This is a genomic window from Pseudomonas ficuserectae, assembly GCF_024584585.1.
GTDB classification, from domain to species: Bacteria; Pseudomonadota; Gammaproteobacteria; order Pseudomonadales; family Pseudomonadaceae; genus Aquipseudomonas; species Aquipseudomonas amygdali.
In genome coordinates this window covers 978,479-1,439,851 of the sequence record NZ_CP085684.1, presented here as the reverse complement: position 1 = coordinate 1,439,851, position 461,373 = coordinate 978,479, and the positions used below count along the sequence as shown (strand labels likewise).

The following is a 461,373-nucleotide window of genomic DNA, read 5'->3' as shown; positions in this document are numbered from 1 at the left end:
AATGTACTGCTTGACCTTGGTCTTGCGCCTGGCGGCTTCCTTGATGTCCCCAGTGGTGCAAATTTCGATGGCTTCACAGAGCGATGATTTGCCGCCGCCATTGGGCGCGTAGAAAATGTTTTTCAGCTTACTGAATCGAATGAACGTGCCTTTGTCGTCGGCACCAAACTCGCCAAAGCCCCGGAAATTCCTGACGCGCAGGTGATCTAACGCCCCCAAGCCCGAGGGTGTTATCCGATCCAGTTCAGGCCTTTTATCGAGCACTTTCTTGAAGCGAGCAGCGACGCGCTGGTAGTTACGACCCAGCAAATGATCCGACGCAGTGGTGATGTGTGACTTGATGTGGTCGGAGTAGCGGCCCTTGCTTTGGTTGGCCTGGTACATACACCAGAGAAGCACCAGGTACGCATCAGTACGCCCCTCAAGGTTCTGCCTGGCAAAACTTAAAAGGTACTGACTCATTGCGCCTCCTCCCTGGTACGCATCAGCGTAACCGGACTGGCATCAGGAAGCCATTACCGAGCGTTGTGGATGGGCCGCTGTCCGGAAAAACTTGGGCGGTTTCATACAACATGGGGGATGCACCCAACCTGACTCGCAGCCCCAGTTACAGAGATATTGATCCCATAGTCTGATCCCAAACCCGGTTTGACGCCCGGTATACTCAGGACAAATAGTGCTGCATCAAAACGCCGTTCAAGCCTCCAGCACCCATTTTTGATAATACCGAGGAAGCACCATGCCAGTTGACGGGCCTCTACCTGGGACGGGTGATCAGCACGACATCAATGCCGATGCAACACGTTGCCTGATGGCTCGACATCCCAAGAATTGGCGAGTGCAAAGCCTGGAAGGGACTGACGACTATGGCTATGACTTCCAAGTGCAGACCACGCCGAATCAACAAGCGACGGATATTTTCCGTATCCAGCTTAAGGGCACCCGCTCTCCGAACCTGACGGCGGATGGCGAATACATTTCGGTGTCTCTGAAAGCCACCACTGTCCGCTATTACGCCCGAGCCGTAGAACCGGTACTTCTGGTGATCTGCGACCTATCGGTGAACGAAGATCCTGTCGACTGCCCCCTTTACTATGTTTGGCTCAGGGATGAGCTGAATCGCATCTCGGTCGACGATCTGTCCGCTGAACGCAAATCCGTCACCCTTCGTGCGCCCACAAAGAACGTACTAAAAATAGCTACGGATCTCTCGGAGGACATTCGCCACCAGAACGAACTGTCTCGCATGGGGCATATCCTGAGTGAGCGCGCGGAGCAAACACACCCAGGGATGCAAGCAGATGACCGCTTAACCCTGGTTCAGGGCGTGGTAAAAGGCGTGGCTGCACGAGGCTCCGCACTGATGAACGCCTTGGCAGGCCCAACGGAAGACTACTGGGTCAACCCAGCTCGCGGCACGCTTGCCTGGAACTTGACTCAGGCCAAGGCAGATCTACAGGTCACCGCGCTGGATCGAGCGAAGATCCAGCTCGATGAGGCAGAGCCAAAACTCGAAGGATCGGCCACCCTTGAGCGCGCAGAATATTGGCGCCTACGTGGCAACTGGCAGGTTCAAACGGGAGATAACAGAGCGGCAGTCTCTTCCTACCAGAACGCGTATGAGGTAACGCCGCTCCCCAAGTTCCGAGCAGCCCAGGTGGAAGCGGAGATCCGCATCCGATTCGAGAACGATAGCGACTCACTTGCAGAGCTACATGATTTACTGGAGGGTGCAGATCCAGCCATCATTGCCATTCGCTCCCGGCTGCATGCCGTGCAAGGGCATTACGAGTTGGCCGTTGAGCAGGCGAATTTGCTTGCGGAACCTCAACGGTCTTTCGCCAGAGCGTTTGCACATTGGCTGTCTGAAGAACCGGCAAATGCCCTGACGGACTGCGAGGCGGGCCTTGAAGCCTGTGACGCGTCCGATGACATTCGTGAACTGTTGCTGTTGCTTAGGGCCCGAGCCAAATTTTCCCTCGCAGTGGCCACCGCCACTACGCCGCGACGTGAATCTATCCCACCCGCAGGTCTTCCGGGTGTAGACCTTCAAAAGCTTGAGGAAGCTTGGGTTGCGATTAACGATGCTGTCCTGTCCATAAAGGCATCTGGCTGGGGCTCCAACATAGAGCAGCTCGTCGACATCTGGGGGGCCACAGCGTCGGCCCTTGGCAAGGCAGAGTCGATACTTGCAGACCTGAAGGATGCAGCGCAGAAGCGCCCGGACTTGCCCCATATCCATGAGGTCTTGCGGGGCATTGCGGGTCAATTGGCGGACTTCACCCTCGCATTGTCGGCAAATGATCAGTTACCCGACTCACCTGACAAGCAGTTCTGGGGCACGCTTCTGCTCTATGAAACCCGTAAATTTCGGGCGTGCTATCAAGGCTTTGGCGCATACGTCGGTGACGTGGATAGCAGCCACCCCCTGTTTGGGGCGGCTGTCACCGCAGCGTCTATTTCGGCTCACAAATCAGTTCAGACCGGCCTCGTGAACCAGTGGATGGGGCTGCTCGAAGCAGATCCTGCTCTGGCCCCCGAAGCCGCCCTCGCACAATTTTATCTCCAGTTGGAGATGAGCAGGTTGGCCAAGGATGAGGCGTTGAGGACGCTGCAGGCCAGGTATGAAGAACTGGATCGGCCCGTCAGTATTGCACTCACCCTCATCCACGAGCTTGACCCTACCGACCCGCAGAGCGCGCAGGCGTGTGTTCGACTCTCCGAAAGGATCACTGAGCACTATGTCCTCTCGCCTGCGGTGGCTGCGCGGCTTGGGCTGGCCTTGGTGACCTTAAGAGATTGGCAAGGCATCGTAGAGCTGTGTCAAAGCAATCGAGTTCGCGTTGAGCCTGGCGATCGAATGGGAGCCTTCGAGGCATTGGCACTTGATCACCTGGGCGAAACGGAAAAGGCCCGCGATCGGTTGTTGAAAATTGTAGCCACAGGATCTGACGATCCACTGGCACTGAACACCTATGCGACGATTGCCACGCGTTGCGGCTACGTCGATGACGCCGTGGAGGCAGCGGAAAGAGCGCTCGAAACTGCGAGATCCAAAGGGGAACAATTGGAGTTCGTTAAGTTACTGTTCTTTCTCATTCAGTTTTCCGACCCAACGAGCGAACGGCTACTGGAGCTGGCCCTGCGAGCGGGCGAGCTGGTGGATCAGAGTGTAGAGAGCCAGGAAGGCACCTACTTGATGATGCACCTGAGCGGCACTCTGGGTGGACGCAGTGACATCGACCTTGCCAGGGATAGAGAGCAGTTCCGCACACGCGCTGATGCATTCTTCAGGAATTTCCCGAATTCCCGGATGCTCTGGAGAGGCGAAATCCGAGAGGGCGCCTCTGGCACGGAGTTGGTGGAAAGCCTGAAAGCACTGACTGGAATGACGCCCGACAGAGAGGCCTTCCAGAAGCGGCTAGAGCGCTCCCTACAGCAGGGATTGAATACCGTTCCTTTCTCGTGGCGCCCACGACTGGTGCTGTCTTACGTTTGCGATATCGTGCACCTGTGGGAAATTGCCAAGGTGTCCAGCCGGGATGATCGCCAGTATCACTTGGCAATGGTCAACGATACAGGTTGGCAGCCGACCGGTGCCGATGACCTGCGCAAGCGAGTGCCTTTGCTGGATTGGACAGCACTGTTAGTCCTTAACGACTTGGGGCTGATCGACGCCGTCATCACTTTCTTCGGTCAAATTGCGGTGGCCAAGGCCACGATGGAGGAGCTTGCCGAGTTCACGAACCCCGTGTTTGGAAGCCCAAAGCGAAGCAAATGCTTGGAGCTACAGAACGCTTTGAAACCCCATCTCGCCTCGATCCTTCAGCCCTCCCCTCCAGAGGTGGCAAGCGAGGCATCGCCCGCCAGAGTCATTGGGCGCAGCAACAGTGAAATCGTGGAGATACTTGGCAAAGAGCCGGAACGGTACCGGCTCTATTCTGATGACGAATCGCTGCGGATATTTTGTGCTGCAGGTTCCGAGGTCGACGGTTTCTGCACGCTTGATGTCCTGACCGCAATGACAGAGGTTGGGCAGCTCTCCCCTATTGAAAAAGCCGGCAAAATTGCGCAGCTGTGCGAATGGCGGGTCGGGGTAATCGTACAGCTATCCGAAATTGTCCGGCTGCTCCCCCCGGCTGCCTATACTGCACGAACCGTACGTCAAGCCGTAGAAATCCTCGACGCTGAACCTAGGCTCATTTCAGTGATCTCGGCGCTCTGGGATTATCGAGTGCCCTTTGAAAAATCGCTGGGGCATGCAGCATCGGCGTTGCATGCACTAGTGGAGCAGGCTCAGCTTCCTGAGACTGGACTAGCTGCGCTGATGCGACACTGGCATGTCAAAGCAGCTATGAAAAATGATGCCCCTGATCAGGCCCTTGAGACCATAGTCCTTTTGATCATCACCGCCGCACTCATGGGTCATTTGCCGAAGGCTTGTGCCAAACGACTCTGGGCGGTTTACAGGCTGTTGGTCGAGTCTCACCATGGAGACCAAATGGACGAGCGTCTTGAGAAGGTTTCCATCCGGTTGCTAGGTTCGAAATGTGCTCAGTTGGAATCTGTAGCGGCTGGCGAAGGGTTGCGAATCTTCACCGAGCTCAATGAGAGCCTAACGGAGGGCACGATTGACCAGTCAGAGTTCGCCAACGCTTACACCACAGCACGAATAGCGGCGCAAAGCCCCAAATTCGGGCGATGAGTGCGGGCCGCAGGCACTGGACGCAGCGCTATGTGGCCCAAGTATGGTCGACGCTGGACGCGTCGCAGTTAGGGTTGGAGCAGATACCCTCACGCGCTTCTCGAAACGCTCTCTTGACCGCCGGAACGAAATCATCCGCATGACGGGCCGACGAGCCCCCCCCCCGCTCAACATCCGCTAGTTGGCGCGAATCAACCTCGTGATAGAAACGGCTACCGATGCTTTTCGGCCTGCTCAGTTTCTGGCCAGGGTGGTTATCATCGTAACCACAACACGACAGGGCAACGAGCTCATGACCTACGCACTTATAGACAATGCCACCCTCACAGCTGTCCAGCGTGCCACTGGAGCTGTCACGGTACAAAACACCGACACGATCAATGGAGACCTGTGCGCTGTAGAGAATTTCCTCCAGGGCATTCTTTTCTACGATGACCTGCTGTGCATCGACAACTACAAGCCTCAGCACCGGGAAGCGCGGAAAAAGCAGTTCCCGTACCTGCGCTTCGTTGACCCAACCCAGTTCGAACTGCAGACGGTCGACGAGGTTGCACAACGGGAAGCCGCGCTGATCCGCCCCGAGATTCGCGGAGGTAAGTTCGTCGATGAGGACTTCGCAGGTCTCCTGGAGCAGCTGAAAATGAACATGCTCTGCACCTGGGATAAATCTTCCAGCGTGTACTACCTGACCATGAGAATGCTCGGGCACCAAGCCACTGATGCCTACGGCAAGTACAGCGCCTTGAGCGCTGCAATCTTTGCCGAATTGGCAGACGTGGGCGACACACGTGGACGCTGGTCGCAAGAAGTGAAACTCGTAGGCTCCGATGGCCACATCTTCACCGAGCAAGACTTCGCCAGGAAGAAGCCCGAAGATTTCGGCGGCGCCACAAAGCAGCTTGAGATGTTCATCGCTTCCCTGAACTGGCTGGCCTACAAGTCCATCTACTATTCCATGGCAGCTAAGCACCTTAAGGCCGACTCGTTTATTCATCCGATACGCCATGCCTATCAGTTGCACTGGCTGAAAAAAAGCGGCTTCTTCGGTCACGACTTCACGGCTCGCCTCCTGGCCAACCTCTCCAGCAAAACACAGACGAGCATCGCTGAAATCAAATCTCACGGGGGTGCGCAGACTGTCGCTCTCGACCTGCCACTTTTTTAGCCTGGATGACCCAGGTCTCCGGCAGCGTGCCGAACGCGATCATGGCTGCCAAGCAGATTCGCGACGAAGACCACTTCGTCACCATCCGACAGACTCTGAAGGAAATACGGGTCGCGTTCGATGAAAAGGGCATCGGTGACGGCAACAGGTTGGTGACCAAATTGATAGGCGATGTTGACAAGATTTGCGGCGACCTGAAACGCAAATACGGCGTGCCCTCTGCCCAAGGCATCCAAGGAAGCTTCCTGATCAAAGCGGTTAACACCATGACTGGATGGGCCGGCATTCCGGGCTTACCGGATCGCGAGTTTGCCCTGTCCACCCCTGAGTTCATGAAGTCGCAGTCGACCAAGGCGTTCACGACCGTCGTAAAGGACATCACGGCTGAGCTGACGTCGATGGAGCGCCTCGGTGGTGTTCGAGACCTCATGGCCAAGTCGTTCGTCATCGACGAAGAAAAATTCGGCAGCCCGAAGGTTCAAAACCCCCGGTACCGCTACGCCACCTCTGATTGGCAAAAACCAATGTAAATGCCGCTGCGTAGCCCGCCCCAGGGCATTGCTGCACACAGGGCGGGCCGTTCTGATGATGGGAGGCTGCCCACGTTGATCTGCATTCAGACCTCAGCATGACGACGCTACGCGCAGTCTAGAGACAGCAGTTTTTGTACTTAAAACCGCTTCCGCAGGGACAGAGTTCGTTGCGCCCGTATTTCCTTGGGATCAACGCGCGCTCCATGGCTTTCATTCCTTGAGCTACTGATGAAGGAGGCTTCATTCCTTGGGTTAGGGCATCCATCGCTAGTGAGCGCTCCCAAGGAAACTCAAGCGTTACGCCGAATTGGAGTTCCCCCTCCAAACCAACCGACACGCCAAACCAACTTGCAGTTCGCTGAACGTACTTTCGCTTGGCGCACTGCACTTCTAGGACTTTAATGGCGTCCTCGCTAGGCTCAGGATTGCAATGCACACAGATCCCGCTCCCTGCGCCCGTCATACCAGCAGTGAAGTCATGCCGCTTCCCATCAAGCTTCGTCTGCTTGATAAGACTATCTATGGCTTTATGAATGGCGCTGCACGTGTCTTCCCCCATCGACAAAAGAGTGAATCCCAGCTCCATTGTTGACGGGACTGGACGGCGCTCGATCTGCTCGATCAGACGCTCGTAGTAGGATCCATTCATTTTTGTCAACAGTCCCTCCGGAACCCGCTTTCCTGCAAGTCCTTCACGCCTCACGATCATGGCGACATCAAGGTCAGCTGCGATCGAATCATCCAACATCAACATGCTGAATTCGTCTTGAAGCCACAGATTGGAATGAAGGTGATATGCAAGCGCGACGAGTTCATGACTGATCATTAACTTCTCGATCGCATCGATGCGCATGCGGACGTAGCTGAGGAAACGCAACGGCGTGTCCAGCATCTCAGCGAGGACATCGAGAAAGAATATGTCCATAACAAAGGGAGGGCGGATGATCGCATCAGCCGAATACTTCAGATACTGACTAGCCTGGAAGGCGAGCGCAGGGTAGTGATCCGACACCACGCAGAGCGGATAGATTTCTCTGATGTTTTCCGGTAAATCGACCGTCTGGCCCCGATCATTTTCAAGCCGGCACTTACCTGAAAGAATCGCCGTCGCACATTCGGCCCCCTGGTCGTAGGCTTTCTGAATCGCAGCTGCAAAGTCGGCCTTGATTTGTCCATCGCTGCCCTTGCGGGCGGCCAACGTCAGCTTTTTAGACTTGGCTTGGACGATGATCACCCGGTCGCCGAAAACAACCAGTACATCAGCCTCAGCAACGATCCTTTTCCCCTCGTACAAATTGACGTTGGTGTGGACATTTGCCGCACCGAACACCGCAACTAAACGACGGTAAGAGAATCGCTCAGTGAACGCGCCACGGTTGTCGGACGCCTGCTGCTTGTAAGCCTTGTCTTGGTTCATCCAGAAAAAAGGCGACTCGTACAGCGCCTCATAAATTGCGTAGTGAGAAAACAGCAGTACTGAGCCCCTTCCAGTCGGAAGCAGCGGAGTCGCATTCACCTGGTTGAAGTCACCCACCTCTTTGAAGCCGGCATTGTTGCCGCTAAACGAAAAAACGTCGAAGAATGCCTCAACCACTGCGAGATCTTGACTGGCACGCTGAGCAACCTCTGCCGCAGTAAATTCATAAAAACTCACCACCGACTCTAGTGGTATTTCTCCTGCCTTCAAGTCGAAACTCGACCGAGTGTCCTTCGTCGCTCTGGAGTCCATCAAATCACACATAGCTCTCGCGATCCGACACGCTTGCCCGCTGGAAAAACCTTTCACTCGGATAAGCCAGTCGTCATCGACAGCATGCTTCTCCACAAAGAAATCTCGGTACTGGAAGCTGTAAGCGGACTCGGCGCCATAGAAAATTGGCTCCTTCATCATTTCACCCTGCCAGAAATCGTCCATGCCTTCTGCGTTGCCGACGTGGCTGATCATTTCCACCATGGCCGCTCCACTCATTGACTGATGAAGCTCCTCCATCAGGCCATCAGTAAGCGTTACATAACTCAAGAGCGTTGCGTTGTCAGGCTCGGTCAAATCAAGGTGCTGCCTCATCATCAGCCCCAACAGCATGGTAGTTTCGTTCCGATTAAGACGAGTAGGATCGTACATATGGCTGAGATCGGAAGCCTCATGCTCCCCCTGAAAGGACACCATATTGTCTCGGTAGCAGATCCCGGCAATCGCATGAACGTAACCAGACTGGGCTGTCAGTTCGACAAGCTCTTCAATGACTTCAGCTTCACTTCGATTTGCAGCACGCATCTTGGTACTCCGCCGGGGGTTGCGAGGAAACTCCTGGTAGTTCTGAGCTCCGAAGCGCCTATTCCCTGAAGGCTAGCTATTCAGCCGATTGGCGGGCACTCCCAGCTTAGGTCTGCCTGAGGGTAGCTAGATTTTGAAGGCCTATTCAGGAGCTCACACACCTGATTTTTGACCGTGAGCGCCCCTCAGAACATTTGACCAAAATTTTAGGTAAACACAATTATTCAGCCTACACGCTAAACCTTCGCCTATCGAATCATTCAACAGGCGGTCTGCCACGGCCAACCACGTCGTGACGAGTGCATACGCAGACCTGAAGAGTTCGACTCGCACGAGCCTGCGTCGCTCGGCCTCCACCAGCCTCTCCGCTACAAGGCGCTGGTGAAAACTCATCACGCCTGCAATTTCTTCGTTGAGCCTCGCCACAGATGTTTTGGGTAGGCCCCTCAACATCCCATCCAGGAAGGACAGGCGACCCCAGAGAATACCTCGGCGAGCACTGATGTGATCACCTCTTTCGAGATCGATCTCGACCCTCTCATCCTTCACGTCCAATTCGAAACGCACGTTTATCAAGCGCAACGACCGCGGCGGCGGCCCGTGAGCAGACGGCCAAAAAACGATGGCCTCCATTCGTATTCCCTTGCCAAAACCACCTCCCCACGATCACAGCGCGTGGACGAAAATTGCCCATAACCCCTCAAGGTATGTATTCAGCCCCTAAAAGAGAACAATCCCAACGGCCATGAAAGCGCTCCCCACTTGAAAAAGCCAAGTAGGCAAACGATCAGAGGGGAAGTGATCGACATTGACCAAGAGGTGCCGGACAGCCGATTGCTCATAGCTCGCTGGTGACAGCAAACCAGGCACTGTGCCATTATCGGGAAAAAGTGATGGAGCACCTATGAAAATCAAAAGTTTTAGAATTAAGAACTTTCGCACAATCACCGGCGATCAAACAATCAACCTCCAAGATGGGATGACGATTGTAGGCCCGAACAATAGCGGAAAATCTAACACACTACTGGCCCTGTACTATTTTTTCACGGCCAGAACTGATCAAGTTGGATATTCTGCTGAAGCTGATCTCCCATTTGGCCACGACGGTGTTCAGACAAGTTTGACCTGCTTCTTTTCACTTGACTTATCAGACCCATTCGATAACGACATTCACAAAGCCTTGATAAAAATGAAAAAGCTTTTGGATGAAGAAAAACAAGATGATATCGCGACCAGCTTTTCATTAAACCTAGTCTTCAGACCAGTACCAGTATACCAAATCTTTCCAGGCGTCAAACAAAACTTAAAAAGACGTCTGGAGTACTCAGACCTACAACGCCATGTCATAGACAAAGTACTAAGTTATTTTAAATGTTACAGAATCCCATCTGAAAAATCCGTAGAAAAAATATATTCAGATTTCGTAATGCCGCTTGTTAAGAAAGAAATAGCCAAGGCTATTAGCCCATATCATGAAGTGATAAAAAACAGTATAAAATCCTTGAGCTCCAGCATCAATGACACTCTCCTTCAGTCAGGGGTAGAAAACGTTAACGTCACGTTAGACTATCCTGAAGATGCACTGGAAAACCTTATAGCCACGCTTGATTTAGAAGTAGACGACAGATCTAAGACCTCAATTTACTCTAAAGGAATGGGAGTCCAGTCAACTGTACTTTTTTCAGCGCTAGAATGGGTTACAAAGCAACAGTCAGATAATCATATCGTGTGGCTGATCGAAGAACCTGAAACCTATATGCACCCTGCCTTAGCAAACAAGGCATCTCGGGTATTGGGACGACTGGGCAAATCCTCAACCGTAGTCAAAACCACACATAGTCTGAGCTTTTTACCAAATGATCCACTAAATATTGCAGGCATAACATTCAGCCCTGAGGCAAACAGTACCACGATCACAACGTATAAAACTATCCACGATGCAACGTCTGATATCAGAGGCGCGCTGGGCGTTAAGTTTTCAGATTACTTCAGCCTTTCCGAAGTAAATATATTCGTAGAAGGCGAGACAGACGTTGAGTATCTAAAAGCCGCCATGGAAAGCTATAATCACAAGCATGAACGCAAGCTTTTCATGCAGAGTTGTGATTTGCGGGTAACCAGTTTTGGAGGTTGCAGTAATCTGGTTGGTTTCTTAAGAGCTAACTACGAATTCATACGAAAGGAAGTGGTTGCAGTATCCCTCTTTGACTGCGACGATGCGGGTCTTAAAGCTACTAAGGAGCTGAAGGGATATCTAGGAACTAGGGGTGGCTTTCTCCCCGATAGAGATTACACATATGTTCCTGGAGGTGCAATTGAAAGCGTATTTCCAGACGACTGGATTTATCAAGTCAAAGCAGAACACCCTAGCTGGCTGGAAATAGACTATGATGCGGCGAAGACAATCATCTCCGTTGAGGTAGAGGACAGTCACAAGAAACAATTTATGAACACTATGCTCGACTACATGCGCAACAACCCTTACTTTGACAGTCATCCTCCGAAGTTTGACAGCTTGCTTGAGGCATTAGACGAACGAATAGAGAAGGCTTACAAAAAGCTCTACTCACGAGCCACCCCCAAACAAGCACCCGCACTGGAACTTCTAGCATGAGCTAATTCAGTGCATTGAGACAGAACTACCAATTACGGAAATTCGCCGGAGATCTATTGGGACGGGTGTGTACGTCAGTCTCGCTTATCATGTAACCCGTCCTTACTCGACAAAATTTCCCTAGATCGTCACTCTAGCTTGCCATACACGACGGTTTACAGCTGGGCATTCGATAAAGCGAGTGAGAGCTTTTCAAGCAACAGCCGCTTGGCAGATGCCAACGTAGATTCCTGACCCGTCCTCACATGGAAACGCGCATCGCAGTTTTGGTTAAGCCACCGCATCACATTGTGGTGGCTTCAGGCCGATTCTGCTAAGCGTCTGGCAGTTGGAGCGTACCTGTCTGGATGCTCAGCGATCGAATTTCATCTTGCCAAGTCGGAAGAGATCATTGTGCAATTTGACAATCTCTCCTGCAGTTGCGTGCAACCGATTGACTACTGAAAAAAAGTGCTCAGGCTTTGTCTCTTCCCATTCCGGAGGGACGGTTTGGAAGTCCGGATTATAGGCAGGGAACGTATTGACAGCGATCTGGCCCAGATAGTCGCCAACCAATCCATGTAGCTGAGAGCGCATCTTTTCCATTTCGGCATCGATGAACTCGTGCTCGACGTCATCCCACTCATGGTAAAAACGGCTTAACTGGTCGAGGTTAGAGAGGCGCCATAAGAACCCAGCCATGTTATGTTCATCAATAAAGCTGATGCTTCCTTTGGAGGGGAGCTCGGTCTTGAATCGCTCGAAAAGCGCAGCATCGGTCGAGCGTGGTGGGGATTCAGTGCCGGCTGCCTCAACGCTTGCTTGGGCTGTCTTACGAGACCCATGGGATTCGAAAATCAGTTGCAAAGCCGCCACAAACGTTTTCGTCAAGCCTTTCCTCACGGGAGCCTTCTCATCTGCGTCAGCCTCGATAGTGTACGTCAGCGCTCGTTTGGATCTCAGGTCGAAGGGAAGCTTGTCGGGCCCGCCATACGCGATGTTCATCACCATAATGATGCGGTTCCAGCCTAAGGCCTTGATCGCGTAGCCTAGCTCAACCAGCACATTTGGATTCGGTGTTGACCTGGCTGTCGAGAGGTCGATGATCGAGACATCGCACACGAACACTGAGGCGGCATCAATCTTTTCGAAAATGGAGTGGCTAATGTCTGGTGACCCAGCCAGACCAAGGGTGTCCCGATCAATGACCGGTTCAACGTCGGTCGTCTGGTCTTTGTGTATGTCTGCGATCGCTATTTCCAGCGCCTGCAAAATGAAGTTTCTATTGGTGTTGCCGGGGCTGTCGGATTGCCAAGAGTAAAATACGCGGTCTTTCATCTCATCACCGAGGTTGAGTTCAGCGTTGCCCCTACCTTCAAGTACTATCTCGCCCAGAATCCAGATGGCTTGCTCCCTGGAGGCGGTGCGATCGTCGCACGTGTACCCCCAGGAGGCCAGCGGGTCGGGAGTCGTCACTCGATTGACGTAAGCAGAACTCTGCGTTCAGAGCTCAGCATATGATGCAGAGTAGCCTCGCCGAACGCAGTGCGAGATCCATCAATCGCTGCAGGTGAAGGCGAAGTTACAGAGCCGCGCCCCCTCTGGCTATCGCCCGTCCACCTTAATCTGCTGTCACGGAACTACTGAGTAGCGCCGCACGCACCTTCGCTATCTCGTCAATGATCACCTGGCTCAAAGTGTGGGCCGTACCGTCAAATTCCAGAATGATCTGCCGGGCTGCGGCACTATCGAGTTCGCTATTGGGCACTATGCGCTGCAGCTCTGCCGCCGCGATACGAGATAGGCCAAGCTCAAGGAACGCACGCGCTGTGACGGTATTGACTCCCAATTCCAACGCAAGCGCGAAATCAAAAATCTCCGGCACCCTGTGGCTCAGTCCATTTTCAGTCATAATGTGGGCCAAAATATCAATATAGGCTTTGCCCATCTGCACCAACTGGAAGCGAATTACGTCCTCGATAGTATCGAATGTATCTTTGATCACCTTGCTTGGATTGAGTGGTTTGATGCTTTTGGCCCTGTAACCTTTGACGGTACGAACATTCATACTTTCAATGTCACGCTTTTTCTGAATCCCTACCTCTTTGGCCTCAATCTCAAACTTTAATATTACTGGATAAGGCTTTCCCTCCATCCATCGAATCGCGATTCTTGAGACGTAACCGCCGAAATTCCCTTCAAAACCTTTAATGTATTTGAAAATTACGTTGAAAATATCTCGATAATACTTGAATGATTTACTGCCCAGATCAGCGGGGTGACGTGGAATCATCTGCTCGATGCTACCATCGGCCAAAGATCCCTTCAAAAAAATCATAAGCCCGTTCAAAGCAAACAGATCTAAAGTCCAATTGGCATTGAGAACATTGAGCGGTAACTCCAAACGTTCTGAAGCGGCTTTAGATGCGTTGCAAAGCAAACGAGAGTCCAGAATATCTAGCTCTGGCGCCACTCGTTCGAGAAAACTCTGCACGCTACCCTGTCTTGCTTTGGATATTAGGGAAGGTCTGAAGTAGCCGGATGTTTTCCGGCTACCGAGTCCTCAGCACTTTTCAAAAAACGATGCATGTCGAAATTTGCTCAATTATCTTCGCTTTTTAGCTCTTTCGGCCGCTGCAAAGCCTTTTGCGGTAACCATTTCCTGCATTACACGCGCACCTCTCCTGCGCTCGCCAACAAATGTCGGCGGGCCATCCACAGGTTTGACAGGGCGAACAACGTCACCATCTGCGCGGTGTTCTTGGCCAAGCCCCGAAAGCGCACTTTTTCATAGCCAAACTGGCGTTTGATGACCCGAAACGGATGCTCGACCTTGGCGCGAACCTGGGCCTTGGCCTTCTCGATTTTGCGGATCGCCTTGTACAAAATACTGCGTTTTCCGTGCTTTTTGTAAGTGCTGCGGCGGGCGGCAATCTGCCAAATGACCTTGCGCCCGGCGTGTTCTTCGCGCTTCTCGACCCCGGTGTAACCTGCGTCGGCGCAGACTACGTTTTCCTCGCCGTGCAGCAGTTTGGCAACCTGCGTGACGTCTGCCACATTGGCCGCTGTTACTACCACGCTGTGCACCAGGCCTGACTCGTCGTCGGCGCCGATGTGAGCCTTGGCGCCGAAATAGTACTGGTTACCTTTCTTGGTTTGATGCATCTCAGGATCGCGTTTGCCATCCTTGTTCTTGGTCGAACTGGGCGCGTGAATCAGCGTGGCATCGACGATGGTGCCTTGACGCAACGACAAGCCACGGTCGCCCAGATAACCATTAATTACGCCGAGAATCCCGGTCGCCAACTCGTGCTTTTCCAGCAGACGACGGAAGTTGAGAATGGTGGTTTCGTCTGGAATTCGCTCCAGGCTCAGGCCTGAAAACTGACGCAGGATGGTCGTCTCATACAGCGCTTCTTCCATCGCCGGATCGCTGTAGCCGAACCAGTTCTGCATCAGATGAACACGCAGCATCGCCATCAGTGGGTAGGCGGGCCGGCCACCTTCTCCTTTTGGATAATAGGGCTCAATCAGGGCAATCAAACCTTTCCAGGGCACCACCTGATCCATCTCGATCAGGAACAATTCCTTACGGGTCTGCTTGCGCTTGCCGGCATACTCGGCGTCGGCGAAGGTCATCTGTTTCATCATCGAAAAGCTCGGCGACTGGTGTCCGGAGATTTTGCCAAATTAGGAAGTCTTTTTCAGAGTTTCCTTAGCATCCCAGCAGATGCAACAGCGTTTTTACGACCCTCGTCACGAGGCTTCGCGGAGAAAACATCCTCTCTTAAAAATTTTAGGACGTCATGCGCGTTATTAGTAATTACCTCGCCTAGGGCGGATTTTATGGTGAATTTTGTAAACCTATCCATGGGATGGTCACTCCACGAATCGTAATCCACCAAAAATACATTCCCGACTATGTCTTTACCCATACGCCCCGCCCGTCCAGCGAAATTCCACAGAAGGGCTGGTTCGAGAAGCTGTTTATCACCTCTGCCACGGGCAGGTGTATCGATGAAAACATTGCGTGCAGGCAGGTTGATACCCTGAAACAAAGTGGTAGTGCAAACCAAGAATTTTATCGAACCTAGTCGGAAAGCGTTTTCAATTGCCTCACGAAGCAATGCGGGCATCTGTCCGTAATGGAAAGCTACACCCTTCTCAACCATCCGAATGAGATGGTATTTAGGGTGAATGTGCGCCTTGATAAATGCAACCAGATCATCATTCTTCCCAAGGGAGTCAGGGTCAGTTACGCCCATCGCAATCGAGCTAGCTAACGACGCGGCTTCGGTAGGAGTTTTGGCATATACCAAAGACCCTCCGTTGTGACCGAGTTGAAGCGCGACCGCAGCTAAACGACTCTCACGCGTAGACATTCCCACGTCACATGTAAGCGAGCCAATCGATGCTGTGCCGTTTGGGGAGAGTAGTTTGAAATTCAGCTCGCTCGTGCTTGCACCCTTAGTCACAACGATTCTGTTTTGGAGGACGGGGGAGACTGTCGTGGCTATTTCTCGGATCTCGGGTAACCCAAGGCTTTCGAGCGCTTCCTTGAAGCCTTCCGCACCTGGCGCGAGCATCACGACATGTGCGCGCCTGTAGCGCTCAACACACTGCTCTATGCAGTCTTGGAGGATCATCCCTCGGGCCCCATCAGAAAGATTCTGGGCTTCATCCACTACCACAAGATCAATCCTCGCAGAAGTGGTAGAGAGAAGAACCTGGAACCGCTCTTGGGTCAGCACAAAAATCTGTTTGGACATCTGCTCGAAAGTCGGGATATCCGTCACACGGATTTCAGGGTCACTCGCCAAACGGGCCTTGATCTTCATATGGACTTCAGATAGCAGTGCGCGAGTCGGAGCAATGTAGACGAACGTGAAGCCGCTGGTCGAAACAGCACGGCGGCATAGATGCTCAATTACCAAAAACGATTTGCCAGCGGAGGTAGGGGCAGATATCGCCAGCGAAGAGCCCCCCTCCAAAGAGTCCCATACCCCTTTTTGGTAGTCTGTGAGGGCTATATTTTCTCCATGCACATTGATTGTATTGAGATGCTCAACCACATGGCGTTGAATCATACCTGCTAGGCTGGTTAGCTTTGACTTGAAGTTAAGCTCAGCATATTTGAGGCCCGGGAAATTTCCGAGTTCGGTCAAGACTGATGAGCATCGCTCCAAAACGCTGGATTCTTTGCTAACCAGCATCGCATTGAAAGCGATAGCCTGCGCTAACGCTACATGGCCTTCTACAGGTGACTGTGCGAATACTGAGGCACAGTAAAGCAGCTTACCCAAAGCCTCGATATCAGGGTCAGCTTGAGATCTTGCGATATTACTTGGCAGCGTATTGGCTGCTCCAGCGGACTGTAGAGCGCCTAGCGCATTTTTAAAATCGACGTTCCTGATCATGCGGGCAGACAGTGCTGATGCAAAACTACTCATCGCTCACATCCTCCCCAGGCGATGGGACAGTTAACGCCGTATCGGACTGCGCCGGCAAGATCCCCAAGGAGTCATAGAACAATTCTCTTAGCTCATCGACATCGGGTACAGCTACCAGATAGAGCATGCATTTGTTCGCATCGACGCCATGCTTTTCCAGCTGATTACTTACATTCTTGTGGTGCCGTTTGTGGTCGTTAGCGTACAGATTTCCAAAGTGCACCTCGTGCTTATCCAAGGCACCATCATCTACCGGCAATTTGTTCGCGAAGTGCTGGGACTCCGAGTAACAGATGACACCGACTGACCGCTCACGCTTGGGTGCGTTAGGGGAATTGAAGACATCCAGGTACTCCATCAGACGATCCTTATCTGCTTGAGGCAATGCGTCCAGATTCCCCAAATCGCGCGCCAGCCCATACTCTTGCAGGTATTGCTTTTTGTTGCTTCCAAAACCCGCAATCGACTCCGCGTAATCAGCAGTGCCGCTCGCGGCAGTACCAGCCAATTTTGACTCAAGAAAAAAGATGTGAAGGAGGCCATCCTTCACTGAAGCATGAATTCCATCTAGACCGTGGACTGGCATGTTTGTGGAGGTCTTCAAGGACATTTTGGCCACGAGTTGTGCCGCGTTCAGATGATGCACGGCGATGCAGTAGGCGAGCACTTCCCCTACCTCGCTCGCCCTTGATGGGTACTCCTTTCGAAACTGAATAAATGCATTTTTTACCGCTTTGTGAATTTGGCTTGTAAGTGATAGGTCGCCATTTTTCCCAGAGGCGAGCTGCGCCATGTACGCATCACGACGTCTTCGGCTCAAGGCATAGTTAACCGCTTGGCTGCTGAGGAAGTCAGCCAAGGAAAGAGTATTGGGAATGTCTTCTTGGAACCGTACATGCAGGAGAGCAAGCTTGGGGGACAGGTCTGCCGGCTGAGCGTGCAAATCCTGAACGCATTTGACGAACTCGTTAAGCGGAGACTGATTTAGGAGCTTGTCGATGACCTCAGTTAGTGAAGGCCCGGTTACTAAAGATGAAGACATCTGATCCATTCCCTGGGATAGCCAACACGTCCGTCAAATGCTCGCATGGAGTCCGCATGACGACGCCGCAATTTGATGATAATGACGGGTATGAATACAGATTGCCATCATCAGATTCGGGAGGGGCATCCGGGCTTGCGAGGCTGTAGATTGAGGTGTGTCAACGTCGTTCTCATGTTCATGATGCACGCGGTGACTCAAGGCCGGATATGTTGTCATAAACACACATCAGGAAACGCTGGATGAACCATAAAACCGCTTGGGAGAAAGCAGCTGAATCAGACGGTACAACCGAGTCGGAGCGCTCTCTAGCACGTCTTGCCCGCAAAGCGTTTTTAAGTCTGTGGAGCTACGCTAATGTTTACACCGACGAAGGTCGATCGAACGGCAAGGGTGACGGGAAGGAGTTGGTAGACCTCTTGGTTGTGTTCGGCAATGACGTGCTCCTGTTCTCGGACAAGCACTGCGCCTTTCAGACTGACGTAGATATCAAGGTTGCTTGGCCTCGCTGGTATAAGCGGGCGATAGAGAAGTCAGTCAAGCAGCTTGCAGGGGCCGAGAGCTTTTTACGCCGGTTCCCGGGCCGCGTGTTCGTAGACAAATCATGTCAAACAGCGCTGCCAGTAAAGCTGCCTGACCCATCATCAGCGCGATACTTTCTCATAGCTGTCACGCGGGGCGGGCACAGGGCAGCCGCAGACTACTACGGGGGCGGAAGCAGTGGTAGCCTGATGCTTAATAGCACGCTTGAAGAGCGTGCTCATTACGATCACCCTTTCGAGATCGGTTTTCCATTGAAAGGCAAGCGCTTCGTTCACGTACTGGATGAGGTAACGGTCGATACGCTTCTTGAAGAACTGGACACCGTCCCGGATCTCGTTGGCTACCTGTCGTGCAAAGAGCTCTATTTCGGGGCAAACGCCGTCATAATGGACATCGCAGGGGAGGAAGAACTGCTCGCCCACTACATGTGCACGATCGAGGACGGTAGACACGCCTTGCCGAAAGTGCCTTTAGGTGCGAATGGCGTAGTACTTGGCGAGGGTGACTGGCGGGCATATCGCTCAAGCCCCCAAAGAATGGTCAAGCGTGAGGCCGACAAGGGCAGCTACATGTGGGACGCTCTCATTGAGTATCAAGCCGCTTTCGTTCGCGCAGGAACAGCGATCGGCCTTCCCCATGTGGAGCCAGAAACCATCGACCATGAGCGAATACTACGCGCCCTGGCGTCCGAGCCGCGACTCGGAAGGCGCGAGCTCGCAAGCCACTTTCGCTACGCATTATCGAAGAGCGTCCCCGGCAATAAGTTCGCACGCATGATCCTTAGCAACGACACGAAGACCAGAGGATACGTGTTCCTGACGGTTCCAATGACGCCGGATCATGGGTATCAGGAATACCGGGAGCTACGCACTGACATACTGCTCGCGTACTGCCACGGCATGAAAATCCGACACCCTCACTTGACCGAAGCCATTGGCATCGCATCTGAGCCTTTCTCTGAAGCAGCCGCGTCGCAAGACTTCCTTTACGTCGAGCTTGCTGACGGGTTGAGCTCGGAGGAGTCGGCACATTGGGAGGCAGTGATGGAGGAGCTAGACATTTTGCAGACCCCGGCCAACGAAACTCGCTATTTCGGCGGGATCAGTCGCGAATTTCCGATGCCAGTTAGCTTCGGGGCTGGAGGATTGGGGGAGTACGAGATTAGCACCCCAATGAATCGTGCTGAGCGACGTAGGATCGAAAAAGAAGCTAGGAAAGCCGCTAAGAAAAAATGGTAAACCGCCGTATAGGCATCCAACTGGCGAATGCCGAACCAAGCACAATATTCTGTTCTGACGCCGAGTCGTGACCACTTTTACAGAAGCAACGAGGAGGCGCCAGAATCCCATTTAGGCGCCTCTGCATGCTTGTATAGCTGCTGTGCCTATTCGTGGATTCAAGCAATAGGTTTTGGATCGATCTGGAACTTAGCAATATCTATGTTGCACTATCAAAACGAATAACAAGCCTCACAAATGCGCTGCAATAGCCTTCCAGGCCACTTTCCAAAAAACAAGCCGTAACTGCCCGTTCTCGTGCCATTGGTCAGAATTGAGCGCGGAGCATGAGACAGAGCATTGCTGCCCTCTCAGTCGCAGAGCAGCAACCAGGTAAATGCGTTGCAACGCAGCCATTCTTCTGATGGCCTATTGAGGTAGCAATTTGGTATCTTGTCTTCAAGACATCTCAAATTCTCAATCGTAGGAAGCAAAGGATTGAACCATGCGGTATAAGTTTTTAATCAGGAAGCAAAATGGAACTTGGCCGAAGGACGGGCTACCCGCCTTTGTACTTGAACAGGATAAGTGGGACGATTATGGGTTCAGGACACAGTATCACCTGTCCTATGTAACTTTAGATAAAAACGGACAACGTATCGTAGATCATATAGGGCCTGTGAAAATTCTCAAACTGGGACAAGTCGATGATGAGAGGTCGCATGTTAATGAGAGCTTCAACGAGCTGGACGATGACTTCTGCTCAGTCGGAGAGTCTTTAGACTATTATGAACGGCTGGGACAACTTCCAGAGCGTAGGAGAGAGCAAGCACTAACCGGTTTACGGGATGTTGTTTATGACCAAGCATTACAAGATAAATTTCGAAACGAACGCGGCTGGGCGACCTCTCTGTTCCGAGATGGCAAGGACGACAAGTATTTAAAGATCAGCTATGGCTTGGTGACAGGAGATTACACAGAGCTTCCAGGTGAAGAGCTAACCTTTTCAGTGAAATTTGGTAACTGGCTGAACCCACTGAATTTTGCATTTATAAACCGGAAGCCGTACCGGCACCGAAGATCTATCCTTCCCGCACGCATGGCAGTGCTCGTAGGCGCCAATGGTTCAGGAAAAAGCACCGTACTAGCCCGCATCGCGCGACTAGCATTCGCTACGATAGCGGAAAGAAAAGAGATGACCTCGCTCGGCACATTAACCCCTGCCGGAATTGGGTTCCCACGTATTGTGACCATCTCATTCAGCGCCTTTGACAGCTTTCATTTGCCAGGATCAAACACGCGAAATCGCAGAAAGATACTTGATGAGATGGCCTCCGGCACCGGTAGGTTTGCCTATGTTGGTCTCAGAGATTTGAAAGCTGAAGGATCCAGGATTGCAAAGGGTGCGGAAAGCGAAGCTAGTTCTTTTGGGGATGCCGATAGACAAGGAGCTACTCGACTTAAATCTATTGAAAAAATCGCGGAAGAGTTCTACCTCTATCTGTCTCAAATAACCGACACTACTAAGATCAGCATCCTAAATAATTTGCTCGCAGGCCTTCTCGAAGGTTCAGCATTTGATGAGCTATCAGATCACGACCTAGACGACTGGGATAAAGAAATTATCCTGTCAACCTTCCTTAAATGTAGCACCGGACATAAGATTGCTGCACTCGTAGTTACTAGTCTCATCGCTGTGACGGTACCGTCTTCGCTGGTGTTATTTGATGAGCCTGAAACGCACCTACACCCCCCCTTGCTTGCCGCCCTAATGCACGCTGTAAGGGCAATAATGGCGAATAATAACTCGTTCTGCATCATTGCCAGCCATTCCCCAGTGGTGGTTCAAGAAACGCTAGGGGCAGATGTAAGAGTTATCAAGCGTGATGGTGACTGGGCTTTTGTAGAGGGCGTTGGCAACGAAACCTTTGGGGAAAGCATTGGACTTATAACATCCGAAGTATTTGGGCTCAACCCGGAGGCAACTGACTACCATCGGGTTCTGGACGATCTAGTGGATCGTTTGGATGACCAAGAGGACTTGGAAGAACTATTCCTAAATGGTCAAATGAGCCACCAGGCGAGGTCATACAGCATGAGCAAACGCGCTTTTCAGAAAAGGACGAAGAAATAGTGTGGAACCTGACTAAACCCAGCTTAACATCTATTCGTTCCGACTTAGACTTACTTTTTCCTGAAGGCGCAGGATCTGGGGTATCCGAAAATGACAAACTCAGAATTTTAGAACTTTACGATGAGTACGAGGATGAACTAGGTGAGCCTAATCCAGTCTGGAAGACAAAGTTCTTGTCTGATGGCTCTAGAGATTTATTATTGGCTGCTTACGCACAGGTATCCGACAAGGGTCAACTATCCCTACTTCGGACGGCGTTAAAAAAGGGCGCGCTAAAATGCCCCTACTGCGGGTTTGGGGAAATACGCGACCTAGATCATCACCTCCCAAAAAAACACTATAAATGTTTCAGCGTATTCGCTTTGAACTTGATACCATCATGTTCGAAGTGCAATGGGCACAAGCCACGAACCCCTCCTTCTGTAAAAGAAAAATATCATATCCATGCATACCTCGACGATGTCTCAGCCTATGATTTTTTGGTGGCTGACGTTGAGATTTCAGACGGCGCATTGACCGTCGTATTCCGGATCGAAAGACGCCCCGGAATGACCAATGAACTGACAAAACGTTTAAGGCAACACCTTAGAGACTTTAGGCTAAACGAAAGGTATGTCGCGCAAATAACCAATTACTTGCAAGATCAAGAAACTGGATTGGCCGACAACTTCAGATCAGGGGGCGCTCCCGGAGTTAGAGCATATCTGCTTCGCACCGCCGAATCGATCGCTCGTACGAATGGTGCCAATGACTGGCGAGTCGCTTTGGTGCTAGCCCTAGCCGACTCAGATGAGTTTTGTGATGGGGGTTTCTACGAAGTGCTCGGTTTCGCCTAGAGTGCTCTTCCTCCCTGAAATTTGGCCGTACGTGGTCAAAAAAGGATGGTCGGCCCAAGGGTAAGCTGACCGCTATCAGTTGATAGCAGCCTAACCAATATGGGGCTCATACTCATCGCACCTGTCACAGATCGAGCTATTTTTCTGTCTCCTACCCTTTGAGGATTTTTGACATCCGCCACAACGTGGCGGCTGATATCTATAGCCCCAGAGGTAGGCAGAAAAATTTTCCAAGCCCGCTGACGCTACGCTGATCCACTCACCTGCGAGAAATGGAGGGAGTAGGCGATAGCTGATTTTGCAAAATTCTGGTGCGCAAGGGCGAAAGGTAGCTTGCCCAGATTTTCACTCCTCGCTCACATGTGAGCAAGACAGAAAATGGATAGGTTCATTCCGATTCTAGAGATGACCCTCAGCAAAACCTGCTACGTTTGGATACACGCCTACACGCTTTCAGAATATTTACCTCCTACGCACGCCTACACACATACACGGTTCCGGATTTTCCTGTCCTATAAGAGTTCGATTCCCTCTACCCGCTCCATATTTTTCCTAACACGTTAATTCTCCTCAAATCTCCGAATGGCACGTAGCGTAACAACCTCTACCGCTGTCCGAGCGGGATCTACGCTTCTTCGCATAGCTGCTCATGTTCAGTATCGCTTCTATCTTCAGTCAGACTGATATCCATACATCAACGCATTCCAGCCACCTGATCGCCGAAAAAGCGATAGTACGCAGCGTCAAGAATGACGACTTACCAAGCTTGGGTACATGCTAACGACTTGGCAGGAAGCACGTGCTCGTGCCAGCTCAAGCTTCAGAACCCTGGAAACTGAAATCAACTACCTGACTGTTTTTTGAAGATGGCCTGCGAACGTTAACAGGCCACTATCCGTTGCACCCAAGCCATCAAGTTCAGAGGGGCCTGAGGGTAACCAACATCCCGCCAGTCCCATCCTCAATCAACCAAATAGCAACGTCAGGCGCAACACCTTTGACCTTATCCCCCCCGGGGAGGATAAGGTGTCAGCCTGGATCAATCACCCAACAGGCTCAAGCGATGAGTGAGCATGAACATCCGTATGACCATACGCACCAGTCACACGAGGCGATCATCAAACGTCTCAAGCGTGCAGACGGCCACTTGCGAAGCATCATCACCATGATCGAAGACGGCCGCGAATGCGTGGACATTGCTCAACAGCTTCATGCAGTCGAGAAAGCGATATGTCAGGCGAAACGCACGCTGATCCAGGATCATATCGATCACTGCCTTGAAAACACCATGGGTGCTCTTGCCAAAGGCGAGCGAGCGCCACTTGAAGCCTTCAAGCAAATCACTAAATACCTGTAAGGCCTCACATGCCCGACTTTGCCGATTTATTGCAGCGAGGCGGTGCCCACGCTTGGCTGTACTTCCCCAGCGCCATCCTTTTAGGGGCATTGCACGGCCTGGAGCCGGGGCACTCCAAAACCATGATGGCGGCATTCATCGTGGCCATTCGGGGATCGGTGAAGCAGGCTGTCATGCTCGGGCTGGCGGCAACGCTTTCCCATACCGCTGTTGTCTGGTTGGTCGCCATCGGCGGCATGTATTTGGGTCAGGGCCTGGATGCCGAAACGACCGAGCCCTACTTTCAACTTGCATCCTCGGCACTGATCATCGCCATCGCGCTGTGGATGTTGTGGCGCACATGGCGTGGCGAGCAGCTGTTTAAATTCGAAGAAGAAAACGGTGGCCACTGCGATCACCACGACCACGAAATACACCATCAAAGCCATGACCATGACCTGGAACACCAGCACGGCCATAGCCATGATCACGGCAATCCGCAAAGATTCACGCTGGCTGCCGAGGGTTATCAGGATGCTCATGAGAAGGCCCATGCCGAAGACATTCGCAAGCGGTTCACCTATCGTGAGGTCAGCAACGGTCAGATCCTGATGTTCGGTTTGACCGGTGGGCTCATCCCTTGCCCAGCCGCAATCACTGTTTTACTGCTGTGCCTGCAAGTGAAGCAAGTCACGCTAGGGGCCGCGATGGTGCTTTGTTTCAGCATTGGTTTGGCAATCACTTTGATGACTGTCGGAGCCGCTGCCGCTATCGGCGCTCGCAAAGCATCAAACCGTTTTCCCTGGCTCAATGCAGCTGCCCGACGAGCCCCGTATCTTTCCAGCGTGTTGATCATTTGCGTCGGCGTGTACGTGGGTGTCCACGGCTGGAACGGATTGTATTCGTGAGATGACATCGTGTTCGAGCTGACCAGCTATCTGGGCCTCTTTGCCGTGGCATTTGGTGCCGCAACGCTTCTGCCGCTGCAGTCTGAAGCAATGCTGGCCGGTATGCTCCTTTCAGAACGCTACGCGACGACTCTTCTTTTGGTGATGGCAACGACGGGCAATGTTCTGGGGTCGGTCGTGAACTGGTATCTGGGGCGCTCGATTGAACGCTTTCGGCACAAGCGCTGGTTCCCCATCAGCGAGCGACACCTCGACAAAGCGCAAATTATTTACAGGCGCCATGGACGCTGCGCATTGTTGCTCAGTTGGGTGCCCATCATCGGTGACCCGATCACCATGATCGCCGGTGTCCTGCGTGAGCCGCTTTGGAGCTTTCTGCTGGTTGTCACTTTTGCAAAAGCTTTACGCTATTTGACGCTGACAGCGATCACGCTGGGGTGGGCGGTATAGAGGAGATCGGCGGTGGTGGCATTGCACCCCGTCGCTGATCCAACCCATGCTTCACCCTAACCCCATCTTGTGCTTTCATCGTGCGCCTTATTAAACTCTCAAGGACGAAAAATGCGTGCTGCCATTCTGATGCTGATCATTGCCTGCGTTACAGGCTGTGCATCCAAGCCCGATTACTACGTATCGCCCACCCCGGTCTACATTTCCGCCACCGCCACTTACTGGGTTGAATCTTTCAAGATAGCCCTGGAAGGTGAGAACGATCGCTTTCTTTCAAGGGCCCAGTTAGAAGAGGATCTTGAACTGGAATTGATCAATCAGCTGAAGCAGGCCCATCGTTATGCAACGACAAAAGAGAGTGCCGATTACCTGCTGGACATTACGGGCTTGTACAAACGACGTATCGGTGACTCAAAAGGCGGATTCATATCGTTTATCGTCGATGACAATACGGTGATGGGCAGCGTGGACTTCAGCTATCAGGTCTCGGTAAAAAAAGCGGAGAAGGAGCTACTCCACTTTGGCCAGTACCGGGATTCGCTTCAGCCTGCCGGAGTGATGGGCAATTGGGAAAACATGAGGACGATGGCCGGAGCTATTACCAACAAAGGTAATTCCGACGTAGAAAAATTTTATATTCGTGTACTGCCTCGCTTCATTGTCGACGATATCAAAGCCATCCCCTCGCGCTGATATCGCGTTGCGTATGCCCAGCCTTACTGCACCCAGAGGCTGAAACGCACCCAAACTGATGATAAGGACCTCACGTACTTCATCGGCTAACAGTGCCAGGCCATTGCGCGGGCAACCAAGGAATCACGATACGTCACGAAGCTATCGTGATTCCCATGAACCAACATCCACCTTCCCCACTCCCGCGTCACGCATCACCTGCCCTCTGGCCTCTTGCGCCGAAACCGGCACCACTAGAAACTGCCGATAATCCCTGAAAGCCTCCAGCACAGATGTGTCCTGAGGACGATAGTCATCGCCACTCATCTGTTGCTGATTCGCCACACACGATCTTCCAATAACACTCATACACACATCGTTTGCGCCAGTTGAACCCGGACCAAACAAAGCAAACGCTGTACCCGGCTGATCCGTATCGTTGAACAGTGGATGAGCTACGTTTTCAAAATCATTCCCTTCCACCAGCAACTGTGAGGATGAAGTCCGCGACATGATTGCGCCTTGGTAAGTCATGCGCTGAAAGACGTTATTGACCAGTTGAGCGCGGACTTGCGCATTATTCATGCCGCCGGAGTGCGGCGCTCTTCCCGAGGCGTCGTGTATGTAGTTTTTTGACAGCGTCAGCGTGTCCTGACTGCCGAGGAACAGCCAGACCCAGTAATGATGACCATCGCAGGTCGACGAGTAAGGCGTGCGACCGTCGAATTCATTGCTGGAAATGGTGACGTGTAAAGCAGTGCCCCAGCCTGTCACGATCATTTGTCTGCCGATACGGGCGAAGGTGTTGTGGTCAATCCACACGCCATCGGCCTTGTTCAGAGTGAGCGCATCTCCGCCCCATACGACACTCGGGTTGATGTCTGAAAGCGTCAGGTTACGGACAATCACGTTATGCGCGCCGTCACCGATGAACAGTCCTGCACCTTGGATACCGGCCTTTTTGCCCACGCCTATCAGGGTCTTGTTCGATCCGACTTTCAGTGGCTTCAGCCCTGCATTGTCGTAGGTCACCATGACCGGTGGCCTGGATTGGCAGAAGTTGTTGGGACCATTGAGAGCAAGCTGCTCGCCGCCATGCGGACACTGCTTGACCATGCAGCCCGGTTCGGTGGTTTCGGCGCTGCCTTTGGCAACGAGACTCCCACGAAAGTCGAACAGGTGCTCCAGCACAATGACCCGCGGGGTTTCATCGGTACAGGCACCGCGCGAGTCGTAAGACGCGCACAGTGCAGACCGAAGCTGGTCAAGCGTTGAAGGGTGTACTGCCGCGGCGGCTCCGCCACCCGTAACCCCTTTGGCAAAACCTTCCGGCAAGTCCGCTGCCTCCAGGTATTGCGCACCCGACAGCATCAGGAACAAAGCAGAAACGCATTGCAAAAGAGCACCCAAAAGCCTCATTTGTTGAACTTCCAGTCCTATTCGCGAAGGGACGCGAAAACAGTCTGAATGCTAAACGCAGAGCGGCCTGCCTTACTCGTATTCTGTAGACTTGGTCAGGCTCTGTTCAGCCGCGAGCATCCCTCACGAAAACGCCAGCTCCATTCTGATACTGTCGATTCCAGGACCATGCCCGTCCACTTCGACAGAGGTCACGACAAACCCCAGATTCAAGTAGAAGCCCTGAACGTGCTGGCTGGTATCGATGTGGGAACGGGTGACGCCCGGTAATGACCTTACGACATCAAGTCTCGCCTGGGTCAGAAACCTGCCCAGGCCGCTACCGTGTTGCTCACTGTGGACCATGCCCCATGTAAGCTCGGCCACTGACGGGTCTGACAGCACGAGGTATCCCCCGCAAGCCAGAACATCGCCATCACGCTCGACAACGAAGTACTGACCCAACGGTGCCATCAGGAAGCTGGCAAATTGCTCGCGCTCCGCAGGATCAAAGTAACGCGGTACGTTGCTGTCGAAGATATCCAGACAGATATTCCGGGCCGAAAGTGTGTAGGGTAAGAGCGTTGCCATTTTTAGCCTGTCCGTTGCGGTTAATCACATTGCCTGACGAAATATCTCCTGAATCTGCTCAAGATCGGCACGACGCGGATTGGTCAGACCGCACGCATCTTTCAGGGCATTGGTGGCCAGGATCGGGAAATCCTCTTCCTTGACGCCAAGCACCGCCAGCCCCGCCGGGATTTCCACGGCAGCCGACAGTGCGCGAATGGCCTCGATTGCCGCCTGAGCACCTTCTTGCGGAGAAAGACCACGAATATTGCAGCCCATCGCATGCGCAACATCAGTCAGGCGCGCAGCGCTGACGCTGGCGTTGAAACGCTGAACATGAGGCAGCAATACGGCGTTGCACACACCGTGCGGCAAATCATAGAAGCCGCCCAGTTGATGCGCCATGGCGTGTACATAGCCCAATGATGCGTTGTTGAACGCCATGCCGGCCAGAAACTGTGCGTAGGCCATGTTCTCGCGTGCAGTAATGTTCGCTCCATTGGTGAAGGCGTCGCGCAGATTGTTGGCAATCAGTGCCATGGCCTGCAACGCGCAGGCATCCGTGATCGGATTGGCAGCCGTCGAGACATAGGCCTCTATCGCGTGAGTCAAGGCATCCATACCGGTGGCAGCGGTCAGTGACTTGGGCATGGCAATCATCATGTTCGGGTCGTTTACGGATAACAGTGGCGTCACGTTACGGTCAATGATGGCCATTTTTACGTGGCGCGCTTCATCGGTAATGATGCAGAAGCGGGTCATTTCGCTGGCGGTTCCGGCGGTGGTGTTGATCGCGATCAGCGGCAACTGCGGTTTTGCCGAACGGTCGACGCCTTCATAGTCGCTGATATGCCCACCGTTACTGGCGCACAGGGCAATGCCCTTGGCGCAGTCGTGAGGTGAACCGCCGCCCAGAGAAATCACGAAATCGCACTGGCGTTCCCGCAGCAAGGCCAGACCGTTCTCGACGTTGGCGATGGTCGGGTTGGGTTTGGCACCGTCATATACCACCGAGTCGATGCCCTGCTCCACCAACAGCCCCGCGACCTGACTGGCCACACCGGCCTTGGCCAACCCTGCGTCGGTCACGATCAGCGCCTTGAGAAATCCGTATTTGCGAATGGCGAGCATGGCTTCATCAATGCAGCCAGTGCCGATGATGTTCACTGCGGGGATGAAAAAGGTGCTGATCATGACGGACCCTCGTGGGTAGCTCGGATGCTTGGGTGATAGCCCAAGCATCCGCCGTGTGCGAGGTACAACCATTGACCTGGCGCAATGAAGCAGCCTGATAGCAGACCGTTGGTCGAAGACTCTTCGGTCTACGTGTGCAGGGTGGCTGTTTCAGCCGATGAAGCCGTCCGCCCTCAGCAGCGTTTCAAGGCACTGCTCGCTGATGCCGTAAAACGTCTTCAGCTCCTGGATACGCGCGATCAACAGGTCCGGGTTGACCGGTTCGGCGCGCTTGACCGCCAGGATCATCTTGTTCTTGTTGGTGTGCTCCAGAGAGATGAACTCAAAGACCTTGGTTTCGTAACCGCACGCTTCCAGCAACAAGGCACGCAGGCTGTCCGTGACCATTTCTGCCTGCTGGCCCATATGCAGGCCGTATTGCAACATCGGTTTCAGCAAGGCCGGGCTCTGGATTTGCAGGCGAATCTGTTTGTGGCAGCACGGCGAGCACATGATGATCGAGGCGCCGGAGCGAATGCCCATGTGAATGGCGTAGTCGGTTGCGATGTCACAGGCATGCAGCGCAATCATCACATCCAGCGCGCTGGGCGCGACAGTACGCACATCGCCGTGCTGGAACGTCAGGCCGGGGTGTTCAAGACCCGCCGCAGCGTTGTTGCACAAGGTGACCATGTCCTCACGCAGCTCGACACCGGTCACCTGCCCTTGCGCCTGCAAGGTATTGCACAGGTAGTCATGGATCGCGAAGGTCAGGTAGCCCTTGCCTGAGCCGAAGTCTGCCACCTTGATCGGCTGATCTAGCTTGAGTGGCGATGAACTCAAGGCATGGGAAAACACTTCGATGAACTTGTTGATCTGCTTCCACTTGCGCGACATCGCAGGGATCAGTTCATGCTGCCGATTGGTGACACCCAAGTCGGCCAGGAACGGGCGGCTCAGCTCCAGATAGCGCTTTTTCTCACGATCATGCCCGGCCGAAGGAGCTTCACGCTCCTGCTGAGCCTTGCTTTTGAACAGCGTGCTCTTGCCCTTCTTGCTGAACTCCAGCTGCACCTCGTCGGTCAGCGACAGCAGGTGCGCGTTCTTGAACGATTCAGGTATCAGGCTGGCAATAGCGCCCACCGCTTCTGCAAGCGGAAAATTCTTGGTGATATCGCGGGTCTTGTAGCGATACACAAAGGTAAGGCATGGCTGTTCCTTGACGGTCAGCGGTTTAATGATGACCCGCTGTAATTCGGCCTCGCTGCCCACGTATTTGGCCAGCACCAGCTTGATCAGCGAGTTTTGCGACAGGCTGGTGTCCAGCAGGCCGAGAAACTGCGCGCGGTGATCGGTCGCAGTGTTGGATGACGTGGGGGTAATGACTGACATTGAAAATGTGCCTCAAACGTCCCGGCCGGGACTCGAAAAATCAAACCGGCATTTTAGGCGCGTCGACGCGTCAAGGGCACCTCTATTTTTCAAAGACTACACACACTGTTTGCACGAACCTACACACCAAAGCGAAACACACATAACCTGTAAAACAATCACGACGAAATTCACGAGCCATTACTTGTACCGCGCAAAAACACCTTTATAGTCGCCCTCACTGATGACAGACAATCAGATCTCACTCCTGGAGCTTTTTGCTCTAAGGACTTCCTGCACACCTCGAAAATCGAGCAGGTGGAGCGGGCATTGGCTGTGCTGGGTCGGCGCATAACGTTGAGCATTGAGCAGGCTGCGTGACGCATAACACTGGATCATTCCAGCCAGTCCAATGCGTTGCGTAGCGCCCAGCGGACGAGCTGGCTTGCGACGATGGACAGAACCAGCCGCCAAAACCATTGAATGATGTGCTTGAGCATGGTGCGTTCCTCGTGGTTGATGTCGTCAGTGTGTTTTTATTACAGGCAGTGCTCAACCCGTGGTATTTCCGCAGGTGGTGCGCCGTCTGTCACGACTGCTGACGAGTCAATTCTGAGGGGTAAAAAAGGCGTTCTAAAACGAGGTTTGCATAGCTCAAACGCCTTGTGATGCGCTGTTAACCGATCCGAAAGCGTTCCCTGAACATGACGCCTTGTAGCAGATGCAAGGCGACCAGATTGCCGCCTACGGTGTTTTGCCAAGCTTTATGGGTCGTTTCGTAAAGGGCGTCAATTTCCTTTAGCAGCAGACGGTAGCGTTGGACTTCCAGAATCAGACGCCGCACGTCATGGCCCGCCCGGTGTGTAAAGTACGATAGCTAAAGCAAGGACGGCCTATATGAAGATATTTTTTGTACTGATGGTAATAGTTGGGATGTTGGGTAGCGGGACTGCGATGGCTGTGACTGGGAACGAGCTTTCCGAGCAATGCCAAGCTTTAATCAAAGATCCGACACCGCCATCCAAGTATTTTGCATCAGGTGTGTGTGCGGGGTACGTAAATGGAATGATAGACGGAATCCACATAGCTAAGGTACTTAGCCCTGATAGAGTGGATGTCTGTTTTCCTGATCATGGCTTTACCAGCTTTCAGGCTGTAAAGGTGGTTCAACGATACCTCGACACCCATCCTGAAAGACTGAATGAGGACGCGATGGTTTTAACCTCAATGGCCTTTAAACAAGCGTTCCCATGCCAGTGAGAGCTAAGGAAGGTCTGAAGTAGCCGGATGTTTTCCGGCTACCGAGTCCTCAGCACTTTTCAAAAAACGATGCATGTCGAAATTTGCTCAATTATCTTCGCTTTTTAGCTCTTTCGGCCGCTGCAAAGCCTTTTGCGGTAACCATTTCCTGCATTACACGCGCACCTCTCCTGCGCTCGCCAACAAATGTCGGCGGGCCATCCACAGGTTTGACAGGGCGAACAACGTCACCATCTGCGCGGTGTTCTTGGCCAAGCCCCGAAAGCGCACTTTTTCATAGCCAAACTGGCGTTTGATGACCCGAAACGGATGCTCGACCTTGGCGCGAACCTGGGCCTTGGCCTTCTCGATTTTGCGGATCGCCTTGTACAAAATACTGCGTTTTCCGTGCTTTTTGTAAGTGCTGCGGCGGGCGGCAATCTGCCAAATGACCTTGCGCCCAGCGTGTTCTTCGCGCTTCTCGACCCCGGTGTAACCTGCGTCGGCGCAGACTACGTTTTCCTCGCCGTGCAGCAGTTTGGCAACCTGCGTGACGTCTGCCACATTGGCCGCTGTTACTACCACGCTGTGCACCAGGCCTGACTCGTCGTCGGCGCCGATGTGAGCCTTGGCGCCGAAATAGTACTGGTTACCTTTCTTGGTTTGATGCATCTCAGGATCGCGTTTGCCATCCTTGTTCTTGGTCGAACTGGGCGCGTGAATCAGCGTGGCATCGACGATGGTGCCTTGACGCAACGACAAGCCACGGTCGCCCAGATAACCATTAATTACGCCGAGAATCCCGGTCGCCAACTCGTGCTTTTCCAGCAGACGACGGAAGTTGAGAATGGTGGTTTCGTCTGGAATTCGCTCCAGGCTCAGGCCTGAAAACTGACGCAGGATGGTCGTCTCATACAGCGCTTCTTCCATCGCCGGATCGCTGTAGCCGAACCAGTTCTGCATCAGATGAACACGCAGCATCGCCATCAGTGGGTAGGCGGGCCGGCCACCTTCTCCTTTTGGATAATAGGGCTCAATCAGGGCAATCAAACCTTTCCAGGGCACCACCTGATCCATCTCGATCAGGAACAATTCCTTACGGGTCTGCTTGCGCTTGCCGGCATACTCGGCGTCGGCGAAGGTCATCTGTTTCATCATCGAAAAGCTCGGCGACTGGTGTCCGGAGATTTTGCCAAATTAGGAAGTCTTTGTAGTGGTCAACTGATCCCGGACACGACGTTAAGGTTTTTCTCGTACTGAGCGGGCGCCATTCCATCATTGAACTGGTGTGGCCGAATCCAGTTGTAACGATGCATCAGGTAATGACTGATATCCCGCTGAGCCTCTTGGACCGTCATGTAGCCCACGGTCGGTATCCACTCAGTTTTCAAGCTGCGGAACACACGCTCCATCGGCGAGTTGTCGTAGCAATTACCCCGGCGGCTCATGCTCTGGCGTATGCGGTATCGCCAAAGCCGCTGGCGAAACTGTCGGCTCCCGTATTGGACGCCCTGGTCGGAATGAAACAGCAGGCCCTGAGGCTTGCCGCGTTGCTCATAAGCCATGTCCAGCGCCTTGATCACCAAGTCCGTATCCGGTTTGTTCGAAAACGCCCAGCCCACCACCCGACGCGCGTAAAGATCCATAACCACCGCCAGGTAATGCCATTTTCCTTGCGCCCAGATGTAGGTGATGTCGCCACACCAGACCTGATTGGGCGCGGGTACATCGAACTCCCGATTCAAAATGTTCGGAATGTCAGGCCGCTCCACTGTTGCTTTTTTATAAGCATGCGAGCCTGGTTGCTTGCTGATTAATCCCAGCTCCCGCATCAAGCTACGCACCTTGAACCGACCGATTTGCTCGCCATCCGCCTGCATCATCGACACGATACTGCGGCTGCCGGCAGCGCCTCGACTTTGCCCGAACAGCTCATTGACTCGGCTAAGTAAACGAACCCGCTCGGCGTCTGGAGACCGACGCCGCAGGCAATGGTTGTAGTAGCACGAGCGAGGTACCTCGAACACTTCGCACAGCAATTCGATTGGCTCATGGACACTGAGCTGATCAATCAGCGCATGCGCTCGTGCTCTTCCGACATCAAGAGCGCGGTGGCCTTTTTTAAAATGGATTTCTCCCGCTCAAGACGGGCGATCCGGGCTTCGAGCTCCTGGATTTTTTGCTGCTCGGGCGTGAGGGCTTTGCTCTGTGGAGTGACACCGTTGCGCTCTTGTTGAAGCTGGTTGACCCAGCGACGCAGCGCAGATTCGACCACCCCAAGCGAGCGGGAGGCTTCGATATGGCTATAGCCTTGATCGAGCACGAGGCCTGCGGCCTCGCGTTTGAATTCAACGGAAAAGGTACGGCGTTGTTTGGTCATCAGACACCTCTATCTGGCGATATTCTCGCCTAAATGAGTGTCCGGAACCATTAGACCACTACACTTTTTCAGAGTTTCCCTAACAGAATAACTTGTACAAGGAACGTGCAGTATGTTGAGTCAAGCAGCACTCTTGGAAAACGAAGATATCGCACGGGTTACTTTAAAACCCGTAGAGTACTTGAGCGTCATACTCGATGATGAAAAAAGCGGAGGCCGGAGCGCGGCACTTATTCTGACCAGGGAAGACATCCTCAGTCTTAAGCGTTACGAGCGTCACGCCCTGAACATTCCCACCTCGCTTACTCGTGTCGAACAGCAATTGGGTTTTACAAGAAGTTACATTCCCGGGCTTGAGCCTGAAGATATGTTAGTGACTTACCAGGCAATCAATAATCATGGCAAGAGCTGGCTCAGTATCGAGGATGGCATCAAACGCAGCGGGTTCGCCATTGAATTGTTTGCCACCCAATTCTCGAGACAGGGCGAACAGATCATCAACTACATCGAAAAAATGGATTTTGCCAGACAACTGGACATGACCGTTGCCGATTTAAACATCGAAGAGGTTCGTAACACTGCGCCGGTACCACTGGGTGAAACCGATCAGAGGGTGTGTATCACGCTGGCAGAGTTTCTGAAGAAAACGGCGTCACAAATAAAAAACCATCAGCACGCTGCGCAAACCCTGGCGGACCACATCGATACGTTCAGCACCGTTCTGAGCGTCCAGCTCATTCCCGGCATCAATGACAAGGTGAAACTGGCAAATTGTTCTGATCTGGACCAGCAGATCCAGGATCTGGAAAAAGATATCGAACAACTGACGACGGAAATCGAGCAGAAAAACAACGAGTATAAAACCGCCCTGTATAATATTGCCTGGGGTCTTTTCGGCGGGCCCATCGGGGTCGCTATCACGGGGGGCATTTTTGGTGCCCAAGCAGAGGAAATCCGTAAAGAAAAAAAATCGAATGGTGGCTTCCAAGAACGAGAAAGTTCAAAAACTCGAAGAAAAATCTCCTTTGGCAGCCGCCGTGCGCAGTCTGCAAATACTGTTTGAAGACATGAATATTCGCATGATGGACGCTCACCAGAGCGCCACCCATTTGAAAGACCTCTGGACCATGCTGGCGGCGTATATCGACCGTTCTGCCAGTGAACTTTCAGCGATCACGACTGATCAGGCGCTGATGATTTTCGCTATGCAGTTTCAAGGCGTAGTCACACCTTGGCGGGAAATAAGAGGCATGGCGAATCAGTTACTTAAGATATTTGATAGTGCACTGGATCAGTTTCAACGCGAACAGCAATCCGGCAAGAGAGGACAATGATCATGAGCACTGAAACCCTGAGTGAGCCGTTGGTCCTCACCCCTCCTGACAATGAAGTCATGACAGCCGCCCGCCAGAATATTCTTGCGCAGGTGAGCACTTTGAAGCTGAACTTTCTGTCGGCCATGAAAGAAAAAATGCTGCCGCTTCAAGACGCATTGATTAGCGCAGACAAGGTCTATCGCCAGGAACTGGCCAATATCACCGTGCAGTTGAATACTGTAAACCTGAAACCGATCGATCAGAAACAACAACTGATTGAGGCCGACGCAACGCTCAGCGACAAACAGAAACAACAAGCGATCAACCTGCTGAACGGGCAGCGCATTCGCCAGGTATCGAATATCACAGCAGCGGTACGCCGCAGCGCGGCGGCCATTGCCGAGCACAGCGACAATGTGGCGCAGATAAACCTGACGCTGGAAAGCAATCGTTTGCTGGAAACACTCCAGCAACAGATCGACAGCATCACCCAACGATCAGCCACGTTAGAAAGCGCAATGGCTTTAATCGCTGAAGACCGACGCCTGCTTGACGCAACGATCAGTACGCTTGAAAAGTACAACATTGCCGACCTGTTCAAGGAACTACTGCCTACCCAGGAGGAGCTACAGCTCATCATCACACCATCGCCAGAGCTTGCGCTGGTCTCCGCAGGGATTGCCAGACTCGAAAAACTACTCGACAAGATCAGCAGCGCCCTGACTTACCTTGATCTTACTCGAGAACGCGACAGGCTGAGGTCGCGCTATAACGCCCTGCTCGACGACTCCCGCCTGTCTACCCAGGAAACAAAGGTAATCAAGGAAAAACTCGACGAGTTGACAGGGCTCGCTGGCGTCGCTCAGAGCAAAGCACTTTGGGTACAAGAAGCGAAAAAGGTTTATCAATCGCTCTATCATTTTCTGGATCAGATAACATCGCCAGGTGATGCTTCGGCGTCGATCAGCCAGCATGTCGAACAACTGAAGACCTACATAAAATCGTTTTATGACGTAAAACGTATCGTCTGACCCGGACGATTTTCAAGCAAGGCAGATGTCGATAAAATCGACATCTGCCTTTTGCCGTTACCCCAACACCACCAGCCGATTCGGCAGCTCATTCCTGCCGTGCGTCACTGGAACGTGATCGGCAAGCAACTCGCCACAGGCATGGATACAGCCAAGAAACCCCTGCAAGGTCTGCCCGTCTCTGACCTGCTGTGTAAATACGTCGACCATCGCCTTCCAGGTATCGTCATGCAGACGACTGGCAATGCCATGGTCAACCAAAATTTCGACATACCGTTCGGCCTCACTGACAAAAACCAGAATGCCGGTTCCGTCATGGGTCTTGTGCAGGTTTTGTTCAAGAAACTGCCGACGTGCCAGATTTCCGGCTCTCCAGCGCCGAACCGAAAGCGGCACCAGCAAGGCCGACACGTTCGACACGCGGCAGACCAGCGCCACAACAATGAACGTACTCATTTGCGCCAGCATCAGTTCGTCCGCGCTCAACCACTGAACGCAGTAATTGACCGTGCCCGGCAGCAGCAGGCCGATCAACCCGGCCCAGATCAGCGGCATGTACGCGTAGTCGTCGGCACGAGCAGCCAGTACTGTAACCAGTTCGGCATCGGTGCGCTGCTCGACGCGATCAATCGCTTCGGCGACCTGCCGCTGTTCATCTCTGTTCAATAACGCCATGCTTCCCTCATTGACCAATCGATCGGCTACCAGTTGCCCGAAGCCCCGCCGCCATCGAAGCGACCGCCATTGCGGTCAGCGGCCCTGTCACGTGCAGGCCGGGCACCGGCCCCGCGTTTGATACTGATGATCACGATGCCCAGCACGATGAGGGTCAGAACAATCGCGATCAGCCAGACCTGATCGTCACTGGTCTGCTCTTCATATTCGGACATCTGTCTCGTCGGTTCGGGATAATCCGGTATCTGACCGCCCAAAGCCGCGATAACCGCCCGCGTACCGCGCTCGATGCCGACCGCAAAACGATTGTCGTCAAACTCGGGCGTCATCAACATATCGATGATCAAGGAGGCTTGGGCTTCATTGAAACGATCCTTCAGGGCAGCACCGACTTCCATGAATACTTTGCGCTTGTCACGGTAAACCACCAGCAGAACGCTGTCGTCTTCGCCGTGCGGCCCAAGGCTCCAGGCGTCACCGAGTCGGGCTCCGAACTCTTCGATGCTCGTGCCTTGCAGATCGGCCAGGGTCACCACTACAACGCGCTCGCCGGTGGCTTGCTCGTGGGCACGCAGAAGTCTGGCCAGACGAACTGTGGTCTGGCTGTCGAGCATTTGTGCAGCATCGACCACACTGCCGGTCATTGGCGGAAAAACCAGCGCGGCTGGCTCCGCCTCGGCACGCAACCCACCTCCCAATAGCATCACCACGTACAACATCCATTGTGAAACAGACTTCAAAATCAGACCTCCGGTGCTTTTTTGAATCTATTGAAACGACACGCCTTAGCCAAAACACAAGTTCCCCGGCATAATCCATCGCCAACGCCTGATGCGGTCAATAGCTGATCGAACAGGGTTTGTACAAAAATCAATCAAACCACCATTTTCGTACACACCTTGGGGGGACTTCGTACAGTGAAGCGGATGGCAACTATCCTTGCGCCCTGTACGAACCATAACGCCAAAGGTCCATAACCCAAAAACTGGCTGTCGGATATTAAACGCGAGTTGCTGACAAAAGCCTTGAGAAATCATTCATGAATAAGCTGTGTTTATTAGGTTTGCTGGTCGGGATGGCCAGTCAGTCGGTGATGGCCCAAAGCGCCGCCGCCACGGACAATACAACGCTTCAAGCCAAGAATGCCTTCATCGGCAAACTCATGAAACAAATGACCCTGGACGAAAAGATCGGCCAGTTGCGTTTGATCAGCATCAGCGCCGACATGCCACAGCCGCAAATTCTCAAGGAAATTGCTGCCGGAAGAATCGGCGGCACGTTCAACTCCGTTACCCGTTCGGAAAATCGTCCGCTGCAGGAAGCTGCTGTCGCCAAAAGCCGTCTGAAAATTCCGATGTTTTTTGCCTACGACGTGGTTCACGGTCATCGTACGATTTTCCCGATCAGCCTGGGCATGGCCGCCAGCTGGGACATGGACGCCGTCGCACTGATGGGCCGGGTTTCGGCTAAAGAGGCAAGTGCTGACAGTATCGACATGACATTCGCGCCCATGGTCGATATTTCCCGCGATCCACGCTGGGGCCGCAGCTCCGAAGGCTTTGGCGAGGACACCTACCTGGTGTCACGCATTTCCGATGTGATGGTCCGGTCTTTCCAGGGCAAGAACATCGCAGCCAATGACAGCATCATGGCTGCCGTCAAACACTTCGCTCTGTATGGCGCGGTCGAAGGCGGACGCGACTACAACACCGTGGACATGAGCATGACGCGCATGTATCAGGACTACCTGCCGCCCTACAAGGCTGGCATCGATGCAGGGGCTGGCGGCGTAATGGTTGCGCTCAACTCGATCAATGGTGTCCCGTCGACCGCCAACAAATGGCTGATGCAGGATCTGCTGCGCAAGGACTGGGGCTTCAAGGGCGTGACCATCAGCGACCATGGCGCGATCAAGGAACTGATCGACCACGGCGTGGCCAAGGACTTTCGCGAGGCCGCCAAGCTGGCGATCAAGGCTGGCGTCGATCTGAGCATGAACGACGTGGCCTATGGCGAGCAGTTGCCCGGGCTGGTCAAGGACGGCGAGGTTTCCATGAAGGAAATCGACAGCGCCGTGCGTGAGGTACTTGGGGCAAAATACGACATGGGCCTGTTCGCCGCTCCTTACGGCCGAATCGGCGTCGCTGCCGATGACCCGGCAGACACCTATTCCGACGACCGCCTGCACCGTGCCGAGGCTCGCGATGTTGCGCGCAAGACACTGGTGCTGCTGAAGAACCAGAACGACACGCTGCCGTTGAAGAAACAAGGCACCATCGCGGTTATTGGTGGATTGGCTCAAAGCCACCTCGACATGCTCGGCAGCTGGTCGGCAGCGGGCCGTGCCAATCAGTCGGTCACTGTCTATGAAGGGCTGGCCAACGCGGTCGGCGACAAGGCCAAACTGGTTTACGCCCGTGGTGCCAACGTCAGTGACAACGAGCACATCCTCAACTATCTGAACTTCATCGAGAAGGAAGTCGAGGTCGACCCGCGTCCAGCGCAGGAAATGATCGACGAAGCGGTCAAGGTCGCCGAGCAGGCTGATGTGATTGTTGCCGTGGTAGGCGAGTCGCGCGGTATGTCCCATGAGTCGGCCAGCCGCAGCAGCCTGAACATTCCGGGCAAGCAGCGTGACCTGATCAAGGCACTCAAGGCCACGGGTAAACCACTGGTGCTGGTGTTGATGAATGGCCGTCCCCTGGTACTGGTCGACGAGCAGGAACAGGCCGATGCCATGCTCGAAACCTGGTTCCCGGGCACCGAAGGTGGCAACGCGGTGGCGGATGTACTGTTCGGCGACTACAACCCGTCGGGCAAGCTGGCCATGTCGTTCCCGCGCTCGATCGGTCAACTGCCGGTCTACTATGCACACTTGAATACCGGCCGTCCGTATCATGAAGACAAGCCGGGCAACTATACCTCGCACTATTTCGAGGAGCCCAATGGCCCGCTGTTCCCGTTCGGTTACGGTCTGAGCTATACGCAGTTCGACGTCTCGGACATCAAGCTGTCTGACGCCAGCATGACGCGCAAAGGCAAGCTCACTGCCAGCGTAACCGTAAAAAACACCGGCAAGGTTGCAGGCGCGACCGTGGTGCAGTTGTATCTGCATGATGTGGCTGCGTCGATCAGTCGCCCGGTGAAAGAACTGAAGAACTTCGAAAAAGTGATGCTTGAGCCTGGCGAGGAAAAAGTCGTTAACTTCACACTCAGTGAAAACGACCTCAAGTTCTACAATAGCGAGCTCAAGTACGCTGCGGAACCTGGTGAATTCAAGGTCATGATCGGCCTGGACTCGCAGACCGTGAAAGAAGCGACCTTCAATCTGTTGTAACGCTCGTCCATGGCGCGTTCGCAGGCATTGATCTGCAAATGCGCCAGCGGAGTCCGATCAGGCCGCAACATGACGCTCAAGCATCGTTACTGGCGCATTACCCTGTACATGCTGCTGATTATGGCCGGTGCAGTGCTGTGCGCCGGGCTTGCGATGCATCAGGCCCAGCGTCACGCGCTATCAGAAGATGCGGTGCGTGCCGAGGGGCAATTGGCACTGTATGCCAATACCCTGCATACCCTGATCGAACGTTATCGCGCCCTGCCCTCTGTTCTGGCACTGGACCCGGAGATACGTGCGGCGTTGAGCGGTCCGGTAGCCGCTGACGTGCAGAACGCGCTCAATCTCAAGCTGGAAAAAATCAACAATACGGCGCATTCATCGACGCTTGAATTGCTCGACCTGCACGGTCTGGCAATCAGCGCGAGCAATTGGCGCGCACCCAACAGCTATGTCGGCCACAACTACGGCTTTCGCCCCTACTTTCTGCAAACACGGGCTCAGGGTACCGGGCGCTTTTACGCGGTCGGTGTGACCACCGGAACCCCTGGGTACTTCTTGTCCAGTGCGGTGGTGAACGATACGGGGGCCTTCATCGGTGCGATGGTCGTGAAGCTGGAGTTTCCAGACCTTGAGCAGGAGTGGGGCCAAGGTGACGACCTGCTATTGGTCAGCGACGAAAAAGGCATCGTTTTCATTGCCAATCAATCGGGCTGGCGCTATCGGGAACTGCTGCCTATTTCTGTAGAGGACCGTGCCGACCTGCTGCGCACTCGCCAATACGACAAGAAGGTACTTTCCCCGCTGCGCAGTCGGGTCATGGACAGCTTCGGCGAAAACAGTCATTTGAGCCGTGTAGAAGGCCCGGATGGCACCACGGATTATCTCTGGCAGTCGCTGCCGCTGCCCGATGAAAACTGGACCTTGCACCTGTTGCGCAAGCCACCTACGTCCAGCGAGGACATTCGCAATGCGGGCCTCGCCGCAGCGGGTATCTGGCTGGCACTGGTATTTCTGGCGCTGTTTCTCTATCAGCGCTGGCGACTGGCGCGATTACGGGAGCGCAACCGGGACGAACTGGAGCGTCTGGTGCAGGAGCGCACCCGTGATCTGCAAACCGCGCAGGACGGTCTGGTGCAGTCGGCCAAACTGGCGGCGCTGGGGCAGATGTCGGCAGCGCTGGCCCACGAAATCAACCAGCCCCTGACTGCCCAGCGCATGCAACTGGCGACCGTGCGACTGCTGCTGGATCAGGGCCGAATCGATGAAGCCTGCAAAGCGCTGGTTCCAGTCGATCAACAACTGACACGTATGGCCGCCTTGACCAGCCACCTGAAGACCTTTGCCCGCAAGAGCCCCAGCGGTTTGCGCGAAAGACTGGACCTGGCCACGGTAGTCGATCAGGCCTTGCTGTTGCTCGACCCGCGCCTGCGCGAGGAGCACATCGACTGCGTGCTGCATCTTTCACGTCCCGCCTGGGTGCGTGGCGATGCCATACGTCTGGAGCAGGTGCTGATAAATCTGCTGCGCAATGCGCTCGATGCCATGCGCGAGTGCCCGTCCAGACGCCTTGAAGTGCGTATCGACACCATCGACAAACAATGGCGGCTCAGCGTCAAAGACAACGGAACGGGGATCGCCGAAGAAAACCTGGCCAGTATTTTCGATCCGTTTTTCACCACCAAACCTGTGGGCGATGGTCTGGGCCTTGGTCTGGCCGTGTCCTACGCCATCATTCACGAACTGGGCGGGCAACTGACGGCGCAAAATCATGCCGAAGGTGCTGTGTTCTGGTTCAGCCTGCCCAATGACTTTCTGGAGACCTGACCCGACATGTTGAACGCGGTCATCGTGGTAGACGACGAGGCTCCCATTCGGCAAGCCGTCGAGCAATGGCTGACGCTGTCGGGGTTTGAGGTGCAAGTCTTCGCCCGTGCCGAGGAGTGCCTGGCAAAACTGCCGGAACATTTCCCCGGTGTGGTGCTGACCGACGTCCGCATGCCGGGCATGAGTGGTCTGGAACTGCTAAGCCGCCTGCAAGGCATGGACCCGGACCTGCCGGTCATCCTGCTGACCGGCCATGGTGATGTGCCAATGGCTGTAGAGGCGATGCGCGAAGGTGCCTATGATTTTCTGGAAAAGCCCTTCAGCCCGGAAACGCTGATCAGCAACCTGCGGCGCGCGCTGGAGAAACGCCAACTGGTGCTGGAAAACCGCCGTCTGCATGAACAGGCCGATGCCAGAACCCGACTGGACGCCACGCTGCTCGGCGTGTCGCCCAGCCTGCAGACCTTACGCCGTCAGGTGCTTGAGCTCGCGCAGCTGCCGGTCAATGTAATCATTCGGGGGGAAACCGGCAGCGGTAAGGAACTGGTCGCTCGCTGCCTGCACGACTTCGGGCCGCGCGCCGGCAAACCTTTTGTCGCGCTTAATTGCGCGGCCATCCCGGAACATCTGTTCGAAGCCGAGTTGTTCGGGCACGAAAGCGGCGCGTTTACCGGTGCACAGGGCAAACGTATCGGCAGACTGGAGTATGCCGACGGCGGCACCGTGTTTCTTGACGAAATAGAGAGCATGCCCATGGCGCAACAGGTCAAGCTGCTACGCGTTCTGCAAGACAAGCGCCTTGAACGGTTGGGCTCGAATCAGAGTATCGACGTCAACTTGCGGATCATTGCTGCGACCAAACCGGACCTGCTTGAAGAGGCCCGCGCCGGGCGCTTCCGTGAAGATCTGGCCTATCGCCTGAACGTTGCCGAGCTGCGCCTGCCGCCGTTGCGCGAACGCCTTGAAGACATCGCGCAACTGTTCAGCCACTTCGCCCGAGCCGCCGCCGAGCGTATGGGCCGCGAATCGCCTGCCCTGAGCGCCGCACGCCTGAGTCAGTTGCTCAGCCATGACAGGCCTGGCAACGTACGCGAGCTGGCCAACGCGGCTGAGCGGCAGGCGCTGGGCCTGGAACTCACCTCGCCGCAGCCCGATACTCAATTGCAGGGACACTCTCTGGCAGCACGCCAGGAAGCCTTCGAAGCACAATGCCTGCGCGCTTCGCTGGCCCGTCACAAAGGTGATATCAAGGCTGTGCTCAACGAGCTGCAACTGCCGCGACGGACGCTGAACGAGAAAATGCAGCGCCATGCTCTGGTACGGGAAATGTTCCTGAACTGATGGCTGCGCACATCCTGTATGGCTTCTTCCGGCGATAACCGAACATTTCCCGCGCTGCCGGGTCTGCATACTGTCCCGGCTATGTAAGGCCGTGATGGCTGGATAGTTTTAAGGCATAATGACATCATTCCCGCCTGGCTATTCAAGCTCACATTGGCAGTCCGAAAGTTGGGGCATTTTCTACCGTGAATACTCCCCTCGACCTCCCACTGGGAGGCGGCAATATGGGCCGGCTTATCCGAGAGACAGACTGGTCGACGTCTGCGCTGGGACCGAAGCAAGCATGGCCTGCAGCGTTACTGTCATCAATGAACCTGATGCTCAGTTGCCCTGACAGCATGTACCTGCTTTGGGGGGCGGACTTTGTCCTGTTCTTCAATGACGCCTATTCCCAGGTTTTGCCCGTTGCAGCAGAGCAGGCACAAGGACAACCCATTGCCTCGGTGTGGGGTGATGCCTGGGAGGCCGTGCGCCCACTGGCTGAGCAGGCGCTTTGTGGACACAGCCGCCGGTCTGACGATATTCAGCGCACCATCGTCCGCAACGGCAAGCCCGAGCAGACCTGGTGGTCGCTTTCCTATTCGCCGCTCTACGGCGATAGCGGCCTGATCGAGGGCGTGTTCTGCCGGGTCAATGAAACTACGTCCCAAGTCATTGCCCAGGCCCGACAAAATGAAAACGAAGCGTTTACCGAGCGTGTTCTGTCGAGCATCAATGATTGCATCAAGGTGCTGGACCTCGATTCGCGCCTGACCTTCATGAGCGAAGGCGGCCAGCAGATCATGGAAGTCAGCGATTTCAATGCGATTCGCGGCTGCCCCTGGCCCGATTTCTGGCAGGACCAGGGCAATCTGGACGCCATCGCGGCTGTCGAAGCGGCCCGCGCGGGTCAGAACGCCAGTTTCATGGGATCGGCGAAAACTCTGACGGGCACAGTCAAGTGGTGGCATGTGCAAGTCAGCCCGATTTTCGGCAAGGACGGCAAGCCGGAGAAAGTCCTGTGTGTGTCCCGTGACATGACCCAGCTCCGAGACGCTGAACAAGCGCTGATGTCTCTCAACGAAACGCTCGAGCAGCGCGTGATTGAGCGCACCCGTGACCGTGATCGCATCTGGCGCCTGTCGACTGACCTGATGCTGGTGGCGCAGTTCGACGGCATTATCTCGGCAGTCAATCCGGCCTGGACTCAAGCTCTCGGCTGGTCGGCAGAACAACTGCTCGACAGCCAGTTCCTGGGGCTGGTGCACCCCGAAGACGTGGACAGTACGCTGGCCGCCATGAGCGGACTGGAAAAAGGCCAGACCATTCCTCACTTCAAGAATCGCTATCGCCATCTGGATGGTTCGTACCGGACCATCTCGTGGACTGCCGTACCGGACAAACAATTCATCCATGCCGTCGGCCGTGACATTCAGGCCGAAGAAGAAGCCAATGAAGCGTTGCGGCTGTCCCAGGACGCCTTGCATCAAGCGCAGAAACTGGAGGCTATCGGCCAACTCACTGGCGGTGTGGCGCACGACTTCAATAACCTGTTGACGGTGATCCGCTCCTGCAGCGACCTGTTGAAGGCACCTAACCTTGAAGAGCATCGCCGTGTGAAGTACGTCGAGGCGATTTCCAGTACGGTAGACCGGGCGGCTCGCTTGACCGGTCAGTTGCTGGCCTTTGCCCGCCGTCAGGCCTTGCAGCCGGAAGTGTTCGATGTCTGCAAGAGCGTAGCGCGTATTGGCGAGATGATGGATACGCTCACCGGCGCACGCATTCAGGTGAACATCGACCTGCCTGCCGAGCCGTGCTTTATCTTCGCCGATGGTAGCCAGTTCGACACTGCGCTGGTCAACATGGTGGTTAACGCCCGCGATGCAATGTCGGGCGCAGGCCGACTCAGCATAAAAGTTGAATGCGCTACCTGCGCCACTGCCGATCAGCCCGCCTCACTCAGCGATGGCGATTATGTGACGGTGTCGCTGACCGATACCGGCGCGGGTATCGCCAAAGAAAAACTGGGCCTGATCTTTGAACCGTTCTACACCACCAAAAGCGTGGGACAGGGTACAGGGCTGGGCTTGTCGCAGGTATTCGGCTTCGCCAAACAATCGGGCGGCGAAGTGCTGGTTGAAAGCGAACTGGGCAGAGGCAGCTGCTTCACGCTGTGCCTGCCGAGTGCAAAAAATCACGAAGTCGTCGCGCAAGACAAGCATTGCGCACCCATCGCGTTGCCCGGTCTGTGCGTTTTGATGGTCGAGGACAATCAGGACATCGGCACGTTTACCCGACCGATGCTTGAGCAGCTTGGTTTTCAGGTGCTTTGGGTCAAGAGTGCCACCGAGGCGCTGCATGAGTTGTCCGGTAACCCGGAAAACTTTCATGTGGTGTTTTCGGATATCGCGATACCCGGCATGAGCGGGCTGGAACTGTACGCTGAAATCGAAGCTCGTTATCCCTGGATGCCGGTCGTCCTCACCTCCGGCTACAGCACTGAATTTGCAACGATCGCTCAGGACGAAACACACCGCTTCGACCTGTTGCAAAAACCCTACTCCAGAGAAGATCTGGCGGCGATCCTGCACAGGGCGGTGAGTCGCACTGGAGAATAATGCTGCAAAGGCATCCTGACGCGGGGTGCCAGCAGGCATTCCCGACGCATAAAACGAAGACAACACCGGTTGCCTTGATTCAGAATCACGCAAAACATTGCAACAATCCTTGAGCAGGGAGCATTTTTGAGATGATCGTCGGTATTGACCTGGGCACCACCAACAGCCTGGTGGCTGTCTGGCGCGACGGCAGCAGCGAGCTGGTTACCAATGCGTTGGGAGAGACGCTGACTCCAAGCGTTGTCGGACTGGACGACGAAGGGCAGATTCTGGTCGGCAAGGCGGCGCGCGAACGTCTGCAAACTCACCCGGAAAAAACCACGGCGCTATTCAAACGTTATATGGGCAGCGCTCAGGAGATTCGCCTGGGATCTGCCACCTATCGTCCAGAAGAGTTGTCCTCGCTGGTACTCAAGAGTCTTAAAGCCGACGTCGAGCGCGCGTTTGGCGAGCCTGTCACCGAGGCGGTGATCAGCGTTCCGGCGTACTTCAGTGACGCTCAGCGTAAAGCGACGCGCATTGCCGGTGAGCTGGCCGGCCTCAAGGTCGAGAAGCTCATCAACGAGCCGACAGCAGCAGCCCTGGCCTATGGACTTCATCAGAAGGAAGGCGAAACCTCGTTTCTGGTCTTCGACCTAGGTGGCGGCACGTTCGACATCTCGATCCTCGAACTCTTCGACGGCGTGATGGAGGTGCGTGCCAGCGCAGGCGACAACTTCCTGGGGGGTGAAGATTTTGACCGCCTGCTGGTCGAGCACTTTCTGACCCTGCACCGAGATGAGCAGGACTTCCCCGGCAAGGAACTGGTAACGCCTTCGCTACGACGTGAAGCCGAGCGCGTGCGCAAGGCGCTGGGCCAGGAAAACAGTGTGGATTTCGTGCTGCGCCATGCCGACCGCGAATGGCGCAAGACAATCACGCAAGAGCAGATGAATGATGTGTTTGCGCCTCTGCTGGCCCGCCTGCGCGCGCCTATCGAGCGAGCCTTGCGCGATGCGAAAATTCGCGTCGCAGATCTGGACGAAATCCTGCTGGTGGGCGGCACTACACGTATGCCGCTGATCCGCAAACTGGCCGCGGGGATGTTCGGCCGTTTTCCGGCCATCACACTCAACCCGGATGAGGTTGTCGCGCAGGGTGCTGCAATTCAGGCAGCACTCAAGCAGCGCGATGCGGCGCTGGAAGAAGTCGTTTTGACCGACGTGTGCCCCTACACCCTGGGTATCGAAACCACACAATACGTGTTCAACGGCTATCAGTCCGGGCATTACCTTCCGATCATCGAACGCAACAGCGTGGTACCGGTCAGCCGGGTGCGTACCGTAAACACGGTTGCCGATAATCAGGAGCACGTTCTGCTGCGGATTTTTCAAGGTGAAAGCCGCCTGGTCAAAGACAACATCGCGCTGGGCGAGCTGAATATTCCCGTGCCGAAAGCCAAGGCTGGCGAGGTCGAACTGGACGTGCGTTTCACATACGACAACAACGGCCTGCTGGAGGCCGACGTGCGGATCCAGATGACCGGCGAAAATCACAAGCTGGTTATCGAGAACAACCCCGGAGTCATGACACCCGCCGAAATCCGTGAACGACTCAAGGTGCTGGAAGCACTCAAGGTTCATCCTCGCGAACAACAGGTCAACACTCACCTGACAGCACGTCTGGAACGGCTCTATCAGGAGTATCTGGGCGAGGCACGTGAAACCATCGGAGTCTGGGCTGCACAATTCCAGCGCGTGCTGGAAACCCAGGATGACCGGCAGATCAATGAACTGCGCAAACAGCTTGAACAGGAAGCAGACCGTTTCGAACGAGGTGAATGGTGACGGCAATGGATTGCTGGAGCGTACTGGATCTGGGCCATGATGCCGACGAGCGCAGCATCAAGCGCCAATACGCCAGGCTGTTGAAAACCACGCGTCCCGACGACGACCCGGTTGCCTTTCAGGCGCTGCGCGATGCTTACGAGCAGGCGCTGGACTGGGCAAGAAATCGTGCCGAAGACGATGATGAGGGCAGTGACGTCTGGTCAACTGCTGGCCAGCCCCTCGAATCGCTGCCCCTTGATGAGCCTGTAGTGGTAGTCCGACCGGACCATCGACAGGTACACCCGGCATTCGACATGGCCGAGCCTCCTGTGCGCCCGGCAGTAGAGTTGAGCTGGTATGAGCAAGCCAGTCAGACCACACCGGAAAACCTGCACTCACAACGTCCGATAGCCCAGGATCAAGGCTGCGATGAGCTCTTCCAGCAACATCTGGCCCGGCGTTGCCTGCTGGACCCGGAGGACAATCAGGCGCTGATCAAGGCCGCCGTCGAACAACTGCATTGGCTGACACCCTGGCAAAAAGTACAGCTCAGGACTCATCAGGCGCATCGGCTGACTCAGGCACTGCTGGACAGCTCGCTTGAGTCATTTCATGCCATGCTCGAAAACAACGAGGAACGTGCCTTTCTCGATGCGCTCAAGGCACTCCGGCAGCAGCCATGGCTGACATCATTTGATCGCCAGGAGCAACTTGAACAGTGGACCATGACACTGCTGCTCAACAACCATGACTGGTCCCCTGCCCTGTTCGAACGCGTGAGCAGCCTTTTTGCCTGGGATCAGAAACATGACGTGTATGCAGGGCCGCTTTCCCTGTGGATGAATCTGGTCCAGCGTTGTGAAAAGAAGGCATTCGTCGCACGTCAGCAGAAACTGCTCGAAGCCTCACAAGACAGTCCCGAGGCCATGGCTGCGCGTCTTCTTCTGCAACCACCACCCCTGGATGAAAGGCTGCGACTGGCAAGGCACGCTAATCAAGAGCTGTGGCAAGCCTGCGAAAAACTGGCGTCCGACCTCACTCACCAATTCCCGGATGCCATACAAGAATTCCCGGACGCCGACGTACAATCCTGGCGTAAATTGCCTGAGCAGGTGTCATCCAATTTCAATCTCAGGGCCTATTTTTTCGGCGTATTGACGATCTTCACGACGGCATCACTGGACCCTTCCGGCAGCAACGCCACCTGGTACGAAATAGCTGGCCTTGCGCTTACCGCGCCGATTTTCCTCTTGCTTGTCATCCATATATTCATGTCGTTCTGGCGCCCTTTCGCTGAACGTATCAAGCCGGTGGATATGCGCTGGAGTGCGCGCTTGCTGCCCGATTACCTGAGCTGGCCTGGTTATCAGGCGCTGGCGCTGCGCCACGGTATTCCGATCGTCACACTAGGCTATATCTGTGTACAGAAAGGGCCCGTACTGGCAGCGCTGTATGGCGCTGTGCTGCTGCTATGGATCGTGCTGTCGCCGTACCGGATTTCAGGTTTTCAGGACGCCATTTCCGTCAGGACCGGAGGCTGGGATAGCGTAAAAGCCTTCTGCGTCAGAAATACCTTCAAGGCAATCATGATCGTTCTGGGTCTGATGCTCGCTTTCGTCGTGGGCGTGATTGTGTTCGGGCCGGCACGCGGTCACTAACCTCGCTTGAGCACCCATCGGCAAGAATCCGCTTATCTATTTTGTACAGATAAGCGGATTCTTGCTCATCAAAGTCTCGCAACCGCTCTGGAACAGGCTCTCATGGTGTGGCACAGCTCCTGCTATGTCACAGGCAGGGCAGCCAATGCCTCCTTCCAAAAATAATGAAAAACAAGGAACACCATGGAAACTTCCAATCCCGCCTCCCGTGGGTCGGCTGCTATTGCTGCCGGCCAAAAAACCACTTCCAGCCGTTTAAAATCCATTTTCAGCGGCTCGGTCGGCAACATGGTCGAGTGGTACGACTGGTACGTCTACGCCGCTTTCTCGCTGTACTTCGCCAAAGCGTTCTTCCCCAAGGGCGACACCACCGCACAGTTGCTCAACACGGCCGCGATTTTTGCCGTCGGCTTTCTGATGCGGCCTATCGGTGGCTGGCTGATGGGGCTTTACGCTGACTACAAGGGGCGCAAGGCTGCGCTGATGGCATCGGTGCTGCTGATGTGTTTCGGTTCGCTGATCATTGCCCTGACCCCGGGCTATGAGAGCATCGGCGTCGGTGCCCCGATCCTGCTGGTGTTCGCCCGACTACTGCAGGGCCTGTCTGTCGGGGGTGAATACGGCACCTCGGCCACCTATCTCAGCGAAATGGCCACCAAGGAACGTCGCGGCTTCTTTTCCAGCTTCCAGTACGTCACGCTGATTTCCGGTCAACTCATCGCGCTGGGCGTGTTGATCGTGCTGCAGCAGACGCTGACCACCGAGCAACTGTATGCCTGGGGCTGGCGCATCCCGTTCGTCATCGGTGCCCTGTGTGCAGTCGTCGCGCTGTTTCTGCGTCGTGGCATGGAGGAAACCGAGTCGTTCACCCGCAAGAAAAAGGAAAAGGCCAAGGAAAGCCTGATGCGCACATTGATGCGTCATCCCAAGGAACTGATGACCGTAGTCGGCCTGACGATGGGTGGGACCCTGGCTTTCTATACCTACACGACGTACATGCAGAAGTATCTGGTCAACACCGTCGGCATGAGCATCACCGACTCGACCTCGATATCAGCGGCGACACTGGTTCTGTTCATGCTGTTGCAGCCGGTGATTGGCGCACTGTCCGACAAGGTCGGGCGGCGTCCGATCCTGATTGCGTTTGGCGCACTGGGAACGCTGTGTACCGTACCGATCCTGACCACGCTGCATACCATTCAAACCTGGTGGGGCGCTTTCTTCCTGATCATGGCGGCGCTGATCATCGTCAGCGGTTACACCTCGATCAACGCAGTGGTCAAGGCCGAGCTGTTTCCGACCGAGATCCGTGCGCTGGGTGTCGGCCTGCCATACGCACTGACGGTGTCGATTTTCGGTGGTACTGCGGAATACATCGCACTGTGGTTCAAGAGCATCGGCATGGAAACCGGCTACTACTGGTACGTAACCGCTTGCATCGCCTGTTCGCTGCTGGTGTATGTCTTCATGAAAGACACGCGCAAACATTCGCGGATCGAGACAGATTGATCACCCTTCATTAACCCGCTTGAATGGCATGCCAACGCCTGAGTTGGCGTGCCGTTTCCACACCGGAGTGAGGAGCATCAATATCGGTTACATCGATACAACCGCCATCAATGCCCCCTGGAGCGACATGAGCACTTGCTACAAAGTGTTTCAATACAGTGCACACTTTCGAGGCCAACCAGCGATAAGACATTGAAAAAATTATACTTCCAGATTGTCAAGAGGCTTTATTACAAGATTTTTCAAAATATGCACTTCAATAATGCAATATCGCCCACAAGGCCCGAAATCAGAGCATCACAGCCAACTATCATTTTCAGCGATGGTCGCTAGCAATCCGATTAACTTCTTAATAATCCACTGGCGCGTAGCATTGCCTCCATACCGGGATGACAACTCACCCGACACTCATTGGAGACATCATCATGAAAACCACTAAATTGATCTTCGGCCTGGCTTTCTCTGTTCTGGCTTCAAGCGCCTTTGCACTTCCAGTCACAACTGTTCAAAGCGATATGTCCCGCTCGACCATCGTTGCTGAAGGCGGCACCAAACACACTAACGTCGGTTCAATTCGCGTAGCTGCTGACGGCGCAGACCGTGTCGGTCCAAATCGTCAGGCTGCCGATGGTGCAGACCACGTCGGTGCCAACCGTCTGGCCTCTGATGGCGCGGACCGTGTCGGTGCAAACCGTCAGGCCGCCGATGGTGCAGACCACGTCGGTGCCAACCGCCTGGCCGCTGATGGCGCAGACCACGTCGGCGCCAATCGTCTGGGCTGATAGTCCACGCAACACCCCAAGCCCGGCCGATGTCGGGCTTCTTCATGTCTGGCCCAGGCTGAAATACACGCTACTCTGGCATCCTCTGCAAATGCGCAGCACTATGTCCGCACCCTATAGAGCCCATCAGGAATCAAGCATGTCAGACGCTATTCACTCCTACGAGCCGTCCAAGGGCCACGGCCTGCCGCATGACCCGTTCAACGCGATTGTAGGCCCACGCCCGATCGGCTGGATTTCATCGCAGGATGCCAACGGCAAATTGAATCTGGCACCCTACAGTTTCTTCAATGCCTTCAACTACGTGCCCCCCATCATTGGGTTCTGCAGCGTTGGTCGCAAGGACAGTCTGAATAACATCGAGCAGACCGGTGAGTTTGTCTGGAATCTAGCGACCCGCTCGCTGGCCGAAGCCATGAACCAGAGCTGTGCCCCGGTAGCGCCGGATGTCAGCGAGTTCGAACTGGCCAACCTCACGCCGCTGGCCTCTCATATCGTCTCGGTCCCACGCGTGCTTGAGACGCCGGTGTCGTTTGAATGCAAAGTCACGCAGATCATTCAATTGCAACGCGCCGACCAGGAACTGGTGCCCAGCTGGCTGATTCTGGGCGAAGTGGTAGCCGTACACATCGAGAAATCCCTGCTCAAGGACGGTGTTTATGACACCGCGGCCGCCGAGCCGATCCTGCGTGGCGGCGGTCCTGCAGATTACTTCCAGCTTGGGCCGGAAGCGCTGTTCAAGATGTTTCGCCCAGGCGCCTGATCAGGAATCGCCCCATACAGGCTCGCCCTCGGCATCAATGTCGATCAGCCGCTGCAGCTCCTGCACAGCGGCCAGGTCGGCATCATCGGCGGTCTTGAATTTCTGGTCCGGCAGCAGCGCGTGAAAGCGCGGCGCTCCGCCTGCACCCAGCGCCTTGATGGCAATTGCCGCGTTGTACCCCTGCTCGGCAGGCATGACTGCCGACACCACTTCAAACCCGTTGTATTCCTTGCGTGCCATGCGTATGGACCCTGCTCATAAATCAAAGCGCGAATTCTAACGCGTCTTCCAGGGCATTCGTCACGCAGCAACCGCAGATGATGACTACCGACGCAAACTCCAACCTTGTCCTACACTTTAATCAGTTCTTTCAAACTGCTCTGTAGCCGAGGTAAGGAGTGCGTCATGAAAGTCAGAACAAGAAAATGCATGGTTGTCGTCGGTGCTCTAGCGGTCCTGGCGGTATACACCGCAGGGGCCTATCGTAACGAGCTGGCTCGTCAGGCCCCACAGGTCGCCAGTTGCACGTTTGGCCATTGCGTGCCGACCGACGCAACCTTCAGCGCCTTGCGATGACGCTTGTGTAACGTGAATTGCGTCATCGTTCAGCAAAGGCAGCTATCGATTAGCAAGCTATCGGATTAGACTGATCAGACTCTCCCGCCTCACTTGCGGCGGGTCAACACTGCCATCAGGTCTTGCCTTGACCAGTCTTACTCAAACGCCTCCGGCCATTCGCAGCATTCTGTTCGCGTTGATGATGGCGGTATTGCTCAGCGCTCTGGATCAGACCATCGTTGCTGTTTCGATGCCTGCCATTTCCGCCCAGTTCAGGGACATCGATCTGCTGGCGTGGGTCATTTCCGCGTATATGGTTTCACTGACCGTTGCAGTGCCGATCTACGGCAAGCTGGGCGATCTTTACGGACGGCGTAAACTGATGCTGTTCGGCTTGGGGCTTTTCACCCTCGCCTCGCTGTTCTGTGGCATGGCGCAGAGCATGGAACAACTGGTGCTGGCGCGCGTCCTTCAAGGCATCGGTGCAGGCGGTATGGTTTCGGTAAGCCAAGCAATCATCGCCGACATTGTTCCGCCTCGTGAGCGGGGCCGCTACCAAGGCTACTTCAGCAGCATGTACGCCGTGGCCAGCGTCGCGGGCCCGGTCTTGGGCGGCTTGATGACCGAATACCTGTCCTGGCGCTGGGTGTTCCTGATTAATCTGCCCTTGGGAGCAGCCGCGCTGATCGTCGCATATCGAACCCTGGTCGGCCTGCCAGTGCCGCAGCGCAAACCGATTATCGACTACCTGGGTACGGTGCTGATGATCATCGGCCTGACCGCGCTGCTGCTGGGAATTACCGAAATTGGTCAGGGGCATGGTCTGGGCGATTTCGAGGTTCAGTTGTTACTGGGCACCGCCCTGCTGACGCTGGGCATTTTCGTCTGGTACGAACGCCGCACCGCCGAACCCCTGTTGCCCATGCACCTGTTCACCAATAAAAGTGCCGTGCTTTGCTGGTGCACGGTGTTCTTTACCAGTTTTCAGGCTATTTCCCTGATTGTCCTGATGCCGTTGCGTTACCAGACCGTCACCGGTGGCGGTGCAGACAGTGCTGCCCTGCACCTGCTTCCGCTGGCGATCGGCATGCCGATGGGTGCCTATTTCGCCGGGCGACGCACCGCGCAAACCGGGCGCTACAAACCGCTTATTCTGACCGGGGCGTTGCTGATGCCCATCGCGATTCTGGGCATGGCCTTTACGCCTCCCCAATCGCTGATAGCGATGAGCCTGTTCATGGTCCTTACCGGCATCGCCACCGGCATGCAGTTCCCCACCTCATTGGTCGGCACCCAGAACTCGGTTCAGCCAAGGGATATGGGCGTGGCCACCAGCACAACCAATCTGTTCCGCTCGCTGGGGGGTGCAGTAGGCGTGGCATTGATGTCGGCGCTGCTACTGGCTATGTTGCAGCATACCGGTGTCGGCCTGCCCGGCTCGGGAGCGCTGGGTGGCGAAGGCAGCTCCGGTAATGTCCTGCTCGACAGCCTTAATGCAGCAACCGGACCGGCACTGGAAACACTGCGAGCCGAACTGGCGCTGACCTTCAGAAACCTGCTGATCACCAGTGCGGCCATTTCGCTGCTCGGCCTTGCCGCAGCCGTAGCAATGCCCAATACGCTATTGCGAGGCCGGGATTAGCTCGACGCGCTGAATCAGGAAGGCATGCCGGCCCAAAACCACTGGGTTTTCTTGCTTTTTATATGGTTGAACGCCGGCATGAGTTCACCTTCGTCGAAATGTCGACGCGAGCCAAACTGTGCGCTGCTGAACCAGCAGCCTGATCGAGGGCATGCCTGCCCCGCATCAACTGGCGGCAGCGGTTTTTCATCAAATCGCGCATACCACTGCGCAGTGGTTTCCTCGGTAAAGCCGATACCGGGAGCAAGGTAGGGATGAAGGTTGCCGGTGTCCTGCAGGCGAACCGGTTTGATCATCCGGTTGACCGTCACATAGGGTTGCGGCGGTGGCAGGCCTCGACCACCCAATTCAGGCACCGCACCCGCCCGAATGATCAACCCGTTGCGATAGCTATGAAACACGATGTCGCTGTGCGCGCTCATCTCGCCCCGCAATCTGTCGCTCCCTCCCAGCTGCCTGACAAACCCTTCGCCCAGCACCGTGTACCAACTGACGCCCTTTATACGGTCCAGCAAACGCAGGCTTTCAATGTGCGGACCGGGATCGACCATCAACCCTATGTAGTCCTGAGCCAGTCGATACTCCCAGGGTAAATACTGATGACCATCGCAAGGCAGTACACAGGCGAGCCCGCCAAAGCCATGCTCGGCCTGCACTTCGCTGCTTAGATAGCGGATCCAGGCCTCGTAGTTCTTCAAACCGTCGGGCTCGGTCAGGCAGGACCAGGGCAATACCATTTTCAGACAAGAGCGATCGTTATCGGCCTGCCCCTGCGGGGTGTTCATGACAAACAGGCTGTACATGGCGACCTCGGCCTGGGTCGCACTGGCGATAGACCAGATGAACTGCTCGTCCGGGAGGCTTTCGACAACCTGACGCCGGGTCGATGCAAAACCCGATGCGCTCAAGCGACGCATACGCTTGAACAGCTGCCATTTGAGTTTCGGCTTGAACGCGTCATAGAAGCGCGAAAAGCAGGCCTCGACCCGACGCTTCATCTCCAGCGTGTGGCCATTGCGGAAATACAGCGTGGTGATCAACCCAAGTCGAATGACGGGCGTACCCAATTCAGAATCCATGGCGACCCGTTCGGATTGCTGCGCGACTCCAGCCAGTAGCCTCACAGCATCAGTTGTAGTGTCCGACATGCTCCGCCCTCCCTTTGATCGAGAGACGCGGATTTACGCTAACGCCTGCATGCCCTTTGCATGTTTCGATCACGCCCGACACAGACCTGCGCTCATGCAAGCCACGACCCTGCCCACGCGCGTACGTTTCAGCGGATCTGGCGTTGATTTCAGGGCACATGGGCGCAAGATTCGGCAAAAACATGCAACCTTCCTCTCTTCTGATCTTTCCGGAAGCGAAGAGTGAAGGGAGTTTTCCCGCGAGGCAATACTCGGAAATTACTTTGGGAAATCAGCTACATGTATCAGGAAATGTCCTACCTGCCTCCTACAATATTTTGTCGGATCAAGGTCTGATCGGCGGCAACCGGCGGGGGCAATCGATGAGGACGGGTAAACAGTCAGTAAACACACTGTATGAAAAGCACGAATTGGAGTTAGGCTTTGTGGGAAAGACAACGACCCGACCGAACCGGCAGGCGCTACGACCTGTCATCTCCGTCAGGAAGCCTTGCTGATTCTTAGCGTAGGGCTGAAGCGCAGCATGTCCAGACACACATCAACCAGTTGCTCGGCCTCTGCCGGCAATGAAAAGCTGTCTGGAACCAGCAGCCATTGATAAATGATGCCGTTTACGTAAGAAAACAGGGCGACTGCGGCCCGGGCCGTATCGAGATCTTTGGGAAGTTGCCCCTGGCGCACGGCATTGTTCAGCCCCAGGGTGATCCGGTCGTGGCACTGTATGGCGTTGTCCTGGCGCTGACGACGAAAATCACACATCTCGTCAGTAAACTCGCATTTGTGAAACAGGATTTCATTGATGCGACGGGTTTTCGGATCCAGTGCGAGCTCATGAAACAAATGAATCAAAAGATTTCTCATACAGCCCAGTGGGTCTTCTTCCTCTTCGCTCTGACTGGCCTGCGCCATTTCATCGAGTGGTTCCTGAAGGCTGTCGAGCATTGCCTGAACCAGATCGGCCTTGTTGTTGAAGTGCCAGTAAATGGCTCCTCGCGTCACACCAGCAAGGGTTGCGATGTCAGCCAGCGTGGTGCGGGCGACGCCTCGCTCATAAAAAGCCTGCTCGGCAGCCTCCAGAATCTGGCTGCGAGTGATCTGAGCTTCCTCTTTGGTGCGACGAACCATGGCAATAAAACCTCAAAAAATTCACCTCAGGCATGCGTCTGGCGGCAGACCTGGAGATATGACCGGGCGGCATTTGTCTCGCCTTGTCCCGAATTGGCTGTCGGCACTGTGAATAGTGGCCGAATGCGCACAGCGGGTGTTTACAAACAGCCGCGAATGTAAGTATATTCCTTAGCATGCTACTTATCTAGCCGAAATATTTTTTAACACTTCAACGTACTGTTGAGACAACAGGCTCCTGCCCCGAGGATCTTCATGCAATTCAAGCCAGCTGTTACCGTTCTGGTCACTGCCGTCGCCCTGGCAACCCTGCTCAGTGGCTGTAGCAAGAAGGAACAGGCGGCCCCGCCTGCGCAAACCCCTCAGGTCGGCGTCGTTACCCTCAAAGCACAGCCCTATACCCTGACCACCGAGCTGCCAGGCCGGACCACCGCATTCCGCGTCGCCGAGGTACGCCCTCAGGTCAACGGCATCATTCTCAAACGTCTGTTTACCGAAGGTGGCGACGTCAAAGCCGGTCAGCAGCTCTATCAGATCGACCCGGCTGTCTATGAGGCCAATGCCAACAGCGCCAAGGCGACTCTGCAGTCTGCCAAGTCGATGTCTGATCGCTACAAGCAACTGGTCAGCGAGCAAGCGGTAAGCCGTCAGGAATACGACACCGCCCAGGCATCCACGCAGGAAGCTCAGGCCGCGTTGCAGACCGCCCAGATCAACCTGCGCTACACCAAGGTGCTGGCACCTATTTCCGGTCGTATCGGCCGCTCCGCAGTGACCGAAGGCGCGCTGGTCAGCAGCGCCCAGACCGAAGCAATGGCAACCATCCAGCAGCTCGACCCGATCTACGTGGACGTGGTTCAGTCGTCTGCCGACATGCTCAAGCTGCGCAATGACCTGGAAAGCGGCAAGCTGCAGAAAGCCGGCGACAACGCGGCCAAGGTCAAGCTGACGCTGGAAGACAACAGCGTCTATGGCCAGGAAGGCAAGCTGGAGTTCTCCGAAGTATCAGTTGATCAGACTACAGGCTCGGTCACCTTGCGCGCCGTGTTCCCGAACCCGGAACATCGCTTGTTGCCTGGCATGTTCGTCCACGCGCAATTGCAGGCTGGCGTCAGTGCGAAAGCCATTCTGGCACCGCAGCAAGGCGTGACCCGCGACCTGAAAGGCACGCCGACCGCCATGATCGTCAACCAGGACAACAAGGTTGAAATGCGTACGCTGGTGGCCAACCGCACCGTGGGCAGCGACTGGCTGATCGAAGACGGCCTGAAAGAAGGTGATCGGGTCATTACCGAAGGCTTGCAGTACGTCAAACCAGGCGCCGAAGTGAAAGTCGCCGAAGCGACCAACGTCAAAGGAGCAAACCCGGCACCTGCCCCGGCCACTGATAAAGCCGCAGGCAGCAAAGGGGAGTAACCCATGTCGAAATTCTTTATTGATCGACCCATTTTTGCCTGGGTTATTGCCCTCGTGATCATGCTGGTCGGTGCGCTGTCGATTTCCAGCCTGCCGATCAACCAGTACCCGAGCATCGCACCGCCAGCCATCGGTATCCAGGTCACCTATCCGGGCGCCTCCGCTCAGACGGTGCAGGACACTGTGGTGCAGGTGATCGAGCAACAGCTCAACGGTATCGACAACCTGCGTTATGTGAGCTCGGAAAGTAACTCCGACGGCAGCATGACCATTACCGCGACCTTCAATCAGGGTACCAACCCTGATACGGCGCAGGTTCAGGTGCAGAACAAGCTCAACCTCGCGACCCCGCTGTTGCCACAGGAAGTGCAGCAACAGGGTATCCGCGTGACCAAGGCAGTGAAGAACTTCCTGATGGTGATCGGCCTGGTGTCCGAAGACGGCAGCATGGGCAAGGAAGACCTGGCCAACTACATCGTGTCGAACATGCAGGACCCGATTTCCCGGACCTCCGGTGTGGGTGACTTCCAGGTGTTCGGTTCGCAGTACGCCATGCGTATCTGGCTGGACCCGGCAAAGCTGAACAACTTCCAGCTGACTCCGGTGGACGTGAAAAACGCGATCACCGCGCAGAACGTCCAGGTATCGTCCGGCCAGTTGGGTGGCCTGCCGTCCATCAGCGGCCAGCAGCTGAACGCCACGATCATCGGCAAGACGCGTCTGCAGACCGCCGAGCAGTTCGGCAACATCTTCCTCAAGGTCAACACCGACGGCTCGCAGGTTCGCCTCAAGGACGTCGCGACTGTCGGCCTGGGCGCAGAGAACTACAGCACCGACTCGCAGTTCGACGGTAAACCGGCATCGGGTCTGGCAATCAAACTCGCGACCGGTGCCAACGCACTGGACACCGCCAAGGCTATTCGCGCGACCGTTTCGTCGCTGGAGCCGTTCTTCCCGCCAGGCATGAAAGTCGTGTACCCGTATGACACCACGCCAGTGGTCAGCGAATCGATCAATGGTGTGGTGCACACCCTGATCGAAGCGATCGTGCTGGTGTTCCTGGTGATGTACCTGTTCCTGCAAAACTTCCGCGCCACGGTCATCACGACCATGACCGTACCGGTAGTATTGCTGGGTACGTTCGGCATCCTCGCGGCATTCGGCTTCACCATCAACACCCTGACCATGTTCGGTATGGTGCTGGCCATCGGCTTGCTGGTGGACGATGCGATCGTGGTGGTGGAAAACGTCGAGCGGGTCATGGAGGAGGAAAAGCTCTCCCCGCGCGACGCCACGATCAAATCCATGACCCAGATCCAGGGTGCGCTGGTCGGTATTGCGCTGGTGCTGTCGGCGGTTCTGCTGCCCATGGCGTTCTTCGGCGGCTCTACCGGGGTGATCTACAAACAGTTCTCGATCACCATCGTCTCGGCCATGGCCCTGTCGGTGGTTGTCGCCCTGATCTTCACCCCGGCGCTGTGCGCCACCATGCTCAAGCCTATCGATCACGAGAAGCACGGCCAGCCAAAACGTGGTTTCTTCGGCTGGTTCAACCGCACCTTTGACCGCAGCGTTCTGAGCTACGAACGTGGCGTCGGCAACATGCTCAAGCACAAATGGCCGGCGTATCTGGGCTATATCCTGATCTGCGCAGGCATGGTCTGGATGTTCATGCGTATCCCGGCCGCGTTCCTTCCGGAAGAAGATCAGGGCGTCATCTTTGCCCAGATCCAGACCCCGGCAGGCTCCTCTACCGAGCGTACGCAGGAAGTCATCGACAACATGCGTGAATACCTGCTGACCAAGGAAAGCGGTGCAGTGAAGTCGGTGTTCTCGGTAAACGGCTTCAACTTTGCGGGCCGCGGTCAAAGCTCGGCGATTGCGTTCGTCATGCTCAAGCCGTGGGAAGAACGTGATTCCAACAACAGCGTCTTCGAACTGGCCAAGCGCGCTCAGGGCTATTTCTTCAGCCTGCGCGACGCAATGGTATTCGCGGTCGTTCCACCGTCTGTTCTCGAGCTGGGGAACGCCACAGGTTTCGACGTTTACCTGCAGGATCAGGGCGGCGTGGGTCACGACAAACTGATGGAGGCGCGTAACCAGTTCCTCGGCATGGCAGCGCAGAGCAAGATTCTCGCAGGCGTGCGTCCGAACGGGCTGAATGACGAACCGCAATACCAGTTGATCATCGACGACGAACGCGCCAGTGCGCTGGGCATTACCCTGTCGGACATCAACAACACACTGTCCATCGCGTTGGGCGGCAGCTACGTCAATGACTTCATCGACCGTGGCCGTGTGAAGAAGGTGTACATCCAGGGCGATGCAGGTGCCCGTATGACGCCTGAAGACCTCAAGAAGTGGTACGTGCGCAACAGCTCGGGTGAAATGGTGCCGTTCTCGGCCTTCGCCAGCGGCAAATGGACCTACGGCTCACCGAAACTGTCGCGCTACAACGGCGTGGCAGCAGAGGAAGTGCTCGGTACTCCTGCCCCGGGTTACAGCAGCGGCGAGGCGATGGCCGAGGTAGAAGCCCTGGCCAAGAAACTGCCGCAAGGTATCGGCATTTCGTGGACCGGTCTGTCCTACGAGGAACGTTTGTCCGGCTCGCAGGCCCCTGCCCTCTACGCGCTGTCGTTGCTGGTGGTGTTCCTGTGTCTGGCGGCGCTGTATGAAAGCTGGTCGATTCCGATCGCGGTCATCCTCGTGGTGCCGCTGGGGGTTATCGGTGCACTGATGGCAACCAGCCTGCGTGGCCTGTCCAACGACGTGTTCTTCCAGGTGGGCTTGCTGGTGACGGTGGGTCTGGCGGCGAAGAACGCCATTCTGATCGTCGAGTTCGCCAAAGAGCTGCACGAACAGGGCAAGAGCCTGGTCGACTCGGCAATCGAGGCGTGCCGCATGCGTCTGCGCCCGATTATCATGACGTCCATGGCGTTTATCCTCGGCGTTGTGCCGCTGGCAATCTCCACGGGCGCAGGTTCAGGTAGTCAACATTCGATCGGTACTGGTGTAATTGGCGGTATGATCACCGCCGTTATCCTGGCGATCTTCTGGGTGCCCCTGTTCTTTGTCTCGGTTTCAGGGCTCTTCAAGAGCAAGAAGAAACATATTTCACACGATGAGGCTGGCCAATGAGCAAGTCATTGATCTCTCTTGCAGTTACCGCGTTCATTCTCGGCGGCTGCTCTTTGATCCCCGAGTACAAGCAGCCGGAAGCACCGGTCGCCGCTCAATATCCGCAAGGGCCGGCGTACTCGCCGGTCGAAGGCGCCAAAATGGCTGCCGCGGAGCAAGGCTGGCGGCACTTCTTCAATGATCCGGCGCTGCAACAGCTGATTCAGACTGCACTGCTCAACAACCGCGACCTGCGGGTCGCGGCCCTGAACATTGACGCTTACCGTGCCCAGTACCGTATTCAGCGCTCGGACCTGTTCCCTGCTGTTTCGGCGACAGGTAGCGGTACTCGTCAACGCGTGCCAGCCGACCAGTCGCAAACCGGTCAAGCAGGCATCACCAGCAGCTATTCGGCAACGCTGGGTGTCAGCTCGTACGAGCTGGACCTCTTTGGCCGGGTGCGCAGCCTCAGCGAGCAGGCGCTGGAGACTTACTTCTCCAGCGAAGAAGCGCGTCGCAGCACCCAGATCAGTCTGGTGGCCAGCGTCGCCAATGCCTACATGACCTGGCAGGCCGACAAGGAACTGCTCAAGCTGACGCAGGACACCCTCAAGACCTACGAAGAAAGCTATCGCCTGACCTCGCGCAGCAATGAAGTCGGTGTTTCCTCGGCCCTGGACCTGAGCCAGTCACGCACCGCCGTCGAAAGCGCGCGTGCCAAACTGGCTCAGTACGAGCGTCTGGTTGCACAGGATCAGAACAGTCTGGTGCTGCTGCTCGGCACCAGCCTGCCTGACAACCTGCCGGCCAGCCACTTGCTGGATTCCGACATGCTGACCGAAATGCCGGCTGGCCTGCCGTCCGACCTGCTGCAGCGTCGTCCGGACATTCTGGAGGCCGAGCATACGCTCAAGGCAGCCAACGCCAACATTGGCGCAGCACGCGCAGCGTTCTTCCCCAGCATCAGCCTGACGGCCAGTGCCGGAACCAGCAGCAGCGAGCTGTCCGGCCTGTTCAAGGGCGGATCGGGTGCATGGCTGTTCCAGCCAAGCATCAACATCCCGATCTTCAACGCCGGCAACCTGCGCGCCAGCCTGGACTACTCGAAAATCCAGAAAGAAATCAGCGTCGCCAACTACGAGAAGGCGATTCAAACCGCCTTCCAGGAAGTGTCTGACGGCCTGGCTTCGCGCAAGACCTACGACGAGCAGCTCCAGGCGCAACGTGACTTCGTCGCGGCCAACCAGGACTACTACCGTCTGGCCGAGCGTCGCTACCGGATCGGTATCGACAGCAACCTGACCTTCCTCGACGCCCAGCGCTCGTTGTTCAGCGCGCAACAAACGCTGATCACCGATCGTCTGTCGCAGCTGACCAGCGAGGTCAATCTGTACAAGGCACTCGGCGGCGGCTGGTACGAAAGAACCGGGCAGACCGAAACCATCTCCAAAGAGAAGCCTTCGGTTCAGCTGTTCTGATTTAAAGCGGCACACAAAAAAACCACCTGATCAGGTGGTTTTTTTGTGGCCGAAACAAGCCTGCGATCAATGGTCCTGATGCAGGTACTTGGGCTCTTTGGGCAGGCGCAGACTGAACAGGAACGCTACCGCCATCATCGCCGTCACGTACCAGTAAAAGCTGTTTTCCATTCCGGCACTCTTGAGTTTCAGTGCAACCCACTCAGCCGAGCCGCCGAACATTGCGTTGGCAACTGCATAAGCGAGCCCGACGCCCAGTGCGCGAACCTGGGGAGGAAACATCTCGGCTTTGACCAGCCCGCTGATCGAGGTATAAAAGCTGACAATTGCCAACGCTAGGGTAATCAGTGCGAACGCAATGAACGGGTTGGTGGTGGTTTTCAGGGTCATCAGAATCGGCACCGTGCACAGTGTACCCAGCGCGCCGAACCACAACATCGAATTACGACGACCGATGCGGTCCGCCAGCATGCCGAAAAACGGCTGCATGCACATGTACAGAAACAGCGCGCCGGTCATGATGTAACTAGCGGTCTTGGCTTCCATGCCTCCGGTGTTGACCAGGTATTTCTGCATGTAGGTCGTGAAGGTGTAGAAAATCAGTGAGCCACCGGCGGTGTAGCCCAGCACGGTGATGAAGGCCGCTGCGTGATGCTTGAACAGTGCGGCAATACTGCCTGCATCCTTGTCCTGACGGCTTTCGGCGGTAGTGGTTTCATTGAGTGTGCGACGCAGCAGCAAGGCAATGACAGCAGCGGCCGCACCGATCACGAACGGGATACGCCAGCCGTAGTCACGCAGTTCTTCGGTGGTCAGAAACTGCTGGAGGATGACCACTGTCAATACCGCAAGCAACTGACCGCCGATCAGGGTGACGTACTGGAACGAGGCATAAAAACCGCGCTGCCCGCGCAGGGCCACTTCACTCATGTAAGTGGCCGTGGTGCCATATTCACCGCCCACCGACAGGCCTTGAAGCAGGCGCGCCATGAGCAGCAACGCCGGCGCCAAGGCACCAATCGATGCATAGGTCGGCAGGCAGGCAATGATCAATGATCCGGCACACATCATGGTGACCGAAATCAGCATGGAGTTCTTGCGGCCATGTTTGTCTGCGACACGACCAAACAGCCAGCCGCCAATCGGACGCATCAGAAAGCCAGCGGCAAACACACCTGCGGTGTTGAGCAACTGAACGGTCGGATCATCGGAAGGAAAGAAAGCCGGTGCGAAATAAATCGCGCAGAAGGCGTAGATATAAAAGTCGAACCATTCGACCAGGTTGCCCGATGACGCCCCGACAATCGCGAAGATTCTTTTGCTTCGCTCCTCGCCGGTGTAATGCGGTGCTTTTGATGTTGTAGTCATTATTTTCCCCAAGCAGAACTGTCCATAAGAAACAATCTGTAACACCGTCTTTAATCGAGCACAATAAGTCAGAGCAATTCAGCCACCAGGAAAAATCGGCAGGATTGAACATCCAGTGCCCGGACGAACAACAACCCGGATCATCGGCCCGCCTTTTCGTGGAGGCAGACAAACGATCCGGGTTGCTGGACAACAGGTTGAAACGGGAGCGCTTACCGCTCGATAGCCAGCGCAAGGCCCTGCCCTACGCCGACGCACATGGTTGCCAGGCCTTTGCGCCCCCCGGTTTTTTCCAGGTGGTGCAACGCCGTCAGCACCAGCCGCGCGCCGCTCATACCCAGCGGATGACCGAGCGCAATGGCCCCGCCGTTGGGGTTGACCTGCGGTGCGTCGTCCGCCAGGCCCAGTTCGCGCAGAACTGCCAGACCCTGGCTGGCGAAGGCTTCGTTGAGCTCGATGACGTCGAAATCAGTCACCGCCAGACCCAGCCGCTCGACCAGCTTGCGTACCGCAGGCACCGGGCCGATGCCCATCACCCGAGGCGCAACCGCCGCGCTGGCCATGCCCAACACACGGGCGCGTGGCGTCAGGCCATGCTTTTTAACAGCGTCGGCCGAAGCCAGAATCAATGCAGCAGCCCCGTCGTTAACCCCGGAGGCATTACCTGCGGTGACAGTTTTGTCCGCGCCGTTGACCGGCTTGAGTTTGCTCAGGGTTTCCAGGCTGGTATCGCTGCGCGGATGCTCATCCTTGTCGACGATGGTTTCGCCTTTTTTGTGCGCAACCCGTACCGGCACAATCTCTTCCTCGAAAAAGCCCGCAGCCTGGGCAACGGCAGTGCGCTGCTGGCTGCGCAGGGCGAAAGCGTCCTGATCGGCTCGAGAAATCCTGAAGTCGGTTGCAACGTTGTCGCCTGTCTCGGGCATTGAGTCCACGCCGTACTGTGCTTTCATCGCCGGATTGATGAAGCGCCAGCCGATGGTGGTGTCTTCCAGCTTCATGTTGCGCGAGAACGCTGCATAAGCCTTGCTCATCACGAACGGTGCACGGGACATCGATTCGACGCCACCGGCAATCGCCAGCTCGATCTCGCCGGAAGCGATGGCACGGAACGCGGTGCCGATGGCGTCCATCCCGGAAGCACACAGGCGATTGAGAGTCACCCCCGGCACGCTCTCCGGCAGCCCCGCCAACAGCGCAGCCATGCGCGCAACGTTGCGGTTGTCCTCACCGGCCTGGTTGGCACAGCCGAAGAACACTTCGTCGATCTCTTCCCAGTTGACCGATGGGTTGCGCTCCATCAGTGCCTTGATCGGCACAGCGGCTAGGTCGTCGGCACGCACCGAAGACAGCCCCCCGCCAAAGCGACCGATGGGTGTGCGAATCGCATCGCAAATAAATACTTCACGCATCACGCTTCTCCTGCAACCTGACCATGAGCGGCGGCAGTCCGGGCTTCCAGGTCACGCAGCGCCGTCAGCTCGACCTCGGTAGGCTCTTCGGAAACGACCACTGTGTCGGCAAAGCGGATCTCCCAGCCCGTGGCAGCAATCACCTGCTCGCGGGTCACGCCAGGGTGCAGCGTGGTCACAACGAACTCGTTGGTGCCTGCTTCCGGCTCCATGATGCACAGGTCGGTAATGATCCCCACCGGGCCGGCACCGGGCAGCCCCAGGCGCTTGCGAGAATCGCCGCCCTCGCCGTGGCCGACCGAGGTAATGAAGTCCAGCTTGTTGACGAACGAACGCGCCGACTGCTTGAGAATGATCAGCACTGACTTGGCCGAACCGGCGATTTCCGGCGCGCCACCGGCACCCGGCAAGCGCACTTTGGGATGATGATAATCACCGACAACGGTGGTGTTGATGTTGCCAAAACGGTCCACCTGCGCTGCGCCGAGAAAGCCGACGTCGACGCGCCCGCCCTGCAGCCAGTAACGAAAGATTTCGCTGGTGGATACCACCGTGTCGGCGGTTTCCGCCAACTCGCCATCGCCAATCGACAGCGGCAACACGGTAGGTTTGGCGCCAATCGGGCCGGACTCGTAGATCAGCACCACGTCGGGCGCTGATGTCAGACGCGCCAGGTTCGCAGCCTTGGAGGGCAGACCGATGCCAACGAAGCACACCGAGCCATTACGCAGACGACGGGCTGCTGCAACGGTCATCATTTCACTGGTGGAGTAAGTCATTATTTGGCCTCCGAAGCGCGAGCCAGCTTGCTCTGGAATTCACTGAAATCTGCGGTGCCGTGGATATATTCGTCAATCCACGCGGTGAAGGTTTCACGGTCCCGGGCAATCGGGTCCCAGGCCTGGTAGAACGGGTTGTCACGCTCGTAATAGCCGTGCGCATAGGAGGGGTGAGCACCACCGGGCACCAGACACACGGCGCTCAATGCCCAGGTCGGCAGTACACAGGAATTCATCGGCGCTTGCAGGTCATCGACAATTTCTTCCACCGTCACAATGCATCGCTTCGCAGCCAGCGCGGCCTCTTTCTGCGCGCCGAGAATCCCCCACAGCAGCACGTTGCCTTTGCGGTCGGCTTTCTGCGCATGGATAACAGTCACATCCGGGCGTACCGATGGCACAGCCGCCAGCACCTCACCGGTAAACGGGCAGGTTACCGTCTTGATCAGCGGGTTGACCTTGGGCAGGTCGGACCCGGCGTAGGCGCGCAGCACCGCGAACGGAAGGCCCGATGCACCAGCCACGTAGGCGTTGGCAAGGTCGGCATGGCTGTGCTCTTCGATTTCCAGCGCGCGCGGCCATTGCTTTTCAACCGCATCACGCAGACGGTGCAGAGAACCGACACCGGGGTTGCCGCCCCACGAAAAAATCAGACGCTTCGCACAACCGGCACCGATCAACTGGTCGTAGATCAGGTCGGGCGTCATGCGCACAAGGGTCAGGTCTTTTTTACCCTGACGGATAATTTCATGACCAGCGGCCGTGGGGATCAAATGCGTGAAGCCTTCCAACGCAACGATGTCGCCATCGTTGACCAGTTGCTTCACCGCATCGCGTAGAGAAAGAATGTCTGCCATGAGGTGCTCCGAACCCAACATCACGTTCAATGAACAGCGCGAAGACCTGCGCCGGAATGAAAATGAGGTTATGCCTGAGCAGACAGGCAAACAATCCGATAATCGACTAACCGTTCGGTAACCGAACAAATTCAGCTAACTAACAATCGCTCACGAGCTCGGATAACCAGGCCCGTTTAACCATACCCAGGCAAACAAGGTCAGGTAAACAGCTGCGTACTCAGGTCGCGACTGGCATCGAGCATGATCGGCAGAAAGCGCTGTTCCAGCTCGCTGCGTGCCACACGCCCGGCGCTGGTACTGACATTCAGCGCAGCCAGCACCTGGCCCGACGCATCATAGACCGGCACGGCAATCGAGCGCAGCCCCTGCTCCAGTTCCTGATCGACAATACACCAGCCTTGTTGACGAACCAGTTGCAGACACTCGAGCAGCGCTTCCGGCGTGCGAATGGTACGACTGGTCTTGGGCTGCAGATCGACATGATCAAGGTATTCATGCAACGACACATCATCCAGCGCGGCCAGCAGAATTCGGCCCATGGACGTGCAATATGCCGGAAGGCGGCCGCCCACCGAGAGGTCGACCGAGATCAAACGCTGCGTGGTCGCCGAGCGCGCTATATAAAGGATGTCGTCACCTTCCAGCGTGGCCATGTTGCATGCCTCGTGCAACTGATCGCTCATACGGTCCAGATACGGCTGCGAAGAGGTCGCCAGAGGCGTCGATGAAAGATAAGCGTGGCCCAGGGTCAGCACTTTGGGCAGCAGCGAGTACGTACGGCCATCGGTGGTCGCATAACCCAGCTTGATCAACGTATGCAGACAACGACGTACCGCAGCGCGGGGGATTTCCGTCCGGTGGCTGATCTGTGCAATGGTCAGGTGCCGCTTGCGCTCCTGAAATGCATGAATAACAGCAAGCCCGCGCGCCAGCGAAGTCATGAAATCCGGGTCACCGGTCAGCGCCTGAATGCGCTTTGCGGGTGACGCCACGATGGGCGGTGCCAATGAGGCAAAAGATTTACGCAGTTCATCGTTCATTGACACACCCTCTGTAACTCCCTTCAGCCCCTGTGGAGCGCAGGTTTCAGGTCTATTGGAAGCAGTGAAGACAGCCTCTGCCTGTGCGATTATCGAACAGGTGGCCGATAATCGCAATTGACCCGCCGTAAATATACTTATACCTTTACCTCTGCCACAAAGTGACTTCTTGGAAATTACTGGTCAGGTACCCACTGAGAAGTCCAAGGCAGCGGCCTTGCTTACCAAGCAAGGCCGTTTTCATTGCGGCAGCGCCCGCTGCGCATGAACACGCCCCGCCTGCTGAACCCCCGCATCACAACTCCAGATATCGTGCATATAAAACTCTCTGAATTCCATCGTCAGGGTTTTGTCACCAGGTGTGTAAAATTTGTTTTATAAAAGTTCCGTCATATAAATGGCTCACTAAAACTTCGGAACAATCGTACAAAAAAACCAGACCTGTGAACTTATTCAACCTCTGTTGTTGACGTAACAGAACTTCTTGGAGATAGTATCCATCAGTGGGTCGGCAACACCCTCGCAAACGATTGATCCGTTCACCCGATTTCTGCCTCGATTATCCCGTCGAAGCGCTGTCACGGTGCACCATCGCCGCGCGATCAAAGGGAAGCCTGCCAGCGCAAGCCTTGCGCTTGAAATCACACACATGTCGCTACGACAGCTGTTTCTCTGGTGTACGTAGCCGCAGGCAATAACAGGATGTTCCGCAACCTTTTCGGGTAATGGCCCGAGCAGGTCTCTGGCTGTATCTGGTATACAGTCCGAATGGCGTGAACATACTTGCATTGTTTTGCGTCATCACCAGAACTCAATCGACTCGATCAGGTATTACAGTGACTAAAGATGAACTGCGCGCGGAACTTGAGCGCCAGGAACAACGTTACAAGGATGTCTACGGCGGTGAAATCACCACCTACGCCGCGCAACCGGAACCGGAACGCAAGCCTTGGCGCAAAAGAGCCAGCCTGCTGGACCAGGCGTTCAAGCAAGAATTGCAAAAAATGGAAGAAGGCCTGAAAGAAGAGCCGTGACATCGCGGGTCTCATGATCCCCGACCGCTCATCTCTGCCTTCCAGCCCCCGGAACTAACCGCCTCACAGCCTCATTGAGTATTCAACGGGGCTGCGCTCATGCGTCTTTTTTTTGGTTTGAGGCGACACCTCGCAGTGACGACAAGTCGTTCGGTATTTTTTCTGTCATAATCGCGCCCCCTTCAGACCCGGTCAGAAAACCTACATGATCGATTTATTCAGCGGGCTTGATGCCTGGGTGCTTGTGAGCCTTTTGCTCGCCCTGGCTTTTGTCCTCACCTTCGAGTTCATCAACGGCTTTCATGACACCGCCAACGCGGTGGCGACAGTCATTTACACCAAAGCCATGCCGCCTCATCTGGCCGTGTTCTTCTCTGGTGTATTCAACTTCCTCGGCGTGCTGCTGGGCGGTGTGGGTGTTGCCTACGCAATCGTCCATCTGCTGCCGGTCGAACTGCTCATCAACGTCAACACCGGACATGGCCTGGCCATGGTGTTCTCGCTGCTGGCCGCGGCCATTACCTGGAACCTCGGTACCTGGTACTTCGGCATCCCGGCCTCCAGCTCGCACACCTTGATCGGTTCGATACTCGGTGTCGGTCTGGCCAATGCACTGATCAACGGCATCCCGTTGGCCGACGGCGTCAACTGGCAGAAAGCGATCGACATTGGCGCTTCGCTGGTGTTCTCGCCGCTGGCCGGCTTCATCGTTGCAGGCCTGGTGCTGGTTGCGCTGAAATGGTGGCGCCCGCAGTCGAAGATGCATAAAACCCCGGACCAGCGTCGCAAGCTGGACGACAAAAAGCACCCGCCATTCTGGAACCGCCTGGTGCTGGTCATTTCCGCAATGGCGGTCAGCTTCGTACATGGTTCGAACGACGGCCAGAAAGGCATCGGCCTGATCATGCTGGTGTTGATCGGCATCGTGCCCAGCCAGTTTGTACTGGACCTGACCAGCACGACCTACCAGATCGAACGTACCCGCGATGCGACCCAGCATCTGAGCCAGTTCTATCAACGCAACAGCAGCACGCTGGGCGAATATCTGGCGATGGGCAAGGCTGAAAAAGGCGACTTGCCGTCCAGCTCTGCCTGTAATCCGAAGCAGACCGAACCCACCATCGACGCGTTGCTCGACCGCCTCAAAGGCGTGTCCGACTACCACTCGCTGGCCCCTGAAAGCCGTATCGAAGTGCGCCGCTATCTCTTGTGCCTGGACGACACGGCCCGCAAGGTCGGCAAACTTCCAGACCTGTCAGCGCGTGAAAAGTCCGATCTGGAGAAACTTCGCAAAGACCTGACCACCACCACAGAATACGCACCGTTCTGGGTAATTCTGGCGGTCGCACTGGCACTGGGCATCGGTACCATGGTTGGCTGGAAACGCGTGGTACTGACGATCGGCGAGAAGATCGGCAAACAGGGCATGACTTACGCACAGGGCATGTCGGCGCAAATCACCACCGCCTGCGCAATCGGCCTGGCTAACGTGTTCAGTCTGCCGGTTTCCACCACCCACATCCTGTCATCAGGCGTTGCCGGGACCATGGTCGCCAACAAGAGCGGCCTGCAAGGCGGAACCGTTCGCACCATCCTGCTGGCCTGGGTGCTGACCCTGCCTGCAACCGTCGCCTTGTCCGCAGCGCTGTTCTGGCTGGCCTCCAAGGCACTGTCCTGACTCAGAGCCCTTCAGGTGGTGCAGCCTTGCATGCACTGCCTGAAGGGCTTGATTCACCCCTCTCCCTCCGCACCTTTCTCGACAAGCCTTTCAGCGGGCATTTCCGATTGCTGCAACTCACGCCATAGCGCTGCTGCACCGTCGAAATCGGCACCGTTTTCCGGAGTCAGGGCGTTGGGGTCATAGCGGCTGAGACAGCCCTCGCCAAGCGTGGCGGGAGCGGTAGATGTGGCTTTTTCGAAAGGATCGGTCATTGGCTGTCACCCTGAGCGTTGCACCATTGCCGACGAGCCAGGTCGGGAGCGCGACAGGCGCACTCCCGAAAAGATAGATCAGTCGAAGACGACTGTCTTGTTGTCGTGTACCAGAACACGGTCTTCCAGATGAGCGCGCAGGCCGCGGGCCAATACCATCTTTTCCACGTCGCGACCGAAGCGCACCATGTTTTCGATGCTGTCGCGATGGCTGACGCGCACCACATCCTGCTCGATGATCGGGCCGGCATCGAGCTCTTCGGTCACATAGTGACAGGTCGCGCCAATCAGCTTGACGCCACGCAACGACGCCTGATGATAAGGCTTGGCGCCGACGAAGGATGGCAGAAAGCTGTGGTGAATGTTGATCACCTGATGGGCATATTCACGGCACAGCTGTGGCGGCAGAATTTGCATGTAACGCGCAAGGACCACAACGCCCGCCTGATGATGCCCGACCAGACGCGAGACTTCGGCAAATGCAGGCTCCTTGTCTTTCGGGTCCACCGGGACATGGTAATAAGGAATGTCATGCCACTCGACCATGCTGCGCAGGTCCTGATGGTTTGAAATCACACAGGCTATGTCACAGTCGAGTTCGTCGCTGTGCCAACGGTGCAGCAGATCGGCCAGACAGTGCGATTCGCGGCTTGCCATGAGCACGACGCGCTTCTTCTGCGCCGAGTCGGTGATGCGCCAGTCCATCGAAAACTCTTCCGCGATCGGCGTGAACGCTTCACGGAACCCGTCCAGGTCAAAAGGCAGGGTGTCGGCACGTATCTCGTGACGCATGAAAAACCAGCCGCTGAGATTGTCCGAATGATGACTCGCTTCGGTGATCCAGCCGTTATGGGACGCCAGAAAGTTACTGACTTTGGCAACGATGCCTACACGGTCCGGGCAAGCAATCACCAGACGAAAAGTGCGCATTGGGGGAAACTCCAGAACTTCGCAAAGCCGCTATTCTAGCGGCTGCGCAGCAAAACTGCAGTATCTTTGCTGCCTGAATGTGCAGGCAGAAAAGGACACCGCCCAGGCAAAAGATTGCACCGTGCCAGTATCGACTTTTACCACCCGCGACGCCTAACAAGACCTATATAAAGAAGGGCTTTATAGCGAGGATCTTTTGAAGGGGGCTCGGCGCTTGCCTAGTTCAGACGTCTGTAGGACGCGTGTATATTGCTAAATAATTCAAATAAAACTTTTATTTAATGTTTACTTGCTCATTTACAGTGACTATTATTGCCCCACTGTATCCCTGCAACCTACACAACATAAGGTCTCCTCATGTCCCTGATCAACGAATACCGCGCCACAGAAGAAGCCATCAAAGAACTGCAAGCCCGTTTGAAGAACCTGTCGCAAGACGACAAACTGCAAACCGAGCTGGAATTCGAAGGCAAGCTGCGTACGCTGATGGGCGAATATCAAAAGTCGCTGCGTGACATCATTGCCCTGCTGGATCCGGATGCCAAGGTAAACAAAGCCCCCCGTGGCGGCGCTGTTAAACCTGCCGGTACCAAACGCGCCCGCAAGGTCAAGCAATACAAGAACCCGCACAACGGTGAAGTCATCGAAACCAAAGGTGGCAACCACAAGACATTGAAAGAGTGGAAAGCCAAGTGGGGCAGCGACGACGTCGAAAGCTGGGCCACTCTGCTGGGCTAAGCTTCAAACGGTCGCGCTTCATTGCGATTGCAAAAACGCCAGCCTGCTGGCGTTTTTTATTGTCCGTTATTTATACACCCAGACGTTTACTCAGCGCCTGCGCGTAATCCTGCCATTGGCGCAATACCTCCAACTGCTCTGGCGCGGCACTAAGAGAGCATTCAGCCAGCGCAGTCGCAAAGTCCTTCAGGGTATTGGGCGCCCCCCGTTCCGGGTCGCTCAGCCGCTGCTGACAGAAGTCCTGCCACCGCTGTTGCTCTTCACCGCTCAAGGTGTCAGGAAAGTTACGAGCGCGGTACCTGAATAACAATTCAGGCAAGCGGGCGTCATCAAACGGCCACGCGTCACGTGCCAGTTGTTCGGGCTCGGCTTGCCGAACTTGCTCGCACAGTCGACGATCACGGTCACCAATAAAACCGTCATATAACTGCTGTTCTGGATCCTCACTTGCAGCAAAATCTTCCTTGCCATAAAGGACGCTCAGTTTATCCTGCCAAACTTCCCGGCTTTCACTCAACTGCGTTGCGCGTGCCTGGTAGCCCGCCATGTCCAGTTGCAGCCGCTGCTGATCTTCGCTACGTAGCACCCCCAGGGGGGCTATCACCGGGCAACGGTTTATATGCAGTAATTTGAGCGGCACCGGCAATTCGCCTTCCCCCAGCGCTTCATGCCGGGTATATAAACGCTGCTTGAGTATTTCAGCGTCGTCTTGCAACAACGGTGAAGGGTCAAGGTGCAGGTCACAGACGATCAGCGCATTGCGGTTATGCGGGTGCCATGCCAGCGGAAGCACCACGCCAAGGTAATTGCGTGCCGCAGAAAAACGTCCCGATATATGCACCAGTGGCTGCATCAGACGAACCTGCTCCTGGACTTTCTGTTTACTGCGTAATGCGAACAGGTAGTCATAAAGCTTCGGCTGTTTTTCACGAATCAGGCGCGCCAGGGCAATAGTTGCACGCACGTCGGATAACGCATCATGCGCCTGTCCATGATCAATGCCGTTGGCAGCAGTCAGTCGTTCCAGCTTGAGTGTGACGCGACCGTCCTGTTCGGGCCAGACAATGCCGTCGGGGCGTAATGCATAGGCCGCGCGCACGACATCAATCAGATCCCAGCGGCTGTTACCGCCCTGCCACTCGCGTGCATAAGGGTCGAAGAAGTTGCGATAAAAACTGTAACGAGTGACTTCATCGTCAAAACGCAAGGTGTTGTAACCCGCACCACATGTCCCTGGCGCAGATAGTTCGGCATGTACGCGGGTCATGAAATCCGCCTCGCACAAGCCTTTTTCCGCCAGCGTGGCCGGCGTTATTCCAGTAATCATACAGGCAACGGGATGGGGCAGAATGTCGTCACTTAGCTGGCAATGAAGATTGACCGGCGGCGCGATTTCATTGAGTTCGGTATCGGTGCGGATGCCGGCCATCTGCAGCGCACGGTCATTGCGCGGGTTGATGCCGGTGGTTTCGTAGTCGTACCAGAAAATGCTGGAAGTCACGGGCTGATCCTGAACAAAAGACCCGCGAAGTGTAGGGCGTGACAGGTGTCATTGCCTAATCGGGTAATATCCGGCGTACCGGGAAATGTTTTCTTACAGCCCGCGTCTTGAATGGTCGGTTGCTTAGCTCCGCTGCGATAGCTAGCATCAGTTTTCGTTTTCAGGCGCGTCCTCCGACAATGTCATCCCTTCCCGCTTCGCCAAGGAATGCAGCGCTGCCCACGCCACTGGACACCCGCATTGAAATCGAGACGCCGGAAGGCATCGATATGGTTCTTCGCCCTGCCGGACTGGTTTCCCGCGCATTGGCGTTCGGAATCGACTTCGCCATTCGCGCAGCCGTTATCGGCGTGTTCTTTTTACTCTTGCAGTGGTTTGACAAGCTCGGCATGGGCCTGGCCGCCATCGTGTTTTTTCTGGTCAACTGGTGGTACATGGTGCTGTTTGAAGTGCTGAGTCAGGGGCGTACTCCCGGAAAGCGGGTCCTCGGCCTGCGAGTGGTCAACGATGACGGCACGCCGATAGACTGGTCCGCGTCGTTGGTACGCAACCTGCTGCGTTTCGTAGACATGCTCCCGCTGGGCTACGGGCTAGGTGCAATCAGTTGTCTGAGCCATCCATTGTTCAAACGGCTGGGTGATCTCGCAGCCGGAACGCTGGTTATCTATAGCGACCAGCCTGTAACGCGCCCCACCCTGCCAGAGGCAGAACCGGTGATTGTGCCGTTCGCCCTGCATCTGGACGAACAACGGGCAGTGCTCGGTCTGGCGGAACGACAAGGTGAACTGTCCATTGCCCGCACCCGGGAGCTGGCCGCAATTCTTGCTGAACCCTTGCACATCCCCGCTGATCAGGCGGTCGCTCATGTAAACGGCATCGCCCGCAACCTGCTGGGGCCGAAATGAAGCAGAGCCTCTTTGAAACCCGCCATAAAGATGAGTGGCAACGTTTTGGTCAGCGCCTTGATGCGCTGGAAAACGGCAAGGCCGATGTCAACGCCTGCGAAACATTCCCCGGTGATTATCGACGCGTCTGCCACCACCTGGCGCTGGCACAGGAGCGTGGCTACAGCAGCCACCTGGTCGACCCCTTGCATCAACTGGCCATGCGCGGCCACCAACAACTTTACCGCCACCGCAGCGCGATGGGCGCTCGTCTGCTGGGCCTTGTACTCGGAGGTTTTCCGCGACTGGTGCGCGCCGAGTGGCGTTTCGTCCTGGTCGCCAGCCTGTTGTTCTTCGGCAGCCTGATCGGCATGGGGTTGTTGGTCTACGGTTTTCCGCAACTGATCTACAGCATCGTCAGTCCTGAGCAACTGGCCGACATGCAGAGCATGTATGACCCATCGGCCAGCCGGATCGGACAACCCGCCGAAAGAGCTTCCGACGCAGACTGGATGATGTTCGGCTACTACATCATGAACAATATCGGTATTGCCTTTCAAACCTACGCCAGCGGTTTGCTGTTCGGGCTGGGCAGCCTGTTTTTTCTGCTGTTCAATGGGTTGATGACAGGCGCAATTGCCGGTCATCTGACCGACATAGGTTTTGGGCAGACATTCTGGACATTCGTCATCGGTCACGGTGCTTTCGAGCTGACCGCCATCGCCCTGGCCGGGGCGGCGGGTCTGAAGCTGGGATGGGCTTTGCTGGCCCCAGGAAGACTGACGCGCAGTACCGCGCTGCGCATTGCGGCCAGGACCAGTGTGCAACTGTTCGGCGGGGTCATTCTGTTCCTGCTTATTGCGGCATTCATTGAGGCTTACTGGTCATCGATGACCTGGCCCGGACCGCTGCTCAAGTACCTTGCAGGTGCCGCCCTATGGTTGCTGGTCGCTGCGTATCTGACCCTGGCAGGACGTACACCTCATGCGCCTGACTGAGTCAAACGTCGCCATACGCCCTCGATCCCCTTGGGAAGCCATAGACCTGGGCGTGCTGCTCGCGGGTCGTCACCGCGGTCTGCTGATGAGCAGTTGGGCAATCGTCACCCTGCCCGTTTTCTGCCTGCTCAGCGCACTGCTATGGGACTATCCCACGGCCGCCATTCTGCTGTTCTGGTGGCTCAAGCCTGCGTTCGAACGCTTGCCGCTGCTCATCCTGTCGCAGTCACTGTTCGGGGCAACGCCGACGCTCGGGCAAGCCCTCAAGGCGTGGCCCGCCACTTTGAAAAGCCAGCTGTTGCCAAGCCTGTTGTGGCGAAGACTCAGCCTGAGTCGCAGCTTTCAGTTACCGGTGCAGCAACTGGAGCATCTGGCAGGCACGGAACGCGACCTGCGTATCAGCCTGCTCAGCCAGAAAGACCTGCGCGCCGCACGGCTGCTTACCATCGTCGGCGCACATCTGGAATACTCATTGTGGATAGGCCTGCTGATTATGCTTTACGCATTTATTCCGCAGCAGATCCAGATCGACTGGCACTGGATGAGTCTGCTCGAAGTTGAAAACCAGTGGCTATGGATCGACCACCTGACCAACCTCTTTTATGCCCTGGCGCTGGTACTCTGGGAACCCATCTATGTTGCGTGCGGCTTCACCCTATATCTCAATCGCCGTACGGTCCTTGAGGCGTGGGATATAGAGCTGGTTTTCAGACGCCTGCGTCAGCGCCTGATCGGCAGCGCCTATGTAGTGTTGATCGGTGTCGGACTGGTGCTTTCGACGGCACCGGCCACGGTCTGGGCCGAACAACAGAGCTACAGCTGCCCGCTGCCCGATAGCAGCGCGACAGAACCGCCCACCTCCCTGGCTGCACCGGACACGCCGCGCCTGACCCGCCAGACACTGACCAGCGAAGCGGCACGTAGCGAAATACACAGCATCCTGCAACAGCCGCCCTTCAAGAACCCCAAAACCGAGACAGGCTGGCACTTCCCTGAACAACAGAAAAGCCAGTCAGTGGTTCGGGACACGCACGATCAGGGCTGGCTGATTACCTGGCTCAATCGGCTTCTTCGGGCCGCAAGCGCCCTGGCGAGCCTGATTGAAGTGCTGCTCTGGGGCATGGTTATCGGCCTGACCGGGCTGGTGCTTTGGTATTACAAAGACTGGTTCAAAACCTTTGCAAGCAGGGCGCCCGGGAGAACAAAAACCGCCCGCCCGGCTCCCCGGCAGCTACTGGGCCTGCAAGTGAATGCCGAAAGCCTGCCTGACGATGTCGCTGGCCGGGCCGAACAGCTCTGGAGCAGTCAGCCTCGTGAAGCCCTGAGCCTGTTGTACCGCGCACTGCTCAGTCGCTTGCTGAACGACTATCGACTGCCGTTGAAAAGCGCCGATACCGAAGCTCAGGTATTGGCGCACATCGCTGCGCTGAACCAGCCGCTGCTCAGTGAATTCAGTCATGACCTGACCATGCACTGGCAGAACCTTGCCTACGGGCATCGACTGCCACCGGCCCATGCCCGGCAGCAACTCTGCGATGGCTGGCGTCGCCTGTTCAACCCGGCGGTGCAGGCATGAGCCGCCGTAGCGGAATACTGATCGGGCTACTGGCCCTTTTACTGCTGGCAGGCGCAGGGCTTTACCTGAGCCGTCACCTGGAGCGCTACGAGAAAACCGTGGATCAGGGCCCCTCGCCACAGGCAAAGGCCAATCCCTGGCTTGCGGCCGAATACTTCCTGCGTGGCCTCTCTATCCCGGTAAACACCACTGACACGCTGGCCCGACTTCCCGATCCGAGTCAAAGTACCCAGACGCTGCTATTGCTCAATGACCGGGAAGACATGACACCTGCACAAACCGAACGGCTGCTGAACTGGGCCGAAGCGGGCGGGCACCTGCTATTGGTGGCCGAGCAACTCTGGAATGAGAAAAAAGGTCGCAGCGGCGATCTGTTGCTGGACAGGTTGCAGGTTCATCAGTACCTCACCACGGCCATCAATGCGCAGGAACAACAGCTGAGCGACGCTCAGCCGCCGCTGCCCATCCCGTTGATAACCCCCTCGCCAAAACGCAAAAAAGAGCCTTGGCCGGAACTGACCCGCTTGTATCTGGAAAACGAAAGTGCCCCGGCATACATGAGCTTCGATCCTGCGTTCCATCTGGAAGACCCGCAAGACCATGCACAGTCGTGGGCCAACAGCGCCGATGCCACACACCTGCTGCAAATAAACCGTGGTAACGGATTGATCACGATTGTGACTGACGCCAACCTGTGGAAAACCCGCTCGATCGGCAACTATGACAATGCCTGGCTGCTCTGGTATCTGACCCAGGGCAGTGAAGTGACCCTGGTGCTGCAAGCCGAACACGACAACCTGCTGACCCTGCTGCTGCGCAACTACCCTCAGGCACTGCTGATGCTGGCGTTGCTGATTGGCCTGGGCCTCTGGCACATCGGCTTGCGCGAAGGCCCGATGCGTCGGCCCGCCCCACTTGCACGCCGCCAACTGACCGAGCACCTGCGTGCCAGCGCCGAGTTCCTGCGCAGGCGCAGCGGGCAACAGACGCTGATAAAGAGCCTGCAACAAGACATCCTGCGCCGCGCCCGCCAGCTTCATCCAGGTTTCGAGCGGCTGGCAATTGCCGAACAATGGCAGGTGCTTTCGCGCCTGACGCGACAGCCCACCAGCGCCATCAGCGACGCCCTGCGCCCTCGCCCGCCGCAACGCGTCTCACACAGTGAATTCACCCGTCAGGTAGCCCACCTGCAAACGCTCAGGAATGCCCTATGATCCTGCACTGGCGAATCGTTGGATATCTGCGATATTGAAATCAAACCTTTAGAAGCTCATGGGTACGTAGTGTTGGATACCTCATTTGGGCAGGCTTCGGCGCTGCGAATGAATCCCGACTCAACTTACTGTAATAACCGCATTCAAGATCAACACCACAACCAATCCGACCACCGCCACAATGGATTGAACCACCGAGATAGTCTTCGTCGCCTCTCCCATTGTCATGCCAAAGGACTCCTTCACCATCCAGAAGCCTGCATGATTCGCATAGTTGAAAAACAGCGAACCGCAGCCGATTGACAATGCCAGCAAGGGCAAGTTGAGGGTGGGATCAGCACCCGCAAGCGGTGCCAACAGGCCGGCAGCCCCTACGATACCCACAGTTGCCGAGCCAGTAGAGACCGAGAGTAACATCGCAATCAGCCAACCCAGGATTAACGGAGGGAAGGCAGACTGCTGGGTCAGGTGCACGATAGCATCGCCTACCTTGGCACTGGTTAGCATCTCCTGAAATGCCCCGCCTCCTGCGATGATCATGATGATGGAGGCGATAGGCTTGAGGCTTTTACCCAGTGAATCACGCACCTTTTCGGCGTCGCCACCGCGCGCCAGTACCAGGCTTGCGCCGGCGAAAAGCACGCCTAAGAGCATGGATATCAAAGGGTTGCCCACGAAACTGGCCATTTGCAGGATCGCATTGCCCTTTGGTAGCACCATCTCGGCGACGGCATTGATCAGCATCAGGATCGCCGGTAGCAAGGCTGCCAGTACGCCGAGCAAAACGCCGGGACGGGGTTGATTGTCGGTTTTTTCGGCCAGAGTGAACTGATCAAGTAATGCCTGGTCAGGCCTGGTGCTCATGCGCTTCGAAATGAACGCGCCATAAAGTGGACCGCCCAAAATCATTGCTGGAATAGCCGCGAGAAAGCCGTAGAGCATTGTGGGCCCCACTGAGGTTTTGAGTGCAGCGATGGCCGTCAACGGGCCAGGGTGCGGCGGTACCATGCCATGCATGGCGGCGAGCGCCGAAATCACTGGAACACCCACATACACATACGCCGAGCCTTTGAAGCGAGCCTGGCTTTCCAGCTTTCGCGCCACGCTGAATATCAGCGGCAGCATAATCACCAAACCCACCTCGAAAAACATGGGTATGCCAACTACAAACGCAACCATCATCATTGCCCAAGGTATCAGGCGATCCGGGGTGCGCTTGAGGATGACCTCGGCCAGCTGCTCCGTGACGCCAGCATCAGCCAGGATTTTGCCTAGCATCGCGCCAAGCGCGATCACAATCCCAACTGCCCCTAGTGTCTTTCCGGCACCGGCGATCAAGTGAGCGACGATACTTTCTGGCTGCATTTGGGTGGCAAAGCCCACACCAACAGAAACTACCATCAGGGCCAAAAGCGGGTGCATCTTGAGGCGCGACACGATCAGTGCCACCAATACCACAACGCTGACAAGTGCGGTCATTAGAAGCTGTATATCTAAGGTAGTCATGAAAATATCTCAGTTGGGCTGGCGCTGAGGCTGCACTCAGCATTTGAAAAACCGGTTCGAGACGTAACGCTCGACGGAGCACGCAAAAAACCAGACAGCGTATGGGTGCCTTCACGTGCAACACCCGTTTCAGGAAAGGCAAACACTTCGCAACCTGCTGCCATGTCACCGCTGTCAGGTAGTTCAGTCAGGAGGTCAACATGGAAATAGGCATGAAAGCGACGCCACTCTAGCGGGGTGTCGGCGTAGTCACGGGCCAGGGTGCCAGTGATTGGTTGCAATCTGCTGGGCCAACGGGTCATGAAGACGTTGATACAGCGGCAAACGGGCATCGTTGGACAGAGCATTCATTGACCTATTCGCCTTGTTATATAGTCATATATATGAATTGCAGCAAAGTATTTCCCCAATGACAAAAACTTGTCAAGACTGATCTTCTTTCATAAGCAAGATCAGGTCGTAACTGCAGACAGAGGGCAGATGCAAGCTGTGTTCAGGGACGCCAGCTAATCTGCGGAGCAATGCAGTCGATCAGAAGTCCGCCGCTTTACTCCAGGCTGATTTCCGGAATCGGCCCGGGTGATACGGTCGCGGATCAACGATCGGGGGTGCGCCGCTGACAATATCGGCAATCAAGTGACCCGCGCCGGGGCTTAAAGACCGACCAATCCTGGCAATCCGCCAATGTCCGGGATCTGGTGGTAGCCGAAGGCGACATCCGCCGGTTGCTCATGGCCGCGGGCGACGAAGGCTTTGTGCTGGATTTTCATGTCATGGGCCGACATCAAGTCATAACGGAAGCTTGAAGATACGTGCAGCACATCTTCAGGTGCGCAGCCAAGGCTATCGAGCATGAACTCAAACGCTGCCAGGCGCGGTTTATAGGCTTGAGCCTGTTGAGCGGTGAACACTTTGTGGAACGGCGCTACTCCTGAATAAAGCCGGAGGGGCACTGCCTGTGAGTGCCCGATCCTGGTCGATTGCTGTCTTTACCTAACAGGCACGCAAACGCACCTGCCTTTCAGACAGAAAAGGCATCCTTGCGTAGATATCTATCTTTGGTGCAGACGGCAGCTATGTCAGTGCAATTGAATGGCATGCACCAATACGCCGCATGCCCTGAGCGGTTACCATGGAAATAATGCTCGGCAAGAGAAAAAACATTCAGTCGCTGCGCACAAAAATTACGAAAAAGCCAAATCAGGTAAGTAATTGATTTATGGACGATAAATCTAATATAAAAGTTAGTGACGCTCCAGAAGTCGCGAGCGATCAAACGCCCGAAACATCAGGCAGCACCGGGCCCTTTATCGAGCCTGCCATCGAACCGGCCAGCCCGACGAGCGCCGCGAGCACTCAGTTGCAGCAGCGGCAACGCGCCAGCCAGCTGGCTCAGGCGTTGCGTAACGAGTTGCAAAAGGCTGTGATTGGCCAAAACGCAGTGATCGAGGACGTGCTAACCGCCCTGATCGGCGGCGGGCATGTGCTGCTGGAAGGCGTACCGGGGCTGGGTAAGACGTTGCTGGTCCGGGCGCTTGCCAGTTGCATAGGCTGTGAGTTCGCGCGCATTCAATTTACGCCGGACCTGATGCCCAGCGATGTCACCGGCCATGCCGTGTACGACATGCAGACCGAGCAGTTCAAGCTGCGCAAGGGGCCGCTGTTCACCAACCTGCTGCTGGCCGACGAAATAAACAGGGCACCGGCCAAGACGCAGGCCGCGCTGCTCGAAGCCATGCAGGAGCGCCAAGTAACCCTCGAAGGTCGGGCGCTGCCCATCCCGCAGCCGTTCATGGTGCTGGCAACCCAGAACCCTATCGAACAGGAAGGCACTTACCCACTGCCGGAAGCCGAACTGGATCGTTTCATGCTCAAGCTGCGCATCGACTATCCCGAAGCGCTGGAAGAGCTGAACATGGTGCGCCAGGTCACCCGCTCGACCCGTGCCGACATGCTGGATGTGCGGCCGCTGCGGGTCATCATGCAGGCTCGGGAGGTGCAGGCACTGCAACGCATTGCCAGCGAGCTGCCCATTGATGAACAGGTGCTGGACTACGCCGTGCGCGTGGCGCGCAGTACGCGCACCTGGCCAGGTCTTAGCCAGGGCGCAGGGCCGCGCGCTTCAATTGCACTGGTGCGTGGCGGGCGGGCCAGAGCATTGTTGCGCGGCGGTGAGTTCGTTACTCCGGACGACATCAAGGGCTGCGCGCTGGCTGTGTTACGACACAGGGTCAGGCTGTCACCGGAGCTGGACATCGAGGGCCTTTCAGTGGATCAGGTGCTTCGGCAGATCCTTGATCAGGTCTCGGCACCGCGCCTGTGAATCAGGTTCTGAAACCGTCGGTTCCGATGCTGCGCTGGCTCGGTGGGTTCATGTGCGTTGCGTTACTGACAGGAACGCTCCATGCGCTGGGCATCGAGTATCCGGCAAAAACCGACGAGTTTTATTGGGCAGCGTTGCTGGCATTCGCGGGTGTCAGCCTGCTTGATGCATTCTGGCTGTTCAGGCGTCCCTCGCCACGCGTGCAGCGCGAGCTTGCGGGCAGCCTGGCGCTGGACCGCTGGAACGAGGCGCGGCTCGACCTGCAACACAACGGTGCCAAGCCAGTCACCATGCAGGTGTTCGATCATGTGCCGCATGGCCTGGAACATGAAAACCTGCCGCAGCCCATCATCCTGCCTGCACGCGGCAAAGGCAGCATCGGTTACCGTCTGCGCCCCTCGAGCCGTGGTCATTTCATCTTCGAGCAGTGCGAAATCAGCCTGCCGGGGCCTTTGGGCCTGTGGACGGCACGCCGCTATCTTCCGGTACACAGCACGACCCGCGTCTACCCGGACTTCGCCCGACTTTACGATGGGCAACTGCTGGCGGTGGACAACTGGCTGAGCCAACTGGGGGTGCGCCAGTTGCAACGTCGCGGGGCAGGAATGGAATTCAATCAGTTGCGCGAGTTTCGTGAAGGCGACAGCTTGCGCCAGATAGACTGGAAAGCTACCGCCCGCCAGCGCTCCCCCATTGCTCGCGAGTATCAGGACGAGCGGGATCAACAGATCGTTTTCATGCTCGATTGCGGACGTCGAATGCGCAGCCAGGACGGTGATTTGTCTCACTTCGATCACGCGCTCAATGCCTGCCTGTTATTGAGTTATGTCGCATTGCGTCAGGGTGACTCGGTTGGCCTTGCGACGTTTGCGGGTGAGCAGGACCGCTATCTGGCCCCCGTAAAAGGGCCGGGGCAGCTCAACCTGTTGCTCAACTCGGTCTATGACCTGCAGACCACCCGGCGCCCTGCTGACTACAGCGCCGCCGTTCGCCAATTGATGGTGCGCCATAAAAGACGTTCACTGGTGGTACTGATCACCAACCTGCGCGATGAAGACGATGAGGAACTGGTGGCTGCTGCAAGACAGCTTGGCAAGCAGCACCGGGTGCTGATTGCCAGCCTCAGGGAGGAAGTGCTCGACAGTCTGCGTCAGGCCCCCGTACAAACCTATGATCAAGCGCTGGATTATTGCGGAACCCTGAATTTCCTCAACGCTCGCGCTTCGCTGCACGACCGCTTGAGCGCTCAAGGCATTGCAATAATGGATGCTCGACCAAGGGAGCTGGGGCCGCAGCTGGTCAGCCGTTATCTGAGCTTGAAAAAGGCAGGTACGCTATAAGCGAAACCTTGCGGGTCAGCCAGCAGCCTCAGGCTGAGGCTTCATAAAAGGGGTAGAAACAGAAATACTCCCGCAAGAGCTGGACGAACGCCAGGTATTCTGTCGAGACCTGAGACAACTCGAAACCGGAGTCGTAGCTCCCTGGCGTCTCGTCTTCGTGGCTCCAGAGGCACTTGGCGCTAAGATCTATTGATTGCCCGATATTGCCATTCGGCATTTTCAGACACAGATCGAACCTGGCCCCTACCAGAACGGGCAGTTCGCTGATCAGCATCAGCCCTTCCCCGGACACATTCCCCAGACACCCCATCAGCTTGCCAGTATGACGATTGAAGACCTGCAGGTAATCCTGCAATTGGTGCCGTTCTATTTTCCGCTCTTTATACATGGCAGGCTGCCTTCTAAGACCACTGTTGCGATCACGTAACACCGTTCGCTGGCTGCGGACTTCAAAAACGAGGCACTGCGCGATAACCGCCTCGGCCTAGAGCTCTGCAGCTCGTCCACTATGTGATCACAGCCTAGCTCAGAATTTTTCAAAATCCACCCGAACACGGCGCCTGCCATTCAAATGAGGGTAACTATTTTGATACGGGAGCGTTTCGAACAGGTGCAGGGATCGGCCTGGCAGGCTGAGCCTTGGGGTAGAGACCCGTTTGTGCGAGCGTATCGAGCCTGGCCCGTGCACGGAACGCGTATTCGCTCTCTGGATACTGAGTCATCAGGAATTGATAGGTCTGCGCAGCGTCGACATACAGTTTCTGCCGCTCCAGGCACTGGCCACGCAGCATCGACACTTCCGGCTGAACATAACGGCGCGAACGGCTTTGACGCTCGACCTTGGAAAGATCCAGCATGACCCGGTCACAATCACCTTCCTGATAGGCACGGTAAGCGTGATCGAGGTTGGAATTCATCGCCCAGCGGGTGCAACCGCTGAGCGCAGTCAGTAATACAACAATCGTTACAATACGCATGGGACTCTCCTGTTCTCTGCCCTGTATCGGCGTCACAGCCTGTTTCTTCAAGTAAATCGCACACCGACCGTCAGCCGATTGCCCTCCCTGACAGCAACACGGTAGTGCAAAGGAACAATGACTAAAGACCCAGACAGGAGTAGCCTCTCGCTGCGCTTCAATTAAGGAGTTTGTGCATGACCGTTCGCCGCACCAAAATCGTCGCCACACTTGGCCCTGCCAGCAACTCGCCGGAAGTCATCGAACAACTGATCCTTTCGGGTCTGGACGTTGCTCGTCTGAACTTCTCTCACGGTACTCCGGATGAGCACAAGGCACGCGCCAAACTGATCCGCGAAATCGCCGCCAGACACGGGCGCTTCGTCGCTCTGCTGGGCGACCTGCAGGGTCCTAAAATTCGTATCGCAAAGTTCACCGACAAGCGAATCGAGCTGAAGGTCGGTGACAAGTTCACCTTCTCCACCGCTCATCCGCTGACCAGTGGCAACCAGCAAATCGTGGGTATCGACTACCCGGATCTGGTCAAGGATTGCGGCGTAGGCGACGAGCTGCTGCTCGACGACGGTCGCGTAGTGATGCGCGTCGACACCCAGACGGCTGACGAACTGCATTGCACCGTGCTGATCGGCGGCCCGCTGTCCGATCACAAGGGCATCAACCGTCGCGGCGGTGGCCTGACGGCTCCGGCACTGACCGAGAAAGACAAGCAGGACATCAAGCTCGCTGCCGAAATGGACCTGGATTACCTAGCCGTTTCCTTCCCGCGCGATGCCGCCGACATGGAATACGCTCGCCAGTTGCGCGACGAATCCGGCGGTACAGCCTGGCTGGTGGCCAAGATCGAACGCGCCGAAGCCGTTGCCAACGACGAAGTGCTCGATGAGCTGATTCGCGCCAGTGACGCTGTCATGGTTGCGCGTGGCGACCTGGGCGTTGAAATCGGTGATGCCGAGCTGGTTGGCGTACAGAAACGCATCATTCTGCACGCACGTCGCCACAACAAGGCGGTGATCGTTGCCACGCAAATGATGGAGTCGATGATCTCAAGCCCCATGCCGACGCGTGCCGAAGTGTCCGACGTGGCCAACGCCGTGCTCGACTACACCGACGCCGTCATGCTGTCGGCGGAAAGTGCTGCAGGCTCCTACCCGATCGAAGCGGTCCAGGCGATGGCGCGTATCTGCATCGGCGCTGAAAAGCACCCGACCGGCAAGACTTCCAGCCACCGTATCGGCCACTCGTTCACCCGTTGTGACGAAAGCATCGCGCTGGCGGCCATGTACACCGCCAACCACTTCCCGGGTGTGAAGGCGATCATCGCACTGACCGAAAGCGGCTATACCCCGCTGATCATGTCGCGCATCCGCTCCTCGGTGCCGATCTACGCGTTCTCTCCGCACCGTGGTACTCAAGCGCGTGCAGCGATGTTCCGTGGCGTCTACACCGTGCCGTTCGACCCGGCAGCCCTGCCACCGGGTCAGGTCAGCCAGGCCGCAGTCGACGAACTGCTCAAGCGTGGTCTGGTCGAGCAAGGTGACTGGGTCATCCTCACCAAGGGCGACAGCTACCACACCATCGGTGGCACCAACGGCATGAAGATTCTGCACGTCGGCGACCCATTGGTCTGATAGCAGAACGCTGCAAGCCAAGGCCCCGTCTCGCAAGAGTCGGGGCCTTTTTGCATTGTGTATGCCTGACGAATCTTTGTGATTAATCGTGCCGAACGAGAGCTGTGACTAACATACACCTTATTCCCGCGCCACAAACACATCCGCCAGCAATTGATTACGCGGCAGACCTGCCAGATACAGCCGCTTGGCAAATATCTCCACGCTCTCGGCACTGCCACACAACAACGCCATCGCATGCCGCGACAACAGGCGCAGCTCGGCCAGGGTCGTCTCCAGCGCCTGCACGGTAATCAGTTGAACAAGCAACTGTGGATAACGCTCAGCCAGGGCTTGCAGCTCATTGGCCAGATAGTGCTGCTGGCTGTCATGGGCCAGATGAATCAGGCGGATGGTGCCCTGATGCTCCTGACGCAACGCCTCACGCAATACGCCCCACAACGGGCCCAGCCCGGTACCGGCAGCCAGCAAGAGCAGAGGTTTTTCCTGCCAGTCAGGGTCATAGCGCAGCGCCCCTCCGCGCAGTTCGCCGAGCCTCAACGTGTCACCGACACGCAGCTGTCGGGCGACATCGCGGAAGGCCCCGGACTGGTGGCAGTCGATATGAAATTCCAGAAACGGGTCCTCGCCCGGAAGGCTCGCCAGCGAATAAGGCCGGGCGACACCGCTGTCAGTCCACAACACCTGATGTTGCCCGGCGCTATAGCGCAGAGGTCGCGCAGGCTCCAGACGCAAACGCAGCACGGTCGGGCAGAGCCAGTCGCAGCCCACTACTGTCGCAGGCAGGCCGTCACGCTGCGGGTCAAACACCTCGACAGCCAAGTCACCGACCACTCGGCACTGGCAGGCGAGCCGCCAACCCTGCTGGCGCTTTTCAGCGGGCAAGGCATCGGGCAACGCGTCATCAGGCTCGCCTTTGACACAGCGCACCAGGCACGCATGGCAACTGCCGGCACGACAGCTATAGGGAACCGGCACACCGGCATGATTCAGGGCGTCGAGCAGATTGCTGGCCGATGGTAACGACCAGCTACGCTCACCAACATGCAATTGAGGCATTCAGGCGGCCTGTGCAGAAAATAACGGCGATTGTACAGACTGGCCTGTCGGGCGGGTTATACTGCCGCGCCTTTTTGCGCCCGCTACGGCTAACCTGACAGCTCTGGTTCAAGCCGCAGTTCCAGACTGCCGCCGATAGCGTAATTGAATGTTCCCGTCCTTACAGAGGAGCGCGCCGCATGACCGTGATCAAGCAAGACGACCTGATTCAGAGCGTTGCAGACGCACTGCAGTTCATTTCCTACTACCACCCCGTGGATTTCATCCAGGCCATGCACGAGGCGTATCTGCGTGAAGAGTCGCCTGCCGCTCGCGACTCCATCGCTCAGATCCTGATCAACTCGCGCATGTGCGCGACCGGTCATCGCCCGATCTGCCAGGACACCGGTATCGTTACCGTTTTCGTACGCGTGGGTATGGATGTTCGCTGGGATGGCGCCACCATGGGCCTGGACGACATGATCAACGAAGGCGTGCGTCGCGCTTACAACCTGCCTGAAAACGTGCTGCGTGCCTCGATCCTCGCCGACCCGGCAGGCGCTCGCAAAAACACCAAGGACAACACCCCGGCTGTTATCCACTACTCCATCGTTCCAGGTAATACCGTGGAAGTGGACGTCGCGGCGAAAGGCGGCGGTTCGGAAAACAAATCGAAGATGGCGATGCTCAACCCGTCCGATTCGATCGTCGACTGGGTCCTGAAAACCGTTCCGACCATGGGCGCAGGCTGGTGCCCACCGGGCATGCTCGGCATCGGCATCGGCGGCACCGCGGAAAAGGCAGCGGTCATGGCCAAGGAAGTGTTGATGGAGTCCATCGACATTCATGAGCTGAAGGCCCGTGGCCCGCAGAACCGCATCGAAGAGATGCGTCTGGAACTGTTCGAAAAGGTCAACCAGCTGGGCATAGGCGCTCAGGGCCTGGGCGGTCTGACCACCGTGCTCGACGTCAAGATCATGGACTACCCGACCCATGCTGCGTCGCTGCCGGTGTGCATGATCCCTAACTGCGCCGCCACCCGCCACGCGCACTTCGTGCTCGACGGCAGCGGCCCTGCCTCGCTGGAAGCGCCGTCGCTGGACGCCTACCCGGAAATCGTCTGGGAAGCCGGCCCATCGGCCCGCCGCGTCAACCTCGACACCCTGACCCCGGAAGAAGTGCAAAGCTGGAAGCCGGGCGAAACCGTGCTGCTCAACGGCAAGATGCTTACCGGCCGCGACGCCGCGCACAAGCGCATGGTCGAAATGCTCAACAAGGGCGAAAGCCTGCCGGTCGACCTCAAGGGTCGTTTCATCTACTACGTCGGCCCGGTTGATCCGGTACGCGAAGAAGTCGTTGGCCCGGCAGGCCCAACCACGGCCACGCGGATGGACAAGTTCACCCGTCAGATCCTCGACCAGACCGGCCTGCTGGGCATGATCGGCAAATCCGAACGCGGCCCGACCGCCATCGAAGCGATCCGTGACCACAAGGCCGTGTATCTGATGGCCGTCGGCGGCGCTGCATACCTCGTGGCTCAGGCGATCAAGAAATCCCGAGTCGTGGCTTTTGCCGAGCTGGGTATGGAAGCGATCTACGAGTTCGAGGTCAAGGACATGCCGGTTACCGTTGCCGTAGACAGCACTGGCGAATCCGTGCACATCACAGGCCCGCAGATCTGGCAGAAGAAGATCAGCGACAGTCTGGCGGTGGAAGTGCAGTAAATTCTGATCTGCAAGACAATAAAAACCCGGCGCAAGCCGGGTTTTTTATGCGGATTAACTTACGGCCCCTGCGATCTTCCAGCGCAACCCGGAATAGACCGTTCAGCCTGTGGCCAATATAACAAGGCAACTTGTCCCCGATAAACAATACGACTCACTGGTAATATACATCGCACCCTGCGATCAGTCCGTAATACATTTCAGACAATAAACCGAGACAGTTCGCTACTCCCCAGAGGTTCAATACCCCTTTCCCTCCCTGAAAGACAGATTATTCTTCTGCTGGCTGTAAACCAGTGAGCGCATGAAAAATAAATGTACTTCTCAGGCATACCGCCTGATAAACAGGGAGATTTCAAAATGGCTTTTGACGCCTATATCAAGATAGAAGGCATTCCAGGCGAAGCGCTGGATGACCGCTACAAGGACTGTATCGAGATCACCGGGTATGGCTTCGGCATGCATCAAAGTACTTCCGCCACGGCGAGTTCTTCCGGTGGCGCATCGTCCGGAAGGACTTCCTTGAGCGATTTCACGTTCACCAAATCACTGGACAAGTCGAGCTGCAAGCTCATGGAAACCTTGTGCGGAGGCAGACACCTGAAAGAAGTCGTCTTGTCACTGCATCGTGCAGGCGGAGACAAGGTCAAATACTTTGAAGTGCTGCTGGAAGAAGTCATCATTTCCAACTACACCCAGCATGCCAATGATGGCATACCCAGTGAAACGATCAGCTTGAATTACGGGAAAATAAAAACCACCTACACACAGCAAAAAAGATCGGATGGTGCCGGTGGAGGAAATGTCTCGGGTGGCTGGAACCGTATCAACAACAAGGTCTATTCCTGATTTTTTTGAACGCTCATGCATTGAACCTTACAGAACGATCAGGGAAAGACTATGGCACGGCCATTTTTTACTGCCGCCTGGGCGGCTTCGCAAAATATTTATGATCCGGTGGCACCGGAAAAACGAGTGGCAGAGGTGATTGGGGGGCTTGTAGCTCAGAATATAAATAATCCCGATCCGTTGCAAAGGTGGGAAAACACCTGCGCCGTCCGAATAAGCTACCTATTAAACTACGCCGGCTCAGCAGTTCCCAGAGTCCTTGGTGAAACAGTAACCGGAGGTGATAAGAAACAATACTTTTACAGAATTGAGAACCTGATCGCCTTTTTGAAAGACAACTGGGGAAAACCTGAAATAGTTAGGTACCCACCCTCTGACGGAGGTGCACTGAAAAACAAAAGAGGAATTATAATATTTGAAATATCGGGCTGGAGTAACGCCAGAGGCCACGCAACGCTATTCGACGGAAACGCCTGCTATGATCATTGCTATTTTAATGAGCATGGCGTTAATTACCGTACAGACAGGGCAAACTTCTGGAGCCTTACGCAATGAAGTTACTTTTCACGACCGTACTGGCCTGCTGCTTGCTCACCGCGCTTGCTGTTCATGCATCTGCTCAACCATCATCGCCAGAAGGTATGTATAGAACACACGCGCAAAACTACAAAGACATGGTTCTTGCCACCTGCATTGCGAGCGCTTACAAATTCAGTGACAACGTCGGAACTGACGCTGGCAGTAGCGTCACAGCGTTGCGCGAGTGGGCCAACTATGACTGGGAAAAAAGCCCTGAGAAGCCCAGAGAATTCGTAGACAACTACCTCGCAAGAGACTACACAAACCCTCTTGTCGAATCCGAAATAAAAGGCGTGAAATTTGACTTGCTTAAGGAAGGTCTGAAGTAGCAGGTTTTTTCCGGCTACCGAGTCCTCAGCACTTTTCAAAAAACGATGCATGTCGAAATTTGCTCAATTATCTTCGCTTTTTAGCTCTTTCGGCCGCTGCAAAGCCTTTTGCGGTAACCATTTCCTGCATTACACGCGCACCTCTCCTGCGCTCGCCAACAAATGTCGGCGGGCCATCCACAGGTTTGACAGGGCGAACAACGTCACCATCTGCGCGGTGTTCTTGGCCAAGCCCCGAAAGCGCACTTTTTCATAGCCAAACTGGCGTTTGATGACCCGAAACGGATGCTCGACCTTGGCGCGAACCTGGGCCTTGGCCTTCTCGATTTTGCGGATCGCCTTGTACAAAATACTGCGTTTTCCGTGCTTTTTGTAAGTGCTGCGGCGGGCGGCAATCTGCCAAATGACCTTGCGCCCAGCATGTTCTTCGCGCTTCTCGACCCCGGTGTAACCTGCGTCGGCGCAGACTACGTTTTCCTCGCCGTGCAGCAGTTTGGCAACCTGCGTGACGTCTGCCACATTGGCCGCTGTTACTACCACGCTGTGCACCAGGCCTGACTCGTCGTCGGCGCCGATGTGAGCCTTGGCGCCGAAATAGTACTGGTTACCTTTCTTGGTTTGATGCATCTCAGGGTCGCGTTTGCCATCCTTGTTCTTGGTCGAACTGGGCGCGTGAATCAGCGTGGCATCGACGATGGTGCCTTGACGCAACGACAAGCCACGGTCGCCCAGATAACCATTAATTACGCCGAGAATCCCGGTCGCCAACTCGTGCTTTTCCAGCAGACGACGGAAGTTGAGAATGGTGGTTTCGTCTGGAATTCGCTCCAGGCTCAGGCCTGAAAACTGACGCAGGATGGTCGTCTCATACAGCGCTTCTTCCATCGCCGGATCGCTGTAGCCGAACCAGTTCTGCATCAGATGAACACGCAGCATCGCCATCAGTGGGTAGGCGGGCAGGCCACCTTCTCCTTTTGGATAATAGGGCTCAATCAGGGCAATCAAACCTTTCCAGGGCACCACCTGATCCATCTCGATCAGGAACAATTCCTTACGGGTCTGCTTGCGCTTGCCGGCATACTCGGCGTCGGCGAAGGTCATCTGTTTCATCATCGAAAAGCTCGGCGACTGGTGTCCGGAGATTTTGCCAAATTAGGAAGTCTTTTTCAGAGTTTCCTTAAGTGCCTCGATCTTTACCACAGCAAAGAACTGGATTGTAGTGGTCTAATGGTTCCGGACACTCATTTAGGCGAGAATATCGCCAGATAGAGGTGTCTGATGACCAAACAACGCCGTACCTTTTCCGTTGAATTCAAACGCGAGGCCGCAGGCCTCGTGCTCGATCAAGGCTATAGCCATATCGAAGCCTCCCGCTCGCTTGGGGTGGTCGAATCTGCGCTGCGTCGCTGGGTCAACCAGCTTCAACAAGAGCGCAACGGTGTCACTCCACAGAGCAAAGCCCTCACGCCCGAGCAGCAAAAAATCCAGGAGCTCGAAGCCCGGATCGCCCGTCTTGAGCGGGAGAAATCCATTTTAAAAAAGGCCACCGCGCTCTTGATGTCGGAAGAGCACGAGCGCATGCGCTGATTGATCAGCTCAGTGTCCATGAGCCAATCGAATTGCTGTGCGAAGTGTTCGAGGTACCTCGCTCGTGCTACTACAACCATTGCCTGCGGCGTCGGTCTCCAGACGCCGAGCGGGTTCGTTTACTTAGCCGAGTCAATGAGCTGTTCGGGCAAAGTCGAGGCGCTGCCGGCAGCCGCAGTATCGTGTCGATGATGCAGGCGGATGGCGAGCAAATCGGTCGGTTCAAGGTGCGTAGCTTGATGCGGGAGCTGGGATTAATCAGCAAGCAACCAGGCTCGCATGCTTATAAAAAAGCAACAGTGGAGCGGCCTGACATTCCGAACATTTTGAATCGGGAGTTCGATGTACCCGCGCCCAATCAGGTCTGGTGTGGCGACATCACCTACATCTGGGCGCAAGGAAAATGGCATTACCTGGCGGTGGTTATGGATCTTTACGCGCGTCGGGTGGTGGGCTGGGCGTTTTCGAACAAACCGGATACGGACTTGGTGATCAAGGCGCTGGACATGGCTTATGAGCAACGCGGCAAGCCTCAGGGCCTGCTGTTTCATTCCGACCAGGGCGTCCAATACGGGAGCCGACAGTTTCGCCAGCGGCTTTGGCGATACCGCATACGCCAGAGCATGAGCCGCCGGGGTAATTGCTACGACAACTCGCCGATGGAGCGTGTGTTCCGCAGCTTGAAAACTGAGTGGATACCGACCGTGGGCTACATGACGGTCCAAGAGGCTCAGCGGGATATCAGTCATTACCTGATGCATCGTTACAACTGGATTCGGCCACACCAGTTCAATGATGGAATGGCGCCCGCTCAGTACGAGAAAAACCTTAACGTCGTGTCCGGGATCAGTTGACCACTACACACACTACCTTCATCACCGGAAGGCATGCATAGAAGCCATGCACAGAACTACAAGGACTTGGTGCTCGCCAACTGTATAGCAAATGCCTATGCATATGATGTAAAGGTAGGAATTGACGCGGGCAGCAGTGTCACCGCAATGGAGGACTGGGCCAACTACGATTGGGAGGAAGGTCCAGATGAAATCCGGGCACTGGTAAAAAAATACCTCGCCAGAGACTACACAAACCCTTTGGCCGAATCCCAGATAAAGGGAATAAAATTCGACCTATTGAAATGCCTGGACATGTATCACAGCAAGGAACTGGACGCGTTGACGAAAAAGGTCGTGACTCACCCGAATCAGACCTACATGCAGAATATCAAAAAGCCTTAACTACTCTTTTCATACAACAAGCCTGTCCGGCAAACGCTGCACAGGCTATTTTCATTGCAAGCACTCTACTCCGCACATTATCTGTAGGGCGGAGACACATCATGCTGACTCAATGTAATCCGATAGCTTTTTAGCGTCTCCCCTCGGTGATGTATTGCTTGCTGAAATACTGATAAACAGCGCCAGTCACTTCCCCGCCTATACGGCGAACATCCTCAGAAAACCTTTTTCGATAACTCTTGTAAGAATTAACCGCAGGACACCTCCCTTCCATTTGAAGGAAATTTCCGAGAAAATCCCGGCCTCTTGCGCTTGGCTGTTCAGGTCTCTAGCCTTCATCGGTCGCTGCCCAATCAGCGATCAGGTTTGGTAGACCTGCTTTTGCTGGCGCAATGTGCCACCTCTGCGAGGCGATCCTTCTCGTCTCGTCTTTATGGTGGCCGTGCGCATGGCGTCTTCGGATGCACCGGGTGCCAGCAGCCGGTCTACCAACTTGCACACGGCCGCCACCTTATCGTTTGGTAGCGATTAGTGACGGCTCCCCCCAAGTTCTGCTGGAGTTGCAAACATGCCCCATAAAATCGTCCCCGACCCGCCCACCGCCCTGTTCACCGTCAACGCATCCGTCAGCCAGGAAGAAGCGCTCAACTACGCTTCGGATCTGCTGCGCTGCATCATCACGACGGCCTATGAGTCCGGCGACAGCACTCAGGGCACCAGCCGTGATCTGGCGTTTTCGGTATTGCACATGGCCGAGATGGCCAAAGCCATGGTTGACCGCTCACTGGAATGCATCGTTTGACCAGATGACAACCCGGGGCCACGCTCGGCCCCGCGTACACCTCAATTACGCTGATCCAGCAGGTTGACCACCAGCCGGTCGATCCACCCCCACAAGCGCTGTTTGACGCGTCGCCACAGTGGTCTGGCCTTCCAGTCTGCCAGTGTGGTTTCGGCGCTCAGGGCGAAGTCTTTTTCGAAACTGGCGACCACATCGCGGGTCAGCCCTGGGTCGAGGGCTTCGAGGTTGGCTTCAAGGTTGAAGCGCAGATTCCAGTGGTCGAAGTTGCACGAGCCGATGCTCACCCAGTCGTCGATCAGAACCATTTTCAAGTGCAGAAAACACGGCTGGTATTCGAAGACCTTGACCCCGGCCCGCAGCAAGCGCGGGTAGTAACGGTGACCGGCGTAGCGTACCGACGGGTGATCGGTGCGTGGCCCGGTCAGCAGCAAACGTACATCGACGCCGCGCGACGCTGCCCTGCGCAAGGCGCGGCGGACTTTCCAAGTGGGTAGAAAGTAGGGGGTTGCCAGCCAGATGCGCTTTTGCCCGGTGTTCAGCGTGCGCACCAGCGATTGCAGAATGTCGCGGTGCTGGCGAGAGTCGGCGTACGCCACACGGCCAAGGCCTTCACCGGCTACCGGGGCGGTGGGCAGATGATCCAGACCAAAGTTTTCTTTCGGGCGCCAGGCGAACCGTCGGGCATTGGCGTGAAACTGCCGGTTGAACAACGCTTGCCAGTCAAGAACCAGCGGCCCGGTGATTTCCACCATCACTTCGTGCCATTGGCTGACATCCTTGTCTGGCTCCCAGAATTCATCGGTTACACCCGTACCGCCGACCACCGCCAGCGTCTTGTCGACCACCAGCAATTTGCGATGGTCGCGGTAGAAGTTGCGCACGCCGCGTCGCCAGTGAATAGGGTTGTAGAAACGCAGAATTACACCGGCATCGGTCAGTTGCTTGCGCAGGCCGGCGTCGAAGGCTTTAGAACCGAAGTCGTCGAACAGGCAGCGCACGATCACACCACGCCTGCCCGCCTCGACCAGCGCCCGCACGATGGCATCGGCGCAGGCCCCGGCTTCGACCAGATACAGCTCCAGGTCAACCTGCTGCTCGGCCCGGTCAATGGCTGCAATCATGCGCGGGAAGAACGCAGGACCGTCAATCAGCAATTGAAAGCGGTTGTTTTCACGCCACGGGAAAATCGCACCGTTCATATCAGCGCGCCGTGAAGATCAGGACAGCCCCGACCGGGACTGACAGACTGACCGCCGACAAGCCTGCCGCGTTGCGCAGGGCATTGAAGTCCGAAACCATATCGAAGTCCTGAGCATGAATCACCAGCGGTTCGAGCGTCACAACCTGAAAGCGGCGCTCGTCGAGGCGCGTCGCCAGCAGTTCGGCGTTATAGCTGTGACTCTTGCCGCGCAGGCTGACGGTCAGTGGTAAACGCAATTCCAGTTGCGCGCCGGGGGCAAGGTTATTGATGGGGCGCATGTCGAGCTGGGCATTGATCTGCGCAACGGGAAACTTGTGTACCTGAAACACCTGCTCCCGCAGGCGCTCGTCACGCAGGGGAATACCGGTGCTAATGGACTCCGTTTCGACTTCCACCTCAGCCAGCCCTTTGGGGTCGACCTTGCCATGCAGCACGAGGAAGCGATGCACCTCGGCAATATCGGCATTTTTGGTTGACGTGAACGAGAGCCGCGACGACTCGTTATCCAGATACCAGTTCGCATGGGCAGGTAACGCCACTGCGGCCAGCATGACCAGCAGCAGGCGATTCATAGTGAGCATGCAGACTCCAGACGTGCAATTGAGGGCCACCTTATCCGCCTGTCTGACCTCTGGCAAACCACGACGTTCGGCAGTAATCCATCAAGGCTCGGATGGCAACAGTCGGCAGCCTTGTCGCTCACCCTGCCACGACGCACTGCTGGTTCGTCCAAGCCCGTTGGCAATGACCTTTTTCTGGCTGCTGTCGTCGATCAGCGCGCTGGGCACGTACTGTTTGACGTAGCCCAGGCAATACGCCTCGGGGTTGTTCATGACGTACCTGCACGAGCAGTATTCCTTGGCGGTGTAGGCACTGATGATGGTGGGGAATGCCTGCAGGTTCACGCGGTACTGCCAGGCAAGTACCGCGAGCGCAGCAAGGATCAGCAACAGCAGGCTGCTGAAGGGTCGACGCAGGATGAACATTCGGCGACTGCTCATTGCCCACCCTCCTTGCCAAAGGCTGCCTGTATGCGCTTGATCATCTGATTGTGGTCGTAAGTACCGTCGCGGTCATCGGCATAGCGCACGATCACCAGCTTCCGGTCGGGGATCACGTACAGCGCCTGCCCCCAATGGCCCAGTGCGGAAAAGGTATCAGGGGGCGCATCGGGCCACGGCCCCCTGCCGCCATCGGCAGTTCGATTGAGCCACCATTGGCCGCCAGGGACTTCGACGTTGGCATCTATCTGCTCGCCTGCAAACGGCGTCAGCACGAAGTTCATCCATTCCTTGTTGAGCAACTGCCGAGCCTGCCATTGCCCGCCGCGCTGCATCAGCAAGCCGATGCGTGCCAGGTCGCGGGCGGTCATGTAGGCATAGGACGACCCTACAAATGTACCCACGCCATCGGTTTCCCAGACGGCACTGCGGATGCCAAGCGGGTCAAACAGTGCGGTCCACGGATAATCCGCATACGCCTGTGGCCCGACGATATTTTTCAACGCAGCAGCCAGAACCGTGCTGTCGCCGCTGGAATACAGGTACGCCTTGCCGGGGGATTCGGCTGCGCGGTGCTCGGCGGTGAAGCGCGCCATGTCGTCACGCCCACGGGTGTAGAGCATGGCGACTACGGAAGAGTTAAGCGGTGCATATTCGTAATCTTCCTGCCAATTCAGCCCCGAAGCCCAGTGCATCAGGTCTTTGATGGCGATATCGGGGTGCGCCTTGAACGGCGGGTAGAACTTCGCCACTGGATCATTGAGTTGAAAGCGCCCGTCGGTAAACGCCACGCCCAGCACTGTCGCCATCACGCTCTTGCTGATCGACCAGGTCAGGTGCGGGGTTTGCGCGGTGGTCACACCGCCGTAGCGCTCATACACAACTTCGCCATCACGAATCACCAGCAGCGCATCGGTGCGAATGCCCTTGCGTGTGGCGTCGTCACGGGGCGGGAAGGCGTAGGCCTCGAGTTCTTCGATTGCCGCAGATCGCGGCGCAGGCTGAGATGACCATTGCTCTGTCGGCCATGTTTGAGCAACGACGCCCTGGGCACTGAAGCCCAGGATCAAAACCAGACACAGGCGGAAAGATCTACGCGGCATGACAGAGCCTCTACAGAGTAATCCGCATACCGTATCAGGGCTTCGTGACAGTCAGCCATTACCCCGGGACAGGACGCAGAGCGTCCAGAACGGCATACCCACGCGGAGCATGGGCACGATAGTGGTCCTTCGTACGCCGCTCGCTCCTCCCGCTCCACCAGCGTGGAAATGCCCACAGCGTTGCCCGTCACACAACCATCACCAAAGCTTCACAGGCATGACACGCCATCTCCCTAGCCTGCAAGTACGGCAAAGCGCCTGGACAAATCAGTCAACCAGCCAAACTCTGCATGGCTGGCTCATGGAGATTCGTATGACCCAGATCGCCCGCATTCGTGACAACACTTCTGAACGTCGTCTTCAGGCCGAGCGCCTGATTGGAGCGCGCGCCCTGCAGGAAGCACAGGCGTTGCGTTTCAGTGTGTTCAGCGAAGAGTTCAACGCCCGTCTCAACGGCGCTGAACAAGGCCTGGATATCGACGATTACGATGTTCATTGCTCGCACATTGGTGTGCGTGACCTGAACACCGGGCGTCTGGTTGCCACTACCCGGCTGCTCGACCACAAGGCTGCCAGCACGCTGGGGCGTTTCTACAGTGAAGAAGAATTCAGCCTGCACGGTCTGGTTCATTTGCAGGGTCCGATTCTTGAGCTGGGCCGTACCTGCGTAGACCCGGCCTACCGCAACGGTGGCACCATCGCGGTGTTGTGGAGCGAGCTGGCCGAGGTGCTGAACGAAGGCGGCTACAGCTACCTGATGGGCTGCGCGAGCATCCCGATGCACGACGGCGGCATTCAGGCGCACGCGATCATGCAACGCCTGCGCGAACGCTACCTGTGCAACGAGCACTTGCGCGCCGAGCCGAAAAACCCGCTGCCGACGCTCGATATCCCGAGCAATGTGATCTGCGAGATGCCGCCACTGCTCAAGGCTTACATGCGCCTGGGGGCCAAGATCTGCGGCGAACCGTGCTGGGACGAAGACTTCCAGGTGGCCGACGTGTTCATCCTGCTCAAGCGCGACGACTTGTGCCCGCGCTATGCCCGCCACTTCAAGGCGGCCGTGTGATGAGCCGGGCACGCGGCTATGCCCGCGTAGTCCGGGTGCTGCTGGTCGTGGCGCTCGGCTTGACGATTGCCGGAACGTTCGCGGTTCTGGAACGCACCAGAATCGGTGGGTCGATGGAGCGCAGGCAGCGCTGGAGCCGTTGGTTCATGGCGCGCCTGACCAATGCCCTGCCGTTTCGCGTCACCGTGACAGGTCAGTTGCCAACCCAGCCAATGCTGTGGGTCAGTAACCATGTGTCGTGGACCGACATTGCACTGCTGGGCATGCTGGCACCGCTGTCGTTTCTGTCGAAGGCCGAAGTTCGGACCTGGCCGGTAGCGGGCTGGGTGGCACTGAAGGCAGGTACGCTGTTCATTCGTCGCGGGTCGGGCGACAGCCGTCTGATTCAAAAGCAGATGTGCAATCACCTGCAACAAGGCAACGCACTGCTGATCTTCCCGGAAGGCACCACCACCGATGGCAGAAGCCTGCGCACCTTCCACGGCCGTCTGCTGTCCAGTGCCATTGAAGCCGGCGTGCCGATCCAGCCAGTGGCCATCGGTTACTCGCGTGACGGCAAACCGGACCCGATTGCCCCGTTCATTGGCGACGACGATTTGCTGTCCCATTTGCGCCGGTTGTTCGCCAATGAGCAGAGCGATGTGCACATTCACCTGCTGACCCCGATTCCGACGGCGGATCAGGAGCGCGCTGCACTGGCGTTCAAGGCCCAGCAAGCCGTTCAGGTGGCGCTGTTCGGTGAACCTGTCACGGGGGAGTCAGTGATCGGTAAACAAGTATCCGGCGAGCCTGCTCAGCCGAGCGAAGTGGCTTCGCGCTCGGCCAGGGCAGCCTGAGCAAAATCCTCCAATAGCGGATAGAACTCGGCGAAATCCGCACTCAAGGGCTGGTAAAGCGCCTGCAGTTCCTGCATGCCGCCTGCCAGCCCTTCGGGCCGTGACAAGCGTCGCGATATCCCGCTCAGCACCTGCCCCAGCACCTCGAAATCCCGATACGAACCCAGCCAGTCCTGCGCGGCCATGCGCGGCGCGATCAATGCGAGCCGCTCGGGCAATTGCGGCTCGGCGGCCAGCGTGCCATAGACTTTGCCAGTGAATACGTCCAGCGGCAGATCGGCATAGCGATGCCAGTCGCGAGCCAGACAATGATCGAAAAAGACGTCGAGCATAATGCCTGCATAGCGTCGCCGCTGGGATGGAAAGCGGGCAATGGAAGCCTTGATCAGCGGGTGGCTGTCAGTGAAAGCGTCAATGCTGCGATGCAGCCGAATGGCCGCTTCAAGCTCTGCAGGAAAACGTCCCGACAGCGGACCTTTGACGAAGTCGCCATACAGGCTGCCAAGCAATTGAGCAGGCCGATGCCCGCCGAGATGAAGATGTGCCAGATAGTTCATGCCTGCAAGCCTACGCCGCTTTCAAGGCCGAGGTCTATATATCGATATAACCCGATATAGCGATTTTGCCAGTCCTAAGCACAAAATCATATTTGTATATCGCGAAATACAGATATAAGGTTCGTCCTATCGCGATATATCGCTACACCGCCTGTGAGAACGACATGCCTATCGACCTCGACGACATAATAAAAGCCCTGGCCCATCCGGTCCGCCGAGAAATCCTGACCTGGTTGAAGGACCCCCGCGCGAGCTTTCCTGCTCAGCAATACTCGATTGAACACGGCGTGTGCGCCGGACAGATCGATCAGCGTGCAGGATTGTCCCAATCCACTGTCTCGGCCCATCTGGCGACCTTGCAACGCGCTGGCCTGATCAGCAGCAAGAAGGTTGGCCAATGGCATTTCTTCAGACGCAACGAAGAAGTCATACAGGCATTCGTTCAGGCGCTGGTTGAAGAGCTGAACAACCCGACCTGATTTTCCAACGTTTACCAGGAGCTGCCCCGTGCCTCTTTCGCTACTTATTCTGGCCCTGAGCGCCTTTGCCATCGGCACCACCGAATTCGTCATCATGGGCCTGCTGCCCGATGTGGCGGCTGACCTTGGTGTATCTATCCCCGGCGCAGGCTGGCTGGTCACCGGCTATGCGCTGGGCGTGGCCGTCGGCGCGCCGTTCATGGCCATGGCCACGGCAAAACTGCCGCGCAAGGCTGCGCTGGTCACGTTGATGGGCATTTTCATCATCGGCAACCTGCTCTGCGCACTGGCCAGTGACTACAACGTATTGATGTTCGCCCGCGTGGTTACAGCGCTGTGTCATGGTGCGTTCTTCGGCATCGGTTCGGTAGTTGCTGCAGGGCTGGTGCCTGCCAATCGCCGCGCTTCGGCAGTAGCGTTGATGTTCACCGGTCTGACCCTGGCCAACGTGCTGGGCGTGCCTTTGGGTACTGCATTGGGTCAATACGCAGGCTGGCGCTCGACCTTCTGGGCGGTAACAGTCATCGGCGTGATTGCACTGATCGGCCTGATCCGCTTTCTGCCGACCAACCGCAAAGAAGAAAAACTCGACATGCGCGCCGAACTGGCCGCACTGAAAGGTGCCGGTATCTGGCTGTCGCTGACCATGACCGCGCTGTTTTCAGCGTCCATGTTCACCCTGTTCACCTACATTGCCCCGCTGCTCGGCGAAGTCACCGGCGTATCGCCCAAGGGCGTGACCTGGACCCTGCTGTTGATAGGCCTGGGCCTGACCGCAGGTAACGTGATTGGCGGCAAGATGGCCGACCGCCGTGTGTCATCCACGCTGATTGCCGTGTTCGTCTCGATGGCGGTGATCTCAACCGCTCTCAGCTGGACCAGCGCCGCGCTGATCCCGACTGAAATCACCCTGTTCCTCTGGGCGGTCGCTGCCTTTGCCGCCGTCCCGGCTCTGCAGATCAACGTGGTGACCTTCGGCAAAGCCGCGCCCAACCTGGTTTCAACCCTGAACATCGGCGCTTTCAACGTGGGCAACGCGCTTGGTGCCTGGGTCGGTGGCAGCGTCATCGCCCACGGCCTGGGCCTGGGCCTGACCAGCGTACCGCTGGCCGCTGCCATGCTGGCAGTGCTCGCGCTGCTGATCACACTGATTACTTTTCGTCAGACCGGCAACCCCGATCTGGCACCTGCTACACATTGATCAATCACGAGGATTCGACACATGACGACTATCTTTGACCCGATCACCATTGGCGATCTGCAACTGCCAAACCGCATCATCATGGCGCCACTGACGCGCTGCCGCGCCGACGAAGGTCGCGTACCCAATGCATTGATGTCCGAGTATTACGTGCAGCGTGCTTCTGCAGGCCTGATCCTGACTGAAGCCACATCGGTCACGCCGATGGGTGTTGGTTACCCGGACACACCCGGCATCTGGTCCAACGACCAAATACGCGGCTGGAGCAACATCACCAAGGCCGTGCATACCGCTGGTGGCCGGATTGTGTTGCAGCTGTGGCACGTTGGCCGTATCTCCCACCCGGCGTACCTGAACGGCGAAACTCCGGTGGCCCCTAGCGCTATCGCAGCTGAAGGCCATGTCAGCCTGATGCGCCCGATCACCCCGCTGCCGACCCCGCGCGCGCTGGAACTGGCAGAAATCGGTGACATCGTCGAGGCCTATCGCGTCGGTGCGGAAAACGCCAAGGCTGCGGGCTTCGACGGCGTGGAAGTACACGGTGCCAACGGCTACCTGCTGGAACAGTTCCTGCTGACCGGCTCCAACCAGCGCACTGACGAGTACGGCGGTTCGGTAGAAAACCGTGCTCGTCTGCTGCTGGAAGTGACTGATGCGGTCATTGAGGTGTGGGGCGCTGGTCGCGTAGGCGTACACCTTTCGCCTCGCTTCGACATGCACGACATGAGCGATGCTAACCGCACTGAAACCTTCAGCTACGTGGCCAAAGAGCTTGGCAAGCGCGGTATCGCGTTCATCTGTGCCCGTGAGCGTGACGCCGAAGACAGCCTCGGCCCGCAGTTGAAGAAGGATTTCGGCGGCGTCTACATCGCCAATGAAAAATTCACCAAGGACACCGCAAATACCTGGCTGGCAGAAGGCAAGGCCGACGCTATCGCATTTGGTGTGCCTTATATTGCCAACCCGGACCTGCCTGAGCGTCTGGCCAGCGATGCGCCTCTGAATGAAGCGCATCCCGAAACGTTCTACGGCAAAGGGCCGGTCGGCTATATCGACTACCCACGCCTGTAACACGGCGCTGCAACAGCAAAAAACCCTGACTCGCAAGAGCCGGGGTTTTTTATCGCCCGTACTTATTACTGTTACAGCTTAGCCTCAGGCCCGACTGTACCTAGGGAAGGTCTGAAGTAGCCGGATGTTTTCCGGCTACCGAGTCCTCAGCACTTTTCAAAAAACGATGCATGTCGAAATTTGCTCAATTATCTTCGCTTTTTAGCTCTTTCGGCCGCTGCAAAGCCTTTTGCGGTAACCATTTCCTGCATTACACGCGCACCTCTCCTGCGCTCGCCAACAAATGTCGACGGGCCATCCACAGGTTTGACAGGGCGAACAACGTCACCATCTGCGCGGTGTTCTTGGCCAAGCCCCGAAAGCGCACTTTTTCATAGCCAAACTGGCGTTTGATGACCCGAAACGGATGCTCGACCTTGGCGCGAACCTGGGCCTTGGCCTTCTCGATTTTGCGGATCGCCTTGTACAAAATACTGCGTTTTCCATGCTTTTTGTAAGTGCTGCGGCGGGCGGCAATCTGCCAAATGACCTTGCGCCCAGCGTGTTCTTCGCGCTTCTCGACCCCGGTGTAACCTGCGTCGGCGCAGACTACGTTTTCCTCGCCGTGCAGCAGTTTGGCAACCTGCGTGACGTCTGCCACATTGGCCGCTGTTACTACCACGCTGTGCACCAGGCCTGACTCGTCGTCGGCGCCGATGTGAGCCTTGGCGCCGAAATAGTACTGGTTACCTTTCTTGGTTTGATGCATCTCAGGATCGCGTTTGCCATCCTTGTTCTTGGTCGAACTGGGCGCGTGAATCAGCGTGGCATCGACGATGGTGCCTTGACGCAACGACAAGCCACGGTCGCCCAGATAACCATTAATTACGCCGAGAATCCCGGTCGCCAACTCGTGCTTTTCCAGCAGACGACGGAAGTTGAGAATGGTGGTTTCGTCTGGAATTCGCTCCAGGCTCAGGCCTGAAAACTGACGCAGGATGGTCGTCTCATACAGCGCTTCTTCCATCGCCGGATCGCTGTAGCCGAACCAGTTCTGCATCAGATGAACACGCAGCATCGCCATCAGTGGGTAGGCGGGCCGGCCACCTTCTCCTTTTGGATAATAGGGCTCAATCAGGGCAATCAAACCTTTCCAGGGCACCACCTGATCCATCTCGATCAGGAACAATTCCTTACGGGTCTGCTTGCGCTTGCCGGCATACTCGGCGTCGGCGAAGGTCATCTGTTTCATCATCGAAAAGCTCGGCGACTGGTGTCCGGAGATTTTGCCAAATTAGGAAGTCTTTTTCAGAGTTTCCCTAGCACATTGCCTTCGGCATCAGTGATAGTCCCGTCCGGTAACTTCCAGCGACCGTCGGGGTAGCTGACAGAGCCATCTGCCATAACCCAGGTGCCGTCCTTGTGTTGAACATCGCCGCCGGGGTGCTCGACCGAACCGTCGGCATGCACGGTGGTGCCATCCAGGTGTTGAACAGTGCCATCCGTGTGCGTCAAGGACTGGCCATCTGCCGCCGCAACACTTCCATTCGGATAACTGACCGTACCATCGGGGTTGAAGACACTGTTTAGCGGGTGGACCAGTTGTAAAACACCGGTGACCGTGCTTATGACTGCCAGCAGCTTGTCCAGGCGCGAAGGTGCCTCAGGGGCCGGCGTTAACTTTTGCGCAACGGGTGGTTTGATAACAGGTTTGACGGGCGGTTTGACAGGTGGCCTCACTGGCTTTTTCACCTTGACCGGGGGTTTCACGGGCGGTTTCACGGGCGGCTTCACCGGACCTGCCCCCTTGACCGGAGGTTTTACAGGCGGCTTTACAGGCGGTTTGACAGGTGGCTTTACAGGCGGTTTGAACTTCACCGGTGGCTTGACCTGCTGGCGTACCAAATCTTCCGGATAATCCGGTACGTCGGCGTAAGTGGGCAACGGCGTCCTGGAAACTTCGTCTACTCCCTGGTCTGAGTCTTCAGCCGGGATGTAATTTTCGTTCGTTTCTTGCGGGGCATCGGTGTACATCTCATTGATTCCATTCATTGTTGAAACTCCAATTTAGTTAACAGCCAGGCAAGCGTAAGCCTTCCTTCTATTGGCAAGTGCATATCTATTTAACGAGTACAAAAAAATGTCAGGAAATTTGCCAGCGGCTATCTGCTATGGACAGCCGCCGGCAAGTCTTGCCTTCAACGACGCGCGTTGAGCTGTTGCGACAGATTCTGGATCTGGCTGGTGAGGGTATTGATATTGCGGGTGACCTGAGCACGAAACGCGTCGAACTCGGCAGTATTGGCCTCTGCTGACGGGGCCGGGCGGTTTTCCTGTTCGCTTTTGAGGACCATCAGGTCCTGCTCCAGGCGCTCGACAGCAGCCGACGGGTTGCCCTGTTTCTTCAATGTCGCAACATCGGCTGCCACGCTTTTGATTTGCGCATCCAGCTTGCCCTGATCGGCCTGTGCGGTTTTCAGATCGGGCAGCGCGGCTTTCAGGGTGGTCAGCTCAGCGACGACGCTTTTGAGCTGCTCCTGCAACTGCGCGCTTTCACTGTGCTGCTGGGCGGTTTGCGCGGCCATCTGCTCCAGGCGCTTGTCGAGACTGCCCTGCTGGCCTTCAACGCCCTCGCGCTGTTTGTCCTGATCCTCCAGTTGCGCTTCCAGCAGCTTGATGCGCTGCTTGAGCGCCTCGCCATCGCTGGACAGCGCCTCGGTCGCAACGACTTTGCCGGAAATATCCTGCAGGCGTCCCGCCGCTTCTTCGCTGATGCGCGCAAAGCTCTCCTGAGTGGCCACCAATTGCTGTTCCATGAGGGAGACCTGCTGAAAGCTCCACCAGCCCAGACCGCAAAAGGCAATGAACAGCGCGCCGACCAACGCCCATAGCGGTCCGGTGCTCGGGCCCTTTACCTTGACCACCGGTGTGGTACGCGAATAGACCGTGGTGCGTTCGCGTGCACCATTGCCCGGCGCGAAGTCGTCATCGTCGTCCTTGGCGCTCAGGCTGGGAACGTCATCGACGTCGTCGTATGGATCGTTGCGCATGAATAACCCTTCAGGAAGCTGTTAAACCAAAGTCGGGCAGTATAACAACAGCGCGCAACCAATCTCACTGTGCCACTACCGCATTCAGATTGCGTGCTGTGCCTGCCACCAGCCACAGAATTCATCCAGCGCTGTCCACAGGCTGACCTGAGGCTGATAATCCAGATAATGCCTGGCGCGGCTGATATCAAGCGTAAAATCCCTGTTCATGACCTGCATGCCCATTCTTGACAGGGTAGGTTCAGGTCGGCCCGGCCACAGCAGGCAGGCACCCTCGTTGATTGCTGCGGCACTGTAGGCCAGTCCGTATGAACGATAACGGGTGACTTGAGGCAGATGCATCTGGCGCATCACATAATTGATTGCGTCCCACAGCGGGACCGGCGTGCCGTTGCTGATGTTGTAGGCCTTGCCCAGCGCCGAGCCGGTTGCCAGCAAGCTGCTCAGCATGGCTTCGTTGAGGTTGTGCATGCTGGTGAAATCCACCACGTTCAAACCGTTGCCGACAATCGACAGACGCTTCTTGCGCTGCATGTGCAGCAAACGCGGGAAAATACTGTTGTCGCCCGCGCCAGTGACGAAGCGCGGCCGCAGGGCGATCACTTCCAGGCCGAACTCTTCGGCACCAAAGACCTTTTGCTCGGCCAGGTATTTGGTCGCCGCATAGTGATTATGGAAACGCTTGGGCACCTGCTCTTCCTTGATGCCGCGGTGCGATTTGCCATCAAAGTAGATCGAGGGCGACGAAAGATGAACCAACCTTCGCACCCTTTGTTTCAGGCAGCCCTCGACGATGTTTTCGGTAAGCTGCACGTTGCCCTGCATGAAATCCTGGCGGCGTCCCCACAGGCCGACGGAGCCTGCGCAGTGCACCACCGCTTCCACGTCATCGCACAGCGCCCGCACCAGATAAGGGTCAGCGAGGTCGCCCTGGATGAACTCGGCGCCACGCCTGACCAGGTGCTCGACACCTTCGGCACGACGGCCATTGATCCGCACGCTCATGCCCTGCTCAAGGGCAAAACGCGCAAAGCGTCCGCCGATGAAGCCGCTCGCGCCGGTGACCAGAATCTTCATTTACCGCTCCGTTAACGCATCTGCAGAAAAGGGAAAACCCTGCCTGCATGGATTACACATGATCATGTTGACGATCATTCCTCGCTCAGCGGCACCAGCCAATCGGCCGAATGTTGCGCAAGATGTTCGGTAAGCTGCGTCAAGAGCTGCCCGCCATTGCGCCAATGGTGCCAGTACAACGGCACATCGATGCAGCGCTCCGGCAGCAATTCAAGCAGGGTGCCGCTGCGCAATTGGTCGCGCACCTGCAACTCGGGCGCCAGGCCCCAGCCCATCCCGGCCTCGATCATACGTATGAAACCTTCGGACGACGGGCACAAATGATGCTCGAAGCCGTCCTGAACGCCAAGAAGTGCCAGATAACGATGCTGCAAAAGGTCGTCCGGCCCGTACACCAGTGCTGCCGATCTGGCCAGATTTGCCGGGCTCACGCCGTGCGGAAAATGGCGGGCGATGAATGAAGGACTGGCCAGCGCCCGATAGCGCATGGCCCCCAGCAACTGGCTGCGCGCCCCGGCCACCGGGCGCTCGCTGCCACACAGGCAGGCCGCGACCTCGCCTGCACGCATGCGCTTGAGCCCTACGTCCTGATCTTCGACAACCAGATCCAGCAACAGCCGGTGTTGCGTGCAAAACGCGCCGATGGCCGGTGCCCATCAGGTCGCCAGACTGTCGGCATTCAAGGCGATTCGCAGACGCTCGGGCATGCCCTCTTCATCCAGCGCCGGCACCTGACTCTGCAAGTCGCGCTCCAGCAAACGGACCTGCTGTACATGATTGAGCAGGCGGCGTCCGATGTCGGTCGGGCTCGGTGGCGTCGCGCGCACAAGCACCGGCAGACCAATGCGTGCCTCCAGCAATTTGATGCGCTGCGAAACCGCAGATTGAGACAGCCCCAGCACCTGAGCGGCACGCTCGAAACCGGCTTGCTCGATCACAGCCGCCAATGCAGATAACAATTTGTAGTCGAACATCAGTTTTCCTAATGAGCGATGAGTATTATTTGTTTTCCTTATAGCTCTCAACGCATAAGAATCGCCATCTGAATCTGCTCAATGGAACGTCTTTATGTGGCAAAGCTACCTTAATGGTCTGCTGATCGCGGCAGGCCTGATCATGGCTATCGGTACTCAGAACGCTTTTGTACTCGCTCAGGGCCTGCGCCGTGAACATCACGTGCCCGTGGCGTTGCTGTGCATTGTCTGCGACGCCATTCTGGTGGCGGCAGGCGTCTTCGGACTGGCCAATGTGCTCGCACAAAACCCGACATTGCTGGCGGTAGCACGCTGGGGCGGTGTGATATTCCTGAGCTGGTATGGCCTGCAGGCACTGCGGCGCGCGTGCTCGCGGCAAAGCCTTGAACACAGCACAGCCGTTGGCAAAAGATCGCTGCGCACGGTGTTGCTTAGTGCGCTGGCCGTTACCTTGCTGAACCCGCACGTGTATCTGGACACAGTGCTGCTGATTGGCTCGCTCGGGGCACAACAGGACGTGCCGGGGGCGTACGTGGGCGGTGCTGCCAGCGCCTCGCTGCTGTGGTTCTCAAGCCTGGCACTAGGTGCGGCATGGCTCGCGCCCTGGCTGGCCCGCCCCGCCACATGGCGCATGCTGGACGTGATGATCGCCGTGATGATGTTCAGCGTGGCCTTTCAATTGATCCGCTCAGCCTGACGGGTTTCATGACCTTCAGGTCAAACGCGTTGGAACCTCTATCCCACACAGTTGTTGCGTGGTTAAGCCGCAGACCCGGTGCTATGATCCGGGGTCTGCGCCGCAAAAGAGTAAAACTCCCGGTGCATGCTGTATCTGGCCGCCCGTGATCGGCCGTGCGATTACCGCAATTGACCTGAAAGGAGATAAACCATGGCTTTTGAATTGCCGCCACTGCCCTACGCCAAAGACGCTCTGGTGCCGCACATTTCTGCGGAGACTCTGGAATATCACCACGACAAGCACCACAACACCTACGTCGTGAACCTGAACAACCTGGTGCCAGGCACCGAGTTCGAAGGCAAGACCCTGGAAGAAATCATCAAGACCTCTTCGGGCGGTATCTTCAACAACGCCGCTCAGGTCTGGAACCACACGTTCTACTGGAACTGCCTGGCCCCTAAAGCTGGCGGCGAGCCTACCGGCGCGCTGGCCGAAGCCATCAACAAGGCGTTCGGTTCCTTCGACAAGTTTAAGGAAGAGTTCAGCAAGACTTCCATCGGCACTTTCGGCTCCGGCTGGGGCTGGCTGGTGAAGAAGGCTGATGGCTCCCTGGCACTGGCCAGCACCATCGGTGCCGGCAACCCGCAGACCAGCGGCGACACCCCGCTGCTGACCTGCGATGTGTGGGAACACGCCTACTACATCGACTACCGCAATCTGCGTCCTAAGTACGTAGAAGCGTTCTGGAACCTGGTGAACTGGGACTTCGTGGCCAAGCAATTCGCAGCCTGATTCCAGCCTCATCGAAAAACCCGGCCTCGCGCCGGGTTTTTTATGCTCCAGGTTTACACCTGTAGTCTTTCCAGATTCGTGTTTAATAAACGGCGTCAGACTTCGACCTGCCAGTCAGGTGAACAGCAAATGTTTTTTCGCCTGCCGCTGTTACTTTGTGTATTGTCAGAAAACGCTAGCTGACTCGCATCACGACGTAATTCTTTACAGTGTTCTGCTCAAATTACCCACCTGGCCACCCGACACACTCAGGTGGCTTGGGCCAGTAGGTGCAAGGAACGCGAAGATCAGCCAGACGCACCGTTTCTGACCACGTCACGACGGGCGGATCTGGCTTTTCGAGGGTCATGGGGCGATATGTCCTCCGACACGAACTAAGGAACGGCCATTGAAGCTGGAACTCAAGAATAGCCTTTCGGTAAAGTTGCTGCGCGTCGTACTGCTTTCGGCGCTGCTGGTAGGCGTCGTACTAAGCTGTGCGCAAATCGTTTTCGACGCCTACAAGACGCGTCAGGCCGTGGCGAACGATGCCGAACGAATTCTCGGAATGTTCCGCGATCCCTCCACGCAGGCCGTTTACAGCCTGGACCGCGAAATGGGCATGCAGGTCATCGAGGGCCTGTTTCAGGACGACGCGGTACGCATGGCATCGATAGGACACCCCAACGAAAGCCTGCTCGCAGAAAAAGACCGCCCGCTGAAAAGCTCTCCAACCCGCTGGCTGACAGACCTTATCCTCGGCCAGGAGCGCAGCTTCACCACGCAACTGGTCGGTCGCAGCCCCTACAGCGAGTATTACGGCGACCTGCGTATCACGCTGGACACTGCCAATTACGGCGAAAGCTTTCTGGTCAATGCCGCAATCATCTTCATCGCTGGTGTATTGCGTGCATTGGCAATGGGGCTGGTGTTGTACCTGGTCTATCACTGGTTGCTGACCAGGCCACTGTCGAAAATCATCGAACATCTGATCGCGATCAACCCCGACCGCCCCAGCGAACACCAATTGCCATTGCTCAAAGGCCACGAGAAAAACGAACTGGGGATTTGGGTCAATACCGCCAACCAGCTGCTGGCCTCCATCGAGCGCCACACTTATCTGCGCCACGAGGCGGAGAACAATCTGCAGCGCATGGCGCAATACGATTTCCTGACCGGCCTGCCCAACCGGCTTCAGTTGCAGATCGGTCTGGACAGAATTCTCGAAGATGCGGGGCGTCAGCAGCACCGGGTCGCGATTCTCTGCGTTGGCCTAGATGACTTCAAAGGTATCAACGAACAGTTCAGCTATCAGGCAGGCGATCAACTGTTACTCGCGCTGGCTGACCGGCTGCGCGCCCACAGCGGGCGACTCGGCGCTCTGGCGCGATTGGGCGGCGATCAGTTTGCACTGGTGCAGGCCAAAATCGAGCAACCCTATGAGGCAGCAGAGCTGGCGCAGAATATTCTGGATGAGCTGGAGGCCCCGTTTATAGTCGGTGAACAGCAGATCCGCTTACGAGCGACCATTGGCATCACGCTATTTCCCGAAGACGGCGACAACACCGAGAAACTGCTGCAAAAAGCTGAACAGACCATGACGCTGGCCAAAGCCCGCTCGCGTAACCGGTATCAGTTCTACATCGCCAGCGTCGACAGCGAAATGCGCCGCCGTCGTGAACTCGAAAAAGATCTGCGCGAAGCCTTGCCGGGCAATCAGTTGTACCTGGTCTATCAACCACAGATCAGCTATAGCGATCACCGCATCGTTGGCGTAGAAGCCTTGATCCGCTGGCAACATCCAGAGCATGGTCTAGTGCCGCCGGATGTATTCATCCCGTTGGCCGAGCAGAATGGCACCATCATCGCCATCGGCGAATGGGTGCTTGATCAGGCCTGCCGTCAGTTACGCGAATGGCTTGATCAAGGCTTCACCGACTTGCGCATGGCGGTCAACCTGTCGACCGTGCAACTGCATCACGCGGAACTGCCGCGCGTGGTCAACAACCTGTTGCAGATCTACCGCCTGCCACCGCGCAGCCTGGAACTGGAAGTGACCGAAACCGGCCTGATGGAAGATATCAATACCGCCGCCCAGCACCTGCTGAGCCTGCGACGCTCCGGCGCCTTGATCGCCATTGATGATTTCGGTACCGGTTACTCGTCGCTGAGTTACCTGAAAAGCCTGCCGCTGGACAAGATCAAGATCGACCGGAGTTTCGTTCAGGACCTGATTGACGACGACGATGACGCCACCATCGTGCGGGCCATCATCCAGCTGGGTAAAAGCCTTGGCATGCAGGTCATCGCCGAGGGCGTGGAGACGGTCGAGCAGGAAGCCTATATCGTCACCCAGGGCTGTCACGAAGGCCAGGGCTACCTGTACAGCAAGCCGCTGCCCGGTCGGGAATTGCTGGCTTACCTGAAACAGTCGAGAGAGCGTAACGCCGCCAGCCTTTGAACGGCCGTGCTCTTTCGAGCCATCTTGAAACCGACTGTTACAACCTGCTGAATACCTGAACACGACCGCAAAGGCGTTTTGCCTTTACATCGAATGCAAATCTTTCGCATCATGTCGCAGATTTTCTGGGCGCACCCCGCCATCAACTTTATCGACGCAGGATTCCGTCATGATTCGTATGCCTCTGGCAACCGCTAGTCTGTTGGCCATCGCTATCTCTCTCGCCGGTTGTGGCGAAGGCAAGGACAAGGCTGCCGCCCCGGCACCCGCGCCAGCCGCTGCTCCTGCGACTCCCGCGGCGACGCCTGCTGCCCCTGCTCCGGCCGCAGCCGCCCAGACTGACGACGCGGCGGCCAAGGCTGTGGTCGCGAATTACGCCAACATGGTGTCTGCGGTGTTCGACGACGCCGAAGCTGGTGCGAAAAAACTGAGCACCGCCGTCGACGCATTCCTGGCAAAACCCAACGATGAAACTTTGAAAGCCGCACGGGATGCGTGGGTAGCTGCGCGTGTGCCTTACATGCAGAGCGAAGTCTTCCGCTTCGGCAACACCATCATCGACGACTGGGAAGGACAGGTTAACGCCTGGCCTCTGGACGAAGGGCTGATCGACTATGTCGCCAAGGATTACCAGCACGCGCTGGGCAACCCGGGCGCGACTGCCAATATCATCGCCAACACCGAAATTCAGGTCGGCGAAGACAAGGTCGACGTGAAGGAGATCACCTCTGAAAAACTCGCCAGCCTGAACGAGCTGGGCGGTTCCGAAGCGAACGTTGCTACCGGCTACCACGCTATTGAATTTCTGCTGTGGGGCCAGGATCTGAACGGCACCGGCCTTGGTGCCGGGGCTCGTCCAGCCAGTGACTACCTTGAAGGCGCCGGTGCGACCGGCGGCCACAACGACCGCCGCCGCGCCTACCTCAAGGCTGTTACCGATCTGCTGGTCAGCGATCTGGAAGAAATGTCCGGCAACTGGAAGGCCGGCGTTGCCGACAACTACCGCGCCACGCTGGAAGCCGAATCCGGCGAAAGCGGTCTGCGCAAAATGCTCTTCGGCATGGGCAGCCTGTCGCTGGGTGAACTGGCGGGCGAGCGTATGAAAGTCGCACTGGAAGCCAACTCCAGCGAAGACGAACACGACTGCTTCAGCGACAACACGCACAACTCTCACTTCTACAACGGCAAGGGTATTCGCAACGTTTACCTGGGCGAATACACGCGCACCGATGGCAGCAAAGTCAGCGGCCCGAGCCTTTCGTCTCTGGTTGCCAAGGTAGACCCTGCCACCGACGCCACCTTGCGCGCCGATCTGGACGACACCCAGGCCAAGCTACAGGTCATCGTTGATCACGCCAACAAGGGTGAGCACTTCGACCAGTTGATCGCTGCCGGCAACACGGCAGGCAATCAAGTGGTGCGTGACGCCATTGCTGCGCTGGTCAAACAGACGGGGGCTATCGAACAGGCCGCTGGCAAGCTCGGCATCACCGACCTGAACCCGGACAACGCTGATCACGAGTTCTGACAGGTACTGTTTGCGGTAACAACCAATGCCGGTCAGTTCGCTAACCGGCATTTTTTATGCCTGACCGATATGCGTTGCTTTCAACTGCTGAGCGCTGACCATTACAGAAACGAGTTCCCGGAGCTTCAATACAACGTATCCGCGATGCGTCCCGGCAAAGCCTTGTCATAGGCGTCACCGTCGATCTGCTCGGCCGAAACCGCTTTTAGTATTTGCCCGGCAGTCGGCAGCGTGCTGCGTTCGATGTGCCGGGTTGCATCCCATAAACCGGACCTGATGGTTGCCCTGCTGCATTGGAAGTACACGCTGGTCACGGAGATGCGCAGCACTGACCTGGGCAGTTGGCCGTTCACCTCAAAACGCGACAACAGTTCGGGCTGAACCGATATCTGCGCTGTTCCGTTGACCCGCAAGGTCTCGCCCACGCCAGGGATGAGGAACAGCAACGCGACGCGTGGGTCGCTGATGATATTGCGCAGGGTGTCGATGCGGTTGTTGCCGCGCCGGTCAGGCAGATAAAGCGTCTTGCTGTCCTCGATATGCACGAAGCCCGAATGATCGCCACGCGGGGACGCATCAAGGCCATCAGACCCGGCAGAGGCCAGCACAACAAAGGGTGCCGACTCGATGAAGGGCCGGTAAACCGCGTGAATATGGTCAACTTCCTTGATCATGGAAGGAGGAGCAATCGGGCCATAGAGCGCTTCCAGCGTCTCGATTGTGGTCACGAGCGCGCTGTTTTCCGGGTTATCCATTGATGTGGCCTCTGCTGGGCATGTTGTCTGTGTGTGCTGTCAACTTCGACATGTGCAGCATAGGCAAAAATGCCGGGACCGGACCAGCCTCAGAGATTCGTAACAACGCATTACGTCAGAGCGGGCAAACGATAATCCCTCTTATTCAAACCGCACGAGGCTGATAAGCTTGCACGCCCCGATTTTCGCCTCGTTGCAGGATGTGTATGAGTACGCGGCTCCGTCTATCCCTCGCCTTGCTTACGACTCTGGCCGTGAGTGCATGCGATGACGCCCCGCGTTTCACTCATGCCGAGCCGGGAGAAGCCTTGTCCGGAGGCAGTGCGACGGTCAGGAAGAGCGATCAAAATGCCTTTTCCATGCCCTCGGCCAACTTGTCGCCCGTGCGGCGGCTGGACTTCAGTGTCGGCAACAGTTTTTTCCGCAGTCCGTGGGTGATTGCGCCATCGACCACGACCGCTCGCGACGGGCTTGGGCCGTTGTTCAACACCAACGCTTGCCAGAACTGCCACATCAAGGACGGTCGTGGTCATCCGCCAGAAACTGGCGACAGCAACGCCGTGTCGATGCTGGTCAGGCTGTCGATTCCTGATGACCCGGCCTACGCCGAGCTTGTGCAGCGCAATGGCGTGCTGCCTGAGCCGACTTACGGTGGGCAGTTGCAGGACATGTCGAACCCCGGCGTGGCCCCCGAGGGCAAGGTGCGGGTCGAGTACGATGCGCTGGCGGTCAAGTTTCGCGATGGCACCTCAGTCGAGCTGCGCCAGCCGACCCTCCGAATCACCCAGTTGGGTTACGGACCAATGCACCCCGATACCCACATCTCGGCGCGCATAGCCCCGCCGATGATCGGGCTGGGGTTGCTTGAGGCGATTGCCGATGAAGCAATTCTTGCCAATGCCGACCCGGATGACAAGAACGCCGATGGCATATCGGGACGCCCAAACTGGGTCTGGGACGATGCACAGCAAAAAGTCGTCATGGGCCGATTCGGCTGGAAAGCCGGGCAACCCAACCTGAATCAGCAGAACGTGCACGCTTTTTCCGGCGACATGGGGCTGACTACCAGCCTGCGCCGCTTTGATGACTGCACGCCAGCCCAGGCCGACTGCCTGGCAGCGCCCAACGGCAATGGCCCGAACGACGAGCCGGAGGTCAGCGACAACATCCTGCGTCTGGTGGAGTTCTACACACGCAACCTGGGGGTTCCGGCACGCCGCAAGGTCGATGACCCTCAGGTGCTGGCGGGCAAGAATCTGTTTTTTCAGGCGGGCTGCCAGCAATGCCACACGCCCTCGTTCAAGACCCGTAGCGACGCTGCCGAACCTGAGCTGGCCAATCAGGATATTCGCCCTTACAGCGATTTGCTGCTGCACGACATGGGCGAAGGGCTGGCCGATAACCGTACCGAGTTCCAGGCCACTGGCCGCGAGTGGCGCACGCCCCCACTGTGGGGGCTTGGCCTGACCGGCACGGTGAGCGGGCACACCCAACTGTTGCACGATGGTCGCGCCCGCAATGTACTTGAGGCGATACTGTGGCATGGCGGCGAAGCCCAGGCAGCGCAGCGGCAGGTTCTTGCATTTGACGCGCAACAGCGTGAAGCGCTGTTGGCGTTTCTGAATTCGTTATGATTGCTCCCATTCCAGAATCGTCTCGTTCAACATTATTTTTTCAAAATCATCTTTCGAAAATAAAATAAGGAGCCGGACATGTTCCGACCCAAGTTGTTGCTGACCAGCCTTGCGGCGCTTGCATTGGGTGCCTGCTCGCCATCCGACCCTCAGGCGGTCACGTCCGCAGCCATTGCCAAACAGGTAATCCTGCCGACCTACAGCCGTTGGGTCGATGCTGATCGTCAGTTGGCAACCAGCGCACTGGCGTTCTGTCAGGGCAAGACTGATCTGGCCACAGCACGCGCCGACTTTCTCAAGGCGCAGAAGACCTGGGCCGAGCTGCAACCGCTGCTGATCGGCCCTCTGGCCGAGGGCAATCGCGCCTGGCAAATACAGTTCTGGCCAGACAAGAAGAACCTGGTTGGCCGGCAGGTCGAGCAACTGGTGACGGCACAGCCGCAGATCACTGCTCAGGAGCTGTCCAAGGCCAGCGTCGTGGTGCAAGGTTTGTCCGCTTACGAATACATTCTGTTCGACGCGGAAATCGACATGGCCAATAGCGAACAGAAAGCCCGCTACTGCCCGCTGCTGATGGCAATCGGCGAGCGTCAAAAGCAGCTTGCCGAGGAAATCCTCAGCAGCTGGAACAGTACCGACGGCATGCTTGCGCAACTGAGCAAATTCCCCAACCAGCGCTACGCAGATTCTCATGAAGCCATCGCCGAACTGCTGCGGGTTCAGGTCACGGCCCTCGACAGTCTGAAGAAGAAGCTGGGCACGCCACTGGGTCGCCAGAGCAAGGGCCAGCCGCAACCCTTCCAGGCAGATGCATGGCGCAGCAAATCGTCGCTCAGCAGCCTGGAAGCCAGCCTGATCAGCGCCGAAACGGTCTGGACCGGTGTCGACAACAAGGGTCTGCGCAGCTTGCTGCCCGCCGAGCAGAAACCGCTGGCTGACAAAATCGATGCGGCCTACGCTACCAGCCGCAAATTACTGTCGGAACTCAAGCCGCCGCTCGCCGACCTGCTGGCCACCGAAACAGGACGTCAGCAACTCAATGCGTTCTACGACAGCCTCAATGCGGTGCACCGCCTGCACGAAGGCGAGCTGGCCAAGGCATTGGGCATTCAGTTGGGCTTCAACGCCAACGACGGCGATTGATCAAGAGGTACACGTGATGTTGCGACGTCAGGCCATGGCCCTCGGCAGTCTCTTGCTCAGCGCTTTCACGCTGGGCGGCTGGACGCTGTTCAGGCAAAAAGACGCATCCCCTCTGCTGCTCTCCGCTCGCGACGATGGCGAAGGCAAACACTACGCGGTGGGTTTCCGGCTCGACGGAACGCAGGTATTTGCCACCCAGGTGGGCCAGCGCTGCCACGACATCATCAATCATCCCGACCTGCCGATTGCAGTGTTCATCGCACGTCGTCCAGGTACTGAAAGCTATCTGATCGATTTGCGCGATGGCCGCTTACTGCAAACCATCGCTTCGCAGCCGAACCGACACTTCTATGGTCATGCGGTGATTCACCGCGACGGCGAATGGCTATATGCGACGGAAAACGACACCCTTGACCCAGGCCGAGGGCTACTGGGCGTCTATCGATTCGTTGATCAGCGACTGGTGCACTCGGCTGAAATTCCTACGCACGGTATCGGTCCGCATCAGGTTTCGTGGATGCCGGATGGCGAAACGCTGGTGGTCGCGAACGGCGGTATTCGCACCGAAGCGGAAAGCCGGGTAGAGATGAACCTGAATGCCATGCAGCCCAGCCTGGTGATCATGCAGCGTGACGGTACATTGCTGAGCAAGGAGACTCTTTCCCAGCAGATGAACAGCGTGCGTCACATGGGCATCGCCAGCGACGGCACCATCGTGGCAGGCCAGCAGTTCATGGGCGAAAGCCACGAAGTAGCCGAGTTGCTGGCAATCAAACGGCCGGGGCAGCCCTTTCAGGCCTTTCCGGTGGCAGAAGAACAACTGCGGGCGATGGCTCATTACACTGCAAGCGTTGCAGTGCACAGTGATCTGCGCCTGGTAGCCCTGACAGCGCCGCGTGGCAACCGGTTCTTTATCTGGGATCTGGACAGCGGTGCATTGAAGCTGGATGCGCCGCTACCAGACTGCGCAGGCGTGGGTGCGGTAGCCGACGGGTTTGTCGTGACTTCGGGCCAAGGGCGTTGCCGCTTCTATGATTGTCGCAAAGCGCAACTGCTGGCCAAACCGTTGGACCTGCCAGCAGGGCTGTGGGACAACCACCTTCATCTGGCTCAAGCAGGATAGTCAGAAGTCAGGCAGCAAAGCGCCTCAGTTCCTGACCCCAGCCCCTTGCGCCAGGCTGTACATGAACAGCAACAGGTCATGATCAGGCTGCACGCTCACCAGACTCTTGGCCACACGCGGCAACGGGCAATATCCCTCGCCGTGCTGTGTCGTGAGTATCTGGGTAGACGGTTGTTCAAGCGCTGCCACTGCGACAGTGGCAATTGCCAATGCACCGAAGATAAACAGACCTCTTGCCATTTCTAGCTTCATGACTCTAAACCTTTGATAGAGCTGCCAAACGCTGCCTGATAAAAGTAGATCAACTTTTGCCAGTCTGCAGCGCTGAATGACGAATGGCGTCGTAGCTGTTTCATATCATGCTGGGCCGCCCCTTGCGCTGTCAGGCGGCGCCGGCCTTTTTCGAGGTCCAGCAAGGCAACCTCGACTTTGGCATCCGGCCCCTCACCGGTCACACGTACAAATATGTGCTTGATATAAAGGCAGCTATGCTGCCAGCGGCCAAGGTGCATGCGGGCCAGGGTGGCCGCCACTTCCTTGAGCACGAGCTCATAGAACAGCTCGCCATGCCGCTCGCGTCCTCCGCCAGCCTGCCACTTTTCTATCTCTTCGAAACCTTCCAGCGCAACCGTGACCAGCAATGCCCGCCAGGCATTGTCCTCGCCACGCTCGGCACCGCAAAACACCACTTCCGGCACGACTACGCCAAGCTTGCGCAGACCTTCAAGCGCTTCACGCTCACGCAATACAGTCGGTCGCCCCAAAGGGTGCAGCAAACTGCGGTATATATGCCCTGTCTGACGCTTGGCATAAAGCGTTTGCCCGTTGTCCATCGTGAGCCGCTGTACACCACTTTCTCCACCTCGACGGGAATTGGGTTCTTCAACCCATTCGCCGTGCTGACTCCAGAAATGGTTGAACTCATCCTGCACCGAGTTCACAACTGGCTCTTTCAAGGACTGCAAACCCATCTGTTTACCTTTTACGTAAGACGTAGACACGCCACATGGCGTACATCGGCAGAAAATCCATTCGGTTCTGGATACGAAATCCTGCCTGTTCAAATTCGGATTCTGCGGTAGCAACCGGTAACACAAAACGATTCTGGTAACTTTCCTGCCCGTTTTTCTGGAGACGCTGTTTCTCCAGACGTGCACGCTTCCATGCTTTGAAATTGCCGTCGACCCATAATGAGACAATCACACTGTCCCGGGTTACGCGCTGGAACTCACGCAATAGAGCCATCCGATCGCTTGACTGACCGACGTGGTGCAGCAGGCGCATGCAGAAGATGCTGTCTACTGCGTTATCAGGCAGGTCGATGTCAAAGGCAGATGTCTGCAAAGGTTGTACCCTTTTCACAACTTCTGCCGGCTGTGACGCACAAGCGGTGCTGAGCATGTCTGCGGAGTTGTCAGCCCCGATGATCGAGCGGTTCGGTTTCTCGGCCAACAATGGCCAGAAACGCCCCGCGCCGCAAGGCAGATCCAGCACCAGGCCAGGGTCACCGGCCAGGTGAAGCGCTTTTCTCGCCAGTTGTTCATCGCGATGATGCGACAACTTGCGCCAAAGACCGTCCTGATGCTTTTCAAGGTACTGACGAGCATGCGACTTGTCGTACTTGCGGGAAAACTCGAGTTCTATGCGGTCGCTCATGAGAGCTGCTCCTGACGTTGATGCGGGCCAAACTAAAGGCACCGCTGTCACTGTCAGGTCATCTGAATGTGAAAATATTGTTACCTCTATACTTCAGATGTTTCGAGATTTTACAGAGAGTTAGACGCCGTGTGTGACTTATCGACGAAGTGCAGTCGATTTACCGTCACACACTGAGGTGGGTCTGCTCAAAATGAACGTCAGGTTTTGTTCAGGTTCAATGTCACTTCGAACCGGCAACCGTGTGGCTCCATGGGCGTGAGATCGACGCTCCATCCCTGGTTGGCGCAGATGCGCTGCACCAGTGACAAACCAAGGCCCAGGCCTTCCCCGCGCTGCTCGTTACCACGTACAAATGGCTCGAACATGGCCTCGCGTTTTTCCTCGGGAATACCGACGCCACTGTCTTCCACGGTGAAACTTTCGGCGTGCAGGGTCAGCGCAATGAATCCGTAATCAGTGTAGTGCAGCGCGTTGCGCAGCAAGTTACCCATCACGGCATGGAGGAAGGTCGCGTTGTAACGAATTTCGGACAGCTGGTCATCGGCAGGTGGCGTGTAGGTCAGTTGCAGCCCCTTGCCTTCTATCGGATCACGCCATTGAGAGATCAACTGCTCGGCCACTCCGACCAGCGTGGCCTTGGGCGTCATGGCCGGGTCTTCACGCTGGGTGCGGGCGAGCATGAGGAACGTTTGCACCAGATCACGCATCTCTTCGCAGGCGCGGCCAATGCGCTCGACCTGACGACGCCCTCGCAGGTCGAGCGCAGGGTTTTCCAGCAGCAGCTCGCAGGAGCTGGCCAGTACCATCAATGGGGTGCGCAGCTCGTGACTCACGTCACTGGTAAACATGCGCTCACGAATCAACGCTTGCCTCAGACGCCCCAGCGTTGCATCGAACGCCACCGCCAGCTCGCCGACCTCATCAGCGGCGTAGTCAGGTGCCAGTGGCGGTGCCAGCCCCAGCAACTGGTCACGGTGACGAACCTGTCTGGCCAGACGCACTACCGGTGCCATCACCCGACGGGCCAATACCCAGCCGAGAAATACCGCCAGCGCCAATGCCAGAACAAAACCGACCAGCACGACAGCGAACAAAACCCGCTCACGCTCTTCAAAATCGCTCTGGTCCTGAAGCAGGGCGTAATGCCGACCGTCTACCACCTCAATCATGGCGTGGTACGACAGTGGCCCACGGAAGACCTCATGAAAACCGGGTTCAAGGTGCCGAAGGTCTTTGGGCAGATCGAAATCGCCCGGACCGTTGCTGAAATAGAACAACTGATCGGGCTTGGGCCGGTGGCTCCAGTCACTGACACTGTCCATCAGCATCAGGCGATTAAGGTCGCCGCCAAGACCGGCAGAAATCAGTTTTTCTTCGACCAGATGGACCGTGGAAATAATGCCGATGGCGAAAGACCCGGCGACCAGTGCACTCATCAATGCAAAGGCAATGATGATCCGTTGGGCAAGACTCTGTTTAAACTCCATCCCGGCCCTCGGCCAAGCGATAGCCCACACCGTGCACGGTCTGCAACAGCGGTTTGCCGAACGGTTTGTCGATCACCTGACGCAACTGATGCACATGACTGCGCAGGCTGTCGCTGTCCGGGCAGTCGTCGCCCCACAGAGCCTCTTCCAGAATCTCGCGGCGCAATACATGCGGGCTTTTCTGCATCAGGACGGCGAGCAGTTTGAGCCCGACCGGGTTGAGTTTGAGCATCCGGCCTTCACGCGTCACCTCAAGGGTGTCGAGGTCATAGACCAGATCGGCGACCTGCAAGGTACGCCGTCCGCCGCCTTGGGCACGGCGCAACACCGCTTCGATGCGCGCGGCCAGTTCGGACAGGGCGAACGGCTTGAGCAGGTAGTCATCAGCGCCGGAGCGGAAGCCTTGCAGACGGTCGTCCAGCTGGTCACGTGCGGTCAGCATGATGACCGGGGTATCGCGACGGGCATCTTCGCGCAGACGCTTGCACAGCGTGTAGCCGTCGATGCCCGGCAGCATGATGTCGAGGACAATCAGGTCGTAATGCTCGGTGGCTGCCAGGTGCAGTCCTGAGAGGCCATCCTGAGCGCAGTCGACGGTATAGCCTTTCATGCCCAGGTAATCGGCCATGTTCGCCAGGATGTCGCGGTTGTCTTCAACCAGAAGAATTCGCATAACGCACTCTCATATGCAGTTTGGGCTGGCGCAGCTTAAGACGAAGTGAGCGTCAGGGCCAGCGCCGATATGGCATGACGATTTTTTCACCTATGATTTACAAAGCACATGACACACTTTGAGACAAACCGTCGCACACAATGATCGCGGCATGCCTTTCACCGATCTGGATTCGATATGTCGAAAACCGTCGCCCCACCCTATTCTCGCTCAATAAATCCGTGGATTTATCTGGGTATCCCCGCTGTTGTCGCGCTGATCCTCGTACTCCTTGAGCTGACTTCGCTGGACATGGACATCGCCAGGCTTGCCTTCGATCCCGTCAGTGGGCAATTCATTGGCAGGCATAGCTATTTTCTGGAAGACGTCCTTCACGACCGCGCCAAACAACTGGTGATGGTTTTCGGCGTACTGGCGATGATCGGCTTTGCCGCGTCATTCAAGGTAGAACGCCTGATCCCGTGGCGCAGAGAACTGGGTTGTCTGGTGTTGTCCATGGCGCTTTCAACCGCCTTCGTGACACCAGTAAAAGTGGTGACCTCGGTGCAATGCCCCTGGAGCCTGACCGAGTTCGGCGGCCAGGAAACCTACAGTGAACTGTTGAGCCCGCGCCCCGCCACCGACAAGCCAGGTCGCTGCTGGCCGGGAGGTCATGCGGCCACCGGGTTTACCCTGTTTGCCCTGTTCTTCGCCTTGCGCGACCGCCGCCCGAGAATGGCGAAAATGGGGCTGGCCCTGGCCTTCGGTTTGGGAACAGTGTTCTCTATCGGCCGAATGCTGCAAGGCGCGCACTTCTTTTCCCATAACATCTGGACTGCAGTGTTTTGCTGGTTGATCTGTCTGGGGGTTTACTACTTTGTACTTTACCGCCCCGAAACCAAGGGACTCGATAACAGCAAAGTACAACCGACGCGCTGATTGATCCGGAACAGCAAGACAAAAAAACCCCGCACAAGGCGGGGTTCTTTATGGGTGTAGCTTTTCGGGGTAAAGCCGGCTTACATCATGCCGCCCATACCACCCATGCCGCCCATGTCCGGCATGCCGCCGCCTGCTGGCTTGTCTTCAGGCACGTCAGCGATCATCGCTTCGGTGGTGATCATCAAGCTGGCGATGGAGGACGCCGCCTGCAGAGCAGAGCGAGTCACTTTGGCCGGGTCCAGGATACCCATTTCAATCATGTCGCCGTATTCGCCGGAAGCAGCGTTGTAACCGAAGTTACCCGAACCCTGCTTTACCTTGTCGACAACAACGCTTGGCTCGTCACCGGAGTTGGCAACGATCTGGCGCAGAGGTGCTTCAACGGCGCGACGCAGCAGAGCAATACCGACGTCCTGATCAGCGTTGTCGCCTTTCAGACCTTCGATAGCTTGCAGGGAGCGAACCAGTGCTACGCCACCGCCAGGTACCACGCCTTCTTCGACGGCTGCGCGGGTTGCGTGCAGGGCGTCTTCAACGCGGGCTTTCTTCTCTTTCATCTCAACTTCGGAACCGGCACCGACCTTGATCACTGCAACGCCGCCAGACAGCTTGGCCAGACGCTCTTGCAGTTTTTCCTTGTCGTAGTCCGAGCTGGTGTCGCCGATTTGCTGACGGATCTGGGAGATACGCGAGTCGATATCGGTTTTGACGCCAGCACCATCAATGATGGTGGTGTTTTCTTTGTTCAGGATGACGCGCTTGGCATTACCCAGGTGTTCCAGGGTAGTGGTTTCCAGGCTCAGGCCGATCTCTTCGGAGATAACGGTACCGCCGGTCAGAACAGCGATGTCCTGCAGCATGGCCTTGCGACGATCGCCGAAACCTGGAGCCTTGACGGCTGCAACTTTCACGATACCGCGCATGTTGTTGACAACCAGAGTTGCCAGCGCTTCGCCTTCAACGTCTTCAGCAACGATCAGCAGAGGACGGCCAGCCTTGGCGACTGCTTCCAGAACCGGCAGCATTTCGCGAATGTTGGAGATCTTCTTGTCGACCAGCAACAGCAGCGGGCTGTCCAGCTCGGCAACCATGGTGTCTGGCTTGTTGATGAAGTACGGAGACAGGTAACCGCGGTCAAACTGCATGCCTTCTACAACAGACAGCTCGTTTTCCAGACCCGAACCTTCTTCAACGGTGATAACGCCGTCTTTGGTCACTTTTTCCATGGCTTCGGCAATGATGTCGCCGATGGAGTGATCAGAGTTGGCCGAAATGGTACCCACCTGGGCAATTGCCTTGGTGTCGGTGCAAGGCTTGGACAGTTTTTTCAGCTCTGCAACGATGGCGATGGTCGCCTTGTCGATGCCGCGCTTGAGGTCCATCGGGTTCATGCCGGCAGCGACAGCCTTCAGGCCTTCGTTGACGATAGCCTGAGCCAGAACGGTAGCGGTAGTAGTACCGTCACCGGCGTCATCGTTGGCACGGGAGGCAACGTCTTTGACCAGCTGCGCGCCCATGTTTTCAAAACGGTCTTTAAGCTCGATTTCCTTGGCAACCGACACACCGTCTTTGGTGATCAGCGGAGCGCCAAAGCTTTTCTCGATGATAACGTTACGGCCTTTAGGGCCCAGGGTCGCTTTAACTGCGTCAGCCAGGACGTTTACACCGGCGAGCATTTTTTTGCGGCCAGAATCGCCGAATTTAACTTCTTTAGCAGCCATGATCATTATTCCTTGAATACTTTGTAGTAACGGAAATCAGCGGGAGCACTCAGCCTTCGATGACAGCAAGAATCTCGTTCTCGCTCATCACCAGCAGGTCTTCGCCGTCTACTTTCACTGTGTTGCTGCCGGAATAAGGGCCGAACACAACCTTGTCACCCACTTTCACAGCCAGCGCACGTACTTCGCCGTTGTCCAGCACGCGGCCGGTACCCACAGCAACGATCTCGCCGCGGTTAGGCTTTTCAGCAGCCGAACCTGGCAGAACGATACCGCCGGCAGTTTTCGTTTCTTCTTCACTGCGCCGGATTACGACGTGGTCATGCAGAGGACGAAGCTTCATTGTCGATCTCCTGATTATGTTTGTTTGATCGTCCGGTGAGTGCACCGGCCGGTTTAAATCCGGACTTGCCGGTTACGGTTCGACGCGCGAACCGCAGAATACGGTCTGGCCTTCATGCCAGAAACCTTGCGGTGACCCATACATAAGGGCGAGCAAAGTGATTACAAGTCTTGAGCAAAAAAATTTTACAGCCCAATTGCCACGCCAAAACGAGCGCGGCACCCGAAGGTGCCGCGCTGCCGGGGGTGTAACGGCTACTTGTCGCGATGTTCAAACTCGCCTTCAATAACGTCCGGCTCGCGGGTCGGCTGGTGAATGGCATTGGGGCGATGGCTGGCAGGTCCCTGATTGGCCTGAGTCTGCAGATCATCGGCGAAGGCGCGCTGACGCATAGCCTGATCCTCTGCACGGCGACGAACCTTGTTGATCAGCAGACGACGAGTAATCGGCAGCAGACAGATGACACCCAGAATGTCACTGATGAAGCCGGGCAACAGCAGTAGACCGCCACCGACAGCGACCATCAGGCCTTCGAGCATTTCCTGGGCAGGCAACTCGCCACGCGCCAGACTTTCGCGCGCACGCAGCGCCGTTGCAAAACCGGCTACCCGCATGACGAACAAGCCCAGCATGGACGTCGCGACGACCAGCAGGAAGGTCCAGAGAAAGCCGATGGACATCCCGACACGAACCAGCAGAAACAGCTCAAGTACCGGGAATAATAAAAACAGCAGCAAAAAAACACGCATCAAATGAGTTCCTCAAGGGAAGAATGCCTTCCGAGTAGACCGTATGTGATGTCAGAAGGTCGTTAATTCAAGCTCCCTGCGCTTGGGTAACAGCTTAATTATGCGCATAAGTCAGCTGAACCTGGGCTTCACAAACGTGTATCGGTGTATTTCAGGGCTGGGTGGCAGAGGCGAGACGAACGGGCGAAAACAGCCTATAACGTGCTCTGGCTATGGCATAAGCACTAGCATCAAGCCAGTGATGCCATGGAAACGATCAACTGTGATTGGGCACGCACATGGAATTGAAAGACAAGCTGATAATTATCACCGGCGGATGCCAGGGGCTAGGCAGAGCCATGGCCGAATATCTGGCTGGCAAGGGCGCGAACCTGGCACTGCTGGACCTGAATCAGGACAAACTTGATCAGGCCGTCGTAGCCTGTGAGGCGCTCGGGGTCAAGGCTCGCGCCTATCTATGCAATGTCGCCAATGAAGAACAGGTCGTCGACACGGTCAATAAGGTCGCCGAGGATTTCGGGGCCATTCATGGCCTGGTCAACAACGCCGGTATTTTGCGTGACGGCCTGCTGGTCAAGGTCAAGGATGGCGTGATGACCAAACTGAGCCTGGCGCAATGGCAATCGGTGATTGACGTCAATCTGACCGGCGTATTCCTCTGCACGCGCGAGGTGGCGGCGAAAATGATCGAGCAGAAGAGCCAGGGCGCGATCATCAATATCTCGTCGATTTCACGGGCGGGGAATATCGGACAAACCAACTATTCGGCAGCCAAGGCCGGCGTTGCCGCCGCGACCGTTACCTGGGCAAGGGAACTGGCACGCTACGGAATCCGCGTGGCGGGCGTGGCACCTGGGTTCATTGAAACCGAAATGACCGGCAGCATGCGCCCTGAGGCACTTGAGAAAATGACCTCGGCCATCCCGCTCAAGCGTATGGGCAAGCCAGACGAAATCGCCCACTCGGTGGCTTACATTCTTGAAAACGATTATTTCAGTGGCCGCATACTGGAGCTGGACGGCGCGATGAGAATCTAGTCAGCGCATAGCGGCAGAGCGATGCACACGGTATGCATCGCTCGCCACATTTTTTACCAGCTCACACCGAAACCGGCGGTGTAGCGGGTCTTGTCCACGTCGCCGTTATCCGAGCCACTGATGATGTTTTTCTCGGCCTTCAGGTTAAGCGACGCCCAGTCGGTAACCTTGTAGCGCAGCCCGGCTTCGACATCCATCGAGTAATCGGCAACGCCACTCAACGGCTTGCCCAGTTCGCCGTTGCTGAAGAACTCGAACTTCTTGCCGATCAGGTAGCGGTTGTAATCCCAGGTGCCGGCAACGGAATAGAAGTTTTCCTTCTGACCATTGGAGAATTCGAAATCTGTACGGTTGAGCAGCGCACCAACCTTGAAGGCTCCCAGCTCGTCATCCCACAACTGGTAACCAGGACCTGTACCGACAACACGCTGGCGCGACAGGTCTTCGATCTTGTCGCGCTTGTAGGTCACACGAGCATCCCAGAAGAATTTCTCGGTCAGGAAGCGGTCCAGCGAGTATTCGGCGCTCCAGTTGTCGGTGCCCACCACATCATCGGTCGTTTCGCGGTTGTAATCGCCTTTGGCGTTATGGCGCCATTGGCCGTGACGCGCCGAAGTCTTGAAGGCAATGTTGTAGTCATTGGTATCGTTTTCTGCCTGCTGGAAATCCAGCGCCGCATCGATATTGCCTTTCCAGACAAGATCAGTGATAACCGGCTTGGGCTTGATGATCTGATGAATGCTTGCCAGTTCGACGGTCTTGGGTGCATCGCCATTAGCCAGTACGACCTTGCCGTCGTCCGAAGCCTGCAACGACTTGGAGACTTCGCCTGTGTGCTCATCCTGCTTTACCAACAGTGGCTGATCGCTTTGCAGGGTTTTGACCTGCTTCCAGTCCAACGGAATAGCGCCGCCGTATTCGGTCTGCAATAGCAGCTTGCCACCGTCGAACACTTTGATTGTGCCAGTCAGCCTATCACCGTTCTTCAACCAGACAGTGTCGGCAAGCAATGGAGTGGAAACAGTAGTAATTGCGAGGCACAGCAGGGTTCTGGACAACATAAGCGGTAATCAGGCTCTGTTTGGCGGGAAGGCGGGCATCATCCTGCAGAAAAACATCAAGGCGATCTCAATCCATGGACCGCCAGACACGGTGGTAACAGACAGCAGCGATCGACCAAAGTTCCGCGAACGACAATCAATATCGTTTTATACAGGATAAACGCGTGACCGACCCGGACTTGACACTTCTTTACCCTGGCGAGCCGTCAGCTGCCGAAATGCGACGTACGGCCCTCTACCTGACGATGGCGCAAATACCGGAGGGCAAGGTGGTCGCCTATGGTCAACTGGCTGAACTGGCAGGGCTGGGCAAAGCTGCGCGCTGGGTGGGCCGTACATTGAGTCAGTTGCCGGACGGCTCTTCCCTGCCCTGGCATCGGGTGCTGGGGGCCGGCGGTCGGCTCAGTCTGCCCGTTGGCAGTGTGTCCGGTGACGAACAGCGGGCCCGTTTGCGCGCCGAGGGCGTTACCATTCTGAATAATCGGGTGGATATGCAGCGCCATGGCTGGCGTCCCCTATAGCACAGCGGTTAGAGTGCGCCCTTTGTTTTCGTAACCTGAGGCAGATTCCAGCCCATGCCCCGTAAAACCTGGCGCGCCGCGCTCGCCGCATATGCCAGCCCGTCGACATTAGTGTTACTGCTGCTCGGATTCGCTGCGGGCATGCCTTATATGCTGGTCTTTTCGACATTATCCGTGTGGTTACGCGAAGCCGGTGTTGCTCGCGAGACCATCGGTTATGCGAGCCTGATCGGTCTTGCCTACGCCTTTAAATGGGTCTGGTCGCCCTTACTCGACCAATGGCGCCTGCCGTTTCTGGGCAAGCTGGGGCGGCGGCGCTCCTGGCTGGTGCTGGCACAGAGTCTGGTGATTCTCGGCCTGATCGGCATGGGCTTCTGCGATCCGCAGAAGCATTTATCCTGGCTGATCGCAATTGCCGTGGTGGTGGCCTTCGCCTCCGCAACCCAAGACATCGCCATCGACGCCTATCGCCTTGAAATCGCTCAGGACACCCAGCAGGCCGCCCTCGCCGCCAGCTATATGTCCGGCTATCGGGTGGCCGCACTGTTGGCGACCGCGGGCGCGCTGTACTTCGCTGAAGGTTTCGGCTCAACAGGCTTTGCCTACAAGCATTCGGCGTGGACCGGCACCTATGTGCTGTTTGGCCTGCTGATGCTGCCAGCGCTGGTCACTACACTGATCATGCGCGAGCCACCCGTACCGTTGCGCACCCAACTGTCGGCAGCGCGCTATGGTTTTACCCACCAGTTGGCCTCGGTGTTCGTGCTCATTGTGCTGCTGGTTTCAGTACCGGCAATGTTTACCCAGCTTTACAACACCGACTTCGCCAGCGTGCTGTTCAACGGCACCAGCTGGATGGACCTGCTGCTGGAAGACCGGGCTTTCCTGCGCGCCATTCTCTATACGCTTCTGACCTTCGCCTGCCTGTCGTCAATGGGTCGTCGCGGGCTGGCACCGGTGCTTACGCCGATCAACGACTTCATCATACGTTATCGCTGGCAGGCCCTGCTGTTACTGGGCCTGATTGCAACCTATCGAATGTCGGACACGGTGATGGGCGTCATGGCCAACGTGTTCTACATCGACCAGGGCTTCACCAAGGACCAGATCGCCAGTGTCAGCAAGATCTTCGGCCTGATCATGACGCTGCTGGGCGCTGGCGCCGGTGGTCTGCTGATCGTACGCTTCGGCATCATGCCGATCCTGTTCATCGGCGGCTTCACCTCGGCAGCGACCAACATCCTGTTTCTGTTGCTGGCGGACATGGGCCCGAACGTGAAGATGCTGATCCTGACCATCTCACTGGACAATCTCAGCTCCGGGCTGGCGACATCGGCGTTTGTCGCCTACCTGTCGAGCCTCACCAACCTTAAGTTTTCCGCCACTCAATACGCCCTGCTCAGTTCCATCATGCTGTTGTTGCCGCGTTTGCTGGGCGGTTATTCCGGCGTGGTGGTGGAGAAATTCGGTTATCACAATTTCTTCCTGATCACCGCTTTACTGGGCATTCCAACGCTGGTGATGATCATCCTGCAATGGAGCCGCGAGATACGCACCGCGAAGGCCGAGGCACCGACAGCAGTTTCAGAGATTGAGAAGCCCTGATCGCCGGATCACTCATCAAGGAAAAAAAGTGGACACCGAAAACCAAACACGCCCTTTCAACCCCATCCCACTGATTCTTATCAGCCTGGGGATCTGGCTACCCATCATCGGCACTCTGCTGACATATTATCTGTCGCGAGACGCTGATGGCCTTTCCGGATCAATGGCCTTGGGCAGTGCGGTAGTCCTGCTCGCGCAGGTGGAAATCTTCGCGATCATCTTTCTGCTGATTTATGCGTTCGCCGTAAAGCCATGGAGACTGTCCAGAAAGATACGCACAGTGTTCTCCATCAACGCAGTAGCCGCCACTGTCGCGGGCATCGGCATTATCGTCACGCTGGCCAATATAAGCCTGCAGTAATCGCCAACTAAAAAGCCCTGATGCTCGTGAGCCAGGGCTTTTCATATCACACTCCTCCAGCCCTCTCTACTAAAAGCAAAGCCTTGCAGCCTGCATGGCCGTGCTCATTACGCCGTAAGAAACGCACTACAGCTTCTTATGAATTGGACGACGAAATCGTTAGCCATTCCCCACTACCTCAGCGCGCCGTGAGGAGTAATGTTGCCCGGTGATGGCCCATTGCAATTTAAGTGTGTGCCCCCGGAAAGAAGTCTATAGACTCACGCCCCTCTCTATATCAGCACTCTCTAGCGGAACGAGCGGCTGGTTTTATATAACGGAGCAACAATGTTAAAGGATCTAACGGCGCTATTTGCGCCACAAAACCGTCGCTTGATCAAGCTGACGACCGTTGCCCGTGACGAACAGGAACTCCTGCTGGAACGTTTTTCCGGTACTGAAAGCCTGTCCGAGCTGTTCAGTTTCGAGTTGTCGATGATCAGCCGCGATGCCGGCCTGGAACTCAAATCGCAGATCGGCCAGCCTGCACAATTGGCAATAGAACTCGCCACCGGCGAATCGCGCTACATCAATGGTTATATCAGTGCCTTCAGCCTGGAAGGCAGCGACGGCGGCCTGGCCCGCTACAGCGCCACACTAAGCCCTTGGCTATGGATGCTCTCGCGACGCGTCGACTCGCGCATATTTCAGGAACAGACCATCGAAGCCGTTATCCGAACGGTATTTGCGGCCTACGGCGCATTGCCCGACTTCGAGTTTCAACTCAGCCAGCCACTCAAGACGCACAGTTACATCACCCAATACCGTGAAAGCGATCTGACCTTTGTATTGAGGTTGCTGGAACACGAAGGCCTGTTCTTCTATTTCGATCACAATCAGGAAAAGCACACGCTGATCATTCTTGATCACTCGCGTGACCTCTCGCCCCTGCCGCAACAGCCAAGCATTCGTTATCACAGCGCATCCGTTACCGAGACAGCGGACTCGATTACCGAATGGCGCAGCCATCGACGCCTGCAATCGGGGCGCATGTCCATTCAGACATTTGACTACAAGCAGCCCCGTAATCAGTTGCCTGTCGGCATGCCGAGCCTCAATGAGCAGGGCAACGTCGACGCGTATGAAGTGTATGACGTGCTCGATCACTATAGCCATGGCACCTTCAAAGACGGTGAACGCCTGGTGCGTCAGCGCCTGGAAGCCATTGAAGTACAGGGCAAGACATTCACCGGCAACAGTACCTGCCGCGCCATGTACCCTGGCCACACCTTTGAGCTGACCCAGCATTTTGATCATGACCGCGGCTCTGCTGAAGATCGCAGTTTTCTGCTGATAACGGTCAAGCATGAGGGCAGCAACAATTACCTGTCGGACGAAGCCGCGGGCTACACAAACGAGTTCGTGTGCATTCGCCACAAAATCCCCTACCGTCATCCGATCACCGTCCCGCGCCCGAGCATTCCGGGCCCTCTGAGCGCCATCGTGGTCGGGCCGGAAGGTGAGGAAGTGTTCACTGACGAGCTGGCGCGGATACAGGTCAGGTTCCACTGGCAGCGCGGCGACAGCCTGCCGCAAGGCACCACCTGGTTAAGGGTGGCGATGCCCAGTGCCGGTAGCGGCTTCGGGCATCAGTTCATGCCACGCATCGGCCAGGAAGTGCTGGTGACCTTTCTGGCGGGCGATATCGACCGGCCTCTGGTGACGTCGGTGCTCTACAACAACATTAATCTGCCGCCACGCTTCAGCAAGGCCTCGGGGCTGCCCGGCAACCGCACGCTGTCGGGGATCCGCACCCAGGAACACAAAGGCAGCGGCTTCAACGAACTGCTGTTCGATGACACGCCAGGCTCGCTGCGCGCGCGCATGGGCACGACCCATCAGGCCACCGCCCTCAACCTGGGCAAACTGACCGACCCGCGCACTGACGGCACCGCCCAGCCACGCGGCAACGGCGCAGAACTGCGCACCGATGCCGCCATCGCCCTGCGTGCCGCGCAGGGCATGTTGCTCACCACCTATGCGCGTACCGACGCAAAAGGCTCACAGCTGGATCGCGAAGAGCTGCTCAAACTGCTGGCCGAGTGCGGCGAGCTGTTCAAATCCCTCGGCGAAACCGCCGCCGCGCGCGGCGGTCAGGCAGTGGATGCTCAAGGCATCGACGCCTTGCGTCAGTCGCTGAATCAATGGCCCGCGCCGGACAGCAACGGCTTGGGCGACCCGGTACTGGCCATGACCGCAGCAGCAGGTATTGCCAGCGCCACGCCGCGCTCGCAGGTTCACTATGCCGGTGAACACCACGACACCACCGCGCAGAACAACCTGCAATTGACCAGCGGCGCGGCCATGCACCTGCAAGCGGGCAAAGGGCTGTCAGCCTTCGCCCAGGACGCGGGGATCAGCGCCATCGCCAACCGCGGCAAAGTGCTGGTGCAGGCCCAGGAAGACGACATCGCCCTCAATGCCCAGAAAAACCTGCACGTCTCGGCCGTCGAAGGCGAAGTGGTCATCACCGCGCCGACCATTCGCCTGGTCGCCGATGACGGCAGTTACATCAAGATTGGCGGCGGCGTCGAGATCGGCTCGCAAGGCAAAGTCACTGTGCACGCCAGCGAGCACGACTGGATCGGCCCCAAGACCGACAGCGCTGCGATCCCCTCTTTCGGCCGCGACCCCGCCGCCCAGCAGGTCACCTTCCACTACCCCGGCCACAGCGAACAAAGCCCGCGGGCAGCAGCGGATCACTCGTATGAAATCAAACTGGAAGATGGCAGCCTGGTGAAAGGAATGACGAACGCAGACGGACTGACGGAGCGCGTGGAACGCGAAATGATGCATCAGGCGCAAGTATCGGCACTACGCAGCGGCACACCGAAAGGAGGTGCGCAATGAAAGGCGTCGATGAATACGCCGTTGCCCAAGGCAATACGCGCCTGATCCCCAACCTCAACACCACCTGCAAAATGGAAGTGCCCGGCGATTTGCCAGGCGTAGTGATCTTTCTGCACGGTGTGAATGACCCGGGGGCGTCGTACAGCATGGTGGAGAGCGGGTTGTGTCAGGGGGTGAATGAGCGACTGGACCGGCCGGATCTGGTGGCGGGGCGGTACGGGGCTGAATACGAAAAGTTAAGAAAGCTACCATCTGAAGATGTGCAAGACGATCAGAAGGGCATTCTGGACGATCCCGACACCTATCTTTATCAACGCGACACCAAGAATCCGAAAACCCGTAGCCTGATGATTCCCTTTTATTGGGGATATCGGGCCGAGCCTGGCGAGGTGAAACGGGACAAAAACGACGACCCAACCAAGCTCCGCGACCAGTATCAGGACGTGCGCGGAAATCGTCTGGACAGGCACTTTGGCAAAGGTGGAGGTTTTTTTGCCAACGCCACCAACAACCTGTCGCAGATGTACGACAAGGGTTTGGATAAAACACTTCTTCATAAGGCGGTGCAGGCAAGGCTACCCAATACGCTGTACATGGGCGAAGGCCCGCATCGCCGTTATTTTGTTCTGGCGGCTACCCGGCTGGCCATGCTGGTACGCGAGATACGCCGCGTATCCCCGGACGAAACCATCACCATCATGGGCCACAGCCAAGGCACCTTGATCACGTTGCTGGCGCAAGCCTTGCTGGTGGATGAAGGTCAGCGATGCGCGGATACGCTGATCATGGTGGACTCGCCTTACAGCCTGTTCCCTAATGTCACACCCAAGGGCCACGACACGCTGTCCACGCTGACGCGTATTGTCACTGAAGTCACTCAGGCACCTCACACCCAGCCGCCGCTGTCGGACCTGCGTAACCCTGCAACCTATTGCGGGCGAAGCGGCCCGAAATGGAGTCCGGCGCAGGGTGTACGCAAGGACAAGGTCGGTAATCTGGCGATTTTTCCGGAGCGCGATAATCGCGGCAAGGTGTACTTGTACTTCTGCCCGGACGACACCACCGTTGCTCTGGATGACGTCAAGGGCATCGGCACGTATGGCGTTTGGGATACGCTGGGCAAGAAAAACGGCCGGCAACCCATGAATGAATTACAACCGTTGCGTTTCTACCAACGCATGTGGACCAAGCGCCATCGTGACAACGCTCCGGTACTGGTCGGAAAGCCGGCAGGTCATGAGCTGCTGCGTGCGGACAATGAGCCACGCTACCCTGGAGGCTGGACAGTGGCAGGTGTCATCTCGCAAGCCCCGGTAGAGATGGGCCAGTTGTGCCTGATAAATGCCGAACCCTTGAGCCCTCCACATGAGCCACAGATGTTTGGTGGTGAGTTTGAATCAGGCACTGCCACCAAAGCAGGCTTAGACAAGCCCGATGATGTGAGCATCAACGCCGCACTGGGCAATCCTAGCGCCAAGTTCAACTGGATTAATATCAGGACCTATTCAGGCCGGATAGATTTGGAGCAAGAGCGCGACCGCTGGAATAAAGGCAAAGCATCCGGCGATCAAACTAGCGCCATGCAAAGTCGGCGACTGACCGGAGAAGGCGCCCCTAAACCCTCGGACAGGTACGCTCTGGAGCGAGAGGAAACCCCCAATGAAATTCGGGCAAGGCTGGCCGAGGCTCCGGAGTTGGACCCGAACAGCTATCACTCGGCGGTGTTGCGCAGCCCGGAAAATCAGCGCTGGGTCACGGCGATGGACATTGCGATTGGGCAGGCGAAATGCCTGGACGATCCTGAGATGCGTGAGGTGTTGGTGGCGATTGCGAATTGGAGGATAGATAAAACTACATTCGGAATCATTGAAAGATTACCGGGATGGGCAAAAATTAGCGTCGAAGCTCAGACATTGGTGAAAGCCAGTCATGCGTATTACCAACGAGGCATATTTCCGCCCTCTGGGCTGGTATCACTAACGCCGCCGTCTTTAGTAACCGTCCCACTTGAAAAAGGTGGTGAAAAGTGAAGCTCCATCAACCGAAAATCTCACTACGCCCCAAGCTGAAGGCGTATATCTGGATAACTGGAATACTACTTTTTCTCTGGATAGGGTTCGTCCTACTTGCCTACTTTAAAGCACAGGAAAACAACATGGAACTTCGTGACATACACTCGGTAACACGCTGGGGCATTGCAGCCATTTTGGGCACTTTACTGCTGATCTACAGCGGCCACTGGTGGGGTAAAGCCGTTGCTCATGAGAAGGTTGAACTAGCCGCGTATAAATCTAACGTAGCAGCACAAGTTTCCGAACAGCAGGCGTTGCAAAAACGGACCTACGCTTTAGAAATGCGCGGAATCGGACTAGCCGTAGGGGGATGGCATCAATCATCTGTATGGCGAAAAATCAAAGAAAAGAAAAATAATTTTACATCAATATATTCGCAAAACCCCGAAGATTATACGGATTCCTTACTCTCTCGAGAGAATACCCAGAGCATTAATATCCGTGCTGCATTCAAGCACTCAGCAGGCGAGGCGGTCGCATATTGGCCCATCCCAACGTTTGCAATTGCCCCCCCCAAACAACCTTCGGATACGGGTGCTGCTGACAATATTTTAAATGGGCGCAACGCTGCTACTTTAGGTGTGACACTGTTTTTGTGGCAAGACGCTGAAAACACCACCCATGCTCAAAAAATGCTTGAACGCTTATTCCGTCTTTTTGACGATAATCCCCAAGTGCCTCAGGCGCTAATCGTAAGTGAAGATGGTGACGTCACGCGAAACGGCTTGCGTGTGGCGGGTACTCCCGGACTGCAAAATGCTCAAGTCGTACCAACAGTGTTCGAAAGCATGACAGGCCTACTGGTCACTCGCTCGGATCGGGTAGATCGCTACATCCGTCAGTACGCGACTAATGAATCAGAGGACAATCAAAACAAGAACAGCGATCTGGGCAAGCTATGGAGTTTTTACTGGGAGCGCGACAAGAATCTGTATGAAGCGGGTGCAGGCACCTATAATCCCAAGGTACCGGATGCCCCGAGCACCATGTCCACCGCCTACTGGCAATCCCAGCTCCCCACCCTCTGGAAAACCATCAGCAATCGCGGCCCCGGCAATTTCGAGCCCTCCCCTTGGTTACCTATTCGCTGGGGTCAGCATCAGGTCAAGGAGTTCGACGCTGCGCCGGTACTCGGCTATTTGCACCGCCCGATCAAGGCGCCCATGCAGGATGAAAACGGCAAGCGCTTGAAACCTGCTTTACAAGCCAAAGCCTTGCAAGCCGCTTGGGTGCAGGCGCTGGATACCTTGCCCGACGGTCAAAAACCTGTACGGGTGTTCTACGACAGCACCAACAACCCGGAAGCCGAAATCGCCCTGAACAACGCTCTGCACGACCTGAACAAGGACGGCCACGGTCTTGAGCTGGGCAATGTCGAAGAGGGTTACGACATCGGTCGCCGTCTGGGCAATACCGGGGTCAGCGGTGCGCTGGTCGAGATCAATCTGGCTACCATCGCCAGTTACAAGGATGGCGGCGTCAGCGCCGTGGTCTACGCCGGCACCGATGGCAGCCTGACCGTACAAATGGTCCGCCCGCCCGATGAAGCCCGTAAAGCGAAGAACAGCCAGAACCGCGGCGCAGATCCGTTTACCTTCGGCTCGCCAACCGGCGGGGCACCTGCAGAGTGAGTTACCCCGTCTGCCTGGGCGACGCCACCAGCAGTGGTGGCCGAGTGGTTTCCTGCCAACTGGCAGGCACTCACACCCTCAACGGCAAGCCTCCGGCCGTGCTGGGCGACAAAGCCACCTGCCCGCTTCATTCAGGAGAATTCGCCTTTATCGAAGGCCACCCCACCCGAAAGCTGAACGGCATACCGGTGGTCCTGCACGGCCATCGACTGGCGTGCGGCTGTCAGGGTGTGGCCAGCCATGCTCTGAATGTGCGAGTGGTTTAGGATATTTCTTGATCAGGTCATGCAGCGCAAGTACAGGAAACAACGTGGAACTGCCCCCTCAGTTGGAACAAGGAAGAAATATGTACACGCGTTTTTGTCAGGCCGTCGTAGGGATGCATTTAGTCGCCGGGATGGTTCCATTAGCGGGCTGTGCGCAAGAGTCAGTGTCCCCGTGTGACGAGTTGATTGGTGACTACGCCACAAAGCCCAAGAATCAGCCAAGGATTCGTATCGAGAAAAGCGGCGAGAAGTTCTTGTTCACGCATAGCGAATCGGGTGCACAGGTCAGTGAGCCGCTCACCCCCTTACCCAACGCCGAAATAGTGGAAATGTTTGAAGGCAAGATAGTCCCGCCTCGCTGCATTCTCACCGCTGATGGTATGAAGATAATGAAGCTCCCGGCTGGCAGCGGCGTTAATCCCACAGAGGATCCCGATCGGAAACTTTCGCAGTATCCCGAGCCGACCCCATTCCTCATGGGCATATCTGCGGGAGTAGCGGCTGTACTGGGTCTTTACCCGGTGCCTCATCAAGAAAAACTCAAAGATATCGACGAGGAAGATGAGGACGACGGTTACATTTACAGTTAATAACGTACTTTTTGTGCCGGAGAGCTGAAAGGCATGTTCGTATCAACAGACGGTAAAGCGCCCGGGCATCGCTGAAGGCAGACAATCATCAATCATGAAAATAGCCTTTTCCTGAACCTGCAAATAAAGAAAAGCCCCGACTCTCACGAGCCAGGGCTTTTTCATACCGCACTCACAACTATTCCTGAACCACCCGCACAATCCGCTGCGGCAATGGAATCTCGATGCCTGCGTCCTTCAAGCGGTCGCGTGCTTCGATGTTGAACATCGACGTCACGTCGCCCATATCGCCACTGCTGGTCCAGACACGCAGGGACAAGGTAATTGCGTTCTCCCCCAGCGCTGCCACCACGGCCTGTGGGGCCGGGTCCTTTAGTACGCGTGGGTCGTCTGCCATGTCCAGCAGGACCTGCAATGCTTTCCTCAAATCCGCATCGTGGCTGACGCCGATATCGAAGGTGATCTTGCGGGTTGGCTGACGGTTAGTGTTGGTGATGATGCCGTTGGACAGGTTGCCGTTGGGAATGATCACCGTACGGTTGTCGCCGGTGCGCAGCACGGTGTGGAAGATCTGGATGTTGTCGACAGTTCCCGACACACCCTGGGCTTCGATCCAGTCACCGATACGGAACGGACGGAACAACAGAATCAGCACACCACCCGCAAAGTTCGCCAGGCTGCCTTGTAATGCCAGACCAATCGCCAGGCCGGCAGCACCGATAGCGGCCACGAACGAGGTAGTTTCGACGCCGATCATCGACGCGACGCTGACCACCAGCAGGATTTTCAGAATGATGTTCGCCAGGTTGCTGACGAAGCCCTGCAAGGCCAGGTCGGCGTGTCGCAAGGCCAGCAACGCGCCCAGTTTTCCGGTCAGCCGGTTGATCAGCCACCAGCCCACACACAGCGTTACGACTGCCAGCAGCAAGCGGCTGCCGTACTCCATGATCATCGGAATCCAGGCCTGCGACGCTTGCCACAGATGACCGACTTCTGCGTTTAAATCCATCGTTATCTCCTTACCCGCCATGAACTGCCATCGAAACCACGGCGGCCTGCCATCATTTCAATGCTCAAGGCGCTTCGGACTGGCCGGGGGACGCAGGGTTCCCCGGCTTTCAGTGCAAATAAAATATTAGTCGCGGAAGTTGTTGAATTGCAGCGGCATGCCCGAATCATAGGCACGCAGCGCTGCGATCGCTTCTTGCAGGTCGTCGCGTTTCTTGCCGGTAACCCGCACCTGCTCGCCCTGAATGGCGGCCTGGACCTTGAGCTTGGCTTCTTTGATATGAGCGACGATTTTTTTCGCCAGTTCCTTGTCAATGCCTTCGCGCAGGGTGACTTCCTGCTTCATCAGTTTGCCCGAAGCGTAGGCATCCTTGATCTCGAGGCATTTTGCGTCGATCTTGCGTTTGACCAGCGCCAGCTTGAGGATTTCGATCATGGCCTCCAGCTGAAAGTCTGCTTCTGCGGTCAGCGTGACAGTCAGTTCCTTGAACTCGAACGTGCCTTTGCCTTTGAGGTCATAGCGACGGTCCAGCTCTTTGATGGCATTGTCGACGGCATTCGTGACTTCGTGTTTATCCAATTCGGACACTACGTCGAACGAGGGCATGTATGTTCTCCAGATAAACGGCGTGCGCACGATTCGGGCACGCGTGACTTGACGGTTTGAAAGAACGCTCATTATAACGAGACTTTTCCTGCATTCACTGTGAGCCTTTCATGCACATCCTTGTTTTCACCTTCAGCAGACCGCTTCAACGCCTTAACGTGCCTCACTGATGGCGGTGACATGGCATGTTCTCGGCGCGGGAAGTCTGGGCACTCTGTGGGCGGCGCGAATGGCGCGCGCAGGTCTGCCGGTGCGGCTGATTCTTCGCAATGCTGAACGGCTGGCGGCGTATAACACCAGTGGCGGTTGCGTGACACTGGTCGAAAACGATATCGCCCACACGTACTCGGTCGAAGCACAGACCGCCGAACATCACCAACCCATCGAGCGGCTGCTGGTCGCCTGCAAGGCCTACGACGCTGAGCAGGCTGTTGCGCAGTTGGCACCGCGTCTGGCGGCACATGCCGACGTCATCCTGCTACAAAACGGCCTGGGCAGTCAGGACGCTGTGGCTGCAAGAATCCCCCACATCCGCTGCGTGTTCGCCTCCAGCACCGAAGGCGCGTTTCTGGAGTCGGACTGGCGTGTCAGGTTCGCTGGCCACGGTTTCACCTGGCTGGGCGATGTATCGAACCCGACGGCACCCGCACTTCTGCAGGACTTGCACGCCAGTGGCATTCCCCACGAATGGACACCGGACATCCTGACGCGGCTGTGGCGCAAGCTGGCCCTGAACTGCGCGATCAACCCGCTGACGGTCCTGCACGACTGCCGTAATGGTGGCCTGCTCGAGCACGCCTGCGAGGTCGCAACACTGTGCGCCGAGCTGAGCGATTTGCTGGGCCGCTGCGGCCAGCCAGCGGCAGCGCATGACTTGCATGCTGAAGTGCTGCGGGTCATTCATGCGACCGCCGCCAATTACTCATCCATGTACCAGGACGTGCTTCACGGGCGACGCACCGAAATCAGCTACCTGCTGGGTTACGCGTGTGCGGCGGCCGTGCGTCATCGCTGTCCGGCAGCACACCTGCAGCAATTGCAGACACGTCTGACAGCCCATCTGGCACACAAGGGTTTGCGTACTGACTAGCGCGCGCTACCCTGCTCGCATCACATGTCACTGCGACCTTCCCAATGCCTTTGCGCCAACGCCTGGAAAACCTGCCGGTAGGTCAGAAACTGCTGGCCGCCCTGCTGGTCCTGATGACCACCGTGCTGCTGGTTGCGAACCTGACCTTCATCAGCGCGGCTTATTACATCTCTCAGGAAGCGATGGCCCCGCAGGCCCTACAGACCATTGGCCGTCTGATCAGCAGCGCCAATCTCAACGAGCGCGCCTTGAACTCGCCTGCCGATGCGCGTGCCTTGCTCAAGGAACTCAAAAGCTACGGCCCGCTACGTGCAGCGGCCATATACGACAACGACGGAGAGCGACTTGAGCAGATGCAACAGGGCGAGGGCCTGCAACTGCCCAGGCACTACAAGGATCTCGAAAGCTGGCGGCTTACTGAATTTCGCAGCACGCAGGTCATTACCGTACCGAAAGGCGACGAACCGCCCGGGCACATGTTACTGGTTGCCAGCAGCGAGCTGCCTCCCGCGTTCTACACCGGCACACTGACCGCGAGTCTGGGCATTCTGGTGTTCAGCGTGTTGCTGTGGCTGGTGGTGGCCCGGCAGATCCGGCGCTTGATCACAGAGCCCATTTATCAGTTGGAAGAACTGTCGCGGCAGGTCACCCGCGAAGAAAACTACGCACTGCGCGCAGAGCCTGGCAACGAGGATGAAATCGGCAGTCTGGCCGAGGCATTCAATACCATGCTGTCGCGTATCGAAGCGCGTGAGCAACAACTCAAGCGCGCTCGAGATGACTCCCAGGAAGCTTACGATCAAGCACAGGGGCTGGCCGAGGAAACCCGCCACACCAACCGCAAACTGGAACTGGAAGTTCAGGTGCGCAGCAAGATCGAGAAGAAGCTCACCGGCTTTCAGAACTACCTCAACAGCATCATTGATTCGATGCCCTCGGCGATGATCGCGCTGGACGAGCAACTGTATGTCACCCAATGGAATCAGGAGGCTACAGCGCTGTCCGGAACCACGCTGGACGAAGCATTGAACCAGCCGATCTTTCTGGCCTTCGAGCCGATGCGCTCGTTTCTGCCGCAAATCAAGCACACCGTCGAGCGCCACAGCGTGACCAAGATCGAGCGCGTGACCTGGATCAAAAACGACGAGTCGCGCCACTATGCGCTGACGTTCTACCCGCTGACCGGCGATGCCGGGCGTGGCGTGGTGATCCGTATCGATGACATCACCCAGCGTATATCGCTGGAAGAAATGATGGTGCAGTCGGAGAAGATGTTGTCTGTCGGCGGTCTGGCAGCGGGCATGGCCCACGAGATCAACAACCCGTTGGGCGCCATTCTGCACAATGTGCAGAACATCAGGCGGCGTCTGTCCCCGGAACTGCCGAAGAACATTGAGCAGGCCGAAGCCGACGGTATCGATCTGGCGCAGGTCAATCATTACCTGGAAAGCCGCGAAGTACCAAAACTGCTCGATGGCATCCAGCAAGCGGGTGCCAGGGCAGCAAAGATTGTCAGCCACATGCTCAATTTCAGCCGCTTGAGCAGTCGTCAGCTGTCAGCCTGCGACTTACCGGCATTGATCGATCAGGCAGTGGAAATTGCCAGCAACGATTTTGACCTGACCGTCGGTTTCGACTTCAAGGGCCAGCACATCATCCGTCAGTTCGACCCGGAACTGGGTCCGGTGCCGTGCATCGCCAACGAACTGGAGCAGGTGCTGCTGAACCTGCTGAAGAACGCCGCCCAGGCCATTCACCAGCGCCCGGAGAGCGAGGAGCCTGGACGCATCATCCTGCGTACCCGTCTCAACCCGCCCTGGGCCGAAATTCAGGTGGAGGACAACGGCATCGGCATGTCCGAAAACGTCCGAAAACGTACTTTCGAACCGTTCTTTACCACCAAGGAAATCGGCCAGGGCACCGGGCTGGGTCTGTCGGTGTCGTATTTCATTGTTACCAATAATCATAAAGGCCAGATGGAGGTGCATTCCTCTCTCGGCACAGGCACCTGCTTTACGCTGCGTCTACCGCTGGTGGCCAACCAGGTAAGCGTTCAGCAGCAGGTTATTTCCAAGTCTTGATCAGGAATCGCAGCAATGGGCTTTCGTTTGTCGAAGATTTACACACGCACCGGTGATGCCGGAGAGACCGGTCTGGGCGACGGTCGACGGGTGTCCAAGGATCATCCGCGCGTCGAGGCCATTGGTGAGGTCGATACGCTCAACAGCCAGCTCGGCCTGTTGCTGGCCGGACTGATCGATGAGACCAAAAGCGTGCCGGCTCTCAACGAAGTGATCGAGGTGCTCGCGCCTTGCCAGCATCGGCTGTTCGATCTGGGGGGCGAACTGGCGATGCCAACTTACAAAGCGCTGAAGGACGCTGAGGTCGAGCGGCTGGAAGCGGCAATCGACGTATGGAATGAAGAACTGGGGCCGCTGGAAAATTTCATCTTGCCAGGCGGCTCATCACTGATCGCTCAAGCGCACATCTGCCGCAGCCTGGCGCGCAGTGCCGAACGCCGTTGCCAGCATCTGAATGCGGTCGAGCCACTGGAAGGCGCCGGGCTGGCGTACATCAACAGGTTGTCGGATTTGCTGTTCGTCGCTGCTCGATTGATCGCCAGAAGACAGGGCATTGCCGAGATCCTCTGGCAGCCCGCGCCCAAGCCGGTTTGATGAGCATCCGAATGGCTGCGCGGCGCAGATTTGTGACGCGGAGCGTTTTCACGTTGAAGCGTAGGGGCTTTTGTGGGGAGCGGACCGGGCTACGCTTCGCGGACAAGTCCGCTCCCACGGCCTTCGGCCGGAGTCAAAAGCGGACGTGTATAACGATGAGTGCTCTGCCTCAGCTCTGCGACTCAGACGATTTCGTCAGGCCAGAACGCGCGGATCCCGGCCACGCCCTGTGCGCCGCTTTCCCAGGCCTGCTGACGCTCGGAAGGGCCAACTCCGCCCAGCAGAAAGACCGGTTTGTTAAAGCCTGCAATCAGTTGCGCCGCCTGCTGCCAGCCAAGCGGCAGTGCATCGGGATGAGTCAGGGTGGGCTGAACCGGTGACAGGGTGACGAAATCCACGCCCATCTGCTCTGCCAGGGCCAGCTCTTCGGCGTTATGGCACGACGCCGCCAGCCAGCGGTTCTCAGGGAACGGACGTCCACGACTGGCGTACTTGCGCAGCTGCTCCGCCGTCAGGTGCCAACCGGCGGACGGAAAGTCGCCCAGCCACTCCAGAGGCCCTTTGAGCATGAGCTGCGCCTTGCCGGCACACAGCCCGGCCGCATCCACCGCCAGATCGCGATACTTCGGGTCATAGCCACCCGGTGCCCGCAACTGGACCAGCTTGATACCGCCTGCGATGGCTTTCTGCATACCGCGCAACAGCTCGATATTGTCCAGCCCGTCAGGCGTGATCAGATACTCGCCGGGCAAACGTGCCGCAGCGACAATCGGCTGGTTGGCGGCCGGAAAGTCGTAGTCAGGCAGCTCTCGCGGAGCCGCCCAGACCAGTGGCTGCCCTTCTGCACCATGCGGCTCGCCGGTAAATGCCGAGACTTCCCAGACATCCAGCAATACCTGCTTGTCCGCATAATCGTGACCGACCTTGATCAACGGACGCGCTGCCGTGACCTGAATCCCCAACTCTTCCTGAAGCTCACGTGCGAGTGCGGCCTGAACGGTCTCACCCTCTTCGACCTTGCCACCGGAAAACTCCCAGAGGCCACCTTGATGCTGAGTGTCGGCACGTCGGGCAATCAATACACTGCCGTCAGCGCCACGAATGACGGCGGCAGCCACATGAACTCGTTTCACGATCAGAACTCCTGCAGGCCTGCCTGCTGCCAGCGCTTGAAGGCGGGCCACTGGTAGATGGTTTCGATATACGCCAGTGCCTCTGCCGGCAACTGGACGTGATAGCCGCGCAGACGAATAGCCACCGGGGCGAAGAACGCATCAGCAATGCTCGGCTTGCCAAACAGAAAAGGACCACTTTCGGCGGCGGCAGCGCGACATTCGGCCCACAGCTCGACGATACGGTCGATATCGTTCTGGGTGTCGACGGTGATCACTTCCAGCGCCTTATCCTGACGCAGGTCCATTGGCATGTTCGAGCGCAGATTGACGAAACCGCTGTGCATCTGCGCACACGCCGAACGGGCCTGGGCACGCGCGGCGGTGTCACGCGGCCACAGCTCGGCGTCCGGGAAACGCTCGACCAGATATTCACAGATCGCCAGCGAATCGATGATCGTGCCGTGCTCACACTGAAGCGCAGGTACCTTGCCGGTTGGCGAGTACTTGAGAATATTCTCGCGGGTGTCCGGCAGGTTCAGGCGGATGACTTGATCGGTGAACGCAGCACCGGTCATTTCCAGCACCAGCCAGGGACGCAGCGACCAGGAGGAATAGCGTTTGTCGCCGATAATCAGATGCAGGCTCATGGTTCAGCTCCATTGAGCCCGGCGCGAGGGCAGGATGCCCGCGCGCCGGGCATTGAATCAGGTGCGATATTCCGCGTTGATCTTCACGTATTCGTGAGAAAGGTCGGTGGTCCAGATGGTTTCGCTGCAATCACCGCGACCCAGCTCGATACGAATGGTGATTTCTTCTTCGGCCATTACCGTCGAGCCCTGCTCTTCGGTGTAGGTCGTGGCGCGGCAGCCCTGGCTGGCAATGCATACGCCGCCCAGGAATACGTCGATCTTGCTCACGTCCAGGCCCGGCACGCCAGCGCGGCCGACAGCCGCCAGAATACGTCCCCAGTTCGGATCGGAGGCGAACAGCGCGGTCTTGATCAGCGGCGAGTGGGCCACGGCATAACCGACGTCCAGGCACTCCTGATGATTGCCGCCACCATTGACTTCTACCGTCACGAACTTGGTCGCACCTTCGCCATCACGAACGATGGCCTGAGCGACATCCATGCACACGTCGAACACGGCTTTCTTCAACGCGTCGAACAACGGGCCCTTGGCCTCGGTGATCTCGGGCAGATCAGCCTGACCGGTGGCAATCAGCATGCAGCAATCGTTGGTCGAGGTATCGCCATCGATAGTGATGCGATTGAAGGACTTGTTGGCTCCGTCGCGAATCAGGTCCTGCAGTACGCTCTGCGACACTTTGGCGTCGGTGGCGATGTAGCCAAGCATGGTCGCCATGTTCGGGCGAATCATGCCTGCGCCTTTGCTGATGCCGGTTACTGTGATGGTTACGCCATCGTGGGTGAACTGACGGCTCGCGCCTTTGGGCAGGGTGTCGGTGGTCATGATGCCGGTCGCCGCAGCGGCCCAGTTATCCACAGACAGATCATCAAGCGCGGCTTGCAGCGCGCCTTCGATTTTTTTCACAGGCAACGGCTCGCCGATCACGCCCGTTGAGTAAGGCAGCACTGCTGATGCATCGACGCCGGTCAGTTGCGCCAGCTTTTCGCAAGTACGTCGCGCAGCAACCAGACCTGGTTCGCCCGTGCCCGCGTTGGCATTGCCGGTGTTGGTCAGCAAATAACGCACCGTCCCCTGAACACGCTGCTTGGCCAGAATGACCGGCGCGGCGCAGAACGCATTCAAGGTGAATACACCGGCAACGCTGGAGCCTTCGGCACAGCGCATGACCACAACATCCTTGCGCCCCGGGCGTTTGATGCCGGCAGAAGAAATGCCAAGTTCAAAACCGGGAACCGGGTGCAACGCAGGCAAAGGACCAAGACCAACAGCCATCGGGGTGCTCCTCAAGGAGTATGGCGCCGTCCGCATCGGTACGGCGATCAATGAAAAAACGCCGCGACGGGCAAGCCGGTCGCGGCGCAGGTATTACACAGTCAAAGACTTAGTTGATCTGGCCGTGACAGTGTTTGAATTTCTTGCCCGAACCACACCAGCACAGCTCGTTGCGACCCAGCTTCTGGTCGTTGCGAACCGGCTCGGATGCAACGGCTACAGGCGCTTCGCCACCCTCTTCATCCGGCAGCGGCTGGTCGATGCCCGGCGCAGGAGCGTGTTCGAACTGCATACGACTGGCCAGTTCTTCGGCTTCCTGACGCAGGCGCGCCTCTTCTTCCTCTGGATCTTCGCGACGAACCTGAACATGCGAAAGCACACGGATGGTGTCGCGCTTGATCGAATCCAGCAGCTCCTGGAACAGCGTGAAGGACTCGCGCTTGTATTCCTGCTTCGGGTTCTTCTGAGCGTAGCCGCGCAGGTGGATACCGTGACGCAGGTGGTCCATGGTCGACAGGTGATCTTTCCACAGGTCGTCCAGCACGCGCAGGAGGATCTGCTTCTCGAAGGAACGCAGGGCTTCGGCGCTGGCCTGGTCTTCCTTCTCGTTGTACGCCACCAGCAACTGCGCCATGATTTTTTCGCGCAGGCTGTCTTCGTGCAGGTTATCGTCTTCGTCCAGCCACTGCTGGACGGGCAGTTTGACGGCAAAGTCGGTGTTCAGCGCGGCTTCCAGACCGGCAACGTTCCACTGCTCCGGCAGGGATTGCGGCGGAATATGCTGACTGATGAGATTGTTGAGCACTTCCTCACGGAAGTCAGCGATGGTCTCACCAATGTTCTCGGCAGCCAGCAGCGTGTTACGCATGTGATAGATCACTTTGCGCTGCTCGTTGGCCACGTCATCGAACTCGAGCAATTGCTTGCGGATGTCGAAGTTGCGACCTTCCACTTTGCGCTGCGCTTTTTCGATGGCGTTGGTCACCATGCGGTGCTCGATAGCCTCACCGGACTGCATGCCCAGCGCCTTCATGAAATTCTTCACGCGGTCCGAGGCGAAGATACGCATCAGGCTGTCTTCGAGCGACAGGTAGAAACGGCTGGAACCGATGTCACCCTGGCGGCCGGCACGGCCACGCAGCTGGTTGTCGATACGGCGCGATTCGTGGCGCTCGGAGGCAATAACGTGCAAGCCACCCGCTTCGATCACCTGCTGATGGCGTTTCTGCCAGTCAGCCTTGATCTGTGCGATCTGCTCAGGGGTCGGATCTTCCAGATTGGCGACCTCTACTTCCCAGTTACCGCCTAACAGGATGTCGGTACCGCGACCCGCCATGTTGGTAGCAATGGTCAAAGCACCCGGACGACCGGCCTGCGCGATGATTTCTGCTTCTTTTTCGTGGAACTTGGCGTTCAGAACCTTGTGATCGATGCCTTCCTGCTTGAGCAGGTTGGACATGTGTTCCGAGGTTTCGATGGTCGCCGTACCTACCAGCACCGGACGGTTCTCTGCAATGCAGGCCTTGATGTCGGTAACGATGGCTGCGTACTTCTCTTCCGCCGTCAGATAGACGAGGTCGTTGAAGTCTTTACGCGCCAACGGCTTGTTCGGCGGGATGACCATGACGGCCAGGTTGTAGATCTGGTGGAATTCGAACGCTTCGGTGTCAGCCGTACCGGTCATGCCGGACAGTTTGTTGTACAGACGGAAGTAGTTCTGGAACGTGGTCGATGCCAGGGTCTGGCTTTCGGCCTGAATGTTCAGGTTTTCCTTGGCTTCGATGGCCTGATGCAGGCCCTCGGACAGGCGACGGCCCGGCATGGTACGGCCGGTATGCTCGTCGACAAGCAGAACCTGGCCGTCTGCAACGATGTACTCGACGTTGCGGTTGAACAGTTTGTGCGCACGCAGACCCGCATAAACGTGAGTCAGCAGGCCCAGGTTGTGCGCCGAGTACAGGCTCTCGCCTTCAGCCAGCAAGCCGACTTCGGTGAGCATTTCCTCGATGAACTGGTGACCGGCTTCGTTCAGCTCAACCTGACGGGTTTTCTCGTCAACGGTGAAGTGGCCCGGTTTGGTGACTTCGCCTTCCACTTCCTCGATATGCTGCTCGAGCTTGGGGATCAGGCGGTTGATTTCGGTGTACAGCTTGGAGCTGTCTTCGGCCTGACCGGAGATGATCAGCGGCGTACGCGCTTCGTCGATCAGAATCGAGTCGACTTCGTCGATTACGGCGAAATTGAGTTCGCGCTGGAACTTGTCGTCCATGCTGAACGCCATGTTGTCGCGCAGGTAATCGAAGCCGTATTCGTTATTGGTGCCGTAGGTGATGTCGGCAGCATAAGCAGCGCGTTTTTCTTCCGGCGGCTGGAATGGTGTGACGATGCCTACGGTCAGACCGAGGAATTCGTACAACGGACGCATCCAGTTGGCATCTCGGCGAGCGAGATAGTCGTTCACGGTGACTACGTGAACGCCCTTGCCGGAAAGCGCATTGAGGTACACAGCCAACGTACCGACCAGGGTTTTACCTTCACCGGTACGCATTTCCGCGATCTGACCTTCGTGCAGGGTCATACCGCCGATCAACTGAACGTCGAAGTGGCGCATGCCCATGACGCGCTTGCCCGCTTCACGAGCTACAGCAAAGGCTTCCGGCAGTAATTGATCGAGGGTCTCGCCTTTGGCTATGCGGGCCTTGAACTCTTCGGTCTTGGCGCGCAATTGCTCGTCCGAAAGGGCCACCATTTGCTCTTCGAAGGCATTGACGATCTGTACCGTCTTGAGCATGCGTTTTACTTCACGCTCGTTCTTGCTTCCAAAAAGTTTTTTCAACAAAGGCGCAAACATATCGACAGGATCTTCCACACATAGGAATGGAGGGCGGCCCCGTGAGTCGCCCGTGCAGCCCAGATGGCCGCATGCGAACGAGCATTCTACCCGGAAACGATGGTGAGGAAAGTGGCGTTATTCCACGATGCTGGCACAGCGCTGTTATGGGGCAGGTTTACAATGGGGCCAATTTCAAGCACTTCAACCCATAATCCGGGGAAGTTACTCATTGATTTGCATATGAAAGCACGGAAATGCCCTGAAAAGCAGCCGTTAGAACGCTTTCTGTTAAGATGTTCATCTTGTTACCAGGCACTCCACCATGGCCTTTCGTCCTCTGAACGCCCGCCCGCCCGCGGTTCTGCTGCGTGAAGCCAAGCCTCTGAAGGCTATCTTTCGTCACGCCGAACGCCTTAGCCATTTGCAGCGCCTGCTCGAAAGTCAGCTGCAACCAGCCGCGCGCGAGCACTGTCGTGTGGCCTCGTGGCGCGAAGGCACCTTGTTGCTGATCGTGACGGATGGTCACTGGGCCACGCGCCTGCGCTATCAGCAGAAGCGCCTGCACCGGCAACTGATGGCCTTCGACGAATTCATCAACCTGACGCGCATTGTCTTCAGGGTGCAGCCACCTGAAGCCCCGCGCGGAGCGGCCACGCACACCATCGACCTGTCTTCGATTGCCGCCGAGAACATTCAGGCCACCGCCGAGGGCATCACTGATCCCAAGCTGCGGGCAGCACTTGAGCGGCTGGCCAGCCATGCCAAGGACAAGAAATAACGTCTGAGTGATTTTCGCCAGATCCTCTGCGCAACTGGCTTTGTCCAATGAAGCAGATAAAAAAAGGCCACCCGAAGGCAGCCTTTAAAGAACAAAAGGAAAGAGAGTAAAGCTTGCCTACACGGCCGCGACAGGGCGCATGTAGGAAATAGGTGCCGTACTGGCATCCTCGAAAGTCACCACTTCCCAAGCGTCTTTCTGCTCGATCAACGTGCGCAGGAGACGATTGTTCAGTGCATGCCCCGATTTGAAGCCACGGAACTCACCGATCAGGCTATTGCCCAGCAGGTAAAGGTCACCGATGGCGTCGAGGATTTTGTGTTTGACGAATTCGTCCTCGTAACGCAGGCCGTCTTCGTTCAGTACGCCGTCCTTGTCGACCACGATGGCGTTTTCCACACTGCCGCCGAGTGCGAGGTTGTGCTTGCGCAGGTACTCGATGTCACTCATGAACCCGAAGGTCCGGGCACGGCTGACTTCCTTCACGAAGGAAGTGCTGGAAAAGTCCACGCTTGCACTTTGGGTGCGATCACGGAAGACGGGGTGATCGAAATCGATCTCGAAACTGACCTTGAACCCTTCGAAAGGCACGAAAGTAGCGCGTTTACCGCCCTCCTCCACTGTGACTTCACGCAGGATGCGGATGAATTTCTTCGGCGCGTCCTGTTCTTCCAGGCCAGCCGATTGAATCAGGAATACGAAAGGGCCTGCGCTGCCGTCCATGATAGGAACTTCGGAGGCAGAGAGCTCGACGTAGGCGTTATCGATGCCAAGGCCAGCCATGGCCGAGAGCAGGTGTTCTACCGTGTCAACTTTGACATCACCATTGACCAAAGTGGTCGACAGAGTGGTGTCGCCGACGTTTTCCGCACGCGCAGGGATCTGCACGACGGGGTCAAGGTCAGCTCGGCAAAACACAATGCCGGTATTCACAGGTGCGGGCTTGAGGGTCAGGTAAACCTTCTCCCCGGAGTGCAGGCCTACACCTGTGGCACGGATAATATTTTTCAGGGTGCGTTGTTTAATCATGGCATGGGCCGCTTCAGCGCAAGTTGCGAACTGGTATCAACAAAGGCTGGCGATGATAGCAGACCATGCCTTTGCTGAACACCAATCACCCTAATACCCCTGATACATTTCATCAATCGGCCTGACGACGCAGGAAAGCCGGGATATCCAGGTAATCCAGATCATCGTTAGGGTTCATCTTCGCCGCTGCCGTAGCGCCTGCGTGTGCCTGATTGCGCATCACGGTAGGACGGTCCAGATCGCGGTAGTTGACCGAAGGTGCTTCCTGGCGCGACGCCTGCTGGGCAGGAGCCTGCTGGGTGGTCTGCAGCGTGTTGTCGATGACCTTGACCGGCTTCTCGATTTTCGCGCCCAGGCCGGTGGCAACCACAGTCACGTGCAACTCGTCACGCATGTCCGGATCGATAACCGTACCGACCTTGACCATCGCGTGCTCGGAAGCGAACGCTTCGATGATGCTACCCACGTCCGAGTACTCACCCAGCGACAGGTCAGGACCGGCAGTGATGTTGACCAGGATGCCGCGAGCGCCCTGCAGGTTGACGTCTTCGAGCAACGGGTTGCGAATGGCCGCTTCGGTGGCTTCACGCGCACGGTTAGGACCGCTGGCGCAGCCAGTACCCATCATCGCCATGCCCATTTCGCTCATCACGGTGCGGACGTCGGCGAAGTCGACGTTGATCATGCCCGGACGCTTGATGATGTCGGAGATACCGCGAACGGCACCGGCCAGTACATCGTCAGCCTTGGCGAAAGCCGACAGCAGGCTGGCGTCCTTGCCCAGGATGGTCAGCAGCTTCTCGTTGGGGATAGTGATCAACGAGTCGACGCTTTCGGACAGCATGCGGATGCCTTCATCGGCGATCTGCATACGCTTGCGACCTTCGAACGGGAACGGACGGGTCACGACTGCGACCGTCAGAATGCCCATTTCCTTGGCCACTTCAGCAATGATCGGTGCTGCACCGGTACCGGTACCGCCGCCCATGCCAGTGGTGATGAAAACCATGTTGGTGCCCTGCAGAACTTCTGCAATGCGCTCACGATCTTCCAGTGCGGCCTGACGACCGACTTCAGGGTTGGCGCCAGCGCCAAGGCCTTTGGTCACGCCGGTGCCCAGTTGCAGAATGGTCCGCGCGCCAATGTTTTTCAGCGCTTGAGCATCTGTGTTGGCGCAGATGAATTCCACGCCTTCGATGTTGCTCTTGACCATGTGATTGACAGCGTTTCCGCCACCACCGCCTACACCGATAACTTTGATAACCGGGCTTTGCGGGACGTTGTCTACGAGTTCGAACATTTCTCTCTCCTTCCGCTTTCTAGTTAGTTTTGCCTACTGCCTGCCGATATTGCTTTTGAAGCCCTGAATCTGAAGCTGTGAAACTTTTAAACGTTGAAACTTAGAAATTGCCCTGCACCCAACGCTTGATACGCTCAAGCACCGGTGCCTTGGTTTCGTCGCTGTAACTGCTGTTGCCGACCATCCCGGACAGTGAAATGCCGTCCGACTGTTTTTGCAGCCCGTACATCAACAGGCCTACGCCGGTCGAGTAGATAGGGTTGCGCACGACATCAGCGAGCCCTTTGACGCTGTGCGGCACGCCAAGGCGCACCGGCATGTGGAAGATTTCCTCGGCCAGTTCGACCGCACCTTCCATTTTCGCTGTGCCCCCGGTCAGCACGATGCCAGCCGGGATCAGGTCTTCGTAACCGCTGCGGCGCAGCTCGGCCTGGATCAGCGTGAACAGCTCGTCGTAACGAGGCTCTACCACTTCGGCCAGGGCCTGACGCGACAGCTCGCGAGGTGGACGGTCGCCCACACTCGGTACTTTGATGGTTTCACCGGCACCGGCCAGTTTGGCCAGGGCGCAGGCGTAGCGAATCTTGATTTCTTCGGCGTACTGGGTCGGGGTACGCAACGCCATGGCGATGTCGTTGGTGACCTGATCGCCCGCAATCGGGATAACCGCCGTGTGACGAATGGCGCCTTCGGTGAAGATCGCGATGTCGGTCGTACCACCACCGATATCCACCAGGCACACGCCCAGCTCTTTCTCGTCATCGGTCAGTACGGAATACGCCGACGCCAGTTGTTCAAGAATGATGTCGTCGACTTCCAGACCGCAGCGACGCACGCACTTCTCGATGTTCTGCGCGGCATTCACTGCGCAGGTCACGACGTGAACCTTGGCTTCCAGACGTACACCGGACATGCCCAAAGGCTCACGCACGCCTTCCTGGTTATCGATCACGTAATCCTGAGGGAGGGTGTGCAGCACGCGCTGGTCGGCAGGAATGGCCACCGCCTGAGCAGCATCGAGCACACGCTCCAGGTCCGCAGAACTGACTTCGCGATCACGAATCGCCACGATGCCGTGCGAATTCAGGCTGCGAATGTGGCTGCCTGCAACGCCGACAAATGCCGAGTGAATACGGCAACCCGCCATCAGCTGCGCTTCTTCGATTGCACGCTGGATCGACTGCACAGTCGACTCGATATTCACTACCACGCCCTTCTTCAGGCCGCGGGAGGGATGGGTACCGATACCCACGATTTCCAGCGAGCCATCGGCCGCGACTTCGCCTACCAGTGCCACCACCTTGGAGGTACCGATATCCAGCCCGACGATCATTTTGCCGCTTTGCACGTTTGCCATGGTCCTGCCTCTTATCAATTCTTCGCGACGGCGGGTTTGTCCGTCGTTGCCGCTGCCTGTTCGCGCCAACCGACCGCAAGGCCGTTGGAGTAACGCAAGTCGACGCGCGCGATATTCGTGATTTGTTCTTTCAGCGTTTTGTCGTAAATCGCGATGAAACGGCGCATTTTTTCGACGAGGTGGTCGCGTCCAAGCAACAATTCGATTCCCGGGCCAGCACTACCGGCGCCTGTCGTCAGGAACCAGCTGCCGCGCTCGCGCAGCTCCAGGCGCACGATGGAGAAGCCCAGCGGGCGCAACATCTGACTCAACACCTGATACTGCTGCATCACCTGCTGCTGGGCCCGCTGCGGGCCGAACAACTGGGGAAGATGTTCGTAATTGGACAGTTCACGCGGCGTGAAAGCCTGCCCCTGGTTATTCAACAGCGCTTCATCACCCCAACGGGCAACCGGCAACTGCTCTTCAAGACGAATCACAACCTGATCCGGCCATACACGACGAACTTCGGCGTGGGCGATCCAGGGCATCTGCTCAAGCTCGGTGCGCATGCCGGTCAGATCGATCTTGAAAAAGCTCGACGCCACATAAGGCGCAATCCGCTGTTGCACAGCCTGCTGGCTGATGTAACTCAAATCGCCCTGCACATTGATGCGGGTAATCGGGCGGTCGGCGTACGGCAGCAGACGTTGCGCTGCCTCATAAGTGCCGAAGCCCAGAACCACCAGCAACACAGGCCAGAGCAGACGCTTCAGAACACTGAAGTTAGCCTTGGGCAGGCGCGCCGACAGAGGCTCCTTGGCCACCATTCGGCTGGCACCACGCGGCACCGGCTTGTTGCGGCCGGGTGCAGGTGGCTGAGGACGTGCCGACGCGCCGTACATGCCTTACCCTCTCGCCTGAACACTGTCGGCCAGAATCGCCAACACCAGTTGTTGAAAATCCAGACCTGCAGCACGCGCAGCCATTGGCACCAGACTGTGATCGGTCATGCCGGGCACGGTATTCACTTCCAGTAACCAGAACTTGCCTTGTGCGTCCTGCATGACATCCGTGCGCGCCCACCCTGCAATACCGATGGCGTCGCAAGCGCGTGCTGCAAGTTGTTTGAGTTCCTGTTCCTGCGCATCGCCAAGCCCGCAAGGGATCCGGTACTGAGTATCGGACGCCAGGTACTTGGCATCGTAATCATAAAAACTGTGAGGAGTGCCCAGGCCAATGGGAGGCAACACCTGGCCACGCAGAGACGCCACAGTGAACTCAGGTCCCTGAATCCACTGTTCGACTAATACTTGCGAATCGTAGGTACTGGCGGCTTTCCAGGCGGCGATCAATTCATCGACGCTGTTCACCTTTGCCATACCGATACTTGAACCTTCATGGGCCGGTTTGACGATCAAAGGGAAGCCCAGTTCCGTCGCTGCGCAAATACAATCGCTCTCGTTTCCAAGAACAGCATGCAAGGGCGTTGCAAGGCCGAGACTCTGCCAGACCTGCTTGGTGCGCAACTTGTCCATCGCCAGCGCGGAAGCCAGTACACCACTACCGGTATAAGGGATTTCTAGGCATTCCAACAGGCCTTGCATGGTGCCGTCTTCGCCGCCTCGCCCGTGCAGAACAATGAAGGCACGGTCGATCTTTTCACTGACCAGTCTCTGCAGGAAGTCATCGCCCACATCAATGCCGAACGCATCCACGCCAGCATCGAGCAGTGCCTTGAGCACGGCATTACCCGAGTTCAGGGAGACTGCACGCTCGGCACTCTTGCCACCAAAGAGCACGGCGACACGACCGAAGCTTTTCGGCTCGAGTGTCGAGCGCAGGGAAGACAGGGTGACGGCTGTCATTTCAGCTTCCCTTCGGTAGGGGCCGCTTTTGCGCCAGCGAACAGCGGGCTTTTCAGTAGTTGTGGAGCAAGACCGCCGATATCGCCAGCGCCCTGGCACAGCAGAATGTCGCCAGCGCGCAGCAGCGGCTTGACCAGCGGTGCCAGCTCGACGCCGCGCTCGATGTAGATCGGGTCCAGCTGACCGCGCTGACGAATGCTGTGGCACAGATTGCGGCTGTCGGCGCCGGGAATAGGCTCTTCACCCGCCGGGTAGACTTCCATCAGCAGCAACACATTGGCGTCGGCCAGAACCTGTACGAAATCGTCGTACAGGTCACGGGTGCGGCTGAAGCGGTGCGGCTGGTAGACCATCACCAGACGACGATCCGGCCAGCCGCCACGTACGGCGCTGATCACAGCAGCCACTTCACGCGGATGGTGACCGTAGTCATCGACCAGCATCACATTACCGCCTTCGACCGGCAGCTCGCCGTACACCTGGAAGCGACGACCGACGCCCTGGAACCCCGAAAGGCCCTGCACGATCGCCTCATCGCTGACACCTTCGTCGGTAGCGATAGCGATGGTCGCCAGCGAGTTGAGTACGTTGTGATTGCCGGGCATGTTCACCGACACATCCAACGGCTCGCGGTCGCGGCGCAGTACGGTAAAGAATGTCAGCATGCCGTCCTGACGCACGTTGATCGCACGTATGTCGGCAGACTCGCTGAAGCCGTAGGTCAACGTCGGGCGCTTGACCTGCGGGAGAATTTCACGCACTACCGGATCGTCGATGCACATGACCGCCAGGCCATAGAACGGCAGGTTATGCAGGAACTCGACAAAGGTCTTCTTCAGTTTGTTGAAGTCGCCTTCGTAGGTCGCCATGTGATCGGCGTCGATATTGGTGACCACCGCCACAAGAGGCTGAAGGTGCAGGAAACTGGCGTCGCTTTCATCGGCTTCGGCGATCAGGTAACGGCTGGTGCCCAGCTGGGCGTTGGTGCCCGCGGCGTTCAAACGGCCGCCAATCACAAAGGTAGGGTCCAGGCCACCAGCAGCGAACACCGAAGCGATCAGGCTGGTGGTGGTGGTCTTGCCATGCGTACCGGCGACAGCGATGCCGTGGCGATAGCGCATCAGTTCGGCGAGCATCTCGGCACGAGGCACGACTGGAATACGGCGTTCCAGCGCGGTAGCGACTTCCGGGTTGGAAGTATTCACAGCGCTGGACACCACCAGTACGTCGGCACCCACAGTGTTCTCGGCACGATGGCCGACAAAAATCTGCGCGCCGAACGATTCCAGACGCTCGGTCACGGCCGAGCCCTTGAGGTCGGAGCCCGAGACTTCGTAGCCCAGGTTCAACAATACTTCGGCAATCCCGCACATACCGACGCCGCCGATACCGACGAAGTGGATGCGACGGATACGGCGCATTTCAGGTTGTGGCATGGCGCGTTGATTCTCAACCATGGGCCACCTCCACGCAGACGTTGACGACGGTGTTGGTTGCATCAGGCTTGGCCAGGCTACGTGCAGTGCGGGCCATGCTGTTCAATTGTTCGGGTTGCATCAAAACCTCTTTCAGGCGTGCTGCCATCTCGGCGGCGCCAGTTGTCGCTTGCGGCATGACGAAGGCTGCGCCTTCGCGAGCCAGATAGTCAGCGTTACGTGACTGATGGTCATCAATCGCGTGGGGCAGCGGTATCAGCAACGACGGCAGACCGGCGGCGGCCAGTTCGCTGATGGTCAATGCGCCTGCGCGGCAGACCACCAGATCGGCCCAGCTATAGGCTTGGGCCATGTTCTGGATAAACGGCGCAACCTGCGCCTCGACGCCCACGTTGCGATAACGCTCGGCGGTGACTGCGTCGTGATTCTTGCCCGACTGATGAAACACTTCGGGCTGGATGTCCTGAGGCAACCGGGCCAGCGCCTCGGGCAACAATTTGTTCAATGGCTCTGCGCCCAGACTGCCGCCCAGCACCAGCAGACGCGCCTTGCGTCCGGCCAGCGCCTGACGCGGTGTTTCCAGAAACAGCTCGACACGCACCGGGTTGCCGGTGGTGCGGCGTTTGGACGAGGCCGCAAAGGTGTTCGGGAACGCCTCGCACACGCGGCTGGCGAACGACGCCAGGCTGCGATTGGCTGTACCGGCGACGGCATTCTGCTCGTGAATGATCAAAGGTACGCCTGCCAGCTTCGCCGCCAGACCGCCAGGGCCGGTGACATAGCCACCAAAGCCAACCACACAGACCGGTTTCACCTGACGCACAACCTTGCGCGCCTGCATCAAGGCCTTGAGCAACATGAAAGGCGCCTTGAGCAGCGACAGCCGGCCTTTGCCACGCAGCCCGGTGACATTGATAAGGTGCAGCGTCAGACCGGCCTGCGGGACCAGTTCGTTTTCGATTCCGCGTGGCGTGCCCAGCCAGTGGACCTTATAGCCACGAGCCTGAAACTCGCGTGCACAAGCCAGCGCCGGGAATACATGCCCGCCGGTGCCGCCAGCCATGATCAGCACATTAGCGTCCATGGGGCGTCTCCTCGGCGAAGTCGCTTTCCTTGAACTCGGCTTCTTCGCTGCCCATGTTGTTGCGCGATTCCCACTCGATGCGCAGCAGCAGGCCAAGACTCGCGCAGCAGATCACCAGCGAGCTGCCGCCGTAGCTGAGGAACGGCAGAGTCAGTCCCTTGGTTGGCAGCAGACCGACGTTCACACCGATATTGATCAGGAACTGGCCTATCCACAGGAACGACAGACCGTAGGCCACATAGGCACCGAAGAACTGCTTGGCACGTTCGGCCCACATGCCGATGTACATGCCGCGAATACTGACAAACAGAAACAGTGCGACGGTGATCAGCGATCCGACGACGCCCAGCTCTTCTGCAAGCACCGAGAACACGAAGTCGGTGTGCGCTTCCGGCAGATAGAACTGCTTCTGCACACTGTTGCCCAGCCCGACACCGAACCATTCGCCACGACCGAAGGCGATCAGCGCCTGGGTCAATTGATAACCGGAACCGAACTGGTCGGCCCACGGGTCGGTAAAGTTGGTCAGACGCGCCATCCGGTAAGGCTGTGCCTGGACCAGAACAACGACCGACGCCACAGCCAGAACCACCATCAGCGAGAAGCGGAACAGACCGACACCACCGAGAAACAGCATGGCTGCGGCCGAGCCCATCATTACCACGGTCGCACCGAAGTCAGGCTCCATCAACAGCAGACCGGCCATCGGCAACAGCACAATGAACGGCTTGAAAAAGCCCATCCAGCTTTCGCGAACTTCCTGCTGCTGACGAATCAGGTAGCCGGCAAGGAAGATCACAACGAATACCTTGGCGATTTCCGACGGCTGCACGTTGAACGCGCCGAAACCGATCCAGCGCATCGAACCGTTTACCTCGCGCCCGATTCCCGGCACCAGTACCAGCAGCAACAGGCCGAACGCGCCAAGCAGCATCATCCAGCCCAGGCGTTGCCAGGTGGCGACCGGAATCATCATGGTCACGCCGCAGGCACCCAGGCCTATCAGCAGATAAACCAGGTGACGGGTCATCATGTACAGCGTGTTGCCCGACTGAACTGCAGCAACTTCCGACGAGGCGGAAGTAATCATTACCAGCCCAAGGCCCAGCAACGCCAGGCAACCGACCAGCATCGGGAAGTCGAGGTCAATGCCGCGCCCGCTTATCAGTGGCGATGGATAAGGCTTGATCACACCGAAGATCATGACAAGCACTCCACTGCCTGCGCGAACACACGTCCGCGCTCTTCATAATTCTTGAACATGTCCAGGCTGGCGCATGCAGGCGAAAGCAGTACCGCATCGCCACGCTGAGCCAGTCGGGCACTTTGCTCGACAGCGGCCTGCACGGTATCGACACGAACCAGCGTAACGGCGTCGCCCAATGCCTGAGCAATCAGCTCGGCGTCGCGGCCCAGTAACACCGCAGCGCGGCAATGCTCAGCGACTGGCGCACGCAATGCGCTGAAGTCAGCGCCTTTGCCATCGCCACCAGCGATCAGCACCAGCTTGCCGTCGATATCCGAACCCAGGCCTTCGATGGCAGCCAGTGCGGCACCAACGTTGGTGGCCTTGGAGTCGTTGTAGTAATGAACGCCGTCATGCTCACGCAGCCACTGGCAGCGATGCTCCAGCCCGGTGAATTCGCGCAGGCTGGCGAGCATCGCATCGAACGGCAGGCCGACCGCATGCCCAAGCGCCAATGCAGCAAGGGCGTTGGCCTGATTGTGAGCACCACGAACTTTCAGCTCACGTACCGGCATCAGGTTTTCGAACTGGAACGCCAGGTATTTTTCGCCGTTTTCTTCACGCAGACCAAAGCCGTGGAAATCAGGCTTGTTGAGACCAAACGTCCAGCAAGGCAGGCCTTCACCGATCAGCGGACGGGACAGCGCATCCTGACGATTGACCACCACTTGCCGCGCGCCACGGAAAATCCGGTGCTTGGCCAGGTGATAAGCCGGCAGGCCGCTGTAGCGGTCCATATGGTCTTCGCTGATGTTCAGCACGGTTGCCACTTCAGCGTTGAGCTGGTCGGTGGTTTCGAGCTGAAAGCTGGACAGCTCCATTACGTACAGTTCGACATCGTCGCTGAGCAGGTCCAGCGCAGGAGTGCCAAGGTTGCCCCCAACCGCAACGCGTTTTCCGGCAGCGACGGCCATTTCGCCCACCAGCGTTGTCACCGTGCTTTTCGCATTCGAACCGGTAATGGCAATGACCGGAGCCTTCGCGTAACGCGCGAACAGCTCGATGTCACCGGACAGCTTGACGCCGCGCGCGTGCGCCTGCTGCAAGGCCGGTGTGGCAAGCGCCAGACCGGGGCTGACGTACAACTCGTCGGCACGGCAGAGGAAATCCACGTCCAGCTCGCCACAACGCACTTCCACCTGCGGATAGTCACGACGCAAGGTCGCCAGCTCAGGAGGATTCTCCCGCGTGTCGGCCACGGCAAAGGACACGCCCCGGTTCGCCAGGAAGCGAACCAGGGACATGCCACTTTTGCCAAGCCCCACAACAATGCGGAAGCGGTCGGAAACGATCAGGGACACTCGTTCTACCTCAGTTTCAGTGTGGCAAGGCCAATGAGCACCAGAATCACGGTGATGATCCAGAAACGGACGATCACGCGCGGCTCAGGCCAGCCTTTGAGTTCAAAGTGGTGGTGAATCGGCGCCATGCGGAACACGCGGCGACCGGTGAGTTTGAAAGACGCAACCTGAATGACCACTGAAAGGGTTTCCATCACGAACACGCCGCCCATGATGAACAGGACAATTTCCTGACGCACGATCACAGCCATGGTGCCCAGTGCAGCGCCCAGCGCCAGCGCACCGACGTCGCCCATGAATACCTGCGCCGGATAGGTGTTGAACCAGAGAAACCCGAGCCCCGCACCAATCAGCGCACCAGAGAAGACAATCAGCTCACCGGCCCCCGGTACGTAGGGAATCAGCAGGTATTCAGCAAACTTCACGTTACCCGACAGGTAGCAGAAGATGCCCAGCGCACCGCCGACCATCACCGTCGGCATGATCGCCAGACCGTCCAGGCCGTCAGTCAGGTTGACTGCGTTGCTGGAGCCGACGATCACGAAATAGGTCAGCACGATGAAACCGATACCCAACGGAATGCGCACATCCTTGAGCATCGGCACGATCAGCGTGGTTTCGGTAGCCGACGGTGCAGTCGTATAAAGGAAGATCGCTGCACAGAGGCCGAATACCGACTGCCAGAAATACTTCCAGCGGCTCGGCAGGCCACGCGAGTTCTTTTCGATCACCTTGCGGTAGTCATCGACCCAGCCGATGGCGCCAAACAACAGTGTCACCAGCAATACAACCCAAACGTAACGATTCCTCAGGTCAGCCCACAACAGCGTACTGATACCGATGGACGAGAGGATCAGCGCGCCGCCCATGGTCGGCGTACCCGATTTGGACAAGTGCGACTGCGGACCGTCGTTGCGGACAGACTGGCCGATCTGGCGCATCTGCAAGGTACGAATCATCCAGGGGCCCAGGCACAGCGACAGTGTCAGCGCAGTGAGCACACCAAGGATCCCGCGCAAGGACAGGTACTGAAAGACCGCGAAGCCTTTGTAGAACTGTTGTAAGAACTCGGCCAACAGCAGCAGCATTAATGTTTCTCCAGGCTAGAACCGCACAAGGCAGCCACGACGTTTTCCATCGCAGCGCTACGCGAGCCCTTGATCAGTAAAGTGGTATTAGGGTCCTGCTCGGCGCCCAGCGCCGCGATCAGCTCTGCCTGACTGGCAAAGTGGTACGCATGTTCACCAAAGGCGCTGACGGCATGAGTCATCAACGGGCCGACGGCATACAGCGCCGAGACCTTGCCAGCGGCATAGGCCCCTACGTCGCGATGGCCTTGTTCGGCCCACTCGCCCAGCTCGCCGATATCGCCCAGCACCAGCACGGTACGACCGGTAAAACCGGTAAGGATGTTGACGGCTGCGTTGATCGAGGCAGGGTTGGCGTTGTAGGTGTCATCAATGATGCGCGTGCCGTTGCTGGCGATTTGCACAACCGCACGGCCCTTGACCGGCTGCACGTTGTTCAGGCCCGCGACAATGCCTTCCAGCGTCACGCCCAGTGCGCAGGCTGCAGCCGCGGCCGCCAGGGCGTTGGTCACGTTATGCGCGCCCAACAGATTCAACTGAACCTGGGCGACGCCGAGCGGGCTGTTGATGGTGAAGCCCGGGCAGCCGCGGGCATCATTACTAAGGTCGCTGGCGTGCAGATCCGCCGCAGGGTCAGCCAGTGCGAAGGTCAGAATGTTGCGATTGCCGGCACGCTTGCGCCAGACAGGGAAAGCCTTGTCCTCCAGATTCAGCACCGCGGTGCCGCTGGCATTGAGTCCTTCCAGAATCTCGCCCTTGGCCTCGACAATTTTGTCCGGTCCGCCAAACTCGCCGACATGGGCGGTTCCAGCGTTGGTAATGATGGCAACGTGTGGCTTGGTCAGGCTCACGGTGAAGGCAATTTCGCCCACCCGCGATGCACCCAGTTCGATGACCGCCGCACTGTGCTCGGGAGCCAGCTCCAGTAACGTCAATGGCACGCCCAGCTCGTTGTTCAGATTGCCACGAGTGGCCAGCACAGTGCCGCGCGTACGCAGGATGCTCGCGAGCATTTCCTTGACCGTGGTCTTGCCGCTGGAACCGGTCATCGCTGCAACCGGCTTGTCGATGAACGCATTGCGGTTCATTGCGCCCAATTGCGCGAGCGCCTTGCGGGTATCGATCACGACCAGTTGCGGCAGGCTTGCGCCCTGCACTTCGCGCTCGACCAGAGCACCGACCGCACCTTTGGCAGCCACCTGCTCAAGGTACTCATGGCCGTCGAAGCGCGGCCCGGTCAGGGCCACAAACAGCTGGCCCGGCTGGATACCACGGCTGTCGGTGCTCACACCGTCAAAGCTGCAGTCGCCAGCGACCAGACGGGCGTCAAGCGGCACGACCAGTTCGCTGAATGTCATTGACTTAATCATTCGCAGGCCCCCACGCAGCAAGCGCCTTGGCAGCTTCTTGCAGGTCAGAGAACGGATGGCGCTGACCGTCGATCTCCTGATAATCCTCATGCCCTTTACCGGCCAGGACTACGACATCATCGGCATTGGCGCTGGCAATCAACTGGGCAATGGCCTGGCCGCGACCTTCGATGAAGCGCACCTTGTCAGCAGCAGCGAAGCCAGGGCGGATATCGTCAAAAATACTGGCTGGCGATTCGGAGCGCGGGTTGTCGTCGGTGACCCACACACCGTCGGCCAGGCGTTCGACCACTTCAGCCATCAGCGGACGCTTGCCGCGATCGCGATCACCGCCGCAGCCGAACAGGCACAACAGGCGGCCTTTTGCGTGCGGGCGCAGCGCTTCGAGGACTTTTTCCAGCGCATCCGGAGTATGCGCGTAGTCGACAACCACCAGCGGCTTGTCGGCACCGCCCAGACGCTGCATGCGCCCGACCGGGCCTTCGAGTTTCGGCAACACCTTGAGAATTTCGTCCAGCGCGTAATTCAGGCCCAGCAAAGCGCCGACCGCAGACAGCACGTTGCTCAGGTTGAAGCGACCCAGCAGGCTGCTGCGCAGGAAGTGCTCGCCCTGAGGCGTGACCAGCGTAGCGCGCACGCCATCGTCATCGAATTTCGCATCGCGGCAATACAGGTAGGCCGAGCTGTCCAGCTGGCTATAGGTGATCAACCGCGACTCTTGCTTGATACCGGCCAGTTCACGACCGAAAGCATCATCCAGATTGATTACCCGGCATTTCAGGTTGGACCACGCAAACAGCTTGGCCTTGGCGGCAGCGTACGCTTCCATGGTGCCGTGATAATCCAGGTGATCACGGGACAGATTGGTCAGCACCGCCACATCAAACGCCAGCGCCGTCGCCCGCCCTTGATCCAGCCCATGAGACGACACTTCCATTGCCACTGCGCGCGCACCGGCCTTTTTAAGGTCGGTCAGCGTCGCCTGAACGGCTATCGGGTCAGGCGTGGTATGACGGCCGCTTTGCAACGCGCCGTAGAAGCCTGTGCCCAGCGTGCCGACGATGCCGCAGTGCTGACCCAGTGCATCAAGCGCCTGGGCAACCAGTTGAGTGACGCTGGTCTTGCCGTTGGTGCCGGTAACGCCTACCAGATTCAGGCTGCGGCTCGGATCGCCGTAGAAGCGGCCGGCAATATCGGACAACTGCGCGGCGAGCCCCTTGACCGGGATCAGCGGCACGTCAGTGATCGGCAGAACGGTCGAGCCTTCTACTTCGTACGCCACAGCCGCAGCGCCACGCTTGAGCGCGTCGGCAATATGCGCACGGCCATCGACCTTGATACCCGGCACGGCCAGAAACAGATCACCCGGACGGACATTGCGGCTGTCGAGAGTCAACTCGCGAATCAAGGGGTCGCGGTCCGTGTGAGCGAAAATCTTGCTCAGATTAAAGGCCATCAACCACGCCCTCCTTTGGCTGCCGGTGCTGCATTGACTTGTTCCGGTGGAGCAAGGTTGTCAGGCGTGACGTTCATCAAACGCAACGTACCGGACATGACTTTGCTGAATACCGGAGCCGAAACCAGACCACCGTAGTAACCGCCCTTGCTCGGCTCGTCGATGACCACGACGATGGCATAACGCGGGTTACTCATCGGGCCGAAACCGGCGAACAGGGAGCGATAGGAGTTCTCCGCATAGCCCTTGGTGCCGATCGACGTCTTACGCGCCGTACCACTCTTGCCGCCGACGTGATAGGACGGCACACGAGCGCGATACACACCGCGTGGGTCTTCGATAACCTGCTGCAACATGCCCTGCAGGGTTTTGGCGGTTTTCTCGGGAATGGCCTGGGTCGATTCCGGCTCTTTATCCGTTTTCAAAATGGTCAGTGGCACGATGCGGCCGTTGTTGGCCAGCGCGCCATAGGCGTGTACCAATTGCAAAGCGGTAACTGACAGACCGTAGCCATAGGACAGCGTGGCGGTCTCGGCCTTGCGCCACTCGCGATAGTTGGGCAGGTTGCCAACGCGCTCGCCAGGGAAGCCGAGGCCGGTGTACTGACCAAAACCAACGCGCTGCATGGCACGGAAGATCGCTTCGCCGCCCACATCGAACGCGACCTTGCTCATGCCAACGTTACTGGAGTTGATCAGGATGCCGGTCAGATCGAGGATCGGGCCCTCGGTCTTGGTCACGTCACGAATCGTGTACTTACCGATCTGCAGTGTGCCTGGATAAACCTCGACCTTATCGGTGGGCTTCCAGCGGCCACTGTCCAGCGCTGCAGTCATGGAGATCGGTTTCATGGTCGAGCCCGGCTCGAACACGTCAATGATTGCCCGGTTGCGCATGGCAGCAGGCACCATGGTGCGGCGATTGTTCGGGTTATAGGTCGGCTGATTGACCATCGCCAGAACTTCACCGGTCTTGACGTCCATGATCACCATGCTGCCTGCCTTGGCCTCGTTTTCCACGATGGCGTTGCGCAGTTCACGGGTTGCCAGGTATTGCAGACGCAGGTCAATAGACAAAGCCAAGGTCTTTCCGGCCTTGGCATTCTTGGTCACCTGAACATCCTTGATCAGTCGGCCGCGCCGGTCCTTGATAACCTGACGCTTGCCAGGCACTCCCGCAAGCCAGTCGTCATAAGCCAACTCGACACCTTCGCGACCGTGGTCATCAAGGTCGGTAAAACCAACCATGTGCGCGGTAACATCCCCTGCCGGGTAGAAACGGCGGAACTCTTCGATGCCGTAAACGCCAGGGACTTTCAGATCCAGTGCTGCCTGGCCCTGCTCCGGCGTCATGCCACGAACAAGGTAGATAAATTCCTTGGTGGATTGCGATTCCAGGCGATCAGTCAACGCTTTCAGATCCTGCCCGGTAGCCGCTGCGAGCATCGGCCACTTGGACTTGTCCTGCTGCATTTCGCGCGGGTTGGCCCACAGCGTCGTCACCGGAGTACTCACGGCAAGCGGCTCGCCGTTGCGGTCGGTGATCAGGCCACGGTGAGCCGGAATCGGAATATGCCGCAGGCTGCGGGCATCGCCCTGCTCCTTGAGAAAGGTGTGGTCGATAACCTGCAGGTCAACGATGCGCCAGCAAATGGCGAGCACAAGGGACACCAGCAGCCCCACGACCACGCGAAAACGCCACGGATAAAGCGCGCCTTCAAGTTTCATCATGGCGCCACCATCCGCACTTCTGCAGCGCTTGGAATGCGCATTTTCAGCTGTTCGGTGGCCAGATTCTCGATGCGGCTGTGTGCAGTCCAGGTGCTCTGCTCAAGGATCAGCCGGCCCCACTCTGCCTGCGCCTTGTCGCGCACGCTCATTTCCGAGTACAGCGAGTTGAGCAGTTGACGATTCCAATGTGCGCTATAGGAAACGCCAATCGCTGAAATCAGGACAGCAATGAACAGCAGCAGCATAATGAAGCTGCCACCGGGCAAAGGTTTCAGAAACAGACGGCTCACCTGAGCTTCTCCGCTACGCGCATGACAGCGCTGCGCGAACGCGGGTTGGCTTTGGTTTCGGTATCCGAGGCGAATTGAGCCTTGCCGGGAATTTTGATTTTCGGTTCGAACGGTTTGAACTGGATCGGCAGATTGCGTGGCATGTTGTCGGCTTCGCCCTTGGCGAGCTTGCGCATGAACAATTTGACGATACGGTCTTCCAGCGAGTGAAAACTGATGACGACGAGGCGACCACCGACTTCAAGGGCATCCAGTGCGGCTTCAAGACCGGCTTCCAGATCACCCAGTTCGTTGTTCACGTGAATACGCAGCCCTTGAAAGGCTCGCGTTGCAGGATTCTTGCCCTTCTCCCAGGCAGGGTTGGCGACCTTGAGCACTTCTGCCAGATCAGCGGTACGCTCGAAAGGCTGGACTTCACGGCGCGCGACGACGGCATTAGCCATGCGCTTGGCAAACCGCTCTTCGCCGTATTCCTTGAATACGCGGGCAATTTCTTCAGCGGGTGCAGTCGCGATGAACTCGGCAGCGCTCACGCCGCGGGTTGGGTCCATGCGCATGTCCAGCGGGCCGTCGTTCATGAAACTGAAGCCGCGCTCGGGGTCATCCAGCTGCGGGGACGAAACGCCCAGATCCAGCAGAATACCGCTGACCTTGCCCGCCAAACCGCGTTCCTGAGCCTCGGATCCCAATTCGGCAAAGCTGCGCTGCACAATGACAAAGCGGCCGTCTTCGGCCGCTAGCGCTTGCCCTGTGGCAATCGCTTGAGGGTCCTTGTCGAACCCAAGAAGCCGACCATCAGGGCCAAGCTGGCTCAATATCAGACGACTATGCCCGCCACGTCCGAACGTGCCGTCCAGATAGCAGCCATCGGCACGCACCGCGAGAGCCTCCACGGCTTCTTCAAGCAGCACGGTGATGTGGGTAAAGCCGCTGTTCATAGTCACAGGATCAAATCACGTAATTCGTCGGGCATAGCGCCAGGTTTTTGAATGGCAGCCAGGTCAGCATCAGCAAGAGCGTTCCAGGCGTCCTCGTCCCACAGTTGAAACTTGTTGAGCTGGCCCACCAGCATTACGCGCTTGTCCAGCCTGGCGTATTCGCGCAAGCGTGGCGGCACCAGAAAACGCCCGCTGCCATCGAGTTCCAGATCGACAGCATTACCAATCAAAAGCCTTTGCAGACGACGGTTCTCTTCACGAAACGTCGCCAGATCACGAAGTTTTGCCTCTATCAGCTCCCATTCGGAAAGCGGGTACAGGCAAAGACAGGGATCAACGGCATCAATGGTCACGATAAGTTGCCCGGCACTACGCGAATCCAACTCGTCACGGTACCGGCTCGGCATAGCGAGACGGCCCTTGGCATCGAGATTGATCGCGTTGGCACCACGGAACACAGGCGCATTCTCCGAATTTTAGCTTTTTGCGCTGAAAAAACCCACTTCGTGCCACTTTCTGCCACTTGTGCACACTATAGGAACGCGCCCACCACACCGTCAAGGCACGGTCTTAAGGAAAACCCTTACATTTCGGAGATTTAGGAGAGGTATTGGGTATAAAAGGGTAATTTTACGAACGATCTGACAGATAAATCCCACACAACTCAAATCGTTGCGATTCAAAGTTAATGTGATTTATGAGCTGTAAGATTTTTTTGGTATTACGAGAGGGTTTTGCTGCTTGAAACGAAGGGTGAGAAAAAAGGTGGAGAGTCGATCTGTAAGCCGGGTTCTGTCGAGAACAGTCATTCCTCTACGACGGCCATCACTGGACGTCTTTAGCAACCTACCCGGTTCCAGCGCGGGCCACGCCTAGGAACCCTATTTGGTCTTGCTCCGAGTGGGGTTTACCTTGCCACGAACTGTTACCAGACGTGCGGTGCGCTCTTACCGCACCTTTTCACCCTTACCGGCACCGAAGTGCTTAGGCGGTTATTTTCTGTGGCACTTTCCGTAGGCTCACGCCTCCCAGGCGTTACCTGGCACTCCGCCCTATGGAGCCCGGACTTTCCTCCCCCCCCTGTTGCGGAACAACAAGAGGCAGCGACTGTCCAATCGACTCTCCGCCGCCAAGGTTAGCGGCACATGCCTTCAAGAACAAGCTTTAATAGCACGTGGGGCGCACTTGCCCCCGTTATCCACCCCCTCAAAGGCAACCCATCATTCCTTCTGTTTCTCCAGTGCCACCTGATAAAGCAGGTTCTTGCGCACGCCGGTTATTTCGGCTGCCAAGGCTGCGGCGCGCTTGAGAGGCATCTCTGCAAGCAGTAAATCCAGTATGCGGCGCGCCTCCTCACCAATGACATCCTCGTCCTCGGGTGGCGTCCAGCCGGCTATCAGCACCACGCATTCGCCACGCTGCTGATTACTGTCAGCCTCGACAAAAGCCCGCAGCTCACCCAAAGGCAGACCCTTGAGCGTTTCAAAAGTTTTGGTTATTTCACGTGCCAGCAAGGCCTGACGGTCGGCACCGAAGACTTGCTCCATGTCTTGCAGACACTCAAGAATCCGGTGCGGCGCTTCATAATAAATAAGCGTGCGCGGCTCTTCCTTTACTCGCTCAAGCTTTGCCTTGCGCCCTGCAGCCTTGGCGGGAAGAAAGCCCTCGAAAATGAATCGGTCCGAAGGCAGCCCGGCCGCAGAAAGAGCGGCGATCAGGGCGCAAGCGCCCGGCACGGGCACAACCGGTACACCTACAGCACGCGCCTGGCGTACCAGGTGATAACCGGGATCAGAGATCAGCGGCGTGCCCGCGTCGGAAATCAGCGCCACATCATCGCCAGCCAGCAGACGCGTTATGAACCGACTACCCTCATCACGTTCGTTATGCTCGTGACAGGCGGCCAACGGAGTGGATATCCCGAAGTGCTGCATCAGCCGTGCAGAATGGCGCGTGTCTTCAGCTGCAATCAGCGCGACTTCACGCAACACCTTCAATGCCCGCACGCTCATGTCGTCCAGATTGCCGATAGGAGTCGCCACTACATAAAGCGAGCCCGGAGTGGAATTCGAAACAACCGGAACAGTCAAAACGCAAACCTCACAGGTTAAAGCTGATACTTGGAAAGAATGCATTGTACAGGCTGAAGCACGGCCGAGCGGTCCGCGCATCAGGGATGCCGATAAAAAAGGAATAAATACATGATCAAGGCCGGACACAACACAACACAGCCCCTTCGAATTGAACGATTTGGCCGCCAGATGACCCTAACGCGACCAATATCACGGCTTTAAACACCTTCGACATCGCACCCCGGCCAGCGCTTGGGTACAATTCCCCGTTAATTCGCTCGAGTTTCAGGAACATACCAATGATCGCTTGTCTGCGGCTGCTCTCTGCCCTCTGCCTCGCTGCCCTTCTCGCAGCCTGTGCCAGCTCGCCCTCGTCCAGCCTTGGCGAGCTGCCTCGAACCCCTGACGCCAGCATCGAGCAGTTGCTTGATCAGGCCGCCACAGCCAAAACACCCGAGCAGGCTGCAACGCTGCGCTTGAGTGCAGCCGACCTGGCCGCCCGCCAGAATGACGCAGGACGCGCTGCGCAGATCCTCGGACAGGTGCAAATCGATCAACTCAAACCCGGACTGCAGGTTTTCGCCAGCACATTGTCCGCAGAGCTGGCGATGGGCCGCAATCAGCCCAAGGCAGCACTGACCGCACTGAACCACCCAAGCATGCAACGCCTGGGCGAACTGTCGGTCGAGCAGCAGGTTCGCACCCACATGGTCAAGGCGCGCGCCCTGGAGGCCGATGGCCAGGCCCTGGCGGCCGTCAATGAGCGAGTATTCGCCGGCCCTCTGCTGCAAGGCGCAGAGACCAGCGCCAACAATGATGCAATCTGGACGCTGGTCTCCGCTCTGCCGGCCGAGCAGCTGCAAAGTACCGCCAGCGGCGATATGGGCGGCTGGCTGAATCTGGCCCGCTCGATCAAAGGCGCAGGCACACTTGAGCAGCAACAGGCGGCCATCGACAACTGGAAAGCCCAGAACCCGAAACACCCGGCAGCGCTGCAACTGCCTACCGCCCTCGCCCAACTGCGCGCCCTGACCAGCGAGCCGATTACCAAAATCGCTCTGCTGCTGCCGCAGGATGGTCAACTGGCCGCAGTTGCCAAAGCGTTGCGCGAAGGCTTCATGGCCGCGCACTTCCAGGCACAACAAGCAGGACAGAATCCACCCGCCATCCAGGTGTTCGACAGCTCGCGCGTTACCTCGATGGATGAGTTCTACCGTCAGGCCCAGGCCGCTGGCGTACAGCTGGTCGTAGGTCCGCTGGAGAAGAACCTCGTCAAACAGTTGAACAGCCGCCAGCAGCTTCCGATCACTACCCTGGCGCTGAACTACAGCGACACCAGCAACGAAGGCCCCGCTCAGCTGTATCAGTTTGGTCTGGCTGCCGAAGACGAAGCCCGCGAAGTTGCACGTCGCGCCTGGGCCGATGGCAAGCGCAGCGCTGTAGCAATGGTGCCGAAAGGCGAATGGGGCGACCGCGTACTGGATGCCTTCCGCAAGAGCTGGCAGGCCAAGGGCGGTACGCTGATCGCAGCCGAGCACGTTGACCAGCCCGTAGAGCTGGCACAACAGGTCGCCGATCTGTTCCAGTTGCGCAACAGTGAAGGCCGCGCCCAGCGCCTGCAGAGCACTGCCGGTACTCAGGTAGCCGCGCAGCCAAGCCGTCGCCAGGACATTGACTTCATGTTCCTCGCCGCGACGCCGCAACAAGCGCAGCAGATCAAGCCAACCATGGTTTTCCAGTACGCAGGCGATGTTCCGGTCTACGCCACCTCGCACCTGTTCACCAACAGCAACGATCATGCGCAGTACATGGACCTCAACGGTGTGCGCTTCTGCGAGACGCCATGGCTGTTGAACGCTGAAGACCCACTGCGCCAGCAAGTCACCGCGCAATGGCCACAAGCTGCTGGCAGCCTTGGCCGCCTGTACGCAATGGGCATCGACGCCTACCACCTGGCCCCACGCCTTGCGCAACTCAAGGCAATGCCTGACAGCCGCATCGATGGCCTGTCGGGCAGCCTGAGCATCAACCCTGGCCGTCGCGTCGAGCGCCAGCTGCCATGGGCGGAGTTCGTCGACGGCAAGATCCAACGCCTGCCGGACACAGCGCCTTGATGCCACGCAGCAGCCGCCAACAAGCAGGGCGCGAGGCTGAAGCCTTCGCCCTGCAGTTTTTGCAACAACAGGGGCTGCACCTGATTGAACAAAACTGGTTATGCAAACGCGGCGAGCTTGATCTAGTCATGCTTGACGGCGATACAGTAGTATTCGTCGAAGTTCGCTACCGGCGCCATTCAGGCTGGGGTGGAGCCACGGAAAGCGTTGATTTTCGCAAGCAGGCAAAACTTGTCACTGCCGCACAGCTTTTTCTGCAGCAAGCAACAGACTGGGCCAGTCACCCCTGCCGTTTCGACGTGATCGCCATTGAAGGCCAGCCTGGCAACGCTGCACCGCTGAACTGGATCAAGAGTGCTTTTGACAGCTGACCTTGCACACGGGCACAGCAGCCCTGCCGTGTTAATGACCTGCAATAGCTTCTACGCTCACCGATTTCGCTATTTGTTTTGCCGGCTGCACACCTTGTGTGCCGGATAGCTCCCGGGAGAACCCGGCGCATCCGTCCCGCCGCCGTACGCTCTAATTAAGGTCACATTGATGGACATGCAATCCCGAATTCGCCGGCTGTTCCAGGCCAGCATCGAAACCAAGCAACAGTCGATGGAAGTCCTTGCACCCTATATCGAGCAAGCCAGTCAGGTCATGGTCAATGCCCTGCTCAACGAGGGCAAGATGCTCGCGTGTGGCAACGGCGGGTCGGCTGGCGATGCACAGCACTTTTCCTCGGAACTGCTCAACCGTTTCGAGCGCGAGCGGCCGAGCCTGCCAGCCATCGCCCTGACAACCGACAGCTCGACGATCACCTCGATCGCCAACGATTACAGCTACAACGAAATCTTTTCCAAGCAGATCCGCGCACTGGGCCAGCCAGGTGATGTGCTGCTGGCTATTTCCACCAGCGGTAACTCGGCAAATATTATTCAGGCCATCCAGGCCGCACATGATCGCGAAATGATTGTCGTAGCATTGACGGGACGCGACGGTGGCGGCATGGCTTCCCTGCTATTGCCCGAGGACGTGGAGATCCGCGTACCTGCCAATGTCACGGCACGCATACAAGAAGTCCATCTGCTGGCAATCCATTGCCTTTGCGATTTGATCGACAGCCAACTGTTCGGGAGTGAAGAATGACCCCTAATCGTCTCAGCCTATTGGTTCTGACACTGTGCCTGAGTGTCACCGGATGCAGCTCGGTGATCACGGCCACTCGCGACAAGCCGATCGAAGATGATCGCGGCACCCGCACCTTCGGCAGCAAGATCGATGACTCGCTGATCGAGACCAAGGCAGCCGTCAACATTTCCAAAGCCAATCCTGATCTCGCAGAAGGCTCGCACATCGTTGTGACCAGCTTCAACGGCATCGTGCTGCTGGCTGGCCAGACACCCCGCGCCGACCTCAAGGCAATTGCCGAACAGGCCGCCAGCTCGGTCCAGCGCGTCAAGAAGGTCAACAACGAGTTGCAGGTCATGGCGCCCTCTTCGCTGCTGGCGCGTAACAACGATGCCTGGCTGACCACCAAGATCAAAAGCCAGATGATTGCCGACGCATCCATCCCCGGCTCGCGCATCAAGGTGGTGACCGAGAACGGTATTGTGTTCCTGCTGGGCCTGGTGACTCAGGATGAAGCCAATCGCGCCACCAACCTGGTACAGGGCGTTTCCGGCGTGCAGAAGATCGTCAAACTGTTTGAGTACATCGACTGACGGGTAACTGGCAGGCGAAAAAAAGGCGATCCGGAGATCGCCTTTTTTATTGCGCATTTTTTACTTCACGACCTTCAGACTCGGCCGACCGCTTGGGCGCGGTGGCTCGCTGTCGGGCGGAGTATCATCTTCGATCTCGATTTCCTCACCATCGTCCATGGAAGGCTCCAGATCGAAAACCATACCCTGGCCGTTCTCACGGGCATAAATGCCCAGGATGGCAGCTACAGGCACATAAAGCGTGTGTGGCACACCGCCGAAGCGGCCTTCGAAGCTGACGGCTTCGTTATCCATATGCAGATGACGCACCGCACTTGGCGAAACATTCAGGACAATCTGCCCGTCATTGGCAAACCCTTGCGGGACCTGCACCGAGGGGTAATCCGCATTGACCAGCACGTGCGGGGTGCAATCGTTATCGACGATCCACTCATAGAGAGCGCGAACAAGATAAGGGCGACTGGAGTTCATTAACGGCTCCTTAAGCCTTAGCGCATTTCACGTTCGGCAGCAGACAGACTCGCCTGAAAAGCCTCACGCGCAAATTGGCGCTCCATGTAATCAAGCAACGGCTTGGCAGGCCGCGGCAATTCAATACCCAAAATTGGCAAACGCCAGAGTATGGGGAGTAGACAGCAGTCAACAAGACTTAGCTCGTCGCTCATGAAAAAAGCTTTTTCCGCGAACAACGGTGAAACCCCGGTCAGACTTTCACGAAGCTCCTTGCGCGCCTGAACACGAGCAGGCTCTTTGCTGCGCGTATCAAGGATCAGGTCCACAAGGCCACACCAGTCTCGCTGGATGCGATGGATCAACAGACGGCTGTTGGCGCGAGCCACGGGATAGACAGGCAGCAAGGGCGGATGCGGATAGCGCTCATCCAGGTATTCCATCACCACCGTCGACTCGTACAACGCCAGGTCACGATCAACAAGAGTCGGCAAGCTGCCATACGGATTTACTTCAATCAGCTGCGGCGGATGACGACCTGCCACAACCTCAATGATTTCGGCGCTGACACCCTTCTCGGCGAGCACAATACGCACACGATGAGAATAGTGGTCGGCGGGGTCGGAGTAGCAGGCCAACCGGTTGGTCACGCCCATGGCGATCCTCCTCGCTTGTTAAAATTTATCGGACAGACGAACGAATACGCCTTAAGGGCGCATCCGATAATGAACGCAACAGGACAGGTGTTCGTCGCGGGCCACAAGATAGCTCATTTACGCGATGTAAATTCTGTAATCTTCGCCGACAGGCTTATAAATCTCGCAATATCGACGTGACACGCCCAGCTTGAAAACACCTCGACCGCAAAAAATCACACCCATAAAAAAACGCCCAGCCCCGCGAGGGGATGGACGTTCTTTCTTTGAACGAAGAACGAATTAACGCTTCGAGTACTGCGGACGCTTACGCGCTTTACGCAGACCGACTTTCTTACGTTCAACTTCACGAGCATCGCGAGTCACGAAGCCTGCTTTACGCAGAGCGCCACGCAGAGTCTCGTCGTATTGCATCAGAGCGCGAGTGATACCGTGGCGGATTGCGCCAGCCTGACCACTTAAACCGCCACCGATAACGGTGACGTAGATGTCGAACTTTTCAACTGTCTCGGTCAGTTCCAGCGGCTGACGAACTACCATGCGGGCAGTTTCGCGACCGAAGAAATTGTCCAGGGAGCGGTTGTTGATCGAGATGTTACCAGTACCCGGACGCAGGAAAACGCGAGCGGTTGCGGTCTTGCGACGGCCAGTGCCGTAATTTTGAGTCGCCGACATAATGAACTATTCCGTTAAAACTTCAGTTCTTGGGGCTGCTGAGCAGTATGAGGGTGTACAGCGCCCGCATAGACTTTCAGCTTACGATACATGTCGCGACCCAGCGGGTTCTTAGGCAGCATGCCTTTGACCGCGGTCTCGATCACGCGCTCAGGAGCTTTGGCGATCAGCTTTTCGAAGTTGATCGACTTGATCCCGCCCGGAAAACCGGAGTGTGAGTAGTAGATCTTGTCGGTGGTTTTGGCACCAGTAACGCGGATCTGCTCGGCATTGATCACGACGATGTAGTCGCCGGTATCAACGTGCGGAGTGTATTCCGGTTTGTGCTTGCCACGCAGACGGCTCGCGATTTCGGTGGCCAGACGACCCAGGGTCTGACCAGCAGCGTCGACGACGAACCAGTCGCGCTTAACTGTTTCCGGTTTAGCAGTAAAAGTTTTCATTCTTTATAGCCTCAGGGGCCGCCCTGAAAATTAGACGGCGGATCTTACTGAATAGTGCGTACTTTGACAAGTCAAAGGCAGCCGGAAACAGACGCTATCGGGGGCTCGGGTCAGCGCGTCCGTTATACGGCAAGATTCTTCGGCAGACGGCGCATCACTTCCACTGCAAAGAGCTGGCGGATTATACAGACTGTAAAAATAACCTCAACCGGATTTTTTGTTCACATTCTGTTTATTGCCTGCGAGGCGTGGATTGGCGGATATTTACCCGCTTAGCACAAAGCCATCATGCGCACCTCTCGCAGAGATCCTGGCATGAGGAGGCTGGACACACCCGACAAAAAATAAGACGATCCAGCCGTTGCTTGACCATTTACCCATATAAGAATAACGATTATGCCGATCCAACACGCCACTCTGCTGCGCCGCGTAAGCATTCTGACCACCGACAAGATGTTTGCCTCGACGGTCATGCAGGCCAAAGACTTCTTCCACTTAGCCAGCCTGCGCTACAGCAAACAACTGGGCCAGGGCCTGGTACCCGCTTTCGAAACCCGCCTCGTCAGCCCGGACGGACTCTCCGTCAGCAGCTTCAGCGACGTCACATTGCCAGTCGACGGCGCGCTGTGCCAAAGCGACATCATCGTTATCCCGGCCTTTTGGGATGATTTTGAAGCCCTGTGCGAACGCTACCCGCAGATCCTGCCCTGGCTGCGTGAGCAACACGCCAACGGTGCCGTACTCTGCGCCGAAGCCACCGGGGTCTACTGGCTTGCCGAGGCAGGATTGCTCGACGGCAAGGAAGCGACTACCTACTGGCGCTTCTTCAGTGCATTTGCCGAACGCTACCCCAAGGTGCTGCTCAACCAGGAAAAGCACCTGACTGACGCCGATAACGTGTACTGCGCAGGGGGCACGACGTCAGCGTGCGACCTCTACATCTACCTGATCGAGCGGTTCTGCGGTGCCAACGTCGCGCAGGCCGTGGCCCGCGATATTCTTTACGAGGTACGCCGCACCTACTCACCGGGCCGCATAGGCTTTGGCGGGCAGAAACTGCATCAGGACGTGGTGATTCTGCAGATTCAGCACTGGCTGGAAGAGCACTTTGCCGACAAGTTCCGCTTTGAAGATGTGGCCCGAGAGCACGGTATGAGCATTCGCAATTTCATGCGTCGCTTTCAGACCGCAACCGGTGACAAGCCGCTGCATTACCTGCAACGGCTGCGGATCGAAACGGCAAAGGGATTGCTGTCAGGGTCTCGCAAAAGCATCAAGACCATCAGCTACGAGGTGGGCTATGACGACGCCAGCTTCTTCGCCCGGCTGTTTCGCCAACACACCGAGCTGTCACCCAACCAGTACCGGCAGCAGTTCGAGAGCCAGAAGGAAAAGCTGTGAGCTGCAGCATGGGCGAGCTTCAAGCGTGCAGCTTGAAACTTGCCGCTTGCAGTCGCTGCTAGGGCTTGTGCGCCCGCGAGAGGAATTCGTGGGATTGCATTTCCAGCAGACGGCTCAGGGTGCGTTGAAACTCGAACATCAACCGGCCACCGGTGTACAGATCCTTCAACTCAACCTCGGCTGAAATGATCAGCTTGACGTTGCGATCGTAGAACTCGTCGACCATGTTGATAAAACGTCGGGCGATGTCGTCGGTAGAAACGTCCATCTGCTCGACGCCACTGATCAGCACAGCATGAAATATCTTGCCCAGCTCGATGTAGTCGTTCTGGCTGCGTGGCCCGTCGCACAGCTCGCGGAAGTCGAACCAGGCCACATCATCACAGGTACGCAGGGCACGGATCTCGCGGTTTTCGATCATCAACACATCGTTTTCGATGGTTTCGGCGCAATCCGGGGTCAGGGCCTTGAAGCTTTTGCGCAGGCTTTCCTGCGCAACTTCGTTAAGCGGGAAGTGAAACAGCTCAGCCTGTTCCAGGTGACGCAGACGGTAATCGACGCCGCTGTCGACGTTGACGATGTCGGTGTTCTGTTTGATCAGCGCAATTGCAGGCAGGAAACGCGCGCGTTGCAGGCCGTCCTTGTACAAACCGTCCGGAACGATGTTGGAGGTTGCCACCAGCGTTACGCCATTTTTGAACAGTTCTTCCATCAGCGTGCCCAGAATCATGGCATCGGTGATGTCGGAAACAAAGAACTCGTCGAAACAGATAACCCGTGCCTCGTCGGAAAAACGCTTGGCGATGATCGTCAGCGGATTTCGCTCGCCCTTGAGGGTCTTCATCTCTTCGTGCACGCGCTTCATGAAGCGGTGGAAGTGCGTACGGACCTTGTCCTGAAACGGCAGCGCGTCAAAGAACGTGTCGACCAGGTAGGTCTTGCCACGGCCTACGCCCCCCCAGAAGTACAAACCCTTGACCAGGGTCGGCTCTTTCTTGCCAAACAGCTTGCCGAACAGGCCGGGCTTGCTGTCGTGAGCGGCAACCAGATCGTCATACAGGCGCTGCAAATGGCGCACAGCGTTTTCCTGCGCGGCATCGTGAAAGAAGTCCGGGCGTTTCAGATCAGATTGATATCGTTCTAGGGGCGTCATAATTCGTTAGCAAGGCAACAAAAACGGGTCGTCACTGTAGCGACGACCCCGGGGATTGGCAATCAGTCCTGTTGAGGAGCAAGTGCCAGCTTAAGGGTTTGAATCGCGTTGTCGCGCGCAATGGCATCGCCGAACACCGGGCTATCAGCCACACACTCACCGTCCAGCCACAGCGTGAAGCCATTGGCTTCACTGCGCAGATCCAGCTCACCGCCCTGCTGCAACTGCTTGCTGGCGATACCGGCCGCCTTGCCGTCGGCAAAATTGCGCGACAACAGCAGCTGCTCGCCATCGGCGGCCAGCAAGCGGAAACGGAAGCTGCCGTCGTCTTCACGGAAACTGACGAAACGCGCGCCCTTGGTGGCCTTTTTCTTGCCGGTATCGGCGTTTTGCACCGTGGCGCGGAACGAGCGCAGGCCCACCGCCTCACGCAGCTCCTCCAGAAACGGCGTGGCAACCCGGCGTGCCTTCTGCGCGCCGGCCAGCAGGATATCTTCGAGATCGGCAGGACGCTCGATCAGCCTCAGATATTTTTCACGGGGCTCGCTCAATTGCGCATCCAGCAAGGTGAACAGACGATTCTTCGCTTCGCCCCAGCCCAGCCCCTGCAATAGATCGGAACGGAATTCAGCGCACTGCTCTGCCGTCGAAAACGCTTGATACAGGGTGAACAGGTGCGAGGTGTCCGGATCCTTCGCTTCACCCGGCGCGCGCGAGTCGGTGACGATGCGCGATATGGCGCTTTTCATCTCCTTGGCGCTGCTGAACAACGGAATGGTGTTGTCGTAGCTTTTCGACATCTTGCGCCCGTCCAGACCGGGTAGCGTGGCGACGCTCTCTTCGATCAAGGCCTCGGGCATGACAAAGAATTCCTTGCCATTGCCAAACAGGTGGTTGAACCGCTGGCCGATGTCGCGGGCCATTTCAACGTGCTGGATCTGATCGCGCCCCACCGGAACCTGATGCGCATTGAACATCAGAATGTCAGCGGCCATCAGTACCGGATAGCTGTACAGTCCCATGGTGATGCCAGCATCCGGGTCCTCGCCACCTTCGACGTTCTTGTCCACTGATGCCTTGTAGGCGTGCGCGCGATTAAGCAGGCCCTTGGCCGCCACGCAGGTGAGCAGCCAGGTCAGTTCCGGGATCTCTGGAATGTCCGACTGGCGATAGAAGGTCACACGATCAACATCAAGGCCAGCTGCCAGCCAGGTCGCAGCGATTTCCAGACGCGAGCGCTGAATGCGCAGCGGGTCATCGCATTTGATCAACGCGTGGTAGTCGGCCAGAAAGTAGAACGAGTCGAAATCGCTCTGACGGCTGGCGACAATGGCCGGGCGAATCGCGCCCGCGTAGTTACCCAGATGGGGAGTGCCGGTGGTCGTGATACCGGTCAGGATACGAGTGGTCATGGCAGGTCGCTTATCTAAAGGATGCAATACGGGCTGCAATCAGTTGGAAAGTCGCGGCAGAAGCAGATCTTTCAGATCGGTCAGCTTGCCGTGAAAAAAGTGTCCGCATTCTGCCACTTTCAGCAGCTCATGGGGGCGTTGCAGCGCGGCCGACCACGCATAGACCGTTTCAGGATCGATCACTTCATCGTCTTCTGGCTGAATGATCGTCAGCGGACAGCCTTGCGGCAAGACGCTTTGATCCTTGAGCCGCGAGGACGCTGCAGCAATCAGAAACAAATGCGTCAGTTTTTCACCCTGCCCTTCAAGGCGACCACCCAGGTTGGCGGCAACGTAGCCACCGAAAGAAAAACCGAACAGGGTCATGGGCAGATCAGGATGTTGCGCACGCAGCCACTTGGCGGCAGCCTGGGCATCATCGATCTCGCCTGGCCCTGCGACCGACGTACCGGCACTGGCACCGACACCGCGATAATTGAAGCGTAAGGTGATCAGACCTTGATCCCTTGCGGTACGCTGCAACGTCGAGACGACTTTATTGAGCATCGTTCCGCCCTGTATCGGGTTAGGATGGCAGATCAGTGCAACGCCTCGGGCGTCGGGTATATCCTGATACAGCGCTTCGAGCTGGCCTTCTGGGCCATCGATAAATAATGGGGTTTCACGCATGAGCAAAACAGAACTCCGTGACCTCGAAATGGGTCGACTCGTCTAGCTGATTGTCTGCGGCTTGCATATCAACGATACGTCGCGGGTATACAGCGCAGGTTCCAGCCGTTAACGTAAAGCAAAGCCGTTTATAGAGGAAGGACTCGTGGAACACTCGCTCTTAGTCTGGTTGTTGCCGACGCTCGCCCTGGTGGCCGGTGTCGTCATTGGTTTTCTGGTAGCACGCCTGCTGCCCAACACCGTTCCGAACAGCACCCAGCGCCAGCTGGACAACATTCAGGAGCGCTTCGACACCTATCAGAACGAGGTAGTCACGCACTTCAACAGCACGGCCAATCTGGTACAGAAGCTTTCGCAGAGCTATCAGGATGTTCAGGAACACCTTGCCGAGGGCGCCAATCGTCTGGCTCTCGACGAGCTGACCCGCCAACGCTTGCTGGCCGCCCTGCACCCTGAGGCCAATCATGCGCACCGCGATCATCGCGACCGCCTGACCCCTCCGCGCGACACCGAAACACCCAAGGACTACGCCCCCAAGTCGCCCAACACGCCTGGAATGCTGGATGAGCATTACGGCCTGAAAAGGTAAGGATTCACAGCCACACAAAAGCCCGCTGGCGAGAAAATCTCCAGCGGGCTTTTTTGTGCCCTACCCCTTCGCGAGCAATGCGGATTGCCACACCGGTCACTCCCACAAGATCGTGCGTGCGCACCATTGTGGGAGCGAGCTTGCTCGCGAAGAGGCCAATGCAGGCGTTGAAAACCATTGGGCTTTCACACCTGCATGCGTATCAGATCACGCTGCGGCTGCGCAGCAGATCCAGCACCTGTTTAACGCTTTCTTCCAGGTTGAGTGTCTGCGTATCGATCACCAGATCGGCATTCAGCGGCACGTCATACGGAAAGGACTCGCCAGGAATGTTGTCGCCATCAGCGGCATACAGGCCTTGCGGGTCACGCTCGCGGCAGACTGCTGGCGACGCCTGAACATAGACGGTCAGCAGACGATCCTTGCCGATCAGCGCCTTGGCGCGCTCACGGCCCTCGGCATCCGGCGCCACAAAGGCAGCCAGGGTCAGCAGGCCCGCTTCGTTGAACTGACGCGCCACATGAGCAGCACGGCTCCAGTTCTCGGTACGCCCGGCACGGTCCTGTGGCAAGCCCTTGTTCAGGTCATGACGCAGGTTCTGACCGTCCAGCACATAGACCGCACGGCCCATGTCGAACAACTTACGCTCGACCGCATACGCCAACGTACTTTTGCCTGCGCCGGACAGGCCGCTGAACAATACGGTAGCCGGCTGCTGGCCGAAACGCTGCGCACGCTCTTCAGTCGAGACGTGGGCCAGCTCGCCATGATGCTGCGAGCCACCGCCTGAAACCGGCTTGGCAATGATCATGCCCGCTGCCACAGTACCATTGGTCAGACGATCGATGACGATGAACGAGCCAGTGGTGGGGTTTCTGTCATAGCCGTCCAGCGCGATGGGCGCATCGAGGCTGACTTTGACGCGTCCGATCTCGTTCAACTGCAACGAGCTGGCAGGGCCTTCCTGCAGCGTGTTCACATCGACCCGATGAGTAATGCTGGCAATAGAGCCCGGCACATAGCTGGTAGCGCGCTTGATGTCGTACTTCTTGCCCGGCAGCATGGGCTCTTCGGCCATCCACACCAGCATCGCGTCGAACGCATCGCTGACCTGTGGGACGTTGTCGGCATGCACCAGCAGATCACCGCGGGAAATGTCGATCTCGTCTTCCATGGTCAGCGTCACGGCCTGCCCCGGACCGGCCTGCTCCAGTTCGCCTTCAAAAGTGACGATGGACTTCACACGGCTGCTCTTGCCCGACGGCAGCACGACGATCTCGTCGCCCTTGTGCACGATACCGCTGGCCAGCGTACCGGCGAAACCGCGGAAGTTCAGGTTTGGACGGTTGACGTACTGCACCGGGAATCGCAGGTCCGCATAGTTGCGGTCGCTGGCGATTTCGACGGTCTCGAGAATTTCCATCAGCGACTGGCCGGTGTACCAGGGCGAACGCTCGCTCTTGTTCACCACGTTGTCGCCCTTGAGCGCCGACATTGGAACAAACGCCATGGTGGTCGGCTTGAACGCGATACCCTCGGCGAACTTCAGGTAATCGGCCTTGATCGACTCGAACACGCCCTCATCGAAGCCGTTGAGGTCCATCTTGTTGATGGCGACGACGATGTGCTTGATACCCAGCAGAGAGGCGATATAGCTGTGACGACGGGTCTGGGTCTGCACGCCATAGCGCGCGTCCACCAGAATGATCGCCAGGTCACAGGTCGAAGCGCCGGTGGCCATGTTACGGGTGTACTGCTCATGGCCCGGTGTATCGGCAATGATGAACTTGCGCTTGGCCGTGGAGAAATAGCGATAGGCAACATCGATAGTGATGCCCTGCTCCCGCTCGGCCTGCAGACCATCCACCAGCAACGCCAGATCGACGTCATCGCCGGTGGTGCCGGACTTCTTCGAGTCCCGGGTGATGGCTTCAAGGTGATCTTCATAGATCATCTTCGAGTCATGCAGCAGACGCCCGATCAGCGTGCTCTTGCCGTCATCGACGTTGCCACAGGTAAGAAAGCGCAGCATTTCCTTGCGTTCGTGCTGGCCCAGATAGGCGAGGATGTCCTCGCTGATCAAATCAGATTGATGCGACATGTGACACCCCTTAGAAATAACCCTGACGTTTCTTTTCTTCCATCGAGCCGGCACCGTCATGGTCAATGACCCGGCCCTGGCGTTCGGAAGTTCGTGTCAGCAGCATTTCCTGAATGATGTCGGTCAGGCTGGTCGCTTCGGACTCGACAGCACCGGTCAGCGGGTAGCAGCCCAGCGTGCGGAAACGGACCTTTTTCTTGACGATGCGCGTCTTCTCTTCATCGGTGAGATGCTCGAGGATGCGCTCGTCGTCGATCATGATCAGCGTACCGTTCTTCTCGATCACGTCGCGCTCGGCGGCGAAGTACAGCGGCACGATAGGGATGCCTTCAAGGTAGATGTACTGCCAGATGTCCAGCTCGGTCCAGTTGGAGAGCGGGAACACCCGGATAGACTCGCCTTTGTTGACGTTGCCGTTATAGACATTCCACAGCTCGGGGCGCTGGTTTTTTGGGTCCCACCGATGTTTGCTGTCGCGGAACGAATAGACGCGTTCCTTGGCCCGGGACTTTTCTTCGTCGCGCCGGGCACCGCCGAAAGCGGCATCGAAACCATGCTTGTCGAGCGCCTGCTTCAGGCCCTCGGTCTTCATGATGTCGGTATGTTTGGCGCTGCCGTGGGTGAAGGGGTTGATGCCCTGCGCCACACCATCGGGGTTGATGTGAGTGATCAGGTCCAGGCCCATTTCCTCGACCATCTTGTCGCGAAAACGATACATCTCCTGGAATTTCCAGCGAGTATCGACGTGCATGACCGGAAACGGCAATTTACCGGGGAAGAATGCCTTGCGCGCCAGGTGCAGCATCACGGCCGAATCCTTGCCGATCGAGTACAGCATCACCGGGTTATCGAACTCGGCGGCGACCTCGCGGATAATGTGGATGCTTTCCGCCTCCAGCTGTTTCAGATGCGTCAGTTTGTCAACCATGGCTACTCACGGATTGCGTTCGTTATGGACCGGGAAACCCCGGGGCGGCCTGCGGGCCGTATTCGAGCCGAGCACTTTAACATGCGTGATATCGCTAATCAGCGATGCAGCTAGATCGAAACGATCTATGCATATGCCCTGCTGTTTGATCGTTCAAATCGGGTTCGGGCAGTCGATGAAGATATGCTCGAGCGCAAAGCGTCGGGCCAGGTAATCACCCAGGGCCTGAACGCCATATCGCTCGGTGGCGTGATGACCGGCCGCGATGAAGCTGATGTCGTTCTCCCGTGCGCTGTGGAATGTCTGCTCCGACGCTTCGCCACTCAGGAAAAGATCAACGCCTTCCAGCACTGCCTGATCAATGTAGTTCTGACCACCGCCCGTGCACCAGCCGACACGGCGAATCATCTGACTGCCTTCGATGAGCAATGGCTCACGCCCCAGCGCATCCTGCACGCGACGGGCAAAATCCCGCGGCGTCATGGGTTCGGACAACGAACCGATCAAGCCGACCACTCGCGAATTTTCGGGGTCCAGCGGGCCTTCGACAGTGATGTCCAACTGACGTGCCAGCTGCACGTTATTGCCCACTTCAGGGTGCACGTCCAGCGGCAGGTGGTAGGCAAGCAGGCTGATGTCGTGCTTGAGCAGAGTTTTCAGCCGACGCTGCTTCATGCCGACAACACAGGGGTTTTCGCCTTTCCAGAAATAACCGTGATGGACCAGAATCAGATCAGCCTGAGCCTCTACGGCAGCGTCCAGCAATGCCTGGCTGGCCGTCACGCCGCTGACGATGCGCATCACTTGAGGCCGACCCTCGACCTGAAGGCCATTAGGGCAATAATCCTGAATCCGGGCACTGTTCAGATAGCGGTCGGCTTCTTCGACCAGGGTGCTCAGGGCAACAGCCATAAAAGACTCCTAAATATGCAGTTCAGAGCTGCGTTGTACTCGTATAATGCCCGCCATTATGGCGCACCCGTGGCAAAACTTTCTGCGCCCGCAACCATCAGGACTTGTTAAATGTTCAAGGCACTGCGTTTTTTCGGCTGGCCATTGCTGGCTGGCGTGCTTATCGCCATGCTGATTATTCAGCGCTATCCGCAGTGGGTCGGCCTGCCGAGCCTGGATGTCAATCTGCAACAGGCTCCGCAGACCACCAACGTCATGCAAGGTCCGTCGTCCTATGCCGATGCGGTCATTGCCGCAGCGCCCGCGGTGGTCAACCTCTACACCACCAAGATGGTCAACAAGGGCAACAACCCGCTTTTCGAAGACCCGCAGTTCCGGCGCTTCTTCGGCGACAACACGCCCAAGCAGAAGCGCATGGAGTCGAGCCTTGGCTCTGGCGTGATGATGAGCCCTGAAGGCTACATACTGACCAACAACCACGTCACCACTGGCGCGGACCAGATCGTGGTAGCACTGAAAGACGGTCGTGAAACCATTGCCAGAGTCATCGGCAATGACCCGGAAACCGATCTGGCGGTGCTCAAGATCGATTTGAAAAACCTGCCCGCGATTACCATCGCGCGCTCTGACAGCATTCGCATCGGCGACGTTGCGCTGGCGATCGGCAACCCGTTCGGGGTCGGCCAGACTGTGACCATGGGGATCATCAGTGCCACCGGGCGCAATCAACTGGGCCTCAATACCTACGAAGACTTCATTCAGACCGATGCGGCCATCAACCCGGGTAACTCGGGCGGTGCGCTGGTAGACGCCAGCGGCAATCTGATCGGCATCAATACCGTGATTTTTTCCAAGTCCGGCGGCTCCCAGGGCATCGGCTTCGCTATTCCGACCAAATTGGCAATGGATGTCATGAAGTCGATCATCGAGCACGGTCAGGTCATTCGTGGCTGGCTGGGCATCGAAGTTCAACCGCTGACCCAGGAACTGGCCGAGTCGTTCGGATTGAAGGACCGGCCCGGAATCGTTGTGGCGGGTATCTTCCGCGATGGGCCGGCGCAGAAAGCCGGGCTGCAACTGGGTGATGTGATTCTGAGCATCAATGGCGAACCCGCTGGCGACGGTCGTCGCTCGATGAATCAAGTGGCGCGTACCAAGCCCAAGGACAAGATTGCCATCGACGTGATGCGCAACGGCAAGGAAATGCGCTTGAGCGCCGAGGTCGGCCTGCGCCCGCCACCTGCACCGACACCTGCCGCAGCGCCGGAGTGATGCGCCATTACCTGAAAGTGCGGTACAGCACAGATCTGTGACGCCGGGAATAAAAGGCGTCCGGGCTTCTGCCCGAAGGGCGTGGGGGGCGAGCTTGCTCGCGAAGAAAGTGTTTCAATCGATGCATTTTCGGCGCTTGTGCAGGCCCTTTCGCGAGCAAGCTCGCTCCCACAGGTCCGGAGTGTTTCAAACCATGCGAGACACCCACACAGGTCCGAAGTGTTTCAAGCCATGTGGATGCTCTGCGGCAGCGATGATCTTGTGGGAGCGAGCTTGCTCGCGAAGGCGGATTACCTGATCAATGGAGTTTCAGCGGCTGCACGGGCTTCTTCGCGAGCAAGCTCGCTCCCACGGACCCGGAATGTTTTCGAGCCATTTGGATTACTCACATAGGTCGGCGGTGTTTCCAGGCCATGCGGATGCTCTGCGGCATCGATGATCCTGTGGCAGCGCAAGGTCAGCCCGTTTTCGGGCTGACCGATCCGCGTCTCAGATGTCGCTCAGACCTTCCAACAACGCCTGATGCTGCTCTGGCGTGCCGATGCTGATGCGCAGGAACTGGGCGATACGCTGCTGTTTGAAGTGACGGACGATGACGCCCTGCTCACGCAGTTTCGCAGCCAGGGCTGCAGCATCGTGTTGCGGGTGGCGGGCGAAGATGAAGTTCGCTGCCGAAGGCAGCACTTCGAAGCCTTTGCCCTGCAACTGTTCGACCAGCGCCTCGCGACTTTCGATGACCTTGTTGCGGGTCGACTCGAAGTGCTCGCGGTCCTCGAAAGCTGCCGCACCACCCACATTGGCCATACGGTCCAGCGGATAGGAGTTGAAGCTGTTCTTGACCCTCTCCAGCGCTTCGATCAGGTCAGGATGCCCTACCGCCAGGCCAACGCGCAGACCGGCCAGCGAGCGCGACTTGGACAGGGTCTGGGTGACCAGCAGGTTCGGGTAACGGTCGATCAGCGTAATGGCTGTCTCGCCACCAAAGTCGATATACGCTTCATCGACGACCACCACCGAATCCGGGCTGGCCTTGATGATCTGCTCAACCTTGTCCAGACCGAGCAGGCAACCCGTCGGCGCATTCGGGTTGGGGAAGATGATCCCGGCATTGGGTCTGGCGTAGTCTTCGGCACGAATCTGGAACTGATCATCCAGCGCGATCATTTCGTAATCGATCCCGTACAGACCGCAGTAGACCGGATAGAAGCTGTAGCTGATGTCCGGAAACAGCAGCGGAGCATCGTGCTGAAACAAAGCGTGGAAAATGTGCGCCAGCACTTCATCCGAGCCATTGCCCAGGAACACCTGATTGGGCTGCACCTTGTAGTAATCGGCGACAGCGTGCTTGAGCAGGTCGCTGTTGGGGTCCGGGTACAGACGCAAGTCGTCGGTCAGCGCGGCACGCATGGCCTCGACAGCCTTGGGCGACGGGCCATACGGGTTTTCATTGGTATTGAGCTTGACCAGCCGGGTCAGCTTCGGCTGCTCGCCCGGCACATAAGGCACCAGATCGCTGACGAAAGGACTCCAGAATTTGCTCATTATTTGCCGTCCTCTGTATTGCCTGCTTTCCAGTCGGGATCAGTAATTCGATATTCAGCACTGCGGGCATGGCCGCTCAGGGATTCGCCACGAGCCAGTACCGACGCTGTCTTGCCCAGCTCGGACGCACCCTGCGGCGAGCAGTAGATGATAGACGAGCGCTTCTGAAAATCGTACACGCCCAGCGGCGAGGAAAAACGCGCCGTGCCGGAGGTCGGCAGTACGTGGTTGGGACCTGCGCAGTAGTCGCCCAGCGCTTCGGAGGTGTGGCGCCCCATGAAGATCGCACCCGCATGGCGGATTTGCGGCAGCCAGGCTTCCGGATCGGCGACGGACAATTCGAGGTGCTCAGGCGCGATGCGATTGGCAACTTCGATGGCTTGCGCCATGTCTGCCACTTTTATCAATGCGCCGCGACCGTTGATCGACGTTTCGACGATAGCCGCGCGCTCCATGGTTGGCAGCAGACGCGTGATACTGGCGGCAACCTTGTCGAGAAAATCGGCATCCGGGCTGACCAGAATGGCTTGGGCATCTTCATCGTGCTCGGCCTGGGAAAACAGGTCCATGGCGATCCAGTCAGGATCGGTCTGGCCGTCACACACCACCAGAATCTCTGACGGACCGGCGATCATGTCGATCCCGACCTGACCGAATACGTGGCGCTTGGCGGTGGCCACATAAATATTTCCGGGGCCGACAACCTTATCGACCTTTGGCACGCTTTCAGTGCCGTAGGCCAGCGCTGCCACAGCTTGCGCACCGCCGATGGTGAACACCCGGTCGACACCCGCAATACAGGCAGCGGCCAGCACCAGTTCGTTGATTTCACCACGCGGTGTCGGCACGACCATGACCACCTCGGTCACGCCCGCCACTTTGGCCGGAATGGCATTCATCAATACCGAAGACGGGTACGAGGCTTTGCCACCGGGCACATACAGGCCTGCGCGGTCCAGCGGCGTAACCTTCTGGCCCAGCACCGTGCCATCGGCCTCGGTATAGCTCCAGGAATCCTGTTTCTGTTTCTCGTGGTAGCTGCGCACACGCTCGGCGGCTTTTTCCAGCGCTTCGCGCTGGACCGGCGTGATGCGGGTCAATGCCAGTTCCAAGCGCTCGCGAGGCAGAATCAGGTCGGCCATCGACGCGACCTGCAGCCCGTCAAACTTCTGGGTGAACTCGACCAACGCCGCGTCGCCGCGCTCACGTACCGCCTTGATGATGTCGAGCACGCGCTGGTTGACCGAGTCGTCAGACACGCTTTCCCAGCTCAGCAGGTGATCCAGATGTCGTGCGAAATCCGGGTCAGCAGCGTCGAGTCGGCGAATTGCAGTGGGCGTGGTCATAGCGGGGGCCTCAATAATTGGCGGATGCTCAGGAGCCTAAAGCTACCAAGCTATCCGCGCAGGCACCTGAGAAATTTGGCTATGACACGGATAGCTGGACGCAACTCAACGTTGCGTGAATGAATCAGCTACGGTGTCGCGACTCCACTGCCTTGCGCAGGGTGTCGATGAGGGCCTGAATGCGTGCGTGCTGCATCTTCATGGAAGCCTTGTTGACTACCAGACGCGAGCTGATGGTAGCGATCAGTTCCTGAGGCTCAAGGCCATTGGCTCGCAAGGTATTACCGGTGTCGACCACGTCGATGATCTTGTCTGCCAGACCAATCAGCGGTGCCAGCTCCATGGAGCCGTACAGCTTGATGATATCGACCTGACGACCCTGCTCGGCGTAGTAACGCTTGGCAACGTTGACGAACTTGGTCGCCACGCGCAGACGGCCCTTGGGCTCGACCGCACCGATGGCACCGGCAGTCATCAGCTTGCACTTGGCAATCTGCAGGTCCAGAGGCTCGTAAAGGCCCTGGCCGGTATATTCCATCAACACATCCTTGCCCGCGACGCCCAGATCGGCGGCACCATGCTCGACATAGGTCGGCACATCGGTGGCACGCACGATCAGCAGGCGCACGTCAGCCTGGGTCGTGGGGATGATGAGCTTGCGGCTCTTGTCCGGATTCTCGGTCGGCACGATGCCCGCTTCAGCGAGAAGCGGCAGGGTGTCGTCAAGAATGCGGCCCTTGGACAGTGCGATGGTCAACATGGGAAACGTAAGTCCTTATCAGGAAACTTTTGTCACGACGCAAGCGGCGCATGACAACCCTCAAGCGTGTTCGGCCTGAAGTGAAACGAATCAGAAATCACACCCGCGACAGAACAGGCGGCCCCGATGCCAGTGGCATCAGGGCCGCGCGCTACTAGCCCGGAACGCGGCGGATCTTGGCGCCCAGCATTTGCAGCTTCTCTTCGATGCACTCGTAACCACGGTCGATGTGGTAGATGCGGTCGATCAGCGTGTCGCCCTGGGCAACCAGCGCAGAGATCACCAGACTGGCCGATGCACGCAGGTCGGTCGCCATGACTGGCGCGCCCTTGAGCACTTCGGTGCCGGTGACAATGGCAGTGTTGCCTTCAACCTGGATCTGAGCGCCCATGCGGTGCATTTCATACACGTGCATGAAGCGGTTTTCAAAGATGGTCTCGATGACCGCACCCGTACCTTCGGCAATCGCATTGAGCGAGATGAACTGCGCCTGCATGTCGGTCGGAAACGCTGGATACGGCGCGGTACGCACGTTGACAGCCTTTGGACGCTTGCCGTGCATGTTCAGCTCGATCCAGTCTTCACCGGTCGTGACTTCGGCACCGGCTTCCTGAAGCTTGAGCAGCACCGCTTCAAGGATGGTCGGATCAGTGTCCTTGACCTTGACGCGACCACCGGTAACGGCAGCGGCTACCAGATAGGTGCCGGTCTCGATACGGTCAGGCATGACCTTGTAGGTGGCCGGGCCCAGACGCTTGACGCCATCGATAGTGATGGTGTCGGTGCCTGCGCCGTGAATTTTTGCGCCCATCGCGATCAGGAAGTTGGCCAGATCGACAACCTCGGGCTCGCGAGCAGCGTTCTGCAGAACGCTGCGGCCGTTGGCGAGGCTGGCGGCCATCATGATGTTTTCAGTACCGGTCACGCTCACGGTATCGAAGAAGAAGTTGGCACCACGCAAGCCACCCTCGGGTGCCTTGGCCTTGATGTAGCCACCCTCGACATCGATGATCGCGCCCATGGCCTCAAGACCACGAATATGCAGATCAACCGGACGCGAACCAATGGCGCAGCCGCCTGGCAGCGCCACTTCGGCCTCGCCGAAGCGAGCGACCATCGGGCCCAATACCAGAATCGACGCACGCATGGTTTTCACTAGTTCGTACGGGGCGACCAGAGTCTTGATGGTGCGCGGGTCGATCTCGACGCTGAGCTTTTCATCGATCACAGGCTCGATGCCCATGCGTCCGAACAGCTCGATCATGGTGGTGATGTCGTGCAGGTGGGGCAGGTTCTGAACAGTAACCGGCCCGTCAGCCAGCAATGTGGCGGCAAGGATCGGCAAGGCAGAGTTCTTTGCCCCGGAGATGCGAATTTCGCCATCAAGACGAACGCCGCCGGTAATAATCAATTTATCCATTAGAGTCTCGACACCAATTGGCTCAGGAACGCTCGGCCCATGCAGCGCGGCTGAAAAATTTCATGGTCACCGCGTGGATGCTGCCATCGGCAATCCAGGGGTTCAGATGGGTATAAATCTGTTGCTGACGCTTGACCGGACTCAGGCCGGCCAACTCGTCGCTGATAATATTCAGCTGGAAGTTGCAGCCTTCGCCTTCGACTTCCACTTTGATTTCCGGCAGCTTTCCTTCAAGGAAGCTTTTAACTTCTACGGCCTGCATGCTTAACCTCGATCGGCGCTGTACGCGCGCGGGTCGGCCATCATACAAAAAAGCCCATGTTATGCGAAGCCCGACAAGCAGGTCCCGGATAAAGGGCTTTTTCGATGACGCCTGTCAGTGGGTGTCCAGTAGCTCGGTCAGACCTGATACACGGGCTATCTGACGCATGTCTTCAGGCAGCGAGCGGACAGTGATCGACTTGCCTGCCTCCTGTGCATCACGCATGAAAGCCAGCAGCAAGGCGAGGCCTACGCTGCTGGATTTCTCGACGCCCGAGCAATCAAGTGTCAGATCGGCCAGATCACCCGACTTGATCAGCGCCGCACCCTGCTTGCGCAGCTGTGGCCCGGTGCGGTAATCCAGCACACCAATCAGCCTGAGCTCGCCAGGCCCGACAAGGCGGACGGCGGACTCTGTCATTGTGCAGGCTTCTGCGCAGCGTCTACGGTGGACTTGGTCTTGGCCACTTCGCCAGCCCAGTTGTTGATTGTGGTATCCAGGTTGTTGCCGTTGCGCTGCATGGCATCGGCGAACTGATCACGGAACAGCTTGCCGATATTGATACCGTTGATGACAACGTTACGCACTTTCCACTCGCCGTTCAGCTTGACCAGCGTGTAGGAAACCGGATAGATCGCGCCGTTATTGCCCTTGACCTGCATGTCAACGCTGGTGCGGTCATCGCCTTCGTCCTTGGCAGGTGCGACGGTGATGCCCTGGTTGTTGAATTCAAGCAAGGCATTGCCGTAGAACTGCATCAGGCTGCGCTTGAAGTTTTCCTCGAAACGCTTCACCTGTTCAGGGCTCGCCTTGCGGGAGTACTTCACGGTCATGATGCTTTTGGAAATGCCATCGGCATCCACGACAGGACCGACAATGCGGTTCAGTGCGTCATAGAACGCGCTTGGGTTGGCTTTGTACTGCTCGCGATTGGTCGCCAGGTCACTCAACAGTTCCTTGGTGGTGCGCTCCACCAGGTCATGAGCCGACGGGGTCGCCGCGGCATTCGCCAGCATTGGCAGAGCGGCCAGCAATACCAGCAGGCCACGGCGCAGAATAGAGATCATTTGAAGCTCCTCACTTGGCGTCTTTACTAACAGTATTGAGCAGGAATTTTCCGATCAGGTCTTCCAGCACCAGCGACGACTGCGTGTCATGGATAGTCCCCCCATCCTTGAGCAGCTTGTCATCGCCACCGACGCTGAGACCAATGTACTTCTCACCCAGCAGGCCAGCAGTCAGGATCGACGCCGTGGAATCGGAAGGCAGGTTATCGACCTTCTTTTGAATCTCCAGCGTGACGCGACCGGTGAAGGTGTCGTGATCCAGATCGATCGCCGTCACATTGCCGATCGTGACGCCAGCCATGCTTACCTTGGCTCTGACAGTCAAACCGGCAATATTGTCGAAGTAGGCATAAAGTTTATAGGTGTCAGTGCTCGCACTGGTGCTCAGACCACTGACTCGCAGGGCCAGCAGGAGCAGAGCCAGTATCCCGGCCAGCAGGAACAGACCGACTCCGGTTTCGATGGCGCGGTTTTGCATCAGAAATCTCCAAACATCAAGGCGGTCAAAATAAAGTCCAGTCCCAGCACAGCCAACGAGGCGTAAACGACGGTTCTGGTCGTCGCGCGGCTGATCCCATCGGAAGTAGGATCGCAATCGTACCCCTGGAAAACGGCAATCCACGTCACTACAAAGGCAAATACGACGCTTTTGATCACCCCATTGAGCACATCGTTCGTGAAAGAAACGCTGTTCTGCATGTTCGACCAGAAAGAACCGTCATAGACGCCCAGCCAATCGATCGCTACCCAGGAAGCGCCCCAGACACCGACCACACTGAAAATCATCGCCAGAATCGGCATCGAGATGAAACCTGCCCACAGGCGTGGCGCAACGATGTACTTGAGTGGATCGACACCGATCATCTCAAGGCTCGACAGCTGCTCGGTGGATTTCATGTTGCCGATCTCGGCGGTCAGCGCAGAACCTGCACGCCCGGCGAACAGCAGGGCTGTAACCACAGGCCCCAGCTCACGCAGCAGGGTCAGTGCGACCATCTGGCCAACGGCCTGCTCGGAGCCGTACTTGGTCAGAATGCTGAAGCCCTGCAGCGCCAGCACCATGCCGATGAACATGCCGGACACCACGATGATGACCAGCGACATGACACCGACCGAATACAGCTGCCTTACCAGCAGTTGAAAACTGCTGCCCGCACCGCCGCGGCCAAGCAGGGCGTTTACCAGAAACAGACCGGAACGACCCAGAACAGTAACAATATCAATGGCCGAACGCCCCAACAGGCGTACCCGGTCCATCAGTGACTTATTGCGCATCAGCGCTTCCCCAATAGATCTTCGCGAAAATCCGGCGCCGGATAGTGGAACGGTACAGGGCCATCAGGCTCGCCGGTCATGAATTGACGAATGCGTGGGTTGTCCGAGGACATCAGTTCCTCAGGCGTGCCCTGCCCCAGCACCTGGCCGTCGCCCACTACATAGAGATAGTCGGCAATGCTCGCTGTCTCGCTGAGGTCATGGGACACCACGATACTGGTGATGCCCAATGCGTCGTTGAGCAAGCGGATCAGGCGTACCAGCACGCCCATCGCAATCGGGTCCTGCCCTACGAAGGGCTCGTCATACATGAGAATCTGCGGATCGAGAGCGATAGCGCGGGCGAGCGCGACACGGCGCTTCATGCCACCCGACAGTTCATCGGGCATCAGTTCGACCGCACCGCGCAGGCCCACAGCCTGAAGCTTGAGCAGCACGATGTCGCGGATCATTTCTTCCGGCAGTTCAGTGTGCACGCGCAAGGGAAAAGCGACGTTTTCGAAAACGTCCAGATCGGTAAACAGTGCTCCGCTCTGAAACAACACGCCCATCTGCTTGCGAGCATCGAACAGATCACTGCGCGACAGCTCAGGCAGGTTCTGACCATTGACCCACACCTGCCCTTCGCCTGGACGCAACTGAGCCCCCATCAAGCGCAGCAAGGTAGTCTTGCCACAACCGGACGGCCCCATGATCCCGGTGACCTTGCCCCGCGGAATACGAATATCAACGTTATTGAAAATGCTGCGCGTACCGCGTTTGAAAGACACACCTTTCAACTCGACCGCATAGGCGTCATCAGGACTCATCTAAACTCCTTGCGATACAGCCTCCGCCCTCAGCCGTCGGTTCTTGGAGGCCGACCAGCTGTCCAGGCGCGCCGAACAGGCCGCGAACTATACCACCGCCGCCACCCGCCCCCAAGAAGAGAACCGAGCGGTTCAGGTAATCGTTGAATTATTCTGTACCACAATGTTATGGCATCAGGCGTGGATACAGACCCTCAAGTGCGTAGGAAATTCGTTTAAAAACAACACAACGACGATCAGACGTGAGGGAATCGTTCATTACCGCTATAATCGCCGCCTTTCAGCAGGCTGACCCTTTCCAGACATGAACCAATCCAGTGACCTGATCCAATCGGCGCAACGCACCATTCGCCTTGAGATAGAAGCCATACAAGGCTTGCTTGAACGTCTTGACGGCGATTTCGTGCGCGCGTGCGAAATGATCCTCGCCAGCAAAGGCCGAGTTGTTGTCGTCGGCATGGGCAAGTCCGGACACATCGGCAACAAGATTGCCGCCACACTGGCGAGCACGGGCACGACCTCTTTTTTCGTGCATCCAGCTGAAGCCAGTCATGGCGACATGGGCATGATCACCCGCGATGACATTATCCTGGCCCTGTCGAACTCCGGCAGCACCCACGAGATCGTGACCCTGCTGCCGCTGATCAAGCGCCTGGGCATAAAGATGATCAGCCTGACCGGCGACCCCGAGTCCATTCTGGCCAAGGCTGCCGATATCAATCTCAACGCCCACGTCGTGCATGAGGCCTGCCCGCTCAATCTGGCACCGACCTCTTCGACCACCGCGGCACTGGTCATGGGCGACGCGCTGGCCGTGGCGCTGCTGGACGCACGGGGTTTCACCGCTGAAGATTTTGCATTCTCCCATCCAGGCGGCGCGCTGGGTCGTCGTCTGCTGCTCAAGGTCGAGAATGTCATGCACTCCGGTGACGCACTGCCCAGCGTTCAACGCGGCACCCTGCTCAGGGATGCGCTGCTGGAAATGACCCGCAAGGGCCTGGGCATGACCGCGATTGTCGAAGCTGACGGCACACTGGCCGGTATCTTCACCGACGGCGATTTGCGCAGAACGCTGGACCGCCCTGTCGATATTCGCCAGACCATCATTGATGAGGTCATGACCCTTCACGGCAAGACGGCCCATGCAGAAATGCTGGCCGCCGAAGCGCTGAAAATCATGGAGGACAACAAAATCAGTGCGCTTGTTGTCGTAGACCAGTACGACCGGCCGGTTGGCGCGTTCAACTTGCAGGATCTTTTGCGCGCAGGCGTCATGTAATGGAAACCGAAACGATGACCCAGGACCTCATGCAACGCGGCAAGGCTATCAAGCTGGCCGTTTTCGACGTCGATGGCGTACTGACCGACGGCCGCCTTTACTTCATGGAAGATGGCAGCGAGATCAAGACATTCAACACTCTCGACGGCCAAGGCATAAAAATGCTGATAGCCTCAGGCGTCACAACAGCCATTATCAGCGGCCGCAAGACTGCGATAGTCGAGCGCCGGGCAAAGAGCCTGGGTATTGAACACCTGTTTCAGGGACGTGAAGACAAGTTGGTAGTACTGGACAAACTGCTCGCAGAACTCCAGCTTGGCTACGAACAAGTCGCCTATCTGGGTGATGATCTGCCAGACTTGCCAGTCATCAGGCGCGTCGGTCTGGGCATGGCGGTTGCCAATGCCGCGAGTTTTGTACGCGAGCATGCACACGGAATAACCAGAGCGCGGGGCGGCGAAGGTGCGGCACGCGAATTCTGCGAACTGATTCTGAGTGCGCAAGGCAACCTTGAAGCGGCTCACTCCGTCTATTTATAGAAGCCATTATGTTCACTAAAAAAATTCGCAAGTTCCTGCTGCTCGGGGTACTGGCGCTGCTGCTGGCAGCGGTCGGTTACTGGAACATCAGCCCGGAAAGTTTTATGGATCAGCCGGTGTCGACCGTTGACGACACGGTCATCGACTACTATGCGATCAATGCCCACAGCGTGCAGTACCTGCCCGATGGCACGCTTCAGTACGACATGACCTCAGACAAGGTCGAGCACGTGAAAGCCACTGACGTGACCCTGTTGACCACGCCCGACCTGCACATGTACCGCGGTGGCGAGTTTCCATGGCACGTACAGAGCAAGAAAGGCGAAGTTTCGTCCGGCGGCGACCAGGTCGAGCTGATCGATTCCGTTCGTGTCGAGCGTACCGATGAAAAACAACGTACGACTATTATCACTACCAGTCGAATGACCGTATTCCCTCAGAAGCAATATGCGCAGACCGAGCAAGACGTTAGAATCGACGGCGCCGGCGGTGTGACTACGGCCAAGGGAATGAAAGCATATTTGAAAGACAGCAGGATGGACCTGCTGTCCAACGTAAGAGGACAGTATGAGGCTCGTTAAAACTCTTCCTTTATTGCTCGGCCTGGGCGCAGCACTGGGAAGCGCGAGCGCCTGGTCCCTGCCAACCGACCGCGATCAGCCGATCCACATCCAGTCTGACGATGCTCAGCTCGATGACAAGAAAGGCGTAGCAACCTATAAGGGCAACGTCATCATCACCCAGGGCTCGATGAAGATCACCGGTAACACTGTGACGATCACGCGTAATGCCCAGGGCGAAGTGGATGTGTTCACCTCTGTCGGCAATCTTGCCTATTACGAGCAGAAGCCTGCCGTAGACAAACCGATTGTGCAGGCCTATGCCGTCACTATTCAGTACTACGCCGGGCAGGACCGTATCGTCCTCATTGACAAGGCCAAGGTCATCAATGATGGCAATACTTCCGAAGGCGAGAAAATCGTTTATGACACGGTCAGACAGGTCGTCAGCGCCGGTCGGGCCAATGGCGGTGCCAAGGTGACCACACCACGTCCGCGTATCGACATGGTCATCCAGCCGAAAAAGAAAACCGACCAACCTCAGAAGGCCCAGTAAATGGCGACGCTCAAAGCCCAGCATCTGGCTAAAAGCTACAAAAGCCGGCAGGTCGTGCGCGATGTGAGCATTTCCATCGACAGCGGCCAGATCGTCGGCCTGCTGGGCCCCAACGGTGCCGGCAAGACCACCTGCTTCTACATGATCGTAGGTCTGGTCCAGGCTGATCAGGGTCGCGTACTGATTGATGACCTGGATGTCAGCCATCAGCCCATGCACGGCCGCGCCCGCGCCGGCATCGGTTACCTGCCGCAGGAAGCCTCGATTTTCCGCAAGCTGTCAGTGTCCGACAACATCATGGCGATTCTCGAGACCCGCAAGGAACTCGATGCCGGAGCACGCCGCAAGGAGCTCGAAAGCCTCTTGCAGGAGTTTCACATCACCCACATTCGCGACAACCTGGGCATGAGCCTGTCGGGCGGCGAGCGCCGCCGTGTGGAAATTGCCCGCGCGCTGGCCACTGCGCCGAAATTCATCCTGCTGGATGAACCTTTCGCAGGCGTAGACCCTATTTCGGTAGGTGATATCAAGCAGATCATTCACCACCTCAAGGCCAAGGGTATCGGCGTGCTGATCACTGACCACAACGTCCGTGAAACGCTGGACATCTGCGAAACTGCCTACATCGTCAACGATGGACAGCTGATTGCAGAAGGCGATTCCGAGACCATTCTGGCGAATCAACTGGTGAAAGAGGTCTACCTCGGCCACGAATTCCGCCTTTAATCGACTGCCCTTTGCGCTTAGCGGCCGATTGATACCAGTGCAGTGTGTTGACAATATTTTATTTGTCATATCACTCTAGGCAAAGGTACAGGTTTCAGGCATATAATTTGCTTAAGTTGGCGCTCCGGCGCCTGTAGTAGATGGCGCATGAGCGCCGGCGAATAAGGTGTTTAGCCCCTGCCATGAAACCATCGCTAGTCTTGAGAATGGGCCAGCAGCTGACGATGACACCGCAGCTGCAACAGGCAATCCGCTTACTCCAGCTTTCCACACTGGACCTCCAGCAGGAGATCCAGGAGGCGCTGGAATCGAACCCCATGCTGGAACGGCAGGAAGAAGGCGACGACTTCGACAACTCCGACCCGCTTGCCGACAACATCGAACAAAAGCCCAACCCCGACGTTCAGGAACCGACCTATCAGGAATCCGCGCCTACCGTGGATAATCTTGAAGACGGCGAATGGAACGAGCGCATTCCCAACGAACTGCCCGTCGATACCGCATGGGAAGACATCTACCAGACCAGCGCCAGCAGCCTGCCAAGCAACGATGATGACGAGTGGGACTTCACCACACGCACATCTGCAGGCGAAAGCCTGCAAAGCCACCTGCTGTGGCAATTGAACGTCGCCCCGATGTCCGACAAGGACCGTCTGGTGGCGGTTACGCTGATCGACTGCATCAACAACCAGGGCTATCTGGACGAAACCCTCGATGAGATTCTCGAGTCTTTCGATCCCGAGCTGGACATCGAACTCGACGAAATCGAAGCTGTACTGCACCGCATCCAGCAGTTTGAGCCGGCAGGCATCGGCGCCCGAAACCTGAGCGAATGCCTGCTCCTGCAGCTTCGCCAGTTGCCAGCCAAAACACCTTGGCTGATGGAAGCGCAACGGTTGGTCACCGACTACATAGATCTGCTGGGAAGTCGCGATTACGGCCAGTTGATGCGGCGCATGAAGCTCAAGGAAGACGAGCTGCGCCAGGTCATCGAGCTGGTCCAGAGCCTCAACCCGCGCCCTGGCTCACAAATCGAATCCACAGAAGCCGAGTACGTCATTCCCGATGTAATCGTGCGCAAGGACAACGAGCGCTGGCTGGTCGAGCTCAATCAGGAGTCCGTACCGCGCCTGCGTGTCAATCCGCAATACGCAGGTTTTGTACGCCGGGCCGATACCAGCGCAGACAACACCTTCATGCGCAACCAGTTGCAAGAGGCGCGCTGGTTCATCAAGAGCCTGCAAAGCCGCAACGAGACACTGATGAAAGTCGCCACCCAGATCGTCGAACATCAGCGCGGCTTTCTTGAATACGGCGACGAGGCGATGAAGCCGCTTGTCCTGCACGACATTGCCGAGGCAGTGGGCATGCATGAATCGACCATCTCGCGCGTGACCACCCAGAAGTTCATGCACACGCCACGCGGCATTTACGAGCTGAAATACTTCTTCTCGAGCCATGTGAGCACTTCCGAGGGCGGTGAATGCTCGTCCACGGCAATTCGCGCAATCATCAAAAAACTGGTTGCGGCGGAAAATCAGAAAAAGCCGTTGAGTGATAGCAAGATCGCTGGTTTACTGGAGGCACAAGGCATTCAAGTAGCCCGTCGCACAGTCGCCAAGTACCGCGAGTCACTCGGGATAGCGCCTTCCAGTGAGCGTAAGCGGCTGATGTGATGCAGGCCCAGCCACAGCGTCCCAGAGACAGGCACCATGCCTGTCTCTTTATGCACTGGCAAAGGAGAAAGCTGTATGCAAGTCAACATCAGTGGACATCAACTGGAAGTGACCAAACCCCTTCGTGAATACGTTGAGCTCAAGCTCAAAAAGCTCGAGGGGCATTTTGACAAGATTACCAACGTGCAGGTCACGATGACGGTCGAAAAGCTCAAGCAGAAGATCGAAGCCACGTTGCACATCCATGGTGGAGAGGTCGTTGCCAATGCTGAACATGACGACATGTATGCTGCCATCGACCTGCTCACTGACAAGCTAGACCGACAATTGCTCAAGCATAAGGAAAAGCAGCAAAGCATCCTCAAAGGTGCGGCCGCTCGCTAACGCCCATTCAAATGATCCGAATTGAAAATATCCTGACCCCCGGCCGCTCCCTTGTGAACGTGCCGGGTGGCAGTAAAAAGCGTGTACTTGAAGAAATTGCCAACCTGATCGGTCGTGAAGTACCGGGCATGGTTCAGGACACAGTATTCGCAAGTCTTGTTGCCCGTGAAAAACTGGGTTCGACCGGTTTCGGCAACGGTATTGCCATCCCTCATTGCCGCCTTGCTGACTGCAGCGAGCCTGTCAGTGCAGTCATTCACCTCGCTACCCCCGTGGATTTCGACGCCATCGATGGCGCGCCGGTTGACCTGCTGTTCGTCCTGCTGGTCCCGCAGGCTGCTACTGATGAGCACCTGGAGTTATTGCGCCAGATCGCCAGCATGCTTGATGACAAAGATGTGCGTAAGCGCCTGCGCAGTGCCGAAAGTGCTGAAGCGCTTTATCAAGTGGTGCTGGACGTGCAGAACGGAAACTGACCATGCGCATGATCATCGTCAGCGGCCGTTCCGGCTCGGGTAAAAGTACAGCCCTCGACGTGCTGGAAGACAACGGTTTTTACTGTGTCGACAACCTGCCTGCCGGACTGCTGCCGGAACTGGCCGAGCGAGCGCTGATCAATACTGAACTGGCCGAGCCCTTGCTGGCGGTGTCCATCGATGCGCGAAACCTGCCCAGTCACCTGACCCGCTTTCCGCAAATGCTGGATGAAGTCCGCTCACGCAACATCCAGTGCGACGTGCTTTACCTGGATGCGAATGAAGCAACCCTTCTCAAACGCTTCTCGGAAACCAGGCGTCGTCATCCTTTGAGCACGGCAGATCGTTCGCTGGCCGAGGCGATATGCGACGAGACAACGCTGCTGGGCCCGATCATCGATCTGGCCGACCTGAAAATCAACACCACCCACCTGAACCTCTATCAGTTGCGCGACGCACTCAAGTTTCGCCTGCTGAACAAGCCCGAGCCAGGCACTGCGTTTCTGATCGAATCCTTTGGTTTCAAGCGTGGCATGCCCGTCGACGCAGATCTGGTATTCGATGTGCGCTGCCTGCCCAACCCGTACTGGAAGCCTGAACTGCGCGACCATTCCGGGCTTGAACAACCGGTTATCGACTACCTGTCGGTGCAACCCGATGTTGAAGAGATGTTTCAGGACATCTTCGCTTATCTGAACAAATGGTTGCCCCGGTTTGCAGCCAGCAACCGTTCTTACGTTACCATTGCCATTGGCTGCACCGGCGGACATCACCGCTCTGTCTACCTGACCGAACGGCTCGGCCAGGTCTTGCAACAATCACTCAAGAACGTTCAGGTTCGCCACCGCGACCTTAGCTGAAAGGATTTTCACTGCGATGCCCGCTCGTCAAATCACCATCATCAACAAATTGGGCCTGCATGCCCGCGCTGCCGCCAAATTCGTCGGCGTCGCAGGCAAGTTCCCTTGCACGATCAGGGTTGGCCGCTCTGAGCAGACCATGGTCGATGGTAAAAGCATCATGGCCGTGATGATGCTGGCGGCAGGCAAAGGCACCGAAATCCATCTGAAAACCGAAGGCGAATTCGAGCAGGAAGCGCTCGATGGCCTGGTTGAACTGATCAACAACAAGTTTGATGAGGGCGAGTAAGCCCTCAAATACGCCCCTTCCAAGGTCACCAGCAGTGCATCCGCAACCAGCTCAAACCGTGAGCAATCAGTAACGCCATACCTGCCAACAGCAGCCCGGTGCCTACGACGAGCCGCAACAACCGCACACCGCTGAGAGCGAATATTCCTGAGCGCATAAGCTGCCTTGAGCCCGGTTACGGGAGTCAGGCCAGAGCGGCCTGATAACGTCGAGACACTTCATCCCAATTGATCACGTTGTAGAACGCGTTGATGTATTCGGGGCGACGGTTCTGATAGCGCAGGTAGTAAGCGTGCTCCCATACATCCAGACCCAGAATCGGCGTATTGCCATTCATCAACGGGCTGTCCTGATTACCGCTGCTTTCAACCACCAGCTTTTTGCCAGGGGTGACGCTCAGCCATGCCCAGCCGCTGCCGAAACGGGTCAATGCGGCTTTGGTAAACGCTTCCTTGAAGCTGTCATAGCCACCCAGCTGCTCGTCGATGGCCAAAGCGACAGCGCCTTTGGGCAAACCGCCTCCGCCTGGCACCATCACCTCCCAGAACAACGAATGATTCGCGTGACCGCCACCCTGGTTGATGACCGCCGGACGCAGGTTTTCAGGCAACTGCTTGATGCTGGCCACCAGCTTCTCGACGGACCAGTCAGCAAACTCGGTGCCTTCGATCGCAGCATTAAGGTTGTTGATGTAGGTCTGGTGATGCTTGGTGTAATGGATCTCCATGGTTTGCGCATCGATGTGCGGCTCCAGGGCATCGTATGCGTAAGGCAGTGCAGGCAAGGTATAAGGCATTTCAATGTGCTCCGTAGAAAAGTCCGGAAGTGGCTGCCGAGTGGCGCTGCAACGATGAGCGCGTGTGCTCGCTGCTGCTGTTCAACAACCGATGAGTGCGCGGGTATTCGCCGTGTTCACTGATAAAGCTCAGCAACTCGGCGTAGGTTTTGCTGCTGTGGCGCAAGGCTGCCTCACGTAGCGCTGGAGGAAGACGCTGATCCTGCATGGTCCGCAACAGATGTTGATGAATGGCACACAGGTATTCAGCGCTTTCCTCAGGCTGACCGAGGCTCAGGTGCAGGTCCGCCAGGTTGTGGTGAGAAATCACACAGGCCGCGACGGCCTCGTCGACATCCGCCCAACGCTCGAACAACACTTGCGCCAACGCCAGCGCCTGAAGGTAAAGCTCGCGGGCTTCGACCCACTCGCCCAGATTGAAACAGCGATTGGCCTGCTCGATAGTGCGTTTCCAATGCTGCATGGTCATACCTCCAGGGGACGTTGGCTGGCTGGAATCAAATACCGCCAGCGGTGAGTTTTTCAGGGTTGAGCAACACTTCCAGTTCGCTACGTTGCAAATCAGTGTGCTCAAGGGCGACGTCAATGACCGGACGGCCCTGCTTGTAAGCGGTCTTGGCAATTTCGGCGGCTTTCTGATAGCCAATGATCGGGTTGAGGGCCGTCACCAGAATCGGATTACGCGACAGCGCTTCCTTGAGCTTGGATTCATTGACCTTGAAGCTCGCAATCGCTTTGTCAGCCAGCAGCCGACTGGAATTGGCCAGCAGCTCGATGCTGCTGAGCAGGTTCTGGGCGATGATCGGCAGCATCACGTTAAGTTCGAAGTTGCCGGACTGTCCCGCCACGGTAATCGTCGCGTCGTTGCCGATCACTTGCGCGGCGACCATGGCGGTGGCTTCCGGGATGACCGGGTTGACCTTGCCCGGCATGATCGATGAGCCCGGCTGCAAAGCCTCCAGCTCGATCTCACCCAGCCCTGCCAGTGGCCCCGAATTCATCCAGCGCAGGTCGTTGGCAATTTTCATCAGCGACACCGCCGTGGCTTTGAGCTGGCCGGATACCGCGACCGCGGTGTCCTGCGAACCGATCAACGCGAACAGGTTCTTGCCAGGCGCGAATTGCACACCGGTCAACGTGCTCAACTGACGACTGAAACGAGCCGAAAACTCAGGATGCGCGTTGATCCCGGTACCGACTGCGGTGCCGCCCTGTGCCAGTGACTGAAGGCTCGGCTGGAGACCTTGCAGATGCTCGACGTTGGCGCGAATCTGCTGTGACCAGCCGTTGAGCACCTGGCTCATGCGCACGGGCATCGCGTCCATCAGATGCGTACGACCAGTCTTGACGAAGGCATGGACCTGCTCGGCTTTGTGTTCGGTCACTTGCACCAGATGGGCCAGCGCAGGCAGCAGTTGTTCGTGCAGAGCCAGTGCAGCGCTCACATGAATCGTGGTCGGGATGATGTCGTTGCTGCTCTGCCCGCAGTTGACGTGGTCATTGGGGTTGACCTCTTCGCCCAGCACACGCGTGGCCAGCGTGGCGATCACCTCGTTGGCGTTCATGTTGGTACTGGTGCCGGAACCGGTCTGAAAGATATCGACCGGAAAATGCGCCATGTAGTCACTGGCCAGCAGGTCTTTCACGGCACTGACAATCGCCCTGCTCTGCCCCTCGCTGATCTGCTCCAGCTCTAGGTTCGCCTGCGCTGCAGCCGCCTTGGCCAGCAACAGGGCACGAATGAATTGGCGGGGCATGCGTTGATGGCTGATCGGAAAGTTTTCCACCGCACGCTGAGTCTGCGCGCCGTAAAGGGCCTCGGCCGGGACCTGTAGCTGGCCCATGCTGTCGCGTTCGATACGGGTATTACTCATCGCAATGTCCTTGCACCAGTTCAGAGAGGGAAATAGAGGGCTGTAGCACGCAGGTCGCCAGTTGATGAACACAGGCTTGCCAGCGCTGACGCCGCGCAGGCGTGGAGGCGATTGCCTGTAAATCACGCAGCGGACGCCAGGCCTGATCCAGACACAGGCAGCGCCAGTGCCACGGCAATGCCGTATCGCGTGCGGTGTCTATCAAAAGACGGAAAGTGGTTTCGGCAATCATGGGCTGGGGCGTGGCGGTAAAACGCGCCAGATAGCGCCCTTCGGCGAGGTAGTGCTCGATCAGCCGAGGCTCGTCGGGCTCAAGGGCGCAACGAATCCGCAGACTCAATCCACGCCAGTTTTCCAGATAAGACAGCTCGTGCAGAACAGAACCCATGACCGCAGCTCATCTTAATAATGATATTCATTATTAAATGATATAAAGAATCATTACAAGCGCGATCTTGAACGAGTGCGTCATATACAGGTACTGAGATGCCCGCTTTGCTGCCGGTTCCCGGCAGAGTCCGCTCAAAACCTGAATATCGCGGACCAGCCTAGGGCTGCTTCGTCCCGGAGGGCGTGGGAGCGGACTTGTCCGCGATGGGCTGCAAAGCGGCCCTAAAACAGGCCACCTTGACTGTATCTGGTGCACCGAGGCGCTTGGTTTTGCTGCCGGTTCCCGGCAGTTAGCGGACGAGTCAGCTCCTACAAAACCTGGATATCGCGGACCAGCGTAGGGCTGCTTCGGCCCGGAGTGGGAGCGGACTTGTCCGCGATGGGCTGCAAAGCGGCCCTAAAACAGGCCACCTTGGCTGTATCTGGTGCACCGAGGCGCTTGGTTTTGCTGCCGGTTCCCGGCAGTTAGCGGACGAGTCAGCTCCTACAAAACCTGGATATCGCGGACAAGCGTAGGGCTGCTTCGGCCCGGAGGGCGTGGGAGCGGACTTGTCCGCGATGGGCTGCAAAGCGGCCTTAAAACAGGCCACCTTGGCTGTATCTGGTGCACCGAGGCGCTTGGTTTTGCTGCCGGTTCCCGGCAGTTCGCGGACGAGTCAGCTCCTACAAAACCTGGATATCGCGGACCAGCGAAGCGTCGCTAGGCTCAGCTACCCGCTACGGTCATACGCTCGATCAGCACCGAGCCTGTGCGGATGTTGCTGCGCAGTTCAAGATCGCTGCCAACGGCGACGATCTGCTTGAACATGTCACGCATGTTGCCGGCAATCGTCACTTCCTGAACCGGAAATTGTATTTCCCCGTTCTCGACCCAGAAACCTGCTGCGCCCCGCGAATAGTCACCGGTAACCATGTTCAGGCCGCTGCCCATCAATTCGGTTACCAGCAAGCCACGGCCCATACGTCGAATCAGCGCGGCCTGATCTTCCGAACCATGGGTGACGAACAGGTTATGCACCCCGCCCGCATTGGCAGTGCTCGGCATGCCCAGCTTGCGGCCGGAATAAGTACTCAGCACATAGGAAACCAGATCGCCGCCTTCCACGAACGGTTTGGCAAACGTCGCCAGACCGTCGCTGTCGAACGCCGAACTGCCCATTGCGTGCTTCAAGTGCGGACGCTCATCAATGGTCATCCACTCCGGGAACAGCCGCTGACCCAGGGCACCCTCCAGAAATGACGATTTACGGTACAGGTTGCCACCGGAAATGGCACCGAGAAAGCTGCCGAACAGGCCACCTGCCAGTTCTGCGGCAAACAGCACCGGCACTTCACAGGTCGGCACAGGACGCGCACCCAGACGGCTCGCCGCACGCAACGCAGCCTTGCGACCAATGCTCTGGGCATCGGCCAGCAACTCACCCTGGCGATTGACGTCGTACCAGTAATCACGCTGCATCTGGCCTTCGCCCTCGGCGATCATCACGCAACTGAGGCTGTGCCGCGTTGATGCATAACCACCGACGAAGCCATTACTGTTGCCATACACACGGCAGCCCTGATGGGTATTGAGCGTGGTGCCATCGGCGTTCTTGATCCGGCTGTCGGCGTCGAAGGCCGCGGCTTCGCAGGTCAGCGCTTTCTCGATGGCCTGCTCGGGCGTTATATCCCAGGTATGATAAAGATCGAAATCCATGACCTCTTTGGCCATCAGCGCAGCATCAGCCAGCCCGGAGCTTTCGTCTTCGGAGGTGTGCTCGGCAATCGCCAATGCAGCGGCGACGGTTTCACGAATGGCATCGGCCCCCGTGGCCGAGGTGCTGGCAGAGCCTTTACGCTGCCCGACATACAGGGTGATACCGAAACCCTGGTCGCGGTTGAACTCTACGGTTTCAACTTCACGCTGACGGACCGATGTCGACAGCCCCTGATCCACCGACACTGCGACTTCGCAGGCGCTGGCGCCCTGACGCCGGGCTTCGGCGATAATCTGCTCGACCTGTTCCTGCAGTTCGGGCAAGGCTTGCGGACCGACGCTTTGGGTTGCACTCATGACTTTCTCCATCAAATTCTTCTTTCAGCACAGGCCGAATACCGACCGGGCCGGACAAGCGGCCCACGACTGGTTATCATGGCGGCGTTTCTTTGCGGACTGCCCCCATGGTTGATTCTTACGACGACTCCCTCGACGGGGAGAAAAGCAAAACCCAGGTCAAACGAGAGCTGCATGCTCTGGTCGACCTCGGCGAGCGACTGACAACACTCAAAGCCGATGTGCTGGCCAAGCTGCCGCTGACCGACGCTTTGCGCAAGGCCCTGGCCGAAGCGCCCAAGCACACGGCGAACATCGCGCGAAAGCGGCATATTCTGTTCATTGGCAAGCTGATGCGCGATCAGGACCAAGAAGCCATTCTGGTGTTGCTGGACCAACTCGATGCCTCCACTCGCCAATACAACGAACGTTTTCACAATCTGGAGCGCTGGCGTGATCGCCTGATCGCGGGTGATGACGCCGACCTCGAGAAATTCGTTGTCGAATACCCCGATGCCGACCGTCAGCAGCTGCGCTCGCTGATTCGTCAGGCGCAACACGAAGTTGCACGTAACAAACCGCCGGCCACCAGCCGCAAAATCTTCAAATACATCCGTGAGCTGGACGAACTTCAACGCGGTCTGCGTTGATTTCAACCGCGGGGCCGGCAGCAGCAAGCGGCCAGCCCCGACTCACCTTCAGCTACCCGTACCACCTACCGTGATCGCATCGATTTTCAGCGTGGGCTGACCCACACCGACCGGCAGAGACTGGCCGTCCTTCCCGCACGTCCCCACGCCGCTATCGAGCGACAGGTCGTCGCCCACCATCGATACCCTGCTCATGGCTTCCGGCCCGTTACCGATCAAGGTCGCACCCTTGACCGGCGCAGTGATTTTGCCGTCCTCGATTAAATAAGCCTCGCTGGTCGAAAACACGAATTTGCCGCTGGTGATATCCACCTGACCGCCACCCAGATTGGCGCAGTAAATACCGCGCTTCACCGAGGCGATGATTTCCTGCGGGTCGCTCTGCCCGCCCAGCATGTAGGTATTGGTCATACGTGGCATCGGCAGGTGAGCGTAGGACTCGCGACGACCGTTACCAGTGCGTGCGACACCCATCAAGCGAGCATTGAGCTTGTCCTGCATGTAGCCCTTGAGCACGCCGTTCTCAATCAGTGTGGTGCACTCGGTCGGTGTGCCTTCGTCATCGACACTCAGCGAGCCGCGACGCCCTGCAAGGGTACCGTCGTCAACAATCGTGCAAAGTTTCGATGCAACCATCTCGCCCATGCGCCCGCTGTAAGCCGAACTGCCCTTGCGATTGAAGTCACCTTCAAGGCCGTGACCAACCGCCTCGTGCAGCAGCACGCCTGACCAGCCGGAACCCAGCACCACCGGCAATGTGCCTGCCGGAGCAGGAATAGCTTCCAGGTTGACCAGCGCCTGACGTAGCGCTTCACGCGCGTAGCCCATGGCACGATCATCGGTCAGGAAATAACGGTAGTCCGTACGCCCGCCACCGCCATGCCCGCCCCGCTCGCGGCGGCCGTTCTGCTCGACGATGACACTGACGTTGAAGCGCACCAGCGGACGCACATCGGCGGCCAGACTGCCATCGGCTGCGGCCACCAGAATGCGCTCCCAGACACCGGCCATGCTCACCGACACCTGCTGGATACGCGAGTCCAGCGCGCGCGTCGCGACGTCAATGCGCTTGAGCAGTTCGACCTTCTCGGCGCGGCTCAGCACTTCCAGAGGATTATCCGGGGCGTACAACTGGGCCACATCCTGCGAGGTAAAAGCCTGCACCCGGCCATTCTGCCCAGCGCGGGAGATGGAACGGGCAGCACGGGCAGCGGTGCGCAGTGCGTCCTCAGTGATAGCGTTGCTGTAAGCGAAACCAGTCTTTTCGCCCGATTGAGCGCGCACGCCCACGCCTTGATCGAGATTGAAACTGCCTTCCTTGACGATGCCGTCTTCGAGCGACCAGGACTCGGAGATCATGCCCTGAAAATACAGATCAGCCGCGTCGATACCCGGCCCGGCAAGCTCTCCGAGCACCGATTGCAGGCTGTCGAGGCTCAGGCCACCAGGGGCCAGAAGGTGTTCGCTGACTGAGGACAGATCACTCATATTCACTCCGAAGCAGGCCGCATGGCGTCCTGCGAAAAAAAGCGCCGGTGACTGGACACCGGCATCCGCGCCCGTATGGACGCCTGTTCTTCACTGTCGCGCTTGGCCAGCAGCACGGCTTCACCCTGTGCCTGCTCGGCCAGTACGCGGCCCCATGGATCAACGATGGCCGCGTGCCCGTAGGTCTCGCGAGGCCCCGGATGGACCCCGCCCTGTGCCGCCGCCAGCACGTAACACTGGGTTTCGATGGCGCGCGCCCGGATCAGAATGTCCCAGTGCGCAGCACCCGTTACCGCAGTAAAAGCTGACGGCGCGGTAATCAGTTCAGCACCGGCCTCCCGCAGCGCGGTGTACAGCTCGGGGAAGCGCAAGTCATAACAGACTGTCAGCCCCACGCGCCCTACAGGTGTATCGGCCACCACCACATTGTTTCCGTGAGCATAGTCATCGGATTCACGGTAGCGGCCCCGATTGTCAGCAACATCCACATCAAACAGATGCAGCTTGTCATACCGGGCCACCTGCTCACCGTGTTCATCGATCAGCAACGAACACGCCGTCACCTTGCCATCGGGTCGCTCATCCGGCGGCAGTGGCAAGGTTCCGGCAACAATCCATAACTTGAGGTCGCGAGCGGCCAGTTTCAACCATGGCAGGATCGGCCCATGCCCATGAGCTTCGGCACGACCGATGTTGGCCACGTCACGCCGCCCCATGGCAACAAAGTTTTCGGGCAGCACCGCGAGCCGCGCGCCACCTTCGGCTGCCTGCTCCAGCAAGCGGCGAGCGCTGACCAGATTAGCCTGGACATCGCTTTGGCTGACCATCTGAATCACAGCAAAGGACATGGCGACCCGCTCCTTGATGACCTGGCCACCACTGTACTCCATGCGGCGCTATTGGGGCTTTTCAAATGGCTTGTCGAACGTGATCTTCGGCTCTTTCCAAGGCCCTTCGACCTTGTATTGCACGCTGGCGAAGCGGGCAACCCTGTCGCCCAGCAGCTTGTCGACCAGGAACAGCGCGCCGCCAATGGCTGGCGCACCGACAATTAGTGCCGCGATCGGCAGGTTGTTGGTCACCGGCAAGGTCACCAGCAGCTTCGCATCAACGCGGTCGCGGACCATGTCCAGCGTACCGTTGAGCTCAAGATTACTCGACGGCCCGGTCAGGGTAATCGGGTTGCGCGTCACATAAACACCGTCACTGGCGACCAGCAGCCCTTTGACCCGGTCGTAACTGAGCCCTTTGCCCAGCAGGTCGGAGAAGTCCAGGCGCAAGCGACGGCCGATGGAGTTGAAATTCAACAATCCAAACACCCGCAGCGCCTGAGCACCGCCTTCTACCTCGACAAACTGGCCTCTGTTCAACGTCGCATCCAGGCTGCCGGAATAGCGCTTGAGGCCCACCCAGGCAGGCGAACCCGGCCAGCGTCCGTCGACATTCATTTCGAAACTTTCACTGGTGACCGTCGGCGCGAAGTTCCAGGCCTTGAGCACGTCGGCCAGATTCTTGCCTGCCACACGCCCCTTGAACGAGCTGCTGCTGGAGCCCGGAGTGCCCTCCCAGGCACCATCGCCCTCGAGCAAAATACCTTTGAGCCCCAGACTCAGGTCGGACATGCGCATACCGGTCGCCGTCGGGCGGGTTTTCAGCGACCAGGCACCCAGTAACTGGTCACCCTGAAACAGCTGGGCAATCTTCACGTCCAGCGCAGGAATATTGTGCGGGTCGATATCCGCCAGAGGGTCAGGCGCGTTCTCGACGACCGCCGCATTCGGATCAGAGGCAGGCAGTCGCACGTAGAGCATGTTGATACCGATCGGCGCGGACTTCGCGTCGGGCAGCACGGCAGTGCCCTTGGCCAGCGCGCTGTCCAGCGACAAGGCCCAGGCCGCAGCATTGCGCTGCAATTGAACACGTACGTTATCCAGCGTGGTGCCCATCGCCGTCAGCTTGCCGATCTGCAGGTCGACGCTGTTGAGCAGTTGTTTTGCGCTGCCGCCCGGATCATTGCCGGTATATCGTCCAGCCAGCTCCTGCCAGGGCGCTACGTCCAGCTCAGACAATTCGCCACGAATCCGCAGCCCTTTGGCGTCCGGCACTATCGCCCCGCCGCGCCCCAGATATAGCTCGCCGCGACCGTCGGCAAACCTGCCATTCGGTGCGGCAAAAGCAAAGTTGGCCTGATCGTTATACGCCACGCCAAGCCTGCGCTCCGTGCCTTGCAGGGTCATGCGGAACTCGCTGGGACGCTCCTCCTCGGCAGTCTTGCCAAACGGTGCAGGCAGATCGATTGCCACGCCCTTGAGCGTGGAGTTGATCACCAACGGGCTGTCCTTGCTGTCCAGAGTCAATTGCAGCTGATACGGCAAGTCACCCGACACCGGCAGTGGCTGGGTAACGCTCAGCCAGTCGGTCAGCCGCTTCACGGTGATCTGCCCGTTTGCCACAATGCGTGTCACGTTGTCGCCTGGCTTGCCTTCGGCAGCGATTTCTGCGGTCACGGGACGATCAAATGCCTGCGCCTTGATGCCCTTGCCGCTCAGCCCTTTGGCGCTGTCAAAGCGGAAATCGCCCTTGAGGCGAGTCAATTCCAGCACCGGGTCAGCCAGTTTCAAACGCGCATTGTCGGTACTGAAATCCACCACGACCTTTGGCTCGACGCCCTTGGCCAGCGGAATATCCAGCTTCAGCTTGCCATCCAGCGGACCTTCCCCGGTCCAACCGGCAAACGTGCTGGCCGTGCCGATGGGCGCTTGCTGGAGAATCTTCAGGCCATCGATCAGATTGCCGGAGAAACTGCCATCGACCAGCAGGTGGCTGTCCTGACCTGCCGGGACGTGGGGAATATTGACCAGCACGTTGCTTACTTTGGTATCGAGCAACTGCCCTTTGCTTGCCTTGACTCGCACGCCGCTGTTTTCGACGTAAACCTTGCCGTCGACTCCGGTCAACGAAGGCCAGCCCGGCTGGAACGCCAGCGTTGCGTTGCTGACATCGAAAAACAGGCCGATGACGCGTGCGGTGTCGGGCGAACTCTTGTTCAGCGACCCTTGATACTGAAAGAAACCCTGCTTGACCGCACCACTCACCACGGCGGTGCGCAGCCAGTGATCAAGCTCGGGACTGAGGGCTGTAGGCAGATACTTGCTGGTGTAACGGCCATCGCCGTCGACCATGCCGACCCGCAGGTCCATGTAGTCTTCCTGCTCATGGCTGAGATGAATCCTGATCAGAAAGTCTGCCGCGATCTTGCCTTCGTCACCGAGCACCTTGATATACGGCGCGATCAGGGTGAATGCCTGATCATCGAGCTTCCAGGTCAGACGGGCATTGGCCTTCTGGTAGCGCCAGGGATTGGCGAAGATAGGGTCCAGATGAAGCATAAAGTCATTGGTGTCGAGCCGCAGTTCGCCCTGGCCCAGATCGCCGCTGATGGCACCGGTGACATTTCCGGCCGCCGGGGCACCGTGATAGGCGTTGAACCCCACCTTGTCCAGATTGGCGGCAAAGCTCAGGCGCTTGTCGCCGGTTGCCTGTGGCCGGTAATCCAGCAACACGTTACGCAGCCCGCCTGTCACCTTGAGACCGTCGACCACTGCCATGGCTTTCTCCGGCAACGGTGCGAGGGAATCAATAAGCGGCGTGAGCGGCGTCAGGTCCAGGCGATCGGCCTGCACATGCCAGAGTTCTTCGCTGTCGGGCGTCGCAGCGGTTTGTGTGAGTTGCAGGCGGCTTTCCCAGCGCTTTTCGCCTAGGCTCATCGCCAGTGAATCGAGGTTCAGGTCGAAACCTGTGTCAGTGCGCGCAAACCAGGCGTTGAGCGCGAGATTGTCGACAGTCGAGGGTTTGCGACCGGCATAAACGCCTTTGACATGCGGCGCATTAAGCCGCGCAGTCGCGCTTTGCACAGTGCCCTTGCCCCAGCTCATCCACAGCTCGCCACCGGCCTGCAGCTTCGACAGTGTCCATTCCCGCGTGAGGCTTTTTGGCAACCACTTGGCCCAGTCGCTTTGCGGCAGGCTGGCGTAGACATCTGCCTCGCCGTCCTTCCATTGACTGGCCTGGATACGTGAACGCACATTCAGGGCAAACGGCTGACCATCCGGCAGCGTCAGGCGTGCATCAAGGCGCTGGTGATAACTGCCTGTGGCCAGACTGAGGTTTACATAGGTCAGGGTCAGCGGCGCGGCGTCAAACGGTTGCACAGTGACCTGGCTGTCGAGCAGCGACAAGTGCGAGACCATCTGCATTTGCTCAAGCACTTGCCCGGGGTCGAACGGGCTGTCGTTGCGCACTGGTAAGCCCTTTACCGACCAGTTGCCCTCCTTGTCCTGCCTGAGCATGAACTGCAGGCCGTCCACCTCGAGATGAGCGATGCGCACTTGACGCGCCAGCAGGCTTTCCCAGAGGTCGGGAACAACCCTTACACGATCAAGACGCACAGCACTGGAACCCTCTCCGACCATGACGTCGTGAGCCAGAAAAACCGGGGCAAACCGGCTCCAGCTGCCTTCCAGACTGCCAATGCTCAACGGCATGCCCAGCGCGCTGCTGGCCCTGGTTTCCACATCCACACGGTATTCGGCAACCAGCGGCGTGAGCTGACGCCCGAGGCTTACGTACAACGCCGCGAGCACCAAAACCAGTGCGCACAGGCTCAGACCCCAACGAGTCAGGGTTGCAACAAGGCGAGGAAGACGACCCATCTCAGGATGCCCTCCGCTGCGGGATACAAGCAGCGGAATCGGCGAATCGATTCCGGCTCAGGTGTGCAGGTGCGTTCCGGTACAGGTTTTGCTCATTTCCCACGCATCATTCTCGATAAAACGGCATACCTGCCAGAAACCCGAAGGGCACTTGTCATCATATTTCAAACGATCAGCACCCTCAGAGCAGCACCACGTCGTATTGTTCCTGCGAGTACATGGTTTCTACCTGAAAACGGATGGTCCGGCCAATGAAGCTCTCCAGTTCAGCCACATTGCCCGACTCCTCGTCGAGCAAGCGATCGACCACGCGCTGATTGGCCAGAACCCGATAACCCACCGCCTGATAGGCTCGGGCTTCTCGCAGGATCTCGCGAAAGATTTCATAGCAAATGGTCTCGGGGGTTTTCAGCTTGCCCCGACCCGCGCAGCAATGGCAGGGCTCGCAGAGCACTTGTTCAAGACTTTCACGGGTGCGCTTGCGGGTCATCTGCACCAGGCCAAGCTCGGTGATACCGATGATATTGGTCTTGGCGTGATCGCGCTCCAGCTGTTTCTCCAGCGTGCGTAACACCTGACGCTGGTGTTCACCGTCTTCCATGTCGATGAAATCGATAATGATGATGCCGCCCAGATTGCGCAGGCGCAGCTGCCGGGCAATGGCTGTCGCGGCTTCCAGGTTGGTCTTGAAGATGGTTTCTTCAAGGTTGCGATGCCCCACAAACGCGCCGGTATTGACGTCGATAGTGCTCATCGCCTCGGCCGGATCGACCACCAGATAACCACCGGACTTGAGCGGCACCTTGCGTTCGAGAGCTTTCTGGATTTCATCCTCGACCCCATAGAGGTCGAAGATCGGCCGTTCGCCCGGATAATGCTCCAGCCTGTCGGCAATCTCCGGCATCAATTCGGCCACGAACTGGGTGGTCTTCTGAAAGGTTTCCCGCGAGTCGATGCGGATTTTTTCGATACGCGGGCTCACCAGGTCACGCAAGGTACGCAGGGCCAGGCCCAGGTCCTCATAAATCACCGTAGGCGGGCTGACGGTCTTGATCTGCTCGCCGATCTGATCCCAGAGCCTGCGCAGATAGCGGATATCCATGAGGATTTCATCAGCACCGGCACCTTCGGCCGCGGTACGCAGAATAAAGCCTCCGGCCTCTTTGATACCTTCCAGGGCGACACAATCGCTGACAACTTTTTTCAGTCGTTCACGCTCTGCCTCGTCCTCGATTTTCAGGGAAATGCCTACATGCGCAGTGCGCGGCATGTACACCAGATACCGTGACGGAATGGAGAGCTGGGTAGTCAGCCGCGCGCCTTTGCTGCCGATGGGGTCCTTGGTGACTTGCACCACAAGGCTCTGGCCGTCATGCACCAGCGACGCAATGCTCTCGACGGCAGGCCCTTCACGCATGGATATTTCCGAGGCATGAATGAATGCAGCGCGGTCCAGACCGATATCGATGAACGCCGCCTGCATGCCGGGAAGCACCCGCACTACCTTGCCTTTGTAGATATTGCCGACGATGCCGCGGCGTTGGGTACGCTCGACGTGCACCTCTTGCAGAACACCGTTTTCTACCACTGCCACCCGTGATTCCATCGGGGTGATGTTGATCAGGATCTCTTCACTCATGACTCGTCACCTTCCAGGCATTGCCAGCAGGGTATGCCGAAATGGCCAAGCAGTTCTGCGGTTTCACACAGAGGCAGACCAACCACCCCAGAATAGCTGCCTTGCAGGCCCTCGACGAAAATCGCCGCCAGCCCTTGAATGGCATAGCCTCCGGCCTTGTCGGCAGGCTCGCCACTGGCCCAGTAGGCTTGGGCCTCGTGGGGTTGAATCGGGCGAAAGCGCACGCGACTGGTCACAATACGGGTTTCACTGCGATGCCGATCACTCAGCGCAACGGCAGTCATCACTTCGTGCTCGCGCCCGGACAGGGCCGTCAGCATGGCCAGAGCATCCGCCTCATCGGCCGGCTTGCCGAGAATGCGCCCATCAAGCACCACCGCCGTGTCAGCGCCCATCACGCAGGCCTGTTTTTCGGCCGCCAGCACAGACAGCCCGGCCTGGGCCTTGCCGAGCGCAAGACGCTCGACATAGGCAGCCGGGGTTTCGTGGTCGAAGGGAGTTTCGTCAATCTGAGCGTTCAGTACGGTAAAGGACACACCGATCTGAGTCAGAAGTTCGCGGCGGCGCGGCGAGCCAGAAGCCAGATAAAGCGAGGGCATAAGGACATCTCCGTGTCTGTTCGGGTGAGCGCCAGGGACGCAGCGGGGCGTCGCGCTCACCTTGCGCTTAATTGATTTTCAAACGTTTGCGCAATCCACGCAGGCCATAGCTGATCCAGGGCCACAACAGGGCACTGACCAGCGCGGGTAGAACCAGCGCCAACGTAGGCTGACGGTTGCCGGTCAATGCACTCAGCCAGAGCTGCGCAAGCTGCGCCAGACCGAATACGACCAACAGCACCAGACATTGCTGCCACATGGGGAACATACGCAGTCGCTGCTGCAGGGACATCACCAGAAACGTGATCAGGCTGAGGATCAGCGCATTCTGGCCGAGCAATGTGCCATACAGCACATCTTCCATCAGCCCCAGTATCCACGCAGTGGTCATACCGTATTTGTGCGGCAGCGCCAGAACCCAGAAGGTCAGCAACAGGGCCAGCCACAAGGGCCGGAAGATTTCCATGAATTGCGGCAGCGGCGAAACGCTCAGCAACAGACCGATCGCAAACGTCAGCCAGACCACCCAGCCATTGCGCCCGGAAACATGACTAACCATCGATAGGCTCCCGAGCAGTGGAAGGTCTTGAAGCAGGCGGCTGTGAAGCAGCAGGCCGGGCGGCAGGCCTTGTCGGTGTCACAGGCGCTGCAGTCGGCGCAGGCGTTGTCGATTGCGCAGCAGGCTTGTGCGTTGCAGTGCTGCCCGGGAATACCGGAACAGTTGCTTGCGGCCACATCGGGAAAGCAGGTGTCGGCGGCGGCAGGGTCGCCATCACTGAAGGCTCGATACCCTTGTCGATGGATTCCTGCGCTTGCGCCGCGTCGGCAGCGCGCTCTTCCGGCGAACGGCCGTCCGAGAACACCAGCAGCAGATAACGGCTGCGATTCAATGCGGCGGTTGGCACGGCACGCACGATTGCGAACGGCTGGCCGGAGTCGTGAATCACTTCCTTGACCGTAGCCACCGGGTAGCCAGCCGGGAAGCGCTGCCCCAGGCCGGAACTGACCAGCAGATCACCCTCTTTGATGTCGGCAGTATCTGCCACATGCCGAAGCTCAAGCCGTTCAGGGTTGCCGGTGCCGCTGGCGATAGCACGCAGGCCGTTGCGATTCACCTGCACCGGAATGCTGTGGGTCGTATCAGTCAGCAGCAGGACCCGCGAGGTGTACGGCATCAGCTCGACAACCTGGCCCATCAGGCCACGCGCATCGAGCACCGGCTGGCCCAGCACAACGCCGTCGCGCTCGCCCTTGTTGATGATGATGCGATGGGTGAAGGGGTTCGGGTCCATGCCGATCAACTCGGCGACCTCGACCTTTTCGTTGACCAGCGCAGAAGAGTTCAGCAACTCACGCAAACGAACGTTCTGCTCGGTCAGTGCCGCCAGCTTTTGCAGGCGACCTTGCAGGAGCAACGCTTCGGTCTTGAGTTTTTCGTTTTCGGCGATCAGCTCTGTGCGGCTGCCGAACTGACTGGCAACGCCTTGATACAAACGTTGTGGCAGATCAACGATCCAGTAGGACTGCATGAGCACCATCGACATCTGGCTGCGCACGGGCTTGAGGATCGTAAAGCGGGCGTCGACAACCATCAACGCAACCGACAGAACGGCCAGCACCAGCAGACGTACGCCCAGCGAAGGGCCTTTTGCGAAAAGCGGTTTAATAGGCCGCTCCTCCGGGGCATGCGATCGTTGGATCGAACTTCGATTGGCAATTATTCATGCGGTATGTAACCGGCCTGGACAAATGAAAGAGATAGGCACCCTGTTTCGGTGTCAGCACGATGCATACAGGTAGCACATACGCCACCTGCATACAAAAGACTCCGTGAAAGGCACTCCGGCGAATTACTCGCTGGAGAGCAGATCCATGGTGTGCTTATCCATCATTTCCAGCGCACGGCCACCGCCGCGGGCTACGCAGGTCAGCGGGTCTTCGGCAATGATCACCGGCAGACCTGTTTCCTGAGCCAGCAATTTGTCCAGATCACGCAGCAATGCACCGCCACCGGTCAGGACCAGACCACGCTCGGCGATGTCCGAGGCCAGTTCCGGAGGCGACTGCTCCAGAGCGCTCTTGACCGCCTGAACGATGGTCGCCAATGACTCCTGAAGCGCTTCAAGCACTTCGTTGGAGTTCAGGGTGAACGCACGTGGCACGCCTTCAGCCAGGTTGCGGCCGCGAACGTCGACTTCACGCACTTCACCGCCCGGGTAGGCCGTACCGATTTCCTGCTTGATGCGCTCGGCGGTGGATTCGCCGATCAGGCTGCCGTAGTTACGACGCACATAAGTGATGATCGCTTCATCGAAACGGTCGCCGCCTACACGTACGGATTCGGCATACACCACACCGTTCAGGGAAATCAGCGCGATCTCGGTGGTGCCGCCGCCGATGTCGACAACCATCGAACCGCGAGCTTCTTCCACCGGCAGACCGGCACCGATTGCAGCGGCCATTGGCTCTTCGATCAGGAATACTTCGCGTGCACCTGCACCCAGGGCAGATTCGCGAATGGCACGACGCTCAACCTGGGTGGATTTGCACGGAACGCAGATCAGCACACGAGGGCTGGGCTGCAGAAAGCTGTTTTCGTGGACCTTGTTGATGAAGTACTGCAACATTTTTTCGCAGACGCTGAAGTCGGCGATAACGCCGTCTTTCATTGGACGAATGGCTGCGATGTTGCCTGGAGTACGGCCCAGCATGCGCTTGGCTTCGGTACCGACGGCCACGACACTCTTCTGGTTGCCGTGAGTACGAATGGCAACGACAGAGGGTTCATTCAGAACGATACCGCGCTCACGCACGTAAATAAGGGTGTTGGCAGTGCCCAGGTCGATGGATAGATCACTGGAAAACATGCCACGCAGTTTCTTGAACATGGGAAAGGGACCCTAGGGAACGCGTGGTAAAAAAAGTGCGGCAAACTCTAACAACGACAGGGATTTTGGGCAAGGAGCCAATATGCTAAATTGGCGGTTTTCCGAACACCACCCTCGACGTTAGCGGCTTGAGACAGTAATAACGCGATAGTGTTCCGCAATTGGCAACAAAGCAAATCCATAAGCATTCCACTGGAGATACCCCATGGCGCTTGAACGCTCCGACGTGGAAAAGATCGCTCATCTGGCCCGACTGGGTCTCAATGACGCCGATATCCCGCGTACCACCGAAGCACTTAACAGCATTCTCGGGCTGGTCGATCAGATGCAAGCGGTCGACACCACTGGCATCGAACCTCTGGCCCACCCGCTGGAAGCCACCCAGCGACTGCGCGAAGACGCCGTCACCGAGCGAAATCGTCGTGACACTTACCAAGCCATCGCACCAGCGGTCCAAGACGGCCTCTATCTGGTTCCGAAAGTCATCGAGTAAGGGAAAGCGCCTGCATGCATCAAATGACTCTGGCCGAGATCGCTCGCGGACTCGCCGAAAAAAAGTTTTCTTCTGAAGAGCTGACCCGCGTTCTGCTGTCGCGTATCGCGACGCTCGACCCGCAGCTCAACAGCTTCATCAGCCTCACCGAAGACCTGGCCATCACTCAGGCCCAGGCGGCAGACGCTCGGCGCGCCGCCGGTGAGAACGGCCCGCTGCTCGGCGCCCCGCTGGCGCACAAGGACCTGTTCTGCACCCAGGGCATCCGTACCAGTTGCGGCTCCCGGATGCTCGACAACTTCAAGGCGCCGTATGACGCCACGGTTGTGTCGAAACTGGCTTCGGCAGGCACGGTAACGCTGGGCAAGACCAACATGGACGAATTCGCCATGGGTTCGGCCAACGAATCCAGCCATTACGGCGTGGTGAAAAACCCGTGGAATCTGCAATGCGTGCCCGGTGGCTCGTCCGGTGGTTCGGCAGCGGCGGTTGCTGCACGCCTGCTGCCTGCCGCAACCGGCACCGACACCGGCGGCTCGATTCGCCAGCCTGCGGCACTGACCAACCTCACCGGCCTCAAGCCTACCTACGGTCGTGTGTCGCGCTGGGGCATGATTGCCTACGCTTCAAGCCTCGATCAGGCAGGGCCAATGGCGCGCACCGCCGAAGATTGCGCACTGCTGCTGCAAGGCATGGCTGGCTTCGACCCGCAGGACTCGACCAGCATCGACGAGCCGGTTCCGGACTACTCCGCCAGCCTCAATACCTCGCTCAAGGGCCTGCGTATTGGCGTACCGAAAGAGTATTTCAGTGCAGGCCTGGACCCGCGTATCGCGCAATTGGTGCATGAAAGCGTCAAGGAGCTGGAAAAACTCGGTGCGGTCGTCAAGGAAGTCAGCCTGCCAAACCTGCAACACGCAATCCCGGCCTACTACGTCATCGCGCCGGCTGAGGCCTCGTCCAACCTGTCGCGCTTCGACGGCGTGCGTTTCGGCTACCGCTGCGAAGACCCGAAAGACCTGACCGACCTGTACAAGCGTTCCCGCGCTGAAGGCTTTGGCCCGGAAGTCCAGCGCCGCATCATGGTGGGCGCCTATGCGCTGTCGGCGGGCTACTACGACGCTTACTACCTGCAAGCGCAGAAGATCCGTCGCCTGATCAAGAACGATTTCATGAGTGCATTTGCCGAAGTCGACGTAATCCTCGGCCCGACCACGCCCAACCCGGCCTGGAAAATCGGCGCGAAGACCAACGATCCGATTGCCGAATACCTGGAAGACTTCTACACCATCACCGCCAACCTGGCGGGCCTGCCCGGCTTGTCCATGCCCGCAGGCTTTGTCGATGGCCTGCCGGTCGGCGTGCAGTTGCTCGCTCCGTATTTCCAGGAAGGCCGTCTCTTGAATGTGGCGCATCAGTATCAGCAAGTCACCGACTGGCACACTCGCGCACCTGAAGGCTTCTGAGGAGAAACACATGCAATGGGAAGTCGTCATCGGGCTGGAGATTCATACCCAGCTTTCGACCCAATCAAAGATTTTTTCCGGTAGCGCCACCACGTTCGGCTCCGAGCCCAACACCCAGGCCAGCCTCGTTGATCTGGGCATGCCTGGCGTATTGCCTGTGCTGAACAAGGAAGCCGTGCGCATGGCCGTCAAGTTCGGCCTAACGGTGGATGCCGAAATCGGCCAGCACAACGTGTTTGCCCGCAAGAACTACTTCTACCCCGACCTGCCCAAGGGCTACCAGATCAGCCAGATGGAGCTGCCGATTGTCGGCAAGGGCCACCTGGACATCACGCTGGAAGACGGTACGGTCAAGCGCATCGGCATCACCCGTGCGCACCTTGAGGAAGACGCAGGCAAAAGCTTGCACGAAGACTTCCAGGGCATGACCGGTATCGACCTGAACCGTGCCGGCACGCCGCTGCTGGAAATCGTTTCCGAGCCGGACATGCGCAGTGCCAAGGAAGCCGTGGCTTATGTAAAGGCCATCCATGCGATTGTCCGCTATCTGGGCATCTGTGACGGCAACATGGCCGAAGGCTCGCTGCGTTGCGACTGCAACGTGTCGATTCGCCCGAAGGGCCAGGTCAAATTCGGCACACGTTGCGAGATCAAGAACGTCAACTCGTTCCGCTTCATCGAGAAGGCGATCAACAGCGAGATCCAGCGCCAGATCGATCTGATCGAAGACGGTGGCAAGGTTATCCAGCAGACCCGCCTGTACGATCCGAACACCAACGAAACCCGCGCCATGCGCAGCAAGGAGGAAGCCAACGACTACCGTTACTTCCCCGACCCCGACCTGTTGCCGGTGATCATCGAGGATTCGTTCCTCGAGGAAACCCGCGCCACATTGCCGGAACTGCCGCCGCAAAAGCGCGAACGTTTCCAGAGTCAGTTTGGCCTGTCGACCTACGATGCCAGTGTGCTGGCCTCCAGCCGCGAACAGGCCGACTACTTCGAGCAGGTGGTCAGCATCAGCGGTGACGCCAAGCTGGCCGCCAACTGGGTCATGGTCGAACTGGGCAGCCTGCTGAACAAACAGGGCCTGGAAATCGAACAGTCGCCGGTCAGTGCCGAGCAACTGGGTGGCATGCTCAAGCGCATCACCGACAACACCATTTCCGGCAAGATCGCGAAAATGGTGTTCGAGGCGATGGCCAATGGCGGAGGCAGTGCCGATGAAGTCATCGACAAGCGCGGCCTGAAGCAAGTAACCGACAGCGGTGCCATCGAGTCGATGCTCGACGAGATGCTTGCTGCCAACGCGGAGCAGGTCGAACAATATCGCGCCGCTGATGAAGCCAAGCGCGGCAAGATGTTCGGTTTCTTCGTCGGTCAGGCAATGAAAGCCTCCAAAGGCAAGGCCAACCCGCAGCAGGTCAACGAGTTGCTGAAGGCCAAGCTGGAGGGCTGATCCTCGTCACTCTCGTGCCCATGCTATGCGATCAGCGTTATACACGAGTCTTGTGGGAGCGAGCTTGCTCGCGAATAGGCCGGTACAGCCTCTAGAGACAGGGCGTTTGGACCAAGGTCTTCGTGAGCAAGCTCACTCCCACAGAGATCTTTATTCACATCGCGATTGCGGTCAAAGACCCCGCTTTTTGGGCTCTTCATGACTTATGTATAACGCTAGCGCTCCGCCTGGGAATGCAGTTCTGGACGCTCTGCGTCCGCTGTTGCGTGCGCGCTGCGACACCGAGTTGCGACGCGGAGCGTCAGGAAATGCATGCCAGCATGGAGGATTGGCATGAGAGTCAACCACACCTACTCCGGCACTCAGGAACCCAACCCATGCGCCGCCTTATTTTTGCCTGCAGCCTGCTGACGTTACTGGCAGGCTGCGCCAATCACATCATCGACCCTCACGGTTATGACGAGACCGGCACAGCCGCTTATTACGGTGCCCGCCATCATGGCAATCGCACAGCCAGTGGCGAACCCTTCAATCAGAACGCCCTGACTGCCGCCCACAGGCAGTTGCCATTCGGCACGCGCGTCAAGGTCACTAACCTGGACAACGACAGGTCAGTGGTCGTACGCATCAATGATCGCGGCCCCCACACGCGTGGTCGTTTGATCGATGTCTCTCGCGAAGCAGCCGAACAACTGGGTATGCTGCGTAGCGGCACCGCGCCAGTGCGTGTTCAGGCCCTCGATTAGCCTTAACCCCGATCAACACCAACAAGGACACTCGTATTCTCCAGCTATCGGCCCTGCCCGCCCCCGCGCTCATTCAAATGCTCAGCGGCCTGTTATTGCTGCTGATCGGGGCAGAACTTTCAGTGCGTGCGGCAGTGCATCTGGCGGCGATTTTCAAGGTCAGGCCACTGATCATCGGCCTGACCGTGGTGGCGATGGGCACCAGTGCGCCGCAAATGGCGGTAAGCCTGCAAGCGGCGTTTGCCGATAACACCGACATCGCCGTAGGCAGCGTCATCGGTGGCAACATCTTCAATGTCCTGGTGATTCTTGGCCTGTGCGCGCTCATCATCCCGTTACGCGTTGCCCGCCAGGTGCTGCACATCGATATTCCGCTGATGATCGGGGCCTGCCTGCTGGCCATCGGCCTGTCATGGAACGGCGAATTCAGCAAGTTTGACGGCGCACTGCTGCTTGCCGGGTTGCTGGCCTGCCTGACTGTCATCATCCGCCAGGGCGGTCACACGCCGCGCCACGGCCATGCCGAAACGACAGAGAAACCACGCACCTTCACGCGCATCCTCATGCTTGCCGCGGGCTTGCTGCTGCTGACCGCTGGCGGCCACCTGCTGGTTGACGCTTCGGTCGTGATCGCCATCCATCTGGGGCTTTCCGAGCGCATTGTCGGCCTGACCATCATCGCCATCGGCACCTCACTGCCTGCCCTGATGACCTCGATGATCGCGGCGTTTCGTGGCGAACGGGATATTGCAGTGGGGAACGTGATCGGCAGCAACCTGTTCAACCTGCTGGGGGTATTGGGAGTGACCGCACTGTTCGCCCCCGTGCCGCTGACGATCTCGCCGAATGCAATGGTGTTCGACCTGCCGATCATGCTCGGTGTTTCGCTGCTTTGTGTGCCGCTGTTCTATTCCGGCTACCGGATAGACCGCATGGAAGGGGTGTTTCTGCTGTCGCTGTACCTGACGTACGGGCTGCATATTCTGTCGATCAGCACTGGAATGGCACTGGCCGAAAGGCTCGAAACAAAAATGCTTACTCTGGTTCTGCCTGTGCTCGGCGTTATTGTTGCCTGGGGCACGATCCGCGCCTGGCGACGCCAGCACTGACCTCAATCCGCATCGATAAAGGGGAATGCCATGACAGACAAGACAATCAGCGAAGGCGAGCAGATCCGTCGTCAGGTAATGGGCGATGTCTACGTCGACCGGGCGCTGGGTAACGCGACCGAGTTCAGCCAGCCGCTGCAGGACTTCGTCAACGAACACGCCTGGGGCAGCGTCTGGAGCCGTGAGGGTCTGCCGCTGAAAACCCGCAGCCTGATCACCCTGGCCACCCTCACCGCCCTGAAATGCCCGCAAGAGCTAAAGGGCCATGTTCGTGGAGCACTGAACAACGGTTGCACGGTTGAGGAAATTCGCGAGGCGCTGCTGCACTGCGCGGTCTATGCCGGCGTGCCAGCAGCCATCGACGCGTTCCGTGCAGCAAAGGAAGTCATCGACAGCTAAGTAAAGCCGGACTAGATCCAGCCGCCCCATTGCAGAATGAAAATTCCCACGTTGGTGGTGACCGCTGCGGCCAGTGTGGTGATGACGATGATCGCGGCGGCCAGTTCGTAGTTGCCGTTGGCGGTGCGCGCCATGATGTAGCTGGCAGCGGCCGTCGGGCTCGCGAAGTAAAGGAACAGAATGCCCAATTCCGCGCCGCGAAAACCGACCAGCCAGGCGGCCAGCGTGCAGAGCAGCGGCAGCGTGATCATTTTCATGACGCTGGCACTGATCGCCAGACTGCCACTTTTACGCAGCGAGGCCAGCGACAGCGTGCCGCCGATGCAAATCAGCGCCAGCGGCAGGGTCATTTGCGCCAGATAACTGCCGGACGTCTCCAGCCACCTGGGCAGGCCTATGCTGAAGTAAGCGAAAGGCGATGCGATGATGACGCTGATGATCAGCGGGTTGGCCAGCACACTTTTGAACACGCTCCAGGGGTCGGACTTGATCACCGGGCTGTAAACCGCCAGCACAATTGTCGACAACGTGTTGTAGAAGACGATGACCAGCGCGGCCAGAATCGCCCCCAACGAAATGCCATAAGGGCCGTACATGCTCGCCGCCAGCGCCAGGCCGATTACCCCGTTGTTGCCACGGAACGCGCCCTGAACGTAAACGCCACGCTCTTCTTGCGGGCAGCGCCAGATCGCCCAGCCCCAGGCGAATGCGAAACTCAGCAGCGTCGCGACACTGAAAAAGATGAGCAGTCTGGGTTGCAGAGCCGCGCGCAAATCAGCGTGAATAATGCCCAGAAACAGCAGCGCAGGCATCGTGACGTTGAACACCAGCCCGGAAGCCGCGACGATAAATCCGTCGTTGATAGCACCGATGCGTTTGAGCAATACGCCCAGAAACAGCATGGCAAACACCGGGGCGGTGATGTTCAGGGTTTGGAGAAAAATAGCCAGCATGCAACACACCCGGTCCCGTCGTTAGGTAGCTCATGATAGGCCACACACGACAAGCATGTTGCAAGGAATTTCCGAAAGGCTTACCTGAACAACCCCGATTCTCTGTCAGACAATGCGGCTAACCTCCACGGTCGGCTGCAATTTGCGCTCGAACACTGAAACGCCATCAAGATCGCGCAGGGCAACAGACATCTCGCCGGTCTGCCCGTCGATGTTCACTTCGCCAAAGAACTGATAACCCGCAAAAGGCGAGGTGTTCTGTGCAGGGGGCGCCTTCTGGAACACCAGTTCCGGACCGAACGTCTTGTCCAGTACATTGGGACCGAAGCTGCCCGCATTCAGTGGCCCGGCGACGAATTCCCAGAACGGGTCGAAGTCCTGAAACACGGCACGATCCGGCTGGTAATGATGCGCGGCGCAGTAATGGACATCAGCCGTCAGCCAGACACAGTCGCGAATCTTCTGCGCGCGCAGGTACGCCAGCAATTCGGCAACCTCCAGCTCGCGGCCAAGCGCCGGTCCGTCATTGCCGTTGGCGATGGCTTCCCAGCGCGCCACACCGGGGTTCACCTCGCCATCCGGTACGCCAAGGCCGATGGGCATGTCAGCAGCAATGACCTTCCATTGCGCGCGCGACGCATTGAGTTCGCGCTTGAGCCAGTCAAGTTGCTCACGGCCAAGAAATGCAGTGGTAGGGCCCGGTTTTTCGGCCAGATTGGCATCATTGCCATCGCGGTAGCTGCGCATATCGAGGACAAAAACGTCGAGCATCGGACCGTAGGGAATCTTGCGATAAATGCGTCCGCCATTGTCGGCTTGCTGCAAGCGCAGCGGCGCGTACTCCAGATAAGCCTGGCGGGCACGCGAGGACAGCAGCTGGATATCCTTGACCTTGTAACGCTCATCAAGCTGCTTGCTGGGCGACCAGTTGTTGGTGACTTCGTGGTCATCCCATTGCCAGATCTGCGGCACTTCTGCGTTGAAGCGGCGCAGATTTTCATCCATAAGGTTATAGCGGTAATTGCCTCGGTACTCGTCGAGGGTCTCCGCCACCTTGCTTTTCGCCTCGGTGGTCAGGTTGCGCCAGATCCGCCCGCCTTCCGTGGTGATCTGCTCGGGCACTGGCCCGTCGGCGTAAATGGTGTCACCGCTGTGGATAAAAAAGTCCGGCAAGCGCAAGCGCATCGCCTCATAGATACGCATGCCACCAATGTCAGGGTTGATGCCGAAGCCCTGCCCCACCGTGTCGCCACTCCAGACGAAGCGGATGTCACGACGCTGTTGGGGCGTGCTGCGCAGATGGCCGAACCAGGGCTCGCTGGCGACACCGCTCTGGGCATCCTCGAACGAGACGCGGTAGAAAATCGCCTGATCGACCGGCAGCCCGCTCAACTCGACCCGCGCAGTGAAGTCGGTACGCGGATCGGCGAGCGCCGAGACCACGCGCCGTGGCTGGGTAAACATACTGCGTGTGTCCCATTCGACAACCATCCGTGAAGGCCGGTCGCTGCGGCTCCAGACCATGGCCTTGTCGCCGAGCACATCTCCGGACTGCACACCATCGACCATTTTCGGGCGGTCCTGCACCGAAGCGATCACCGCAGGCGCAAGCCCCGGCAACAGCAAACCGGCCCCCACGGCCTGGATGACACGGCGACGCTTGAGATCGAACTGGCTCACGGTTATCCCCTCGCTGACAGGCAAAAAAGTACCGTAGCAGGGGAATGTTGGCGCTGTATGACAACACAGGGCCGGAATAACGCACCTGACGCTAAAAACCGTCAGCGCCCGCTAGCTGTTAAACTCCCGCGCCTTATTCCAGCCCGAGGCGCTTAGCATGTCTTCCTTGAATCAGGCGCTCAGCGTCGCCCTCGATAATCGTCAATCGTTGCTGGGCGAACTGCATCAGCAGGGCACGGACTGCTATCGGCTGTTTCACGGCAGTCAGGAAGGCGCCAGCGGGCTGACCATCGACCGCTACGGCCCGCAGTTGCTGGTACAAAGCTTCCACACCCGCCTGGATCGCGATGCATTGCTTGCGCTGCACGAGCAAGTCAACACACGACTGGGCCTGGAAACGCTGCTTGTCTATAACGATCGCTCGCAAGGCAACTCACGCGTGGATCGCCAGGATACGGTCTACAAGGCTGACGAAGCGGCGCTGGCCGACCATATCGGGCATGAGTGGGGGCTCAACTATCGGGTCCGTGGCCGACATGCGGGCCAAGACCCGTTGTTGTTTCTGGACCTGCGCAACACGCGTGGCTGGGTCAAACAGCACAGCTCCGGCAAAAGCGTGCTGAACCTGTTCGCCTATACCTGCGGCGTCGGTCTCAGCGCTGCGGCCGGTGGCGCGAGCGAGGTGTGCAATCTGGACTTCGCCGAGGGCAATCTGGCCGTGGGTCGAGAGAATGGTGCGCTTAACCCGCAACTGCCACCCATGCAGTTCATCCAGTCGGATTATTTTCCGGCAATCCGCCAACTGGCGGGGCTGCCGATTGCAGCGCGGCGTAGCCAACAATTGCCCAGCTACATGAAGCTGCAACAGCGCCAGTATGATCTGGTCCTGCTTGACCCACCTGCCTGGGCCAAAAGTGCGTTCGGCACCGTTGACCTGTTGCGCGACTATCAAAGCCTGCTCAAGCCGGCGCTGTTGACGACGGCAGACGGCGGCGTGCTGATCTGCTGCAACAACCTTGCGAAGGTCAGCATGCAGGACTGGCGTGAGCAGGTATTACGCTGTGCCACCAAGGCTGGACGCCCGGTACGCGACTGCCAGGAGATGCTTCCTGCCAAGGACTTCCCGTCTCTGGATAATCAGCCACCCCTGAAAACGCTGATCCTGCAACTCTGATCCGGCGGCTGGTATCGCAAAGCACTATCGGAAAGTTCCTACGAGCGGCGACGGCAGTGCCTTGGGAACCGAACAGGCATGCCATACTCCAAGGGCTTCCAAAAGAGAGAGACGCCGCTGCCCATGTCCAGAGGATTGAAACGCACACTTGGCTCCTTGCTGACTGTGATCGTGCTCTACAGCTTGCTGGGGTTCTTCATTCTTCCCGGTGTCGCTCTGCGGATCGCCAATCAGCAATTGGCCAATTACGCCACCGTGCCGGCGAAGCTTGAACGCCTGGAATTCAATCCCTACACGCTGGAGCTGACGCTCTGGGGCCTGAACATCGGCACGCCGGGCAAGGAACAGGTCGCGTTTGAAAAGCTTTATGCCAACCTGCAAATCAACAGCCTGTGGACTCGGGCCCTGCACCTGCAACGCATCGAGCTGATCAAACCCAAGACCGAGCTGTTGTTCGACAAGCAAGGCAAACTCAATCTGGCGCAACTGTTCAAGCTGCCAGCCAGCGAACCTGCCAAGGACGAACCACCCGGCAAGCCGTTCCCGCTGCGTATCGACGAAATAAAACTGGCCGATGGCTATGTTCACTTTCAGGATGTGCGCCCCAGCCAGCCCATCGAATTTCTCTACGACACACTCAATTTCGAACTCAAGAACCTCAGCACATTACCCGAAGACAATGCCGACATGACGCTGGTCGCGGCAGGTCCGGATGGCGGGCAGATCGACTGGGTCGGGCGTATCAGCCTGATACCGATCACCTCGGAAGGGACGCTGAAAGTCACCGACAGCAAGATGAAGCTGTGGTGGCCTTACGTGCGTGATGCGTTGCCGCTGGCGCTTGAGGACGGCGTGCTGAATTTCAGCACGGCCTACACACTGAATCTGGCCAAGGAAACCGAGCTGAAGCTGACCAATGTGTCGGCCAGTGTCGCGCCCTTCGCGTTGAACACGCCAGACGGTCGCCCTCTGGTACGCCTGCAACGCCTGGACGTGAGCGAAACATCAGTCGATCTGGCAAAGCAGCTGGTGACCGTAGGCAAGATCCGCAGCCAGAAACTGGAAACCTGGGCAGCGCGCGAAGCCGACGGGCAACTGGACTGGCAAAAGCTGTTTGCCAGCCAGCCGGGCAAGCCAGCGGCAGCGCAAACACCGGCCGTGGACGACAAGGCGGCTGAACCGGCCCCAGCCACAGAGGCCTCTGCCAAAGCCAAGCCCGCCACGCAAAGCACGCCATGGCAGGTGCTGCTGCGAGATGTGCAGCTGCGCAATTACATGGTCCATCTGGCAGATCGCGTACCTCAAGAGCCTGTTGCTCTGGATGTTGGCCCGCTGAATCTGGACATCCAGAATTTCGACAGCCTTAACAAATCCCCCTTCACGCTTAAGCTTGATACCGGGCTGGGCAAACAGGGCAACCTCACTGCAGCCGGCGATGTGAACCTCAACCCAGTCAGTGCACAACTTAACGTAACTACCCGCGACATCGACCTGCGCCTAGCCCAAGCCTACATCAGCCCGTTCATTCGTCTGGAAATGCGCAGCGGCATGCTGGGCAGCGATCTGGCGGTCAACCTGAAAAGCACCGAACCGCTGGCGTTCAGCGTTACCGGCAAAGCGCAGGTCAATCAGCTTCACACACTCGACACGCTCAAACAGCGCGACTTCCTGAAGTGGCAGCAACTGCAACTCGAAGGGCTGGACTACCAGCACGGCACGGGCCTTTCGATTGCCAAAGTCAACATGGATCAGCCTTACGCACGCTTCATGATCAATGAAGACCGGACCACCAATGTTGACGATCTGCTGATTCCGCAGCCTGATGACAAGACCGCATCGCAGCCAAAAACAGCCAGAACACAGCCCAAGGCCAAGGCAGATAACCTTCTGGCGATTTACGTCGGCGAAGTGAATATCAAGGATGGCTCGGCAAACTTTGCCGACATGACCCTGACCCCCAACTTTGCCACCGCCGTGCAGCAGCTCAATGGTCGTATCGGCACCATCGACAACCGCAAGGCGACACCGGCACCCGTGGACATCCAGGGCAAGGTCGACCGCTACGCGCCTGTGACCATCAAAGGCAGCCTTAACCCGTTCGACCCGATGGCCAGCCTGGATATCACCACCAGCTTCAAGCGTGTCGAGCTGACCAATCTGACCCCCTATTCCGGCAAGTTCGCCGGTTTCAGGATCCGCAAGGGCAGGCTCAATCTCGACCTGCACTACTTGATCACCAAAGGTCAGCTCAAGGCGCAGAACAAGGTGCTGGTTGAACAGTTGCAACTGGGTGAGCGTGTCGACAGCCCGGATGCGCTGGACCTGCCTATCCGTCTGGCAGTCGCGCTGCTCAAGGATACGCAGGGACGAATTTCCCTGGAGCTGCCGATCGAGGGCGATCTGAACAACCCGCAGTTCAGCGTGATGCCAATTGTCTGGCAAACCCTGCGCAATCTTGTGCTGCGTGCTGCGCAGGCTCCGTTCAAGATGCTCGGCGGGCTGGTCGCCGGTGGAAGCTCCGAGGATCTCGGCAGCGTGAGTTTTGCGCCGGGCTCCAGTGATTTGTCGGCCGAGGCGCAAAGCGCCCTGGACAAGCTCTCGGTGGCGCTCAAGGAGCGCCCGGACCTGAAGCTGGAGATCGAGGGCACCAGCGCTGCCAGCAGTGACGGTCCTCTGATCGCCCAACAGCGGCTGGAGCGGGAATACCAGTACACCTATTACAAGATCCTCCAGCGACGCGGCGACAAGGTTCCGGCCAGGGCCGGCTTGATACAGGTCCCGGAAGATGAAAAAGCTCCTATGCTTGAAGGTATCTACCGCACACGCCTGAAACAGCAACCGCCTGCCGAATGGGCAAACCTGGGCAAGGAACAACGTGCAAACCAGATGCGTGCCGCCGTGCTCAAGTTCTGGAGCAGCAATGAGGTATTGCTGCGTGAGCTGGGCCAAGGCAGAGCCAGCAGCATCAAGGACTACCTGGTAGACAAGGGCAAGCTGGAAGACGCTCGTGTGTACTTCGTCGATGCCCGCCTGGGTCAGGCCCAGCCAGATGGTAAAGTCATCAGCCCCCTCCACCTCGACAGTGAATGAAGCCTTGGCACGTACCCGAATCAAACTGCTGATCAACCTGACCCTTGCCGCTATGGCCGTGTCAGTTGCTGCCTCTTCATATGCCACGTCAACGCTGCGCTGCGGCAACCAGCTGGTCAGCACGGGGGACCGGGCATTCGAAGTGCAGCAGAAATGCGGAGAGCCCATAAGCCAGGAAGTGCTGGGCACTCAGGAGACCTTCAATAGTAACTACCGAAGGTCCGAAGCCGTAAGAATTGAGGAATGGATCTACGGACCTGATAACGGCATGTATCAGTATCTGCGCTTCGAAGGGGGTCGCCTGGTGAGGATTGAAAGCAAGCGTCGCACCTGACTCTCCCAAGCGTCTGTTTGTCACCGTCATAGAAAAGGCCCCGACTCTTCAGTCGGGGCCTTTAATGGCTACATCCTTGTAGCCTCGCATGAACTTTCCATCAATCAATGACTGCGGCTGTTCATGAGCAGTATTCGATTACTCGGCTTTCAGGCCAGCAGCCGATACGTCTTTAACACCTTTGATTTTCTTGGTGATAGCGACGGCGATTTTCTTCTGAGCATCAGTTACAGCTACAGTGGAAGAAAGGGAAACCACGCCTTTGTTGGTCTCAACCTTGATGTCCGAACCTGGGATGCCTTTCTCGGTCAGCAGGTCAGCTTTGACTTTGGTGGTGATCCAGGTGTCAGAAGTATCTTCTTTGACTTCTTGAGTAGTGGTGTTAGCTGCCAGAACCATTGGCGCTTGGGCCGAGGTCTGTGCGAAAGCAGCGTTGGCCATGGTCAGAGTCAGGGCAGTAGCGGTAGCAGCGGCAATAGCGAACTTCTTCATACGATAACTCCTGTTTTTCTCAAAATCTGCACCAGCGTGTGGTGGCAGGGTTAACAGGTATATCGCAAGCGGTGTGCCAAAAACCAAAAACACTAAAAACCTTTTAAAATCATATAGTTAATTTTTTTAATTTTTAACCGGGTCGTGCAGTTTGCCCGTTCGTCACTAATCGGGCTTGCAAGATGCATGTTTGCACCGAGCAGTTTGCATGCCCCGTTTGTAACCCTCTAATTGCGCTCATAAAAAAAGGACTCCGAAGAGTCCTTTTTCACATGCCGCTCAGATCAATCAGACGCCCGACGCTTTCGCTGCCGCTACGTCCTTGATCGACAGCTTGATACGACCGCGGTTGTCCACGTCCAGTACCAGCACTTCGACTTCCTGACCTTCCTTGAGGATATCGGTCACTTTCTCTACGCGAGCATCGCTCAGCATCGAGATGTGAACCAGACCGTCCTTGCCCGGCAGGATGTTGACGAATGCGCCGAAATCGACGATGCGCTCAACCTTACCGACGTAGATCTTGCCGATCTCGGCTTCTGCGGTAATGCCCAGAACGCGCTGACGTGCTGCCTCAGCCGCTTCCTTGGACTCGCCGAAGATCTTGATCGAGCCGTCGTCTTCGATGTCGATCGAAGCCTTGGTCTCTTCGCAGATAGCACGGATGGTTGCACCACCCTTGCCGATCACGTCACGGATCTTGTCGGTGTCGATCTTCATCGCGATCATGGTCGGAGCGTTGGCCGACAGCTCGTTACGCGACTGACCGATGATCTGGTTCATCTGACCGAGGATGTTCAGGCGAGCTTCCAGGGCCTGACCCAGGGCGATCTCCATGATTTCTTCGGTGATGCCTTTGATCTTGATGTCCATCTGCAGCGCGGTAACACCTTTGGAGGTACCTGCTACCTTGAAGTCCATGTCGCCCAAGTGATCTTCGTCACCCAGGATGTCGGTCAGAATGGCGAACTTCTCGCCTTCCTTGACCAGACCCATGGCGATACCGGCAACCGGTGCCTTCATCGGAACACCAGCGTCCATCAGTGCCAGGGAAGCGCCGCAGACCGAAGCCATGGAGCTGGAACCGTTGGACTCGGTGATTTCCGACACGACACGGATGGTGTACGGGAACACGTCGGCGCCTGGCAGCATGGCCTGAACGCTGCGACGGGCCAGACGGCCGTGACCAATTTCACGACGGCCCGCGCCGCCCATGCGACCACACTCGCCCACCGAGAACGGAGGGAAGTTGTAGTGCAGCATGAAGGGGTCTTTTTTCTCGCCTTCAAGGGTGTCGAGCAGCTGTGCGTCGCGCGCGGTACCCAGCGTTGCAACAACCAGCGCCTGAGTTTCGCCACGGGTGAACAGTGCCGAACCGTGAGTCTTCGGCAGAACGCCGACTTCGATATTCAGAGGGCGAACGGTGCGAGTATCGCGACCATCGATACGCGGCTTGCCGTTGACGATGTTTTCGCGAACGGTGCGGTATTCGATTTCACCGAAAGCAGCTTTGACTTCGCTGGCAGACGGGCTGCCTTCTTCAACAGCCAGCTTGGCAACGACCTGATCTTTCAGCTCGCTCAGGCGCGCATAGCGGTCGGCTTTGACAGTGATGGTGTAAGCCTGGGAGATCGCGTCGCCGAACTCGGCACGGATAGCGCCCAGCAGTGCGGTGGCTTCAGGCTTTGGCTGCCAGTCCCAGACAGGCTTGGCGGCTTCTGCAGCCAGTTCCTTGATGGCGTTGATCACCACCTGGAATTCGTCATGGGCGAACAGCACAGCGCCCAGCATCTGGTCTTCGGTCAGCTCTTTGGCTTCGGATTCAACCATCAGAACGGCTTCGGAAGTACCGGCTACGACCATGTCCAGGCTCGAAGCCTGCAGTTGCTCGTAAGTCGGGTTCAGCAGGTAGCCAGTGCTTTCGTGGAAAGCAACGCGCGCAGCACCGACCGGACCGTCGAACGGAATACCGGAGATGGCCAGTGCAGCCGAAGTACCGATCATCGCAGCGATGTCCGGATCGATTTTCTTGCTGGTGGAGACGACGGTGCAGACAACCTGCACTTCGTTCATGAAGCCTTCTGGAAACAACGGGCGGATCGGACGGTCGATCAGGCGCGAGGTCAGGGTTTCTTTCTCGGAAGGACGGCCTTCACGCTTGAAGAAACCACCAGGAATCTTGCCGGCAGCGTAGGTTTTTTCCTGATAGTGCACGGACAGAGGGAAGAAGCCTTTGCCAGCGTCAGCCTGTTTGGCGCCGACCACAGTCACGAGTACGCTGACGTCGTCGTCAACGGTGACCAATACTGCGCCAGAGGCTTGACGGGCGATACGGCCTGTCTCGAGGGTTACGGTCGATTGACCGAACTGAAACTTTTTGATTACCGGGTTCACGGTTTCCTACCTTTCTTTGTGGCTCTTGGGGAACTGGTTTCTTGCGAATTCTTGGGCAGCGTGGGGAATCGGCCCCTTCCACAGTCCAGATAAAACTTGAGGCTGGGAGCCTGCCAGAACCACCGGGAAAACCCGACGGATCGTGACAGACAACCAACCTCTAGCAACGTCGTTATTAGCGACGCAGACCCAGACGACCGATCAGGGCGCTGTAACGGCTAACGTCCTTACCTTTCAGGTAATCCAGCAGCTTGCGACGCTGGTTTACCATACGGATCAGACCACGACGCGAGTGGTGGTCCTTACCGTTGGCCTTGAAGTGGCCTTGCAGTTTGTTGATGTTGGCGGTCAGCAGTGCAACTTGCACTTCTGGCGAACCAGTATCACCAACAGCTTGCTGGTAGTCGGTTACGATCTGAGCTTTTTCTTCAACGCTGAGTGCCATGTGGGCAATCCTTTTGTTCAAGGAAGCGCTTCCGGAGAAACGTTTCCAACAGGCCGAGGACAGATCCTCGTATTAAAAAAGGAGGTATGACCGTGCCTGTTGACAGCCATCCTCGTTCCACCCCGCTCGCAGGCTAGCCTGCGGACGGACTGGTTCCGGTCACTCTGACCGAATCAATCGACGCGGCGCAATACGCCCGTCTTCGCCGACTTCACCGATACCGATGAAGCGACCTTCGTGATCCTGCACACGAACCATACCGAATTTCGGTGCGTCCGGCGCGCGCACTGGCTGCCCGTGCAACCAGTAAAACGAACTGTGCTCCGAAAACTTCAGCAGCGGCCAGTCCAGCAGACCGCTGTCCGATGGCATCAGGAAGCGGTCAACCGCCTCATTGCCGCCGTCGGCATGCACTTGCTCCAGCTCTTCCAGCGTAACCGTCTGAGCCAGCGTGAAAGGCCCCGCCTGAGTACGGCGCAGCTCTGCGACGTAAGCACCACAACCGAGCTTTTCACCAATATCCTCGACCAGCGTACGGATATAGGTGCCTTTGCTGCAATCGACGGACAGACGTGCTGTGTCGCCTTCGCAAGCAAGTAATTCCAGGCGCGCAATAGTAACAGAACGGGGCTCGCGCTCCACTACTTCCCCTGCACGTGCCAGCTTGTAAAGTGGCTGGCCATCACGCTTGAGGGCCGAGTACATGGGAGGTATCTGGCTGATTTGCCCACGAAAATGCGGCAACACCGCTTCAATATCGTCGCGACCAACGGTCACCGGACGCGTGAGCAAAACCTCACCTTCGGAGTCGGCAGTCGTGGTGGTTTTGCCCAACTGCGCCAGAGTCTCGTAGGACTTGTCCGAATCGAGCAGGTATTGGGAAAACTTGGTCGCTTCGCCAAAGCACAACGGCAAAACACCCGTTGCCAGAGGATCAAGACTGCCCGTATGCCCGGCTTTCTCGGCATTGAGCAGCCAGCGAACCTTTTGCAAAGCGGCGTTGGAAGTGAAACCCAGTGGCTTGTCGAGCAGGATGATCCCGCTGACGTTGCGGCGTATACGCTTGACCTGAGCCACTCTTTATTCCTCGGTACTTTCAGGCTTTGCATCTGGCGGTGCCGAGCCTTCCTGATGCTGACCGTCTTGCGCTACCGCACGCTCGATCAGTGCCGAGAGATGCGCGCCACGCACGACGCTTTCGTCGTAGTGGAAATGCAGTTGAGGCACGCTGCGCAGCTTCATTTCGCGTGCCAGCTGCATGCGCAGGAAGCCTGCGGCAGAGTTGAGCACCTTGATGGTCTGTGCGATCTCTTCCGCGCTGTCCTGGCCCATGACGGTCATGAAAATCTTCGCATGACCCACGTCACGGCTGACGTCTACGGCGGTGATAGTGACCAGACCCACGCGTGGGTCCTTGATTTCGCGACGGATCAGTTGCGCCAGTTCGCGCTGCATCTGATCGCCAATACGTTGGGTACGGCTGTATTCTTTTGCCATGCTTGTTACCTGTTACTGATCCGGGACCAAACCCTGACAGTCTGAAAGCGGCAAACGCCCGGCCTGACAATTGCCAGACCGGGCGTTGCGTTTAGAGCCCATGGGGGAAGCAGGGCATTTGCATGCGAAGCTCCCACCATGACTCCTGAAGCTCGCGATTTAGAGGCTGCGAGCCACTTGGACCTTCTCGAAGACTTCGATCTTGTCACCGACCTTGACGTCGTTGTAGCTCTTGACGCCGATACCGCATTCCATGCCTGCACGTACTTCGGCAGCGTCGTCCTTGAAGCGGCGCAGGGATTCCAGCTCGCCTTCAAAGATAACGATGTCTTCGCGCAGAACACGAATCGGACGGTTACGGTAGACAGTGCCTTCCAGAACCATACAGCCTGCGATCGCGCCGAATTTCGGCGAACGGAACACATCGCGGACTTCGGCGATACCCAGGATATTCTCCCGAACGTCGCTGCCAAGCATACCGGTGAGGGCTTTCTTGACGTCTTCGATGATGTCGTAGATCACGTTGTAGTAACGCATATCCAGACCTTCCTGCTCGACAATCTTGCGCGCGCCAGCATCGGCACGCACGTTGAAGCCAAACAGTACAGCGTTGGAGGCCAGTGCCAGGTTGGCGTCGCTCTCGGTGATACCACCGACACCGCCACCGACTACGCGCACTTGCACTTCGTCGTTACCCAGGCCGCCCAGGGCGCCCTGCAATGCTTCCAGAGAACCGCGGACGTCGGATTTGAGGACGATGTTAAGCGTCTTCTTCTCTTCCTGACCCATGTTCTCGAAGATGTTCTCCAGCTTGCCGGCATGAGCGCGAGCCAGTTTGACCTCGCGGAACTTGCCTTGGCGGAACAGAGCGACTTCGCGGGCTTTCTTCTCGTCAGCCAGCACCGACATCTCGTCGCCAGCATCCGGAGTACCGTCAAGACCCAGGATTTCGACAGGGATCGAAGGACCTGCTTCTTTGACCGGCTTGCCGTTCTCGTCGAGCATGGCGCGGATGCGGCCGAAGTTCGAACCGACCAGAACCATGTCGCCCTGACGCAGCGTACCGTCCTGAACCAGAACAGTAGCGACCGGACCACGGCCCTTGTCCAGACGGGACTCGACAACAACACCACGACCCGGGGCCGAAGGAGTTGCCTTGAGTTCCAGAACTTCGGCTTGCAGCAGAACAGCTTCCAGCAGCTCGTCGACGCCAGTACCCATTTTCGCGGATACCGAAACGAAAGGCGTATCACCACCCCACTCTTCGGACGTCACGCCATGGACCGACAGCTCGCTGCGGATACGATCGAGGTCAGCACCAGGCTTGTCGATCTTGTTCACCGCAACAACCAGCGGAACGCCAGCCGCAACAGCATGCTGAACAGCTTCGATGGTCTGCGGCATAACGCCGTCGTCAGCTGCAACCACCAGAATCACGATATCCGTTGCCTTGGCACCACGAGCACGCATGGCGGTAAACGCGGCGTGACCAGGGGTGTCGAGGAACGTGACCATGCCGCGTTCGGTTTCAACGTGGTAGGCACCGATGTGCTGGGTGATGCCGCCAGCTTCGCCAGCTGCAACCTTGGCACGACGGATGTAGTCGAGCAGCGAGGTCTTACCGTGGTCGACGTGGCCCATTACGGTCACAACCGGTGCACGGGAGAACGACTCACCTTCGAACTTCAGCGATTCGGCCAGGGAATCTTCCAGGGCGTTGTCGCTGACCAGCGTGACCTTGTGGCCCAGCTCTTCGGCGATCAACTGGGCAGTTTCCTGATCCAGTACCTGGTTGATGGTCACCGGAGTGCCCATCTTGAACATGAACTTGATGACTTCAGCAGCCTTGACCGACATCTGTGCCGACAATTCGCCGACAGTGATGGTCTCGCCGATGGCAACGTCACGGATCACAGGGCCGGTAGGGCTCTGGAAACCATGTGCATTGCGCTTCTTCAGCTTGGACTTGCCGCGACCACCACGACGGAAGCTGTCGCTTTCTTCGTCGGTAGTACGGGGAGCAACGCGAGGGGCCGGAGCCTTCTCCTTGACCGAAGCGCGATGCGGAGCGTTTTTACGCTCCCCGTCGCCGCCGCGGGCATTGCGGTCGTCAGCACGAGGCTTGTCAGGGCGACGCTGTTCGTCACGCTTGCGAGCGTCAGCAGACGGCGCTGCGCTGGCAGGTGCCGGAGCAGCCGCTGCTGGTGCTGGCGCTTCACGCACAGGCTCAGCTGCAGCAACAGGTTGCGCGGGTGCCGAAGCAGGCTGGCCGGCGGCAGGCTGATTGCGCGCATCTTCTTCAGCGCGACGCTTGGCTTCTTCTTCAGCCTTTTGACGAGCGGCATTTTCTACCGCACGGCGTTCGTCCATCTCGCGCTTGCGCTCGGCTTCGATCTCTTCCGGGCTACGCTGCACAAAGACTTTCTTTTTGCGCACTTCAACGCTGATGCTCTTGCTGCCAGCAACGCGCAGGGTGCTGGTGGTCTTGCGCTGCAAGGTAATCTTGCGAGGCTCTTCCACCTTGGCCTTGTGACCGCTTTTCAGGTGCGTCAACAAGGCTTGTTTTTCGTTATCGGTCACAACTTGCTCGGCGGCGGTGTGCGGCAGACCTGCCTCACGCATCTGCTGTAACAGGCGCTCTACCGGTGTGTCGACCACTTTGGCCAGTTCTTTCACCGTGACTTGCGTCATGCACTTCTCTCCTCAGGCCGCGCCCAATTACTCGAACCAGTGGGCTCGGGCGGCCATGATCAACTTGCCGGCACGATCATCGTCAATGCCGTCGATGTCGAGCAGGTCATCTATAGACTGCTCGGCCAGGTCTTCGCGGGTAATTACGCCGCGCACCGCCAGTTCCATCGCCAAATCCTTGTCCATACCCTCAAGCGAGAGCAGGTCTTCGGCCGGATGGGCGTCTGCCAGCTTTTCCTCTGTAGCGATGGCTTTAGTCAACAAACGATCCTTGGCACGAGCGCGAAGCTCGTTGACGATTTCTTCGTCAAAGCCGTCGATGTTGAGCATTTCTTCCAACGGTACGTAGGCAATCTCTTCCAGGCTGGTGAAGCCTTCATCAACCAGCACCTGTGCCAATTCTTCATCGACTTCAAGTTCTTCGATGAAATTGCGCAGGATGTCACCGGTTTCAGCTTGCTGCTTGGCCTGGATGTCCGATTCGGTCATTACGTTCAGGGTCCAGCCAGTCAGCTGACTTGCCAGACGCACGTTCTGACCGCCACGACCAATAGCCTGGGCCAGGTTGTCCGCTCCCACTGCGATATCCATTGCATGCGCGTCTTCATCTACGATGATTGCCGCTACTTCTGCAGGGGACATTGCATTGATCACGAACTGCGCCGGGTTATCGTCCCAAAGAACGATATCCACACGCTCGCCACCCAGCTCGCCGGAAACAGCCTGAACTCGCGAACCGCGCATGCCGATACAGGCACCTTGCGGATCGATTCGTTTATCCTTGGAGCGAACAGCGATTTTCGCACGAGAACCCGGGTCACGGGAGGCAGCCATCACCTCGATGAGACCTTCGGCAATTTCCGGCACTTCAATGCGGAAAAGCTCGATCAGCATTTCTGGCGCAGTACGCGACAGGATCAGCTGAGGACCACGGTTTTCGGTACGAATTTCCTTCAGCAAAGCACGGACGCGAACACCGACCCGGAAAGTTTCCCGGGAAATGATGTCTTCACGAGCCAGCAAGGCTTCGGCATTGTTACCCAGATCAACGATGACATTGTCACGTGTAACCTTTTTAACAGTACCAGAAATGATTTCACCCAGACGCTCACGGTAGGCATCGACTACCTGAGCACGCTCGGCTTCACGAACTTTCTGCACAATGACTTGCTTGGCGGTCTGTGCGGCGATACGACCGAATTCGATGGAATCGATTTTCTCTTCGATCAGGTCGCCCGCAACGGCACCTGGCTTCTTGACTTGAGCCTGGTCTACGGCCAATTCGTACGCAGGATCGTCCAGATCTTCGTCTTCGACAACCGTCCAGCGACGGAAAGTCTCGTAGTTGCCTGTCTGGCGATTGATCTCTACACGCAGTTCTACTTCATCTTCAAAACGTTTCTTGGTAGCGGTGGCAAGAGCCAGCTCCAGCGCTTCAAAAATTACACTTGCCGGAACGCCCTTTTCATTGGACACCGACTCAACAACCAGCAGTACTTCTTTGCTCATCGTACGCCTCGCCTTTCGCAAGCCATTGGATCCGCGGGATCCGCAGTAACCGGCACGTCTCAGTCAAACGTGGGAATAATGTTGGCCTTGTCGATCATGTCGATCGGCAACAGGAATTCATGGTCTTCAACCTGCACCACGACATCCTGCTCCTCCACCCCGCGGAGAAGGCCTTGAAAGTTGCGTCGACCTTCGAAAGGTGAACGCAGCTTTATTTTCACTTGTTCCCCGGCGTACGAAGCAAACTGCTCAATAGTGAACAGCGGGCGCTCCATGCCAGGAGACGATACTTCAAGGGTGTATTCAGTGCTGATCGGATCTTCTACGTCCAATACACCGCTGATCTGGCGACTTACGATTGCGCAGTCGTCGACCAGCACACCACCTTCCTTGTCAATATAAATGCGCAGCACCGAATGCTTGCCCTGGGAACTGAAATCGATCCCCCAGCATTGATAGCCAAGGGCCACGACCACCGGGGCCAACAAGTCCTGCAACTGTTCTAGCTTGCTCGACACCTGAACCCCCTCGTGCATGCTTTAGAAATAAAAAAATGGGCAAAAGCCCATCCCTGAAAACGCCGCTGAACATCGACGTCATGTACTGTCCAGCTAACAAAAAGCCCCTTAAAAGGGGCTCCGCTAAAACTGGTTGCGGGGGCTGGATTTGAACCAACGACCTTCGGGTTATGAGCCCGACGAGCTACCAAACTGCTCCACCCCGCGACAAAGCTGGGGCGGAAGTATACGACCGATCCATTGCTGGGTCAATCCAACATCCACCTACAAGAAAGCCCGCTAATGCGGGCTCCCTTGTTAATTGGTACCGAGAAGGGGACTCGAACCCCTACACCCATTGGGCACAACCACCTCAAGGTTGCGTGTCTACCAATTCCACCACCTCGGCATTACAACTCTTTGGCGACCTCACGAAACATCGCCGAATTCTTTTTTACTTCTTCTCTGGGGCTTGAGGTACGTCAGCTGGAACAACGGCTGGCTTTTGCCCTTCGAGAACCGGTACATCATCTGCTGCCGGCTTTTGCTTCACTTCCAGCACTGCGGGATCTGGCAAACCTACCTGAGTCAGCTGTTGAGCTTTCTCTTTAGCAAAGTAACCTAACCCCAAGCTGGTTATGAAAAAACATGCTGCAAGTATAGCAGTAAACTTACTGAGAAAGGTAGAGGTTCCTTGACCTCCGAAGACAGTATTTGATGCACCTGCTCCGAACGACGCACCGGCGTCAGCACCTTTACCCTGTTGCAGCAATACCAGAGCAACAACGCCCAGAGCGCCCAACAGGTGAAAAACGATTACGACTGTTTCCAGCATTTTTTCAGTTTCCCGCGGCGCGACAGATCGCACCGAACTCATCTGCATTCAGGGAAGCTCCACCAATGAGCCCCCCATCGATATCCGGCATGCTGAAGAGCTCGACCGCATTGGCCGCCTTCACGCTGCCGCCATAGAGAAGTCGCACGCCTTGTGCGACTTCGGCATTCTCTTTTGCCAGCTGCGCACGGATTGCTGCGTGCACTTCCTGCGCCTCTTGAGGCGAAGCAGTCAATCCGGTGCCAATGGCCCAGACCGGCTCGTAGGCAATTACGGCATTGATCAGTGCGCTGACGCCAAACTCGGCGATGACACTGTCCAGCTGACGCCCGACAACTTCAAGCGTCTGCCCTGCCTTGCGCTCTTCAAGCGTTTCGCCTATGCAAAGCACAGGTGTCAGCCCGCTTGCCTGGATCGCCGCAAACTTCTTGTTAAGCACATCATCCTGCTCGCCAATCAGCTGACGACGTTCGGAGTGCCCGACAAGTACCAGTTTGCAACCTGCATCAGCCAGCTGACTAGACGCGATCTCACCGGTCAGCGCGCCCTGCTCAGCCTGAATGGCTGCATCCTGCGCACCGACAATGATCGACGTTGCCTGAAGCCCTTCGATCACCTGATTGGTAAACAGACTTGCAGGCATTACGGCGATATCGACGCTGCCTGGCAACACCTGCTTGCCCAAACCCTCGATCAGCTCAGCGACGCTGGCGCGGGTACCGTGCATTTTCCAGTTACCAGCTACCATTGGGCGACGCATGCTACACCTCGTGGGTCAAAGTGGGCGCAGATGTTACCCAACACTTCCGACACTGGCAAGCCGAAATCAGGCGCAAACTTCAGCAACCAGTTTTGCGAGCTCTTCGGCGTACGATCTGACCTGGGTTTCATCCTCACCTTCGACCATCACGCGCACCAAAGGCTCTGTGCCCGACTTGCGCAGCAGTACCCTGCCCCGTCCGGCCATCTGCTCGGTAACACGCGCACAGGCTTGCTGGACCGACGGGTGCGAAACGGGATCTACACCTGAACCTGCAAAGCGCACATTGATCAGGATCTGCGGGCATTTGCGCAGCTTCAAGCGCGCTTCGGCGAGGCTGATGCCGCTGCGACGCAGGGCCAGTATTACCTGCAACGAAGCAATGATCGCATCACCGGTGGTAGCGTGCTGGAAGCACACGATATGGCCGGAGTTTTCACCGCCGATCTGCCAGTTGCGCTCAAGCAACTCGGCGATCACATAACGGTCACCGACGTTGGCGCGAACAAACGGGATGTTCTGTTCGGCCAAGGCCAGTTCAAGCCCGAGATTACTCATCAACGTGCCGACGACACCACCCTGCAAGCGTCCACGTTCATGCAGATCACGGGCAATGATGTAAAGCAGCTCGTCGCCATCAACGATGGTCCCGGTATGGTCAACCATCAACACGCGATCGCCGTCACCGTCGAAGCCAATGCCCATGTCGGCATGCTCTGCGACCACTGCCGCCTGCAAGGCCTCCATGTGAGTGGAGCCGCAATTCTTGTTGATATTGAGCCCGTCAGGCTGCGCAGAAAGTACGACAACCTGCGCTCCGAGCTCACGAAAGACGTTGGGCGCTACCTTGTAGGTCGCACCATGCGCGCAGTCGATAACCACCTTGAGGCCGGCGAAATCGGTGCTGGTCGGCACGCTGCTTTTGCAGAATTCGATATAACGCCCTGCGGCATCGTTAATTCGCGAAACCTTGCCAAGATTCTCGGACTCCGCCACGGTCATCGGCGCATCGAGCAGCTCTTCGATCATCATTTCGATCTCGTCAGGCAGTTTGGTGCCCTGACCGGAGAAGAACTTGATGCCGTTGTCATAGTGAGGATTATGCGAAGCACTGATGACGATGCCTGCTTCGGCATGAAACGTACGCGTCAGGTAGGCAATGGCTGGTGTCGGCATAGGCCCCAGCAGTAGCACGTCAGCACCGGCCGCAGAGAGCCCGGCTTCAAGCGCGGATTCGAACATGTAGCCAGAGATGCGCGTGTCCTTGCCGACGAGAATCCGGCAGGCGCCCATCTTGCGAAAGGCCATGCCTGCAGCCCAACCCAGTTTCAGCATGAACTCGGGCGTAATCGGAAATTGCCCTACACGACCACGAATGCCGTCGGTTCCGAAATATTTTCTGGTAGTCATGGATGCCCCACTGTTGTTATTCAGCTGCCTGGACAGCTGCGATCATGCGCACCACGTCAGCCGTTTCGGCGACATCGTGCACACGTAGAATTCGGGCCCCCTTGGTCATAGCCAAAGCAGCCAGGGCCAGCCCACCGGACAGACGCTGATCGACAGGTCGTCCCAGCACAGCACCGATCATACTCTTGCGCGAAACGCCCACCAGCAAAGGTTGACCGAGCGCATGCAGCGCTTCCATGTGCTTGAACAGGCTCAAATTGTGCTCCAGTGTCTTGGCAAAACCAAAGCCCGGATCAAGAATGATCTTTTGCTGATCGATTCCCGCTGCAGCACACTGATTGATGCGCTCGAGCAGGAAAGCGCCCACTTCGCCCACTAGGTCGTCGTAATACGGATCATCCTGCATGGTTCCGGGCTCACCCAGCATGTGCATGAGACACACCGGCAAACCAGTGCTTGCAGCCGCCTCAAGCGCGCCTGGCCGCTGAAGCGAGCGGACGTCATTGATAAGCCCGGCACCCAGGCCAGCCGTCGCCAGCATGACCTCAGGTGTCGACGTATCCACAGAGATGATCACATCCAGCTCGCGCGCGATGACCTCAACCACCGGCGCCACACGCTCGACCTCCTCTGACGCAGACACCGGACGCGCACCCGGGCGCGTCGACTCGCCGCCGACGTCGATCAGTGTGGCACCAGCCTGCACCATTGCTTCGGCATGACGCAAGGCAGCATCAAGCTGGCTGTAGCGGCCGCCATCGGAAAAGGAGTCCGGGGTTGCGTTGAGGATACCCATCACGTGTGTATGGGCCAAATCAAGAACCCGGTTGCCGCAAGGCAACCGGGTTGGGTACAGCGCAGATGTCATGTCAGACCTTAGTGCTCGGCAGCAGGGCCGCCAATCGGAGTTTCCGGACGAGGGTCAGGTGTGATCGGAGTACCGTTGGTACCCGAACCACCGCCCCAGTCACGCGGTTCACGAGGCACGCGACCGGTCATGATGTCGTCGATCTGATCGGCATCAATGGTTTCATACTTCATCAGCGCATCGGCCATCGCTTCAAGCTTGTCACGATTGTCCGTGAGCAACTGCTTGGCAGTGCCGTAGCAGTGATCGATGATGCTGCGCACTTCAGAGTCGATGAGCTTGGCAGTATCGCCGGAAACGCTGGAGTTCTGGCTGCTGCCGCGCCCCAGGTAACCTGCATCTTCGTCTTCCGAATACATCAGCGGGCCGAGCTTTTCAGACAAACCCCATTTGGTGACCATGTTCCGGGCAATCTGACTGGCACGCATGATGTCATTGGATGCACCTGTCGTGACGCCATCGAAGCCAAGGGTCATTTCTTCAGCAATACGGCCACCGTAAAGCGAGCAGATCTGGCTGATCAGTGCGCGCTTGGACAGGCTGTAACGGTCTTCTTCAGGAAGAAACATGGTTACACCCAGCGCGCGACCGCGAGGAATGATCGAGACCTTGTAGACCGGATCATGCTCAGGCACCAGACGCCCTACGATAGCGTGACCCGCTTCGTGGTAGGCCGTGTTGCGCTTTTCCTTTTCGGACATGACCATCGATTTGCGCTCGGCGCCCATCATGATCTTGTCCTTGGCCAGTTCGAACTCTTTCATCTCTACGACGCGCTTGCCGGAGCGAGCAGCGAACAGCGACGCTTCGTTGACCAGGTTAGCCAGATCGGCACCGGAGAAGCCCGGTGTACCGCGAGCGATAACGCCTGCATTGACGTCTTCGCCCATTGGAACCTTGCGCATGTGAACCTTGAGGATCTGCTCGCGGCCACGAATGTCCGGCAGACCTACAACCACCTGACGGTCGAAGCGGCCCGGACGCAGCAACGCCGGGTCGAGCACGTCAGGACGGTTGGTAGCGGCAATGACGATGATGCCGTCATTCATTTCAAAACCGTCCATCTCGACCAGCAACTGGTTGAGAGTCTGCTCACGCTCGTCGTGACCACCACCCATGCCAGCGCCACGATGGCGACCGACCGCATCGATTTCGTCGATGAAGATGATGCAAGGAGCATGTTTTTTGGCCTGTTCGAACATGTCACGGACGCGGCTTGCACCGACGCCCACGAACATCTCGACGAAATCAGAACCGGAAATGGTGAAGAACGGCACTTTCGCCTCGCCGGCAATGGCCTTGGCGATCAGCGTCTTACCAGTACCCGGAGGACCGACCATCAGAACGCCACGCGGGATACGGCCGCCGAGACGCTGGAACTTGCCCGGGTCACGGAGGAACTCGACAAGCTCGCCGACTTCTTCCTTGGCTTCGTCACAACCGGCAACATCGGCCAGGGTGGTCTTGACCTGATCTTCGGACAACAGACGCGCCTTGCTTTTGCCAAAGCTCATCGGGCCGCCCTTGCCGCCCGCCCCGCCCTGCATCTGGCGCATGAAGAACATGAACACCGCAATGATCACCAGGATGGGGAAGCTGGCCACCAGTAACTGAGTCCAGATGCTCTGCTGCTCAGGCTGCTTGCCTTCGATCACGACGTTGTTGCTGACCAGATCACCGATCAGACCGTTGTCCGGAATGTTCGGGCGGATGGTCTTGAAGGTGTCGCCATCACTGCGCTTGCCCGTAATGACGTAGCCGTCGACAGAGACCTTCTCGACCTTGCCATCCTTGACCTGCTGGATGAACTCGGAATAGTTGAGGTTCTGCGGCTCGTTAGGGCTGGAGAAGTTGTTCATCACCGTCACCAGGACAGCCGCGATGATCAACCACAGGATCAAATTCTTTGCCATATCGTTCAATTAGCTACCCTCTGAAGCAAGCTCCACGCAGCAAGCGTGCCTCGCATGATATTCACCGGCCTAACTTACTACAGAACCTACAGATACGGCAGACACCGTCTGTAACCCTTTGTGAAACTTTGACAACACAATGTTCAGTCATGCTGCATCGGTAACGCCATTTGAAAAAAGCTATCGTGCCCCTTCAAAAACGCTCGATGCTGGCTGCCCCGTCGATTCCACGAAAGCCGCGAGCCAGCAGGTATTGCTCGCGTGACCTGTCGCGGGATGACGAAGGTTTGCGCATCTGCACCTTGTCAAACAGCTTGCGAATATCCTTGTGGTAGACATCGAAGCCTTCACCCTGGAAGACCTTGATCAGAAAATCGCCACCGGGACGTAGTACCCGACCGGCCAGATCCATCGCCAATTCACAGAGAAACATCGCACGCGGCATATCTACAGCGCTCAATCCACTCATATTGGGGGCCATATCGGAAATCACAAGGTCTACCTGCGTATTACCGACTGCCTCAAGAATCTGCTCGAGAATCTTGTCCTCGGTAAAATCCCCCTGAATGAAGGTCACATCAGGGATGCTGTCCATTTCAAGGATGTCGGAAGCAATCAGACGACCTTGACCGCCGATCAGACGACTGGTCACCTGCGACCAACCTCCCGGCGCAGCACCGAGGTCGATAACGGTCATGCCCGGACGGATGAGTTTGTCCTTTTCCTGAATCTCGAGCAGCTTGTAGCTGGCGCGCGAACGGTAGCCGTCCTTCTGCGCCATTTTGACGTACTTGTCGTCGAAGTGTTCTTTGAGCCAGTTATGGCTTGTCTTGGAACGGGCCACGGGGCACCTCAAAAATAAACGAGTCGTGATTAACTGGGCGGTCCCGGACTCGCTCGGGTAAACTGGCCGCCGCTTTTAAAAGATCAGACGCAGAGGTCAGATTATGCCGCTCACTCCAGAGCAGAAGAAACAATACAAATCCATTGGCCACCATCTGAAACCGGTGTTGATCGTGGCTGACAATGGTTTGACTGAAGGTGTACTTGCAGAGCTTGAACGCGCATTGAGCGATCACGAGCTGATCAAGATCAAGCTCAACATCCTTGATCGCGAGAGCCGCCTGGGCGCCGTTGCAGAACTGTGCAAAGCAGGTTCGGCGGATCTTGTACAGGTCATCGGCAAAATGGCGCTGATCTACCGCAAGAACCCAAAGGTAAACAAGCAGCTCTCCAACGTCCACCGCGCGCACGGATAAAAACAGAAGTCAGGGCCGCCAAAAGGCGTGCCCTGACTCTCTTTTGCTGCTGACTGCGCCCGCCAAAGCGGGCGACAGGCATCAGATGTGACGCACTTCGATGATTTCGTATTCGATAACGCCGCTAGGCGTTTTCACGACGACGACATCACCCTCTTCCTTGGCAATCAAGGCGCGAGCAATGGGCGAACCCACTGAAATCTTGCCCTTCTTGATATCCGCCTCGTCCTCACCAACGATCTGGTAGACAACGCTTTCGTCGGTTTCGACGTTGGCGATTTCGACTGTCGTGCCGAAAATCACCTTGCCAGTGTGCGGAATAGTCGTAACGTCGATCACCACAGCGTTCTGCATGCGGCCTTCAATATCACGAATACGCGCCTCGACCATACCCTGCTGCTCGCGGGCAGCGTGGTATTCAGCGTTTTCCTTGAGGTCGCCCAGTTCGCGCGCAGTACCGATGTCCTGGCTCAACTTGGGACGGATCACCTTGGTCAGGTGAGTCAGCTCTTCTTCCAGGGCGCGAGCGCCCTGAACGGTCATTGGGTATTTGATCATGCCTTCAATCCTGCATGGAGATCCTGCAAGCGACGTACGGTCTTCTCGGGACCGAATTTGAGCGCTTCACAGATCGCTTCGCCTGCTGCAATGGTAGTGGTGCAGTAGATCTTGTGCTGCAAGGCGTTGCGACGGATGGAGTAGGAATCGGCGATCGACTGACGACCTTCGGTGGTGTTGATGATCAGGGTGACTTCGTCATTCTTGATCATGTCGACCACGTGTGGGCGCCCTTCGGTCACCTTGTTCACGCGACGTACTTTCAGGCCTGCCGCCTCGATCAGCTTGGCAGTACCTGCGGTAGCAACGATTTCGAAACCCAGATTGATCAGGTCACGGGCGACTGCTTCAACCAGAGGCTTGTCATCGTCACGCACACTGATGAAAGCAGTACCGCCAGTCGGCAGCACTTCGCTCGCGCCCATCTGAGCCTTGGCGAACGCTTCACCGAAGGTATCGCCCACGCCCATCACTTCGCCGGTCGATTTCATTTCCGGGCCGAGGATCGGGTCAACGCCAGGGAATTTGGCAAACGGGAACACTGCCTCCTTCACGCTGTAGAAGTTCGGGATAATTTCCTTGGTGAAGTTCAGCTCTTTCAGGGTTTTACCTGCCATCACGCGAGCCGCGATCATGGCCAGGGAAACACCGATGCACTTGGAAACGAACGGCACGGTACGCGATGCACGCGGGTTGACTTCAATGACGTAGATATCTTCGCCCTGAAGTGCCAGCTGTACGTTCATCAGGCCGACAACGCCCAGCTCCAGAGCCATTTTCTTGACCTGTTCGCGCATCTCGTCCTGGATGTGTGCAGGCAGCGAGTACGGCGGCAGCGAGCATGCGGAGTCACCGGAGTGAACGCCCGCCTGCTCGATGTGCTGCATGATCGCGCCAATCACCACGTCAGTCCCGTCGCAGACCGCATCGACGTCCATCTCGATGGCACAGTTCAGGAAGTGGTCCAGCAGCACCGGGCTGTCGTTGGACACTTGAACCGCTTCACGCAGGTAACGCTTGAGCTCGTCTTCCTGGTACACAATTTCCATCGCGCGGCCGCCCAGTACATAGGACGGGCGCACCACCAGCGGATAACCGATCTTCGCCGCAGCACGAATGGCTTCGTCTTCGCTACGCACAGTGGCGTTTGGCGGCTGACGCAGGTTGAGGCGCTCGACCATTTGCTGGAAGCGCTCACGGTCTTCGGCACGGTCAATGGCGTCAGGGCTGGTGCCGATAATCGGCACACCGGCTGCTTCAAGGGCACGTGCCAGTTTCAGCGGCGTCTGGCCACCGTACTGGACGATCACACCTTTCGGCTTCTCGACCCGCACGATTTCCAGCACGTCTTCCAGGGTGACAGGCTCGAAGTACAGGCGGTCAGAGGTGTCGTAATCGGTGGAAACGGTTTCCGGGTTGCAGTTGACCATGATGGTCTCGTACCCGTCTTCACGCAGCGCCAGGGCCGCGTGTACACAGCAGTAGTCGAACTCGATACCCTGGCCGATACGGTTAGGGCCACCGCCGAGGATCATGATCTTGTCGCGCGTCGAAGGGTTGGCTTCGCACTCTTCTTCGTACGTCGAGTACAGGTACGCGGTGTCGGTTGCGAACTCGGCGGCGCAGGTGTCGACGCGCTTGTGGACCGGGAACACGTCCAGCTTGTGACGATGCGTACGCAGGTTCTTTTCGGTGACGCCGACCAGCTTGGCCAGACGCGCATCGGAGAAGCCCTTGCGCTTGAGGCGGAACATCAGGTCACGATCGATTGCCGACAGGCCCAGCGTCTTGACCTTCTCTTCGTCCTTGACCAGATCTTCGATCTGCACCAGGAACCAGGGGTCAATCATGTTCATGGCGAAGATTTCTTCAACCGTCATGCCTGCGCGGAAGGCGTCGGCGACGTACCAGATACGCTCGGCACCCGGCACAGTCAGCTCGCGCTTGAGCGTGCTCATGCTTTCAGGGTGGCTCAGATCCAGCTTCGGATCGAGACCGCAAACGCCGACTTCCAGGCCGCGCAAGGCTTTCTGCAGGGACTCCTGGAAAGTGCGGCCGATGGCCATGACTTCACCGACCGACTTCATCTGAGTGGTCAGACGCGCATCCGCCTTGGCGAATTTCTCGAAAGCAAAGCGCGGCAGCTTGGTGACGACGTAGTCGATCGACGGTTCGAACGAAGCCGGCGTCTTGCCGCCGGTGATTTCGTTCGACAACTCGTCAAGGGTGTAGCCCACTGCCAGCTTGGCGGCAACGCGGGCAATCGGGAAGCCGGTCGCCTTGGAGGCCAGCGCCGAGGAACGCGATACGCGCGGGTTCATCTCGATCACGACCATACGGCCGGTGTCCGGGCAGATGCCGAACTGAACGTTGGAACCACCGGTTTCAACGCCGATCTCGCGCAGCACTGCCAGCGAGGCATTACGCAGGATCTGGTATTCCTTGTCGGTCAGGGTCTGTGCCGGAGCAACGGTGATGGAGTCGCCGGTGTGCACGCCCATCGGGTCGAAGTTTTCAATCGAGCAGACGATGATGCAGTTGTCCTTTTTGTCGCGGACAACTTCCATTTCGTACTCTTTCCAGCCGATCAGCGATTCGTCGATCAGCAGCTCTTTGGTCGGCGACAGGTCCAGACCGCGAGCGCAGATTTCTTCGAACTCTTCACGGTTGTACGCGATACCGCCGCCCGTGCCGCCCATGGTGAACGATGGACGAATAATGCACGGGAAGCCGAGCTTTTCGAGAACCGCGTTGGCTTCTTCCATGCTGTGCGCGATACCGGAACGCGGGCACGCCAGGCCGATAGACTTCATGGCCTTGTCGAAACGCGAGCGGTCTTCAGCCTTGTCGATGGTATCGGCGTTGGCACCGATCATCTCCACGCCGAACTTCTCCAGAACGCCTTCGCGCTCCAGGTCCAGTGCGCAGTTCAGAGCGGTCTGGCCGCCCATGGTCGGCAGCAGTGCGTCAGGACGCTCTTTTTCGATGATCTTGGCAACGGTCTGCCACTTGATCGGCTCGATGTATGTCGCGTCGGCCATGGCCGGGTCGGTCATGATGGTGGCCGGGTTGGAGTTCACCAGGATGACGCGGTAACCCTCTTCGCGCAGTGCCTTGCAGGCCTGGGCGCCGGAGTAGTCGAATTCACAGGCCTGGCCGATCACGATAGGGCCGGCGCCGAGAATCAGGATGCTTTTAATATCTGTACGTTTTGGCATGGGTTGTCACTCAAATCCGCAGGTCAGTCGGCAAGCCGTCTTGAACATTTCTTTGAGGTGGCCTGGGCGGCAGCAACCGGACACTTGATCCGGGGCCGCCCAGGGCACCTGCGTATTACAGTCTCAAGGCAACCGGTCAGCGTCGCTTGGCCATGGCTTCGATAAAGCGATCAAACAGAGGCGCGACGTCATTCGGGCCCGGGCTCGCCTCAGGGTGACCCTGGAAGCTGAATGCGCTCTTGTCGGTCAGCTCGATACCCTGAAGGGTGCCGTCGAACAACGACTTGTGAATGGCGCGAACATTGCCCGGCAGCGTGGCCTCATCAACAGCAAAACCGTGGTTCTGGCTGGTGATCATGACCACACCGGTGTCCAGATCCTGAACAGGGTGGTTTGCACCGTGGTGGCCATGGCCCATTTTCACGGTCTTGGCACCGGCAGCCAAGGCCAGAAGCTGGTGACCCAGGCAGATACCGAATACCGGCACTTCGGTTTGCAGCACTTCCCTGATCGCCTTGATGGCGTAGTCGCACGGCTCGGGATCGCCAGGGCCGTTGGACAGGAAAACACCGTCGGGTTTGTAGGCAAGCACGTCGCTGGCAGGCGTTTGCGCGGGCACCACAGTCACCCGGCAACCGCGCTCGACCAGCATGCGCAGAATGTTGACCTTGACGCCGTAGTCGTAAGCGACCACATGATAGGGCAGCTCGGAAGCAGCGATTTCAGGGTGGCTGTCGGTCTTCAGGTTCCAGACGCTGGAACGCCACTCGTAGGTGTCCTTGGTACTGACTTCCTTTGCCAGATCCATACCCTTGAGGCCGGGGAACCCGCGAGCAGCAGCGATGGCTGCTTCTTCGGAAATGTTGTCGCCAGCCATGATGCAGCCGTTCTGGGCGCCTTTCTCACGCAGGATGCGGGTCAGGCGACGCGTGTCGATACCGGCGATGGCAACGACATTATTGGCTTTCAGGTAATCACCGAGGGACAGCTTGTTACGCCAGTTGCTGGCGACCAGCGGCAGGTCACGGATGACCAGGCCAGCGGACCAGACACGATCGGACTCTGCGTCTTCAGGCGTGGTACCGGTATTGCCGATGTGCGGGTAAGTCAGGGTAACGATTTGCTGGGCGTAGGAAGGATCGGTAAGAATTTCCTGATAGCCTGTCATTGCGGTGTTGAACACCACCTCACCAACGGTCTGACCGTCGGCTCCAATGGCTTCGCCGCGAAAAATGCTGCCATCAGCAAGGGCGAGTATGGCTGGCTTAGTCAAGAAGACCTCCCGTAAATAAAACCTGAAAGGGCGATCGCAGGCTGCAAAAAAGCGGAATGACGTAGTTACGTCACCCCGCTTTCTTATGGAATCATCTGCGCGCTTTTAGTGGACACACTAAAGCTGTAGCTTACAGAAAAGGCCCTTTTTGGTCTACCACCAATGAGCCTGAAATGCGGGAAAATGCGACAGGGCCACGAATGGCCCTGTATGAAATCAACGCAGACCCAGTACATCCTGCATGTCGTAAAGCCCTGGCGCCTTGCCGTCGAGCCACATTGCAGCCCGCACGGCACCCTTGGCAAAGGTCATGCGACTGGATGCCTTGTGGGTGATCTCGACCCGCTCGCCGTCTGCTGCGAACAGCACGGTATGGTCGCCGACAACATCACCGGCACGAATGGTCGCAAACCCGATGGTCTGACGATCACGCGCGCCGGTCTGGCCTTCACGGCCGTAGACAGCGACTTTTTCCAGGTCGCGCCCCAGCGCATTGGCAACCACTTCACCCATGCGCAAGGCGGTGCCGGACGGCGCATCGACCTTGTGGCGGTGGTGCGCCTCGGTGATTTCGATATCGACCTCATCACCCAGAACACGCGCGGCGGTGTCCAGCAACTTCAAGCAGAGGTTTACACCAATGCTGAAGTTGGCAGCGAACACAATCGGGATGTCTTTACCCGCTTCGACCAGACGCTGCTTCTCTTCGGCACTGAAGCCAGTCGTGCCGATAATCATGGCCTTGCCGGCCTTACGGCAGAACGCCAGATTTTTCAGCGTTACCGAAGGGTGGGTGAAGTCGATCAACACGTCGAACTCATCCGCCACTTTTGCCAGGTCGCCCGACAACGGCACACCGATACGCCCCAGCGCAGCCAGCTCGCCTGCATCCGCACCCACCAGCGTGCTGTCAGGACGATCGATAGCGGCGGTCAACCCGGCACCCGGTGCCTGCTGAACCGCCTCGATCAAAGTCTTGCCCATGCGCCCGGCGGCGCCCACTACAGCAATACGTCGCATGCCCTGCTCCCGTTGATAAGCCTTACAGATCACCGAAGAAACGCTTCACACCCTCGAACCAGCCACTGGCCTTGGGAGAGTGGGATTCGTCGTTTTCAAGCGAAGTGCGGAACTCTTCAAGCAGCTCGCGCTGACGCTTGCTCAGGTTGACCGGAGTTTCGACCGCTACACGGCACATCAAGTCACCCGCACCGCCGCCACGTACCGGAGCGACACCCTTGCCACGCAAGCGGAACTGCTTGCCGGTCTGGGTACCTTCGGGGATTTTCAGTTTGACGCGACCATCAAGGGTCGGTACTTCAAGCTCGCCACCCAGCGCGGCATCGGTAAAGCTGATCGGCACTTCGCAGAACAGGTGCTTGCCGTCACGCTGGAAGATCGCGTGTTCGCGCACATTGATCACGACATACAGGTCGCCGGTCGGCCCACCCTGAGTACCCGCTTCGCCTTCGCCAGACAGACGAATGCGGTCACCGGTATCGACACCTGGCGGCACCTTGACCGAAAGCGTCTTGGACTCTTCGACACGACCTTCGCCGTGGCACGAATCGCACGGGTCGGAAATAATCTTGCCGTGTCCATGGCAGCGTGGGCAGGTTTGCTGCACAGAGAAGAAACCCTGCTGCATGCGAACCTGACCGATACCACCGCAGGTAGGGCAGGTAACGGGCGACGAGCCTTTCTTGGCACCGCTGCCATCGCACGGCTTGCAGTTGACCAGTGTCGGAACGCGGATATTCACGTTAGTACCGCGAACCGCTTCTTCCAGATTCAGCTCCAGCGTATAGCGCAGATCGCTGCCGCGCTGGGCACCGCCACGACCACCGCCGCCACCGCCGCGGCCACCGCCAAAGAAATCACTGAACACATCACCGAAGATGTCGGAGAAATTGGCACCACCGGCACCACCACCAAAACCGCCGCCGCCACCCATGCTCGGGTCGACACCGGCATGGCCATACTGATCGTACGCAGCGCGCTTGCTGGCATCGGACAGCACTTCGTAGGCCTCGTTGGCCTCTTTGAACAGCTCTTCCGAGGCTTTGTCATCAGGGTTACGGTCGGGGTGATGCTTCATCGCCAGACGGCGATAAGCCTTTTTCAGGTCCGACTCGCTGGAGCCTCGCTCCACTCCCAACACTTCGTAATAATCACGCTTTGCCATAGTTCTTCCGCACTCTTGAGGACGTTCGGCAAGACCCTCCTGAACCCTGCCAAACTCGTTGAGCCCCATACAGGCCCTGGACCCAACTCACGTCAATTCAACGATCCTGGTCTTCGTTCAACAACCAGATAGGTCTGGCCGAGAAAGCGGCAGAATGATTCGCTACGCAGGAGCGTAGCGATCTTGCCACATGGCTTGCGGAGCAAATCCGCACGCCGAAATTTTGCTTGTTCCAGACACGCCAACGCGGGAGCAAGCTCCCGCGCGGCGACATCCTACCAGTCAGCGCTCGAAAGAGGTCAACCGGCGTTCAAGTGAGCCTGCGCTTACTTGTGGTCTTTCACTTCTTCGAACTCGGCATCGACAACGTCATCAGCCTTGGCATTTTCTTCAGCAGGCTTGGCCGCTGCTTCAGGGTTTTCGGCCTGCTCGGCGTACATCTTCTGAGCGATTGGCGCGGAAACCTTCGACAGCTCTTCAACCTTCGCTTCAATGGCTGCCTTGTCGTCGCCCTTGATAGCAGCTTCCAGAGCAACCAGTGCAGCCTCGACAGCCGTTTTCTCTTCAGCAGTGACCTTGTCACCCGCATCGGCGATCATTTTGCGAGTCGAGTGGACCAGCGCATCACCCTGGTTACGGGCAGAGGCCAGCTCTTCGAACTTGCGATCTTCTTCGGAGTTGACCTCAGCATCACGGACCATTTGCTGAATTTCTTCCTCGGACAGACCGGAGTTGGCCTTGATCACGATGGACTGCTGCTTGCCGGTCGCCTTGTCTTTCGCGCCAACATGCAGAATGCCGTTTGCGTCGATGTCGAAGGTTACTTCGATCTGTGGCACGCCACGTGGAGCAGGTGGAATCTCGGCCAGGTCGAACTTGCCCAAGGACTTGTTCTGACCGGCTTGCTTGCGCTCACCCTGCAGTACGTGAATGGTTACCGCGTTCTGGTTGTCATCGGCAGTCGAGAACACCTGGGATTTCTTGGTAGGAATCGTGGTGTTTTTCTCGATCAGCGCAGTCATCACGCCGCCCATGGTTTCGATACCCAGAGTCAGCGGGCTGACGTCGAGCAGCAGAACGTCTTTGACATCGCCGGCCAACACAGCGCCCTGGATGGCAGCACCCATTGCAACGGCTTCGTCAGGGTTGACGTCTTTACGTGCTTCTTTACCGAAGAACTCGGTTACCAGCTTCTGCACCAGCGGCATACGGGTCTGACCACCGACCAGAATCACGTCGTTGATCTTGCTTCTGTCGATGCCAGCATCTTTAAGCGCCATTTCGCAAGGAGCGATGGTGCGCTGAACCAGGTCCTCAACCAGCGATTCCAGCTTGGAGCGCGAAATTTTCACGACCAGGTGCTTTGGACCGGTTGCATCTGCTGTGATGTACGGCAGGTTGACTTCGGTCTGCGTGCTGGAAGAAAGCTCGATCTTGGCTTTCTCGGCAGCTTCTTTCAGACGCTGCATGGCGAGCGGGTCACCCTTGAGGTTCATGCCGCTTTCTTTCTTGAATTCGTCGACGAAGTAGTCGATCAGACGAATGTCAAAGTCTTCACCGCCCAGGAACGTGTCGCCGTTGGTGGCCAACACTTCGAACTGGTGCTCGCCATCAACTTCGGCAATCTCGATGACCGAAACGTCGAACGTACCACCACCCAGGTCATAAACGATGACAGTGTGATCGCCCTTGGCCTTGTCCATACCGTAAGCCAGAGCGGCCGCGGTTGGTTCGTTGATGATGCGCTTGACGTCCAGACCGGCGATACGGCCAGCATCCTTGGTTGCCTGACGCTGACTGTCGTTGAAGTAGGCCGGAACGGTGATGACCGCTTCGGTAACCGCTTCACCGAGGTAGTCTTCGGCGGTCTTTTTCATTTTCTTCAGGATTTCAGCGGAAATCTGAGGAGGCGCCATTTTCTGGCCATTCACTTCAACCCAGGCATCACCGTTGTCAGCCTTGACGATCTTGTAAGGGACCATCTGGATGTCTTTCTGAACGACATCCTCTTCGAACTTACGACCAATCAGACGCTTTACCGCATACAGCGTGTTGTGCGGATTGGTAACGGCCTGACGCTTGGCGGACTGCCCCACCAGGATCTCACCGTCATTGGCATAAGCAATGATCGAAGGTGTAGTACGAGTACCTTCTGCGTTCTCGATAACCTTGACGTTACCGTTTTCCAGAATGGAGACGCAGGAGTTGGTAGTCCCCAGGTCGATACCGATAATTCTGCCCATCTTGACTCTCCCGAAACTTGCAAAACTTGGATTTGGTTGCCGCCAGTGCGTTTACACCGTGCGGTAGCTCTTAAACGCTTGACCTTTAAATGGGGGCCTTACAGCTGATTTCAAGCCTGCTCGTTGATTGACGGCGTTGCAGGCGACGGTGCCTTGCTGACCACGACCATGGCCGGGCGCAAAAGGCGACCATTAAGCTGATAACCCTTCTGGAATACCTTGAGCACAGTATTAGGCTCGACGTCGGCACTTTCCTGCATGGCCATCGCCTGGTGCTGGTCGGCACTGAACGGTTGACCATGTGGATCAATGGCTTCCAGCTGATAACGCTTGAGGGTGTCCTGGAACATCTTCAAGGTCAGCTCGATGCCTTCACGCATCGGGCGAATGCTTTCATCGTCCGGATTGGACAGATCAAGGCCTCGCTCCAGACTGTCGATGATCGGCAACAGATCACCGGCAAATCTTTCCAGCGCAAACTTGTGCGCCTTTTCAACATCCTGCTCGGCACGGCGGCGGACATTCTGCAGATCCGCAGCCACGCGAAGGGATTGGTCCTGCGCAGCAGCCAGTTGCTCTTCGAGCACCTGCACGCGAGTTGTCAGTTCATCACCCGCGCCCGCTTCGGCAGCCTGATCCTGAGCCTGCGCATCCAGATTCTGTTCGTCAGCCATACATGTTCTCCTCTAAAAACGTCCGCGATCCCGATTCGCGCTTCTGCCCACCTATATGGGATCGGATTTTCCGGCTTCAAGGGTTTCATGTGATCGAGATACGCATTCCCTGACAAATAATGCGGATTCCGGACGAGCGAAAAATTGCGGATCGACACAAGAGCGACTAAAAACCACTGCAAACCGATCAAATCGAGCTAAGCGAAGGCATTGTCAGCAACAAATAAAACACTGTATAAATAACCAGACAAACAGCCCGGGAGCCGCTCAATGCTGGTGCACCTTTCCGTACATAATTACGCCATTGTCGAACACCTTGACCTCGAACTGGATCGAGGCATGAGCGTCATCACCGGCGAAACCGGCGCTGGCAAGTCGATCATGCTCGACGCCCTGGGCCTGACGCTGGGCGACCGTGCCGACAGCGGCGTGGTCCGGCCGGGTGCCGACAAGGCCGATATCCTGGCCACATTCGACCTGGGCGACATTCCCGAGGCACAGACCTGGCTCAAAGAGCGCGACCTGGACAACGACGGCCCCTGCATCCTGCGCCGGGTCATTACCGCCGAAGGTCGGTCACGCTCCTACATCAATGGCTCGCCCTGCCCTCAGGGAGATTTGAAGGCACTGGGTGAACTGCTCATTGATATCCACAGCCAGCATGAGCACCAGTCGCTGCTCAAGACCGATACCCACCGACGCCTGCTGGACGAATACGCTGGCGCTACCGACCTGGCCCGTCAGGTCCATCTCGCCGCACAGCGCTGGCGGCAAACGCGACAAGAGCTGGAGCGCCTTTCCAATTCAGGGGACGAGCAGCGCGCACGCCATCAACTGCTCAGCTATCAACTCGAAGAGCTGGAAAGCCTGAGCCTGGGCGAAAACGAGCTTGAGCAGCTCGAGCAGGAACACAAAGATCTGACCAACGCCGAAAGCCTGCTGAGCATTTGCCGACAAGTGGTCGAGCAGTGCAGTGAAAGCGATTCCGGCAACGTGCTCAATGCCCTGACTGCCAGCCTGCATCGGCTCGGCAGCGTCGACCATTCGCCGTCCGCCCTGAGCGAGGCCACTGGTTTGCTGTCCAGCGCGCAGATACAGGTAGAAGAAGCGGTAGGCGAACTGAACCGTTTTCTGGATCACTTCGATGCCGACCCGGCCAGACTGCAACAGCTTGAAGAGCGTCTTGATGCAATCTATACACTGGCGCGCAAGCACCGCATCCAGCCAGGTGAAGTGGCCACGCTGCAACAAAAGCTGCTGGATGAAATAGAAACACTGAATGCCAACGACGAATCCATCGAGCGCCTGGAGCACGAAGTGCAGGCATTTGCCCGGCACTATCAGGAGAAGGCCCGCGAACTGAGCGACCTGCGCCGCAATTCGGCAACGACACTGGCCAGCGCTGTAGAGCAGGAAATTCATCGACTGGGCATGCCCGGCGGTCGTTTCCAGATCGACCTTAAAGCCAATGCCAGCGTAGAACCGTCGCCTCACGGTCTTGAGCAGGTAGAGCTACTGGTTAGCGCCAACCCCGGCCAACCACTGAAAGCGCTGGCCAAAGTCGCGTCGGGTGGCGAGCTGTCTCGCATCAGCCTTGCGATTCAGGTCATTACTGCACAAACCTCGCGGGTGCCGACGCTGGTATTCGACGAAGTCGATGTGGGCATTGGCGGGCCGACCGCCGAGATCGTGGGGCAATTGCTGCGTCGTCTGGGCGAGCGCGGGCAAGTCATGACCGTCACCCACCTGCCGCAGGTTGCCGCGCAGGGCCATCAGCATCTGTTTGTGCACAAGGTCCGCGACAACGACGCCACGCGTACGGCGGTTTCCAAACTCAGCAAGACCGAGCGCATAGAAGAAGTGGCCCGAATGCTGGGGGGCATCGACCTGACCAAGGAATCTCTGGCGCACGCCAAAAAGATGGTCGTTACCGCTAAAAGCTGAACCGCAGAAAGCACAAAGGCGACCCGGGGTCGCCTTTGGTGCTGGTTTTTACGCCGTCTGGCTTACGCCTTCTTGTTGCGGACGTAGAGCACCAGATTGTGGTCCACCAGGTCAAAGCCGTGTCTTTCGACAATAGCCTTTTGAAGCTTCTCGATTTCTTCGTCGAAGAACTCGATTACCTCACCTGACTCCACGTTGACCATGTGGTCGTGATGGCCGCCATCAGCCAGCTCAAACACAGCATGACCGCCGTCGAAATTGTGGCGCACCACTAATCCAGCGGCTTCAAACTGGGTCAGAACACGGTAAACCGTGGCCAAACCGACGTCCTCGCTTGCCTCCATAAGCGCCTTGTAGACATCCTCGGCACTCATGTGACGCTGCTCGGCAGAATCGAGCATTTGGAGTATTTTAACCCTTGGTAGGGTTACCTTTAGTCCTGCTTTACGTAGTTCGCTATTTTCAACCATGGTCAGCTTTCTCGCAGACGCTGCTTCGCAGCTTCTCTTAATGCAGGTATGATCGGGGTTTACGTTGTCCCAGCCAAGATAGTGGAAGTCGCCCACCGATGCAAAACACCAAGCTCTTGCTAACCAGTTTCACCTTCGTGGGACTGCTCGCACTCGCCGGTTGTTCATTCCCCGGGGTTTACAAAATCGACATCCAGCAGGGTAATGTCGTCACGCAGGACATGATAGACCAGTTACGCCCCGGAATGACCCGACGGCAAGTACGGTTTATCATGGGCAACCCCCTGTTGACCGACACTTTCCACTCCGATCGGTGGGATTACCTGTACAGCCTGCAGCCAGGTGGCGGTGAACGCCAGCAGGAGCGTGTCAGCCTTATATTCAACGGCAATGACCAGCTTGTGAGCCTGTCTGGCGACTTCATGCCCGGTGTCAGCCGCGATGAAGCCATTCTCGGCAAAGGCAGCGATACCACTGTCCCGGCAGAGAATCAGCCGGTGCAGAAGCCTGAAGAGCCGGCCAAGCCAGGTTCGTTGCTGGACAAGATCCAGAAAGACGTGGACAGCGTCGAGACCGTACCTGTCCCGACCCAAGAGCCTCTGGACACCAACTCTCGTTAGTCCGCAGCGCTCAACAAAAAGCCCGGCATGCCGGGCTTTTTTGTGCCTTTCGTTCAGTCAGCGTTCAGCCGGGGAGCGTCCGTTTCTCCCGTGCCCTGGCGGCACGCAGACGCCTGATTTCCATGGGATCGGCCAATAGCGGACGATAGATCTCTATTCGCTCACCCGCCTCCAGCACCCGCGTGAAAGGATCAGCCACCACCTTGCCGAAGATGCCTACGGCACACTGCGCCAGATCCAGCTCGGGAAACTCCCTGTCCATGCCACTGATAGCCAGTGCCTGACGCACCGAAGAGCCTGCCGGAACATCCAGCGTCATTAACACCTGACGCTGCACAGAGGCGTACACCACCTCAATCTGAATCACTGCTTCAGCCATGCAGCTCTTTCGCTCGCTGACAGAACGCATCCACCAGCGTATTGGCCGCCTGATTGAACAGTGGCCCGAGGGTGGCGCGAACGATAGAGCCGGCATAATCGAAGGACAGATCCAGGCTGATCTTGCAGGCCTTCTCGCCCAGCGGCTTGAATGTCCAGACGCCATGAAACTGCTCGAATGGCCCCTCAACCAGGTCCATCACGATCGACTCGCCTGGGGTAAGCGTGTTGCGCGTCATGAACTTCTGGCTCAGACCGCCCTTGGCAATTTCCAGGCTGGCGCGCATCTGCGCTTCGCTGGACTCGAGCACGGTGGCGGAAGAGCACCACGGCAGAAACTCGGGATAACGAGCCACATCATTGACCAGGTCATAAAGGAACCCGGCCGGGTACGGCAGTAAAGCAGAGCGTTGTATATGCGTAGTCATGTGAGCGTCATTTCCAGAGCTGAGCGGCAAACACCACAAGAATGCCGAGCGGCGCCACGTAGCGCATCAAAAAGAACGTCAGGTTGAAGAGCAACGGACTGCGAATCGACAATTCGTCACGCACCGTCTCACGGCTCATCACCCAACCAGCGAATACCACAAAACACAACCCACCCAGCGGCAACATGATCCGCGAAGTGAAGAAATCAATGACTCCAAAGAAGTCCAGGCCAGTCGATGCGCCCCACTGGTAGAGGTGGAATACACCTCCATCGTTCACGAAAAACTTGGCTTTTTGCCAGATATTGAACGAGAACACCGTTCCCAGCCCCACAAACCAGCAGGTAAATGCCAGCCAGAACGTCACCCAGGCGCGGCGAATACGGGTGCGCTCAACCAGATAGGCAACCATGGGTTCAAGCAGCGAAATCGCCGAGCTCCAGGCCGCTACAGCCACCAGCACGAAGAACACAACACCTATCAACTGCCCGAATGCCACGTTGCCGAACGCGTATGGCAACGTTACAAACATCAGGCCCGGCCCCTCGCTCGGGTTCAGGCCTGCAGCAAAAACGATAGGGAACAGCGCAAGGCCCGCCAGCAGCGAAACAAAGGTGTCGAGCAACGCGATACCGACGACCGTGGTGCTGATAGACGCGCCCTTGGTCATGTAAGCGCCGTAGACCATGATCGAGCCGACACCGACGCTCAGGGAAAAGAACGCATGCCCCATCGCGGGCAGCAAGCCGTCCAACACCTTGTCGGGATTGAAGTCGAACATGAAATGCACGCCTTCCATGAAATGCCCGGTGGTCAGGCTATAGCCCAACAGCGCCAGCATCAGCAGGAACAGCATCGGCATCATGATGCGCAGGCTCTTCTCCAGACCGGCCTCGACACCCTTGCCGATCACCACCGCCGACAGCAGCATGAAAATGGTGTGCCACAGAATCAGACGCCATGGGTCGGCAATCACCGCGCCGAAATAGGCACCGACCTGATCCGGCGAAACACCCTGAAAATCGCCGCGCCCCATGTCGATGATGTAATCCAGCGACCAGCCGCCCACCACACTATAAAAGGAGAGAATCAGCAGGGCCGTGATCATTCCGGCAAAAGCGCCCCATGACCAGCGCGCCGAATGCCCCGCTTCCAGCGCCAGCGTCTTGAGTGCATTCGCAGGACTGAGTCGGGAACGACGGCCAATCAGCGTCTCGGCGATCATCACCGGAATGCCGATCAGCGCGATGCACGCCAGAAACACCAGTACAAATGCACCGCCGCCATAGGCACCGACCATGTACGGAAATTTCCATATGCTGCCCAGCCCCACGGCAGAACCTGTGGCAGCCAGGATGAACACCCAGCGGCTTGCCCAGCTACCGTGGACTGAAACCTTGTCCGTCGACATTATCGAAACGCCCAGCCAAAAAAGATCGCGCATTGTCCGGGATTCAACCTTTGTGCTCAAGCACGCGCTTTCCCATAGCCGACATTGATGCAACTCCCTATAATGCGCCCCCTATGGCTAAGCTCAAGAAAAACCCTACAGGGACCATCGCGCAAAATAAAAAGGCGCGTCACGATTACTTCATCGAACACAAGTTCGAGGCCGGTCTGGTCCTGGCTGGCTGGGAAGTAAAAAGCCTGCGTGCCACCGAGGTACAGCTGGTCGACAGTTACGTGCTGCTCAAGGATGGCGAGGCCTGGCTGATGGGTTGCCACATCACGCCTCTCAAGACTGCCAGCACGCACGTCATCGCTGACCCGACACGCACCCGAAAACTGCTGCTGAACAAGCGCGAGCTCGAAAAGCTCACCAGCTCGGTTCAACAGAAAGGCTATGCCTGCGTGGCCCTTTCCGTTTACTGGAAGGAGCACTTGATCAAGTGCGAAATCGCGCTGGGTAAAGGCAAGAAGGAATACGACAAGCGCCACACCGAGCGTGAACGCGACTCGGACCGTGAGCTACAGCGTGCTGTGCGCTCCAAGGGCAAGGACGACTAACTCCTTGCCTGTGCCGAATGCCTGTAACGGGCATTTGGCAGTGCGCGCTTTCAATCCATCTGCCCCTTATTCCACCCCGCACAATCACAACCTCAACGCGAAGATCGCCCCACTTTGGTGCCTTAACCGCCCAATGTGGCTTTTTCGCATCTGTCTGAAAATAAAATAGAACGCCTGCGTTACAGCACAGTCAATCCTTTAGGCCCAACTGTTAAACGGGCTTTTCAAACCCTCGGGCGACGGCCTCAACGACCGGCCATACCGAGTCCACAGGTTATAAGGAGAGACACATGATGCGTACCGCCCTCACTGGATTGTTCCTCAGCGCCGCCCTGTTGGCTTCGCCGGTTTTTGCCGCCGATGATTTGTGCGCTGCAAACATCAAGACGATCGAAAATGCACAGGCTTCTTCCGGCACTAACCTGAGCCCGGAAAACAAGACAATGCTAGAAAATACTGAGAAAGAAGCCAAAGCGGCCCAAGCTGACAAAGATGAGAAAAAATGCATCGAAATCACTCAAAAGGTGATCACCTCGCTGAAAAACACCGGCTCAGGCAGCGAAGGCACCAAGTAACCCCTTCGATCAGGCCCGCCACCCGGCTAGCCTGATCGATTGCAGCAAACGGGTCGACGTGACACGCCAATCGGCGTACACTGCGCCCCAGCGACTGCGAAAGCAGTCTCGGGGCCGATTTGGATTCGACGCCGGTGATGAAACTTTAGGTGCATGCCGAGTTGGTAACAGAACTCGTAAATCCACTGTTGCAACTTTCTATAGTTGCCAATGACGAAAACTACGGTGCTCAACTAGCTGCGTAAGCAGCCTAGCCGCACTTCTGGTAGCTTCGGCTCCAGCAATCATCAGGGGATGTCTGTAAACCCAAAATGATTGTCATATAGAACAGAATCGCCGTGCAGTACGCTGTGGACGAATCGGCTAAAACTTACACAGCTCGCCCAAAGCACCCTGCCCGTCGGGTCGCTGAGGGTTAACTTAATAGACACGGCTACGCATGTAGTACCGACAGCGGAGTACTGGCGGACGGGGGTTCAAATCCCCCCGGCTCCACCACTTTTACATCTAAAGACGTCCAAGGACGTCTTTTTTTGTGCCTAAAATCCAGTAAATACAGGGGTTTAAGGTCCAAAGCGGTCCGATGGTATCTGAGCTCATCCTACAATTCGTGTATTCCACGTGGTATTCCAAGCCCACGACCGGTATTTTTTGGAATACACGCAGCATCGGAGGTCACCATGGGTGCCCAAGCCACGCGGCTTTCAGACATCAAAGTCAAAGCAGCGAAACCAAAGGAAAAAGATTACATCCTCACTGATGGCGACGGCCTTCAGATGAGGGTGAGGTCCAACGGCTCAAAGCTGTGGAATTTCAACTACATCCACCCTATAACAAAGAAACGGATCAACATGGGGCTTGGTACCTTTCCAGAGGTGAGCCTGGCTCTAGCTCGGAAGCGGACGGTAGAAGCCAGGGAGCAAGTGGCACAAGGATTGGATCCGAAAGAAAAGCGTGACGCGGATCGGCAAGCTTTAAGAGCGACGACCGAACACACTTTCAAAAATGTGGCCACAGCATGGTTCGAGCTCAAGAAAGACTCTGTTACCACTGCGTATGCTGAAGACATCTGGCGCTCCCTAACACTGCATGTTTTTCCCGACTTGGGTGCAATACCGATCTCTGCCATTACGGCTCCGGCCGTCATAAGATTGCTTCGACCGCTCGAGACCAAGGGCAGTCTCGAGACAGTGAAGCGATTAAGTCAGCGTCTTAACGAGATCATGACCTACGGAGTCAACTCCGGCTTGATTCACTCAAATCCGCTTAGCGGGATTCGGTCGGTCTTCAAGAAGCCGAAAAAGAAAAACATGGCGGCACTCGCGCCCGATGAACTGAAAGAGCTGATGGTCACGGTGGCCAATGCCAGCATAAAAAGGACAACACGCTGCTTGATCGAGTGGCAGCTTCACACTATGACTCGCCCAGCTGAGGCGGCCACTGCGCGCTGGGCAGACATCGATCTCGAAAAACAGATCTGGACCATACCTCCTGAGCGAATGAAAAAGCGTCGCACGCACATCATCCCCCTTACCGAACAGGCTTTGAGCCTCCTAGAAGCCATAAAGCCGCTCAGCGGACACCGTGAGTTCGTCTTTCCTGCAGACCGCAACCCCCGTACGCATTGCAATAGCCAAACTGCCAACATGGCATTGAAGCGAATGGGGTTTGAAGGCCGCTTGGTGAGCCATGGGATGCGATCGATGGCCAGCACCATCCTTAACGAGCATGGCTGGGATCCTGAACTAGTCGAGGTAGCGCTTGCTCACGTTGATAAGGACGAGGTGCGCAGCGCTTATAATCGGGCCGATTACATAGAGCGCCGACGCCCGATGATGAAGTGGTGGAGTGAGCATATCGAGGAAGCGTCTACAGGAAGCCTCTCAATGTCCGCGATCATAGATAGAAGGGATTGAAATATTTCCTCACAGGAAAAGTGAGCAACGCGTTCACGCATGGTCCTCCTTGATGAATGAGGGTGGTTAATGGGGCACGTTTCGTTACACTGCCCCAAAGGCACTGGCTAATAAAGGTCAGACCCAAACATCTCTAATTTAGTAGTAAATAGGAGAAAAGTATGATATCCGATGATGAGTGCCCCCCCCGCTCCCGTGAGCGCATTAATAGAATTCGAAAATGTAACCATTGAGCAAACCATAGCCGACCTTGTAAATAAAATACAAGAGATCGAGGACGTGCTAAGCCCAGGAAATAAAATAAAATCAAAGCTAACCCTGTTATGCAGAGAAATTGATGAACTCACCACGACTAGAGATGACCTGGCGTCTATTAACGCACTTATAGTTACTGATCAAGGTTCATGGGAAGAGCAAACTCACAACGCACACAAACAAGCCTGCTACTATGCTGCCATGACCTTAATTGAGCAAGCGAACGGCAACATTGTAAAAACCATGTCAGCGCTTTCAAAAGCTGCATATTACGCGGGAAGAGCGGCAGGTTATTCTCACCACAGAAAGACAACAGCTGTAGAAAAAGCCAGAAAGGCGGGTCTCGCCAAAGCATCCGTGGCGCCTCGAATCAATCAAAAAATAATTGAACTTCTCAGTACAAATAAGCCCCGCCATGGATGGACCGGAGTGCACCACGCGTCACAGTTATTGGCACCGCTACTACAAACCTTTCTACATACTGAACTAGATATCAAGAAAGCGGACTTAAAATCTGTACAGTCGATCATCACTACCAGCATTCATGACGATGTAAACGTTCTAAAGTCCTACCATAAAAATGCTAACAAACGACAGCTATAACTGCATCACAATTGAAAAGTGCCGATTTAGTAAAACTACAAAATATATTCTAGCCGTCAAAAACCCAACCCACTCCTGCGACCCTGCTTTGCATATCCCAGAACCCCCAGACTCCCAAGGGGCCGGGTATTTATCAAAACCCCACCCTGCCCAGGAAACATTTCAATAGCCCCTCTAATCTGAAGCAGCTCTAATGCATCGTCTAGTCGTTTTTTATTTCTCAGTCGACTTGGGCCATATTGCCGGACAGTATTTTTTCTTAAAACTAAGCTACCGTAGGCGCACTGCTTACCTAGCCAGTCAGCAAGCTCATCGACATCAATCTCCTTCTCTCCTGCCTCGTCAAATAGTTTCAAAAACTCCCTCGAATACCAATTCCCCAAGCAGATAGCTACATTTAGTGTCGATAGTGAAATCCCTCCTTCAAATCTTTCAAAACAATGGAGCAACGCGGCCAAGCGAGCAATATTGTCAGCAAGTTTGGAAGCGTGATCACTCGCAGACTTTAAACGTCCGACGGGGCTGATCTGATTTTCAATTTCATTGCTTAGATCAATCCATCTCTGGGCAGCTTCGGGTGAAAACTCAATGACTACTCTCTGGGGCTTAACTTTGTTCAGCAGGTCGACGTTCCGTTCGACAAATTCGACGAGGCGATCAGAAAATCGCTCCGAACGCTCCGTGCTTAAAGTAGTACTCTCAACCTGACGACTGCCTTGAGTAGAAGTCGGTTTACAGACTAAAAACCGAGCCCAGAGACCGGAACCACGTGATGCTTCACCACGTGCGCGCATGTAGCTATTAAAGCCACTTTCCTGCACCATTACCGAAACAGTCAACCGCGCATCATCAAGTTGGAAGCTTTCTACTGTTGCCCTATCTACTACAATCGCATCACCGCTCCACAGGGAGTTTTGTTTAGGCAAGTCATTCAGAGCAGGCCCATTCAGAACACCCAAGCCTTCGCCAGAAATAAGACCTGCACTTGGAAGATCTTGATACATTCCTCGGAATAGCGCTTGCGAAGTCGCATCCTCATAGAGCATTTTAAATCTTCTGGGTTTTTTAGGAGCCAACATGAAATGCTCATTCATACGCGCTTCTTCGCTAACTGTATCCACCCCTTTAGCAGCACGCTTAGCTATAATGCCCTGAATAGCTTTACTTTTAACCTCCCATATTTTCAATTGCATTTTCCAGGCTAGAAGCTCTTCATCATACTGCTCAGCCATCCGACTTTGAAAACGCCGCACGCCAGAAAGAAAAATGTTTTCAACTGTAGATTTACGTTCCCCTGAATTAGCTATAGTCAAGATCATTAACGAGCAGGGAACGCTGCCTCCTATTGGTTTTCGCACATCAAACAACCCCTGCAGCCCAACAGACATGGCGGTGAGTGCAGCAGAAAATATTAACGGTATGGGTGCCTTTACATTGTCGCGCACCTCATCCACCGCCGCATTAATTAGCGGCAAACCAATCAGACTCGGAAACGCATCATTTACCGCAGACATATTTAGAAAACCGTTCATCTACAATCCTCAACTTATCTAGTTTTAATGCTGGCAGTTTTTATTATCCAGCTTTGATTGAATCCAATCAGATACATCCGCCTCCAGCCACCCGACAGCCGCTCCACCGAGGCTGACAGGACGAGGAAAAGAATGATCATATCGAGGTGACTTCTCATTCAGCCGATCGTAGATAGTCGAGCGACTCAAGCCCACCCGGTCCAAAACCTGTTTTAGCCGCAGGATTCTAACGGCTGGTGTACTGCTATTTTCCTGATTCATATGCTGGCCTCCAAAGCTCGACGCCAATTTATCGGGATCACCACTTTTTGTACGCCAGGTGCTTAAAGTAATGTTTCAAGACGTCATGAAACACGCTACAAGCCTTGGATTTATTGGCTTACAGCCTTTTTTTACCAAATCAAAATCTGCGAAAATCACTGCTATATTGAGCTGCTACTCCTGCTACTGGTAGCAGGAGTAGCAGTAGGGACCGGGCACCACTTATGCGTCGCGTTACACCAACGCTTTGTGGTGATGGCCAGGAGGCCGCACGGGAAGAAGTCGGCGTCCGCCCCCTCCTGTGAGTGACCTCACTCGGCTTCCATCATCTGAAGCCGGCGCATAGTTCGATCAACACGCGTGCGCTCAGAGCCAGGAATTTAGCGCTGACTCATACCGGCTGCTTTCGGCCAACTGGAAGTCGCTGGGGTAACGTTCGAGGCCACGTGTGTCAGGTCTGGCAAACCCTCGATACCGTCGAAATCAATGAGCGAGCAATATTACGGGGCTTTCAGCGCTTCACCTTAAAACGGCATCGCAAAAACTACCAAGAAGATCACATCTACCAGTAGATACAGCTTGCTATCCCCGCTACTGGTAGCGGGGATAGCAGTATGTCCTTGCCTTGGACCACAGCGCCATCCGATGAAACCGGCTTGCCACTAGCCCTATAGGCTCCCCCTCCGACAGCCATCACCAAAACGCTGTTACCCCGCTGCCTGAGCTAAACGACCAGATCGTTACCGGAGCTTTAAACAAACAGTTTTCAGACCTAGGGAAACTCTGAAAAAGACTTCCTAATTTGGCAAAATCTCCGGACACCAGTCGCCGAGCTTTTCGATGATGAAACAGATGACCTTCGCCGACGCCGAGTATGCCGGCAAGCGCAAGCAGACCCGTAAGGAATTGTTCCTGATCGAGATGGATCAGGTGGTGCCCTGGAAAGGTTTGATTGCCCTGATTGAGCCCTATTATCCAAAAGGAGAAGGTGGCCGGCCCGCCTACCCACTGATGGCGATGCTGCGTGTTCATCTGATGCAGAACTGGTTCGGCTACAGCGATCCGGCGATGGAAGAAGCGCTGTATGAGACGACCATCCTGCGTCAGTTTTCAGGCCTGAGCCTGGAGCGAATTCCAGACGAAACCACCATTCTCAACTTCCGTCGTCTGCTGGAAAAGCACGAGTTGGCGACCGGGATTCTCGGCGTAATTAATGGTTATCTGGGCGACCGTGGCTTGTCGTTGCGTCAAGGCACCATCGTCGATGCCACGCTGATTCACGCGCCCAGTTCGACCAAGAACAAGGATGGCAAACGCGATCCTGAGATGCATCAAACCAAGAAAGGTAACCAGTACTATTTCGGCGCCAAGGCTCACATCGGCGCCGACGACGAGTCAGGCCTGGTGCACAGCGTGGTAGTAACAGCGGCCAATGTGGCAGACGTCACGCAGGTTGCCAAACTGCTGCACGGCGAGGAAAACGTAGTCTGCGCCGACGCAGGTTACACCGGGGTCGAGAAGCGCGAAGAACACGCTGGGCGCAAGGTCATTTGGCAGATTGCCGCCCGCCGCAGCACTTACAAAAAGCACGGAAAACGCAGTATTTTGTACAAGGCGATCCGCAAAATCGAGAAGGCCAAGGCCCAGGTTCGCGCCAAGGTCGAGCATCCGTTTCGGGTCATCAAACGCCAGTTTGGCTATGAAAAAGTGCGCTTTCGGGGCTTGGCCAAGAACACCGCGCAGATGGTGACGTTGTTCGCCCTGTCAAACCTGTGGATGGCCCGCCGACATTTGTTGGCGAGCGCAGGAGAGGTGCGCGTGTAATGCAGGAAATGGTTACCGCAAAAGGCTTTGCAGCGGCCGAAAGAGCTAAAAAGCGAAGATAATTGAGCAAATTTCGACATGCATCGTTTTTTGAAAAGTGCTGAGGACTCGGTAGCCGGAAAACATCCGGCTACTTCAGACCTTCCCTAGATCATTCACTTGAATAACCAGCGCTATGCCTTTGCGAACTTTTAATTAACGTTACTATCGGACTTAACTATGTTGATCAATTGCCCAAGCTGTCACTCCACGCATGTGTCAAAAAAAGATCTTGGCAAGAAAACTGGCGGAACTATTGGCGTCATCGGTGGGGGAACCAGTGGAGTCGCTGGTGCCATTAAAGGTGCAGAGTTTGGTGCAGCTCTGGGAATTGCCGCAGGCCCACTGGGCATTACTCTGGGAAGTATTGCCGGAGCCATTCTCGGAGGACTGGTTGGCGCTGGAGCCGGCGGTATGGCAGGCGCAGCTATTGGAGAAAAAATTGACGATCGAATACTGAATAACTACCAATGCACGCAATGTCACTACAAGTTCAGTCTATAAACAATCACAGAGCAATTACTTTAGGGAAGGTCTGAAGTAGCCGGATGTTTTCCGGCTACCGAGTCCTCAGCACTTTTCAAAAAACGATGCATGTCGAAATTTGCTCAATTATCTTCGCTTTTTAGCTCTTTCGGCCGCTGCAAAGCCTTTTGCGGTAACCATTTCCTGCATTACACGCGCACCTCTCCTGCGCTCGCCAACAAATGTCGGCGGGCCATCCACAGGTTTGACAGGGCGAACAACGTCACCATCTGCGCGGTGTTCTTGGCCAAGCCCCGAAAGCGCACTTTTTCATAGCCAAACTGGCGTTTGATGACCCGAAACGGATGCTCGACCTTGGCGCGAACCTGGGCCTTGGCCTTCTCGATTTTGCGGATCGCCTTGTACAAAATACTGCGTTTTCCGTGCTTTTTGTAAGTGCTGCGGCGGGCGGCAATCTGCCAAATGACCTTGCGCCCAGCATGTTCTTCGCGCTTCTCGACCCCGGTGTAACCTGCGTCGGCGCAGACTACGTTTTCCTCGCCGTGCAGCAGTTTGGCAACCTGCGTGACGTCTGCCACATTGGCCGCTGTTACTACCACGCTGTGCACCAGGCCTGACTCGTCGTCGGCGCCGATGTGAGCCTTGGCGCCGAAATAGTACTGGTTACCTTTCTTGGTTTGATGCATCTCAGGGTCGCGTTTGCCATCCTTGTTCTTGGTCGAACTGGGCGCGTGAATCAGCGTGGCATCGACGATGGTGCCTTGACGCAACGACAAGCCACGGTCGCCCAGATAACCATTAATTACGCCGAGAATCCCGGTCGCCAACTCGTGCTTTTCCAGCAGACGACGGAAGTTGAGAATGGTGGTTTCGTCTGGAATTCGCTCCAGGCTCAGGCCTGAAAACTGACGCAGGATGGTCGTCTCATACAGCGCTTCTTCCATCGCCGGATCGCTGTAGCCGAACCAGTTCTGCATCAGATGAACACGCAGCATCGCCATCAGTGGGTAGGCGGGCCGGCCACCTTCTCCTTTTGGATAATAGGGCTCAATCAGGGCAATCAAACCTTTCCAGGGCACCACCTGATCCATCTCGATCAGGAACAATTCCTTACGGGTCTGCTTGCGCTTGCCGGCATACTCGGCGTCGGCGAAGGTCATCTGTTTCATCATCGAAAAGCTCGGCGACTGGTGTCCGGAGATTTTGCCAAATTAGGAAGTCTTTTTCAGAGTTTCCTTAGACAAACGGCGTACCTTGATGCAGGACTGGGGAGATTTTGCTGGCCTCGAATGTACCGCGGCCGAGCGTGGCTGAATCCGATTCCTAGGTCCCAGACACGAAAAAACGGCGTTGGCCGGTTTTTTACCCTAGTTTGATCAGGCGCGTTTCTACTTAGTGCCAGACGCTTTGGGAGGCAGAACCTCGGACTGGGCTTTTTTTGCAGCCGGGTAGTAGCTAGGGTGCATGACTCCGAGCTTTGGAAGCGGCGCCGCGGCGTAAGCATTGCAACGGGGCTCAGTATTCCAAAGAGTATTCCAAGAAAAAAAGACGAAACTTAAATCTTTTAAAAATCAGCAGTTTAAGAAATTAGTTCAGATTACCCCGGCCCATACAAGCGTTACAAATAAAGCACTTCGCGTTCATCGCAAGTGCTTTTTTTGTGCCTTTTTGGGCCGTATTGGCTCAGTAATGCCAGCTTTATTACAGCCTTGGCTGCCCGGCGGGCCTGATTTTCTACTGAAAATTTTTTGCCCCCCTCTCTGCACAATGCGCGTCCTACACCACAGACTGAGCGATTCACATCAAAAATGCTTCCGTGTAGTATCAAAAGCTCTGGATCGCATTAAAAGGAATTGAAGATGTCATTAGAAGCATATCTGCAGATCGAAGGAGTTCCCGGCGAGACTCTCTCAGAAGGCTACGAAAACTGGATCGAGCTGCAAGACTTCGACCTTTCGGCTAGCCAGACTGCCTCAGCTACCTCCACATCGGCCGGCGGTGCAACCTCGGGCAGGGCCTACATGAGCGACATGCTCGTTCGTAAGGCTGTTGATAATGCCACCCCAAAGCTTCATGAGGCATGCTGCAGCGGTAAGCACTTCAAGCAGGTATCTGTGCATCTTTTCCGTGCTGGCGATCCAAAAGTCAAATACCTGGAGATAAAACTCGAAGAAGTTATTATCAGTTCTTTTTCATTAACGGGCAATGGCGACCAGAATAACAGTTTCCCAAGCGAACTTATCGCTCTGAACTATGGAAGAATTCAACTTATTTACTCCAAGCAAAGTCGAAAAACAGGGCAAAGCGCTGGACAAATTGCTGGCGGCTGGGATGCTATCAGTAACAAGATATTTTCATAACTACTCATTAGATTTCGCAGGGACAGGCGATGAATTACGAAATGCCAGCAGTCATTCCTCCCGGAGTCAATGTAGACGTCCACATGAAGCTCGCGAACGATCAGTGGAAAAAAGATCCTAGCACGGGTGCGTTCATGAGTTGGTTTTACTACAAAGTACGTAACAAGAGCCCGTGGGACTACAAGCAGAAACATCCAGAGTGGGAAGACTTCGGCAATTTTCATTACGGCGCTGTTGGGACAGCCGGTCAATTAACTGAACAGCTTCTACTGAGAGCCGCTGGGTTCGCCCAAGGAGAAGCCAAAACACGAAAGCATAAGTGGGGCCATTGGTTCTGGCTGCCTCCATACGGGGATGACCCTAAAGACCAGAAATGGATAAAAATGGGGATCTTGTATGCAAAATCCAAAGGATACTAACTTCAGATTTACTTACAAGAATTCATTTTGGATACTTGTGATCTTTTTAATAGCCAAGACGTTTCTTGGTGACTTTTTTGATTTCGGTAGTGACGCAGATGAAGTAGTGTTAAAACGGCGGCTTCCTCAGGGTGATTGGCTGTATGTTACGCGCTACGGCGCCATGGCTACCGACGTGGACACACTACGCTTTTTCATTAGCAAACCGCTTGAAGGCGATGATTCAGAAGTATTACATAAACTTAATAAGGAAAGCGAATTCCTCATCACGGATAGCTCTTTAGAAAACGTCGCAATACGTGACACACCCAATGGCGTAGGAATCACGGTAAAGGGTGCTGTCTACCGTTACTTTAGCAAGGAGTATGTCACTGAAGGCGACGACCTTAGAAGTTACAGAATTACGCTAACTCAAGAAGATACTACGCCAAGGGACTGACAGATAAATCTTAACTTTAGAGCTAACTGTATCGATAATTTCCGACAAGCCCTAGCTAGAACTTGCTGTTCCGAGTCGAACGAAATTGGACGTTAGACTCTTAGTTAAACCAGCGGCTAGGTACAGCCACACTCGGCTAACATCCGTTATCGGAAGGTCTTATACCGCATGCTAGCCCAACAAGATCGGAGACATAACGCTGAACACCTACAACTTTATCGAAGATAAGCAAGGTGCTATTTTAAAATGGATAAAAACGATCTGAACCATGACATCCTTAATTATCTCATAGAGAGAATCTACTTTTATGTTGGGTTCGGCAAAAAAGCATTTGAAATTCTCAGCCTCGCCACCAGAGTCAGTTGGGATCTAGGTCTTGACGGTGACGATGCCAGTGACTTCATGGAAGATTTTTTCGAACACCTTGGCGTCGACCGCGGCGACTACGACCACTATCGTTATTTCAAGCCTGAAGGGACTGATATTTTCGTGTTCTTCAGATCTAAAGATCGGCGTGCAAAGACAGTAATGACGTTAGGCATGCTGTATGAAGCAGCCCAGGTGAAGTCATGGAACTGCGAAACTCTTGAAAAAGCAAGCTTTAGTAGCTTGCCAATTTACAGTAAAACCGAAGAAATCCCTATTGATGGATTTAGTATAAAAACACAATGACTTTGATACCGGAGGCTTAACTGTAGCGGTCAACTGAATCAGTTATGGACATCGTCGAACATCTTCTACTTCGGCGTGCATTGAGAATTGAAGCAGATAGTTTTAAGCAAAATCCCCCCAAAAAAAACGCCTAAGAAAGGCCTTAAACAGGAATCATTTTTTAGTGCCCTTTCAGTCTAAGAAATAAAAAAGCCCAGCGTGGTTGCTGGGCTAATAGCGTCCTTAATCCTACAATCTGCTCAGAAGCTCAGTTTTTTTTGAGGAAAACTCTTTTTCAGTCAAGTGTCCGGCAGACTTCAGCTCAGCCAATCGGGTCAGCGCATCCATTATATTAAAGCCCTCCACTTGAGAAGACGTGGGTAGTGGATGCGTTACACTTCGACCAGACTCTATCGCATCAACCAGTATCTGATCTTGCTCTTTCTTGAATGACTTGAACTCAAGGGAATCGTGTGACGTATGAAGTCGTATTGAGCGGTGCCCCATAAACGACTTACGTTCGATGGATGTGATTGCCTTGAGAGGGATCGTTTCATTCACCTCGCCAAAAAAACCAGCGCGGTAAAAAATAGCTCTGGCAGTGGTGACAATCATTGAGCCATTTTGCTGGGTATTCTTCCCCTTGCCCATCATTTCACCGATATATCCATCTCCCCAAGCCACCACCTGCTCCCCCGACTGCAGGTGCTTTCCTCTGAATTTCATGACGTGTTTTGATTCCTTAGGGAAACTCTGAAAAAGACTTCCTAATTTGGCAAAATCTCCGGACACCAGTCGCCGAGCTTTTCGATGATGAAACAGATGACCTTCGCCGACGCCGAGTATGCCGGCAAGCGCAAGCAGACCCGTAAGGAATTGTTCCTGATCGAGATGGATCAGGTGGTGCCCTGGAAAGGTTTGATTGCCCTGATTGAGCCCTATTATCCAAAAGGAGAAGGTGGCCGGCCCGCCTACCCACTGATGGCGATGCTGCGTGTTCATCTGATGCAGAACTGGTTCGGCTACAGCGATCCGGCGATGGAAGAAGCGCTGTATGAGACGACCATCCTGCGTCAGTTTTCAGGCCTGAGCCTGGAGCGAATTCCAGACGAAACCACCATTCTCAACTTCCGTCGTCTGCTGGAAAAGCACGAGTTGGCGACCGGGATTCTCGGCGTAATTAATGGTTATCTGGGCGACCGTGGCTTGTCGTTGCGTCAAGGCACCATCGTCGATGCCACGCTGATTCACGCGCCCAGTTCGACCAAGAACAAGGATGGCAAACGCGATCCTGAGATGCATCAAACCAAGAAAGGTAACCAGTACTATTTCGGCGCCAAGGCTCACATCGGCGCCGACGACGAGTCAGGCCTGGTGCACAGCGTGGTAGTAACAGCGGCCAATGTGGCAGACGTCACGCAGGTTGCCAAACTGCTGCACGGCGAGGAAAACGTAGTCTGCGCCGACGCAGGTTACACCGGGGTCGAGAAGCGCGAAGAACACGCCGGGCGCAAGGTCATTTGGCAGATTGCCGCCCGCCGCAGCACTTACAAAAAGCACGGAAAACGCAGTATTTTGTACAAGGCGATCCGAAAAATCGAGAAGGCCAAGGCCCAGGTTCGCGCCAAGGTCGAGCATCCGTTTCGGGTCATCAAACGCCAGTTTGGCTATGAAAAAGTGCGCTTTCGGGGCTTGGCCAAGAACACCGCGCAGATGGTGACGTTGTTCGCCCTGTCAAACCTGTGGATGGCCCGCCGACATTTGTTGGCGAGCGCAGGAGAGGTGCGCGTGTAATGCAGGAAATGGTTACCGCAAAAGGCTTTGCAGCGGCCGAAAGAGCTAAAAAGCGAAGATAATTGAGCAAATTTCGACATGCATCGTTTTTTGAAAAGTGCTGAGGACTCGGTAGCCGGAAAACATCCGGCTACTTCAGACCTTCCTTAGACACTTTTATGCTCCTTGCTATTAGCTCTAGCTGCGATCATAGCCAAACATAATGTCGGCAGCTAGCAAAAAACCATTCCCGAATTCAAACAGGATCGCCACCTCAGGTTAACACCTTCCTAAATCGAAAAGCCCCGCCCATGGCGGTGCGTGTCACAAGCCGCTCCAAGAAATGTTGTAGTGGTCTAATGGTTCCGGACACTCATTTAGGCGAGAATATCGCCAGATAGAGGTGTCTGATGACCAAACAACGCCGTACCTTTTCCGTTGAATTCAAACGCGAGGCCGCAGGCCTCGTGCTCGATCAAGGCTATAGCCATATCGAAGCCTCCCGCTCGCTTGGGGTGGTCGAATCTGCGCTGCGTCGCTGGGTCAACCAGCTTCAACAAGAGCGCAACGGTGTCACTCCACAGAGCAAAGCCCTCACGCCCGAGCAGCAAAAAATCCAGGAGCTCGAAGCCCGGATCGCCCGTCTTGAGCGGGAGAAATCCATTTTAAAAAAGGCCACCGCGCTCTTGATGTCGGAAGAGCACGAGCGCATGCGCTGATTGATCAGCTCAGTGTCCATGAGCCAATCGAATTGCTGTGCGAAGTGTTCGAGGTACCTCGCTCGTGCTACTACAACCATTGCCTGCGGCGTCGGTCTCCAGACGCCGAGCGGGTTCGTTTACTTAGCCGAGTCAATGAGCTGTTCGGGCAAAGTCGAGGCGCTGCCGGCAGCCGCAGTATCGTGTCGATGATGCAGGCGGATGGCGAGCAAATCGGTCGGTTCAAGGTGCGTAGCTTGATGCGGGAGCTGGGATTAATCAGCAAGCAACCAGGCTCGCATGCTTATAAAAAAGCAACAGTGGAGCGGCCTGACATTCCGAACATTTTGAATCGGGAGTTCGATGTACCCGCGCCCAATCAGGTCTGGTGTGGCGACATCACCTACATCTGGGCGCAAGGAAAATGGCATTACCTGGCGGTGGTTATGGATCTTTACGCGCGTCGGGTGGTGGGCTGGGCGTTTTCGAACAAACCGGATACGGACTTGGTGATCAAGGCGCTGGACATGGCTTATGAGCAACGCGGCAAGCCTCAGGGCCTGCTGTTTCATTCCGACCAGGGCGTCCAATACGGGAGCCGACAGTTTCGCCAGCGGCTTTGGCGATACCGCATACGCCAGAGCATGAGCCGCCGGGGTAATTGCTACGACAACTCGCCGATGGAGCGTGTGTTCCGCAGCTTGAAAACTGAGTGGATACCGACCGTGGGCTACATGACGGTCCAAGAGGCTCAGCGGGATATCAGTCATTACCTGATGCATCGTTACAACTGGATTCGGCCACACCAGTTCAATGATGGAATGGCGCCCGCTCAGTACGAGAAAAACCTTAACGTCGTGTCCGGGATCAGTTGACCACTACACGAGAGTAAATTGATCGGCACAGTAAAGCGAACCCACTTCTCTAATTTCTTTTCCGGTTCGGGTGCATTCATCGATACCGAACCTAATACCTATGATGTGCTGATCATCGATGAGGCTCATAGGCTCAATGAAAAAAGTGGCTTGTACGGAAACCTTGGCGAAAACCAAATCAAGGAGCTGATCGATTCAGCAAAGTGCTCAATCTTCTTTATCGACGAAGATCAGCGCGTGACCCTGAGCGACATCGGTAGCAAGCAGGCGATTCGCGCATTTGCCAAAGCCAAAGGCGCGACCGTGGAAGAGTATGTGCTGTCATCCCAGTTCCGTTGCAGTGGCTCTGATGGCTACGTTGCGTGGTTGGACAACGTATTGGAGATTCGCCCAACAGCTCACCCCCTGCTCGACACCAGAGACTATGAGTTCAAGGTGTTCGATTCGCCTCAAGCCATGCATGCCGCTATAGAGCAGAAAAATCACGGCAACAAGGCTCGCGTTGTCGCGGGGTACTGCTGGCCTTGGCTCAGCAAAAAAGACCCCAAGGCTTCGGATATTGTTATCGGCGACGACTACGCACGCCAATGGAATCTGGATCAGGACGGCAGCTTATGGATTATCGCTGAAAACTCCATTGAGCAGGTGGGGTGCATCCATACCTGTCAGGGTCTTGAGGTGGATTACATAGGAGTGATCATCGGGCCGGATCTGGTAGTGCGGAACGGACGAGTGGTGACATCACCACATGACCGAGATAAGTATGATAAGTCGATTCGAGGTTGGAAAAAGTTGATGAAGGAGCAACCTGCCCTAGCGCAACAGGAAACAGACCTGATAATAAAAAACACATATCGAACACTGATGACCCGTGGAATGAAGGGCTGCTTTCTGTACTGCACTGATCCGGAGACCGCGCAGTATTTTGCCGGTAGGCTTGCGGGAGAAAGTAACGACTGACGAGCCATAAAAATCTTGGCCAGGCGTGGCGACGGATAAGGCGAATGTCATTGCATCTGAAGATATCCAAGAAAAAGCCCCAGCAGGTGGGGGCTTTTTCTTCGGTATCGCGAAACTGCGTTTTCACACAGCCTGCCACGGCGTCTTTTTTGTACTTGATTGATCTAACGCCGTTAGGACACTTGAACGAACTCCGCGACGGAGAGCCGCATAGCTCAAAGCCTATCGCACACACTCAACCTTCAGGCCTCCACAGAGCGTATGCCATAGCGATAGCCAACCCAGCCCCCATATCCAGCACACCTCCCCCCCCACACCCACTAACCCCCGGCACCCGCCCCCGCCAAGGCCTCACCCGCTCCAACTGCCCAGCCAACCCCAACAACACCCCTCCTCCCCAAACCGCCCAGCGAAATGCGCCCCCATCGGCAGCCCCGCCGCACTCCAGGACAACGGCACCGACATCGCCGGTTGGCCGCTCGCATTAAACAATGCGGCAAAAGGCGAATACCGATGCGACCGCTCGATCATGTCCTCAAGACTCAGGTTCACATCTGGCACCACAAGCTCACCAATGCGCGCCGGCTCGCGTGTCAGTACTGGCGAGAGAATCACGTCGTAATCCTGCATGAATGTCGCCAGTTGGCGGCCCAGGGCGTGAATCCATTCGACGGCGGCGGCGTATTGCGCACCGCTGACGCCGCCTTTGTCGCGCAGGATGATGCGTGTGCGGGCTTCCAGTTCGGCGTCCTGTACGTCAAAGCCACGCATGCGGCCTAACATATCGACGTGGTTGCGGGTGTTCGCGCCGATGATGGTGAAGACGTGGTCTAAGAATTCCGGCAGCACCACTGGCAGGCTGACGGGTTCGATGCGGTGCCCAAGTGACTCGCATAACTGCGCGACGTCTCGCACGGCGGCCAGGCTCTCGGCGGAGGTTGGCCAGGTGCCTGATTGTTCGATGAGCGCGATGCGCAGGGTTCCGGGGTCGCGTTGGACGGCGCTGACGTAAGGCATGCTCTGAACCGGGCCTGCGTAAGGCGCGCCGAGGTCCATGCCTGCTGTGGCGTCGAGCAGGGCTGCGCTGTCGCGTACGGTCAGGGTGATGGCGTGCGCGGTGCTCAGGCCTGCCCAGCCCTCGCCGACCATCGGGCCGGAAGGCATGAGGCCGCGGCTGGGCTTGAAGCCGAATACGCCGCAGCAGGATGCAGGCACTCTCAACGAACCGCCGCCGTCGTTGCCGTGGGCAAAGGGCACTACCCGTGCGGCCACGAGTGCGGCAGCCCCGCCACTTGAGCCACCGGCGCTGCGCTCGAGGCTCCACGGGTTGCGGGTCGCGCCGAAGCGTGTGGATTCGGTGGAATAGGACGTGCCGAATTCCGGTGCAGTGGTCGTCCCGGCAAGCACGCAACCGGCACGCCTCAGGCGGCTGACAACTTCGGCTTCAAAGGGGGCACGGAACTCGCCCATGGCCAGGGAGCCATTGCTCATCCGCGCGCCATTGACCGGGGTAAACAGGTCCTTGATCAGCGTTGGCACACCCGCAAAAACGCCTTGGCTTTTTGCAGCGTCGAGTGCCGCGCTGCGGGCTGAGTCATACAGTCGCTCGGCGACGGCGTTGAGCTGCGGTTCAACGTGCTCGATGCGCTGAATCACCCCCTCCAGCAAATCGATCGGCTGGACCTCGCCGCGCCTGACCCACTCGGCCAGGCCGGTGGCGTCTTCATCGTTCAACAACGTTTGAATGTCTTTCATGGGAAGGTTCCTGATGGCCTGAATTCGAATGGAAACAAGATCGCCGATCTTGCAACCGTTTTTAGAAACTGTGACCTACCCGTAACGCCACGGTGTAACCCTCGGTGCGGTTGCGTGCGCCGAATTCCTTGTAGATGTGAAACCACGCCGCAGGCATGCCGGGCGTGAAGTAGCTGATCGCGGGGCCGGCTGCGACCACTCGGGCGCGGTTGCCGGTGTCCAGCCCTGGCGCATCGTCATCGGAGAATTGCCGGTAATAGAACCCGCCCATCCCCAGCGTGAAAGGACCTACGTGCTGGCCCACGGCAAACTCGTGACGGTATTCGACACCGTTCTTGTAGTCGGTCGCAGGGTTGCGGGTGTTGATGTCAGTCTGGAAGCTGCTGGACACTTCAAAACCGCTGTCGCTGATGTAGGTCGCGTTGACGGTGGGAGAAAACGTTCAGTGATTCAGCCCCGGCGAAATAGGACGATTCTTGTCGTAGTCGCCGGTAGGTGTCTGAATCTGCATCTGTGCGTTCACGAACAGGTTGGGGGAAAGGTCCCATTGCAGTATGAGCGGTGACACCGAAATGTCGGCCATCCTGAACGGATCCGCCTTCAGGTCCAGCGGACCGCCAGGCGTCTGGACCCGGAACGAGGCATCCATCTGGAAGAAAGGCACCGCCACGCTGTAGCCATAGCGCGCGCCCAGTATTCTGTAAGCGGTCATGCGAAAGTACGCAACGCCGATGGACAGAACGTCCAGGGAAAAATTGTTGTCCAGCGAGCGACCGTGGCGGTCTTTCTGCACGTTGGTCGAATAGAACGCCACGCGCATTCCCAGCGTACCCACGGGGGTCGACGGAGGCAGGATGCCTGCACCGAAATCGTAAACACCGAAGGAGGTAGTCGGTGCTCCGTTTTCAGTTGCCTGAACCGTGGCAGCAAGGCTCATCAAGCCGAGCGTCAAGAAAGTGAAGCGTCTGATATTGGAATTATTGTTATGACTCATCGCATGCCCCTGACCACGAAGGTGGTGGGGTCATGCTATTGAGTCATGCTTTATGCCGTTATCCGATTTCAGCAAAGATGTTTGCGTTGCAAGGTCTGCGAGGGTGTTTCCCCGAACAGTGTCCGGTAGTCACTGGAAAACCGGCTCAAGTGCCAGAAACCCCAGCGCGCGGCGACCGTCTGCACGAGTTCGATCCGGCTGCTTTCGCGCAACTCGCGCCGCGCTGCGTTGAGGCGCAACGTGCGCAGAAAAGCCACCGGGTTGATGCCCAGCGTCTCCTGAAAACAGTACTGAAGTTTGCGGCGACTGGTGCCGATGTGGTTGCACACATCCAGAATCGACAGCGGCTCATCCAGATGCGCCAAGGCATAATCGCGAGCCCGATCGACCATTCTCTTGCGCGCCGTGGGATTTAGCGGCGGCGCCTGATCAGGTGCCACCAGTTCCAGCACCTGCAACATTACGGCATCCCGAATGCCACGCCGGATCGACTCGTACTCAAGCTTCTGCAGGCACGCCTGCTCTCCATTCAACAGGTTATCGAAGAGCGCAGTGAACCTAGTGCGAACCGTTGGATCGGTCAAACGGTAACACTTGGGAAGATCGGTAATTTCAAAACGGCTGCCCTGACGTTCCAGTGCGTGAGCCAGGGCACTCTCTTCAATCGCAATGCCCAGTGCATCCAATTGCAGCGGAGTACTCAATTCCGGAAGATTCTCGCCGTGCGCGACGATCATGCTCGACTCCGGAAGCGTGTGCCCGGCACAGAACGCCGGACCGTTGGCACTCAACGGCAAGGCGAAAATAATCGCCCCCTTCCAGGCAATACCACTCTTGACCAAGGCCTGATTAGAGCGGTCGCGGACCAGTTGCAGCCAGTCCGAACGGAATTCCGTCAGCTCGCCTTCAAAGCCACCGGGCGTCACCTGGTCGTAACGAACCTGCCAGCCGCTGAGGTTGCGACCGTGCTCGTCGATGTCACAGGTTTGAAAACGCCGCAGGTGAGGTGGCGGTGCCGCGTCAATTGAAGCCTTGTTTATCTCCACATAACGACTACTCATCGGCCTTGCCCCTTAATACGTCTCAAGGTCATGCGGCTAAGTGAAGGCAAGTTTCATTCCGGCAGCAAGGAGTTTGGGTGATTAATACAGCGAAGCTACCAAACTGCTTTCAAGCTTCATAAAAACTATGCTCGCTTCAAATAAAAAGCGTCCCGTTGAGTCATGGTGTAGGCCCACTCGCTGTCACAGCAAGACAAGCGGCCATCGCTCTCGAGTACTGATCACGTATACTGGCAATATATGATCACGCATCTCGACCAAGGTATGTGCCGTCGATTACGCTTCGGCTGGCATAAGTATGGAAAACAGCACATGCCACAAAGAAGAAACCTGAAAGACTCTATTTTCATACCCTTGAAGCTGTCTCAATTGATCGGCCTTTTCAGTTGGATTATCAGCTGGTATGTGAATCCGTCTATTGAGCAATCACTGGATATATTTATTTATTGCGCTCTGGCGGGGGCGACGCTGTCAATCATTGTCACTTCCAACAGCAGAAGCATGACGACGTGGCGTCTGTTCGGCATTATCTACATGACGTCACTTACCGTTCTGTTCAAGGTACAGATCGAACGCATGGGCGTGGAGGCGTCGATGTGGGGATTGGTTGTCACTTCCCTGCTCATCACGGGAATGAGCGTATTCTTCGTCAAGTTTATTGACTACGTCGCTGCGGCTGCTCTGATCTGGTTGATCATGTGGCAAACGGACCTGACGGCGGTCGGCGTCGACCATGCGCCTCTGTTTTATGTTTTCCTGATCAGCTCGACCTTGTTGGGCGGCTCCCTGAATGCAACCTTCCTGAGCCTGGTCATGCAGACCATGGCGGCGAGTGATCGCTACCAGAAGCTGTCGGAGACCGACACGTTGACGAACGCCCCAAATCGCCGCGCACTGGTCGCCAGCCTGGATAACGCACTGACGTCAGATGATAAGTCCTCGCTGTGGTTCGCCATGCTTGATCTGGATAACTTTAAAAGCATCAACGACAACCATGGCCACGACGTGGGTGACAATGTCCTTATATGTTTCGCAACACTCATAAAAAACACAACGGGGCTGGTCAGCTTTGGTCGCCTGGGGGGAGAAGAGTTTGGCGTGATGTTATCGGCAGCAAACGCAGCAGACGCCATAGCGGCAATGGATCATTTATTGATGCACGCCCAAAAAGACCCAACAGCGAAAATGCCCTATTCATTCAGTGCAGGTATTGCGAGTTTGGCTCGGGCAAAAAACGTCAATGACTTGTTGAAAGAAGCCGATGAAAATTTGTATCACGCCAAACGGAGCGGCAGACAATGTATTGCCTTTGAAGGCAGGATAGTTTCCGCGACCGCTGGAAGTGTGGAAAAGCAGAACCAAGGGGTGAAATCGGTTAATACCCATGCATAGCGCTCGGTTCTCTCAAGCATTCTCGCCGCCCTGCCGAACCATCGAATAGCGGTCAATATCTTCTCGCAATGTCCACCCCTGCCCCGACCAATATCGGCCAGCCGCCTCATTAACCTTCAGCACATCCAGATGACACTTATAAACTCCCAGCGCTTCCAGACACTGAAGGCAGCGCTCGACCAACTCGGGAGCTATCCCCTGTCGACGATACTCCGGCAGCACAATCAAATGTTGTAGATAACCCCGGCGGCCGTCATGCCCACACATGACACAGCCGCACACAGCCCCCTCCGCCTCGGCGACGAAGCTCGTACCGGGGTTTCTGTCGAGGTAGCGTGCCGTTGATTCACGCGAATCGGCATCGCGCAGAGAGATGCCCGGTGTATTGCGCATCAGTTCGATGACCGATTCGTAATCCTTAATTGTCATGCTGCGAATCGTGATCACTGGCTATGCCCGGCCTGTTATTCCAATGGCGGAGCAGATTAACAGGGCATTTCGCTGATCAGATGACAGCGCTGCCAGAGTTTGCCTATCAACCCATAACGTTCTTTCTATTAGAAATATCCACAAAGAAGGCTAATCTGCAAGAGCATCGGCGAAGGCCGTGCGGTTTTACCCTGATAAGGAGATAAGAATGAGCTCAAGTTTTCTGTGCACGTTGTGGTCTCGTATCGCAGCAATCCAATGATCGCTACTGGCCTGATCGTTGATCGAGCGGCCGGTACGAACCCAGTGCTATGGAGTTCCGTCATCACTGTCTGAAGCCCCGCGAGTGGGCTGGATGGCCGGATGCAAATGACAAAAAGGTGTATCAAGCATGTCAACTGAATCGAAATGCCCCTTCAACCACGCTGCTGGCGGCGGCACCACCAACCGTGACTGGTGGCCCAAGCAGCTGAATCTGAAGATTCTGCATCAGCATTCCTCACTCTCCGACCCGATGGGCGAGAGCTTTGATTATGCCAAGGAGTTCAAGAGCCTTGACTTCGAAGCGGTCAAACAAGACCTGCGCGACGTCATGACCCGGTCGCAGGACTGGTGGCCGGCCGACTTTGGCCATTATGGTCCGCTGTTCGTTCGCATGGCCTGGCACAGCGCCGGTACTTACCGTACAGGCGATGGCCGTGGCGGTGCAGGTGCTGGTCAGCAACGTTTTGCGCCGCTCAACAGCTGGCCTGACAACGTCAGCCTGGACAAGGCACGTCGCCTGATCTGGCCAGTCAAGCAGAAGTATGGCCGCAAGATCTCCTGGGCCGACCTGATTGTGCTTACCGGCAACGTCGCGCTGGAGTCGATGGGCTTCAAGACGTTCGGTTTTTCCGGTGGTCGCCCGGATGTCTGGGAACCGGAAGAAGATGTGTACTGGGGTTCCGAGACTACCTGGCTGGGTGGCGAAGAACGCTACGGCGCACAGAAGAAAATGCAGCAGCCGGGCGACGGTACGCTGGTCGCCGAGCCGGAGAACCATGCCAACGAAGAAAGCCGCACCGCGAGCGGTGAGCGCAATCTGGAAAACCCGCTTGCCGCTGTGCAGATGGGCTTGATCTACGTGAACCCGGAAGGGCCTGAAGGCGTGCCGGACCCGGTCGCTTCGGCGAAGGATATCCGTGAAACCTTCGGTCGCATGGCGATGAACGATGAAGAAACCGTAGCGCTGATCGCCGGTGGTCACGCCTTCGGCAAGACTCATGGCGCAGGCCCTGCCGACAACGTCGGTCCAGAGCCGGAAGCAGCCGGTCTTGAAGAGCAGGGGCTTGGCTGGAGAAACAAATTCGGCAGCGGCAAGGGTGGCGACACCATCACCAGCGGCCTGGAAGTGACCTGGACTTCGACTCCGACCAAATGGAGCAACGAGTACCTGGAAAACCTCTTTGGCTTCGAGTGGGAGCTGACCAAGAGCCCGGCAGGCGCGCATCAGTGGACGCCGAAGAACGGCGCAGGCGCGGGCAAGATTCCGGATGCCCACGATCCATCCAAACGTCATGCGCCAAGCATGCTGACCTCTGACCTGGCGCTGCGCTTCGATCCAGCTTACGAGCAGATCTCCCGTCGCTTCCTGAACAACCCTGAGCAACTGGCCGACGCGTTCGCCCGCGCCTGGTTCAAGCTGACTCACCGTGACATGGGCCCGCTCGCGCGCTACCTCGGCCCGGAAACACCGGCCGAAGAGCTGCTGTGGCAAGACCCTATTCCGAATGTTGATCATGCGTTGGTGGATGATCAGGATGTTGCCGCGCTCAAAGGCAAGATTCTGGCTTCGGGGCTTTCTGTCTCGCAGCTGGTTTCAACCGCATGGGCAGCCGCTTCTACTTTCCGTGGCTCTGACAAGCGCGGCGGTGCCAATGGCGGTCGTCTGCGTCTTGCTCCGCAAAAGGACTGGGCGGTTAACCAGCCTGCACAACTGGCGGGCGTACTGAAGACGCTTGAGGGGATTCAGAGCGAGTTCAACGCCGCTCAGTCGAGTGGCAAGCAGGTTTCCATTGCTGACCTGATCGTCCTGGCCGGTAGCGCAGGCGTCGAGCAGGCTGCGAAGAACGCTGGTCATCACGTCACGGTGCCGTTCACACCAGGCCGTGCCGATGCATCGCAGGAGCAGACGGATGTCGAGTCGTTCAGCTTCCTTGAGCCGATCGCCGATGGCTTCCGCAACTATCAGAAGGCGCACTACAAGGTCTCGGCAGAATCGCTGCTGGTCGACAAGGCGCAACTGCTGACCCTCACTGCACCGGAAATGGCTGTGCTGTTGGGCGGCCTGCGGGTCTTGAATATTAACGTTGGACAGAGCAAGCACGGCGTCTTCACCGACAAGCCGGAAACCCTGAGCAACGACTTCTTCAAGAACCTGCTGGACATGGGCGTTGAGTGGAGAGCGACTTCAGGTGCCAACGACACCTTTGAAGCACGTGACCGCAAAACCGGCGCAGTCAAATGGACCGGCACCCGTGTCGATCTGGTATTTGGCTCACATGCTCAACTGCGTGCGATTTCCGAGGTGTACGGCAGTTCGGACGCTAACGAGAAGTTCGTCAAAGACTTCGTGGCCGCATGGACCAAGGTGATGAACCTGGACCGCTTCGACCTGGCTTGATGTGTTTGATGTGCTGAGCTGAAAAAACGCCTCCCCTGCGGAGGCGTTTTTTTTACGGCTATCAAAAAGCGAAGGCTGGTTTTATCAGCGACTCATCATGCTTGCCGCCTGCTCCGTCGCTTCAGTCGTTCGAGTCGCCAGCTTGCGCACTTCGTCAGCTACCACCGCAAAGCCCCGCCCAGCTTCCCCGGCACGTGCAGCCTCAATCGCGGCATTGAGCGCCAGAAGGTTGGTTTGGCTGGCAATGCTCTGGATAGTGCCGACTATCTGGGTCAGTTGAGTGATGTTCTCTTCCAGGTTTTTCTGATGCTGTGCTTCGGTGTCGCGAAGAGCATCCTGCTCATGCTTCAAATGCACATCCACCAACGCACCGACCACCCTCAGCGGAACACCTTCGGGATTGCGACGAGTCTGGCCGCGTGCACGGAACCAGCGGTACTCGCCGGTTTTCATCTTCAGGCGGTACTCGATATCGAACGGCGTCTTGCCAGTCCGGTCATTCAAGTGCGCACCGAATGCCGTCAGACTGCGCTCCTTGTCGTCAGGGTGCAGCCGTGATGCCCAGCTATCCAGTACGTCAGGAAACTCTTCGACTGTTTCGAAACCCAAGAGCCGCCTGAACTGTGGAGACCACCAGAACGGGTTTCTCGCATTGACCGGGTCGCCAGCAATGACCTCCATGTCCCAGAGCCCGTCGGATAGCATCTCCCGGGCCAGTTCGAATCGGGTAATGATCACATCGTGTTCCAGATCACGTTCAAGCTCATCGTGAATATCACGAAGCGAGCCGGCGACACGCAGCGGCGTTCCGCGTGCGTCTCTTAACGTTTCGCCTTGGGCATAGAACCAGCGATAAGTGCCGTTCTTCATCGCCAGACGATTCTTGACCCGGTACGGCGTGTTACCCGAGCGATCATTCAGATGCTTGGCAAATGCGTCGAGCGTGGCTTGTTTATCCTGCGGATGAAGCCGGTCTGCCCAGCTCGCCAGTACGTTAGGGAAATCTCGCTCGTCGTTAAAACCGAGAAGCGTGCGAAGTTGCTGCGACCACCAGAATCGATTGTTCGGGTTGACCGGATCGCCTGCTACGACCTCCATATCCCAGAGGCCCTCGCTCGACGCACGGTTGACCAGATCAAAGCGGGTCTCATAAGCGGCGGCCGAGGCAGAGGCTTCCCCCAGAAGGTGGCGGGCGGTTTCCAGTTCCTGCTCAAGATCGGCGATACGTTGCTCGTCAAGACGACGCTGGGCACTCAGCGAACTCCAGCACTCAAGTACGCTGTTCTCTTCAGCGCAGCCTCTTACCACCGGCTCGCCAGCCCCCTTGAGAGAGGCAATAAGTTGTTGAAGGGCTTTTCTGTCACGACGTGGTCGGAATAAGTGAAGCATGCACAGGGCTCTCAAAATAAAGTCAGATTTGCCGAGTCCCTGGCATGTCACTTCTTTATCGACATGCCGTGCGGTTTCTGAATCGTCAGATTGCGATCAGGTAATGGTCACTTGATCCAGAATCAACTTCACGGCTTGCTGATCGGTTTGCGCTCCCGCCATCAACTCCGCTACCCAGCCGCAACCGGACTTCTCCAGATGAACTCGCCAATCACCGGACCAGTTCTCAAGCCCGGCCAGGTTCAGAAATATGCAGCCACCCCGCTCAGCATGCCCGCCGGTAATTGACTGTTCAAAACAGAACGGTTTATCGGCTCCGGATGTGTCGACACTGAATAGGTACACATCGTGTTTCGGGGCCTCAAGCGAAGGCGCGCAATTGCGCTGACTGATCAGCTTCAACATTTCTCAATCTACTCCTGGCTATATGATTGACTGTGACGTCCATTACTTCGGGAATGCAGTTCGCGACGGTTTACGTCGCGAAGAGGACGCAGAGCGTCCAGACCGGCATGCCGACGCGGAGCGTCGCACGATAGTTGAGATTATCGTCCCCTACGCTCACCCCCTCGCTCCAAACCTGCGCAACACCACAACCCCAAGCAACGCCGATAACACCGACCCGATCAGTACGCCCACCTTGACCTCATCCACCAGCTCCGGTGCGCCCGGGAAGGCCAGTGCGCCGATGAACAGGCTCATGGTGAAACCAATACCGCACAGCGCCGCAACGCCATAAAGCTGGCCCCAGTTGCTGCCGTCCGGCAAGCGGGCCAGGCCGGCGCGGATGGCCAGTGCAGCGAGGGCGAAGATGCCGACCTGTTTGCCGATCAGCAGCCCCAGCGCGACGCCCAACGGCACCGGGTCCAGCAGTTTGTCGACAGTAATGCCTGACAGTGAAACGCCGGCATTGGCGAATCCAAAGACCGGTACGACGGCAAAGGCGACCCACGGATGCAGTTTTTCTTCCAGATGCAGCAGCGGCGAGCTGGCTTCTTCATCGGGTTTGCCGAGCGGAATGCACAGTGCCAGCGCTACGCCCGCCAAGGTGGCGTGAATACCGGACTGGAGCATGAAGAACCACAACAGCGCGCCGACAATCAGGTAAGGCAGCAGCTTTTTAACGCCCAAGCGGTTCAGCGCGACGAGCACGGCGATGGAGCCAAGTGCAGCCAGCAGCATGGGAATGGACAGATCGCTGGTGTAGAACAGCGCGATGATCAGCACAGCGCCGAGGTCATCGAGAATTGCCAGTGCCGACAGGAATATCTTCAGCGACAACGGCACACGCTTGCCCAGCAATGACAGCACGCCCAGGGCGAATGCGATGTCGGTCGCTGCCGGAATGGCCCAGCCGCCAATGGTGTCTGGCTGGCCCCAATTGAATGCCACGTAGATCAACGCCGGAACCACCATGCCGCCCAGCGCCGCGAAGCCCGGCAAGGCGCGCTGGCTCCAGGACGCCAGCTGGCCGGCCAGCATTTCGCGCTTGATCTCCAGGCCCACCAGCATGAAGAAGATTGCCATCAGGCCATCGTTGATCCAGTGCTCTACCGACATCCCGGCGAGCACGGTATGCAGCGCTGCAAAGTAGCTGTCGGCCAGCGGTGAGTTGGCGACGATCAGGGCTGCAAGCGCAGCCGCCATCAGGATCAGACCGCCAGCGGCCTCAGCGGCGAAAAAGCGCTTGATGAACGCCAGCGCGCTCGGGGATTCGGTACGGGGGGTGGGGTTGTGCATGCAGGGCTCCGCAGGGTACAGCGCAAAAAGGCCGCAACCTTACCACTCGCAGAGCCTGCCACAGCGCAGGTAAACCTGAGGATACAAATTAACGCGCATGCCCATCATGGCTTGAGGAATCAGGGCTCCTGTCTGCCAGACAACAGCCCTGCCCGCTTCACTTCTTGACGGTTTCTTCAAGCGTGAACCGGCCCAACGGGTTCTGGCCGAAGTGCTCGATGTTCTTGCGTGAAACACTGATGTAAGGGCTGTAGTAGAGGTCGATCCAGTTGACGTCGGCTTTGGCCATTTTCTGCAGGTCGATGTACATCTGCTCACGCTTTTTGGGGTCCATTTCAACCCGTGCAGCAGCAACCAGCTCCTTGACCTTCTCGTTCTTGTAACGGGTCATGTAGTTGTTGTTTGTGTCATGGCCAAGCACGAAGGTGGTTTTCTGATCCGGGTCGAGGATGTCGTTGGTCCAGTACATCACGGAGATGTCGTAGTCACCGGCAATCAGCATGTCCCAGCTCTGGCTCGGGTCGACTTTCTGTAGCGTGGTGGTTACGCCAACCTTGGCCAGCTGCTGTTGCAGCATGACCGCAATTTGCTCGTCGACTTCGTTGCCAGCATTGACCACATAGTTGAGCTTCAGGTCCGACGCACCGGCATCCGCCAGCATCTGTTTGGCCTTGACCGGGTCATACGGGCGTTGCAGGTTATCGGCGTAGTGATACAGCGCGCCCTTGGGAATGTAGGAATTGGCCACGGTGCCCAGCCCGAAGGTAGCGGCCTCGACCAGCGATTTCTTGTCGATAGCCATGTCCAGTGCCTGGCGTACCTCAGGCTTGGCCAATGCGCCGTGCTCATGGTTGAGCAACAAATGATCTTCACGGGTGGACGGGTCCAGGTGAACCACCAGATCAGGGTTCTTCTTCAGGTTTTCGACACGGGAGAACGGCACATAGATCGCTGCATCCAGTTCGCCCTTCTGGACCATCAGCATACGGGTGTTGTCATCCGGCACCGAGATCCACTCGACACCATCCAGGCTGACGCTCGGCGCTTCCCAGAAGTCGGGGTTCTTCGCCAGGATCACCCGATCACCGCGCCGCCATTCTTTCACTGTGAAGGCTCCCGAACCGACAGGCTTTTCGGCGTAAGCCTCTTCGCCCAGGGTCTTCATGGCCTTCTCGGAGAGAATCGACACGTTGGGCAGCGCCAGTTGCGAGAGGAACGAGGCCGATGGATTCTTCAGGGTGATGACCAGCGTACGCGGATCTGTTGCGACGGCTTTGTCGATAATCTTGTAGGAATCGCTCCACAGCGAGCCCTTGTCGTCGCGAATTCGCAGCAGGCTGAATACAGCGTCGCTGGCGGTCAGCTCCGAGCCATCAGAGAATTTGGCCGGGCGTATCTTGAGTGTATAGGTCAGCCCGTCGGGCGAAATCGACCAGCTTTCGGCCAGTCCTGGCACCAGCTTTGTGCCCTTGTCGTCAACCCGGATCAGCACATCGTAGACGTTGGAAAATACCCAGTTGTCGATGTTTTGCGCGCTTTTGATCGGGTCGAAGGTGGTGCCGTCCTCACGACGGCCGATGGTCAGCACGCCCGCGGCTTCCGCCACTCCCGCTGCCAGGGAACAGGCCGCCAGCATGGCGACGGTCAGCATTTTCATTGGTCGAGCTTTCATACAAATGAACTCCTTGCCGGTGTCGGGACAGATGTTTGTTGTAGGTCTGGATCAAAAAACGGGTTCATCAAGTACACAGTCGTAGCGCTGCTCGCCGACATGCCGGGTGGGTGGCGCGACGCTGGAACAGGTCGGTCTGGCGAACCGGCAACGCGGATGAAAGGCGCAGCCAGCGGGCAAACTCAGGGGGCTGGGTGGCTCGCCCTGCAAGGGTTCACCGGGCAGCGGACGATCCGGATCAATCTCCGGAATAGCCTGGATCAGCGCCGCGGTATAGGGATGACGCGGCTTGAGAAAGACCTCTTCGACCGGGCCCTCCTCGACGATTTTGCCCAGGTACATCACCGCCACTCGGTCACACAGGCGGCGCACGATGGCGAGATCGTGGGCAATGAACAGAATTGCCAGGTTCATGCGCTGGCGTAGTTCCAGCAGCAGGTTGATGATCTGCCCCTGAATCGACACGTCCAGCGCCGCCACGCACTCGTCGGCGATGATCAGCCGCGGCTCGATGGCCAGTGCGCGGGCAATGCCGACACGCTGACATTGCCCGCCGCTCAAGGCACCCGGTTTGCGTTCGGCAAATTCGGGTCGCAGACCGACCATGTCGAGCAACTCGATGACCCGCGCCGGAATCTCGGATGCGCTGACCTTGCGTTGCACTTTCAGCACCTCGGCCAATGTGGCACCGACGGTCATGCGCGGGTTGAGCGAGGAAGACGGGTCCTGAAAGATCATTGCTGTTTCACTGCGCAAACGCTGCAGACTGATACCGCTACCCTGGGCCATGTCGACGTCATCGAAGACGATCTGCCCGGAAGTAATGTCGTTCAGACGCAGAATGGCGCGCCCCAGCGTGCTCTTGCCGCTGCCAGACTCACCCACCAGTCCCAGCGTTTCACCCGCACAAATGCTCAGCGACACACCGTTGACGGCATGCACCCAACGCTTATTGAGACCCATGAAGCCTGATCCGGGGGCCGGGAAGCGCACCACCAGATCGTTGACGTTCAACAGCCTGTAGCCGCTCATGATACGGCCTCTCGGGAATCTGCCAGCGGATAGTGACAGGCCGCTTCATGGGCAACCCCCATCGACCGCATCAGGGGTAGTGTCTCGACGCAGCCTGCGCCCGCATGACCGCAGCGCGCATGAAAACGGCAGCCAGCGGGCAGCGCATCGAGCAATGGCGGCTGTCCGGGAATGGTGCGCAGCAGGCCACTGCCCGTACTGCTGGCGGGCTGGCAGTCGATCAGGCCGCGGGTGTAAGGATGACGGGCGCGGGCCAGCACGTCGCGCTTGCTGCCGTGTTCACACAAGCGACCGGCGTACATCACCGCGATGGAGTCGCAGGTTTGCGCTACAACGCCCAGGTCGTGGGTGATCATGATCAACGACAGCCCGTGACGGTCACGCAGGTCCAGTAACAGCCGCAGGATTTGCGCCTGCACCGTCACGTCCAGCGCGGTGGTCGGTTCGTCGGCGATCAGCACCTGCGGCCCGCAGCCCAGCGCCACGGCAATCATGGCGCGCTGGCGCATGCCGCCGGAAAACTCATGGGGAAAGTTATCCACACGCGAAGCCGGGTCGGGAATGCCGACCTGACGCAGCAGATCAATCGCCTGCGCCCGTGCCTCACGTTTCGAAGCGCCTTGATGCAGACGAAAGCCTTCGGCAATCTGCTCGCCGATACGCATCAGCGGGTCCAGATGACTGCTGGGGTTCTGGAAAATCATGCCGATCCGCCGCCCGCGCATGGCACGCATGCCGGCTGCATCGAGTTTCAGCAGGTCGACATCATTGAGCAGCACCGAACCACCGCGCACGTGCAGGTCCGGCGATGGCATCAGTTGCATCAATGCCCGGCAAGCCATGGTCTTGCCAGAGCCACTTTCGCCGACCAGCCCGAGAATCTCGCCCTGCTGCAGATCGAACGACAACCGGTCGACCAGCGTTACCTCGCGCCCCCGACTGTTCGCAATCACGCTCATCTCGCTGACTTTCAGCACCGGCGTACTCATTGCCGCTCTCCGAGGGTTTCGGCAACGCCGTCCGCCAGCAGGCTGAAACCCATGGCCAGCGTCACGATGGCCAGCCCCGGAAAGGTGCAGATCCACCACGCAGACGTCAGAAACGCCTGCCCCTCGGCGACCATCGTGCCCCACTCGGCCAACGGTGGTTGCACGCCCAGGCCCAGGTAGCTGACCGACGCGCCACTGAGCAACACCAGCACCGCATCGGACATGGAAAACACAATCGAGCCGAACATCGCGTTGGGCAGCAGATGGCGAAACAGAATACGCAGGTGACCAAACCCCAGGCTCTTGGCCGCCAGGGCGAAATCGCTGTCCTTGAGGACCAGAATCTGTGAACGGATCAGCCGCGCGTAAGACACCCAGCCCACCAGCGCCATGGCGATGTAGAAACTGCTCAGGCCAGGGCCGAGAATCGCAATGATCGCCAGCATCAGCACCAGAAACGGAAAGGCCAGAACGATGTCGATCACGCGCATGCACAGGTTGTCGAAGCGACCGCCTATATAGCCCGACAATGCGCCTACAAACGTGCCGATGATGAACGGGAAAACCACCCCGAGCACACAGATCTGCAGGTCGATGCGTGCCGCCCAGATGACTCTGGACAGAATGTCGCGACCAAAATTGTCGGTGCCGAACGGATGCGCGAGGTGCGGTGCAAGCATGCGCAGTTCGGTGTTCTGGTAAATCGGGTCATAAGGTGCCAGCCACGGTGCGAAGAGTGCCAGCAGCAGCCATAGCCCAAGCAATGAGGCACCCAGCAGCATCGCCAGTCGGCCGTTGCGCAAGCGCAGGCGAAGCCGCGAACGCCAGTGTGGGCGCAGAGGGGCGTGGGCGATGGTCATTTAATGTTCACCCGCGGGTCTATCGCGACAGTGGCCACATCAGCGAGAAAGTTGACGATTACCGTGGCACAGGCGAGCACCATGGCTACCCCCTGCACCACCATGTAATCGCGACTGAAGATGCCGCGCACCAGCAGCTGGCCGATGCCGGGGATGGCAAACAGGCTTTCGATAACGACAGTGCCGCTGATCAGCCAGCCGATGTTCACTGCCAGCAGGTTGATTGACGGCACCAGCGAGTTGGGCAATACGTGACGACGAAACACTGCGCCTTCACTGACGCCACGTGCCCGTGCCGCAGTGACATGATCAGCTTGCAGCTCCATGAGCATGCTGGCGCGCAGGTTGCGAATCAGCACCGCGGACAGAGCCAGGGCGATGGTCAGACATGGCAGCACCATGTGGTGAGCCTTGTCCAGCCAGTCACTGCCGTAACCTGACACCGGAAACCAGCCAAGCTGCACACTGAACAGCAGGATCAGCATGATGCCCAGCCAGAATGCCGGCATGCCCAACCCCGTGGTGGTGAAGACACGAATCAGGTTATCGCCCCAACTGCCCTTGTTGCGTGCAGCGACCGTGGCCAAAGGCACGGCGATCAGCAGAGCCAGCAGGACGCTGCCACACACCAGAAACACGGTAGGCTCCAGCCGGGTAACGATCAGTTTGAGCACATCGATCTTGTACAGCAGCGATTTACCCATATCGCCCTGCAAGAGGTTTTTCATGAAGTACACATACTGCGTCCACAAGGGTTCATCCAGCCCGTACTGGGCGCGGATGTTGGCCAGTGCCTGCGGTGTGGAACGGGCGCCCAGCAGAATGCGCGCCGGGTCACCGGGGATCGAGCGCACCAGAATGAAGGTCACCAGACTGATGCCGAACAGCACCGGCAGCAACTGCAACGGACGCTGGAGAATGAAACGATAACGACCCAGATTCATCAGACGCCCCGATGCTGTGACAGAAAATTCAGCAGGACCGGAAAGTACGCCGCCACCCCTTTCACACAAAAGGGCAGAGCGAAGTTGTAGTCGAACATTGACCATCCGTCGACTTTGATTGTTTTGCGCTCATCCGCCTTGCTCGCATACCCCATCGCACCTCACCTTTGCGGACGTCGCTCATGGCCTCAACCCTATCGCGCAGCGCCATGGCAAACAGCTAGCAATTCTTATAGGTTTTACACGACTGACAGCCGGTTGGACGCAGGCGTGGCACTGTCCTTGCTAATTGCTATATTAAGTCCCCTACACCGGCTCTATGACAAAGGAGGTCAAACCATGCATATCAGGTTGTCGGATTTCAATTCGCGTCTGCAATCGGCATCTACAGTGGATCAGCAAATGGATTGCGCACTGTTACTGGCATCGGAGCTTGGATTCGATGCAGTGATTTACGATTACAGCCCGGTGCCTGTGTCCCATGATGGAGCACTGATCACACCTTCGTTGCTTTCATTGCGCAACACCCCGGCCGATTGGCACGCACTCTGGTGCAGCCAGGGGTACTACCAGATCGACCCGGTGCAACACCTGGCGGTGGCCAGCGTTTCGCCTTTTGTATGGTCATACCAGCCCAAGGCTGAAACGGTGCTGCAAACCTTTATCACCGACATGCACAAGCCGGTGGTGCGCTACCTGCATGACTCACACATGACGTGTGGCGTGACAGTGCCTATCCACATGCCCAAGGGCGGTTTCGCCACCCTGACAGGCCTGTGTTCCGACAGCAGCGACGCTGCACTGGAAGATGCCCGGCAGAGCCTGGCCGAGTTCGGTCTGCTGGCTCATGCCTTTCAGGAAGTCGCCTACCCGCTGTTTGACCAGAAGATGCGCTCCTGTAATGCGATCAAGCTCACCCGCCGCGAGCGTGAATGCCTGAGCTGGTCTGCCGAAGGACTGACGGCCAGGGAAATCGCCGATCATCTCAACCGTTCGGTCGCCACGGTGACGCTGCATCTGAATTCGGCCATGCAGAAACTGGGTGCCAAAAACCGTGTGCAGGCAGTCGTGCGTGCCGTTCACTACCGTTTACTCGACCAATGACCGGTTCATCAGCCAAAACCTATCATTTTCTATAGTTTTAAGATGCCACGCGCAGCGCTATGGTGCCCCGAACTATCCAGCAGGGACCGGCGACATGGCAGACATGACGATCAAGGAAGGTTTTGCGCCGTTCGGCGACTATCAGACGTGGTATCGCGTCACCGGCAACTTGCAAGGCCCGCGTACACCGTTGGTCATTCTGCACGGCGGCCCCGGCTGTACCCATGATTACGTGGACTCGTTCAAGGACCTCGCCAGTACCAGTCAGGCGGTGATCCATTACGACCAGTTGGGTAACGGAAAGTCGACTCGCCTGCCCCATGAGAGTCGCGAATTCTGGACAGTCGATCTGTTCCTGAGAGAGCTGAACAACCTGCTTGCCCACTTGGGCATCGAAGGCAATTACGCGTTATTGGGCCAGTCGTGGGGCGGCATGCTGGCTTCGGAACATTCGGTGCTCCAGCCCAAAGGGCTGAAAGCGCTGATTGTCGCCAACTCCCCGGCAGACATGCAGACCTGGGTAAGCGAGGCCAACCGACTGCGCGAGGACTTGCCTGAAGCTGTGCAAGCTGCGTTGCTCAAGCACGAACAGGCAGGAACGTTAACTGACCCTGAGTACCTTGAAGCATCGCGGGCATTTTATGACCGTCATGTATGCCGCATCACACCCTGGCCGGACGAGGTGAAACGCACCTTCGACCAGATCGACGCGGACCCGACCGTGTATCACGCCATGAATGGCCCTACCGAGTTTCACGTTATCGGCACCCTGAAGAACTGGACCATTGTCGACAGGCTGGAACACATCAAGGTCCCGACATTGGTGATTTCGGGGTTTTACGACGAAGCCACCCCACTCGTGGTGAAACCCTACGTGGAGAACATCCCTGACGTTCGCTGGTCGGTGTTCAGAGAGTCAAGCCACATGCCCCATGTGGAAGAAAGAATGGCGTGCATGGGCTGCGTAGCAGGTTTTCTGGATAAGTTATCTGTGGCCGCTACCGTGTCAGCGGCTTAGTCCTGCAATACCGACTGAACACAGACCTCGCCCCCCTACAACTAGAGTTAATACTTTAGAAATAGTGAACTGTGTAAACCGTTAACATTATTCACTCTGTGACGGGGACTTTTAGCGCCTGATGCTTAACAGAACCCACATGGCATTATGTCCATCATGAAATAACTTTCATCGCGATTGATTAAAGCTCCTCAGGCGTCAGCAGAAAAACAGATATCGGAAAGGAACGTATTGCCCTTCCGCCTGTTTTGCCGCTGGAGGCAACCATGAACATCAGATCGCTGAATATTTCACGCAGGGCATCCCTGTTTTTTGGCGTTATTACCTTGCTGCTGATTGGCCTCGGAGGATTCTCCTACGTGCAGATCGACCATCTGCGCACGGCCGAGCAGAACATCGAAGAAAACTCGTTGCCCAGCATTCAGGTCGTCGACGACATTCAGATCGCCCTGCTTCACGCTCGTCTGGAAAGCATCAGGATGCTCGCCAGTACCGATCCTGCCGTGCACAGCACAGCAGAAGCCAAAGCCCGGGAAGCGATAGAGGCGCTCAGGTCGAACAGCGAGTTTTATCGGAAAAATCTGATTTCGGGCGAAGCCGACCGTGCGCAATTCGAAGACGCCAACAACAAGATGGGGGCCTACATCGACGGCGTGAAACAGATCATCGCCCTGGACAGTTCCGATCATGAAAAAGCTGTTTCCTTTGCGAACTCAGAGCAGGTTCAGCGCGCCAATGCCTACCAGGAAAAACTCACCACCCTGCGTGGGCACAACGCTGAAGAAGCCGTGAGTTCCGGAAAAGATGCCACCGACGTGTACAACCACAGCGTCAATGTATTGCTGACCGTTGTTATTGCAGCGTCCCTTCTGACTGTGGTTCTGGCGATTACCCTGACACGCAGTATTGTCGATCCGCTCAACGCTTCCCTCAAACTGGCAGAAGACATCGCCGCAGGCGACCTGACCCGGCAACTGGGCATTACCGGCAGCGACGAAGCATCACGCTTGATGACGGCCCTCAACACCATGTCGGGGAACCTGCGTACCACCATTCATGAGATTTCCGGCGCATCCGCCCAATTAAGTACCGCTGCCGTCGAGATGACGTCAATCACCGAAAGCGCCGACCGTACACTGCAACAACAGAACAGCGAAATCGAACAGGCCGCCACTGCTGTAAACGAAATGAGTGCTGCCGTAGAAGAAGTCGCTCGTAATGCTACGTCTACCTCCCAGGCCGCCCAACAATCCAGCCTCTCTGCCGATCTGGGCAACCAGCGCGTGACCGAAACCCTGACCGCCATGCACAACCTGACCGGCCTGGTCGAGGGCTCCTCTGCACAAGTCACGGCCCTGGCCGGCCAGGCACAGGACATCAGCAAAGTGTTGGGCGTGATTCGCGGAATTGCCGAGCAGACCAACCTGCTGGCATTGAACGCAGCCATCGAAGCCGCGCGTGCCGGTGAACAAGGCCGTGGCTTTGCCGTGGTGGCTGATGAAGTACGCGCGCTGGCGCACCGCACACAGACGTCCACTCAGGAAGTCGAACAGATGATCTCGGCGATTCAGGCCGGTTCTTCGGCCACAGTCGAGTCCATGCAGAAGAGCACTCAGGAAGTCCACAGTACTCGCAAGACGGCAGAAGACGCCGGACAATCGCTGCGCCAGATCACCGACTCGGTACTGGAGATCAATAATCGTAACCTGCAGATCGCTGCGGCATCGGAACAACAGGCGCATGTAGCACGTGATGTCGACAGAAGTCTGATCAGCATCCGTGATCTGGCCGTACAGAGCAGCGAAGGCACCCGGCAAACACTGATTGCCAGTACCGAACTTTCGCAGTTGGCAGTCAACTTGAATGATCTTGTACTGCGCTTCAAGACATGATGCGAAACGGTATCCATAACTATCAGGCATGGCGACAGGGCAGCGGATTCGTCTGCTGCACCTTTTCATAGCGTTAGTGCCATTTCTGGCAAAAAAACAATAACAAAATGCCAGCACTCGACTGCCATTAAAGTTGCATTTCATGTGTTTCATTAACGATACAAATACCTGCTATTAGGTATGATGCGCGCTACTTGAATACGGGAAGTATGAGGTATGCCGTGCAGAATCATTGTGGCCGACGATCACCCGCTGTTTCGTGAGGGCATGCTGCGTACTATCGAGCGGCTGATACCCGAAGCGATTATTGAAGAAGCAGGCAATCTGGATGAAGTACTCACCCTCGCACGCCGGGGTGATGAGGTCGACACACTGGTGCTAGACCTGCGCTTTCCTGGGCTCACTTCGATGCAGACCATCGGCAGCCTGCGCAGCGAGTTCAAACGCACTTCAATCATTGTCGTCTCGATGGTCGATGATCTGGACACCATTTCACAGGTCATGTCTCAGGGTGCGGATGGCTTCATCGGCAAAAATATAGACCCCCTGGAAATTGCCGAATCCATCATCGCCATCCGCGATGGCGAAGTGGTGGTCAAGTACAAGCCCGAAGGTTCGTTACTGAGCGATCTGGACTCTGGCGCAATCAGCCATCTGACCGCACGTCAAAGAGAAGTACTGGGGCTTGTGGCGTCGGGAAAAACCAATAAGGAAATCGCCAGGGATCTGGGTATTTCACCCTTTACCGTGCGTATTCATGTCTCCAGCCTGCTCAAGGCGCTTGGTGTGCCCACCCGATCGGCTGCCGCTGCACAGTTTTCCAGCCTGGCCGGCAAACAGCACTGAGACGGTAGCCGTCATGTCATTACTGCCCCAACGAATAGATCTGGAAATGACTCAGGCGCTGCTGCGCATGGCGGTCATTGCCACATCGATCCTTTACGCACTGATCGCGTATGGGATGGATGAAATGTCAGAGAACAAGCTATTTGTGATCCTGGCTTATTGCATGGGCTTCGGCGTCGTCACGGTGGGGCTGATCATACGCATTGCCCAGCGCCCGGGTGCCTCCGGCAGACGACGTCTGTTTGCCCTGGTGACCGATAATCTGGCGGGAATCGTAACGATCTCGGTTGGCGGCGAGGCCATGTTGCCGGTGTACTCGGTAATGCTGAGCATGACGGTCGGCTACGGCATGCGCTACGGGCGCAACTACCTGCTGCTGGCAACCGGCTTTTCCATGATTTCGTTGATGATCATCATCGTGCTCACGCCGTTTCTGCGTGAACACCATGCTGTGGCCGTCATGATGATCCTGACCATGCTGGTCCTGCCGCTGTTTGTCTATTTTCTGCTTGGCCGACTGCACATGGCCCTTGAAGAAACCCAGGCAGCCAATCAGGCCAAGTCAAGGTTTCTGGCACAGGCCAGTCATGACCTGCGCCAGCCGATCCACTCCATCAGCCTGTTTACTGCCTGCCTGCGCGATGCGGCTTTGGGCGATAACGAACAACGTCTGGTAAATAACATCGACCGGGCATTGAGTGCGGTAGAACAACTGTTTCGTTCGTTGCTGGACATCTACACCCTCAATCAGGGCGAAGTCGCACCGCGCCCCGAATCAGTCGACCTGGATGCACTGCTCAACGGGCTGGCCGCTCAGAACAGCGAGGCTGCCACCTGGGCTGGCGTGGACATTCGCGTACACAGCGGCAACCATCACGTCTGGACCGACCCGGCATTGCTGCGCACGCTGTTGCAGAACCTTGTCTCCAATGCTTTCAAATACGCGCCGGGCAAACCGATTCTGATTGGCTGTCGCCGGCGAAAAGGCACCGTCAACATTGGTGTTTACGATCGGGGCCGCGGCATACCCGCCGAGCACTTGCCGCACTTGTGCAATGAGTTCTATCGCGTCCGCGAGAAGCGTGACCGCGACATTGAAGGTGTTGGCCTGGGGCTGAGTATCGTCAGCCGTATCGCCAGGCTCATGAATCTGCGGGTCAATATCAGTTCAGTGCCCGAGCGCGGCACTGCGGTAACCGTCAGCGGCCTGAAAGCCGTGGCCGCCAGCCAGCCGGTGAACAACATCGAAATCAACTGGAATACCCGCCTGCTTTCCGGTCTGCGCGTCATGCTGATCGAAGACAATCGCAACGTGCTTGAAGCCACCGCCATGTTGCTGCGCAGATGGGGCTGCGAGGTACAGACCTTCAGCAGCATCCCCGAGATCAGTGTCGACTGTGATCTGGTAGTCACTGACTTCGATCTGGATCGTACGGCCTCGGGCGCCGACTGCATTGCCTACCTGAGCGGGCTGCAGGGAAGACGCATACCCGCCATCGTGATTACCGGCCATGAGCTTCAGCACGTCCGGCAGACGCTGAACGATCCGGATATCCCCGTTCTATCAAAACCGGTAAGGCCGGTCGAACTGCGCTCGCTGTTGCTGAGTTTCAAGGCCGGTTCGGCGGTGTACTGACAGTCGTTGGAATGTGTTGCTTGCAGACGTTGGGCAGCGAGCTGTGGTCAATCAGTTGTGAAGCGCTCAACCACATTGCCCTTGAACTTGATGAAAATGCGCGTAATCGACGCTTTTCTTCCGGTAGCTTGCGTGCCGCTCAGTGTATTTGCGTCGCCTATCATTTCCTGCGCATCGCCCATACGCGATTGCCCTTGAAGCAAGGTGGATGCCGCGTCTCCGGAACCGTATCGGTTGGAGTACTTGACCGCCATTTTGGTCAATGAGTTAAGACCTGATTCGTTACGATCGTAGTACCACTCAGAGCTGTTATCGGACACATTGTCCTGCGCCGAATAAGGCGCACCAAACGCCTGGCGAATCTGTTCCTTGGTCGACTTGCGGGCAATGATGTTGGCTTTTATATAGTCAGGCGCATATTTGTAATCACCGGTCAGGGTATCGAGCGGGTTGCCGCCACCGGTCGAACAGGCCGTCATGGTTGCTGTGACCAGCGTAATCGCCGCCAACCCCCTTATGTTTGCCAAATGGCGAGAAATACCCATGCGCGTTCCCTCTGAAAACAAAGTCTGTTGTGAGTGATCCGTTCACACCACTGCAAGACCTGTTACGGTCGCGCACGCGCGGCCGGCGACGTTATAAAAACGTCGTCTGCCATCAACAAGTCAGGGTGTTATTCAGCGCATTAGCTTAAGTTGCCGAACCAGGGCCAGCCATAGTACGGATGTACTAGTAACAGTAAGGATGTACTGCTTCTGCAGACTGACAACTTTCTCAGAAACGGTAAGTCGCCCCCACGCCCAAAAAGCTGGCACGGTTCTGATAGCGCGCGCTGTAACTGGCCAGCGCATTGGCACGGCTGACATCAACGCTTTCTTCTTTAAGATAGGCGTAGGCAACATCAAGGGTCAGTTCTTTGCTGACGTCATAACCCGCCCCCACACTGAAGATCGTACGGTCGCCGGTCGGTGTGCGTGGCGAGCGATTGGTATTGCTGGTCGGTGACTGATCCAGACGAATGCCGGTACGCAACGACCAGTGTGAATCCAGTCGATACGATGTGCCGAGCGCATAGGCCCAGGTATCGTGCCAGTCCAGCCCGCCAGCGATAGCGCCAGACAAGGACGCAGCAAGTATCCCTCCACGCGCAGGGCTGATGTTCTCGGTGCTGAAACTCAGGTCCTTCATGCGACTCCAGCGCGTCCAGGTCGTCCCCGCATAAAGTGTCCAGGCATCGGTGAGCTTCTGGGTGACTGACAATTCGTAGGATTCAGGAGTATCGACCTGTAGCGAGCAGTCATAGCGATTGCTGCTCAGCAACTGGGCTGGCGTACCGGCACCTGTGGCAACCTCGGTGTGGCAATCCAGGTCGTAGCGCACTTTGGAGTGGTAGGTCAAACCAGCCTGCGTGGTATCAGTCAGGCTGGCCAGAACGCCGATATTGAAGCCCAGCGCGACATCCTTGCCCTTCACCTTCACATTACTGTCGGCGATGGCCGGGTTAAGCGTCAGGTCCGACTCCAGCGAGCCGGCAAACTGATTGATGGTCGGCCCGAAGCCCACCGATACCCTGTCATTGAAGGCATAACTCAATGTCGGTTGCAGGGTCAGAACTTTTGCATCGCTCTTGCTGGCAAAGGCACGCCCTTGAAAACCGCGTTCGTAATCCGTCGCCAGGCCGAACGGCACGTACGCGCCAAGGCCGATGGCCCAGTGTTCATTCAGCCTGCGAGTATAAAAACCGAACGGGATGGCCTTGAATGGCACCATGTCGCCATCGTTGCTGCCGCTCGAACGTCCACTCGCCTGGCTGATATCCGTCGATGCATCGATAAAGGTAGCGCCACCGGTGACCTGCTGGCCGGCCAGACGCGCCATGCCTGCAGGGTTGCCGTATACCGTGCCGGCATCTTCGGCGGCAGAGGCCCGGCCCGCAAACGCTGTGCCCATGCCGCTTATACCTTGCTCGTTAAGCGCAAAGCCACCTGCATACAAGTGCGTGGAAATCATGGCAACCGTGAAGCCCAGGGTCGTCTTGTGCATGGTGTTCAATGCTCGCAGTAAAGGGGGTCCGGTCAACCCGTTTGAAGGAGAAACTGCCTGCATACACCTGCAAAGTGTTTTCAGGCATTCCATGCGCTGGCAAACCTGCGATTTTATCAACCCAAAAATAGGATCCCTATAGTACACATGTACTAGTACACACCTCTTGGGTAAGTCCTAAACGTTGACAAGGGCATTAAACTCGTTAAATAGTTGGAGGCGAGGAACACAATATTTTATGTAAGCCACGATCAGGTATGGCACGATCACTTCCTGCACAAGATCGGCAGCATCAGGCGTACTGCCAAGGCTGCATCAGTGCTTTTATGACCAGGGTGACGCATTTTGAACAACAAATTGACTTCAGCAGAGCTGGCAGTCATCAGTGAGATCGAGGCCACTTCCAGCCTTTTAAGGCTGGTGACCCGGCTGACCGGCCTGAGATTCGCGGCAATTGCCAAAGTAACCGAAACCAGCTGGACGGCATGTGCCGTGTACGACGAGATCAAGTTCGGACTGGAGGCCGGTCACGAGCTCAAACTGGAAACCACGCTGTGCAATGAATTGCGCCAGCATAAGTGTCCTATCGTAATCAACGAAGTTGCCACGGATGCGGTCTACGCAGAGCACCCCATCCCGAAACTCTATGGCTTTCAGAGCTATTTCTCGTTGCCGATCATTTTCCCCAACGGAGACTTCTTCGGCACGCTGTGCGGTCTGGACAACCTGCCGACGCCACTCGACGATGCCGATACGCTCGATACCCTGAAAGTCTTCTGCACGTTGATCGCCAGCACGCTTTACGCGCACTACCAACTGCAGGAAATGCAGGAAGTCACTGCTTAAGGCATGGAATGCCTCAGGTGCGCAATTGCCGTTCCATGGTCAATGTGCGCTCTTCCCCTTCCTGATGCTCTCGCACCAACCTGAAACCCAGCGCCTTGTAAAACTCCTGCGCAGTCAAGGATGACGGCACAATCAGCAGCCCTATATCAGTCTCCAGGGCGACACGTTCCAGCTTTGCCATCAACAAACGCCCGACGCCCCGACGATGCCAGTCAGGGTCGACAAACACCGAGCGCACAACCTGCCCCTCCAGGCTGGCAGTTCCGACAACCACCTCCCCCGCCACCGCCACCGCCACCGCCACAAACATCCGACGTTGCTGCATGAGCCGCTCGATGGCAGACGGGCTGAAACTCAGTTGCACGCGCTCGATCACACTGACTGGGTAATCCCTGGCATTGCTGGTGCGCAAGGCAGCCAGCACCACTCGACTGATGGCGTCAGCGTCTGCTCTCCGTGCGGGTCGAACCTTGATGTCCATTTTTCGTACCTGGGCAGATAAACCGCACATGAAGAGCACAGTGAAAGCCGGCTTCGTTGATACCGGGCCATGACCGTTTTGCTGATGTGTAACCAAACGACGAATGGCATTTTTTGTAACACTCTGCATACAAACGGGCAGGCCCTTTATCTTATGGGGCTGCGCGACCGATAGCGCTTAAAAAGTAGCCGTCTGCGGCCGATCAACCTGTACCTCGCCTGTGATTGAATTTTTTTCATCTGTTAAAGTCGGTTCCGTGATGTCATATAGTCATCACCGAACACCCATCGAGAATTTTATGAACGCCAGTGCCCCCATTCCGCTGAATGAAACGCAACGTCTGTTGCGCATCAGGGAGCTGTGCGTACTTGAAAACACCTCTGACGACGTGTTCGATGAAATCGTGGCGATGACCGCCGATTTCTTCCAGGCGCCGATTGCGTTGATCTCGATTGTCGATGAACACCGTCAGTGGTTTCGCGCCAGAGTGGGTTTGAATGCCCAGGAAACGCCACGCAACGTCTCCTTCTGTGCTTACACGATCCTTTCCGACTCGCTGTTTGAAATTCCGGATGCGACCCTCGACGACCGGTTCATGAACAATAGCCTGGTGACCGGCCACCCCGATATTCGCTACTACGCGGGTGCCCCGCTGATTACCGATGACGGCATCGCTCTGGGCAGCCTGTGCGTGATCGACACCAAGCCGCGTGAACCGATGAGCGAGCATCAGATGCAGATGCTCAAGCGTTTCGCCTCATTGGTCATGAAGCGCATAGTCAGCTTGCGCCTCAGTTGCTTCATTGATCAGCCGACCGGCCTGTACAACCGGTCACGCCTGCAGGAAGACATCCATCAGGCACTGCTATCGAGCGTTGATTATCAGTTGGTCGTGGTGGACATGATCACCTCTGCGTTCCTGAACGATATCGTCAAGGCTCTGGGCTACAGCTTCTCTCAGGATCTGGTGACAGAAATCAAGAGCCGCCTGGAGCATCTGCTGCCGCCAACCTGTTCGCTGTACAAGGTCAGCCCTACCCGCTTCGGCTTTCTGCTGCCCGGAGAAAGAGCGCCTGATCATCTGTTTCGTACCATTCTCGAAGACTTCGAGACACCGGTAGAATGCCGGGGCATCCCGGTGCAGATGCAGGTGGGTCTGGGGGTTGTCACCCTGAACCGCGACCCGACCGAAGAGCAGGACTGGATGCGCATGGTCATCAGCGCTGCCGATGATGCCCGCGACCGGAATCTGGGCTGGGCGACGTACGAGCCGCACTTCGATGCCGCCCAGCAACGTGCTTTCAAACTGCTCAGTTCGTTGACCAGCGCAGTCCACTCGCATGATCAACTGCGCCTGGTCTACCAGCCGCGCATCGACCTCGCCTCTGGTGTGTGCACCTCGGTAGAAGCCTTGCTGCGCTGGAACCACCCGACGCTCGGTCCCATTGGGCCTGCCGAATTCGTACCGCTGGCCGAGAAAACCGCACTCATGCGTCCGCTGAGTCTGTGGGTGCTGACAAGCGCAATCGAGCAGGCCGCGCGCTGGCAGCAACAAGGCTTCGATTTCCGTATTGCGATCAACGTCACCCCGGAAGACCTTACCGGTCCGGCTTTCACTGACCGGATGATTCGCCTGCTGGGTCAGCACAAGATCGACCCCACACGCTTTGAGCTGGAGTTCACCGAGGGCGCGTTGATGCACAACCCGGCCGAAGTGCGTCACCAGTTGGAACGCATGCGTCAGATGGGCATGGATGTGGCGATCGATGACTTTGGTACGGGCTACAGCAACTGGAACTACCTGCGGCAATTGCCCGCGACCACCGTCAAGCTCGATCAGTCGCTGATTCGCAATCTGGCGTCTGACAAGACCGATCAGCGTCTGGTCAAGGCACTGATCGGCCTTGCCAAGAAGCTGGGTTATTGCGTGGTGGCCGAAGGCATCGAAACAGACGAAATTCGCCGCCTGGTCAAGCAATGGGGCTGTGATGAGGGGCAGGGCTATCTGATTTCTAAACCTATGGAAGCCGACGCCGTACTCAACTGGCTAGGCCCGGACCGCCGCCTGCAAACGGTCACCGAAGCCGCCGAAGCCGCTGTCATCCGCGACAAACGGTTATAACCTTAGAACACTTCTTCATAACCGTTTGCAACACAAGCCGTTATGCTGCCCGCCACTTTTTGCCTGATGCGTTTGCTTGAATAGGTTGGTTATGGAAGCGGGTGGTCTGGGGTTTGTAGTTGCAGGGTTGGTAGTCGGTTTTATCGTTGGCATGACCGGAGTCGGCGGCGGCTCGCTGATGACGCCCATTCTGTTGTGGTTCGGCATCAACCCGGCCACAGCGGTCGGCACGGACCTGCTATATGCAGCGATTACCAAATCCGGCGGGGTTCTGGTACATCGCAAGAATGACAACATCGACTGGAAAGTCACCGGTCTGCTGACCCTGGGCAGCGTCCCTGCCGTGCTGCTGACGCTGTGGTTCCTGAGCACACTGCATACCGCACCTGAGGCCCTGAACGCGATCATCAAGCAGGCGCTGGGCTTTGTACTGCTGTTGACTGCCCTGGCCGTTCTGTTCAAGAAAAAGCTGCTGGCCTTCGCTCATGGTCGCGGGGATGGACATTCGTTTTTCAGCGGTACGAGCCTGACAGTATTGACCGTCATCACCGGCTTGATCCTCGGCACCATGGTCGCACTGACGTCCATTGGTGCGGGCGCGCTGGGTACCGTGGCGTTGTTCATCCTCTACCCTCTGCTACCGACCCGGCGTCTGGTAGGCACGGAAATCGCCCACGCCGTCCCTCTTACGCTGGTTGCAGGTCTGGGCCACGCGAGCATGGGTAACATGAACTGGGAATTGCTGGGCTGGCTGCTGATGGGTTCATTGCCGGGCATTTACCTGGGCAGCCACATGGCGGGCCGCGTTTCCGACGACCTGCTGCGGCCTTTCCTGGCCATCATGCTGGGCATGATCGGCTTCAAGCTGGTGTTCTGATCGGCGCCTATCCATCAGCCTGTCACATTTCTGAGTCAGGCTTGCCCACGAACACAGTCTCGAAAGCCGCAGAGCCGGTTTGCCTGCAGGCCGTGCGCACTCATCGGGAATTATAATTTTTTGTAGCGAGACACCGATTTTCGGCGCAGGATTTCGTGCGTCAGCTTCAGCGCCGATGACCCGGCACAGACTTACCCTCACTGAAAGGAGATGCCAACAATGCTCATCCGAATTGAAGAAGGTGTATATGGCGGCGCTTGGGTTGTAATACTGGACGACTATCCGGTCAAATGCCGGAGCTGGCAGGAAGCCAGAGAATTTGCCGACCGCATGAAATCCAGAATCGACGCGCCTCATTCGCTGCCGCATATGACACGCCGCGCAGCCGCCGAAATAAGCGTTCAGGCGGCCGCCCGCTAGACCGACCCCATCCCCGCGAATCACTCGACACAGCGTTGCCACGCAACCGGCGACGCTGTTTCACCCCGTCACCACGCCGCTTGAATTATCGAACCACTTCTCGTTTCCATGACATCCGTTTCACATCCTCTTCACGTCCGGCTGAGTAAATTGACCCTACTCCTTTGATGAATCCCATTTGGCCCACCCCGTTGTGGGCCTTTTTTTTGCCTATAGAAAAGTACCAGCACTCCTCCATGGATCAGGCCGGGCTATTCGCTTCCCACTGTTTGCGACGAAGAAGCAGTCAGGACCGGACTGCTCAGGACACCAGCGCTCAGCTCCGCCAAGCGATCATTGCCTGTACCGTTGGCCGTGTTGTTGCTCCAATTCGCTGTCGTCGTTGCCACCCAGCCCAACACAAACAATGCAACCGCCTGCAACGCCCACTTGGTAATGATCGACATGTGCTCTCTCCTTGTTCGGGTCTGGATGGCGAGCATGTAAACACCTCACCATGACAGAAGAATTGCAGAGATTTTTATTTTTGCCAGCCACAAGCGCATCTTTGTGAAAAGAAGGTTTGTGAAACAGGAATGAGCGGTCTGCGAGAGAAATACCCACACTCATGAGCGGGGTATTTCCGGAAGGCGGGGTCAGTACTTGGTGCTTTGCTGCTCAGGCCTGGCAGGCGTGTTCACATGGCGCGGACCAGCGACCAGCAGGGCCAATACGCCAGCAATCGGCACGGCAACAACAACGATGATCCACATCAGCTTGTTGCTGGATTGTGTCTTGCTCTTGCGAATACGCATGACTGCCCAAATGTCCGAAATCACGATCAGAGCAGTCAGCGCTGCAAACAGCCACAAATGATTTTCCGATATCCAACCCATTTGAAATCTCCTGCACCATCAACGAAGGCAGCCAGACCGGCTGCCCTACTGTAGAAGATGCTGGAAAGCGGCCTAAAGTTCAGAGAATCTTTCGGATTGTGACCGGGTGCTCAGCCCAGAGGCAAGAGCGTCCAGAACGGCACACACAAGCAGAGCATGAGCACGATAGGCGTATTCCTCTGCACGTCGTTCCTCACGCTCCGGCGTGGGGATGCCGTTCGTGACGTTCCGCGTCACACTCCCGTCAGGTAATCGGTGCCGGGTTGAACAGCGTGATGTCGTTATGCAGCCGGTAGTGCTCGGTCCAGGTCTTTTTCTTGCCGCTGGCCACATCCAGATAGAAGTGGAAAAGCTCCCAGCCCAGGTCCTCGATGCTTGCGCGTCCTGTGGCAATGCGTCCGGCGTCTATGTCGATCAGGTCAGGCCAGCGCTGAGCCAGTTCGGTGCGGGTCGAGACCTTCACCACCGGTGCCATCGCCAGACCATACGGCGTACCGCGTCCGGTAGTGAACACATGCAGGTTCATACCGGCCGCCAATTGCAACGTACCGCAGACGAAGTCACTGGCAGGCGTAGCGCAGAAGATCAGCCCCTTGCCATTGACCCGCTCACCAGGGCCGAGCACGCCATTGATGGCGCTGCTGCCTGACTTGACGATAGACCCTAGAGACTTCTCGACAATGTTCGACAAACCGCCTTTCTTGTTGCCAGGTGTAGTGTTGGCGCTGCGATCTGCCTCGCCTTTGGCCAGGTAACGGTCGTACCAGTCCATTTCCCGCACCAGAGCCTGCGCGACCTCCTGGTCCTGCGCGCGGGATGTCAGCAGATAGATGGCGTCGCGCACTTCGGTTACTTCGGAAAACATCACCGTCGCACCGGCACGCAGCAACAGATCCGAGGCGTAGCCCAGCGCCGGGTTGGCGGTGATGCCGGAAAACGCATCACTGCCGCCGCACTGCATGCCAAGGATCAACTCCGACGCCGGAACCGTTTCGCGACGCCGCAGATCCAGCTTTTTCAAACGTGTTTCGGCCAGTTCCATGATCTGTTCGATCATTTCATTGAAGCCATGACTGGAATCCTGCAAGCGATACAGCCAAGGCTCGCTGAGGTCCACCGAGCTGTCGCCCTCATGCATCACCTGCCCGGCCTGCAACTTCTCGCAGCCCAGGCTGATCACCAGCGCCTCGCCACCCAGGTTCGGGTTGCGTGCCAGATTGCGCACAGTACGAATCGGAATATAGGCATCGGTGGCAGTGATTGCCACGCCGCAGCCGTAGCTGTGAGTCAGGGCCACGACGTCATCGACGTTCGGGTACCTGGGCAACAGCTCGTCGCGGATGCGCTTGACCGCGTGGTCGAGCACACCGGTCACGCACTGCACGGTGGTGGTGATACCCAAAATGTTACGGGTACCCACGGTGCCGTCAGCGTTGCGATAGCCTTCGAAGGTATAACCCTCCAGCGGGGCCTGTTTCTCGGGCACCGCGTCGGACATCGGCAGGCTGTCGAGCGCAGGTGCCGAGGGCATGCGCAATTGGTCTTCCCTGACCCAGCTGCCACGCGGTATCGGTTGCAGCGCATAGCCAATGGTGTGGCCGTAACGAATCACGGCCTCGCCCACGGCCAGGTCAACAGTACTGACCTTGTGGCTCTGCGGGACGTTATCGACAGTCACCAGGCCGTTGTCGAATTCGGTTCCGGCCGGCACGCCCTGGTCGTTGACCACGACCACGACGTTATCCAGCGGATGCAGCCGGATATAGCGCGGCGAATCGGCATGTTGAATCAGGTTCATCACGGTTTCCTCAGGATTTCGCTTCGGAAAGGTCGCTGACCGAGTCGTTCAGCAATGGCCCCTTGGCAGGCGGCTCTTTCAATTCCACACGCTTGATTTCACCCACGATGAAAATGTAACTGATTACCGCCAACAGCGCGTTGGCGCCCACGAACACCAGTGCCCATTTGAACGAGCCGGTGCTGCTGATGATGTAACCAATCACGATCGGAGTGGTGATCGATGCAATGTTACCGAAGGTGTTGAACAGACCACCGCTCAAACCGGCAATCTGCTTGGGTGAAACATCGGACATGACAGCCCAGCCCAGTGCTCCGACGCCTTTGCCGAAGAATGCCAGGGCCATGAAGCCTACCACCACCCATTCGATGTCAACGTAGTTGCAGGTCACGATCGAGGTGGACAGCAGCAGGCCACCGATGATCGGCGCCTTGCGGGCAAAGGTCAGCGAGTGGCCCTTGCGCAGCAGGTAGTCGGAGATGATTCCGCCCAGCACGCCGCCAATGAAGCCACAGATAGCTGGCAACGAGGCAATAATACCCGCCTTGAGGATGGTCATGCCGCGCTCCTGAACCAGGTACACCGGGAACCAGGTCAAGAAGAAGTAGGTGATACCGTTGATGCAGTATTGGCTGAGGTAGATACCCAGCATCATGCGGTTGGTCAGCAACTGGCGGATGTAATCCCACTTCGGTCCGCTGCTGGCTGCTTTTTCCTTGCCTTTGCCCTTGTCCTGATCCAGGTCGACCAGCGCACCATTGTTGGAGATGTGCTCGAACTCGGCCTCGTTGATCATCGGGTGATTGCGCGGACCGTAGATGACCTTCATCCAGATCATCGAGAACAGGATACCGACTGCGCCCATGACCACGAACACGTGCTGCCAGCCGTAGGTGTAGACAATCCAGCCCATCAGCGGAGCGAACAGAACGGTGGCGAAGTATTGCGCCGAGTTGAAGATCGCCGAGGCCGTGCCGCGCTCGGCGGTCGGGAACCAGGCGGCGACGATGCGGGCGTTGCCCGGGAAGGAAGGCGCTTCAGCCAACCCGACCAGAAAGCGCAGCATGAACAGCGCGACGATGGCGGTGGAAATACCGAACTCACCCACATAGCCTTGCAGCAGGGTGAACAGCGACCAGGTGAAAATGCTCATGGCGTAGACTTTCTTCGACCCGAAACGGTCGAGCAGCCAGCCACCGGGGATCTGACCGGCCACGTAGGCCCAGCCAAATGCGGAGAAGATATAGCCCAGAGTGACCGGAGTGATGCCGAGGTCTTTCTGGATGCTGGAACCAGCGATAGCGATGGTGGCACGGTCGGCGTAGTTGATCGTGGTGACCAGAAACAGCATCAACAGAATCAAATAGCGGACGTGCGTCGGCTTGGACTTTTGCATGGTAGAGCTCCCACTGATTATTTTTTTACGCGGGTAAAGCTGTTTTTGGGTGTTGCATTACAGGCCCCTTGGCAGTGTCGCGGCGACGACAGCTACCACCTGTAAGGGTCATGCATTCCAACGACAAAACCGCTGATCGCTCAGCGGTTTTGTCCTGGGGGTGTTACTGCTTGCCTTGTTTGTCCATCAGCGCGGCGAGCATGTCGCACTCGTCCGGAGTCAGGTCAGTCAATGGCGCACGCACCGGGCCTGCGTCGTAGCCGGCGATTTTTGCGCCCGCCTTGACGATACTCACGGCGTAACCGGCCTTGCGATTGCGGATTTCCAGATACGGCAGGAAGAAATCGTCGATGTACTTGCCGACCGTCTCGTGATCGTCACGGGCAATGGCGTGGTAGAAGTCCATAGCCAGCTTCGGCACGAAGTTGAAGACCGCAGACGAGTAAACCGGCACGCCCAGCGCCTTGTAGGCAGCGGCATAGACTTCAGCGGTCGGCAGGCCGCCCAGGTACGAGAAGCGGTCGCCGAGACGGCGGCGGATCGAAACCATCAGCTCTATATCACCCAGACCGTCCTTGTAACCGATCAGGTTCGGGCAACGCTCGGCCAGTTGCTCCAGCAGGGTTGGGGTCAGGCGGCAGACGTTACGGTTGTAGACAACCACACCGATCTTCACCGACTTGCACACCGCTTCAACGTGGGCGGCAACGCCGTCCTGACTGGCTTCGGTCAGGTAATGCGGCAGCAGCAGCAGACCTTTGGCGCCCAGACGCTCGGCTTCCTGAGCGTACTCGATGGCCTGACGGGTCGGACCGCCTACACCGGCCAGGATTGGCACGCTGGTGGCGCAGGTGTCGACGGCAGTCTTGATTATTTCGGAGTATTCGCTGGCGGCCAGGGAGAAGAACTCACCTGTGCCACCTGCGGCGAACAGAGCGCTGGCGCCGTACGGTGCCAGCCACTCGAGGCGTTTGATGTAGCCCGCGCGATGGAAGTCGCCCTGAGCGTTGAAATCGGTAACCGGGAAAGACAGCAGACCGGATGAGAGGATGGACTTCAGTTCTTGTGGATTCATTATTCGAACACCCTGGAGGACATAATTGTTAGAGGATCACCGGGTCAGTGCCGATGTCGTAAGTCATCGTACAACTGATAATAAAATCACTCAACAGGGATTTTCGGGTTTTTTCAGAGGGAGAGGACCGGGGCCGTTTTTGGCTCACGCGATGCCGCGTAGATTTGTGACGCAGAGCGTCACGACAGGCATTCCCACGCTGGAGCGTGAGGAACGATAGGCCTCAATCCACCTAACCTATCGTGCGACGCTCCGCGTCGCATGCCGTTCTGGACGCTCTGCGTCCTCTTTAATCGTCAGGCCCGCTGCGACTCGGCTTCTTCGTGGGCGTGGCGCAGGCGTTCGCGGCTGTTGGTCAGGTGCAGGCGCATGGCGGCGCGGGCCGCATCGGAGTCCTGACGGGCGATGGCGTCGAAAATTTCTTCGTGCTCGCGGCTCAGGCGGTCCATGTAGTGCTGCTGATCATCATGGGCCAGACGCGCAGAGTTCAACCGTGTGCGCGGGATGATGCTGGTGCCCAAGTGGGTCATGATGTCCGTGAAGTAGCGATTGCCGGTCGATAGCGCAATCTGCAAGTGGAACTGGAAGTCAGACGCCACCGCATCCGTGGCGTGTGCGGCACTTTCATTGAGCGCATCCAGCGCCGAACGCATCGCCGCCAACTGCTCGTCACTGCGCCGCTGGGCTGCCAGCCCGGCCGACTCGACTTCCAGGCTGATACGCAATTCGAGAATAGCCAGCACATCACGCAGAGTGACAATGGTGGCCGGATCGATACGGAACCCACTGGGGCTTGGCGTATCGAGAACGAAGGTGCCGATCCCGTGGCGGGTCTCGACCAGACCGGACGCTTGCAGGCGCGAAATCGCCTCGCGTACCACGGTGCGGCTAACGCCCTGCTCTTCCATGATTGCGGATTCGGTAGGCAGTTTGTCGCCACGCTTGAGCTGACCGCTGCGAATTCGCTCGGACAGCTCAGTCACCAACTCCTGCGCGAGGCTGCGGTGTTTTCTACGGGCGCGGGGCGGAGCGCTTTGATTTTCCATCCAACATCGATCTCTGGACTGCTAAACATGGGCTAATCATAGCTCAGCGGTTGTATGATCACACCCTCAAAAGCGCCACCCGCCCAACAGCACTAACCTCAAACCGCTGCTGGTGTCGGTTGCTCAAGCAGTTTTGCGCCCTCGATACGCACATGCCGACCATGAAAGCGTTTGAGGCTGCTGCGATGTCCGATACTGACCAGCGTCAAACCGGGCAGGCCATCAATGATTGCGCGGTGCATGGCAGCCTCGTCATCCTCATCCATGGCCGAGGTGGCCTCATCCATATACAGCCAGCTTGGCGCGACCAGCAAGGCGCGAGCAAACGCCACTCGCTGCTGCTCGCCGGGCGACAGAAAGCGTTGCCAGTGATTACTTTCATCCAGTCGCGGTATCAGGTGCTCCAGACGACACTGGTTCAGCACCTCTGCAAAGCGTTCTGCCGGGTAGCGTTGCGCAGGTTGTGGATAACTCATTGCATCACGCAATGTGCCGATGGGCAGATAAGGCCGTTGCGGCAGGAACAGCGCCGTCCCTGTGGGCAAGCAAATCTGGCCCGAACCGTGCGGCCATAGACCACCGAAAGCCTTCAGCAACGAGCTTTTGCCACTGCCCGAGCGACCACTGAGCATCACTCGCTCTCCCGGACCGATATGCAGATTGGCATCGCTCAACAGTTGACGCCCCCCTGCGAGGCTCAATTCCAGGCCACGCAGGTCCAGTGTGTCGTTAGCGTGAACCCTTTCAATGGCCGGTTGCTGCGCTTCATGATCAGTCATGGCCTGACGGAAGCTCAGCAGGCGGTCACAGGTGGCGCGCCATGAGGCCAGCGTGCTGTAGGCGCTGATGAACCAACTGAAGTTCTCCTGCACATTACCGAATGCCGAATTGATCTGCATCAGATCACCCAACTCGATCTTGCCCGAAAAATACCGCGGCGCAGCCACGATAAAAGGAAAGATCAGGGCAATCTGCGAATAACCTGATGTGAAGAACGTCAGTCGCTTCTGGACTTTCATGGATGCCCGGAAGTTATTCCAGATCATCATGAAGCGCCCGCTGAGGCGCTGGTTTTCATTACGCTCGCCCTCGGACAAGGCAATGCTTTCGGCGTTTTCCCGAACGCGCACCAGAGCAAAACGCAGGTCCGCCTCAAAGCGCTCCTGTTGGTTGTTCAACGGGATCAGGCGCTTGCCGATCCAGTGCGTCAACAGGCTGCCGATAAGCGCATAAAGCAGGGCCGCCCAGAACATATAGCCGGGTATGGTGACCCCGAACAGTTCGATGCTGCCCGACACGCCCCAGAGAATGACCGAGAACGAGACAAGACTGACGACCGCACTCATCAAGCCAAGCCCCAGACTGAGGGTGCTGGTGGTGAACTCGTTGAGGTCTTCGGACAGACGCTGGTCGGGGTTGTCGGTATACCCGCCCTGCTCCAGGTGGTAGTAGTTCTTGTCTGCTAACCAGCGGGCGAAGTGCTGTTCAGTCAGCCAGCGACGCCAGCGAATGGTCAGCAACTGGGTCAGGTACAGACGATAAACCGCTGCCAAAATGGCGATCGCGGCGATACCGCTGAAGTACAGGATCAGGTGGGTGAAGGCAGCCAGGTCCTTATTCTGCAGCGCGTTGTAAAAATCCCGATACCAGCTGTTGAAGAAGACCGACACTTGTACGCTGAACAGCGACAGCGCAATCACCGAAACCAGCAACAGCCAGGCGGTGACCTTTTCCTCACTGCGCCAATACGGCGTTATCAGCTTCCAGACGCGGCGTAGAAACGCCCCTTTCACAGTGTCGTTGACGGCAGAATATTCAGCATTGCGATTCATGTAGGTCAGGCTCGCTCTCTTTGAAAGTACGATGCCTGATCACAATGAAGCAAAAAAACGCCTACACGACCACTATGAAAAAACCTTCATTAACGCCGCACAGGGCGCTTCTGCAACTTGCGTTGCAAGGTCCGGCGATGCATGCCCAGCGCCCGGGCTGTGGCGGAAATATTGCCCTCGTGCTCGGTCAGCACGCGCTGGATGTGCTCCCACTGCAAGCGATCCACCGACATCGGATTCTCGGGGACCAGCGTGTCGAGGTTGGCGTGTTCGGACAGCAGAGCCGCCAGCACATCATCGGCATCAGCCGGTTTGCACAGGTAATTGCACGCGCCGCGCTTGATGGCTTCGACCGCCGTGGCAATGCTCGAATAACCGGTGAGGATCACCACACGCATGTCCGGGTCCATTTCCAGCAGCTTGGGCAAAAGCACCAGACCTGAATCGCCATCCATTTTCAGGTCCAGCGCGGCGTATTCAGGAATGTCCTGCTGCGCCAGCGCCAGGCCTTCCTCGGCTGAACCTGCGGTGCTCACACGAAAACCACGACGGCTCATGGCCCTCGCCATTACACGGGTGAACGTCGCGTCGTCATCGACCAGCAACAGGTGCGGCAGCTCTTCGCCTTCGACCTGGATGTCTTCGTCACTCATGCTTCTTCTCCTCGCGTATCTCGGGGCAGGCGCAGCTCGGTGAGCGTACCGCCTTCTTCATGACTGTAGAGCTTTACCGCGCCACCCGCACGGGTGACGCTGGCCTTGCTCAGAAACAGACCCAGGCCGAAACCTTTGCCCTTGGTAGTAAAGAACGGCTTGCCGATCTGTTCGGCAATCGCCAGCGGCACACCTGCGCCGTGGTCGCGAATACTGATACAGACTTCTGTGCTGTCCCAGTTCAGGTTGACTTCAAGGCCATCGGGGCAGGCGTCGGCCGCGTTGTTGAGCAGGTTGAGCAGCGCCTGGGTAAGGTCCGGTGGCGGGGCCAGCATCGGCACCTCGCCCTTGCCCAACTGGTAAAAGCGGTAGCTCACTTCCGGGCGCATCAAATGCCAACGGTTAAGGGATTCGTCCAGCCAGCGGGTGGCAGGCTGCTGCTCAACGGCCATACGCCGGTTGGCTTCGGCGGCACGCACCAGTTGCTGAAGGGTCTGTTTGCACTGCTTGACCTGCTCCTGCAACACCGACAGGTCGTCCTGCAAAGCAGGGTCACCGTGGTCCTGGCGCATTTCCTTGAGCAGCACGCTCATGGTCGCCAGTGGAGTGCCCAATTCATGGGCCGCGCCTGCGGCCTGAGTCGCGACGGCAAGCAGTTGTTGATCGCGCAAGCCCTCCTCCCGGCGCTCGGCGCGCAACTGCTCCTGGCGACGCAGCTCTTCGGCCATCTTTGCCGCGAAAAAGGTGATGACGGAAGCCGCCAGCGCAAAACTCAGCCACATGCCGTAGACCTGCATGTTTTCCCGGGCAATGGAATCGGTTTCCAGCGGGTAGGAACGCACCATCAGCAAGGTGTACATGCTCAGCGCAAAGCCGGACAGAATCAGCGAGTAACGCCACGGCAGTGTGGCGGCGGCAATAGTCAGCGGCACCAGATAATAAGACACGAACGGGTTGGCCGAGCCGCCCGAGTAATACAGCAGCGCGCTGTGAATCAGCAGGTCCAGCGCCAGTTGCAGCGCATATTCGAGCTCGGTGAGCGGCAGCGAGGTGCGCAGACGAATGACTGTCAGCCCGCACAGCACCAGCGAGCAGCCCAGGGTGATCGACAGTTGCAGCCACGGCAGTGGCAGAAAGTCGAACAGCCAGGCCATACCTACCGAGCCGGCTTGCGCGGCCAGCACCAGAATACGGATGAATGTCAGGCGCCACAGGTTTTGACGTGTGGCTGAAAGCATTTGAACGGGGGCGAGCATGAGCTCTCCTGATGAGTGCTCCAGGCGGATCACAGCGAGTATAACCAAGCGAGAGGTAAAACTGGAAAAGTGCGTCAACGCACCGCACACCAGAGCAGTCCGGCATCGCAGGAACCGGGCCAAAGCGCTACAGTCAGAACACTTTGCGCCGAGCGACACGTGTCGCAGGCCGTTTGATAACAAGGAGCTCTCATGTTCAATCTTCGCCCTGCTGCCACGCTCGTCGCGCTGGCCGCCGCCCTGTCCAGCCTGCCGGCCCTGGCTGAAGAAGCCCGCTACAACCAGATTTCCTTGCGCGCCGAGGTCAACCAGGAAGTCCAGCGCGACCTGATGCTGGTTACCCTTTATACCGAAGCACAGGACAGCGACCCGGCCAAACTGGCAGCTCAGATCACTGAAACCCTGAACAAGGCTCTGGGCCAGGCGCGGCAGGTCAAGGATGTGAAGATCCGTCAGGGCAGCCGCAACAGCTATCCGGTTTACGACGATAAAGGGCAGAAGATCACCGGCTGGCGTGAACGCGCCGAGCTGCGTCTGGAAAGTGCGGACTTTGCGGTACTTTCGAAGCTGACCGGCGAGCTGCTGACGGATCTGAAAATGGGCGGCATGGACTTCTCGATCTCGCCATCGACCCGCAAGGCCAGCGAAGACGCCCTGCTCAAGGACGCCGTGACTGCGTTCAAGGCCCGAGCGCAACTGGTCACAGAAGCCTTGGGCGGCACGGGTTACAAGCTGGTTAACCTGAACCTGAACACCTCGGGCTACCCGCAGCCGTATCTGCGCGCACCGGTGATGATGATGGCAAAATCCTCGCGGGAAGACTCAGCGCCAACACCCGATGTCGAAGCGGGCACCAGCCAGGTCAGCGTTGCAGCCGATGGCGTGATTGAAGTCGCGATTCCCTGAGAAACGGTCATCATTTATTCCGAGCCCGGAAACCGGAGCTCAATCAGCACAACTATCGCTCCCATGCTCTGCGTGGGAATGCAGTTACGGACGCTCTGCGTCCAATATTGAGAACGCAGCACTACGCGAGGGATCCATGGGACACACACTCTTCAAACCGCTGCTGCTGACCTCCGCCCTGCTGGCCTGCGCACCTCTGGCCCAGGCGGCCAGCACACTGGTGTATTGCTCGGAAGCCAGCCCGGCCGGTTTCGACCCCAGTCAGTACACCAGCGGCACCGACTTCGATGCCTCGGCCGAAACCGTCTTCAACCGCCTGACCCAATTCAAGCGTGGCGGCACGGAAGTGGAGCCAGGCCTGGCTACTCGCTGGGACGTCTCGCCGGATGGCCTGACCTACACGTTTCATCTGCGCGACGGCGTGAAGTTTCACACCACGGACTACTTCACTCCTACTCGCGCATTCAACGCGGACGACGTGCTGTTCACGTTCAACCGCCTGCTCGACGCCAACCATCCGTTCCGCAAGGCCTACCCGTCCGAGTCGCCCTACTTCACTGACATGGGTCTGAACACAACGATCAAGAGCGTCGAGAAAGTCGACCCGCTGACCGTCAAGTTCACCCTGAACAACATTGACGCTGCGTTCGTGCAGAACCTGGCCATGAGCTTCGCGTCCATCCAGTCTGCCGAATACGCTGACAAATTGCTCAAGGAAGGCAAGGCCGAGGAGTTGAACCAGAAGCCGATCGGCACTGGCCCGTTCGTCTTCAAACGCTACCAGAAAGACTCGCAGATCCGTTACGCGGGCAACACCGAGTACTGGAAGCCCGAGGACGTGAAGATCGACAATCTGATCTTCTCGATCAGCAGCGATGCCGCAGTGCGCATGCAGAAGCTCAAGGCTGGCGAATGTCAGGTCAGCGGCTATCCGCGTCCGCAGGACATCGAAGAAATGAAAAAGGACCCGAAACTCAAGGTCCTCAGCCAGCCGGGCTTCAACCTGGGGTTCCTCGCCTACAACGTCACCCATGCGCCGCTTGATCAGCTCAAGGTGCGCCAGGCGCTGGACATGGCTATCGATAAACCGGCGATTATCAAAGCGGTTTACCAGAGCGCCGGTCAACTGGCCGAAAACGCCTTGCCGCCGGGTCAGTGGAGCTATGACCCGACGATCAAGGATGCCCCTCACGATCTGACCAAGGCAAAGCAACTGCTCAAGGAAGCAGGCGTGGCACCGGGCACGAAAATCGACCTGTGGGCCATGACCGTACAGCGCGCCTCGAACCCCAATGCGCGCATGTCTGCACAGATGATTCAGTCCGACTGGGAAAAGATCGGCATCAAGGCCAACATCGTCAGCTACGAGTGGGGCGAATACATCAAGCGCGCCAAGGCAGGCGAGCATGACGCGATGATCTACGGCTGGACCGGTGACAACGGCGACCCTGACAACTGGCTAGGTGTGCTGTACAGCTGTGCAGCCGTCAAAGGCAGCAACTACGCCAAGTGGTGCGACCCGGCCTACGACAAGCTGGTGCAGCAGGCCAAGCTGACCAGTAACCGCGACGAGCGCATCAAGCTTTATCAGCAGGCCCAGCACATTCTCAAGCAGCAGGTACCGATCACACCTATTGCCAACTCGAAGGTGTTTCAGCCGATGCGCCAGGAAGTGCAGGACTTCAAGATCAGCCCATTCGGTCTGACACCCTTCTATGGTGTCAGCCTGGGAACAGTGAAGTAACAACATGGCTCCAACCGGGTGCATTTTTCTCACCCGGTTGCGCCTTAACGGTGCGTGAAACGTTTCAAAAAACGACACGCAAACGATCAACAGGGTCGAAAATTACACTTTCGCGACATTCCTGTACGATCGTGCCACTCTTTGTCGCTTCTTTGGCGTCACTGTCTTGCTTTGGGTATGGCCCCTGCATAAGTATCGGATGGATCGGCTCACGAGGTCGTTCCCTCTAATCAAAATGACAACAACTGAGGCAACCATGCTCAAACACGCGGTCATTCCGTTTCTGGTCGGCGCCAGCCTGCTCGCCAGTGCTCCTTTCGCTCACGCAGCTTCGAATCTGGTGTTCTGCTCCGAGGGCAGCCCTGCCGGGTTCGATCCAGGTCAATACACCACAGGTACTGACTTCGACGCCGCAGCAGAGACCATTTTCAACCGCCTGAGCCAGTTTGAACGCGGCGGCACCGCCGTGGTGCCCGGCCTGGCAACCAAGTGGGACATTTCTGATGATGGCCTGACGTACACCTTCCACCTTCGCGAAGGCGTCAAGTTTCACACCACGCCCTACTTCAAGCCGACCCGTGAATTCAATGCCGATGACGTGCTGTTCACGTTCAATCGCATGATCGACAAGGACTTGCCTTACCGCAAAGCGTATCCGACCGAATTCCCGTACTTCACTGATATGGGTATGGACACCAACATCACCAAGATCGAAAAAGTCGACGACCACACCGTCAAGTTCACTCTTGGCAAAGTCGACGCTGCGTTCATCCAGAACATGGCCATGAGCTTCGCGTCCATCCAGTCCGCAGAGTACGCCGCCAAGCTGCTCAAGGAAGGCAAGCCGGAGCTGATCAACCAGCAGCCTATCGGCACCGGTCCGTTTGTGTTCAAGAGCTACCAGAAAGACTCCAATATTCGTTACACCGGCAACAAGGACTATTGGAAGCCTGAAGACGTCAAGGTCGACAACCTGATCTTCGCCATCACCACCGACGCCTCGGTGCGCATGCAGAAGCTCAAGAAAAACGAATGCCAGATCACCGCTTACCCACGTCCTGCCGACCTTGAGCCACTCAAGGCCGACAAAAACCTGAAGATGCCTGATCAGGCTGGCTTCAACCTGGGTTACATCGCCTACAACGTGATGCCTGAGATCAAGGGCGAAGACCATCCAAATCCCCTGGCTCAGTTGAAAGTGCGCCAAGCGCTGGACATGGCGGTCAACAAGCAGCAGATCATCGACTCGGTTTACCAGGGTGCAGGTCAATTGGCGGTCAACGCCATGCCGCCGACCCAGTGGTCCTATGACACCACCATCAAGGATGCCAAGTACGATCCCGAGAAAGCTCGCGAGCTGCTCAAGGAAGCGGGCATCAAGGAAGGCACCGAAATCACCCTGTGGGCGATGCCGGTTCAGCGTCCTTACAACCCCAACGCCAAACTGATGGCCGAAATGCTCCAGAACGACTGGAAGAAGATCGGTATCAACGCCAAGATCGTCAGCTATGAATGGGGCGAGTACATCAAGCGCGCCAAGAATGGCGAGAACGGCGCCATGCTGATTGGCTGGAGCGGCGACAACGGTGACCCGGACAACTGGCTCGGCACCCTGTTCGGCTGTGACGCCCTGAACGGCAACAACTTTGCCAAATGGTGTGACAAGCCGTTCGACACGCTGATCCATCAGGCCAAGGAAACGTCCGATCAGGCCAAGCGCACCGAGCTGTACAAACAGGCGCAACACCTCCTGAAAGACGCAGTGCCGATGACGCCTATTGCGCACTCGACTGTCTACCAGCCCATGCGCACTAGCGTACAGGACTTCAAGATCAGCCCGTTTGGCTTGAATTCCTTCTACGGCGTGAGCGTAACCGGGAAATAAAACCGGCGGCAGGCTGCGCCGGCCCAACCGGCGCAGCCTGCCGTTCTACCTGAACATGAGCCCCGAGCAGTTGGTTGAAAAAGTGTCGATATTGGCACTCTTCGACTATCACTAAGATATTTCCTACGCACTTTGCTGCCTGCGAGCCTATATACCGCGCGTCTTTGGCGAATTACCGTCCTGAGGTCGCGGCAACTGGCAGGAAGCCAGCCGCTTCGTGGCCGTGGTAACCCAATGTGTGCGGACAGGTTGTTCGGAAATCTTTTTCGGGTCAGCGCCTTCGGGCCAGTTAGACATTCGAGCCTCGGCTCGTCCTTTGAAGGATAGGGATCATCATGCATAAAACTCTTGCGATGACGTCGTGCCTGGGGCTGTTTGCACTTGCCCCGTTTGCCCAGGCGGCAAGCAATCTGGTGTTCTGCTCCGAAGCAAGTCCGGCTGGCTTCGACGGTGCGCAATACACCTCATCCACGGATAACGATGCATCAGAGCCGATCTACAACCGTCTGACCGAGTTCAAGCAGGGCGATACCAGCGTGGTTCCGGGGCTGGCTACTTCATGGGATGTTTCGCAAGACGGTCTGACCTACACGTTTCATCTGCGCGAAGGCGTGAAGTTTCACAGCAACAAGAACTTCAAGCCCAGCCGTGATTTCAATGCCGACGACGTGCTGTTCACCTTCAACCGCATGCTCAACCCCGACCATCCGTTTCGCAAAGCCTACCCGACCGAGTTCCCCTACTTCACCAGTATGGGCCTGAACAAAAAGATCAAATCCATCGACAAGACCGACCCGCTGACCGTGGTGTTCACCCTCAATACGGTCGATGCAGCGTTCATCCAGAACATCGCGATGAACTTCGCCGGGATCCTGTCCGCCGAATACGCCGAACAACTGATGGCCAAGGGTGATGTACGCGACATCAACCAGCAACCGATTGGCACGGGGCCTTTCGTGTTCCAGCGCTATCAGAAAGACTCGCAGGTTCGTTACAAGGGCAACAAGGAGTTCTGGGACCCGAGCCGGGTGAAGATCGACCAGTTGATTTTCGCCATCGTGACCGACGCCTCTGCCCGCATGCAGAAGCTCAAGGCCAACGAGTGCCAGGTCTCGGTCAACCCGCGTCCGGCAGACCTCGCCAGCCTCAAGGAAGACAAAAGCCTGCAGATCATCGAGAAGCCAGGCTTCAACCTCGGTTACATCTCCTACAACGTACGCCACGAGCCGCTCGGCAAGCTGGAAGTGCGCCAGGCGCTGGACATGGCCGTCAACAAGAAGGCAATCATCAACGCGGTTTATCAGGGCGCAGGACAGCTGGCAGTCAATGCCATGCCGCCAACCCAGTGGTCCTACGATGACAGCATCAAGGACGCGCCTTATGACCCGGAAAAAGCCAAAACCCTGCTCCGCGCGGCTGGCGTCAAGGAAGGCACCGAACTGACCCTCTGGGCCATGCCGGTCCAGCGTCCTTACAACCCCAATGCCAAGCTGATGGCCGAGATGCTGCAGGCCGACTGGGCCAAGGTCGGCATCAAAGTCCGGATCGTCAGTTACGAATGGGGTGAATACCTCAAGCGCACCAAGAATGGCGAGCACGATATCTCGCTGATCGGCTGGACCGGCGACAACGGTGACCCGGACAACTGGCTGGGCACGCTGTACAGCTGCGCCGCCATTGGCGGTAACAACTACTCGATGTGGTGCGACGAAAAATACGACAAGCTGGTCAAGGCCGCCGTCGCTGTCACCGACCGCGAGCAGCGCACCGACCTGTACAAACAGGCGCAACGCTACCTCAAGGAACAGGTGCCGATCACCCCGATTGCCCACTCGACGGTCAATCAGCCGTTGCGCGCCGAGGTCACGGACTTCCACGTCAGCCCGTTTGGTCGCAACAACTTTTCAGGCGTCAGCATCGCCGACTGATCAGAAACTCCGCATGCCCTCGCCGTCTTGTGTCACGGCGAGAGCCAGCACTTGCGCGTTTATACCGATAACAACGCAGGGCCCAAAGCCCTGCACCACCAAAAGCCAGGCTTAAGAACTGGCATATAAAAAAGTGATAAAGGGAGCTGCACATCGTGAAAACAACAAGCACTGCGTTATTGGCCTTATCTCTCTCGTCGTTCGGCGCATTGGTTCAGGCAGAGCCAGCCAGCCAGCCAGACGTTCATACCGACCGAGCTAAGTTCGAAGAATGCACAGGCCGACGCCAATGGCTTTATCGAAGATCAACACCTGACCGGCACGACCCGCAACTGGTACGCCAACGAACTGAAGCGTCGTGGCGAGGTTTTCCGCTACAACGACAACGGCATCGCTGAGCAGACCTCGCGTCGTATCAACTGGCAGCAGGGCACCATCGTCAACTACACCTCTGGCTACACGCAGGGCGTTGTAGGTTTCGCCACCGAGCTGGCACTGTACAACGCCATTGCGCTGGACCGTGACACCGATGACTTTGCAGGCAGTTCCAACCGGACCCTGGCCCACCGTGACGGCGATGCAGTCGGTCAGTGGAGCAAAATGGGCCTGGGCAACGTCAAGGCGCGAGTCTCCAACACCGTCCTGACCATGGGTCGCCAATCGGTTAACACCCCGGTCATCGCCTTCATTGGCAACCGCGCACTGCCTTCCAGCTTCCAGGGTGTTGCCGTACAGAGCGACGAGCTCAACAACCTGTCGTTTCAAGCCGGTAGCTTCGACCGCGTATCGCCACGTATGGAACAGAGTCTGGACAAGTTCCGCTCCGAGTACGGTGATCGCAGCCAGACCGCCGACCGCCTGGACATGTTCGGCGCTGACTACAAGCCGACCGACAGCCTGACTACCAGCTTTTATGCATCGAATCTGGAAGATTTCTGGCACCAGTACTACTTCGGCTTCACCCACGAACTGGGTGACAGCAAGGCACTGGCGCTCAGCACCAACCTGAACTACTACAAGACCAAGGACTCCGGTCAAAGCAAACAGGGCCCTATCGACAACGATACCTACAGCCTGTCGTTCACCGGTACGCATAACGCTCACAGCATCAGCCTTGCCTATCAGCAAGTGTCTGGCGATGAGTATTTCGACTATGCGCACGACACCAACGCCATCTTCCTGGCCAACTCCCTGCTCTCGGACTTCAACGGCCCGAACGAGAAATCCCTGCAGATCGCCTACGTACTGAACATGGCCGAATATGGCGTGCCGGGCCTGAAGTTCAACATTTACCAGGCGCGCGGCTGGGACATCGACGGTACCAAATATAAAGGCAACGTCTACGGCGACGTCCAGACAATCAATGGCGTTCGGACAGCGAGCGGCGTAAACGCAATGGACGGCGAGACTCACTACGAATACGGTATCGGTACGTCGTACTCCGTGCAGTCCGGCCCGCTCAAGGCCACTGCCATCCGCGCCACGTACACCACTCACCGCGCCAGCGAGAATCAGGCTGATGGCAACATCAACGAATTCCGTCTGGTGACCACCGTTCCGTTCAACATTCTTTGATTCGCTGAAAACCGTTCTGGTGCAAGGCAACAGCCTTGCGCCAGAACATCACCATCGGCGTCAACTCTATGGAGGGTTCACAATGAAACTATTATCGCTACGCAACTCGATCGCCCTGGCCCTGCTCAGCGTCGCCGTCAGTGTTTCGGCAAAACCCCTGGTGGTCTGCACCGAAGCCAGCCCCGAAGGCTTCGACATGGTGCAATACACAACAGCTGTGACGGCCGACGCCGTGGCTGAAACCGTATTCAATCGCCTGGCAGATTTCAAACCCGGCACCACGGAAGTTATTCCAGCGCTGGCTGAATCCTGGGACATCAGCGAAGACGGTCTGACCTACACTTTCCACTTGCGCAAAGGCGTCAAGTTCCACACCACCGACTACTTCAAACCGACCCGCGACATGAATGCCGACGATGTGCTCTGGAGTTTTCAGCGTCAGCTGGACCCGAAACACCCGTGGCATGACAAGTCGAGCGTCGGCTTCCCCTACTTTGAAAGCATGGGCTTCAAAGAGCTGCTGAAAAGCGTCGAGAAAACTGACGACTACACCGTCAAGTTCACCCTGACCCGCCGCGAAGCGCCATTCCTGGCCGACCTGGCCATGGCGTTCGCCTCTATCTACCCGGCGGAATATGCCGACCAGTTGTTGAAAGCCGACAAGACCAACGATCTAAACAGCAAGCCAATCGGCACCGGCCCGTTCATCTTCCAGCGCTATGCCAAGGATGCGCAGGTACGCTTCAAGGCCAACCCGGATTACTTCCGCGGCAAGCCGCCTGCCGAAGCATTGATTCTGGCCATCGCCACCGACAACAACGTGCGCCTGCAGAAACTCAAGGCCAACGAATGTCAGATCGCGCTGTACCCAAAGCCGGACGACGTTCCGAGCATCAAAAAAGACCCGAATCTGAAAATCGATGAAATGGAGGCCATGACCATCGGCTATATTGCGATCAACACCACGCACAAATATTTGAGCGATGTGCGGGTACGCAAAGCCATTGACATGACGTTCGACAAGAACGCTTATGTCAACGCGGTGTTCGGCAAGGGTAATGCGCTGGTAGCAATTAACCCGTATCCGCCGACCCTGCTGGGTTACAACAACAGCCTGAAGAATCCGCCGGTCGACCTCGACAAGGCACGCGCCTTGCTGAAGGAAGCAGGCGTGCCGGAAGGCACCACGTTTACCCTGTTCACCCGCAACGGCGGTGGCCCGACCAACCCTAACCCGATGCTCGGCGCGCAAATGATGCAGTCCGACCTGGCAAAGATCGGCATCAAGATCGACATTCGCGTCATGGAATGGGGCGAAATGCTCAAACGCGCCAAGAATGGCGAACATGACATGGTGTCTGCCGGCTGGGCAGGCGACAATGGCGACCCGGACAACTTCCTGACCCCGATGCTTAGTTGTGAAGCGGCGAAAAACGGCGAGAACTATGCACGCTGGTGCAATGCCGAATTCCAGGCGCTGATCGACAAGGCCCGCGAAACAGTGAACCCGCAGGAGCGTGCGACGCTCTATGAGCAAGCTCAGGCAATATTCAACAAGGACCAGCCGTGGATCAGTATGGCTCACACCAGAATGTTCACGGCCATGCGTAAAAATGTGGAGGGCTACCAAATCAGCCCGCTCACAACCAACAACTTCGCCACTACCCAGGTGAAGTAGAAAAATAATCCGGCGAGCTCATAACCCGAGACTCGCCGGAGCACGCCTAACCGGCTGATGAGGTACACACCAAGATGTTTAGTTTTATCGCCCGCCGAGTGGGGTTGCTGATACCCACTTTCTTCGGCATCACCTTATTGACCTTCGCCCTGATTCGCCTGATTCCGGGCGACCCGGTCGAAGTCATGATGGGTGAGCGCCGGGTCGATCCGGAAATGCACGCTCAGGCCATGGAACGTCTTGGTCTGAATAAGCCACTGTATGCCCAGTACATCGATTACATCGGCAAGCTCGCCCACGGCGACCTCGGTGAATCGCTGCGTACGCGCACCAGTGTCTGGAGCGAATTCACCTCGCTGTTCCCGGCAACCCTGGAGTTGTCGCTGGCGGCACTGATTTTTGCGGGTATTCTCGGCTTGCTGGCCGGGGTCATCGCCGCACTCAAGCGAGGGTCCCTGTTCGACCATGGGGTCATGGGGATTTCCCTGGCGGGCTACTCCATGCCGATCTTCTGGTGGGGCCTGATCCTTATCATGTTCTTCTCGGTATCACTGGGCTGGACGCCGGTATCCGGGCGGATCGACCTGCTGTACGACATTCCGCCGGTCACCGGCTTCATGCTGATCGACACCTTGCTCAGTGACGAACAAGGCGCGTTTCTCGATGCTTTGCATCACCTGATTCTTCCAGCCATCGTGCTGGGCACCATCCCGCTGGCGGTAATCGCCCGGATGACCCGCTCTTCGATGCTCGAAGTACTGCGTGAAGACTACGTGCGTACTGCACGGGCCAAAGGCCTGTCGCCAGCGCGCGTGGTATTCGTTCACGGCCTGCGCAACGCGCTGATTCCAGTGCTGACCGTATTCGGCCTGCAAATCGGCACATTGCTGGCCGGTGCGGTACTGACCGAAACGATCTTCTCGTGGCCCGGTATCGGCAAGTGGCTGATCGAAGCCATCGGCGCCAGGGACTATCCGGTCGTGCAAAACGGCATTCTGCTGATCGCCTGTCTGGTGATCCTGGTCAACTTCGTGGTGGATATCCTCTACGGCTTTGCCAACCCACGCATCCGTCATCAGCGCTGAGATCATCGATATGAGCACCCCTACTCCTGCGGTAGCAGTCGATCAAAGCCTGCTTTACCCATCCCCGTACAAAGAATTCTGGCAAGCGTTTTCGAAAAACAAAGGCGCGGTTGCCGGCCTGCTGTTCATGATCCTGATCGTGTTCTGCGCCCTGTTCGCCCCGTGGGTTGCGCCCCATGACCCGAGCGAGCAATACCGTGACTTCCTGCTGACACCTCCGGTGTGGCTTGAAGGCGGTCAATGGCAATTCATCCTCGGCACCGACGAACTGGGCCGCGATCTGCTGTCGCGTCTGATCCAGGGTTCGCGCCTGTCGCTGCTGATCGGTCTGGCATCGGTGGTCATGTCGCTGATCCCGGGCATCCTGCTGGGCTTGCTGGCGGGCTTCTTCCCGCGCGTGCTGGGCCCTTCGGTCATGCGCCTGATGGACATCATGCTGGCCCTGCCATCGCTGCTGCTGGCTGTAGCCATCGTGGCAATTCTCGGCCCTGGCCTGATCAACACCGTGATCGCCATCGCCATCGTGTCGCTGCCGTCCTACGTACGTCTGACCCGCGCTGCGGTAATGGGCGAGCTGAACCGTGACTACGTGACGGCTGCGCGTCTGGCCGGTGCCACCCTGCCACGCCTGATGTTCATCACCGTGCTGCCCAACTGCATGGCACCGCTGATCGTTCAGGCAACGCTGAGTTTTTCCTCGGCCATTCTCGACGCCGCAGCGCTGGGCTTCCTGGGCCTTGGCGTACAACCGCCGACGCCTGAATGGGGCACCATGCTCGCCTCGGCGCGCGACTACATCGAACGTGCCTGGTGGGTCGTAAGCCTGCCCGGTCTGACCATTTTGCTCAGCGTGCTGGCAATCAACCTGATGGGCGACGGTCTGCGCGATGCGCTGGACCCGAAACTCAAGAACGCCGCCTGAGGAGATTCGCATGTCACTTCTTGAAATCAAGAATCTCAACGTCCGCTTCGGCGACGCCAAGGCCGTACCTGTTGTGGACGGCCTGTCCCTGAGCGTCGAAAAAGGCGAAGTATTGGCCATCGTTGGCGAATCGGGGTCCGGTAAATCCGTGACCATGATGGCGCTGATGGGGCTGATCGATTCACCCGGCATCATCACCGCCGACGCGCTCAACTTCGACGGCAAGGACCTGCTCAAGCTGAACGCACGGCAGCGTCGTCGCATCATCGGCAAAGACCTGGCGATGGTTTTCCAGGACCCGATGACCGCGCTGAACCCCAGTTACACCGTGGGCTTTCAGATCGAGGAAGTGCTGCGCCAGCACCTGAACATGTCGGGCAAGGCGGCACGCCAGCGCGCGCTGGAACTGCTGGAAAAGGTCGAAATCCCTGGTGCGGCTGCGCGCCTGAATGCCTACCCGCATCAACTGTCGGGCGGCATGAGTCAGCGTGTGGCAATTGCCATGGCCATCGCCGGCGAACCGAAACTGCTGATCGCCGACGAACCGACCACCGCGCTGGACGTGACCATTCAGGCGCAGATCATGGAGCTGTTGCTGAGCCTGCAAAAAGAGCAGGACATGGCGCTGGTGCTGATCACTCACGACCTGGCGGTAGTGGCTGAAACCGCCCAGCGCGTCTGTGTGATGTATGCCGGTCAGGCCGTGGAAGTCGGTCAGGTGCCCGGTCTGTTCGAGGTCCCTGCCCACCCGTACAGCGAAGCCTTGCTGGCTGCTATTCCCGAGCACAGCATGGGCGCCGAACGCCTCGCCACGCTGCCGGGCATGGTTCCGGGTCGCTATGACCGGCCACAGGGTTGCCTGCTTTCACCGCGCTGCCCGTATGTGCGCGACAACTGCCGGACCGAACGTCCTGGCCTGGACCCCAAGGCCCATAGTCTGGCGCGCTGCTTCTATCCCTTGAATCAGGAGGTGGCGTAATGAGCGTCGTACTTACCGCCCGCGACCTTACCCGTCACTACGAAGTCTCCCGCGGCCTGTTCAAGGGCACAGCGCTGGTGCGTGCGCTTAACGGCGTGTCCTTCGAACTGGAAGCCGGCAAGACCCTGGCTGTGGTCGGCGAGTCCGGCTGTGGCAAATCGACACTGGCGCGCGCGCTGACGCTGATCGAAGAGCCTTCATCCGGCTCGCTGAAAATCGCCGGTCAGGAAGTTGCCGGGGCCAGCAAGGCCGAGCGCAAGCAGTTGCGCAAGGACGTGCAGATGGTCTTCCAGAGCCCTTATGCCTCGCTCAATCCGAGGCAGAAAGTCGGGGATCAGCTCGGCGAGCCGCTGCTGATCAACACCAGCCTGTCAGCCGCCGAACGCCGCGAGAAAGTCCAGGCGATGATGGCTCAGGTCGGTTTGCGCCCCGAGCACTATCAGCGCTACCCGCATATGTTTTCCGGCGGTCAGCGTCAGCGTATCGCGCTGGCCCGGGCGATGATGCTACAGCCCAAAGTGCTGGTCGCGGACGAACCGACTTCGGCGCTGGACGTGTCGATTCAGGCGCAGGTGCTGAACCTGTTCATGGATTTGCAGCAGGAATTCAACACCGCCTACGTGTTCATCTCCCACAACCTTTCGGTGGTGCGTCATGTCGCCGATACGGTATTGGTGATGTACCTGGGGCGGCCAGCGGAAATGGGTCCCAAGGAAGAGATCTACAACCGTCCGCTGCACCCTTACACTCAGGCACTGTTGTCAGCGACCCCGACCATCCACCCGGACCCGCTCAAACCGAAGATCAAGATCGTCGGCGAGCTGCCCAACCCGCTCAACCCGCCAAGCGGCTGCGCTTTCCACAAGCGCTGCCCTTACGCGACCGAACGTTGCGCAACAGACGTACCGGAACTGCGCCTGGTGGATAACCGCCAGGTGGCCTGCCACTATGCCGAGCAATTTGTAGCGGCATAGGCTGAAGCTAGAAGCTAGAAGCTAGAAGCTAGAAGACTATCGTGCCCACGCTCCAGCGTGGGCACGCAGTTCTGGACGCTCCGCGTCCGATCTTTCTCAAAGACTTCCGTATCGGCACGCCGATCAATACACATCCCGCCGATAACGTCCTTGCTCGATCAGCTCACTGACTCTCTGCTCTCCCAGCACATCCTTCAACACCTGATCCACCCCCGCCGCCATACCGAGCAGGCTGCCACAGATATAGATCGCGGCACCGTCGTCCAGCCATTTTCGCAGTTCATCAGCCGCATCACGCAAGCGATCCTGCACGTAGATTTTCTCAGCTTGGTCACGTGAGAAGGCAAGATCCAGTCGATTCAGATGACCAGCCTCCAGCCAGTCCTCCAGTTCGTTACCACAATGAAAATCGTGGGCGCGGTTACGTTCGCCGAATAGCAGCCAGTTGCGCATCTGCCCTTGAGCGATGCGAGACTTGAGCAGACTGCGCAAACCGGCCAGCCCCGTACCATTGCCCAGCAGGATCAGCGGGACGGAATCGACAGGCAAATGAAAACTGCTGTTGCGGCGCAAACGCAGACTGATCGCGCTGTCGAGGTCGGCATGGGTGGTCAGCCAGCCGGAGCCCAGCCCCAGACTGCCGTCAGGATGAACTTCCTGGCGCACGATGAGTTGCAGACGTCCGTCTTCCGGAATCGAAGCGATCGAATATTCACGAGCAGATACCGGCGCCAGCGCGTCGATCAGCGCCTGCGCGTGCAGGCCCACCAGATGCGCACGATTGTGCGGCAGTTGGCGGGTTGCCAGCGCCTGACTGAGCGGCTCCTGCAAGCCATCCACGGTTACCGGCGTGGGAGGATCGACACCCAGCCCGGCGAGAAAGGGTTCAATGACCTGCGCCGCATTGCGCGGCATCACCTCGACCAGATCCCCCGCCTGCCAGCTCGCTGACGTCGACGCTGTCAGGTCCAGCAGGTAAACCTTCGAACCACTGCTGCCCGGGTTCAAATGCTCGCGCCGCGCCAGCGTCCAGTTCTCGAACACCGGTGCCTGCCAGTGCGTTGAAGGCACGGAGCCAGTCAATTGTCCCAGCTGCTGCTGCCAGTGTTGCAGGGCTGCTGGATCAGCGCTGTCCACTTCAACAGGCGGGAACAACGTGCGCCCGCCACGCTCAGCCAACCAGCCATGCAAACGATGGGCAAAACCGCAGAAATGCGGGTATTGACGATCGCCCAGGGCCAGAACGGCGTAATCGAGCTGCTTCAGTTCCAGCGGACGGCCGAGCAACTTACGCTCGAAACCTCGCGCGCTATCGGGCGCCTCGCCCTCACCAAAGGTGCTGACGACGAACAGCGCCTTACGACTCTGACTGAAATCCTCTTCGGTCAAATCGCCCAGCCGCTTCACGCGCACAGACACTCCTGAAGCCTGCAACTGGCCAGCAGCCTGCCAGGCCAACTGCTCGGCAAAACCGCTCTGGCTGGCGAAACCTATCAGCCAGGAAGCAGCATCATCTGCTCCTTCACTCTGAACCTCGCCGCGCGCACTTCTGACAGCGCGCTGCTTGCGACGTCGATCCAGGTACAACAACCAGCCAGTGATAAAGAACAGCGGCATCATCAACGATGCAGCCGTCATGATGAGCCGGCCGACGAGGCCGAAATAGCTACCAACGTGCAGCGCATAGTTGCTGGCCAGCAATTGCGCGCCGAAACTGCGCTCTGCATAGCGTGAAACCGAGCTGACCTGACCGTTGGCCGGGTCAAGCGTGATGCTGTTCAAGGCCCGTGGATGAGGTGAGTCCTTGAGCAGGTAGAACACCGTGGCCGGTTGGCCGCCAGAAGCAGGCAAACGCAAGTTATAAGCACGTAGTTCAGGCCCGGCGGTTTTCTGCACACTGTCCCAGATGGCAGCATAATCAACCAGCAACGGCGCGGATTGGCTGGAAGGGGCCACAGGGGCTTTGCGCTGTACAGGCAGCGAATCTCCCAGCAGCCTGTTCAGACCATTGCTCACCCAGTCATAAGACCAGTTAAGGCCCGTGATCGCGAAAAGCAGGTAGAACAACAGGCACCAGGTACCAAACACCGAATGCAGGTCCCAGTTGAAACTGCGGCCCTTTTTAGCCCAGTCCATCGTCAGCCAGACACGCCAGTTCAGCGCGTTGCGAGGCCAACGCAGGTAGAGCCCGGACAGGCAGAAGAACACCAGAACCAGCGTGCAGGCCGCAGTGATCTGCTTACCCACCTCACCGGCAGCCAGATAACGATGCAGTTGCAGGACAAAGTCGAAAAAGCCCTCACCCATCGCATCGCCTTTCAGCTCGCCTGTATAGTGATCGAAATTGCGTTTGGGACCGCGCCGTTCGCCCGGCTCCGGGGTGAAATACACCTGAGCGGCACGATTGCCCAGCGTATCGACACGCAGAATAGCGACGCTCAGCCCGGTCGCTGCCTCCAGCCTGTGAACAAGCTCAATCGGTGGCAAGGTGGCCGTACGCTCCTGCACGAGCAAAACGTCTGGGTTCAGAACATCAAGAATTTCGTCTTCGAACGAATACAGCGCGCCGGTAATCCCCATGAGGGTCAGCACCAGACCTGCCGTGATCCCAAAGAACCAGTGCAGTTGAAACAGGACTTTCTTCAACGCCGACGCTCTCCCCTCTGCAGGCTGCGGCGCGCAGTATGCTCCAACCGCGACGCATTCTCATCTTAAAATCGAGGTAACGTGGGTTTCCCTGTTCATTCGTGCCGCTGACGGGAACAAAACATCTTTATTAAAAAGCATTGAATTTATACATGTACCACCTCTGTAAAAAAGGGCAGCCGCCCACGGCAGACTGACTGTAAAGAGTCATTTATCTTACATCTTTAATCCATGTTTATGCTTTGACGCCCTCACCCTTAAAACACTAACCTTTTTCAACACGAGAACATTAACGTGTTGAGGAGATCAACATCTGTTCTCCCAGTGGAAATAAGGACATACCCATGAACCCAATGTTTTACAACGTCATGCAGGCGTTACCTTTATCCGGAGACCTCAAGGCGGATGAGGCGATAAAAACGGCCGAACTGTTCAGTACGATGTCGTCTGCCAATGATAAGCACGTCACCCGTGCCCCCGGTTTGATTCTGACCAAAGAGCAGATTATCAATCTCAAGAAATATGAATTGGCGGGCCTTGCCCTGCCCGTTGAGCTGGAGGACGTCATTGTTTATCTCGGCTATTCAAAAGGCGCCGGTGCAGGGCTTGAACCTGAAGACTTCCTGAAAAGTTTCAACCTTATCCACCGGCATGCGCGTCGCTGGAGTCCTCTGCGCACCGACCTTCTGGGCATCGGCAGCAAACTGAAGGTTTTCGCAGGCAAGATGCTGGTGTACGGCCAGAGCATGGAGGAGATCAACGGCGACGTCAGGGCCGGGAAAATCGTTGACCATCATCAGATCAAGACACTGGAGGATGTAACACGCTTGAGTCTTGAACTGGGCAAGGACTTCCCGGGCATCGAGCTGGATGAAAACGATAAGGAGATCACCCAGGAAATCGGCTCCCACCTCACCGACATACTGGACTTGATTGCAGCCAATCTGGCCGATGCCCAAACCATCAAGAAGGAACTGGATCAGTTTGGCCTGGACCTGTCGCTGCATGTCGGGCCCGAGATACAGCGCAAAATGGTTGCCATCGACAACAGTTCACTGCCGGCCGACGTGACGAAGCTGAGCCTGGATATCGAACAGCGCGCAAAGGACATCGATGAAAAGAACAAAGAATACAAGGCGGTGGTGCAACAATCGTTGAATTCGGTCAGTAGCTTGAACATTGTGGGCTTGGCATTGGGCATTTATTTCGGCGTAGAAGCTGAAAATGTCAGGGCCGCACGCAATGAATTAATGACGCAACAAACCGCCGACATAGACACCTTGCAAGACAAGAACACTATTCTGGGCTCATTGAGCAGGGTAAAGTTTAACTTGCAGAATCTGGCAACGATTGTGGTCGATGCCGACGTGGCGACTAAAAACCTGATTACCGTATGGAACAAACTGTTTTTGTTTATTGAGGCGTCTGCGGTATCGGCGTCCGAGATAAACGATGCCTTGTCCTTACGGCAATTTATGAATCACTTCAGACAAGTCGTTCACCCCTGGAAGACCATCGACGTCGACTCGGACGCCTTGCTTAATGTGTTTAAGGAAGCGGATGAAGAATATAAACGGATTTATGGATAGCTCGACAATGAAAAATACGTTCACGCCCAATGACACAGCCTTCGCTGGTCAAATACCCGACCGCGACATCATGACTCGCAGTCTTCACCTCATGCGTAACAGTCTGGTAACGGCAGACCTTCTGTTTGCCAAGACCCACTACCTGCCCAACCTTTATGAAAAGCTCACACGCCTGAACATCCTGGCTGTCACTGAACAACAGTACCTCGGAGAACAGACTGAACGGCTGATCATCGATATCGAGTCGAAGACCGCCCTGCTGAGGCAGTACGTTCAACCCTCCGCCACTCCCATCGATGCCGAGGAGCTGGAAGATATCGACGTTCAGTGTCAGCGCCTCGTGAACAATGCCACTGCCGTAGCCCAGCAACTGGCCAGTGCTCTGAGTGGCATGACACAAGGTATTGATCGACAGCAGACCGCTGAGTTTGGGCAGAGTCTGCAAGGTGACATGGCAAACGCAGGCACCAGACTCGACGTTTTACACACCACCCTGGCGAAGTTGAACGAAGAGCGTCAAGTGCTGAGCACCGCTATTGACGCCCTGGAAAGCAAGGGCGCGACGAGTATTGCCAAGGACACGTTGATCACTGCAGACAAGGTGCTCAGCCTGGGAATGCAGCCCCCTGAACTCGCAGTGATCATGCTGGCGCTCGAGCAAATGAAGGCGACCCTGGAAAAGGGTGAGGCGGGAATCAACCTCATCGCGATGATCAAACGCCGTGATGGTTTTCGCGAGCGCATCAATGCCCTGTCCCAGCAACTGGCAGGCATGGACAAGGAAAAAATCGCGCTCGCACAGCGCATTGAGCTGATTGAATGCTTCAACGATTTTGACCAACAGCGCGCCGCTTATGTCGAGCAATACCAGAAAATCAAAAACACTCTGGACAGCTTTCTGGTCGTCAACACCACAAGCGCATCCGATGGCAAGCAACGCAGCATGCGCCTGATCAACTCGGGCCAACAGTTGATCGGCTACTTGAACCGCATTCGCTGACGCCACCGAAGCCCACGTTGCAAGGGTAATGGCCTGTACGCCCTTGCAGCATGCGTTTATGCACCTGCCGTTAGGCGGCAGCCAAACAGCTATCAATTCAACGTGCGGGAAATTCAGCGTCTTTCAGAAGCGTTCGACACTGGACAGGATCAGACTGTCTGAACCCTGGATGAAACGCAAAAAAAACCCGCGATCACTCGCGGGTTTTCATATCAGGACAGCGCTTACAGATAGAACGATTTCAGCGGCGGAAAGCCGTTGAATTCCACTGCGCTGTAGCTGGTGGTGTAGGCACCGGTCGACAACCAGTACATACGGTCACCGATGGCCAGGTTGAGTGGCAGACCGTACTTGTAGTTCTCGTACATGATGTCGGCGCTGTCGCAGGTCGGACCGGCAATGACCACTTCTTCCATTTCGCCCTTCTTCTCGGTCCAGATCGGAAACTTGATGGCTTCGTCCATGGTTTCGATCAGGCCGGAGAATTTACCCACATCGGTGTACACCCAGCGCTCGACAGCGGTGCGCGACTTGCGCGCGACCAGCACGACTTCGCTGACCAGAATACCGGCATTGGAGATCAACGAACGGCCTGGCTCGAGAATGATTTCCGGCAGGTCATCGCCGAAGTCTTCCTTCAGGAAGCGGATGATCTCTTCAGCGTAGGTTTCCAGGCTGTTGGTGCGGGTGATGTAGTTGGCCGGGAAGCCGCCACCCATGTTGATCAGCTTCAGAACGATGCCGTCTTCTTCTTTCAGACGCTCGAAGATCACTTTGACCTTGGCGATGGCAGCATCCCAGACGCTGATGTCGCGCTGCTGCGAGCCGACGTGGAACGAGATGCCGTAAGGCACCAGACCCAGATCACGGGCAAGAATCAGCAGGTCCATGGCCATGTCGGTCTGGCAGCCGAACTTGCGCGACAGCGGCCAGTCGGCGGTGGTCGAGCCTTCGGTCAGAATACGCACGTAGACTTTCGCACCCGGCGCAGCCTTGGCAATGTTGCGCAGATCCGCTTCCGAGTCGGTTGCGAACAGACGCACGCCCTTCTCGTAGAAATAGCGAATGTCCTTGGATTTCTTGATGGTGTTGCCGTAGCTGATGCGCTCCGGACCAACGCCACAGCTCATGACCTTGTCCAGCTCGTAGATCGACGCGATGTCAAAGCTGGAACCCTTGTCCTTGAGCAGATTGATGACTTCGACGGCCGGGTTGGCTTTGACAGCGTAATAGACCTTGGCAAACTCGAAGCCCGCACGCAGGTCGTCGTAGGCTTTACTGATGATGGCGGTATCAATGACCACGAACGGAGTTTCTTGCTTGTCAGCGAACGCCTTCATTTTCTTGAAGGTTTCGGCTGAATAGTAGTCTTCGACATTGATCGACATGCTGCTGGAACTCCTGATGGCAAGCGGTATTGGTAAATGGGTGCAAATGAACGCCCTCCGTATCCCCACTTTGGTTCGCCTACTTCCCAAGGCATGTCGCCGAAAGCAAAAAGGCCCTGAAGGGCTGCCTTCCTGGCCTTGCTGTCTCGTCGTCAGTACTTGAGCCGGATGGATCGTTTCCAGCATGGACGTTCGGCGCGAACTTTAGGACCTGAGGGGCCGGATATCAACAAAAAACGTCGCGTTTTTGCACAGAGCGCTTGAGTTGCCTTCCCAAGGACCTGTTTAACCGACCTGCATGACAGGCAGATGTTCCTCAGTGCCTGATAAACCGACAAACGCGTCCGGTTGGCAAGGATCCGTTGAGAAATCAAAAAAGCCAATCTGGACGTCTGTTATGCATCATATAAAGTCGCTGCTCATGAACCAGAGCCTCAGCGTCAGCACTCATGGCGGGCGTTTGATAGTGGGTTTTCCGAACGGGCGATTGCAGGCTCAAGAGTCGACGGGGCTCCCATCGTGATCGAGGCACTCTTATCAGTTTGGCCTGCACATAGAAAAACGGAATACCTTCGAGACGTGGGAACATCGGCGCAATACCCGGCACCTCACCGTGATAGATTTCGTCGAGCTTTTGCAACCACGGTTGAAAAGCAAGGTCAGGGATATTCAGTGCATTGAACTGACGCGCTGATGCAGCCATCACCACGCTTTCGAAGTCCTTGGAAGTGCTTGCCAGACTTGCGGCATCAAGACCAGACAAATTACCCGCAATCATTTCTTTTATGTGCGGCGGCATGTCGGCAAGAACGGCCTCTGGTTTGCGAAAAATGCCCTCGGACGGCTTATTTTTGATAGCAGGCAATCCGCGCCCTCTGGAACCGCGTAACCATTGTTCTGCAGCGTCTCTCATCAGCCGCGCATTCCTTGATACCCCTTGGAATAGTGTGCCAATAGCGCGAAAAATATGCCCGCCAGGGTCGCTCCGGTTCACCGGATCACCCGCACAATAGCCATAGGCATTAAGCCCGCCTTCGCCAAAAGGGCTGAAGCTATCGGGGCTGTTGAAGCGCATCAAGACCGGATTGTAGGCCCGGTAACCGTTGCCAAGCAGGTAGTGACCGGTAACTGTGTCAATCTGCTCTCCATTGAAGCCCGGTACCTCTGGGTTTCTCGCAGCTTTTTCACTGTAACCATAAGGTGTGTAGGCAATAGCCGTTCTCTGCTCGACACCGCCCGCATGCAATACATTTTGTTGCTGATCTGCAGCATCCAAAACAACAATGCGCTTTCCATTGGCAAGGGTCTGCTGCGCCAGAGGCATTCCTCTCACACGAAAAAGTGTGCGCTGCTCGCCATCAAGCACTTCGGTTGCCAACCGCTGGCCGCCATAGAACCGCTGCCTCATCGCCTGAGCCAGAGGAGTCAGACTCGCAAGGCGATCCAAAGGGTCATACCTGTATCGACAAAGCTCGTTCATCATCAGTACCTCGCTGCGCTTCGGTCAGAAGAAACTAAATCAACTGCTGCCCAAAGTGCTACTGACAGAAATGCCAGTAGCCTGCACAGGCAGAAACGCAGCGAGAGCAGCACGAACTTTACGTCAACGACCTCCATTCATCCGGGATCACTGACGGTAAGGCGTGCCCTTCCAGCTTGAACAAACGGGGAGGCAGGATCAGTAGCAAGAAATTTGATGAAGACGGCCACTACAACGTGGAGAAACGGGTGGCAACGGCTACCGCCAGTCACGAAGACTGGCGGTAATGCCAAAAATCAGGAAGCAACCTAATCCGCAGGCGAAACAATACTGGTCTTCATACCACGCGAACGACCCGAGCTCAGGTAAGCCGCAATGGACTCCTGCGTCACTTCACCCAGGAACACGTTCTCGGCATCCAGCACCGGTAGCCAGGCGCGGTTGAACTCGTACATGCGCGACAGCAGGATGCGCAAGTGCTCGTCGTAAGCGGCGGTTGCGTTGAACTCACGCAGGAACTGCGCGCACGTGCCCTGCTGGCGATGCAGGTCACGGCGACGTACGTAGCCCATTGCCTTGTTCTCGCTGTCGGTGACAACGATGTAGCGACGGTCATTTTCATCCATCACGTCCAGCGCATCGGCCACCGGGGTTTCCGGGCTGACCGATGGCGCGTTGTCGGCTGCATCTTCGGCCTTGACCAGCAGCAGGCGCTTGAGGGTGCTGTCCTGGCCGACGAAGCTGCTGACGAAGTCGTCAGCCGGATGTGCGAGCAAGGTGTCCGGGTGATCGATCTGCAGCAGTTTACCGCCACGGAAGATGGCGATCTTGTCGCCCAGCTTGATGGCTTCATCAATGTCGTGGCTGACCATGATCACGGTCTTGTTCAGCGCGCGCTGCATCTCGAAGAACTCGTTCTGGATCATCTCGCGGTTGATCGGGTCGACCGCACCGAACGGTTCGTCCATCAACAGCAAGGGCGCGTCGGCTGCCAGGGCACGGATCACGCCGATACGCTGTTGCTGACCACCTGACAGTTCACGCGGGTAGCGATGCAGGTACTGCTTGGGCTCCAGCTTGATCATGCTCATCAGTTCGCGAGCACGGTCATGGCAACGCTGTTTGTCCCAGCCGAGCAGCTTGGGCACGACCACGATGTTCTCTTCGATGGTCATGTTCGGGAACAGACCGATCTGCTGAATCACATAGCCAATGTTGCGACGCAGGGTCACTTCGTCCAGATCAGTGGTGTCTTCACCATTGATCAGCACTTTGCCGGAGGTCGGCATGATCAGGCGGTTGATCATTTTCAGCGTGGTGCTCTTGCCGCAGCCCGAAGGGCCAAGGAAGACGCAGATTTCGCCTTCGTTGACCGTGAGGCTGACCGAATCGACAGCCTTCACTTCTTTGCCGTTGCTCTGGAAAGTCTTGGAGAGGTTCTGGAGTTCGATCATTTCAGTAATCCTTTTGGAGTCAGCGTGCGTTGCAGCCATTGCAGGAGAAGGTCGGCGATGATGGCCAGAATGCTGACCAGTACAGCGCCGACGATCAGCATCGACATATCGCTGCGGCTGATTGAAGCAAGAATGAGTACACCCAGACCACCGGCACCGATGGTCGCGGCGATGGTCATGACACCAATATTCATCACCACGGCGGTGCGCACACCGGCGAGGATTACGGGTACGGCGATAGGCAGTTCAACCATGCGCAGGCGCTGGCCGAAGGTCATGCCGATGCCTTTGGCGGCCTCGCGGATACCCGGTTCTACGCCAGTCAGGGCCAGGTAGGTGTTACGCATGATCGGCAGCAGCGAATAGAGAAACACTGCGGTAATCGCCGGCATCGGGCCAAGGCCCTGGCCGAATTTGGAGTAGAACGGCAGCAACAGGCCGAACAGGGCAATCGACGGTACAGTCAGCAGCACTGTGGCGCTGGCTTGCAGCGGGCCTGCCAATGCTGGAAAACGCGTCATCAGCACGCCCAGCGGCACGCCGACGAGAATCGCCAGGGTAACGGCGATGCCGACCAGCGTGATGTGCTGCCAGGTCAGTTGCAGAACCTGTGCCCAGTCCAGATGGGAGAAGGCGCTCAAGAAACTCATATCGTCTCCTTCCTTAGTTCAATGGGTGCTGGCGCAGAAAATCTGCAGCAACCGTGGAGGGGCTTTCATGGCCGACGTCTACGCGAGCGTTGAGGTCGATCATGGTCTGGTTGTCCAGCAGGTCAGCCAGCGGCTTGAGCAGCGTGGCGATGTCCGGATGCTTGTCCAGATATTCCTGACGGATCACCGGCGCTGCGGTGTAGTCAGGGAAGTAGTGCTTGTCGTCTTCCAGCACTTTCAGTTTGAACGCGTTGAGACGTCCGTCGGTGGTGTACACCAGACCGGCGAAAACCTGACCGTTGCGCAACGCGGTGTAGACCAGCCCGGCGTCCATCTGCCGGGTGTTTTCACGACCGAGATTCATGTCGTAGTGCTTGACCATACCGATCAGGCCGTCGGAACGGTTGGCAAACTCGGTGTCCAGCGCTACGACATGACCCTCTTTGGCTTCGTCCTTGAGCACTTTGGTCAGGTCGGTCATGGTGTTGACCTGCGGGTACTTGTCAGCCACTTTTTGCGGCAGTGCCAACGCGTAGGTGTTGTTGAATTTCGACGGCGAAAGCCAGACCAGGCCTTTCTTGGCATCGACTTCCTTCACTCGCGCGTAAGTCTGTGCGCTGTCGAGTTTTTCATCGATGTGGTTGTAGGCAACCAGCGACACACCGGTGTATTCCCAGAGCAGATCCAACTGACCGCTTTCCTGTGCGCTACGCGCCAGGTTGCTGCCAAGACCGCCGGTAATCTGCACATCGTAGTTCTTGGTTCGCAGGTATTGCGCAGTCAGCTCGGCAAGCATGGTCTGTTCAGTGAACACCCGTGCGCCGACCCGTAAAAGCGGTTTATCCGCCGCTTGGGCAAATGCCGGAAACAGCAAGGCCAAACCTAAAAACAAACATATTCTTTTCATGATAATTCCTTCGCTCAGCGAGCCAGACCGCGTTCCAGCCAGAGACGACTGGCCAGTATCACCAGCCCGTCAAGCAGCAGCGCCAGCAGAGCGGTACACGCCGCACCCAGCACCAGTTGCGGCTGGTTGTTCAAGGCGATGCCGGGGAAAATCAGGCTGCCCAGGCTGTTGGCACCGATGAGGAACGCCAGCGGCGCGGTCCCGACATTGATCGCCAGCGCGACACGCACACCACCGATGATGATCGGCACGGCGTTAGGCAACTCGACACGCCACAGCACCTGACGCGGGGTCATGCCGATGCCGACCGCAGCTTCCTTGAGTGAACCCTGAACGTTTTTCAGGCCTTCATAGGTGTTACGCACGATGGGCAGCAAAGAGGCGAGGAACAGCGCGAAGATCGCAGGCCCGCTGCCGATCCCGAGTATCCCGAGGGCAATGGCCAGAACGGCGAGAGGAGGAACGGTGTTGCCAATGTTGAATATCTGCATGAAACGTTCGGCGCGGCCAACCATGCTCGGGCGGCTTAGGGCGATGCCTGCGGGGATACCGACCACCAGGGCCGCCAACATTGAAACCAGAACCAGAATCAGGTGAGCCTGAAGGTAGAACAGCAGGTCATCCTGGTATTGCTTGATAGTACTGATGCCGATCCAGTGGATCAGCAGGGCCAGGAGTGCGATCACAACCGCACCTCCCAATAGCCCCTTGCCATAGCGATTAGCCACAGGCGGACTCCTTATTTCAGTCGGCGAACGCGTTGACCAGAGCGTCCGCAAAGGACACCGGCAATAACGTTCGCGAAGAGCAGCGGGTGGGTCGCCGGTAAGGGTTTAACCTCGGCGAAAACACAAGCCATAAGCGCAGCTTCGTCAAGCCAACATGCTGATGAATCAGCCCTTTGCGTTGGCTTCGTTGCGAGCCTTGACGGGGGAGTGGACGTCTCCACGGCCTGAAAGGTTCCCACACGAGACATTATCTGGCCATCGTTTATTGTCTGAACGGTTCGGTTATTGCCGCGAGTTGAGCTATAATCTGCGCCCTTTTTCAATACCGTCTCAGGCGATTTCCCATGACCCAACAGGCCGCCGAAGTCGCGAAACGCCGCACTTTCGCCATTATTTCCCACCCGGATGCGGGTAAAACCACCATCACGGAAAAACTCCTGCTGATGGGCAAGGCCATTTCTATCGCCGGTACGGTCAAGTCGCGTAAATCCGACCGTCATGCCACATCCGACTGGATGGAAATGGAGAAACAACGCGGTATTTCCATCACCACATCCGTGATGCAGTTTCCGTATCGCGAGCACATGATCAACCTGCTCGACACGCCGGGTCACGAAGACTTCTCCGAAGACACCTACCGCACCCTGACGGCAGTCGACTCCGCGCTGATGGTCCTCGACGGCGGTAAAGGCGTCGAGCCACGCACCATTGCGCTGATGGATGTCTGCCGCCTGCGCGACACGCCTATCGTCAGTTTCATCAACAAGCTCGACCGCGACATCCGCGACCCTATCGAGCTGCTTGATGAAATCGAAGCCGTACTCAAGATCAAGGCTGCGCCGATCACCTGGCCGATTGGTTGCTATCGGGACTTCAAAGGCGTCTATCACTTGGCCGACGACTACATCATTGTCTACACCGCAGGTCATGGCCACGAGCGTACCGAAACCAAAATCATCGAGAAGCTCGATTCGGACGAAGCCCGCGCCCATCTGGGTGACGAGTACGACCGCTTTGTCGAGCAACTGGAACTGGTGCAGGGTGCCTGCCACGAGTTCAACCAGCAGGAATTCATCGACGGCCAATTGACCCCGGTGTTTTTCGGCACCGCGCTGGGCAACTTCGGCGTCGACCATGTACTCGATGCCGTGGTGAACTGGGCTCCCAAGCCACTGGCACGCGTGGCCAACGAGCGCACCGTCGAACCGGCCGAAGAGAAATTCAGCGGTTTCGTGTTCAAGATCCAGGCGAACATGGACCCCAAGCACCGCGACCGCATCGCGTTCATGCGTATCTGCTCCGGCCGTTACGACAAGGGTATGAAGATGCGCCACGTGCGCTTGGGCAAGGACGTGCGGATCGGTGATGCGCTGACGTTCTTCTCTTCCGAGCGCGAGCAACTGGAAGAAGCCTACGCCGGTGACATCATCGGTTTGCACAACCACGGCACCATCCAGATCGGCGATACTTTCACCGAAGGCGAAGCACTGGGCTTTACCGGCATTCCGCACTTTGCCCCGGAGTTGTTCCGCCGCGTGCGCCTGAAGGACCCGCTCAAATCCAAGCAACTGCGTCAGGGCCTTCAGCAGTTGGCCGAAGAAGGCGCCACGCAGGTGTTCTTTCCGCAGCGCAGCAACGACATCATCCTCGGCGCCGTCGGGGTGCTGCAGTTCGATGTGGTCGCCAGCCGTCTGAAGGAAGAATACAAGGTCGAGTGCGCCTACGAGCCGATCACCGTCTGGTCAGCCCGCTGGATCGACTGCGCCGACAAGAAGAAGCTTGAAGAGTTTGAGAACAAGGCTGTGGAAAACCTGGCAGTGGACGGCGGCGGTCACCTGACCTACCTCGCCCCTACTCGCGTGAACCTGGCACTGATGGAAGAACGCTGGCCCGACGTGAAATTCCGCGCCACCCGCGAGCACCATTGATAATCCAGACTATCGTGCGACGCAGAGCGTCGTGAACGGCATTCCCACGCTGGAGCGTGAGGAACGATAAGCTCAATGGCGACTATCGTGCGACGCTCTGCGTCGCATGCCGTTCTGGACGCTCTGCGTCCAACCCTTCCTGAACATCCACTGACCTGGATCAACCATTCAGCGAAAAATGAGAATTAATCTCAATAGTGCCTTGCTATTATCCCGATAAGAATTATTCTCATCTTACTTGCACAGGAGATGAGACATGACCTATTTGATCGATGCATGGCTGGACCGGCCCCACCCTTACCTGAGAATTCTTCATCGCGAGACGGGCGAAGTGTGTGCGGTGCTGGAAGAGGAAGCGCTGGAGGAGTTACGTGATCAGGGCGATCTGGATGTGTGCAGCTTGAGTTCCAGCGAACCATTGGTGCTCAAGGAGCTGGTGAGAAACCTGTTTCTGTTCTGCTATGCGCGGGCGTTGCGCCCGATGGGTGAGTTGCACTGAGCATGGAGCATCAGCACAACCCCGCCGCTGAACGAATCAGCGCGATTCGTTCAGCGACCCTCTGGATCGACCGGGTCGATTACAGAACGTCGAGCAGTTCCACGTCGAACACCAGCACGCTGTGCGGTGCGATGCTGCCCACGCCCTGAGCGCCGTAAGCCAGCTCGCTCGGTACGTGCAGACGCCATTTGCTGCCAGCGTTCATCAGTTGCAGCGCCTCGGTCCAGCCAGCAATCACGCCGCTGACCGGAAATTCCGCAGGCTCGCCACGATCATAGGAGCTGTCGAAGACGTTACCGTCGATCAGCGTACCGTGATAGTGCACGCGCACCTGATCTTCACGGGTTGGCTTGGCGCCAGCGCCAGCAGTCAGCACTTCGAATTGCAGACCCGAGGCCAGCGTGGTCACGCCTTCGCGCTTGGCATTTTCAGCCAGGTAAGCCTTGCCGGCACCCGCAGCCTGTTCAGCCTTGGCGGCCGCTTCGGCCTGCATGATTTCACGGATAACCTTGAAGCTGGCGGACATTTCTTCCTGACCCACACGGCTTGGCTGACCGCCAAATGCATCACGCAGGCCTGCCACGATGGCTTCCAGGTCGACACCCGGTGGCGGGTTGTCGCGCAACTGGTCGCCCAACTGACGGCCAATGCCGTAGCTGACGCGGGTTTCATCGGTGGACAGATTGACTTCGGACATGACACTGCTCCGCAGAGGGGCACGCAGTCGGCAATCACGCAATACCTGAACGGCAATCACGCTATACCCTGATGCGCCCCGAACCAAAAGGGCGAGCAGCCTAGCACAATTGCCGCTACAGCCCCTACCGCAGCAGCAATACGCGGCTGGCGATCAGGACCAGGAGGAATGAAACGAGATCGGCATGCGCATCTCGGAACGGTCATTGACCGGCATGCCGCACAGCTCGTCATGCACCACACAATGGACCAGGTAAAAAGGCACCACCGGTATGTCCTTGAGCAAATCCCGCGCATGCTCCACCGAGCGAAGATGCAGGGTCTTGCCTGCCGGGTCCTTGAGCATCACCGAAGTGCCATTCATGCGCACATCCAGCAGATAGATGCCGCCTTCGATGGAGATCAGGTTCAGCTCATCGACCCGCCCGGCCTGGGCGTGTTCGATAAATTCCTGATAATTCATGATCGAACCTCCTGCGCAAATGCCTGATGCATCGGAACGGACGTTTTACAACACACAGCGCCGACATGCCAGAAACGATAACGCCCGCCCCTTTCATCGCGCGTCGCCTTAGTGCTTGGTGACCTTGTCCAGATAGCCCATCGCAAACGCGGATATCACGAAGGTCATGTGGATAATCACGTACCACATCAGGTATTCAGGCTTGATGTTGGAGGCATCCATGAACACCCGCAGCAGGTGGATGGAGGAGATTGCCACGATGGAGGCCGCCACTTTCATCTTCAGCGAAGACGAATCCATGGTGCCCAGCCAGTTGAGCTTTTCTTTGTCCTCATCGATGTCCAGCTGCGATACGAAGTTCTCGTAACCGGAAATCATCACCATCACCAGCAAACCACCCACCAGCGCCATGTCGATCAGCGACAGCAGCACCAGAATCAGATCAGCTTCGGCCAGCGAGAAAATGTTGGGGATGACGTGAAAGATTTCCTGGAAGAATTTCAGACACAACGCCAGCAGCCCAAGGGAAAGACCGAAATAGATCGGCGCCAGCAGCCAGCGCGATGCGTACATGGCATTTTCAAAAAAACGTTCCATTGATACTCGCAAGGTGTTTTGAAGGAGCGGGCGAGTATATCAGCGGTAACGCGCTGCTCTGGAGATGCGACAAAATATCGCACAGCGCGCATATATGCACTGTCAGGAGACCGGCATGCATAGCGCAGACTGGCTAGAAAAGCGATGAGCGCTCACACACCACCATGCCACTGTTGATACGTCGCAGTTCAGCTTGAATATGCAAGGTCCATATTGGTACATCATCGGCGCATTGATAACCATGCAGCGACAAGCTCTCGATAATGCTCGTCAATACCGCCTGCGCCGCTGGCAGGCCGTTGAACGGTCCTTGGGATTTGATCGCGGAGGGCTGTTCTTCAGCCATGCCGGCTGCGAAGAGCACCATCCATTGTCCACCATCGTGGGGAAGAGGCCGAATGACACATTCGATGCGGGTCATCAGCCCCATGCATTCTCGGGTAAGGCAAAGGCTACGCTGCATGATGCGCTCCTGATCAGCAACAGTATTCATCCGTCTGGCAAAGCAGGATGTGCGCCAATCCGATTGGCCACTGCGGTCATGATCAAGATTAGAAGAAAACCGTCCCGCAGGAAATATCCCTGATGAACGGATCGCTGGTGAACGCAATACCGGACGGTTTCAGCACCGCCCGGCTAGCGCCGTTGTCAGACCTTCAGTTCAGGTTGTAACTGGGCTGGCTCCTTCTCCAGCTCTTCCTTGAGGTCTTCGTCGCTGAGCATTTCCGCGATGTCGCGCAAGCGCTCGACCACACGTGCATTCACGCTGCCTTCCGGAAACTCGCCATTCTCGTCAGGCGCACCGGCAGGCTCGCCGACCAGCAGGCTCAAGGCCTCATCGGCCTGACGTACCGCATAGATATGGAATTGCCCGTCACGCACGGCCTGAACCACACGCTCATCCAGCATCAGCGTGGTGACGTTGGCGTGCGGAATGATAGCGCCCTGCTCGCCCGTCAGCCCGCGAGCCTCACAAAGACGGAAGAAGCCTTCGATTTTCTCGTTGACCCCGCCCACCGCCTGCACTTCGCCGAACTGGTTGATGGAACCGGTGATTGCGAAGCACTGCTTGAGCGGTGTGCGCGACAACGCTGAAATCAGCGTACAGGCCTCTCCCAGCGACGCACTGTCGCCGTCCACATAACCGTAGGATTGCTCAAGCGCAATACTCGCGGATATCGCCAGCGGGAATTCCTGAGCGTAACGGCTACCCAGGTAGCCGGTGAGGATCATCACGCCCTTGGAGTGGATCGGCTGGCCAAGATTGACCTCGCGCTCGATGTCGACAATCCCGCTGCCACCCGGATAGACCGTGGCGGAAATACGCGCCGGCACGCCAAACGCCGAATCACCGACTTCTAGAACCGTCAGGCCGTTGCATTTGCCGACCGCGGCACCGTCAGTGTCGATGAGGATCACACCCGCCATCATGTCATCGAGAATCCGCGCGGAAACCCGCCCGGTGCGCGTGGCCTTGGCCTTCAACGCTCGCTCGATATGCCCGGCGTCGGTCTTGTCGTCACTGGCCAGCTGGCGGATGAAGTCTGCCTCGCTGACCAACTGGAACAGATCGCCGATACGCGCCGACAAACGCCCCTGGTGTTCAGCCAGTCGAGCGCTGTAGGTTGCCAGTCGCGCCACCGCATCGGCGGTCAAAGGTGCCATGCCCTCTTCTGACGTTCGGGTTTTCAGCAACTGAGCGAATTGCTCGAGCGTTTCATCGACCATCGGAATTTCTTCGTCGAAATCGACCAGTACCCGAAACATCTCCTGAAAGTCAGGATCGAGGTCTTGCAGGGTGTAATACAGCGAGCGCGAACCAATGATGATGATCTTGACGTTCCACGGAATAACCTGCGGCGTCAGGCTCACGGTTGCCACGCGCCCCAGCTCGCCCAGCGGTGATTCCATTTTCAGTTTGCGCGACTGCAAGGTGCGCTTCAGCGCGTCCCAGACGAACGGCTCGCCGAGCATTTTTTCGGCTTCCAGAATCAGAAAGCCCCCATTGGCGCGATGCAGCGCACCAGGGCGCAACTGGCGATAGGTGGTGTACAGCGCGCCCTGATCGGTGCTGTACTCGATACGCCCGAACAGGTTGTCATACGTAGGATGCTGCTCGAAAACCACCGGAGCGCCGCCGTCGCGGGTATTGCCGACCACCAGGCTCGGGCTGTACTGCTCTTCCAGTAACTTGCGTGCCTGAGCGTCGGTCTTGGCATCGTCGACCAGTTGCTCGACCAAGGTCTTGAGCAGGTACACCTGCATCGCTTGAAGGTACGCACAGACCGCAGCGTTCTCGGCGTATTTTTCCGAGAGCGGTGCCAACAGTGGCTGCAAGGTCAGCGTGATGGTTTCTTCGTTCAACTGACGAAGCTGGTTGTTCGACTCACGCTTCCACTGCGGCAGGCTGGCCAGCTCTTCGTTGAGGCGCTCCTCAAGGGCGGAGATATCTTCGTGAAAACGCTCGCGATCAGCCTCGGGCAACTGCGAAAACTCGGCCTCGTCCAGCGCCTTGCCATCGGCCATCGGCGTGAAGGCGATGTTGGAGCTGTCGCGATACAGCGCGATGTCCTTTTCCAGCGACAGGCGCTCGATCACATCCAGTGCGCGGTCGTAGCGCTGATTGAACGCACGGTCGATCGAACTTTTCTTCTGCTGATAGGACGGGTGCTCGAAAACCGCCGGAAAGGTCACCAACAGGTTATCGATCAGGCCACCGATGTCGGCCGTGAATTCATGCGCAGTGCCTGGTGGCAGTTCCAGCGCCTTGGGCTCGCGGGGCTCATCGAAATTATTGACGTAAACCCAGTCCGAAGGCGTCTTCATCCGCTTGCCTTCAGCCTTGAGGTAGCGTTTGACGAACGAAAAGCGGCCAGTACCGGGTTCGCCCATGACAAATACGTTGTAACCGGGGCGCGGCATGGCAACGCCGAACTGCAAGGCCTCTACGGCACGCTCCTGGCCTAGTACACCGCGAAAGGGTTCAAGCTCGTTGGTGGTCGCAAAGCTGAACTGCTCAGCGGAAAACGGACGGGTCAGCGCATGTGGCGCCAGGCGTAGGTTGGCTGCGACAGAATCGGGCATCAGTAATCCTTACATCAGGCGGGGCAGATGTCGGCATTCTGGCGCTCGCCGTACAAGACTTGCAAGGCAGGAAAAACCGAAAGGCACTTACAGCCTTAAAGCCATAGCCCGCTGCCCGGAAAATTTCTATTTTCGGCAATAATCTGTAATAGCTCACGGAACCCTTGGAACCCGCCTAAGCTCCAAACTGCACAGGTGGTTGCTGGTTGGCCGTCTGTCTTGATGTGACTACTCAAGAAACTCGACCCTTGGCTGAACTAAAAAGAGAAAAAGCTATGAAACGGATTCTTCTTGGAACGCTCTTCGCCGCTGTATCCATCAACGCTATGGCTCAAGCGCCAGGCGGTCCGGACTGCGGCTGGGGCAACATGCTGTTTGAAGGTCAACGCGGCACTCCAGCTCACTTCCTGGCCTCAACCACCAACGGCACCTCGGGTAACGCCACCTTCGGCATGACCTCCGGTACCAACGGCTGCTCGACCAATGGCGCATTGACTTACGGCGGTAAATCCTGGCTTGCCATGAACGGCATGATGGATGAACTTTCCAAGGACATGGCGATGGGTCAGGGCGAAGCACTGACTACCTACGCTGTGGTATTGGGCGTTGCACCAGAAGATCGTGAGCACTTCGCTGCGGTCACTCACGAGCACTTCTCGCAAATTTTCAGCAAGGCCGACGCCACCGCTGAAGACGTTCACACCAACACCGTCAACGTTCTGAAAAACGATCCGACTCTGGCCAAGTACGCTACCCAGGCTTAAAGTCGTTCGCCCGCCTTTTCATCGCAAAAGGCGGGATCACCTTTCCTGACTTCTCTTGACTAGTTGCTTTCTATGCTCAAACGTCTTGTCTCGCTGGCGCTGTTTGTCTGTGCCCCCTTGTCTGCGGCACCTCATGCTACCGCTGACCGTTTGCAGCAATTGGCCAATGAGCCCTTCTGGATTTCACTGGGTCACTACGAGGCAGGCAAGCTCGGCGGTTGGCGCAGCTATGTGACAGACCCGAAATTCTTTCTCGCTGCGGACGGTGCACACGACCCGAAGGCGGAACTGAGCGCGACACTTGACGCCATATACGCCCCCGTAACCAACGAACAGACCCACGCCCAGTGCGTGTACCCGGCACGCACCCGCTGGCTGCGCGACCAGTTGCAACTGAATGACCTGCCGACGCCGGACTGCAAAGAATTCAAGGCTTGGTACAAGGATGTGGCACCGGACAGCACCGTACTGATTTTTCCGGCCGCGTACCTCAACAGCCCCTCGTCGATGTTTGGCCACACGTTACTGCGCATCGATCCGGCCAGCGCGAAAACCAACAACACCACGTTACTTAGCTATGCAATCAACTTCGGTGCCTACATTGAAGGCATGGACAACAGCATTCTGTATGCCTGGAAAGGCTTGGCTGGCGGCTACCCTGGATTGTTTGCGCTGGTGCCCTATCAGGAAAAGCTCTCGGAATACCGCAGCCTGGAAAACCGTGACCTGTGGGAATACCGTCTGAACCTTACCCCGGAAGAAACCGGGCGCATGGTTGAACATGTCTGGGAATTGAAACAGATTCGCTTCAGCTATTTCTTCTTCGACGAAAACTGCTCGTACCGTCTGCTGGAATTGCTGCAGGTCGCACGACCCGGGCTGAATCTCACCGAGCAATTCGGCCTGACTGCGATCCCGACCGATACGGTCAAGGCGATCAAAGCCGCAGGGCTGGTTGAAAAGATCGACTATCGCCCTTCTCGCGAGCGGGAATTGCTGAGCCGCGCCGAGCCCCTTGATGCCGACGAACAACAGTGGGTGCTGAAAGTCAGCGCCGATCAGAAACAACTGCAAAACAGCGAGTACCTCGCCCAGCCGAAAGAACGACGCGCGTTGATTCAGGACGCGGCCTACCGTCTGGAGCGCTACCGCGCCAACGGGCTTGAACGCGACACGCAGCGCTCGCAACGCAGTTTCGAGTTGCTGCAGGCGATCAATCAGAACCCGCCGCCACAGCTGGACATCCCGCGCCCCGGCCTGCCGGAAGAAGGCCACGAATCGCGTACCTGGCAACTGGGGGCGGGCACACGCGGTGACAAAGCGTTCGCCGAATATGGCCTGCGCATGGCCTATCACGACCTGAACGACAACGCTTACGGCTTTCCGCTGGGTGCGCAGATCGAGATTCTTCAGCTCAAGGTGCGCCAATACGACGGTAACGACTGGCAAGTTCAGCAGTTGGACCTGGCCACCATTCGCTCCCTGACCCCGCGTACCGAGCTGCTGAAACCCTGGTCATGGCAAGTTACCGGCGGGCTGGAACGGGTACTTGGCAAACATGGCGATGAAAACCTTGTCAGCCATGTCAACGGTGGTGGCGGCGGTACCTGGCAATTGGGCGACGAAGTGCTGGGCTTTGCGCTGGGCACCGTGCGCGTCGAGCACAACAACGACTTCGCCGAATTCATCTCTCCCGCTGCTGGTTTCAACACTGGCTTACTGTGGCGCAACCCGCTGGGCAACCTGAGCCTGGAAGCCAAGGGCGACTACTTCACCAACGGCGAAGTACGCCGCAGCGTCAGCCTCAATCAGCAGTGGGAGCTGTCGCGCAACCTCGGCCTGCGCCTGAGTGCCCAACGCGAGTTCAGCCAGATGAGCTCGCCGCAGAACGAAGTGATGCTTGAGGTGAAGTGGTATCACTACTGACAGGATGAGTGCAAAAACTGCGGGCGGCGCTGCCTCAAAACAAAGGCACGCTGCCATCACCTATTCCCTACATCGCTTTTACAAATAACTCACAAATTACCTTCTAGACTCCTCTCATAAGTAGAGGGAACCACCATGAAGCGGTATTGGGTGTTGTTGTCGCTGGCCATCGTGCTGGCAGGTTGTCAGTCCACCCGTGACCAGATGTTGGCCGAGGGTTATCCGCCGGGTTTTGCAGACGGTTATCAGGATGGTTGCAGCAGTGGCAGGGACGCAGCAGGTGCCAGCACCGGTCAATTCAGAAAAAACGTACCCCGCTATCTGAAGGACAAGCTCTACGCCCAAGGCTGGACTGACGGTTTTCGCCAGTGTCAGGCCTCGCAGGATAACCGCGACCGACTCGACCCCGGCTAGGTCTTCAACGATCGTGACCGTGCCTGGGAGCGGGAGAAGACTCGCAGTGCAGCCAAGGCCTATCGCCCAAACTGACGCACGCGGGAAGATCGACGAAACCAATGATGCCCTCTTGTGGCCCAAAGCTCATTAGGGAGGACACCTCATGAGCCGCGCATTTGTAAACGAAGACAACGCTGCCGCCGATGCCGAGCAACCGGTAGAGCGGCTGGTCAGCGCACAGACCAATTACGTCACCGCCGAGGGCCTTAAGTTGCTCAAGAAGCATGTCAGCAGCCTGCAGGCGCAGCACAGTGCGCAAACTGCATTGGGAGACGCCGCCGATAAACAGCGCCAGGCTGACCTTGAACGCGACCTGCGTTACTACACCCAGCGCCTGCAGAGCGCGCAGGTTGTGACGACGGCCGTGTCGACCGAAAAAGTACAAATTGGCAGTTGGGTCACATTCGCGGATGAAGAAGACAACCGCCAGCGCGTGCATCTGGTCGGGGAGGATCAGGCGGATGCCGCCAAAGGGCTGATCAACTGGGGCTCGCCACTGGGACGTGCATTGATCGGTGCGCAGAAAGGCGATGAAGTGGTGTGGGAGCGGCCGGCGGGAAATCAGTCGATTGAAATACTGCTGATCGAGCCGGATGCTTAAAGCGTGCTGATGAACAATAACGGCAGCGCCGTTCCCGATCAGGAACGGCGCGTGCCTAAACGCTGATCAGGCCAGCTTCTTGTGACGCACACGATGCGGCTGGGCAGCGGCTTCGCCCAGACGTTTCTTGCGATCCGCTTCATACTCGGTGTAGTTACCCTCGAAGAAGATCGCTTGCGAATCGTCTTCGTACGCCAGGATATGCGTCGCCACACGGTCAAGGAACCACCTATCGTGGGAGATCACAATGGCGGCGCCCGGGAAGTCCAGCAGCGCTTCCTCCAGCGAACGAAGGGTTTCAACGTCAAGGTCGTTTGACGGTTCGTCGAGCAGCAGCACGTTGCCGCCCTCTTTCAGGGTCAGCGCCAGATGCAGACGGCCACGCTCACCACCGGACAAGTCCTTGACGAACTTCTGCTGATCGCCACCCTTGAAGTTGAAGCGGCCAACATAGGTGCGCGACGGGATTTCATAGTTGCCGATACGGATCACATCGGAACCGTCGGACACCGCCTGAAACACCGACTTGCTGCCGTCCAGGTCATCACGGCTCTGGTCCACGCAGGCCAGTTGTACGGTTTCACCGACTTCGATGCTGCCCGAATCCGGCTGTTCCTTGCCCATCAGCATACGGAACAGGGTCGATTTACCGGCACCGTTACCACCGATCACGCCAACGATGGCACCTTTAGGCATGGAGAACGACAGGTTGTCGATCAACACACGGTCGCCGTAGCCCTTGGTAACGTTCTTGAACTCGATGACCTTGTCGCCCAGACGTGGGCCGGCCGGGATGTAGATCTCGTTGGTCTCGCTGCGCTTCTGGAATTCCTGCGACTGCATTTCTTCAAAGCGTTGCAGACGCGCCTTGGATTTGGACTGACGCGCCTTGGCGCCCTTGCGGACCCATTCCAGCTCGTCTTTCATGGCCTTTTCGTGGGCGGTCTGTTGCTTGGATTCCTGAGCCAGACGGTCGGACTTGGCTTCAAGCCAGCCGGAATAATTACCCTCGTAAGGAATACCCGCACCGCGGTCGAGTTCCAGAATCCAGCCGGCTACGTTATCCAGGAAGTAACGGTCGTGCGTGATCGCAACCACGGTGCCCGGGAAGTCGTGCAGGAAATGCTCCAGCCAGGCGACAGAGTCGGCATCCAGGTGGTTGGTCGGTTCGTCGAGCAGCAGCATGTCCGGTGCCGAGAGCAACAGGCGGCACAGCGCAACACGGCGTTTTTCACCACCTGACAGGACCGAAACCTTCGCATCCCAGGCGGGCAGACGCAGTGCGTCGGCGGCTACTTCCAGCTGGCGTTCCAGGTTATGACCGTCGCTGGCCTGCAGGATCGCTTCAAGCTTGGCCTGCTCGGCTGCCAGCTTGTCGAAATCAGCGTCCGGCTCGGCATATTCGGCGTAAACCTGATCAAGACGCGCCTGGGCGTCCTTGATGACGCTGACCGCCTCTTCAACCACTTCACGGACCGTCTTGTTCGGGTCAAGTTGTGGCTCTTGCGGCAGATAACCCACATTAAGCTCGGGCATCGGACGTGCTTCGCCGTCAAACTCGGTGTCGACGCCAGCCATGATTTTCAACAGCGTGGACTTGCCCGAACCGTTGAGACCCAACACGCCGATCTTGGCGCCGGGGAAGAAAGACAGAGAGATGTTTTTCAGGATTTCACGCTTCGGCGGCACAACTTTGCTCAGCCGATGCATGGTGTAGACGTATTGAGCCATGAAATGAAAACCTAGCGTCTGTGATGAGGACCGATTTAGAACGCGAGCTTAAAGCTCCGGCCGGAAAAAAGCTTTTATTTGTCCGCAAGACTTGCCGCGAGACCGTTCCGAGCCTTGAATGAACCCAGGCAGAAACAGATCGGGGCCGTGCTGACACATATAAAGCCTGGTCGATATTGCAAAAAGTGGAGTCACTCATGCAGGAGTCGGTGGATACCACGCGTTGCGCAAAGCTACCCGAATGCAGCGTGCAGGGCAAACGATCCGGCCCAATGGGGCTGGCACTCTGCCACAAGTAAAGGCATGCTAGCCGCCCTCTTTGGGCGGCCCGCTCATTTTACATAAAGCATCGCTGCTTCAGTCCAGCAGTCAGGAACAACGATTTGCCCACTTCAACGCCTCTGCCGTCATCCAGTGTCGCTATAGACAGTGCGACCAGGCCTTTGCGCGGCTCAGTGAAAGGTATATTGGCCGCGCTGGTGTTGGTGGTGCTTGCACTGCTGTTCTGGCAATTGATCGAGCAGTTTCATCAGACTCAGGAACGCCAGCGTCAGCGCAGCCTGGAGTACAGCATCCAGCTTTCCGACCGGATGAGTCTAAACATGGCACTCAAGGCGCAAATCGCCATGAACCTGCTGGACGAGGCGCAATCCTCCGGAGGCCGGCTGGAGCAGCCGACGGCACTGGCAAGCCTCCGTACTGCCCTGCCCGCGCTGCGCAGCGCCGCGCGGCTGAACCCGACGGGTGACATTGTCGGTGACAGCGCCGAGGCATCCCGCGACGGAGAGTTTCTCCGACAGGCCATGAAAAAGGCCCAAGGCCACCCCTATTTCTACACCGGCACCGAAGACGTCAAACAGATTTATACACTGATTCGCCAAGGCGGTGGCGTTAGCGGCGATTACTGGGCGCTACGCATGGCACCCGACGCCTTGAAGGACCTGGCAAGCCAGCCAGCTCAGGACTTTCAACATATCTGGCGCCTGGAGCAACGCAAGACCCAGCGGGTTCTCCTCCGTGAACCGGCGCCCTACAACGAGGCGGACAGCGGTCTTTCCGATACCGTTCTGCTTCAGCCACTGAGTAACAGCGACTGGCAACTGCGAGGCCTGTTCGATACCTACAAGGCCCGCAGCGAGCTGCTTGCGCCTCTGATCGGCAAGTGTCTGATCGGCCTGCTGCTGTCGATCCTGCCACTGATCGCGCTGATGAGCCTGCGCAAACGCCAGCGCCAGATGCTGCAAAGCCGCCGCCGCTATCGCGATATCTTCGAGGGTGCGGGCGTTGCGATCTGCGTCATGGATATGTCGGGTCTGCAAGAGCAACTGGAAGCACTCGAAGTCAGAACGGACGAAGACTTCGAACTTCTGCTCAAAAGCCAGCCAGCCTCGCTGAAAAGACTGTTGCAGCAGTTGCGAATCAACGAACTCAACCAAGTTGCCCTGGGCCTGCTGGAAATCGAACGCAGTGAACAGGCGTGGCAGCCGTTGATCGAGGGCGAATCGCGCTCGCGCCCCGGCATCGGCGTTCAGGTTATTCAGGCTGTTCTCGCCGGGCTGCCCAGGCTGGAACTGGAAATATGCCTGACACGCACGAGCGGCCAGGACCAGCATCTATGGCTGGTCATGCGCCTGCCCGAGTCACGTAGCGACTTCGATGCCGTTATTCTCAGCATCGGCGATATCACCAGCCGCAAACAGATCGAGCTGTCCTTGCTGGACCGCGAGAGCTTTTGGTCCGACGTGGTGCGAACCGTGCCGGACCACCTGTACATTCAGGACGTACTCAGCCAGCGAGTGATCTACAGCAACCACCATTTCGGCTACACGCTGGGCTACAGCAAATCCGAGCTGCGCGCCATGGGCGAGTTCTTCTGGGAAATCCTGCTGCACCCTGACGACGCCAGAAGCTATCAGGACATGCGCCTGCGCCAGCGCCATCACGGCCATAACGAGTTATTGCAATGTGTGCTGCGCTTTCGGGACCGCGAGAACAACTGGCGCTGCTTCGATGTGCGCGAACAGGCGCTGGCCTGGGACGCAGAAAACCTGGTCACCCGCATCATCGGCATCGCCAAGGACATTACCGAGCAGGTCGCGTCCAGCCAGTCGCTGCGTGACAGCGAACAGCGTTATCGGATGCTCGCTGAAAGCATCAGCGATGTGATCTTTTCCACGGATGGCCAGTTGGCAGTCAATTACGTCAGCCCCTCGGTGGAACGCGCGCTGGGGTACAGCGCCGAATGGATTCTCCAGAACGGCTGGTCCGCCGTCATTGCCAACCCTCAACAAGTGATCGGTTTCGATGCGCTCATCAGCCGCATCGGCAAGGTGCTGCACAAACCTCAGGAACTCGCCAGATTGCGCGAAGAGGTGACGACCAGAATGTTTCTGTTCGACTGCCTGCGTGCAGACGGTCGCAAGATCCCGGTGGAATTGCGGGTGGTTCTGGTGTGGGACGAAAACGGCAATTTCGAGGGCATCTTCGGGGTCGGCCGGGACATCAGCCAGCAGCGTCGGGCAGAAAAAGACCTGCGCATGGCCGCCACCGTATTTGAACACTCGACATCGGCGATCCTCATTACCGACCCTGCCGGCTATATCGTTCAGGCCAACGAGGCGTTCACCCGCGTCAGCGGCTATGAAGTTGCCCAGGTGCTCGACCAGCTACCGGGCATGCTCACGGTGGAATCGGAACAGGAAAACCACCTGCGCTACATCCTCAAACAATTGAACGGCCAAGGCACCTGGGAAGGTGAAATCAGGCTCAAGCGCCGTAACGGCGAACACTACCCGGCCTGGGTCGGCATTACCGCAGTGCTCGACGATGAAGGCGATCTGGCGAGTTATGTGTGCTTTTTCAGCGATATCAGCGAGCGCAAGGCCAGTGAAGACCGTATCCACCGTCTGGCCTACTACGACGCCCTGACTCACCTGCCCAATCGCACCCTGTTTCAGGACCGCCTGCATTCGGCGTTGCAACACGCCGAGCGCCAACAGGCCTGGGTGGTGCTGATGTTCCTCGACCTGGACCGTTTCAAACCGATCAATGACTCTCTGGGCCATGCCGCTGGCGACCGGATGCTTCAGGAAATGGCCACGCGGCTACTCGCCTGCGTGTCTTCCGATGACACCGTGGCGCGTATGGGCGGGGATGAGTTCACCCTGTTGCTGCAGCCGGACACCTCGCGCGAAGCCGCACTGACTCGCGCCATTCACGTGGCCGAGCGGATTCTGACCAGTCTGGTAACGCCGTTTGTGCTTGAAGGCCGCGAGTTCTTTGTCACTGCCAGCATCGGCATCGCACTCAGTCCGCAGGACGGCAAGGAACTGAGCCAGTTGATGAAGAACGCCGACACGGCGATGTACCACGCCAAAGAACGTGGCAAGAACAACTTCCAGTTCTATCAGGCGGACATGAACGCGACCGCTCTGGAGCGTCTGGAGCTGGAAAGCGACTTGCGGCATGCGCTGGAACAGCAGGAGTTCACCCTTTATTACCAGCCGCAGTTCAGCGGCGACGGCAAGCGCCTGACGGGTGCGGAAGCCTTGTTGCGCTGGCGCCATCCACGCCGCGGGCTGGTGCCGCCCAACGACTTCATCCCGGTGCTCGAAGAGCTCGGGCTGGTGGTGGAAGTCGGCGACTGGGTGCTCACTGAAGCGTGCCGTCAGCTCAAACAGTGGCATCAGGCGCGGGTTCGCGTTCCGAAAGTGTCGGTCAACATCTCGGCGCGACAGTTCTCGGACGGCCAGCTCGGCAAGCGCATCGCCAACATCCTGGAGCAGACCGGCCTGTCACCTGCCTGCCTGGAGCTGGAACTGACCGAAAGCATCCTGATGCGCGAGGTCAACGAAGCCATGCAGATCCTCGACGGCCTCAAAAACCTTGGCCTGAGTATCGCTGTCGATGATTTCGGCACAGGCTACTCGTCGCTGAATTACCTCAAACAGTTCCCGATCGACGTACTGAAGATCGACCGCACCTTCGTCGACGGCCTTCCGTCGGGCGAACAGGACGCCCAGATCGCTCGCGCCATCATCGCCATGGCCCACAGCCTGAACCTCTCGGTCATCGCCGAAGGCGTAGAAACCCACGAGCAACTGGAGTTTCTTCGCGAACACGACTGCGACGAAGTCCAGGGCTACCTGTTCGGCCGCCCGATGCCAGCAAGCCAGTTCGAAGCGCAATTCAGCAATGATGCGCTGTTCATGCTGGATTGAGGGCCAGCCTTGCGACCCGGCCATCGTCCATTTGAACGATAGCCGAACCCTTGAATATGAGTAGACTTGAGCCACTGCCTGGCACAGCGTCAATGACAGCGAGCGCTCTACCCATAACAAAGAACACAAGGGGGTAGCATGATCAGCGATACAACGTCCCTGGACAGTGTTTCCTGTCAGGTCGTCGAAGCCTTGAACAAGGTGGAAGGGATTATTGGCGGTGATGGTGGTAAGCCAGGCAAGACCACCGCCTGCGTTGCTGGCGGCGGTCTACCGGCTACAGGCTTATGGCTCGCCAGCCGCTTGCGGTGCAGGCGCCGGGTGCGACCAGGTCAGGTACCGGAAGCGGTCGTAGAGACCCGCCACTACCTGCCCGCCTGCAATCCTGCCCGGAATTGCCGTTTGCAGGGTGCCGACCGCGCTCCCCAAACGCGAGGTGCTGACGTAATCTCCGGCCCAGGACGCTGCCGCCCTGCCGGCCTGATGCGCCGCCTTGCCTTTGTCAGTCAGGTAGCTCAACCCCTTGCCGGCTGCTGCGCCAGCCACTTCTCCAACCATACCGGGAAGTGTGAGGTTGGCTGCGGTCAGGACCGCAGCACCGGAGGCGTAGCCTTTGATCCCCTTGTCGAGAAAATTCCAGACTTTGTTGACGCCCAGAAACCCCGTCATCACCAGATTCAGACCGACGATTTCCTTGAAGACCTGAACCGCCTTTTGCATATCGACTTCAGGGTTCATGGCCAGTTTGAGCATCTCCGATACGCACCAGACGCCATCCGCCGCGTAATCGGCTTTGCCGACCATGCTTTTCATCAACATCACCAGCGCCGCACCGATACTCGCCGTCAAGGCCACCAGGCCCAGCTTGGTGTAGAAGTCAGGGTCCGCCTTGCGCTCCCCCTCGGCCAGTTGCAGCCCTGTGCGCAGGGCATCGGCGACTTCGAACCTGGCCTGGAACTCGCTGCTTTTGGTGCCCAGGTATGTCAGGCTCGAGTTCATGATGTCGGTGATGCTTTTGTCTTGCTTGTACAATTCGGTCGCCACTTTCATCTGCTGGGCAAAATGCTCGCTGACGTCGAAATGCTTGACCACGGCCAGATGGTCTTCCTGCGGGATGCGGGCGTTCCCGGTGTCTTGCCTGGAAAGCTTGCTCTTGGCGAGCTTGAAGGCAGCGACGATCGATTCACGGTTGAATACGCCCAGCGTGGCAGCGCCCGATGCCACGGCCGTTGCGATACCGAAGCCGACCTGCTCCAGCAGGTGTTCGTTCCTGGCAAAGGTGGGCTGCGCCACGATGGCGTTGGCCAGCACGGTGACGAAGTAGCGGTTCAGGCCGTGATCGACATTGGTCCGCGCGTTGGTCAGCTCGTTCATCATCAGGCCAGCCATGAACACCGCGTTCTTGGTGAAGTGGGCAACCAGCGATGAGCTGTAGGAGTTGTCCTTGCTGACGAACGCCACGGCCAGTGGCAAGGGTGCCAGCGCGAGCAGCATCGCCGGGCTTGCAAGGACGCGACTCTTGAGCGAGGCGCCGTTCTTGAGCGTGCCCAGTTCGGCATTCATGCTTTTGTTGAGGCTGAGCAACTCGTCTTTCACATCAGAGGGCAGCCCCGAGCGGCTCAACACTGCTGGCAACTGTTCGTTGTGAGCGCGCCAGGCGTCGAGTTGCCCCTGAGCATTGGCCTGAACGATTGCGCCCAACATGTCACGCTCGGCTTCGCTCAGCGCAGACGATGGCTTTTCCAGCAGCGTCTGCACAACGTCGGACGTCGTGGTAGCGGCACTTGGCAAATCACCAAGACGGGCCAGTTGCTCCTCGCTCAACACCAGCGAACCGTTGGCCAGCGCCAACCGCAGTTTTTCATCGAAACCCATGCCGCACCTGGCCTCAATGTCTTCTTCAGGGGCGAAGGGCAGCGGGGTATTGCTGACGATATCGCGTTGTTCTTGCGTGAGATGCAGCACATGCTTGTTCAGGAAGGCATGCATCTGATCGGGCGACAGGTGTGGCGCCGGGGTGCGCATCAAAGCCAGCAACGCCTTGTCATCCATCGGCGCGAGCGCCCCGTAGGCATCAAACTTGCGCACCAGATTGCCGCCGGCCTTGAGCAATGCCTGGCGTGTGGTCAGCATGGGCTCGGCAGGCTCGTGGCTAGGTGCAGGTGCCTCGCCTGGCTCGATGGAGATTTCCTCCAGCCTCGGCAAAAGATCGTGTTCGCGCAATAGCTGCAGCAGCGCCCCCGCTACTTCCGCCAGCTCGCGCAATTCATTGCAGGCTGGCGCGTCCTGGCAATTTTCGGTCAATGCCTGCAATGCGCCCGGCAACATCTCCAGATCATTGAGCGTGTCGGCATGTGAGCGCAGCAGACTGACGACCGCGTCGGGTTGACGCTGGAGGCTGTCATTCAAATCCGCCGTACGCTGCTTGGCCGTGCGAACGAAATGACTGAAGAGCGTGTAAGACGAAACAACGGGGGGCTCTGCGCCCAGCGTCTCGGGATCCAGATGAGTCAACGTCAGCAGATCCGGAATCGCCCGGGCCAGGGCGGACGGTCGGGCAGCCAAATGAGCGACGGATTGGTGCAGCCGCGCTGTCCTGAGCCCTTCACAGGCCTGCGACAGCGAGTCGTGAGATGCATGAGCAGCCGGCATATCGGCCAGCCGGTGAGTACAACGGTCAAGCAGTTCTCTCAGCGCCGGCACCTGATCCTCGCTTGCCAGTTGATGCCAGCCCTGCTCGGTCGTGCCGACCTCGGCGAGGCTCTGACAGAGTTGAGCAACGGTGTGCCAGGACGGATGCTGTTTATCCAGCTCACGCTGAAGAGCAGACAACAGACGCACAGCGTCCTGCGCTGGCGCAGCCGAGGTGCGACCAAATGCCACGGCCAGCTCGCCGGAGGCAAAAAACGCTACGGTACGAGCCTGCTGCGGAGTTTGCTCACTAACGCCGGTTGCATCGCCGGACGCAGGAGCAACCTCCGGCAATGAGGAATGAGAGGAGCGCGTGATCTGAGAGGGCATCATGGCGTTTTTACCTACTGTCGGTGGATATGGGCAACAGACCGACTGAGTGTCGTCCGGCCCGGAACGGTTCCGGCAGTTGAAGGTAAATAGATGCGTGATCGCTGAAAATTCGAGTGGATGTGCCCGGTTCACGCCGCCGATGACTAAATCGATCTCGACCCTCTCAAGTGGGCGAGCACCCTACAGAACGAGCCTTGCGCCTGCGGCACGTCCATGATTTCAGGCCTTTTCGAAACCCGCGTGAACGGCGTCACTGGTCAAGATGACTGCCTTTCATATGCCAGATAAAACCCGATGGGGTAGAATACCCGCCTTTTCCGCCATGCCCCCTTGAGGACTGCCATGTTCAGCCGTGATTTGACTATCGCCAAGTACGACGCCGATCTGTTTGCCGCCATGGAGCAAGAAGCTCTGCGTCAGGAAGAACACATCGAGCTGATTGCCTCGGAAAACTACACCAGTCCGGCCGTCATGGAAGCTCAGGGCTCGGCCCTGACCAACAAGTACGCCGAAGGCTATCCAGGCAAGCGCTACTACGGTGGTTGCGAGTACGTCGACGTTATCGAACAACTGGCCATCGACCGCGCCAAGGAGCTGTTCGGCGCTGATTACGCCAACGTCCAGCCACATGCGGGTTCGCAAGCCAACTCGGCGGTCTACCTGGCCCTGCTGCAAGGCGGCGACACCATTCTGGGCATGAGCCTGGCTCACGGTGGTCACCTGACCCACGGCGCCAGCGTTTCGTCCTCGGGCAAGCTGTACAACGCCGTTCAGTACGGTATCGATGCCAACGGCATGATCGACTACGACGAAGTCGAGCGCCTGGCTGTCGAGCACAAGCCAAAAATGATCGTCGCCGGTTTCTCTGCCTACTCGCAGATCCTCGACTTCCCGCGCTTCCGTGCAATCGCTGACAAGGTCGGTGCCTACCTGTTCGTCGACATGGCTCACGTAGCCGGTCTGGTCGCCGCAGGCGTCTACCCGAACCCGGTGCCATTCGCCGACGTCGTGACCACCACCACACACAAGACCCTGCGCGGTCCACGTGGCGGCCTGATCCTGGCGCGCGCCAACGCCGAAATCGAGAAGAAGCTGAACTCCGCGGTATTCCCTGGCTCCCAGGGCGGTCCGCTGGAGCACGTCATCGCAGCCAAGGCCGTGTGCTTCAAGGAAGCGCTGCAGCCTGAGTTCAAGACCTACCAGCAACAAGTGGTCAAGAACGCCAAGGCAATGGCCGGTGTGTTCATCGAGCGCGGCTTCGACGTGGTTTCCGGTGGTACTGAAAACCACCTGTTCCTGCTGTCGCTGATCAAGCAGGACATCTCCGGTAAAGACGCCGACGCCGCCCTGGGTCGCGCCTTCATCACCGTCAACAAGAACTCCGTACCAAACGACCCACGCTCCCCGTTCGTCACCTCCGGCCTGCGCTTCGGCACCCCGGCAGTGACCACTCGCGGCTTCAAGGAAGCTGAGTGCAAGGAACTGGCCGGCTGGATCTGCGACATCCTGGCTGACCTGAATAACGAAGCGGTGATCGACGCCGTTCGTGAGAAGGTCAAGGCCATCTGCGCGAAGCTGCCAGTTTACGGCGCTTGATAAGCCTCGTTTAAACGCAGTAGCAAAAGCCCCGGTTCGTGAGAGCCGGGGCTTTTTGTTGGGCGGATCGCTGTATGGGCAGGAGCTCAGCCGCTGCCCGACCTCTCAGCCGCATACCTTCTCGAACCCCACCCGGATCTTCTCCTCCGGCAATTCATCGGCAATGAACACGATCACGCTCTCGCGTTTTTCGCCTTCGGCCCACTCGGTATCCCAGTCGAAGCCATACAGTTTAAGCACCCCTTGAAACACCATCTTGCGCGGTTCGTCTTCGATGTTGAGCACGCCCTTGTAGCGCAGCAGTTGCTTGCCGTGGTCTTCCAGCAGTTCGTTCATGAACTCGCTGAGGCGGTCCAGGTTTAGCGGTTTTTCGCTGCGCAGGACGAGGCTGGTGATGCGGTCGCCTGAATTGCCGACCGGGGCCAGTGGGCGCAGGATCATACCGCCGCCGAGGTCGGCGTTGAGGTTGAAGCCGCGTACGTCGAGCAGTTCGGCAAGGTCGATGTTGCCATGTTCGACGATGCGGATCGGGGCGCGGCGGTTGATGCGAGTCAGCCGTGCGCAGAGGGCATCGAAGGCTGCGTCGTCGACCAGATCACGCTTGCTCACCAGCAATCGGTCGGCAAAGCCGATTTGCGCCTGGGCGATGGTTTGCGCCAGGTGGGTATCGGCGTGGGCAGCATCGACCAAGGTGATGATGCCGTCGAGGATATAGCGCTCGCGCAGCTCTTCATCGATGAAGAAGGTCTGCGCGACGGGTGCAGGGTCGGCCAGGCCGGTGCATTCGATCACCAGTCGGTCGAAAGCGATTTCGCCACTGTCCAGGCGCTCCAGCAACAGGTAGAGCGCCTTGGTCAGGTCGGTGTGGATGGTGCAGCACACGCAGCCATTGGACAGGGTCATGATCTGTACGGGATCAGTGCCGAGCAACTGGCTGTCGATACCTGCATCGCTGAATTCGTTTTCAATCACGGCGATTTTCAGGCCGTGCTCGGCCTTGAGCAGGTGGCGCAGCAAAGTGGTTTTGCCTGCCCCCAGAAAACCGGTCAGCACGGTCACGGGGATGGGTTGCAACTCAGTCATAAGGCTCCTGGCGTGATGCATTCAGCTGAAATGAAAACGCGCCACAGGTGATGGCCTGCGGCGCGTCGGATCAAACAATAACGCAGTTCAGAGGATCAGCAGCACTTCGGACCGCCCTTGCCGCCGTAACGTGCCTCTTGCCGCTCCCGGAAGAACTGCTCGTAGGTCATCATCGGCTTGTCCGGGTGGGTGTTCTGCATGTGCTCTACGTACGTGTCGTAGTCAGGCATGCCCACCATCAGACGCGCGGCCTGACCGAGGTACTTCCCGAGGCGACTCAGGTCATTGAACATGGGCAAATCCTCTGTGGGTAACCATCATCACACCTGCGACGCTGGCGGCATGGCCTGGTAAGGAGCTTCCTTGTCGGTACGCGCCTTGGTGGTCCACGCCGCACGGCCTACTTTAAGGGCGTAGAACAGAATGCTGAACACCACGAACAGGAACAGTACGGTCAGCCCGGCATTGGTGTAAGCGTTGAAGATCACATGCTGCATCTGGTCCATGGTTTTGGCCGGGGCCAGAATCTGGCCAGCATCTGCCGCCGCGCTGTATTTCTTGGCCAGAGCCAGAAAGCCCACCGCAGGGTTGGCGTCGAACAGCTTGATGAGGCCAGCGGTCACGGTGCAGATCAGCAGCCAGGTGGCAGGCAGCATGGTCACCCACACATAGCGCTGACGCTTCATCTTGATCAGCACGACGCTGGCCAGCATCAGGGCAATACCGGCGAGCATCTGGTTGGAGATGCCGAACAGCGGCCACAGGGTATTGATGCCGCCCAGCGGGTCGATTACGCCTTGGTACAGCAGATAGCCCCACAGCGCCACGCAACCACCGGTGCCGATGGCGTTGGCCGTCCACGACTCGGTACGTTTCAGAGCCGGAACGAAACTGCCCAGTAGATCCTGCAGCATAAAGCGTCCGGCTCGTGTACCGGCGTCGACTGCGGTCAGAATGAACAGCGCCTCGAACAGAATCGCGAAGTGGTACCAGAACGCCATGGTGTTTTCACCCGGCAGCACCTGATGGAGGATCTGCGCGATACCAACCGCCAGCGTCGGCGCACCACCGGCACGCGCCAGTACAGTGTTTTCACCGATGTCTTTCGCAACAGCAGTCAATTGCTCCGGCGTGATGGCAAAGCCCCAGCTGGAGACAGTCTGCGCGACAGTCACCACGTCACTGCCAACCACCGCAGCCGGGCTGTTCATGGCGAAGTACACGCCTGGCTCGATCACCGAGGCGGCAACCATTGCCATGATGGCCACGAACGACTCCATCAGCATGCCGCCGTAACCGATGTAACGAGCGTTCTTTTCGTTATCCAGCAGCTTGGGCGTGGTGCCCGAAGAGATCAGCGCGTGGAAACCCGATACCGCACCGCAAGCGATAGTGATGAACAGGAACGGGAACAGTGCGCCCTTCCAGACCGGGCCTGTGCCGTTGGTGAACTGGGTCAGGGCCGGCATTTTCAGCTCGGGAGCCAGAATCAGGATGCCGATTGCCAGTGCCAGAATGGTGCCGATTTTCAGGAAGGTCGACAGGTAGTCACGTGGCGCAAGCAGCAGCCAGACCGGCAGCATTGCTGCTACAAAACCATAGCCCACCAACATCCAGGTGATCTGCACGCCGGTGAAGGTGAACATCGGCCCCCAGGTCGGATCGGCCGCTACCATGCCGCCGACCCAGATCGAACCGAGTAGCAGAATGACACCGATAATGGAGATTTCACCGATACGACCCGGGCGGATGTAGCGCATATAGATGCCCATGAACATCGCGATCGGGATCGTCGCCATGACCGTGAACATGCCCCACGGGCTCTCGGCCAAGGCCTTGACCACGATCAGCGCCAGCACCGCCAGGATGATGATCATGATCAGGAAACAGCCGAACAGGGCGATGGTGCCGGGAATACGGCCCATTTCCTCGCGAACCATGTCGCCCAGAGAGCGACCGTTACGGCGCGTGGAGAGGAACAGGATCATGAAATCCTGTACCGCACCGGCCAGCACCACACCGGCGATCAGCCAGAGCGTACCGGGCAGATAACCCATTTGCGCGGCCAGTACCGGGCCGACCAGCGGGCCTGCACCGGCGATGGCAGCAAAGTGATGACCGAAAAGGATGTGTTTGTTGGTCGGCACGTAGTCCAGACCATCGTTGTTGACCACCGCCGGTGTCGCGCGCAGCGGATCGAGCTGCATGACATGGGTGGCGATGAACAGACTGTAGTAACGATAGGCAACCAGATAGATAGCCACCGCAGCGACCACTATCCACAAAGCGTTGATCGCTTCTCCGCGACGCAAGGCCACGACCCCAAGGGCACATGCCCCGACAATTGCGACGATGAGCCAGGGAACATGGCGCATCAGACTATTATTATTTTTCATTTTTTTATTCCAGCAGAGTTGACTAGAAGGCAAGCAGTCCGAGTTTAGCGCCGGATCAGCGAAAGACCACCCCCAACCATGGTCTAGAGCGAAATTTGATCAATTGCGGCAGATACCCGGCATAGAGGGCTGGAATGGCCTCGACAGATGGTTGCCGGATCACAAAACAGTGATGCGGAACTGTTCTGTAATGGCTTTCAGGTCTATCGTGCAGGAACAACAGAATTGATCAGATAACGACCTGCCCGCTGACCTCCGGTGGCGGTCAACAAGAGAGTTCATTCGATGACCGACTCACCTGCAGATCGCCGTCGTTTCAAGCGCATTGACTTCGACGCCAAAACCGATTTGAAGCAAGGCGATCAGACCTGGAAGGTTCAACTGGTCGATCTTTCCCTGAAAGGGTTGCTCATAGAGCGGCCTGATCCGTGGAACGGTGATCAGACGCAGCCCTTTGAAGTCGACATCATTCTAAGCAACGACGCCCACGTAAAAATGGATGTCAAAATCACCCATGACAACAGCCGCCAATTGGGATTCGTTTGCCGGCACATAGGGCTGGAGTCAATCAGCCACCTGAAGCGGCTGGTCGAATTGAACCTCGCAGACCCCGAGGAACTGGATCGGGAACTGGCAGCCTTGATCGAACTGCAGGGATAATCCTCGGGGCGAGGTTATTCGAACAACGCATCCAGTGCCTGCTCCAGACGCGTGACGGCAATGATCTGCAAACCGGGTGGCGCTTCCTTCGGCGCATTGCCTTTAGGTACGATGGCCCGCTTGAAGCCATGCTTGGCGGCTTCCTTGAGGCGCTCCTGGCCGCTGGGCACCGGCCTGACCTCACCCGACAGCCCCACTTCGCCAAACACCAGCAAGTCATGCGGCAGCGGACGATTGCGCAGGCTGGACATCACCGCAGCCATCAAGGCCAGGTCGGATGCGGTTTCCAGCACTTTCACACCGCCCACTACGTTGAGAAACACGTCCTGATCGTGAGTCGGAATACCGCCATGTCGATGCAGGACCGCCAGGAGCATGGCCAGACGGTTCTGGTCCAGACCCAGCGTTACACGACGCGGGTTGGACATGTGGCTGTCGTCCACCAGCGCCTGAACCTCCACCAGCATCGGCCGCGTGCCTTCCCAAGTGGCCATGACCACACTGCCCGGCACTTCTTCCTGAGCACGGGTGAGAAAAATCGCCGACGGGTTGGAGACTTCTTTCAGGCCCTTGTCGGTCATGCCGAACACGCCCAGTTCGTTCACCGCGCCGAAGCGATTCTTCACCGCCCGCAGCAGACGCAGACGGCCATCCGACTCGCCCTCGAAATACAATACGGTGTCGACCATGTGCTCAAGCACACGCGGGCCGGCAAGCGCGCCCTCTTTAGTGACGTGACCAACCAGAAAGATCGCCGTGCCGCTCTGTTTGGCGTAGCGCACCAGCAAGGCCGCGCTTTCGCGAACCTGCGACACGCCACCCGGTGCTGACTGCAACTGTTCGGTGAAAATCGTCTGGATCGAATCGATCACCATGACCTTGGGCTTCTCGACCTTGGCAGTGGCAATGATGGTTTCGATACAGGTTTCAGTCATGACGCGCAGCTTGTCCTGCGGCAGCCCCAGGCGTCGGGCACGCATGGCCACCTGCTGCTGGGATTCCTCGCCGGTGACATACAGCGCGGGCATGCGCTGGGCGATATTGCACAGTGTCTGCAACAGAATTGTCGACTTGCCGATGCCGGGGTCGCCGCCAATCAGCACCACCGAGCCGTCAACCAGCCCGCCGCCCAGCACTCGGTCGAGCTCGGTGGAGTTGGTGGAGAAGCGCGGAATCTCTTCGACACTGACTTCTGCCAGGGTTCTGATTTGCGCCTGTGAACCGGTCCAGCCGGTACGCCCGGTGGGCGGCGCAGCAGCGCCACTCTCAATCATCGTTTCGACCAGTGTGTTCCAGGCGCCGCATTCGCTGCACTGGCCCGCCCACTTGGGAAATGTCGCGCCGCACTCGGTGCAGCCGTACAAGCGTTTGGCCTTGGCCATGACAACCCCAGTCGTAAAAAACGCCCATGATAACGCAGGTTGAGCCGGCAGCTACCTGCGCAGCGAACCATGACTTTCAAAACCGGATAAAACTTACACAGGCCGCTTCGGTCGATTGAACGTAGAACGGACGACAACTGTAAGGCTGGACTACACTCTCCCGGATCACTTTTATCTGTAACAAGGAATTACCCATGAGCGTACTTAGCGAGTTCAAGGCCTTCGCGGTCAAAGGTAACGTGGTCGATATGGCCGTCGGTATCATCATTGGCGCGGCATTCGGCAAGATCGTTTCGTCGTTCGTCGGCGATGTGATCATGCCACCGTTAGGCTTGCTGATCGGCGGCGTGGACTTCAGTGACCTGGCCATCACCCTGCGCCCTGCGCAAGGTACGGCACCGGCAGTGCTGCTGGCTTATGGCAAGTTCATCCAGACGGTTATCGACTTCATTATCGTCGCGTTCGCGATCTTCATGGGCGTCAAGGCCATCAACCGCCTCAAGCGCGAAGAAGCCAAAGCACCGACCCTGCCACCAACGCCATCCAAGCAGGAAGTGCTGCTGAGCGAGATTCGTGACCTGCTCAAGGAACAGAACAAACCGGCCGCGCCAGTCACTGTAGACCCTACGCGTCCGCTTTGATTTGACTCCCGGAGCGCTTAAGGAGATGGCTATCGTCCCCACGCAGTGCTTTTCAACCGCGGTGGCACAGACGACGCAGAGTGCGACCTTGGTGACGGCTGAGTCCTGGCGCTGATCCGGGGGTAGCCTGGCAGGACGCCAGGCTAACCCCGGATCAGTGACAGGGCGAAGGAACCCGACGAAGTCGGGCCGGAAACAGGAGCGAGGGGCTTTGGTTACTTTGGCCCCATCAAAGTAACTCGCCGAGGGGCGAAAAGGTGACCTGAGTCGGGCGCCAACTCACCTGATGTCGAAGAACCGCTGTGTGACGCAGAGCGTCACGAACTGCATGCCAACGCGGAGCATTGGCACGATAGTCATCGTTAGCCGCCAACCATCACCAATACGTCTCCACCGCAACCTGCCCCGGCTTGCGTGACAGGCTCAGGCGCATGTCACGCTGTTTGAGCAGTGCACGTGTGTCGTCGATCATCTGCGGGTTGCCGCACAGCATCACTCGAGAATGCTCAGGTGTCAGTGCGATGCCTGCCGCGCGCTCAAGCTCGCCGTTTTCAATCAACTGCGTAATGCGGCCACTTAGTGCGCCCGGATGCTGTTCGCGGGTCACAGTCGGTAGGAACAGGAACTTGTCTGCGTATTCAGCCAGATATTCGCGCTGCATCAGTTCGCCAATCAACTGCTGATAGGCCAGTTCGCGGGACTCACGAACGCTGTACACCAGAATCACCCGCTCGAACTTCTCCCAGACCTCGAAATCCTGAAGGATCGATAGAAACGGCGCGACACCTGTACCTGTGGATAACAGCCAGAGGTCGCGGCCATCGACAAAACGGTCCAGGGTCAAATAACCAAACGCCAGTTTTTCCACCATCAATTCGTCGCCTTCGCGCAGACGACTCAGTTCGCTGGTGAATTCGCCATCCGGCACCACGATAGAAAAAAACTCCAGAAACTCGTCGTGCGGTGAAGATACCATCGAGTAGGCACGCCATACGGTGGTGCCGTCTGCCTTGGTCACACCGAGGCGCGCAAACTGTCCTGCCCGAAAGCGAAAACCAGGGTCGCGCGTGGTGCGCAGGGTGAACAGGTTGGTGGTCAGCGGCGTGACACGCTGCAGTGTCTGTCGGGTGAATTTGTCGTCACTGACGGTCATGGTGTGCTTTGAACTCCTGAATATGAAAAGCAGAACCCAGTGTCCCGCAAAGCGGGCCCGATAAACACCGGCTGTTTGTGGTGAATTACCCGGTCAGCGGCGCTGCGGCTTAGAGTATTTGGTTCTTGAGTCAGCCAATGCCCGATCGAACCTCTACAGGGCAAATTGCCGCGACCTCTCTTGCACAGGGGTTCCAGCCAAAAGGCCGATAACACGCTGCCAAGTGCCATCAGCCCATCCGTCCGGGTAATGCGCGCAGGCGCAGTTTGCGGTGTTTTTGTTCCTAGACTGGATAAACGAACAGCAAGGTCTGGACACGTACTGCAAGGAGGCTACATGAACACAATGGAAATAAAATTTTCACAGCCCTCGCCAGCAAAAAACCTGACTCAGAGAGAAATTGAAGTCCTCAAGTGGTCCGCCGAAGGCAAGACAGCTGGCGATATCGCAATGATTCTCTGCCTGAAGGAGCGCACCATCCACTTTCACATTGCCAGCGCCATTCAGAAAATGGGCGTTTGCAACAAGACGGCTGCTGCCGTACAGGCCGCACTGAGCGGGGTGTTCTGATAAAGCCCGCAGCCGAACCGCAATCAAACAGGTATGAAAACGAAAAAATACGTAAAATCGTCTGCCTCGGCGAGCCCACCTGTCTTCGGGCTCACTGACATACTTTCGATTGCACAGAGTTCTCCCGCCAATGCCCCTGCTCATCAGTCCTTTCGCTGAACTTGATCTCATTCGCCAACCCGAGCAACAGGATGAGCCGTTGCAGGCATTCGATGCTGCTGACGAGTACCTGCTCAATCATGTTGCAGAAACCGGGCTGAGCCTGCAAAGCCGGGTGCTGGTGCTCAATGACAGTTTCGGCGCGCTGGCGGCGAGTCTGGCGTCTCATGCCACGGTGGTCAGCAGCACCGACTCTTTCCTGGCTGCACAAGGTCTGGAAAAGAACCTGGCACGCAATGGCATGAGCTATGACGCGGTACCGCACATCCCCGCCAGCGAGCCCTTGAGCGGGCCGTTCGACTGGGTGCTGATCCGGGTGCCGAAGACTCTGGCGCTGCTGGAAGAACAACTGATACGCCTGCAGGGTCAACTGGCACCAGGGGCTCGCGTGGTCGCGGCAGCCATGGTCAAGCATTTGCCACGTTCGGCTGGCGACCTGCTGGAGGAATATGTAGGGCCGGTGCAGGCCTCGCTGGCGGTGAAAAAAGCCCGGCTGCTGTTCGCCACGCCGCAGCCCATGGAAGTGCGGACTTCGCCCTACCCGACCCGTTACCGTCTGGACGAGCCGGCCATCGAACTACTCAACCACGCCAATGTATTTTGCCGCGACGGGCTGGACATCGGTACCCGGGCATTCCTGCCTTATCTGCCGAAAAACCTCGGCACCGCAAGGGTCGCCGACCTGGGATGCGGCAATGGCGTGCTGGCTATTGCCAGCGCGCTGGACAACCCGCAGGCGCACTACACGCTGGTCGACGAGTCGTTCATGGCCGTGCAATCGGCAGCCGAGAACTGGCGCGCAACGCTGGGCGAACGTGTGGTGGAAGTTCGGGCAGCTGACGGGCTGGACACTCAGGAACCCGACTCGCTGGATGTGGTGCTGTGCAACCCGCCCTTCCATCAGCAACAGGTGGTGGGAGATTTTCTTGCCTGGCGCATGTTCCTCCAGGCGCGTGCCGCACTGGTTAACGGCGGCGCGCTGTATATCGTCGGCAATCGTCACCTGGGTTATCACACCAAGCTGTCGCGCCTGTTCCGCGGTGTCGAGCAAGTGGCGGCCACGCCGAAATTCGTGATCCTGAAAGCACGCAAGTAATCCACGGCGCAAAAAAAGACCCTCTTGCCAGCGGGTGGCAAGAGGGTCGCAAAACGTGTCCGGATGACACGAACGGGAATTCAGTATCAGTGTGTCGTCAGGCCCGCTGCGCTCATGAACATGCGCATCAGGCTGGCTACGATAAACAGCGCAAATACGCTGCCCGCCCAGATCCCGACCAGCCAGGCCAAGCGTTGCCAGAGCGGTTTGCTCAGTGCCGGATCAGGATCGTGCATGGAATTTTTACCAGACATCGTCAATCTCCTCGGTTCTAACTAGTGATAACCGTCTGCAGCCGTCACCTTGCCGCGGAACACGTAGTAGCTCCAGAAGGTGTAGCCCAGGATGAACGGAATGATGAACAGCGTGCCGACCAGCATGAAGCCCTGGCTCTGCGGCGGCGCGGCGGCTGCCCAGATCGATACCGAAGGCGGAATGATGTTTGGCCACAGGCTGATGCCCAGCCCGCTGTAACCCAGAAATATCAGCAACAGGGTCAGCAGGAACGGCGTGTAGTGGGCATTGCGGGCGACAGCCTTGAACAAACCGTACATGGTCACCAGCACCAGAACCGGCACGGGCATGAACCACAGTAGATTGGGCATGCTGAACCAGCGATGGGCAATGTCCGCGTGAGCCAGCGGCGTCCACAGGCTGACCACCGCCATGACCGCCAGCACAGCCAGTGCCAGAGGGCGGGCCAGATCATGCATCGCCTTCTGCAGCGAACCTTCGGTTTTCATGATCAGCCAGGTACAGCCCAGCAGCGCATAGGCGACAATCAGGGCCAGGCCGCAGAACATCGGAAACGGCGCGAGCCAGTCCAGTGAACCGCCAGCGAACTGACGATTGACCACCGGAATTCCTTCGATGTAGGCGCCCAGCGCCACGCCCTGAAAGAAGGTTGCAGCCAGCGAACCGCCAATGAACGCCTTGTCCCAGAGGTGGCGTTTCTGTTCGGTCGCCTTGAAGCGAAACTCGAACGCCACGCCGCGAAAGATCAGGCCCATGAGCATGAACATCAGCGGCAGGTACAGCGCAGACAAGACCACCGAGTAGGCCAGCGGGAATGCACCGAACAGTGCCGCACCGCCCAGCACCAGCCAGGTCTCGTTGCCGTCCCAGACCGGCGCGACGGTATTCATCATCACGTCACGGTCGGAACTGTCTTTCATGAACGGGAAGAGAATCCCGATGCCCAGATCGAAGCCGTCCATCACCACGTACATCATGATGCCGAAGACGATGATGATGGCCCAGATCAGCGGAAGATCGATACCCATGGCTTAAATCCCCTTGCCGAGACGGTCAGGATGGTCGCCATCTTCTTCGCCTTCAACAGCAGCGGAGAGCGGACGGGCCGGAGTGCGTTGTTGGCCGGGACCACCGTGAGGCACATGTTCGACATAGGCTTTTGGCCCCTTGCGAACCAGGCGCATCATGTAGCCAAGACCTGCACCGAACAGCACGAAATACACGACCACGAACAGCACCAGAGTGATGCTCATCTGCGCCACGCTGTGGCCGGACGATGCATCGGCGGTGCGCATCAGGCCATACACGACCCACGGCTGACGACCGATTTCGGTAGTAAACCAGCCGGCGAGAATCGCGATCAGGCCAGACGGCCCCATCCACAGCGCCAGGTACAGGAATGGACGCGAGTTATACAGCGTGCCGCGCTTGCGCAGCCACAGGCTCCAAAGGCCGGTGAAAATCATCAGCATGCCTAGGGCAACCATGACCCGGAACGACCAGAATACGATTGTCGAATTAGGGCGATCCTCAGGCTTGAACTCCTTGAGCGCCGGCACCTGCTTGTCGAGGCTGTGGGTCAGGATCAGGCTGCCCAGGTACGGAATTTCCACCGCGTACTTGGTACGCTCTTCCTTCATGTCGGGAATGCCGAACAGGATCAGCGGGGTCGGTTCGTCACCGACGTTTTCCCAATGGCCTTCAATGGCGGCGATCTTCGCCGGCTGATGCTTGAGCGTATTCAGACCGTGGAAGTCACCGACCACTGCCTGAACAGGCGCAACCAGCAGGGCCATCCACATGGCCATCGAAAGCATTTTTCGTACGGCGGGTGTGTCGCGACCGCGCAACAGGTGCCAGGCAGCCGACGAGCCGACGAAGAACGCAGTGGCCACGAATGCGGCAATCGCCATGTGCGTCAGGCGGTACGGGAACGAGGGGTTGAACACCACTGCGAACCAGTCGGTCGGAATGACACGGCCGTCGATGATCTCGAAACCTTGCGGCGTCTGCATCCAGCTGTTGGACGACAGAATCCAGAACGTGGAGATCAGCGTGCCAATGGCAACCATCACCGTGGAAAAGAAGTGCAGCTTACGGCCGACACGGTTCCAGCCGAACAGCATGACGCCGAGGAAACCCGCTTCAAGGAAGAAGGCGGTCAGTACCTCGTAGGTCAGCAGCGGGCCGGTAACAGCACCTGCAAAATCGGAGAAGCGGCTCCAGTTGGTGCCGAATTGATAGGCCATGACCAGCCCGGAGACCACGCCCATGCCGAAGTTGACCGCAAAGATCTTCGACCAGAAGTGGTACAGGTCACGGTAGACGTCATCGCGGGTCTTCAGCCACAGACCTTCGAGCACAGCCAGGTAACTTGCCAGACCAATAGTGATGGCAGGAAACAGGATGTGAAACGAAATGGTGAATGCGAACTGAATTCGGGCGAGATCTATAGCCTCTAAACCGAACATAGTATGTTCCTCTCTCAGATGAAACCTGCTGCTGGCTGTGAGCCAACAACGATTGCTCCCACGGTAATGAGTGCTTATGTTTCTTTATTCTGGCGTTTCCAATGGCGAAAACGCTGGCCGAAGCACTGATCACTGCCTGAACGCAATGATGCAGATCAATCGACCATGAAAGAGTAGTCCTGTTCAGCCGCTAAAGTCGTGTGGTCTATTGTCGCGTGGCGAGTTGTCTCACCGGTAGAGCACTTGCAGACACCCACCGCTCCTCACGCTCTAGCGTGAGAATGCCGTTCGTGACGCTCCGCGTCACACCTGCGCCGCACCACCTACGCAAGAGGACGCAGAGCGTCCAGAACCGCATGCCAACGCAGAGCGTTGGCATGATAAGCAGTTGGATTTGCGCGCGCGATTACAACAACTTGTCCAGCGTGATCGGAAACTCGCGGATCCGCTTGCCGGTGGCGTGGTAGATCGCGTTGGCAATCGCTGCCGGTACGCCCACGATGCCGATCTCGCCGACGCCTTTGGAACCCAGCGCGTTGACGATCTCGTCGTTTTCTTCGACAAACAGCACGTCAATATCGCCGATATCAGCATTAACCGGGATGTGGTACTCGGCTAGGCTGTGGTTCATCGGGCGACCCAGAGTGTGATCAAGCATCGCCTCTTCCTGAAGCGCCATGCCCATCCTCCACACAACACCACCCAGAATCTGACTACGCGCCATCTTCGGGTTCACTACCCGGCCCGCTGCTACAGCACTGACCACGCGATTGACCTTGATCGTGCCCAGGTCCTCGTCGACCAGCACTTCGACGAATACCGCCGAGTGCGTTGCAGCCGCATAGGCTTCACGCTTCTTGTCCGGCTCGGCATCAACTTGCACTTCAATCGCACCACTGGCTTGAGAGGCAGCCAGCTCTGCCATCGACAGCGCCTGCTCGCCCACATACAGCTTGCCCGCTTCGAAACGCACCTCATCCGGCGTGGCAGATGCGAACTGCGGATGAAGCCCTTTGGCAACTTCCAGAACCTGACGCTGCAGGGCCTGACACGCCTGCTGCACCGCTGTACCCACTGAAGACACGGTAAACGAGCCGCCCTGCAAAGGCGCGGTCGGCAACGAAGAGTCACCCAGTAGAAAGGTGACATTCTCCACATCGATGCCCGAGGCTTCAGCAGCGATCTGCGTCATCACAGTGTACGTACCCGTACCGATGTCAGTCGTGGCACTGCTGACTACCAAACTGCCATCAGCCTCAAGACGCGCCTTTGCGCTGGCTTTCATCTGCATGGCTTCCCAGACACCGCCCGCCATGCCCCAGCCGACCAGTTGACGACCTTGACGCATACTGCGTGGCTCGGGGTTGCGACTTTCCCAACCAAAACGCTCGGCGCCCTGGCGGTAGCACTCGCGCAGCTCTTTGCTGGAGTAAGGCTTGTCTTCATTACCGTTGCGTTCGGCGTAATTGGTCAGGCGCAGACGTACAGGGTCGATGGCCAGCGCACAGGCCAGCTCGTCCATGGCGCACTCCAGACCGATCATGCCCAATGCAGCGCCCGGCGCACGCATATCCAACGGCGTAAACACGTCCAGCGGCACCAGCTTGTAGGTCAGTTGCACGTTATCGCAGTGATAGAGCATGCCGCTCCACTCAACAACATGCTCGCTGAAGTCCTCGAATCGCGAAGTCTGGCCGATGGCTTCATGCCCAATGGCCAGCAGACGACCGTTGGCAGCCGCCCCCAGACGCAAGCGCTGCACGGTGCGCGGGCGATAGCCGAAGGTGAACATCTGTTGTCGGGTCAGGGTCAGGCGCACCGAGCGCTTCAGATGCAACGCCGCCATCACCGCCAATGGCAGCTGATATTGCGGGCGCAGGCCTGAACCGAAGGCACCGCCGACGAAGGCTGCCAGCACGCGGATCTTGTCCTTTTCCAGACCGAAGACCTTATGCAGGTAGTCCTGACAGTTCTGCGTGCCCTGGGTCTTGTCGTGAATCTGCAGGCTGCCGTCAGCCTGATACAGGACGGTGGAAGCATGCGGTTCCATCGGGTTGTGGTATTCGCTGGGCGTGCTGTAGGTCACGTCAACGCTGAGCGCAGAACTGGCCAGCTCACCCTCGAAGTTGCCACGCGGCGGCGGCAGTTCGGCAGGCGCGTCATGGGCAGTGTCGAGCATGGCCTGCAAATCGGTCTGGTGAGCCTGCTGTTCATATTCGATACGCACCAGCGAACCGGCGTGCCGTGCCAGCTCCAGCGTATCGGCAACGACCAGCGCAAGCGGCTGGCCGCTGTACATAACGTTGTCGTTGTAAAAAGGCCGAAACGGCGAACCGTCGGCCGAGTCAGCGTCTTCGTAGTTTTCGTCGTAGCTGGCCACTGAAGGACGATTGGTATGGTCGATGACGGCGACGACACCCGCGACTTTCAACGCCTCGCTGGTATCGATGCTGACGACGCGACCGTTGGCGATGGTGCTGGAGACTACGCTGGCATACAGCAGCCCTTCTTCAGGGTATTCACCGGCGTAGCGCGCGCCGCCTGTCACTTTCAGTCGGCCGTCGACGCGGTCTACCGGCTTGCCCATTGGCGAAAATGGCTGGTTCATTGGGCGCTCCCTCCTGTTGCGGCATCGCTCAAGGCGCGAATGATCGCGCGGCGGGCCAGCCTGACTTTGAAACCGTTGTGCTCCAGAGGCTTGGCATCTTCAAGCATGGCATCTGCCGCAGCGGCGAAGTGCTCGCGAGTGACCGGTTTACCGATCAACAATGCCTCGACCGCTTTGTCGCGCCACGGCTTGTGCGCGACGCCACCCAGCGCCAGACGCACGTCGCGTACCACGTCACCGTCCAGATCGATGGCAGCAGCGACCGATATCAGGGCAAACGCATAGGATGCGCGATCACGAATCTTCAGATAAGCGTTGTGACTGGCAAAGCCCTGTGCAGGCAGCTCGACCGCGATGATCAACTCATCATCGGCCAATTGGTTGTCGCGTTGCGGCGCATCACCCGGCAGGCGGTGGAAATCCGCGAACTCTATGGTGCGGCGACCGGCACGTCCTTCGACATGCACCACAGCCTCCAGCGCAGCAAGGGCCACGCACATGTCGGATGGATGCGTGGCGACACATTCGTCACTGGCACCGAGGATTGCGTGAATACGGTTCAGACCTTCACGCGCCGGGCAACCGCTACCCGGTTCACGCTTGTTGCACGGCACACCGGTGTCATAGAAGTAATAGCAACGGGTCCGTTGCAACAGGTTGCCGCTAGTGCTGGCCATATTGCGCAACTGTGGCGAGGCACCGGCCAGGACGGCTTTGCTCAGCAACGGGTACCGCGCCTCGATCAACGGGTGATACGCCAGGTCGGCATTACTCACCAGGGCGCCGATCATCAGCCCGCCAGAAGCCGTTTCGCTGACCTCCCTTAATGGAAGGCCGGTGATATCGATCAAGTGTTCAGGCGTTGCGACGTTTTCTTTCATCAGGTCGAGCAGGTTGGTGCCACCCGCAATGAAACGCGTGGCAGGCCCGCTCAGGTTGACCGCTGCGCTGATGTCGGTCGGCTTGCTGTAGGTAAACGGATTCATGCGTTCACCTCCGGCTTCGGCGCTGCATTGTGAAACTGTGGCAAGGCCTCTTCGACCGCGGCAAGAATATTGCTGTAGGCACCGCAGCGGCACAGGTTACCGCTCATCAGTTCCTGGATCTCGGCACGCGTGCTGGCGCGCCCCTCGTTGGCCAGCCCGACAGCCGAGCAGATCTGCCCGGGGGTGCAATAGCCGCACTGGAACGCATCGTTCTTGATGAACGCCTGCTGCATTGGATGCAACTGATCGCCGTCGGCAAGACCTTCAATGGTGGTCAGTTCGGCGCCGTCGCACATGATCGCCAACGTCAGGCAGGCATTGATGCGCGTACCGTCACGCAGTGCGGTACATGCACCACACTGGCCGTGGTCGCAGCCTTTCTTGGTGCCGACCAGGTCAAGCTGATCACGAAGCAGATCCAGCAGGGTGGTCCAGGGCAGCACGTCCAGCTGGCGCTGCTGCCCGTTCAAGGTAAGAGAAATCGCGTGGGTCGCGAAATCCTTCGGGTTCGGGGTCGTTGCACTCATGGAAACCTCACGGTAGGCGTTCGCTTAGCGCATTTTTATGCGTCTTAAGGGGTGGGACTTCGTGAGGTTTGCAACGTTCAGGCTTTCTTGATGAGCGCACTTGTCATCGAAAGGCCCTTATCCACAGGCAGCCATCCTGACCCGCTGCTGGTATGATGCGCGGCTTTTTCCGACCCGCAGAAATCAAACGGGCTGCCTCGCAGTCTGTGCTTTGCTGTTGGAGTCGATCATTCACGACGCGCGCCGCGTCACGGAGAGCCAGACATGCTGGAAAGGCTGTTTCAACTCAAGGCACATAACACCAACGTGAGGACCGAGATTCTCGCGGGCGTCACGACTTTCCTGGCGATGGCCTACATCCTGTTCGTCAACCCGAGCATCCTCGGCGAAACCGGCATGGACAAGGGCGCGGTATTCGTCGCCACCTGCCTGGCAGCCGCCATCGGCTCGACGGTGATGGGGCTGATCGCCAACTACCCGATCGCCCTCGCACCGGGCATGGGCCTGAACGCCTTCTTTACCTACACCGTGGTCCTGCACATGGGTCACAGCTGGCAGGTAGCGCTGGGCGCAGTGTTCATCTCGGCGGTGATGTTCTTCATTCTGTCGATCTTTCGCATCCGTGAATGGATCATCAACAGTATCCCTCTGCCCCTGCGTTCGGCCATTGCCGCCGGTATCGGCCTGTTTCTGGCACTGATCGCCCTGCATAACGCCGGAATCGTGGTCAGCAACCCGGCCACCATCATCGGCATGGGCGACCTCAAGCAGCCTGCTCCGGTGCTGGCTACCCTGGGCTTCTTTCTGATCGTGGCGCTGGACCACCTAAAAGTGCGCGGCGCGGTGCTGATCGGCATCCTCGCGGTCACCCTGGTGTCCATCGTGCTGGGCTTCACGCCGTTTGGCGGTGTGGTGTCGATGCCGCCTTCGCTGGCACCGACCTTCATGCAGCTGGACATCATGGGCGCGCTGGACGTTGGTCTGGTGAGCATCATCTTCGCCTTCCTGTTCGTCGATATCTTCGATAACTCCGGCACCCTGATCGGCGTGGCCAAACGCGCCGGGCTGATGGGCAAGGACGGGCACATGCCGAAAATGGGCCGTGCGCTGATCGCCGACAGTACTGCCGCGATGGCCGGTTCCCTGCTGGGCACCTCGACCACCACCAGCTACATCGAGTCGGCTGCGGGCGTCAGCGCGGGTGGCCGCACCGGTCTTACCGCCGTAGTGGTCGCCGTGCTGTTCCTGCTGGCGCTGTTCTTCGCCCCGCTGGCCGGCAGTGTGCCCGCCTTTGCCACCGCACCGGCGCTGCTGTTCGTCGCCGTGCTGATGGCGTCCGGCATGGCTGAAATCGACTGGGACGACATCACCGTCGCAGCGCCGGTGGTGATTACCGCTCTGGCGATGCCGTTCACCTACTCCATTGCCAACGGCATCGCCTTTGGTTTCATTTCCTGGACAGCGATCAAGCTGTTGTCAGGACGCTGGCGCGAGCTGAATTCCGCGCTGGTGATCCTGTCGATCCTGTTCGTGATCAAGCTGGGCTGGTTCAACGCATGAGTGTTCCTTTCGACCCTGCGAGCTACGACCGTCAGCTCGAAGAAAAAACTGTTCGCCTGCGCGAGTTGCTGGCGCCGTTCGATGCACCTGAGCCGCAGGTGTTTGATTCACCGCGCGAGCACTATCGGCTGCGCGCCGAATTTCGCCTGTGGCGCGAAGACCAAAAGCGTTATTACGCAATGTTCGCGCCGGGCGACAATCGAACGCCGATCCTGCTCGAAGGCCTGCCGATCGCCAGCGAGCGCATCAACGCGCTGATGCCGGTGCTGCGCGAGCGCTGGGAAGCCAGCCCGACGTTGAATCACAAGCTGTTTCAGGTGGACTTCCTGACCACGCTGGCGGGTGATGCGATGATCACCATGTGCTATCACCGCCCGCTGGACGCTGAATGGCAAGCCGCTGCCGAGCAATTGGCGGCTGAGCTGAACGTGAGCCTGATCGGTCGTTCCAAGGGCCAGAAGCTGATCATCGGCCAGGATTACGTGACCGAGAAGCTCGACGTGGCTGGCCGCACCTTCAGCTACCGCCAACCGGAAGGCGCGTTCACCCAGCCCAACGGCACGGTGAACGGCAAGATGCTCAACTGGGCGTTTGATGCGCTGGGCGAGCGGCAAGACGACCTGCTGGAGTTGTACTGCGGCAATGGCAACTTCACCCTGCCGCTGGCCACCCGCGTGCGCAAGGTATTGGCAACCGAGATCAGCAAGACTTCGGTCAATGCCGCGCTGAGCAACCTGGATGACAACGGCGTGGACAACGTCACGCTGGTGCGTTTGTCGGCTGAAGAGCTGACCGAAGCACTGAACGAGGTTCGCCCGTTCCGCCGTCTGCACGGTGTGGACCTGAAGAGCTACGACTTCGGCAGCGTCTTCGTCGACCCGCCACGCTCCGGCATGGACCCGGACACCTGCGAACTGACCCGCCGCTTCGAGCGCATTTTGTACATCTCCTGCAACCCGGAAACCCTGGCCGCCAACATCGCCCAGTTGCACGACACCCACCGGGTCGAGCGCTGCGCCCTGTTCGACCAGTTTCCGTACACCCACCACATGGAATCAGGTGTGCTGCTGGTTCGCCGTTGAAGTTCCCCGGACGCCACTATCGTGCGACGCTGCGCGTCGCATGCCGTTCTGGACGCTCCGCGTCCTATCCTGAACAGGCGGCGCGACGCAGATCTGCGACGCGGAGCGTCACCCACGGCATTCCCACGCTGGAACGTGAGGAACGATTATCTCGACTATCGTGCGACGCTGCGCGTCGCATGCCGTTCCGGACGCTCCGCGTCCTATCCTGAACAGGCGGCGCGACGCAGATCTGCGACGCGGAGCGTCACCCACGGCATTCCCACGCTGGAACGTGAGGAACGATTATCTCGACTATCGTGCGACGCTGCGCGTCGCATGCCGTTCCGGACGCTCCGCGTCCTATCCTGAACAGGCGGCGCGGCGTAGATCTGTGACGCAGAGCGTCACCCACGGCATTCCCACGCTGGAGCGTGAGGAACGATAATCTCGACTATCGTGCGGCGCTCTGCGTCGCATGCCATTCCGGACGCTCCGCGTCCTATCCTGTACATGCGGCGCGGCGCAGATTCTTTCATACCCGTCACGGCGAAACTGTCAGAATATTTATTAGCTTCCTATCGATACGCTAAGGTATAAACCGAAAACGTGAATTAGCCGCTTCGATGGGATCCCTTTCTTGAGCTCTGAGTCTTCCGCCTCTCCTGCCCCGGTCAAGTTGTCCAGCCAGCCCGGTTTCGTCAGTTTTATCCTCTCGCGCCTGATGGCAGTGTTTGCCATGCAGATTCAGGCAGTGGTGGTCGCCTGGCAGGTCTATGACATGACCCGCGAGCCAATGGCACTGGCGTATGTCGGCCTTGCTCAGTTTATTCCCATGTTGCTGCTGTTGATGCCTGCCGGGGACCTGATCGACCGCTACAACCGCAAGGTCATCCTGATGATCAGTTGGGGCGTGCAGGCATTCTGCGGCACCGTTCTGTTTGTGTTTTCGGCCCTCAAACTGCAAGACCTGCGGCTGATCTACGGCGCGCTGATGCTCTACGGCTGCGCCCGCGCCTTCACCGGCCCGGCCCTGCAAAGCCTGCTGCCACAGATTGTCCCGCGTGACCAACTGCCTTCGGCCATTGCCACCAACAGTGTGATCATGCGCTGTTCGACCGTTGGCGGACCGCTGATCGGCGGCTATCTGTATTGGCTGGGCGGCGCAGAACTGACGTATTCAGTCTGCGTGGCAGCATTTATAGCTGGCATCCTGTTTCTGGCCCCTGTAGCGACGCCCTTTGCCGGCAAGCCAGTGGAACTTGGCTCCAGCGCCTGGGGCCGGTTCACCGCGGGAATTGCCTTCATCCGCTCGCGACCGATCATCCTCGGCACCATTTCGCTGGACCTGTTCGCCGTGCTGCTCGGCGGCGTGGTAGCGCTGCTGCCGATTTACGCCCATGAAGTGCTGCATCTGGGCCCCCAAGGGCTGGGCATGCTGCGTGCGTCGATGAGCCTGGGCGAGCTGGGCGTCGGTATTTACCTGAGCATGCGCCCGCTGCAGCGCAACGTCGGCATGACTATGTTTATTGCCGTCGGCCTGTTCGGCGTAGCGAATCTGGTGTTCGCACTGTCGACACTGTTCTGGCTTTCGTGCCTGGCTCTGCTGGTCGCGGGCGCGGCGGACATGGTCAGCGTGTTCATTCGCTCGGCGCTGGTGCAGTTTTCGACGCCGGACAACATGCGCGGCCGGGTCAATGCCGTGAACATGCTGTTTATCGGCTCATCCAACGAGCTGGGCGAGTTTCGCGCAGGCACCAGCGCCTCGCTGGTCGGCGCGATACCTGCGGCAATCATGGGCGGCGTCTGCACACTGGGCGTGGTCGGCGCGTGGATGACGGGCTTCAAATCGCTGCGGCAGGTCGACCGTTTTGCCGATGCGTCGCCACCTGAAGTGTTGCAGGCGCAGCCCGTGAAAAGCTAGACACGGACTTCCCGAACCAATCGGCTCTCTCGCACCTCTATACCCTCGCATCCTGCACACGCTGGCCGGACCGCCAGACTGGCGCAGACCTGTATCAGCAGCGACACTCATTGCACGAAAAGAAGAGGGATCCGACATGCTCTGGAAAAAAGGCCGACGTAGCGACAACGTAGTCGATGCGCGTGATGGCGGCAGCAGTGGCGGCGGCGGCATGCGCATCGGTGGCAAGGGGCTGGGCCTGGGCGGCATTGTGATCATCGTTGCAATCGGCCTGCTGACCGGTCAGGACCCGATGCAGATTCTCGGGCAACTGACCGGGCAAGGCACCGAGCAAAGCGCTCCACCCAGCGCGCAAACGCGTCAGGCGCCACCGGCCAACGACCAGCAAGCCGAATTCGTGCGCAGCATCCTCGGCGATACCGAAGACACCTGGCGTGCTGTGTTTGCTCAGAACGGTCGCGAGTACAAAGACCCGACGCTGGTGCTGTTCAGCGGCCAGGTCAACTCGGCTTGCGGTCGCGCCACCTCGGCGACCGGCCCGTTCTACTGCCCGGCTGACCAGCAGGTCTATCTGGACATGGACTTCTTCCGCGAAATGGCCCAACGCTTTTCCGCCGCTGGAGACTTCGCCCAGGCTTACGTGATTGCCCACGAAGTCGGGCACCATGTGCAGACCCTGCTGGGCATTTCTGCCAAGGTCGACAAGGCTCGTCAGGCCGGGCAAAAAATGGAAGGTGCCAACGGTTTACTGGTCCGCCAGGAGCTTCAGGCGGACTGCTTTGCAGGTGTTTGGGCGTACAACGCACAAAATCGTTTGAACTGGCTTGAGCCGGGTGATATTGAAGAGGCATTGAATGCGGCCAACGCTATCGGCGATGATCGCTTGCAACAGCAAAGCAGTGGTCGAGTCGCTCCGGACTCCTTTACTCATGGGACGTCTGCCCAGCGTGTACGCTGGTTCAAGGCAGGCTTTGCCCAAGGCCAAATCAATCAATGCGATACATTCGCCGCCAAGAGTCTCTGAACACATGATTAAACCGCTTCTGGTCCTGTTGTTGAGCACTGCCTTCGCGAGCCTCGGGGCGCATGCCGAGGATCAAGCGGTTACGTCTATCAGTCCGGATCGCCTGGCCATCAATGGTGCAGAGGCGACACTGGGGCTTAGCCAGGAATGGGTACACCCCAAGCCGAAGATCGAGCGCGCGGTGATCGTGCTGCACGGCCGCCTGCGCAATGCGCAAACTTACCTGCGCAGCATCGAACGTGCCGCCAATCAATCCAAAGAGCGCAGCAAGACCTTGCTGATCGCCCCGCAATTTCTGGATGAGAAGGACATTGTCGCGCATCACCTGCCAGAGTCGATTCTGCGCTGGCGCCAGAACAGCTGGATGGAAGGCGCAACCGCCACCAATCCCAAGCCCGTCAGTTCGTTTCTGGTCCTGGACCATATCCTCAAGCGTCTGAGCGACAGCAAGCTGTTCCCGAATCTCAAAGAAGTGGTCATTGCCGGGCATTCCGGTGGTGCCCAGGTGGTGCAGCGCTACGCGATGATCGGCGGCAAGGAAGATGCTCTGCTGCAGCGCGAAGGCGTGAAGCTGCGTTATGTGATTGCCAACCCGTCGTCCTATGCCTATTTCGACGCAGAGCGGCCTGAACCGGTAACGGCGCAGAGCTGCCCTGATTTCGACGAGTGGAAATACGGTCTGAACAAGATGCCGTTCTATTCGGGAAAGGAAAAGCCGGCTGACATCGAGAAGAATTACGTGAAGCGCGACATCACTTACCTGATGGGCGAGCTGGACACCGATCGCAATCACCCTGCTCTGGACAAGACCTGCGCGGCCGAAGCACAGGGCGCATATCGCCTGATTCGTGGCCAGAACTACTTCAACTACCTCAAGAAGCGCCACCCTGAAGGGCTGAACCAGCGCCTGGTAATCGTGCCGAAAGTCGGCCACAACGGCGACGGGATATTCACCTCACCTGAGGGTCAGGCGGTGTTGTTCAAGCCGTTTTGAGTGATAGGGGTATAGCTATCGTCCCCACGCTCCGCGTTCAACGCCACATACAAGTCCGCTTTTGATTCTGGCCGGAGGCCGTGGGAGCGAACTTGTTCGCGAAAGGGTCAACATAATCGTCGAAAATGCATCGACTGAAATACCGTCTTCGCGAGCAATGCGGATCGCCGCCCCGGTCGCTCCCACAAAGACTTGTGGGTAACGGTGAGCGCTCCGCATTGGCACGGTAGGCAGCCCAGATCACCCCAACATTCCGCGTAGCGCTGTGCAGTCCACAGCATGCCAGTCGGTCAGTTCAGGCCAGGGGTTGTCTTTCAGGTTGACCAGAACGGTCTTGGTACCCGCCGCACGGCCGCAGCTCAGGTCATGCATGTAGTCGCCGATCATGACCATCTTCTCCGGCTCGACACTCCAGCGAGCGGCCAGCTTCAGCAAACCCGCCGGATCCGGCTTGGGGGTCGCTTCGTCGCGGCCCAGTACATCCTCGACAGCAAAGCAGTCAGCGAGGCCGATGGCTTTCAAGGTGATGTACGCGAGCTCTTGAGCGTTGCGGGTCAGTATTCCCAACCGATAGCCGCGCGCCGACAACTCACGAACCAGCTCGACCGCGCCCTCGGCAGGCTGCGAAGCCAGCGCCAGATCGCGCTCGTGCTCAAGCAGCCAGGCGTGTTTGGCCGCCGATTCCTCAGCGGGCAACGCGGCAAGATGACCCAGAATGTCGTCGTCCTGAGGGATGCCCAGTTCACGCTTGATTGCCGGAAAGTCGTGGACCGGGATGGTCAGGGTGCCATCCATGTCAAACACCCAGTGCTGTATGCCGTCGAGTGTCATGTCCAATCCTTGCGATGGCGGATCAGCCCTTCCTGGCTGACCGATGCAACCAGTTGCCCGGCGCGGTTGAAGATACTGCCGCGTGAGAAACCGCGGGAGTTGCCTGCCCAGGGACTGTCCATTGCATAGAGCAGCCAGTCATCGGTGCGCAGGTCGTTGTGGAACCACAGCGAGTGATCGAGGCTGGCGACCTGCATATCGTGCTGCCAGACCGTCTTGCCATGCGGCCGTAACGAAGTGGTCAGCAGGTTGAAGTCGGAGGCATAAGCCAGCATGTAACGATGCAGCGCTTGCACGTCCGACAGGCTGCCATCGGCGCGGAACCACACGTACTTCACCGGCTCGCCTGGCTTGGGATCGTACGGGTCTTCGGATGTCACCGGGCGGAACTGAATCGGTTTGGGACGCAGAAACTTGTCGTGCATCGCTTCGGGAATCAGGTGTGCTCGGCCCGTCAGCAGCTCTAGCTCGGACGGCAGGTTTTCCGGACCGACAATCTGCGGCATCGACGCCTGGTGCTCAAAGCCCTCTTCGTCGTACTGAAAAGAGGCGCTGCACGTGAAAATCGGCTTGCCCTTCTGAATGGCGGTTACGCGACGCGTGCTGAAACTGCCGCCGTCACGCACGCGGTCCACTTGGTAGACCACCGGCAGGCCTGCATCGCCAGGGCGCAGGAAATAGCCGTGCAGCGAGTGAACGTGGCGGTCCTCTTCGACGGTCTGACTGGCGGCAGACAACGACTGCCCCAGCACCTGGCCGCCAAACAGCTGGCGAAAACCCAGGTCCTGACTGCGGCCGCGAAAAAGATTTTCTTCAATGGCTTCCAGCGTCAGCAACTCAACCAGATCATCCAGCACTTGGCTCATTCCCACTCCTCTTGCACATCGACTCTGCACTTGTACGGCAACGGCAGTCGCTGCATTTTCCGACAGACCTCTGGCCCATCCCACTGGAATGGAATGATACAGATTTAAGATGATTGGCTTAATTCAATCTACACCCTGATCAAGGCTTCAGCGTCTTGCGCCACTGCTCATGGCTGATCCGGTACAACACGTGCGGCTTGAGCGGGTGGCCGTCAGGCAAATTGGGATGATCGAAGTTGCCGGACTCATCCTGCTGCATACCGATTGCCTGCATCACCTTTTGCGACGGCTGATTATTGGCCGCGGTAAACGACACGATCTCCTTCAACTTCAGGCGCTCGAAACCACAGCCCAGCGCGGTCCATGCCGCCTCGCTGGCAAAACCCAGACCCCAGTGGTCATAAGCCAGCCGCCAGCCGATTTCCACCGCCGGCGTAAAAGGTGCCTTGAAACCCACGACATGCAGGCCCGTAAAACCGATGAATTCGCTGGTATCCGTGCGCTCCAGCGCCCAAAACCCGAAGCCAAGTTCGGCAAAATGGCCACGTAACCGTCCGATCATGGCAGCGCTTTCAAGACGGCTCAGGGGTTCGGGGAAATAACGCGTGACGCGGGAGTCCGCGCACATCTCGGCGAATGCTGGCAAGTCATCGTCGCGCCACTGCCGCATCAGCAGCCGGGCGCTGCTTAGATTGAGTATCGGTTCCATCGATTCCCCCGTGTAATGAGACATGAGTGGGCGTCAGTGTAGTTATCCACTACGCCAGACAACTGGGCGTGCGCACGCTTTGCTGGCACTATCGGGCTTCGACCTGTCAACGGACGCAAAATGTCCCTACCGCTTATCTACCATGAAGACTACAGCCCGGACTTCCCGGCGGATCACCGCTTCCCGATGGACAAGTTCCGTCTGTTACGTGACTACTTGGTCGACAGCGGCCTGACCAGTGACGTTCAATTAATGCGTCCTGAGTTATGCCCGGCGGACATCCTGGCGCTGGCTCATGACCCGTCCTACATCAGCCGCTACCTTAACGGCGACCTGTCCCGTGAAGACCAGCGGCGTCTGGGCCTGCCCTGGAGCGAGGCGCTGGCACGTCGCACGGTTCGTGCCGTGGGTGGTTCGTTACTGACTGCCGAGCAGGCCTTGAAGCACGGTATGGCTTGCCACTTGGCGGGCGGCACACACCATGCGCACTATGATTACCCGGCCGGTTTCTGCATTTTCAACGACCTGGCAGTGATCAGTCAGTATCTGTTGCAAAGCGGCCGCGTGGACAAGGTGCTGATCTTCGACTGCGATGTGCATCAAGGCGACGGTACCGCACGTATTCTGGCCGATACCGAAGACGCCATTACCGTCTCGCTGCACTGCGAAAAGAACTTCCCGGCACGCAAGGCGCAGAGCGACTGGGATATCCCGCTGCCGATGGGGATGGGCGACGCCGATTACCTCAACGTGGTCGACGATCTGCTCAACTACCTGTTGCCGTTCTACAAGCCGGATCTTGTGCTGTATGACGCAGGAGTGGACGTTCACAAGGATGATGCGCTGGGCTATCTGCAACTGACCGATCAGGGCGTGGCCAATCGCGATGAAGCCGTGTTGCGTCATTGCCTGAGCCGCGACATTCCGGTCATGGGCGTGATCGGCGGCGGCTACAGCAAGGACCGTCAGGCGCTGGCAAGACGCCACGGGATCCTGCATCACAGTGCGCAACGGGTCTGGGACGACATGGGCTTATGACAGCGCGCTGCACCTCACCACAGTCGCAACCAATGAGTTGCACCACACCTGAAAACAACGCTCGGGTAGAATGCCCGCCTCCTCTGCTATCGATACTTCGCTGACCATGACCGACCTCGCCTCTCCTGCTTCCCGAACCGTCGCCATCATCGGAGGCGGCCCTGCGGGGTTGATGGCAGCAGAGGTGTTGAGCCAGGCAGGGCTGAACGTCGATCTGTATGACACCATGCCTTCAGTAGGGCGCAAGTTTCTGCTGGCCGGGGTTGGCGGCATGAACATAACGCACTCCGAGCCCTACTTGGCTTTTCTATCGCGCTACGCTGAACGCTCGCCGATGATCGCGCCTTTTTTGCGTAATTTTAGTGCCGATCAACTGTGCCAGTGGATTCATGCCCTGGGTATCGAGACGTTTGTCGGCAGCTCGGGCCGTGTTTTTCCCACTGACATGAAAGCCGCCCCGCTACTGCGCGCCTGGCTCAAGCGGCTGCGTGATGCGGGCGTCACGATCCATACCCGTCACCGCTGGCTGGGATGGAACGTTGATGGCAGCCTGCGCATCACTAATGCTGACGGTGAGCTGGCGCTCAACCCTGCGGCCACGTTGTTGGCACTGGGCGGTGCCAGCTGGGCTCGGCTGGGGTCTGACGGGGCCTGGCTGCAATGGCTGCAAGCAAGGCAGGTCGAGGTTGCACCTCTGCAAGCCGCCAACTGTGGTTTCGAAGTGAGCGCCTGGAGCGACCTGCTGCGCGACAAGTTTGCCGGTGCACCATTGAAAAATATCGCGATGGGTCTGCATGGCCATGCCCTGCGCCTTGGCGAATGCGTGCTGACCGGGACGGGCGTGGAAGGCAGTCTGGTGTATGCACTGTCGGCGCAAATTCGTGAACAGATCAACCTTCGCGGCTCGGCGACAGTGGACATTGACCTGCTGCCCGGCAAAACGCTGACAGACATTCAAAAAGCTCTGAGCAAACCACGTGGCTCGCGCTCGATGTCCAAGCACCTGCACAGCCAATTGGGCCTGGACGGCGCAAAGGCAGCGCTTTTACGCGAGCTTGCGCCTCGTGAAGCGTTTGCCGATCCGCTGTTGTTGAGTGAAGCCATCAAGGCGTTGCCACTGCCCCTGATCAAACCACGCCCCATCGATGAGGCCATCAGCACCGCAGGTGGCGTGACCTTCGAAGCCATGGACGAGCGTCTGATGCTCAGGCAATTGCCCGGCGTGTTCTGCGCAGGCGAAATGCTCGACTGGGAAGCCCCTACAGGCGGCTACCTGCTGACCGCCTGCTTCGCCAGCGGCCGCGCTGCGGGGTTGGGGATGGTGGAGTGGCTGAACTCACAGTGATTCCTGTGCGTATGCTCTGCACTCAGCGTTATATATAAACCCTTTCTGTGGGAATTTGTTCGCGAAGGCTATATTCCAAACGCAGCAAATTCGTCGACTGCGCTGCCCTCTTCGCGAACAAGTTCGCTCCCACAAAGCCCACGGATAACCTGTGGGAGCTTGCTCACGTTATACATAAATCCTTCTGTGGGAGCTTCGCCCGGCTCGCGCCCACATGCGTATATCAAGGCTTCTTCTTGCGCGGGCCGGTATTGAAGACCGGCACTTTACGCACGGGTTTGACCGCTGGCGCAGGCTCTGACTCGCCGCTGTCGACCCATTTGCCCAGGTTACGTTTGCTGCCCGAGACCTTGGGCTTTTTCGGTTTCTTGGGTTTTTTCAGGATCTGGCCGCTGGCATCTGTAGTCGGCACCCGGTGCTCAGGCTCAAAGTCCTGTTCTTCCTTGCGCTCAAGCGTCTGGCGGGTCAGCACTTCGATGGCCGACAGCAGTTCGACTTCATCGGCACACACCAGCGAGATCGCCTCGCCCGTCAGGCCCGCCCGGCCGGTGCGGCCAATACGGTGGATGTAATCCTCGGCCACAATCGGCAGGTCCAGGTTGACGACCGTCGGCAGATCATCGATATCCAGACCACGAGCCGCCACGTCGGTGGCAACCAGAATCTTCACTTCATTGCTCTTGAAACGATCCAGCGCACGCTGGCGGGTGGCCTGCGGCTTGTCGCCGTGAATACCATCAGCGTCCAGACCCAGCCCCTGCAAACGATCCACCAGTTGATCAACGCCAACCCGGGTCTTGGCGAACACCAGCACCTGGCCCCAGCGATGCTTTTTCATCAGATGGATGAACAGATCAGCCTTACGCTTCTTGTCCACGGTCACAACCCATTGCTTGACCGATGACGCCGCCACGTTGCGCGGGCTGACCTCGATGGTCAGCGGGTCATTCAGCATCTGCGCGGCCAGCAGACGAATTTCGTCGGAAAAGGTCGCGGAGAACAGCAAGGTCTGGCGCTGCTTGGGCAGTACAGCGTAGATGCCACGCAATTCCTCGGCGAAGCCCAGATCAAGCATGCGGTCGGCTTCATCAAGGATAAGAGTCTGCAACTGCGAGAACTTGACTGCATTCTGGCGATGTAGGTCGAGCAGACGTCCCGGTGTCGCAACCAGCACGTCCACGCCCTTGCGCAGCTTCATCATTTGCGGGTTGATGCTCACGCCACCGTAGGCTGCGTAAGTGCTCAACGGCAGGTGCTCGGCATACTGACGAATGCTTTCGTGAACCTGATCGGCCAGTTCGCGGGTCGGGGCCAATACCAGCGCGCGAACGCAATTAGGCGCGACTTTCGGCCCTTCCATGGTCAAGCGCTGCAACAGCGGCAAGGCAAAACCTGCGGTCTTGCCGGTGCCGGTCTGGGCAGCTGCCATCAGATCGCGGCCCGCCAGTACCGGAGGAATTGCCTGGGTCTGTACAGGCGTCGGAGTCTGGTAACCGAGCGCTTCAAGAGCGCGCAGCAAGGGTTCGATCAGGCCGAGAGAGGCGAATGTCATGGAAATACCGTAGGAAAAATTCAACGCAAGGCGCGCAGTTTAACCTGTCCGGCCCGCCTCGGTTAGCTTGTGCGTGTCGATCCGACCTTTCGTACCGCCGACCTGCGCCATTGCGGCAGGCCAATCAGCACGACAGCGCTGATAATCACCACCATGGCCAGGCACTCTTCGATACCGATAGTCTCTCCCGCAAACACCACGCCAAGCATCACCGCCACTGCCGGGTTGACGTAGGCATAGCTGGTTGCGGCTGCCGGGCGCACGTTCTTGAGCAGGTACATATACGCGCTGAACGCGACGATAGAGCCAAACACCACCAGATACAGCAGCGCGCCCCAGCCCGCCGCAGTCGGCATATGCGCAAGACGCTCGCCGCTCAAAGCGCTACCAATCAGCAGCGTCGCGCCGGCAGTGATCATTTCCGCCGCACTGGCCATCGGTCCTTTGGGCAGCGGCATATGCTTGCTCAATACAGAGCCGAACGCCCACGACGCAGCGGCAAAGAGCACCAGCGCAGCGCCATAAGGGCTGGCTTGCAGATTGGAACCGAGATTCAGCAGGCCGATACCGATCAGGCCCAGCACGATGCCCGCCCACTCCAGATTAGTCGTGCGATTGCCCCAGAACAGGCCGAACAGCAAGGTAAACAGCGGCATGGTCGCCACCGCCAGCGCCGCGACGCCTGATGCAACGCCTGCGTGCTCGGCCAGCGTCACACCGCCGTTACCGCATGCCAATAGCAGGAAGCCAATCACAAACGCCGCCTTCCACTCGCGCCAGGTCGGTGCTGGCACGCCGCGATAACGCAGGAAACCGTACATCAGGCACCCGGCAATCAGAAAACGCACGCCAGCCATCATCAGCGGCGGCCATGACTCCACGCCAATACGGATGACCAGATAGGTAGAGCCCCAAATCAGGTACAAGGCCAGAAAGGCACCAATGAGCAACGGCGAAACACGAACGGACTGAGGCATGGCAAGGCCCTGGGATCATTGTTATGGTTGACCTATTGTATGAAGGCCAGATGCGGATATTAAGCAGACAAACCTGTTTAAACCGCACTGAAACTTACGATTCAATGCTTGTAAGGTCTGCTTTCCTTTTATTTTAAAATTACCCATCGCACAGCACGAGGCACGTCATGACGCTGGATAAATACGATCGGATTCTGCTCGATGAGCTGCTGAAAAATGGCCGGGCGTCTTTTGCGCAGCTGGCGAAACTGGTCAACCTGTCCGCGCCCGCCGTGGCCGAGCGGGTAGCCAAGCTTGAGGCAAGCGGAGTGATTACCGGTTACGAGGCGAAGGTCGATCTGTCAAAGGTCGGTTTGCCGATTCAATGCCTGATCGAGTTGCGCATGGGCAGTCACGGCAATCAACAGGCGTACAAGGAGCTGTGGCAGGTCCCTGAACTGATCCAGTGTTACCGGGTGACGGGCGACCCGTGCGTGATCATGAGAGCTGCGGTCGATTCGATGCCGCACCTGGAAGACCTGATCAATCGGATCGCCAGGTTTGGCTTCAGCAAAACGTCAATCGTGCTGTCGACAGCGGTGGAACGCAGCCTGCCGGCCGATTATCTGACCAGCAACGGCAAGCAGGAATACTAGAAGATCAGAAGCCGCGCTGACGCTTGAGTGTTTCGCCGATCTTGGCGGCCGGGACTTTCTGCAGCGAGCAGAGCATCTGGTGGGAGATTGCGGCGATACCGTGGGTGTTGCGCAGTTCGTTGGTCAGATACGCGGTGAGGTTAGCGGCCATTTCCGCATCCGCCATCGCCCGGTGAGCCTTGCCGGTATTGGGCAGGCGCGCGTAGCTGGTCAGCGTGCCAAGCTTGTGATTCGGTGCGCCAGGCATCAGGCGTCGGGCCAGCAGCATCGAACAGGCAAAGCTCTGTTCGCGCTTGCGCTGAATGCGCGACAGTTCGTAGTCCCAGAACTTCTGGTCGAACGAGGCGTTGTGCGCGACCAGCGGCGTGGCACCGACGAAATCCGCCACATCGCCCATCACCCGCTCGGCGCTGGGGGCGGTGCGAATCATGTTGTTGCTGATGCCGGTCAACCCTTCGATGAACGCAGGAATACGCACTCCGGCATTCATCAGGCTCTGAAAGCGCTCGACAATACGCCCCTGCTCCATGATGACCACGGCAATCTCGGTTGCCCGGCAGCTATGGCCCGGGGAGATGCCGGTGGTTTCAAAGTCGATGACTGCAATACGTTCCAACACTGGCCTGACCCTGTAAATTCATTTCAGCAACAACGCGCCTTCGATAGGCACATAACGACTGGCTGCGCGGATCAACGAGTTCGCGGTCAGCCCCGGCACGCCATAGGCCACCGCCTCAACACCATGTTTGCTGATCACACGTTCGAGCAACATGTCGAAATCGCCATCACCCGATGCCAACACGACTTCGTCGACTTGCGGTGCGAAATCCATGATATCGATGGTAATGCCGACATCCCAGTCCCCTTTCGCCGAACCGTCGCTGCGCTGGATGTAAGGTTTGAGCCTGACGGTAAACCCCAGATTGCGCAGGATCTGCTGGAACTGCTGTTGTTTGCTGTCGCCACGATCGATGGCGTAGGCAAACGCGTGAACAATCTCGCCGCGCTTGCTGATATCCGCCCACAAGGCGGCGTAATTGAAATGACAGCCATGCGCCTGGCGCACGGTGTAATACAGGTTCTGCACGTCGGCGAACACCGCGATCTTCTTCACCGCAATTCCTCATGGCGGGCAACACGCCCACTGGTTACAGCGATCCGGAATGTGAATCGGCGCCCAGTATGCCAGCTTGAGAACGGAATTGAGCTTCAACTATCGTGCGACGCTCCGCGTCGCACGCATTTCTGGACGCTCCACGCCCGATCTTGAATGGGCGGCGCGGCGCAGACCTGTGACGCGGAGCGTCACCCAAGGCCTTCCCTCACTGGAGCGTGCGGAACGATAGTTGTCTGTTCTGGAGCGTGAGGAGCGATCACTGCGTCCTCAAACAAACGAATCATCATCAGAAAACATGTCGCCGCCATCGTCAAAGCTGTCATCGGCCGTGTACTGCTGATCCGGCTGTCCCCAACCGCCCTGATCATTGAACGAGCCGGTGTCCTGAGCCTGTGGCGCGTCGTGAATGACCTCGACGATCTCCTGCGGCTGGCTGTGGTGGCTGAACATGCTGCTGATGCCTTCTGCCAACAGCACGCCGCCCGCCACACCGGCCGCGGTCTTCAACGCACCGCCGAGAAAGCCACTGCCCGCAGCCGGGGCAGGCGCGGCGTAACCACCCTGCGGCGCTGCAGGTGCAGGTGCAGGTGCAGGGGCTGGATTGAAACCGGCACCGTCGCGCCAGCCACCACCCGACGTCTGGCCCGGCTGAGCCTGAGGCGCTCGCGAGGCGCTGCTGCCGAAAATACTCGACAGAAACCCACCGCTGGCCGGCGCTGACGAAGATTGCCCCTTGGCCTGCTGCAGCTCGGCCTGTAATTGCTGAATCTGCTCGTCGCGCTGTTTCACCTGCTGATTGAGCTGATTCACCGCAGCTTCCTGCACCAGAATCGCCTGCGTCATGTAATACGGCGCAGCGGGCTGGCGAGTCAGATGCTCCTTGATGCGCGCCTCGGCCGCAGCATCTCGCGGAGCGGATGCCGTCTCGGCATCTTTCAGTTTCGAGAAAAGACCATCAATCAGGGTTTGCTCTTCGCTGTTCATGACCACCTCACTGAGTTGCCACTGGAATTCTTTCCTGCCGCACCGGCAGGACCATGCTCAGAAAATGGGGCCTCATCCACCCGCTTCAATGACATGAAGAAAAAGATAAGAAGATCTCGGCCCACCACCACTGCGCTTGGTTCGGCAGGGGCCATGGGCTAAAGTGTGCGCCTGCTTTTAGCCTGCGATCTATCTACATGAACCCGTTGACCGTCATCCAGGATTCGCTCTATTTCTTTCGGCGCAATCTGGGCAGCATTATGCTGTTGTGCCTGCCTGTCGTGATACTCGAGGTGCTGGCCAAACAAGCGCTGAGCAACGCCATGTCCGCCGACACGTCGCCTGCCTACGAATTGGTCATCGGGCTGTTTTTCTACCCTATCTATACAGCGGCACTGATCCTGTTTCTCGACGCACGCAGCCGTGGCGAAGACGTCTACACCCGCGACCTGCTGGCCATGGCGTTGCGCCTGTGGCCCACCTTCGCCGTGCTCTCGGCGATGAGTACCCTGCTGATCATGTTCGGCCTTTCGCTGTTCGTGGTCCCCGGCCTCTGGGTCATGATCAAACTGGCGTTCTGCGAATACCTGCTGGTCCTGCGCAAGCTCACGCCGTTCATGGCCATGCGCGAAAGCATGCTGATGACCACCGGGCACTTCACCCGCATTCTGGTGTGCGTACTGAGCGTCTACATTCCCCTGTGGCTGCTTGAGGGTGCCAGCCTGTACCTGTTTCCGGAACCGCAAAGCGCAGCGGTTTCCGTGATCACCGACAGCATCGGCAGCTTCCTGCAACTGTTCACCACCATTGTGACGTTCCGCCTGTTCATGCTGATCAGCGAGCCCGCGCACCGGGCCTGAACCAACAGCTGACGCCAGACGCACCGATTCGGTATGCTAAATACCGAATCCCTCACCGAGCGCCAGGCGCTCCAAGTCGAGCCGATGCCACGTCTACTGCTACGTCTGACCCTGTACAGCCTGCTGCTGGTCGCCGTATTGCTGGTAATGGTTTACCAACTGACGTGGCGCCCTCCAACTCGCGAGTTACTCCCGGCCAGCTGCAATCCTGCGGTTCAGGCGCCAAAGCTGGTGCCGGGGCAAGCCCTCAAAGTAATGACCTGGAACATCCAGTACCTGGCGGGCAAGCGCTATGTGTTCTGGTACGACATGGCCGACGGCAGCGGCCCGGACGAACGCCCGACGCATGAAGACCTGGCCTACAACCTGGATGAGGTGGCGCGGGTCATCCGTGATGAACAGCCGGATATCGTACTGCTGCAAGGGGTCGACGATGGTGCCAAAAACTCCGATTACGAAGACCAACTGGCGTTGATCAAAGAGCGAGTGGCGGACCTCTACCCCTGCAGCACGCAGGCGTTCTACTGGAAATCGGAGTTTGTACCCAACCCGCATATCTGGGGCAGCGTCGGCAGAAAACTGGCGACCCTCAGCCGCTTCCACATCGACAGTGCCGAACGCGTGCAACTGCCGGTGCCAGACGCCAATATCATCAGCCGTCAGTTCCAGCCCAAGGATGCCTTGCTGGTCAGCTACCTGCCTCTGCGTGACGGCGGCAAACTGGCCGTCATCAACACCAGCCTGACCACCGCCAGACACACAGGCGACACCGCACAAAAACAGATCGTCGCCACTGAAAAGCAGTTGGACAAACTGGAAAGCGGCGGCACACCGTGGCTGATCGGCGGCGACTTCAACCTGCTGCCGCTGGGCCAATACCAGCGCCTCCCCGAAGAACAGCGCCTCGGCTACGCCGCCGACAGCGAGCTGCACGAGCTGTGGGAGAAATACCCGATGATCCCCGACAACGCCGAATCCAGCGGCATAGACCGCGGCAAATGGCTGACGCACTTCCCCAACGACAGCCGCATCAACGGGCCGGACCGGACGGTGGATTACCTGTTTTACAGCCCGAGTTTGAAGCGGGTCAGTGCGCGGGTGCGGCGGGACGATACGTTGTTGATATCTGATCACCTGCCGGTGATTGGGCGGTTTTTGTTGCCGGTTTTGCCCTGAGGGGTTCCTGCTCTGTAATCAGATAGTTTTCTAAAATAAGGATATTGAATTGAAAAAACTTAACGTTGCTAAAACTATTCTGGGGGGCGCTGCAGCACTTTGCTTCATGACTCCCCTCTGGGCTATAGATGGAAACGAAGCACTGGCGGCGGTAATCGATCAGCAAAAGACACAGCTTCCCATCATGCTGGACCTTATGACCCGAATAGACACGATTGCCTATGCTGATCACACCGTCCTCTACAATCTCACGATCAATGGTTACAACGGAAGGCCTGGCGAAAAAGTCTACTACGACAGCTACCTGACTCAGCAAATCCAAGGCAGCTTGTGTAAGCAGACAGCCTATCTATTGGTGCTGGAGCTGGGTAACAAAATCACTTATTCGTACTCCAGCTCGACAGGCGAGTTCATTACATCGATCACGCTTTCACGCAAAGACTGCGAGTAAAGCAACAGGTGCGTCTTTGTGCTCGCCCTGAAAAAAGACAGGACGCTCATGAGCGTCGGGTTGTAGATATGGGCCTGCGTTATCGCACGCACCTGATAATTGAAGCGTATCCCCCGCTGCGTCAGTCCGCGCCGCTCCACATCGCATCAAGCGCCCGCTCAAGCGCAGGCGTCTTGATCTCGATGCCATCGCCGTAAGCCGCCGTGCCACGAGCGCAGTCGATAATCACCGTGATTCCAGCACCGGTGAGCCGTCCGGGGTATTTACGCAGGGTCAACTCAACACATGAGCAATCCAGCCAGCGTGCCTGATCGGCTGACCAGCCATTGTCTTCGAAAGCAAACACGCGGATGTCGCGCCTGATGTCGATTATCTCGGGTGGGTAAATCCATTGCGTGGCAAGTGCCTCGTAAGGCGTCGTCTGGACACGATAGCGAGCACTTGGGGACAGGGCGATCACTTCAATGCGCTCTCCGCGCATGGTGTCGCCTTCATGCTCGGAGCTGGCAAATATGGGCTCATAACCTTTCCCGGTGAACGTAAAGAATTTCGTTTTTCCATCAGCCTTCAACTGAGCCAGAGCCGCGCTCACCAACGGGAGAGACCTATCGTCAGGCTCAAGCGCTCGGTCATATCCGTCAAACTCGATACCCATAAAGTTGGCTTCATCAGCATCATCCGTGTAGCAGCGCGCGGCGAGGGACAGAGTGCCCTCCGTGAAGTAGTACATGTCGTACACATAGTAATAGTCGTAGAAGCCGTCCTTACCCTGCTCGCTGGCGTCGATATGGTGATACCGCTCCATGCGGATTGAACCCGGGCCCTGGGATGTCCACTCGGGTTTTAGCTCGCCGTCACGGTGGTACTCACGTGAAAAGATGTTTTTCATCCAGCGCTTGATAAGGGATTTGAAAAAAAATCTGGCAGTGTTCAATGTCCTTCCCTAGTTACCCGGTTGCTCGGAAACTTTCCGTGATCGATTCCTGAGTATTCGCGTGATTGAAAATACCTGAGCCGAGTGCGAATGGCAGCCCTATAGCCCGCAATAAGCTGGCGAGTCGCCGAGCATCTGAATGTCGTCCTTCAGCAACTGAAAGGGTCAAAACAGTTTGAACCGTTTTCAGACGCGCTCGCCTAATGATTAGCCTGTGGATACTCCCACAGGCTACGTGCCAATACCGGCATACCCAAAGGGTGATCAACGTGGCTAAAGACGACAAGAAAAGTAAAGGCGAAGCCTCAAAAGCCAGCAAGGATCTGAAAGACAAGAAAGCATCACCGACCAAGAAATCTGAAGCGGCCTCGACGCTTTCCAAGTCTTCCGAAAAGAAAGACAAGAAAAAAGACGCCGAGCCAAAGAAAGCAGCCAAAAAAGCTGATAGCAAGCCAGAAAAGGCCAAGAAGTCAGACAAGGCGGAAAAGCCGGTTAAAAAGAAAAAGTGATGTTTGCTGCCTGCCAGGGCGTTGCGCCCTGGTGTTCTCCGGGTCTGTTGCGTTGGGTATCCAATATCTGATCAGGTGTTTCAGACTGGGTACTTGAGCAGCAAGAGTGCGCCGCTATCCCATCGATCCCCCTCGTCTTTAGCTCACAAATAGCCTGCTGAATGCTGCGCGACTTTACGTCCCCTTCGGCTTAACCCTAGCCGTAGCCTCCGCCACCAATGGATCATCCGGCCAGTAATGATTGACAGCATCTTGACGCCCCGATGTTTGACAGGCTCGACCCCTCGAAAAAACTGCTATTGGACACCGTTCCCTTGACAATGCTTGACTGTCAAACCTTTTGCGCAGGATTGACACAACGCGAAGGAACGCCAAGGCAAGATTGACGGAAATCCCATCGAGAATTTTCTAGAAACTCATACTGAGATTGACATAACCCTTAAGGGCAAATTGCATTGGTGCTGACCTTCGTTTGCATCCGATTTGACCAATGCACGCCGAAAAATTGACCGCCAGTGAACGGCTAAAAGCACAATTTCTACCTGCCTTCCATCGGCGCGAGGATTGCAACCATGCAACTTTAGGTGCTCCAATTATTGAGCGACAATCAACCGGCAAAGCTGTCCACGTGATCAGATGAACCCTCGCAAACTCAACTGCCAGAATCATGGCAATTTCGCCAGCGCCCCGGACGGGATTCAAAATTTTAATATGGACGTAGAAGAGTTAATAGAAAAGGCTAGAGATCAACGTAGACGCGACCGATATGAGGAGGCAGTCATTTCTGCCAAAGCCGCCACGGTCCAGGATCCTGACAATGCTGATGGCTGGTGGCTTTTGGCTCTCAACAATATTTCCCTAGGCAGGAAAGAGGCAGCCCTAGAAGCCCTCAAAGGAACCAACGACAAAGCCCCATACTTTGCCCAAGCGTGGGCAAAGCGGGGCAGCTTGGAGCTTGAACTGGGAGCTTCTAAGGAAGCAGAAAGCTCGCTCGAAATGGCACTTGACTGTGACAGCGATGAGATTGAAGCGCTACGAGGTCTTGCGCACATCTACGGGCAAAACAACGCCACGGAGAAGCGAGCGGAAGAAATCCGCGTACTCACCAAGCTCGATGAACTTGAGGGTCTCAATTCCTGGGACCTGAATCGATTAGGTATTCTCCATTTCCTTAACAAGCATGGCTTTGATGCCATCAAATACTGGTCGCGCAACGCGCACCAAAGCGATGATACCGCGTCGTTGTTCAACCTTGGCCTCGCCTACAACATGGATGACGTCTCCCAAGACGTTGATGCTGTCGACTGTTGGCGCTCAGTCATGCGCAGAGACGTGTCTCACGAAAAGGCGCCAGACTGCATCCAATCTGTCAAGACTCGACTCTTGGAGTTGGCTTGCAAGGTTCAGTCTTCCCGAAAGTCACTCTGCCAGCCGGAAGATCAGTGGTACTCGATCTACATCAACCCTTTCCAGCTCCTGAATTGCCCGAACGACTTCGATTTCGGTGATCTTGAACCCAAGGTTGTCCAGAAATGGAAAAAGACGTTACTTCAGGAAATTGAGCTTGAGGAGGGAAAACTACATTGGATGCCTGGGATAACTGTCGATCGTTCAAAGGCGATTGAGTTAGCGGAAAAGCTGTCCAACATAGAGGTCGCTTCCCATAACTGGGAAGTATATAAGTGCAAGCCTCTTCTGGAGTTTCTGTCCAAAGGCGATATCAACCATTTCCTTCTGGACGAAGAATGGTCGCCCCTCGATTTTATCGAACGCGTGAGTGTTTCCGAAGAGCTCAGGGAGTGGTTAAGCGAGCCATTTGCAGCGCAGTACGACCGCATCTTTAGCAAGGCCGTTGCCGCCAGGGATGTTCCCGTCATTGAAGCATTGCTCGATGGTCGTCGCTGGGTCATGCCCTCCTATGCCGATCGCTGCTTTGAAAACGCATTACGAGAGGCGGATTCCATATTAATCCCGCTACGGGAGCTCAAAAATCGGGCAGAGGCCATTAAAGTAACTGTCGAGCAGATCAAGGAGGTTCTGGAGACGCATAAGATCATCAGCATCCTTAATCTGCTGCCACCCTACTTCCGCAATTTGCAAAATGAAGCGGTAAATTTGGTCAGAAGCATTGCCATTGATGCGCACAACGTTCATGAAGACTCGGAACTCTCTTTGGCGATTATTGAGCAAAGTAAAGAGTTTTCCTTCAAATCGATTGAGCTCACACAGCGCTTGAAAGAAGACTTCGAAGCAATCTCGGAGATGATCAAAAAGCAACGAGAGCACGAGTCTCACTTGAGCTTCGGGAATGCTCGCCACTGGAAAGTTACGAAGGAAGGAGTTTCCGATAACGGTGACCTGTGCCCAGCAAATGAGATCCGAGCCCTACGCTGGGGAATCATGGTCGAGCAAGATGGCTCACACAACTACCTATTCTCCGCTAAGCGACGGACTGGCAAGGAGTACATGCTCGCATGGACATCTTCCGACCGCGACAAACAGGATGAGCTGTTCGAAAAGCTCGTCAATGCCGCATTCCACTACATCATTCCAGACTTGATGGAAAACCTCCTCGGCGAGTTAAAGCGTGGCGGAACCCTGACAATCGGTCCGGTCCAGGTCACCCAATCTGGCATGAGCTTCGATTCAAAATGGCTGGTTTTCACCAGCCAAAATAAAGTGCCTTGGGATCGGGTAGATATCGTGCTTCACAATGGCTCAGCCATAGTAGTAGACAAGCTCAGAGGAAAAAAGTCTCCCCCTATCAGCTTACGTGACGTTCCAAACGCCATGATGCTCCGCTTATTTCCAATGTCATTCAACCGCGATTAAGGATAGTCATGGCCATTTCCCCGCCAATTGAAATACACCGCTGGACTCTTGTTGTACTGAACAGCCTTTATGAAATAGAACGCAAGCTGGAAGTTCACGGCGACCTTGGGCACGCTAAACGCAACGTTGACCGAATCAAAGCGGAATTCGAACAGCATGAGTCCTTGGTGATCGAGGATCCGCTGGGACAGCCCTTCAAGGAGACACGCACTGACCTCGAAGCCACCATCGTCGGCGCAGGCACCGAGAACCTGATAGTGACCGAGGTCATCAAGCCTGTGATTCGACTGGTAAATGGCCCGGTCTCACGGGTCGTGCAAAAAGGGATCGTTGTAGTACAGAGCAAGGAGGAGGCATCACAATGACAAAGATGATCAATTTCGGGATTGACCTGGGAACCAGTAACTCGCTCATCGCCAAATTTGACAAAGGATCAGTCGAGGTATTCAAGAACCCCAACGGCTTCAAGGAAACGCTCCCGTCGATCGTAGGCTTCCGAAATGACCGGATCATGGTCGGTGATCAGGCTCGCACGTATGCCGAAAAGGACCCGAAGAGCGTTGCCAGTCGCTTCAAGCGAAAAATGGGCACTACAGAAACCATCAAGATTCAGTCACTGAAGGCATCCAAGACTCCGGTCGAGCTTTCTGCTTTTGTTCTCAAGGAGCTAAAGGAATTCGTACATTCCGGCGAAGCAGTCGAAGCTGCGGTAATCACCATACCCGCCTCGTTTGATACCGTGCAGTCAAACGCCACCAAGGACGCAGGAATTTCAGCCGGCTTCAAGCACGTGGTCCTGCTCCAAGAGCCGATCGCAGCCAGTTTGGCGTATGCGAACAAGGAAAAGAATGATGACCTTCGGAACAGCCAGTGGATTGTTTATGACTTGGGCGGCGGCACCTTTGACGTAGCGTTGGTCAAGATTGTCGAAGGCGAATTAACGGTGGTTGATCACGAAGGTGACAACTATTTAGGTGGATCTGACTTTGACTCGATGATCGTTGAGAAGATTCTGGTTCCGGAGATCAACCGCCGCGGAAAGTTCGAGGACCTTCTCGCCCAAATGAAAAGCGAGAAAGGCAAATACAACAAGCTTTGGACTGTCTTGCTACACAAGGCGGAGGAAGCCAAGATCGAATTGAGCACCAAGGCATCGGCGGAAATCGATCTGGGCATGATTCGTGATCTTGAGGATGACGAGGGTAATGCCATTGACACCATCCTGACCATCACTCGCTCTGAGTTCGAAAGTGTCATCAAGGACGCGGTGGACGGCACTGTCGATATGATGAAAAAGATACTGACGCGTCACTCCCTGCAATCGAGCGATCTCAAGTTCATCTTGATGGTTGGTGGCTCGACCTACAGCCCCTACGTTCGCAAGCGCGTCGAGGAGATGATGAGCATACCGGTCAATACATCGATTGATCCGACCAGCGCGATTGCCATCGGAGCTGCTTACTTTGCGGGCAGCAAGGAATTCAAGCCGGAAGGCGCTGCACCAAAAGCCCCCATGAATTCACAGATTAAGTTTCGTGCTGTTTACAACCGCAACTCCCAGGAAAGCGAAGAAACCTTTACCGCCAAGGTTGAGGGAAATACCGCCGACCTGTTCTATCGGATCTCAAATGACGACGGCTTTGATAGTGGTCTGAAGCCCCTCACGACCCGCATCGCTGAAGATCTGCCGCTGCGCGAAGGATTCTTCAATCGGTTCACTTTCAAAATTCTTGACGGCCAATCCAACATCATCGATGTCGGCTTTGACTCGATCCAGATTGCACAGGGTCGCTACAGCGTCGCCGGCCAAATGCTTCCAGAAGACATTTGCCTAGTTAGGGACGATCTTTCCACCAAGGACACACGACTCGACCTGATTTTTGCAAAAAACTGCGTACTACCTACTAAAGGGAAGCGTACCGTTGAGATCGCCAAGACCATCGTCAAAGGCTCTCGTGACGCCATCGTCACCATCATGGTCGTTGAAGGACCATCCGAAAAACATTCATCGACCAATAAGCCGATTGGAATATTGGCCATCACCGGTGAGCAAATCAGCCGTGACCTTCTTCGCGGCACAGAGGTGGATCTGACCTTCGAAATGTCAGAGTCCCGAGATTTGACGGTGTCAGCATACCTGAACGGTACGGGACAGGAGTTCTCTCAGGTCTTCAAGGGCCAGGCCCGCCACGTCGATACCCGCTTGTTGGCCACCGAGGTGCTTCAGCTCGAAACGAAGATCCAGTCCGAGATTGAGGACGCGCAGGCGAACAACAACCATGATGGCGCAGCTAAGTTGGAGAAACTGAATGACGAAATCCAGTCGCTTATCGTTGAGAGCGCATCGCTTTCTAGCGACGACGTGACCGACGATCGCTTCAAGCTCGAAGACAAGAAGTGCAAGATTGCTCAAGGGATTTTTGAGTTGACAGCATCCAAGCGGATCGATGCTGCAAAAGCAAACTATCTCAAGGTCAAGTCCGATACGGCCTCCATAGTTCAAGAGTCGGGCAACGATCGCGAGCGGCATCATCTGAAGGAAATCCTGGCGCGAGAGGAGTTGCATATCCACTCAACCAACCCAGAGCGTATCGACGCTGCGACGAGCGAATTACAGCGACTTCACTTCCAAATCCTAGCTCGCCAGCCCGACTTCCTAGTCGGTATGTTCCAGCACCTGGAAGAGATACGGCCCACCATGAACGATCAAGCGCAGGCCAAGCAACTGATCGACCATGGACGCCGGCTAGTTGCGACCAAGAACTGGGACGATTTGCGTGACGTAAATGGTCAATTGTGGATGCTTGTTCCGGATACCGAGCGCGCAGAGGAAGACGTGCGCCTCTATACTGGTATCGTTTAAGCACGCCGTTTGCGACGGGTCTTCACCGACCCGTCGCCCCGCCACGAGGCCGACTCACCGATGAAAACTAAGCATCGGCCAACCCATATCATGGCACTATGCTATGGATCAACCGGTGCCGCCGTGTTTCAAACAGGCACAAGTGCAAACCAATTGATCCAGACATACTTTAAAACAAACGGCAGACTGCGCTCAACGGGTAATCCATATCAATAAATTACTACCCCATACTTCGGTTGCTTCGACCTACTTGTTTTAGAGAGTTTCTTTGGCGCTCTGACAGTTCCAACTCCCTAACACGCTCCCACAATTGAATATTCTGCGCAAGCACCCGATCGCGTTGCGTTTGGGCGATTGAAAGCTCGCGCCCCAATAGCATTAACTTATCTTCAAGGCGCTGAATTTTTTTCCCGCTTGAGGATCCTCCGCCGTTATTAGCTTTCGCACGACATGCCTCAATTTTTGCCAATATTGGTAAGTGGGCTCTTCTCGACTTTTTCAAGTAGCCTCGGTCGAAGCCGGCTTCCAAACTAACAATGCTGGCCGTGAGCTTCGAGAAATCCAATCCCACATGCACCGCCACTACAGGTTTGCCATCCAAAAGACGCTGCAAAGCGTCCTCGCACGCTATCAGACCGCTGCTCGTAGGTTCCATTAACGCTCCACTCTGTTGATCTGACGCGCCTTAAAGTAAGACAACCGCTCAAGATCGCCCTTTGTGATTTGATACTCGCCAGTATTATCTGCATACCCAGCCAGCTCGGCAGTTGTAACTTGAATAGCATCATCGACCAGTTCAGGCTTAATTATCGCGCCCTCACAAGAGAGACACTCAGTAAAATCACCTAGCATAAAGGAGTCGCATCGTCCGACTTTTGTACACCCGCCTAAGAGTGTGTCTCGATAGCTAATACTCCCACTCTTTACCTGAACAACAGTTTCAGCCCGCACATCCTCTACACATACCTCGCCTTTTTCTACGCGAGTCTTTTGTTTCTCCATATAGGATCCAGTACCGCCAAATAAGGGGTCATCTCTAAATAGCACATCAGATAGAAGTTGATTCGCAACAGCCATGGGAATTCCCATTTGAAATTCCAAAGCAACGTGAGAAGGAGGCAATACAAACTCTTTCCTTCCAGGATCGTAGTAACCAAAAATTGTCCTGAGGTTTTCGAAACCATTGCTGTAATACCGAGACATTTCAATGGTCATATGTTTGTACTGTGACTTCAGACTGGGCAATGAGACAAACCCGCTATTGCTTGCATAAAATGCCAATGAACGGCGAAATTGATGACTGGTCAAAGGCCAGGATTGTCCAACTCCAAATTTAGACTCGTGATAAAAGTCGCGCTTAGTGTCGGTTTGAGACAACTCCTGCAAGTCAGACGATTCAATTACAAAAGATTTGAAAGCTGCAAGCCTCACATTTGAAGCAGTTAAGCTACCAACTCCAACCTCGGCTCCCTTATGCTTTAGGATAGACGGATTGAGAAATAAGGGACAGTTCGGGCCCGTTGCGATCTTGTACAATTTTGCAAGACCGCGACAGATGGCCTGTGCGATCTTCACTGCCTTGACGACATCACTTGGCGCAAACCACGACTCTGCTTTTCTGTAACCGGTAAATTTGGTCGTAGTAGAAAGTATGCTTACTGCTCTCGTCCGATCACGCACCACGCCGATATCGTCAACGGTTTCCTTTATATATATCTGCTCTGCAAGACAATTATACGGCATACGCAGCACTTCCTGATCGCGCATTCCAGTATATAGGTGAATAACCTGCTTTAACGCATACTGCATTTTTAGCAGTGACGAACTAAAATATCTTTTATGCTCACACAAAAATTCACCAGAAAAAACATCAGCCAATCCATGATGCTCAAGCGCATCAATCATAGCTGGCCTAAAGTAGGTTTTACCGCCAAACCCTGCCGCACTCTGAGTTGAGAAATTAAGCCCGTAATATTTATCATCAAACTTAGCTATGAATGATTCGAAACGACCTATACCAACGTGCATCTGATCTAATAGATCGGCCAAGCCATTTATCATCCCCAAATAAATCCGAGTAGGAATTACCGGGTGTTGATGGTAGCTACCCCTATCAAATTTAAGATCACCGCTATTAACTACTCGATAACCTAGGCGGTCCTCACCAACGAGAATCAACCCCCTAAGGATGCTGGAAACCAACCTAGCGATCAAGCAACTATCTTTATTATCCTCAAGGAATGCAGCTAAATAAATGGGGGTAGTTAGTAACTGCCGCAAAGTAAGCGAGCCAACGGCTGGTTTTTCCTTTTGTCGATCACAGAATTTAATAGCTGCACGAATTACAAACCAATAGTTTACTACTGTTCCAACGCTGAGCTTGCCGGCTCGCCCACCACCCACAAAATAGATCAGGCAGTAAATCACATACTTCGCCTCATCAATTAGCGAATACTGTTCAGAGCCATTAAACTCAAAAACCGTTTCAAAATAAAACTTATTGACCTTTTTCGAACTGAGCCTATAAGGATTAAAATCCCAAACCTGTTCTTTATAAACAGCTGTTGGAGCGCCGCTATTGTCGCGGCACAAGACAAAATCTGGGTTCGGTACAAAGGCACTAGTAATCAGGGCTTTATCCGGAGCAAAACTACCCAATCGTTCAGCACCAACAAAAAGACTACTTACGGCTGCCAAACTCAAAATACAACCCCCATTTTCTCAAAACGCTGCAAACGCCTTTCCCAAAATGGTGTTAGTACACCAAGTTCGAAAACTTTTTCTCTCGTCTCTGCAACCATTTTAGCTGTAACTTCAGAGCGAGCCGCGATTGCATCCAAAACAAATTCGATCCTGATACATAAATCTTTATATAAAGACTCTGCATGACTGCTATCACCCGCCGTATCACGCACAACGTTAATCACATAATGTAGACTAAGGACTTTATGAATATCTTCCTGATCAGAGTGACAAATATAGTGTGCGCAATACAAGCAGCCATATTGAGTTCGACAATTCGGTTCAATCACCACCGTTCCAGCATCGCATACTGCCCTCGGCAAATTGAAGACCTCGCAATGGCCGGATGCCGTGGAAGTCCCTGCTTTTAGCGCAGCTTCACTTCGTTCACGCACCATCTGCGCGGCGTGGCGCACAGACTCCCAATATGTGCCAAATTCCGTTTCCTGCTGCTCGATAGTCGCTTCAGAGTACACCGCCAAATTAACCGCTTTGGTATGGTTTAGTGACTGAGCTACAACCTCTGGATCGAAGCGTGCCGAGTGCTCGGTATTACTTTTATGTTTGCGAACTTTCCGTGACGTTATGTTGGGAAACGTCGGATCCAAAAAAACTCCCGAGATAGAACTGTAAAATGTTTGCATTGCGGTAGCCGCATAAAATCTGGAAAATACTCGACCAAATTCACCACCTTTACTACTAACAGTAAAAAACAAACTATCAACGTACTGGCCATCAAGAACCCATTCGCGAAGCTTCAGATACTCCTTGAGAATATGTAGCCCTTCTTTGCGGCCAATGACATAGCCTGCTTTCTTTCCCCCCGCGCGAAATTTAATTGCTACCAGTTCTTTTTTTAGCGAAGAACTTGCTAACTCCAGAGCATCCTCATATTTAAATTGCTCTAGTTCTGTGGGGGAGGCACCGGTTATAAGCAACATCAGGGCTGCATAGGCTTTCGCTGCCAGAACAGCCATTAGAATCCGATCATAACAACGTCGATTCGTATTAGCAGCATCAAAATTAACTTGCACTTTTTTAAGGTCAAACTTGATGTTGCCCAGGTTAACATCCCGCCTTTTTTCCACAAGACGCGAAAAATACTCATCGATAGTAGAAATACGCCGGGCGTCAGCATTATAACAAGCGGCGCATTGAGTGAATGGGCCGGACGTACCCGACTTCGAAGGAAATCGCACTACCTCATAATCTCTTATTTTCACCACGCACGGATAATGCTCATTTTTAAGGAGGAACTCGCTATAGCGACGGCCAATGGCCAAGCAAGCATCCTTAAACATTTGTACATCCGACACCCTCGGCGGTCTAGTAGAACTCCTTTCGGGAGAAATCAATACCGCACAACGTATGACGTATTTATAATCTTCTGGCAGTTGTAACTCTATAAGTTTCTGGAACGCCTTTTGAAGGGCATTCGCATGCCTAGAAGAAAACCTCTCCTTTAGAAGCAATTCATTCAGATAGTCAGTATATCCCACATATGCACTAGACGCTTGGTCAGCATCGCTGAATACTTCCATATATCCATTTTCATTCAACCAATTAACAACACCCTCAAACAACCTAAAGCGAAGTAAAACTGTTGTACCTCGAAAACCCAAAAAATAATCTAGCAGATTTATAATCAGCTTGCGGCGGCTTTTGACCAATGATGATTCCATTACCGGAATACCTTTATCTGAGTCAAGTCCGAATCCAGCGATCTTCCCGCGATTGCAATAGGCAAAACTTCCAATATCTAATGGAGATTTACGCCCTCCCGCTTCAGCGAGTTGCAAGCGCAGGCGCTCTGGGCGCAAAAACTCCGTGCCAATCTGTTCTAGCGTGATGATATCCGTGTCCCGCTGCACCATTTCTACTTCTTTATCCATCTTGTGGATCCAGCCCCAGATCAGCATAACTATTAAAAAAAAGCTTTGCCTCATAAAACTCTTGAGCAACTAGTTTCTTAGGCAGCATCTTGAATAGCTGAAGATAGTGCTCCGTCATTTCTCTCGAAACGTGGTGCATACGTTCCCTAATAAAATCAATGTCGTTCCCCGGCTGCATAATGCCGGCTTCAATGAACTCTTGCAGGCGCTGATATAGCTGGAACGCGAAAGTTGCACGCAACCAGTGATACGTAAAATCTTTTGGAAATATATGAGATACTTTCTGTAGCAGCTTGCGCTTGATAGTGTCCGTCACTTGGCCTGTAGGACGGGATTTTACAACCGGGTAACGCGGATCGTCTTTCGCCATGTAATAGCATCCGCCTTGGTCGGAGAGGAAGATATACATATCATCATCACTCATGAAAAAGCCGGGGTATTGTGTTGCCAGATGCACGCGCAACTTGGCTCGCCGCTCCTTCATCATAGAGCTGTTTGCGAGCACCAGCAATTCCTCTGCAAGCTGCTTTGGCACATGCAACCGCTGACTGCGATCCTTCTTAGTATCAATTCCCGTACCAGGGCCCGCATGCAAAAGATAAGTGCCATCGCCTTGTAATTTATCCGGCGTAAAATTCTTCAAATGCTTAATACGCATGGTCAAAACAGTCTGCTTGCGCGCCCCCGTGATTAACGCAGTAAGTAGGATAACGCGCTCCAAGGCCGACCATTCTTTACCTTTCAAAATCCCCATAAACTCCGCCAGTTCGGTATTCGAGAGCGGCCGGAGGTCTTCACCGTCCTCTCGCACATAGCCTATTGATACAAAACTGGCGGGCGCCTTCGACTTGGTCTGGCTGCGTTTCTCAGCCGAAAGCATTTTGGCCGCTCCGTAGGAATTTTTTACAAGAAACTTAATTTCCTTGACCGTATCGACTCGCTGCATATCAATATCGTGCCAATTACAACTTACGAACCTGTAAAAATTAAACACAACGCCTGTATATTGATTTATTACAGCCGCACTACGTTTCCCGCCATTAATTAAACTGGCAAAATATTTATATGTGGGCCTCAGCGCTGGACGACGGCCTGAAAAGTCTAGCCAATCAAGCCCTTCTTCCTCACAGAAGATCAGATAGTCTAGTAGCTTGCTGGCCCGACGACGAATTTCGTCGGTAGGCCTATTAGTTAATGTTTTGTCTTCAACCAAGTACCGAAGGTAAGAATTAGCTTCAAACCACGGCTTGCCGGTATTGTGAAATAGGAAAGGACAATTGTAGATATCACCTGAACCGCTTAATGCGCCAAATTCATTGACCTGATGAAGCACCTTGGAAGTAGCGCCTTCAAGCGTCGACTCAATGGATCCGCGAGGCTTTTCAGTGACATGCAAACTGGCGAAGGCATCCCGCACATGGGGGATCAGCACCAGGCGACCTTCGTGACGCGGATTGGAGTAGGACATGACTCAACCTCAGAGGAATGAGTCAATCTTATAGGTTATGTGTTGAATGTAATCCCTACTTGTCAATATTTTTCTTGTTAAGCGATTCAACCCAAGGGTCCAACTTATGGAATAGCTTCGGATACCGTCCCTTCAGGTCCTTCTTCACCTCAATATAGGTAGACCGCCAAAAGTTGGCCAGGTCCTGCGTCACCTGCACCGGACGGCGTGCTGGAGACAGCAAATGCAGTTTCAAAACCTGCCGCCCATTGGCAATGCGCGGGGTATCAGATAACCCAAACAACTCTTGTAGCCGCACCGACAGAATCGGCGGATGTTCGCTGTAGTCGATACGGACATTCGAGCCAGACGGCACCTGGATGGTCTGCGGGGCCTGCGCTTCCAGTTGTTGCGGCATTGGCCACGGCAGGAGGTTGCGCAGGATGGAGGACAGGTCGAGCTGGCTGAAATGGCTGAGCCGGGTGACTTTGCCCAGGTAGGGCATCAGCCAGTTTTCGAGTGTCGCCAGCAGTTGCGCGTCACTCAGGTCGGGCCATTCGCTTGCTGCACTTTTGTCGATGTCCAGGTTGCGTAGCAGCGCGACACGCGCCTGCCACTGGCGCAGTTCGGGTGTCCACGGCAGCAGTTCCAGGCCTTTGCGACGCACCAGCGCCAGCAATGCCTGGCTGCGAGCTGCGTCATCGAGGCCGATCAGCGGTTCACGGTTGATAATAAGCTCGCCCGCCTTGCGCTGCCGTTCTGCGCGGAACACGCCTTCGCGCTCATCCCAGTCTATCTGGTCCACGGTGATGACCTGCTCGGCCAGCACAGAGTCGAACAGCGCTGGATCGAATTCGGCAGCGAGGTAGATGCGTTCCTCGCGCTGACCCTGACGGCTGCCTAAATCTGCGATGACCAGCCAAGGCTGCTTCATCAGTGCGTCGGCCTCGGCGAAAAGTGCCGCACGACCGTTGGCCAAACGATATTCAGCACCGCCGGGGCGACGTTGTTGTGCCACGCGATCCGGGTAGGCCAGCGCCAGTAGAGCGCCCAACCAGCGAGAGTGATCGGGATCGCTGACCGGGCTTTTCGCGGTGCCGCGCAGGTATCCGCGATATTGCCGTGCTAGCTGTTTAGATCGCTGCACGCCGCCCTGTGCGCCACGCGCAGCACGCTCGGTGCCCGCCAGCAAGGTCAGGCGGCTGTGCAGATCGGCCCCACCGCCGTGCAGAATATCGCGCTCGCCCAACAGTGCGGCCACGTCACACGCCAGTTCGCCCAAGCCCAATGCATGACCGCGTAGCAGCAGGTGCGCGATGCGCGGATGGGCCGGCAGCTCGGCCATCGCCTGACCGTGGGGCGTCAGCGCTGGCGGTTGGCCCGGCTGATTGCTCAGCGCCTCAAGCCGCACCAGCAAGTCTTGCGCCTGTGAATAAGCCGCCGCCGGCGGGACATCAAGCCAGACCAGTTGCGCAGGCGTGACGCCCCAGCGCGCCAGTTGCAGCGCAAGCCCGGCAAGGTCCGCCTGAAGAATTTCTGCCGCGCCGTAGGCGGCCAGTTGATCGTGTTGCGCTTCTGACCACAGCCGGTAACACACACCCGGCTCCAGCCGCCCTGCCCGCCCGGCACGCTGGGTGGCGCTGGCACGAGAGATGCGCTGTGTTTCCAGGCGCGTCATGCCGCTGCCCGGATCGAAACGCGGCACCCGCGCCAACCCGGCATCGATCACCACACGCACGCCGTCGATGGTCAGGCTGGTCTCTGCGATATTGGTCGCCAGCACCACTTTGCGCGTGCCCTTGGGCGCCGGTTCGATAGCAGCGCGTTGCGCATTCAGATCAAGCTCGCCATGCAAAGGGCAAAGCAGGATGTCGGCGCGTTCGCCCAGCGCTTCTGCCAGTTGCTGGTTGACCCGACGAATCTCGGCCTGCCCCGGCAGAAATACCAGCAGACTGCCGGGCTCGCTGCCCAGCGCATCCAGCACCGTCTGCACGACACGCGGCTCGATGAATTCACCCGGCTGAAAAGGACGCCCCCACTGCGTGGTCACCGGAAACATCCGCCCGTCGCTGCGCACTACCGGCGCGTCGTCCAGCAACACCGCCAGTCGCTCGCCTTCCAGCGTGGCCGACATCAGCAGAATCTTCAGCGGCTGATCGTCACGAAAGAGCTCACGACCATTGAGGCTCAGGGCCAATGCCAGATCAGCATCCAGACTGCGCTCGTGAAACTCATCGAAAATCAGCAGCCCGACGCCTTCCAGCGCAGGGTCGTCCTGCAAACGACGCGTGAGAATCCCCTCAGTCACCACTTCAATACGCGTCTTCGGGCCGACCCGACTTTCCAGACGGATTCGATAACCCACCGTCTCACCGACCTTCTCGCCCAGCTCACTGGCCAATCGCTCGGCGGCCGCTCTTGCGGCCAAACGACGAGGCTCCAGCATCAGAATGGTCTGCCCGGCCAGCCAGGTTTCCTCAAGCAGCGCGAGCGGCACACGCGTGGTCTTGCCCGCGCCGGGAGGGGCTTCGAGTACAGCTTCATGGCGCGTGGTCAGGGCCTGGCGCAGAGCTGGCAGGACGGCATCGATGGGTAACGAGATCATGGGGGCTCCCGGAGAGATGCGGGGGAGTATACCGGGGTGGGGTTGGGGAATCAGGCGGCGTGTTTTAGCTGGATGGCAGTCGCCAGAAAGACTGCCGCAAGCATGCCTCACGCCGAAAAATCAGACCTAGACCTCGTCGCCCTTCTCATTAATAAGGCCATTGTCGTATTTCTTGCGCAATTCTGGGTCGGACAAAATCTTGAACGCATTTGAAATCACTTTGAAACGTTCAGTCGCCTCAGCCTCGTTACCGACGTTCTTATCAGGATGATTCTTCAGCGAGGCTTTCTTGTAGGCCATTTTGACTGCGGAGAGGTCTGCCGTCATGTCCGAGAGTCCCAGGTGCTCGTACAACGGCTTGACGGGTGACTTGGCGGGGGCGGAATCGCTCACCTTCGCGGAAGCGTCAGCGGCTGGTGTGTTGTGGGGCCGTTGTGTTGACGGCCGCTCAGCGCCTGCATTGGGCTTTGCTTTCGGTGGCGGCGGGGTGCTGTTGGCCTGCGGGCGAGTGCGTGGAGGCGTTTGCGGACGTGCTTGCTGTTGGGCGCTTTCAGGTCTCCAGGATGGGCCCGGTGTGGGTCGTCGTACGCGATCGGTGTTCGACTGACGAATCTCGTTGATCAACTGGTCAGCGATGTCGTTCATCAGCTTGTTCAGCTTCAGGTTGCTGGAAAAGAACGCATGGTGCGCCTCACAGTTGTCCTTGCCCTGCGCGGGTTCAGGCTTGGCCATCGCGTCGGCCAGCTTCTTGCCCAGAGAGAACAACATCTTGCCCTGGCTGTCGCTGACGCCCAAAAAGCTCATCACGTTATGCATCGACTTGTCGCGCTCCCAGACAACGCTGGCTACGTCGAAGGCAGCTCGTGCCAGGTTGAATCGGCCTCCGCCTTCATGGGTCTCGACATGGGTCACCGGTTCCTTGCCGCGCAACGCGTCCAGGATTACCGCGAGGCCTTTCTGCTGACGCTCGTTGAGCCGGCCTTTCTGCTCCAGCAATGAGCTGTTGACCTGCAACGCCACTTTGCCAGCGATATGGCTAACGACGTTCATCGCGCGATCTATCGTTGGCCTTGTCGAATCGCTGAGCGCCACACGCGCCAAGGAGGATGCAATGCTGGTGAGGTTGATCATATGCTTTCCCGGAAACTCATTGTCGTCTTGGTGGCAAGCAACGGGATCTGGTTCCACGGGATGTCCAACTCTGCACAGGCGCAGAACACTGACGCGAGCATCAGTCAGGTGTGTGCATTACGGTCAGCCCGCCTTGGCCGCCATCGCCGTTACTTCCACGCGCATACCCTCAACCGCCAGCGATGCCACGCCCACTGCTGCGCGCACTGGCCACGGTTTTTTGAAGAAGCGTTTGTACACTTCGTTGAAGGCGGCGCGATCGGCCATGTCGGTCAGGTAGATGGTCAGGTGCATGACCCGGTCCATCGAGCTGCCGGCGCGTTCGAGGGCGTCTTTCAGGGCACGCAGGGTGCATTCGCTCTGCTCGGTGATGCCGCCCAGTTCCAGGCTACCGTCGGGATGAGTGGGGATCTGGGTGCTGACCAGCACGCCGTTGAAGTCGGCGACGTCCGACGAGATGGACTCCGGATCTGGATCGGGGGTGAAGGTGATGTCTGCGTTTGCCATGGGATCTCTGCTTTGCAAAGGATGGAAAACGCCAAGCCTACGCGAGCGACAGGTGGGGGTCGAGCCGTGGGCTTTGTCGCGGAAAGTTGAAATGCGCCGCGTTGCTCTACAGAATCGCGCCCGGACCCGGCCATGCTGTCGGACGTTTGGGGTGAAAGGGGTTGCCGTTGAACGAACAGAGATTGTCCATGCGCCTTGAGCGTGTGGCGACGCACGTACCCACCGGTGCGCGGCTGGCTGATATCGGCTCGGATCACGGTTATCTGCCGGTGGCGCTGCTGAACCGTGGTGCCATCTCGGCGGCGGTGGCTGGCGAGGTGGCGTTGACGCCGTTCCACGCAGCCGAACGTACGGTGCGCGAGAATGAACTGGAGCAACAGGTTAGCGTGCGTCTGGCCGATGGTCTGGCGGCGATTGAGGCGGAAGACGGGATAACGGCGGTCAGCATGTGCGGCATGGGTGGCGAGACGATCCGCGACATCCTTGAACGTGGCAAGGCGCGCCTGAGCGGTCAGGAACGCTTGATCCTGCAACCCAATGGCGGCGAGCAGCCGTTGCGGCTTTGGCTGATGGAGCATGACTACCGCATCGTCAGCGAAGAGGTGCTGCGGGAAAACCGTTTCGACTACGAAATCATCGTCGCCGAGCGCACCGGGCCCGTTAAATACAACGCCGAGGAGCTGTATTTCGGCCCGCTGCAGATGCAGGCGCGCAGCCCGGCATTTCTGCTCAAGTGGCAGCGTTTATTGGGCAAAAAACAGAAAACGCTGAACAACTTCGAAAGGGCACAGAAAGGCGTGAGCGAAGAAAAATGGCAAGAGGTTGCGCAGCAGATTCGCTGGATTAGCGCATTGCTGGCCTGAAAATCGAACTCGTGCACGAACTTGCTCTCAAATCCGCATGATCCACAGTTCAGGCTTTATGGCGCCTTCATCTGGTGGCGTCAAAGTTGCAATGTGACGCGGAGCGTCACGAACTGCATTCCCACGCGGAGCGTGAGGAACGAGAGGTCTCCGGGACATTACTTCTCGTGACCATGCCCGGCGCAAGGCAAATCAGCCGGGCGCGCCTTGTTTATCTCGCGCCAATGCTCTGCGTGAGGAACGAGAGGTGTTCGGGAGAACGCTTCTGGCCACCATGCTCGTCGCAATGCAATCAGCCCGGCGCGTCTTCTACACAACCATCGACGGGAGCAACACGACCATGTATTCAGACGTACTTTCCTGGGGCCACGGGCCTCGTCTGTTCGAAGTCTTCCTTGAGCCAACCTGCCCTTTTTCAGTGAAGGCGTTCTTCAAGCTCGATGAGCTGCTGGCTCAGGCCGGAGAAGACAAAATCACTGTCAAAATCCGCCTGCAATCCCAGCCCTGGCACATGTTTTCGGGCGTTATCGTGCGCTGCATACTCGCGGCTGCAACGCTGGAAGGCGGAAAGGAAAGCGCCAAGGCCGTCATGACAGCGGTTGCCTCGCACCGTGAAGAGTTCGAGTTTGAACATCACGCAAGCGGCCCGAACATGGACGCGACGCCTAATGACATCATCGCGCGTATCGAGCGTTACAGCGGCCTTGCGCTGGCTGACGCATTCGCCAATCCGGAGCTTGAGCACGCCGTGAAATGGCACGCTAAATACGCCCGCCAGAACGGCATACACGTCTCGCCGACCTTCATGATCGACGGTCTTGTGCAGCCGGGCTTGAGCAGTGGCGACCCAGTATCGAAGTGGGTCACGGAGATAGGCTGAGAGGCGAGCTCAACCCAGCGCGTCGATCCGCTCATTGATCCATTCACGGCTGCGCACCAGAGCCTTGCGCGCCAAGGTAGTCGGGAAGTGGATGAAGCCATGCGGCGACTCGGGCATCAGGTGCATTTCGACCTCTGCCGAGTCGGCCCAGTGCTCGGCCATTTGCAGTGTGTCGTCCAGAAGCGGATCAATCTCCCCGACGAACATCAGTGCAGGCGGCAAGTCAGTCAAGTCGCCATACAAAGGCGATAGTGGCGGCTCGCGGCGTTTATCGTCGCTTCGGTCGGGGGTAAGCAAACGCATTGCACCGACCATGCCCGGCCCGTCCAGCACCAGCGTCTCCGGCCCTGCGGTACGCACGCTCTTGGTGCCCGTCAGGTCGTAGACGCCGTAGTACAGGACCGTACCCACTATCCGCTCGAGCAGATCAGGTCGGCTTTTCAATTTCAGAAGCGTGGCCGCAGCAAGATGACCGCCAGCTGATTCGCCGACGACAATAACTGGCAGACCGGCGAACTCGTCGCACTCGTTTCCCAACAGCCAGCAGGCGGCAGAAAAGCAATCTTCCATCAGGCCTTCAATGGGGGTTGTCACCGCCAGCCGGTAATCGACCGAAACCACTGCCACATTGCAGGCGTTGACCATGCCGACGTTGAGCTCATCGTTCATCTGGGCGTTGCCAATCACCCATCCGCCACCGTGAATATCGAACACCACGCCACTGGGTTTGCCTTTGGGCCTGATCATACGCACGGGGACCGGTACGTTATCCGTGCTGACCGTTCTTTTTTCAATCTGCAGTCCATGCCCTCCCGGTTTGAAAGCGCTGCCAATCTGAGCCGCACGCAATAACGCCTGAATCAACCGGGGTGTAACACGATTGCGAATCTGGAAACGCGGCATTCGCGCGAGGGTTTTATTAAACCGTCGCACTTCTGACAACTCCTGCTCACTGCAAGGCCAAGGCTGTTTTTTGTCCAATTTCTGCTCTCTTGTCAGGCTGACGTGTGCGGGGGCCGACAATGCGCTTGCCCCCACCTGTACCTGAGAGGCTCTTAGTCGTAGAACGGTTCAACGGATGCCCGACTGCCCACGAAAAAACTGTCCGCGACCAGCCGCAACGGTTGCAGGTCCAGATCACTGGCCTTGTTGCCGATCAACTGTTGGAAGTGTCGATACACCGCCGCGTACTCGCCTTCCTCCGAAACCGTCTGGCGCACGCCATCGATACTCAACAGTGCGCCGCCGTTATCCAGGCGCAAGGTGCCTTCGGCGCAACGAATCTCGATGCTCCAGAGTTCGTCATGACCGTGATCGAAGTCGAACTCGGCACGAATATCGAGGTGGCGCGTGTCGGACATCTTGATAGAAGCGGCAATTGGTGACTGGCAGTTGCTCGGCACGCGCAGTTCGGCAGATTTGACGAACAATGGAAGTGGCAGCAGGTGAGTCACTATCGACAGGGCGTTGATGCCCGGATCGAACACGCCAAGGCCACCGGGCTGCCAGATCCACGCCTGACCGGGGTGCCATTTGCGCACGTCTTCTTTCCAGTCGATCTGCACGCTGTGCAGGGTGCGGGTGGACAACCACTCACGCGCCGCTTCGATACCCTGCGCGTAACGCGAATGCCAGGCGAACAGACCACTGACGCCCTGCTCTTGCACTTGGGCCACCAACGCCATCGCCTCACCCAGCGTCGCACACGGCGGTTTCTCGACCAGCACGTGTTTGCCTGCCGCCAATGCCTCTTGCACCAGGGCAAAGCGACCTTGCGGGGGCGTACAGAACGCGATCGCGTCAACCTGCAGCGCGCTCGCAAGCAGTTCGCCCAGGGATTTGAAATTCTCTACCCCGGCGCACGGCTGGCCTTGCGTGGCCACGGCCACCAGCTTAAATGCGGGGTTGGCGTGGATCGCCGGGACGTGTTGATCCTGCGCAATCTTGCCGTAGCCCACCAGACCGAGACAAATCGGTTGCATACATGACTCCTGAGTTTTTGTAATTATCGTGGGCACAGTAAACCAGATGTTAATAGTGGGCGGTAAGGGGCATCGGCGCGGGAACTGTTTTCCTCCTACCGCTGCAATTCTGCAGTTCAGTCAGATGCATGCTCGCAGAACCACGCCATTACTCAATAGTCTTAGCCTTGCAGCCATTGCCTTGTATAGTTGCCCTCTTCATCTCAGGAGCTTTCCATGCGCATTCCTTCTCGCTTGATCGGTGGCGTTCTGGTCGCCACGTTGCTGACTCAGATTTCTGCCTGCGGCAGTATTTTCTATCCTGACCGTCGCGGTCAGATTGATGGCAAGGTTGACCCGGCCATTGCGGCGCTGGATGCTTTCGCGCTGCTGTTCTATATCGTTCCCGGGGTGATTGCGTTTGCAGTGGACTTCGCGACGGGCGCGATCTATTACGCACCCGGCGAGCATGCGCAGATCGATCCGCAGAAGCTGCAAAAGGCGATCAAGGCTGACGGCAGCGTCGACAACACCAAGCTGCAAGCCATCATTGAAACCGAGCTGGGCCGTTCCCTGCCACTGAACGACCCACGCCTGATTCAGCACAAAGGCAGCGTGGAACAACTGGCAGCCTTGGGCCTGGTCCCGGCAGCCTGATATCGATACGGTTCAAGGAAGCGTCATGAGCACCACTGCCGAACATTCCCGACTGCTGCGTCTGGCGACGCGGGCCTCGCTGGCGGTTGCCGTGACGCTGATCCTGGCCAAGGGCGTTGCCTGGTGGCTGAGTGGTTCAGTGAGCCTGTTGGCCGGCCTTACCGATTCGCTGCTTGATGGCGCGGCCTCGTTCCTCAATCTGCTGGCGGTGCATTACGCATTGCGCCCAGCCGATGAGGATCATCGCTATGGTCATGGCAAGGCGGAAGCGCTGTCGGGTATGGCGCAGGCGCTGTTCATCACCGTCAGTGGCGTGCTGATCGCGGTTCAGGCGGTCGAACGCATCCAGAACCCGGAACCGCTGGGCGCGCCGCTGTTGGGTATGGTGGTGATGGTGATTTCCATCGCACTGACGCTCGCACTGCTCACCTTGCAATACCGGGTGATCAAGGCGACAGGCTCGGCGGCCATCCGTGCCGACTCGCTGCACTACCGTTCCGACTTGCTGCTGAACGCCAGTATTCTAGTGGCGCTGACCCTTGCGTATTTCGGCTGGCAACAGCTGGACGCGTATTTTGGTCTGGGCATCGCGCTGTACATCTTGTGGAGCGCTTTGCAGATCGCCCGCGAGACAGTGTCGGTGTTGATGGATGAAGAATTGCCCGCCGATGTCAGCACGCGCATGCTGGCGCTGGCGTGCGACGTGCCGGGCGTGCTTGGGGCGCATGATCTGCGTACACGGATTTCCGGCAATCACTGGTTTGTGCAGCTACATCTGGAGTTGCCGGGCACACTGACCCTGTCGGTCGCCCATGCGCTCTGCGACAAGGTCGCCGATGCTATTCACGAGCAATTCCCGAAGGCCGAAGTGCTGGTGCACGCCGACCCTCAGGAAGTCGTCAAGCAAGCCAATGTCTGATCAGCGTCAATTGACGCTGACGTTGTAGCCACGCCCTGCCAGACAGTCGCCCATCGAGCGACGATAGGCATCCACCAAGTCCGGCGGCTGGCCGCTGACATTGGCCGGGTCGAAGCCGCTCTGCTGCGCGGCCTGCAAATAGCACTGATAGTGATCCAGTTCGACCTGTTGCGGGCTCTGGCCATTGGCAGGGTAGGCAACCGGATCGTAGCCATTGACCTGCTGTCCAGCAGGGGCCTGATACACCGCCTCGTTCTGCGGCGGGTTGACCACTACGTAGTCCTGACTGTCAGGCTGGTAGGCATAATAAGTACCGGCTGCCAGAAACAGCAGACTGCTGCCGATCCACACTTCCTGCGAGTAGGACGGTAGTCTGCTGACACGTACACCGTAAGGCGGTGTCACCACGACATAACGCGGGCCTTGCGGGCGATACCAGTAACCACCCGAGTAGTAATAGTCCTGACCACGATAGGGAATACGCGAGTAGCCACCCGGTACGCGATCTATCGCATAGCCAGGCCGATATTGCGGGCCTGGCCCCCAGCCATTGCCACGCCCGTCGGGACGCCCTTCCCAACGGTCATTGGGGCGACCGTTACCGGCCTGCCAGTTGCGGTTGTTGCCACGCGGGATGTCCTGATAGTAGCCCTGACGCGGCGGCTGGGTTTGCCACACCTCTCCAGGACCACCCTGGATCGGCAGGTTGTTCTGGCTTTGGCGCAACTGCTGGCGCTGCTGGTTTTGCTGCTGCTGAATCTGACTCTGCTGATCACGTTGTTGCTGATCGATCTGCTGTTGCTGCTGGCGCTCGACGTTGCGCTGCTGGATCTGCTGTTGCTGGATCTGCTGCTGTTGCTGTTGCTCAACCTGACGCTGCTGGTTCTGCTGTTCCTGAATCTGGCGTTGCTGATTGATCTGCTGCTGGTTGATCTGTTGTTGCTGCTGACGCTCGACCTGGCGCTGCTGATTCTGCTGCTGTTGGATCTGACGCTGCTGATTATTCTGTTCCTGGAAGCGCTGCTGTTGTTGCTGACGCTGCTGCCCGTTTTCGCCAGAGCTGTTGTACAACTGATTGCGCGGCGAATCATCACGTTCGTCGGCCAATGCCTGAGCGCTGATGCTCAGACACAACAGACTTACACCCGCAAACTGCCAGATGCCAGATTTCATGCTTTCCTCACTAGAGCGCGGGTTGACGTCATTAAGACTGTTTAAGCGTAGCGCCGTTCTGCGCACTTTATCAGCAGACAAAGAAAAGGGGACCAAATGGCCCCCTTGAGATACTTCGCCCTGGCGCAACGCTTTTGACGTTGGCTCACCTCATGCCGTCTTCTGGACAGTATGTAGCCCGGGGGCCTGGCACACCCTGTCGGGTGGGAGGCCGCGACTGGCCTGATTCGGAGAGTCGCGCTGGACGCTGTGTCCGGGCAGTGATTCTGGTTAAAAGAATAGGCCTGAGGCTAAGGCAGAGGATTGCTAATATTGCGGATTAAAACATTACTTGCGCAATTTTTGACTTCAGATGAATAATCCAGCGCAATTGAATTGATAAAGGGGTGCATCGTGAGCAAGCTCGACAGATACGACCTGAGCATTTTGGCTGAATTGCAACGGGACGCACGCATATCCAACCAGGAATTGGCCGAACGCATCGGTCTGTCACCCTCACCCTGCTCGCGCCGGGTCAAGCAACTGGAGGACGACGGTTACATCGTGCGTCAGGTGGCCATGCTGGATCGCAAGAAACTTGGCCTGAACCTCACCGCCTACGTGCTGATCGGCATGGACCGGCACACGCCCGAGCGGTTCGAGAATTTCGAGCAGCAAATCCGTAACCTGCCTCAGGTTCTGGAATGCAGCCTGGTGACCGGCATGGACGCAGACTACCAACTGAAAGTGGTAGTGCCGGACATGGATCACTACCAGAAACTGCTACTGGGCCATCTGACGCGTATCGAGGGCGTGACCAGCGTCAAGTCCAGCTTTGTGCTCAATCAGGTGCTGGCCAGCACCGAAATGCCGCTGACCCATTTGCGCAACTGAGCCCGCTCGACCTCACAGCTTTGCGGCGACTTCCCGATATTGGCCCTGATCCAGGCCATCCAGCGTCCAGTCGCCAATTCTGACCCGCACCAGCCGCAGGGTCGGCAACCCGACGGCAGCAGTCATGCGCCGCACCTGCCGATTACGCCCTTCCTTGATCACCAGTTCCAGCCAGCTGGTCGGCACGCTCTTGCGAAAGCGCACAGGCGGGTTGCGCGGCCACAGTTGCGGTTCATCGAGCTGCCGCGCCTCGGCGGGCAAGGTCGGGCCGTCGTTGAGCTGGACACCGTCGCGCAACTGCTGCAACTGCTCATCGGTCGGCTCACCCTCGACCTGCACCCAGTAGGTCTTGGCCAGTTTGTGTTTCGGGTCGGCGATGCGCGCCTGCAACTGGCCGTCGTTGGTCAGCAGCAACAAGCCTTCACTGTCGCGATCCAGTCGTCCGGCCGGATAAATGCCGGGGATCTTGATGAAGTCCTTGAGCGTGGCGCGCCCTCCTTCGTCACTGAATTGAGTCAGCACATCGAATGGCTTGTTGAAGAGGAACAGCTTCGGCTCGGCCGGTGGCGCTTTGGCGACACGCCGGGCAGCGCCTGCCGGGTTGGAGGCAGGACGGCGGGAAACGGGGCGTTGGGTGCGGGACATGGGAATTAGGCAATCAAAAAACAGAAAGGGCCACTTTAGTGGCCCTTTGTGCAAATACCAATCTATTAACGGAATGGCGGCTCGTCGAAGCTGCGCAGTTTGCGCGAGTGAAGCGAGTTCAGCTCGGTGCGCAGCAGGTCCAGCGCGGCGATACCGATCTTCAGGTGCTGGCTGACCGCACGTTCGTAGAACGCATTGGCCGAACCCGGCAGCTTGATTTCACTGTGCAACGGCTTGTCGGATACGCACAGCAACGTGCCGTAAGGCACCCGCAGGCGATAACCCTGAGCGGCGATGGTGCCACTTTCCATGTCGACCGCCACGGCACGCGACAGGTTGATCAATGGACGTTCCTGAGCCCAGCGCAGCTCCCAGTTCCGGTCGTCATAGGTCAACACCGTGCCGGTGCGCAGGCGCTTCTTGAGCTCTTCGCCGCGTTCGCCGGTGATCTGCGCCGCCGATTCCTGTAAGGCCAGTTGCACTTCGGCGAGCGCCGGAATCGGGATATGCGGCGGCAACACGCGGTCGAGAATACCGTCGCGACGCATATAGGCGTGGGCCAGTACGTAATCGCCGATGGTCTGCGACTGACGCAGGCCGCCGCAGTGACCAATCATCAGCCAGCAATGCGGACGCAGGACTGCCAGGTGATCAGTGATGTTCTTGGCGTTGGACGGGCCGACGCCGATGTTGACCAGGGTCACGCCATGGCCGTCTTCGGCGATCAGGTGGTACGCAGGCATCTGATAGCGGTGCCAGACCACGCTGGCGACGATGGCCTGGGCTTCATCCAGGCTCATGCTCTTGTCGACCACCACATTGCCCGGTAGAACCATACGCACGAAACGCGGGTCTTCGCGGAGTTTTTCCAGCCCGTGCAGGATGAACTGGTCGACATAGCGGTGGTAGTTGGTCAGCAGAATCCACGGCTGCACATGACGCCAGTCGCTGCCGGTGTAATGCACCAGACGGCGCAGCGAGAAATCCACCCGCGCGGCATCGAACAGCGCCAGTGGCAGCGGGTCGACATTGGCCCAGTCATAAAGGCCGTCGGCAATACCATCGGTGGCAGCCGACAGGTCGGTGCTGGGGAATACCCGCGCCAGCGCCGCTGCGGTAACGCCAGTGCCGGCCAGCTCATCGCCCTGCTCGACCACGTAAGGATAAGGAATGCTCTGCTCGCTCATGCCGACTTCGACCGTCACGGTGAAATCTTTCATCAGCGGGACAAGTTGTTCGAGCAGGTACTTCTTGAAGGCCTTGGGCTGCGTGACGGTAACGCTGTAAGTGCCCGGCAGCTGCACCTTGGCGTAGGCACGAGTGGTTACCGGCACTTCGCCCTTGCATTGGTAGACCAGGCGCAGTTCCGGGTAGCTGAATTGCGCTCGCTCCTCGGCAGTGGGCTCGACGCGGTCTTTCAAATAGCGCTTGAGCGCCTGACTCAGCGCGCTGGTCGCGCGCTCATGCAGCTCGGCGAGCCGCTCTACGGCCTGCTCGGCGGTGTCGACAACAACAAAGGCTTGGGTCACGATTCATGTCCTGTCTGATCTTGCAGACGTGCATCGTAACGGGTTCGCGTGCTCATGCCACCTGTGGCGAGGACCTGAGCAGCAATGTTTCGACATCGACACCACGCGGCAATGTGCCATACACCCGCCCGCCAGAGGCTATTCGCCCCGCGATAAAGCCATCGCTGACAGCGGCATTGCCCGCTTCCAGCAATAGCTTGCCCTGCAAGGCGACGGCAATGTCCTCGGTCAGTTGGCGGGCGCGGTACTGAATATCGCTCGTGTCCTGAAACGCACCTTTCAATGCAGCTATATGCGCCGCCAGATGCCGATCGCCGTGCCCGTCGCCCAGTTCGTCGAAAAGCGCATCGAGCGCGCCTGGTTCTTTGGACAGGGTTCGCAGCACATCCAGGCATTGCACATTGCCAGAGCCTTCCCACGTGGAGTTGACCGGGGCTTCGCGGTAAAGCCGGGGCAGAATGCTGTCCTCAACATAACCGGCACCGCCCAGACATTCGGCGGCTTCGTTGATCATGGCCGGAGCCCGCTTGCAGATCCAGTATTTACCCACCGCCGTGACCAGACGGACAAAACGTTTTTCGTGATCATCATCGAGATGATCCAGCGCACGGCCCATGCGCAGGGTCAGGGCCAGCGCGGCCTCGCTTTCCAGCGCCAGGTCCGCCAGAACGTTCTGCATCAACGGTTGCTCGGCGAGCACCCTGCCACTGACCGCACGATGCGCGCAATGATGCGTGGCCTGCGTCAGCGCCTGACGCATCAAGGCGCTGGAGCCAATCATGCAGTCGAAACGGGTCATGGCGACCATTTCGATGATGGTCGGTACGCCGCGCCCCTCCTCACCGATCATCCACGCCAGCGCGCCGCGAAACTCGACTTCGCTCGATGCGTTGGACCAGTTGCCGAGCTTGTTTTTCAGGCGCTGGATATAGAACTCGTTGCGGGTGTCGTCCGGTCGGTGGCGCGGCAGCAGAAAACAGCTGAGGCCCTTATCGGTCTGCGCCAGGGTCAGAAACGCGTCGCACATCGGTGCCGAGCAGAACCACTTGTGTCCGACCAGCTCATAAGCCTGGCCGGGGCCACCTGCGCCTACCGGGAACGCGCGCGTGGTGTTGGCGCGCACGTCGGTGCCGCCCTGTTTTTCGGTCATGGCCATGCCGAGGGTTGCGCCACGCTTGTGCGCAATGCCCACGTTACGTGAGTCGTACTCAGTCGACAGCACCTTGGGCAGCCATATTTCAGCCAGATCCGGTTGCAGCCTGAGCGCAGGAACACTGGCGAACGTCATGGTCAGCGGGCAGCCGCTGCCCGGTTCTGCCTGCGTATGCAGATAGCTCATGGCCGCGCGCGCCACATGAGCACCGGGTTGTGGATCGGTCCATGGCAACGACGGGATGCCATGCTCGATGGCCGTGCTCATCAACTGGTGGTACGCCGGGTGAAATTCGATCAGATCGATGCGGTGCCCATAACGGTCATGGCTGGCGAATGCAGGCTTGTTCTGATTGGCCAGAAAGCCCGCCTCCATCAGCGGGCCGCCTGCAAGGGCACCGTAAGCGTCTATGCGCGGTTGCGCCCAGCCCGCACCGAAGCGGCTGCTCCACTCCTGAAGCGGCACGTCGATACGGTAGAGGTTCGCCCCGTCCAGCGGTGGCGGTTGATTGGTGACTTCGTGGGTTTCGGCGAATTGATTCAGGTTCATGAGTCATCTCCTGCCTGTGTGCACGCGCAACATGCAGACAGTGAATCACGCGCCCGACACTTGCAAAAGTGCCGTAGCCGCCGAAATCTCGGCGCTTTTACCTGATGCGCGTATCAAATGACGCTTTATATACCCCACTGAGCCTTGAGTTCTGGGGCTCTGCGCACTGCGCCCGGTACAACCATCAGCATCGGGACGTTCAAGGTAAAGCAACTGCCCTTGCCTGGCTCGGAACGATGACTCAGCTCGCCACCCTGCAACTCGACCAGTTTCCGGCAAATCGCCAGACCGATGCCCAGCCCGCCGTATTCGCGGGTCATGGAGCCGTCGACCTGAAAGAAGTGTTGATACAGTTGGGCTTCGTCCAGTCGGCTGAAACCGATGCCGCTGTCCATCACTTCAACCCGCAGGTACATGCGCTCCAGATCCTGCGGGTGCCCGCTGAAGCGCACTTGCACCGCGCCCTTACGGGTGAATTTGATCGCGTTGTCCACCAGGCACTCGATGCACTGGTAGAGCTTGTCGATGTCGCCACACAGGTAAGGCGGCAGCTTATCGTCCAGATCGAGCGTCAAAATCAGCCCCTTGGACTGAGCCGCGCCCAGGAAGCGATTGCGTAGCCTGTCGGTGAGGTCTTCGGGCGAAAAGGCATTGCAGTCGGCATACAGCACTCCGGCCTGAAGTTCGGTGAGGGTCAGAATGCCGTTGATCATGCTCATCATGTCCCGCGCGGAACTGGCAGCCGTTTGCTGATACATTTCCAGTTCGTCATCCATATCGAGCGTCTGCATCACTTCCAGCGAGCCGATCACGCCGTTCATCGGCGTGCGCAGCTCATGGGTAAGCGTGGCAAGGAACTCATCTTTCAGCCGGTTGCTGTTGGCCAGTTGCTGGTTGAGACGCTCCAGATCCTGACCTGCCGCCAGCAGCGTACGCGCCTGCTGGCACCGGGCATGGTTGATACGGTCGGCAAGCGCCATGGAAAGGAATGCCATTTCCAGCACCGTGCCGATGTGCGAGGCGTACATGGTCAGGAAGGTGTTGGGCAAATAGCCCAGCAGCATCAGCCCGAAGATCAACCCGCTGACCATGAAGACCGACCAGGCCAGCACAAAATAGCGCCCTACCCGCTCGCCTTTCATGATGGCGACAATGCCCGCCAGGTAGATCGTCACGGCCCCTGTCATGACCAGTTGAGTGGCCCCGCGCAGGGCTGGCCCGTAGCCCAGGAACAAGGCCATGCCCATCACCAGCACAGCAGCGCCGATGACTATCAGCAGCAAGCGGTCCAGCCAGCGCGCCAACTGTGCCGTACCCAGAAAATTGCGCGAAAACTGGCACGCGAACAGCGTGGCCAGCGCCATCAGAAAAGGCGTCGACGCATTTGCCCACCAGGGGCTGTCAGGCCACAGGTATTCAATTGCGACGCCGTTGATCGACATCTGGTAAAGCCCGAACGAGGCGACGTACAGCAGGTAATACAGGTAATCCACCTCACGGACGCTGAGGTAGATGAACAGGTTGTAGACCAGCATGCCCAGCAGCACGCCGTAGATCAGCCCGAAGACGTAAACCTTGGTGGGCTGCGCCTCGAGGTAGGCGTGAGTAGACCAGAGATTGAGCGGAGCCTGAACCGACCCTTCGCTGCGTATGCGCATATACAGGGTTCGCGTCTGACCCGCTGGCAGGTCCAGCTGGAAAAGGTAGTTGTTCTGAGCGAACTGACGGCTGGAGAACGGCAACATGTCGCCGGTCTGCCAGACCCGCCCGGGATTCCCGTCGGCATCCGGGACATAGAAATCAACGTGGTCCATTGGTGGATAGGCCAGTTCCAGCAACCAGTCGTTATGGATGCTGGCGTCTATCGGGCGATAGGTCAGCTCGACTTTCAGCCAGAAGGCGGAACGCGAATACCCGGCGTTGAAGGTCCCGGCAGGCACGGACCGAAAGGCACCGGCGTGAGCGGCGGCGCTGACGCTTTCAATGGTCGCATCGCCGGTCGGGTCTTCAAATACCTGAATGGCACGACCCAACGGCAGAAAACGAGTGTTTTCATCAAACTCGACTGCATGACTCTGCAACGGCAGCCAAAGAGCCAGAATGATCAACAGATAGCGCATTGAAGCCCCAAGGTAGGTCGTCGCGTTCAATCCATCCATTGATTACGACGTCCCGCAATTTTCTGTCCTTGAAACAGGCTAATGATTCAAACAGACCATTGAACGTAGGGATGACCTGGCTGGCATCGGTATAAAAAACGATGCAAACCGTCGGTAATCGGTCTGACCACACAAGCATAGCCGCTAATAGCGTAAAGACAGTATCGCGATAAAAATCAAGGCAATAGCTCTACATCGGCTATTTCAGGCCAAACATGAGTATTTTTTGCAGGTTTGTCGAATCTGCGACAGTCGCCGACGGACCATCACCAGCAAGAAAAACCTGGCACCCCGAGCGGCCCGCGAAAGGTTTAGTGATAAGCTCGCGCACCATGAATATCTATAGCTCCCGCCCCGTTGTCCTTTGCCTCTCCGGCCACGACCCTAGTGGCGGTGCCGGTATGCAGGCCGATATAGAAGCCCTGCTCGCCCAAGGCTGTCACGCCGCTCCGGCGATTACTGCGCTCACCGTGCAAGACACTGTAAATGTCAGTGATTTTCGCGTGCTCGATCGCGAATGGGTCATGGCACAGGCCAATGCCGTCCTCAACGATTCGAACGTAGCCGCCGTCAAGCTGGGCATGCTCGGTTCGCTGGAGATGGTCGACACGGTCGTCGACCTGCTCCTTGCTCACCCGCATTTGCCAATGGTCTGCGACCCGGTGCTGCGTGCTGGCGGCGGCGGACGGCTGGGCAAGGACGAAGTCGGCTACGCCATGCGCGAACGGCTGCTGCCTTTGTCGACCATCGCGACCCCCAATCTTCCGGAAGCACGCATTCTTGCCGAGCTGCCTGAGGGTACTGCGGACGAGTGCGCCGACAAGCTACTGCTGTTTTGTGAATACCTGTTAATCACTGGCGGCCATGGTGACGAACAGCAAATCCATAATCGTCTTTATGTGCGTGGCGGCCAGACCCACACTTTCATTTGCGAACGCCTGCCCGGCAGCTACCACGGTTCAGGCTGCACACTGGCCAGCGCACTGGCCGGGCGTATTGCCCAGGGAGAAGAACTGGTCAGCGCGGTAAGATTGGCGCTGGACTACACCTGGCGAACGCTCAGGGACGCCGAACAGCTGGGCCGCGGGCAATTTGTGCCTCGTCGGTTACCGCTGGATTTTTGCTCGTAACACATCGCCATGAGGCTCGATTCATGAAACTACGTGGCCTGTATGCCATTACCGACAGTCAGTTGCTGTCCGGCAAATTTCTCTCGTACGTCGAAGCTGCGCTGGATGGCGGCGTGACGCTGCTGCAATACCGCGACAAGACCAGTGACGAGTCCCGCCGTCTGCGCGAAGCGACCGAGCTGCTCAAACTCTGCGAACGCTACAAGACGCGGCTGATCATCAACGACGACGCCGAACTGGCGGCGCGTCTGGGCGTGGGTGTGCATTTGGGCCAGACCGACGGCTCGTTGCCGGATGCGCGTGCCCTGCTGGGGCACAAGGCGATTGTCGGTGCCACCTGTCACGGCAGTCTGGAACTGGCCGAGCAGGCAAAGGCTGATGGCGCGACGTACGTAGCATTTGGCAGGTTCTTCAACTCCCTGACCAAGCCCGGCGCCCCCGCAGTACCGCTGGACCTGATTGCTCGGGTGCGTGCAAGGGTTCACTTGCCGATTGCCGTGATCGGCGGCATCACCCTGGAGAACGCCCCGCAACTGGTCGAACATGGAGCAGATTTGCTCGCTGTGGTACACGGCCTGTTCGGCGCTGAAAACGCCCAGGAAGTCACTCGCCGGGCAAAAGCCTTCATGGCGTTGTTGTAAAGCAGAATTGCTGTGGGAGTGACCGGGGCGGCGATCCGCATTGCTCGCGAAGGCGATGGTTCAAAATGCTCTGTTTTCGGGGCCTGCACCGCCCCCTTCGCGAGCAAGCTCGCTCCCACGAGTACGTGGATCCTTCTTCATTTGATATAGTGCGCGTTCCTGCGCCTTCTCTGGCTCATGCCAACCAATAAAGCAGCCCACCCTGAAGCTGCACGCCTCGGCTGACCCCAGCGTAGACACGAATTCCCCGTTTCAAAGCAGAGACCCGATCATGTCCCGTTCCGAAACACTGTTCGCCAACGCCCAAAAACACATCCCCGGTGGCGTCAATTCGCCGGTTCGTGCTTTCAAAAGCGTGGGTGGCACGCCGCTGTTCTTCAAGCACGCTGCGGGCGCTTACGTGACTGACGAAGACGACAAACGCTATGTTGATTACGTTGGCTCCTGGGGGCCGATGATTCTTGGCCATAGCCACCCGGAAGTGCTCGATGCCGTGCGCAGCCAGCTGGAACACGGCCTGTCTTACGGCGCACCGACGGCCATGGAAACCGAAATGGCCGATCTGGTCTGCGCGCTGGTGCCGTCCATGGAAATGGTCCGCATGGTGAGCTCCGGCACCGAAGCGACCATGAGCGCGATCCGCCTGGCCCGAGGCTTTACCGGCCGCGACAGCATCATCAAGTTCGAGGGCTGCTACCACGGTCACTCCGACAGCCTGCTGGTCAAGGCCGGCTCCGGTGCCCTTACCCTGGGCGTACCCAGTTCGCCTGGCGTACCGGCAGCGTTTGCGAAACACACTCTGACCGTGCCCTTCAACAACCTCGACGCCGTGCGTGACCTGTTGGCTGAAGTGGGTCAGGAAGTGGCGTGCATCATCGTCGAGCCCGTTGCTGGCAACATGAACTGCGTGCCGCCTGCGCCTGGCTACCTGCAAGGTCTGCGCGACCTGTGCGACGAGCACGGCGTGGTGCTGATTTTCGATGAAGTGATGACCGGTTTCCGCGTAGCCCTCGGTGGCGCACAGGCTTACTACGGCGTGACGCCCGACCTGAGCACCTTCGGCAAGATCATCGGTGGCGGTATGCCGGTCGGCTGCTTTGGCGGCAAACGCGAAATCATGTCGCACATCGCACCGCTTGGTCCGGTCTATCAGGCGGGCACCCTGTCGGGTAACCCGTTGGCGATGGCCGCTGGCCTGACTACCCTGCGCCTGATCAGCCGCCCGGGCTTTCACGATGAATTGAGCGACTACACCCGTCGCCTGCTTGAAGGCCTGCAACAGCGCGCCGATGCAGCAGGCATTGCGTTCGTGACAACCCAGGCGGGTGGCATGTTCGGCCTGTACTTCAGTGAAGCGCGTGAAATCGTAACGTTTGAAGACGTGATGACCAGCGATGCCGAGCGTTTCAAACGTTTCTTCCACTTGATGCTGGAGGGCGGCGTGTACCTCGCGCCGAGCGCATTCGAAGCCGGCTTCACCTCCATCGCCCACGGCGATGCCGAGTTGAAACTGACACTCGATGCCGCGGAAAAAGCGTTTGCTGCGCTGAAATAAGCTCGTCAGACTCACCCGCGCCGGGTGTCATTGAACCGGCGCGAGTGATGCCTGTGAATGAAACGGAACGCTAAGTACGTATTTTGCTTCTACAATGCAGTGCGGATGCTGCAAACACAGGTCACTGGAAGTGTTGTTTCAGGTAATGCCCCCCCTAAAGAAGGGCGTTTTCAACGCCGTGCAGCAGAAAATCCGTAAAGACTTTGTAAGGTTGGCTCTGCTTATTTCATAATGCGCAGCCAGCACGTTTAGCTGGTCGGGCATGCCCGCACCTTTTTCAGAGGTAAGTCGACTCCCATGAACCGCACCGGCCGCACCCTTGTATTGGGCTGCCTGTTGCTTGTCTATCCCCTGCTGGCGACTGCTGGCGGCAACTCGTTGTTAATCCCGGCGATGGGTCGTTGCACCCTCAATACCCAGCCAGAGAACCTGCCCGCTGCGCTTGAAGCGTGCCAGCAGGCCGCCAAGGGTGGGGATGCGCAGGCGCAGTACGAGTTGGGTGAGTTCTATTACGAGGGCAGAAATGCACCTCGCGATTTGCCGCAGGCGCTGAATTACTTCGAGCAGGCCTCATTGCAGGGCCATGCCCAGGCGCAGTATCAACTGGGCTTGATGTTCAGCCGTGGTGAAGGGGTGCAGGCCAATAACATTCAGGCGTATATCGTGCTGAAGATGGCCGCAGTCAATGGCTCGGAAGAAGCGCTGGATGCCGCCGACGAGGTATCGGCAAAGATGCAGCGCGACGAACTGGAAGTTGCCACCCAGGTACTGGGGCAGATCTTCCGCAAATACCTGCTTGAACTGCAGACCGCCGAAGGGCGCAGCCCCTTCTCTCCGCTGCCCTGACCAGCAATAGCTCAGGGCACTTGCGATTCAGACTTACTTTTCCGGCATCGGCATGGGAAACGGCATTACGTTGCTGCTGCCGCGCGCTTCGCTGATCTTCGGCACGCCCATGCGCTCGACTTCGTCGATGCGTACAATCGAATGCATTGGTACGAAACTGCGCACCACGCCTTCGAACTGAGCCTTGAGCTTCTCTTCGCTCGGGTCCACCACAACCGTCGTGCGTTCGCCGAAAACGAATTCTTCAACTTCCAGAAAGCCCCACAGATCACTTTGATAGATCTGCTTGGCGTACATCTCGAACACCTGTCCCTGGTTGAGGAAAATCACCTTGTAGATTGGAGCTTCGCGTTTGGTCATAACGGGCGGGTAACGATCGGAGATGAAAAAGGGGCACGGACTATAGCATGTCCATCGGACAGCCAACGCTAGGAACCCAAGCCCTTCATCCTTATAATGCTCGGTTCACTGATACGGTTGATGATCACGCATGGCCAAGAAGCTTTATATCGAAACCCACGGTTGCCAGATGAACGAGTACGACAGCTCGCGCATGGTCGATCTGCTGGGCGAACATCAGGCCCTGGAAGTCACCGCTCGCGCGGAAGACGCCGACGTGATCCTGCTCAATACCTGCTCGATTCGCGAACGTGCCCAGGACCGGGTGTACTCCCAGCTTGGCCGCTGGCGTGAATTGAAGCTGGCCAATCCCGAGATGGTGATCGCTGTCGGTGGCTGCGTAGCCAGTCAGGAAGGCGCAGCCATTCGTGACCGCGCGCCCTATGTGGACGTGGTGTTCGGCCCCCAGACCCTGCATCGCCTGCCGGAAATGATCGACGCAGCGCGTATCACCCGCTTGCCACAGGTCGACGTCTCGTTCCCGGAAATCGAAAAATTCGACCACTTGCCCGAGCCTCGCGTCGATGGCCCGAGCGCTTATGTATCGGTGATGGAAGGCTGCAGCAAATACTGCACGTTCTGCGTGGTGCCCTACACCCGTGGCGAGGAAGTCAGCCGGCCGTTTGACGATGTGCTGAGCGAAGTCATCCACCTCGCCGAAAACGGCGTGCGTGAAGTCACCCTGCTGGGGCAGAACGTCAACGGTTATCGCGGCACCACCCACGACGGGCGGGTTGCAGATCTGGCGGACCTGATCCGCGTGGTCGCCGCGGTCGATGGCATCGACCGAATTCGCTACACCACCTCGCACCCGCTAGAGTTTTCCGACAGCCTGATTCAGGCCCATGCGGAGGTGCCGGAGCTGGTCAAACACCTGCACTTGCCGGTGCAGTCGGGTTCCGACCGCATTCTGGCGGCCATGAAGCGCAACCACACCACACTGGAATACAAGTCCCGCTTGCGCAAGCTCAGGGCGGCCGTGCCGGGCATCAGTATCAGTTCCGACTTCATCGTTGGCTTCCCCGGCGAGACCGAAAAAGATTTCGACAACACCATGAAGCTGATTGAAGACGTGGGTTTCGACTTCTCGTTCTCGTTCGTCTACAGCCCGCGCCCGGGTACGCCTGCCGCAGATCTGAAAGACGACACGCCAGAAGCGCTCAAGAAAGAGCGCCTGGCCGCGCTGCAACACCGCCTGAACCAGCAGGGTTTCGAGATCAGCCGGCAGATGGTGGGCAGCATCCAGCGCATTCTGGTAACCGACTATTCGAAGAAAGACCCTGGCGAACTGCAGGGCCGCACCGAGAACAACCGGATTGTGAATTTTCGCTGCAACAATCCGAAACTGATCGGGCAGTTTGCCGACGTACACATTGATGATGCGCAGCCGCACTCTCTGCGTGGCTCGCTGCTACAGTAAAACTTTAATGTCGCCGCAGAAACGAATCGCCGAATGAATTCGGTTCTGCGCGGTCCCTACCATTGAGCACGGTGAATTCCTGGCGCAGCCTTTAACAAGGCAAAGCTTTCACACAACCAGCGCCAGGGGGTATTCTTCAATACATCTCAATTGCCGCCGGACGGCCATTAAACGACCTTGAACGCACCCATAGAACCTCATCGCTTCACCCTCGAGCCTTTCGAAGCCCATCGTTTCGCCAACCTGTGCGGGCAACTCGACGAGCACTTGCGCCTGATCGAGCAACGCCTGGACATCGAGATCCGCAATCGCGGCAATCAATTCGAGCTTATTGGTGATTCAAAACAAAATCACTCCGCCGAGAATCTTCTGCGCCGCCTGTACCGGGAAACCAAGGGTACCGAGCTGACGCCGGACATGGTCCACCTGTTCCTTCAGGAATCAGGCGTGGACGGCCTCGACAACCACCCTGCCGCCGAAGTCGGCGTCTCGCTTCGCACCAAAAAGGGCATGATTCGCCCGCGCGGCCTGAATCAGCAGCGTTACGTCAAGGAAGTCCTCAGCAACGACATCAACTTCGGCATCGGCCCTGCGGGTACTGGCAAGACGTACCTGGCGGTTGCCTGCGCAGTCGATGCGCTGGAACGCGAGCAGATTCGTCGCATCCTGCTGGTGCGTCCGGCGGTCGAAGCGGGCGAGAAACTGGGCTTCTTGCCCGGCGATCTGGCCCAGAAGATCGACCCGTACCTGCGCCCGCTGTATGACGCGCTGTACGAGATGCTCGGTTTCGAATACGTCGCCAAGCTGATCGAGAAGCAGGTCATTGAAGTGGCACCGCTGGCTTACATGCGCGGACGTACCCTTAATAACAGCTTCATCATTCTCGACGAAAGTCAGAACACCACTGTCGAGCAGATGAAGATGTTCCTGACCCGTATCGGCTTCGGCTCTACCGCCGTGATCACCGGCGACATCACCCAGGTCGACCTGCCCAAGGGCACCCGGTCGGGGCTGACGCATGTCATTGATGTGCTCAAGGACGTGCCGGGCATCAGCTTCACGCATTTCAAACCCAAGGATGTGGTTCGCCACCCGCTGGTGCAGCGCATTGTCGAGGCCTATGAGCGCTTCGATGATCAGCTCAGCGACGGTTCGTCGGGCAACAACAGTTACCCACGGGACAAGAACCGCGATGCTTGAGCTGGACCTGCAGATTGCAAGCGAAACAAGCGCCCCCGACGAAGCCCGATTCCGCCTCTGGTGTGAAATGGGCTTGCGTCAGCGCAGTGCCGATTCCGAGCTGACCATCCGCCTCGTCGACGAAAACGAAGGGCGCGAGCTCAATCACACCTGGCGACATAAAAATTACGCTACAAATGTGCTTTCATTCCCGGCGGATGTTCCAGACGACATGCTGGACATCCCGTTGCTGGGCGACCTGGTCATCTGCGTCCCGGTGGTCAACCGTGAAGCTGCTGAACAAGGCAAGTCCGTCGACGCGCACTGGGCACATATGGTCATTCATGGCTGCCTTCATCTGCTGGGTTACGACCACATCGATGATGAAGAAGCCGAAGAAATGGAAGCACTGGAACGAACGTTGCTTGAGGAGCTGGGCTACCCCGACCCTTACGCAGAAGATGAAAGTGCCGACCACCCCCATTCAGACACACCAAGCAAGGACCACGAGTAAGGGCTATGAGCGAAGACCGATCGAGCAACGGGCAAAAGTCATGGTTGGGTAAACTGACCCAGGCCTTTGTCCATGAGCCGAAAAACCGCCAGGAGCTGCTTGAGCTGCTGCGCGAAGCCCACCAGAACAAACTGCTGGACAGCGAAGCGCTGGCCATCGTCGAGGGCGCCATTCAAGTGGCTGACCTGCAAGTACGCGACATCATGGTGCCGCGCTCGCAGATGATCAGCATCAAGGCGACCCAGACACCCCGTGAGTTCCTGCCTGCGGTCATCGATGCTGCGCACTCGCGCTACCCGGTGATCGGCGAGAGCCACGATGACGTACTCGGCGTGCTGCTGGCCAAGGATCTGCTGCCTCTGATCCTTAAAGCCGACGGCGACAGCGACGACGTCAAGAAGCTGCTGCGTCCCGCTACGTTCGTGCCCGAATCCAAGCGCCTCAACGTGCTGTTGCGCGAGTTTCGCGCCAACCACAATCACATGGCCATCGTCATTGACGAATACGGTGGTGTGGCAGGTTTGGTGACTATCGAAGACGTACTGGAACAGATCGTCGGTGATATCGAAGATGAGCATGACGTCGAGGAAGACAGCTATATCAAGCCACTGCCCAGCGGTGACTTCCTGGTCAAGGCCCTCACGCCGGTCGAGAATTTCAACGAATTCTTCGACAGTGCGTTCTCCGATGACGAGTTCGACACCGTGGGCGGTCTGGTGATGAATGCCTTCGGCCATCTGCCCAAGCGCAACGAAATCACTGAAATCGGTGCGTATCGTTTCCGCATCCTGAGCGCTGACAGCCGTCGCATTCATTTGCTGCGCGTGACTCCCATTTCACGTCCGTAACCACTTGATGCTGTTTTAAGGAATCTACATGCGCTGGATAACCCGCCCCGGCTGGCCCGGTAACCTGCTGGCCCTGGCGGCTGGCGGGCTCACGACCCTGGCCCTGGCGCCCTTCGACTTCTGGCCGCTGGTGCTGGTGTCGGTGGCCCTCTTCTATTTAGGGCTGCGCGAGCTGAATCCGCGCCAGGCGCTGGCTCGTGGCTGGTGTTACGGCTTTGGCCTGTACGGCGCGGGCACCAGCTGGATCTACGTCAGCATCCATACCTACGGTGGTGCTTCGGTACTGCTGGCCGGGCTGTTGATGCTGCTGTTCATCGCTGCCATTGCCCTGTTTTTCGCCCTGCCCGCCTGGGTCTGGGCGCGCTGGCTACGTCGCAACGAAGCGCCGCTGGCCGATGCACTGGCGTTTGCAGCACTATGGCTGTGGCAGGAGGCATTTCGCGGCTGGTTCCTTACCGGCTTCCCGTGGCTTTATTCCGGTTACAGCCAGCTTTACGGACCACTTGCCGGGCTCGCCCCGGTCGGTGGTGTATGGCTAATCTCGTTCTCGCTGGGCCTGACTGCCGCACTGTTGTGCAACCTGCACCGCTTGCGGGCACGCAAATCGTTCCTGGCGACGGGTGTGGTGCTGTTGCTGGCACCCTGGATCGCAGGCCTGGCACTCAAGGACCATGCCTGGACATCACCGTCCGGCCCGCCGCTGAAAGTCGCGGCGATGCAGGGCAACATTGAACAAAGCATGAAGTGGGACCCGCAAAAGCTCAATGATCAGCTCGCGCTGTACCGGGACATGACCTTCCGTTCGCAGCAGTCTGACCTGATCGTCTGGCCGGAAACCGCCGTGCCGGTGCTCAAGGAAAGCGCAGAAGGCTATCTGGCGATGATGGGCAAGTTCGCTTCGGACCGCGGCGCAGCGCTGATCACCGGCGTGCCGGTGCGTGAACCGACCGGGCGCGGCGAGTATCGCTATTACAACGGCATCACGGTTACCGGCCAAGGCGATGGCACCTACTACAAGCAAAAGCTCGTGCCGTTCGGTGAATACGTGCCGCTGCAGGACCTGTTGCGCGGGTTGATTTCCTTCTTCGACCTGCCGATGTCGGACTTCGCCCGCGGCCCGAACGACCAGGCGCTGTTGCAGGCCAAGGGTTATCACATCGCGCCGTTCATCTGCTACGAAGTGGTTTATCCAGAGTTCGCCGCAGGCCTGTCGGCGCAAAGCGACCTGTTGCTGACGGTCAGCAATGACACCTGGTTCGGTACCTCGATCGGTCCGCTGCAACACTTGCAGATGGCCCAGATGCGCGCCCTTGAAGCGGGCCGCTGGATGATCCGCGCCACCAACAACGGCGTGACCGCGCTGATCGACCCGTTTGGCAGGATTACGGTACAGATTCCGCAGTTCGAACGCGGCGTGTTGTACGGCGAAGTGGTACCGATGCACGAACTCACGCCCTACCTGCGCTGGCGCTCATGGCCACTGGCAATTGTCTGCCTGCTGCTGTTCGGCTGGGCATTGATGGCAGCACGGATTGCCAAAACCGTCTGAGTGCACGAAGCCGGTATCGCCTGCTTTCAGGCGATACCGGCTAAAGAGTCAGTGGCTGGGCGGATAAATCCACGGATAAACCAGCAAGCCTGCCGCTTCATTAAGTAACACGCCGCTTTGCCTGAACACACGACTTTCAGGCAGCCAGCCTCCAAAGGGGCGAGCGTTGTCGACACCAAGAAAGCCGACCGGCGCACTCACCACGGTAAAACCAGCCTTCTCGAAACTCCAGCGCGCTCGTTGCATATGCCAGGCTTGCGTGACCAGCACCACGCGCTTGATGCCTAGCGGTTGAAGAACCGCAGCGGTCATTGTCGCGTTTTCCCATGTCGTTCGGCTCAGCCCTTCCTGCCAGCGTGCCGTCACACCAAAATCATCGTGCAGCGACTGCGCCATGATCGACGCCTCGCTGGGCGGCTGATCAAAGTGCAAGCCGCCGGTGGTCAGTATTGGCAGTCCGGACGTTTTCGACAACCGCGCCGCCAGACGCAATCGCTCCAGCCCCAGACCAGTCGGTGTATCTGTGCCCCACGTCGGAGAATTGCGCTCACGGCCATTGCCCAGTACCACGATGGCGTCCGCCTGCTGCGCCAGTGTCGCCCATTGCTGCTGCGGCAAGGGCGGGACCTGCTCAATTTTACGGGCAGCGAACTCTACCGCCACCGGCAGGCTCATCAGCCACAACCCACCAAGACCGAAGGCAAAAAATGCCGTTGCCAGGCGCGGACGGGAACGACGCAACCACCAGCCAAGAATGAGCAGAACAAACAGGACACCGGGCGGCAAAAGGAGGGTTTTGAGCAGGTAGCGCAAAGGCATCGGGACATCTCCAAGGATGTCCGCAGCCTAGAATGTTTGAAGCCAGGCGACAACGCCTGAAGTAAGCAGGCCCTTCGCCTGCGCGCAGAAGCGAGATTTTAAATAGTTAACTGTTGCGACCCAACCGTGCCAGGCCCTTGCCTCGTCGCCTGTCTTTCAACCAGATGATAGTCGCTGACGCTCTGGACGGTCTGCCGAGATCCGGCTGGAAGACCAGCTGCTCCCTGACAGCGACGTCCGCAGCCCTCAGGCCTTTTTCCAGATACGCTTCGATCAGCTGGAATTCGGCACTGCTCAAGCCCTTGAGTTCAAGCTCGGCTGGCGTCTCGTTTCGGAGCCGGACCGAGGTACTCGCCGTCTCGAGCGCAAGCCCGAGGCGGTCGATCAGACGCTCATACAGTTCGGACAGGCTTACTACATGCTGCAACTCGGTCATCCGCTCACCTCATCGAAGATAATCATCACCCTCGAAATTGAGCTTAGCGCTGCTGTGCAAACCGGCATGGAACTGCGACCAACGGGCAGATAGGGCTGTCAGCCGGGCTTTGAGCGCTGCGAGGCGCAATCAGGGTTTCCCTCGATAGACAGCCCTCATGTATGCTACTGCGCTTCCTGTAATTCCACTTCCGTGCTCTTGAGCCCGAACGCACCGCACAGACAGTTGCAATTGTCCGCCACGCGGTGCCGACCTGACTCGGCGAAGCAATGAAGAGGTCAAGGGTCACTAATCTTTAGTAAAAAGTAGCCATGCACGAACTCTATCAGCCCCGCGAAATCGAAGCCGCTGCCCAGACATTCTGGGATGAGCAAAAGTCTTTTGAAGTCAGTGAACAGCCAGGCAAGGACACTTTCTATTGCCTGTCGATGTTTCCTTACCCGAGCGGCAAGCTGCACATGGGTCATGTACGCAACTACACCATTGGCGATGTCATTTCCCGATACCAGCGCATGCTGGGCAAGAATGTCCTGCAGCCACTGGGCTGGGACGCGTTCGGCATGCCGGCCGAAAACGCCGCCATCGACAACAACGTCGCGCCGGCCAAGTGGACCTACGAAAACATCGCCTACATGAAGAACCAGCTCAAGAGCCTGGGTCTGGCGGTCGACTGGTCGCGCGAAGTCACCACCTGCAAGCCTGATTACTACCGCTGGGAACAATGGCTGTTCACTCGCCTGTTCGAAAAAGGCGTGATCTACCGCAAGAACGGCACCGTCAACTGGGATCCGATCGACCAGACCGTACTGGCCAACGAGCAGGTCATCGATGGCCGCGGCTGGCGTTCCGGCGCGCTGATTGAAAAGCGCGAAATCCCGATGTACTACTTCAAGATCACCGCCTACGCCGATGAGCTGCTGGAAAGCCTCGACGAACTGCCGGGCTGGCCTGAACAGGTCAAGACCATGCAGCGCAACTGGATCGGCAGGTCGCGCGGCATGGAAGTGCAGTTTCCGTACGATCAGGCCTCGATCGGCGAAGCCGGTGCACTGAAAGTCTTCACCACCCGCCCTGACACCCTGATGGGCGCGACCTATGTCGCCGTTGCCGCCGAACACCCGCTGGCGACCCTGGCCGCGCAAGGCAACCCTGGGCTGCAAGCGTTCATCGATGAGTGCAAAGGCGGCAGCGTTGCCGAAGCAGACGTTGCCACTCAGGAAAAGAAAGGCCAGCCGACTTCGCTGTTCGTCGAGCACCCGCTGACCGGCGAGAAACTGCCGGTGTGGGTCGCCAATTACGTGTTGATGCATTATGGCGATGGCGCAGTCATGGCCGTGCCGGCACACGATGAGCGTGATTTCGAGTTTGCCACCCAGTACGGTCTGCCGATCAAGCCCGTAGTACGCACCAGCGCCGGCGACCAGACGCCTGCCCCATGGCAGCCGGCCTACGGCGAGCATGGCGAGCTGATCAATTCCGGCGAGTTCACCGGCCTGAATTTCCAGGCCGCATTCGATGCCATCGAAGCGGCACTGGTGAAAAAATCCCTCGGTCAGTCGCGCACCCAGTTCCGCCTGCGTGACTGGGGCATCAGCCGCCAGCGTTATTGGGGCTGCCCGATCCCTATCGTGCATTGCGATACCTGTGGCGACGTGCCGGTTCCTGAAGACCAGTTGCCGGTTGTCCTGCCTGAAGACGTAGTGCCCGACGGCGCTGGCTCGCCACTGGCGCGCATGCCCGAGTTCTACGAATGCAGCTGCCCGAAATGCGGCGCACCGGCCAAGCGTGAAACCGACACCATGGACACCTTCGTCGAGTCCTCGTGGTACTACGCTCGCTATGCGTCGCCGCATTACGAGGGTGGTCTGGTCGAGCCGAATGCTGCCAACCACTGGTTGCCGGTGGACCAGTACATCGGCGGCATCGAACACGCCATTTTGCACCTGCTCTATGCGCGCTTCTTCCACAAGTTGATGCGTGACGAAGGCTTGGTGACCTCGAACGAGCCGTTCAAGAACCTGCTGACCCAGGGCATGGTCAACGCCGAAACCTACTTCCGCATGGAAACCAGCGGCAAGAAGACCTGGATCAACCCGGCCGACGTGACTCTCGAAAGAGACGCCAAGGCCAAGGTTATCAGCGCGAAGCTGACCAGCGATGGCCTGCCGGTGGAAATCGGCGGCACTGAAAAGATGTCGAAGTCGAAGAAAAACGGTATCGACCCGCAAACCATGATCGATCAGTACGGTGCTGATACCTGCCGTCTGTTCATGATGTTCGCCTCCCCGCCCGACATGAGCCTGGAGTGGTCCGACTCGGGCGTCGAAGGCTCGCATCGCTTCCTGCGCCGCGTGTGGCGTCTGGCTCAGGCGCATGTCGCTCAAGGCGCATCGACCGGTCTGGACATTGCGGCACTGACGGATGACCAGAAAACCATCCGCCGCTCGATTCACCAGGCGATCAGACAGGCGAGCCAGGATATTGGCCAGAACCAGAAATTCAATACCGCCGTCGCACAAGTGATGACGCTGATGAACGTCCTGGAAAAAGCCCCGCAGGTCACCCCGCAGGATCGCGCGCTGCTGCAGGAGGGTCTGGAGACGGTCACCCTGCTGCTGGCACCGATCACGCCGCACATCAGCCACGAGCTGTGGACGCAACTGGGCCACAATGAGCCGGTCATCGACGCTGGCTGGCCTGCATTCGATGCAAATGCGCTGGTTCAGGACAGCCTGCAACTGGTGATTCAGGTCAACGGCAAGCTGCGCGGCCATATCGAAATGCCCGCCAGCGCCAGCCGCGAAGAAGTCGAAGCGGCCGCACGTATCAACGAGAACGTATTGCGCTTCACTGATGGCCTGACCATTCGCAAGGTGATCGTCGTGCCTGGCAAGCTGGTCAACATCGTCGCAAGCTGATTGGATCGGGCGCCCGGCAGACGCCGGGCGCCGAACATATTTCCAGGGTACGCAGTGTCGGCCCAAACGGATTCAAGGGGAGCATCAAGATGATCAAACGCAATTTGCTGGTGATGGGCCTGGCTGTTCTGTTGAGTGCCTGTGGCTTCCAGCTGCGCGGCACCGGCACCACCGAGCTGGCCATCAAGGAGCTGGATGTCAGCGCGCGTAACGCTTATGGCGAAACCGTGACTCAACTCACTCGCCTGCTGACCAGCTCCGGCGTCAAGGTCTACACCGGCGCGCCTTACAAGCTCATGCTGACCAACGAAGCAGAAACCCAGCGCGCCATCAGCTATTCGGGTTCGGGGCGTTCGGCTGAATACCAGCTGACCACCACCCTGACCTATGAAGTGCATGGCGACAGAGATCGTTTCCTGCTCGGCGACAAGGTCACCGCAGACCGCTCCTACGTTCACGATGGCAACAACCTGACCGGTTCCGATCAGGAAGCTGCCCAGGTTCGTCAGGAAATGCGTAACGACCTGATCCAGAAAATGATGGCGCGCTTGCAGCAAATGACGCCGACACGCCTCGAAGAACTGCAGGCCAAGGCCGACGCAGTTGCCAAGGCTGAAGCCGACGCACAGGAAGCCGCCCAGCGGATCCGCGACGAGACGCCTCAGCAATCGCCTGTCGAAGTACCGGCCAGGTAAGTGTCCGGGGCCAGTCAGCTGGCCCCGGCATGCTCTGACTCATGAAACTCGCCCCCGCCCAACTGGGTAAACACCTGCAAGGTGCGCTTGCGCCTGTCTACGTGATCAGCGGCGATGACCCGTTGCTCTGCCAGGAAGCTGCTGATGCCGTGCGTGCTGCTGCGCGCCAGCAAGGTTTCGATGAACGGCAGGTATTCAGCGCTGACGCCAGCTTCGACTGGGGTACGCTGCTCCAGGCCGGCGCCAGCATGTCGCTGTTCGCCGAGCGCCGTCTTCTAGAACTGCGCTTGCCCTCAGGCAAACCCGGTGACAAAGGCGCTGCGGCGCTCATGGAATACTGCGCCAGGCCTGCCGAAGACACCCTGCTGCTGATCAGCCTGCCCAAGCTCGATGGCAGTGCGCAGAAAACCAAATGGGGCAAGGCTCTGGTTGAGGGTGCGCAAACCCAGTTCGTGCAAATCTGGCCGGTGGACGTCGGCCAATTGCCGCAATGGATTCGCCAGCGCCTGTCGCAGGCGGGCCTGGCAGCGACTCAGGACGCCGTCGAACTGATCGCGGCCCGGGTCGAAGGCAACCTGCTGGCGGCCGCGCAGGAAATCGAAAAGCTCAAGTTGATGGCCGAAGAAGGCCAGATCACCGTCGAGACAGTACAGGCGGCCGTGGCCGACAGTGCGCGCTTCGACGTATTCGGTCTGACCGATGCAGTGCTCAACGGCGAAGCTGCCCATGCGTTGCGCATGCTGGAAGGCCTGCGCGGCGAAGGGGTCGAACCCCCCGTGATCCTCTGGGCCCTGACCCGCGAGCTGCGCGCGCTGGCCAACATGTCCCAGCAGTTCAGTCAGGGCGTGCCACTCGACAAAGTGTTCAGCTCGGCCCGCCCGCCGATCTGGGACAAGCGCAAACCATTGATGAGCAAAGCCCTGCAACGCCATTCGGCAAAACGCTGGAGCCAGTTGCTGATGGACGCACAGCGCATCGACGCACAGATCAAGGGGCAGGCGCCAGGCTCGCCGTGGAGCAGTCTCAGCCGACTGGCGCTATTGATGGCAGGGCAACGGCTGGCACTGCCTGCGGAGTGAGCTGTCATGTCCGAGCTTGTTCAAGAGTTACTCGAAGTAATCCTTCGTGCGATCTGCTATCCCGTTGGCTGGCCCATCGTGCGACTGTTGTCACGCGGTAGATATCCATCCAGAGGGTCGTGGTTTTCAAACACCGCAGAAGCAAACTGGACGGTAGCAACAGGGCTCGCAATTCTGGTGATCACCATGATGGCGTTGCTTCATCAATTCGATATGCCCTGATCGGCCTGCATTTTAAACCCTCGTTATTACACAGCGGCCAAGCGCGCTTTTCAGCACCATACACATATCTCGTGGGAGCGAGCTTGCTCGCGAAGAGGTCAGTGCAGCCCCTGAAACTCGAGCGTTCGGACGATTGCCTTCGCGAGCAAGCTCGCTCCCACAGGTATTGCATTCAAGTCCGCCTCCCGCGTCATAGCACACGACTATTAGACACAAGCGCCAATCTGCCCGATTATTTGCATCGCTTTACAACACCCATCAGGAGCACCCCGCCATGAGCAAGCCAAAGCGGCCGAACAAGGCCAAATCCATCATTGCCCAGCCATTGTTCCGCAGTCGTCAGGAACAACCCGCCAAGGGCAAAGGCAGCTACCGCCGCGAAGCCTTCCAGTCTAAAAGCTGGGAGGCTTCCTGCTTTATGGCGGCCTGATATCGAGCAACATCTCCGGGGCGCTTTCAACCGCTTAGCCGTGTTATGGTCTGCACCTAACGGTAATACCCTTGGACTCAAGCATGCCTTCTCGTTTTACCCATCGCCCGCAGCTGCGCCAACTCATCGCTGCCTCCAGCCTTGTTGCCTTGGTAGCCTGCGCAGAAAAACCCACTGCAGCCGATGCCACGCCTCTTCAATCCAGCAAAGCACAGACAAACGCTCCTGCCGTAGCCCCTACGCCTGCGCTGGTCGTTGATGACAGCCTCACGATTCAACCCGCCGTCAGCTTCAGCGAATGGCAGGCCGGTTTTCGTGTTCAGGCGTTAAAGGCAGGTATCCGGGCGGATGTATTCGATCAGGCATTCGCCGGTGTCACTCCCGACATGAGCGTGGTCAAGGCCGACCGCAGCCAGCCTGAGTTCACCCGTCCGATCTGGGAATACCTGGACGGTGCCATCTCCGCCGCACGCGTGCGCAAGGGGCAGGCGCTGCTTTCGCAGTACGCTGACGACCTGCAGAAGATCGAGCAGCAGTACGGTGTGGATCGTCAGGCGCTGGTCGCGGTATGGGGCATGGAAAGTAATTTCGGGTCGTTCCAGGGCACGCAATCCGTCATTCGCTCGCTGGCTACGCTGGCCTATGAAGGTCGCCGTCCCGGTTTTGCACAGAGCCAGTTGCTGGCCGCGCTGGAAATCATCCAGCATGGCGACATCACACCGGACAAGATGCTGGGTTCGTGGGCCGGTGCGATGGGCCAGACCCAGTTCATCCCGACCACCTATAACACTCATGCCGTCGACTTTGACGGCGATGGCCGCCGTGACATCTGGAACACTCCCGCCGATGCCCTGGCCTCCACTGCGCATTACCTGCAAAGCTCTGGCTGGCAACGCGGTCAGCCCTGGGGGTTTGAAGTGGTACTCGGCTCCGGGTTTGATTACTCGCTGGCAGATTCGACCACTCGCAAGAGCCTCGCTGAATGGCAACAACTGGGCCTGAAACAGCCGGACGGCTCGGCGATTCCAGTCGCAGCCAGCCAGCAGCAAGCCGCCTTGTTGTTGCCAGCCGGTTATCGCGGGCCAGCCTTTCTGGTGCTGGATAACTTCCGAGCCATTCTCAAGTACAACAACTCCACCTCGTACGCACTGGCGATCAGCCTGCTTTCTGACCGGTTCAAAGGGGCCGGGTACGTAGTAGGTGCATGGCCACGCGGGGACACTCCGCTGAGCCGCTCTGAACGCATTGAACTGCAAACCCTGCTCTCGGCACGTCAATATGACGCAGGCGCACCAGACGGCATTATCGGTGCCAATACGCGCAAGGCCATTCGTAGCGCGCAGCAATCATTCGGCTGGCCGGCAGATGGTTACCCGACGCATGAATTGCTGGAGGCCCTGCGCAAGCCTGTGGGGCAATAATCGGGAGGACGCAGAGCGTCCAGAACGGCATGCCCACGCGGAGCGTTGGCACGATAATCAACCGCAAACAAAAAGGGCCAGGTATCGCTACCTGGCCCTTCTTGTTTTTGCGGCGTGCTGTCAGAGCATTGCCTTGGCGATCTTGGCCTGCTCGTCGGCATGATACGAAGAGCGTACCAGCGGCCCGGATGCGACGTTCTTGAAGCCCATCTTGTAACCTTCCTCGGCAAACCAGGCAAAGGTGTCAGGGTGGACAAAGCGCTGCACCGGCAGGTGGTTGCGCGATGGCTGCAGGTACTGACCCAGCGTCAGCATGTCGATGTCGTGCTCGCGCATGCGCTGCATGACTTCGATAACCTCTTCGTCGGTCTCGCCCAGACCCAGCATCAGCCCTGATTTGGTCGGTACATGCGGGACCATCTGTTTGAAGCGCTGCAGCAGGGTCAACGACCACTGGTAGTCCGAACCCGGACGCGCAGCCTTGTACAGACGCGGAACGGTTTCCAGATTGTGATTGAACACATCCGGTGGCTCGGCAGCGGTGATTTCCAGCGCTACGTCCATGCGGCCACGGTAATCGGGCACCAGTGTTTCAAGCTGTACGCCCGGCGACAGCAGGCGGATTTCGCGGATGCAGTCGGCAAAGTGCTGAGCACCACCGTCACGCAGGTCGTCACGGTCCACCGAGGTGATCACTACGTACTTCAGACGCAGGTCGGCAATTGCGATGGCGAGGCTCTTCGGTTCGTTGACGTCGAGCGGCTTTGGACGACCATGGCCCACGTCGCAGAATGGGCAGCGACGGGTGCAGATGTCGCCCATGATCATGAACGTTGCGGTGCCACCGGAGAAGCATTCGCCCAGGTTCGGGCAGGACGCCTCTTCACAGACACTGTGCAGCTTGTGCTTGCGCAGCAATTGCTTGATACGGTCGACTTCCGGAGAAACCGGGATGCGAACACGAATCCAGTCGGGTTTCTTCGGCAGATCTACCGTTGGAATGATCTTGACCGGGATGCGCGCAACCTTTTCCGCTCCGCGAAGCTTGACGCCCGCTTCGACTTTCGGACGGGCCACTCGCTCGGAAACATCCAGCGTCGGGATCAGGGTTTGCACGGTGTCAGTCATAATGGTTTATTCCGCCCGTAAGGGTCGCCTGCTCAGCGTAGTCGAGGTGTTTGACGAGCTGCGCACGCAGTCGGGCACTTACCTCGGAAAATTCTATCTGCCCTGCCTGATCGCTCAGTTGGGTCATGGCCAACCCGGCGTATCCGCAAGGGTTGATGCGGCGGAACGGCTCCAGGTCCATGTCGACGTTCAACGCCAGACCATGAAACGAGCAGCCGTTGCGAATGCGCAGACCGAGCGACGCGATTTTCGCGCCGTCGACGTATACACCCGGTGCATCGGCCTTGGCGGCTGCCTTGACGCCGTAGTCGGCGAGCAAGGCGATAAGGGTATTCTCGATCCGTGTTACCAGATCGCGAACACCGAAACCAAGGCGCCTGACGTCCAGCATCAGGTAAGCCACCAGTTGGCCCGGGCCATGATAAGTCACTTGGCCGCCACGATCGACCTGTACGACAGGAATATTGCCCGGCAGCAGCAAATGTTCGGCCTTGCCGGACTGTCCCTGGGTGAAAACCGGGGGGTGCTGGACCAGCCAGACCTCATCGGCAGCCTCGCGGCCACGCCCATCGGTAAAGCGCTGCATAGCGTGCCAGGCGGTTTCGTAATCGATCAGGCCCAGATCACGAAAACCCAGCGCAACCGTCATCAGAGCACCATGTGCACGAAACCCGTAGCGCGAAGGGCACTATTGATATCGCGCAATTGATCTTCGCCTGTAGCGACGATGTGCAACTGGACGGTGGTGTATTTGCCGTTGCTGCTCTGACGCTCGGCGAGTGTCTTGAGGTCGACCTGAGCGTACTTGTGCAGGACTTCCATAACAGCAGCAGTAAAGCCCACGCTGGTGTCACCGATCACCTTGATCGGATAGTCATCGCAGGGGAATTCGATTTTGTGCGACTTGATGTCGGTATCAGTCATGGCAGTAAAGGTCTCACAAGCCGTGACGACGGACACGCGGCCCGCTCAGATCATGAGCGGGCCGCGAGAAGGTCGGCAGTAGTTACTGGAGGGTCAGTTGAACAAGCCGTAGAAGAACAGGCGGATGCTATCCCACACGCGGCGGAAAATGCCACCTTCCTCAACTGCATCAAGCGCAATCAGGTTAGCGGTATGAACCACCTGATCGTCTTTCTTGACCTCGACCTTACCGATCACGTCGCCCTTGGCGATTGGCGCAACAAGTTGCGGGTTCATGGTCATGCTGGCGGACAGCTTCTTCATGTCGCCTTTTGGCATTGTCATGCTCAGATCTTCAGCCAGACCGGCCTTGACCTGACGCTCAGTGCCTTTCCAGACGGTTGCCTGAGCCAGCTCGGTGCCCTTCTGATAGAAGTTCTGGGTTTCGAAGAAACGGAAGCCATAGGTCAGCAGCTTCTGGGTTTCAGCCGCGCGGGCCTGCTCGCTGTTGGTGCCGAACACTACTGCGATCAGACGCATGCCGTCACGTACAGCCGAAGACACCATGCAGTAGCCGGCCTCGTCGGTGTGGCCGGTCTTCAGACCGTCAACGGTCTTGTCGCGCCACAGCAGCAGGTTGCGGTTAGGCTGCTTGATGCCGTTCCAGAAGAACTCTTTCTGCGAGTAGATCGCATAGTGAGCCGGGTCTTCGTGAATGATTGCACGCGCCAGGATCGCCATGTCGTGAGCCGACGAGTAGTGCTCGGGGTTCGGCAGACCGGTCGGGTTCATGAAGTGGCTGTTGGTCATGCCCAGATCGCCGGCGGTCTTGTTCATCATGTCGGCAAATGCATCTTCGCTGCCGGCAATGTGCTCGGAGATCGCGACGCTGGCGTCGTTACCCGATTGAATAATGATGCCGTGCAGCAGGTCGCTGACCGTCACCTGGCTGCCCACCTTGATGAACATCCGCGAACCGCCTGTGCGCCAGGCATTTTCACTGATGGTCACCGGATCGTTCTCGCCGATCTGGCCGCGACGAATTTCCAGGGTCGCGATGTAGGCGGTCATCAGCTTGGTCAGACTGGCAGGTGCCAGACGCTGGTCACCGTTGTTCTCGACCAGAACGTTGCCGCTGGTGGCATCCATCAGTACGTAGGACTTGGCTGCCAGTTGCGGCGCAGCAGGCGTCATCTGCTCTGCCGCCCAGACGGTCGGGGTAATAATCAGTGCAACAAGCAGGCACAAACGTTTTGCAAAGGTGGTGATGTTCATCCGTCTCTCGAGAATCCTAATGGGCAAACATGCCCTTGCGGGCAAAACTGAACAGACCGGCGAGGCTAAAACGCCTCGGTACGGCTCGTGGCGCCAGGCTGTAACCCTGGCTGACAAAGTCGCCTGTTCGACACACGACCTTGTGGGCAGTTACCTGCAACGCTGGCCCTGATGGCAAAGCTGCGCTGCCTGCGACTGCATATCGTCCTCCATTGTTGCTGGAAAACGATTGTCGAAAAACTTATTGATCCGATGTCACTACGCTTGGCTGACCCAGATTGGCCGACCTGACGCTGTTTTGCAGTTGCTGGGCTTCACCCGGCGTGTCGATCGGTCCCATCCGGACCCGATAGAGCGTTTGCTGATTGCGAGCTATCGAGCTGACGAACACCGGCGCTCGAACCATCCCGCTCAGTTTCGACCTCAGGAGCTCCGCAGCGTCCGGGTTGGCGAAGGCTCCCACCTGGAGAAACAGCCCAGCGGCTTGTCCTGAAGCGTTTTTTTTTGCGTCAACCTGCAACGGCACGACAGGTGCGGCGTGTTGCTGCGGTGGCGGCGTGTATTGCTCGACGGTTCCGGTCGATGTCGACAGCGCGGGCGGCGTGGCCTGAGCCATCACTTGCGGCTGATTGAGCATCAGCGGTGCCGGACGGCCACGTTGCGCCCACCATTCCTGCGGGTCGATACCTTCGACCTTCACCCGGGCGGTGCCGGTTTCGGCATAGCCCAGCTTTTTGGCGGCGGCGTAGGACAAGTCGATAATGCGGTCAGAATAGAACGGCCCGCGGTCGTTGACGCGCAGAATCACCGTGCGGTTGTTGTCCAGGTTGGTCACTTTGACATAGCTGGGCAGCGGCAGGGTCTTGTGCGCGGCGCTCATGCCATACAGGTCATACACCTCGCCGTTGGCGGTGTTCTGGCCATGAAACTTGGTGCCATACCAGGAAGCGGTGCCCGAAGCGACGTAACGCTTTGAATCGCTCATCGGAAAATAGGTCTTGCCCAGCACCGTATACGGGTTCGCCTTGTAGGCACCGGTATGCAGGGTCGGCGTTGCATCTGGGATGCGCGAGACATCCACGTCCCACCACGGCGCGCCGTCCTTGTGGGCACGGTTGATGTCCAGCCCCGGCATCGAGCGCACAGCCGCACCGCCTTTTGGCGACTGCGACGAGGTTGTGCGTGACGGCGACGAGCAACTGGCAACCAGCACTGCGAGGCCGGTCAACGCCAGAAGCTTGAATGTTTGCAGAATTGGCAATGCCCGCATTACTTGACGCCTCGAGCTTGAACCAACGATTCAGACAGCTGATACACGGCCATGGCGTACATCACACTGCGGTTATAACGGGTGATAGCATAAAAATTGTTCAAACCCAGCCAGTATTCAGGACCATTGTCGCCTTCAAGACGGAACGCCGTTACCGGCATATCGTCGCGCAGCGCATCATGACTCGCCCAGCCCAGCTGTCGCAACTCCCCGACCGACATTACCGGATCAAGCGCAGGGCTCAACCCTTCGTCAACCCGGTCGCCACGTGCGGTCGCGCGGCTGACTACCGGCTGACCGGCTACCCAGCCATGACGCTTGAAATAACTGGCAACGCTGCCGATGGCATCGTCCGGGTCGGTCCAGATGTTGATATGGCCGTCGCCGTCGAAATCCACTGCATAGGCGCGGAAACTGCTCGGCATGAACTGCGGCAGGCCCATTGCTCCGGCGTACGAGCCTTTGAGGGTCAAGGGGTCAACCTGTTGTTCGCGAGCCTGCAGCAGAAACTCACGCAATTCCTTGCGGAAGAACTGTGCGCGTGGCGGGTAATCGAAACCGAGCGTCGACAACGCATCGATCACCCGGTAATTGCCGGTGTTGCGGCCGAAAAAGGTTTCCACGCCAATGATCGAAACGATGATCTGCGCCGGTACACCATACTCCTGCTCGGCGCTGGCCAATGCGGCCTCGTGCTGACGCCAGAAATCGACACCGCGGGCGATGCGCGTATCGGTGATGAACATCGGCCGATACTCTTTCCACTGCTTGACCCGTTCGGCCGGGCGGGAAATGGCATCGAGAATCGCCTGCTTGCGCTCGACCTCACGAAACAGGCTCATCAACTGCTCACCGGCAAAACCGTGATCGCGGGTCAGCTCACCGACGAATTCCGCTACCTGGGGCGAACCCTCATAGTCGCCGGCCAGCGCCTCTTGCACCGATCCAAGGATGCCTACCAGACCGACCACCGGAGCATATCGAGCCCAGTTACGCATTGCTTGCATTGAATAGTTCACCTTAATCAAACTTGAGCAATCCATTTACGGTGTGTATGGATCGACATCAAAACCCCAAACGCTGACAGTAGGGTCACCAGCGAAGTTCCGCCGTAGCTAATGAAGGGCAATGGCACCCCCACCACTGGCAGCAGGCCACTGACCATACCGATGTTGACGAAAACGTAAACAAAAAACGTCATGGTCAACGCTCCGGCCAGCAGTTTGCCGAATAATGTCTGCGCCTGTGCCGTGATCACAAGCCCACGGCCGATCAGCAGCATATAGATGATCAGCAGCGCACAGATGCCCACCAGACCGAACTCTTCACCCAGTACCGCGATGATGAAGTCGGTGTGGCTTTCCGGCAGAAAGTCCAGGTGCGACTGAGTGCCCAGCAGCCAGCCTTTGCCGAAAACACCGCCCGAACCAATGGCTGCCTTTGACTGAATGATGTTCCAGCCGGTGCCCAGCGGATCGCTTTCCGGGTCGAGAAAGGTCAGCACGCGCTGTTTCTGGTAGTCGTGCATGAAGAAGAACCACATGGCCACTGCAGCAGGCACAGCGGCCGCCAGCACACTGATAATCCAGCGCCAGCGCAGGCCGGCCATGAACAGCACGAAGGCCCCGGACGCCAGAATCAGCAGCGAGGTGCCCAGATCAGGCTGGCGCACGATGAGAATGAACGGTACGCCAATCAAGGCGAGACTGACCGCCACATGTTTGAGATGCGGTGGCAGCGTGCGCTTGGACAGATACCAGGCGATGGTTGCCGGCATGATGATCTTGAGAAACTCCGAAGGCTGGAAGCGGATCACCCCGGGAATGTTGATCCAGCGTGTCGCGCCCATGGCGTTGTGGCCCATGACATCCACGACTACTAGCAGCAGGACGCCGAGCACATACAGCACAGGCACCCAACGCGCCATGAAACGCGGCTCCAGCTGGGCAATCACCACCATTGCAACCAGACCGATACCAAACGAACTGGCCTGCTTGATGAGCAGGTCCCAGTTCTTGCCGCTGGCCGAATACAGGACGAACAGGCTGCCAGCCGCCAGGGTCAGCAACAGGATCAACAACGGGCCATCGATATGAATGCGCTGCAAAAACGTGGCACGGCGACGCATCACGTCTTCGCTGGACAGGATGCGGTCGAAATTACTCTTCACGGGCCGCAGCCTCCAGATTCAGGGAACCGGCATACTCAGGCTTGAGATGGCCGTTTTCGTCGAGCAGCCAGGCGTCCATCACCTGCCGCACAACGGGTGCAGCAACGCCGGAACCGGATTCGCCGTTCTCGACCATCACTGCAACAACGATTTTTGGATTGTCGGCCGGTGCAAAACCGACAAACAGGGCATGGTCACGATGACGCTCCTGAACCTTGGTACGGTCGTATTTCTCGCCCTGCTTGATGGCGACTACCTGAGCCGTACCGCTTTTGCCGGCGATCCGGTATTGCGCACCGATGGCAGCCTTGCGCGCCGTACCACGCGCGCCATGCATCACTTCCTGCATGCCGTGGTTGACTCGCCCCCAGTTGGCCGGGTCGCGCAGCACGATGTTCGGCATCGGGTTTTCATCCACAGGTGCCTTGCCTTCGATGGTTCTGGCCAGATGCGGACGGTTCCACACACCTTTGTTGGCCACCAGTGCGGTCGCCTGGGCCAGTTGCAACGGCGTTGCCTGCATGTAGCCCTGCCCAATGCCGAGAATCAGGGTTTCGCCAGGGAACCAGGCCTGGCGACGGGTCGCACGCTTCCATTCACGGGACGGCATCAGACCGGGGGACTCCTCGAACATATCCAGCGACACTTTCTGCCCGATGCCGAACTTGTTCATGTAGGTGGAAAGCCGATCGATGCCCAGTTTGTGCGCCAGATCGTAGAAATACGTGTCATTGGAACGCATGATCGCGGTATCCAGATCCACCCAGCCATCACCGGTGCGGTTCCAGTTACGGTACTTGTGATCGTAATTGGGCAGTTGGTAATAGCCAGGGTCGAACACTCTTGAGCCGGGCGTTACTGCACCGGCGTCCAGCCCGGCAATCGCCACGGCAGGCTTGATGGTCGAACCGGGCGGGTAAAGGCCGCGCAGAATGCGGTTGAACAGCGGCCGGTCTATTGAATCGCGTAGCTCGGCGTAGGCCTTGAAGCTGATACCGGTGACAAACAGGTTCGGATCGAAGCTCGGCGCACTGACCATCGCCAGCACTTCTCCGGTGGCAGGGTCCAGCGCGACTACCGCGCCACGACGCCCACCCAATGCGGCCTCGGCAGCTTCCTGAAGGTTGATGTCCAGGCTAAGAACGATGTCCTTTCCAGGGATCGGGTCGGTGCGCTTGAGCACGCGCAGCACGCGGCCACGGGCGTTGGTCTCGACCTCTTCGTAGCCGACCTGACCATGCAGATCGGGTTCGTAAAATCGCTCGATACCGGTCTTGCCGATATGGTGCGTGCCGCTGTAATTGATCGGATCGAGGCTCTTGAGCTCTTTTTCGTTGATCCGCCCCATGTAACCGACCGAGTGAGCAAAATGCGGCCCTTGCGGGTAATGCCTGACCAGTTGCGCAACCACTTCGACACCTGGCAGGCGGAACTGGTTGACCGCAATCAGGGCGATCTGCTCTTCGCTCAGCTCGAACAGGATAGGCACCGGCTCGAACGGCCGACGCCCCTGCTTCATACGCTTTTCGAAGATGATGCGATCATCCGGGGTGAGCTGCAGGATCTCGACAATGGTGTCGAGCACACTGGACCACTCGCCGGCACGCTCACGGGTCATGCTGAGACTGAAACTGGGCCGGTTGTCCGCAACCACCACGCCATTACGGTCGTATATCAGCCCACGGCTGGGCGGAATCGGCTGAACGTGAACGCGGTTGTTTTCCGAAAGTGTGGAGTGATACTCGTACTGGATGACCTGCAGGTAATAAAGCCGGGCAATCAGTACGCACACCAGCAACACGACCGCCACGGCACCGAACACGACCCTGCCGCGCACCAGGCGTGCGTCCTTTTCGTGGTCTTTGAGGCGGATCGGTTGAGACATTTAGGCCGTATTCACAGTAAAGACGATGCTACTTGTGATAAGGGTGCCCGGACAGGACTGTCCAGGCGCGATACATCTGTTCGCCGATCAGAATGCGCACCAGTGGATGCGGCAGGGTCAGCGGCGACAGGGACCAGCGTTGTTCACTGCGGGCACAGACTTCAGGCGCCAGCCCCTCGGGGCCGCCGACCATCAGGTTGACCGTACGCGCATCGAGGCGCCAGCGATCGAGTTCGACCGCCAGCTGTTCGGTGCTCCACGGTTTGCCATGCACTTCAAGCGTGACAATCCGCTCGCCCGGCTGCACTTTCGCCAGCATCGCCTCGCCTTCCTGACGGATGAAGCGCGCAACATCGGCGTTCTTGCCCCGGGTATTGAGCGGGATTTCCACCAGTTCAAGCGCAAGCTCGGAGGGCATCCGCTTGGCGTACTCATGCCAACCTTCCTCCACCCACTTGGGCATGCGCGAACCCACAGCAATCAGACGCAAACGCACATCAAGGCCTTATTCGTTGCCTGGAGTGTGGTGCGCAGCGCTGGCGGCACGGCTTTGTTCAGCGCCCTGCCACAAGCGTTCCAGGTCGTAGAACTGGCGTGCCGCAGCGGTCATTACGTGAACGATCACATCGCCCAGGTCCAGCAGAACCCAGTCGCTGTCGCTGTCGCCCTTGCCTTCTTCGCTCAGGGACTTCAGGCCGGCTGCCTTGACCTTGTCACGGACGTTATCGACCAGTGCATTCAACTGACGGTTGGACGTACCGGTGCAGATCAGCATGTAGTCGGCGATGCTGGTCTTGTCACGCACATCGATGGTCAGGATGTC

At 57.4% G+C, this 461,373-nt stretch carries 398 protein-coding genes, 2 tRNA genes, 2 other RNA genes and 15 pseudogenes (2 of these 417 only partly in view); 188 read left to right on the top strand and 229 right to left on the bottom strand.

The window, feature by feature from the left end; translation table 11 throughout:
* Positions 1-462 carry the start of an AAA family ATPase gene (locus LJU29_RS06460; RefSeq protein ID WP_257111848.1) on the bottom strand. The gene continues 2,415 nt to the left of window position 1, outside the view, so the window shows 462 of its 2,877 coding nt (coding positions 1-462); the start codon lies at positions 460-462; the stop codon falls past the left edge of the window.
* Positions 463-739: 277 nt separating this feature from the next.
* On the opposite strand from LJU29_RS06460, the gene LJU29_RS06455 reads away from it, so the two are divergent.
* From LJU29_RS06455 to LJU29_RS06445, 3 genes are all read left to right on the top strand, one after another.
* The gene (locus LJU29_RS06455) at positions 740-4,705 is read left to right on the top strand and encodes a DUF4365 domain-containing protein (protein ID WP_257111847.1); all 3,966 of its coding nucleotides are present in this window, start codon (positions 740-742) and stop codon (positions 4,703-4,705) included.
* A 292-nt stretch (positions 4,706-4,997) separates the two neighbouring features.
* On the top strand, positions 4,998-5,870 hold the full coding sequence (locus LJU29_RS06450) for a hypothetical protein (RefSeq protein ID WP_257111846.1): 873 nt from the start codon (positions 4,998-5,000) through the stop codon (positions 5,868-5,870).
* Positions 5,871-5,875: 5 nt separating this feature from the next.
* Positions 5,876-6,400 (top strand): hypothetical protein, encoded by a 525-nt coding sequence (locus tag LJU29_RS06445; protein WP_257111845.1) that lies wholly within the window; start codon positions 5,876-5,878, stop codon positions 6,398-6,400.
* Positions 6,401-6,518: 118 nt separating this feature from the next.
* Here LJU29_RS06445 and LJU29_RS06440 read toward each other — a convergent pair whose 3' ends face one another.
* Positions 6,519-8,678 (bottom strand): YecA family protein, encoded by a 2,160-nt coding sequence (locus tag LJU29_RS06440; RefSeq protein WP_257111844.1) that lies wholly within the window; start codon positions 8,676-8,678, stop codon positions 6,519-6,521.
* Positions 8,679-9,582: 904 nt separating this feature from the next.
* Here LJU29_RS06440 and LJU29_RS06435 point away from each other — a divergent pair.
* Positions 9,583-11,292: an ATP-dependent nuclease gene (locus LJU29_RS06435; RefSeq protein WP_054085218.1), complete on the top strand. Its 1,710-nt coding sequence runs from the start codon at positions 9,583-9,585 to the stop codon at positions 11,290-11,292.
* Between the two features lie 351 nt (positions 11,293-11,643).
* Here the strand turns inward: LJU29_RS06435 and LJU29_RS06430 are convergent, their stop codons facing one another.
* From LJU29_RS06430 to LJU29_RS06410, 5 genes are all read right to left on the bottom strand, one after another.
* Complete coding sequence (locus LJU29_RS06430; RefSeq protein WP_257111843.1) at positions 11,644-12,747, bottom strand: nucleotide-binding protein; 1,104 nt, start codon at positions 12,745-12,747, stop codon at positions 11,644-11,646.
* Positions 12,748-12,892: 145 nt separating this feature from the next.
* Positions 12,893-13,765, bottom strand: coding sequence for a hypothetical protein (locus LJU29_RS06425; protein ID WP_257111841.1), 873 nt, complete (start codon positions 13,763-13,765; stop codon positions 12,893-12,895).
* A gap of 173 nt (positions 13,766-13,938) precedes the next feature.
* The gene (locus LJU29_RS06420) at positions 13,939-14,919 is read right to left on the bottom strand and encodes an IS5-like element ISPsy2 family transposase (protein WP_054078085.1); all 981 of its coding nucleotides are present in this window, start codon (positions 14,917-14,919) and stop codon (positions 13,939-13,941) included.
* Between the two features lie 56 nt (positions 14,920-14,975).
* Positions 14,976-16,721, bottom strand: coding sequence for a DEAD/DEAH box helicase (locus LJU29_RS06415; RefSeq protein ID WP_257111840.1), 1,746 nt, complete (start codon positions 16,719-16,721; stop codon positions 14,976-14,978).
* Positions 16,714-17,763, bottom strand: a complete 1,050-nt coding sequence (locus LJU29_RS06410; protein ID WP_257111839.1) for a HamA C-terminal domain-containing protein — start codon at positions 17,761-17,763, stop codon at positions 16,714-16,716. The genes LJU29_RS06415 and LJU29_RS06410 overlap by 8 nt, the downstream gene beginning before the upstream one ends.
* Positions 17,764-18,005: 242 nt before the next feature.
* Between LJU29_RS06410 and LJU29_RS06405 the strand changes: the two genes are divergently transcribed.
* The 7 genes from LJU29_RS06405 to LJU29_RS06375 all read left to right on the top strand — a co-directional run bounded on the left by LJU29_RS06405 (position 18,006) and on the right by LJU29_RS06375 (position 25,880).
* Complete coding sequence (locus tag LJU29_RS06405; RefSeq protein WP_257111838.1) at positions 18,006-19,544, top strand: hypothetical protein; 1,539 nt, start codon at positions 18,006-18,008, stop codon at positions 19,542-19,544.
* Between the two features lie 484 nt (positions 19,545-20,028).
* A complete protein-coding gene (locus LJU29_RS06400; RefSeq protein ID WP_257111836.1) occupies positions 20,029-21,657 on the top strand; it encodes an ATP-binding protein in 1,629 nt (542 codons plus the stop codon).
* Positions 21,657-22,493 (top strand): HNH endonuclease signature motif containing protein, encoded by an 837-nt coding sequence (locus LJU29_RS06395; protein ID WP_257111834.1) that lies wholly within the window; start codon positions 21,657-21,659, stop codon positions 22,491-22,493. Before LJU29_RS06400 ends, LJU29_RS06395 begins: the two co-directional genes overlap by 1 nt.
* A 1,063-nt stretch (positions 22,494-23,556) precedes the next feature.
* Complete coding sequence (locus LJU29_RS06390; RefSeq protein WP_005745585.1) at positions 23,557-23,850, top strand: metal-sensing transcriptional repressor; 294 nt, start codon at positions 23,557-23,559, stop codon at positions 23,848-23,850.
* 8 nt (positions 23,851-23,858) lie between these two features.
* Complete coding sequence (locus LJU29_RS06385) at positions 23,859-24,737, top strand: nickel/cobalt efflux protein RcnA (RefSeq protein WP_005755276.1); 879 nt, start codon at positions 23,859-23,861, stop codon at positions 24,735-24,737.
* Between the two features lie 9 nt (positions 24,738-24,746).
* A complete protein-coding gene (locus LJU29_RS06380; RefSeq protein ID WP_257111831.1) occupies positions 24,747-25,187 on the top strand; it encodes a YqaA family protein in 441 nt (146 codons plus the stop codon).
* A gap of 111 nt (positions 25,188-25,298) precedes the next feature.
* Complete coding sequence (locus LJU29_RS06375; RefSeq protein WP_057424302.1) at positions 25,299-25,880, top strand: hypothetical protein; 582 nt, start codon at positions 25,299-25,301, stop codon at positions 25,878-25,880.
* Positions 25,881-26,021: 141 nt separating this feature from the next.
* On the opposite strand, the gene LJU29_RS06370 is transcribed toward LJU29_RS06375, so the two are convergent.
* From LJU29_RS06370 to LJU29_RS06355, 4 genes are all read right to left on the bottom strand, one after another.
* Positions 26,022-27,278, bottom strand: coding sequence for a polysaccharide lyase family 1 protein (locus tag LJU29_RS06370; protein ID WP_122323064.1), 1,257 nt, complete (start codon positions 27,276-27,278; stop codon positions 26,022-26,024).
* Positions 27,279-27,401: 123 nt separating this feature from the next.
* Complete coding sequence (locus LJU29_RS06365) at positions 27,402-27,848, bottom strand: GNAT family N-acetyltransferase (RefSeq protein ID WP_005753813.1); 447 nt, start codon at positions 27,846-27,848, stop codon at positions 27,402-27,404.
* A gap of 24 nt (positions 27,849-27,872) precedes the next feature.
* Positions 27,873-29,021 carry an L-threonine dehydrogenase gene (gene yiaY / locus LJU29_RS06360; protein ID WP_004658895.1) on the bottom strand — a complete coding sequence of 383 codons (1,149 nt, stop codon included), beginning with the start codon at positions 29,019-29,021 and terminating at the stop codon, positions 27,873-27,875.
* A 150-nt stretch (positions 29,022-29,171) separates the two neighbouring features.
* The gene (locus tag LJU29_RS06355; RefSeq protein WP_005745577.1) at positions 29,172-30,392 is read right to left on the bottom strand and encodes a class I SAM-dependent methyltransferase; all 1,221 of its coding nucleotides are present in this window, start codon (positions 30,390-30,392) and stop codon (positions 29,172-29,174) included.
* Positions 30,393-31,268: 876 nt separating this feature from the next.
* On the opposite strand from LJU29_RS06355, the gene LJU29_RS06350 reads away from it, so the two are divergent.
* The gene (locus LJU29_RS06350) at positions 31,269-31,631 is read left to right on the top strand and encodes a Rap1a/Tai family immunity protein (protein WP_007253327.1); all 363 of its coding nucleotides are present in this window, start codon (positions 31,269-31,271) and stop codon (positions 31,629-31,631) included.
* 153 nt (positions 31,632-31,784) lie between these two features.
* Here LJU29_RS06350 and LJU29_RS06345 read toward each other — a convergent pair whose 3' ends face one another.
* Positions 31,785-32,765 carry an IS5-like element ISPsy2 family transposase gene (locus LJU29_RS06345; RefSeq protein ID WP_054078085.1) on the bottom strand — a complete coding sequence of 327 codons (981 nt, stop codon included), beginning with the start codon at positions 32,763-32,765 and terminating at the stop codon, positions 31,785-31,787.
* Positions 32,766-32,827: 62 nt separating this feature from the next.
* A protein-coding gene (locus LJU29_RS06340; protein WP_122320854.1) for an IS3 family transposase occupies positions 32,828-33,990 on the bottom strand; the annotation gives its coding sequence in 2 pieces (ribosomal slippage) (positions 32,828-33,735 and positions 33,735-33,990; 1,164 coding nt in all).
* Between the two features lie 112 nt (positions 33,991-34,102).
* Between LJU29_RS06340 and LJU29_RS06335 the strand changes: the two are divergent.
* Positions 34,103-35,324, top strand: a pseudogene (locus tag LJU29_RS06335) (alpha-xenorhabdolysin family binary toxin subunit A).
* Positions 35,321-36,337, top strand: coding sequence for an alpha-xenorhabdolysin family binary toxin subunit B (locus LJU29_RS06330; protein ID WP_057454080.1), 1,017 nt, complete (start codon positions 35,321-35,323; stop codon positions 36,335-36,337). The pseudogene LJU29_RS06335 and the gene LJU29_RS06330 overlap by 4 nt, the downstream one beginning before the upstream one ends.
* Positions 36,338-36,394: 57 nt before the next feature.
* Here LJU29_RS06330 and LJU29_RS06325 read toward each other — a convergent pair whose 3' ends face one another.
* Together LJU29_RS06325 and LJU29_RS06320 are read right to left on the bottom strand one after the other, a co-directional pair.
* Positions 36,395-37,012, bottom strand: a complete 618-nt coding sequence (locus tag LJU29_RS06325; protein WP_004664032.1) for a TPM domain-containing protein — start codon at positions 37,010-37,012, stop codon at positions 36,395-36,397.
* 26 nt (positions 37,013-37,038) lie between these two features.
* Positions 37,039-37,731 (bottom strand): TPM domain-containing protein, encoded by a 693-nt coding sequence (locus LJU29_RS06320; protein WP_057454081.1) that lies wholly within the window; start codon positions 37,729-37,731, stop codon positions 37,039-37,041.
* Positions 37,732-38,051: 320 nt separating this feature from the next.
* On the opposite strand from LJU29_RS06320, the gene bglX reads away from it, so the two are divergent.
* The 9 genes from bglX (at position 38,052) to LJU29_RS06275 (ending at position 52,634) form a co-directional block, all read left to right on the top strand.
* Complete coding sequence (bglX, locus tag LJU29_RS06315; protein WP_005753826.1) at positions 38,052-40,349, top strand: beta-glucosidase BglX; 2,298 nt, start codon at positions 38,052-38,054, stop codon at positions 40,347-40,349.
* Between the two features lie 69 nt (positions 40,350-40,418).
* Entirely contained in the window at positions 40,419-42,176 is a 1,758-nt protein-coding gene (locus LJU29_RS06310) for a sensor histidine kinase (RefSeq protein ID WP_257111823.1), read from the top strand.
* Between the two features lie 6 nt (positions 42,177-42,182).
* Complete coding sequence (mifR, locus tag LJU29_RS06305; RefSeq protein WP_257111821.1) at positions 42,183-43,517, top strand: two-component system response regulator MifR; 1,335 nt, start codon at positions 42,183-42,185, stop codon at positions 43,515-43,517.
* Between the two features lie 224 nt (positions 43,518-43,741).
* On the top strand, positions 43,742-46,114 hold the full coding sequence (locus LJU29_RS06300) for a PAS domain-containing protein (RefSeq protein ID WP_257111819.1): 2,373 nt from the start codon (positions 43,742-43,744) through the stop codon (positions 46,112-46,114).
* Between the two features lie 131 nt (positions 46,115-46,245).
* Positions 46,246-47,940: a molecular chaperone HscC gene (locus tag LJU29_RS06295; RefSeq protein WP_257111817.1), complete on the top strand. Its 1,695-nt coding sequence runs from the start codon at positions 46,246-46,248 to the stop codon at positions 47,938-47,940.
* Between the two features lie 5 nt (positions 47,941-47,945).
* On the top strand, positions 47,946-49,580 hold the full coding sequence (locus LJU29_RS06290; protein ID WP_257111815.1) for a J domain-containing protein: 1,635 nt from the start codon (positions 47,946-47,948) through the stop codon (positions 49,578-49,580).
* Between the two features lie 183 nt (positions 49,581-49,763).
* Positions 49,764-51,089 (top strand): MFS transporter, encoded by a 1,326-nt coding sequence (locus LJU29_RS06285; RefSeq protein WP_257111813.1) that lies wholly within the window; start codon positions 49,764-49,766, stop codon positions 51,087-51,089.
* Positions 51,090-51,514: 425 nt separating this feature from the next.
* Positions 51,515-51,871 carry a hypothetical protein gene (locus LJU29_RS06280; RefSeq protein ID WP_005733483.1) on the top strand — a complete coding sequence of 119 codons (357 nt, stop codon included), beginning with the start codon at positions 51,515-51,517 and terminating at the stop codon, positions 51,869-51,871.
* A gap of 139 nt (positions 51,872-52,010) precedes the next feature.
* Positions 52,011-52,634 carry a flavin reductase family protein gene (locus tag LJU29_RS06275; RefSeq protein WP_005733482.1) on the top strand — a complete coding sequence of 208 codons (624 nt, stop codon included), beginning with the start codon at positions 52,011-52,013 and terminating at the stop codon, positions 52,632-52,634.
* On the opposite strand, the gene LJU29_RS06270 is transcribed toward LJU29_RS06275, so the two are convergent.
* Positions 52,635-52,874 (bottom strand): hypothetical protein, encoded by a 240-nt coding sequence (locus tag LJU29_RS06270; RefSeq protein WP_005745561.1) that lies wholly within the window; start codon positions 52,872-52,874, stop codon positions 52,635-52,637.
* A 165-nt stretch (positions 52,875-53,039) separates the two neighbouring features.
* Between LJU29_RS06270 and LJU29_RS06265 the strand changes: the two genes are divergently transcribed.
* A complete protein-coding gene (locus LJU29_RS06265; RefSeq protein ID WP_004664028.1) occupies positions 53,040-53,210 on the top strand; it encodes a hypothetical protein in 171 nt (56 codons plus the stop codon).
* 127 nt (positions 53,211-53,337) lie between these two features.
* Entirely contained in the window at positions 53,338-54,834 is a 1,497-nt protein-coding gene (locus tag LJU29_RS06260; protein WP_005753843.1) for an MDR family MFS transporter, read from the top strand.
* A gap of 14 nt (positions 54,835-54,848) precedes the next feature.
* Here the strand turns inward: LJU29_RS06260 and LJU29_RS06255 are convergent, their stop codons facing one another.
* Both LJU29_RS06255 and pmeR read right to left on the bottom strand, forming a co-directional pair.
* Positions 54,849-55,982, bottom strand: a complete 1,134-nt coding sequence (locus LJU29_RS06255; protein ID WP_004664026.1) for a DUF3396 domain-containing protein — start codon at positions 55,980-55,982, stop codon at positions 54,849-54,851.
* A 480-nt stretch (positions 55,983-56,462) separates the two neighbouring features.
* The gene (gene pmeR / locus LJU29_RS06250) at positions 56,463-57,107 is read right to left on the bottom strand and encodes an auxin-lysine conjugate-binding transcriptional regulator PmeR (protein ID WP_002554958.1); all 645 of its coding nucleotides are present in this window, start codon (positions 57,105-57,107) and stop codon (positions 56,463-56,465) included.
* Between the two features lie 255 nt (positions 57,108-57,362).
* Here pmeR and LJU29_RS06245 point away from each other — a divergent pair, with 255 nt between their 5' ends.
* The 3 genes from LJU29_RS06245 to LJU29_RS06235 are packed head-to-tail and all read left to right on the top strand — an operon-like array spanning position 57,363 to position 63,118.
* Positions 57,363-58,523, top strand: coding sequence for an efflux RND transporter periplasmic adaptor subunit (locus LJU29_RS06245; protein WP_002554959.1), 1,161 nt, complete (start codon positions 57,363-57,365; stop codon positions 58,521-58,523).
* Positions 58,524-58,526: 3 nt separating this feature from the next.
* Positions 58,527-61,661 (top strand): efflux RND transporter permease subunit, encoded by a 3,135-nt coding sequence (locus LJU29_RS06240; RefSeq protein WP_005745558.1) that lies wholly within the window; start codon positions 58,527-58,529, stop codon positions 61,659-61,661.
* Complete coding sequence (locus tag LJU29_RS06235; RefSeq protein ID WP_005733475.1) at positions 61,658-63,118, top strand: AdeC/AdeK/OprM family multidrug efflux complex outer membrane factor; 1,461 nt, start codon at positions 61,658-61,660, stop codon at positions 63,116-63,118. The genes LJU29_RS06240 and LJU29_RS06235 overlap by 4 nt, the downstream gene beginning before the upstream one ends.
* Positions 63,119-63,184: 66 nt before the next feature.
* On the opposite strand, the gene LJU29_RS06230 is transcribed toward LJU29_RS06235, so the two are convergent.
* The 5 genes from LJU29_RS06230 to pcaR form a co-directional block, all read right to left on the bottom strand.
* Entirely contained in the window at positions 63,185-64,486 is a 1,302-nt protein-coding gene (locus LJU29_RS06230; RefSeq protein ID WP_054994920.1) for an MFS family transporter, read from the bottom strand.
* Between the two features lie 212 nt (positions 64,487-64,698).
* On the bottom strand, positions 64,699-65,901 hold the full coding sequence (gene pcaF / locus LJU29_RS06225) for a 3-oxoadipyl-CoA thiolase (protein WP_174518768.1): 1,203 nt from the start codon (positions 65,899-65,901) through the stop codon (positions 64,699-64,701).
* Complete coding sequence (locus LJU29_RS06220) at positions 65,898-66,680, bottom strand: CoA-transferase subunit beta (protein WP_172681010.1); 783 nt, start codon at positions 66,678-66,680, stop codon at positions 65,898-65,900. The genes pcaF and LJU29_RS06220 overlap by 4 nt, the downstream gene beginning before the upstream one ends.
* Positions 66,677-67,534: a CoA transferase subunit A gene (locus LJU29_RS06215; RefSeq protein ID WP_004658869.1), complete on the bottom strand. Its 858-nt coding sequence runs from the start codon at positions 67,532-67,534 to the stop codon at positions 66,677-66,679. Before LJU29_RS06215 ends, LJU29_RS06220 begins: the two co-directional genes overlap by 4 nt.
* A 200-nt stretch (positions 67,535-67,734) precedes the next feature.
* A complete protein-coding gene (gene pcaR / locus LJU29_RS06210; protein ID WP_003363842.1) occupies positions 67,735-68,577 on the bottom strand; it encodes a pca regulon transcriptional regulator PcaR in 843 nt (280 codons plus the stop codon).
* A gap of 836 nt (positions 68,578-69,413) precedes the next feature.
* Here pcaR and LJU29_RS06205 point away from each other — a divergent pair.
* Together LJU29_RS06205 and LJU29_RS06200 are read left to right on the top strand one after the other, a co-directional pair.
* Positions 69,414-69,611, top strand: coding sequence for a hypothetical protein (locus tag LJU29_RS06205; protein ID WP_002554967.1), 198 nt, complete (start codon positions 69,414-69,416; stop codon positions 69,609-69,611).
* 205 nt (positions 69,612-69,816) lie between these two features.
* Positions 69,817-71,289: an inorganic phosphate transporter gene (locus LJU29_RS06200; RefSeq protein WP_002554968.1), complete on the top strand. Its 1,473-nt coding sequence runs from the start codon at positions 69,817-69,819 to the stop codon at positions 71,287-71,289.
* Positions 71,290-71,342: 53 nt separating this feature from the next.
* Here the strand turns inward: LJU29_RS06200 and LJU29_RS06195 are convergent, their stop codons facing one another.
* Entirely contained in the window at positions 71,343-71,543 is a 201-nt protein-coding gene (locus LJU29_RS06195) for a hypothetical protein (RefSeq protein WP_005745553.1), read from the bottom strand.
* Between the two features lie 78 nt (positions 71,544-71,621).
* Complete coding sequence (gene purU / locus LJU29_RS06190) at positions 71,622-72,473, bottom strand: formyltetrahydrofolate deformylase (RefSeq protein ID WP_054097296.1); 852 nt, start codon at positions 72,471-72,473, stop codon at positions 71,622-71,624.
* 357 nt (positions 72,474-72,830) lie between these two features.
* On the opposite strand from purU, the gene mvaT reads away from it, so the two are divergent.
* Positions 72,831-73,211: a histone-like nucleoid-structuring protein MvaT gene (gene mvaT, locus LJU29_RS06185; RefSeq protein ID WP_002554971.1), complete on the top strand. Its 381-nt coding sequence runs from the start codon at positions 72,831-72,833 to the stop codon at positions 73,209-73,211.
* A gap of 70 nt (positions 73,212-73,281) precedes the next feature.
* Here mvaT and sbcB read toward each other — a convergent pair whose 3' ends face one another.
* On the bottom strand, positions 73,282-74,712 hold the full coding sequence (gene sbcB, locus LJU29_RS06180; protein WP_057454137.1) for an exodeoxyribonuclease I: 1,431 nt from the start codon (positions 74,710-74,712) through the stop codon (positions 73,282-73,284).
* Between the two features lie 179 nt (positions 74,713-74,891).
* Here sbcB and LJU29_RS06175 point away from each other — a divergent pair, with 179 nt between their 5' ends.
* Genes LJU29_RS06175 through LJU29_RS06160 form a run of 4 tightly spaced genes read left to right on the top strand, consistent with a single transcriptional unit; the run spans position 74,892 to position 79,384 of the window.
* Entirely contained in the window at positions 74,892-75,617 is a 726-nt protein-coding gene (locus LJU29_RS06175) for an RDD family protein (protein ID WP_257111802.1), read from the top strand.
* Positions 75,614-76,594, top strand: a complete 981-nt coding sequence (locus LJU29_RS06170) for a stage II sporulation protein M (protein ID WP_257111801.1) — start codon at positions 75,614-75,616, stop codon at positions 76,592-76,594. The genes LJU29_RS06175 and LJU29_RS06170 overlap by 4 nt, the downstream gene beginning before the upstream one ends.
* Positions 76,581-78,170, top strand: coding sequence for a DUF4129 domain-containing protein (locus LJU29_RS06165; protein ID WP_257111799.1), 1,590 nt, complete (start codon positions 76,581-76,583; stop codon positions 78,168-78,170). Before LJU29_RS06170 ends, LJU29_RS06165 begins: the two co-directional genes overlap by 14 nt.
* Complete coding sequence (locus tag LJU29_RS06160) at positions 78,167-79,384, top strand: DUF4350 domain-containing protein (protein ID WP_257111798.1); 1,218 nt, start codon at positions 78,167-78,169, stop codon at positions 79,382-79,384. Before LJU29_RS06165 ends, LJU29_RS06160 begins: the two co-directional genes overlap by 4 nt.
* 120 nt (positions 79,385-79,504) lie before the next feature.
* On the opposite strand, the gene LJU29_RS06155 is transcribed toward LJU29_RS06160, so the two are convergent.
* The 3 genes and pseudogenes from LJU29_RS06155 to LJU29_RS06150 all read right to left on the bottom strand — a co-directional run.
* Entirely contained in the window at positions 79,505-80,890 is a 1,386-nt protein-coding gene (locus LJU29_RS06155; protein WP_002554979.1) for a GntP family permease, read from the bottom strand.
* Between the two features lie 531 nt (positions 80,891-81,421).
* Positions 81,422-81,556, bottom strand: a pseudogene (locus LJU29_RS29530) (D-amino-acid oxidase); the annotation flags it as partial.
* Positions 81,544-81,816, bottom strand: a pseudogene (locus LJU29_RS06150) (HAD family hydrolase); the annotation flags it as partial. The pseudogenes LJU29_RS29530 and LJU29_RS06150, both read right to left, overlap by 13 nt.
* A 293-nt stretch (positions 81,817-82,109) precedes the next feature.
* Here LJU29_RS06150 and LJU29_RS06145 point away from each other — a divergent pair.
* Positions 82,110-83,213 (top strand): AAA family ATPase, encoded by a 1,104-nt coding sequence (locus LJU29_RS06145; protein WP_257111797.1) that lies wholly within the window; start codon positions 82,110-82,112, stop codon positions 83,211-83,213.
* Positions 83,210-84,553 (top strand): DUF58 domain-containing protein, encoded by a 1,344-nt coding sequence (locus LJU29_RS06140; RefSeq protein WP_005753888.1) that lies wholly within the window; start codon positions 83,210-83,212, stop codon positions 84,551-84,553. Before LJU29_RS06145 ends, LJU29_RS06140 begins: the two co-directional genes overlap by 4 nt.
* Positions 84,554-84,581: 28 nt before the next feature.
* On the opposite strand, the gene LJU29_RS06135 is transcribed toward LJU29_RS06140, so the two are convergent.
* Together LJU29_RS06135 and LJU29_RS06130 are read right to left on the bottom strand one after the other, a co-directional pair.
* Positions 84,582-84,941 (bottom strand): PilZ domain-containing protein, encoded by a 360-nt coding sequence (locus LJU29_RS06135; protein WP_005745539.1) that lies wholly within the window; start codon positions 84,939-84,941, stop codon positions 84,582-84,584.
* A 193-nt stretch (positions 84,942-85,134) separates the two neighbouring features.
* The gene (locus LJU29_RS06130; protein ID WP_002554984.1) at positions 85,135-85,530 is read right to left on the bottom strand and encodes a tetratricopeptide repeat protein; all 396 of its coding nucleotides are present in this window, start codon (positions 85,528-85,530) and stop codon (positions 85,135-85,137) included.
* Between the two features lie 176 nt (positions 85,531-85,706).
* Here LJU29_RS06130 and pyk point away from each other — a divergent pair, with 176 nt between their 5' ends.
* Positions 85,707-87,158, top strand: coding sequence for a pyruvate kinase (pyk, locus tag LJU29_RS06125; protein WP_002554985.1), 1,452 nt, complete (start codon positions 85,707-85,709; stop codon positions 87,156-87,158).
* Positions 87,159-87,278: 120 nt separating this feature from the next.
* On the opposite strand, the gene LJU29_RS06120 is transcribed toward pyk, so the two are convergent.
* Entirely contained in the window at positions 87,279-88,217 is a 939-nt protein-coding gene (locus LJU29_RS06120; protein ID WP_005753895.1) for an iron-sulfur-binding ferredoxin reductase, read from the bottom strand.
* A gap of 179 nt (positions 88,218-88,396) precedes the next feature.
* Between LJU29_RS06120 and LJU29_RS06115 the strand changes: the two genes are divergently transcribed.
* The 4 genes and pseudogenes from LJU29_RS06115 to LJU29_RS06100 all read left to right on the top strand — a co-directional run.
* Positions 88,397-89,920 carry a fumarate hydratase gene (locus LJU29_RS06115; RefSeq protein WP_002554987.1) on the top strand — a complete coding sequence of 508 codons (1,524 nt, stop codon included), beginning with the start codon at positions 88,397-88,399 and terminating at the stop codon, positions 89,918-89,920.
* 360 nt (positions 89,921-90,280) lie between these two features.
* A complete protein-coding gene (locus tag LJU29_RS06110; RefSeq protein ID WP_257111786.1) occupies positions 90,281-90,769 on the top strand; it encodes an Hcp family type VI secretion system effector in 489 nt (162 codons plus the stop codon).
* A 51-nt stretch (positions 90,770-90,820) separates the two neighbouring features.
* Positions 90,821-91,324: a type VI secretion system amidase effector protein Tae4 gene (locus LJU29_RS06105; protein WP_257111784.1), complete on the top strand. Its 504-nt coding sequence runs from the start codon at positions 90,821-90,823 to the stop codon at positions 91,322-91,324.
* Positions 91,321-91,662 (top strand): annotated as a pseudogene (locus LJU29_RS06100) (type VI secretion system amidase immunity protein Tai4); the annotation flags it as partial. The gene LJU29_RS06105 and the pseudogene LJU29_RS06100, both read left to right, overlap by 4 nt.
* Before the next feature lie 144 nt (positions 91,663-91,806).
* Here the strand turns inward: LJU29_RS06100 and LJU29_RS06095 are convergent.
* Positions 91,807-92,787, bottom strand: a complete 981-nt coding sequence (locus tag LJU29_RS06095; RefSeq protein WP_257112691.1) for an IS5-like element ISPsy2 family transposase — start codon at positions 92,785-92,787, stop codon at positions 91,807-91,809.
* Between the two features lie 168 nt (positions 92,788-92,955).
* Here LJU29_RS06095 and LJU29_RS06090 point away from each other — a divergent pair.
* The 3 genes and pseudogenes from LJU29_RS06090 (at position 92,956) to LJU29_RS06080 (ending at position 95,304) form a co-directional block, all read left to right on the top strand.
* A protein-coding gene (locus LJU29_RS06090) for an IS3 family transposase (RefSeq protein ID WP_122320854.1) occupies positions 92,956-94,118 on the top strand; the annotation gives its coding sequence in 2 pieces (ribosomal slippage) (positions 92,956-93,211 and positions 93,211-94,118; 1,164 coding nt in all).
* 9 nt (positions 94,119-94,127) lie between these two features.
* Positions 94,128-94,502 (top strand): annotated as a pseudogene (locus tag LJU29_RS06085) (type VI secretion system amidase immunity protein Tai4); the annotation flags it as partial.
* Positions 94,503-95,070: 568 nt separating this feature from the next.
* On the top strand, positions 95,071-95,304 hold the full coding sequence (locus LJU29_RS06080) for a DUF6124 family protein (RefSeq protein WP_002554991.1): 234 nt from the start codon (positions 95,071-95,073) through the stop codon (positions 95,302-95,304).
* 41 nt (positions 95,305-95,345) lie between these two features.
* Here the strand turns inward: LJU29_RS06080 and LJU29_RS06075 are convergent, their stop codons facing one another.
* The 4 genes from LJU29_RS06075 to LJU29_RS06060 all read right to left on the bottom strand — a co-directional run bounded on the left by LJU29_RS06075 (position 95,346) and on the right by LJU29_RS06060 (position 98,609).
* Positions 95,346-96,503, bottom strand: a complete 1,158-nt coding sequence (locus LJU29_RS06075; protein ID WP_005734681.1) for a phospholipase D-like domain-containing protein — start codon at positions 96,501-96,503, stop codon at positions 95,346-95,348.
* 1 nt (position 96,504) lies between these two features.
* On the bottom strand, positions 96,505-97,086 hold the full coding sequence (locus LJU29_RS06070) for a YceI family protein (RefSeq protein ID WP_011169403.1): 582 nt from the start codon (positions 97,084-97,086) through the stop codon (positions 96,505-96,507).
* Between the two features lie 81 nt (positions 97,087-97,167).
* Entirely contained in the window at positions 97,168-97,506 is a 339-nt protein-coding gene (locus LJU29_RS06065; RefSeq protein WP_016981206.1) for a hypothetical protein, read from the bottom strand.
* On the bottom strand, positions 97,503-98,609 hold the full coding sequence (locus LJU29_RS06060; RefSeq protein ID WP_257111782.1) for a serine hydrolase domain-containing protein: 1,107 nt from the start codon (positions 98,607-98,609) through the stop codon (positions 97,503-97,505). Before LJU29_RS06060 ends, LJU29_RS06065 begins: the two co-directional genes overlap by 4 nt.
* 313 nt (positions 98,610-98,922) lie before the next feature.
* Between LJU29_RS06060 and olsB the strand changes: the two genes are divergently transcribed.
* Both olsB and LJU29_RS06050 read left to right on the top strand, forming a co-directional pair.
* Positions 98,923-99,678 carry an L-ornithine N(alpha)-acyltransferase gene (gene olsB, locus LJU29_RS06055; RefSeq protein ID WP_005741003.1) on the top strand — a complete coding sequence of 252 codons (756 nt, stop codon included), beginning with the start codon at positions 98,923-98,925 and terminating at the stop codon, positions 99,676-99,678.
* Entirely contained in the window at positions 99,678-100,514 is an 837-nt protein-coding gene (locus LJU29_RS06050; protein ID WP_257111780.1) for a lysophospholipid acyltransferase family protein, read from the top strand. The genes olsB and LJU29_RS06050 overlap by 1 nt, the downstream gene beginning before the upstream one ends.
* On the opposite strand, the gene LJU29_RS06045 is transcribed toward LJU29_RS06050, so the two are convergent.
* Entirely contained in the window at positions 100,472-101,071 is a 600-nt protein-coding gene (locus LJU29_RS06045; protein WP_005741002.1) for an acyl carrier protein phosphodiesterase, read from the bottom strand. The genes LJU29_RS06050 and LJU29_RS06045 overlap by 43 nt on opposite strands.
* Before the next feature lie 164 nt (positions 101,072-101,235).
* Here LJU29_RS06045 and LJU29_RS06040 point away from each other — a divergent pair, with 164 nt between their 5' ends.
* From LJU29_RS06040 to LJU29_RS06030, 3 genes are read left to right on the top strand one after another with little or no spacing between them, the layout of a single operon-like run.
* Positions 101,236-101,550: an ArsR/SmtB family transcription factor gene (locus LJU29_RS06040; protein WP_002554999.1), complete on the top strand. Its 315-nt coding sequence runs from the start codon at positions 101,236-101,238 to the stop codon at positions 101,548-101,550.
* 28 nt (positions 101,551-101,578) lie between these two features.
* Positions 101,579-102,751 carry an MFS transporter gene (locus LJU29_RS06035; protein ID WP_257111779.1) on the top strand — a complete coding sequence of 391 codons (1,173 nt, stop codon included), beginning with the start codon at positions 101,579-101,581 and terminating at the stop codon, positions 102,749-102,751.
* Positions 102,752-102,772: 21 nt separating this feature from the next.
* Complete coding sequence (locus tag LJU29_RS06030) at positions 102,773-103,822, top strand: alkene reductase (protein WP_257111778.1); 1,050 nt, start codon at positions 102,773-102,775, stop codon at positions 103,820-103,822.
* Between the two features lie 250 nt (positions 103,823-104,072).
* Here the strand turns inward: LJU29_RS06030 and LJU29_RS06025 are convergent, their stop codons facing one another.
* The 5 genes and pseudogenes from LJU29_RS06025 to LJU29_RS06005 all read right to left on the bottom strand — a co-directional run bounded on the left by LJU29_RS06025 (position 104,073) and on the right by LJU29_RS06005 (position 108,902).
* A complete protein-coding gene (locus LJU29_RS06025) occupies positions 104,073-105,053 on the bottom strand; it encodes an IS5-like element ISPsy2 family transposase (protein WP_054078085.1) in 981 nt (326 codons plus the stop codon).
* A gap of 56 nt (positions 105,054-105,109) precedes the next feature.
* Positions 105,110-105,835 carry a hypothetical protein gene (locus LJU29_RS06020; RefSeq protein ID WP_257112690.1) on the bottom strand — a complete coding sequence of 242 codons (726 nt, stop codon included), beginning with the start codon at positions 105,833-105,835 and terminating at the stop codon, positions 105,110-105,112.
* 164 nt (positions 105,836-105,999) lie between these two features.
* On the bottom strand, positions 106,000-106,851 hold the full coding sequence (locus LJU29_RS06015) for an ATPase (RefSeq protein WP_004656426.1): 852 nt from the start codon (positions 106,849-106,851) through the stop codon (positions 106,000-106,002).
* An 84-nt stretch (positions 106,852-106,935) separates the two neighbouring features.
* Positions 106,936-107,928 (bottom strand): NAD-dependent epimerase/dehydratase family protein, encoded by a 993-nt coding sequence (locus LJU29_RS06010; protein ID WP_004656428.1) that lies wholly within the window; start codon positions 107,926-107,928, stop codon positions 106,936-106,938.
* Between the two features lie 74 nt (positions 107,929-108,002).
* Positions 108,003-108,902: pseudogene (locus LJU29_RS06005) on the bottom strand (LysR family transcriptional regulator ArgP).
* A 94-nt stretch (positions 108,903-108,996) separates the two neighbouring features.
* Here LJU29_RS06005 and LJU29_RS06000 point away from each other — a divergent pair.
* From LJU29_RS06000 to LJU29_RS05985, 4 genes are all read left to right on the top strand, one after another.
* A complete protein-coding gene (locus LJU29_RS06000; protein WP_005753928.1) occupies positions 108,997-109,599 on the top strand; it encodes a LysE/ArgO family amino acid transporter in 603 nt (200 codons plus the stop codon).
* Between the two features lie 192 nt (positions 109,600-109,791).
* A complete protein-coding gene (locus tag LJU29_RS05995) occupies positions 109,792-110,373 on the top strand; it encodes a superoxide dismutase (RefSeq protein WP_257111776.1) in 582 nt (193 codons plus the stop codon).
* 388 nt (positions 110,374-110,761) lie between these two features.
* Positions 110,762-112,813 (top strand): putative bifunctional diguanylate cyclase/phosphodiesterase, encoded by a 2,052-nt coding sequence (locus LJU29_RS05990; protein ID WP_257111774.1) that lies wholly within the window; start codon positions 110,762-110,764, stop codon positions 112,811-112,813.
* A 169-nt stretch (positions 112,814-112,982) separates the two neighbouring features.
* Entirely contained in the window at positions 112,983-114,341 is a 1,359-nt protein-coding gene (locus LJU29_RS05985) for an imelysin family protein (RefSeq protein WP_257111773.1), read from the top strand.
* 125 nt (positions 114,342-114,466) lie between these two features.
* On the opposite strand, the gene LJU29_RS05980 is transcribed toward LJU29_RS05985, so the two are convergent.
* Positions 114,467-115,096 (bottom strand): pyridoxamine 5'-phosphate oxidase family protein, encoded by a 630-nt coding sequence (locus LJU29_RS05980; RefSeq protein WP_054994688.1) that lies wholly within the window; start codon positions 115,094-115,096, stop codon positions 114,467-114,469.
* A 206-nt stretch (positions 115,097-115,302) separates the two neighbouring features.
* On the opposite strand from LJU29_RS05980, the gene LJU29_RS05975 reads away from it, so the two are divergent.
* The 3 genes from LJU29_RS05975 to LJU29_RS05965 all read left to right on the top strand — a co-directional run bounded on the left by LJU29_RS05975 (position 115,303) and on the right by LJU29_RS05965 (position 118,996).
* Positions 115,303-116,730 carry a di-heme oxidoreductase family protein gene (locus LJU29_RS05975; protein WP_057453371.1) on the top strand — a complete coding sequence of 476 codons (1,428 nt, stop codon included), beginning with the start codon at positions 115,303-115,305 and terminating at the stop codon, positions 116,728-116,730.
* Between the two features lie 78 nt (positions 116,731-116,808).
* Positions 116,809-117,873, top strand: coding sequence for an imelysin family protein (locus tag LJU29_RS05970; protein WP_005740991.1), 1,065 nt, complete (start codon positions 116,809-116,811; stop codon positions 117,871-117,873).
* Between the two features lie 16 nt (positions 117,874-117,889).
* Positions 117,890-118,996, top strand: a complete 1,107-nt coding sequence (locus tag LJU29_RS05965) for a DUF1513 domain-containing protein (RefSeq protein WP_057424045.1) — start codon at positions 117,890-117,892, stop codon at positions 118,994-118,996.
* Positions 118,997-119,020: 24 nt separating this feature from the next.
* On the opposite strand, the gene LJU29_RS05960 is transcribed toward LJU29_RS05965, so the two are convergent.
* The 5 genes from LJU29_RS05960 to colR form a co-directional block, all read right to left on the bottom strand.
* Complete coding sequence (locus LJU29_RS05960; RefSeq protein WP_002555016.1) at positions 119,021-119,248, bottom strand: hypothetical protein; 228 nt, start codon at positions 119,246-119,248, stop codon at positions 119,021-119,023.
* Positions 119,245-119,967, bottom strand: a complete 723-nt coding sequence (locus tag LJU29_RS05955; RefSeq protein WP_002555017.1) for a lipopolysaccharide kinase InaA family protein — start codon at positions 119,965-119,967, stop codon at positions 119,245-119,247. Before LJU29_RS05955 ends, LJU29_RS05960 begins: the two co-directional genes overlap by 4 nt.
* A gap of 4 nt (positions 119,968-119,971) precedes the next feature.
* Positions 119,972-120,652, bottom strand: a complete 681-nt coding sequence (locus LJU29_RS05950; protein WP_002555018.1) for a class I SAM-dependent methyltransferase — start codon at positions 120,650-120,652, stop codon at positions 119,972-119,974.
* A 200-nt stretch (positions 120,653-120,852) separates the two neighbouring features.
* The gene (locus tag LJU29_RS05945) at positions 120,853-122,142 is read right to left on the bottom strand and encodes a sensor histidine kinase (RefSeq protein ID WP_002555019.1); all 1,290 of its coding nucleotides are present in this window, start codon (positions 122,140-122,142) and stop codon (positions 120,853-120,855) included.
* Complete coding sequence (colR, locus tag LJU29_RS05940) at positions 122,132-122,815, bottom strand: two-component system response regulator ColR (protein ID WP_002555020.1); 684 nt, start codon at positions 122,813-122,815, stop codon at positions 122,132-122,134. Before colR ends, LJU29_RS05945 begins: the two co-directional genes overlap by 11 nt.
* Before the next feature lie 177 nt (positions 122,816-122,992).
* Here colR and LJU29_RS05935 point away from each other — a divergent pair, with 177 nt between their 5' ends.
* Positions 122,993-123,733 carry a phosphatase PAP2 family protein gene (locus tag LJU29_RS05935; RefSeq protein ID WP_005753952.1) on the top strand — a complete coding sequence of 247 codons (741 nt, stop codon included), beginning with the start codon at positions 122,993-122,995 and terminating at the stop codon, positions 123,731-123,733.
* 80 nt (positions 123,734-123,813) lie between these two features.
* Here LJU29_RS05935 and groL read toward each other — a convergent pair whose 3' ends face one another.
* The 3 genes from groL to LJU29_RS05920 form a co-directional block, all read right to left on the bottom strand.
* On the bottom strand, positions 123,814-125,457 hold the full coding sequence (gene groL, locus LJU29_RS05930) for a chaperonin GroEL (protein WP_002555022.1): 1,644 nt from the start codon (positions 125,455-125,457) through the stop codon (positions 123,814-123,816).
* 49 nt (positions 125,458-125,506) lie between these two features.
* Positions 125,507-125,800, bottom strand: a complete 294-nt coding sequence (locus LJU29_RS05925) for a co-chaperone GroES (protein ID WP_005753954.1) — start codon at positions 125,798-125,800, stop codon at positions 125,507-125,509.
* Between the two features lie 254 nt (positions 125,801-126,054).
* A complete protein-coding gene (locus tag LJU29_RS05920) occupies positions 126,055-126,549 on the bottom strand; it encodes an FxsA family protein (RefSeq protein WP_002555024.1) in 495 nt (164 codons plus the stop codon).
* 278 nt (positions 126,550-126,827) lie between these two features.
* Between LJU29_RS05920 and LJU29_RS05915 the strand changes: the two genes are divergently transcribed.
* Positions 126,828-127,586: an SDR family oxidoreductase gene (locus tag LJU29_RS05915; RefSeq protein WP_002555025.1), complete on the top strand. Its 759-nt coding sequence runs from the start codon at positions 126,828-126,830 to the stop codon at positions 127,584-127,586.
* Positions 127,587-127,639: 53 nt separating this feature from the next.
* Here LJU29_RS05915 and LJU29_RS05910 read toward each other — a convergent pair whose 3' ends face one another.
* On the bottom strand, positions 127,640-128,647 hold the full coding sequence (locus LJU29_RS05910; RefSeq protein WP_005733444.1) for a DUF481 domain-containing protein: 1,008 nt from the start codon (positions 128,645-128,647) through the stop codon (positions 127,640-127,642).
* Positions 128,648-128,811: 164 nt separating this feature from the next.
* Between LJU29_RS05910 and LJU29_RS05905 the strand changes: the two genes are divergently transcribed.
* The 8 genes from LJU29_RS05905 (at position 128,812) to LJU29_RS05870 (ending at position 138,582) form a co-directional block, all read left to right on the top strand.
* A complete protein-coding gene (locus tag LJU29_RS05905; RefSeq protein WP_005740986.1) occupies positions 128,812-129,168 on the top strand; it encodes an MGMT family protein in 357 nt (118 codons plus the stop codon).
* Between the two features lie 54 nt (positions 129,169-129,222).
* Positions 129,223-130,773, top strand: a complete 1,551-nt coding sequence (locus LJU29_RS05900; RefSeq protein ID WP_122322688.1) for an AmpG family muropeptide MFS transporter — start codon at positions 129,223-129,225, stop codon at positions 130,771-130,773.
* A 28-nt stretch (positions 130,774-130,801) separates the two neighbouring features.
* Positions 130,802-131,134, top strand: a complete 333-nt coding sequence (locus LJU29_RS05895; RefSeq protein ID WP_004656474.1) for a hypothetical protein — start codon at positions 130,802-130,804, stop codon at positions 131,132-131,134.
* A 327-nt stretch (positions 131,135-131,461) separates the two neighbouring features.
* Positions 131,462-134,023 (top strand): type VI secretion system Vgr family protein, encoded by a 2,562-nt coding sequence (locus LJU29_RS05890; RefSeq protein ID WP_257111770.1) that lies wholly within the window; start codon positions 131,462-131,464, stop codon positions 134,021-134,023.
* Positions 134,020-136,053 (top strand): T6SS effector phospholipase Tle3 domain-containing protein, encoded by a 2,034-nt coding sequence (locus LJU29_RS05885; protein WP_257111769.1) that lies wholly within the window; start codon positions 134,020-134,022, stop codon positions 136,051-136,053. Before LJU29_RS05890 ends, LJU29_RS05885 begins: the two co-directional genes overlap by 4 nt.
* Positions 136,050-137,726: a type VI lipase adapter Tla3 domain-containing protein gene (locus tag LJU29_RS05880; protein ID WP_306459390.1), complete on the top strand. Its 1,677-nt coding sequence runs from the start codon at positions 136,050-136,052 to the stop codon at positions 137,724-137,726. Before LJU29_RS05885 ends, LJU29_RS05880 begins: the two co-directional genes overlap by 4 nt.
* Positions 137,723-137,992 (top strand): PAAR domain-containing protein, encoded by a 270-nt coding sequence (locus LJU29_RS05875; protein WP_005753965.1) that lies wholly within the window; start codon positions 137,723-137,725, stop codon positions 137,990-137,992. The genes LJU29_RS05880 and LJU29_RS05875 overlap by 4 nt, the downstream gene beginning before the upstream one ends.
* An 80-nt stretch (positions 137,993-138,072) precedes the next feature.
* On the top strand, positions 138,073-138,582 hold the full coding sequence (locus tag LJU29_RS05870) for a hypothetical protein (RefSeq protein ID WP_257112688.1): 510 nt from the start codon (positions 138,073-138,075) through the stop codon (positions 138,580-138,582).
* A 178-nt stretch (positions 138,583-138,760) separates the two neighbouring features.
* Here LJU29_RS05870 and LJU29_RS05865 read toward each other — a convergent pair whose 3' ends face one another.
* The gene (locus tag LJU29_RS05865) at positions 138,761-139,591 is read right to left on the bottom strand and encodes a mechanosensitive ion channel family protein (protein WP_003363993.1); all 831 of its coding nucleotides are present in this window, start codon (positions 139,589-139,591) and stop codon (positions 138,761-138,763) included.
* A 126-nt stretch (positions 139,592-139,717) separates the two neighbouring features.
* Entirely contained in the window at positions 139,718-140,197 is a 480-nt protein-coding gene (locus LJU29_RS05860) for a YajQ family cyclic di-GMP-binding protein (protein WP_002555031.1), read from the bottom strand.
* 169 nt (positions 140,198-140,366) lie between these two features.
* Here LJU29_RS05860 and LJU29_RS05855 point away from each other — a divergent pair, with 169 nt between their 5' ends.
* The 3 genes from LJU29_RS05855 to LJU29_RS05845 are packed head-to-tail and all read left to right on the top strand — an operon-like array spanning position 140,367 to position 143,962.
* On the top strand, positions 140,367-141,287 hold the full coding sequence (locus LJU29_RS05855) for a putative 2-dehydropantoate 2-reductase (protein WP_257111768.1): 921 nt from the start codon (positions 140,367-140,369) through the stop codon (positions 141,285-141,287).
* Positions 141,288-141,331: 44 nt separating this feature from the next.
* On the top strand, positions 141,332-143,368 hold the full coding sequence (locus tag LJU29_RS05850) for a sensor histidine kinase (protein WP_005780979.1): 2,037 nt from the start codon (positions 141,332-141,334) through the stop codon (positions 143,366-143,368).
* A 15-nt stretch (positions 143,369-143,383) separates the two neighbouring features.
* Positions 143,384-143,962 (top strand): cob(I)yrinic acid a,c-diamide adenosyltransferase, encoded by a 579-nt coding sequence (locus LJU29_RS05845; RefSeq protein ID WP_005753978.1) that lies wholly within the window; start codon positions 143,384-143,386, stop codon positions 143,960-143,962.
* A gap of 182 nt (positions 143,963-144,144) precedes the next feature.
* Here the strand turns inward: LJU29_RS05845 and LJU29_RS05840 are convergent, their stop codons facing one another.
* The 4 genes from LJU29_RS05840 to secA all read right to left on the bottom strand — a co-directional run bounded on the left by LJU29_RS05840 (position 144,145) and on the right by secA (position 149,850).
* Positions 144,145-145,095 carry a Nudix family hydrolase gene (locus LJU29_RS05840; RefSeq protein WP_257111766.1) on the bottom strand — a complete coding sequence of 317 codons (951 nt, stop codon included), beginning with the start codon at positions 145,093-145,095 and terminating at the stop codon, positions 144,145-144,147.
* Positions 145,096-145,097: 2 nt separating this feature from the next.
* Entirely contained in the window at positions 145,098-145,724 is a 627-nt protein-coding gene (locus tag LJU29_RS05835; protein ID WP_005753980.1) for a glutathione S-transferase family protein, read from the bottom strand.
* A gap of 57 nt (positions 145,725-145,781) precedes the next feature.
* Complete coding sequence (gene argJ, locus LJU29_RS05830; RefSeq protein ID WP_257111765.1) at positions 145,782-146,999, bottom strand: bifunctional glutamate N-acetyltransferase/amino-acid acetyltransferase ArgJ; 1,218 nt, start codon at positions 146,997-146,999, stop codon at positions 145,782-145,784.
* Positions 147,000-147,108: 109 nt separating this feature from the next.
* Positions 147,109-149,850: a preprotein translocase subunit SecA gene (secA, locus tag LJU29_RS05825; RefSeq protein WP_257111764.1), complete on the bottom strand. Its 2,742-nt coding sequence runs from the start codon at positions 149,848-149,850 to the stop codon at positions 147,109-147,111.
* A gap of 304 nt (positions 149,851-150,154) precedes the next feature.
* Here secA and LJU29_RS05820 point away from each other — a divergent pair, with 304 nt between their 5' ends.
* Complete coding sequence (locus tag LJU29_RS05820) at positions 150,155-150,610, top strand: DUF721 domain-containing protein (RefSeq protein WP_005733432.1); 456 nt, start codon at positions 150,155-150,157, stop codon at positions 150,608-150,610.
* 117 nt (positions 150,611-150,727) lie between these two features.
* Here LJU29_RS05820 and lpxC read toward each other — a convergent pair whose 3' ends face one another.
* The 18 genes from lpxC to rsmI form a co-directional block, all read right to left on the bottom strand.
* Complete coding sequence (lpxC, locus tag LJU29_RS05815) at positions 150,728-151,639, bottom strand: UDP-3-O-acyl-N-acetylglucosamine deacetylase (protein WP_002555040.1); 912 nt, start codon at positions 151,637-151,639, stop codon at positions 150,728-150,730.
* A gap of 112 nt (positions 151,640-151,751) precedes the next feature.
* A complete protein-coding gene (ftsZ, locus tag LJU29_RS05810; protein ID WP_002555041.1) occupies positions 151,752-152,939 on the bottom strand; it encodes a cell division protein FtsZ in 1,188 nt (395 codons plus the stop codon).
* A 100-nt stretch (positions 152,940-153,039) separates the two neighbouring features.
* Complete coding sequence (ftsA, locus tag LJU29_RS05805; protein WP_002555042.1) at positions 153,040-154,296, bottom strand: cell division protein FtsA; 1,257 nt, start codon at positions 154,294-154,296, stop codon at positions 153,040-153,042.
* A gap of 14 nt (positions 154,297-154,310) precedes the next feature.
* Positions 154,311-155,180: a cell division protein FtsQ/DivIB gene (locus LJU29_RS05800; protein ID WP_004666180.1), complete on the bottom strand. Its 870-nt coding sequence runs from the start codon at positions 155,178-155,180 to the stop codon at positions 154,311-154,313.
* A 3-nt stretch (positions 155,181-155,183) separates the two neighbouring features.
* Positions 155,184-156,143, bottom strand: coding sequence for a D-alanine--D-alanine ligase (locus LJU29_RS05795; protein ID WP_004666181.1), 960 nt, complete (start codon positions 156,141-156,143; stop codon positions 155,184-155,186).
* A complete protein-coding gene (gene murC, locus LJU29_RS05790) occupies positions 156,140-157,600 on the bottom strand; it encodes a UDP-N-acetylmuramate--L-alanine ligase (RefSeq protein WP_005745009.1) in 1,461 nt (486 codons plus the stop codon). Before murC ends, LJU29_RS05795 begins: the two co-directional genes overlap by 4 nt.
* A complete protein-coding gene (gene murG / locus LJU29_RS05785; RefSeq protein ID WP_004666182.1) occupies positions 157,593-158,663 on the bottom strand; it encodes an undecaprenyldiphospho-muramoylpentapeptide beta-N-acetylglucosaminyltransferase in 1,071 nt (356 codons plus the stop codon). Before murG ends, murC begins: the two co-directional genes overlap by 8 nt.
* On the bottom strand, positions 158,653-159,867 hold the full coding sequence (ftsW, locus tag LJU29_RS05780) for a putative lipid II flippase FtsW (RefSeq protein ID WP_002555047.1): 1,215 nt from the start codon (positions 159,865-159,867) through the stop codon (positions 158,653-158,655). Before ftsW ends, murG begins: the two co-directional genes overlap by 11 nt.
* Entirely contained in the window at positions 159,864-161,210 is a 1,347-nt protein-coding gene (gene murD, locus LJU29_RS05775) for a UDP-N-acetylmuramoyl-L-alanine--D-glutamate ligase (RefSeq protein WP_005780968.1), read from the bottom strand. Before murD ends, ftsW begins: the two co-directional genes overlap by 4 nt.
* 5 nt (positions 161,211-161,215) lie before the next feature.
* Positions 161,216-162,298 carry a phospho-N-acetylmuramoyl-pentapeptide-transferase gene (mraY, locus tag LJU29_RS05770; RefSeq protein WP_257111763.1) on the bottom strand — a complete coding sequence of 361 codons (1,083 nt, stop codon included), beginning with the start codon at positions 162,296-162,298 and terminating at the stop codon, positions 161,216-161,218.
* On the bottom strand, positions 162,298-163,668 hold the full coding sequence (locus LJU29_RS05765) for a UDP-N-acetylmuramoyl-tripeptide--D-alanyl-D-alanine ligase (protein ID WP_122322699.1): 1,371 nt from the start codon (positions 163,666-163,668) through the stop codon (positions 162,298-162,300). Before LJU29_RS05765 ends, mraY begins: the two co-directional genes overlap by 1 nt.
* Positions 163,661-165,124 (bottom strand): UDP-N-acetylmuramoyl-L-alanyl-D-glutamate--2,6-diaminopimelate ligase, encoded by a 1,464-nt coding sequence (locus tag LJU29_RS05760; protein WP_257111762.1) that lies wholly within the window; start codon positions 165,122-165,124, stop codon positions 163,661-163,663. Before LJU29_RS05760 ends, LJU29_RS05765 begins: the two co-directional genes overlap by 8 nt.
* Positions 165,124-166,851 carry a peptidoglycan D,D-transpeptidase FtsI family protein gene (locus tag LJU29_RS05755; RefSeq protein WP_004666184.1) on the bottom strand — a complete coding sequence of 576 codons (1,728 nt, stop codon included), beginning with the start codon at positions 166,849-166,851 and terminating at the stop codon, positions 165,124-165,126. Before LJU29_RS05755 ends, LJU29_RS05760 begins: the two co-directional genes overlap by 1 nt.
* Positions 166,851-167,144, bottom strand: a complete 294-nt coding sequence (gene ftsL / locus LJU29_RS05750; RefSeq protein WP_002555053.1) for a cell division protein FtsL — start codon at positions 167,142-167,144, stop codon at positions 166,851-166,853. Before ftsL ends, LJU29_RS05755 begins: the two co-directional genes overlap by 1 nt.
* Positions 167,141-168,082 carry a 16S rRNA (cytosine(1402)-N(4))-methyltransferase RsmH gene (gene rsmH / locus LJU29_RS05745; protein ID WP_005754012.1) on the bottom strand — a complete coding sequence of 314 codons (942 nt, stop codon included), beginning with the start codon at positions 168,080-168,082 and terminating at the stop codon, positions 167,141-167,143. The genes ftsL and rsmH overlap by 4 nt, the downstream gene beginning before the upstream one ends.
* 2 nt (positions 168,083-168,084) lie before the next feature.
* Entirely contained in the window at positions 168,085-168,540 is a 456-nt protein-coding gene (gene mraZ, locus LJU29_RS05740) for a division/cell wall cluster transcriptional repressor MraZ (protein ID WP_002555055.1), read from the bottom strand.
* A gap of 307 nt (positions 168,541-168,847) precedes the next feature.
* Positions 168,848-169,205: RNase P RNA component class A (rnpB, locus tag LJU29_RS05735), an RNA gene on the bottom strand.
* 97 nt (positions 169,206-169,302) lie between these two features.
* A complete protein-coding gene (gene rsmI, locus LJU29_RS05730) occupies positions 169,303-170,172 on the bottom strand; it encodes a 16S rRNA (cytidine(1402)-2'-O)-methyltransferase (protein ID WP_029240916.1) in 870 nt (289 codons plus the stop codon).
* 281 nt (positions 170,173-170,453) lie between these two features.
* Here rsmI and LJU29_RS05725 point away from each other — a divergent pair, with 281 nt between their 5' ends.
* From LJU29_RS05725 to LJU29_RS05710, 4 genes are all read left to right on the top strand, one after another.
* On the top strand, positions 170,454-172,268 hold the full coding sequence (locus LJU29_RS05725) for a penicillin-binding protein activator (protein WP_005754018.1): 1,815 nt from the start codon (positions 170,454-170,456) through the stop codon (positions 172,266-172,268).
* A complete protein-coding gene (locus tag LJU29_RS05720) occupies positions 172,268-172,639 on the top strand; it encodes a YraN family protein (RefSeq protein WP_005745001.1) in 372 nt (123 codons plus the stop codon). Before LJU29_RS05725 ends, LJU29_RS05720 begins: the two co-directional genes overlap by 1 nt.
* Before the next feature lie 169 nt (positions 172,640-172,808).
* A complete protein-coding gene (locus tag LJU29_RS05715; protein ID WP_002555059.1) occupies positions 172,809-173,402 on the top strand; it encodes a phosphoheptose isomerase in 594 nt (197 codons plus the stop codon).
* The gene (locus LJU29_RS05710) at positions 173,399-173,977 is read left to right on the top strand and encodes a BON domain-containing protein (protein WP_002555060.1); all 579 of its coding nucleotides are present in this window, start codon (positions 173,399-173,401) and stop codon (positions 173,975-173,977) included. The genes LJU29_RS05715 and LJU29_RS05710 overlap by 4 nt, the downstream gene beginning before the upstream one ends.
* A 60-nt stretch (positions 173,978-174,037) precedes the next feature.
* On the opposite strand, the gene LJU29_RS05705 is transcribed toward LJU29_RS05710, so the two are convergent.
* From LJU29_RS05705 to rplM, 4 genes are all read right to left on the bottom strand, one after another.
* Complete coding sequence (locus tag LJU29_RS05705; RefSeq protein ID WP_005733421.1) at positions 174,038-174,448, bottom strand: ClpXP protease specificity-enhancing factor; 411 nt, start codon at positions 174,446-174,448, stop codon at positions 174,038-174,040.
* A 17-nt stretch (positions 174,449-174,465) separates the two neighbouring features.
* A complete protein-coding gene (locus LJU29_RS05700; protein ID WP_004656548.1) occupies positions 174,466-175,083 on the bottom strand; it encodes a glutathione S-transferase N-terminal domain-containing protein in 618 nt (205 codons plus the stop codon).
* 282 nt (positions 175,084-175,365) lie between these two features.
* On the bottom strand, positions 175,366-175,758 hold the full coding sequence (gene rpsI / locus LJU29_RS05695; protein ID WP_257111761.1) for a 30S ribosomal protein S9: 393 nt from the start codon (positions 175,756-175,758) through the stop codon (positions 175,366-175,368).
* 14 nt (positions 175,759-175,772) lie between these two features.
* Complete coding sequence (rplM, locus tag LJU29_RS05690; RefSeq protein ID WP_002555065.1) at positions 175,773-176,201, bottom strand: 50S ribosomal protein L13; 429 nt, start codon at positions 176,199-176,201, stop codon at positions 175,773-175,775.
* A 453-nt stretch (positions 176,202-176,654) separates the two neighbouring features.
* Here rplM and LJU29_RS05685 point away from each other — a divergent pair, with 453 nt between their 5' ends.
* On the top strand, positions 176,655-177,602 hold the full coding sequence (locus LJU29_RS05685; protein ID WP_257112686.1) for a GlxA family transcriptional regulator: 948 nt from the start codon (positions 176,655-176,657) through the stop codon (positions 177,600-177,602).
* A gap of 58 nt (positions 177,603-177,660) precedes the next feature.
* Here the strand turns inward: LJU29_RS05685 and zapE are convergent, their stop codons facing one another.
* The 3 genes from zapE to LJU29_RS05670 all read right to left on the bottom strand — a co-directional run bounded on the left by zapE (position 177,661) and on the right by LJU29_RS05670 (position 180,836).
* Entirely contained in the window at positions 177,661-178,755 is a 1,095-nt protein-coding gene (gene zapE, locus LJU29_RS05680) for a cell division protein ZapE (protein WP_002555066.1), read from the bottom strand.
* 62 nt (positions 178,756-178,817) lie between these two features.
* Positions 178,818-180,167, bottom strand: a complete 1,350-nt coding sequence (locus LJU29_RS05675; protein WP_122322704.1) for a tryptophan--tRNA ligase — start codon at positions 180,165-180,167, stop codon at positions 178,818-178,820.
* A gap of 39 nt (positions 180,168-180,206) precedes the next feature.
* A complete protein-coding gene (locus LJU29_RS05670; RefSeq protein WP_054994829.1) occupies positions 180,207-180,836 on the bottom strand; it encodes an alpha/beta hydrolase in 630 nt (209 codons plus the stop codon).
* A 145-nt stretch (positions 180,837-180,981) separates the two neighbouring features.
* On the opposite strand from LJU29_RS05670, the gene LJU29_RS05665 reads away from it, so the two are divergent.
* Positions 180,982-181,425: a Z-ring associated ZapG family protein gene (locus LJU29_RS05665; protein WP_004656562.1), complete on the top strand. Its 444-nt coding sequence runs from the start codon at positions 180,982-180,984 to the stop codon at positions 181,423-181,425.
* A 202-nt stretch (positions 181,426-181,627) separates the two neighbouring features.
* Here the strand turns inward: LJU29_RS05665 and cysN are convergent, their stop codons facing one another.
* The 3 genes from cysN to LJU29_RS05650 form a co-directional block, all read right to left on the bottom strand.
* The gene (cysN, locus tag LJU29_RS05660) at positions 181,628-183,526 is read right to left on the bottom strand and encodes a sulfate adenylyltransferase subunit CysN (protein ID WP_002555070.1); all 1,899 of its coding nucleotides are present in this window, start codon (positions 183,524-183,526) and stop codon (positions 181,628-181,630) included.
* Between the two features lie 10 nt (positions 183,527-183,536).
* Complete coding sequence (gene cysD / locus LJU29_RS05655; RefSeq protein WP_257111760.1) at positions 183,537-184,454, bottom strand: sulfate adenylyltransferase subunit CysD; 918 nt, start codon at positions 184,452-184,454, stop codon at positions 183,537-183,539.
* Positions 184,455-184,607: 153 nt separating this feature from the next.
* Positions 184,608-185,366, bottom strand: coding sequence for a Nif3-like dinuclear metal center hexameric protein (locus tag LJU29_RS05650; RefSeq protein WP_002555072.1), 759 nt, complete (start codon positions 185,364-185,366; stop codon positions 184,608-184,610).
* 111 nt (positions 185,367-185,477) lie between these two features.
* Here LJU29_RS05650 and algW point away from each other — a divergent pair, with 111 nt between their 5' ends.
* Positions 185,478-186,638: a Do family serine endopeptidase AlgW gene (gene algW, locus LJU29_RS05645; protein WP_257111759.1), complete on the top strand. Its 1,161-nt coding sequence runs from the start codon at positions 185,478-185,480 to the stop codon at positions 186,636-186,638.
* Positions 186,639-187,127: 489 nt separating this feature from the next.
* Here the strand turns inward: algW and hisC are convergent, their stop codons facing one another.
* The 10 genes from hisC to LJU29_RS05595 all read right to left on the bottom strand — a co-directional run bounded on the left by hisC (position 187,128) and on the right by LJU29_RS05595 (position 195,119).
* A complete protein-coding gene (gene hisC / locus LJU29_RS05640; RefSeq protein ID WP_054996580.1) occupies positions 187,128-188,180 on the bottom strand; it encodes a histidinol-phosphate transaminase in 1,053 nt (350 codons plus the stop codon).
* The gene (gene hisD / locus LJU29_RS05635) at positions 188,180-189,526 is read right to left on the bottom strand and encodes a histidinol dehydrogenase (RefSeq protein ID WP_005754052.1); all 1,347 of its coding nucleotides are present in this window, start codon (positions 189,524-189,526) and stop codon (positions 188,180-188,182) included. Before hisD ends, hisC begins: the two co-directional genes overlap by 1 nt.
* A 124-nt stretch (positions 189,527-189,650) precedes the next feature.
* Positions 189,651-190,286, bottom strand: a complete 636-nt coding sequence (gene hisG / locus LJU29_RS05630) for an ATP phosphoribosyltransferase (RefSeq protein ID WP_002555077.1) — start codon at positions 190,284-190,286, stop codon at positions 189,651-189,653.
* Between the two features lie 154 nt (positions 190,287-190,440).
* Positions 190,441-191,706 carry a UDP-N-acetylglucosamine 1-carboxyvinyltransferase gene (murA, locus tag LJU29_RS05625; RefSeq protein ID WP_002555078.1) on the bottom strand — a complete coding sequence of 422 codons (1,266 nt, stop codon included), beginning with the start codon at positions 191,704-191,706 and terminating at the stop codon, positions 190,441-190,443.
* Between the two features lie 22 nt (positions 191,707-191,728).
* Positions 191,729-191,968 carry a BolA family protein gene (locus LJU29_RS05620; RefSeq protein WP_002555079.1) on the bottom strand — a complete coding sequence of 80 codons (240 nt, stop codon included), beginning with the start codon at positions 191,966-191,968 and terminating at the stop codon, positions 191,729-191,731.
* Positions 191,969-192,082: 114 nt separating this feature from the next.
* On the bottom strand, positions 192,083-192,388 hold the full coding sequence (locus tag LJU29_RS05615; protein WP_005744995.1) for an STAS domain-containing protein: 306 nt from the start codon (positions 192,386-192,388) through the stop codon (positions 192,083-192,085).
* On the bottom strand, positions 192,385-193,035 hold the full coding sequence (locus tag LJU29_RS05610) for an MlaC/ttg2D family ABC transporter substrate-binding protein (protein ID WP_005744994.1): 651 nt from the start codon (positions 193,033-193,035) through the stop codon (positions 192,385-192,387). Before LJU29_RS05610 ends, LJU29_RS05615 begins: the two co-directional genes overlap by 4 nt.
* A 10-nt stretch (positions 193,036-193,045) precedes the next feature.
* Positions 193,046-193,513, bottom strand: a complete 468-nt coding sequence (gene mlaD, locus LJU29_RS05605; RefSeq protein WP_257111758.1) for an outer membrane lipid asymmetry maintenance protein MlaD — start codon at positions 193,511-193,513, stop codon at positions 193,046-193,048.
* Complete coding sequence (gene mlaE / locus LJU29_RS05600) at positions 193,513-194,310, bottom strand: lipid asymmetry maintenance ABC transporter permease subunit MlaE (RefSeq protein ID WP_257111757.1); 798 nt, start codon at positions 194,308-194,310, stop codon at positions 193,513-193,515. The genes mlaD and mlaE overlap by 1 nt, the downstream gene beginning before the upstream one ends.
* On the bottom strand, positions 194,310-195,119 hold the full coding sequence (locus tag LJU29_RS05595; RefSeq protein WP_005754063.1) for an ATP-binding cassette domain-containing protein: 810 nt from the start codon (positions 195,117-195,119) through the stop codon (positions 194,310-194,312). Before LJU29_RS05595 ends, mlaE begins: the two co-directional genes overlap by 1 nt.
* Before the next feature lie 304 nt (positions 195,120-195,423).
* On the opposite strand from LJU29_RS05595, the gene LJU29_RS05590 reads away from it, so the two are divergent.
* The 10 genes from LJU29_RS05590 to LJU29_RS05545 all read left to right on the top strand — a co-directional run bounded on the left by LJU29_RS05590 (position 195,424) and on the right by LJU29_RS05545 (position 202,464).
* Positions 195,424-196,398: a KpsF/GutQ family sugar-phosphate isomerase gene (locus LJU29_RS05590; RefSeq protein ID WP_002555085.1), complete on the top strand. Its 975-nt coding sequence runs from the start codon at positions 195,424-195,426 to the stop codon at positions 196,396-196,398.
* Entirely contained in the window at positions 196,398-196,937 is a 540-nt protein-coding gene (locus LJU29_RS05585; protein WP_004666191.1) for a KdsC family phosphatase, read from the top strand. Before LJU29_RS05590 ends, LJU29_RS05585 begins: the two co-directional genes overlap by 1 nt.
* A gap of 8 nt (positions 196,938-196,945) precedes the next feature.
* Positions 196,946-197,518 (top strand): LPS export ABC transporter periplasmic protein LptC, encoded by a 573-nt coding sequence (gene lptC, locus LJU29_RS05580; protein ID WP_002555087.1) that lies wholly within the window; start codon positions 196,946-196,948, stop codon positions 197,516-197,518.
* Entirely contained in the window at positions 197,505-198,053 is a 549-nt protein-coding gene (lptA, locus tag LJU29_RS05575) for a lipopolysaccharide transport periplasmic protein LptA (protein ID WP_002555088.1), read from the top strand. The genes lptC and lptA overlap by 14 nt, the downstream gene beginning before the upstream one ends.
* A complete protein-coding gene (gene lptB, locus LJU29_RS05570; RefSeq protein ID WP_002555089.1) occupies positions 198,054-198,779 on the top strand; it encodes an LPS export ABC transporter ATP-binding protein in 726 nt (241 codons plus the stop codon).
* A gap of 182 nt (positions 198,780-198,961) precedes the next feature.
* Positions 198,962-200,455, top strand: a complete 1,494-nt coding sequence (locus LJU29_RS05565; RefSeq protein ID WP_004656600.1) for an RNA polymerase factor sigma-54 — start codon at positions 198,962-198,964, stop codon at positions 200,453-200,455.
* Positions 200,456-200,530: 75 nt separating this feature from the next.
* Positions 200,531-200,839 (top strand): ribosome hibernation-promoting factor, HPF/YfiA family, encoded by a 309-nt coding sequence (hpf, locus tag LJU29_RS05560; RefSeq protein ID WP_002555091.1) that lies wholly within the window; start codon positions 200,531-200,533, stop codon positions 200,837-200,839.
* An 11-nt stretch (positions 200,840-200,850) separates the two neighbouring features.
* Positions 200,851-201,315 (top strand): PTS IIA-like nitrogen regulatory protein PtsN, encoded by a 465-nt coding sequence (gene ptsN, locus LJU29_RS05555; protein ID WP_005754070.1) that lies wholly within the window; start codon positions 200,851-200,853, stop codon positions 201,313-201,315.
* A gap of 2 nt (positions 201,316-201,317) precedes the next feature.
* Positions 201,318-202,175 carry an RNase adapter RapZ gene (gene rapZ, locus LJU29_RS05550; RefSeq protein WP_054996575.1) on the top strand — a complete coding sequence of 286 codons (858 nt, stop codon included), beginning with the start codon at positions 201,318-201,320 and terminating at the stop codon, positions 202,173-202,175.
* A gap of 16 nt (positions 202,176-202,191) precedes the next feature.
* On the top strand, positions 202,192-202,464 hold the full coding sequence (locus LJU29_RS05545; RefSeq protein WP_002555094.1) for an HPr family phosphocarrier protein: 273 nt from the start codon (positions 202,192-202,194) through the stop codon (positions 202,462-202,464).
* Positions 202,465-202,648: 184 nt separating this feature from the next.
* Here LJU29_RS05545 and LJU29_RS05540 read toward each other — a convergent pair whose 3' ends face one another.
* The 5 genes from LJU29_RS05540 to pmbA form a co-directional block, all read right to left on the bottom strand.
* A complete protein-coding gene (locus tag LJU29_RS05540; protein WP_005744989.1) occupies positions 202,649-203,260 on the bottom strand; it encodes a superoxide dismutase in 612 nt (203 codons plus the stop codon).
* A gap of 1 nt (position 203,261) precedes the next feature.
* Positions 203,262-203,723 carry a DUF2753 family protein gene (locus LJU29_RS05535; protein ID WP_005744988.1) on the bottom strand — a complete coding sequence of 154 codons (462 nt, stop codon included), beginning with the start codon at positions 203,721-203,723 and terminating at the stop codon, positions 203,262-203,264.
* A 34-nt stretch (positions 203,724-203,757) separates the two neighbouring features.
* Entirely contained in the window at positions 203,758-205,134 is a 1,377-nt protein-coding gene (locus tag LJU29_RS05530) for a class II fumarate hydratase (protein ID WP_005744987.1), read from the bottom strand.
* A complete protein-coding gene (locus LJU29_RS05525) occupies positions 205,127-205,522 on the bottom strand; it encodes a hypothetical protein (protein WP_005744985.1) in 396 nt (131 codons plus the stop codon). The genes LJU29_RS05530 and LJU29_RS05525 overlap by 8 nt, the downstream gene beginning before the upstream one ends.
* A gap of 708 nt (positions 205,523-206,230) precedes the next feature.
* The gene (gene pmbA, locus LJU29_RS05520; RefSeq protein ID WP_005744984.1) at positions 206,231-207,577 is read right to left on the bottom strand and encodes a metalloprotease PmbA; all 1,347 of its coding nucleotides are present in this window, start codon (positions 207,575-207,577) and stop codon (positions 206,231-206,233) included.
* A gap of 107 nt (positions 207,578-207,684) precedes the next feature.
* Between pmbA and yjgA the strand changes: the two genes are divergently transcribed.
* Positions 207,685-208,206 (top strand): ribosome biogenesis factor YjgA, encoded by a 522-nt coding sequence (gene yjgA / locus LJU29_RS05515; RefSeq protein WP_003364101.1) that lies wholly within the window; start codon positions 207,685-207,687, stop codon positions 208,204-208,206.
* Between the two features lie 48 nt (positions 208,207-208,254).
* Here yjgA and tldD read toward each other — a convergent pair whose 3' ends face one another.
* The 8 genes from tldD to mreB form a co-directional block, all read right to left on the bottom strand.
* Entirely contained in the window at positions 208,255-209,694 is a 1,440-nt protein-coding gene (gene tldD, locus LJU29_RS05510; protein WP_057453286.1) for a metalloprotease TldD, read from the bottom strand.
* 2 nt (positions 209,695-209,696) lie between these two features.
* On the bottom strand, positions 209,697-210,542 hold the full coding sequence (locus LJU29_RS05505) for a carbon-nitrogen hydrolase family protein (RefSeq protein WP_005744983.1): 846 nt from the start codon (positions 210,540-210,542) through the stop codon (positions 209,697-209,699).
* Between the two features lie 48 nt (positions 210,543-210,590).
* A complete protein-coding gene (locus LJU29_RS05500) occupies positions 210,591-214,406 on the bottom strand; it encodes a YhdP family protein (RefSeq protein WP_257111756.1) in 3,816 nt (1,271 codons plus the stop codon).
* Between the two features lie 181 nt (positions 214,407-214,587).
* A complete protein-coding gene (gene rng / locus LJU29_RS05495) occupies positions 214,588-216,045 on the bottom strand; it encodes a ribonuclease G (RefSeq protein ID WP_004666200.1) in 1,458 nt (485 codons plus the stop codon).
* Positions 216,042-216,644 (bottom strand): Maf family protein, encoded by a 603-nt coding sequence (locus LJU29_RS05490; protein WP_010193323.1) that lies wholly within the window; start codon positions 216,642-216,644, stop codon positions 216,042-216,044. Before LJU29_RS05490 ends, rng begins: the two co-directional genes overlap by 4 nt.
* A 67-nt stretch (positions 216,645-216,711) precedes the next feature.
* Positions 216,712-217,203 (bottom strand): rod shape-determining protein MreD, encoded by a 492-nt coding sequence (gene mreD, locus LJU29_RS05485; protein ID WP_003364106.1) that lies wholly within the window; start codon positions 217,201-217,203, stop codon positions 216,712-216,714.
* On the bottom strand, positions 217,196-218,263 hold the full coding sequence (mreC, locus tag LJU29_RS05480; protein ID WP_005780935.1) for a rod shape-determining protein MreC: 1,068 nt from the start codon (positions 218,261-218,263) through the stop codon (positions 217,196-217,198). Before mreC ends, mreD begins: the two co-directional genes overlap by 8 nt.
* Before the next feature lie 231 nt (positions 218,264-218,494).
* Positions 218,495-219,532, bottom strand: a complete 1,038-nt coding sequence (gene mreB, locus LJU29_RS05475; protein ID WP_257111755.1) for a rod shape-determining protein MreB — start codon at positions 219,530-219,532, stop codon at positions 218,495-218,497.
* Positions 219,533-219,737: 205 nt separating this feature from the next.
* Here mreB and gatC point away from each other — a divergent pair, with 205 nt between their 5' ends.
* From gatC to LJU29_RS05445, 6 genes are all read left to right on the top strand, one after another.
* A complete protein-coding gene (gatC, locus tag LJU29_RS05470; RefSeq protein ID WP_002555109.1) occupies positions 219,738-220,025 on the top strand; it encodes an Asp-tRNA(Asn)/Glu-tRNA(Gln) amidotransferase subunit GatC in 288 nt (95 codons plus the stop codon).
* A 14-nt stretch (positions 220,026-220,039) separates the two neighbouring features.
* On the top strand, positions 220,040-221,491 hold the full coding sequence (gene gatA / locus LJU29_RS05465) for an Asp-tRNA(Asn)/Glu-tRNA(Gln) amidotransferase subunit GatA (RefSeq protein ID WP_060406973.1): 1,452 nt from the start codon (positions 220,040-220,042) through the stop codon (positions 221,489-221,491).
* A 10-nt stretch (positions 221,492-221,501) separates the two neighbouring features.
* Positions 221,502-222,947 carry an Asp-tRNA(Asn)/Glu-tRNA(Gln) amidotransferase subunit GatB gene (gene gatB / locus LJU29_RS05460; protein WP_257111754.1) on the top strand — a complete coding sequence of 482 codons (1,446 nt, stop codon included), beginning with the start codon at positions 221,502-221,504 and terminating at the stop codon, positions 222,945-222,947.
* A gap of 377 nt (positions 222,948-223,324) precedes the next feature.
* The gene (locus LJU29_RS05455) at positions 223,325-223,693 is read left to right on the top strand and encodes a septal ring lytic transglycosylase RlpA family protein (RefSeq protein ID WP_002555111.1); all 369 of its coding nucleotides are present in this window, start codon (positions 223,325-223,327) and stop codon (positions 223,691-223,693) included.
* Between the two features lie 77 nt (positions 223,694-223,770).
* Entirely contained in the window at positions 223,771-224,802 is a 1,032-nt protein-coding gene (locus tag LJU29_RS05450; protein ID WP_057453254.1) for a calcium/sodium antiporter, read from the top strand.
* Between the two features lie 30 nt (positions 224,803-224,832).
* The gene (locus LJU29_RS05445; RefSeq protein ID WP_257111753.1) at positions 224,833-225,201 is read left to right on the top strand and encodes a carboxymuconolactone decarboxylase family protein; all 369 of its coding nucleotides are present in this window, start codon (positions 224,833-224,835) and stop codon (positions 225,199-225,201) included.
* Positions 225,202-225,212: 11 nt separating this feature from the next.
* On the opposite strand, the gene LJU29_RS05440 is transcribed toward LJU29_RS05445, so the two are convergent.
* Positions 225,213-226,154: an AEC family transporter gene (locus tag LJU29_RS05440; protein WP_004656635.1), complete on the bottom strand. Its 942-nt coding sequence runs from the start codon at positions 226,152-226,154 to the stop codon at positions 225,213-225,215.
* A 105-nt stretch (positions 226,155-226,259) separates the two neighbouring features.
* Complete coding sequence (locus tag LJU29_RS05435; protein ID WP_257111752.1) at positions 226,260-227,834, bottom strand: alkaline phosphatase D family protein; 1,575 nt, start codon at positions 227,832-227,834, stop codon at positions 226,260-226,262.
* Positions 227,835-227,991: 157 nt separating this feature from the next.
* Between LJU29_RS05435 and LJU29_RS05430 the strand changes: the two genes are divergently transcribed.
* The 3 genes from LJU29_RS05430 to LJU29_RS05420 all read left to right on the top strand — a co-directional run bounded on the left by LJU29_RS05430 (position 227,992) and on the right by LJU29_RS05420 (position 232,432).
* Positions 227,992-229,008 (top strand): class I SAM-dependent rRNA methyltransferase, encoded by a 1,017-nt coding sequence (locus LJU29_RS05430; RefSeq protein WP_257111751.1) that lies wholly within the window; start codon positions 227,992-227,994, stop codon positions 229,006-229,008.
* A 123-nt stretch (positions 229,009-229,131) separates the two neighbouring features.
* Positions 229,132-232,098, top strand: a complete 2,967-nt coding sequence (locus tag LJU29_RS05425; protein WP_257111750.1) for a DUF748 domain-containing protein — start codon at positions 229,132-229,134, stop codon at positions 232,096-232,098.
* Entirely contained in the window at positions 232,058-232,432 is a 375-nt protein-coding gene (locus LJU29_RS05420; protein WP_257111749.1) for a DUF2845 domain-containing protein, read from the top strand. The genes LJU29_RS05425 and LJU29_RS05420 overlap by 41 nt, the downstream gene beginning before the upstream one ends.
* A 138-nt stretch (positions 232,433-232,570) precedes the next feature.
* Here LJU29_RS05420 and LJU29_RS05415 read toward each other — a convergent pair whose 3' ends face one another.
* The 16 genes from LJU29_RS05415 to rlmE form a co-directional block, all read right to left on the bottom strand.
* Positions 232,571-232,924, bottom strand: a complete 354-nt coding sequence (locus tag LJU29_RS05415; protein WP_004656644.1) for a BON domain-containing protein — start codon at positions 232,922-232,924, stop codon at positions 232,571-232,573.
* A gap of 288 nt (positions 232,925-233,212) precedes the next feature.
* On the bottom strand, positions 233,213-235,318 hold the full coding sequence (gene pnp, locus LJU29_RS05410) for a polyribonucleotide nucleotidyltransferase (protein WP_257111748.1): 2,106 nt from the start codon (positions 235,316-235,318) through the stop codon (positions 233,213-233,215).
* A 175-nt stretch (positions 235,319-235,493) separates the two neighbouring features.
* The gene (rpsO, locus tag LJU29_RS05405; RefSeq protein WP_002555121.1) at positions 235,494-235,763 is read right to left on the bottom strand and encodes a 30S ribosomal protein S15; all 270 of its coding nucleotides are present in this window, start codon (positions 235,761-235,763) and stop codon (positions 235,494-235,496) included.
* Positions 235,764-235,922: 159 nt separating this feature from the next.
* The gene (gene truB, locus LJU29_RS05400) at positions 235,923-236,840 is read right to left on the bottom strand and encodes a tRNA pseudouridine(55) synthase TruB (RefSeq protein WP_004656648.1); all 918 of its coding nucleotides are present in this window, start codon (positions 236,838-236,840) and stop codon (positions 235,923-235,925) included.
* A gap of 3 nt (positions 236,841-236,843) precedes the next feature.
* Positions 236,844-237,260: a 30S ribosome-binding factor RbfA gene (rbfA, locus tag LJU29_RS05395; protein ID WP_057453249.1), complete on the bottom strand. Its 417-nt coding sequence runs from the start codon at positions 237,258-237,260 to the stop codon at positions 236,844-236,846.
* Between the two features lie 159 nt (positions 237,261-237,419).
* The gene (gene infB / locus LJU29_RS05390) at positions 237,420-239,951 is read right to left on the bottom strand and encodes a translation initiation factor IF-2 (protein ID WP_005733039.1); all 2,532 of its coding nucleotides are present in this window, start codon (positions 239,949-239,951) and stop codon (positions 237,420-237,422) included.
* Positions 239,952-239,978: 27 nt separating this feature from the next.
* Positions 239,979-241,460, bottom strand: a complete 1,482-nt coding sequence (nusA, locus tag LJU29_RS05385) for a transcription termination factor NusA (RefSeq protein WP_002555125.1) — start codon at positions 241,458-241,460, stop codon at positions 239,979-239,981.
* Between the two features lie 59 nt (positions 241,461-241,519).
* Entirely contained in the window at positions 241,520-241,978 is a 459-nt protein-coding gene (gene rimP / locus LJU29_RS05380) for a ribosome maturation factor RimP (RefSeq protein ID WP_002555126.1), read from the bottom strand.
* A 130-nt stretch (positions 241,979-242,108) separates the two neighbouring features.
* A tRNA-Met gene (locus tag LJU29_RS05375) sits at positions 242,109-242,185 on the bottom strand.
* Positions 242,186-242,280: 95 nt separating this feature from the next.
* Positions 242,281-242,366 (bottom strand) — tRNA-Leu (locus tag LJU29_RS05370).
* Between the two features lie 45 nt (positions 242,367-242,411).
* Positions 242,412-242,792, bottom strand: coding sequence for a preprotein translocase subunit SecG (gene secG / locus LJU29_RS05365; protein ID WP_004656657.1), 381 nt, complete (start codon positions 242,790-242,792; stop codon positions 242,412-242,414).
* Positions 242,793-242,796: 4 nt separating this feature from the next.
* Complete coding sequence (tpiA, locus tag LJU29_RS05360) at positions 242,797-243,552, bottom strand: triose-phosphate isomerase (protein ID WP_002555128.1); 756 nt, start codon at positions 243,550-243,552, stop codon at positions 242,797-242,799.
* Positions 243,553-243,618: 66 nt separating this feature from the next.
* A complete protein-coding gene (gene glmM / locus LJU29_RS05355) occupies positions 243,619-244,962 on the bottom strand; it encodes a phosphoglucosamine mutase (protein WP_005744973.1) in 1,344 nt (447 codons plus the stop codon).
* 16 nt (positions 244,963-244,978) lie between these two features.
* Entirely contained in the window at positions 244,979-245,830 is an 852-nt protein-coding gene (gene folP / locus LJU29_RS05350) for a dihydropteroate synthase (protein WP_005780924.1), read from the bottom strand.
* Between the two features lie 8 nt (positions 245,831-245,838).
* Positions 245,839-247,743, bottom strand: a complete 1,905-nt coding sequence (gene ftsH / locus LJU29_RS05345; RefSeq protein ID WP_004667397.1) for an ATP-dependent zinc metalloprotease FtsH — start codon at positions 247,741-247,743, stop codon at positions 245,839-245,841.
* Positions 247,744-247,936: 193 nt separating this feature from the next.
* Positions 247,937-248,587: a 23S rRNA (uridine(2552)-2'-O)-methyltransferase RlmE gene (gene rlmE / locus LJU29_RS05340; RefSeq protein ID WP_257111747.1), complete on the bottom strand. Its 651-nt coding sequence runs from the start codon at positions 248,585-248,587 to the stop codon at positions 247,937-247,939.
* Between the two features lie 103 nt (positions 248,588-248,690).
* Between rlmE and LJU29_RS05335 the strand changes: the two genes are divergently transcribed.
* On the top strand, positions 248,691-249,002 hold the full coding sequence (locus tag LJU29_RS05335) for a YhbY family RNA-binding protein (RefSeq protein WP_002555133.1): 312 nt from the start codon (positions 248,691-248,693) through the stop codon (positions 249,000-249,002).
* An 81-nt stretch (positions 249,003-249,083) separates the two neighbouring features.
* Here the strand turns inward: LJU29_RS05335 and greA are convergent, their stop codons facing one another.
* The 7 genes from greA to grpE form a co-directional block, all read right to left on the bottom strand.
* Positions 249,084-249,560, bottom strand: a complete 477-nt coding sequence (gene greA, locus LJU29_RS05330; protein WP_002555134.1) for a transcription elongation factor GreA — start codon at positions 249,558-249,560, stop codon at positions 249,084-249,086.
* On the bottom strand, positions 249,557-252,778 hold the full coding sequence (carB, locus tag LJU29_RS05325; protein WP_257111746.1) for a carbamoyl-phosphate synthase large subunit: 3,222 nt from the start codon (positions 252,776-252,778) through the stop codon (positions 249,557-249,559). The genes greA and carB overlap by 4 nt, the downstream gene beginning before the upstream one ends.
* Positions 252,779-252,914: 136 nt before the next feature.
* On the bottom strand, positions 252,915-254,051 hold the full coding sequence (gene carA / locus LJU29_RS05320) for a glutamine-hydrolyzing carbamoyl-phosphate synthase small subunit (protein WP_005733031.1): 1,137 nt from the start codon (positions 254,049-254,051) through the stop codon (positions 252,915-252,917).
* 216 nt (positions 254,052-254,267) lie between these two features.
* The gene (gene dapB / locus LJU29_RS05315; protein ID WP_054076731.1) at positions 254,268-255,071 is read right to left on the bottom strand and encodes a 4-hydroxy-tetrahydrodipicolinate reductase; all 804 of its coding nucleotides are present in this window, start codon (positions 255,069-255,071) and stop codon (positions 254,268-254,270) included.
* Between the two features lie 22 nt (positions 255,072-255,093).
* Positions 255,094-256,236: a molecular chaperone DnaJ gene (gene dnaJ / locus LJU29_RS05310; protein WP_005754147.1), complete on the bottom strand. Its 1,143-nt coding sequence runs from the start codon at positions 256,234-256,236 to the stop codon at positions 255,094-255,096.
* A gap of 326 nt (positions 256,237-256,562) precedes the next feature.
* Complete coding sequence (gene dnaK, locus LJU29_RS05305) at positions 256,563-258,479, bottom strand: molecular chaperone DnaK (protein WP_005733029.1); 1,917 nt, start codon at positions 258,477-258,479, stop codon at positions 256,563-256,565.
* Between the two features lie 110 nt (positions 258,480-258,589).
* Positions 258,590-259,153 carry a nucleotide exchange factor GrpE gene (gene grpE, locus LJU29_RS05300; protein WP_005754150.1) on the bottom strand — a complete coding sequence of 188 codons (564 nt, stop codon included), beginning with the start codon at positions 259,151-259,153 and terminating at the stop codon, positions 258,590-258,592.
* Between the two features lie 270 nt (positions 259,154-259,423).
* Here grpE and recN point away from each other — a divergent pair, with 270 nt between their 5' ends.
* Positions 259,424-261,097, top strand: coding sequence for a DNA repair protein RecN (gene recN / locus LJU29_RS05295; RefSeq protein WP_004666216.1), 1,674 nt, complete (start codon positions 259,424-259,426; stop codon positions 261,095-261,097).
* A gap of 62 nt (positions 261,098-261,159) precedes the next feature.
* Here the strand turns inward: recN and fur are convergent, their stop codons facing one another.
* Entirely contained in the window at positions 261,160-261,567 is a 408-nt protein-coding gene (gene fur / locus LJU29_RS05290) for a ferric iron uptake transcriptional regulator (RefSeq protein WP_002555142.1), read from the bottom strand.
* 98 nt (positions 261,568-261,665) lie between these two features.
* Between fur and LJU29_RS05285 the strand changes: the two genes are divergently transcribed.
* Positions 261,666-262,187: an outer membrane protein assembly factor BamE gene (locus LJU29_RS05285; RefSeq protein ID WP_002555143.1), complete on the top strand. Its 522-nt coding sequence runs from the start codon at positions 261,666-261,668 to the stop codon at positions 262,185-262,187.
* Positions 262,188-262,251: 64 nt separating this feature from the next.
* On the opposite strand, the gene LJU29_RS05280 is transcribed toward LJU29_RS05285, so the two are convergent.
* Genes LJU29_RS05280 through LJU29_RS05270 form a run of 3 tightly spaced genes read right to left on the bottom strand, consistent with a single transcriptional unit; the run spans position 262,252 to position 264,404 of the window.
* Entirely contained in the window at positions 262,252-262,566 is a 315-nt protein-coding gene (locus LJU29_RS05280; RefSeq protein ID WP_057424298.1) for an RnfH family protein, read from the bottom strand.
* Positions 262,559-262,993 (bottom strand): type II toxin-antitoxin system RatA family toxin, encoded by a 435-nt coding sequence (locus LJU29_RS05275; RefSeq protein ID WP_004656689.1) that lies wholly within the window; start codon positions 262,991-262,993, stop codon positions 262,559-262,561. Before LJU29_RS05275 ends, LJU29_RS05280 begins: the two co-directional genes overlap by 8 nt.
* Positions 262,994-263,000: 7 nt before the next feature.
* Complete coding sequence (locus LJU29_RS05270) at positions 263,001-264,404, bottom strand: sodium-dependent transporter (RefSeq protein WP_257112685.1); 1,404 nt, start codon at positions 264,402-264,404, stop codon at positions 263,001-263,003.
* Positions 264,405-264,517: 113 nt separating this feature from the next.
* On the opposite strand from LJU29_RS05270, the gene smpB reads away from it, so the two are divergent.
* The 5 genes from smpB to LJU29_RS05245 all read left to right on the top strand — a co-directional run bounded on the left by smpB (position 264,518) and on the right by LJU29_RS05245 (position 268,349).
* Complete coding sequence (gene smpB / locus LJU29_RS05265; protein ID WP_257111745.1) at positions 264,518-265,000, top strand: SsrA-binding protein SmpB; 483 nt, start codon at positions 264,518-264,520, stop codon at positions 264,998-265,000.
* Between the two features lie 290 nt (positions 265,001-265,290).
* A complete protein-coding gene (locus LJU29_RS05260; protein WP_005754158.1) occupies positions 265,291-265,575 on the top strand; it encodes a PA2433 domain-containing protein in 285 nt (94 codons plus the stop codon).
* Between the two features lie 110 nt (positions 265,576-265,685).
* Positions 265,686-266,073: a transfer-messenger RNA gene (gene ssrA / locus LJU29_RS05255) on the top strand.
* A gap of 182 nt (positions 266,074-266,255) precedes the next feature.
* Complete coding sequence (locus LJU29_RS05250; RefSeq protein WP_257111744.1) at positions 266,256-267,491, top strand: integrase domain-containing protein; 1,236 nt, start codon at positions 266,256-266,258, stop codon at positions 267,489-267,491.
* 171 nt (positions 267,492-267,662) lie between these two features.
* Positions 267,663-268,349, top strand: coding sequence for a hypothetical protein (locus tag LJU29_RS05245; RefSeq protein ID WP_257111743.1), 687 nt, complete (start codon positions 267,663-267,665; stop codon positions 268,347-268,349).
* A gap of 56 nt (positions 268,350-268,405) precedes the next feature.
* Here LJU29_RS05245 and LJU29_RS05240 read toward each other — a convergent pair whose 3' ends face one another.
* Complete coding sequence (locus tag LJU29_RS05240; RefSeq protein WP_257111742.1) at positions 268,406-269,881, bottom strand: YfjI family protein; 1,476 nt, start codon at positions 269,879-269,881, stop codon at positions 268,406-268,408.
* Between the two features lie 24 nt (positions 269,882-269,905).
* Entirely contained in the window at positions 269,906-270,142 is a 237-nt protein-coding gene (locus tag LJU29_RS05235) for a helix-turn-helix transcriptional regulator (RefSeq protein WP_209924117.1), read from the bottom strand.
* Positions 270,143-270,985: 843 nt separating this feature from the next.
* On the opposite strand from LJU29_RS05235, the gene LJU29_RS05230 reads away from it, so the two are divergent.
* Positions 270,986-271,966, top strand: coding sequence for an IS5-like element ISPsy2 family transposase (locus LJU29_RS05230; RefSeq protein WP_054078085.1), 981 nt, complete (start codon positions 270,986-270,988; stop codon positions 271,964-271,966).
* Between the two features lie 271 nt (positions 271,967-272,237).
* A complete protein-coding gene (locus LJU29_RS05225; protein ID WP_209924116.1) occupies positions 272,238-272,465 on the top strand; it encodes a hypothetical protein in 228 nt (75 codons plus the stop codon).
* 214 nt (positions 272,466-272,679) lie between these two features.
* Here LJU29_RS05225 and LJU29_RS05220 read toward each other — a convergent pair whose 3' ends face one another.
* Positions 272,680-273,660 (bottom strand): IS5-like element ISPsy2 family transposase, encoded by a 981-nt coding sequence (locus tag LJU29_RS05220; protein WP_054078085.1) that lies wholly within the window; start codon positions 273,658-273,660, stop codon positions 272,680-272,682.
* 690 nt (positions 273,661-274,350) lie between these two features.
* Here LJU29_RS05220 and LJU29_RS05215 point away from each other — a divergent pair.
* The 4 genes from LJU29_RS05215 to LJU29_RS05200 all read left to right on the top strand — a co-directional run bounded on the left by LJU29_RS05215 (position 274,351) and on the right by LJU29_RS05200 (position 276,381).
* Positions 274,351-274,851: an Hcp family type VI secretion system effector gene (locus LJU29_RS05215; protein WP_257111741.1), complete on the top strand. Its 501-nt coding sequence runs from the start codon at positions 274,351-274,353 to the stop codon at positions 274,849-274,851.
* A gap of 29 nt (positions 274,852-274,880) precedes the next feature.
* Positions 274,881-275,270, top strand: coding sequence for a polymorphic toxin type 44 domain-containing protein (locus LJU29_RS05210; protein WP_003313653.1), 390 nt, complete (start codon positions 274,881-274,883; stop codon positions 275,268-275,270).
* Complete coding sequence (locus tag LJU29_RS05205; protein WP_257111740.1) at positions 275,248-275,709, top strand: hypothetical protein; 462 nt, start codon at positions 275,248-275,250, stop codon at positions 275,707-275,709. Before LJU29_RS05210 ends, LJU29_RS05205 begins: the two co-directional genes overlap by 23 nt.
* A gap of 246 nt (positions 275,710-275,955) precedes the next feature.
* A complete protein-coding gene (locus LJU29_RS05200) occupies positions 275,956-276,381 on the top strand; it encodes a DUF1493 family protein (RefSeq protein ID WP_057404795.1) in 426 nt (141 codons plus the stop codon).
* A 228-nt stretch (positions 276,382-276,609) separates the two neighbouring features.
* On the opposite strand, the gene LJU29_RS05195 is transcribed toward LJU29_RS05200, so the two are convergent.
* Positions 276,610-277,086 carry a PH domain-containing protein gene (locus tag LJU29_RS05195; protein WP_044299447.1) on the bottom strand — a complete coding sequence of 159 codons (477 nt, stop codon included), beginning with the start codon at positions 277,084-277,086 and terminating at the stop codon, positions 276,610-276,612.
* Positions 277,087-277,173: 87 nt separating this feature from the next.
* Here LJU29_RS05195 and LJU29_RS05190 point away from each other — a divergent pair, with 87 nt between their 5' ends.
* The 3 genes and pseudogenes from LJU29_RS05190 to LJU29_RS05180 all read left to right on the top strand — a co-directional run.
* Positions 277,174-278,154 (top strand): IS5-like element ISPsy2 family transposase, encoded by a 981-nt coding sequence (locus LJU29_RS05190; protein WP_054078085.1) that lies wholly within the window; start codon positions 277,174-277,176, stop codon positions 278,152-278,154.
* 389 nt (positions 278,155-278,543) lie between these two features.
* Positions 278,544-279,706 (top strand): IS3 family transposase gene (locus LJU29_RS05185; protein WP_122320854.1). Its coding sequence is split into 2 segments (ribosomal slippage): positions 278,544-278,799 and positions 278,799-279,706, totalling 1,164 coding nucleotides; the frame shifts between segments, so codons are not numbered across the junction.
* Positions 279,707-279,709: 3 nt separating this feature from the next.
* Positions 279,710-280,666: pseudogene (locus tag LJU29_RS05180) on the top strand (DNA/RNA helicase domain-containing protein); the annotation flags it as partial.
* 235 nt (positions 280,667-280,901) lie between these two features.
* On the opposite strand, the pseudogene LJU29_RS05175 reads toward LJU29_RS05180, so the two are convergent.
* The 3 genes and pseudogenes from LJU29_RS05175 to LJU29_RS05165 form a co-directional block, all read right to left on the bottom strand.
* Positions 280,902-282,421 (bottom strand): annotated as a pseudogene (locus tag LJU29_RS05175) (amidase).
* 61 nt (positions 282,422-282,482) lie between these two features.
* A pseudogene (locus LJU29_RS05170) lies at positions 282,483-283,415 on the bottom strand (SphA family protein).
* Positions 283,416-283,483: 68 nt separating this feature from the next.
* Complete coding sequence (locus LJU29_RS05165) at positions 283,484-284,476, bottom strand: helix-turn-helix domain-containing protein (protein WP_005754169.1); 993 nt, start codon at positions 284,474-284,476, stop codon at positions 283,484-283,486.
* A 312-nt stretch (positions 284,477-284,788) separates the two neighbouring features.
* Here LJU29_RS05165 and LJU29_RS05160 point away from each other — a divergent pair, with 312 nt between their 5' ends.
* Positions 284,789-285,868 (top strand): GGDEF domain-containing protein, encoded by a 1,080-nt coding sequence (locus LJU29_RS05160; RefSeq protein ID WP_005754170.1) that lies wholly within the window; start codon positions 284,789-284,791, stop codon positions 285,866-285,868.
* A 12-nt stretch (positions 285,869-285,880) separates the two neighbouring features.
* Here the strand turns inward: LJU29_RS05160 and LJU29_RS05155 are convergent, their stop codons facing one another.
* Positions 285,881-286,315: a GNAT family N-acetyltransferase gene (locus LJU29_RS05155; protein ID WP_122322750.1), complete on the bottom strand. Its 435-nt coding sequence runs from the start codon at positions 286,313-286,315 to the stop codon at positions 285,881-285,883.
* Between the two features lie 373 nt (positions 286,316-286,688).
* Here LJU29_RS05155 and katG point away from each other — a divergent pair, with 373 nt between their 5' ends.
* Complete coding sequence (katG, locus tag LJU29_RS05150) at positions 286,689-288,959, top strand: catalase/peroxidase HPI (RefSeq protein ID WP_054076735.1); 2,271 nt, start codon at positions 286,689-286,691, stop codon at positions 288,957-288,959.
* Between the two features lie 90 nt (positions 288,960-289,049).
* On the opposite strand, the pseudogene LJU29_RS29525 reads toward katG, so the two are convergent.
* From LJU29_RS29525 to LJU29_RS05105, 9 genes and pseudogenes are all read right to left on the bottom strand, one after another.
* A pseudogene (locus LJU29_RS29525) lies at positions 289,050-289,316 on the bottom strand (methyl-accepting chemotaxis protein); the annotation flags it as partial.
* A 21-nt stretch (positions 289,317-289,337) separates the two neighbouring features.
* A pseudogene (locus LJU29_RS29520) lies at positions 289,338-290,057 on the bottom strand (PAS domain-containing protein); the annotation flags it as partial.
* 387 nt (positions 290,058-290,444) lie between these two features.
* Positions 290,445-290,753, bottom strand: coding sequence for a hypothetical protein (locus tag LJU29_RS05135; RefSeq protein ID WP_257111739.1), 309 nt, complete (start codon positions 290,751-290,753; stop codon positions 290,445-290,447).
* Positions 290,754-290,909: 156 nt separating this feature from the next.
* On the bottom strand, positions 290,910-292,088 hold the full coding sequence (gene nhaA / locus LJU29_RS05130) for a Na+/H+ antiporter NhaA (RefSeq protein ID WP_004666221.1): 1,179 nt from the start codon (positions 292,086-292,088) through the stop codon (positions 290,910-290,912).
* A gap of 157 nt (positions 292,089-292,245) precedes the next feature.
* Entirely contained in the window at positions 292,246-293,760 is a 1,515-nt protein-coding gene (locus LJU29_RS05125; RefSeq protein WP_002555161.1) for an ABC transporter substrate-binding protein, read from the bottom strand.
* Positions 293,761-293,811: 51 nt separating this feature from the next.
* Entirely contained in the window at positions 293,812-294,792 is a 981-nt protein-coding gene (locus LJU29_RS05120) for an ABC transporter ATP-binding protein (protein ID WP_005745299.1), read from the bottom strand.
* Positions 294,789-295,781 carry an ABC transporter ATP-binding protein gene (locus LJU29_RS05115; RefSeq protein WP_122322752.1) on the bottom strand — a complete coding sequence of 331 codons (993 nt, stop codon included), beginning with the start codon at positions 295,779-295,781 and terminating at the stop codon, positions 294,789-294,791. Before LJU29_RS05115 ends, LJU29_RS05120 begins: the two co-directional genes overlap by 4 nt.
* Positions 295,778-296,641, bottom strand: coding sequence for an ABC transporter permease (locus tag LJU29_RS05110; RefSeq protein WP_257111738.1), 864 nt, complete (start codon positions 296,639-296,641; stop codon positions 295,778-295,780). Before LJU29_RS05110 ends, LJU29_RS05115 begins: the two co-directional genes overlap by 4 nt.
* Positions 296,638-297,585, bottom strand: coding sequence for an ABC transporter permease (locus LJU29_RS05105; RefSeq protein ID WP_005745304.1), 948 nt, complete (start codon positions 297,583-297,585; stop codon positions 296,638-296,640). Before LJU29_RS05105 ends, LJU29_RS05110 begins: the two co-directional genes overlap by 4 nt.
* Positions 297,586-297,924: 339 nt before the next feature.
* Between LJU29_RS05105 and LJU29_RS05100 the strand changes: the two genes are divergently transcribed.
* From LJU29_RS05100 to LJU29_RS05080, 6 genes and pseudogenes are all read left to right on the top strand, one after another.
* Entirely contained in the window at positions 297,925-298,689 is a 765-nt protein-coding gene (locus LJU29_RS05100; protein WP_005754191.1) for a LuxR family transcriptional regulator, read from the top strand.
* A 94-nt stretch (positions 298,690-298,783) separates the two neighbouring features.
* Positions 298,784-299,707 (top strand): proline iminopeptidase-family hydrolase, encoded by a 924-nt coding sequence (locus LJU29_RS05095; RefSeq protein ID WP_002555168.1) that lies wholly within the window; start codon positions 298,784-298,786, stop codon positions 299,705-299,707.
* A gap of 266 nt (positions 299,708-299,973) precedes the next feature.
* Positions 299,974-300,741 (top strand): annotated as a pseudogene (locus LJU29_RS29515) (MCP four helix bundle domain-containing protein); the annotation flags it as partial.
* On the top strand, positions 300,718-301,599 hold the full coding sequence (locus LJU29_RS29510) for a methyl-accepting chemotaxis protein (RefSeq protein ID WP_369812046.1): 882 nt from the start codon (positions 300,718-300,720) through the stop codon (positions 301,597-301,599). The pseudogene LJU29_RS29515 and the gene LJU29_RS29510, both read left to right, overlap by 24 nt.
* 216 nt (positions 301,600-301,815) lie before the next feature.
* Positions 301,816-302,445: a response regulator gene (locus LJU29_RS05085; RefSeq protein ID WP_005734219.1), complete on the top strand. Its 630-nt coding sequence runs from the start codon at positions 301,816-301,818 to the stop codon at positions 302,443-302,445.
* Positions 302,446-302,491: 46 nt separating this feature from the next.
* The gene (locus LJU29_RS05080; protein ID WP_054996610.1) at positions 302,492-304,081 is read left to right on the top strand and encodes a hybrid sensor histidine kinase/response regulator; all 1,590 of its coding nucleotides are present in this window, start codon (positions 302,492-302,494) and stop codon (positions 304,079-304,081) included.
* Between the two features lie 47 nt (positions 304,082-304,128).
* Here LJU29_RS05080 and LJU29_RS05075 read toward each other — a convergent pair whose 3' ends face one another.
* Both LJU29_RS05075 and LJU29_RS05070 read right to left on the bottom strand, forming a co-directional pair.
* The gene (locus LJU29_RS05075) at positions 304,129-304,626 is read right to left on the bottom strand and encodes a hypothetical protein (protein ID WP_257111737.1); all 498 of its coding nucleotides are present in this window, start codon (positions 304,624-304,626) and stop codon (positions 304,129-304,131) included.
* A gap of 229 nt (positions 304,627-304,855) precedes the next feature.
* Positions 304,856-306,124 carry an OmpP1/FadL family transporter gene (locus tag LJU29_RS05070; protein WP_004656740.1) on the bottom strand — a complete coding sequence of 423 codons (1,269 nt, stop codon included), beginning with the start codon at positions 306,122-306,124 and terminating at the stop codon, positions 304,856-304,858.
* A 345-nt stretch (positions 306,125-306,469) separates the two neighbouring features.
* Here LJU29_RS05070 and LJU29_RS05065 point away from each other — a divergent pair, with 345 nt between their 5' ends.
* Positions 306,470-306,970, top strand: a complete 501-nt coding sequence (locus tag LJU29_RS05065; RefSeq protein WP_005754201.1) for a GAF domain-containing protein — start codon at positions 306,470-306,472, stop codon at positions 306,968-306,970.
* Positions 306,971-306,983: 13 nt separating this feature from the next.
* Here LJU29_RS05065 and LJU29_RS05060 read toward each other — a convergent pair whose 3' ends face one another.
* Positions 306,984-307,451 (bottom strand): GNAT family N-acetyltransferase, encoded by a 468-nt coding sequence (locus LJU29_RS05060; protein WP_057453466.1) that lies wholly within the window; start codon positions 307,449-307,451, stop codon positions 306,984-306,986.
* Positions 307,452-307,749: 298 nt separating this feature from the next.
* On the opposite strand from LJU29_RS05060, the gene LJU29_RS05055 reads away from it, so the two are divergent.
* The 3 genes from LJU29_RS05055 to LJU29_RS05045 all read left to right on the top strand — a co-directional run bounded on the left by LJU29_RS05055 (position 307,750) and on the right by LJU29_RS05045 (position 310,870).
* Entirely contained in the window at positions 307,750-309,573 is a 1,824-nt protein-coding gene (locus LJU29_RS05055) for a sensor domain-containing phosphodiesterase (RefSeq protein WP_005754205.1), read from the top strand.
* A 91-nt stretch (positions 309,574-309,664) separates the two neighbouring features.
* Positions 309,665-310,450, top strand: coding sequence for a sulfite exporter TauE/SafE family protein (locus tag LJU29_RS05050; RefSeq protein ID WP_004666230.1), 786 nt, complete (start codon positions 309,665-309,667; stop codon positions 310,448-310,450).
* 219 nt (positions 310,451-310,669) lie between these two features.
* Positions 310,670-310,870, top strand: a complete 201-nt coding sequence (locus LJU29_RS05045) for a hypothetical protein (protein ID WP_005754207.1) — start codon at positions 310,670-310,672, stop codon at positions 310,868-310,870.
* Between the two features lie 251 nt (positions 310,871-311,121).
* On the opposite strand, the gene LJU29_RS05040 is transcribed toward LJU29_RS05045, so the two are convergent.
* The 9 genes from LJU29_RS05040 to LJU29_RS05000 all read right to left on the bottom strand — a co-directional run bounded on the left by LJU29_RS05040 (position 311,122) and on the right by LJU29_RS05000 (position 320,801).
* Complete coding sequence (locus LJU29_RS05040) at positions 311,122-311,316, bottom strand: hypothetical protein (protein WP_257111736.1); 195 nt, start codon at positions 311,314-311,316, stop codon at positions 311,122-311,124.
* Between the two features lie 189 nt (positions 311,317-311,505).
* Positions 311,506-311,745: a PLD nuclease N-terminal domain-containing protein gene (locus tag LJU29_RS05035; protein WP_257111735.1), complete on the bottom strand. Its 240-nt coding sequence runs from the start codon at positions 311,743-311,745 to the stop codon at positions 311,506-311,508.
* Positions 311,746-311,989: 244 nt separating this feature from the next.
* Positions 311,990-313,543: a galactarate dehydratase gene (garD, locus tag LJU29_RS05030; RefSeq protein WP_004666231.1), complete on the bottom strand. Its 1,554-nt coding sequence runs from the start codon at positions 313,541-313,543 to the stop codon at positions 311,990-311,992.
* Positions 313,544-313,553: 10 nt separating this feature from the next.
* Positions 313,554-314,939, bottom strand: a complete 1,386-nt coding sequence (locus LJU29_RS05025) for an MFS transporter (protein WP_005754211.1) — start codon at positions 314,937-314,939, stop codon at positions 313,554-313,556.
* Positions 314,940-315,102: 163 nt separating this feature from the next.
* A complete protein-coding gene (gene kdgD, locus LJU29_RS05020) occupies positions 315,103-316,014 on the bottom strand; it encodes a 5-dehydro-4-deoxyglucarate dehydratase (protein ID WP_257111734.1) in 912 nt (303 codons plus the stop codon).
* A 296-nt stretch (positions 316,015-316,310) separates the two neighbouring features.
* Positions 316,311-317,060 carry a FadR/GntR family transcriptional regulator gene (locus LJU29_RS05015; protein ID WP_002555183.1) on the bottom strand — a complete coding sequence of 250 codons (750 nt, stop codon included), beginning with the start codon at positions 317,058-317,060 and terminating at the stop codon, positions 316,311-316,313.
* A gap of 98 nt (positions 317,061-317,158) precedes the next feature.
* On the bottom strand, positions 317,159-318,892 hold the full coding sequence (locus tag LJU29_RS05010; RefSeq protein ID WP_054996920.1) for an ABC transporter ATP-binding protein/permease: 1,734 nt from the start codon (positions 318,890-318,892) through the stop codon (positions 317,159-317,161).
* Positions 318,893-318,981: 89 nt separating this feature from the next.
* Complete coding sequence (locus LJU29_RS05005) at positions 318,982-319,545, bottom strand: response regulator transcription factor (RefSeq protein WP_002555185.1); 564 nt, start codon at positions 319,543-319,545, stop codon at positions 318,982-318,984.
* Positions 319,542-320,801, bottom strand: coding sequence for an ATP-binding protein (locus tag LJU29_RS05000; RefSeq protein ID WP_257111733.1), 1,260 nt, complete (start codon positions 320,799-320,801; stop codon positions 319,542-319,544). The genes LJU29_RS05005 and LJU29_RS05000 overlap by 4 nt, the downstream gene beginning before the upstream one ends.
* 192 nt (positions 320,802-320,993) lie before the next feature.
* Here LJU29_RS05000 and LJU29_RS04995 point away from each other — a divergent pair, with 192 nt between their 5' ends.
* The 10 genes and pseudogenes from LJU29_RS04995 (at position 320,994) to LJU29_RS04950 (ending at position 334,477) form a co-directional block, all read left to right on the top strand.
* Positions 320,994-321,707 (top strand): SIMPL domain-containing protein, encoded by a 714-nt coding sequence (locus tag LJU29_RS04995; protein ID WP_005745322.1) that lies wholly within the window; start codon positions 320,994-320,996, stop codon positions 321,705-321,707.
* A 136-nt stretch (positions 321,708-321,843) separates the two neighbouring features.
* Positions 321,844-323,451 carry an ABC transporter substrate-binding protein gene (locus LJU29_RS04990; RefSeq protein ID WP_002555188.1) on the top strand — a complete coding sequence of 536 codons (1,608 nt, stop codon included), beginning with the start codon at positions 321,844-321,846 and terminating at the stop codon, positions 323,449-323,451.
* 256 nt (positions 323,452-323,707) lie between these two features.
* Complete coding sequence (locus LJU29_RS04985; RefSeq protein WP_257111732.1) at positions 323,708-325,336, top strand: ABC transporter substrate-binding protein; 1,629 nt, start codon at positions 323,708-323,710, stop codon at positions 325,334-325,336.
* Between the two features lie 335 nt (positions 325,337-325,671).
* A complete protein-coding gene (locus tag LJU29_RS04980) occupies positions 325,672-327,264 on the top strand; it encodes an ABC transporter substrate-binding protein (protein WP_257111731.1) in 1,593 nt (530 codons plus the stop codon).
* A 155-nt stretch (positions 327,265-327,419) separates the two neighbouring features.
* A pseudogene (locus tag LJU29_RS04975) lies at positions 327,420-328,839 on the top strand (OprD family porin).
* A gap of 82 nt (positions 328,840-328,921) precedes the next feature.
* Positions 328,922-330,517 (top strand): ABC transporter substrate-binding protein, encoded by a 1,596-nt coding sequence (locus LJU29_RS04970; protein ID WP_257111730.1) that lies wholly within the window; start codon positions 328,922-328,924, stop codon positions 330,515-330,517.
* Between the two features lie 74 nt (positions 330,518-330,591).
* The gene (locus LJU29_RS04965; protein WP_002555193.1) at positions 330,592-331,602 is read left to right on the top strand and encodes an ABC transporter permease subunit; all 1,011 of its coding nucleotides are present in this window, start codon (positions 330,592-330,594) and stop codon (positions 331,600-331,602) included.
* 10 nt (positions 331,603-331,612) lie between these two features.
* Complete coding sequence (locus LJU29_RS04960) at positions 331,613-332,524, top strand: ABC transporter permease subunit (RefSeq protein WP_002555194.1); 912 nt, start codon at positions 331,613-331,615, stop codon at positions 332,522-332,524.
* Positions 332,525-332,534: 10 nt separating this feature from the next.
* Positions 332,535-333,503: an ABC transporter ATP-binding protein gene (locus LJU29_RS04955; RefSeq protein ID WP_002555195.1), complete on the top strand. Its 969-nt coding sequence runs from the start codon at positions 332,535-332,537 to the stop codon at positions 333,501-333,503.
* Positions 333,503-334,477 carry a peptide ABC transporter ATP-binding protein gene (locus LJU29_RS04950; protein WP_005754235.1) on the top strand — a complete coding sequence of 325 codons (975 nt, stop codon included), beginning with the start codon at positions 333,503-333,505 and terminating at the stop codon, positions 334,475-334,477. Before LJU29_RS04955 ends, LJU29_RS04950 begins: the two co-directional genes overlap by 1 nt.
* A 123-nt stretch (positions 334,478-334,600) precedes the next feature.
* On the opposite strand, the gene LJU29_RS04945 is transcribed toward LJU29_RS04950, so the two are convergent.
* Positions 334,601-337,123, bottom strand: coding sequence for a PepSY domain-containing protein (locus tag LJU29_RS04945; RefSeq protein WP_257111729.1), 2,523 nt, complete (start codon positions 337,121-337,123; stop codon positions 334,601-334,603).
* Positions 337,124-337,467: 344 nt separating this feature from the next.
* Here LJU29_RS04945 and LJU29_RS04940 point away from each other — a divergent pair, with 344 nt between their 5' ends.
* Together LJU29_RS04940 and LJU29_RS04935 are read left to right on the top strand one after the other, a co-directional pair.
* Complete coding sequence (locus LJU29_RS04940) at positions 337,468-338,712, top strand: alpha-xenorhabdolysin family binary toxin subunit A (RefSeq protein ID WP_057423493.1); 1,245 nt, start codon at positions 337,468-337,470, stop codon at positions 338,710-338,712.
* A 7-nt stretch (positions 338,713-338,719) separates the two neighbouring features.
* Entirely contained in the window at positions 338,720-339,712 is a 993-nt protein-coding gene (locus tag LJU29_RS04935; protein ID WP_005754239.1) for an alpha-xenorhabdolysin family binary toxin subunit B, read from the top strand.
* A 224-nt stretch (positions 339,713-339,936) separates the two neighbouring features.
* On the opposite strand, the gene LJU29_RS04930 is transcribed toward LJU29_RS04935, so the two are convergent.
* The 6 genes from LJU29_RS04930 to LJU29_RS04905 form a co-directional block, all read right to left on the bottom strand.
* Positions 339,937-341,100, bottom strand: a complete 1,164-nt coding sequence (locus LJU29_RS04930) for a type III PLP-dependent enzyme (RefSeq protein WP_002555201.1) — start codon at positions 341,098-341,100, stop codon at positions 339,937-339,939.
* A gap of 370 nt (positions 341,101-341,470) precedes the next feature.
* Positions 341,471-342,580, bottom strand: a complete 1,110-nt coding sequence (locus LJU29_RS04925; protein ID WP_057423494.1) for an RHS repeat-associated core domain-containing protein — start codon at positions 342,578-342,580, stop codon at positions 341,471-341,473.
* Positions 342,581-342,888: 308 nt separating this feature from the next.
* Entirely contained in the window at positions 342,889-344,034 is a 1,146-nt protein-coding gene (locus LJU29_RS04920; RefSeq protein WP_257111727.1) for an osmoprotectant ABC transporter ATP-binding protein OsmV, read from the bottom strand.
* Positions 344,031-344,684: an ABC transporter permease gene (locus LJU29_RS04915; RefSeq protein ID WP_005745339.1), complete on the bottom strand. Its 654-nt coding sequence runs from the start codon at positions 344,682-344,684 to the stop codon at positions 344,031-344,033. The genes LJU29_RS04920 and LJU29_RS04915 overlap by 4 nt, the downstream gene beginning before the upstream one ends.
* Positions 344,685-344,697: 13 nt before the next feature.
* On the bottom strand, positions 344,698-345,591 hold the full coding sequence (locus LJU29_RS04910) for a glycine betaine ABC transporter substrate-binding protein (protein ID WP_005745340.1): 894 nt from the start codon (positions 345,589-345,591) through the stop codon (positions 344,698-344,700).
* 14 nt (positions 345,592-345,605) lie between these two features.
* Positions 345,606-346,319 (bottom strand): ABC transporter permease, encoded by a 714-nt coding sequence (locus tag LJU29_RS04905; protein ID WP_002555212.1) that lies wholly within the window; start codon positions 346,317-346,319, stop codon positions 345,606-345,608.
* 344 nt (positions 346,320-346,663) lie between these two features.
* Between LJU29_RS04905 and LJU29_RS04900 the strand changes: the two genes are divergently transcribed.
* Positions 346,664-348,247 carry a peptide chain release factor 3 gene (locus tag LJU29_RS04900; protein ID WP_002555213.1) on the top strand — a complete coding sequence of 528 codons (1,584 nt, stop codon included), beginning with the start codon at positions 346,664-346,666 and terminating at the stop codon, positions 348,245-348,247.
* Between the two features lie 256 nt (positions 348,248-348,503).
* Entirely contained in the window at positions 348,504-348,746 is a 243-nt protein-coding gene (locus LJU29_RS04895; protein WP_002555214.1) for a PA4570 family protein, read from the top strand.
* Positions 348,747-348,825: 79 nt separating this feature from the next.
* On the opposite strand, the gene bamJ is transcribed toward LJU29_RS04895, so the two are convergent.
* The 5 genes from bamJ to LJU29_RS04870 all read right to left on the bottom strand — a co-directional run bounded on the left by bamJ (position 348,826) and on the right by LJU29_RS04870 (position 353,586).
* Complete coding sequence (gene bamJ / locus LJU29_RS04890) at positions 348,826-349,443, bottom strand: BamJ family beta-barrel-assembly machinery protein (RefSeq protein WP_004655498.1); 618 nt, start codon at positions 349,441-349,443, stop codon at positions 348,826-348,828.
* Between the two features lie 153 nt (positions 349,444-349,596).
* Positions 349,597-349,905, bottom strand: a complete 309-nt coding sequence (locus tag LJU29_RS04885) for a DUF6482 family protein (protein WP_005780828.1) — start codon at positions 349,903-349,905, stop codon at positions 349,597-349,599.
* Between the two features lie 108 nt (positions 349,906-350,013).
* On the bottom strand, positions 350,014-350,502 hold the full coding sequence (locus tag LJU29_RS04880; protein WP_005754259.1) for a TIGR00645 family protein: 489 nt from the start codon (positions 350,500-350,502) through the stop codon (positions 350,014-350,016).
* Positions 350,503-350,635: 133 nt separating this feature from the next.
* A complete protein-coding gene (locus LJU29_RS04875) occupies positions 350,636-350,965 on the bottom strand; it encodes a PA4575 family protein (RefSeq protein WP_011169498.1) in 330 nt (109 codons plus the stop codon).
* A gap of 185 nt (positions 350,966-351,150) precedes the next feature.
* Positions 351,151-353,586, bottom strand: coding sequence for a Lon protease family protein (locus LJU29_RS04870; RefSeq protein WP_005733673.1), 2,436 nt, complete (start codon positions 353,584-353,586; stop codon positions 351,151-351,153).
* Positions 353,587-353,861: 275 nt separating this feature from the next.
* Here LJU29_RS04870 and LJU29_RS04865 point away from each other — a divergent pair, with 275 nt between their 5' ends.
* The 4 genes and pseudogenes from LJU29_RS04865 (at position 353,862) to LJU29_RS04850 (ending at position 357,333) form a co-directional block, all read left to right on the top strand.
* On the top strand, positions 353,862-354,350 hold the full coding sequence (locus tag LJU29_RS04865; protein WP_002555221.1) for a DUF3015 domain-containing protein: 489 nt from the start codon (positions 353,862-353,864) through the stop codon (positions 354,348-354,350).
* 72 nt (positions 354,351-354,422) lie between these two features.
* A complete protein-coding gene (locus tag LJU29_RS04860) occupies positions 354,423-356,276 on the top strand; it encodes an Lnb N-terminal periplasmic domain-containing protein (RefSeq protein WP_257111726.1) in 1,854 nt (617 codons plus the stop codon).
* A 135-nt stretch (positions 356,277-356,411) separates the two neighbouring features.
* Positions 356,412-356,765 (top strand): annotated as a pseudogene (locus tag LJU29_RS04855) (hypothetical protein).
* 70 nt (positions 356,766-356,835) lie between these two features.
* Positions 356,836-357,333: a GreA/GreB family elongation factor gene (locus tag LJU29_RS04850; protein WP_004655509.1), complete on the top strand. Its 498-nt coding sequence runs from the start codon at positions 356,836-356,838 to the stop codon at positions 357,331-357,333.
* A 66-nt stretch (positions 357,334-357,399) separates the two neighbouring features.
* On the opposite strand, the gene ettA is transcribed toward LJU29_RS04850, so the two are convergent.
* Positions 357,400-359,064 carry an energy-dependent translational throttle protein EttA gene (gene ettA / locus LJU29_RS04845; RefSeq protein WP_003368689.1) on the bottom strand — a complete coding sequence of 555 codons (1,665 nt, stop codon included), beginning with the start codon at positions 359,062-359,064 and terminating at the stop codon, positions 357,400-357,402.
* 1,241 nt (positions 359,065-360,305) lie between these two features.
* Here ettA and LJU29_RS04840 point away from each other — a divergent pair.
* Positions 360,306-363,284: pseudogene (locus LJU29_RS04840) on the top strand (EAL domain-containing protein); the annotation flags it as partial.
* 285 nt (positions 363,285-363,569) lie between these two features.
* Here LJU29_RS04840 and LJU29_RS04835 read toward each other — a convergent pair.
* Positions 363,570-366,308 (bottom strand): HopW family type III effector protein, encoded by a 2,739-nt coding sequence (locus tag LJU29_RS04835; RefSeq protein ID WP_257111724.1) that lies wholly within the window; start codon positions 366,306-366,308, stop codon positions 363,570-363,572.
* Positions 366,309-366,650: 342 nt separating this feature from the next.
* On the opposite strand from LJU29_RS04835, the gene glyA reads away from it, so the two are divergent.
* Positions 366,651-367,904, top strand: coding sequence for a serine hydroxymethyltransferase (glyA, locus tag LJU29_RS04830; RefSeq protein WP_003340745.1), 1,254 nt, complete (start codon positions 366,651-366,653; stop codon positions 367,902-367,904).
* 105 nt (positions 367,905-368,009) lie between these two features.
* On the opposite strand, the gene yjiA is transcribed toward glyA, so the two are convergent.
* The 3 genes from yjiA to LJU29_RS04815 form a co-directional block, all read right to left on the bottom strand.
* Positions 368,010-368,987, bottom strand: a complete 978-nt coding sequence (gene yjiA / locus LJU29_RS04825; protein ID WP_005754278.1) for a GTPase — start codon at positions 368,985-368,987, stop codon at positions 368,010-368,012.
* Positions 368,988-369,082: 95 nt separating this feature from the next.
* The gene (locus tag LJU29_RS04820; RefSeq protein WP_002555232.1) at positions 369,083-369,280 is read right to left on the bottom strand and encodes a YbdD/YjiX family protein; all 198 of its coding nucleotides are present in this window, start codon (positions 369,278-369,280) and stop codon (positions 369,083-369,085) included.
* 27 nt (positions 369,281-369,307) lie between these two features.
* Complete coding sequence (locus LJU29_RS04815; protein WP_002555233.1) at positions 369,308-371,383, bottom strand: carbon starvation CstA family protein; 2,076 nt, start codon at positions 371,381-371,383, stop codon at positions 369,308-369,310.
* A gap of 285 nt (positions 371,384-371,668) precedes the next feature.
* On the opposite strand from LJU29_RS04815, the gene LJU29_RS04810 reads away from it, so the two are divergent.
* Entirely contained in the window at positions 371,669-372,043 is a 375-nt protein-coding gene (locus LJU29_RS04810; RefSeq protein ID WP_005754283.1) for a PilZ domain-containing protein, read from the top strand.
* A 14-nt stretch (positions 372,044-372,057) separates the two neighbouring features.
* Here LJU29_RS04810 and radA read toward each other — a convergent pair whose 3' ends face one another.
* A complete protein-coding gene (gene radA / locus LJU29_RS04805) occupies positions 372,058-373,425 on the bottom strand; it encodes a DNA repair protein RadA (RefSeq protein WP_002555235.1) in 1,368 nt (455 codons plus the stop codon).
* A gap of 194 nt (positions 373,426-373,619) precedes the next feature.
* Between radA and mscL the strand changes: the two genes are divergently transcribed.
* Complete coding sequence (gene mscL / locus LJU29_RS04800; protein ID WP_002555236.1) at positions 373,620-374,066, top strand: large-conductance mechanosensitive channel protein MscL; 447 nt, start codon at positions 373,620-373,622, stop codon at positions 374,064-374,066.
* A gap of 376 nt (positions 374,067-374,442) precedes the next feature.
* On the opposite strand, the gene LJU29_RS04795 is transcribed toward mscL, so the two are convergent.
* Positions 374,443-375,219, bottom strand: coding sequence for a ferredoxin--NADP reductase (locus LJU29_RS04795; RefSeq protein ID WP_004655524.1), 777 nt, complete (start codon positions 375,217-375,219; stop codon positions 374,443-374,445).
* Positions 375,220-375,555: 336 nt separating this feature from the next.
* On the opposite strand from LJU29_RS04795, the gene LJU29_RS04790 reads away from it, so the two are divergent.
* Both LJU29_RS04790 and LJU29_RS04785 read left to right on the top strand, forming a co-directional pair.
* Positions 375,556-375,789, top strand: a complete 234-nt coding sequence (locus LJU29_RS04790; RefSeq protein ID WP_004666252.1) for a helix-turn-helix domain-containing protein — start codon at positions 375,556-375,558, stop codon at positions 375,787-375,789.
* 130 nt (positions 375,790-375,919) lie between these two features.
* Positions 375,920-377,044: a methyltransferase gene (locus LJU29_RS04785; RefSeq protein WP_041924638.1), complete on the top strand. Its 1,125-nt coding sequence runs from the start codon at positions 375,920-375,922 to the stop codon at positions 377,042-377,044.
* An 86-nt stretch (positions 377,045-377,130) separates the two neighbouring features.
* On the opposite strand, the gene LJU29_RS04780 is transcribed toward LJU29_RS04785, so the two are convergent.
* The 6 genes from LJU29_RS04780 to LJU29_RS04755 all read right to left on the bottom strand — a co-directional run bounded on the left by LJU29_RS04780 (position 377,131) and on the right by LJU29_RS04755 (position 383,891).
* Positions 377,131-377,298 (bottom strand): DUF2474 domain-containing protein, encoded by a 168-nt coding sequence (locus LJU29_RS04780; protein WP_002555239.1) that lies wholly within the window; start codon positions 377,296-377,298, stop codon positions 377,131-377,133.
* Between the two features lie 21 nt (positions 377,299-377,319).
* Positions 377,320-378,327, bottom strand: coding sequence for a cytochrome d ubiquinol oxidase subunit II (gene cydB / locus LJU29_RS04775; RefSeq protein WP_002555240.1), 1,008 nt, complete (start codon positions 378,325-378,327; stop codon positions 377,320-377,322).
* Positions 378,328-378,330: 3 nt separating this feature from the next.
* On the bottom strand, positions 378,331-379,770 hold the full coding sequence (locus LJU29_RS04770) for a cytochrome ubiquinol oxidase subunit I (RefSeq protein ID WP_054995634.1): 1,440 nt from the start codon (positions 379,768-379,770) through the stop codon (positions 378,331-378,333).
* Positions 379,771-380,176: 406 nt separating this feature from the next.
* On the bottom strand, positions 380,177-382,378 hold the full coding sequence (locus tag LJU29_RS04765; protein ID WP_257111723.1) for a xanthine dehydrogenase family protein molybdopterin-binding subunit: 2,202 nt from the start codon (positions 382,376-382,378) through the stop codon (positions 380,177-380,179).
* Complete coding sequence (locus tag LJU29_RS04760) at positions 382,375-383,364, bottom strand: FAD binding domain-containing protein (protein ID WP_054995635.1); 990 nt, start codon at positions 383,362-383,364, stop codon at positions 382,375-382,377. Before LJU29_RS04760 ends, LJU29_RS04765 begins: the two co-directional genes overlap by 4 nt.
* A complete protein-coding gene (locus LJU29_RS04755; RefSeq protein WP_257111722.1) occupies positions 383,361-383,891 on the bottom strand; it encodes a (2Fe-2S)-binding protein in 531 nt (176 codons plus the stop codon). The genes LJU29_RS04760 and LJU29_RS04755 overlap by 4 nt, the downstream gene beginning before the upstream one ends.
* 264 nt (positions 383,892-384,155) lie before the next feature.
* Between LJU29_RS04755 and LJU29_RS04750 the strand changes: the two genes are divergently transcribed.
* The 5 genes from LJU29_RS04750 to LJU29_RS04730 all read left to right on the top strand — a co-directional run bounded on the left by LJU29_RS04750 (position 384,156) and on the right by LJU29_RS04730 (position 390,454).
* Entirely contained in the window at positions 384,156-385,451 is a 1,296-nt protein-coding gene (locus tag LJU29_RS04750; RefSeq protein ID WP_004666255.1) for an NCS2 family permease, read from the top strand.
* Complete coding sequence (trmA, locus tag LJU29_RS04745; RefSeq protein ID WP_257111721.1) at positions 385,448-386,533, top strand: tRNA (uridine(54)-C5)-methyltransferase TrmA; 1,086 nt, start codon at positions 385,448-385,450, stop codon at positions 386,531-386,533. The genes LJU29_RS04750 and trmA overlap by 4 nt, the downstream gene beginning before the upstream one ends.
* A 619-nt stretch (positions 386,534-387,152) precedes the next feature.
* Complete coding sequence (locus tag LJU29_RS04740; protein ID WP_060407044.1) at positions 387,153-388,436, top strand: MFS transporter; 1,284 nt, start codon at positions 387,153-387,155, stop codon at positions 388,434-388,436.
* 136 nt (positions 388,437-388,572) lie between these two features.
* Positions 388,573-389,460, top strand: coding sequence for a KPN_02809 family neutral zinc metallopeptidase (gene ypfJ, locus LJU29_RS04735; protein ID WP_005745361.1), 888 nt, complete (start codon positions 388,573-388,575; stop codon positions 389,458-389,460).
* A 4-nt stretch (positions 389,461-389,464) separates the two neighbouring features.
* The gene (locus LJU29_RS04730) at positions 389,465-390,454 is read left to right on the top strand and encodes a hypothetical protein (protein ID WP_004655548.1); all 990 of its coding nucleotides are present in this window, start codon (positions 389,465-389,467) and stop codon (positions 390,452-390,454) included.
* A 240-nt stretch (positions 390,455-390,694) separates the two neighbouring features.
* On the opposite strand, the gene LJU29_RS04725 is transcribed toward LJU29_RS04730, so the two are convergent.
* From LJU29_RS04725 to LJU29_RS04715, 3 genes are all read right to left on the bottom strand, one after another.
* Positions 390,695-391,285, bottom strand: a complete 591-nt coding sequence (locus LJU29_RS04725) for an HAD family hydrolase (protein WP_057423514.1) — start codon at positions 391,283-391,285, stop codon at positions 390,695-390,697.
* On the bottom strand, positions 391,282-392,151 hold the full coding sequence (tesB, locus tag LJU29_RS04720; protein ID WP_005754314.1) for an acyl-CoA thioesterase II: 870 nt from the start codon (positions 392,149-392,151) through the stop codon (positions 391,282-391,284). The genes LJU29_RS04725 and tesB overlap by 4 nt, the downstream gene beginning before the upstream one ends.
* A gap of 139 nt (positions 392,152-392,290) precedes the next feature.
* The gene (locus LJU29_RS04715) at positions 392,291-392,860 is read right to left on the bottom strand and encodes a GNAT family N-acetyltransferase (protein ID WP_005754316.1); all 570 of its coding nucleotides are present in this window, start codon (positions 392,858-392,860) and stop codon (positions 392,291-392,293) included.
* Positions 392,861-392,980: 120 nt separating this feature from the next.
* Between LJU29_RS04715 and LJU29_RS04710 the strand changes: the two genes are divergently transcribed.
* A complete protein-coding gene (locus tag LJU29_RS04710; RefSeq protein ID WP_002555253.1) occupies positions 392,981-393,898 on the top strand; it encodes a histone deacetylase family protein in 918 nt (305 codons plus the stop codon).
* Between the two features lie 106 nt (positions 393,899-394,004).
* Complete coding sequence (locus LJU29_RS04705; RefSeq protein WP_162233774.1) at positions 394,005-395,243, top strand: TIGR03862 family flavoprotein; 1,239 nt, start codon at positions 394,005-394,007, stop codon at positions 395,241-395,243.
* A gap of 223 nt (positions 395,244-395,466) precedes the next feature.
* On the opposite strand, the gene rhlE1 is transcribed toward LJU29_RS04705, so the two are convergent.
* Together rhlE1 and yedA are read right to left on the bottom strand one after the other, a co-directional pair.
* Positions 395,467-396,795, bottom strand: coding sequence for an RNA helicase RhlE1 (rhlE1, locus tag LJU29_RS04700; RefSeq protein ID WP_257111720.1), 1,329 nt, complete (start codon positions 396,793-396,795; stop codon positions 395,467-395,469).
* Between the two features lie 62 nt (positions 396,796-396,857).
* The gene (yedA, locus tag LJU29_RS04695; RefSeq protein ID WP_031596701.1) at positions 396,858-397,772 is read right to left on the bottom strand and encodes a drug/metabolite exporter YedA; all 915 of its coding nucleotides are present in this window, start codon (positions 397,770-397,772) and stop codon (positions 396,858-396,860) included.
* 167 nt (positions 397,773-397,939) lie between these two features.
* Between yedA and LJU29_RS04690 the strand changes: the two genes are divergently transcribed.
* Positions 397,940-398,407: an Lrp/AsnC family transcriptional regulator gene (locus tag LJU29_RS04690; protein ID WP_004655565.1), complete on the top strand. Its 468-nt coding sequence runs from the start codon at positions 397,940-397,942 to the stop codon at positions 398,405-398,407.
* Positions 398,408-398,411: 4 nt separating this feature from the next.
* Here the strand turns inward: LJU29_RS04690 and LJU29_RS04685 are convergent, their stop codons facing one another.
* The 3 genes from LJU29_RS04685 to LJU29_RS04675 form a co-directional block, all read right to left on the bottom strand.
* The gene (locus LJU29_RS04685) at positions 398,412-399,023 is read right to left on the bottom strand and encodes a 3'-5' exonuclease (protein ID WP_005745439.1); all 612 of its coding nucleotides are present in this window, start codon (positions 399,021-399,023) and stop codon (positions 398,412-398,414) included.
* A 21-nt stretch (positions 399,024-399,044) separates the two neighbouring features.
* Positions 399,045-399,521 carry an NYN domain-containing protein gene (locus tag LJU29_RS04680; protein ID WP_002555259.1) on the bottom strand — a complete coding sequence of 159 codons (477 nt, stop codon included), beginning with the start codon at positions 399,519-399,521 and terminating at the stop codon, positions 399,045-399,047.
* A gap of 270 nt (positions 399,522-399,791) precedes the next feature.
* Positions 399,792-400,508, bottom strand: coding sequence for a DUF2076 domain-containing protein (locus tag LJU29_RS04675; protein WP_122358871.1), 717 nt, complete (start codon positions 400,506-400,508; stop codon positions 399,792-399,794).
* A 197-nt stretch (positions 400,509-400,705) separates the two neighbouring features.
* Here LJU29_RS04675 and LJU29_RS04670 point away from each other — a divergent pair, with 197 nt between their 5' ends.
* From LJU29_RS04670 to LJU29_RS04660, 3 genes are read left to right on the top strand one after another with little or no spacing between them, the layout of a single operon-like run.
* Positions 400,706-401,368 carry a YciC family protein gene (locus LJU29_RS04670; protein WP_005734853.1) on the top strand — a complete coding sequence of 221 codons (663 nt, stop codon included), beginning with the start codon at positions 400,706-400,708 and terminating at the stop codon, positions 401,366-401,368.
* A gap of 33 nt (positions 401,369-401,401) precedes the next feature.
* Positions 401,402-402,544, top strand: a complete 1,143-nt coding sequence (locus LJU29_RS04665; protein ID WP_005754327.1) for an endonuclease/exonuclease/phosphatase family protein — start codon at positions 401,402-401,404, stop codon at positions 402,542-402,544.
* 49 nt (positions 402,545-402,593) lie between these two features.
* The gene (locus LJU29_RS04660) at positions 402,594-402,995 is read left to right on the top strand and encodes a hypothetical protein (protein WP_257111719.1); all 402 of its coding nucleotides are present in this window, start codon (positions 402,594-402,596) and stop codon (positions 402,993-402,995) included.
* A 121-nt stretch (positions 402,996-403,116) separates the two neighbouring features.
* Here LJU29_RS04660 and LJU29_RS04655 read toward each other — a convergent pair whose 3' ends face one another.
* Positions 403,117-403,884 carry a hypothetical protein gene (locus tag LJU29_RS04655; protein WP_257112682.1) on the bottom strand — a complete coding sequence of 256 codons (768 nt, stop codon included), beginning with the start codon at positions 403,882-403,884 and terminating at the stop codon, positions 403,117-403,119.
* 305 nt (positions 403,885-404,189) lie between these two features.
* Here LJU29_RS04655 and LJU29_RS04650 point away from each other — a divergent pair, with 305 nt between their 5' ends.
* From LJU29_RS04650 to LJU29_RS04635, 4 genes are all read left to right on the top strand, one after another.
* Positions 404,190-404,438, top strand: a complete 249-nt coding sequence (locus LJU29_RS04650) for a hypothetical protein (protein WP_257112681.1) — start codon at positions 404,190-404,192, stop codon at positions 404,436-404,438.
* Positions 404,439-405,074: 636 nt separating this feature from the next.
* Positions 405,075-407,270, top strand: a complete 2,196-nt coding sequence (locus tag LJU29_RS04645; protein ID WP_257111670.1) for a tetratricopeptide repeat protein — start codon at positions 405,075-405,077, stop codon at positions 407,268-407,270.
* A gap of 8 nt (positions 407,271-407,278) precedes the next feature.
* Positions 407,279-407,635 carry a hypothetical protein gene (locus LJU29_RS04640; RefSeq protein WP_257111669.1) on the top strand — a complete coding sequence of 119 codons (357 nt, stop codon included), beginning with the start codon at positions 407,279-407,281 and terminating at the stop codon, positions 407,633-407,635.
* The gene (locus tag LJU29_RS04635) at positions 407,632-410,133 is read left to right on the top strand and encodes an Hsp70 family protein (protein WP_257111668.1); all 2,502 of its coding nucleotides are present in this window, start codon (positions 407,632-407,634) and stop codon (positions 410,131-410,133) included. The genes LJU29_RS04640 and LJU29_RS04635 overlap by 4 nt, the downstream gene beginning before the upstream one ends.
* A gap of 220 nt (positions 410,134-410,353) precedes the next feature.
* Here the strand turns inward: LJU29_RS04635 and LJU29_RS04630 are convergent, their stop codons facing one another.
* The 7 genes from LJU29_RS04630 to LJU29_RS04600 all read right to left on the bottom strand — a co-directional run bounded on the left by LJU29_RS04630 (position 410,354) and on the right by LJU29_RS04600 (position 420,457).
* The gene (locus LJU29_RS04630) at positions 410,354-410,788 is read right to left on the bottom strand and encodes a hypothetical protein (protein WP_257111667.1); all 435 of its coding nucleotides are present in this window, start codon (positions 410,786-410,788) and stop codon (positions 410,354-410,356) included.
* On the bottom strand, positions 410,788-412,836 hold the full coding sequence (locus LJU29_RS04625) for an integrase (protein WP_257111666.1): 2,049 nt from the start codon (positions 412,834-412,836) through the stop codon (positions 410,788-410,790). Before LJU29_RS04625 ends, LJU29_RS04630 begins: the two co-directional genes overlap by 1 nt.
* Positions 412,833-414,767 carry a hypothetical protein gene (locus tag LJU29_RS04620; protein ID WP_257111665.1) on the bottom strand — a complete coding sequence of 645 codons (1,935 nt, stop codon included), beginning with the start codon at positions 414,765-414,767 and terminating at the stop codon, positions 412,833-412,835. The genes LJU29_RS04625 and LJU29_RS04620 overlap by 4 nt, the downstream gene beginning before the upstream one ends.
* The gene (locus tag LJU29_RS04615; RefSeq protein WP_257111664.1) at positions 414,760-416,235 is read right to left on the bottom strand and encodes a site-specific integrase; all 1,476 of its coding nucleotides are present in this window, start codon (positions 416,233-416,235) and stop codon (positions 414,760-414,762) included. Before LJU29_RS04615 ends, LJU29_RS04620 begins: the two co-directional genes overlap by 8 nt.
* Positions 416,236-416,290: 55 nt before the next feature.
* A complete protein-coding gene (gene hrpB / locus LJU29_RS04610) occupies positions 416,291-418,819 on the bottom strand; it encodes an ATP-dependent helicase HrpB (RefSeq protein ID WP_257111718.1) in 2,529 nt (842 codons plus the stop codon).
* Positions 418,820-418,945: 126 nt separating this feature from the next.
* Positions 418,946-419,950: a J domain-containing protein gene (locus LJU29_RS04605; protein WP_257111717.1), complete on the bottom strand. Its 1,005-nt coding sequence runs from the start codon at positions 419,948-419,950 to the stop codon at positions 418,946-418,948.
* Positions 419,951-420,073: 123 nt separating this feature from the next.
* Entirely contained in the window at positions 420,074-420,457 is a 384-nt protein-coding gene (locus LJU29_RS04600) for a RidA family protein (protein ID WP_005753070.1), read from the bottom strand.
* 167 nt (positions 420,458-420,624) lie between these two features.
* On the opposite strand from LJU29_RS04600, the gene LJU29_RS04595 reads away from it, so the two are divergent.
* Positions 420,625-421,320 carry a tRNA (adenine(22)-N(1))-methyltransferase gene (locus LJU29_RS04595; protein ID WP_005745412.1) on the top strand — a complete coding sequence of 232 codons (696 nt, stop codon included), beginning with the start codon at positions 420,625-420,627 and terminating at the stop codon, positions 421,318-421,320.
* 340 nt (positions 421,321-421,660) lie between these two features.
* A complete protein-coding gene (locus LJU29_RS04590; protein ID WP_044320102.1) occupies positions 421,661-422,200 on the top strand; it encodes a DsbA family protein in 540 nt (179 codons plus the stop codon).
* A 9-nt stretch (positions 422,201-422,209) separates the two neighbouring features.
* Here LJU29_RS04590 and LJU29_RS04585 read toward each other — a convergent pair whose 3' ends face one another.
* Positions 422,210-423,181: an alpha/beta hydrolase gene (locus LJU29_RS04585; protein ID WP_257111716.1), complete on the bottom strand. Its 972-nt coding sequence runs from the start codon at positions 423,179-423,181 to the stop codon at positions 422,210-422,212.
* A 74-nt stretch (positions 423,182-423,255) separates the two neighbouring features.
* Entirely contained in the window at positions 423,256-424,182 is a 927-nt protein-coding gene (locus LJU29_RS04580; protein WP_257111715.1) for a Gfo/Idh/MocA family protein, read from the bottom strand.
* 216 nt (positions 424,183-424,398) lie between these two features.
* Between LJU29_RS04580 and pmcY the strand changes: the two genes are divergently transcribed.
* Complete coding sequence (gene pmcY / locus LJU29_RS04575) at positions 424,399-424,818, top strand: periplasmic Zn2+ metallochaperone PmcY (RefSeq protein ID WP_002555302.1); 420 nt, start codon at positions 424,399-424,401, stop codon at positions 424,816-424,818.
* Positions 424,819-424,843: 25 nt separating this feature from the next.
* Positions 424,844-425,737: a cation diffusion facilitator family transporter gene (locus LJU29_RS04570; RefSeq protein WP_002555303.1), complete on the top strand. Its 894-nt coding sequence runs from the start codon at positions 424,844-424,846 to the stop codon at positions 425,735-425,737.
* A gap of 6 nt (positions 425,738-425,743) precedes the next feature.
* On the opposite strand, the gene LJU29_RS29270 is transcribed toward LJU29_RS04570, so the two are convergent.
* The gene (locus LJU29_RS29270; protein WP_306459400.1) at positions 425,744-426,415 is read right to left on the bottom strand and encodes a DUF6515 family protein; all 672 of its coding nucleotides are present in this window, start codon (positions 426,413-426,415) and stop codon (positions 425,744-425,746) included.
* A gap of 39 nt (positions 426,416-426,454) precedes the next feature.
* On the opposite strand from LJU29_RS29270, the gene LJU29_RS29265 reads away from it, so the two are divergent.
* Positions 426,455-426,955, top strand: a complete 501-nt coding sequence (locus LJU29_RS29265; protein WP_005753079.1) for a hypothetical protein — start codon at positions 426,455-426,457, stop codon at positions 426,953-426,955.
* 348 nt (positions 426,956-427,303) lie between these two features.
* Complete coding sequence (locus LJU29_RS04560) at positions 427,304-427,783, top strand: Lrp/AsnC family transcriptional regulator (protein ID WP_257111713.1); 480 nt, start codon at positions 427,304-427,306, stop codon at positions 427,781-427,783.
* Positions 427,784-427,795: 12 nt separating this feature from the next.
* Here LJU29_RS04560 and LJU29_RS04555 read toward each other — a convergent pair whose 3' ends face one another.
* The 4 genes from LJU29_RS04555 to LJU29_RS04540 form a co-directional block, all read right to left on the bottom strand.
* Complete coding sequence (locus LJU29_RS04555) at positions 427,796-428,428, bottom strand: pseudouridine synthase (RefSeq protein WP_005732205.1); 633 nt, start codon at positions 428,426-428,428, stop codon at positions 427,796-427,798.
* Positions 428,429-428,493: 65 nt separating this feature from the next.
* A complete protein-coding gene (amn, locus tag LJU29_RS04550) occupies positions 428,494-429,957 on the bottom strand; it encodes an AMP nucleosidase (RefSeq protein ID WP_002555307.1) in 1,464 nt (487 codons plus the stop codon).
* Positions 429,958-430,009: 52 nt separating this feature from the next.
* Entirely contained in the window at positions 430,010-431,659 is a 1,650-nt protein-coding gene (locus tag LJU29_RS04545) for an acyl-CoA dehydrogenase family protein (protein WP_122322632.1), read from the bottom strand.
* Positions 431,660-431,784: 125 nt separating this feature from the next.
* Positions 431,785-433,779, bottom strand: coding sequence for a sensor histidine kinase (locus tag LJU29_RS04540; protein WP_257112680.1), 1,995 nt, complete (start codon positions 433,777-433,779; stop codon positions 431,785-431,787).
* A 371-nt stretch (positions 433,780-434,150) separates the two neighbouring features.
* Here LJU29_RS04540 and LJU29_RS04535 point away from each other — a divergent pair, with 371 nt between their 5' ends.
* From LJU29_RS04535 to LJU29_RS04520, 4 genes are all read left to right on the top strand, one after another.
* Complete coding sequence (locus tag LJU29_RS04535; RefSeq protein WP_257111712.1) at positions 434,151-434,948, top strand: hydroxymethylpyrimidine/phosphomethylpyrimidine kinase; 798 nt, start codon at positions 434,151-434,153, stop codon at positions 434,946-434,948.
* A gap of 23 nt (positions 434,949-434,971) precedes the next feature.
* Positions 434,972-435,589, top strand: coding sequence for a thiamine phosphate synthase (gene thiE, locus LJU29_RS04530; protein WP_005753086.1), 618 nt, complete (start codon positions 434,972-434,974; stop codon positions 435,587-435,589).
* 271 nt (positions 435,590-435,860) lie between these two features.
* The gene (hemL, locus tag LJU29_RS04525; protein WP_002555312.1) at positions 435,861-437,144 is read left to right on the top strand and encodes a glutamate-1-semialdehyde 2,1-aminomutase; all 1,284 of its coding nucleotides are present in this window, start codon (positions 435,861-435,863) and stop codon (positions 437,142-437,144) included.
* Positions 437,145-437,441: 297 nt separating this feature from the next.
* On the top strand, positions 437,442-437,990 hold the full coding sequence (locus LJU29_RS04520) for a tetratricopeptide repeat protein (protein WP_002555313.1): 549 nt from the start codon (positions 437,442-437,444) through the stop codon (positions 437,988-437,990).
* Positions 437,991-438,023: 33 nt separating this feature from the next.
* Here LJU29_RS04520 and LJU29_RS04515 read toward each other — a convergent pair whose 3' ends face one another.
* Positions 438,024-438,350 carry a DUF1820 family protein gene (locus LJU29_RS04515; RefSeq protein WP_002555314.1) on the bottom strand — a complete coding sequence of 109 codons (327 nt, stop codon included), beginning with the start codon at positions 438,348-438,350 and terminating at the stop codon, positions 438,024-438,026.
* A 130-nt stretch (positions 438,351-438,480) separates the two neighbouring features.
* Here LJU29_RS04515 and miaB point away from each other — a divergent pair, with 130 nt between their 5' ends.
* From miaB to lnt, 5 genes are all read left to right on the top strand, one after another.
* Positions 438,481-439,809: a tRNA (N6-isopentenyl adenosine(37)-C2)-methylthiotransferase MiaB gene (miaB, locus tag LJU29_RS04510; protein WP_005732197.1), complete on the top strand. Its 1,329-nt coding sequence runs from the start codon at positions 438,481-438,483 to the stop codon at positions 439,807-439,809.
* A gap of 177 nt (positions 439,810-439,986) precedes the next feature.
* Positions 439,987-441,009, top strand: coding sequence for a PhoH family protein (locus tag LJU29_RS04505; RefSeq protein ID WP_004666280.1), 1,023 nt, complete (start codon positions 439,987-439,989; stop codon positions 441,007-441,009).
* A complete protein-coding gene (gene ybeY / locus LJU29_RS04500) occupies positions 441,002-441,502 on the top strand; it encodes an rRNA maturation RNase YbeY (protein WP_002555317.1) in 501 nt (166 codons plus the stop codon). Before LJU29_RS04505 ends, ybeY begins: the two co-directional genes overlap by 8 nt.
* A gap of 5 nt (positions 441,503-441,507) precedes the next feature.
* The gene (locus LJU29_RS04495; protein ID WP_002555318.1) at positions 441,508-442,350 is read left to right on the top strand and encodes a CorC family transporter; all 843 of its coding nucleotides are present in this window, start codon (positions 441,508-441,510) and stop codon (positions 442,348-442,350) included.
* Positions 442,351-442,378: 28 nt separating this feature from the next.
* Positions 442,379-443,899 (top strand): apolipoprotein N-acyltransferase, encoded by a 1,521-nt coding sequence (lnt, locus tag LJU29_RS04490; RefSeq protein WP_257111711.1) that lies wholly within the window; start codon positions 442,379-442,381, stop codon positions 443,897-443,899.
* A gap of 48 nt (positions 443,900-443,947) precedes the next feature.
* On the opposite strand, the gene LJU29_RS04485 is transcribed toward lnt, so the two are convergent.
* Complete coding sequence (locus tag LJU29_RS04485; protein WP_257111710.1) at positions 443,948-444,718, bottom strand: YdcF family protein; 771 nt, start codon at positions 444,716-444,718, stop codon at positions 443,948-443,950.
* Positions 444,719-444,824: 106 nt separating this feature from the next.
* Positions 444,825-445,154 (bottom strand): hypothetical protein, encoded by a 330-nt coding sequence (locus tag LJU29_RS04480; protein WP_005753095.1) that lies wholly within the window; start codon positions 445,152-445,154, stop codon positions 444,825-444,827.
* Between the two features lie 311 nt (positions 445,155-445,465).
* Between LJU29_RS04480 and leuS the strand changes: the two genes are divergently transcribed.
* From leuS to LJU29_RS04450, 6 genes are all read left to right on the top strand, one after another.
* Positions 445,466-448,072 carry a leucine--tRNA ligase gene (gene leuS / locus LJU29_RS04475; RefSeq protein ID WP_257111709.1) on the top strand — a complete coding sequence of 869 codons (2,607 nt, stop codon included), beginning with the start codon at positions 445,466-445,468 and terminating at the stop codon, positions 448,070-448,072.
* 89 nt (positions 448,073-448,161) lie between these two features.
* Positions 448,162-448,767, top strand: a complete 606-nt coding sequence (locus LJU29_RS04470; RefSeq protein ID WP_004655642.1) for an LPS-assembly lipoprotein LptE — start codon at positions 448,162-448,164, stop codon at positions 448,765-448,767.
* Positions 448,768-448,808: 41 nt separating this feature from the next.
* Positions 448,809-449,846, top strand: a complete 1,038-nt coding sequence (holA, locus tag LJU29_RS04465; protein WP_257111708.1) for a DNA polymerase III subunit delta — start codon at positions 448,809-448,811, stop codon at positions 449,844-449,846.
* A gap of 6 nt (positions 449,847-449,852) precedes the next feature.
* Positions 449,853-450,068 carry a hypothetical protein gene (locus LJU29_RS04460; RefSeq protein ID WP_080718857.1) on the top strand — a complete coding sequence of 72 codons (216 nt, stop codon included), beginning with the start codon at positions 449,853-449,855 and terminating at the stop codon, positions 450,066-450,068.
* A 274-nt stretch (positions 450,069-450,342) separates the two neighbouring features.
* A complete protein-coding gene (gene arfA / locus LJU29_RS04455) occupies positions 450,343-450,498 on the top strand; it encodes an alternative ribosome rescue factor ArfA (protein WP_002555325.1) in 156 nt (51 codons plus the stop codon).
* Between the two features lie 83 nt (positions 450,499-450,581).
* Complete coding sequence (locus LJU29_RS04450; RefSeq protein WP_002555326.1) at positions 450,582-451,919, top strand: lytic murein transglycosylase; 1,338 nt, start codon at positions 450,582-450,584, stop codon at positions 451,917-451,919.
* 120 nt (positions 451,920-452,039) lie between these two features.
* Here the strand turns inward: LJU29_RS04450 and lipA are convergent, their stop codons facing one another.
* From lipA to LJU29_RS04430, 4 genes are all read right to left on the bottom strand, one after another.
* Positions 452,040-453,047, bottom strand: a complete 1,008-nt coding sequence (lipA, locus tag LJU29_RS04445; RefSeq protein ID WP_002555327.1) for a lipoyl synthase — start codon at positions 453,045-453,047, stop codon at positions 452,040-452,042.
* Positions 453,040-453,696, bottom strand: a complete 657-nt coding sequence (gene lipB, locus LJU29_RS04440) for a lipoyl(octanoyl) transferase LipB (protein ID WP_002555328.1) — start codon at positions 453,694-453,696, stop codon at positions 453,040-453,042. Before lipB ends, lipA begins: the two co-directional genes overlap by 8 nt.
* Positions 453,696-453,971, bottom strand: coding sequence for a DUF493 domain-containing protein (locus LJU29_RS04435; RefSeq protein ID WP_002555329.1), 276 nt, complete (start codon positions 453,969-453,971; stop codon positions 453,696-453,698). The genes lipB and LJU29_RS04435 overlap by 1 nt, the downstream gene beginning before the upstream one ends.
* A 93-nt stretch (positions 453,972-454,064) precedes the next feature.
* Entirely contained in the window at positions 454,065-455,225 is a 1,161-nt protein-coding gene (locus LJU29_RS04430) for a D-alanyl-D-alanine carboxypeptidase family protein (protein ID WP_057423516.1), read from the bottom strand.
* 19 nt (positions 455,226-455,244) lie between these two features.
* Between LJU29_RS04430 and LJU29_RS04425 the strand changes: the two genes are divergently transcribed.
* Positions 455,245-455,397 carry a hypothetical protein gene (locus LJU29_RS04425; protein WP_004655649.1) on the top strand — a complete coding sequence of 51 codons (153 nt, stop codon included), beginning with the start codon at positions 455,245-455,247 and terminating at the stop codon, positions 455,395-455,397.
* 69 nt (positions 455,398-455,466) lie between these two features.
* Here the strand turns inward: LJU29_RS04425 and LJU29_RS04420 are convergent, their stop codons facing one another.
* The 6 genes in view from LJU29_RS04420 to rsfS are tightly spaced (at most 31 nt apart) and all read right to left on the bottom strand, a layout consistent with a single transcriptional unit that may run on beyond the window.
* Positions 455,467-456,495: a septal ring lytic transglycosylase RlpA family protein gene (locus tag LJU29_RS04420; protein WP_002555332.1), complete on the bottom strand. Its 1,029-nt coding sequence runs from the start codon at positions 456,493-456,495 to the stop codon at positions 455,467-455,469.
* Positions 456,495-457,502: a lytic murein transglycosylase B gene (gene mltB, locus LJU29_RS04415; RefSeq protein ID WP_257111707.1), complete on the bottom strand. Its 1,008-nt coding sequence runs from the start codon at positions 457,500-457,502 to the stop codon at positions 456,495-456,497. The genes LJU29_RS04420 and mltB overlap by 1 nt, the downstream gene beginning before the upstream one ends.
* A gap of 17 nt (positions 457,503-457,519) precedes the next feature.
* Positions 457,520-458,623 (bottom strand): rod shape-determining protein RodA, encoded by a 1,104-nt coding sequence (gene rodA, locus LJU29_RS04410; RefSeq protein ID WP_005753105.1) that lies wholly within the window; start codon positions 458,621-458,623, stop codon positions 457,520-457,522.
* 31 nt (positions 458,624-458,654) lie between these two features.
* Positions 458,655-460,550 carry a penicillin-binding protein 2 gene (gene mrdA / locus LJU29_RS04405; protein WP_005745383.1) on the bottom strand — a complete coding sequence of 632 codons (1,896 nt, stop codon included), beginning with the start codon at positions 460,548-460,550 and terminating at the stop codon, positions 458,655-458,657.
* 28 nt (positions 460,551-460,578) lie between these two features.
* On the bottom strand, positions 460,579-461,046 hold the full coding sequence (gene rlmH, locus LJU29_RS04400; RefSeq protein ID WP_002555336.1) for a 23S rRNA (pseudouridine(1915)-N(3))-methyltransferase RlmH: 468 nt from the start codon (positions 461,044-461,046) through the stop codon (positions 460,579-460,581).
* A gap of 9 nt (positions 461,047-461,055) precedes the next feature.
* Positions 461,056-461,373, bottom strand: the 3' portion of a protein-coding gene (gene rsfS, locus LJU29_RS04395) for a ribosome silencing factor (protein ID WP_257111706.1). Its footprint extends 75 nt past the window's final position; 318 of the gene's 393 nt are visible here — the last part of the coding sequence; its start codon lies off the right edge, out of view; the stop codon is at positions 461,056-461,058.

Bases quoted from the DNA above. Each gene is read 5' to 3' on its own strand.
- LJU29_RS06455 (WP_257111847.1), top strand. From the start codon at position 740: ATGCCAGTTGACGGGCCTCTACCTGGGACGGGTGATCAGCACGACATC.
- LJU29_RS06450 (WP_257111846.1), top strand. From the start codon at position 4,998: ATGACCTACGCACTTATAGACAATGCCACCCTCACAGCTGTCCAGCGT.
- LJU29_RS06445 (WP_257111845.1), top strand. From the start codon at position 5,876: ATGACCCAGGTCTCCGGCAGCGTGCCGAACGCGATCATGGCTGCCAAG.
- LJU29_RS06440 (WP_257111844.1), bottom strand. From the start codon at position 8,678: ATGCGTGCTGCAAATCGAAGTGAAGCTGAAGTCATTGAAGAGCTTGTC.
- LJU29_RS06435 (WP_054085218.1), top strand. From the start codon at position 9,583: ATGAAAATCAAAAGTTTTAGAATTAAGAACTTTCGCACAATCACCGGC.
- LJU29_RS06420 (WP_054078085.1), bottom strand. From the start codon at position 14,919: ATGAAACAGATGACCTTCGCCGACGCCGAGTATGCCGGCAAGCGCAAG.
- LJU29_RS06415 (WP_257111840.1), bottom strand. From the start codon at position 16,721: ATGAGTAGTTTTGCATCAGCACTGTCTGCCCGCATGATCAGGAACGTC.
- LJU29_RS06410 (WP_257111839.1), bottom strand. From the start codon at position 17,763: ATGTCTTCATCTTTAGTAACCGGGCCTTCACTAACTGAGGTCATCGAC.
- LJU29_RS06405 (WP_257111838.1), top strand. From the start codon at position 18,006: ATGAACCATAAAACCGCTTGGGAGAAAGCAGCTGAATCAGACGGTACA.
- LJU29_RS06400 (WP_257111836.1), top strand. From the start codon at position 20,029: ATGCGGTATAAGTTTTTAATCAGGAAGCAAAATGGAACTTGGCCGAAG.
- LJU29_RS06390 (WP_005745585.1), top strand. From the start codon at position 23,557: ATGAGTGAGCATGAACATCCGTATGACCATACGCACCAGTCACACGAG.
- LJU29_RS06385 (WP_005755276.1), top strand. From the start codon at position 23,859: ATGCCCGACTTTGCCGATTTATTGCAGCGAGGCGGTGCCCACGCTTGG.
- LJU29_RS06375 (WP_057424302.1), top strand. From the start codon at position 25,299: ATGCGTGCTGCCATTCTGATGCTGATCATTGCCTGCGTTACAGGCTGT.
- LJU29_RS06370 (WP_122323064.1), bottom strand. From the start codon at position 27,278: ATGAGGCTTTTGGGTGCTCTTTTGCAATGCGTTTCTGCTTTGTTCCTG.
- LJU29_RS06365 (WP_005753813.1), bottom strand. From the start codon at position 27,848: ATGGCAACGCTCTTACCCTACACACTTTCGGCCCGGAATATCTGTCTG.
- yiaY (WP_004658895.1), bottom strand. From the start codon at position 29,021: ATGATCAGCACCTTTTTCATCCCCGCAGTGAACATCATCGGCACTGGC.
- LJU29_RS06355 (WP_005745577.1), bottom strand. From the start codon at position 30,392: ATGTCAGTCATTACCCCCACGTCATCCAACACTGCGACCGATCACCGC.
- LJU29_RS06350 (WP_007253327.1), top strand. From the start codon at position 31,269: ATGAAGATATTTTTTGTACTGATGGTAATAGTTGGGATGTTGGGTAGC.
- LJU29_RS06345 (WP_054078085.1), bottom strand. From the start codon at position 32,765: ATGAAACAGATGACCTTCGCCGACGCCGAGTATGCCGGCAAGCGCAAG.
- LJU29_RS06330 (WP_057454080.1), top strand. From the start codon at position 35,321: ATGATCATGAGCACTGAAACCCTGAGTGAGCCGTTGGTCCTCACCCCT.
- LJU29_RS06325 (WP_004664032.1), bottom strand. From the start codon at position 37,012: ATGGCGTTATTGAACAGAGATGAACAGCGGCAGGTCGCCGAAGCGATT.
- LJU29_RS06320 (WP_057454081.1), bottom strand. From the start codon at position 37,731: ATGTTGTACGTGGTGATGCTATTGGGAGGTGGGTTGCGTGCCGAGGCG.
- bglX (WP_005753826.1), top strand. From the start codon at position 38,052: ATGAATAAGCTGTGTTTATTAGGTTTGCTGGTCGGGATGGCCAGTCAG.
- LJU29_RS06310 (WP_257111823.1), top strand. From the start codon at position 40,419: ATGACGCTCAAGCATCGTTACTGGCGCATTACCCTGTACATGCTGCTG.
- mifR (WP_257111821.1), top strand. From the start codon at position 42,183: ATGTTGAACGCGGTCATCGTGGTAGACGACGAGGCTCCCATTCGGCAA.
- LJU29_RS06300 (WP_257111819.1), top strand. From the start codon at position 43,742: ATGGGCCGGCTTATCCGAGAGACAGACTGGTCGACGTCTGCGCTGGGA.
- LJU29_RS06295 (WP_257111817.1), top strand. From the start codon at position 46,246: ATGATCGTCGGTATTGACCTGGGCACCACCAACAGCCTGGTGGCTGTC.
- LJU29_RS06290 (WP_257111815.1), top strand. From the start codon at position 47,946: ATGGATTGCTGGAGCGTACTGGATCTGGGCCATGATGCCGACGAGCGC.
- LJU29_RS06285 (WP_257111813.1), top strand. From the start codon at position 49,764: ATGGAAACTTCCAATCCCGCCTCCCGTGGGTCGGCTGCTATTGCTGCC.
- LJU29_RS06280 (WP_005733483.1), top strand. From the start codon at position 51,515: ATGAAAACCACTAAATTGATCTTCGGCCTGGCTTTCTCTGTTCTGGCT.
- LJU29_RS06275 (WP_005733482.1), top strand. From the start codon at position 52,011: ATGTCAGACGCTATTCACTCCTACGAGCCGTCCAAGGGCCACGGCCTG.
- LJU29_RS06270 (WP_005745561.1), bottom strand. From the start codon at position 52,874: ATGGCACGCAAGGAATACAACGGGTTTGAAGTGGTGTCGGCAGTCATG.
- LJU29_RS06265 (WP_004664028.1), top strand. From the start codon at position 53,040: ATGAAAGTCAGAACAAGAAAATGCATGGTTGTCGTCGGTGCTCTAGCG.
- LJU29_RS06255 (WP_004664026.1), bottom strand. From the start codon at position 55,982: ATGTCGGACACTACAACTGATGCTGTGAGGCTACTGGCTGGAGTCGCG.
- pmeR (WP_002554958.1), bottom strand. From the start codon at position 57,107: ATGGTTCGTCGCACCAAAGAGGAAGCTCAGATCACTCGCAGCCAGATT.
- LJU29_RS06245 (WP_002554959.1), top strand. From the start codon at position 57,363: ATGCAATTCAAGCCAGCTGTTACCGTTCTGGTCACTGCCGTCGCCCTG.
- LJU29_RS06240 (WP_005745558.1), top strand. From the start codon at position 58,527: ATGTCGAAATTCTTTATTGATCGACCCATTTTTGCCTGGGTTATTGCC.
- LJU29_RS06235 (WP_005733475.1), top strand. From the start codon at position 61,658: ATGAGCAAGTCATTGATCTCTCTTGCAGTTACCGCGTTCATTCTCGGC.
- LJU29_RS06230 (WP_054994920.1), bottom strand. From the start codon at position 64,486: ATGACTACAACATCAAAAGCACCGCATTACACCGGCGAGGAGCGAAGC.
- LJU29_RS06215 (WP_004658869.1), bottom strand. From the start codon at position 67,534: ATGGCAGACATTCTTTCTCTACGCGATGCGGTGAAGCAACTGGTCAAC.
- pcaR (WP_003363842.1), bottom strand. From the start codon at position 68,577: ATGAACGATGAACTGCGTAAATCTTTTGCCTCATTGGCACCGCCCATC.
- LJU29_RS06200 (WP_002554968.1), top strand. From the start codon at position 69,817: ATGATCGATTTATTCAGCGGGCTTGATGCCTGGGTGCTTGTGAGCCTT.
- LJU29_RS06195 (WP_005745553.1), bottom strand. From the start codon at position 71,543: ATGACCGATCCTTTCGAAAAAGCCACATCTACCGCTCCCGCCACGCTT.
- purU (WP_054097296.1), bottom strand. From the start codon at position 72,473: ATGCGCACTTTTCGTCTGGTGATTGCTTGCCCGGACCGTGTAGGCATC.
- mvaT (WP_002554971.1), top strand. From the start codon at position 72,831: ATGTCCCTGATCAACGAATACCGCGCCACAGAAGAAGCCATCAAAGAA.
- LJU29_RS06175 (WP_257111802.1), top strand. From the start codon at position 74,892: ATGTCATCCCTTCCCGCTTCGCCAAGGAATGCAGCGCTGCCCACGCCA.
- LJU29_RS06170 (WP_257111801.1), top strand. From the start codon at position 75,614: ATGAAGCAGAGCCTCTTTGAAACCCGCCATAAAGATGAGTGGCAACGT.
- LJU29_RS06165 (WP_257111799.1), top strand. From the start codon at position 76,581: ATGCGCCTGACTGAGTCAAACGTCGCCATACGCCCTCGATCCCCTTGG.
- LJU29_RS06160 (WP_257111798.1), top strand. From the start codon at position 78,167: ATGAGCCGCCGTAGCGGAATACTGATCGGGCTACTGGCCCTTTTACTG.
- LJU29_RS06155 (WP_002554979.1), bottom strand. From the start codon at position 80,890: ATGACTACCTTAGATATACAGCTTCTAATGACCGCACTTGTCAGCGTT.
- LJU29_RS06145 (WP_257111797.1), top strand. From the start codon at position 82,110: ATGGACGATAAATCTAATATAAAAGTTAGTGACGCTCCAGAAGTCGCG.
- LJU29_RS06135 (WP_005745539.1), bottom strand. From the start codon at position 84,941: ATGTATAAAGAGCGGAAAATAGAACGGCACCAATTGCAGGATTACCTG.
- LJU29_RS06130 (WP_002554984.1), bottom strand. From the start codon at position 85,530: ATGCGTATTGTAACGATTGTTGTATTACTGACTGCGCTCAGCGGTTGC.
- pyk (WP_002554985.1), top strand. From the start codon at position 85,707: ATGACCGTTCGCCGCACCAAAATCGTCGCCACACTTGGCCCTGCCAGC.
- LJU29_RS06120 (WP_005753895.1), bottom strand. From the start codon at position 88,217: ATGCCTCAATTGCATGTTGGTGAGCGTAGCTGGTCGTTACCATCGGCC.
- LJU29_RS06115 (WP_002554987.1), top strand. From the start codon at position 88,397: ATGACCGTGATCAAGCAAGACGACCTGATTCAGAGCGTTGCAGACGCA.
- LJU29_RS06110 (WP_257111786.1), top strand. From the start codon at position 90,281: ATGGCTTTTGACGCCTATATCAAGATAGAAGGCATTCCAGGCGAAGCG.
- LJU29_RS06105 (WP_257111784.1), top strand. From the start codon at position 90,821: ATGGCACGGCCATTTTTTACTGCCGCCTGGGCGGCTTCGCAAAATATT.
- LJU29_RS06095 (WP_257112691.1), bottom strand. From the start codon at position 92,787: ATGAAACAGATGACCTTCGCCGACGCCGAGTATGCCGGCAAGCGCAAG.
- LJU29_RS06080 (WP_002554991.1), top strand. From the start codon at position 95,071: ATGCCCCATAAAATCGTCCCCGACCCGCCCACCGCCCTGTTCACCGTC.
- LJU29_RS06075 (WP_005734681.1), bottom strand. From the start codon at position 96,503: ATGAACGGTGCGATTTTCCCGTGGCGTGAAAACAACCGCTTTCAATTG.
- LJU29_RS06070 (WP_011169403.1), bottom strand. From the start codon at position 97,086: ATGCTCACTATGAATCGCCTGCTGCTGGTCATGCTGGCCGCAGTGGCG.
- LJU29_RS06065 (WP_016981206.1), bottom strand. From the start codon at position 97,506: ATGAGCAGTCGCCGAATGTTCATCCTGCGTCGACCCTTCAGCAGCCTG.
- LJU29_RS06060 (WP_257111782.1), bottom strand. From the start codon at position 98,609: ATGCCGCGTAGATCTTTCCGCCTGTGTCTGGTTTTGATCCTGGGCTTC.
- olsB (WP_005741003.1), top strand. From the start codon at position 98,923: ATGACCCAGATCGCCCGCATTCGTGACAACACTTCTGAACGTCGTCTT.
- LJU29_RS06050 (WP_257111780.1), top strand. From the start codon at position 99,678: ATGAGCCGGGCACGCGGCTATGCCCGCGTAGTCCGGGTGCTGCTGGTC.
- LJU29_RS06045 (WP_005741002.1), bottom strand. From the start codon at position 101,071: ATGAACTATCTGGCACATCTTCATCTCGGCGGGCATCGGCCTGCTCAA.
- LJU29_RS06040 (WP_002554999.1), top strand. From the start codon at position 101,236: ATGCCTATCGACCTCGACGACATAATAAAAGCCCTGGCCCATCCGGTC.
- LJU29_RS06030 (WP_257111778.1), top strand. From the start codon at position 102,773: ATGACGACTATCTTTGACCCGATCACCATTGGCGATCTGCAACTGCCA.
- LJU29_RS06025 (WP_054078085.1), bottom strand. From the start codon at position 105,053: ATGAAACAGATGACCTTCGCCGACGCCGAGTATGCCGGCAAGCGCAAG.
- LJU29_RS06020 (WP_257112690.1), bottom strand. From the start codon at position 105,835: ATGTACACCGATGCCCCGCAAGAAACGAACGAAAATTACATCCCGGCT.
- LJU29_RS06015 (WP_004656426.1), bottom strand. From the start codon at position 106,851: ATGCGCAACGATCCATACGACGACGTCGATGACGTTCCCAGCCTGAGC.
- LJU29_RS06010 (WP_004656428.1), bottom strand. From the start codon at position 107,928: ATGAAGATTCTGGTCACCGGCGCGAGCGGCTTCATCGGCGGACGCTTT.
- LJU29_RS06000 (WP_005753928.1), top strand. From the start codon at position 108,997: ATGTGGCAAAGCTACCTTAATGGTCTGCTGATCGCGGCAGGCCTGATC.
- LJU29_RS05995 (WP_257111776.1), top strand. From the start codon at position 109,792: ATGGCTTTTGAATTGCCGCCACTGCCCTACGCCAAAGACGCTCTGGTG.
- LJU29_RS05985 (WP_257111773.1), top strand. From the start codon at position 112,983: ATGATTCGTATGCCTCTGGCAACCGCTAGTCTGTTGGCCATCGCTATC.
- LJU29_RS05980 (WP_054994688.1), bottom strand. From the start codon at position 115,096: ATGGATAACCCGGAAAACAGCGCGCTCGTGACCACAATCGAGACGCTG.
- LJU29_RS05975 (WP_057453371.1), top strand. From the start codon at position 115,303: ATGAGTACGCGGCTCCGTCTATCCCTCGCCTTGCTTACGACTCTGGCC.
- LJU29_RS05970 (WP_005740991.1), top strand. From the start codon at position 116,809: ATGTTCCGACCCAAGTTGTTGCTGACCAGCCTTGCGGCGCTTGCATTG.
- LJU29_RS05965 (WP_057424045.1), top strand. From the start codon at position 117,890: ATGTTGCGACGTCAGGCCATGGCCCTCGGCAGTCTCTTGCTCAGCGCT.
- LJU29_RS05960 (WP_002555016.1), bottom strand. From the start codon at position 119,248: ATGAAGCTAGAAATGGCAAGAGGTCTGTTTATCTTCGGTGCATTGGCA.
- LJU29_RS05955 (WP_002555017.1), bottom strand. From the start codon at position 119,967: ATGGGTTTGCAGTCCTTGAAAGAGCCAGTTGTGAACTCGGTGCAGGAT.
- LJU29_RS05950 (WP_002555018.1), bottom strand. From the start codon at position 120,652: ATGAGCGACCGCATAGAACTCGAGTTTTCCCGCAAGTACGACAAGTCG.
- LJU29_RS05945 (WP_002555019.1), bottom strand. From the start codon at position 122,142: ATGGAGTTTAAACAGAGTCTTGCCCAACGGATCATCATTGCCTTTGCA.
- colR (WP_002555020.1), bottom strand. From the start codon at position 122,815: ATGCGAATTCTTCTGGTTGAAGACAACCGCGACATCCTGGCGAACATG.
- LJU29_RS05935 (WP_005753952.1), top strand. From the start codon at position 122,993: ATGTCGAAAACCGTCGCCCCACCCTATTCTCGCTCAATAAATCCGTGG.
- groL (WP_002555022.1), bottom strand. From the start codon at position 125,457: ATGGCTGCTAAAGAAGTTAAATTCGGCGATTCTGGCCGCAAAAAAATG.
- LJU29_RS05925 (WP_005753954.1), bottom strand. From the start codon at position 125,800: ATGAAGCTTCGTCCTCTGCATGACCACGTCGTAATCCGGCGCAGTGAA.
- LJU29_RS05920 (WP_002555024.1), bottom strand. From the start codon at position 126,549: ATGCGTGTTTTTTTGCTGCTGTTTTTATTATTCCCGGTACTTGAGCTG.
- LJU29_RS05915 (WP_002555025.1), top strand. From the start codon at position 126,828: ATGGAATTGAAAGACAAGCTGATAATTATCACCGGCGGATGCCAGGGG.
- LJU29_RS05910 (WP_005733444.1), bottom strand. From the start codon at position 128,647: ATGTTGTCCAGAACCCTGCTGTGCCTCGCAATTACTACTGTTTCCACT.
- LJU29_RS05900 (WP_122322688.1), top strand. From the start codon at position 129,223: ATGCCCCGTAAAACCTGGCGCGCCGCGCTCGCCGCATATGCCAGCCCG.
- LJU29_RS05890 (WP_257111770.1), top strand. From the start codon at position 131,462: ATGTTAAAGGATCTAACGGCGCTATTTGCGCCACAAAACCGTCGCTTG.
- LJU29_RS05885 (WP_257111769.1), top strand. From the start codon at position 134,020: ATGAAAGGCGTCGATGAATACGCCGTTGCCCAAGGCAATACGCGCCTG.
- LJU29_RS05870 (WP_257112688.1), top strand. From the start codon at position 138,073: ATGTACACGCGTTTTTGTCAGGCCGTCGTAGGGATGCATTTAGTCGCC.
- LJU29_RS05865 (WP_003363993.1), bottom strand. From the start codon at position 139,591: ATGGATTTAAACGCAGAAGTCGGTCATCTGTGGCAAGCGTCGCAGGCC.
- LJU29_RS05860 (WP_002555031.1), bottom strand. From the start codon at position 140,197: ATGCCCTCGTTCGACGTAGTGTCCGAATTGGATAAACACGAAGTCACG.
- LJU29_RS05855 (WP_257111768.1), top strand. From the start codon at position 140,367: ATGGCGGTGACATGGCATGTTCTCGGCGCGGGAAGTCTGGGCACTCTG.
- LJU29_RS05850 (WP_005780979.1), top strand. From the start codon at position 141,332: ATGCCTTTGCGCCAACGCCTGGAAAACCTGCCGGTAGGTCAGAAACTG.
- LJU29_RS05845 (WP_005753978.1), top strand. From the start codon at position 143,384: ATGGGCTTTCGTTTGTCGAAGATTTACACACGCACCGGTGATGCCGGA.
- LJU29_RS05835 (WP_005753980.1), bottom strand. From the start codon at position 145,724: ATGAGCCTGCATCTGATTATCGGCGACAAACGCTATTCCTCCTGGTCG.
- argJ (WP_257111765.1), bottom strand. From the start codon at position 146,999: ATGGCTGTTGGTCTTGGTCCTTTGCCTGCGTTGCACCCGGTTCCCGGT.
- secA (WP_257111764.1), bottom strand. From the start codon at position 149,850: ATGTTTGCGCCTTTGTTGAAAAAACTTTTTGGAAGCAAGAACGAGCGT.
- LJU29_RS05820 (WP_005733432.1), top strand. From the start codon at position 150,155: ATGGCCTTTCGTCCTCTGAACGCCCGCCCGCCCGCGGTTCTGCTGCGT.
- lpxC (WP_002555040.1), bottom strand. From the start codon at position 151,639: ATGATTAAACAACGCACCCTGAAAAATATTATCCGTGCCACAGGTGTA.
- ftsZ (WP_002555041.1), bottom strand. From the start codon at position 152,939: ATGTTCGAACTCGTAGACAACGTCCCGCAAAGCCCGGTTATCAAAGTT.
- ftsA (WP_002555042.1), bottom strand. From the start codon at position 154,296: ATGGCAAACGTGCAAAGCGGCAAAATGATCGTCGGGCTGGATATCGGT.
- LJU29_RS05800 (WP_004666180.1), bottom strand. From the start codon at position 155,180: ATGTACGGCGCGTCGGCACGTCCTCAGCCACCTGCACCCGGCCGCAAC.
- LJU29_RS05795 (WP_004666181.1), bottom strand. From the start codon at position 156,143: ATGACAGCCGTCACCCTGTCTTCCCTGCGCTCGACACTCGAGCCGAAA.
- murC (WP_005745009.1), bottom strand. From the start codon at position 157,600: ATGGTTGAGAATCAACGCGCCATGCCACAACCTGAAATGCGCCGTATC.
- murG (WP_004666182.1), bottom strand. From the start codon at position 158,663: ATGGACGCTAATGTGCTGATCATGGCTGGCGGCACCGGCGGGCATGTA.
- ftsW (WP_002555047.1), bottom strand. From the start codon at position 159,867: ATGATCTTCGGTGTGATCAAGCCTTATCCATCGCCACTGATAAGCGGG.
- mraY (WP_257111763.1), bottom strand. From the start codon at position 162,298: ATGCTGCTGCTGTTGGCCGAGTTCTTACAACAGTTCTACAAAGGCTTC.
- LJU29_RS05765 (WP_122322699.1), bottom strand. From the start codon at position 163,668: ATGATTAAGTCAATGACATTCAGCGAACTGGTCGTGCCGCTTGACGCC.
- LJU29_RS05760 (WP_257111762.1), bottom strand. From the start codon at position 165,124: ATGGCCTTTAATCTGAGCAAGATTTTCGCTCACACGGACCGCGACCCC.
- LJU29_RS05755 (WP_004666184.1), bottom strand. From the start codon at position 166,851: ATGAAACTTGAAGGCGCGCTTTATCCGTGGCGTTTTCGCGTGGTCGTG.
- rsmH (WP_005754012.1), bottom strand. From the start codon at position 168,082: ATGAACAGCGGCTTTACCCACATCACCGTGCTGCTTGAAGAAGCCGTG.
- LJU29_RS05725 (WP_005754018.1), top strand. From the start codon at position 170,454: ATGATCGCTTGTCTGCGGCTGCTCTCTGCCCTCTGCCTCGCTGCCCTT.
- LJU29_RS05720 (WP_005745001.1), top strand. From the start codon at position 172,268: ATGCCACGCAGCAGCCGCCAACAAGCAGGGCGCGAGGCTGAAGCCTTC.
- LJU29_RS05715 (WP_002555059.1), top strand. From the start codon at position 172,809: ATGGACATGCAATCCCGAATTCGCCGGCTGTTCCAGGCCAGCATCGAA.
- LJU29_RS05710 (WP_002555060.1), top strand. From the start codon at position 173,399: ATGACCCCTAATCGTCTCAGCCTATTGGTTCTGACACTGTGCCTGAGT.
- LJU29_RS05705 (WP_005733421.1), bottom strand. From the start codon at position 174,448: ATGAACTCCAGTCGCCCTTATCTTGTTCGCGCTCTCTATGAGTGGATC.
- LJU29_RS05700 (WP_004656548.1), bottom strand. From the start codon at position 175,083: ATGGGCGTGACCAACCGGTTGGCCTGCTACTCCGACCCCGCCGACCAC.
- rpsI (WP_257111761.1), bottom strand. From the start codon at position 175,758: ATGTCGGCGACTCAAAATTACGGCACTGGCCGTCGCAAGACCGCAACC.
- rplM (WP_002555065.1), bottom strand. From the start codon at position 176,201: ATGAAAACTTTTACTGCTAAACCGGAAACAGTTAAGCGCGACTGGTTC.
- LJU29_RS05685 (WP_257112686.1), top strand. From the start codon at position 176,655: ATGTTTGCCTCGACGGTCATGCAGGCCAAAGACTTCTTCCACTTAGCC.
- zapE (WP_002555066.1), bottom strand. From the start codon at position 178,755: ATGACGCCCCTAGAACGATATCAATCTGATCTGAAACGCCCGGACTTC.
- LJU29_RS05675 (WP_122322704.1), bottom strand. From the start codon at position 180,167: ATGACCACTCGTATCCTGACCGGTATCACGACCACCGGCACTCCCCAT.
- LJU29_RS05670 (WP_054994829.1), bottom strand. From the start codon at position 180,836: ATGCGTGAAACCCCATTATTTATCGATGGCCCAGAAGGCCAGCTCGAA.
- cysN (WP_002555070.1), bottom strand. From the start codon at position 183,526: ATGTCGCATCAATCTGATTTGATCAGCGAGGACATCCTCGCCTATCTG.
- cysD (WP_257111760.1), bottom strand. From the start codon at position 184,454: ATGGTTGACAAACTGACGCATCTGAAACAGCTGGAGGCGGAAAGCATC.
- LJU29_RS05650 (WP_002555072.1), bottom strand. From the start codon at position 185,366: ATGGCTGTTGCCCTGAGCACCCTGGTCGAAGAAGCCGACCGCTATCTG.
- algW (WP_257111759.1), top strand. From the start codon at position 185,478: ATGTTCAAGGCACTGCGTTTTTTCGGCTGGCCATTGCTGGCTGGCGTG.
- hisC (WP_054996580.1), bottom strand. From the start codon at position 188,180: ATGAGCAAATTCTGGAGTCCTTTCGTCAGCGATCTGGTGCCTTATGTG.
- hisD (WP_005754052.1), bottom strand. From the start codon at position 189,526: ATGACCACGCCCACTGCAATTCGCCGACTCGACGCTGCTGACCCGGAT.
- hisG (WP_002555077.1), bottom strand. From the start codon at position 190,286: ATGTTGACCATCGCACTGTCCAAGGGCCGCATTCTTGACGACACCCTG.
- murA (WP_002555078.1), bottom strand. From the start codon at position 191,706: ATGGATAAATTGATTATTACCGGCGGCGTTCGTCTTGATGGCGAAATT.
- LJU29_RS05620 (WP_002555079.1), bottom strand. From the start codon at position 191,968: ATGCAGGCCGTAGAAGTTAAAAGCTTCCTTGAAGGAAAGCTGCCGGAA.
- LJU29_RS05615 (WP_005744995.1), bottom strand. From the start codon at position 192,388: ATGACAGAGTCCGCCGTCCGCCTTGTCGGGCCTGGCGAGCTCAGGCTG.
- LJU29_RS05610 (WP_005744994.1), bottom strand. From the start codon at position 193,035: ATGATCTCTATTCTGCGCCGTGGCCTGCTGGTATTGCTGGCCGCTCTG.
- mlaD (WP_257111758.1), bottom strand. From the start codon at position 193,513: ATGCAAAACCGCGCCATCGAAACCGGAGTCGGTCTGTTCCTGCTGGCC.
- mlaE (WP_257111757.1), bottom strand. From the start codon at position 194,310: ATGCGCAATAAGTCACTGATGGACCGGGTACGCCTGTTGGGGCGTTCG.
- LJU29_RS05595 (WP_005754063.1), bottom strand. From the start codon at position 195,119: ATGAGTCCTGATGACGCCTATGCGGTCGAGTTGAAAGGTGTGTCTTTC.
- LJU29_RS05590 (WP_002555085.1), top strand. From the start codon at position 195,424: ATGAACCAATCCAGTGACCTGATCCAATCGGCGCAACGCACCATTCGC.
- LJU29_RS05585 (WP_004666191.1), top strand. From the start codon at position 196,398: ATGGAAACCGAAACGATGACCCAGGACCTCATGCAACGCGGCAAGGCT.
- lptC (WP_002555087.1), top strand. From the start codon at position 196,946: ATGTTCACTAAAAAAATTCGCAAGTTCCTGCTGCTCGGGGTACTGGCG.
- lptA (WP_002555088.1), top strand. From the start codon at position 197,505: ATGAGGCTCGTTAAAACTCTTCCTTTATTGCTCGGCCTGGGCGCAGCA.
- lptB (WP_002555089.1), top strand. From the start codon at position 198,054: ATGGCGACGCTCAAAGCCCAGCATCTGGCTAAAAGCTACAAAAGCCGG.
- LJU29_RS05565 (WP_004656600.1), top strand. From the start codon at position 198,962: ATGAAACCATCGCTAGTCTTGAGAATGGGCCAGCAGCTGACGATGACA.
- hpf (WP_002555091.1), top strand. From the start codon at position 200,531: ATGCAAGTCAACATCAGTGGACATCAACTGGAAGTGACCAAACCCCTT.
- ptsN (WP_005754070.1), top strand. From the start codon at position 200,851: ATGATCCGAATTGAAAATATCCTGACCCCCGGCCGCTCCCTTGTGAAC.
- rapZ (WP_054996575.1), top strand. From the start codon at position 201,318: ATGCGCATGATCATCGTCAGCGGCCGTTCCGGCTCGGGTAAAAGTACA.
- LJU29_RS05545 (WP_002555094.1), top strand. From the start codon at position 202,192: ATGCCCGCTCGTCAAATCACCATCATCAACAAATTGGGCCTGCATGCC.
- LJU29_RS05540 (WP_005744989.1), bottom strand. From the start codon at position 203,260: ATGCCTTATACCTTGCCTGCACTGCCTTACGCATACGATGCCCTGGAG.
- LJU29_RS05535 (WP_005744988.1), bottom strand. From the start codon at position 203,723: ATGCAGCATTGGAAACGCACTATCGAGCAGGCCAATCGCTGTTTCAAT.
- LJU29_RS05530 (WP_005744987.1), bottom strand. From the start codon at position 205,134: ATGAGTAATACCCGTATCGAACGCGACAGCATGGGCCAGCTACAGGTC.
- LJU29_RS05525 (WP_005744985.1), bottom strand. From the start codon at position 205,522: ATGGGTTCTGTTCTGCACGAGCTGTCTTATCTGGAAAACTGGCGTGGA.
- pmbA (WP_005744984.1), bottom strand. From the start codon at position 207,577: ATGAGTGCAACCCAAAGCGTCGGTCCGCAAGCCTTGCCCGAACTGCAG.
- yjgA (WP_003364101.1), top strand. From the start codon at position 207,685: ATGGTTGATTCTTACGACGACTCCCTCGACGGGGAGAAAAGCAAAACC.
- tldD (WP_057453286.1), bottom strand. From the start codon at position 209,694: ATGAGTGATCTGTCCTCAGTCAGCGAACACCTTCTGGCCCCTGGTGGC.
- LJU29_RS05505 (WP_005744983.1), bottom strand. From the start codon at position 210,542: ATGTCCTTTGCTGTGATTCAGATGGTCAGCCAAAGCGATGTCCAGGCT.
- LJU29_RS05500 (WP_257111756.1), bottom strand. From the start codon at position 214,406: ATGGGTCGTCTTCCTCGCCTTGTTGCAACCCTGACTCGTTGGGGTCTG.
- rng (WP_004666200.1), bottom strand. From the start codon at position 216,045: ATGAGTGAAGAGATCCTGATCAACATCACCCCGATGGAATCACGGGTG.
- LJU29_RS05490 (WP_010193323.1), bottom strand. From the start codon at position 216,644: ATGCCCTCGCTTTATCTGGCTTCTGGCTCGCCGCGCCGCCGCGAACTT.
- mreD (WP_003364106.1), bottom strand. From the start codon at position 217,203: ATGGTTAGTCATGTTTCCGGGCGCAATGGCTGGGTGGTCTGGCTGACG.
- mreB (WP_257111755.1), bottom strand. From the start codon at position 219,532: ATGTTCAAGAAACTGCGTGGCATGTTTTCCAGTGATCTATCCATCGAC.
- gatC (WP_002555109.1), top strand. From the start codon at position 219,738: ATGGCGCTTGAACGCTCCGACGTGGAAAAGATCGCTCATCTGGCCCGA.
- gatA (WP_060406973.1), top strand. From the start codon at position 220,040: ATGCATCAAATGACTCTGGCCGAGATCGCTCGCGGACTCGCCGAAAAA.
- gatB (WP_257111754.1), top strand. From the start codon at position 221,502: ATGCAATGGGAAGTCGTCATCGGGCTGGAGATTCATACCCAGCTTTCG.
- LJU29_RS05455 (WP_002555111.1), top strand. From the start codon at position 223,325: ATGCGCCGCCTTATTTTTGCCTGCAGCCTGCTGACGTTACTGGCAGGC.
- LJU29_RS05450 (WP_057453254.1), top strand. From the start codon at position 223,771: ATGCTCAGCGGCCTGTTATTGCTGCTGATCGGGGCAGAACTTTCAGTG.
- LJU29_RS05445 (WP_257111753.1), top strand. From the start codon at position 224,833: ATGACAGACAAGACAATCAGCGAAGGCGAGCAGATCCGTCGTCAGGTA.
- LJU29_RS05440 (WP_004656635.1), bottom strand. From the start codon at position 226,154: ATGCTGGCTATTTTTCTCCAAACCCTGAACATCACCGCCCCGGTGTTT.
- LJU29_RS05430 (WP_257111751.1), top strand. From the start codon at position 227,992: ATGTCTTCCTTGAATCAGGCGCTCAGCGTCGCCCTCGATAATCGTCAA.
- LJU29_RS05425 (WP_257111750.1), top strand. From the start codon at position 229,132: ATGTCCAGAGGATTGAAACGCACACTTGGCTCCTTGCTGACTGTGATC.
- LJU29_RS05420 (WP_257111749.1), top strand. From the start codon at position 232,058: ATGGTAAAGTCATCAGCCCCCTCCACCTCGACAGTGAATGAAGCCTTG.
- LJU29_RS05415 (WP_004656644.1), bottom strand. From the start codon at position 232,924: ATGAAGAAGTTCGCTATTGCCGCTGCTACCGCTACTGCCCTGACTCTG.
- rpsO (WP_002555121.1), bottom strand. From the start codon at position 235,763: ATGGCACTCAGCGTTGAAGAAAAAGCTCAGATCGTAACCGACTACCAG.
- rbfA (WP_057453249.1), bottom strand. From the start codon at position 237,260: ATGGCAAAAGAATACAGCCGTACCCAACGTATTGGCGATCAGATGCAG.
- infB (WP_005733039.1), bottom strand. From the start codon at position 239,951: ATGACGCAAGTCACGGTGAAAGAACTGGCCAAAGTGGTCGACACACCG.
- nusA (WP_002555125.1), bottom strand. From the start codon at position 241,460: ATGAGCAAAGAAGTACTGCTGGTTGTTGAGTCGGTGTCCAATGAAAAG.
- secG (WP_004656657.1), bottom strand. From the start codon at position 242,792: ATGCTGGAAACAGTCGTAATCGTTTTTCACCTGTTGGGCGCTCTGGGC.
- tpiA (WP_002555128.1), bottom strand. From the start codon at position 243,552: ATGCGTCGCCCAATGGTAGCTGGTAACTGGAAAATGCACGGTACCCGC.
- glmM (WP_005744973.1), bottom strand. From the start codon at position 244,962: ATGACTACCAGAAAATATTTCGGAACCGACGGCATTCGTGGTCGTGTA.
- folP (WP_005780924.1), bottom strand. From the start codon at position 245,830: ATGACATCTGCGCTGTACCCAACCCGGTTGCCTTGCGGCAACCGGGTT.
- ftsH (WP_004667397.1), bottom strand. From the start codon at position 247,743: ATGGCAAAGAATTTGATCCTGTGGTTGATCATCGCGGCTGTCCTGGTG.
- LJU29_RS05335 (WP_002555133.1), top strand. From the start codon at position 248,691: ATGCCGCTCACTCCAGAGCAGAAGAAACAATACAAATCCATTGGCCAC.
- greA (WP_002555134.1), bottom strand. From the start codon at position 249,560: ATGATCAAATACCCAATGACCGTTCAGGGCGCTCGCGCCCTGGAAGAA.
- carB (WP_257111746.1), bottom strand. From the start codon at position 252,778: ATGCCAAAACGTACAGATATTAAAAGCATCCTGATTCTCGGCGCCGGC.
- dapB (WP_054076731.1), bottom strand. From the start codon at position 255,071: ATGCGACGTATTGCTGTAGTGGGCGCCGCCGGGCGCATGGGCAAGACT.
- dnaJ (WP_005754147.1), bottom strand. From the start codon at position 256,236: ATGGCAAAGCGTGATTATTACGAAGTGTTGGGAGTGGAGCGAGGCTCC.
- dnaK (WP_005733029.1), bottom strand. From the start codon at position 258,479: ATGGGCAGAATTATCGGTATCGACCTGGGGACTACCAACTCCTGCGTC.
- grpE (WP_005754150.1), bottom strand. From the start codon at position 259,153: ATGGCTGACGAACAGAATCTGGATGCGCAGGCTCAGGATCAGGCTGCC.
- recN (WP_004666216.1), top strand. From the start codon at position 259,424: ATGCTGGTGCACCTTTCCGTACATAATTACGCCATTGTCGAACACCTT.
- fur (WP_002555142.1), bottom strand. From the start codon at position 261,567: ATGGTTGAAAATAGCGAACTACGTAAAGCAGGACTAAAGGTAACCCTA.
- LJU29_RS05285 (WP_002555143.1), top strand. From the start codon at position 261,666: ATGCAAAACACCAAGCTCTTGCTAACCAGTTTCACCTTCGTGGGACTG.
- LJU29_RS05280 (WP_057424298.1), bottom strand. From the start codon at position 262,566: ATGGCTGAAGCAGTGATTCAGATTGAGGTGGTGTACGCCTCTGTGCAG.
- LJU29_RS05275 (WP_004656689.1), bottom strand. From the start codon at position 262,993: ATGACTACGCATATACAACGCTCTGCTTTACTGCCGTACCCGGCCGGG.
- LJU29_RS05270 (WP_257112685.1), bottom strand. From the start codon at position 264,404: ATGTCGACGGACAAGGTTTCAGTCCACGGTAGCTGGGCAAGCCGCTGG.
- smpB (WP_257111745.1), top strand. From the start codon at position 264,518: ATGGCTAAGCTCAAGAAAAACCCTACAGGGACCATCGCGCAAAATAAA.
- LJU29_RS05260 (WP_005754158.1), top strand. From the start codon at position 265,291: ATGATGCGTACCGCCCTCACTGGATTGTTCCTCAGCGCCGCCCTGTTG.
- LJU29_RS05250 (WP_257111744.1), top strand. From the start codon at position 266,256: ATGGGTGCCCAAGCCACGCGGCTTTCAGACATCAAAGTCAAAGCAGCG.
- LJU29_RS05245 (WP_257111743.1), top strand. From the start codon at position 267,663: ATGATGAGTGCCCCCCCCGCTCCCGTGAGCGCATTAATAGAATTCGAA.
- LJU29_RS05240 (WP_257111742.1), bottom strand. From the start codon at position 269,881: ATGAACGGTTTTCTAAATATGTCTGCGGTAAATGATGCGTTTCCGAGT.
- LJU29_RS05235 (WP_209924117.1), bottom strand. From the start codon at position 270,142: ATGAATCAGGAAAATAGCAGTACACCAGCCGTTAGAATCCTGCGGCTA.
- LJU29_RS05230 (WP_054078085.1), top strand. From the start codon at position 270,986: ATGAAACAGATGACCTTCGCCGACGCCGAGTATGCCGGCAAGCGCAAG.
- LJU29_RS05220 (WP_054078085.1), bottom strand. From the start codon at position 273,660: ATGAAACAGATGACCTTCGCCGACGCCGAGTATGCCGGCAAGCGCAAG.
- LJU29_RS05215 (WP_257111741.1), top strand. From the start codon at position 274,351: ATGTCATTAGAAGCATATCTGCAGATCGAAGGAGTTCCCGGCGAGACT.
- LJU29_RS05210 (WP_003313653.1), top strand. From the start codon at position 274,881: ATGAATTACGAAATGCCAGCAGTCATTCCTCCCGGAGTCAATGTAGAC.
- LJU29_RS05205 (WP_257111740.1), top strand. From the start codon at position 275,248: ATGCAAAATCCAAAGGATACTAACTTCAGATTTACTTACAAGAATTCA.
- LJU29_RS05200 (WP_057404795.1), top strand. From the start codon at position 275,956: ATGGATAAAAACGATCTGAACCATGACATCCTTAATTATCTCATAGAG.
- LJU29_RS05195 (WP_044299447.1), bottom strand. From the start codon at position 277,086: ATGAAATTCAGAGGAAAGCACCTGCAGTCGGGGGAGCAGGTGGTGGCT.
- LJU29_RS05190 (WP_054078085.1), top strand. From the start codon at position 277,174: ATGAAACAGATGACCTTCGCCGACGCCGAGTATGCCGGCAAGCGCAAG.
- LJU29_RS05165 (WP_005754169.1), bottom strand. From the start codon at position 284,476: ATGAGTAGTCGTTATGTGGAGATAAACAAGGCTTCAATTGACGCGGCA.
- LJU29_RS05160 (WP_005754170.1), top strand. From the start codon at position 284,789: ATGCCACAAAGAAGAAACCTGAAAGACTCTATTTTCATACCCTTGAAG.
- katG (WP_054076735.1), top strand. From the start codon at position 286,689: ATGTCAACTGAATCGAAATGCCCCTTCAACCACGCTGCTGGCGGCGGC.
- LJU29_RS05135 (WP_257111739.1), bottom strand. From the start codon at position 290,753: ATGTTGAAGCTGATCAGTCAGCGCAATTGCGCGCCTTCGCTTGAGGCC.
- nhaA (WP_004666221.1), bottom strand. From the start codon at position 292,088: ATGCACAACCCCACCCCCCGTACCGAATCCCCGAGCGCGCTGGCGTTC.
- LJU29_RS05125 (WP_002555161.1), bottom strand. From the start codon at position 293,760: ATGAAAGCTCGACCAATGAAAATGCTGACCGTCGCCATGCTGGCGGCC.
- LJU29_RS05120 (WP_005745299.1), bottom strand. From the start codon at position 294,792: ATGAGCGGCTACAGGCTGTTGAACGTCAACGATCTGGTGGTGCGCTTC.
- LJU29_RS05115 (WP_122322752.1), bottom strand. From the start codon at position 295,781: ATGAGTACGCCGGTGCTGAAAGTCAGCGAGATGAGCGTGATTGCGAAC.
- LJU29_RS05110 (WP_257111738.1), bottom strand. From the start codon at position 296,641: ATGACCATCGCCCACGCCCCTCTGCGCCCACACTGGCGTTCGCGGCTT.
- LJU29_RS05105 (WP_005745304.1), bottom strand. From the start codon at position 297,585: ATGAATCTGGGTCGTTATCGTTTCATTCTCCAGCGTCCGTTGCAGTTG.
- LJU29_RS05100 (WP_005754191.1), top strand. From the start codon at position 297,925: ATGCATATCAGGTTGTCGGATTTCAATTCGCGTCTGCAATCGGCATCT.
- LJU29_RS05095 (WP_002555168.1), top strand. From the start codon at position 298,784: ATGGCAGACATGACGATCAAGGAAGGTTTTGCGCCGTTCGGCGACTAT.
- LJU29_RS29510 (WP_369812046.1), top strand. From the start codon at position 300,718: ATGACGGCCCTCAACACCATGTCGGGGAACCTGCGTACCACCATTCAT.
- LJU29_RS05085 (WP_005734219.1), top strand. From the start codon at position 301,816: ATGCCGTGCAGAATCATTGTGGCCGACGATCACCCGCTGTTTCGTGAG.
- LJU29_RS05080 (WP_054996610.1), top strand. From the start codon at position 302,492: ATGACTCAGGCGCTGCTGCGCATGGCGGTCATTGCCACATCGATCCTT.
- LJU29_RS05075 (WP_257111737.1), bottom strand. From the start codon at position 304,626: ATGGGTATTTCTCGCCATTTGGCAAACATAAGGGGGTTGGCGGCGATT.
- LJU29_RS05070 (WP_004656740.1), bottom strand. From the start codon at position 306,124: ATGCACAAGACGACCCTGGGCTTCACGGTTGCCATGATTTCCACGCAC.
- LJU29_RS05060 (WP_057453466.1), bottom strand. From the start codon at position 307,451: ATGGACATCAAGGTTCGACCCGCACGGAGAGCAGACGCTGACGCCATC.
- LJU29_RS05055 (WP_005754205.1), top strand. From the start codon at position 307,750: ATGAACGCCAGTGCCCCCATTCCGCTGAATGAAACGCAACGTCTGTTG.
- LJU29_RS05050 (WP_004666230.1), top strand. From the start codon at position 309,665: ATGGAAGCGGGTGGTCTGGGGTTTGTAGTTGCAGGGTTGGTAGTCGGT.
- LJU29_RS05045 (WP_005754207.1), top strand. From the start codon at position 310,670: ATGCTCATCCGAATTGAAGAAGGTGTATATGGCGGCGCTTGGGTTGTA.
- LJU29_RS05040 (WP_257111736.1), bottom strand. From the start codon at position 311,316: ATGTCGATCATTACCAAGTGGGCGTTGCAGGCGGTTGCATTGTTTGTG.
- LJU29_RS05035 (WP_257111735.1), bottom strand. From the start codon at position 311,745: ATGGGTTGGATATCGGAAAATCATTTGTGGCTGTTTGCAGCGCTGACT.
- garD (WP_004666231.1), bottom strand. From the start codon at position 313,543: ATGAACCTGATTCAACATGCCGATTCGCCGCGCTATATCCGGCTGCAT.
- LJU29_RS05025 (WP_005754211.1), bottom strand. From the start codon at position 314,939: ATGCAAAAGTCCAAGCCGACGCACGTCCGCTATTTGATTCTGTTGATG.
- kdgD (WP_257111734.1), bottom strand. From the start codon at position 316,014: ATGAATCCACAAGAACTGAAGTCCATCCTCTCATCCGGTCTGCTGTCT.
- LJU29_RS05015 (WP_002555183.1), bottom strand. From the start codon at position 317,060: ATGGAAAATCAAAGCGCTCCGCCCCGCGCCCGTAGAAAACACCGCAGC.
- LJU29_RS05010 (WP_054996920.1), bottom strand. From the start codon at position 318,892: ATGAATCGCAATGCTGAATATTCTGCCGTCAACGACACTGTGAAAGGG.
- LJU29_RS05005 (WP_002555185.1), bottom strand. From the start codon at position 319,545: ATGAGTGACGAAGACATCCAGGTCGAAGGCGAAGAGCTGCCGCACCTG.
- LJU29_RS05000 (WP_257111733.1), bottom strand. From the start codon at position 320,801: ATGCTCGCCCCCGTTCAAATGCTTTCAGCCACACGTCAAAACCTGTGG.
- LJU29_RS04995 (WP_005745322.1), top strand. From the start codon at position 320,994: ATGTTCAATCTTCGCCCTGCTGCCACGCTCGTCGCGCTGGCCGCCGCC.
- LJU29_RS04990 (WP_002555188.1), top strand. From the start codon at position 321,844: ATGGGACACACACTCTTCAAACCGCTGCTGCTGACCTCCGCCCTGCTG.
- LJU29_RS04985 (WP_257111732.1), top strand. From the start codon at position 323,708: ATGCTCAAACACGCGGTCATTCCGTTTCTGGTCGGCGCCAGCCTGCTC.
- LJU29_RS04980 (WP_257111731.1), top strand. From the start codon at position 325,672: ATGCATAAAACTCTTGCGATGACGTCGTGCCTGGGGCTGTTTGCACTT.
- LJU29_RS04970 (WP_257111730.1), top strand. From the start codon at position 328,922: ATGAAACTATTATCGCTACGCAACTCGATCGCCCTGGCCCTGCTCAGC.
- LJU29_RS04965 (WP_002555193.1), top strand. From the start codon at position 330,592: ATGTTTAGTTTTATCGCCCGCCGAGTGGGGTTGCTGATACCCACTTTC.
- LJU29_RS04960 (WP_002555194.1), top strand. From the start codon at position 331,613: ATGAGCACCCCTACTCCTGCGGTAGCAGTCGATCAAAGCCTGCTTTAC.
- LJU29_RS04955 (WP_002555195.1), top strand. From the start codon at position 332,535: ATGTCACTTCTTGAAATCAAGAATCTCAACGTCCGCTTCGGCGACGCC.
- LJU29_RS04950 (WP_005754235.1), top strand. From the start codon at position 333,503: ATGAGCGTCGTACTTACCGCCCGCGACCTTACCCGTCACTACGAAGTC.
- LJU29_RS04940 (WP_057423493.1), top strand. From the start codon at position 337,468: ATGAACCCAATGTTTTACAACGTCATGCAGGCGTTACCTTTATCCGGA.
- LJU29_RS04935 (WP_005754239.1), top strand. From the start codon at position 338,720: ATGAAAAATACGTTCACGCCCAATGACACAGCCTTCGCTGGTCAAATA.
- LJU29_RS04930 (WP_002555201.1), bottom strand. From the start codon at position 341,100: ATGTCGATCAATGTCGAAGACTACTATTCAGCCGAAACCTTCAAGAAA.
- LJU29_RS04925 (WP_057423494.1), bottom strand. From the start codon at position 342,580: ATGAACGAGCTTTGTCGATACAGGTATGACCCTTTGGATCGCCTTGCG.
- LJU29_RS04920 (WP_257111727.1), bottom strand. From the start codon at position 344,034: ATGATCGAACTCCAGAACCTCTCCAAGACTTTCCAGAGCAACGGCAAA.
- LJU29_RS04915 (WP_005745339.1), bottom strand. From the start codon at position 344,684: ATGAGTTTCTTGAGCGCCTTCTCCCATCTGGACTGGGCACAGGTTCTG.
- LJU29_RS04910 (WP_005745340.1), bottom strand. From the start codon at position 345,591: ATGAAAAGAATATGTTTGTTTTTAGGTTTGGCCTTGCTGTTTCCGGCA.
- LJU29_RS04900 (WP_002555213.1), top strand. From the start codon at position 346,664: ATGACCCAACAGGCCGCCGAAGTCGCGAAACGCCGCACTTTCGCCATT.
- LJU29_RS04895 (WP_002555214.1), top strand. From the start codon at position 348,504: ATGACCTATTTGATCGATGCATGGCTGGACCGGCCCCACCCTTACCTG.
- bamJ (WP_004655498.1), bottom strand. From the start codon at position 349,443: ATGTCCGAAGTCAATCTGTCCACCGATGAAACCCGCGTCAGCTACGGC.
- LJU29_RS04885 (WP_005780828.1), bottom strand. From the start codon at position 349,905: ATGAATTATCAGGAATTTATCGAACACGCCCAGGCCGGGCGGGTCGAT.
- LJU29_RS04880 (WP_005754259.1), bottom strand. From the start codon at position 350,502: ATGGAACGTTTTTTTGAAAATGCCATGTACGCATCGCGCTGGCTGCTG.
- LJU29_RS04875 (WP_011169498.1), bottom strand. From the start codon at position 350,965: ATGCAGCGTAGCCTTTGCCTTACCCGAGAATGCATGGGGCTGATGACC.
- LJU29_RS04870 (WP_005733673.1), bottom strand. From the start codon at position 353,586: ATGCCCGATTCTGTCGCAGCCAACCTACGCCTGGCGCCACATGCGCTG.
- LJU29_RS04865 (WP_002555221.1), top strand. From the start codon at position 353,862: ATGAAACGGATTCTTCTTGGAACGCTCTTCGCCGCTGTATCCATCAAC.
- LJU29_RS04860 (WP_257111726.1), top strand. From the start codon at position 354,423: ATGCTCAAACGTCTTGTCTCGCTGGCGCTGTTTGTCTGTGCCCCCTTG.
- LJU29_RS04850 (WP_004655509.1), top strand. From the start codon at position 356,836: ATGAGCCGCGCATTTGTAAACGAAGACAACGCTGCCGCCGATGCCGAG.
- ettA (WP_003368689.1), bottom strand. From the start codon at position 359,064: ATGGCTCAATACGTCTACACCATGCATCGGCTGAGCAAAGTTGTGCCG.
- LJU29_RS04835 (WP_257111724.1), bottom strand. From the start codon at position 366,308: ATGATGCCCTCTCAGATCACGCGCTCCTCTCATTCCTCATTGCCGGAG.
- glyA (WP_003340745.1), top strand. From the start codon at position 366,651: ATGTTCAGCCGTGATTTGACTATCGCCAAGTACGACGCCGATCTGTTT.
- yjiA (WP_005754278.1), bottom strand. From the start codon at position 368,987: ATGACTGAGTTGCAACCCATCCCCGTGACCGTGCTGACCGGTTTTCTG.
- LJU29_RS04820 (WP_002555232.1), bottom strand. From the start codon at position 369,280: ATGTTCAATGACCTGAGTCGCCTCGGGAAGTACCTCGGTCAGGCCGCG.
- LJU29_RS04815 (WP_002555233.1), bottom strand. From the start codon at position 371,383: ATGAAAAATAATAATAGTCTGATGCGCCATGTTCCCTGGCTCATCGTC.
- LJU29_RS04810 (WP_005754283.1), top strand. From the start codon at position 371,669: ATGACCGACTCACCTGCAGATCGCCGTCGTTTCAAGCGCATTGACTTC.
- radA (WP_002555235.1), bottom strand. From the start codon at position 373,425: ATGGCCAAGGCCAAACGCTTGTACGGCTGCACCGAGTGCGGCGCGACA.
- mscL (WP_002555236.1), top strand. From the start codon at position 373,620: ATGAGCGTACTTAGCGAGTTCAAGGCCTTCGCGGTCAAAGGTAACGTG.
- LJU29_RS04795 (WP_004655524.1), bottom strand. From the start codon at position 375,219: ATGACCGTCAGTGACGACAAATTCACCCGACAGACACTGCAGCGTGTC.
- LJU29_RS04790 (WP_004666252.1), top strand. From the start codon at position 375,556: ATGAACACAATGGAAATAAAATTTTCACAGCCCTCGCCAGCAAAAAAC.
- LJU29_RS04785 (WP_041924638.1), top strand. From the start codon at position 375,920: ATGCCCCTGCTCATCAGTCCTTTCGCTGAACTTGATCTCATTCGCCAA.
- LJU29_RS04780 (WP_002555239.1), bottom strand. From the start codon at position 377,298: ATGTCTGGTAAAAATTCCATGCACGATCCTGATCCGGCACTGAGCAAA.
- cydB (WP_002555240.1), bottom strand. From the start codon at position 378,327: ATGGGTATCGATCTTCCGCTGATCTGGGCCATCATCATCGTCTTCGGC.
- LJU29_RS04770 (WP_054995634.1), bottom strand. From the start codon at position 379,770: ATGTTCGGTTTAGAGGCTATAGATCTCGCCCGAATTCAGTTCGCATTC.
- LJU29_RS04765 (WP_257111723.1), bottom strand. From the start codon at position 382,378: ATGAACCAGCCATTTTCGCCAATGGGCAAGCCGGTAGACCGCGTCGAC.
- LJU29_RS04760 (WP_054995635.1), bottom strand. From the start codon at position 383,364: ATGAATCCGTTTACCTACAGCAAGCCGACCGACATCAGCGCAGCGGTC.
- LJU29_RS04755 (WP_257111722.1), bottom strand. From the start codon at position 383,891: ATGAGTGCAACGACCCCGAACCCGAAGGATTTCGCGACCCACGCGATT.
- LJU29_RS04750 (WP_004666255.1), top strand. From the start codon at position 384,156: ATGCTGGAAAGGCTGTTTCAACTCAAGGCACATAACACCAACGTGAGG.
- trmA (WP_257111721.1), top strand. From the start codon at position 385,448: ATGAGTGTTCCTTTCGACCCTGCGAGCTACGACCGTCAGCTCGAAGAA.
- ypfJ (WP_005745361.1), top strand. From the start codon at position 388,573: ATGCTCTGGAAAAAAGGCCGACGTAGCGACAACGTAGTCGATGCGCGT.
- LJU29_RS04730 (WP_004655548.1), top strand. From the start codon at position 389,465: ATGATTAAACCGCTTCTGGTCCTGTTGTTGAGCACTGCCTTCGCGAGC.
- LJU29_RS04725 (WP_057423514.1), bottom strand. From the start codon at position 391,285: ATGACACTCGACGGCATACAGCACTGGGTGTTTGACATGGATGGCACC.
- tesB (WP_005754314.1), bottom strand. From the start codon at position 392,151: ATGAGCCAAGTGCTGGATGATCTGGTTGAGTTGCTGACGCTGGAAGCC.
- LJU29_RS04715 (WP_005754316.1), bottom strand. From the start codon at position 392,860: ATGGAACCGATACTCAATCTAAGCAGCGCCCGGCTGCTGATGCGGCAG.
- LJU29_RS04710 (WP_002555253.1), top strand. From the start codon at position 392,981: ATGTCCCTACCGCTTATCTACCATGAAGACTACAGCCCGGACTTCCCG.
- LJU29_RS04705 (WP_162233774.1), top strand. From the start codon at position 394,005: ATGACCGACCTCGCCTCTCCTGCTTCCCGAACCGTCGCCATCATCGGA.
- rhlE1 (WP_257111720.1), bottom strand. From the start codon at position 396,795: ATGACATTCGCCTCTCTCGGCCTGATCGAACCCTTGCTGCGCGCTCTT.
- yedA (WP_031596701.1), bottom strand. From the start codon at position 397,772: ATGCCTCAGTCCGTTCGTGTTTCGCCGTTGCTCATTGGTGCCTTTCTG.
- LJU29_RS04690 (WP_004655565.1), top strand. From the start codon at position 397,940: ATGACGCTGGATAAATACGATCGGATTCTGCTCGATGAGCTGCTGAAA.
- LJU29_RS04675 (WP_122358871.1), bottom strand. From the start codon at position 400,508: ATGAACAGCGAAGAGCAAACCCTGATTGATGGTCTTTTCTCGAAACTG.
- LJU29_RS04670 (WP_005734853.1), top strand. From the start codon at position 400,706: ATGAACCCGTTGACCGTCATCCAGGATTCGCTCTATTTCTTTCGGCGC.
- LJU29_RS04665 (WP_005754327.1), top strand. From the start codon at position 401,402: ATGCTAAATACCGAATCCCTCACCGAGCGCCAGGCGCTCCAAGTCGAG.
- LJU29_RS04655 (WP_257112682.1), bottom strand. From the start codon at position 403,884: ATGAAAAACATCTTTTCACGTGAGTACCACCGTGACGGCGAGCTAAAA.
- LJU29_RS04645 (WP_257111670.1), top strand. From the start codon at position 405,075: ATGAACCCTCGCAAACTCAACTGCCAGAATCATGGCAATTTCGCCAGC.
- LJU29_RS04640 (WP_257111669.1), top strand. From the start codon at position 407,279: ATGGCCATTTCCCCGCCAATTGAAATACACCGCTGGACTCTTGTTGTA.
- LJU29_RS04635 (WP_257111668.1), top strand. From the start codon at position 407,632: ATGACAAAGATGATCAATTTCGGGATTGACCTGGGAACCAGTAACTCG.
- LJU29_RS04630 (WP_257111667.1), bottom strand. From the start codon at position 410,788: ATGGAACCTACGAGCAGCGGTCTGATAGCGTGCGAGGACGCTTTGCAG.
- LJU29_RS04620 (WP_257111665.1), bottom strand. From the start codon at position 414,767: ATGGATAAAGAAGTAGAAATGGTGCAGCGGGACACGGATATCATCACG.
- LJU29_RS04615 (WP_257111664.1), bottom strand. From the start codon at position 416,235: ATGTCCTACTCCAATCCGCGTCACGAAGGTCGCCTGGTGCTGATCCCC.
- hrpB (WP_257111718.1), bottom strand. From the start codon at position 418,819: ATGATCTCGTTACCCATCGATGCCGTCCTGCCAGCTCTGCGCCAGGCC.
- LJU29_RS04605 (WP_257111717.1), bottom strand. From the start codon at position 419,950: ATGATCAACCTCACCAGCATTGCATCCTCCTTGGCGCGTGTGGCGCTC.
- LJU29_RS04600 (WP_005753070.1), bottom strand. From the start codon at position 420,457: ATGGCAAACGCAGACATCACCTTCACCCCCGATCCAGATCCGGAGTCC.
- LJU29_RS04590 (WP_044320102.1), top strand. From the start codon at position 421,661: ATGTATTCAGACGTACTTTCCTGGGGCCACGGGCCTCGTCTGTTCGAA.
- LJU29_RS04580 (WP_257111715.1), bottom strand. From the start codon at position 424,182: ATGCAACCGATTTGTCTCGGTCTGGTGGGCTACGGCAAGATTGCGCAG.
- pmcY (WP_002555302.1), top strand. From the start codon at position 424,399: ATGCGCATTCCTTCTCGCTTGATCGGTGGCGTTCTGGTCGCCACGTTG.
- LJU29_RS04570 (WP_002555303.1), top strand. From the start codon at position 424,844: ATGAGCACCACTGCCGAACATTCCCGACTGCTGCGTCTGGCGACGCGG.
- LJU29_RS04555 (WP_005732205.1), bottom strand. From the start codon at position 428,428: ATGTCCCGCACCCAACGCCCCGTTTCCCGCCGTCCTGCCTCCAACCCG.
- LJU29_RS04545 (WP_122322632.1), bottom strand. From the start codon at position 431,659: ATGAACCTGAATCAATTCGCCGAAACCCACGAAGTCACCAATCAACCG.
- LJU29_RS04540 (WP_257112680.1), bottom strand. From the start codon at position 433,779: ATGCGCTATCTGTTGATCATTCTGGCTCTTTGGCTGCCGTTGCAGAGT.
- LJU29_RS04535 (WP_257111712.1), top strand. From the start codon at position 434,151: ATGAATATCTATAGCTCCCGCCCCGTTGTCCTTTGCCTCTCCGGCCAC.
- thiE (WP_005753086.1), top strand. From the start codon at position 434,972: ATGAAACTACGTGGCCTGTATGCCATTACCGACAGTCAGTTGCTGTCC.
- hemL (WP_002555312.1), top strand. From the start codon at position 435,861: ATGTCCCGTTCCGAAACACTGTTCGCCAACGCCCAAAAACACATCCCC.
- LJU29_RS04520 (WP_002555313.1), top strand. From the start codon at position 437,442: ATGAACCGCACCGGCCGCACCCTTGTATTGGGCTGCCTGTTGCTTGTC.
- LJU29_RS04515 (WP_002555314.1), bottom strand. From the start codon at position 438,350: ATGACCAAACGCGAAGCTCCAATCTACAAGGTGATTTTCCTCAACCAG.
- miaB (WP_005732197.1), top strand. From the start codon at position 438,481: ATGGCCAAGAAGCTTTATATCGAAACCCACGGTTGCCAGATGAACGAG.
- ybeY (WP_002555317.1), top strand. From the start codon at position 441,002: ATGCTTGAGCTGGACCTGCAGATTGCAAGCGAAACAAGCGCCCCCGAC.
- LJU29_RS04495 (WP_002555318.1), top strand. From the start codon at position 441,508: ATGAGCGAAGACCGATCGAGCAACGGGCAAAAGTCATGGTTGGGTAAA.
- lnt (WP_257111711.1), top strand. From the start codon at position 442,379: ATGCGCTGGATAACCCGCCCCGGCTGGCCCGGTAACCTGCTGGCCCTG.
- LJU29_RS04485 (WP_257111710.1), bottom strand. From the start codon at position 444,718: ATGCCTTTGCGCTACCTGCTCAAAACCCTCCTTTTGCCGCCCGGTGTC.
- LJU29_RS04480 (WP_005753095.1), bottom strand. From the start codon at position 445,154: ATGACCGAGTTGCAGCATGTAGTAAGCCTGTCCGAACTGTATGAGCGT.
- leuS (WP_257111709.1), top strand. From the start codon at position 445,466: ATGCACGAACTCTATCAGCCCCGCGAAATCGAAGCCGCTGCCCAGACA.
- LJU29_RS04470 (WP_004655642.1), top strand. From the start codon at position 448,162: ATGATCAAACGCAATTTGCTGGTGATGGGCCTGGCTGTTCTGTTGAGT.
- holA (WP_257111708.1), top strand. From the start codon at position 448,809: ATGAAACTCGCCCCCGCCCAACTGGGTAAACACCTGCAAGGTGCGCTT.
- LJU29_RS04460 (WP_080718857.1), top strand. From the start codon at position 449,853: ATGTCCGAGCTTGTTCAAGAGTTACTCGAAGTAATCCTTCGTGCGATC.
- arfA (WP_002555325.1), top strand. From the start codon at position 450,343: ATGAGCAAGCCAAAGCGGCCGAACAAGGCCAAATCCATCATTGCCCAG.
- LJU29_RS04450 (WP_002555326.1), top strand. From the start codon at position 450,582: ATGCCTTCTCGTTTTACCCATCGCCCGCAGCTGCGCCAACTCATCGCT.
- lipA (WP_002555327.1), bottom strand. From the start codon at position 453,047: ATGACTGACACCGTGCAAACCCTGATCCCGACGCTGGATGTTTCCGAG.
- lipB (WP_002555328.1), bottom strand. From the start codon at position 453,696: ATGACGGTTGCGCTGGGTTTTCGTGATCTGGGCCTGATCGATTACGAA.
- LJU29_RS04435 (WP_002555329.1), bottom strand. From the start codon at position 453,971: ATGACTGATACCGACATCAAGTCGCACAAAATCGAATTCCCCTGCGAT.
- LJU29_RS04430 (WP_057423516.1), bottom strand. From the start codon at position 455,225: ATGAACATCACCACCTTTGCAAAACGTTTGTGCCTGCTTGTTGCACTG.
- LJU29_RS04425 (WP_004655649.1), top strand. From the start codon at position 455,245: ATGGGCAAACATGCCCTTGCGGGCAAAACTGAACAGACCGGCGAGGCT.
- LJU29_RS04420 (WP_002555332.1), bottom strand. From the start codon at position 456,495: ATGCGGGCATTGCCAATTCTGCAAACATTCAAGCTTCTGGCGTTGACC.
- mltB (WP_257111707.1), bottom strand. From the start codon at position 457,502: ATGCAAGCAATGCGTAACTGGGCTCGATATGCTCCGGTGGTCGGTCTG.
- rodA (WP_005753105.1), bottom strand. From the start codon at position 458,623: ATGCGTCGCCGTGCCACGTTTTTGCAGCGCATTCATATCGATGGCCCG.
- mrdA (WP_005745383.1), bottom strand. From the start codon at position 460,550: ATGTCTCAACCGATCCGCCTCAAAGACCACGAAAAGGACGCACGCCTG.